Source organism: Pseudomonas sp. B21-023, from assembly GCF_024749165.1.
Taxonomy (GTDB): domain Bacteria; phylum Pseudomonadota; class Gammaproteobacteria; order Pseudomonadales; family Pseudomonadaceae; genus Aquipseudomonas.
On the sequence record NZ_CP087190.1, the window covers coordinates 5,380,384 to 5,841,756 of the forward strand.

381 protein-coding genes, 3 tRNA genes, 4 rRNA genes and 5 pseudogenes (2 of these 393 cut by a window edge) are annotated in these 461,373 nt (G+C 63.9%); 189 read left to right on the top strand and 204 right to left on the bottom strand.

Annotation, left to right across the window (positions count from 1 at the left end; all coding sequences use genetic code 11):
- On the bottom strand, positions 1 to 141 hold the 5' end (the start) of the coding sequence (argC, locus tag LOY42_RS24340) for an N-acetyl-gamma-glutamyl-phosphate reductase (RefSeq protein ID WP_258599570.1). The gene continues 894 nt to the left of window position 1, outside the view; 141 of the gene's 1,035 nt are visible here — the first part of the coding sequence; the start codon lies at positions 139 to 141; its stop codon lies off the left edge, out of view.
- 140 nt (positions 142 to 281) lie between these two features.
- On the opposite strand from argC, the gene hemJ reads away from it, so the two are divergent.
- From hemJ to LOY42_RS24375, 7 genes are all read left to right on the top strand, one after another.
- Entirely contained in the window at positions 282 to 707 is a 426-nt protein-coding gene (hemJ, locus tag LOY42_RS24345; protein WP_139668099.1) for a protoporphyrinogen oxidase HemJ, read from the top strand.
- 29 nt (positions 708 to 736) lie between these two features.
- Positions 737 to 1,693 (top strand): nitronate monooxygenase family protein, encoded by a 957-nt coding sequence (locus tag LOY42_RS24350; protein WP_139668097.1) that lies wholly within the window; start codon positions 737 to 739, stop codon positions 1,691 to 1,693.
- A gap of 51 nt (positions 1,694 to 1,744) precedes the next feature.
- The gene (locus tag LOY42_RS24355; protein ID WP_139668095.1) at positions 1,745 to 2,527 is read left to right on the top strand and encodes an SDR family oxidoreductase; all 783 of its coding nucleotides are present in this window, start codon (positions 1,745 to 1,747) and stop codon (positions 2,525 to 2,527) included.
- Between the two features lie 64 nt (positions 2,528 to 2,591).
- Positions 2,592 to 2,930 (top strand): histidine triad nucleotide-binding protein, encoded by a 339-nt coding sequence (locus LOY42_RS24360; protein WP_139668093.1) that lies wholly within the window; start codon positions 2,592 to 2,594, stop codon positions 2,928 to 2,930.
- A gap of 66 nt (positions 2,931 to 2,996) precedes the next feature.
- Positions 2,997 to 3,644, top strand: coding sequence for a 2-polyprenyl-3-methyl-6-methoxy-1,4-benzoquinone monooxygenase (coq7, locus tag LOY42_RS24365; protein WP_023629307.1), 648 nt, complete (start codon positions 2,997 to 2,999; stop codon positions 3,642 to 3,644).
- Positions 3,645 to 3,655: 11 nt separating this feature from the next.
- Positions 3,656 to 4,693, top strand: coding sequence for a DUF2157 domain-containing protein (locus LOY42_RS24370; RefSeq protein ID WP_139668091.1), 1,038 nt, complete (start codon positions 3,656 to 3,658; stop codon positions 4,691 to 4,693).
- A 14-nt stretch (positions 4,694 to 4,707) separates the two neighbouring features.
- Positions 4,708 to 5,121, top strand: a complete 414-nt coding sequence (locus tag LOY42_RS24375; protein WP_256659215.1) for a hypothetical protein — start codon at positions 4,708 to 4,710, stop codon at positions 5,119 to 5,121.
- Positions 5,122 to 5,141: 20 nt separating this feature from the next.
- On the opposite strand, the gene LOY42_RS24380 is transcribed toward LOY42_RS24375, so the two are convergent.
- Positions 5,142 to 5,564 carry an OsmC family protein gene (locus tag LOY42_RS24380; RefSeq protein ID WP_023532673.1) on the bottom strand — a complete coding sequence of 141 codons (423 nt, stop codon included), beginning with the start codon at positions 5,562 to 5,564 and terminating at the stop codon, positions 5,142 to 5,144.
- A gap of 190 nt (positions 5,565 to 5,754) precedes the next feature.
- On the opposite strand from LOY42_RS24380, the gene crp reads away from it, so the two are divergent.
- A complete protein-coding gene (gene crp, locus LOY42_RS24385; RefSeq protein ID WP_110697544.1) occupies positions 5,755 to 6,399 on the top strand; it encodes a cAMP-activated global transcriptional regulator CRP in 645 nt (214 codons plus the stop codon).
- Here the strand turns inward: crp and LOY42_RS24390 are convergent.
- The 4 genes from LOY42_RS24390 to LOY42_RS24405 all read right to left on the bottom strand — a co-directional run bounded on the left by LOY42_RS24390 (position 6,396) and on the right by LOY42_RS24405 (position 9,732).
- Positions 6,396 to 7,100 (bottom strand): lipoyl protein ligase domain-containing protein, encoded by a 705-nt coding sequence (locus LOY42_RS24390; protein WP_258599571.1) that lies wholly within the window; start codon positions 7,098 to 7,100, stop codon positions 6,396 to 6,398. The two genes, crp and LOY42_RS24390, sit on opposite strands and share 4 nt — an antisense overlap.
- A 149-nt stretch (positions 7,101 to 7,249) precedes the next feature.
- On the bottom strand, positions 7,250 to 8,083 hold the full coding sequence (gene trpC, locus LOY42_RS24395; protein ID WP_139668088.1) for an indole-3-glycerol phosphate synthase TrpC: 834 nt from the start codon (positions 8,081 to 8,083) through the stop codon (positions 7,250 to 7,252).
- Complete coding sequence (trpD, locus tag LOY42_RS24400) at positions 8,080 to 9,129, bottom strand: anthranilate phosphoribosyltransferase (RefSeq protein ID WP_102685216.1); 1,050 nt, start codon at positions 9,127 to 9,129, stop codon at positions 8,080 to 8,082. Before trpD ends, trpC begins: the two co-directional genes overlap by 4 nt.
- A 9-nt stretch (positions 9,130 to 9,138) precedes the next feature.
- Positions 9,139 to 9,732 (bottom strand): aminodeoxychorismate/anthranilate synthase component II, encoded by a 594-nt coding sequence (locus LOY42_RS24405; RefSeq protein WP_046857364.1) that lies wholly within the window; start codon positions 9,730 to 9,732, stop codon positions 9,139 to 9,141.
- Between the two features lie 373 nt (positions 9,733 to 10,105).
- Here LOY42_RS24405 and estP point away from each other — a divergent pair, with 373 nt between their 5' ends.
- Positions 10,106 to 12,007, top strand: a complete 1,902-nt coding sequence (gene estP / locus LOY42_RS24410) for an esterase EstP (RefSeq protein ID WP_309475174.1) — start codon at positions 10,106 to 10,108, stop codon at positions 12,005 to 12,007.
- A 32-nt stretch (positions 12,008 to 12,039) separates the two neighbouring features.
- Here the strand turns inward: estP and trpE are convergent, their stop codons facing one another.
- The 9 genes from trpE to LOY42_RS24455 all read right to left on the bottom strand — a co-directional run bounded on the left by trpE (position 12,040) and on the right by LOY42_RS24455 (position 22,943).
- Complete coding sequence (gene trpE / locus LOY42_RS24415) at positions 12,040 to 13,521, bottom strand: anthranilate synthase component I (protein WP_139668082.1); 1,482 nt, start codon at positions 13,519 to 13,521, stop codon at positions 12,040 to 12,042.
- Positions 13,522 to 13,591: 70 nt separating this feature from the next.
- Entirely contained in the window at positions 13,592 to 14,410 is an 819-nt protein-coding gene (locus tag LOY42_RS24420) for a phosphoglycolate phosphatase (RefSeq protein ID WP_139668080.1), read from the bottom strand.
- Complete coding sequence (gene rpe, locus LOY42_RS24425) at positions 14,407 to 15,081, bottom strand: ribulose-phosphate 3-epimerase (protein WP_102685224.1); 675 nt, start codon at positions 15,079 to 15,081, stop codon at positions 14,407 to 14,409. The genes LOY42_RS24420 and rpe overlap by 4 nt, the downstream gene beginning before the upstream one ends.
- A gap of 151 nt (positions 15,082 to 15,232) precedes the next feature.
- The gene (locus LOY42_RS24430; RefSeq protein WP_139668079.1) at positions 15,233 to 16,060 is read right to left on the bottom strand and encodes an ABC transporter permease; all 828 of its coding nucleotides are present in this window, start codon (positions 16,058 to 16,060) and stop codon (positions 15,233 to 15,235) included.
- A gap of 11 nt (positions 16,061 to 16,071) precedes the next feature.
- Positions 16,072 to 17,319 (bottom strand): ABC transporter permease, encoded by a 1,248-nt coding sequence (locus LOY42_RS24435; RefSeq protein WP_139668077.1) that lies wholly within the window; start codon positions 17,317 to 17,319, stop codon positions 16,072 to 16,074.
- A gap of 126 nt (positions 17,320 to 17,445) precedes the next feature.
- Entirely contained in the window at positions 17,446 to 18,480 is a 1,035-nt protein-coding gene (locus tag LOY42_RS24440; protein WP_258599572.1) for an ABC transporter substrate-binding protein, read from the bottom strand.
- A 40-nt stretch (positions 18,481 to 18,520) separates the two neighbouring features.
- Positions 18,521 to 19,633, bottom strand: a complete 1,113-nt coding sequence (locus LOY42_RS24445; RefSeq protein WP_139668073.1) for an ABC transporter ATP-binding protein — start codon at positions 19,631 to 19,633, stop codon at positions 18,521 to 18,523.
- A gap of 281 nt (positions 19,634 to 19,914) precedes the next feature.
- Complete coding sequence (locus tag LOY42_RS24450) at positions 19,915 to 20,547, bottom strand: response regulator transcription factor (protein WP_172670942.1); 633 nt, start codon at positions 20,545 to 20,547, stop codon at positions 19,915 to 19,917.
- Positions 20,541 to 22,943, bottom strand: a complete 2,403-nt coding sequence (locus LOY42_RS24455; RefSeq protein ID WP_258599573.1) for a PAS domain S-box protein — start codon at positions 22,941 to 22,943, stop codon at positions 20,541 to 20,543. The genes LOY42_RS24450 and LOY42_RS24455 overlap by 7 nt, the downstream gene beginning before the upstream one ends.
- 95 nt (positions 22,944 to 23,038) lie before the next feature.
- Between LOY42_RS24455 and LOY42_RS24460 the strand changes: the two genes are divergently transcribed.
- Positions 23,039 to 24,043: an alpha/beta hydrolase family protein gene (locus LOY42_RS24460; RefSeq protein WP_258599574.1), complete on the top strand. Its 1,005-nt coding sequence runs from the start codon at positions 23,039 to 23,041 to the stop codon at positions 24,041 to 24,043.
- Positions 24,044 to 24,095: 52 nt separating this feature from the next.
- On the opposite strand, the gene LOY42_RS24465 is transcribed toward LOY42_RS24460, so the two are convergent.
- From LOY42_RS24465 to LOY42_RS24475, 3 genes are read right to left on the bottom strand one after another with little or no spacing between them, the layout of a single operon-like run.
- Complete coding sequence (locus LOY42_RS24465; RefSeq protein ID WP_258599575.1) at positions 24,096 to 24,860, bottom strand: TerB family tellurite resistance protein; 765 nt, start codon at positions 24,858 to 24,860, stop codon at positions 24,096 to 24,098.
- A 1-nt stretch (position 24,861) separates the two neighbouring features.
- A complete protein-coding gene (gene murU / locus LOY42_RS24470; protein ID WP_110697484.1) occupies positions 24,862 to 25,533 on the bottom strand; it encodes an N-acetylmuramate alpha-1-phosphate uridylyltransferase MurU in 672 nt (223 codons plus the stop codon).
- Entirely contained in the window at positions 25,530 to 26,549 is a 1,020-nt protein-coding gene (locus tag LOY42_RS24475; protein ID WP_139668061.1) for an aminoglycoside phosphotransferase family protein, read from the bottom strand. The genes murU and LOY42_RS24475 overlap by 4 nt, the downstream gene beginning before the upstream one ends.
- Before the next feature lie 132 nt (positions 26,550 to 26,681).
- On the opposite strand from LOY42_RS24475, the gene LOY42_RS24480 reads away from it, so the two are divergent.
- The 11 genes from LOY42_RS24480 to LOY42_RS24530 all read left to right on the top strand — a co-directional run bounded on the left by LOY42_RS24480 (position 26,682) and on the right by LOY42_RS24530 (position 40,629).
- Positions 26,682 to 29,516 carry an LPS-assembly protein LptD gene (locus LOY42_RS24480; protein WP_258599576.1) on the top strand — a complete coding sequence of 945 codons (2,835 nt, stop codon included), beginning with the start codon at positions 26,682 to 26,684 and terminating at the stop codon, positions 29,514 to 29,516.
- Positions 29,497 to 30,816 (top strand): peptidylprolyl isomerase, encoded by a 1,320-nt coding sequence (locus LOY42_RS24485; protein WP_258599577.1) that lies wholly within the window; start codon positions 29,497 to 29,499, stop codon positions 30,814 to 30,816. The genes LOY42_RS24480 and LOY42_RS24485 overlap by 20 nt, the downstream gene beginning before the upstream one ends.
- Positions 30,813 to 31,802, top strand: a complete 990-nt coding sequence (gene pdxA / locus LOY42_RS24490) for a 4-hydroxythreonine-4-phosphate dehydrogenase PdxA (RefSeq protein WP_198753807.1) — start codon at positions 30,813 to 30,815, stop codon at positions 31,800 to 31,802. Before LOY42_RS24485 ends, pdxA begins: the two co-directional genes overlap by 4 nt.
- A complete protein-coding gene (gene rsmA, locus LOY42_RS24495; RefSeq protein WP_046857378.1) occupies positions 31,799 to 32,599 on the top strand; it encodes a 16S rRNA (adenine(1518)-N(6)/adenine(1519)-N(6))-dimethyltransferase RsmA in 801 nt (266 codons plus the stop codon). Before pdxA ends, rsmA begins: the two co-directional genes overlap by 4 nt.
- A 127-nt stretch (positions 32,600 to 32,726) precedes the next feature.
- The gene (apaG, locus tag LOY42_RS24500; protein WP_046857379.1) at positions 32,727 to 33,107 is read left to right on the top strand and encodes a Co2+/Mg2+ efflux protein ApaG; all 381 of its coding nucleotides are present in this window, start codon (positions 32,727 to 32,729) and stop codon (positions 33,105 to 33,107) included.
- Positions 33,107 to 33,964, top strand: coding sequence for a symmetrical bis(5'-nucleosyl)-tetraphosphatase (locus tag LOY42_RS24505; protein ID WP_258599578.1), 858 nt, complete (start codon positions 33,107 to 33,109; stop codon positions 33,962 to 33,964). The genes apaG and LOY42_RS24505 overlap by 1 nt, the downstream gene beginning before the upstream one ends.
- Before the next feature lie 13 nt (positions 33,965 to 33,977).
- Complete coding sequence (gene glpE / locus LOY42_RS24510; protein ID WP_046857381.1) at positions 33,978 to 34,307, top strand: thiosulfate sulfurtransferase GlpE; 330 nt, start codon at positions 33,978 to 33,980, stop codon at positions 34,305 to 34,307.
- A 282-nt stretch (positions 34,308 to 34,589) separates the two neighbouring features.
- Complete coding sequence (locus LOY42_RS24515; RefSeq protein WP_023629260.1) at positions 34,590 to 36,512, top strand: PrkA family serine protein kinase; 1,923 nt, start codon at positions 34,590 to 34,592, stop codon at positions 36,510 to 36,512.
- 125 nt (positions 36,513 to 36,637) lie between these two features.
- On the top strand, positions 36,638 to 37,909 hold the full coding sequence (locus LOY42_RS24520) for a YeaH/YhbH family protein (RefSeq protein WP_258599579.1): 1,272 nt from the start codon (positions 36,638 to 36,640) through the stop codon (positions 37,907 to 37,909).
- Entirely contained in the window at positions 37,906 to 39,474 is a 1,569-nt protein-coding gene (locus LOY42_RS24525) for a SpoVR family protein (protein ID WP_046857383.1), read from the top strand. Before LOY42_RS24520 ends, LOY42_RS24525 begins: the two co-directional genes overlap by 4 nt.
- A gap of 60 nt (positions 39,475 to 39,534) precedes the next feature.
- Positions 39,535 to 40,629 carry a multifunctional CCA addition/repair protein gene (locus LOY42_RS24530; RefSeq protein WP_258599580.1) on the top strand — a complete coding sequence of 365 codons (1,095 nt, stop codon included), beginning with the start codon at positions 39,535 to 39,537 and terminating at the stop codon, positions 40,627 to 40,629.
- Between the two features lie 48 nt (positions 40,630 to 40,677).
- Here LOY42_RS24530 and folK read toward each other — a convergent pair whose 3' ends face one another.
- Entirely contained in the window at positions 40,678 to 41,187 is a 510-nt protein-coding gene (folK, locus tag LOY42_RS24535) for a 2-amino-4-hydroxy-6-hydroxymethyldihydropteridine diphosphokinase (RefSeq protein WP_258599581.1), read from the bottom strand.
- Positions 41,178 to 41,534 carry a dihydroneopterin aldolase gene (gene folB / locus LOY42_RS24540; RefSeq protein ID WP_046857386.1) on the bottom strand — a complete coding sequence of 119 codons (357 nt, stop codon included), beginning with the start codon at positions 41,532 to 41,534 and terminating at the stop codon, positions 41,178 to 41,180. Before folB ends, folK begins: the two co-directional genes overlap by 10 nt.
- Before the next feature lie 74 nt (positions 41,535 to 41,608).
- Between folB and plsY the strand changes: the two genes are divergently transcribed.
- Entirely contained in the window at positions 41,609 to 42,178 is a 570-nt protein-coding gene (gene plsY / locus LOY42_RS24545) for a glycerol-3-phosphate 1-O-acyltransferase PlsY (RefSeq protein WP_258599582.1), read from the top strand.
- A 25-nt stretch (positions 42,179 to 42,203) separates the two neighbouring features.
- On the opposite strand, the gene tsaD is transcribed toward plsY, so the two are convergent.
- Positions 42,204 to 43,229 carry a tRNA (adenosine(37)-N6)-threonylcarbamoyltransferase complex transferase subunit TsaD gene (gene tsaD / locus LOY42_RS24550; RefSeq protein WP_046857388.1) on the bottom strand — a complete coding sequence of 342 codons (1,026 nt, stop codon included), beginning with the start codon at positions 43,227 to 43,229 and terminating at the stop codon, positions 42,204 to 42,206.
- Positions 43,230 to 43,434: 205 nt separating this feature from the next.
- On the opposite strand from tsaD, the gene rpsU reads away from it, so the two are divergent.
- The 5 genes from rpsU (at position 43,435) to LOY42_RS24575 (ending at position 51,793) form a co-directional block, all read left to right on the top strand.
- Positions 43,435 to 43,650 carry a 30S ribosomal protein S21 gene (gene rpsU / locus LOY42_RS24555; protein WP_003255575.1) on the top strand — a complete coding sequence of 72 codons (216 nt, stop codon included), beginning with the start codon at positions 43,435 to 43,437 and terminating at the stop codon, positions 43,648 to 43,650.
- A gap of 278 nt (positions 43,651 to 43,928) precedes the next feature.
- Positions 43,929 to 45,917: a DNA primase gene (dnaG, locus tag LOY42_RS24560; protein WP_139668043.1), complete on the top strand. Its 1,989-nt coding sequence runs from the start codon at positions 43,929 to 43,931 to the stop codon at positions 45,915 to 45,917.
- Between the two features lie 67 nt (positions 45,918 to 45,984).
- Positions 45,985 to 47,835 carry an RNA polymerase sigma factor RpoD gene (gene rpoD, locus LOY42_RS24565; RefSeq protein ID WP_102681921.1) on the top strand — a complete coding sequence of 617 codons (1,851 nt, stop codon included), beginning with the start codon at positions 45,985 to 45,987 and terminating at the stop codon, positions 47,833 to 47,835.
- A 120-nt stretch (positions 47,836 to 47,955) separates the two neighbouring features.
- Positions 47,956 to 51,699 (top strand): EAL domain-containing protein, encoded by a 3,744-nt coding sequence (locus LOY42_RS24570; protein ID WP_258599583.1) that lies wholly within the window; start codon positions 47,956 to 47,958, stop codon positions 51,697 to 51,699.
- A 17-nt stretch (positions 51,700 to 51,716) separates the two neighbouring features.
- A tRNA-Ile gene (locus LOY42_RS24575) sits at positions 51,717 to 51,793 on the top strand.
- 182 nt (positions 51,794 to 51,975) lie between these two features.
- On the opposite strand, the gene prfH is transcribed toward LOY42_RS24575, so the two are convergent.
- On the bottom strand, positions 51,976 to 52,596 hold the full coding sequence (prfH, locus tag LOY42_RS24580) for a peptide chain release factor H (RefSeq protein ID WP_110697542.1): 621 nt from the start codon (positions 52,594 to 52,596) through the stop codon (positions 51,976 to 51,978).
- Positions 52,596 to 53,732 carry an RNA ligase RtcB family protein gene (locus LOY42_RS24585; protein WP_258599584.1) on the bottom strand — a complete coding sequence of 379 codons (1,137 nt, stop codon included), beginning with the start codon at positions 53,730 to 53,732 and terminating at the stop codon, positions 52,596 to 52,598. The genes prfH and LOY42_RS24585 overlap by 1 nt, the downstream gene beginning before the upstream one ends.
- A gap of 451 nt (positions 53,733 to 54,183) precedes the next feature.
- Between LOY42_RS24585 and LOY42_RS24590 the strand changes: the two genes are divergently transcribed.
- Entirely contained in the window at positions 54,184 to 54,555 is a 372-nt protein-coding gene (locus LOY42_RS24590; protein ID WP_258599585.1) for a hypothetical protein, read from the top strand.
- Between the two features lie 54 nt (positions 54,556 to 54,609).
- Here LOY42_RS24590 and LOY42_RS24595 read toward each other — a convergent pair whose 3' ends face one another.
- Positions 54,610 to 55,305 carry a CatB-related O-acetyltransferase gene (locus LOY42_RS24595; protein WP_258599586.1) on the bottom strand — a complete coding sequence of 232 codons (696 nt, stop codon included), beginning with the start codon at positions 55,303 to 55,305 and terminating at the stop codon, positions 54,610 to 54,612.
- A 146-nt stretch (positions 55,306 to 55,451) separates the two neighbouring features.
- Between LOY42_RS24595 and LOY42_RS24600 the strand changes: the two genes are divergently transcribed.
- From LOY42_RS24600 to LOY42_RS24650, 11 genes are all read left to right on the top strand, one after another.
- Positions 55,452 to 55,913 (top strand): Lrp/AsnC family transcriptional regulator, encoded by a 462-nt coding sequence (locus tag LOY42_RS24600; protein ID WP_258599587.1) that lies wholly within the window; start codon positions 55,452 to 55,454, stop codon positions 55,911 to 55,913.
- Between the two features lie 239 nt (positions 55,914 to 56,152).
- Entirely contained in the window at positions 56,153 to 56,467 is a 315-nt protein-coding gene (locus LOY42_RS24605) for a DNA-binding transcriptional regulator (RefSeq protein WP_023630006.1), read from the top strand.
- A gap of 160 nt (positions 56,468 to 56,627) precedes the next feature.
- Positions 56,628 to 58,310 (top strand): NAD(P)/FAD-dependent oxidoreductase, encoded by a 1,683-nt coding sequence (locus LOY42_RS24610; RefSeq protein ID WP_102681915.1) that lies wholly within the window; start codon positions 56,628 to 56,630, stop codon positions 58,308 to 58,310.
- A gap of 16 nt (positions 58,311 to 58,326) precedes the next feature.
- Positions 58,327 to 59,109 (top strand): carbon-nitrogen hydrolase family protein, encoded by a 783-nt coding sequence (locus LOY42_RS24615; RefSeq protein ID WP_139668033.1) that lies wholly within the window; start codon positions 58,327 to 58,329, stop codon positions 59,107 to 59,109.
- A gap of 52 nt (positions 59,110 to 59,161) precedes the next feature.
- A complete protein-coding gene (gene pqqF / locus LOY42_RS24620; protein WP_258599588.1) occupies positions 59,162 to 61,477 on the top strand; it encodes a pyrroloquinoline quinone biosynthesis protein PqqF in 2,316 nt (771 codons plus the stop codon).
- Positions 61,478 to 61,647: 170 nt separating this feature from the next.
- Positions 61,648 to 61,719, top strand: a complete 72-nt coding sequence (gene pqqA, locus LOY42_RS24625) for a pyrroloquinoline quinone precursor peptide PqqA (protein WP_003243383.1) — start codon at positions 61,648 to 61,650, stop codon at positions 61,717 to 61,719.
- 73 nt (positions 61,720 to 61,792) lie between these two features.
- On the top strand, positions 61,793 to 62,704 hold the full coding sequence (gene pqqB, locus LOY42_RS24630) for a pyrroloquinoline quinone biosynthesis protein PqqB (protein WP_198753801.1): 912 nt from the start codon (positions 61,793 to 61,795) through the stop codon (positions 62,702 to 62,704).
- A gap of 27 nt (positions 62,705 to 62,731) precedes the next feature.
- Entirely contained in the window at positions 62,732 to 63,469 is a 738-nt protein-coding gene (gene pqqC, locus LOY42_RS24635; protein WP_177485975.1) for a pyrroloquinoline-quinone synthase PqqC, read from the top strand.
- Complete coding sequence (gene pqqD / locus LOY42_RS24640; protein ID WP_102681910.1) at positions 63,466 to 63,741, top strand: pyrroloquinoline quinone biosynthesis peptide chaperone PqqD; 276 nt, start codon at positions 63,466 to 63,468, stop codon at positions 63,739 to 63,741. Before pqqC ends, pqqD begins: the two co-directional genes overlap by 4 nt.
- A complete protein-coding gene (gene pqqE / locus LOY42_RS24645; RefSeq protein ID WP_258599589.1) occupies positions 63,713 to 64,861 on the top strand; it encodes a pyrroloquinoline quinone biosynthesis protein PqqE in 1,149 nt (382 codons plus the stop codon). The genes pqqD and pqqE overlap by 29 nt, the downstream gene beginning before the upstream one ends.
- A complete protein-coding gene (locus tag LOY42_RS24650; RefSeq protein WP_258599590.1) occupies positions 64,827 to 66,653 on the top strand; it encodes a S9 family peptidase in 1,827 nt (608 codons plus the stop codon). Before pqqE ends, LOY42_RS24650 begins: the two co-directional genes overlap by 35 nt.
- A 93-nt stretch (positions 66,654 to 66,746) precedes the next feature.
- Here the strand turns inward: LOY42_RS24650 and LOY42_RS24655 are convergent, their stop codons facing one another.
- Both LOY42_RS24655 and LOY42_RS24660 read right to left on the bottom strand, forming a co-directional pair.
- Positions 66,747 to 66,905: a YqaE/Pmp3 family membrane protein gene (locus tag LOY42_RS24655; RefSeq protein ID WP_003177654.1), complete on the bottom strand. Its 159-nt coding sequence runs from the start codon at positions 66,903 to 66,905 to the stop codon at positions 66,747 to 66,749.
- A 155-nt stretch (positions 66,906 to 67,060) separates the two neighbouring features.
- Entirely contained in the window at positions 67,061 to 68,338 is a 1,278-nt protein-coding gene (locus tag LOY42_RS24660) for an aspartate aminotransferase family protein (RefSeq protein WP_198753799.1), read from the bottom strand.
- Positions 68,339 to 68,548: 210 nt separating this feature from the next.
- Here LOY42_RS24660 and LOY42_RS24665 point away from each other — a divergent pair, with 210 nt between their 5' ends.
- Positions 68,549 to 69,472, top strand: a complete 924-nt coding sequence (locus LOY42_RS24665; protein ID WP_139668024.1) for a LysR family transcriptional regulator — start codon at positions 68,549 to 68,551, stop codon at positions 69,470 to 69,472.
- A 382-nt stretch (positions 69,473 to 69,854) separates the two neighbouring features.
- Here LOY42_RS24665 and LOY42_RS24670 read toward each other — a convergent pair whose 3' ends face one another.
- From LOY42_RS24670 to bioB, 9 genes are all read right to left on the bottom strand, one after another.
- Positions 69,855 to 71,633 (bottom strand): acyl-CoA dehydrogenase C-terminal domain-containing protein, encoded by a 1,779-nt coding sequence (locus tag LOY42_RS24670; protein WP_258599591.1) that lies wholly within the window; start codon positions 71,631 to 71,633, stop codon positions 69,855 to 69,857.
- A gap of 130 nt (positions 71,634 to 71,763) precedes the next feature.
- Entirely contained in the window at positions 71,764 to 73,050 is a 1,287-nt protein-coding gene (locus tag LOY42_RS24675) for a diguanylate cyclase (RefSeq protein ID WP_102681904.1), read from the bottom strand.
- A gap of 269 nt (positions 73,051 to 73,319) precedes the next feature.
- Entirely contained in the window at positions 73,320 to 75,125 is a 1,806-nt protein-coding gene (locus LOY42_RS24680; protein WP_139668021.1) for a phenylacyl-CoA dehydrogenase, read from the bottom strand.
- A gap of 250 nt (positions 75,126 to 75,375) precedes the next feature.
- Complete coding sequence (locus tag LOY42_RS24685; RefSeq protein ID WP_102681902.1) at positions 75,376 to 75,672, bottom strand: pyrroloquinoline quinone biosynthesis protein PqqE; 297 nt, start codon at positions 75,670 to 75,672, stop codon at positions 75,376 to 75,378.
- A gap of 110 nt (positions 75,673 to 75,782) precedes the next feature.
- Positions 75,783 to 76,463 carry a dethiobiotin synthase gene (gene bioD / locus LOY42_RS24690; protein WP_258599592.1) on the bottom strand — a complete coding sequence of 227 codons (681 nt, stop codon included), beginning with the start codon at positions 76,461 to 76,463 and terminating at the stop codon, positions 75,783 to 75,785.
- A 1-nt stretch (position 76,464) separates the two neighbouring features.
- Positions 76,465 to 77,289 (bottom strand): malonyl-ACP O-methyltransferase BioC, encoded by an 825-nt coding sequence (gene bioC, locus LOY42_RS24695; protein WP_258599593.1) that lies wholly within the window; start codon positions 77,287 to 77,289, stop codon positions 76,465 to 76,467.
- Positions 77,282 to 78,013, bottom strand: coding sequence for an alpha/beta fold hydrolase (locus LOY42_RS24700; protein WP_258599594.1), 732 nt, complete (start codon positions 78,011 to 78,013; stop codon positions 77,282 to 77,284). Before LOY42_RS24700 ends, bioC begins: the two co-directional genes overlap by 8 nt.
- The gene (gene bioF, locus LOY42_RS24705; protein WP_102681898.1) at positions 78,006 to 79,178 is read right to left on the bottom strand and encodes an 8-amino-7-oxononanoate synthase; all 1,173 of its coding nucleotides are present in this window, start codon (positions 79,176 to 79,178) and stop codon (positions 78,006 to 78,008) included. Before bioF ends, LOY42_RS24700 begins: the two co-directional genes overlap by 8 nt.
- A gap of 2 nt (positions 79,179 to 79,180) precedes the next feature.
- A complete protein-coding gene (gene bioB, locus LOY42_RS24710; RefSeq protein ID WP_110697436.1) occupies positions 79,181 to 80,239 on the bottom strand; it encodes a biotin synthase BioB in 1,059 nt (352 codons plus the stop codon).
- Between the two features lie 90 nt (positions 80,240 to 80,329).
- Here bioB and LOY42_RS24715 point away from each other — a divergent pair, with 90 nt between their 5' ends.
- The 4 genes from LOY42_RS24715 to rarD all read left to right on the top strand — a co-directional run bounded on the left by LOY42_RS24715 (position 80,330) and on the right by rarD (position 83,894).
- The gene (locus LOY42_RS24715; RefSeq protein WP_258599595.1) at positions 80,330 to 81,067 is read left to right on the top strand and encodes a ComF family protein; all 738 of its coding nucleotides are present in this window, start codon (positions 80,330 to 80,332) and stop codon (positions 81,065 to 81,067) included.
- A gap of 57 nt (positions 81,068 to 81,124) precedes the next feature.
- A complete protein-coding gene (locus LOY42_RS24720) occupies positions 81,125 to 81,889 on the top strand; it encodes a TOBE domain-containing protein (RefSeq protein ID WP_139668008.1) in 765 nt (254 codons plus the stop codon).
- Positions 81,890 to 81,967: 78 nt separating this feature from the next.
- Positions 81,968 to 82,942, top strand: a complete 975-nt coding sequence (locus LOY42_RS24725) for a serine/threonine protein kinase (RefSeq protein WP_102681894.1) — start codon at positions 81,968 to 81,970, stop codon at positions 82,940 to 82,942.
- A gap of 64 nt (positions 82,943 to 83,006) precedes the next feature.
- On the top strand, positions 83,007 to 83,894 hold the full coding sequence (gene rarD / locus LOY42_RS24730) for an EamA family transporter RarD (protein WP_258599596.1): 888 nt from the start codon (positions 83,007 to 83,009) through the stop codon (positions 83,892 to 83,894).
- A 240-nt stretch (positions 83,895 to 84,134) separates the two neighbouring features.
- Here the strand turns inward: rarD and LOY42_RS24735 are convergent, their stop codons facing one another.
- A complete protein-coding gene (locus tag LOY42_RS24735) occupies positions 84,135 to 84,653 on the bottom strand; it encodes a glycine cleavage system protein R (protein WP_139668004.1) in 519 nt (172 codons plus the stop codon).
- A gap of 461 nt (positions 84,654 to 85,114) precedes the next feature.
- On the opposite strand from LOY42_RS24735, the gene LOY42_RS24740 reads away from it, so the two are divergent.
- Positions 85,115 to 87,292, top strand: coding sequence for a malate synthase G (locus LOY42_RS24740; RefSeq protein WP_258599597.1), 2,178 nt, complete (start codon positions 85,115 to 85,117; stop codon positions 87,290 to 87,292).
- Positions 87,293 to 87,408: 116 nt separating this feature from the next.
- Here the strand turns inward: LOY42_RS24740 and LOY42_RS24745 are convergent.
- Positions 87,409 to 87,859 (bottom strand): annotated as a pseudogene (locus tag LOY42_RS24745) (response regulator).
- Positions 87,860 to 88,064: 205 nt separating this feature from the next.
- On the opposite strand from LOY42_RS24745, the gene LOY42_RS24750 reads away from it, so the two are divergent.
- From LOY42_RS24750 to LOY42_RS24785, 8 genes are all read left to right on the top strand, one after another.
- Positions 88,065 to 90,002 carry a putative nucleotidyltransferase substrate binding domain-containing protein gene (locus LOY42_RS24750; RefSeq protein WP_139668000.1) on the top strand — a complete coding sequence of 646 codons (1,938 nt, stop codon included), beginning with the start codon at positions 88,065 to 88,067 and terminating at the stop codon, positions 90,000 to 90,002.
- Positions 89,999 to 90,709: a PolC-type DNA polymerase III gene (locus LOY42_RS24755; RefSeq protein ID WP_102681889.1), complete on the top strand. Its 711-nt coding sequence runs from the start codon at positions 89,999 to 90,001 to the stop codon at positions 90,707 to 90,709. Before LOY42_RS24750 ends, LOY42_RS24755 begins: the two co-directional genes overlap by 4 nt.
- Before the next feature lie 125 nt (positions 90,710 to 90,834).
- Positions 90,835 to 91,353 carry an RNA polymerase sigma factor gene (locus tag LOY42_RS24760; RefSeq protein WP_139667998.1) on the top strand — a complete coding sequence of 173 codons (519 nt, stop codon included), beginning with the start codon at positions 90,835 to 90,837 and terminating at the stop codon, positions 91,351 to 91,353.
- A complete protein-coding gene (locus LOY42_RS24765) occupies positions 91,350 to 92,294 on the top strand; it encodes a FecR domain-containing protein (protein WP_139667996.1) in 945 nt (314 codons plus the stop codon). Before LOY42_RS24760 ends, LOY42_RS24765 begins: the two co-directional genes overlap by 4 nt.
- A gap of 148 nt (positions 92,295 to 92,442) precedes the next feature.
- A complete protein-coding gene (locus LOY42_RS24770; RefSeq protein ID WP_139667995.1) occupies positions 92,443 to 94,869 on the top strand; it encodes a TonB-dependent siderophore receptor in 2,427 nt (808 codons plus the stop codon).
- 81 nt (positions 94,870 to 94,950) lie between these two features.
- Positions 94,951 to 96,063: a PepSY domain-containing protein gene (locus LOY42_RS24775; protein WP_258599598.1), complete on the top strand. Its 1,113-nt coding sequence runs from the start codon at positions 94,951 to 94,953 to the stop codon at positions 96,061 to 96,063.
- Positions 96,060 to 96,245: a hypothetical protein gene (locus LOY42_RS24780; RefSeq protein ID WP_139667991.1), complete on the top strand. Its 186-nt coding sequence runs from the start codon at positions 96,060 to 96,062 to the stop codon at positions 96,243 to 96,245. The genes LOY42_RS24775 and LOY42_RS24780 overlap by 4 nt, the downstream gene beginning before the upstream one ends.
- Positions 96,246 to 96,313: 68 nt before the next feature.
- The gene (locus tag LOY42_RS24785; protein ID WP_258599599.1) at positions 96,314 to 99,097 is read left to right on the top strand and encodes a dermonecrotic toxin domain-containing protein; all 2,784 of its coding nucleotides are present in this window, start codon (positions 96,314 to 96,316) and stop codon (positions 99,095 to 99,097) included.
- Between the two features lie 18 nt (positions 99,098 to 99,115).
- On the opposite strand, the gene LOY42_RS24790 is transcribed toward LOY42_RS24785, so the two are convergent.
- The 8 genes from LOY42_RS24790 to glnE all read right to left on the bottom strand — a co-directional run bounded on the left by LOY42_RS24790 (position 99,116) and on the right by glnE (position 109,149).
- Entirely contained in the window at positions 99,116 to 100,558 is a 1,443-nt protein-coding gene (locus LOY42_RS24790; protein ID WP_139667987.1) for a lipopolysaccharide kinase InaA family protein, read from the bottom strand.
- Complete coding sequence (locus LOY42_RS24795; protein WP_102681883.1) at positions 100,558 to 101,310, bottom strand: lipopolysaccharide kinase InaA family protein; 753 nt, start codon at positions 101,308 to 101,310, stop codon at positions 100,558 to 100,560. Before LOY42_RS24795 ends, LOY42_RS24790 begins: the two co-directional genes overlap by 1 nt.
- Entirely contained in the window at positions 101,307 to 102,041 is a 735-nt protein-coding gene (locus LOY42_RS24800; RefSeq protein WP_258599600.1) for a lipopolysaccharide kinase InaA family protein, read from the bottom strand. Before LOY42_RS24800 ends, LOY42_RS24795 begins: the two co-directional genes overlap by 4 nt.
- Complete coding sequence (rfaP, locus tag LOY42_RS24805; RefSeq protein ID WP_258599601.1) at positions 102,041 to 102,847, bottom strand: lipopolysaccharide core heptose(I) kinase RfaP; 807 nt, start codon at positions 102,845 to 102,847, stop codon at positions 102,041 to 102,043. Before rfaP ends, LOY42_RS24800 begins: the two co-directional genes overlap by 1 nt.
- Entirely contained in the window at positions 102,844 to 103,968 is a 1,125-nt protein-coding gene (locus tag LOY42_RS24810) for a glycosyltransferase family 4 protein (RefSeq protein WP_258599602.1), read from the bottom strand. The genes rfaP and LOY42_RS24810 overlap by 4 nt, the downstream gene beginning before the upstream one ends.
- Positions 103,968 to 105,026 carry a lipopolysaccharide heptosyltransferase I gene (waaC, locus tag LOY42_RS24815; protein WP_102681879.1) on the bottom strand — a complete coding sequence of 353 codons (1,059 nt, stop codon included), beginning with the start codon at positions 105,024 to 105,026 and terminating at the stop codon, positions 103,968 to 103,970. The genes LOY42_RS24810 and waaC overlap by 1 nt, the downstream gene beginning before the upstream one ends.
- Positions 105,027 to 106,076 carry a lipopolysaccharide heptosyltransferase II gene (gene waaF, locus LOY42_RS24820; protein ID WP_258599603.1) on the bottom strand — a complete coding sequence of 350 codons (1,050 nt, stop codon included), beginning with the start codon at positions 106,074 to 106,076 and terminating at the stop codon, positions 105,027 to 105,029.
- Between the two features lie 139 nt (positions 106,077 to 106,215).
- On the bottom strand, positions 106,216 to 109,149 hold the full coding sequence (glnE, locus tag LOY42_RS24825) for a bifunctional [glutamate--ammonia ligase]-adenylyl-L-tyrosine phosphorylase/[glutamate--ammonia-ligase] adenylyltransferase (protein WP_258599604.1): 2,934 nt from the start codon (positions 109,147 to 109,149) through the stop codon (positions 106,216 to 106,218).
- A gap of 383 nt (positions 109,150 to 109,532) precedes the next feature.
- Between glnE and aceE the strand changes: the two genes are divergently transcribed.
- The 5 genes from aceE (at position 109,533) to LOY42_RS24850 (ending at position 118,202) form a co-directional block, all read left to right on the top strand.
- Positions 109,533 to 112,178: a pyruvate dehydrogenase (acetyl-transferring), homodimeric type gene (aceE, locus tag LOY42_RS24830; protein WP_110697399.1), complete on the top strand. Its 2,646-nt coding sequence runs from the start codon at positions 109,533 to 109,535 to the stop codon at positions 112,176 to 112,178.
- Positions 112,179 to 112,191: 13 nt separating this feature from the next.
- Positions 112,192 to 113,817 (top strand): dihydrolipoyllysine-residue acetyltransferase, encoded by a 1,626-nt coding sequence (aceF, locus tag LOY42_RS24835; RefSeq protein ID WP_258599605.1) that lies wholly within the window; start codon positions 112,192 to 112,194, stop codon positions 113,815 to 113,817.
- A 254-nt stretch (positions 113,818 to 114,071) separates the two neighbouring features.
- Positions 114,072 to 116,765, top strand: a complete 2,694-nt coding sequence (locus LOY42_RS24840) for a bifunctional diguanylate cyclase/phosphodiesterase (RefSeq protein WP_258599606.1) — start codon at positions 114,072 to 114,074, stop codon at positions 116,763 to 116,765.
- Positions 116,766 to 116,915: 150 nt separating this feature from the next.
- A complete protein-coding gene (gene msrA, locus LOY42_RS24845; protein WP_102681873.1) occupies positions 116,916 to 117,584 on the top strand; it encodes a peptide-methionine (S)-S-oxide reductase MsrA in 669 nt (222 codons plus the stop codon).
- A gap of 3 nt (positions 117,585 to 117,587) precedes the next feature.
- A complete protein-coding gene (locus tag LOY42_RS24850) occupies positions 117,588 to 118,202 on the top strand; it encodes a glutathione S-transferase (protein ID WP_139667976.1) in 615 nt (204 codons plus the stop codon).
- 183 nt (positions 118,203 to 118,385) lie between these two features.
- On the opposite strand, the gene creD is transcribed toward LOY42_RS24850, so the two are convergent.
- From creD to LOY42_RS24870, 4 genes are all read right to left on the bottom strand, one after another.
- Positions 118,386 to 119,714 carry a cell envelope integrity protein CreD gene (creD, locus tag LOY42_RS24855; RefSeq protein WP_139667974.1) on the bottom strand — a complete coding sequence of 443 codons (1,329 nt, stop codon included), beginning with the start codon at positions 119,712 to 119,714 and terminating at the stop codon, positions 118,386 to 118,388.
- Between the two features lie 170 nt (positions 119,715 to 119,884).
- Positions 119,885 to 121,318 (bottom strand): two-component system sensor histidine kinase CreC, encoded by a 1,434-nt coding sequence (gene creC, locus LOY42_RS24860; protein ID WP_102681870.1) that lies wholly within the window; start codon positions 121,316 to 121,318, stop codon positions 119,885 to 119,887.
- Positions 121,318 to 121,998: a two-component system response regulator CreB gene (gene creB / locus LOY42_RS24865; RefSeq protein WP_258599607.1), complete on the bottom strand. Its 681-nt coding sequence runs from the start codon at positions 121,996 to 121,998 to the stop codon at positions 121,318 to 121,320. The genes creC and creB overlap by 1 nt, the downstream gene beginning before the upstream one ends.
- A gap of 108 nt (positions 121,999 to 122,106) precedes the next feature.
- Positions 122,107 to 122,607, bottom strand: coding sequence for an ATP-dependent zinc protease (locus tag LOY42_RS24870; protein WP_094011550.1), 501 nt, complete (start codon positions 122,605 to 122,607; stop codon positions 122,107 to 122,109).
- Positions 122,608 to 122,789: 182 nt separating this feature from the next.
- Here LOY42_RS24870 and LOY42_RS24875 point away from each other — a divergent pair, with 182 nt between their 5' ends.
- Together LOY42_RS24875 and LOY42_RS24880 are read left to right on the top strand one after the other, a co-directional pair.
- Entirely contained in the window at positions 122,790 to 123,677 is an 888-nt protein-coding gene (locus LOY42_RS24875; protein ID WP_102681868.1) for an acyltransferase, read from the top strand.
- Positions 123,678 to 123,906: 229 nt separating this feature from the next.
- On the top strand, positions 123,907 to 125,256 hold the full coding sequence (locus LOY42_RS24880; RefSeq protein ID WP_258599608.1) for an APC family permease: 1,350 nt from the start codon (positions 123,907 to 123,909) through the stop codon (positions 125,254 to 125,256).
- Positions 125,257 to 125,309: 53 nt separating this feature from the next.
- Here the strand turns inward: LOY42_RS24880 and LOY42_RS24885 are convergent, their stop codons facing one another.
- The gene (locus LOY42_RS24885) at positions 125,310 to 125,879 is read right to left on the bottom strand and encodes a DUF2780 domain-containing protein (protein WP_139667966.1); all 570 of its coding nucleotides are present in this window, start codon (positions 125,877 to 125,879) and stop codon (positions 125,310 to 125,312) included.
- Between the two features lie 211 nt (positions 125,880 to 126,090).
- Positions 126,091 to 126,432 carry a hypothetical protein gene (locus LOY42_RS24890; protein WP_139667964.1) on the bottom strand — a complete coding sequence of 114 codons (342 nt, stop codon included), beginning with the start codon at positions 126,430 to 126,432 and terminating at the stop codon, positions 126,091 to 126,093.
- A 369-nt stretch (positions 126,433 to 126,801) separates the two neighbouring features.
- On the opposite strand from LOY42_RS24890, the gene LOY42_RS24895 reads away from it, so the two are divergent.
- Positions 126,802 to 127,602 (top strand): RHS repeat-associated core domain-containing protein, encoded by an 801-nt coding sequence (locus LOY42_RS24895; RefSeq protein WP_139667963.1) that lies wholly within the window; start codon positions 126,802 to 126,804, stop codon positions 127,600 to 127,602.
- Positions 127,603 to 127,664: 62 nt separating this feature from the next.
- Here the strand turns inward: LOY42_RS24895 and fdhA are convergent, their stop codons facing one another.
- The 7 genes from fdhA to LOY42_RS24930 all read right to left on the bottom strand — a co-directional run bounded on the left by fdhA (position 127,665) and on the right by LOY42_RS24930 (position 136,720).
- Positions 127,665 to 128,864, bottom strand: a complete 1,200-nt coding sequence (gene fdhA, locus LOY42_RS24900) for a formaldehyde dehydrogenase, glutathione-independent (protein ID WP_139667961.1) — start codon at positions 128,862 to 128,864, stop codon at positions 127,665 to 127,667.
- 290 nt (positions 128,865 to 129,154) lie between these two features.
- Complete coding sequence (gene purU, locus LOY42_RS24905) at positions 129,155 to 130,012, bottom strand: formyltetrahydrofolate deformylase (protein WP_023631289.1); 858 nt, start codon at positions 130,010 to 130,012, stop codon at positions 129,155 to 129,157.
- Between the two features lie 11 nt (positions 130,013 to 130,023).
- On the bottom strand, positions 130,024 to 130,656 hold the full coding sequence (locus LOY42_RS24910; protein WP_038707202.1) for a sarcosine oxidase subunit gamma: 633 nt from the start codon (positions 130,654 to 130,656) through the stop codon (positions 130,024 to 130,026).
- A 177-nt stretch (positions 130,657 to 130,833) separates the two neighbouring features.
- Complete coding sequence (locus tag LOY42_RS24915; RefSeq protein WP_198753778.1) at positions 130,834 to 133,851, bottom strand: sarcosine oxidase subunit alpha; 3,018 nt, start codon at positions 133,849 to 133,851, stop codon at positions 130,834 to 130,836.
- The gene (locus LOY42_RS24920) at positions 133,848 to 134,183 is read right to left on the bottom strand and encodes a sarcosine oxidase subunit delta (RefSeq protein ID WP_023631299.1); all 336 of its coding nucleotides are present in this window, start codon (positions 134,181 to 134,183) and stop codon (positions 133,848 to 133,850) included. The genes LOY42_RS24915 and LOY42_RS24920 overlap by 4 nt, the downstream gene beginning before the upstream one ends.
- A 17-nt stretch (positions 134,184 to 134,200) precedes the next feature.
- Positions 134,201 to 135,451 (bottom strand): sarcosine oxidase subunit beta family protein, encoded by a 1,251-nt coding sequence (locus tag LOY42_RS24925; protein WP_046857448.1) that lies wholly within the window; start codon positions 135,449 to 135,451, stop codon positions 134,201 to 134,203.
- A gap of 15 nt (positions 135,452 to 135,466) precedes the next feature.
- A complete protein-coding gene (locus LOY42_RS24930) occupies positions 135,467 to 136,720 on the bottom strand; it encodes a serine hydroxymethyltransferase (protein WP_258599609.1) in 1,254 nt (417 codons plus the stop codon).
- A 318-nt stretch (positions 136,721 to 137,038) separates the two neighbouring features.
- Between LOY42_RS24930 and LOY42_RS24935 the strand changes: the two genes are divergently transcribed.
- Positions 137,039 to 138,079 carry a low specificity L-threonine aldolase gene (locus LOY42_RS24935; protein ID WP_139667955.1) on the top strand — a complete coding sequence of 347 codons (1,041 nt, stop codon included), beginning with the start codon at positions 137,039 to 137,041 and terminating at the stop codon, positions 138,077 to 138,079.
- Positions 138,080 to 138,178: 99 nt separating this feature from the next.
- Here the strand turns inward: LOY42_RS24935 and LOY42_RS26755 are convergent, their stop codons facing one another.
- The 4 genes and pseudogenes from LOY42_RS26755 to LOY42_RS24950 form a co-directional block, all read right to left on the bottom strand.
- Complete coding sequence (locus LOY42_RS26755) at positions 138,179 to 138,916, bottom strand: methyl-accepting chemotaxis protein (protein WP_408981091.1); 738 nt, start codon at positions 138,914 to 138,916, stop codon at positions 138,179 to 138,181.
- 174 nt (positions 138,917 to 139,090) lie between these two features.
- Positions 139,091 to 140,116 (bottom strand): annotated as a pseudogene (locus LOY42_RS26760) (cache domain-containing protein); the annotation flags it as partial.
- Between the two features lie 135 nt (positions 140,117 to 140,251).
- A complete protein-coding gene (locus LOY42_RS24945; RefSeq protein ID WP_062572563.1) occupies positions 140,252 to 140,554 on the bottom strand; it encodes a cell division protein ZapA in 303 nt (100 codons plus the stop codon).
- Entirely contained in the window at positions 140,551 to 140,781 is a 231-nt protein-coding gene (locus tag LOY42_RS24950; protein ID WP_023630185.1) for a hypothetical protein, read from the bottom strand. Before LOY42_RS24950 ends, LOY42_RS24945 begins: the two co-directional genes overlap by 4 nt.
- A 276-nt stretch (positions 140,782 to 141,057) precedes the next feature.
- Between LOY42_RS24950 and LOY42_RS24955 the strand changes: the two genes are divergently transcribed.
- Positions 141,058 to 142,683: a methyl-accepting chemotaxis protein gene (locus LOY42_RS24955; RefSeq protein ID WP_031314932.1), complete on the top strand. Its 1,626-nt coding sequence runs from the start codon at positions 141,058 to 141,060 to the stop codon at positions 142,681 to 142,683.
- 55 nt (positions 142,684 to 142,738) lie between these two features.
- On the opposite strand, the gene LOY42_RS24960 is transcribed toward LOY42_RS24955, so the two are convergent.
- Both LOY42_RS24960 and gbcB read right to left on the bottom strand, forming a co-directional pair.
- Complete coding sequence (locus LOY42_RS24960) at positions 142,739 to 143,512, bottom strand: RHS repeat-associated core domain-containing protein (protein WP_258599611.1); 774 nt, start codon at positions 143,510 to 143,512, stop codon at positions 142,739 to 142,741.
- A gap of 124 nt (positions 143,513 to 143,636) precedes the next feature.
- Positions 143,637 to 144,737 carry a glycine-betaine demethylase subunit GbcB gene (gene gbcB, locus LOY42_RS24965; protein WP_046857453.1) on the bottom strand — a complete coding sequence of 367 codons (1,101 nt, stop codon included), beginning with the start codon at positions 144,735 to 144,737 and terminating at the stop codon, positions 143,637 to 143,639.
- Between the two features lie 295 nt (positions 144,738 to 145,032).
- Between gbcB and gbcA the strand changes: the two genes are divergently transcribed.
- Complete coding sequence (gbcA, locus tag LOY42_RS24970; RefSeq protein ID WP_139667948.1) at positions 145,033 to 146,325, top strand: glycine-betaine demethylase subunit GbcA; 1,293 nt, start codon at positions 145,033 to 145,035, stop codon at positions 146,323 to 146,325.
- Between the two features lie 69 nt (positions 146,326 to 146,394).
- Here gbcA and LOY42_RS24975 read toward each other — a convergent pair whose 3' ends face one another.
- The 8 genes and pseudogenes from LOY42_RS24975 to LOY42_RS25010 all read right to left on the bottom strand — a co-directional run bounded on the left by LOY42_RS24975 (position 146,395) and on the right by LOY42_RS25010 (position 156,595).
- A complete protein-coding gene (locus LOY42_RS24975; RefSeq protein ID WP_258599612.1) occupies positions 146,395 to 147,162 on the bottom strand; it encodes an RHS repeat-associated core domain-containing protein in 768 nt (255 codons plus the stop codon).
- 624 nt (positions 147,163 to 147,786) lie between these two features.
- Positions 147,787 to 148,029 (bottom strand): annotated as a pseudogene (locus LOY42_RS26765) (RHS repeat-associated core domain-containing protein); the annotation flags it as partial.
- A gap of 625 nt (positions 148,030 to 148,654) precedes the next feature.
- Positions 148,655 to 149,425 (bottom strand): electron transfer flavoprotein subunit beta, encoded by a 771-nt coding sequence (locus LOY42_RS24985; protein WP_139667942.1) that lies wholly within the window; start codon positions 149,423 to 149,425, stop codon positions 148,655 to 148,657.
- 11 nt (positions 149,426 to 149,436) lie between these two features.
- Entirely contained in the window at positions 149,437 to 150,669 is a 1,233-nt protein-coding gene (locus LOY42_RS24990; protein WP_139667940.1) for an electron transfer flavoprotein subunit alpha/FixB family protein, read from the bottom strand.
- Positions 150,669 to 152,621 carry a dimethylglycine demethylation protein DgcB gene (dgcB, locus tag LOY42_RS24995; protein ID WP_258599613.1) on the bottom strand — a complete coding sequence of 651 codons (1,953 nt, stop codon included), beginning with the start codon at positions 152,619 to 152,621 and terminating at the stop codon, positions 150,669 to 150,671. Before dgcB ends, LOY42_RS24990 begins: the two co-directional genes overlap by 1 nt.
- A gap of 176 nt (positions 152,622 to 152,797) precedes the next feature.
- Positions 152,798 to 154,858, bottom strand: coding sequence for a dimethylglycine demethylation protein DgcA (dgcA, locus tag LOY42_RS25000; RefSeq protein ID WP_139667936.1), 2,061 nt, complete (start codon positions 154,856 to 154,858; stop codon positions 152,798 to 152,800).
- 15 nt (positions 154,859 to 154,873) lie between these two features.
- The gene (locus LOY42_RS25005) at positions 154,874 to 155,404 is read right to left on the bottom strand and encodes a DUF5943 domain-containing protein (RefSeq protein ID WP_012316656.1); all 531 of its coding nucleotides are present in this window, start codon (positions 155,402 to 155,404) and stop codon (positions 154,874 to 154,876) included.
- A gap of 213 nt (positions 155,405 to 155,617) precedes the next feature.
- A complete protein-coding gene (locus LOY42_RS25010) occupies positions 155,618 to 156,595 on the bottom strand; it encodes a dipeptidase (protein WP_139667934.1) in 978 nt (325 codons plus the stop codon).
- 275 nt (positions 156,596 to 156,870) lie between these two features.
- Between LOY42_RS25010 and LOY42_RS25015 the strand changes: the two genes are divergently transcribed.
- The gene (locus LOY42_RS25015; protein ID WP_046857459.1) at positions 156,871 to 157,272 is read left to right on the top strand and encodes a lysozyme inhibitor LprI family protein; all 402 of its coding nucleotides are present in this window, start codon (positions 156,871 to 156,873) and stop codon (positions 157,270 to 157,272) included.
- A gap of 54 nt (positions 157,273 to 157,326) precedes the next feature.
- Here LOY42_RS25015 and LOY42_RS25020 read toward each other — a convergent pair whose 3' ends face one another.
- Complete coding sequence (locus tag LOY42_RS25020; RefSeq protein WP_258599614.1) at positions 157,327 to 159,003, bottom strand: DUF4153 domain-containing protein; 1,677 nt, start codon at positions 159,001 to 159,003, stop codon at positions 157,327 to 157,329.
- Between the two features lie 350 nt (positions 159,004 to 159,353).
- Between LOY42_RS25020 and ilvD the strand changes: the two genes are divergently transcribed.
- On the top strand, positions 159,354 to 161,195 hold the full coding sequence (ilvD, locus tag LOY42_RS25025; RefSeq protein WP_102681849.1) for a dihydroxy-acid dehydratase: 1,842 nt from the start codon (positions 159,354 to 159,356) through the stop codon (positions 161,193 to 161,195).
- A gap of 164 nt (positions 161,196 to 161,359) precedes the next feature.
- Here the strand turns inward: ilvD and LOY42_RS25030 are convergent, their stop codons facing one another.
- The gene (locus tag LOY42_RS25030; protein WP_258599615.1) at positions 161,360 to 162,415 is read right to left on the bottom strand and encodes a haloacid dehalogenase-like hydrolase; all 1,056 of its coding nucleotides are present in this window, start codon (positions 162,413 to 162,415) and stop codon (positions 161,360 to 161,362) included.
- 247 nt (positions 162,416 to 162,662) lie between these two features.
- Here LOY42_RS25030 and LOY42_RS25035 point away from each other — a divergent pair, with 247 nt between their 5' ends.
- Entirely contained in the window at positions 162,663 to 164,054 is a 1,392-nt protein-coding gene (locus tag LOY42_RS25035) for an L-cystine transporter (protein WP_139667927.1), read from the top strand.
- A gap of 34 nt (positions 164,055 to 164,088) precedes the next feature.
- Here the strand turns inward: LOY42_RS25035 and LOY42_RS25040 are convergent, their stop codons facing one another.
- Entirely contained in the window at positions 164,089 to 164,607 is a 519-nt protein-coding gene (locus LOY42_RS25040; RefSeq protein ID WP_258599616.1) for a dihydrofolate reductase, read from the bottom strand.
- A 54-nt stretch (positions 164,608 to 164,661) separates the two neighbouring features.
- On the opposite strand from LOY42_RS25040, the gene LOY42_RS25045 reads away from it, so the two are divergent.
- Positions 164,662 to 166,053 carry a DUF2868 domain-containing protein gene (locus LOY42_RS25045; protein WP_111532513.1) on the top strand — a complete coding sequence of 464 codons (1,392 nt, stop codon included), beginning with the start codon at positions 164,662 to 164,664 and terminating at the stop codon, positions 166,051 to 166,053.
- Entirely contained in the window at positions 166,046 to 167,410 is a 1,365-nt protein-coding gene (locus LOY42_RS25050; RefSeq protein WP_139667923.1) for a GTPase/DUF3482 domain-containing protein, read from the top strand. Before LOY42_RS25045 ends, LOY42_RS25050 begins: the two co-directional genes overlap by 8 nt.
- Positions 167,411 to 167,417: 7 nt before the next feature.
- Here LOY42_RS25050 and LOY42_RS25055 read toward each other — a convergent pair whose 3' ends face one another.
- The 15 genes from LOY42_RS25055 to tagH all read right to left on the bottom strand — a co-directional run bounded on the left by LOY42_RS25055 (position 167,418) and on the right by tagH (position 186,420).
- Complete coding sequence (locus LOY42_RS25055; protein WP_139667921.1) at positions 167,418 to 167,804, bottom strand: hypothetical protein; 387 nt, start codon at positions 167,802 to 167,804, stop codon at positions 167,418 to 167,420.
- A gap of 23 nt (positions 167,805 to 167,827) precedes the next feature.
- Complete coding sequence (locus LOY42_RS25060) at positions 167,828 to 168,262, bottom strand: hypothetical protein (protein ID WP_139667919.1); 435 nt, start codon at positions 168,260 to 168,262, stop codon at positions 167,828 to 167,830.
- The gene (locus LOY42_RS25065; protein ID WP_052062269.1) at positions 168,259 to 169,119 is read right to left on the bottom strand and encodes a hypothetical protein; all 861 of its coding nucleotides are present in this window, start codon (positions 169,117 to 169,119) and stop codon (positions 168,259 to 168,261) included. Before LOY42_RS25065 ends, LOY42_RS25060 begins: the two co-directional genes overlap by 4 nt.
- A 164-nt stretch (positions 169,120 to 169,283) precedes the next feature.
- Complete coding sequence (tagQ, locus tag LOY42_RS25070) at positions 169,284 to 170,210, bottom strand: type VI secretion system-associated lipoprotein TagQ (protein ID WP_102681842.1); 927 nt, start codon at positions 170,208 to 170,210, stop codon at positions 169,284 to 169,286.
- A 78-nt stretch (positions 170,211 to 170,288) separates the two neighbouring features.
- Positions 170,289 to 172,055 (bottom strand): SUMF1/EgtB/PvdO family nonheme iron enzyme, encoded by a 1,767-nt coding sequence (locus LOY42_RS25075; RefSeq protein WP_139667917.1) that lies wholly within the window; start codon positions 172,053 to 172,055, stop codon positions 170,289 to 170,291.
- The gene (locus LOY42_RS25080) at positions 172,048 to 173,250 is read right to left on the bottom strand and encodes an FtsX-like permease family protein (protein ID WP_110700246.1); all 1,203 of its coding nucleotides are present in this window, start codon (positions 173,248 to 173,250) and stop codon (positions 172,048 to 172,050) included. The genes LOY42_RS25075 and LOY42_RS25080 overlap by 8 nt, the downstream gene beginning before the upstream one ends.
- The gene (locus tag LOY42_RS25085; RefSeq protein WP_139668107.1) at positions 173,250 to 173,954 is read right to left on the bottom strand and encodes an ABC transporter ATP-binding protein; all 705 of its coding nucleotides are present in this window, start codon (positions 173,952 to 173,954) and stop codon (positions 173,250 to 173,252) included. Before LOY42_RS25085 ends, LOY42_RS25080 begins: the two co-directional genes overlap by 1 nt.
- Entirely contained in the window at positions 173,954 to 176,956 is a 3,003-nt protein-coding gene (locus LOY42_RS25090; RefSeq protein WP_258599617.1) for a serine/threonine-protein kinase, read from the bottom strand. Before LOY42_RS25090 ends, LOY42_RS25085 begins: the two co-directional genes overlap by 1 nt.
- 7 nt (positions 176,957 to 176,963) lie before the next feature.
- A complete protein-coding gene (locus LOY42_RS25095) occupies positions 176,964 to 177,683 on the bottom strand; it encodes a PP2C family serine/threonine-protein phosphatase (RefSeq protein ID WP_139667913.1) in 720 nt (239 codons plus the stop codon).
- Entirely contained in the window at positions 177,680 to 178,336 is a 657-nt protein-coding gene (gene tagF / locus LOY42_RS25100) for a type VI secretion system-associated protein TagF (RefSeq protein ID WP_258599618.1), read from the bottom strand. Before tagF ends, LOY42_RS25095 begins: the two co-directional genes overlap by 4 nt.
- Entirely contained in the window at positions 178,333 to 181,839 is a 3,507-nt protein-coding gene (tssM, locus tag LOY42_RS25105; RefSeq protein WP_258599619.1) for a type VI secretion system membrane subunit TssM, read from the bottom strand. Before tssM ends, tagF begins: the two co-directional genes overlap by 4 nt.
- Positions 181,836 to 183,152 (bottom strand): DotU family type VI secretion system protein, encoded by a 1,317-nt coding sequence (locus tag LOY42_RS25110; protein WP_038707182.1) that lies wholly within the window; start codon positions 183,150 to 183,152, stop codon positions 181,836 to 181,838. Before LOY42_RS25110 ends, tssM begins: the two co-directional genes overlap by 4 nt.
- A 6-nt stretch (positions 183,153 to 183,158) precedes the next feature.
- The gene (tssK, locus tag LOY42_RS25115) at positions 183,159 to 184,493 is read right to left on the bottom strand and encodes a type VI secretion system baseplate subunit TssK (RefSeq protein ID WP_102683421.1); all 1,335 of its coding nucleotides are present in this window, start codon (positions 184,491 to 184,493) and stop codon (positions 183,159 to 183,161) included.
- A 15-nt stretch (positions 184,494 to 184,508) separates the two neighbouring features.
- Positions 184,509 to 185,003 (bottom strand): type VI secretion system lipoprotein TssJ, encoded by a 495-nt coding sequence (tssJ, locus tag LOY42_RS25120; RefSeq protein WP_139667909.1) that lies wholly within the window; start codon positions 185,001 to 185,003, stop codon positions 184,509 to 184,511.
- Between the two features lie 49 nt (positions 185,004 to 185,052).
- A complete protein-coding gene (gene tagH / locus LOY42_RS25125; RefSeq protein WP_258599620.1) occupies positions 185,053 to 186,420 on the bottom strand; it encodes a type VI secretion system-associated FHA domain protein TagH in 1,368 nt (455 codons plus the stop codon).
- Positions 186,421 to 186,816: 396 nt separating this feature from the next.
- Between tagH and tssA the strand changes: the two genes are divergently transcribed.
- The 16 genes from tssA (at position 186,817) to LOY42_RS25205 (ending at position 208,267) form a co-directional block, all read left to right on the top strand.
- On the top strand, positions 186,817 to 187,854 hold the full coding sequence (tssA, locus tag LOY42_RS25130; protein ID WP_139667907.1) for a type VI secretion system protein TssA: 1,038 nt from the start codon (positions 186,817 to 186,819) through the stop codon (positions 187,852 to 187,854).
- 72 nt (positions 187,855 to 187,926) lie between these two features.
- Positions 187,927 to 188,442: a type VI secretion system contractile sheath small subunit gene (tssB, locus tag LOY42_RS25135; protein ID WP_258599621.1), complete on the top strand. Its 516-nt coding sequence runs from the start codon at positions 187,927 to 187,929 to the stop codon at positions 188,440 to 188,442.
- Positions 188,443 to 188,453: 11 nt separating this feature from the next.
- Entirely contained in the window at positions 188,454 to 189,947 is a 1,494-nt protein-coding gene (tssC, locus tag LOY42_RS25140; RefSeq protein ID WP_046857484.1) for a type VI secretion system contractile sheath large subunit, read from the top strand.
- Positions 189,948 to 190,036: 89 nt separating this feature from the next.
- On the top strand, positions 190,037 to 190,525 hold the full coding sequence (locus tag LOY42_RS25145; RefSeq protein ID WP_023632508.1) for a type VI secretion system tube protein Hcp: 489 nt from the start codon (positions 190,037 to 190,039) through the stop codon (positions 190,523 to 190,525).
- Between the two features lie 75 nt (positions 190,526 to 190,600).
- Positions 190,601 to 191,035 carry a type VI secretion system amidase effector protein Tae4 gene (locus tag LOY42_RS25150; protein ID WP_102683426.1) on the top strand — a complete coding sequence of 145 codons (435 nt, stop codon included), beginning with the start codon at positions 190,601 to 190,603 and terminating at the stop codon, positions 191,033 to 191,035.
- On the top strand, positions 191,032 to 191,442 hold the full coding sequence (locus tag LOY42_RS25155) for a hypothetical protein (RefSeq protein ID WP_102683427.1): 411 nt from the start codon (positions 191,032 to 191,034) through the stop codon (positions 191,440 to 191,442). Before LOY42_RS25150 ends, LOY42_RS25155 begins: the two co-directional genes overlap by 4 nt.
- Positions 191,436 to 191,951, top strand: coding sequence for a type VI secretion system baseplate subunit TssE (tssE, locus tag LOY42_RS25160; RefSeq protein WP_038707176.1), 516 nt, complete (start codon positions 191,436 to 191,438; stop codon positions 191,949 to 191,951). The genes LOY42_RS25155 and tssE overlap by 7 nt, the downstream gene beginning before the upstream one ends.
- Entirely contained in the window at positions 191,948 to 193,810 is a 1,863-nt protein-coding gene (gene tssF / locus LOY42_RS25165; RefSeq protein ID WP_139667905.1) for a type VI secretion system baseplate subunit TssF, read from the top strand. Before tssE ends, tssF begins: the two co-directional genes overlap by 4 nt.
- Positions 193,774 to 194,823, top strand: coding sequence for a type VI secretion system baseplate subunit TssG (gene tssG, locus LOY42_RS25170; RefSeq protein ID WP_139667903.1), 1,050 nt, complete (start codon positions 193,774 to 193,776; stop codon positions 194,821 to 194,823). The genes tssF and tssG overlap by 37 nt, the downstream gene beginning before the upstream one ends.
- On the top strand, positions 194,816 to 197,491 hold the full coding sequence (gene tssH, locus LOY42_RS25175) for a type VI secretion system ATPase TssH (protein ID WP_258599622.1): 2,676 nt from the start codon (positions 194,816 to 194,818) through the stop codon (positions 197,489 to 197,491). The genes tssG and tssH overlap by 8 nt, the downstream gene beginning before the upstream one ends.
- 11 nt (positions 197,492 to 197,502) lie before the next feature.
- Positions 197,503 to 199,440, top strand: a complete 1,938-nt coding sequence (locus LOY42_RS25180; protein WP_258599623.1) for a type VI secretion system Vgr family protein — start codon at positions 197,503 to 197,505, stop codon at positions 199,438 to 199,440.
- Positions 199,441 to 199,452: 12 nt separating this feature from the next.
- Positions 199,453 to 199,887, top strand: coding sequence for a DcrB-related protein (locus LOY42_RS25185; RefSeq protein WP_139667898.1), 435 nt, complete (start codon positions 199,453 to 199,455; stop codon positions 199,885 to 199,887).
- 9 nt (positions 199,888 to 199,896) lie between these two features.
- Positions 199,897 to 204,270, top strand: coding sequence for an RHS repeat-associated core domain-containing protein (locus LOY42_RS25190; RefSeq protein WP_258599624.1), 4,374 nt, complete (start codon positions 199,897 to 199,899; stop codon positions 204,268 to 204,270).
- Positions 204,270 to 205,412 (top strand): ankyrin repeat domain-containing protein, encoded by a 1,143-nt coding sequence (locus LOY42_RS25195; RefSeq protein WP_258599625.1) that lies wholly within the window; start codon positions 204,270 to 204,272, stop codon positions 205,410 to 205,412. The genes LOY42_RS25190 and LOY42_RS25195 overlap by 1 nt, the downstream gene beginning before the upstream one ends.
- Before the next feature lie 155 nt (positions 205,413 to 205,567).
- On the top strand, positions 205,568 to 206,443 hold the full coding sequence (locus tag LOY42_RS25200) for a hypothetical protein (RefSeq protein WP_258599626.1): 876 nt from the start codon (positions 205,568 to 205,570) through the stop codon (positions 206,441 to 206,443).
- Positions 206,444 to 206,596: 153 nt separating this feature from the next.
- Positions 206,597 to 208,267 (top strand): FMN-binding glutamate synthase family protein, encoded by a 1,671-nt coding sequence (locus LOY42_RS25205; RefSeq protein WP_258599627.1) that lies wholly within the window; start codon positions 206,597 to 206,599, stop codon positions 208,265 to 208,267.
- Between the two features lie 30 nt (positions 208,268 to 208,297).
- On the opposite strand, the gene LOY42_RS25210 is transcribed toward LOY42_RS25205, so the two are convergent.
- The gene (locus tag LOY42_RS25210) at positions 208,298 to 209,617 is read right to left on the bottom strand and encodes an OprD family porin (protein WP_023630145.1); all 1,320 of its coding nucleotides are present in this window, start codon (positions 209,615 to 209,617) and stop codon (positions 208,298 to 208,300) included.
- Positions 209,618 to 210,227: 610 nt separating this feature from the next.
- Here LOY42_RS25210 and LOY42_RS25215 point away from each other — a divergent pair.
- On the top strand, positions 210,228 to 212,318 hold the full coding sequence (locus tag LOY42_RS25215; protein WP_139667888.1) for a TonB-dependent siderophore receptor: 2,091 nt from the start codon (positions 210,228 to 210,230) through the stop codon (positions 212,316 to 212,318).
- 477 nt (positions 212,319 to 212,795) lie between these two features.
- Here LOY42_RS25215 and aguA read toward each other — a convergent pair whose 3' ends face one another.
- Both aguA and LOY42_RS25230 read right to left on the bottom strand, forming a co-directional pair.
- A complete protein-coding gene (gene aguA, locus LOY42_RS25225) occupies positions 212,796 to 213,902 on the bottom strand; it encodes an agmatine deiminase (RefSeq protein WP_198753745.1) in 1,107 nt (368 codons plus the stop codon).
- A 204-nt stretch (positions 213,903 to 214,106) separates the two neighbouring features.
- Positions 214,107 to 217,007, bottom strand: a complete 2,901-nt coding sequence (locus LOY42_RS25230) for an aminotransferase (RefSeq protein WP_139667884.1) — start codon at positions 217,005 to 217,007, stop codon at positions 214,107 to 214,109.
- A 168-nt stretch (positions 217,008 to 217,175) separates the two neighbouring features.
- Between LOY42_RS25230 and rfbB the strand changes: the two genes are divergently transcribed.
- Genes rfbB through LOY42_RS25265 form a run of 7 tightly spaced genes read left to right on the top strand, consistent with a single transcriptional unit; the run spans position 217,176 to position 224,236 of the window.
- On the top strand, positions 217,176 to 218,258 hold the full coding sequence (rfbB, locus tag LOY42_RS25235) for a dTDP-glucose 4,6-dehydratase (protein ID WP_139667882.1): 1,083 nt from the start codon (positions 217,176 to 217,178) through the stop codon (positions 218,256 to 218,258).
- The gene (rfbA, locus tag LOY42_RS25240) at positions 218,255 to 219,130 is read left to right on the top strand and encodes a glucose-1-phosphate thymidylyltransferase RfbA (protein WP_139667880.1); all 876 of its coding nucleotides are present in this window, start codon (positions 218,255 to 218,257) and stop codon (positions 219,128 to 219,130) included. The genes rfbB and rfbA overlap by 4 nt, the downstream gene beginning before the upstream one ends.
- The gene (gene rfbC / locus LOY42_RS25245; RefSeq protein ID WP_139667878.1) at positions 219,127 to 219,675 is read left to right on the top strand and encodes a dTDP-4-dehydrorhamnose 3,5-epimerase; all 549 of its coding nucleotides are present in this window, start codon (positions 219,127 to 219,129) and stop codon (positions 219,673 to 219,675) included. The genes rfbA and rfbC overlap by 4 nt, the downstream gene beginning before the upstream one ends.
- Positions 219,672 to 220,532 carry a dTDP-4-dehydrorhamnose reductase gene (rfbD, locus tag LOY42_RS25250; RefSeq protein WP_139667876.1) on the top strand — a complete coding sequence of 287 codons (861 nt, stop codon included), beginning with the start codon at positions 219,672 to 219,674 and terminating at the stop codon, positions 220,530 to 220,532. Before rfbC ends, rfbD begins: the two co-directional genes overlap by 4 nt.
- 40 nt (positions 220,533 to 220,572) lie before the next feature.
- Positions 220,573 to 222,387: an ATP-binding protein gene (locus LOY42_RS25255; protein ID WP_139668105.1), complete on the top strand. Its 1,815-nt coding sequence runs from the start codon at positions 220,573 to 220,575 to the stop codon at positions 222,385 to 222,387.
- Positions 222,384 to 223,784: a sigma-54 dependent transcriptional regulator gene (locus LOY42_RS25260; protein ID WP_258599628.1), complete on the top strand. Its 1,401-nt coding sequence runs from the start codon at positions 222,384 to 222,386 to the stop codon at positions 223,782 to 223,784. Before LOY42_RS25255 ends, LOY42_RS25260 begins: the two co-directional genes overlap by 4 nt.
- Positions 223,781 to 224,236: a YiiD C-terminal domain-containing protein gene (locus LOY42_RS25265; RefSeq protein WP_258599629.1), complete on the top strand. Its 456-nt coding sequence runs from the start codon at positions 223,781 to 223,783 to the stop codon at positions 224,234 to 224,236. The genes LOY42_RS25260 and LOY42_RS25265 overlap by 4 nt, the downstream gene beginning before the upstream one ends.
- A 129-nt stretch (positions 224,237 to 224,365) precedes the next feature.
- Here the strand turns inward: LOY42_RS25265 and cysQ are convergent, their stop codons facing one another.
- Complete coding sequence (gene cysQ, locus LOY42_RS25270) at positions 224,366 to 225,199, bottom strand: 3'(2'),5'-bisphosphate nucleotidase CysQ (RefSeq protein ID WP_258599630.1); 834 nt, start codon at positions 225,197 to 225,199, stop codon at positions 224,366 to 224,368.
- Positions 225,196 to 225,762 (bottom strand): ADP compounds hydrolase NudE, encoded by a 567-nt coding sequence (gene nudE, locus LOY42_RS25275; RefSeq protein ID WP_023630347.1) that lies wholly within the window; start codon positions 225,760 to 225,762, stop codon positions 225,196 to 225,198. The genes cysQ and nudE overlap by 4 nt, the downstream gene beginning before the upstream one ends.
- A 64-nt stretch (positions 225,763 to 225,826) precedes the next feature.
- On the opposite strand from nudE, the gene yrfG reads away from it, so the two are divergent.
- Positions 225,827 to 226,489, top strand: coding sequence for a GMP/IMP nucleotidase (gene yrfG, locus LOY42_RS25280; RefSeq protein ID WP_258599631.1), 663 nt, complete (start codon positions 225,827 to 225,829; stop codon positions 226,487 to 226,489).
- Between the two features lie 108 nt (positions 226,490 to 226,597).
- Here yrfG and lysM read toward each other — a convergent pair whose 3' ends face one another.
- A complete protein-coding gene (gene lysM, locus LOY42_RS25285) occupies positions 226,598 to 227,038 on the bottom strand; it encodes a peptidoglycan-binding protein LysM (protein WP_139667866.1) in 441 nt (146 codons plus the stop codon).
- A gap of 175 nt (positions 227,039 to 227,213) precedes the next feature.
- Here lysM and fdhD point away from each other — a divergent pair, with 175 nt between their 5' ends.
- The 5 genes from fdhD (at position 227,214) to LOY42_RS25310 (ending at position 232,895) form a co-directional block, all read left to right on the top strand.
- Positions 227,214 to 228,041 carry a formate dehydrogenase accessory sulfurtransferase FdhD gene (gene fdhD, locus LOY42_RS25290; RefSeq protein ID WP_258599632.1) on the top strand — a complete coding sequence of 276 codons (828 nt, stop codon included), beginning with the start codon at positions 227,214 to 227,216 and terminating at the stop codon, positions 228,039 to 228,041.
- Between the two features lie 8 nt (positions 228,042 to 228,049).
- On the top strand, positions 228,050 to 230,395 hold the full coding sequence (locus LOY42_RS25295) for an FdhF/YdeP family oxidoreductase (RefSeq protein ID WP_139667862.1): 2,346 nt from the start codon (positions 228,050 to 228,052) through the stop codon (positions 230,393 to 230,395).
- A 223-nt stretch (positions 230,396 to 230,618) separates the two neighbouring features.
- Positions 230,619 to 231,101 (top strand): glycine zipper domain-containing protein, encoded by a 483-nt coding sequence (locus LOY42_RS25300; RefSeq protein ID WP_046857505.1) that lies wholly within the window; start codon positions 230,619 to 230,621, stop codon positions 231,099 to 231,101.
- Between the two features lie 209 nt (positions 231,102 to 231,310).
- Positions 231,311 to 232,120 (top strand): protein-glutamate O-methyltransferase CheR, encoded by an 810-nt coding sequence (locus LOY42_RS25305; protein WP_258599633.1) that lies wholly within the window; start codon positions 231,311 to 231,313, stop codon positions 232,118 to 232,120.
- A 118-nt stretch (positions 232,121 to 232,238) separates the two neighbouring features.
- Positions 232,239 to 232,895 (top strand): response regulator transcription factor, encoded by a 657-nt coding sequence (locus LOY42_RS25310; protein ID WP_102683455.1) that lies wholly within the window; start codon positions 232,239 to 232,241, stop codon positions 232,893 to 232,895.
- Here LOY42_RS25310 and LOY42_RS25315 read toward each other — a convergent pair.
- The 3 genes from LOY42_RS25315 to hslO all read right to left on the bottom strand — a co-directional run bounded on the left by LOY42_RS25315 (position 232,885) and on the right by hslO (position 236,092).
- Entirely contained in the window at positions 232,885 to 233,319 is a 435-nt protein-coding gene (locus tag LOY42_RS25315; RefSeq protein WP_139667856.1) for a thioesterase family protein, read from the bottom strand. The two genes, LOY42_RS25310 and LOY42_RS25315, sit on opposite strands and share 11 nt — an antisense overlap.
- 149 nt (positions 233,320 to 233,468) lie before the next feature.
- The gene (locus LOY42_RS25320; protein WP_139667854.1) at positions 233,469 to 235,010 is read right to left on the bottom strand and encodes a phosphoenolpyruvate carboxykinase; all 1,542 of its coding nucleotides are present in this window, start codon (positions 235,008 to 235,010) and stop codon (positions 233,469 to 233,471) included.
- Between the two features lie 179 nt (positions 235,011 to 235,189).
- Positions 235,190 to 236,092 carry an Hsp33 family molecular chaperone HslO gene (gene hslO, locus LOY42_RS25325; RefSeq protein WP_139667853.1) on the bottom strand — a complete coding sequence of 301 codons (903 nt, stop codon included), beginning with the start codon at positions 236,090 to 236,092 and terminating at the stop codon, positions 235,190 to 235,192.
- 108 nt (positions 236,093 to 236,200) lie between these two features.
- On the opposite strand from hslO, the gene LOY42_RS25330 reads away from it, so the two are divergent.
- Positions 236,201 to 237,001 carry a phosphatase PAP2 family protein gene (locus LOY42_RS25330; RefSeq protein WP_139667851.1) on the top strand — a complete coding sequence of 267 codons (801 nt, stop codon included), beginning with the start codon at positions 236,201 to 236,203 and terminating at the stop codon, positions 236,999 to 237,001.
- Between the two features lie 30 nt (positions 237,002 to 237,031).
- On the opposite strand, the gene LOY42_RS25335 is transcribed toward LOY42_RS25330, so the two are convergent.
- Positions 237,032 to 237,433: an RNA-binding S4 domain-containing protein gene (locus tag LOY42_RS25335; protein ID WP_038707163.1), complete on the bottom strand. Its 402-nt coding sequence runs from the start codon at positions 237,431 to 237,433 to the stop codon at positions 237,032 to 237,034.
- 109 nt (positions 237,434 to 237,542) lie between these two features.
- On the opposite strand from LOY42_RS25335, the gene LOY42_RS25340 reads away from it, so the two are divergent.
- Complete coding sequence (locus LOY42_RS25340) at positions 237,543 to 238,025, top strand: ATP-dependent zinc protease (RefSeq protein WP_038707162.1); 483 nt, start codon at positions 237,543 to 237,545, stop codon at positions 238,023 to 238,025.
- The gene (gene rimK, locus LOY42_RS25345; protein WP_046857513.1) at positions 238,022 to 238,927 is read left to right on the top strand and encodes a 30S ribosomal protein S6--L-glutamate ligase; all 906 of its coding nucleotides are present in this window, start codon (positions 238,022 to 238,024) and stop codon (positions 238,925 to 238,927) included. The genes LOY42_RS25340 and rimK overlap by 4 nt, the downstream gene beginning before the upstream one ends.
- A gap of 30 nt (positions 238,928 to 238,957) precedes the next feature.
- Here the strand turns inward: rimK and LOY42_RS25350 are convergent, their stop codons facing one another.
- Both LOY42_RS25350 and ompR read right to left on the bottom strand, forming a co-directional pair.
- Positions 238,958 to 240,271 carry an ATP-binding protein gene (locus LOY42_RS25350; protein WP_102683459.1) on the bottom strand — a complete coding sequence of 438 codons (1,314 nt, stop codon included), beginning with the start codon at positions 240,269 to 240,271 and terminating at the stop codon, positions 238,958 to 238,960.
- Positions 240,272 to 240,365: 94 nt separating this feature from the next.
- A complete protein-coding gene (gene ompR, locus LOY42_RS25355) occupies positions 240,366 to 241,106 on the bottom strand; it encodes a two-component system response regulator OmpR (protein ID WP_046857514.1) in 741 nt (246 codons plus the stop codon).
- 229 nt (positions 241,107 to 241,335) lie between these two features.
- Between ompR and LOY42_RS25360 the strand changes: the two genes are divergently transcribed.
- The 4 genes from LOY42_RS25360 to LOY42_RS25375 all read left to right on the top strand — a co-directional run bounded on the left by LOY42_RS25360 (position 241,336) and on the right by LOY42_RS25375 (position 246,431).
- Positions 241,336 to 243,660: a Tex family protein gene (locus LOY42_RS25360; RefSeq protein ID WP_258599634.1), complete on the top strand. Its 2,325-nt coding sequence runs from the start codon at positions 241,336 to 241,338 to the stop codon at positions 243,658 to 243,660.
- On the top strand, positions 243,660 to 244,043 hold the full coding sequence (locus tag LOY42_RS25365) for a PaaI family thioesterase (RefSeq protein ID WP_102683462.1): 384 nt from the start codon (positions 243,660 to 243,662) through the stop codon (positions 244,041 to 244,043). Before LOY42_RS25360 ends, LOY42_RS25365 begins: the two co-directional genes overlap by 1 nt.
- Before the next feature lie 184 nt (positions 244,044 to 244,227).
- On the top strand, positions 244,228 to 245,805 hold the full coding sequence (gshA, locus tag LOY42_RS25370) for a glutamate--cysteine ligase (protein WP_371926834.1): 1,578 nt from the start codon (positions 244,228 to 244,230) through the stop codon (positions 245,803 to 245,805).
- Positions 245,805 to 246,431: a TetR/AcrR family transcriptional regulator gene (locus LOY42_RS25375; protein ID WP_139667845.1), complete on the top strand. Its 627-nt coding sequence runs from the start codon at positions 245,805 to 245,807 to the stop codon at positions 246,429 to 246,431. Before gshA ends, LOY42_RS25375 begins: the two co-directional genes overlap by 1 nt.
- A 122-nt stretch (positions 246,432 to 246,553) precedes the next feature.
- Here LOY42_RS25375 and LOY42_RS25380 read toward each other — a convergent pair whose 3' ends face one another.
- From LOY42_RS25380 to LOY42_RS25415, 8 genes are all read right to left on the bottom strand, one after another.
- Positions 246,554 to 246,769: a molybdopterin-binding protein gene (locus LOY42_RS25380; protein WP_008095172.1), complete on the bottom strand. Its 216-nt coding sequence runs from the start codon at positions 246,767 to 246,769 to the stop codon at positions 246,554 to 246,556.
- A 30-nt stretch (positions 246,770 to 246,799) separates the two neighbouring features.
- The gene (ssuB, locus tag LOY42_RS25385) at positions 246,800 to 247,612 is read right to left on the bottom strand and encodes an aliphatic sulfonates ABC transporter ATP-binding protein (RefSeq protein ID WP_038707158.1); all 813 of its coding nucleotides are present in this window, start codon (positions 247,610 to 247,612) and stop codon (positions 246,800 to 246,802) included.
- Positions 247,612 to 248,409, bottom strand: a complete 798-nt coding sequence (ssuC, locus tag LOY42_RS25390) for an aliphatic sulfonate ABC transporter permease SsuC (RefSeq protein WP_046857519.1) — start codon at positions 248,407 to 248,409, stop codon at positions 247,612 to 247,614. Before ssuC ends, ssuB begins: the two co-directional genes overlap by 1 nt.
- Before the next feature lie 11 nt (positions 248,410 to 248,420).
- Entirely contained in the window at positions 248,421 to 249,569 is a 1,149-nt protein-coding gene (gene ssuD / locus LOY42_RS25395) for an FMNH2-dependent alkanesulfonate monooxygenase (RefSeq protein WP_038707156.1), read from the bottom strand.
- A gap of 60 nt (positions 249,570 to 249,629) precedes the next feature.
- On the bottom strand, positions 249,630 to 250,595 hold the full coding sequence (locus LOY42_RS25400) for a sulfonate ABC transporter substrate-binding protein (RefSeq protein ID WP_258599635.1): 966 nt from the start codon (positions 250,593 to 250,595) through the stop codon (positions 249,630 to 249,632).
- A gap of 95 nt (positions 250,596 to 250,690) precedes the next feature.
- Positions 250,691 to 251,284: an NADPH-dependent FMN reductase gene (ssuE, locus tag LOY42_RS25405; protein WP_139667838.1), complete on the bottom strand. Its 594-nt coding sequence runs from the start codon at positions 251,282 to 251,284 to the stop codon at positions 250,691 to 250,693.
- Between the two features lie 219 nt (positions 251,285 to 251,503).
- Positions 251,504 to 252,142: a peroxiredoxin gene (locus LOY42_RS25410; RefSeq protein WP_139667836.1), complete on the bottom strand. Its 639-nt coding sequence runs from the start codon at positions 252,140 to 252,142 to the stop codon at positions 251,504 to 251,506.
- 164 nt (positions 252,143 to 252,306) lie between these two features.
- Positions 252,307 to 253,635: an OprD family porin gene (locus tag LOY42_RS25415; RefSeq protein ID WP_111532480.1), complete on the bottom strand. Its 1,329-nt coding sequence runs from the start codon at positions 253,633 to 253,635 to the stop codon at positions 252,307 to 252,309.
- Between the two features lie 500 nt (positions 253,636 to 254,135).
- Between LOY42_RS25415 and tauA the strand changes: the two genes are divergently transcribed.
- The 4 genes from tauA to tauD are packed head-to-tail and all read left to right on the top strand — an operon-like array spanning position 254,136 to position 257,618.
- Positions 254,136 to 255,107 (top strand): taurine ABC transporter substrate-binding protein, encoded by a 972-nt coding sequence (gene tauA / locus LOY42_RS25420; protein ID WP_139667833.1) that lies wholly within the window; start codon positions 254,136 to 254,138, stop codon positions 255,105 to 255,107.
- A 13-nt stretch (positions 255,108 to 255,120) separates the two neighbouring features.
- Positions 255,121 to 255,900 carry a taurine ABC transporter ATP-binding subunit gene (tauB, locus tag LOY42_RS25425; protein ID WP_139667831.1) on the top strand — a complete coding sequence of 260 codons (780 nt, stop codon included), beginning with the start codon at positions 255,121 to 255,123 and terminating at the stop codon, positions 255,898 to 255,900.
- The gene (tauC, locus tag LOY42_RS25430; RefSeq protein WP_258599636.1) at positions 255,897 to 256,736 is read left to right on the top strand and encodes a taurine ABC transporter permease TauC; all 840 of its coding nucleotides are present in this window, start codon (positions 255,897 to 255,899) and stop codon (positions 256,734 to 256,736) included. Before tauB ends, tauC begins: the two co-directional genes overlap by 4 nt.
- Before the next feature lie 48 nt (positions 256,737 to 256,784).
- Entirely contained in the window at positions 256,785 to 257,618 is an 834-nt protein-coding gene (gene tauD, locus LOY42_RS25435; protein WP_258599637.1) for a taurine dioxygenase, read from the top strand.
- 88 nt (positions 257,619 to 257,706) lie between these two features.
- On the opposite strand, the gene betT is transcribed toward tauD, so the two are convergent.
- Positions 257,707 to 259,668 carry a choline transporter BetT gene (gene betT, locus LOY42_RS25440; RefSeq protein ID WP_173862440.1) on the bottom strand — a complete coding sequence of 654 codons (1,962 nt, stop codon included), beginning with the start codon at positions 259,666 to 259,668 and terminating at the stop codon, positions 257,707 to 257,709.
- 255 nt (positions 259,669 to 259,923) lie between these two features.
- Positions 259,924 to 260,862, bottom strand: a complete 939-nt coding sequence (epsC, locus tag LOY42_RS25445) for a serine O-acetyltransferase EpsC (RefSeq protein WP_046857529.1) — start codon at positions 260,860 to 260,862, stop codon at positions 259,924 to 259,926.
- A gap of 246 nt (positions 260,863 to 261,108) precedes the next feature.
- On the opposite strand from epsC, the gene tcyJ reads away from it, so the two are divergent.
- The 3 genes from tcyJ to tcyN are packed head-to-tail and all read left to right on the top strand — an operon-like array spanning position 261,109 to position 263,343.
- A complete protein-coding gene (gene tcyJ, locus LOY42_RS25450) occupies positions 261,109 to 261,915 on the top strand; it encodes a cystine ABC transporter substrate-binding protein (RefSeq protein ID WP_023630289.1) in 807 nt (268 codons plus the stop codon).
- Positions 261,912 to 262,580 carry a cystine ABC transporter permease gene (tcyL, locus tag LOY42_RS25455; RefSeq protein WP_046857530.1) on the top strand — a complete coding sequence of 223 codons (669 nt, stop codon included), beginning with the start codon at positions 261,912 to 261,914 and terminating at the stop codon, positions 262,578 to 262,580. Before tcyJ ends, tcyL begins: the two co-directional genes overlap by 4 nt.
- Before the next feature lies 1 nt (position 262,581).
- Positions 262,582 to 263,343 carry an L-cystine ABC transporter ATP-binding protein TcyN gene (gene tcyN, locus LOY42_RS25460; protein WP_139667824.1) on the top strand — a complete coding sequence of 254 codons (762 nt, stop codon included), beginning with the start codon at positions 262,582 to 262,584 and terminating at the stop codon, positions 263,341 to 263,343.
- Between the two features lie 16 nt (positions 263,344 to 263,359).
- Here tcyN and LOY42_RS25465 read toward each other — a convergent pair whose 3' ends face one another.
- The 5 genes from LOY42_RS25465 to trxA form a co-directional block, all read right to left on the bottom strand.
- On the bottom strand, positions 263,360 to 264,010 hold the full coding sequence (locus LOY42_RS25465) for a gamma-glutamylcyclotransferase (RefSeq protein WP_139667822.1): 651 nt from the start codon (positions 264,008 to 264,010) through the stop codon (positions 263,360 to 263,362).
- A gap of 336 nt (positions 264,011 to 264,346) precedes the next feature.
- Positions 264,347 to 265,315: a CDP-6-deoxy-delta-3,4-glucoseen reductase gene (locus tag LOY42_RS25470; protein ID WP_102683474.1), complete on the bottom strand. Its 969-nt coding sequence runs from the start codon at positions 265,313 to 265,315 to the stop codon at positions 264,347 to 264,349.
- Positions 265,315 to 266,781 (bottom strand): 4-hydroxy-3-polyprenylbenzoate decarboxylase, encoded by a 1,467-nt coding sequence (ubiD, locus tag LOY42_RS25475; RefSeq protein WP_046857534.1) that lies wholly within the window; start codon positions 266,779 to 266,781, stop codon positions 265,315 to 265,317. The genes LOY42_RS25470 and ubiD overlap by 1 nt, the downstream gene beginning before the upstream one ends.
- A gap of 200 nt (positions 266,782 to 266,981) precedes the next feature.
- Positions 266,982 to 268,241 (bottom strand): transcription termination factor Rho, encoded by a 1,260-nt coding sequence (gene rho, locus LOY42_RS25480; RefSeq protein ID WP_011536308.1) that lies wholly within the window; start codon positions 268,239 to 268,241, stop codon positions 266,982 to 266,984.
- A 310-nt stretch (positions 268,242 to 268,551) separates the two neighbouring features.
- Positions 268,552 to 268,881, bottom strand: coding sequence for a thioredoxin TrxA (gene trxA, locus LOY42_RS25485; RefSeq protein WP_046857535.1), 330 nt, complete (start codon positions 268,879 to 268,881; stop codon positions 268,552 to 268,554).
- 244 nt (positions 268,882 to 269,125) lie between these two features.
- Here trxA and ppx point away from each other — a divergent pair, with 244 nt between their 5' ends.
- The gene (gene ppx / locus LOY42_RS25490; RefSeq protein WP_102684972.1) at positions 269,126 to 270,628 is read left to right on the top strand and encodes an exopolyphosphatase; all 1,503 of its coding nucleotides are present in this window, start codon (positions 269,126 to 269,128) and stop codon (positions 270,626 to 270,628) included.
- Here ppx and ppk1 read toward each other — a convergent pair.
- The gene (ppk1, locus tag LOY42_RS25495) at positions 270,615 to 272,801 is read right to left on the bottom strand and encodes a polyphosphate kinase 1 (RefSeq protein ID WP_372241197.1); all 2,187 of its coding nucleotides are present in this window, start codon (positions 272,799 to 272,801) and stop codon (positions 270,615 to 270,617) included. The genes ppx and ppk1 overlap by 14 nt on opposite strands.
- 79 nt (positions 272,802 to 272,880) lie before the next feature.
- Positions 272,881 to 273,891 carry a porphobilinogen synthase gene (gene hemB / locus LOY42_RS25500; protein ID WP_023631873.1) on the bottom strand — a complete coding sequence of 337 codons (1,011 nt, stop codon included), beginning with the start codon at positions 273,889 to 273,891 and terminating at the stop codon, positions 272,881 to 272,883.
- Positions 273,892 to 274,099: 208 nt separating this feature from the next.
- Here hemB and LOY42_RS25505 point away from each other — a divergent pair, with 208 nt between their 5' ends.
- On the top strand, positions 274,100 to 274,744 hold the full coding sequence (locus LOY42_RS25505) for a DedA family protein (protein ID WP_173862468.1): 645 nt from the start codon (positions 274,100 to 274,102) through the stop codon (positions 274,742 to 274,744).
- A 549-nt stretch (positions 274,745 to 275,293) separates the two neighbouring features.
- Here the strand turns inward: LOY42_RS25505 and LOY42_RS25510 are convergent.
- Positions 275,294 to 275,872: pseudogene (locus LOY42_RS25510) on the bottom strand (sterol desaturase family protein); the annotation flags it as partial.
- A 113-nt stretch (positions 275,873 to 275,985) separates the two neighbouring features.
- Between LOY42_RS25510 and elbB the strand changes: the two are divergent.
- The gene (gene elbB, locus LOY42_RS25515; RefSeq protein WP_102684975.1) at positions 275,986 to 276,654 is read left to right on the top strand and encodes an isoprenoid biosynthesis glyoxalase ElbB; all 669 of its coding nucleotides are present in this window, start codon (positions 275,986 to 275,988) and stop codon (positions 276,652 to 276,654) included.
- An 89-nt stretch (positions 276,655 to 276,743) separates the two neighbouring features.
- Here elbB and LOY42_RS25520 read toward each other — a convergent pair whose 3' ends face one another.
- Positions 276,744 to 277,196, bottom strand: a complete 453-nt coding sequence (locus LOY42_RS25520) for a YaiI/YqxD family protein (protein WP_023630873.1) — start codon at positions 277,194 to 277,196, stop codon at positions 276,744 to 276,746.
- 137 nt (positions 277,197 to 277,333) lie between these two features.
- On the bottom strand, positions 277,334 to 279,277 hold the full coding sequence (locus tag LOY42_RS25525; RefSeq protein WP_139667815.1) for a cytochrome c/FTR1 family iron permease: 1,944 nt from the start codon (positions 279,275 to 279,277) through the stop codon (positions 277,334 to 277,336).
- A 290-nt stretch (positions 279,278 to 279,567) separates the two neighbouring features.
- On the opposite strand from LOY42_RS25525, the gene LOY42_RS25530 reads away from it, so the two are divergent.
- The 4 genes from LOY42_RS25530 to LOY42_RS25545 are packed head-to-tail and all read left to right on the top strand — an operon-like array spanning position 279,568 to position 282,698.
- Positions 279,568 to 280,959 (top strand): COG3014 family protein, encoded by a 1,392-nt coding sequence (locus tag LOY42_RS25530; protein ID WP_139667813.1) that lies wholly within the window; start codon positions 279,568 to 279,570, stop codon positions 280,957 to 280,959.
- 14 nt (positions 280,960 to 280,973) lie between these two features.
- Entirely contained in the window at positions 280,974 to 281,342 is a 369-nt protein-coding gene (locus LOY42_RS25535; protein ID WP_038707145.1) for a YcfL family protein, read from the top strand.
- Positions 281,343 to 281,363: 21 nt separating this feature from the next.
- A complete protein-coding gene (lpoB, locus tag LOY42_RS25540) occupies positions 281,364 to 281,951 on the top strand; it encodes a penicillin-binding protein activator LpoB (protein ID WP_023632455.1) in 588 nt (195 codons plus the stop codon).
- Between the two features lie 3 nt (positions 281,952 to 281,954).
- A complete protein-coding gene (locus LOY42_RS25545; RefSeq protein ID WP_046857545.1) occupies positions 281,955 to 282,698 on the top strand; it encodes a hypothetical protein in 744 nt (247 codons plus the stop codon).
- 204 nt (positions 282,699 to 282,902) lie between these two features.
- Here the strand turns inward: LOY42_RS25545 and LOY42_RS25550 are convergent, their stop codons facing one another.
- From LOY42_RS25550 to LOY42_RS25580, 7 genes are all read right to left on the bottom strand, one after another.
- Complete coding sequence (locus tag LOY42_RS25550; protein WP_139667809.1) at positions 282,903 to 283,358, bottom strand: REP-associated tyrosine transposase; 456 nt, start codon at positions 283,356 to 283,358, stop codon at positions 282,903 to 282,905.
- Between the two features lie 196 nt (positions 283,359 to 283,554).
- Positions 283,555 to 284,973, bottom strand: coding sequence for an efflux transporter outer membrane subunit (locus LOY42_RS25555; RefSeq protein ID WP_258599638.1), 1,419 nt, complete (start codon positions 284,971 to 284,973; stop codon positions 283,555 to 283,557).
- Entirely contained in the window at positions 284,970 to 285,845 is an 876-nt protein-coding gene (locus LOY42_RS25560) for an HlyD family secretion protein (RefSeq protein ID WP_102684980.1), read from the bottom strand. The genes LOY42_RS25555 and LOY42_RS25560 overlap by 4 nt, the downstream gene beginning before the upstream one ends.
- Positions 285,842 to 286,054, bottom strand: coding sequence for a DUF1656 domain-containing protein (locus tag LOY42_RS25565; protein ID WP_011531590.1), 213 nt, complete (start codon positions 286,052 to 286,054; stop codon positions 285,842 to 285,844). Before LOY42_RS25565 ends, LOY42_RS25560 begins: the two co-directional genes overlap by 4 nt.
- A complete protein-coding gene (locus LOY42_RS25570; protein ID WP_102684981.1) occupies positions 286,051 to 288,138 on the bottom strand; it encodes an FUSC family protein in 2,088 nt (695 codons plus the stop codon). The genes LOY42_RS25565 and LOY42_RS25570 overlap by 4 nt, the downstream gene beginning before the upstream one ends.
- On the bottom strand, positions 288,135 to 288,572 hold the full coding sequence (locus LOY42_RS25575; RefSeq protein WP_023630816.1) for a MarR family winged helix-turn-helix transcriptional regulator: 438 nt from the start codon (positions 288,570 to 288,572) through the stop codon (positions 288,135 to 288,137). Before LOY42_RS25575 ends, LOY42_RS25570 begins: the two co-directional genes overlap by 4 nt.
- Positions 288,573 to 288,699: 127 nt before the next feature.
- A complete protein-coding gene (locus LOY42_RS25580; RefSeq protein ID WP_198755775.1) occupies positions 288,700 to 289,512 on the bottom strand; it encodes a tetratricopeptide repeat protein in 813 nt (270 codons plus the stop codon).
- Positions 289,513 to 289,718: 206 nt separating this feature from the next.
- Between LOY42_RS25580 and LOY42_RS25585 the strand changes: the two genes are divergently transcribed.
- Positions 289,719 to 290,276: a WYL domain-containing protein gene (locus tag LOY42_RS25585; RefSeq protein ID WP_139667803.1), complete on the top strand. Its 558-nt coding sequence runs from the start codon at positions 289,719 to 289,721 to the stop codon at positions 290,274 to 290,276.
- A gap of 134 nt (positions 290,277 to 290,410) precedes the next feature.
- Here LOY42_RS25585 and LOY42_RS25590 read toward each other — a convergent pair whose 3' ends face one another.
- The 7 genes from LOY42_RS25590 to LOY42_RS25620 form a co-directional block, all read right to left on the bottom strand.
- Positions 290,411 to 291,274 carry an ABC transporter permease gene (locus tag LOY42_RS25590; RefSeq protein WP_139667801.1) on the bottom strand — a complete coding sequence of 288 codons (864 nt, stop codon included), beginning with the start codon at positions 291,272 to 291,274 and terminating at the stop codon, positions 290,411 to 290,413.
- A 14-nt stretch (positions 291,275 to 291,288) separates the two neighbouring features.
- The gene (locus tag LOY42_RS25595; RefSeq protein WP_139667799.1) at positions 291,289 to 292,152 is read right to left on the bottom strand and encodes an ABC transporter ATP-binding protein; all 864 of its coding nucleotides are present in this window, start codon (positions 292,150 to 292,152) and stop codon (positions 291,289 to 291,291) included.
- Between the two features lie 6 nt (positions 292,153 to 292,158).
- The gene (locus LOY42_RS25600) at positions 292,159 to 293,178 is read right to left on the bottom strand and encodes an ABC transporter substrate-binding protein (protein WP_139667797.1); all 1,020 of its coding nucleotides are present in this window, start codon (positions 293,176 to 293,178) and stop codon (positions 292,159 to 292,161) included.
- Between the two features lie 18 nt (positions 293,179 to 293,196).
- On the bottom strand, positions 293,197 to 294,096 hold the full coding sequence (locus LOY42_RS25605; RefSeq protein WP_139667795.1) for a TauD/TfdA family dioxygenase: 900 nt from the start codon (positions 294,094 to 294,096) through the stop codon (positions 293,197 to 293,199).
- A 321-nt stretch (positions 294,097 to 294,417) separates the two neighbouring features.
- Complete coding sequence (locus LOY42_RS25610; RefSeq protein ID WP_258601371.1) at positions 294,418 to 295,776, bottom strand: HlyD family type I secretion periplasmic adaptor subunit; 1,359 nt, start codon at positions 295,774 to 295,776, stop codon at positions 294,418 to 294,420.
- A gap of 7 nt (positions 295,777 to 295,783) precedes the next feature.
- Positions 295,784 to 297,940, bottom strand: coding sequence for a type I secretion system permease/ATPase (locus LOY42_RS25615; protein WP_258599639.1), 2,157 nt, complete (start codon positions 297,938 to 297,940; stop codon positions 295,784 to 295,786).
- Between the two features lie 44 nt (positions 297,941 to 297,984).
- A complete protein-coding gene (locus LOY42_RS25620; RefSeq protein WP_102684990.1) occupies positions 297,985 to 299,322 on the bottom strand; it encodes a TolC family outer membrane protein in 1,338 nt (445 codons plus the stop codon).
- Positions 299,323 to 299,671: 349 nt separating this feature from the next.
- Here LOY42_RS25620 and LOY42_RS25625 point away from each other — a divergent pair, with 349 nt between their 5' ends.
- Entirely contained in the window at positions 299,672 to 317,584 is a 17,913-nt protein-coding gene (locus tag LOY42_RS25625) for an immunoglobulin-like domain-containing protein (RefSeq protein WP_258599640.1), read from the top strand.
- Between the two features lie 160 nt (positions 317,585 to 317,744).
- The gene (locus LOY42_RS25630) at positions 317,745 to 318,086 is read left to right on the top strand and encodes a hypothetical protein (RefSeq protein WP_046857559.1); all 342 of its coding nucleotides are present in this window, start codon (positions 317,745 to 317,747) and stop codon (positions 318,084 to 318,086) included.
- A 54-nt stretch (positions 318,087 to 318,140) separates the two neighbouring features.
- Here LOY42_RS25630 and lapD read toward each other — a convergent pair whose 3' ends face one another.
- Together lapD and lapG are read right to left on the bottom strand one after the other, a co-directional pair.
- A complete protein-coding gene (gene lapD, locus LOY42_RS25635) occupies positions 318,141 to 320,087 on the bottom strand; it encodes a cyclic di-GMP receptor LapD (RefSeq protein ID WP_139667773.1) in 1,947 nt (648 codons plus the stop codon).
- A gap of 10 nt (positions 320,088 to 320,097) precedes the next feature.
- Entirely contained in the window at positions 320,098 to 320,799 is a 702-nt protein-coding gene (lapG, locus tag LOY42_RS25640) for a cysteine protease LapG (RefSeq protein WP_139667775.1), read from the bottom strand.
- A gap of 270 nt (positions 320,800 to 321,069) precedes the next feature.
- On the opposite strand from lapG, the gene LOY42_RS25645 reads away from it, so the two are divergent.
- The 6 genes from LOY42_RS25645 to LOY42_RS25670 all read left to right on the top strand — a co-directional run bounded on the left by LOY42_RS25645 (position 321,070) and on the right by LOY42_RS25670 (position 328,644).
- Positions 321,070 to 321,762 (top strand): GntR family transcriptional regulator, encoded by a 693-nt coding sequence (locus LOY42_RS25645; protein ID WP_102685160.1) that lies wholly within the window; start codon positions 321,070 to 321,072, stop codon positions 321,760 to 321,762.
- A 77-nt stretch (positions 321,763 to 321,839) separates the two neighbouring features.
- Positions 321,840 to 322,400, top strand: a complete 561-nt coding sequence (locus LOY42_RS25650) for a hypothetical protein (RefSeq protein ID WP_139667777.1) — start codon at positions 321,840 to 321,842, stop codon at positions 322,398 to 322,400.
- A gap of 599 nt (positions 322,401 to 322,999) precedes the next feature.
- Positions 323,000 to 323,776 carry a DUF3050 domain-containing protein gene (locus LOY42_RS25655; RefSeq protein WP_139667779.1) on the top strand — a complete coding sequence of 259 codons (777 nt, stop codon included), beginning with the start codon at positions 323,000 to 323,002 and terminating at the stop codon, positions 323,774 to 323,776.
- Entirely contained in the window at positions 323,773 to 324,702 is a 930-nt protein-coding gene (locus tag LOY42_RS25660) for a diiron oxygenase (protein WP_258599641.1), read from the top strand. The genes LOY42_RS25655 and LOY42_RS25660 overlap by 4 nt, the downstream gene beginning before the upstream one ends.
- Before the next feature lie 10 nt (positions 324,703 to 324,712).
- Entirely contained in the window at positions 324,713 to 328,144 is a 3,432-nt protein-coding gene (locus LOY42_RS25665; protein ID WP_139667783.1) for an amino acid adenylation domain-containing protein, read from the top strand.
- A gap of 32 nt (positions 328,145 to 328,176) precedes the next feature.
- Positions 328,177 to 328,644 carry an SRPBCC family protein gene (locus LOY42_RS25670; RefSeq protein ID WP_139667785.1) on the top strand — a complete coding sequence of 156 codons (468 nt, stop codon included), beginning with the start codon at positions 328,177 to 328,179 and terminating at the stop codon, positions 328,642 to 328,644.
- A 360-nt stretch (positions 328,645 to 329,004) separates the two neighbouring features.
- Here the strand turns inward: LOY42_RS25670 and rrf (LOY42_RS25675) are convergent.
- The 8 genes from rrf (LOY42_RS25675) to LOY42_RS25710 all read right to left on the bottom strand — a co-directional run bounded on the left by rrf (LOY42_RS25675) (position 329,005) and on the right by LOY42_RS25710 (position 337,406).
- Positions 329,005 to 329,120, bottom strand: a 5S ribosomal RNA gene (gene rrf / locus LOY42_RS25675).
- A gap of 109 nt (positions 329,121 to 329,229) precedes the next feature.
- A 5S ribosomal RNA gene (gene rrf, locus LOY42_RS25680) occupies positions 329,230 to 329,345 on the bottom strand.
- Between the two features lie 137 nt (positions 329,346 to 329,482).
- Positions 329,483 to 332,375, bottom strand: a 23S ribosomal RNA gene (locus LOY42_RS25685).
- A 245-nt stretch (positions 332,376 to 332,620) separates the two neighbouring features.
- Positions 332,621 to 332,696 (bottom strand) — tRNA-Ala (locus LOY42_RS25690).
- Between the two features lie 24 nt (positions 332,697 to 332,720).
- A tRNA-Ile gene (locus LOY42_RS25695) sits at positions 332,721 to 332,797 on the bottom strand.
- An 86-nt stretch (positions 332,798 to 332,883) separates the two neighbouring features.
- Positions 332,884 to 334,420: ribosomal RNA gene (locus LOY42_RS25700) — 16S ribosomal RNA — on the bottom strand.
- Together the 16S, 23S and 5S rRNA genes with 2 tRNA genes alongside form the textbook arrangement of a ribosomal RNA operon.
- A 568-nt stretch (positions 334,421 to 334,988) precedes the next feature.
- Positions 334,989 to 336,209 (bottom strand): CaiB/BaiF CoA-transferase family protein, encoded by a 1,221-nt coding sequence (locus LOY42_RS25705; protein ID WP_258599642.1) that lies wholly within the window; start codon positions 336,207 to 336,209, stop codon positions 334,989 to 334,991.
- 15 nt (positions 336,210 to 336,224) lie between these two features.
- Complete coding sequence (locus LOY42_RS25710) at positions 336,225 to 337,406, bottom strand: acyl-CoA dehydrogenase (protein WP_023630017.1); 1,182 nt, start codon at positions 337,404 to 337,406, stop codon at positions 336,225 to 336,227.
- A gap of 163 nt (positions 337,407 to 337,569) precedes the next feature.
- On the opposite strand from LOY42_RS25710, the gene LOY42_RS25715 reads away from it, so the two are divergent.
- The 5 genes from LOY42_RS25715 (at position 337,570) to LOY42_RS25735 (ending at position 343,479) form a co-directional block, all read left to right on the top strand.
- Complete coding sequence (locus LOY42_RS25715; protein WP_139674907.1) at positions 337,570 to 338,469, top strand: LysR family transcriptional regulator; 900 nt, start codon at positions 337,570 to 337,572, stop codon at positions 338,467 to 338,469.
- 438 nt (positions 338,470 to 338,907) lie between these two features.
- Positions 338,908 to 340,029, top strand: coding sequence for a Re/Si-specific NAD(P)(+) transhydrogenase subunit alpha (locus LOY42_RS25720; RefSeq protein ID WP_139674904.1), 1,122 nt, complete (start codon positions 338,908 to 338,910; stop codon positions 340,027 to 340,029).
- An 11-nt stretch (positions 340,030 to 340,040) separates the two neighbouring features.
- Positions 340,041 to 340,355, top strand: coding sequence for an NAD(P) transhydrogenase subunit alpha (locus LOY42_RS25725; RefSeq protein ID WP_139674901.1), 315 nt, complete (start codon positions 340,041 to 340,043; stop codon positions 340,353 to 340,355).
- 2 nt (positions 340,356 to 340,357) lie between these two features.
- Positions 340,358 to 341,794, top strand: coding sequence for an NAD(P)(+) transhydrogenase (Re/Si-specific) subunit beta (locus LOY42_RS25730; protein WP_023631271.1), 1,437 nt, complete (start codon positions 340,358 to 340,360; stop codon positions 341,792 to 341,794).
- Between the two features lie 191 nt (positions 341,795 to 341,985).
- Positions 341,986 to 343,479, top strand: a complete 1,494-nt coding sequence (locus LOY42_RS25735; protein WP_110696747.1) for an acetyl-CoA hydrolase/transferase family protein — start codon at positions 341,986 to 341,988, stop codon at positions 343,477 to 343,479.
- 101 nt (positions 343,480 to 343,580) lie between these two features.
- Here LOY42_RS25735 and LOY42_RS25740 read toward each other — a convergent pair whose 3' ends face one another.
- The gene (locus tag LOY42_RS25740) at positions 343,581 to 345,248 is read right to left on the bottom strand and encodes a bifunctional diguanylate cyclase/phosphodiesterase (RefSeq protein WP_139674898.1); all 1,668 of its coding nucleotides are present in this window, start codon (positions 345,246 to 345,248) and stop codon (positions 343,581 to 343,583) included.
- Positions 345,249 to 345,504: 256 nt separating this feature from the next.
- Between LOY42_RS25740 and rep the strand changes: the two genes are divergently transcribed.
- On the top strand, positions 345,505 to 347,514 hold the full coding sequence (gene rep / locus LOY42_RS25745) for a DNA helicase Rep (RefSeq protein ID WP_102684790.1): 2,010 nt from the start codon (positions 345,505 to 345,507) through the stop codon (positions 347,512 to 347,514).
- Between the two features lie 64 nt (positions 347,515 to 347,578).
- The gene (gene xpt, locus LOY42_RS25750; protein ID WP_028689919.1) at positions 347,579 to 348,151 is read left to right on the top strand and encodes a xanthine phosphoribosyltransferase; all 573 of its coding nucleotides are present in this window, start codon (positions 347,579 to 347,581) and stop codon (positions 348,149 to 348,151) included.
- Positions 348,152 to 348,276: 125 nt separating this feature from the next.
- Here the strand turns inward: xpt and LOY42_RS25755 are convergent, their stop codons facing one another.
- The 5 genes from LOY42_RS25755 to dadA form a co-directional block, all read right to left on the bottom strand.
- Positions 348,277 to 350,133 (bottom strand): acetyl-CoA hydrolase/transferase C-terminal domain-containing protein, encoded by a 1,857-nt coding sequence (locus LOY42_RS25755; protein ID WP_258599643.1) that lies wholly within the window; start codon positions 350,131 to 350,133, stop codon positions 348,277 to 348,279.
- 145 nt (positions 350,134 to 350,278) lie between these two features.
- Complete coding sequence (locus LOY42_RS25760; RefSeq protein WP_110697524.1) at positions 350,279 to 350,683, bottom strand: cytochrome c5 family protein; 405 nt, start codon at positions 350,681 to 350,683, stop codon at positions 350,279 to 350,281.
- Positions 350,684 to 350,837: 154 nt separating this feature from the next.
- Positions 350,838 to 351,386 carry a cupin domain-containing protein gene (locus tag LOY42_RS25765; protein WP_023629132.1) on the bottom strand — a complete coding sequence of 183 codons (549 nt, stop codon included), beginning with the start codon at positions 351,384 to 351,386 and terminating at the stop codon, positions 350,838 to 350,840.
- Positions 351,387 to 351,494: 108 nt separating this feature from the next.
- Positions 351,495 to 352,568, bottom strand: a complete 1,074-nt coding sequence (gene alr, locus LOY42_RS25770; protein ID WP_110696753.1) for an alanine racemase — start codon at positions 352,566 to 352,568, stop codon at positions 351,495 to 351,497.
- 205 nt (positions 352,569 to 352,773) lie between these two features.
- A complete protein-coding gene (gene dadA, locus LOY42_RS25775; protein ID WP_139674893.1) occupies positions 352,774 to 354,075 on the bottom strand; it encodes a D-amino acid dehydrogenase in 1,302 nt (433 codons plus the stop codon).
- Between the two features lie 156 nt (positions 354,076 to 354,231).
- Here dadA and dadR point away from each other — a divergent pair, with 156 nt between their 5' ends.
- Positions 354,232 to 354,720, top strand: a complete 489-nt coding sequence (dadR, locus tag LOY42_RS25780; protein ID WP_003258963.1) for a transcriptional regulator DadR — start codon at positions 354,232 to 354,234, stop codon at positions 354,718 to 354,720.
- A 4-nt stretch (positions 354,721 to 354,724) separates the two neighbouring features.
- Here the strand turns inward: dadR and LOY42_RS25785 are convergent, their stop codons facing one another.
- Positions 354,725 to 355,078, bottom strand: coding sequence for a YkgJ family cysteine cluster protein (locus LOY42_RS25785; protein ID WP_258599644.1), 354 nt, complete (start codon positions 355,076 to 355,078; stop codon positions 354,725 to 354,727).
- A gap of 144 nt (positions 355,079 to 355,222) precedes the next feature.
- On the opposite strand from LOY42_RS25785, the gene LOY42_RS25790 reads away from it, so the two are divergent.
- Positions 355,223 to 356,515: an FAD-binding oxidoreductase gene (locus LOY42_RS25790; RefSeq protein ID WP_139674890.1), complete on the top strand. Its 1,293-nt coding sequence runs from the start codon at positions 355,223 to 355,225 to the stop codon at positions 356,513 to 356,515.
- Here the strand turns inward: LOY42_RS25790 and LOY42_RS25795 are convergent.
- Positions 356,512 to 356,742, bottom strand: coding sequence for a DUF1127 domain-containing protein (locus tag LOY42_RS25795; protein WP_046857575.1), 231 nt, complete (start codon positions 356,740 to 356,742; stop codon positions 356,512 to 356,514). The genes LOY42_RS25790 and LOY42_RS25795 overlap by 4 nt on opposite strands.
- Before the next feature lie 176 nt (positions 356,743 to 356,918).
- On the opposite strand from LOY42_RS25795, the gene LOY42_RS25800 reads away from it, so the two are divergent.
- Positions 356,919 to 358,349, top strand: coding sequence for a PLP-dependent aminotransferase family protein (locus tag LOY42_RS25800; RefSeq protein WP_258599645.1), 1,431 nt, complete (start codon positions 356,919 to 356,921; stop codon positions 358,347 to 358,349).
- 60 nt (positions 358,350 to 358,409) lie between these two features.
- On the top strand, positions 358,410 to 359,960 hold the full coding sequence (locus tag LOY42_RS25805) for a phospholipase D family protein (RefSeq protein WP_139674884.1): 1,551 nt from the start codon (positions 358,410 to 358,412) through the stop codon (positions 359,958 to 359,960).
- Between the two features lie 34 nt (positions 359,961 to 359,994).
- On the opposite strand, the gene LOY42_RS25810 is transcribed toward LOY42_RS25805, so the two are convergent.
- Both LOY42_RS25810 and LOY42_RS25815 read right to left on the bottom strand, forming a co-directional pair.
- A complete protein-coding gene (locus LOY42_RS25810) occupies positions 359,995 to 361,134 on the bottom strand; it encodes an MFS transporter (protein WP_102684797.1) in 1,140 nt (379 codons plus the stop codon).
- Positions 361,135 to 361,267: 133 nt separating this feature from the next.
- Entirely contained in the window at positions 361,268 to 362,761 is a 1,494-nt protein-coding gene (locus tag LOY42_RS25815) for an aldehyde dehydrogenase (RefSeq protein WP_139674880.1), read from the bottom strand.
- Positions 362,762 to 362,956: 195 nt separating this feature from the next.
- Between LOY42_RS25815 and LOY42_RS25820 the strand changes: the two genes are divergently transcribed.
- Positions 362,957 to 363,316 (top strand): cupin domain-containing protein, encoded by a 360-nt coding sequence (locus LOY42_RS25820; RefSeq protein ID WP_046857580.1) that lies wholly within the window; start codon positions 362,957 to 362,959, stop codon positions 363,314 to 363,316.
- A gap of 106 nt (positions 363,317 to 363,422) precedes the next feature.
- Here LOY42_RS25820 and rpmG read toward each other — a convergent pair whose 3' ends face one another.
- Entirely contained in the window at positions 363,423 to 363,578 is a 156-nt protein-coding gene (rpmG, locus tag LOY42_RS25825; protein WP_003253507.1) for a 50S ribosomal protein L33, read from the bottom strand.
- A gap of 11 nt (positions 363,579 to 363,589) precedes the next feature.
- Positions 363,590 to 363,826 (bottom strand): 50S ribosomal protein L28, encoded by a 237-nt coding sequence (gene rpmB / locus LOY42_RS25830; RefSeq protein WP_023629974.1) that lies wholly within the window; start codon positions 363,824 to 363,826, stop codon positions 363,590 to 363,592.
- Positions 363,827 to 364,198: 372 nt separating this feature from the next.
- Between rpmB and LOY42_RS25835 the strand changes: the two genes are divergently transcribed.
- Positions 364,199 to 365,788: an ABC transporter substrate-binding protein gene (locus LOY42_RS25835; RefSeq protein ID WP_111531892.1), complete on the top strand. Its 1,590-nt coding sequence runs from the start codon at positions 364,199 to 364,201 to the stop codon at positions 365,786 to 365,788.
- 57 nt (positions 365,789 to 365,845) lie between these two features.
- Here the strand turns inward: LOY42_RS25835 and radC are convergent, their stop codons facing one another.
- Positions 365,846 to 366,526 carry a RadC family protein gene (radC, locus tag LOY42_RS25840; RefSeq protein WP_102684800.1) on the bottom strand — a complete coding sequence of 227 codons (681 nt, stop codon included), beginning with the start codon at positions 366,524 to 366,526 and terminating at the stop codon, positions 365,846 to 365,848.
- A 127-nt stretch (positions 366,527 to 366,653) separates the two neighbouring features.
- Here radC and coaBC point away from each other — a divergent pair, with 127 nt between their 5' ends.
- The 8 genes and pseudogenes from coaBC to LOY42_RS25880 all read left to right on the top strand — a co-directional run bounded on the left by coaBC (position 366,654) and on the right by LOY42_RS25880 (position 373,057).
- Positions 366,654 to 367,865 (top strand): bifunctional phosphopantothenoylcysteine decarboxylase/phosphopantothenate--cysteine ligase CoaBC, encoded by a 1,212-nt coding sequence (gene coaBC / locus LOY42_RS25845; RefSeq protein ID WP_102684801.1) that lies wholly within the window; start codon positions 366,654 to 366,656, stop codon positions 367,863 to 367,865.
- Between the two features lie 5 nt (positions 367,866 to 367,870).
- Positions 367,871 to 368,326 carry a dUTP diphosphatase gene (gene dut, locus LOY42_RS25850; RefSeq protein ID WP_102684802.1) on the top strand — a complete coding sequence of 152 codons (456 nt, stop codon included), beginning with the start codon at positions 367,871 to 367,873 and terminating at the stop codon, positions 368,324 to 368,326.
- A 135-nt stretch (positions 368,327 to 368,461) separates the two neighbouring features.
- Positions 368,462 to 369,835: pseudogene (locus LOY42_RS25855) on the top strand (phosphomannomutase/phosphoglucomutase); the annotation flags it as partial.
- 30 nt (positions 369,836 to 369,865) lie between these two features.
- Entirely contained in the window at positions 369,866 to 370,771 is a 906-nt protein-coding gene (gene argB, locus LOY42_RS25860; RefSeq protein ID WP_023629901.1) for an acetylglutamate kinase, read from the top strand.
- A 206-nt stretch (positions 370,772 to 370,977) separates the two neighbouring features.
- Positions 370,978 to 371,658 carry a CsgG/HfaB family protein gene (locus LOY42_RS25865; RefSeq protein WP_102684804.1) on the top strand — a complete coding sequence of 227 codons (681 nt, stop codon included), beginning with the start codon at positions 370,978 to 370,980 and terminating at the stop codon, positions 371,656 to 371,658.
- 30 nt (positions 371,659 to 371,688) lie between these two features.
- Positions 371,689 to 372,057, top strand: coding sequence for a DUF4810 domain-containing protein (locus LOY42_RS25870; protein WP_102684805.1), 369 nt, complete (start codon positions 371,689 to 371,691; stop codon positions 372,055 to 372,057).
- The gene (locus LOY42_RS25875) at positions 372,054 to 372,713 is read left to right on the top strand and encodes a DUF799 domain-containing protein (RefSeq protein WP_028689941.1); all 660 of its coding nucleotides are present in this window, start codon (positions 372,054 to 372,056) and stop codon (positions 372,711 to 372,713) included. The genes LOY42_RS25870 and LOY42_RS25875 overlap by 4 nt, the downstream gene beginning before the upstream one ends.
- 137 nt (positions 372,714 to 372,850) lie before the next feature.
- Positions 372,851 to 373,057: a hypothetical protein gene (locus tag LOY42_RS25880; protein ID WP_139674874.1), complete on the top strand. Its 207-nt coding sequence runs from the start codon at positions 372,851 to 372,853 to the stop codon at positions 373,055 to 373,057.
- 56 nt (positions 373,058 to 373,113) lie between these two features.
- Here LOY42_RS25880 and pyrE read toward each other — a convergent pair whose 3' ends face one another.
- Entirely contained in the window at positions 373,114 to 373,755 is a 642-nt protein-coding gene (pyrE, locus tag LOY42_RS25885; RefSeq protein WP_102684575.1) for an orotate phosphoribosyltransferase, read from the bottom strand.
- Between the two features lie 80 nt (positions 373,756 to 373,835).
- On the opposite strand from pyrE, the gene LOY42_RS25890 reads away from it, so the two are divergent.
- A complete protein-coding gene (locus LOY42_RS25890) occupies positions 373,836 to 374,615 on the top strand; it encodes an exodeoxyribonuclease III (RefSeq protein WP_023629898.1) in 780 nt (259 codons plus the stop codon).
- A gap of 47 nt (positions 374,616 to 374,662) precedes the next feature.
- On the opposite strand, the gene LOY42_RS25895 is transcribed toward LOY42_RS25890, so the two are convergent.
- Positions 374,663 to 375,031, bottom strand: a complete 369-nt coding sequence (locus LOY42_RS25895; protein ID WP_139674867.1) for a DUF4870 domain-containing protein — start codon at positions 375,029 to 375,031, stop codon at positions 374,663 to 374,665.
- Between the two features lie 24 nt (positions 375,032 to 375,055).
- Positions 375,056 to 375,778, bottom strand: coding sequence for a ribonuclease PH (gene rph, locus LOY42_RS25900; RefSeq protein ID WP_046857587.1), 723 nt, complete (start codon positions 375,776 to 375,778; stop codon positions 375,056 to 375,058).
- Positions 375,779 to 376,003: 225 nt separating this feature from the next.
- Between rph and LOY42_RS25905 the strand changes: the two genes are divergently transcribed.
- A complete protein-coding gene (locus LOY42_RS25905) occupies positions 376,004 to 376,867 on the top strand; it encodes a YicC/YloC family endoribonuclease (protein ID WP_139674864.1) in 864 nt (287 codons plus the stop codon).
- A gap of 13 nt (positions 376,868 to 376,880) precedes the next feature.
- Positions 376,881 to 377,537 carry a guanylate kinase gene (gmk, locus tag LOY42_RS25910; protein WP_139674862.1) on the top strand — a complete coding sequence of 219 codons (657 nt, stop codon included), beginning with the start codon at positions 376,881 to 376,883 and terminating at the stop codon, positions 377,535 to 377,537.
- Positions 377,538 to 377,668: 131 nt separating this feature from the next.
- Here gmk and LOY42_RS25915 read toward each other — a convergent pair whose 3' ends face one another.
- The 3 genes from LOY42_RS25915 to LOY42_RS25925 form a co-directional block, all read right to left on the bottom strand.
- Positions 377,669 to 379,210, bottom strand: a complete 1,542-nt coding sequence (locus LOY42_RS25915) for an APC family permease (protein WP_023631275.1) — start codon at positions 379,208 to 379,210, stop codon at positions 377,669 to 377,671.
- 112 nt (positions 379,211 to 379,322) lie between these two features.
- Positions 379,323 to 380,096: a gamma-glutamyl-gamma-aminobutyrate hydrolase family protein gene (locus tag LOY42_RS25920; RefSeq protein WP_102684580.1), complete on the bottom strand. Its 774-nt coding sequence runs from the start codon at positions 380,094 to 380,096 to the stop codon at positions 379,323 to 379,325.
- A gap of 4 nt (positions 380,097 to 380,100) precedes the next feature.
- On the bottom strand, positions 380,101 to 381,483 hold the full coding sequence (locus LOY42_RS25925) for a glutamine synthetase family protein (RefSeq protein ID WP_102684581.1): 1,383 nt from the start codon (positions 381,481 to 381,483) through the stop codon (positions 380,101 to 380,103).
- 207 nt (positions 381,484 to 381,690) lie between these two features.
- On the opposite strand from LOY42_RS25925, the gene LOY42_RS25930 reads away from it, so the two are divergent.
- The 5 genes from LOY42_RS25930 (at position 381,691) to LOY42_RS25950 (ending at position 386,462) form a co-directional block, all read left to right on the top strand.
- Positions 381,691 to 382,566 (top strand): LysR family transcriptional regulator, encoded by an 876-nt coding sequence (locus LOY42_RS25930; protein WP_102684582.1) that lies wholly within the window; start codon positions 381,691 to 381,693, stop codon positions 382,564 to 382,566.
- A gap of 280 nt (positions 382,567 to 382,846) precedes the next feature.
- Positions 382,847 to 383,110 carry a DNA-directed RNA polymerase subunit omega gene (gene rpoZ, locus LOY42_RS25935; RefSeq protein WP_008091595.1) on the top strand — a complete coding sequence of 88 codons (264 nt, stop codon included), beginning with the start codon at positions 382,847 to 382,849 and terminating at the stop codon, positions 383,108 to 383,110.
- A gap of 59 nt (positions 383,111 to 383,169) precedes the next feature.
- Positions 383,170 to 385,278, top strand: a complete 2,109-nt coding sequence (spoT, locus tag LOY42_RS25940) for a bifunctional GTP diphosphokinase/guanosine-3',5'-bis pyrophosphate 3'-pyrophosphohydrolase (RefSeq protein WP_102684583.1) — start codon at positions 383,170 to 383,172, stop codon at positions 385,276 to 385,278.
- A gap of 23 nt (positions 385,279 to 385,301) precedes the next feature.
- Positions 385,302 to 385,682: a RidA family protein gene (locus LOY42_RS25945; RefSeq protein ID WP_028689951.1), complete on the top strand. Its 381-nt coding sequence runs from the start codon at positions 385,302 to 385,304 to the stop codon at positions 385,680 to 385,682.
- Positions 385,683 to 385,736: 54 nt separating this feature from the next.
- Complete coding sequence (locus tag LOY42_RS25950; protein WP_258599646.1) at positions 385,737 to 386,462, top strand: hypothetical protein; 726 nt, start codon at positions 385,737 to 385,739, stop codon at positions 386,460 to 386,462.
- 46 nt (positions 386,463 to 386,508) lie between these two features.
- On the opposite strand, the gene LOY42_RS25955 is transcribed toward LOY42_RS25950, so the two are convergent.
- Entirely contained in the window at positions 386,509 to 387,366 is an 858-nt protein-coding gene (locus LOY42_RS25955; RefSeq protein WP_139674856.1) for an SDR family oxidoreductase, read from the bottom strand.
- Between the two features lie 191 nt (positions 387,367 to 387,557).
- Here LOY42_RS25955 and exbB point away from each other — a divergent pair, with 191 nt between their 5' ends.
- The 6 genes from exbB to LOY42_RS25985 all read left to right on the top strand — a co-directional run bounded on the left by exbB (position 387,558) and on the right by LOY42_RS25985 (position 394,293).
- Positions 387,558 to 388,544, top strand: a complete 987-nt coding sequence (gene exbB, locus LOY42_RS25960) for a tonB-system energizer ExbB (RefSeq protein WP_139674853.1) — start codon at positions 387,558 to 387,560, stop codon at positions 388,542 to 388,544.
- 3 nt (positions 388,545 to 388,547) lie between these two features.
- A complete protein-coding gene (gene exbD, locus LOY42_RS25965; protein WP_023632733.1) occupies positions 388,548 to 388,976 on the top strand; it encodes a TonB system transport protein ExbD in 429 nt (142 codons plus the stop codon).
- Positions 388,973 to 389,707, top strand: a complete 735-nt coding sequence (locus LOY42_RS25970; RefSeq protein WP_046857596.1) for an energy transducer TonB — start codon at positions 388,973 to 388,975, stop codon at positions 389,705 to 389,707. The genes exbD and LOY42_RS25970 overlap by 4 nt, the downstream gene beginning before the upstream one ends.
- Before the next feature lie 94 nt (positions 389,708 to 389,801).
- Positions 389,802 to 390,728 (top strand): hydrogen peroxide-inducible genes activator, encoded by a 927-nt coding sequence (locus LOY42_RS25975; protein WP_102684588.1) that lies wholly within the window; start codon positions 389,802 to 389,804, stop codon positions 390,726 to 390,728.
- Positions 390,729 to 390,732: 4 nt separating this feature from the next.
- Entirely contained in the window at positions 390,733 to 392,811 is a 2,079-nt protein-coding gene (recG, locus tag LOY42_RS25980; protein WP_139674850.1) for an ATP-dependent DNA helicase RecG, read from the top strand.
- Positions 392,812 to 392,889: 78 nt separating this feature from the next.
- Positions 392,890 to 394,293 carry an aminoacyl-tRNA deacylase and HDOD domain-containing protein gene (locus LOY42_RS25985; RefSeq protein WP_139674847.1) on the top strand — a complete coding sequence of 468 codons (1,404 nt, stop codon included), beginning with the start codon at positions 392,890 to 392,892 and terminating at the stop codon, positions 394,291 to 394,293.
- A gap of 90 nt (positions 394,294 to 394,383) precedes the next feature.
- Here the strand turns inward: LOY42_RS25985 and LOY42_RS25990 are convergent, their stop codons facing one another.
- The 4 genes from LOY42_RS25990 to LOY42_RS26005 all read right to left on the bottom strand — a co-directional run bounded on the left by LOY42_RS25990 (position 394,384) and on the right by LOY42_RS26005 (position 396,729).
- A complete protein-coding gene (locus tag LOY42_RS25990; protein ID WP_139674844.1) occupies positions 394,384 to 394,761 on the bottom strand; it encodes a helicase in 378 nt (125 codons plus the stop codon).
- Positions 394,762 to 394,894: 133 nt separating this feature from the next.
- Complete coding sequence (locus LOY42_RS25995; protein ID WP_046857600.1) at positions 394,895 to 395,191, bottom strand: HU family DNA-binding protein; 297 nt, start codon at positions 395,189 to 395,191, stop codon at positions 394,895 to 394,897.
- 188 nt (positions 395,192 to 395,379) lie between these two features.
- Positions 395,380 to 396,528 (bottom strand): NAD(P)/FAD-dependent oxidoreductase, encoded by a 1,149-nt coding sequence (locus LOY42_RS26000; RefSeq protein WP_139674841.1) that lies wholly within the window; start codon positions 396,526 to 396,528, stop codon positions 395,380 to 395,382.
- 33 nt (positions 396,529 to 396,561) lie between these two features.
- Positions 396,562 to 396,729 carry a rubredoxin gene (locus LOY42_RS26005; protein WP_023532601.1) on the bottom strand — a complete coding sequence of 56 codons (168 nt, stop codon included), beginning with the start codon at positions 396,727 to 396,729 and terminating at the stop codon, positions 396,562 to 396,564.
- A gap of 193 nt (positions 396,730 to 396,922) precedes the next feature.
- On the opposite strand from LOY42_RS26005, the gene LOY42_RS26010 reads away from it, so the two are divergent.
- Together LOY42_RS26010 and ubiA are read left to right on the top strand one after the other, a co-directional pair.
- Positions 396,923 to 397,480 carry a chorismate lyase gene (locus LOY42_RS26010; protein WP_139674838.1) on the top strand — a complete coding sequence of 186 codons (558 nt, stop codon included), beginning with the start codon at positions 396,923 to 396,925 and terminating at the stop codon, positions 397,478 to 397,480.
- A complete protein-coding gene (ubiA, locus tag LOY42_RS26015) occupies positions 397,480 to 398,370 on the top strand; it encodes a 4-hydroxybenzoate octaprenyltransferase (RefSeq protein WP_139674835.1) in 891 nt (296 codons plus the stop codon). Before LOY42_RS26010 ends, ubiA begins: the two co-directional genes overlap by 1 nt.
- A gap of 54 nt (positions 398,371 to 398,424) precedes the next feature.
- Here the strand turns inward: ubiA and LOY42_RS26020 are convergent, their stop codons facing one another.
- Complete coding sequence (locus tag LOY42_RS26020) at positions 398,425 to 398,796, bottom strand: hypothetical protein (protein ID WP_139674832.1); 372 nt, start codon at positions 398,794 to 398,796, stop codon at positions 398,425 to 398,427.
- Between the two features lie 174 nt (positions 398,797 to 398,970).
- Between LOY42_RS26020 and phoB the strand changes: the two genes are divergently transcribed.
- From phoB to LOY42_RS26035, 3 genes are all read left to right on the top strand, one after another.
- Positions 398,971 to 399,660, top strand: coding sequence for a phosphate regulon transcriptional regulator PhoB (gene phoB / locus LOY42_RS26025; RefSeq protein WP_003253341.1), 690 nt, complete (start codon positions 398,971 to 398,973; stop codon positions 399,658 to 399,660).
- Between the two features lie 72 nt (positions 399,661 to 399,732).
- Complete coding sequence (gene phoR, locus LOY42_RS26030) at positions 399,733 to 401,004, top strand: phosphate regulon sensor histidine kinase PhoR (protein ID WP_256659354.1); 1,272 nt, start codon at positions 399,733 to 399,735, stop codon at positions 401,002 to 401,004.
- Between the two features lie 207 nt (positions 401,005 to 401,211).
- Positions 401,212 to 402,552: a hemolysin family protein gene (locus LOY42_RS26035; RefSeq protein ID WP_258599647.1), complete on the top strand. Its 1,341-nt coding sequence runs from the start codon at positions 401,212 to 401,214 to the stop codon at positions 402,550 to 402,552.
- 50 nt (positions 402,553 to 402,602) lie between these two features.
- On the opposite strand, the gene LOY42_RS26040 is transcribed toward LOY42_RS26035, so the two are convergent.
- The 8 genes from LOY42_RS26040 to LOY42_RS26075 all read right to left on the bottom strand — a co-directional run bounded on the left by LOY42_RS26040 (position 402,603) and on the right by LOY42_RS26075 (position 413,052).
- Positions 402,603 to 403,502 (bottom strand): M23 family metallopeptidase, encoded by a 900-nt coding sequence (locus tag LOY42_RS26040; protein ID WP_198755100.1) that lies wholly within the window; start codon positions 403,500 to 403,502, stop codon positions 402,603 to 402,605.
- 151 nt (positions 403,503 to 403,653) lie between these two features.
- Positions 403,654 to 404,565, bottom strand: coding sequence for a response regulator (locus LOY42_RS26045; protein WP_046857607.1), 912 nt, complete (start codon positions 404,563 to 404,565; stop codon positions 403,654 to 403,656).
- A 162-nt stretch (positions 404,566 to 404,727) separates the two neighbouring features.
- Positions 404,728 to 405,498 (bottom strand): phosphate signaling complex protein PhoU, encoded by a 771-nt coding sequence (gene phoU, locus LOY42_RS26050; protein WP_023630537.1) that lies wholly within the window; start codon positions 405,496 to 405,498, stop codon positions 404,728 to 404,730.
- 73 nt (positions 405,499 to 405,571) lie between these two features.
- Positions 405,572 to 406,405, bottom strand: coding sequence for a phosphate ABC transporter ATP-binding protein PstB (pstB, locus tag LOY42_RS26055; protein WP_031315066.1), 834 nt, complete (start codon positions 406,403 to 406,405; stop codon positions 405,572 to 405,574).
- A gap of 72 nt (positions 406,406 to 406,477) precedes the next feature.
- Positions 406,478 to 408,148, bottom strand: a complete 1,671-nt coding sequence (pstA, locus tag LOY42_RS26060; protein WP_038707069.1) for a phosphate ABC transporter permease PstA — start codon at positions 408,146 to 408,148, stop codon at positions 406,478 to 406,480.
- Between the two features lie 17 nt (positions 408,149 to 408,165).
- Positions 408,166 to 410,454: an ABC transporter permease subunit gene (locus LOY42_RS26065; RefSeq protein WP_110696810.1), complete on the bottom strand. Its 2,289-nt coding sequence runs from the start codon at positions 410,452 to 410,454 to the stop codon at positions 408,166 to 408,168.
- A gap of 143 nt (positions 410,455 to 410,597) precedes the next feature.
- Positions 410,598 to 411,596: a phosphate ABC transporter substrate-binding protein PstS gene (locus tag LOY42_RS26070; protein WP_139674823.1), complete on the bottom strand. Its 999-nt coding sequence runs from the start codon at positions 411,594 to 411,596 to the stop codon at positions 410,598 to 410,600.
- A 166-nt stretch (positions 411,597 to 411,762) separates the two neighbouring features.
- Positions 411,763 to 413,052: an MFS transporter gene (locus LOY42_RS26075; protein WP_258599648.1), complete on the bottom strand. Its 1,290-nt coding sequence runs from the start codon at positions 413,050 to 413,052 to the stop codon at positions 411,763 to 411,765.
- Positions 413,053 to 413,414: 362 nt separating this feature from the next.
- Here LOY42_RS26075 and LOY42_RS26080 point away from each other — a divergent pair, with 362 nt between their 5' ends.
- Entirely contained in the window at positions 413,415 to 413,813 is a 399-nt protein-coding gene (locus LOY42_RS26080; RefSeq protein WP_003253317.1) for an acyl-CoA thioesterase, read from the top strand.
- Positions 413,814 to 413,886: 73 nt separating this feature from the next.
- On the top strand, positions 413,887 to 414,783 hold the full coding sequence (locus tag LOY42_RS26085; RefSeq protein ID WP_258599649.1) for a D-hexose-6-phosphate mutarotase: 897 nt from the start codon (positions 413,887 to 413,889) through the stop codon (positions 414,781 to 414,783).
- A 118-nt stretch (positions 414,784 to 414,901) separates the two neighbouring features.
- On the opposite strand, the gene LOY42_RS26090 is transcribed toward LOY42_RS26085, so the two are convergent.
- The 5 genes from LOY42_RS26090 to LOY42_RS26110 all read right to left on the bottom strand — a co-directional run bounded on the left by LOY42_RS26090 (position 414,902) and on the right by LOY42_RS26110 (position 418,514).
- The gene (locus LOY42_RS26090) at positions 414,902 to 415,435 is read right to left on the bottom strand and encodes a DUF3299 domain-containing protein (protein WP_173862461.1); all 534 of its coding nucleotides are present in this window, start codon (positions 415,433 to 415,435) and stop codon (positions 414,902 to 414,904) included.
- Between the two features lie 49 nt (positions 415,436 to 415,484).
- Positions 415,485 to 415,730, bottom strand: a complete 246-nt coding sequence (locus tag LOY42_RS26095; protein WP_023629866.1) for a GlsB/YeaQ/YmgE family stress response membrane protein — start codon at positions 415,728 to 415,730, stop codon at positions 415,485 to 415,487.
- 96 nt (positions 415,731 to 415,826) lie between these two features.
- On the bottom strand, positions 415,827 to 416,909 hold the full coding sequence (locus LOY42_RS26100) for a 5-(carboxyamino)imidazole ribonucleotide synthase (RefSeq protein ID WP_046857612.1): 1,083 nt from the start codon (positions 416,907 to 416,909) through the stop codon (positions 415,827 to 415,829).
- Positions 416,910 to 416,920: 11 nt separating this feature from the next.
- Positions 416,921 to 417,412: a 5-(carboxyamino)imidazole ribonucleotide mutase gene (gene purE / locus LOY42_RS26105; protein WP_031314848.1), complete on the bottom strand. Its 492-nt coding sequence runs from the start codon at positions 417,410 to 417,412 to the stop codon at positions 416,921 to 416,923.
- Between the two features lie 172 nt (positions 417,413 to 417,584).
- Positions 417,585 to 418,514, bottom strand: a complete 930-nt coding sequence (locus LOY42_RS26110; RefSeq protein WP_023629864.1) for a LysR substrate-binding domain-containing protein — start codon at positions 418,512 to 418,514, stop codon at positions 417,585 to 417,587.
- A gap of 181 nt (positions 418,515 to 418,695) precedes the next feature.
- On the opposite strand from LOY42_RS26110, the gene aspA reads away from it, so the two are divergent.
- The 4 genes from aspA (at position 418,696) to LOY42_RS26130 (ending at position 423,540) form a co-directional block, all read left to right on the top strand.
- Complete coding sequence (aspA, locus tag LOY42_RS26115; RefSeq protein ID WP_031314847.1) at positions 418,696 to 420,120, top strand: aspartate ammonia-lyase; 1,425 nt, start codon at positions 418,696 to 418,698, stop codon at positions 420,118 to 420,120.
- A gap of 167 nt (positions 420,121 to 420,287) precedes the next feature.
- The gene (locus LOY42_RS26120) at positions 420,288 to 421,280 is read left to right on the top strand and encodes an AraC family transcriptional regulator (RefSeq protein WP_139674817.1); all 993 of its coding nucleotides are present in this window, start codon (positions 420,288 to 420,290) and stop codon (positions 421,278 to 421,280) included.
- Between the two features lie 113 nt (positions 421,281 to 421,393).
- Entirely contained in the window at positions 421,394 to 422,434 is a 1,041-nt protein-coding gene (locus tag LOY42_RS26125) for a histone deacetylase family protein (protein WP_139674814.1), read from the top strand.
- Between the two features lie 2 nt (positions 422,435 to 422,436).
- On the top strand, positions 422,437 to 423,540 hold the full coding sequence (locus LOY42_RS26130) for an extracellular solute-binding protein (RefSeq protein ID WP_139674811.1): 1,104 nt from the start codon (positions 422,437 to 422,439) through the stop codon (positions 423,538 to 423,540).
- 110 nt (positions 423,541 to 423,650) lie between these two features.
- On the opposite strand, the gene LOY42_RS26135 is transcribed toward LOY42_RS26130, so the two are convergent.
- A complete protein-coding gene (locus LOY42_RS26135) occupies positions 423,651 to 425,180 on the bottom strand; it encodes a PLP-dependent aminotransferase family protein (RefSeq protein ID WP_139674808.1) in 1,530 nt (509 codons plus the stop codon).
- A gap of 90 nt (positions 425,181 to 425,270) precedes the next feature.
- Here LOY42_RS26135 and LOY42_RS26140 point away from each other — a divergent pair, with 90 nt between their 5' ends.
- Genes LOY42_RS26140 through LOY42_RS26150 form a run of 3 tightly spaced genes read left to right on the top strand, consistent with a single transcriptional unit; the run spans position 425,271 to position 427,038 of the window.
- Positions 425,271 to 425,900 (top strand): FMN-binding negative transcriptional regulator, encoded by a 630-nt coding sequence (locus LOY42_RS26140; RefSeq protein WP_139674805.1) that lies wholly within the window; start codon positions 425,271 to 425,273, stop codon positions 425,898 to 425,900.
- 12 nt (positions 425,901 to 425,912) lie between these two features.
- Positions 425,913 to 426,359, top strand: a complete 447-nt coding sequence (locus LOY42_RS26145; protein WP_139674802.1) for a GNAT family N-acetyltransferase — start codon at positions 425,913 to 425,915, stop codon at positions 426,357 to 426,359.
- A 7-nt stretch (positions 426,360 to 426,366) separates the two neighbouring features.
- Positions 426,367 to 427,038 (top strand): GNAT family N-acetyltransferase, encoded by a 672-nt coding sequence (locus LOY42_RS26150; protein ID WP_139674799.1) that lies wholly within the window; start codon positions 426,367 to 426,369, stop codon positions 427,036 to 427,038.
- Between the two features lie 60 nt (positions 427,039 to 427,098).
- Here the strand turns inward: LOY42_RS26150 and LOY42_RS26155 are convergent, their stop codons facing one another.
- The 4 genes from LOY42_RS26155 to LOY42_RS26170 form a co-directional block, all read right to left on the bottom strand.
- Positions 427,099 to 427,377: a helix-turn-helix domain-containing protein gene (locus tag LOY42_RS26155; RefSeq protein WP_102685425.1), complete on the bottom strand. Its 279-nt coding sequence runs from the start codon at positions 427,375 to 427,377 to the stop codon at positions 427,099 to 427,101.
- Positions 427,374 to 428,699 carry a type II toxin-antitoxin system HipA family toxin gene (locus LOY42_RS26160; protein WP_198754113.1) on the bottom strand — a complete coding sequence of 442 codons (1,326 nt, stop codon included), beginning with the start codon at positions 428,697 to 428,699 and terminating at the stop codon, positions 427,374 to 427,376. The genes LOY42_RS26155 and LOY42_RS26160 overlap by 4 nt, the downstream gene beginning before the upstream one ends.
- Before the next feature lie 215 nt (positions 428,700 to 428,914).
- Positions 428,915 to 430,723: a sodium-extruding oxaloacetate decarboxylase subunit alpha gene (oadA, locus tag LOY42_RS26165; protein WP_102685427.1), complete on the bottom strand. Its 1,809-nt coding sequence runs from the start codon at positions 430,721 to 430,723 to the stop codon at positions 428,915 to 428,917.
- 11 nt (positions 430,724 to 430,734) lie between these two features.
- On the bottom strand, positions 430,735 to 432,150 hold the full coding sequence (locus LOY42_RS26170; RefSeq protein WP_023630199.1) for an acetyl-CoA carboxylase biotin carboxylase subunit: 1,416 nt from the start codon (positions 432,148 to 432,150) through the stop codon (positions 430,735 to 430,737).
- Positions 432,151 to 432,339: 189 nt separating this feature from the next.
- On the opposite strand from LOY42_RS26170, the gene LOY42_RS26175 reads away from it, so the two are divergent.
- A complete protein-coding gene (locus LOY42_RS26175) occupies positions 432,340 to 433,302 on the top strand; it encodes a LysR family transcriptional regulator (RefSeq protein ID WP_046857620.1) in 963 nt (320 codons plus the stop codon).
- Here the strand turns inward: LOY42_RS26175 and LOY42_RS26180 are convergent.
- Together LOY42_RS26180 and hexR are read right to left on the bottom strand one after the other, a co-directional pair.
- Positions 433,244 to 433,462: a PA3496 family putative envelope integrity protein gene (locus LOY42_RS26180; RefSeq protein ID WP_258599650.1), complete on the bottom strand. Its 219-nt coding sequence runs from the start codon at positions 433,460 to 433,462 to the stop codon at positions 433,244 to 433,246. The two genes, LOY42_RS26175 and LOY42_RS26180, sit on opposite strands and share 59 nt — an antisense overlap.
- 140 nt (positions 433,463 to 433,602) lie before the next feature.
- Positions 433,603 to 434,469 carry a transcriptional regulator HexR gene (hexR, locus tag LOY42_RS26185; RefSeq protein ID WP_023630201.1) on the bottom strand — a complete coding sequence of 289 codons (867 nt, stop codon included), beginning with the start codon at positions 434,467 to 434,469 and terminating at the stop codon, positions 433,603 to 433,605.
- A 103-nt stretch (positions 434,470 to 434,572) separates the two neighbouring features.
- Between hexR and zwf the strand changes: the two genes are divergently transcribed.
- Positions 434,573 to 436,015, top strand: a complete 1,443-nt coding sequence (gene zwf / locus LOY42_RS26190; RefSeq protein ID WP_102683416.1) for a glucose-6-phosphate dehydrogenase — start codon at positions 434,573 to 434,575, stop codon at positions 436,013 to 436,015.
- Here the strand turns inward: zwf and LOY42_RS26195 are convergent.
- Positions 436,012 to 438,870: an EAL domain-containing protein gene (locus LOY42_RS26195; RefSeq protein WP_139674793.1), complete on the bottom strand. Its 2,859-nt coding sequence runs from the start codon at positions 438,868 to 438,870 to the stop codon at positions 436,012 to 436,014. The two genes, zwf and LOY42_RS26195, sit on opposite strands and share 4 nt — an antisense overlap.
- Before the next feature lie 253 nt (positions 438,871 to 439,123).
- On the opposite strand from LOY42_RS26195, the gene uvrD reads away from it, so the two are divergent.
- The 3 genes from uvrD to LOY42_RS26210 all read left to right on the top strand — a co-directional run bounded on the left by uvrD (position 439,124) and on the right by LOY42_RS26210 (position 442,838).
- Positions 439,124 to 441,307 carry a DNA helicase II gene (gene uvrD, locus LOY42_RS26200; protein WP_258599651.1) on the top strand — a complete coding sequence of 728 codons (2,184 nt, stop codon included), beginning with the start codon at positions 439,124 to 439,126 and terminating at the stop codon, positions 441,305 to 441,307.
- A 161-nt stretch (positions 441,308 to 441,468) separates the two neighbouring features.
- Positions 441,469 to 442,317, top strand: coding sequence for a Tim44 domain-containing protein (locus LOY42_RS26205; RefSeq protein ID WP_139674788.1), 849 nt, complete (start codon positions 441,469 to 441,471; stop codon positions 442,315 to 442,317).
- 113 nt (positions 442,318 to 442,430) lie between these two features.
- Positions 442,431 to 442,838, top strand: a complete 408-nt coding sequence (locus LOY42_RS26210; protein WP_023629684.1) for an SMI1/KNR4 family protein — start codon at positions 442,431 to 442,433, stop codon at positions 442,836 to 442,838.
- Between the two features lie 143 nt (positions 442,839 to 442,981).
- On the opposite strand, the gene LOY42_RS26215 is transcribed toward LOY42_RS26210, so the two are convergent.
- Positions 442,982 to 444,742 carry a cation:proton antiporter gene (locus LOY42_RS26215; RefSeq protein ID WP_139674785.1) on the bottom strand — a complete coding sequence of 587 codons (1,761 nt, stop codon included), beginning with the start codon at positions 444,740 to 444,742 and terminating at the stop codon, positions 442,982 to 442,984.
- Positions 444,743 to 445,067: 325 nt separating this feature from the next.
- On the opposite strand from LOY42_RS26215, the gene LOY42_RS26220 reads away from it, so the two are divergent.
- Positions 445,068 to 445,553, top strand: coding sequence for an acyl-CoA thioesterase (locus LOY42_RS26220; RefSeq protein ID WP_102683412.1), 486 nt, complete (start codon positions 445,068 to 445,070; stop codon positions 445,551 to 445,553).
- Here the strand turns inward: LOY42_RS26220 and pdxY are convergent.
- Complete coding sequence (pdxY, locus tag LOY42_RS26225) at positions 445,550 to 446,422, bottom strand: pyridoxal kinase PdxY (protein WP_102683411.1); 873 nt, start codon at positions 446,420 to 446,422, stop codon at positions 445,550 to 445,552. The two genes, LOY42_RS26220 and pdxY, sit on opposite strands and share 4 nt — an antisense overlap.
- A 120-nt stretch (positions 446,423 to 446,542) precedes the next feature.
- Here pdxY and LOY42_RS26230 point away from each other — a divergent pair, with 120 nt between their 5' ends.
- A complete protein-coding gene (locus LOY42_RS26230; protein WP_023629680.1) occupies positions 446,543 to 446,935 on the top strand; it encodes a DUF3301 domain-containing protein in 393 nt (130 codons plus the stop codon).
- Here the strand turns inward: LOY42_RS26230 and LOY42_RS26235 are convergent, their stop codons facing one another.
- The 3 genes from LOY42_RS26235 to zigA are packed head-to-tail and all read right to left on the bottom strand — an operon-like array spanning position 446,936 to position 449,785.
- The gene (locus LOY42_RS26235) at positions 446,936 to 447,910 is read right to left on the bottom strand and encodes a GTP-binding protein (protein WP_139674782.1); all 975 of its coding nucleotides are present in this window, start codon (positions 447,908 to 447,910) and stop codon (positions 446,936 to 446,938) included. It abuts the gene before it with no gap.
- A 52-nt stretch (positions 447,911 to 447,962) separates the two neighbouring features.
- Positions 447,963 to 448,580, bottom strand: a complete 618-nt coding sequence (locus LOY42_RS26240; RefSeq protein ID WP_139674779.1) for a DUF1826 domain-containing protein — start codon at positions 448,578 to 448,580, stop codon at positions 447,963 to 447,965.
- Entirely contained in the window at positions 448,577 to 449,785 is a 1,209-nt protein-coding gene (gene zigA / locus LOY42_RS26245) for a zinc metallochaperone GTPase ZigA (protein ID WP_139674776.1), read from the bottom strand. The genes LOY42_RS26240 and zigA overlap by 4 nt, the downstream gene beginning before the upstream one ends.
- Positions 449,786 to 449,894: 109 nt before the next feature.
- On the opposite strand from zigA, the gene LOY42_RS26250 reads away from it, so the two are divergent.
- Entirely contained in the window at positions 449,895 to 450,272 is a 378-nt protein-coding gene (locus LOY42_RS26250; protein WP_110696835.1) for a glutamine synthetase, read from the top strand.
- Between the two features lie 25 nt (positions 450,273 to 450,297).
- Positions 450,298 to 451,179: a GTP cyclohydrolase FolE2 gene (gene folE2, locus LOY42_RS26255; protein ID WP_139674773.1), complete on the top strand. Its 882-nt coding sequence runs from the start codon at positions 450,298 to 450,300 to the stop codon at positions 451,177 to 451,179.
- A gap of 8 nt (positions 451,180 to 451,187) precedes the next feature.
- Here folE2 and LOY42_RS26260 read toward each other — a convergent pair whose 3' ends face one another.
- On the bottom strand, positions 451,188 to 451,715 hold the full coding sequence (locus tag LOY42_RS26260; protein WP_102683405.1) for a DUF3617 domain-containing protein: 528 nt from the start codon (positions 451,713 to 451,715) through the stop codon (positions 451,188 to 451,190).
- A gap of 129 nt (positions 451,716 to 451,844) precedes the next feature.
- Between LOY42_RS26260 and cls the strand changes: the two genes are divergently transcribed.
- Positions 451,845 to 453,284, top strand: coding sequence for a cardiolipin synthase (cls, locus tag LOY42_RS26265; protein WP_139674770.1), 1,440 nt, complete (start codon positions 451,845 to 451,847; stop codon positions 453,282 to 453,284).
- A 39-nt stretch (positions 453,285 to 453,323) separates the two neighbouring features.
- Here cls and cfaB read toward each other — a convergent pair whose 3' ends face one another.
- Positions 453,324 to 454,508 (bottom strand): C17 cyclopropane fatty acid synthase CfaB, encoded by a 1,185-nt coding sequence (cfaB, locus tag LOY42_RS26270; RefSeq protein ID WP_139674767.1) that lies wholly within the window; start codon positions 454,506 to 454,508, stop codon positions 453,324 to 453,326.
- A 215-nt stretch (positions 454,509 to 454,723) separates the two neighbouring features.
- Here cfaB and lpdA point away from each other — a divergent pair, with 215 nt between their 5' ends.
- Positions 454,724 to 456,124, top strand: coding sequence for a dihydrolipoyl dehydrogenase (gene lpdA / locus LOY42_RS26275; RefSeq protein ID WP_139674764.1), 1,401 nt, complete (start codon positions 454,724 to 454,726; stop codon positions 456,122 to 456,124).
- A gap of 34 nt (positions 456,125 to 456,158) precedes the next feature.
- Here lpdA and hcnC read toward each other — a convergent pair whose 3' ends face one another.
- The 5 genes from hcnC to LOY42_RS26300 form a co-directional block, all read right to left on the bottom strand.
- Positions 456,159 to 457,409 carry a cyanide-forming glycine dehydrogenase subunit HcnC gene (gene hcnC / locus LOY42_RS26280; RefSeq protein WP_198754109.1) on the bottom strand — a complete coding sequence of 417 codons (1,251 nt, stop codon included), beginning with the start codon at positions 457,407 to 457,409 and terminating at the stop codon, positions 456,159 to 456,161.
- A 2-nt stretch (positions 457,410 to 457,411) separates the two neighbouring features.
- Positions 457,412 to 458,806, bottom strand: a complete 1,395-nt coding sequence (gene hcnB, locus LOY42_RS26285; protein WP_258599652.1) for a cyanide-forming glycine dehydrogenase subunit HcnB — start codon at positions 458,804 to 458,806, stop codon at positions 457,412 to 457,414.
- Positions 458,803 to 459,111 (bottom strand): cyanide-forming glycine dehydrogenase subunit HcnA, encoded by a 309-nt coding sequence (gene hcnA / locus LOY42_RS26290; RefSeq protein ID WP_102683399.1) that lies wholly within the window; start codon positions 459,109 to 459,111, stop codon positions 458,803 to 458,805. Before hcnA ends, hcnB begins: the two co-directional genes overlap by 4 nt.
- A gap of 172 nt (positions 459,112 to 459,283) precedes the next feature.
- Positions 459,284 to 460,270, bottom strand: coding sequence for a guanitoxin biosynthesis L-arginine gamma (S) hydroxylase (gntB, locus tag LOY42_RS26295; protein ID WP_139674754.1), 987 nt, complete (start codon positions 460,268 to 460,270; stop codon positions 459,284 to 459,286).
- Positions 460,271 to 460,400: 130 nt separating this feature from the next.
- Positions 460,401 to 461,373 carry the 3' portion of an aminotransferase class V-fold PLP-dependent enzyme gene (locus LOY42_RS26300; RefSeq protein WP_177486070.1) on the bottom strand. The gene runs 149 nt beyond the window's last position, so 973 of the gene's 1,122 nt are visible here — the last part of the coding sequence; its start codon lies beyond the right edge, outside the window; it ends in the stop codon at positions 460,401 to 460,403.

A 461,373-nucleotide genomic window follows, 5' to 3' on the forward strand; every position in this document is an offset into this window, starting at 1 on the left:
CGGATACATGTCGGCAACCGCCACGCCCGCCTCGGAGCGCGAAGTGATGACCGCCACTTCGGCCTGTGGGTGCTGCGCCAGCAGACGCAGCAGTTCGACACCGGTGTAACCCGTGCCGCCGACGATACCGACCTTGATCATGACGCTTGCCCCTTATCAACGAGACCACTGGAAAGCGCACGATAATAGGGGGCCAAGGCGCCTGTAACAACTCTTGGGATGACCCTTCGGCCCCTTGGCCTCTACTATCTGACGACCGTGAAAACCTGAAGGAACTCCCCATGCTCTATCTATGGATCAAGGCGCTGCATATCGTCAGCGTGGTCTGCTGGTTCGCCGGCCTGTTCTACCTGCCACGGCTGTTCGTCTATCACGCCCAGAGCCAGGACAGCATCAGCCTCGAGCGCTTCGTGACCATGGAGCGCAAGCTGTACCGGGGCATCATGAACCCGGCGATGATCGCCACCTATGTGTTTGGCGGCTGGATGCTGTACCTGAACCCCGGCTGGCTGAGCCAGGGCTGGCTGCACGCCAAGCTCACCCTGGTCGCGCTGCTCACCGTCTACCATCACATGTGCGGCGCCCAGCGCAAACGCTTCGCCGCCGGCACCAATACCCGCAGCCACGTGTACTACCGCTGGTTCAACGAAGCACCGGTGCTGATGCTGCTGGGCATCGTAATTCTCGTGGTGGTCAAACCGTTCTGACGATATCCACCGCCTACAGGAGTTTCACCATGTCCCTGCCCGCCTCGCTCGCAAAACACCTGCGCCTGCCTCTGGTCGCGGCGCCGATGTTCCTGATCTCCAACCCCCGGCTTGTGCTGGCCTGTTGCGCCAATGGCGTGGTGGGCAGCTTCCCGGCCCTGAACCAGCGTGACAGTGCAGGGTTCAAGGCCTGGCTGGAGGAGATCGATGCAGGGCTGGCCGAACTGCAGGCACCCGCACCCTATGCGGTCAATCTCATCGTGCACCCGAGCAACCCGCGTCTGCCGGCCGACCTCGCACTGTGCGTCGAGCATCGGGTCCCCATCGTCATCACCAGCCTTGGCGCAGTGAAGGAGGTGGTCGACGCGGTGCACGGCTATGGCGGCCTGGTGTTCCATGACGTGACCACCCGCCGCCACGCAGAGAAGGCCGCAGAGGCAGGTGTCGACGGGCTGATCGCCGTGGCGGCCGGGGCCGGGGGCCATGCCGGCACCTGGAGTCCGTTCGCCCTGGTTGCGGAGATCCGCCAGTTCTTCGACAAGACCCTGCTGCTGGCGGGCTGCCTCAACCATGGCCACGAACTGCTGGCCGCGCAATTGCTGGGGGCGGACCTGGGCTACATGGGCACACGCTTCATCGCTACCCGCGAGAGCCAGGCCCAGGACGCCTACAAGCAGATGATCCTGGGCGCTGGTGCGGCCGATATCGTGCATACCCCGGCGGTGTCCGGCATCCCCGCCAGCTTCCTGCGCCAGAGCCTAGAGCAGGCCGGGTACGACCTGGCCGCACTCAAGAGCAGCCACGAGACCGGCAAGCTCAAGCCGCTGGACGATGAAGCCAAGGCCTGGAAGACCGTGTGGTCAGCCGGCCAGGGTGTCGGCGAAATCCATGACCTGCCCACGGCCGGTGACCTGATCGGGCGCTTGCAGGACGAATACCGAGCGGCCCTCGAACGCAGCCAGCAGCTGCGCAGCAACGCCTTGTAGCAAAACGGCCACGCTGTACACTAGGCGCCCCTTTCGCCCCAGGAGCCTTGCATGACCCGTTACGCCATGATCACTGGTGCTTCCAGCGGCCTGGGCCTGGCCCTGGCGGAGGCTCTGGCACGGCGCGGGCGCAACCTGATCCTGGTGGCACGCCAGCGCGAAACGCTGGAGCCGGTGGCCATCGAACTCACCCAACGCTTTGGCGTGGAAGTGCTGTTCCGTGCCTGCGACCTCAGCCAACCCTTGCGCCTGTCGGGCTTCGTGCTTGAGCTGGAGGAAGGCGAGCGGCGTATCGACCTTCTGGTCAACTGCGCGGGGCAGCGCACCTACGGGCCATTCCTGGCGCATGAATGGGCCGATGAGCAGGACCTGCTCGAGGTCAACATCCTCGCGCTCAGTCGCCTGTGCCATGCCATCGGCAACCTGATGGCGATCCAAGGTGGCGGGCAGATCCTCAATGTCGCGGGACTTGCCGGCGTCACCCCCGGGCCGTGGATGGCTGCCTATGCGGCCAGCAAGGCCTATGTGCTGAGTTTTTCCGAGGCGTTGCGCGAAGAGCTGAAACGTACCGGGATCAAGGTATCGGTGCTGTGCCCCGGACCGGTGCGCTCAGCCAGACGTCGCATTCCCCGGCTGGAAGGCAACACCCGCTGCCTGAGTCCCGAAGAAATCGCCCTGTATACAGTGCGCGCCCTGGACAAGAACCGCGCTCTGATCCTGCCTGGTCGGCGCAACCGCTGGCTGGCCTTCGCCCCACGCCTGCTGCCGCGCTGGCTGGCACGCAAGCTGGCCGGAGTGATCCACCGCCGCTATTGTCCGATCGGCATGGAATAGCCACTGGGCGAGCAGCGCGGGGCTCAGTACACTCAGCCCGGACACTCACCATGGAGCAAGTGCTGTGGAGACTATCTTCACCAAGATCATCAACCGGGAGATCCCGGCAAAGATCATCTACGAGGACGACCAGGTTCTGGCCTTCCACGATATCGCCCCCCAAGCGCCAGTGCATTTTCTGGTCATTCCGAAAAAAGCCATCCGCACCCTCAACGACCTGACCGAAGCGGATAAAAGCCTGGCTGGCCACATACTGTTCACCGCCCAGCGCCTAGCCAGGGAACTCGGCTGTGAAGAGGGCTTCCGCGTGGTGATGAACTGCAACGAGTTGGGCGGCCAGACCGTCTACCACATCCACATGCACGTGCTTGGCCAGCGCCAGATGCACTGGCCGCCGGGCTGATCCAAGGCAAGCCCGCCCAAGGGTATTGAGGTAGACTGTCGGGCATCACTTCAGCGGAGGTGCCCGATGGCTACCGAACGTCACTACTCGCCGCTCGACCGCTTGTTGCTGCAGGCCGATACCGCCATGCGCACCTTGCTGCCCTTCAGCGGCCAACCCGCCCGCCCCTCGCCGGCCATCGTCCAGCCGGACGCCGAGCTCGATGAGCAGCAGTCCCGCCATATCGCCGGCCTGATGCGCATCAACCACACCGGCGAAGTCTGCGCCCAGGCGCTGTACCAAGGCCAGGCCCTGACCGCCAAGCTGCCCCAGGTGCGCAAGGCCATGGAGCATGCTGCCGAAGAAGAAATCGACCACCTGGCCTGGTGCGAGCAACGTATTCGCCAGCTGAATAGCCACCCCAGCGTGCTCAACCCGGTGTTCTACGGCCTGTCGTTCGGCATCGGCGCCCTCGCCGGGCTGGTCAGCGACAAGGTCAGCCTGGGCTTCGTCGCCGCCACCGAGCATCAGGTGTGCAAGCACCTGGACGAACACCTGGAGCAGATCCCCGAGAACGACGGCAAGTCCCGCGCCATCCTCGAACAGATGCGCGTCGACGAGGAACACCATGCCGAGTCCGCGCTGGAAGCCGGCGGCTACCGCTTCCCGGCGCCCGTGCGCTTTGGCATGAGCCTGCTGGCCAAGGTCATGACCAAGAGCACCTACCGTATCTGAGGTTTCCCCGCATGGACCGCTTCAACGCCAGGGACCTGGCTCGCGCCGTGACTGCCGGCATCCTGCAGCCCGGCCAAGACCAGGCCCTGCTGGCGTTCCTGCGCCAGCAACCGCCCAGCCGTGCCAGCTTCCAGCTGGCCCACGTCGCCTTCTACCTGGGCGCGCTGCTGATCATGGGCGCCATGGGCTGGATGCTCACCGAGGCCTGGATGCGCATCGGCGACGGCGCGCTGCTGGCTTTCGCCTTGCTGTATATCGTCGGTATCACCCTGTTCGCCCTCTCCCTGCAGCGTCGCGCCCAACCCATTGCCGCAGGCGTGCTGGCGGCTGTGGCCGTAAGCATCGTGCCGTTGGCGGTATTCGCCATCGAGCGGTTGGTCGGCTGGTGGCCGCTGAACGACATCAGAGGTGGCTACGACTGGTACTTCACCCATGTACAGGGTGGCTGGGTGGTGATGGAGGTGGCGACGGTACTCGCCGGCCTGCTGATGCTGCGCCTGATTCCCTTCCCGTTCATCGTCATGCCGATTGCCGTGGCGCTGTGGTTCATGTCCATGGACCTCAGCGAATGGTTCCACGGCGAGGTATTCACCTGGGAGCAACGGCGCACGGTATCGCTGTGGTTCGGCCTTGGCCTGCTGCTGGTGTTCCTCGTGGTCGACGGGCGCACCAAGCGCGACTATGCCTTCTGGGGTTATCTCGCCGGGCTGGCGGCATTCTGGGGTGGGTTGACGCTGATGAACAGCGCCAGTGAATGGGGCAAATTCCTCTATTGCCTGATCAACCTGGGACTGATGGGCCTGGCGGTGTTGCTGCGCCGGCCGGTATTCATGGTCTTTGGCGCGATGGGCGTGGCGGTCTACCTCGGGCATCTTTCCCACGAGGTGTTCGCCGATTCGCTGTTGTTCCCGGTGGTACTCAGCTTGATCGGCCTGGGTGTGATCGCCCTGGGCGTGCTCTACCAGAAACGCCGCGAGGCAATGAGCGAGCAGCTTCGAGCAAGATTGCCCGCCGGCCTGTTGCAGTGGCTGCCAGCGCTGCGTCGTTGATCATGCGCTTGGCGATGACCCGATTGCTGCAGAGCCTGGCGCTGGCCCTGGTCGCCTACCTGTTCGTCTGCCTGATGCTCGCCAGCGTCGGGCAAGATCCTTTCAGCCTGGAGCTGCCAACGCTCACCGACCCCGAAAGCAACAGCACCGTCGAACTGTTGCTGGGTACATTACCCGGGCAATTGCTGTTCCTGCTGCTCGGTGGCTTTGTTGTCAGCCGCCGGTTGCTGGTCGGCATGTTCGTACTGGCCGGCATCATCACGGCGTGGCTGCAGTGCGCGCTGTTTGCCGAGCACTTCGGCACCACCTGGAGCAACCTTGAAATCCTCATGTTGCTCGGCGTGAATACGCCGTGGCTGTTGCTCGCTCTGGTCCCCGGGCTGGTGTTGCTGCTGGGCGCCGAACGCCTGCGCCAGCAAAGCGCCTGACGGTCAGGCGCCAGGGGCTTTCAACCGAGCTCGACGATTTCGTAACCGTGGGTGATCTCCACACCGGCACGCTCGAGCATGATCGACGCCGAGCAGTACTTCTCGGCCGACAGTTCCACTGCGCGCTTGACCTGCGCCTCTTTCAGCCCTCGCCCTTTGACCACGAAGTTCATGTGGATCTTGGTGAACACCTTGGGGTCTTCACCGGCACGCTCGGCTTCGAGGAAGGCTTCGCAGCTCTCCACGGCCTGGCGGGATTTCTTGAGGATGCTGACCACGTCGAAGCTGCTGCAGCCACCCAGGCCAAGCAGGAGCATTTCCATCGGGCGCACGCCCAGGTTGCGGCCTCCTGCTTCGGGGGGCCCGTCCATGACCACGACGTGGCCACTCCCCGACTCGCCGAGGAACATCGCTTCACCGGCCCACTGGATGCGTGCCTTCATCAATCCGGACTCCCGATCTCGTAAAAGGGTGTCAGCTTAGACCTTGTGAGGCTGTCGGAAAAGCTCAAGCCGCGGCGCTTTTGTGCCGATTCAAGTTGAAGTGTCTGATAAGCTGGCGCCAAATGACTGGCGCATGCTGCCAGGCAGCCTCTATAAAAAGCCAATGCGTCGCATCGAACAGGATTTCGTGATGGTCTCCTCAGCCCTGCCACCCAAGATCAAGAACATCGACAAGCTGCTGGCCCACTGCCAGCGCCGTCGCTACGCCGCCAAGAGCAACATTATCTGCGCGGGTGACCGGGCCGAGACCTTGTCGTTCATCATCAAGGGCTCGGTGACCATCCTTATCGAGGACGACGACGGCCATGAGATGATCATCGCCTACCTCAACAGCGGCGACTTCTTCGGCGAGCTGGGGCTGTTCGAGCCGGTCGGTCAGGAGCATCAGCGCAGCGCCTGGGTCCGCGCCAAGACCGAGTGCGAAGTGGCCGAGATCGGTTACGACAAGTTCCGCGAGCTGGCGCGCCTGGAGCCGGACATCCTCTACGCCCTGGGCAGCCAGATGGCCCAGCGCCTGCGCAACACCACGCGCAAGGTCGGCGACCTGGCGTTCTTCGACGTTACCGGCCGCGTCGCCCGCTGCCTGCTCGACCTGTGCAAGCAGCCTGATGCCATGACCCACCCCGATGGCATGCAGATCAAGATCACCCGCCAGGAGATCGGCCGTATCGTCGGTTGTTCACGGGAGATGGTCGGCCGCGTGCTAAAGGACCTCGAGGAACGCAGCCTGGTGCAGGTCAAGGGCAAGACCATGGTGGTCTACGGCACCCGTTAGTCTGTTGGCAGCGCCGCGAGCACCTGCGCATAAGCCTGGTTCAGACGCTCGCACCAGGGCGCGGCGGGTGCCACTTCGTGCAGGGCAATATGGCTGTCGGCGCGGCAGCGCTGCGGCAGATCGCAGCATTCATTGAAGCGGTTGACCGCCGCGACCATCGATTCGCGCTCGTTGTCCAGTAACAACGCACCATGCACCAGCACCACCGGCCGTTTGCCGCCCAGGCCCTGACGCCAGCGCTGGGCCGTGCCGACCAGCTTGCGGCCATTGAGGTTGACATTGTAGCGGCCATCACAGAAGGCGCCGTCGATCTCGCCCACCGAGGCCACACCGCCCCATTCGCGCAAGACATCGCACAGCGGCAGGCACAGCCGCTCGTAGGCGTTCTCGATGCGGCCATGGTCACCTTCGCTGCGCGGCGCGACGTAGACCAGTGCCACGTTCACGGTTGCATGGGATTGCGGCACAGGCTCGCCACCGGTTTCGCGCAGCAGCACCGGCCAACCGGCAATGGCCAGTTCGGCGCAGGCAGCCTCGAAGTTATCCAGGCGACTCATGCGACGGGGCATGACCAGGGCATGGTCGGTAGGACGCCAGAACAATACACCGGATTCGCGCTCGCCACGGCAGACGGCGGCCAGCAGGTCCTGCTCGGCATGCAGGCCTTGTTCAACGGTGAGGGCTAGAGGTTGATCGCTCATCGAGCCACCTTGCGTGTTGGATTCACCGGCCTCATCGCGGGGCAAGCCCGCTCCCACGCCAATACGGGACAACGTGGGAGCGGGCTTGCCCCGCGATGAGGCCGGTACAGGTATGAAAAAGCCGGCAAAAACGCCGGCTTTCGGTTCGATCAGTCCAGTTGCTGAACAGTCTTCTTCACTTGCTCGGGGAAGAACAGCCGCTGCAGCTCCAGCCCTGGCTGCTCTGCGCGCATGAACGCCTCGCCGACCAGGAAGGAGTACACCTCGTTGATTTCCATCAGCTCGACATCGGCCCGGTTGAGGATGCCGCTTTCGGTAATCGCCAGACGGTCACGCGGGATGCGCGGCAGCAGATCGAGGGTGGTTTCCAGGCTGACCTCGAAGGTATGCAGGTTGCGATTGTTGACCCCGACCAGCGGTGTATCGAGGGTCTTCAGCGCACGCTCCAGTTCATCGCCGTCATGCACTTCGACCAGCACGTCGAGGCCGACGTCCTTGGCCGTGGCCGCCAGCTCCGCCATTTTCACGTCGTCTAGCGCCGACACGATCAACAGCACGCAGTCGGCACCCAAGGCGCGGGCCTCGACGATCTGATAAGGATCGACCATGAAGTCCTTGCGGATCACCGGCAGCGAAACGGCGGCACGCGCCTGCTGCAGGTAGATGTCAGCGCCCTGGAAGTAGTCCACGTCGGTCAGCACCGACAGGCAGGTTGCGCCACCCCTCTCATAGCTGACGGCAATTTCCGCCGGCGCGAAGTTTTCGCGGATCACGCCCTTGCTCGGCGAAGCCTTCTTGATTTCGGCGATGACCGCCGGCTGCTTGCGCCTGGCCTGCTCGATCAGGGCATTGGCAAAGCCACGCGGGGCATCGGCCGCCTTGGCCAGGCGCTCGAGCTCACCCAGGCTGACCCGCGCGCTGCGCTCGGCCACTTCCTGGAACTTGCGGGCGATGATCCTTTCCAGCACCGTCGGTACACTCATGCTTCGTTCTCCACCTTGAATACCGCGGTAAAGGCGCCCAGCTCCTGGAGTTTTTCCCAGGCCAAGCCGGTGTGCAGGACATCGTGAGCCAGCTCGACACCCTGGGCCAGGGTCATCGCGTGATCAGCGGCATACAGCGCCGCGCCAGCGTTGAGCACGATCATCTCGGCGGCCTTCTGGCCGTTCTCGGTCTTGCGCCGACCCAGGGCATCGCGGATCAGTTCCAGCGAGGCCTGCGGGCCCTCGACCGCCAGGCCATGGAGGCTCTGGCTCTTCATGCCGAGGTCTTCCGGCTCGACCCAATACTCGGTGATCTGGTCGTTCTTCAGTTCAGCGACAAAGGTTGGCGCAGCCAGGCTGAACTCGTCCAGGCCATCCTTGGAGTGCACCACCAGCACATGCTTGCTCCCCATGCGCTGCAGCACTTCGGCCAATGGGCGGCACAGGGCCTGGGTGAACACGCCGACCACCTGGTGCTTCACACCGGCCGGATTCGTAAGCGGGCCGAGCATGTTGAACAAGGTACGCAGCCCCAGTTCGCGACGCGGGCCAGCGGCGTGCTTCATCGCGGTATGGTGGGTCTGGGCGAACATGAAGCCGATACCGAGGCTGTCGATGCAGCGGGCCACCTGCACCGGGGTCAGGTTAAGGTAGATGCCGGCAGCTTCCAGCAGGTCGGCGCTGCCGCTCTTGCCGGAGACGGCGCGGTTGCCATGCTTGGCCACCGTGCAGCCCGCAGCCGCCAGCACGAAGGCCGAGGCGGTGGACACGTTGAAGATGTTGGCGCCGTCGCCACCGGTGCCGACGATGTCGACCACGCCGTCGAGGGTCTTGAGCTCGACCTTGTCGGCCAGCTCACGCATCACCGACACCGCGCCGACGATCTCGTCGATGCTCTCGCTCTTCATGCGCATGCCCATGAGGAAGGCGCCGATCTGCGCCTCGCTGCACTGGCCGGTCATGATCTGGCGCATGACGTCGCGCATTTCCTCGGTGGACAGGTCCAGGTGGCCGACAATGCGGCTCAAAGCGGTCTTGATTTCCATGATCGGTCCTTAACGGCGTCCGCCGGTCTGCTTGAGGAAGTTGGCGAACAGCTCGTGTCCCTGCTCGGTGAGGATGGATTCCGGATGGAACTGTACCCCCTCCACGTTCAGGGTTTTATGACGCAGGCCCATGATCTCGTCGACGGAGCCGTCTTCATGCGCGGTCCAGGCGGTCACTTCCAGGCAGTCGGGCAACGTGTCGCGCTTGACCACCAGCGAGTGGTAGCGGGTCACGGTGAGCGGATTGTTCAGGCCAGCGAACACACCCAGGTCGCGGTGGAACACCGGGCTGGTCTTGCCGTGCATCACCTGGCGGGCACGCACCACGTCACCGCCATAGGCCTGGCCGATGGACTGGTGGCCCAGGCACACGCCGAGGATCGGCAGCTTGCCGGCAAAGTGCAGGATGGCCTCGATGGACACACCGGCCTCGCTCGGCGTGCAGGGGCCCGGGGAGACGACGATGCGTTCGGGGTTCAGGGCTTCGATCTGGGCGATGGTCATTTCGTCATTGCGAATGACCTTGACCTCGGCACCGAGCTCGCCGAGGTACTGCACGACGTTGTAGGTGAAGGAGTCGTAGTTGTCGATCATCAGTAACATCTGGAACGAACCTCTTGAATACTGACTTTTGATTCGAGCCTTCCCTGCTGCCATGGGCGCGGGAAAATTCCGCGGTGAGCGGCGGGTAAAGCGAAAGGAAGGCAAACAAGAGCGGGCCGGGCATGCCGGCAAGAGATAAAGTCAGGCGCGCCAACGCCAACGGGCGACGGCCTTGATAACGCGCATCAAGAGTTTGCTGACGATCAACACGGGGTAGGTCTCGTTCATACGTCAGGGCACAGTAGCCTACCGGGGCGACGGGCGCAATACGCCCGTAACCACGGGGAAACCAATGCGATGGTGGGCGAAGACCGGCGATTTGCTAAGGTCATGCGGCTTGCTTCGATAAAAACAACGAAAAGGATATTCATGCATGCGCAAGACTCCCTTCCTGTACTCCGCCCTCGGCATCCTCGCCCTGGCTTGCAGCCAGGCGATGGCCGGCCCCTCCCCTTATTCATCGCTCATCGTCTTCGGCGACAGCCTCAGTGATGCCGGGCAGTTTCCCGACCTGACCGGCGGCACGCCAGGCATGCGTTTCACCAACCGCGATGCCGATGGCAACTACGCGCCCGTATCGCCGATGATCCTGGGGGGCAGGCTGGGCTTTTCGGGAACTGCCCTGGGGCCCTCTACATCAGTCACCAACCAGCTACAAGGCACGCCCGACGGCAACAACTGGGCCGTCGGCGGCTACACCACCCAGCAGATCCTCGACTCGATCACCGACACTTCGAAAGCCGTCATCCCGCCCGGGCGCCCTGGCGCGGGGGTGGTTCTGCGCGAGCGTGACGGTTACCTGGCCAACGGCCTGCGCGCCGACCCCAATGCCCTGTACTACCTGACCGGTGGCGGCAACGACTTCCTCCAGGGCCTGGTCAACAGCCCCGCTACCGCTGCCGCAGCTGGCGCCCGCCTGGCGGCCAGCGCCCAGGCGCTGCAACAGGGCGGAGCGCGCTACATCATGGTCTGGCTGCTGCCAGACCTGGGACAGACACCGAACTTCAGCGGCACGCCCCAGCAAGGGCCGCTGTCGCAACTGTCCAGCGTGTTCAACCAGTCGCTGGTCAGCCAGCTCGGGCAGATCGACGCCGAGATCATCCCACTCAACATCCCCACTCTGCTGCAGGAGGCCCTCACCAGCCCCGCCCAGTTCGGCCTGGCCGCCGACCAGAACCTGGTCGGCACCTGCTACAGCGGCGACGGCTGCGTGGGCAACCCGGTCTACGGGCTGAACGGCACGACCCCGGACCCGACCCGGCTGCTGTTCAACGACTCGGTGCACCCGACCATCGCCGGCCAGCAGTTGATCGCCGACTATGCCTATTCGATCCTGGCCGCGCCGTGGGAGCTTACCCTGCTCCCGGAAATCGCCCACGCCAGTATCCGCGCCCACCAGGATGAACTGCGCAACCAGTGGCAGACCCCCTGGCAGGCCGTCGGTCAATGGCAGGCCTTCGTCGCCACCGGCGGCCAGGACCTGGACTTCGGCAGCCAGCGCAGCGCCGCCAGTGGTGACGGGCGCGGCTACAACCTGACCCTCGGCGGCAGCTACCGGCTCGACGACGCATGGCGCGTGGGGCTGGCGGCCGGCGTGTACCGGCAAAAGCTCGAGGCGGGCCAGGATGATTCGGATTACAAGCTCGACAGCTACCTGGCCAGCGCCTTCGCCCAGTTCCGCCAGGATCGCTGGTGGGCTGATGCGGCATTGACCGCCGGTCACCTGGATTACCGCGACCTCAAGCGCACCTTCGCCCTGGGTGTGAACGACCGCAGCGAGAAAGGCGACACCGATGGCGAGGCCTGGGCCGTCACCGGCCGGGTGGGCTACAACCTGGCGCCCGAGAGCAGCCACTGGCAACTGGCGCCGTTCATCAGTGCCGACTATGCGCGGGTCAAGGTCGATGGATACGACGAGAAGAGCGGCCGCTCCACGGCGCTCGGTTTCGACGACCAGGAACGTACGTCACGTCGGCTCGGGGCCGGCCTGCTGGGTAGCGTGCAACTGCTGCCGACGACGAAGCTGTTTGCCGAGGTGGCCCGCGAGCATGAGTTCGAGGACGACCAGCAGGACCTGCGCATGCACCTGACCAGCCTGCCGGCAAACGACTTCACCCTGACCGGGTATACGCCACACAGCAACCTGACCCGCGCCAGCCTGGGGCTGACCCATCAACTGGTGCCGGGGGTGAACCTGCGGGGGAACTACAATTGGCGCAAGAGTGATGAGTTGCGCCAGCAGGGCGTGAGCGTGGCGTTGAGCCTGGACTTCTAAGTTGTCGGGGCCGCGTTGCGGCCCCGATCTATTTACTTGGCGCAGGTCTGCTCGGCCAACGCCACTGCCCGGAACATCGCCCGGCGCTTGTTGATGGTCTCTTCCCATTCCAGCGCCGGCACCGAGTCGGCGACAATGCCGCCGCCGGCCTGCACATGCAGTTCGCCGTCCTTGATCACCGCGGTGCGGATGGCGATGGCGGTATCCATGTTGCCGTTCCAGGCAAAATAACCCACCGCGCCACCGTAGACACCGCGCTTGACCGGCTCGAGCTCGTCGATGATTTCCATCGCGCGAATCTTCGGCGCACCCGACAGGGTGCCTGCCGGCAGGATCGCCCGCAGTGCGTCCATGGCGGTCAGGCCCTCACGCAGCTGACCGGTGACGTTGGACACGATATGCATGACGTTCGAGTAACGCTCGATCACCATCTTCTCGGTCAGGCGCACACTGCCGGTGGACGATACACGGCCCACGTCGTTGCGCCCCAGGTCGATCAGCATCAGGTGCTCGGCGATTTCCTTGTCATCCGACAGCAAGTCGTCTTCCAGCGCGCGGTCGGCTTCTTCGGTGGCGCCACGCGGGCGGGTACCGGCGATCGGGCGCACGGTCACCAGGTTGTCTTCGACCCGCACCAGCACTTCCGGCGAGCTGCCCACCACATGGAAGTCGCCGAAATTGAAGAAGTACATGTACGGCGTCGGGTTGAAGCAACGCAGCGCCCGGTAAAGGTCGATGGGCGCGGCCTTGAAGTCGATGGACATGCGCTGGGATGGCACCACCTGCATGCAGTCGCCGGCCAGGATGTACTCCTTGATCCGGCCCACCGCGCTTTCGTAGTCGGCACGGGTGTAGCTGGAGCGGAACTCGGGTTCGGCTGCCTGTGGCCCGCTCAAGTCCAGGCCGCGGCGCGGGGTGATCGGCTGGCGGAGGGTGTCCAGCAAACCTTGCAGGCGGGCCTGGCCCTGCTCGAACGCTTGTTCTTCGGCGGGATCAACCAGCACGATCGCATGCATCTTGCCGGCCAGGTTGTCGAACACCACTACCGCGTCGGAGACCATCAGCAGGATATCCGGCACGCCCAGCGGATCGGGGTTGGGGCTGGCGCCCAGGCGTTTTTCCACATAACGCACGCAGTCGTAGCCGAAGTAACCGACCAAGCCACCATTGAAACGCGGCAAGCCTGGGATGTCAGCGACCTTGTAACGGTCCTTGAACGCCTCGACGAAAGCCAGCGGGTCTTCGACGTCGTGGCTTTCCACCTCGACGCCATCCTGCAGGATGCTCACATGGTAGCCATGCACACGCATGACGGTGCGCGACGGCAGGCCGATCATCGAGTAGCGGCCCCATTTCTCGCCACCTTGCACGGACTCGAGCAGGTAGGAGTTGGGCTGGTCAGCCAGTTTCAGGTAGATCGACAGCGGCGTGTCGAAGTCAGCCAGGGTTTCGCAGGCCAGGGGGATGCGGTTGTAGCCGGCAGCAGCCAGGCGCAGGAATTCTTCGCGGGTCATGTGTAGCCTCGGGGCAAGCAGCAATGGGGTCGGGCAAACGGACGTACCGGCAGGCGCCGGCGGGCGGGAGTCAGGCGCGCCAGCGCCAGCGGGCCAGGGCCTTGATGACTTTCATCCAAAATTTGCCAGTAACCACCACGTCGTTGTCTCTGCTTTGCGGGGCTTGAAGGTCCGCCAACGTTATCCCAGTGTCGGTGACTAAGCAACCGGGCAGCAGCAGGCGCAGGTCGCTGAGCACCAGGCTGGGCGACTCCTCGTCGATGGGGCGGCCATGGTTGTAGCCATAGCTCAGGCCGACGCACTGCACCCCCGCGGCCTTGGCGGCAAGCACATCGCTGCGCGAATCGCCAACGAACAGCGCCTGCTCGGCGCTGACGCCGGCCATTTTCATGACGAACAGCAGTGCTGCCGGATCGGGTTTCTTCTGTGGCAAGGTGTCGCCGCCGATGATCCAGCGGAAGTAGCGCCCGATCTTCATCTGGTCGAGCAAAGGGGCAACGAAACGCTCGGGCTTGTTGGTGATCAGCGCCATTTCCACACCCTGCTTGCGCAACCAGCGCAGGGTGTCGCGCACGCCGGGGTAGACCACGGTGAGTTCATGGTTGTCGGCATAGGCCTCCATGAACAGCGCCAGCGCGCGCTCGGCCAGCGCATCGTCCACCGCGGCGTGATCAATACCGCCGGCCAGGGCCCGGCGCACCAGCACCTGGGCGCCGTTGCCGACCCAGTGGCGCACAGCCTCCAGGCCTGCAGGCGGTCGCCCGAGTTCGAGCAGCGTGCTGTCGACGGCTGCGGCCAGGTCAGGTACCGAATCGATCAGGGTGCCATCCAGATCGAACATCACCAGCCTGGGCAGTGTCCCCGGGAACAGCTGCTCGAAGCCGCTCATGCGCGTGCCAGCGCCATTTCGGCACGCATCTTGTCGATGACTTCCTTGTAATCCGGGGCATTGAAGATCGCCGAGCCGGCGACGAAGGTGTCAGCGCCGGCGGCGGTGATCTCGCGAATGTTGTTGACGTTCACGCCACCGTCGATCTCCAGGCGGATGTCACGACCGCTGGCGTCGATCAGGGCACGGGCTTCGCGCAGCTTGTCGAGGGTGCCGGGGATGAACTTCTGGCCGCCGAAACCTGGGTTGACGCTCATCAGCAGAACCATGTCGATCTTGTCCATCACGTACTTCAGCGCATCCAGGCTGGTAGCCGGGTTGAACACCAGGCCGGCCTTGCAACCGCCGTCCTTGATCAGTTGCAGGGAACGGTCGATGTGCTGCGTGGCTTCCGGGTGGAAGGTGATGTAGGTGGCGCCGGCCTCGATGAAGTCGCCGATGATGCGGTCGACCGGGCTGACCATCAGGTGCACGTCGATGGGTGCGGTCACGCCGTACTTGCGCAGGGCGCTGCAGACCATCGGGCCGATGGTCAGGTTGGGCACGTAGTGGTTGTCCATGACATCGAAGTGGACGATGTCGGCCCCGGCGGCCAGGACCTTGTCGACGTCCTCGCCCAGGCGGGCGAAGTCGGCGGACAGAATGGAGGGGGCAATAGCGTAGGGCTGCATGGCGCACCTGTTGGGCAGAATCACGGTGGCGCGCATTGTAACTCAGGGAAGCGGATCGGGGCTGATTGGTATCAACGCCGGCGCAGCAGATGGTCGAACGGATGGCGTGGGAGCGGCGATGCGGCGACCCCACGTCACCCGCGTCGAAGATTCAACCTGGCTGCTGGGTCCTCAGCTTTTCGCTGCGCCCGCGCAGCCACTCCAGGGTCAGCAGCAGGACCACCGAAAAGGCGATCAACAAGGTCGCCGCCGCGGCGATGGTCGGGCTCAGGTTTTCGCGGATGCCACTGAACATCTGCCGTGGCAGGGTCGCCTGCTCGGGCCCGGCAAGGAACAGGGTCACCACCACCTCATCGAACGACGTGGCAAAGGCGAACAGCGCCCCGGAGATCACCCCGGGGGCGATCAACGGCAAGGTCACCCGACGGAAGGCCAGCAGAGGCGAGGCCCCAAGGCTCGCCGCCGCGCGCACCAGGTTGTAGTTGAACCCCTGCAGCGTGGCCGACACGGTGATGATCACGAACGGCACGCCCAACACCGCATGCACCAGGATCAGCGAGGTGAAGCTGTTACCCATGCCCAACGGCGCAAAGAACAGGTAGCTGGCGACGCCGATGATCACCACCGGCACCACCATCGGCGAGATCACCAGAGCCATCACCAGCGACTTGCCGGGGAAGTCGCCACGGGTCAGGCCGATGGCGGCCAGGGTGCCGAACACCATGGCCAGCAGCGTGGCTGCCGGGGCAACGATGATGCTGTTCCTCAGGGCGCGCATCCATTCGGCGGAAGCGAAGAAGTCCTGGTACCAGTGCAACGAAAAGCCTTGCAGCGGATAGACCAGGAAGCTCCCGCTGTTGAACGAAAGCGGGATGATCACCAGCACCGGCAACACCAGGAACAGCAGGATCAGGCCGCACAGGATGCGCAGGCTGTAGAACCACACCCGCTCCACGGGCGACATGTAAGGGCTCAGCATGACAAGGCTCCTCAGCTCAGGCGCAGGCGGCTGGCGCCGACCAGCCAGCTATAGATCAGGTACAGCAGCACGGTGGCCAGCAGCAGCAATCCGCCCAGGGCGGTGGCCATGCCCCAGTTGATGCTGGTGTTGGTGTAGAAGGCGACGAAGTAGCTGACCATCTGGTCGTTCGGGCTGCCCAGCAGCGCCGGGGTGATGTAGTAGCCGATGGCCAGGATGAACACCAGCAGGCAGCCGGCGCCGACACCGGCGTAGGTCTGCGGGAAGTACACCCGCCAGAAACTGGCGAACGGATGGCAGCCGAGGGAGATCGCCGCGCGCATGTAGCTGGGCGAGATACCTTTCATCACGCTGTACAGCGGCAGGATCATGAACGGCAACAGGATGTGCACCATGGAGATGTACACGCCGGTACGGTTGAACACCAGCTCCAGCGGCTGATCGATGATGCCCATGGCCATCAGCGCACTGTTGATCAGCCCGCCTGACTGCAACAGCACGATCCAGGCCGCCACCCGCACCAGGATGGAGGTCCAGAACGGCAGCAGCACCAGGATCATCAGCAGGTTGCTCTGCCGGGTCGGCAGGTTGGCCAGCAGGTACGCAAGGGGATAGGCGAGCAACAGACAGATCACGGTAATCACCACACCCATCCACAGGGTGCGAGCGAAGATGTCCAGGTAGATGGCCTGGTCGGGGGTGGCCCTGGCCAATTCACCCAGGTCGTCGATACGGTGGTCCAGCGCGGCCAGCAGGTAGAACGGCGTGACACTGCTGGTGTTGCGACGGATCGCCTGCCAGTAGGCAGGATCGCCCCAGCGCTCGTCGAGCGTCTGCAAGGCTTCCTTATAGGAGGCAGGCTCGGCCTTGAACGGCAGCGCCCGCGCAGTCTTGGCCAACAGGCTGCGGTAACCGGCCAGCTCCATGTTCAGGCGCTTGGAAAGGTCACCCAGGGTCTGTTTCTTGCGAGACTCGGCAAGGTCTTGGCTCAGGGCCTTGTAGACCTCCTCGCCCGGCAGGCTCTTGCCGTCCCACTGCGTCACTGCCTCGACGGTGCGCGGCAGGCCGGCGACCACCTCGGGGTTGCCGACGCTTTTGTACAGCAGTGCCGCGATCGGCACCAGGAACACCAGCAGGAGGAACAACGCCAGCGGCGCGATCAACGCCTGGGCCTTCCAGCGGTTGACCCGCTCGGCATGCTTGAGGCGCTGCTTGAGGCTTTTACCCGCGCCTTCGTTGAGGGGCACTGCAATGGCCATGGCGAACTCCGCGATACAGGCTGAAATTGGGGCTGCTGCGCAGCCCATCGCCGGCAAGCCGGCTCCCACAAGTACTGCACAGGTTTTATGGGAGCCGGCTTGCCGGCGATGAAGGCTCCAGATGGTTTACTTCTTCGCCGCCCAGGCGTTGAAGCGTTGCTCCAGTTGTTCGCTGTTGTCGGCCCAGAAGGCCACGTCGATCTGCACCTGGTTGGCGATGTTCTCAGGGGTGGTCGGCATGTCCTTCTTCACCTCGGCCGACAGCAGCTCCACCGCCTTGCTGTTGGCCGGGCCATAGGCGATGTTCTCGGAGTAGGTCTTCTGCTGCTCGGGCTGGACGGTGTAGGCGATGAATTTCTTCGCCTCTTCCACATCCTTGGCACCTTTCGGGATGGCCCAGGCATCGAAGTCGTAGATGCCGCCGTTCCACACCACCTTGAGGTTGCTTTCCTTCTGCACCGCGGCGATACGACCGTTGTAGGCCGAGCTCATGACCACGTCACCCGAGGCCAGGTACTGCGGCGGCTGGGCACCGGCTTCCCACCACTGGATGCTCGGCTTGAGTTCGTCGAGCTTCTTGAAGGCGCGGTCCTGGCCTTCTTTGGTGGCCAGCACCTTGTACACCTCTTTGGGTGCGACGCCGTCAGCCATCAGGGCGAATTCGAGGGTGTACTTGGCGCCCTTGCGCAGGCCACGCTTGCCCGGGAATTTCTTGGTGTCCCAGAAGTCGGCCCAACTGGCAGGCGCGCTCTTGAGTTTGTCGGCGTTGTAGGCCAGCACCGTGGACCAGACGAAGAAGCCCACGCCGCACGGCTGAATGGCGCCGGGCACGAAGTCGCCTTTATTACCGAACAGTGCGGGATCAAGCTCTTCGAACATGCCTTCATCGCAACCTCGGGCCAACTCCGGCGACTCCACCTCGACCAGGTTCCAACTGACGCTCTTGGTGTCGACCATGGCTTTGACCTTGGCCATCTCGCCGTTGTACTCACCGGCGACGATCTTGCCCTTGCCCGCCTTTTCCCATGGTTCGTAGAACGCCTTGGTCTGGGCCGCCTTGTTGGCGCCGCCGAAGGAAATCACGGTCAGGTCGGCCGCCATGGCCTGGCCGGCGGCGAACAGGCCAAGGGCCAGGGCGGTCAGTTTCAACTGCTTGCGCATTATTATTCTCTCCACAGTTCAGGGTTGGTGAAGCAAACCATCAATGGGCGTCGGCAATCGGATCGAGCGCGCGGGCGTGCTCGACCTCCCAGCCCAGCGGTACCACGTCGCCCACCGCCAGGGCCGGGTCGAGCTCGGCGATCGGCTGCTTGACGAAGAAATCGGCCTTGCCACAGACCTCCAGGCGTACCCGCACGTGGTCGCCCAGGTAGATGAACTCGGCGACACGGCCGGAGAAGCGGTTGACGCAGTTCTCGCTGTGGCCGTTCAGGCGTACCCGCTCGGGGCGGATCGACAGAGTCACCGGGTCACCGGCCTGGCCGACATTCACCGCCAGCGCATCGACCCGCTCGCCACGGGCCAGTTGCACCTGGCAACGATTACCGTCACTGGCCAGCAGGGTGCCGTTGATGCGGTTGTTCTCACCGATGAAGTTGGCGACGAAGGTGTTGCAAGGCTCTTCGTAGAGGGTGCGCGGGTCGGCGATCTGCTGGATCTCGCCCTGGTGGAACACCGCCACCCGGTCGGACATGGTCAGCGCTTCGCCCTGGTCGTGGGTCACGTAGACCACGGTCACGCCCAGGCGCTGGTGGATATGCTTGATCTCCATCTGCATGTGTTCACGCAGCTGTTTGTCGAGGGCGCCGAGCGGTTCGTCCATCAGCACCAGCTGTGGCTCGAACACCAGGGCGCGGGCCAGTGCCACGCGCTGCTGCTGGCCACCGGAAAGCTGGCCGGGATAGCGCTTGGCGAAGGCATCGAGCTGGACCATGCCGAGCACGCGCTTGACCCGCTCGCTGACGTCGGTCTTGCTGAGGTTGCGCACGGTCAGCGGGAAAGCCAGGTTCTCGGCCACGGTCATGTGGGGGAACAGTGCGTAATTCTGGAACACCATGCCGATATCGCGCTTGTGCGGCGGCACATTGTTGATCGAGCGCCCGGCCAGCTGGATCTCACCGGCGGTGGGGGTCTCGAAGCCTGCCAGCATCATCAGGCTGGTGGTCTTGCCCGAACCGGAAGGGCCGAGCAGGGTCAGGAACTCGCCCTTGCGGATGTCCAGGTTGAGGTCCTTGACGATCAGCGATTCGCCGTCGTAGCTCTTCTGCACACCTCGGAAGCTGACCAGCGTCTCGTTCGAATTCGCCTCGCTCATGCCCTGCACCTTCTTGTTGGAATGACTGCGTTGGCAAAAGCGTAGAAGACGCGCAAAGCCCCGGAAATCGGGGGCGCTGAGAGAATGCCATCATCCGGCTGGAAGAGTTGTTGTAGGGATCGCCCTACAAGGATGGCGTTTTCAGGTAACTCGAGCTTTGTAGGAGCGGCTTTAGCCGCGAGCACCCGCGAAGCGGGTGTCGGAGACAGCGGCGCTTGCATCGCGGCTAAAGCCGCTCCTACGGTGAGATCGCGTAAAAGCCATTGTCGTAACCAGAACACTCACACCAACTTGTGCTCCATGGCGTATTTCACCAGCTCCGCCAACGAGTTGACCTTGAGCTTCTGCATCAGCCGCGCCTTGTGGGTGCTGATGGTCTTGCTCGACAGCGCCAGCTGCAGGGCGATGTCGTTGACGTTGGCGCCCTGGGCGAGGCGCTCGAACACCGAGAATTCGCGCTCCGACAGCAGCGTGTGCAGCGGCCGGGTTTCGGTCAGGCCCACCTCGAACACCATGCGGTCGGCCAGGGCCGGGTCGATGTAGCGCCCTCCCCCCGCCACCCGGCGGATAGCCGTGAGCAACAGCGCCGGGTCGCTATCCTTGGTCGCATAGCCCGCCGCACCGGCCTTGAGCGCCCGCGCCGCCATCTGCGCCTCGTCATGCATCGACAGCATCAGGATCGCCGGCGGGTTGTTCAGCGCGCGGATCCGCGGGATCGCCTCCAGGCCATTCACCCCAGGCATGGAGATATCCAGCAGCACCACCTCGCAGGGCGTGTGGCGCAGGGTCTCCAGCAACTGCTCGCCATTGCCCGCCTCGCCCGCCACCTGCATGTCCTTGGCCAGGCCGATCAATTGCTTGATGCCTTCCCGGACGATGGTGTGGTCTTCCGCCACCAGCACTCGAATCACGATTGTTTCTCCTGCTTCAAAGGAATCGCCACGCTCAGGCTGGTGCCCTCGCCCGGCTCGCTGTCCAGGTTCATGCTGCCACCGTGCATCAACACCCGCTCACGCACACCCACCAGGCCGAACGAAGTCGGCCGCGCCGCCTCCATGGCAAACCCCACGCCGTCGTCGATCACGGTCATGCGCAACTGCCCGGCCTCGTGAACCAGCTCGATCTGCACCGTGTGCGCCTGGGCATGGCGCATGACGTTGGTCAGCGCCTCTTGCAGGATACGGAACAGGCCGATGGCCTTGGCATCGCTCAAGGGTGGCAGATTGTCCGGTACCTGCACCAGGCAGGGGATCTGCGTGCGCGCCTCGAAACGCCGCGCCTGCCACTCGATGGCCGAGGCAATGCCGGCGTCGAGGATCGGCGGGCGCAGGGCCGTGGCCACGTCGCGTACCAGCTGGAACAACTGGGCGATCAGGCGCTTCATGCTGGCCAGGCGCTCGTTGAGGGCGGGATCCAGCTCGGCGAACGCCAGCTCGCACATCGACACTTCAAGCTTGAGCACCGTGAGCATCTGCCCCAGTTCGTCGTGCACTTCGCGGGCAATCCGCGCCTTCTCCTCTTCGCGCACGCTTTCCAGGTGCGCCGACAACTCGCGCAATTGCTCCTGGGACCCGGCCAACGCCAGCTCGGCCTGCTTGCCTTGGGTAATGTCCCAGACCACGCCGTCCCACACCATGCGCCCATCGGCCAGGCGGCGGGTGGTCGCCTTGATGTCGGCCCAGCGCTGCTCGCCCTGGCGGGTGAGGATACGCCCCTGCCAGGACCAGTCCTGATCGCTGGCCAAGGCCATGTCCTGGACCCGATGGTAATCGGCGCGATCCTCCGGGTGGACCAGGTTGCGCAGCCCCATCTGCGGATGCTGGATCGCCGCCGGGGTGTAGCCGACCAGCGCCTCGCTGCCTTCGCTGATATAGGGAAACTCCGGGTCGCCTTCGGCCGGATCGCGCTCCAGGCGAAACACCAGCCCCGGCACGTTGCCAGCGATCCCCTTGAGCCGCGCCTCGCTTTCGCGCAGCGCGGCCAGGTCGCGCCGGCGCTCGGTGACGTCGGCGAGGAACACCACCAGGTACTCGGCATCGCGAAAACGCAGGAACGACAGCGACAACTCGACCGGGAACAGGCTGCCGTCGGCGCGCCGACACTGGCTTTCGAATTGCTGCTCGCCGCCATCCCCGGTACGGGCACGCTTCCACAGTTCCAGCCAGCGATCCATCTTCAGGTTCGGCTCGATAACGACCAGCGGCAGCTCCAGCAGCGCCCCCTCGGCAAAGCCCAGCATGCGCTCGGCGGCATGGTTGGCGTAGCGCACATGGCTGTCCCAGTTGACCCAGAGGATGCCCACCGTGCTCTGGTCGATGGAAAACTGACTCAGGCGCAAAGCCTCCTCACGCACCTGGCGCTCGACCAGGCTCTCCCGGGCCGCCAGCAACCCGCGCTCCAGGCCGCTCTGCTGACGACGCTGCCAGGCCAGGGTCGCCAAGGCGCACAGCAGCAACAGGCCGAACAGCAAGGCCAGGTTCTGCCAGAACCCGGCGGATTCGGAGAACCGTGGATACCTTGGCTGCAACCAGCGCTGATGCATCTGTTCCAGGGTCTTGGCCGGCAGGGCCTGCAAGGCACGTTCGAGAATATCGGCCAGCACTGGCCAATCGCGCCGTGAGCCGACCCGCAGCAACTGCGGCAGACCGATATCACCCACCACCGCGAGGTCGGCAAACTCGCCTTCGCGCGACAGCCGGCTGAGCTGCGACTCGTCCAGCACGGCGAAGCTGGCCTGCCCAGCCAACACCAACTGCAGGGCCTCGCGCTCGTCGGGTACACCCTGCAGGTTCAGATTGCCGTAGTTGCCGCGCAGGTAATCCGCCAAGGTACCGGGCATCCGTACCGCCACGCGTTCATTGCCGCTCAACTTTTCCAGCTCCACGGCTACCGCGCCGCTGCGCATCCCCACCACCAGCTGCGGCACACGCATGTAAGGGTCACTGAACAGCCACAGCCGCAGGCTGGTCGGCGTTTGCATAAGGCCTGGGGCGAAATCGATCTCGCCCGCCTGCAAGGCATGCTCAAGGGCGGCCTGGTCGGCAAAGCCGCGCCAGGTCAAATCCAGGCCCAACGCCTGGGACAAGGCGCCGACCAGTTCGACGTTGGCCCCGTAGAACTGCTGCAGGCGCCGGTCGAACTGGGCATAGGGCGCCTGCAGTACCAGTCCGACGCGCAAGCCGCGGTGTTCGTCCAACCATTGCTGCTGGGCTGGATCCAGCATCACGGCAGGCGGCGCCTGCGGCTTGGCCAGGGCGATCAAGGGTAGACACAACCAGCCGATAACCCACAGGCAACGCACTCGCTTCATCTCTACGCTCGTCTTGGCAATGACGGCCACCTGGCGTGGCCGTCGCGGGCAAATACCATTAGGCTGCCGGTATGATTCTGGCCTTGGATTGATCGATGTTCACACTTTATCGCACGACGCTGGCAATGTTCTGCCTGGCTTCGGCCCTGCCGTTCGCGGCTCAGGCCGACGACGCCAAGAAACCCGAAGCGCCCGCCGAGGCGGCCGCGTCCGCTCCCGCTCCGCGCCCACCGCTGCTCGAGCGCAGCCAGGACGATGCCATGGCCCTCGAGCGCCAGGTACCCAAGGCCGAACAACAGACCTTGCAGGCCAATGGTGAAAACTTCCTGGCGCTTTGGAAGCCTGCCAACGACAGCGATCCACAAGGCGCGGTGATCATTGTCCCGGGCGCGGGCGAAAGTGCCGACTGGCCCACCACCGTCGGCCCGCTGCGTCGAGGTTTCCCCGATGTCGGCTGGAGCACCCTGAGCCTGAGCATGCCCGACCTGCTGGCCGAGCGCCCACAGGCGCGGGTCGAGGCCAAGCCTGCGGCCGAACCGAAAAAGCAGGAAGGCGAGTCGGCTCCGGCCAAGGACACGCCCGCCGATGCCAACGCCAACGTTGCCCAGGCGACCGCGCCGGAGGCGGACACCGCAGAGAGCACCGATGCGGTCGAAGCCGACGAACACACCAGCGAGGAGGACGCCGAGCGTATCTTTGCCCGCCTCGACGCCGCCGTGGCCTACGCCCAGCAGCAGAAAGCGCGCAGCATCGTCCTACTGGGCAACGGCAGTGGCGCGTATTGGGCCGCGCGGTACCTCAGCGAGAAACAGCCGCCTCAGGTGCAGAAACTGGTGATGGTCGCCGCGCAGACACCCGCGCGGGTTGAACATGACCTGCTGAGCCTGACCCCGACGCTGAAGGTACCCACCGCCGACCTCTACTATGTCACCCGCACAGCGGATCGGCAGTCGGCCCAGCAGCGCCTGCAGGCCAGCAAGCGGCAGAAGGACAGCCAGTACCGCCAGGTGTCGCTGATGGCCATACCTGGCAACAAAGCGGCGGAACAGGAGCAACTGTTGCGCCGGGTGCGCGGCTGGTTGACGCCGAAGGAAGAGTAACAACAGCCGCTCCTGCCCGCCTCGGCAGGAGCGGGCTTGCCAGCCGGTGTACCTACAGCCCCCGCCGCTTGCGGATCATGGCATAGGCCTGATGCAACTCACGGGTAAGCTCGGTCGCCTCGCGCACCTTCGCTTCGCTGGCGCCACTGCCCACCAGCTTGTCCGGATGGTGCCGGCTGAGCAGGCGCCGATAGGCCTGTTTGACCTTGTCGGCCTCGGTGTCCGGCTCTACCCCCAGCAATCTCAGCGCCGCCGCATAGGTCATGACGCCGCCTTCGATCGAAGAACGTCGCGGCTCATAATCTAGCGACAAGGCCTGCACCTGGTTGCGACTGAGCCCCAACTGCTGCCCCCAGCCGAGCAACAGGTCACGCTCCTGGCGCCCGGCCTTGCCGTCGGCCCAGACCATGCGCCAACAGGCACGCAAGGTGCCTTCGGCGCCGTGGGGCTGCATCTTTATGCGGCGCAGGTAGTGCCCCAGGCGCTCCTTGCCCGACTTGCCCCGGTTGAACGCGGCTATCGCACGCATCCGCGCTGGCTCCGCCAGGTCCAGCCGGGTCATTTCCTGCCGCGCCTGCTGGATATGCCCTTCACCTACCCGGCCATCGCTCTTGGCCAGCCGCCCGAGCAGAACGAACAACAACTCTTCGTCACGCAGTGCCGGGCGCCCGCCCAGGCGCTCGCGCACGTCCTCCCAACCCTGCAGCCGCAGGCGCCGATCCATGGCCTGGCCCAGCAACGCCCCCAGCAACGCACCTGGGATGCTGGCCACGGCGAAACCGGCACCGGCACCAATCACTGTGCTCGGCCACCACATATCAGGCACGCTCCCCGATCAGGCGCTCGACATCGGCCAGACGCTCGAGGGTGCCGACATCGATCCAGTGCCCGCCATAGTGCTCGCCGCTCACCCGCCCTTCGGCCATGGCGCTGCGCAACAGGGGAGCCAATTTGAATGCACCGGGCTGGCAACCTGCGAACAGCGCCGGGTCCAGCACCGAGATACCACTGAAAGTCAGCGTTCCCGGGGCGTCATCGCCATCGCTCACCTGCCCGTCCGCCAGGCGGAAGTCGCCACGGCCGTGGTGGCCGGGGTTGTCCACCAGCACCAGATGCGCCAGGCCGTGCAACGGCGCATTCAGGCCGGCGAAGTCGTAGTCGGTCCAGACATCGCCGTTGACCAGGATGAACGGCGCATCACCCAGCAGCGACAGCGCCTTGAAGATCCCACCACCGGTCTCCAGCGGCTCGCCCTCCGGCGAATAGCTGATCACCAGGCCGAAGCGGCTGCCATCGCCCAGGTGATCCTCGATCTGCTGGCCAAGCCACGCATGGTTGATGACCACCTCGCGTATACCGGCACGGGCCAGCGCCTCGAGGTGGTACTCGATCAACGGCTTGCCGGCGGCTCGCACCAGCGGCTTGGGCGTGTGCAGGGTCAGCGGGCGCATGCGCTCGCCCTTGCCTGCCGCCAGGATCATCGCCTTCATGAACGCGCCCCGGCATGCAGTTCGGCAATCAGCTGGCCCAGCTCGGCCAACTCAGGCCGGCGGCTAATCACTTCATCTATATAAGCAAAGAACCGCGGCACGTCGGCCAGGTAGCGTGGCTTGCCGTCGCGGTGGCAGATGCGCGCGAAGATACCGATCACCTTGAGGTGGCGTTGCACCCCCATCAGGTCGCTGGCTCGCTGGAAGGTATCGAAGTCCGCCTGTACCGGAATCCCGGCGGCCTGCGCCTTGTGCCAGTAATCACGCAACCAGCCCTCGACGCGGGCCTGGGGCCAGCTGAGGAAGGCGTCCTTGAACAGGCAGGTGATGTCGTAGGTTACCGGGCCGTAGACCGCGTCCTGGAAATCCAGCACGCCTGGATTGGGCGCGCTGTGCATCAGGTTGCGCGGCATGTAGTCGCGGTGCACCAGCACCTTGGGCTGGCCCAGGGCACTGTCGATCAGCAGCTGGCTGAGCCGCTGCCAGGTGGCCTGCTGCGCGTCGCTGAAGTTCAGGCCAAGCTCGCGGCCCACATACCACTCGGGGAACAGCTCGACCTCACGGCGCAGCAGGGCGACATCGTAGCTGGGCAGTGGCGCATCCATCGGCAAGCGCTGGAACGCCAGCAGCGCATCGATGGCGTCGGCGAACAGGGCATCGGCATTGCCCTGATCAATGATGTCCAGGTATGTCTGGCGACCCAGATCCCCCAGCAGCAGGAAACCGCGCTCCAGGTCCTGGGCGTGGATAACCGGCACGTGCACGCCCGCCGTGGCCAGCAAATGGTCGATGTCGACGAACGGGCGGCAGTTCTCCTGGGGCGGCGGCGCATCCATGATCACGAAGCTGTGCCCGGCGCCCTCCCAGCGGAAGTAGCGGCGGAAACTCGCATCGCTGCTGGCGGCGGTCAGGCTGCCGGCGGGCACTTCGCCCCAGGCATTGGTACGGAAGAGGTTCTCCAGCTGCCCGGCAAGCCAGGCGGTCAGTTGTTGCAGGCGTACATCGTGATCGGGCATTACAAGGGTTCTCCGACGGCCCTAGCCGTCAAGCGGGTCATGCTTTATTATCCAGCATCTTTTTCAGACCATCGAGAGGCGTGCGGCCCCCACACGCGGGCAGATGGCACGCAGGAAGCCCGGACTAATAAGATGGCATTGAAATCCCCCGCGTTTCGTAGAAAGTTTCCGTTGCTCGTGACTGGCGGTTTGCTGGCCCTGCAACCCCTGGCCACGTCGTACGTGGTGGCGGCCGAGCAGTTCGACTGCCAAGTGTCCGCTTCCGGTGGCTGGGACTGCAAGCCCAAGACCGCTGCCAACTTGCCTCCGCGCCCGGTACACCCGGGCGCTGCCGCGGCCAGCACGGGTGCCGAGGCACCCGGCGAAGTCGCCGCGACCGAGGCCGACAAGCCGATGCTGGTCACCGAGGCCAAGGGCCGCGGCCTGAAGTCGCGCAGCGAAGACTACAGCCATCTGGACTGGGTCCCGCGCGAGAAGCTCACTGCCGCGCAGCTGGCCGAGACCGGCCCGTACTGCGGCGGCGCCTACATCGAGCCGACCCGCCCGGGCATGAACGACTCCACGCCCAAGGACGAGTCGCCGACCTACATCAACGCCAAGGTCTCCAAGTACCAGCAGGAGCAGCAGATCGCCACCCTCGCCGGTGACGTGGTCATGCGCCAGGGCAGCATGCAGGCCGAGGCCGACGAAGCCAACCTGTACCAGGCCGAAAACCGCGGCGAGCTCAAAGGCAACGTCAAGATCCGCGACAACGGCTCGCTGGTGGTTGGCGACGAGGCGCAGATCCAGCTCGATACCGGCGAGGCCCGGGTCGACAACGCCGAATACGTGATGCACAAGTCGCACATCCGCGGCAACGCGCTGTACGCCAAACGTGCGGAAAACGCCATCATCCGCCTCAAGGACGGTACCTATACCACCTGTGAGCCGGGCAGCAACGCGTGGCAGCTCAAGGGCAACAACATCACCCTGAACCCGGCAACCGGCTTCGGCACGGGCACCAACGTGACGCTGCGGGTCAAGGATTTCCCGGTGTTCTACACACCGTACATCTACTTCCCGATCGACGATCGTCGCCAGTCCGGCTTCCTGCCGCCGTCGTTCAGCTCCAGCAGCGACACCGGCTTCATGCTGGTCACGCCGTATTACTTCAACCTGGCGCCTAACTACGATGCCACGTTGTACCCGCGCTACATGGCCAAGCGCGGCATGTTGATGGAAGGCGAGTTCCGCTACCTGACCAAGTCCAGCGAAGGGCAGTTTGGTGGTGCGTACCTGAGCGACCAGGACGACGATCGCAAGTTGCAGACGGACTACAAGAAAGAACGCTGGATGATCAACTGGCAGCACAAGGGTGGCCTGGACGAGCGTTTGATGGGTGAGGTGGACTACACCGACATCAGTGATCCGTTCTATTTCCAGGATCTGGAGTCTGACCAAATTGGCGTAGAGCGCCGCGACTTCATCAACCAGCAGGGTGCATTGAACTACCGCGGTGACAACTATACAGCGCGGCTGAACCTGCATGCCTACGAGATGGCCACCATCTCGCAGATCACCCCCTATGACAAGCTGCCGCAGATCACTGTGAACGGCTTGTTGCCGTACCATCCGGCAGGTTTCGATTTTGGTTACGAAACTGAAGCCGTACGCTTCGATCGCGACCTGAAGAACGATCTGGTGTTTGACAAAGACGGCAAACCGGACGACTCGCTCGGTTTCGTTCGGGATGCCAACGGCAATATTCTCGGCGGGCGCCGTATCGATGAAAGTGTTTCCGGCATCGCCCGCGCCAACGGTACGCGCCTGAATGCAGCACCTGCAATCAGCCTGCCGATGGAGGCGAGCTATGGCTACATCAAGCCGAAGCTCAAGTACGTCTACACTCACTACGACCTCGACCTCGACAGCCAGGGCAAGGCCCAGGCCATTGCACAGTCTTCCCTTCCTGGGTATGGCAGTTACAGCAGCAACATCAACCGCGACATTCCGATCTTCAGTGTCGACAGCGGCCTCTACTTTGATCGCAGCACAGAATTGTTCGGCACGCATTACCGCCAGACTCTTGAGCCACGGCTGTTCTACCTCTATGTCCCGTACAAGGACCAGAAGGACACCCCAATCTTCGACTCCGGCGAAACGCTCTTCAATTATTCGTCGCTGTTCCGCGACAACCGCTTCAGCAGCGTTGACCGTATTGGCGACGAGAACAAGCTTTCCCTCGGAATAACCAACCGCTGGATAGAAGACAACGGCTTCCAGCGTCAGCGATTCAGCATTGGTCAGGCCGTCTACTTCAAGAACCGCAAGGTGCAACTGCCCGGCATCGACTACCGCACCCGAGAGGACAGTAAGTCGGATGTCTCGCCGTACGCGCTGGAGTACGAATACGCGTTCAACCGCGACTGGCGCTTCAACTCGGACTTCAACTGGGATCCGGATAGCCGCAGCACTCGGTCGGGTAGTGCGATGTTCCACTACCAGCCAGAGGATAACCCTAACAAGATCGTCAACCTCGGTTATCGCTACAGGAACGACTTGATCACCTACGACTCCCTGACCGGTACCTGGAAAGTGGGCGGTGGTGATTATGGGACCCCAGGGAATCCGAACTACATCAAGGATTACTACAAGATCCAACAGCACGACTTCTCGGTCATCTGGCCGATCGTGCCGCAGTGGAGCGTCATTGCTCGCTGGCAGCATGACTACAACCGCAACCGCACCCTGGAGGCGATGGGCGGCTTCGAGTACGACAACTGCTGCTGGAAGCTTCGCCTGATCAACCGCTACTGGATGGACTACGACGATTACAGCCAGGCAGTACCGCAAAACGAAAAGGGTGACCACGGCATCTTCCTGCAGATCGTGCTCAAAGGGCTCGGCGGTGTAGTCGGCACCAAAGTCGAATCGTTCCTGGACAAAGGCATTCAAGGTTACCGTACCCGTGAAGAGCAAGCTTATTGATCGTCTGCGCCCGCTGATGCTGGGCGCCGCAATGCTGAGTGGCGCGGTGCATGCCGCGGTACAACCCATCGACCGCATCGTGGCCACCGTCGACAACGACGTGGTCATGCAGAGCCAGCTGGACCAGCGCGTTCGCGAAGTGCAGCAGACCATCGCCAAGCGTGGCGGTGGCGTGCCGCCCACCAGTGCGCTGGAACAGCAAGTGCTGGAACGCCTGATCGTCGAAAACCTGCAACTTCAGATCGGCGAGCGCTCTGGCATCCGCATCACCGACGAAGAGCTGAACCAGGCCGTCGGCACCATTGCCCAGCGCAATGGCATGTCGCTGGAGCAGTTCCGCGCCGCCCTGGCCCATGACGGCCTGTCGTACGACGATGCCCGCGAGCAGATCAAACGCGAGATGATCATCAGCCGTGTGCGCCAGCGCCGCGTGGCCGAGCGTATCCAGGTGTCCGAGCAGGAAGTGAAGAACTTCCTCAACTCGGACCTGGGCAAGATGCAGATGTCAGAAGAGTACCGCCTGGCCAACATCCTCATCCCGACCCCGGAAGGTGCCAACTCGGAGGCCATCCAGGCCGCCGCGCGCCAGGTAGGCGATATCTACCAACAGCTCAAGCAAGGCGCGGACTTCGGCCAGATGGCCATCGCTCGCTCGCGCAGTGAAAATGCCCTGGAGGGCGGTGAGATGGGCTGGCGCCAGGCAGGCCAGCTGCCACCAGACTTCGCCAAGATGCTCAGCAGCATGGCGGTTGGCGATATCACCCAGCCGATCCGCATCCCCACCGGCTTCATCATCCTCAAGCTGGAAGAGAAGCGCGGCGGGAGCCAGAGCGTGCTGCGCGACGAAGTGCACGTACGCCACATCCTGATCAAACCGAGCGAAATCCGCAGCGAAGCCGCCACCGAGCAACTGGCCGAGCGCCTGTACGACCGGATCCAGAACGGTGAAAACTTCGCCGAGCTGGCGAAGAGCTTCTCGGAAGACCCGGGCTCGGCGCTCAACGGCGGCGATCTCAACTGGGTAGACCCGAACAGCCTGGTACCTGAGTTCCGCGAACAAATGGCCAACGCCGAGCAAGGCGTGGTGACCAAGCCCTTCAAAACCCAGTACGGCTGGCATGTGCTGGAAGTGCTAGGCCGCCGCGCCACCGACAGCACCGAACAGGCGCGCGAGCAGCAGGCCATGAACGTCCTGCGCAACCGCAAGTACGACGAAGAACTGCAGAACTGGCTGCGCCAGATCCGCGACGAAGCCTACGTTGAAATCAAGCTGCCTGGCGCCGACCAGGTCACCCAGTGAAACCCCTGCGCTTCGCCGTCACCCCCGGCGAGCCAGCCGGCATCGGTCCCGACCTGTGCCTGCTGCTCGCCGCCGAGGTCCAGCCCCACCCCCTGATCGCCATCACCAGCCGTGACCTGCTCGCCGAGCGGGCCACGCAGCTGGGCCTGGACGTCAAGCTGATCACGGTTGAGCCGACCGCCTGGCCGGAGCAACCCGCTCCCGCCGGCAGCCTGTATGTCTGGGATACCGCCCTGGCCCACCCGGTGACAGCCGGGCAGTTGGACAAGGCAAACGCCGCATTCGTCCTGGAAACCCTGACCCGCGCCGGGCAAGGCTGCCTGGACGGGCACTTCGCCGGAATGATCACCGCGCCGGTGCACAAGGGCGTGATCAACGAAAGCGGTATCGCCTTCTCCGGGCATACCGAATTCCTCGCTGACCTCACCCACACCACGCAAGTGGTAATGATGCTGGCCACCCACGGGCTGCGCGTGGCACTGGTGACCACCCACCTGCCCCTGCGGGACATCGCCGAGGCCATCACCGGCGACCGCCTGGAGCGCGTCACCCGCATCCTGCATGCGGACATGCGCGACAAGTTCGGCATTGCCAACCCACGCATCCTGGTCTGTGGGCTCAACCCGCATGCCGGAGAAGGCGGCCACCTGGGCCGCGAAGAAATCGACATCATCGAGCCGGCGCTGCAGCGCCTGCGTGCCGAAGGCATGGACCTGCGCGGCCCGCTGCCGGCCGATACCCTGTTTACCCCCAAATATCTGGAGCACTGCGACGCGGTGCTGGCGATGTACCACGACCAAGGCCTGCCCGTACTCAAGTACAAGGGCTTCGGCGCCGCGGTCAACGTGACGCTGGGCCTGCCGATCATCCGCACATCGGTCGACCACGGCACCGCCCTGGACCTGGCCGGCACCGGCCGGATCGACACCGGCAGCCTGCGCGTCGCCCTGCAAACCGCCTACCAGATGGCCGAGAACCGACCATGACCGAGCAATATCAACACCGGGCGCGCAAGCGCTTCGGCCAGAACTTCCTGCATGACGCCGGAATCATCGACCGTATCCTGCGGGCGATCAACGCCAAGGCCGGCGAACACCTGCTGGAGATCGGCCCGGGCCAGGGTGCCCTGACCGAGGGCCTGCTGGGTAGCGGCGCACAGCTGGATGTGGTCGAGCTGGACAAGGACCTGGTGCCGATCCTGCAACACAAGTTCGCCGGGCGCGACAACTTCCGCCTGCACCAGGGCGATGCCCTGAAGTTCGACTTCAACCAGTTGGGCGTGCCTGAGCGCAGCCTCAAGGTAGTGGGCAACCTCCCCTACAACATCTCCACGCCACTGATCTTCCACCTCCTGGCCCATGCCAACCTGATCCGCGACATGCATTTCATGCTGCAGAAGGAAGTGGTCGAACGCATGGCCGCAGGCCCTGGCGGCGGCGACTGGGGCCGCCTGTCGATCATGGTGCAGTACCACTGCCGCGTGGAGCACCTGTTCAACGTCGGCCCGGGTGCCTTCAACCCGCCACCCAAGGTGGACTCGGCGATCGTGCGCCTGGTGCCCCACGAAGTGCTGCCCTACCCGGCCAAGAACCCCAAGCTGCTGGAGCACGTGGTGCGCGAAGCCTTCAACCAGCGCCGCAAGACCCTGCGCAACACGCTCAAGGGCGTGCTCGACAGCCAGGCCATCGAGGCCGCTGGCGTGGATGGCAGCCTGCGCCCCGAGCAGCTCGACCTGGCCGCCTTCGTGCGCCTGGCCGACAAGCTGGCCGAACAGCAGGCCTGACCGGGCCAGCGCAGGACAAGCCCGTCCCACCGTGGGAATGGGCTTGTTTGCGCTCAGGCATGACTGGCCTCCACCCCCGCCAATGGCCTAGACTGCGTTATTGCGTCAGTTCGCCCAAGGCCCTTGCATGTCCGACCCCCGCTACCAGATCGACGTCAGCGTCGTGACCCGCTACCTCAAAGAACAATCCGACCCCGAAAGCAGCCGTTTCGCCTTCGCCTACACCATCACGGTGCAGAACAATGGCACGGTCAAGGCCAAGCTGATGTCCCGCCACTGGCTGATCACCAACGGTGACGGCGAAGTCGAGGAAGTGCGCGGTGCCGGTGTGATCGGCCAACAGCCGCTGATCGAGCCAGGCCAGAGCCACACCTACAGCAGCGGCGCCGTGATCAGCACCCGTGTCGGCACCATGCAGGGCAGCTATCAGATGTTCGCCGAAGACGGCAAACGCTTCGATGCCCAGATCGCCCCGTTTCGCCTGGCCGTACCCGGGGCGCTGCACTGATGGCCACCTATGCCGTCGGAGACCTGCAAGGCTGCCTGCAACCACTGAAGTGCCTGCTTGATCGTGTGCGCTTTGACCCGGCCGTCGATCGCCTGTGGCTGGTGGGCGACCTGGTCAACCGCGGCCCCGAGTCCCTCGAGACCTTGCGCTATCTCTACTCGATCCGCCATGCGCTGGTCTGCGTGCTGGGCAACCATGACCTGCACCTGCTGGCCGCCTGGCACAACGTCGAGCGCCTGAAGAAAAGCGACACCCTGCGCGAAGTCATCGAAGCCCCGGACGCCGATCAGCTGTTCGACTGGCTCCGCCAGCAGAAACTGCTGCACTACGACGAAGCCCGCGGCATCGCCATGGCCCATGCCGGTATCCCGCCGCAATGGACCCTGGGCAAAGCACTGGAGCTGGCGACGGAGGTCGAGGAAGTGCTGCGCGACGACAGTCGCCTGAAACTGTATCTGGACGGTATGTACGGCAACGAGCCGAACAAGTGGAGCAAGGACCTGGCCGGCGTCGAACGCCTGCGAGTGATCACCAACTACTTCACCCGCATGCGTTTCTGCACCGCCACTGGCAAGCTCGACCTCAAGAGCAAGGAAGGCGCCGACAGCGCGCCCAAAGGCTATAAACCATGGTTCGCTCACCCGGACCGCCGCTCGCGCCATGTGAAGATCATCTTCGGTCACTGGGCCGCCCTCGAAGGCCGGGTCGACGCCCCCGGTGTGATTGCCCTGGATACCGGCTGTGTCTGGGGGGGCGCGATGACCCTGTACAATGTCGACAGCGGCGAATTCCACCGCTGCGACTGCACCCGCGAAGGCACCCCTCGCCCGCCGGCATCACCCAACGATCAGCCATGAAGGAACCGCACCCATGAGCGAATTCAAGCGTATCTCCCCAGAACAAGCCCTCGCCCTGCGTGCCGAAGGTGCGATCGTTGTCGATATCCGCGACCCACAGGCGTTCGCCGCCGGCCATATCGCCGGCGCCACTCATCTGGATAATCACTCGGTAGCCGACTTCATCCGCAGCGCCGACCTGGACGCGCCTACACTGGTAGTCTGCTACCACGGCAATTCCAGCCAGAGTGCCGCCGCCTACCTGGTCGGCCAGGGCTTCTCCAACGTCTACAGCATCGATGGTGGCTTCGAACTGTGGCGTAACACCTACCCGGCGGAAACCGCCCAGGGCAGCGCCGAATAATTTTTTCATTTTTCCTGCAGCCCGCGCTTGGCGCGGGCTAGCGCCCGACCTGACGAACGGTCGTAGGCGTCTTCTCCGCTCCCCGCCCTTGACCTCTCGTATAACCAACTATCCTTAAGCCCAGGCCATCCAAAAAAGGGGAGAGCCGGTACACCGGCGTGCGGGTCATCGGTAGCGTTACAGGGTGTTCTGGGGGGTATACAGCAACCGGCAAAACCGGTTGCATGCCAGCATCGGCTGACTGATCCGGCGTCGTCTCCACGTATCGAGCGAGGTGACGTCATGAGCATTTTTAGCCACTTCCAACAACGTTTCGAGTCCACCCGCCAGGAAGAACTTTCGCTGCAGGAGTACCTCGAGCTGTGCAAAGAGGATCGCAGCGCCTATGCCTCGGCGGCCGAGCGGCTGTTGCTGGCCATCGGTGAACCAGAGCTGATCGACACCTCAAGCAACTCCCGGCTATCGCGGATCTTCTCCAACAAGGTGATCCGCCGCTATCCGGCCTTTGCCGATTTCCATGGCATGGAAGAGTGCATCGACCAGATCGTCTCCTACTTCCGCCACGCCGCCCAGGGCCTGGAAGAGAAGAAGCAGATCCTCTACCTGCTGGGTCCGGTGGGCGGCGGCAAGTCGTCGCTGGCCGAAAAACTCAAGCAGCTGATGGAAAAGGTGCCGTTCTACGCCATCAAGGGCTCGCCGGTCTTCGAATCGCCACTCGGGCTGTTCAACGCCACCGAGGACGGTGCGATCCTGGAGGAAGAATTCGGCATTTCGCGCCGCTATCTCAATACCATCATGTCGCCCTGGGCCACCAAGCGCCTGCAGGAGTTCGGCGGCGACATCAGCAAGTTCCGGGTGGTCAAGCTCTACCCGTCGATCCTCAACCAGATCGCCATCGCCAAGACCGAGCCGGGTGACGAGAACAACCAGGATATCTCGGCCCTGGTGGGCAAGGTGGATATTCGCAAGCTCGAGGAGTTTCCACAGAACGACGCCGATGCCTACAGCTACTCGGGCGCGCTGTGCCGGGCCAACCAGGGCCTGATGGAATTCGTCGAGATGTTCAAGGCGCCGATCAAGGTGCTGCACCCGCTGCTCACCGCTACCCAGGAAGGCAACTACAACAGTACCGAAGGCCTGGGGGCGATCCCCTACACCGGTATCCTGTTGGCCCACTCCAACGAATCGGAATGGCACACCTTCCGCAACAACAAGAACAACGAAGCGTTCATCGACCGTATCTACATCGTCAAGGTGCCGTACTGCCTGCGCGTCAGCGACGAGATCAAGATCTACGACAAGCTGCTGATCAACAGCTCGCTGGCCAAGGCTCATTGCGCCCCCGACACACTGAAGATGCTCGCCCAGTTCACCGTGCTTTCACGTCTCAAGGAGCCGGAGAATTCCAACATCTACTCGAAGATGCGCGTCTACGACGGCGAGAACCTCAAGGACACCGACCCGAAGGCCAAGTCGATCCAGGAGTACCGCGACTCCGCGGGCGTCGACGAGGGCATGAACGGCCTGTCGACCCGCTTCGCCTTCAAGATCCTCTCCAAGGTATTCAACTTCGATCCGCATGAGATTGCCGCCAACCCGGTGCACCTGCTGTACGTGCTGGAACAGCAGATCGAGCAGGAGCAGTTCCCTGCCGAAGTACGCGAGCGCTACCTGCGCTACCTCAAGGAGTACCTGGCGCCGCGCTACATCGAGTTCATCGGCAAGGAAATCCAGACCGCTTACCTGGAGTCCTACAGCGAGTACGGCCAGAACATCTTCGACCGTTACGTGCTGTATGCCGACTTCTGGATCCAGGACCAGGAATACCGCGACCCGGAGACTGGCGAGATCCTCAACCGCATCGCCCTCAACGAGGAGCTGGAGAAGATCGAGAAGCCGGCCGGCATCAGCAATCCGAAGGACTTCCGCAACGAGATCGTCAACTTCGTGCTACGCGCCCGCGCCAACAACAATGGCAAGAACCCCAGCTGGCTCAGCTACGAGAAGCTGCGGGTGGTGATCGAGAAGAAAATGTTCTCCAACACCGAAGACCTGCTGCCGGTCATCAGCTTCAACGCCAAGGCCAGCAAGGAAGACCAGCAGAAGCACAACGATTTCGTCACCCGGATGGTGGAGCGTGGCTACACCGACAAACAGGTACGCCTGCTGTCGGAATGGTACCTGCGGGTCAGGAAATCGCAGTAAAAGCGGCACGCCCCGGGCGCTTGGCGGGGTGCCCCGGCACACCGCTGGCCCGTGGCGGCAGCAACTGCTTTTACTTGCAGCTCGTAGCTTGAAGCTTGCAGCTGTACCCAGCTACCGGAGGGCCCATGAGCTACGTTATCGACCGACGCCTGAACGGCAAGAACAAGAGCACGGTCAACCGCCAGCGCTTCTTGCGGCGTTACCGCGAGCACATCAAGAAAGCCGTCGAAGAGGCCGTAAGCCGCCGCTCCATCATGGACATGGAGCACGGTGAGCAGATCAGTATCCCGGGGCGTGACATCGACGAACCGGTGCTGCACCACGGTCGCGGCGGCAAGCAGACCATCGTTCACCCAGGTAACAAGGAGTTCACCGCCGGCGAGCACATCGCCCGGCCACAAGGTGGCGGCGGTGGCGGTGGGCGCGGCAAGGCCGGCAACTCCGGCGAGGGCATGGACGATTTCGTGTTCCAGATCACCCAGGAAGAATTCCTCGAATTCATGTTCGAAGACCTGGAGCTGCCCAACCTGGTCAAACGCCACCTTACCGGTGCCGATACCTTCAAGACCGTGCGCGCCGGTATTGCCAACGAGGGCAACCCTTCGCGCATCAACATCGTGCGCACCCTGCGCTCGGCCCACGCCCGTCGCATCGCCCTGACCGGCAGCAGCCGCGCGCTGCTGCGCGAGGCGCAAAAGGAGCTGGACCGACTCAAGGTCGAAGAGCCCGACAACTTCACCGACATCCAGGATACCGAGGCCGAGATCGAGCGCCTCAAGGCGCGCATCAATCGCCTGCCCTTCCTCGACACCTTCGACCTCAAGTACAACCTGCTGATCAAGCAGCCCAACCCCAGCTCCAAGGCGGTGATGTTCTGCCTGATGGATGTCTCCGGCTCCATGACACAGGCTACCAAGGACATCGCCAAGCGCTTCTTCATCCTGCTGTACCTGTTCCTCAAGCGTAACTACGACCGCATCGAGGTGGTGTTCATCCGCCATCACACCAGCGCCCGCGAAGTGGACGAGGAAGAATTCTTCTACTCCCGCGAGACCGGCGGCACCATCGTCTCCAGCGCGCTCAAGCTGATGCAGGAAGTCATGGCCGAGCGCTACCCGGCCAGCGACTGGAACATCTATGCCGCCCAGGCCTCGGACGGTGACAACTGGAACGACGATTCGCCGATCTGCCGCGACATCCTCGCCAACCAGATCATGCCGTATGTGCAGTACTACACTTACGTCGAGATCACCCCACGCGAACATCAGGCGCTGTGGTACGAGTACGAGCGCATCGGCGAAGCATTTCCCGACACCTTCGCCCAGCAGCAGTTGGTATCGGCCGGCGATATCTACCCGGTCTTCCGTGAACTCTTCCAGCGCAGGTTAGCCACATGACCGCCAGAGAGCAGAGACGCCAACCCATTTCCACCGGCTCCGAATGGACGTTCGAGCTGATCCAGACCTACGACCGCGAGATCAGTCGCCTGGCCGCCCGCTATGCCCTGGATACCTACCCCAACCAGATCGAAGTCATCACCGCAGAACAGATGATGGACGCCTACGCCTCGGTCGGCATGCCGCTGGGCTATCACCACTGGTCCTACGGCAAACAGTTCCTCAGCACCGAGAAGTCCTACAGTCGGGGCCAGATGGGCCTGGCGTACGAGATCGTGATCAACTCCGATCCGTGCATCGCCTACCTGATGGAAGAAAACACCATGTGCATGCAGGCACTGGTGATCGCCCACGCCTGCTATGGCCACAACAGTTTCTTCAAGGGCAACTACCTGTTCCGCACCTGGACCGACGCCAGCTCGATCATCGACTACCTGGTGTTCGCCAAGCAGTACATTGCCCAGTGCGAGGAGCGTCATGGCATCGACGCCGTCGAGGACCTGATCGACTCCTGCCATGCGCTGATGAACTACGGCGTGGATCGCTACAAACGCCCCTACCCCATCTCCGCCGAAGAGGAACGGCGTCGGCAGAAGGAGCGAGAAGAGCACCTGCAACGGCAGATCAACGACCTCTGGCGGACCATTCCCAAGGGCGCCGAGAAGGGTGGCGACAGGGACGATGCGCGCTTCCCCGCCGAGCCACAGGAGAACATTCTCTACTTCATCGAGAAGCACGCCCCACTGCTCGAACCCTGGCAGCGCGAGGTGGTGCGCATCGTGCGCAAGATCGCCCAGTACTTCTATCCACAACGCCAGACCCAGGTGATGAACGAAGGTTGGGCGACCTTCTGGCACTATACGCTGATGAACGACCTCTACGATGAGGGCCTGATCACTGAAGGCTTCATGATGGAGTTCCTCCAGTCGCATACCAGCGTGGTGTTCCAGCCAGGCTTCGACAGCCCCTACTACAGCGGCATCAACCCGTATGCGCTGGGCTTTGCGATGTACACCGACATTCGTCGCATGTGCGAGCACCCCACCGAGGAAGATCGCCGCTGGTTCCCGGACATCGCCGGCAGTGACTGGCTTTCGACCATCAAGTTCGCCATGAGCAGCTTCAAGGACGAAAGCTTCATCCTGCAGTATCTGTCGCCCAAGGTGATGCGCGACCTCAAGCTGTTCAGCATCCTCGACGACGACCAGCGTGACGACCTGCTGGTCCCGGCGATCCATGACGAAGCCGGCTACCGCACCATCCGCGAGCAACTGGCCGCCCAGTACAACCTGGGCAACCGTGAACCCAACGTGCAGATCTGGAGCATCGATCGCCGCGGCGACCGCTCGCTCACCCTGCGCCACCAGCAGCACAACCGCAAACCCCTGGGTGATTCCACCGAAGAGGTGCTCAAGCATCTGCACCGCCTGTGGGGCTTCGATATCCACCTGGAGACCGTTCAGGGCGACCAGGTGATGAAGACCCACCACATGCCGCCACGCGGCGAGCACAGCGAGGCCGGCGACTACGGGCGCATGGACCTGGCCGTGGTGCACCACCTCTAGCGGCAGCCCACCTCCATTGCTGCCGACAAGGTATCCTGTCGCCAGTAATGGAGGTTCCACATGCAGATCTACAAGGTTGGCGGCGCCGTACGCGACCGCCTGCTCGGCCGTCCGGTCAGCGACATCGACTGGCTGGTGGTCGGCGCCACGGTCGAACAGATGCAGGCCGAGGGCTTTCGCCCGGTCGGTGCCGATTTTCCGGTATTCCTTCACCCCAGGACGGGCGAGGAATATGCCCTGGCCCGCACCGAACGCAAGAGCGGGCGCGGGTATGGCGGTTTCACCTTCCACGCGAGCCCCGAAGTCACCCTCGAGGAGGATCTGGTTCGTCGCGACCTGACCATCAATGCCATGGCCGAGGACGAGCACGGCAACCTGCACGATCCCTACCATGGCAAGGCAGATCTCGAGCAGCGCCTCCTGCGCCATGTTTCCCCGGCATTCGCCGAAGATCCCCTGAGAGTGCTGCGCGTTGCCCGCTTTGCCGCGCGCTATGCGCCGCTGGGCTTTCGTGTCGCCGATGAGACGTTGCAGCTGATGCGCCAGATCGCCGAATCGGGCGAACTGCAGGCGTTGACCGCCGAGCGCAGCTGGAAGGAGATCGAGCGTGCATTGATGGAAAGCGAACCGCAGGTGTTCATTGAGGTGCTGCGCAGCTGCGGCGGGTTGGTCGAGCTGATGCCCGAGCTTGAGGGCGCCAGTACACTGGCAGCGCTGCACCAGGCGGCAAGGCACCAGCAGCCGCTGGCGGTGCGCTGGGCGTGCCTGCTACGCGGACTGCCGCCTGCCGCGCTCAAGGCGCTGAACCAACGCTTCAAGGCGCCGCGTGAATGCCAGGAACTGGCGATGCTGGTGGGGGAGTTTGCCGAGCGGGCTGACCAGGCTTTGCAGCTGGAGCCTGCAAGCCTGCTGGAGATGCTGCAGAAGTTCGACGTGTACCGACGGCCGCAGCGCTTCGAGGACTTCATCGCCGCCTGCGAGATGGCAGCGTTGGGTTCAGGTTATCCACAAGGCGAGTACTTGCGCGGGGCCGCTGAAGCGGCGCGTGCCGTGGATGTGAAGCCGTTGCTGGACGCCGGGCTTGCCGGCCAGGGCCTGGGCGAAGCGCTTAAAGGTGAGCGGCTGAAGGCGCTCGAAGCCTATAAGGCCGCTTGATCTGCCCGGCCTCTTCGCAGGCAGATCCGCGAAGAGGCCGGCGCTGGCTTAAGCGGGGGTCAACTGCAACCCGCGCCATTCGAACGGTACCGGCGCCAGTACCTGCTCGATGCGCGCTTCGCGCCACAACTGCCCCATGGACTTGCCCTCGCCCGGGTGCACCAGCTCCGCAGCCAGCAGCGACAGCGGCCAAAGCACGAAGGCGTTCTTCAGGATCTCCGCGCGCGGCAGCACCAGGCCATCGAAGGTCCCGCACAGGTCATCAAACATCAGTACGTCGATATCCAGCGGCAGCCCCTTGCGGTCCGGCGCGTAGCGGCCATTGTCGGCCTCGATGAACTTGAGCCGGCGATCGAGCTCCAGCAGCGGCAGTTCGGTGCGCCCACGCACCACCAGGTTGTAGAACGGGCCACTCTTGATCCCCACGGCCTGGCTCTCGAACACCGCGGAACACTGCATGTCTTCGAGGATGCCGGCGAGGGCATCGAGCCCGGCGCACAAGTGCCGCTCACGCTCGATGTTGCTGCCCAGCCCAAGGTATACCGTGCTCAGAGACATCCGCGCTCGATCTCCACGCCAACACCACCACGGGCCGCCGGTACCGCGCCCGGCTTGGTGAGTTTCAGGCGCACCCAGGGAATGTTGAATTCCGCCATCAACACCGCGACCAAGCGCTCGGCGAAGGTCTCGACCAGCTCGAAACGGGCCTGTTCGGCGAACGCCTGGATACGTGCCGAGACACTGGCATAGTCCAGTGCCAGCGACAGGTCGTCACCAGCCGCCGCCGGGCGGTTGTCCCAGGCGAAGCTCAGGTCCAGGCGCAGGCACTGGCGAATATCCCGCTCCCAGTCATAGGCGCCGATCACGGTATCGACTTCCAGGCCTTCGATGAACACTCTGTCCAAGCACTTCTCTCCACAGCACGACAAGGGCGACGGGCGCCGTTAGAATCAGGGCGTCCTCGCCCGGAATAGTTAGCATGTTTTGGTCACTGGCGCTGCTTGCCTACCTGCTCGGCTCTCTGTCCTTCGCCATTGTCCTGAGCCACCTCAGTGGCAGCCCCGACCCGCGCTCCAGCGGTTCCGGCAATGCCGGCGCCACCAACATGCTACGCCTGGCGGGCCGCAAACTGGCGATCCTGACGCTGCTCGGCGACCTGTGCAAGGGCATGCTGCCCGTGCTGCTGGCTCGCCTGGCCGGGCTCGACCAGCAAGAGCAGGCCTGGGTAGGCATCTGTGCGGTGCTCGGCCACCTGTTCCCGGTGTACTTCCGCTTCAAGGGCGGCAAGGGCGTGGCCACCGCCGCCGGCATGCTCATGGCGCTGTACTTTCCAGCCGCCCTGTTGGCCATCGGCGCCTGGCTGCTGACCTTCTACCTGACCCGCACCAGCTCGCTCGCGGCGTTGATCGCCACACCGCTGACGCTGCCCTTGCTGGCCTGGCGCGAGCCTGAAGCGCTGCTGCCGATGACCGTGCTGACGGTGCTGATCGTGTGGCGCCACCGCCGCAACCTGCGTGACCTGTTCGCCGGGCGCGAACGCCACTTCTGATGCGCTCGCACAAGCCCAGCTCCCCTCATACTGCTGGCAACTGCTCCATCGGCCAGCGCGCCTGCACGCTGATCGCCAGGTCCTGTTGCTGCCCGGCCAACAGACGCTGGCAACCGGCATAGGCAATCATCGCACCGTTGTCGGTGCAGAAGCGTGGGCGGGCGTAGTAGACATTGCCCTTGATGCTGGCCAGCATCTCCTCCAACGAAACGCGCAAGGCCTTGTTGGCGCTCACGCCGCCGGCGATGACCAGGCGCTTGAGGCCGGTCTGCTTGAGGGCGCGCTTGCACTTGATGGTCAGAGTCTCCACCACCGCCTGCTGGAACGCCAGCGACACGTCGCAACGGGTTTGCTCGTTGTCGTCCCCGGCATCGCGGCATTGCTGCCAGGTATTCAGGGCAAAGGTCTTGAGGCCGCTGAAGCTGAACTGCAGGCCGGGGCGGTCGCACATCGGCCGCGGGAACACGAAGCGCCCAGGCGTGCCTTGTTCGGCCAGGCGGGCGATCTCGGGGCCACCCGGATAATTGAGGCCGATCAGCTTGGCGGTCTTGTCGAACGCCTCGCCAGCCGCGTCGTCCAGGCTCTCGCCCAGCAGTTCGTACTGGCCGATACCATCGACCCGAACCAGCTGGGTATGGCCACCTGAAACCAACAAAGCGACGAACGGAAACTGCGGCGGCTGCTCTTCGAGCATCGGCGCCAGCAGATGGCCCTCCATATGGTGCACGCCAATCGCCGGAATATCCCAGGCGAACGCCAGTGCCTGGGCGCAAGAGGCGCCCACCAACAGCGCGCCGACCAGGCCCGGGCCTGCGGTGTAGGCGATGGCGTCGATCTCGGTAGCGACGCAGTCGGCCTCCTGCAGCACCTGGCGAATCAGGGGCAGCATGCGTTTGACGTGATCGCGCGAGGCGAGCTCGGGCACCACGCCGCCATAGACGCGGTGCAGGTCGATCTGGCTGAACAGCGCGTCGGCCAGCAGGCCGCGTTCACTGTCGTATAATGCGACGCCAGTTTCGTCGCAGGATGTTTCCAATCCCAGTACTAGCATGGGTCCGTGCCTTGTGGAGGCTGAATTCGAAGGCGCGCATGATAGTCCCCGTGCCCGATGCCGACCAGCGGTTTTCGATCAGAGGCTTTGCATTCCGGCCAGCTAAGGGTTAACATCCGCAACCCTTGAAAACCGACGTTCTCCAGCACACCTTATGTTTTGCCAGGAGCACGTCTACCCCGGTAATGAATTAAGGTAGCCCTGGATGCCAGCCGTCAAAGTTAAAGAGAACGAACCCTTCGACGTAGCTCTGCGTCGTTTCAAGCGCTCCTGCGAAAAAGCCGGTGTACTGGCTGAAGTTCGTAGCCGCGAGTTTTACGAGAAGCCGACCGCCGAGCGTAAGCGCAAAGCCGCTGCCGCTGTTAAGCGTCACGCGAAGAAAGTTCAGCGCGAACAGCGCCGCGCCGTTCGTCTGTACTAAGTACAGCCGTTCTACGCAAAGCTTCTGCCATGCCCGGCCTCGTGCCGGGCTTATGGTAGCGGTTGCTTGAAACCCTTGGCCATGCGCCTGGGGCGCCCCGGCAAAAGCCATGGGCAACCTGCCTCAACGCGTCAGAACTGGTCTTTGGCCAGGCGTGCACGTCTTTTCTGACGAGCCCTCACCGGCTACCGACGAGCACACACCTCTTCCTGCGACACCCCACGCCAAACCCGCGCACAAGCGTTTAGACTTGCCAGTTGCCAGATGACGAGGCTGCCATGGCCGGGCTGATTCCCCAGAGCTTTATCGATGACCTTCTCAACCGCACCGACATCGTCGATGTGGTGAGCTCGCGCATCCAGCTGAAAAAGACCGGCAAGAATCTTTCCGCCTGCTGCCCGTTCCACAAGGAAAAGAGCCCCTCCTTCACCGTCAGCCCCGACAAGCAGTTCTACTATTGCTTCGGTTGCGGCGCTGGGGGTAATGCCCTCGGCTTTGTCATGGACCACGACAACCTGGACTTCCCCCAGGCAGTCGAGGAGCTGGCCCGCGCGGCGGGCATGGAAGTCCCTCGCGAAGAAGGCCGCCGCGGGCAGAAGCCACGCCAGCCGACCGACTCGCCGCTGTACCCCTTGCTGGAGGCGGCCAGCGAGTTCTATCGCCAGGCCCTGCGCAACCACGCCACCCGCAAGGCGGCAGTGGAGTATCTCAAGGGGCGCGGCCTGTCCGGCGAGATCGCCCGCGACTTTGGCCTGGGCTTCGCGCCGCCGGGCTGGGACAACCTGCTCAAGCACCTGGGGGCCGACTCGCTGCAACAGAAAGTGATGATCGACGCCGGCCTGCTGATCGAGAACGCCGAAAGCGGCAAGCGCTATGACCGCTTCCGCGACCGGGTGATGTTCCCGATCCGCGACAGCCGCGGCCGGGTCATCGCCTTCGGCGGCCGGGTACTGGGCGACGACAAGCCCAAGTACCTGAACTCCCCGGAAACCCCGGTGTTCCACAAGGGCCAGGAGCTGTACGGGCTGTACGAGGCACGCAAGCACAACCGCAACCTTGACGAGATCATCGTCGTCGAAGGCTACATGGACGTGATCGCCCTCGCCCAACAAGGCTTGCGCAACGCGGTGGCCACCCTTGGCACATCCACCAGCGAGGAACACCTCAAGCGCCTGTTCCGCGTGGTACCCAGCGTGCTGTTCTGCTTCGACGGCGACCAGGCCGGCCGCAAGGCCGCCTGGCGCGCCCTGGAGGCAACCTTGTCGAGCCTGCAGGACGGTCGCCGTGCACGCTTCCTGTTCCTGCCCGAAGGCGAAGACCCGGACAGCCTGGTGCGCGCCGAAGGCACCGACGCCTTCCAGGCCCGCATCAACCAGCACGCCCAGCCATTGGCCGACTATTTCTTCGAGCAGTTGAGCAACGAGGCCGACCCGCGCTCGCTGGAAGGCAAGGCGCACATGGTGACGCTGGCCGCACCGCTGATCGAAAAGGTCCCGGGCGCCAACCTGCGCCAACTGATGCGCAACCGCCTGAAAGATATCACCGGCCTCGACCCGCAGCAGATGGAGCAGCTGGCCCAGAGCGCGCCAGCACCCAGCGCGCCGGATTACGACCCCGGCTACGACTACGACGCCATGGCAAGCTACGTGCCTGACCATGGCGATATGCACTACCAGCCCGACTATGCCGCACCACATCAGGAGCAACGCCCCTGGACGCCGAACAAAGGTGGCGGCAAGAAACAGTGGGACGGCAAACCCTGGGACAAGAAAGGTGGCAAGCCGTGGCAGCGCGATGGCCAGCGCGGCGAGGCGCCACCACGGGTACCCGCGCCAGTGGAGCCACCGACGCTCTCGGCCCTGCGCACCTTGCTGCATCACCCGCTGCTGGCCGGCAAGGTCGAGGACGCCAGCCACTTCGCCGACGAAGAGCAACTCTACAGCCAGCTGCTGGTGGCCCTGATCGAGGCCGCACAGAAGAATCCTAAGCTAAGCTCAATGCAGCTGATTGCGCGCTGGCACGGGACCGAACAGGGTCGCCTGCTACGCGCCCTGGCGGAAAAGGAATGGTTGATCGATGCCGACAACCTTGAACAACAGTTTTTCGACACTATAACTAGCTTGTCCGCTCGCCAGCGCGAGCGCAGCCTGGAACATCTGCTCAGGAAAGCGCGTCTAAGTGAGTTGAGCGCAGAGGAAAAATCTCAGCTGCTCGTCCTGTTAAGCAGGAATGTTCCCGCACAAACCCCGACCTCATCTGGCGCGTGAGGTCCATGCTCGGGTATAATCCTCGGCTTGTTTTTTGCCCGCCAAGACCTTCAGTGGATAGGGTGTTATGTCCGGAAAAGCGCAACAGCAATCTCGTATCAAAGAGTTGATCACCCGCGGTCGTGAGCAGGGCTACCTGACTTACGCGGAGGTCAACGACCACCTGCCAGAGGATATTTCAGATCCGGAGCAGGTGGAAGACATCATCCGCATGATCAACGACATGGGGATCAACGTATTCGAGAGTGCTCCGGATGCGGATGCCCTGTTGTTGGCGGAAGCCGACACTGACGAGGCCGCAGCCGAAGAGGCCGCCGCCGCATTGGCGGCTGTCGAGACCGATATCGGCCGCACGACCGACCCGGTGCGCATGTACATGCGCGAAATGGGTACCGTCGAGCTGCTGACCCGCGAAGGCGAGATCGAAATCGCCAAGCGTATCGAGGAAGGCATCCGTGAAGTCATGGGCGCCATCGCTCACTTCCCGGGTACTGTCGACTACATCCTCGGCGAATACGACCGTGTCACCTCCGAAGGTGGCCGTCTGTCCGACGTTCTCAGCGGTTACATCGACCCTGACGACAACATCGCCGCACCGACCGAAGAAGTACCGATCCCGGGTGCCAAGGCCGCTGCCGCGAAGGAAGAAAGCGACGACGACGAAGAAGAAAACGCCGACGGCGACGACGAGGAGGAGGCCGAAAGCGGTCCGGATCCGGTTGTTGCCGCCCAGCGTTTCGGTGCGGTCAAGGATCAGCTGGTCGATACCCTCAAAGTGCTGAAGAAGCACGGTCGAGGCCATAAAGACAGCATCGGCGCCATGCAGGCGCTGGCCGACCTGTTCATGCCGATCAAGCTGGTACCGAAACAGTTCGACGTTCTGGTCGAACGCGTACGCGGTGCCCTGGATCGCCTGCGCCAGCAAGAACGCGCCATCATGCAACTGTGCGTGCGTGACGCGCGCATGCCGCGTGCGGACTTCCTGCGCCTGTTCCCGAGCAACGAGACCGACCAGACCTGGTCCGGTGACCTGGCCAAGCGCAACACCAAATGGGCCGCCGCCCTGGGTGAGAAAAACGCCGCCATCGTCGCCTGCCAGCAGAAACTGATCGACCTCGAGACCGAGACCGGCCTGACCGTCGCCGAGATCAAGGACGTCAACCGCCGCATGTCCATCGGCGAGGCCAAGGCTCGTCGCGCCAAGAAGGAAATGGTCGAGGCGAACCTGCGTCTGGTGATTTCGATCGCCAAGAAGTACACCAACCGCGGCCTGCAATTCCTCGACCTGATCCAGGAAGGCAACATCGGCCTGATGAAGGCGGTGGACAAGTTCGAATACCGTCGCGGCTACAAGTTCTCGACCTACGCCACCTGGTGGATCCGCCAGGCGATCACCCGCTCGATCGCCGACCAGGCGCGCACCATCCGTATCCCGGTGCACATGATCGAAACGATCAACAAGCTCAACCGTATTTCCCGCCAGATGCTGCAGGAAATGGGCCGCGAACCGACCCCGGAAGAGCTGGGCGAACGCATGGAAATGCCTGAGGACAAGATCCGCAAGGTACTGAAGATCGCCAAAGAGCCGATCTCCATGGAAACCCCGATCGGTGACGACGAAGATTCGCACCTGGGCGACTTCATCGAGGACTCCACCATGCAGTCCCCGATCGACGTGGCCACGGTCGAAAGCCTCAAGGAAGCAACCCGTGACGTGCTCTCGGGCCTGACCGCACGCGAAGCCAAGGTGCTGCGCATGCGTTTCGGCATCGACATGAACACCGACCACACCCTCGAAGAAGTCGGCAAGCAGTTCGATGTGACCCGCGAGCGGATCCGTCAGATCGAAGCCAAGGCGCTGCGCAAGCTGCGCCACCCGACGCGAAGCGAGCATCTGCGCTCCTTCCTCGACGAGTAAAGACGAACCCCGGCCCAGGCCGGGGTTTTTCTTATGTGACGGAAGGTCGTTACCACTGTCTACCCAGCGGGCGGAATGCCCGTCTACACTCGAATCAGACCCCCTGTTCGAGAGGCCGCTATGCCCATGATGCCGGCCTTCCTGTTGCTGCTCCTGCTCACCTGGAACACAACGGCCGGCGCCCTGACCCTGACCGACGAGGAACAAGCCTGGCTCAGCGCCCACCCGCAGCTGCGCCTGGGCGTCGATGCTTCATGGCCGCCGTTCGAATTCCGCGACCAGGAAGGTCGCTACCAGGGATTGGCCGCCGATTACATCGCCCTGATCCAGGAACGCCTGGGGATCACCCTCAAGCCGATCGAGCCCAGCAGCTGGACCGAAGTCCTGGCACAGGCACGCAGCAACCGGCTCGATCTGCTGCCCGGTATCATGTCCACACCGGAGCGGCAGGGCTACCTGGCCTTCACCCGCCCTTACCTGGACTTCCCGATCGTCATCCTCGCCCACTCCGGCGGTGCGCAACCGCGCAACCTCAAGGACCTTTACGGCCTGAAGATCGCCGTGGTGGAGAACTACGCCCCCCATGAGCTGCTGCGCACCCACCACCCGGACCTCAACCTGGTGGCCATGCCCAATGTCAGTTCCACCTTGCAGGCCTTGGCTACCGACGAGGTGGACGCCGTGGTCGGCGACCTCGCTTCGAGCATCTGGAGCCTGCGCCAGCTCAAGCTCGACGGCTTGTATGTAAGCGGTGAAACGCCGTACCGCTACCAGTTGGCCATGGCCGTGCCGCGGGAACAGAAGATGCTCGTCGGCATCCTCGACAAGGTCATGGCCGACATGAGCAGCAGCGAAGTCAGCCACATTCAGCAGCGCTGGGTGGGCAACGTCGTCGACCAGCGGACTTTCTGGCACGACGTGCTGCTCTACGGTCTGCCGGCCGTGTTGGTGCTGATGGCCATCCTGGCTGTGGTGATCCGCATCAACCGCCGGCTGAGTTCGGAGATTTCCCGGCGCATCGCCCTGGAACAGGAACTGCGCAGCAGCGAGTATCATTACCGCGGCCTGGTCGAGAGCCTGTCAGCAGTGGCCTGGGAGGCCGATGCCAACGACTTCAGCTACAGCTATGTGTCGCCGCACGCCGAGGACCTGCTCGGCTACCCGACAGGAGAATGGCTCAAACCGGGCTTCTGGCGCAGCATCCTGCACCCGGAAGATGCCCTGTGGGCGCAGGCCTACTGCGACAGCGAAACAGCCGCCGGGCGCGACCACAGCCTCGACTACCGGGTGATCCGCGCCGACGGCCATACCCTATGGGTGCGCAACATCGTCAGCATGATCGAACATGGCCACAAGTCGCTGATGCGCGGATTGATGATCGACATCAGCGAAACCAAGCACACCGAAGATGCCCTGCGCCTGTCGGAGCAGAAGTTCGCCTCGGTGTTCCAGCAGTGCCCGGACATCCTGATCATCGCCCGGCACAGCGACGGCTGCCTGCTGGAGGTAAACGAAGCCTTCGAGGAACTGATCGGCCTGAGCCCGGCGCAAGTGATCGGCCGCACCGCCACCGAGCTCGGCCTGTGGGGCGTGGCCGGTACCGGCCCGGCCCTGCTCGAGCGCCTGCATCGCGGCGGCATCCGCAACCTGGAGATGACCTTTCGCCGCAACAACGGCGAGTTGTTCACCGGTCTGACCTCGGCCGAGACTTTCGACCTCGACGGCATGCCGGCACTGGTTGTGGCGATCCGCGATATCAGCCAGCTGAAGGAAACCCAGCAACAACTGCAGACCTCCGAGGAGAAGTTCGCCAAGGCCTTCCACGCCTCACCCGATGGCCTGTTGCTGTCACGCCAGAGCGACGGCCTGCTGCTGGAGGTCAACGAAGGCTTCTGCCGCCTCACCGGCTACGACATCAGCCCAACGGTCGACCAGACCTCGCTGGACCTGGGTATCTGGGTCGACCTCAACGAGCGCCAACGCCTGGTCGATCAACTGCAGCGTGACGGTTTCGTGCGCGATTTCAGCTGCCATATCCGCCGCAGCGACGGACAGATCCGCCTCTGTGAACTGTCCGCCCGGCCACTGCCGATCGGCGGCGTCGACTGTATGCTGACCATCGCCCGCGATATCACCGAACGCCACCTGATGCAGGAGAAGCTGCAACTGGCCGCCACGGTGTTCGAGAACACCGCCGAGGGCGTGCTGATAACCGACACCGACCAGCGCATCAGCGCGGTCAACCGCGCGTTCAGCGAAATCACTGGCTACAGCGAGATCGAAGCCCTCGGCCAGACTCCGCGACTGCTCGCCTCCGGCCAGCACGACAGCGCCTTCTACGTCGCCATGTGGCACCAGTTGACCGCGGAAGGCCACTGGCAGGGCGAGATCTACAACAAACGCAAGAACGGCGAACTCTACCCCGGCTGGCTGACCATCAGCGCCGTGCGCAACCACGAACGCGAGATCACCCACTTCGTCGCCGTTTTCGCCGACATTTCCAGTATCAAGCACGCCCAGGCCAAGCTCGACTACCAAGCCCACCACGACCCGTTGACCGGCCTGCCCAATCGCGCCCTGTTCGAAAGCCGCCTGCAGGCCGCGCTCAGCTGCGCCCAGGTATCCAACCGCCAGGGCGCGGTGCTGTTCCTCGACCTCGACCGCTTCAAGCACATCAACGACAGCCTCGGCCACCCGGTGGGCGACCTGTTGCTCAAGGGCATCGCCCAGCGCCTCAAGGAGCAGGTGCGTGATGTCGACACCGTGGCCCGCCTGGGCGGCGACGAGTTCATCATCCTTTTGCCCGGATTGCACAAGCCCAGCGATGCCAGCGCCATCGCCAACAAGCTGCTGGCCGGCTTCCACGCACCGTTCCAGGCCGGCGAGCACGAGTTCTTCACCAGCGCCAGCATCGGTATCAGCCTTTACCCACAAGACGGCACCGATGTCGCCAACCTGATCCGCAACGCCGACGCCGCCATGTACCGCTCCAAGGCCAAGGGCCGCAATCGCGTCGAGGCCTACACCCGCGAACTGACCACCCAGGCCAGCGAGCGCATCGCCCTGGAACATGAACTGCGCCGCGCCATCGAGCGCAATGAACTGAGCCTGTGCTACCAGCCCAAGTTCAGCCTCAAGACCCAGAGCCTGGTGGGCGCCGAGGCACTGATTCGCTGGACCCACCCAACCTTCGGCGACGTGCCACCCGAGCAGTTCATTCACCTGGCCGAGGAGAACGGCACCATTCTCCAACTTGGCGACTGGGTACTGGAGCAGGCCTGCCGGCAGATGCACAGCTGGAAGAAGACCTACCACGCCTTCGGCCCGCTCTCGATCAACCTCGCTGGCGCCCAGCTGCGCCAACCCAACCTGGCCCGGCGCATCGAGCAACTGTTGCGCAACTACCAGCTCAAGGCAGGCGACCTGCAGCTGGAGATCACCGAAAACTTCATCATGAGCCAGGCCGAGGAGGCGCTGAGCGTACTGCACCAACTCAAACAACTGGGTGTACAGCTTGCCATCGACGACTTCGGCACCGGCTACTCCTCGCTCAGCTACCTCAAACGCCTGCCGCTGGACATCCTCAAGATCGACCAGTCGTTCATTCGCGGCCTGCCCGACGACCCCCACGACGCCGCCATCGCCCGCGCCATCATCGCCCTGGGCCGCAGCATGCAACTGACGATCATTGCCGAAGGCGTGGAGAACCAGGCGCAGCAGCGCTTCCTAGCCGCCGAAGGTTGCGAGCAGATCCAGGGCTACATCGTCAGCCTGCCCCTGCCCCCGGACGAATTCGCGGCGACCTTTCTTCGCATAGCACAAACGGATCTTTCGGATGGCACGCTATCTAAACCCTCGTTATAATCCTGCCCACTTGCTGAGGGCCTATAGCTCAGTTGGTTAGAGCAGAGGACTCATAATCCTTTGGTCCACGGTTCGAGTCCGTGTGGGCCCACCATCTTCGAAGCCGCGCATTGCGCGGCTTTTGCGTTTTTGGCTGGATCGCCTCAGATACGGAATGCTCATTTGCAACTCGTAAACCCGAGTGCGAGCCGGGTCCTTTCCTCATCCGTTTTTGTGGGGCCGGCATCGCCTACGCCGCCCGGCCTGACTTTTGCTCGACGACTATTCGCACACAATCTACTCGTCAGCCGGCTCGAAGCGCTCGCCACGAAACACCCGACGTGGATTGCCACGCTCGATGCGGTGATGGAACAACCGCCGCTCCGCGCGCAGTTCGCTGTCGACCTGCTCTGCCTGTTGCGCCAGGCGTTGACCGATGAGCAGCAGCGCCAAGCGCTTGTTGGCGTGCTGGCTACGCTCGCTTTGTACCTTGACGCTGACGCCGCTGGCCAGGTGCGTGGCGCGCACTGCCGAGTCGGTGGTGTTGACATGCTGACCACCCGGCCCGGACGAACGCAAGGTCTCGAAGTGGATCTCGCTCGCCAATTCCGGTGCCGGTGGCGCAAACCGTGCGCCTCCAAAAAACCAGTTCTTGCGCGCATGCGCCGGCCGGTACGGACTGCTGCACGTCCATTGCAGCGAGCCCGTCCAGTGATCCGCCAGGCGCTCGGCCTGCTCGCCATCCAGTGCCAGCAACACCGAGCGCAAGGTACCGCGCCGCGGCCCCGGCTCTTGTTCGAGTATCCGTACCGCCACGGCCTGGGCATCCGCTTCGGCCTGCAGCCTGAGCAATGCCTTGGCCACTGCCAGGGCACATTCTTCCGGCCCCTGAGCCGCCGAGAGTTGCAGTAGGATCATCAGCAGCACCCTCCGCGCGTCTTGTAGGTGAGCACCGGTTTCAGTCGTGCCAGCACGCGAACCAACCCCGCTTCACGCAAGGCACCCACCACCGAGTCGATAGCCTTGTAGGCCTCCGGCGCTTCCTCGTAGATCAGCGCCCGGTCGGCGCAGATCACGCGGCTGCCTAGTGCCGTACGACTCAGTTGCTCGACGCTGTAGCGCGAGGCGAGGCGCTCCTTGCACTCGCTGCGCATCCATTTGCGTCCGGCGCCATGGGCCAGGGACAACAGGCTGCGCTCGTCGGCGATCGGCTGTACCAAGTAGCTGTAGTCGCCGCGCGAACCAGGGATCACCACCGCCCCCTGATCCGAAGGTGTGGCGCCTTTGCGATGCAGCCAACCATCGAGCCCGTCGACCTGCGCTGGCGACACCAGGTTGTGGTTGATGTCGAGCAGTACATCGCCATCTGCACGCAAGCGGTCGAGCATGCGCCGGGCAATCAACTGACGGTTGGCTTCGGCAAAACGCAGCGCGCCGTCGTGCCGGCCCAGGTAATGAGTGCTGGCCTCGCTGCCCGCCTCCAGTCCGTGATGACCGAACAGGTCGACCTGCTCACGCAAGATCGCCTCGCCCAAACCACGCGAGCCGCTGTGCACCAGCAACAGCAGGTGTTTGCGCTCGATGCCCAAGGCTGTCAGGGCCGCATCGTCGTAGCTTTCATCGAGTTGCTGCAGCTCGGCGAAGTGGTTACCACCACCAATGGTGCCTAGAGAACGCTCGTGCCCCGTGGCAGGCAAACCGAAGCTGGCGACGGCCTCCTGCCACGTCTCGTCAAGCGGCAGGTCGAGGTTGCCAAGGCGTTTCTCCAGCTTGTCCAGATGCAGCTTGGCGGTCGGGATGTCCGTGCGCCACAGCGCCATGCCACAGCCGATGTCATTGCCGACCAGCGCCGGGTACAAACGCCCCACGGAAAAGAATGCCGCGCCGACCGGATAGCCACGCCCCGGGTGCAGGTCCGGCATGCCGGCCACCCGATGCATGCCCCTTAGGCGAGCGGTGGTTTCGAGTTGTTGGATCGCTTTTCCTTCGATCCAGGTGTCGTCCGCGGCGACCAATACGGCGCCGTCGGACAAATTGCGAATGCAAGTGCCCATAGTCCAATCCTGATGGGTTGAAACGAAAAGATGTTCGGATTGGCAGGCCAGAGGCCGGGCGTTGCGGTACCGCTAACGAGTAGCGGCGAATGCGATCAAGCCAGGCGCGACCTGCAAAGGGTGATCAACTGTTGCATGATGTACCTCCTTTGCTGTCGGGTGAGAGAAGGCGGGCATCTTAGGTGTGCAATTGCCACCTTGCAACAACCTTGATCACATTTTTACCAGGAGAACAACGTCATGGCCGAAAAACCTGACCGCTCCGCGGTACAAAAAACAATACACTGGCGCTACAGTGCCCAGCTTCCCCTGGATTTGTAGCTCGGGTCGCTCTGACCAGCGGCAAAGTGCCTTTAGCACACCCGTTCTATTTCGCCATCACGGCCGCGTTTCTAGAATCCCTCCATCGCTTCGGCACCGGGTCGGAGCCCAGTGATCGAGGGAACGTCACATGAACATCCAAGGAACGCTTGGGGCCCTGCTCGTTGTACCGATGCTGGCCACGCTCGCAGGTTGCGTGGCACCGGGCTCCTACAACCAGGGCCAGCAGCCAAGCCAGATGGCCGGCGGCAACGCACCCTGCACGCCCAGTACGACCGACAACCTGATCTCCACCGGCCGCAGCCTGCTCAGCATCGCCAACTCCGTGCTCGAAACCAAGAACAGCATGAATGGCACCTCGGCCACTTATGACCAGCGCATGCAGCTTGCGGAGAACGCGCAGAAGGTCAACAAAGGCAACCAGATGCTCGACAACGTCGAGAGCATGACTGCTGGCCTGAAGTCACCTTGCGCCACGGCGCAGACCAGCGCGTCACGTTGATCAAATCCGATCAGGGCTGCGCAGCAGCCCCGGTCGTAAACGTCTCTCGGCCATTCAAGCCGACGCCAGCACCTTGCAGCCACGCCGCGAAATCTCGATCCTCGTGTAACTTGCCTCACCCAGCCCGCTGATCCGGTCAAGGCAGGCGGCAGGGTCGTGCAGCGGCAGCTCCAGCAACTGCCGGGTATCGCGCTCCCACCAGCGCGATGCGAGCAGGCGCTCGATCATGGCTTCCGAGTATCGATAACGCACGAACTTGGCTGGAAAGCCCGCCACCACGGCATAAGGCGGCACGTCCCGAGTCATCAGGGCGCGAGTGGCGACAATCGCGCCCGTGCCCACTTCGACCCCCTCCATGATCATCGCGCCTTCGCCGATCCACACGTCATGGCCAATGCGCGCCGGCGTGCTCGGCGGCTCGTATTGCCACTGGGTGCCGGTGAACTGAAAAGGGTGGGAACTCAGCCAGTCGGTGGGATGAGCGTATTTTTCCTGGCCGATGACCACCGCGCTGCCGATGGAGCAGTAGCGCCCGATCGATTCGACCACCTGCAGCGAGCCGCCGCTGCGGATATAGGTGTGAGCCCCGATCGAGACATCCAGGGTGGCGGCGCTGACCGCCACATCGCCGATGCGCACCTCGGCCTCGAGCGCCAGCCTGGCGCGCTTGCCGAATTTGGAAATGCCCGTGCTCACCTTGCAACCGTGTTGGCGAATCCATCGCCGCCAGTACCAGTCCTTGAACTTCATGGATCAATCACTCCTGCCACGGTCCAGGCTGCCGAGCGGCAGCGGCCCGCTATCGTACCGCCTTGCCAACGTAATGCCAGCCCTGGGCGCCTTGCGCGAATCGGTCGCGCTTGCATAGGCTAGCACCTCGACAAAAGAGACCTACCATGCCGGCCACCTCCTCCATCACCCTCGACGCCATCGATCGCCAGTTGATCTCCCTGTTGCAGATCAACGCCCGCGAAAGCATCGCCACGCTCGCCCGCCAACTGGGGATCGCCCGTACCACGGTGAACTCGCGCCTCGAGCGCCTGGAGCGCAACAAGGTGATCACCGGCTATGGCGTGCGCCTGGGGCAGCGCCTGATCGGCGGCGGCCTGCAGGCGTACGTGGGGATCAAGGCGCAGCCGCGCTCGGGCAAGGACATCGTGCGCCACCTGAGCGCCATGGGGCAGGTCCAGCAGTTGTGCGCAGTCAGTGGCGAATTCGACTATGTGGCCTGGCTGCTCAGCGACTCACCGGAGCAGCTGGACCAGTTGCTCGACCTGATCGGCAGCCTCGACGGGGTGGAGAAGACCACCACGTCGATCATCCTCAGCAGCAAGGTGGACCGCGGGCAGCCAGGCTGAGGCCCTCAGGCCTCCATCGCGTCGAGCAGCCCTTCCAGCAGCGCCCGTACCGTTTCCGCCGAATGCAGGATCGACCAGATCATCGCCCGCCCCGCCTCGGGGGCATGGTGCTGGGCGAGGGATGCATCTCGCCTCAGGACTTGGAAACCCGCCAAGTGAAACAATTTGAAAGTAATGCTCTATACGTAAATCACGTATAGAAGTGGCATTATGGTGCACCTGAAAAGCAGGAGCCACCAATGCCACGCAACATCTTCACTGAACTCACCGAAGGTTTCGACGCCCTTGCCGATGAGCGCGCCGGCAAACTGACCCTGCGTTCGCACAAGGTAGCCTTCGAGGAACTGGCCCCACTGGCCCCCAATGAACTGACCGAGCTGCGCCAGCGCCTGAACATGTCCCGGGCGGTATTTGCCGCGTACCTGCGCACCAACGCCCGCACCCTGGAGAGCTGGGAGCAAGGCCGCTCCAAGCCCAACGCCCAGGCCGTGGCGCTGATCCGGCTGGTGCAGAAGTACCCTGAAACCGTCGAGCACCTGGCATCATTGAGCTGATTCGTCATTTTTTAATAAACATCAATCATCAAGACGAAACAAATCACATAACGACGTCGATTTTCACCTTAATAACGAACACCCCACTTCATAAAATGGCCACCAGGCATTCTCTATACTCAGGCTCCGCCCCCTGCGCAGCCCCTGGCAAGGTCATTACATGAACAAGAAAAACCGCCACCCCGCCGACGGCAAGAAACCCATCACCATCTTCGGCCCGGACTTTCCCTTCGCCTTCGACGACTGGCTGGAGCACCCGGCCGGCCTGGGCAGCATTCCCGAGGCGCGCCATGGCGAAGAAGTGGCGATCGTCGGTGGCGGTATTGCCGGGCTGGTGGCGGCGTACGAGTTGATGAAGCTGGGCCTCAAGCCCGTGGTGTACGAAGCTTCCAAGCTGGGTGGCAGGCTGCGTTCGCAGGTGTTCAACGGCACCGACGGCATCGTCGCCGAACTGGGCGGCATGCGTTTCCCGGTGTCGTCCACCGCCTTCTACCACTACGTCGACAAGCTGGGCCTGGAGACCAAGCCCTTCCCCAACCCGCTGACGCCGGCCTCAGGGAGTACGGTGATCGACCTGGAAGGCCAGACCTACTACGCCGAGAAGTACGCCGACCTGCCGCAGCTGTTCCACGAAGTGGCCGACGCCTGGGCCGACGCCCTGGAGAGCGGGGCGCAGTTCGCCGACATTCAGCAGGCCATTCGCGACCGCGACGTACCGCGCCTGAAAGACCTGTGGAACAAGCTGGTGCCGCTGTGGGACGACCGCACTTTCTATGACTTCGTCGCCACCTCGCGCTCGTTCGCCAAGCTGAGCTTCCAGCACCGCGAGGTGTTCGGCCAGGTGGGCTTCGGCACCGGCGGCTGGGACTCGGACTTCCCCAACTCGATGCTGGAAATCTTCCGCGTGGTGATGACCAACTGCGACGACCACCAGCACCTGGTGGTCGGCGGCGTCGAGCAGGTGCCACAAGGCATCTGGCGCCATGTACCGGAGCGCTGCGCCCACTGGCCGGCGGGCACCAGCCTCAGTACGCTGCATGGCGGCGCGCCGCGCACCGGGGTCAAGCGCATCGCCCGCGCCAGCGATGGGCGCCTGGCGGTCACCGACAACTACGGTGACGTGCGCCACTACGCTGCTGTGCTCACCACCTGCCAGAGCTGGCTGCTGACCACCCAGATCGACTGCGAAGAGTCGCTGTTCTCGCAGAAAATGTGGATGGCCCTGGACCGCACCCGCTACATGCAGTCGTCGAAGACCTTCGTCATGGTCGATCGCCCGTTCTGGAAGGACAAAGACCCGCAGACCGGTCGCGACCTTATGAGCATGACCCTCACCGACCGCCTGACCCGCGGCACCTACCTGTTCGACAACGGCGACGACAAGCCGGGGGTGATCTGCCTGTCCTACGCCTGGATGAGCGACGCCCTGAAGATGCTGCCGCACCCGACCGAAAAGCGCGTGCAACTGGCTCTCGACGCGCTGAAGAAGATCTACCCCAAGACCGATATCGCCGGGCATATCATCGGCGATCCGATCACCATCTCGTGGGAGGCCGACCCGCACTTCCTCGGTGCCTTCAAGGGCGCGCTGCCGGGCCACTACCGCTACAACCAGCGCATGTACGCGCACTTCATGCAGGCCGACATGCCCGCCGAGCAGCGCGGCATCTTCATCGCCGGTGACGACGTATCGTGGACCCCGGCCTGGGTGGAAGGCGCGGTGCAGACGTCGCTCAATGCCGTGTGGGGTATCATCAACCACTTCGGTGGCCAGACCCACCCGGACAACCCCGGCCCAGGCGATGTGTTCCACGAGATCGGTCCGATCGCCCTGGCCGACTGAGCGAAGGAGTAGCGCCATGCGCATCGCCCTGTATCAGGGCACGCCACAGCCATTGGACGTGCCCGGCAACCTCGAGCGCCTGCAGCACCAGGCCCAGCTGGCCGCCGCCCGCGGCGCCCGGTTGCTGGTGTGCCCGGAGATGTTCCTCAGCGGCTACAACATCGGCCTGGACCAGGTGGAACGCCTGGCCGAGGCCGAGGACGGCCCCTCGGCGATGAGCGTCGTCGAGATTGCCCAGGCGCACCGCATCGCCATCGTCTATGGCTACCCCGAGCGGGCCGAGGACGGGGCGATCTACAACAGCGTGCAACTGATCGACGCCCATGGCCGCAGCCTGTGCAACTACCGCAAGACCCACCTGTTCGGTGAGCTGGACCGCTCGATGTTCAGCCCGGGCGGCGATCACTTCCCGGTCGTCGAGCTGGAGGGCTGGAAGGTCGGCATGCTGATCTGCTACGACATCGAGTTCCCGGAGAACGCCCGGCGCCTGGCGCTGAACGGCGCCGAGCTGATCCTGGTGCCGACGGCAAACATGGCGCCCTACGACTTCGTCTGCCAGGTAACCGTGCGCTCGCGAGCGCAGGAGAACCAGTGCTACCTGGTATACGCCAACTACCGCGGCAGCGAGGGCGAGATCCAGTATTGCGGGCAGAGCAGCATCATCGGGCCGGACGGCGATGTACTGGCGATGGCCGACCACGAGGAAGGACTGTTGCTGGCAGATCTGCAGCGCGAGCGGATATTGAAAGGGCGCGAAGCGTTTCCCTACTTGGCGGACCTGCGTCGGGACCTGAATTGACAGCCGCAGGGCCAGAACAGACAACCTCGGCATTGCGCGCTAGCATGGCGTCATGTCCGACGCCATCCGCCACCTTACCCTTGCCAACGGCCTGCGCCTGACCCTGCGCCATGCCCCGCGCCTCAAGCGCGCGGCGGCAGCGCTACGGGTGCATGCCGGCAGCCACGATGCCCCGGCACGCTGGCCGGGCCTGGCACACTTTCTCGAACACCTGTTCTTCCTCGGCACCGCGCGCTTCCCGCTGGACGACGGCCTCATGCGCTATGTCCAGGGCCTGGGGGGCCAGGTCAACGCCAGCACCCGCGAGCGCACCACCGACTTCTTCTTCGAAGTGCCGCCCGCGGCGCTGGCCGGCGGGCTGGAGCGCCTGTGCCAGATGCTCGCCGAGCCGGACTTTGCCATCGAGCGCCAGCGCCGCGAACGCGAGGTGATCCATGCCGAGTTCATCGCCTGGTCGCGCAACCCCGAAGCCCAACGCCAGTTCACCCTGTTGCAATCGGTGTCGGCGCGCCATCCGCTGAGCGCTTTCCATGCCGGCAACCGCTACAGCCTGCCGCTGGAAAGCCCGGCCTTCCAGCAAGGACTGAGACGGTTCCATCAACGCAACTATCACGGCAAGCAGCTCACCTTGAGCCTGGCCGGCCCGCAGTCGCTGGATGAGCTGACACTATTGGGCAGACAGTACGGCGAGCTGTTCGCCCAGGGTGCGGGCACCGTACGCAACCGGCCGCCCACGTTGCTCGAAGCGCCTTTGCGCCAGCCAACCGCATGGGGTGCCCGTCATGACTGGCTGTTCGCCCATGACAGCGTGCCGGAAGGCGCGGAACAGGCGCTTGAATTGTTACTGGCCCAGCTCACCGACAGCCGGTCTGGCGGTTGGCTGGATGCCTTGCGCAAGCGCGGCTGGCTGCAGGACTGCAAGGCGCAACAACTCCACGCCCATGCCGGGCAACTGCTCTGGCATGTCCAGTTGCAGCTGGCGGACGAAGCCTGCCTGGCCGAGGCCCGGGCGCTGCTGTATGGCTGGCTGGGTTTTCTACGGCAGCAGGATCCTGGGCAGCTGAACCTGCGCTTCACGCAACTGCAGCAACGCCGGGAGCAAGCTGGCAGCGCGCTCGAACTGGCCCAGCGCGACAGCGCCGGGCGGCCGTTCAGCGGCCTGTCGGGCCAAGGCCTGGCCGCCTTCGATGCACTGCTGGCCGACCTGCCATCCACGGCGGCAGGAGACTGGCAGCTCCCTCCCGAAGAAGTACTGCTGGCAGGCGCACTGCCAATGATCGGCAGCGTATTGCCAGCCGCGCTCGGTATCGGTGACTGCCTGCCGCCAGCACGCCAGTTCGCGGCGCTGGATCTGCGCTGGCAGATTTTGTCACCTCTGCGCCAACGCCTGTGGCCCGTTCTCGAGCACAGCCTTCGACCGTTGCGCGAACGTGCCACGCAGGCGGCATTGCAACTGGGCTTCGAGGCCTGCGGCGAGTACTGGCAGTTGCGCCTGGCGGGGCATCCCCTGGCCGTGATCAACGCCACGCAGGAGGCGCTTGCGTTGCTGCGCTCGCCTGCCAGGGAGCATTGGCACGCGCCAGCGGCAGCCGAAGCACCCTTGATACCGATCCGCACCCTGCTCAAGGCACTGCCAGACACTTTGCTGATGGGCGCAATACAACCACTGCAGGTCTGCACGCCGGACCAGCCGCAGCTCGATTCACTCTGGCGACAGGCCCGGTGGCAGGGATTGGCGCAAGGATTCGACGCAGCGCAACAGGGGGCGCTGGGAACGGTACTGCAAAGCCTCATGGGCCAACCTGCCGCGCCTTCAGCGCCACGTCCGATCCACGAGCGCCACTGGCGGCAGATCCCGACTACGGGCAGCGAGCCCGCACTGTTGCTGTTCTGCCCATTGCCTGCGCGCCTGCACCCTGCCGGCCGCCTGCTGGCCCAGCTGTTGCAGGGCCCGGTCTATCAACGCCTGCGCGTCGAGCTACAACTGGGTTATGCGGTGTTCAGCGCCTTTCGTCAGATCGAAGGCTACGGCGGGCTCCTGTTCGGCGTGCAATCGCCGCACGCCAGCCACGCAGAGATCCTTGGCCACCTGCTGAATCTGCTGCGCCAAGGCGCCACGCTGAACGCAGCTGCCCGTACCCAGCTCGCCGATCAATTCGACGAAACGGCGATGAGCAATGCCGATGTCGCGCAATGGGCCTGGCAGGCACATATGGCGACACACAATCCGGACCTGCCCCGCATGCGCCGATCTATTCTCAATGTCGAGCAAGTTCAGTTGGACGAACTGCTGCAGCAACTCATCGACGCCAGGCACGGTTGGCTGTGCCTGGCCAATGCCGCCGCGCCGGACGCCAAATGGCGATGACGTCAGCGGTGATTGTTACCGCTTGTGCAAGGGCGCATTTCGAATAATTAACCTTTCGGTACAATTTTTTCTTGTAAGATAGCGCAATCTCGGCCAATGGAACCTCTCGTCCCTGGGAGAACCCAATAATGAACCGACCACCTCAAACCCCATCCGGAAGGAGCAAACCCATGTGGACCAAACCTGCATACACTGACCTGCGTATCGGCTTCGAAGTGACCATGTACTTCGCCAACCGCTAAGCGGCAGTGCGTTACGACGCCTCGGCCCGCCGGGGCGTTGTCGTTTTTCGGATCAGCGTTTACGAGGGCGCGCATGTACATCCAGATTCTCGGTTCCGCCGCCGGTGGCGGCTTCCCCCAGTGGAACTGCAACTGCGTCAACTGCAAGGGCTACCGCGACGGCACCCTGCGCGCCACGGCACGTACCCAGTCGTCCATCGCCCTGTCCGACGACGGCGAGCACTGGATCCTGTGCAACGCCTCGCCGGACATCCGCGCCCAGCTCCAGGCCTTCGCGCCGATGCAGCCGGCCCGGGCCCTGCGTGACACCGGTATCGATGCAATTGTCCTGCTCGACAGCCAGATCGATCACACCACCGGCCTGCTCAGCCTGCGCGAAGGCTGCCCGCACCAGGTGTGGTGCACCGACATGGTCCACCAGGACCTGAGCACCGGCTTCCCGCTGTTCAACATGCTCAGCCACTGGAACGGCGGGCTGGTGTGGAACTGCATCGAGCTTGATGGCAGCTTTGTCATCGATGCCTGTCCGAACCTGCGCTTCACTCCCTTCCCGCTGCGCAGCGCCGCGCCGCCCTACTCGCCGCACCGTTTCGACCCGCACCCCGGCGACAACCTCGGGCTGCTGGTGGAGGACACCCGCACCGGCGGCAAGTTGTTCTACGCGCCGGGCCTGGGCCAGGTCGACGCCAAGCTGCTGGAGATGATGCATGGCGCCGACTGCCTGCTGGTCGACGGCACCCTGTGGGAGGATGATGAAATGCAGCGCCGCGGCGTCGGTACCCGCACCGGCCGCGAGATGGGTCACCTGGCGCAGAATGGCGCGGGCGGCATGCTCGAGGTGCTGGACGGCTTCCCACGTCAGCGCAAGGTGCTTATCCACATCAACAACACCAACCCGATCCTCGACGAAGACTCGCCGGAACGCGCCGAAGTACAGCGCCGGGGCGTGGAAGTCGCCTTTGATGGCATGAGTATCGAGCTGTAAGGAGGCCCTGTGAGCGACGCAACGCCGATGTCCCCTGCCGAGTTCGAGCAGGCCCTGCGCGCCAAGGGCGCCTACTACCACATCCATCACCCCTACCACGTGGCGATGTATGAAGGCCGCGCCAGCCGCGAGCAGATCCAGGGCTGGGTGGCCAACCGCTTCTACTACCAGGTGAACATCCCGATGAAGGATGCGGCGATCCTGGCCAACTGCCCGGACCGCGAAGTGCGCCGCGAGTGGATCCAGCGCCTGCTCGACCACGATGGCGCGCCCGGCGAGGATGGCGGTATCGAAGCCTGGCTACGCCTGGGCCAGGCCGTGGGCCTGGACCCGGACCAATTGCGCAGCCAGGAGCTGGTGCTGCCCGGCGTGCGCTTTGCCGTGGACGCCTACGTCAACTTCGCCCGCCGCGCCAGCTGGCAGGAGGCCGCCAGCAGCTCGCTGACCGAGCTGTTCGCCCCGCAGATCCACCAGTCGCGTCTGGACAGCTGGCCGCAGCACTACCCCTGGATCGACCCGGCCGGCTACGAATACTTCCGTACCCGCCTCGGCCAGGCCCGGCGTGATGTGGAACACGGCCTGGCGATCACCCTGCAGCACTACACCACCCGCGAAGGGCAGGAGCGCATGCTGGAGATCCTGCAATTCAAGCTGGATATCCTGTGGAGCATGCTCGACGCCATGAGCATGGCCTATGAACTGAACCGCCCGCCGTACCACAGCGTCACCGCCGAGCGGGTCTGGCACAAGGGGATCGCCCTATGAGTTTCGACCGTCAACAGGTGCCCGCCTGGCGCCCCGGCTATCGTTTCCAGTACGAGCCCGCGCAAAAGGGCCATGTGCTGCTGTACCCCGAAGGGATGATCAAGCTCAACGACAGCGCCGGCCTGATCGGCGGGCTGATCGATGGCCAGCGCAGCGTCGCCGCGATCATCGGCGAGCTGCAACAGCAATTCCCCGATGTGCCCGAAGTCGCCGACGACATCGAGCAATTCATGGAGGTGGCCCGTGCCGAACACTGGATCACCCTCGCCTGAGGTGCCGGTCGGCCTGCCCTTGTGGCTGCTGGCCGAGCTCACCTACCGCTGCCCTTTGCAGTGCCCGTACTGCTCCAACCCACTGGATTTCGCCGAGCAGGGCAAGGAGCTGAGCACCGAGCAGTGGTTCAAGGTAATGGCCGAAGCCCGCGAGATGGGCGCCGCGCAGATCGGCTTCTCCGGCGGCGAGCCGCTGGTGCGCCAGGACCTTGCCGAACTGATCGCTGAAGCTCGGCGCCTGGGCTACTACACCAACCTGATCACCTCCGGCATCGGCCTGACCGAACAGAAGATCGCCGCCTTCAAACAGGCCGGGCTGGACCATATCCAGATCAGCTTCCAGGCCAGCGACGAGCAGGTAAACAACCTCCTGGCCGGCTCGAAAAAGGCCTTCGCGCAGAAGCTGGAGATGGCCCGGGCGGTGAAGGCCCACGGCTACCCGATGGTGCTCAACTTCGTCACCCATCGGCACAACATCGACCGGATCGACCGCATCATCGAGCTGTGCATCGCCCTTGAGGCCGACTTCGTGGAGCTGGCCACCTGCCAGTTCTACGGCTGGGCGCACCTCAACCGCCTTGGCCTGCTGCCGACCCGCGCCCAGCTGGAAACGGCCGAGCGCATCACCAATGAGTACCGCGACAAGCTCAAGGCCGAAGGCAGCCCGTGCAAGCTGATCTTCGTCACCCCCGACTACTACGAAGAGCGCCCCAAGGCCTGCATGAATGGCTGGGGCAGCCTGTTCCTGACCATCACCCCGGACGGCACCGCCCTGCCCTGCCATGGCGCGCGCCAGCTGCCGGTGCAGTTCCCCAATGTGCGCGACCATGACCTGCGCCACATCTGGTACGACTCGTTCGGCTTCAACCGCTTCCGAGGCTATGACTGGATGCCCGAGCCGTGCCGCTCGTGCGACGAAAAGGAAAAGGACTTCGGCGGCTGCCGCTGCCAGGCCTTCATGCTCACTGGCGATGCCAGCAAGGCCGACCCGGTGTGCGCCAAGTCACCGGACCACGGCATCATCCTCAAGGCCCGCGAGGAAGCCGAGCACGCCACGTTGGAGATTGAACAGATGACCTTCCGCAATGAGCGCAACTCCCATGTCATTGCCCGCGGCTGAGTTCAGCGCCACCCAGGCGGTGGCCGCCGGGACCGATTTCGCCGAGCTGAAGGTCGGCGAACAGGGTGTGTTCTGGAACGAGTTCCGGCCCGCCGATGGCGCCTGCCGCATCTGGCATTGGCTCGACCACCAGGCTCGCTGCCTGACCCCGGACGGCTACAGTGTGCGCAGCCGGGTCTATGAATACGGTGGCGGCAGCTTTTGCCTCGGTGGCGACGGGCTGGTGTTCGTCAACGAACAGGACCAGCAAGTCTACACCCAGGGTTTCGACGGCAGCCCCCCGCGTCCGCTCAGCCACGCCGGCGATTGTCGCTACGGCGATGTCCAGTGGCATGCCGGCCAGGTGCTGGCCGTCGAGGAACGCCATGCCCAACAGGTCGAGCATCGCCTGGTCAGCCTCGCGGCGGGTCATCGGGAAGTCCTGGCCGAAGGCGCCGACTTCTACGCCTCGCCAACGCTGAGCCAAGATGGCTGCCGCCTGGCCTGGATCGAATGGGACCGCCCGGCGCAACCCTGGACCGTTACCCGGCTGATGTGTCGCGAGCGCGCCCCGTCCGGTGCCTGGGGAACGGCACGCTGCATCGCCGCGCAGGACGAATCGTTGCAGCAGCCGCGCTTCGATGAGCAGGGCCGCTTGCACTGCCTGTCCGACCGCGAGGGTTTCTGGCAGCCTTGGGCCGAACTCGACGGGGGCTGGCAACGCCTCCCAGCAGCGGCCGCCGATCATGCCACCGCGCCCTGGCAACTGGGCGCCAGCACCTGGCTGGCCCTCGGCCCCACCAGCTACCTGGCCAGCTGGTTCGAGAACGGCTTCGGCCAACTGGGGTTGCGCCGTGACACTGGCGAAGTGGAGCGTTATGCCAGTGCATACACACGGTTCCGTAGCCTGGCCTTGGACAACGAGCGCATCTATGCAGTGGCCGCCTCGCCGATCAGCCCACCGGCGGTGATCGCCATCGACCGGTGCAGCCACGAAGTCGAAGTACTGGCAGGCGGCGCCGAGGTGCTGCCGGTGGAATACATCAGCCGCCCGCAGCCGATCCACTATGCCAGTGGCGATGGCACGGCCCACGGTTTCTTCTATCCGACCATGCAAGGTGCGGCCGGCCTACCCCCACTGGTTGTGTTCATCCATGGCGGCCCGACCTCAGCCTGCTACCCGGTGCTCGACCCGCGCATCCAGTACTGGACCCAACGCGGCTTCGCCGTCGCCGACCTCAACTACCGAGGCAGCAGCGGCTACGGTCGCGCCTACCGCCAGGCGCTGCACCTGCGTTGGGGCGAATGCGACGTCGAGGACGCTTGCGCTGCGGTCAGGCATCTTGCCGAGCAGGGCTTGATCGACCCGACCCAGGCCTTCATCCGCGGTGGCAGCGCCGGCGGCTACACCACCCTGTGCGCCTTGGCCTTCCAGGATGTGTTCCGTGGCGGCGCCAGCCTGTACGGCGTCAGCGACCCCGAGGCGCTGGGCCGGGCCACCCACAAGTTCGAAGGCGACTACCTGGACTGGCTGATCGGCGACCCGCAGCGCGATGCCGAACGGTATCGCCAGCGCACACCATTGCTGCACGCCGGGCGGATCAAGGTACCGGTGATTTTCTTCCAGGGTGAGCTGGATGCGGTGGTGGTACCGGAGCAGACACGCTTGATGCTCGAGGCCCTACAGGCCAATGGCATCCAAGCCGAGGGGCATTTTTATGCGGGCGAGCGGCATGGGTTCCGCCAGGCGGCGAATCTGGCGCATGCGCTCGACTCAGAGTGGAAGTTCTACTGCCGGCTGCTTGGCCGGTAGGGCAAAACATAGCTTCAGGCTTCAATTGCAACGGCGTGGGAGCGGCGGTGCGCCGATCCCACGCTGATCATGCTTGCAGCGCGGTCTATGCGCTCAGCGCTTGGCAATGATGTACACCGCGTGCACGATCCCGGGGATGTAACCCAGCAAGGTCAGCAGGATGTTCAGCCAGAACGCGCCACCGAACCCTACCTGGAGGAAAACGCCCAGCGGCGGCAGGAGGATGGCGATGATGATGCGGATGAAGTCCATGCGGTGTGCTCCTTGAAGGTGTATCAACACAGACTAGCCGTACCTGCCGGAGGTTCCACCGGACAAAAAAACGCCCCTGGCCATGTATTTCAGACCAGAGGCGATGCGCAGGAACGCGAGACGGTTCGTTGAAATTCTGTACGTCGGCTGCCGGGTCAGGCCGGCACTTCACGGCGATTGTGCTGCTGGGCATGCAGTCGGGTGAACGCCCGGGCCAGGCGCAAGAGCATCTCGTCGATGTTGCCCTTGCTCACGGTCAATGCCGGCGAGAAGCGCACCACGTCGGCCTGCGGCGCATTGAGCAGCAAGCCCTCCTGCAATGCAGCCTCGACCAGTTGCGCCGCGGCGCCCTCGCGCAGTTGCAACCCCCACAGCAGCCCCTGACCGCGCACCTCGCCCTGGCCATAGCGACCAGCCAGGCGGCTGAGGCCATCGCGCAGGTGACGACCACTGTCCATCACCTGCTCGAAGAACCCCGTATCCAGCACGGCCTGCAGCACAGCCAGCCCGGCAGCGCTCATCAGTGCGTTGCCATGGTGGCTGCCTTCCAGTTCGCCCGGCTCGGCGCAGCAGGCACGCCCACGGGCCAGCAGCGCCGCCAACGGCACACCGCCGCCCAGGCCTTTGCCGAGGGTGATGATGTCGGCCCGCACCCCGTAGGTTTCTTCTGCCAGCAGGGCGCCGCAACGTCCTACACCGGTCTGCACCTCATCGAGGATCAGCAGGATGCCCAGCTCACGACACAACTGCTCGACACCCTGGAGGTACTCGCGGGTGGCCGGAATCACGCCGGCTTCGCCCTGGATCGGCTCAAGCATGATTGCCACGGTGCGCGAGTCGACCGCCGCATGCAGCGCCGCCAGGTCGTTGAACGGCACCTTGCTGAAGCCCGGCAAGCCGGGCTCGCAACGATTGCATGGCAGCGGGTCGGAAGCCGACAACGCCCCGAGCGTGCGCCCATGGCAGCCGTGGCTGGCGGTAATGATGTGATAGGCGCCGTTGCGGTGCAGTTGGCCCCATTTGCGCGCCAGTTTGATCGCACCCTCGCAGGCCTCGGCGCCACTGTTGAGCAGGTAGGCCTGATCACTACCAGTGCGCTGGCACAGCAGCTCGACCAGGTTCAGCAGGCCGCGGCTGTGGTAGCCCGCGCCGGGATTGACCAACGCCTGGGCCTGGTCGCCCAGGGCCTTGACCAGCACGCTCGGGCTGTGACCCAGGCTGTTCACCGCACAACCCTGGGTGAAGTCCAGGTAGGCGTGCCCTTCGTCATCCCACAACCACGATCCCTGACCGCGCACGAACACGTGCGGCGCACGTTCGATGCTGGGCATCAGCCGCTCGCGGGAGCACTGCGCGGCGGCCGGCACGCTCACCAAGGCACGCTTGGGCTCGGCGACGGCGGGTGCCGAACGGCGCAGGTTGAACAGGTTCATCGGGACTCCGGCCAATCACGGTGGTGGGCGGTCAAGGTTCCGGTCTGGCGCCGGAATTGAATATTCTGCCTTGCCTATCAAAAGTGTTTTTCACCTGGGGTAACAATCGCCGGGATGAGCGCTGTAACCCGTTGGAATACGGCGATAGACTAGGCCTCTGGTCGATTCGCGGCCATTTCGTTTTCTCAGCTTTTTCGATAAGTATCACTTATGGATTTTCGCCAACTGCGCTACTTCGTCGCGGTCTATGAAGAAGGCCATGTGGGCCGCGCCGCCGAACGCCTGTCGCTGTCCCAGCCAGCGCTGTCGCAGCAGATTCGCCAGCTGGAGCACAGCCTCGACCTGAGCCTGTTCGAACGCAGCAACAAACGCCTGCTGCCCACACTCGCCGCGCATACCCTGTACAACCACGCCGTGCCCTTGCTCGATGGCCTGCAACGGGCCCACGAGGCCATGGGCAATTTCAAGGGCCAGTCGCTGCGCACCCTGGCCATCGGTGTGCTGCAGACCGTACGGCCAAGTCTGGTACCGCAACTCCTGGAGCGGGTGCGCAAAGCCCAACCGCACCTGGTGGTACAGATCTATGAACTGTCGGGGTCGGAGATCGAACGGCGCCTGCTCAACGGTAGCCTGGACATCGGCATCAGCTACCTGCCACCACGCCAGCCGGGGCTGCACGGCTTGCTGCTGTACGAAGATGAACTGCAGTTGGTCATCCCCCGTACCCACCCCTTGAAAGACTTCAAGAAGGTCTCGATCCGTCAGGCGGCCGAGTTGCCGATGTTGATGCTTGGCGAGGAGTTCCAGATCCGCCAGATCTGGAAGGCGCAGCTGGCCAGCCAAGGGCGCAGGCCGCAGGTGCAGGCCGAGATGAACAACATGGCGGGGATCCTCGACAGCCTGGCGCACACGGCGCTGGTGACCATCCTGCCGGGCCGGGCCAAGGATGCCGCACAGGACGACCAGGAGCTGCTGTGGAAGCCTCTCAGCGAGCCACGTATACCGCTGAAGGTAGGCCTGGTGTTTCGTGACGCGCAACGTCAACAGGCCTCGGTCGAGCTGCTGCGTAGCTTGCTGGAGGAAGAGGCCGAGCCACGCCAGCTGGGTGTTTCGCCGCTGGACGTGCTTGGCTGAAACACGCGCACAAAGAAAACCCCGCCTAAGCGGGGTTTTCCAGACTGTTTCCCTTCGACATCCTTATCACCCCGCCATCCTGGCAGGAAATCCTTCTTGTCCCTGTTCTATCTTTTCGCGCTTCCTGCGCAACTTCCTTGTAAGGCGTCCTGCTCTGTCCATTGCGCATCCTGCGCTACGTCCATGTAAGAAAGAGTAACCGTGGATCCAATCGTAGGAAAGAGGCGAAACGTCACCACGTCGTGTAAGCCAAAGCTTACAAAAGAGGTCCATTCACAAACATGCGCCGCCGACAAAACAAAAAGGCCGCCCCCGCAGCCGGATGTATCCGGTGCGGGGGCGGCCTCGTGCCGCAATCAGGCTGCCAAGCAGCCCGGCGGGATCAGAACTGCGCAGCGTCCAGCAGGTACAGCGACTCGCTACCGGCTTTCACCGACGCCGCCAGCGAATGGACTCGCGGCAGTAGGCGGGCAAAGTAGAACCGTGCCGTGCCCAGCTTGGCGCCATAGAAGTCCGCATCCCCCTCGCCGGCCTTGGCGGCGCGCGCCATCAGTGCCCACATGTAGGCATAGGCGACATAACCGAATGCGTGCAGGTACTCGACCGAAGCCGCGCCGATCTCATTGGGGTTGCCCTTGGCCTGATCCAGCACCCAGTTGGTCAGCTCGTCGAGCTGGTCGAGGGAGGCTGCCAGGGGCTTGGTGAACTCGCCAAGATCAGCAGCATTGGCTGCGATGAACTGGCGGATCTCGTCGGCGAACAGCTTGTAGTAGGCGCCACCGCTGGCCACCACCTTACGGCCGACCAAGTCCAGTGCCTGGATACCGTTGGTGCCTTCGTAGATCTGGGTGATGCGCACATCGCGCACCAACTGCTCCTGGCCCCACTCGCGGATGTAGCCATGGCCGCCGAAGACCTGCTGGCCATGCACGGTGCACTCCAGGCCCAGGTCGGTGAGGAAGGCCTTGGCCACCGGGGTCAGCAACGCCACCAATTCCTCGCTGCGCTTGCGGGTCGCGGCGTCTTCGCTGTACTTGGCGCTGTCGAGCTGCATCGCCACATAGGTGGAGAACGCCCGGCCGCCTTCGGTCAGCGCCTTCATGGTCAGCAACATGCGCCGCACGTCCGGGTGGACGATGATCGGGTCAGCCACCTTGTCCTTGGCCTGCGGACCGGTCGGGGCGCGGCTCTGCAGACGGTCACGGGCGTATTCCACGGCATTCTGGTAGGAACGCTCGGCCGAGGCCAGGCCCTGGATGCCGACACCCAGGCGCTCGTAGTTCATCATGGTGAACATGGCCGCCAGGCCCTTGTTCGGCTCGCCGACGATATAGCCGACCGCTTCGTCGAAGTTCATCACGCAGGTGGCCGAGCCCTGGATGCCCATCTTGTGCTCGATCGAGCCGCAAGTGGCCGGGTTGCGCGCGCCGAGGCTGCCATCTTCGTTGACCAGGAACTTGGGTACCAGGAACAGCGAGATGCCTTTCGGGCCTGCCGGTGCATCCGGCAGCTTGGCCAGTACCAGATGGATGATGTTCTCGGTGAGATCGTGCTCGCCGCCGGTGATGAAGATCTTGGTGCCGCTGACCTTGTAGCTGCCATCAGCCTGGGGCTCGGCCTTGGTGCGGATGATACCCAGGTCGGTACCGGCGTGGGGCTCGGTGAGGCACATGGAGCCGGCCCAGACACCCGAGTACATGTTCGGCAGGTACTTTTCCTTGAGCGCTTCACTGGCGTGGGCGTTGATCGACAGGCAGGCGCCGGCGGTCAGCATCGGGTACAGGCCGAAGGCCAGGCTCGAGGCATTGACCATTTCCTCGACCTGGGCCGAGACGACCTTGGGCATGCCCATGCCACCGAAGAGCGGATCTCCGCCAACGCCGACCCAGCCCCCTTCGGCATAAGTGTTGTATGCCTCGATGAAGCCCTCCGGGGTGCGCACCGAGCCGTTGTCCCAGTGGCAACCCTCTTCATCGGCGGCGCGGCTCAGCGGCGCGATGGTCTTGCCGGTGACCTTGCCGGCCTCCTCCAGCACGGCCATCGCCGTGTCGGCATCGACCGCCTCGGCAAGGCCGGGCAGCTGCGACCAGAGCGTGGCCACGTCGAAGACTTCATTGAGGACGAAGCGCATATCGCGCAGGGGCGCTTTATATTCAGCCATGACAACCTCTCGCTATAAGGGTCGGGGCGGCCCGTGAAGGCCGCGGCACTGGGATGAACGCAGTGTAACCGAACAACTTTTACGAGACATAGGGTCATCATGCGACCGAATAGTCAGGCATAGTCACGCCCTAACTCGCCATGCGCACGGCCCCACGCCGCGACTGCTGACCGAACGTCATGACGCAGTTACGCCCCGCGCCCTTGGCGCTGTACAGCGCCTGGTCGGCGGACTTGAGCACTTCCTCGGGGTTGCGGTGCTCGACCTGGCGCTCGGCGACGCCGATGCTGATAGTTACCGATACCGTGGTGTTGGCTCCTCCGCCACGGCGCTGGCGACCGGTGGAGTCATCCTGCGGGCGGCTGTTCTGGTCGCGCAACTGGATCGCATAGTTGGCGATCATCTCGCGCACCGCCTCCAGGTGCGGCAGGCATTCTTCGGCGGTCTTGCCGGCGAACACCAGGGCGAATTCCTCGCCACCGTAACGGTAGGCGCGCCCGCCCCCGGTCACCTTGGACAAGCGGCTGGCGACCAGGCGCAACACCTGGTCGCCGACATCGTGACCATGGGTGTCGTTGAATTTCTTGAAGTGGTCAACGTCGGTCATGGCGATCACATAGTTGCGCCCCAGGCGCTGCATGCGCTCGTTCAGGGCGCGCCGCCCCGGCAGGCCGGTCAGCTCGTCGCGGAAGGCCATCTGGTAGGCCTCGTGGGATACCGCGGCGGCGATCATCAGCATCACCTGGCTGCACATGATGTTCAGGGTGAACGGCAGGATGAAGGTCTTGGGCAGCATCCAGAAGATGCCGATAAGGCCAATGATCTGCGCGGCATGCAACGGCCTGGGCTCACGCAGGTACTGCACCACCAGCAGGATGAACACCGCCAGGAACAGCGGATAGGCCAACTGGATGAGGCTCATCCACTGGCCATGCAGCGAGGGCCAGCGGATCTCGGCCAACCAGCCCAGCAGGGCCTCTGGGAAGCTCTGCTCCAGGGCCACCGCCACGCTGCTCACGGCGAACAGCACGGCGAAGCGGGCCAGCAGGTCCTGGGCCAGGTGCGTGCGTTCCTGCCACGCACCGTACAGGCCGAACAGCGCGGGTAGCAGCAGACAGACCAGGTGGAAGATCACCGCGGCATCCTCGCGGACCCGGCCATTGTCGCGATAGAAGTCGGTCTGGGTATCGAGCAGGAAATAGGCGATGTAGACCGTGACCATCAGGAACAGCTCGCGCTGGCGGCGGTATACGGCGCAGTAGGCGCCACCCAGCAAAAGCACCAAGGTGGGTAGAACGTTGAACAGCGATGTGAAGAAGACGCTGAGGTCCCTTACATAGGCTGCCGCAAGCCCTGCCAGCAACAGAATCAGCGAAGGCAGGAAGTGGCTCGCGCGTACAGCGGATAGACGAAACAAGGGTAATCTCCGACCCGGCAGATCAATAATGGCATTGTGCCCCTACTTCATCGGCAGTGCACATGAATAGATGAATACAGATGCCCGCTTTAACGGCAGATCAGGGGCGAAGCTTGAGACTTTCTCGTTACTGGATGCGACACCCGGTAGGATTATTCCTGTTTGTTTACACAAGGCCGCTCCTGCAAGGGCAGGCGTAGACAGCAAAAAAGAAGCAAAAAAAAACCGCCTACCGGTAAGGGCAGGCGGTTTTCTTACAACCGGCGAGCTTAGATGGACAGACCGAAGTCTTCTTCCTTCATCGCCATGAGGTTGTCGGCGCCAGACAGAATCGCCGCCACGTGGCTGCGGGTACGCGGCAGGATGCGCTGGAAGTAGAAGCGCGCAGTCTGCAGCTTGGCGGTGTAGAAAGCCTCTTCGCTGGTGCCGGCCGCCAGTTTCTCGGCTGCCAGGCGGGCGATGTCGGCCCAGAAGTAGGCCAGGCACGCATAGCCGGAGTACATCAGGTAGTCCACCGAAGCGGCACCCACTTCCTCGCGGTCCTTCATCGCGGCCATGCCGATCTTCATGGTCAGCTCGCCCCACTCCTTGTTGATCGCGGCCAGTGGCTCGACGAACTCCTTGGTGGCGGCGTTGCCTTCCTGGGATTGGCAGAACTTGTGAACGATCTTGGTGAAGCCCTTGAGCGCCTCGCCCTGGGTCATCAGCACCTTGCGGCCGAGCAGGTCGAGCGCCTGGATGCCGGTGGTGCCTTCGTACAGCATGGAAATACGGCTGTCGCGCACGTTCTGCTCCATGCCCCACTCGGCGATGAAGCCGTGGCCGCCGTAGATCTGCACGCCGTGGTTGGCAGACTCGAAACCGACTTCGGTCATGAACGCCTTGGCAATCGGGGTCAGGAAGGCCAGCAGCGCGTCGGCCTTCTTGCGCTCTTCCTCGTCCTGGCTGTACTTGACGATGTCCACCTGCTTGGCGGTGAAGTAGACCATGGCGCGGTTGCCTTCGGCGAAGGCCTTCATGGTCAGCAGCATGCGGCGCACGTCCGGGTGGACGATAATCGGGTCAGCGGCTTTTTCCGGTGCTTTCGGGCCGGTCAGCGAGCGCATCTGCAGGCGATCGCGGGCATATTTCAGGCCGCCCTGGAATGCCACTTCGGCGTGGGCCAGGCCTTGCAGCGCGGTACCCAGGCGAGCAGTGTTCATGAAGGTGAACATGCAGTTCAGGCCCTTGTTGGCGGGGCCGATCAGGTAGCCGGTGGCGCTATCGAAGTTCATCACGCAGGTGGCGTTGCCGTGGATGCCCATCTTGTGCTCGAGCGAGCCGCAGCTCACGCCGTTGCGCTCGCCCGCGCCGCCTTCGGCGTTGGGCAGGAACTTCGGCACGATGAACAGCGAGATGCCCTTGGTGCCGGCCGGTGCGTCGGGCAGGCGGGCCAGGACGATGTGCACGATGTTGTCGGCCATGTCGTGCTCACCGGCCGAGATGAATATCTTGGTGCCGGACACTTTGTAGCTGCCGTCGGCCTGAGGTTCGGCCTTGGTGCGCAACATGCCCAAGTCGGTGCCGCAGTGCGGTTCGGTCAGGCACATGGTGCCGGTCCATTCGCCGGACACCAGTTTGGTCAGGTAGGTCTCCTGCTGCTCGGGGGTACCGTGCTCGGAGATGGTGTTCATCGCGCCATGGGACAGGCCTGGGTACATGCCCCACGACCAGTTCGACTCACCGACCATTTCGCTCAGGGCCAGGCCCAGCGACTCAGGCAGGCCCTGGCCGCCGTGCTCGGCGTCGTGGGCCAGGCTCGGCCAGCCGCCTTCGACGAACTGCTGGTAGGCTTCCTTGAAGCCGGTCGGGGTCTTCACGCCGGCCTCGCTCCAGGTGCAGCCTTCCAGGTCGCCGACGCGGTTCAGCGGGGCCAGTACCTCTTCACAGAACTTCGCGCCTTCCTGCAGGATCGCGTCGACCATGTCGGGCGTGGCGTCCTGGCAGCCCGGCAGGCTCTGATAATGCGCCTCATAGCCGAGCAGTTCGTCGCGGACGAAGCGGATATCACGCAAGGGGGCTTTGTAATCAGGCATTGCGATGAACCTCTGTGATGAGTTCGGTAGGGAGACCGCGGGTACCGACCAGCTCTTGGCGGCTTTCGGTCAAACAGTTGTTTGAAACTTACGTTTAGGAGGCCTCGCTGTCAAGGTGGGCTAACAATGGCATTTATGCCGCCGAATATGATGATTCAGCCAAGCACCCTAAAACGCATCGCGGGGCAAGCCTGCTCCCACGAATGGAAGCGGGCTTGCCCCGCGAAGTAAGCGAATGGGGTTCAGCGAGTCAGGCGTAGGTGTCGATGAACCGACCGAGCATTTCATCGGAAGCCTTGGCGACTTTGGCACCCAGTTCGACTTCGTGCTTGCCCAGGGCCAGTTGCACGGTGCTGGTGGCCAGATCCATCTGCTGGCTGCGGTCAACGCCTCGCAGGCGCTCGGCCTGGTAGTCGGTGGACTGCCCGCTGGTGCCACGCTCGACGGCGCCGCTGGCGATCTGCTGGGCGGCCTGGTCGACACGGTTCTGGCCGTTCTGGATGGCACCCAGGCCCGCGTAGTAGGCGGAGCTCGCATTGATTTCCATGTCAGGACTCCATGACGCTGGATGATTAACAGGCCTTATTAAAGCAGCAGAACGGGAAAAAGGCCCGTTGAAATCCCTAATAGCCTTGTGCCAGCCGATAGACAGTAGGCCTAATCCAACAGGTCCAGGTGCAAATGCTCGGCCACCGCAGCCGCGCCCGCCACCTTCAACCAGGGCACGCGCCCCAGGCATGGTGCGGGCAGCCGCTCGGCCAGGCTCGACAGGTTCTCCTCCAGACGCGATGTCCGCGGATCGACGATGTTCGCCACCCAACCGGCCAGTTGCAGGCCGTCGCGGGCGATGGCCTCGGCGCTGAGCAAGGCATGGTTGATGCACCCCAACCGCACCCTTACCACCAGGATTACCGGCAGTTTCAGGGCAATGGCCAGGTCTGACAGGTTGGCATGATCGGACAACGGCACCCGCCAGCCACCGGCCCCTTCGATCAAGGTGAAGTCGGCGTGCTGCGCCAGCACCTGCTGCATCGCATCACGCAGCACCGGTACGCTCAACACCACCCCCGCCTCGTGCGCCGCCACGTGTGGAGCGATGGCCGGCTCGAAAGCGAAAGGGTTGACCGATTCATAGGGCAGTTTGACCGAGCTTTCGTCAATCAATGCCAGGGCATCGCTGTTGCGCAACCCTCTGGGCGTCACCATGCACCCGGATGCCACCGGCTTGGCCGCCAACGTGCTCAGCCCCGACTGCATCGCCGCATGCAGCAGACCCGCGGCGATGGTGGTCTTGCCGACATCGGTGTCGGTGCCGGCAATGAAATAGGCCTGGCTCATGTCACTGCTCCCCGGCCAGCGGTTTGCGCAAGACGCCATACACCACCTGATAGGTGGCAGGCAGCCCCTGAGGCTGGCGGAACTGTTCATAGGCCTGCAACAGGCCCTGCATCCGCGCACGTCCGGTCAACCCCGATGGGCGCCCCGGATTGATGTTGTGCGCACCCAGCGCCTTGAGCTCGTGGGTCAGGCTGCGCACGTCGGGGTAATGCAGTACATGGGGATGTCGCTCCAGGCCGATCAGCTCCAGACCGCTTTCCCCGCATAGACGCTGGTAATCCTCGAAACGCCGGAAGCGATTGACGTGCACCATGCCATCGACGGCTTGCCAGCTGGCACGCAACTCATCAAGGGTGCCCACGCACAAGCTGCTGAATGCCAGCACCCCGCCTGGGCGCAGCACCCGCCGCGCCTCACCCAGCACGCTGGCGAACTGGCCGCACCACTGCACCGCTAGGCTGCTGAACAGCAGATCGACACTGCCATCGCGCAACGGCAGACGCTCGGCGTCACCCGTCACATGGTGCCGGGCGCCGCCTTGCTCACGGGCATGGCGCAACATGCCCTCGGCAATGTCCACCGCCACACCGTCGGCATCGCTGAAGCGCTCGGCCAGGACCCGGCTGAAATGGCCGGTGCCACTGCCCATGTCCAGCCAGCGCGCTGGGACGAGCCCTGCGGGCAGTTTCCCCAACAGCGCCATGCCTACTGCGCGCTGCAAGGCCGCGACACTGTCATAGCTGGCTGCGGCGCGGGAAAACGAAGCCGCCACCTGGCGCTTGTCCGGCAGGGCACCGGGCAAGGTGGGCTGGGAAAGATCAGTCATCGCCACTCTCATGCAGGAAACTCTTGATGCCCGCCGCCAGCTCCTGCGGGTACTCCAGCAGGAAGGCGTGGGAACTGTCTTCGACCAGGCCGACTTCCACGTCGGGCAACAGGTCGCTCAGGGCCTTGGCAGCCTCCACCGGCACCAGCGCATCACTGCCGGCGAACAGGTGCAGCTGCGGGCCGCCGTATTGCTCCAGGGCAGCGCGTGTATCAAGGCTGGCCAGCACCTCCAGACCGGTGGCCAGGTACAGCGGATCGGTGTCGGGCACGCCGACGCCCAGTTGGCGCAGCAAGGTGCGCGGTTGCTGCGCGCCATCGCTGCACAAGGTGCGAAAGCGCTTGAGGGTCACCTGGGTATGGCTGCGGCAGCCATCGAGGAAGGTACCGAAGGTATCCGGTGCCATCCCGTGCGGCCAATCCGGCCGAGCGACAAAGCTGGGGTTGCTCGCCAGCGTGAGCAAGCCGCAGCAATGATCGCCGCGCTTGTGGGCCAGGGCGCTGGCGAGCATGCCACCCAGCGACCAGCCGCCAAGCCACACGTCGTTGGGCAGCTTGCGGTCGAGGTAGTCGACCCAGGCCAGCGGGTCGCTGTCGGCCAGGTCCGGCAACGGCATCAGTTCGACCTGCAGGCGCGGGTCCTGAGCACGCAGGCTGGCGGCCAGCGGCTCCAGTGAGGCGGTGCCCAGCCCCCAGCCGGGCAGAAGGATCATTCGGTTACGCATCGGCGGACTCCAGCTGTGGATAACACTCGGCCAATGCATTCAACAATAGCTGCACCTGTGCCTCACTGTGGGCGGCGCTCAGGGTCACCCGCAGACGGGCGCTGCCAGCGGGTACGGTGGGTGGGCGAATCGCCGTGACCAGCAGACCGCGTTCACGCAACAAGCGGGACAATGCCAGCGCCCGCCCCGCATCGCCGATAAGGATCGGCTGGATCGCGGTGTGGCTGTCCATCAGGGTCAGGCCGATCTGCTCGGCGCCTGTGCGGAACTGCTGGATCAGCGCGGCCAGGTGCTCGCGCCGCCAGCGCTCCCGACGCAGCAGCTCCAGCGCCTTGAGTGTGGCGCACGCCAATGCCGGTGGCTGGCTGGTGGTGTAGATGTAGGGCCGGGCGAACTGCACCAGCGCCTCGATCAGATCCTCGCTGCCGGCAACGAAGGCGCCGGCGGTACCACAGGCCTTGCCCAGCGTGCCGATCAGCACCGGCACGTCATCGACACCCAGGCCGAAATGCTCGACCAGGCCGCCGCCGTTGGCGCCCAAGGTACCAAAGCCATGGGCATCGTCGACCATCAGCCATGCCCCACGGCCGCAGGCGACCTTGGCCAGGGCCGGCAGGTCGGCGCAATCGCCATCCATGCTGAACACGCCATCGGTGACCACCAGGGTATTGCCGGTGGCTTTCTCCAGGCGACTGGCCAGGCTGGCCGGGTCGTTGTGCAGATAGCGGCTGAAGCGGGCGCCACTGAGCAGCCCGCCGTCGAGCAGGGAAGCGTGGTTGAGGCGGTCCTGCAAGACTGTGTCGCCCTGCCCCACCAGCGCGGTGATGGCCCCGAGGTTGGCCATGTAGCCAGTGGAAAACAGCAACGCGCGAGGGCGCCCGGTCAACTCGGCCAGTGCTTCTTCAACGTCATGGTGCGGCGTGCTGTGGCCGATCACCAGGTGCGAGGCGCCACCGCCGACACCCCAGCGCTCGGCGCCATCGCGCCAGGCCTTGATCACCTCGGGGTGATTGGCCAGGCCCAGGTAGTCATTGCTGCAGAAGGCCAGCAGCGGCTGGCCATCGACCACCACCTGCGGCACTTGCGGGCTTTCCAGCAGCGGCCGTTGCCGATAGAGGTCCGCGGCACGCCGTTCGGCCAGGCGCGCGGCGAGATCGAAGGCCATGCTCAGGCCGAGGCTGCGTCGTAGAACAGCTCGCTGCTGCGCTGCTCGACCAGCGCCTGTTCGATGGCGGCCTGGTGCACTTCGTCGGCGTGCTCTTCGCGGGCTTCCGGCTGGATACCCAGGCGGGCGAACAGCTGCATGTCCTTGTCGGCCTGCGGGTTGGCCGTGGTCAGCAGCTTCTCGCCGTAGAAGATCGAGTTGGCCCCGGCCATGAACGCCAGGGCCTGCATCTGCTCGTTCATCTGCTCACGGCCGGCCGACAGGCGCACGTGGGACTTGGGCATGAGGATCCGGGCCACGGCCAGCATGCGGATGAAGTCGAACGGATCGACGTCTTCCTCATCGGCCAGCGGCGTGCCGGCAACCTTGACCAGCATGTTGATCGGCACCGACTCCGGGTGCTCGGGGAGGTTGGCCAGCTGGATCAACAGGCCGGCGCGGTCGTCCAGCGACTCGCCCATGCCAAGGATGCCCCCGGAGCAGATCTTCATGCCCGCGTCACGCACATAGGCCAGGGTCTGCAGGCGTTCGCTGTAGGTACGGGTGGTGATGATGCTGCCGTAGAACTCCGGCGAGGTGTCGAGGTTGTGGTTGTAGTAGTCCAGGCCGGCTTGGGCCAAGGCCTGGGTCTGCTCCTGGTCGAGCTTGCCGAGGGTCATGCAGGTTTCCAGGCCCATGGCCTTGACCCCTTTGACCATCTCCAGCACGTAGGGCATGTCCTTGGCCGAGGGATGCTTCCACGCCGCGCCCATGCAGAAGCGGGTCGAGCCGATGGCCTTGGCCCGGGCGGCCTCCTCCAGCACCTTCTGCACTTCCATCAGCTTCTGTTTTTCCAGCCCGGTGTTGTAGTGGCCGGACTGCGGACAATATTTGCAATCTTCCGGGCAGGCGCCGGTCTTGATCGACAACAGCGTGGAAACCTGCACGCGGTTGGGGTCGAAATGTGCACGGTGAACGGTCTGGGCCTGGAACAGCAGGTCATTGAACGGCTGCTGAAACAGTGCCTTGACCTCGGCCAGGGACCAGTCGTGACGGGTTGTTGCAATTGCGCTGGCGCTCATCGGCGTTTCCTTATCTATGGTCTGACTGACGCCGGGACAGGGAAACCCACCAGCGCATCACGGATAGCTCGCATAGTCACGGAAGGCCCCATGAACTGTCAACCAATCAAGAACACACGGGTTTACATCTGTACAAATATCGAACAATCCTGTTTGCTTTGCGATGAGCTCGCGGGGCAGCCCTACCCACTGTGCGTCGCCTGCGAGCAGGCGCTGCCCTGGCTGCAGGAGCAATGCCGCCGTTGCGCGCTGCCCCTGGCCCTGGACGACCTTCTCTGCGGCAGTTGCAGCCGCCGCCCACCGGCATTCAAACGGGTGATCGCGCCCTGGCATTACGGCTTTCCCGTCGACACCCTGATAAGCCGCTTCAAGCACAACAGCCAGTGGCCCCTGGGGCGGTTGCTCGCCCAACTGCTCGGCCAGAACCTGAGCCACCACTATCACGAGGGCTTGCCGCGGCCGGATCGCTTGTTGCCCGTTCCCCTGGCCAGGCGTCGACTGCGCCAGCGCGGCTTCAACCAGGCGGCGATGCTCGCCCGCTGGCTCGCCAGGCAATTGCGCCTGCCCTGCGACGAGCACCTGCTCCAGCGGGTACGCGATACACCGGCGCAACAGGCGCTTGGTGCCAAGGCCCGGCAACGCAATCTGCGCCAGGCCTTCGCCCTCACCCCGGGCAGTGAACTGGAGGGCCTGCACCTGGCACTGGTCGACGACGTGCTGACCACCGGGGCGACCGCGCAGACCATCGCCCGGTTGCTGCGCAAAGCCGGAGCCCGGCAGGTGGATATCTACTGCCTGGCGCGCACACCGCGCCCGGGCCAGGCTTGACTTGACCCGGTGACGACGGCAACGTCGCGGAACCTTCACCACGCCTGATGCCCACCCATGTCCCTGCCCGCCTTGCTCACCCAGCACATCGCCCGCCGCCCACAGCGCATCGCCCTGTTGCAACATGTCGCCGAGCAGGGGTCCATCACCCGCGCCGCCAAGGCCGCGGGGATCAGCTACAAGGCCGCCTGGGATGCCATCGACGAACTCAACAACCTGGCGGCGCAGCCCCTGGTGGAACGCAGCACCGGGGGCCGGGGCGGTGGTGGCGCCCGGCTGTCCGCCGAAGGCGAACGGGTACTGTGCCTGTACCAGCGCCTGCAGGCATTGCAGGCAGAGATCCTGGAGTCCGCCGAGGACAGCAGCGACTTCGCCCTGCTTGGCCGGCTGATGCTGCGCACCAGTGCGCGCAACCAGTTGCAGGGACGCATCAGCGGGCTGCGCCGCGAAGGCCGGCATGACCGTATCAGCCTGGACCTGGGCGGCGGCCTGGAGATCGAGGCCTTGATCACTCGGGGCAGTACCGAACGCCTGGAACTGGCACTTGGGGGCACGGTGGTGGCGCTGCTGAAGGCGGGGTGGGTGCAGTTGCTGGGGCCGGACGAGCTGGCGGAGCAAGGCAGCAATTGCCTGAAGGCCAAGGTCGAGGAGCTTGTCGGTGAGCAGGACGGTCCAGTCGAGGTGCGCCTGGCACTGGGTAACGGGCAGACTTTGTGCGCTTTCGCCGAGGCTGACTGGCTGGCGCAGTATCAAGTCGGGCCGCAGAGCATGATGCGGGTGCAGTTCCATCCGTCGTTCGTGTTGCTGGGGGTGCCGGTCTAACCGGCTACGACAAGGGCGGGGCCTGCCTTGTGATTGGGGTAACATGCAGCCACGCCGTCCCCGCGCCTGGAGCCTTTCATGTCCCACCCCTTCGACACCCTCACCCCCGACCTCGTGCTGGACGCCGTGGAAAGCCTTGGCTTTCTCAGCGATGCGCGGGTGCTAGCGCTCAACAGCTACGAAAACCGTGTCTATCAGGTGGGCATCGAGGGGGAACAACCGCTGATCGCCAAGTTCTACCGCCCTGGGCGCTGGAGCGATGCGGCAATCCTCGAAGAACATGCCTTCACCGCCGAACTGGCGGAGTGCGAAGTGCCCGTGGTGGCGCCGCTGCTGCACGAGGGCCGCTCCCTGTTCGAGCACCAGGGGTTTCGCTTTACCCTGTTCCCGCGCCGTGGCGGCCATGCCCCGGAGCCGGGCAACCTCGACCAGTTGTACCGCCTGGGTCAGTTGCTCGGGCGCTTGCATGCCGTGGCAGCCATCCGGCCATTCGAACACCGTGAGCAGCTGGCTGTGGACAACTTTGGACATGCCTCGCTCAACACCCTGCTGGACGGCGGCTTCGTTCCTCGCGAGCTGCTGCCGGCCTTCGAATCCGTGGCCCGCGACCTGCTCAAGCGGGTCGAGGATATCTACGCCCGCACCCCGCACCAGCGGATCCGCCTGCACGGCGACCTGCACCCCGGCAACCTGATGCACCGCGACGATATCTATCATGTGGTCGACCTCGACGACTGCCGCATGGGCCCCGCGGTGCAGGACCTGTGGATGATGCTTGCCGGCAGCCGCGAAGAGCGCCTCGGCCAGCTCGCCGAGCTGATCGACGGCTACAACGAATTCCACGACTTCGACCCGCGTGAACTGGCCCTGATCGAGCCACTGCGCGCCCTGCGCCAGTTGCACTACAGCGCCTGGCTGGCTCGGCGCTGGGATGACCCGGCGTTCCCCCGCAGCTTCCCGTGGTTCGGCCAACCACGCTACTGGGGGGACCAGATCCTGGCGCTACGTGAGCAAATGGCCGCCCTCGATGAACAACCGCTGAAATTGTTCTAGGTGCACGTCGCGCTCTGTCTACAATAGGCGTCGCTTTATTTAGCTACCTAAGCAAGGATTCTGCATGCACGCCGCAAACCCGCGTCGCGGGTACATTCTGGGCCTCGGCGCCTACATCATCTGGGGCCTGTTCCCCCTGTACTTCAAAGCCATCCAGAGCGTCCCGGCGGTAGAGATCATCGTCCATCGGGTGCTTTGGTCGGCGCTGTTCGGTTCGCTCCTGTTGTTGGTGTGGAAGCACCCCGGCTGGTGGCGCGAACTGCGCGACAACCCCAGGCGCCTGGCCATCCTGGCCCTGAGCGGCACGCTGATCGCCGGCAACTGGCTGACCTATGTATGGGCGGTGAACAACGGGCGCATGCTCGAGGCCAGCCTGGGCTACTACGTCAACCCGCTGATCAACGTGCTACTGGGCATGTTGCTGCTCGGTGAGCGCCTGCGCCGCCTGCAATGGCTGGCAGTGGGCCTGGCGGCCCTCGGGGTGGCGCAACAAGTCTGGCAGGTCGGCAGCCTGCCCTGGGTATCGTTGGCGCTGGCACTGTCCTTCGGCTTCTACGGGCTCATCCGCAAGCAGGCGCCGGTCGCGGCACTGCCCGGCCTGGTGGTCGAAACCTGGATGCTGGTACCGCTGGCGATCGGCTGGCTGCTGCTGCACCCAACGGCCAACAGCGCCAGCCTGGAATTTTTCAACAGCAGCGAGGCGCTGTGGCTGATCGCCGCCGGCCCGGTAACCCTGATACCTCTGGTGTGCTTCAACGCCGCCGCGCGCCACCTGCCGTACACCACCCTGGGTTTCCTGCAGTACCTGGCGCCGACCTTGGTGTTGCTGCAAGCGGTGTGGCTGTTCGATGAGCATCTTTCGTCCAGCACACTGATGGCATTTGCGTGTATCTGGGCAGGCCTGGCGGTCTACAGCGTCGATGCCTGGGTGAGTTTGCGCAAGCGCGCCTGATCAATTAATGATCAAATAGCTGCAGACCACGGAGTGCGTGGCCTGCAGCAAGGTCTCCAGAGGTTATCCACACCCTCGTCCCCGTGGTTTGTGCACAAGCGACTGATTACTGGGTGTTTTTTGCTCAATGCTGGCTAACCGGCGCGGGCTCTGGGCTGGCGGCGAAGGCCCCCAGGTTATCCACAGGGGCATCCCCGTAGAATCTGGATAAAGAAGCTGGGTCACGCCCGACAACTCGCCTCATTCCTCAGGCCGCAAACTCAACTCCACCATCAGATCGTCCGCCAGGTTCTCAAGCCGCTGTTGCAGTTCGTCAAGCGACAGGGTCAAAGGCAGCGCCAGCAGCGCATCGGCCTGGAACAACGGCTCGCTGCTCATCGGTGCCGGGCGCACCTCGGTGCTCAGGCGCTCCACATTCACCCCAAGCTCCGCCAGCAGGCGGGTGATGTCACGGACGATGCCCGGCCTGTCGTTGCCCACCAGCTCCATGGCGATCGGTTTCCAGGTGCAGGACGGCTCGATGCCGCTTTCGGCGATCAACACACGAATGCCGTTTTCACCCAGTTTCTGCAGCGACTCGACCAGTTCGGCGTAGTTCTCCGCCGGTACCGCCACCCGCAGGATCCCGGCGAACTGGCCGGCCATGCGTGACATGCGGCTTTCCAGCCAGTTGCCATTGTGATCGGCGATGCATTGGGCGATACGCTCTACCTGCCCGGCCTTGTCAGGGGCGATCACGGTCAGTACAAGATGGTCCACGGGGCCACTCCTTCATTCGTCTGCAAGCGCCGCCGCAGATGGGGGCGATACGGGGATCGAATCAGTATAGGCAAGGCGCGGCAACCTGCCGCAGGACAGCCAGGCCAACTAATCGTGTACTGTTTCAAGATTTATCTGGAACAATCCACCTGTTTTTTGCGAACATGTCGTCTCCCAGCGTGACCCTATGCGACCAATCGGTCGCAGAGCGACGCTTTTAGTCTGATGTTTACCTGCCTGCTGCTTCATGTAGTATGCATCGGCGCGGACTACAAAAACGTCGTTTCGATGTCTGCCAAGGCGCCTGTGAAAATACGCCAAACGCCCGCCGGCCCGTCTGGCGAGCCGCACCCAGCCGCCCCGGAATGCGCGGGCATGCACTGGTGCCGTGTTTAGAGAAGCGCTACAGGCTTAATACAGAAGAGCGAAAGCGAAATAGCTGAGCAGAGGTGAGGCAAGCAATGACTGGATACGTTCAAGTCGGTGGCCTTCAGGTCGCCAAGGCCCTGTACGACTTCGTCAACGACGAAGCGATTCCTGGAACCGGCATCGAAGCCGAAAAGTTCTGGGCCGGGGCGGCAGAGATCATTAAAGACCTCGCTCCCAAGAACAAAGCCCTGCTCGCCAAGCGCGACGAGCTGCAAGCCAGGATCGACGCCTGGCACCAGGCCCGCAAAGGCCAGGCCCATGACGCCGTCGCCTACAAGGCATTCCTCCAGGAGATCGGCTACCTGCTGCCACAGGTCGAGGACTTCCAGGCCACCACCCAGAACGTCGATGACGAGATCGCGGTCATGGCCGGCCCGCAGCTGGTGGTGCCGGTAATGAACGCCCGCTTCGCCCTGAATGCCGCCAACGCCCGCTGGGGCTCGCTGTATGACGCGCTGTACGGCACCGATGCCATCAGCGATGAGGGCGGCGCCGAAAAAGGCCAGGGCTACAACAAGGCCCGTGGCGACAAGGTCATCGCCTTCGGCCGTGCCTTCCTCGACCAGGCCGCACCGCTGGCCGCAGGCTCACATGTCGACTCCACCGCCTACCGCATCGACGGCGGCAAGCTGGTGGTCGCCCTCAAGGGCGGCAGCAACAGCGGCCTGCGTGACGACGCCCAGCTGATCGGTTTCCACGGCGATGCCGCCGCACCGACCGCCGTGCTGCTCAAGCACAACGGCCTGCACTTCGAGATCCAGGTCGACGCCAGCACCCCGGTCGGCAGCACCGACGCCGCCGGCGTGAAAGACATCCTGATGGAATCGGCTCTGACCACCATCATGGACTGCGAAGACTCGGTCGCCGCCGTCGATGCCGACGACAAGGTCATCGTCTACCGCAACTGGCTGGGCCTGATGAAAGGCGACCTGGCCGAAAGCGTGAGCAAGGGCGGCAAGACCTTCACCCGCACCATGAACCCGGACCGCGAGTACGCGGGGCCCAATGGCGGCAGCGTGACCCTGCACGGCCGCTCGTTGCTGTTCGTGCGCAACGTCGGTCACCTGATGACCAACCCGGCGATCCTCGACGCCCAGGGCAACGAAATTCCCGAAGGTATCCAGGACGGCCTGTTCACCAACCTGATCGCCCTGCACAACCTCAACGGCAACACCAGCCGCAAGAACACCCGTAGCGGCAGTGTCTACATCGTCAAGCCGAAGATGCACGGCCCTGAAGAGGTGGCGTTCGCCGCCGAGATCTTCAGCCGCGTCGAAGACCTGCTGGGCATGCAGCGCAATACCGTCAAGGTCGGCATCATGGACGAGGAGCGCCGCACCACGGTCAACCTCAAGGCCTGCATCAAGGCTGCGGCCGAGCGCGTGGTGTTCATCAACACCGGCTTCCTCGACCGCACGGGTGACGAGATCCACACCTCCATGGAAGCCGGCGCCGTGGTGCGCAAGGGCGCCATGAAGAACGAGAAGTGGATCGGTGCCTACGAGAACAACAACGTCGACGTCGGCCTGGCCACCGGCCTGCAGGGTCGCGCGCAGATCGGCAAGGGCATGTGGGCCATGCCCGACCTGATGGCCGCCATGCTCGAGCAAAAGATCGCCCACCCGCTGGCCGGGGCCAACACCGCCTGGGTACCGTCGCCGACCGCCGCCACCCTGCACGCCCTGCACTACCACAAGGTCGACGTGCAGGCCCGGCAACGCGAGCTCGCCTCGCGCACCCCGGCTTCGGTCGACGATATCCTGACCATCCCGCTGGCGGCCAACACCAACTGGTCGGACGAGGAAATCCGCAACGAGCTGGACAACAACGCCCAGGGCATCCTCGGCTACGTGGTGCGCTGGATCGACCAGGGCGTGGGCTGTTCGAAAGTGCCGGACATCAACGATGTCGGCCTGATGGAAGACCGTGCCACCCTGCGGATTTCCGCCCAACTGCTGGCCAACTGGCTGCGCCATGGCGTGGTCACCCAGGCGCAGGTGCTGGAAAGCCTCAAGCGCATGGCCGCGGTGGTGGACAAGCAGAACGCCGGTGACGCCCTGTACCGCCCGATGGCGCCGAACTTCGATGACAACATCGCGTTCCAGGCGGCGATCGAGCTGGTGATCGAGGGTGCCAAGCAACCGAACGGCTACACCGAGCCGGTCCTGCACCGTCGTCGTCGCGAGTTCAAGGCGCGCAACGGGCTGTAGGTCATCAAGGGGCCGCTTTGCGGCCCAATCGCCGGCAAGCCGGCTCCCACAGGTCAACACTATCCTTGTGGGAGTCGGCTTGCCGGCGATTGGGCTGCGAAGCAGACCCAGTACGATTAGTCCATTCTCAGTTCTTTGCGTACCAGCTCCAGCAACTTGCCCAGGTCCACCGGCTTGAGCAAAAAGTCCACCACCCCCAGGTGCATCACGTCCACCGCCTCCTTCACATCGGTGTCGCCCGACACCACGATGATCGACAGCGCCGCCCGCTCGGACTCGCGAATCTGGCGAATCAACTCCAGGCCATCCTTCGGCTCCATGCGCAGGTCGGTGATCATCAGTGCGATCCGCGGTTCGTAATGCAGCTTCAACATCGCTTCCTGCGCGCCGTCAGCCGTCATGCAGGCGATACCTCGACTCTTCAGGTACAGGCTCAGCGCCTCGCTGTTCACCGGGTTGTCGTCCACCACCAGCACCACGGGACGAGCCGCGACAGGCGCACTCACCCCAGCCAGTGCCTCGCGCTCGGCGTCACTCAGTATGTCGTCATGCTCGGCCATGGCCCATCTCGTCAAAAAAATCTCGTTCACAGCTTAGGACCGCGAAATTTACATAGCCCGGTTCGCCTTTCGTCGGGTCCTTGACAGCCTCGCTCTAGACTTACGTCCAATGGGCACCACAGTACGGCCAGCCGACCATGGAGGCCGAGAACAACAAAGCCGACCCCTATAGATAGATATATATAGTTCGGCGTAGCGATACGGTCAGCTTCATGAGCAAAAAGGACGCCTACACCCAGGCCGGCAGGACAGCGGTACTGCAAAACATCCAGGGCACCCTGCAGTTCCTGCAGCGTTTCCCGCCGTTCAACCAGATGGAACACAGCCACCTGGCCTACCTGGTGGAACAGTGCCAGCTGCGCTTCTACGCGGGCGGCGAAAGCATCATCACGCCGGCCGAGGGCCCGGTCGAGCACTTCTATATCGTCAAGCAGGGGCGCGTGGTCGGCGAACGTCACCATGTCACCAAACCAGGCACCGAGACCACCTTCGAGATCACCAGCGGTGAATGCTTCCCGCTGGCGGCCTTGCTCGGCGAGCGGGCCACCCGCACCGAGCACCTGGCCGGCGAAGACACCTTCTGCCTGCAACTGGACAAGGCCGCGTTCATCCGTGTGTTTTCCATGTCCGAGGTATTCCGCGACTTCGCCTTGCGCGGCGTCAGCAGCCTGCTCGACCAGGTCAACCAGCAAGTGCGCCAGCGCGCCGTGGAGACCCTGGGTACCCAGTACTCACTCAACACACCGCTGGGCGAACTGGCGCTGCGCCACCCGGTTGTGTGCACGCCAGACACGCCCCTGCGCGAAGCCGTGCGGCAAATGCACGAGCAACAGGTCGGCAGCATCGTGATCATCGATGAGCAGCGCCACCCCATCGGTATCTTCACCCTGCGCGACCTGCGCCAGGTAGTGGCCGACGCCAGCGCCGAACTGACCGCGCCCATCGAGCGCTACATGACCGCCAAACCGTTCTACCTGAGCCCCCAGGCCAGTGCGTTCGACGCCGCCATGGCGATGACCGAACGCCACATTGCCCATGTCTGCCTGGTGGACAACCAGCGCCTGTGCGGGGTGATTTCCGAGCGCGACCTGTTCTCCCTGCAGCGCGTCGACCTGGTACACCTGGCCCGCACCATCCGCCATGCACCGCGGCTGGACAGCCTGGTGGCACTGCGCGGCGAAATCGGCCAACTGGTCGAACGCATGCTCGCCCACGGCGCCTCCTCGACGCAGATCACCCAGATCATCACCCTGCTCAACGACCATACCGTGTGCCGGGTGATCGAACTGGCCATCGCCGAGCGCGGCGACCCCGGCGTGCCGTTCAGCTGGTTGTGCTTCGGCAGCGAGGGCCGCCGCGAGCAGACCCTGCACACCGACCAGGACAACGGCATTTTATTCGAGGCCCGTGACGGCGCCGAAGCCGAGGCGATCCGCGCACGCTTGCTGCCGTTGGCCCAGCAGATCAACCACAACCTGGCCCAGTGCGGCTTCACCCTGTGCAAAGGCAACGTGATGGCCGGCAATCCCGAGCTGTGCCTGTCGCGTGGCGAATGGGCGCGGCGCTTCGCCGGCTTCGTGCGCGAAGCCAGCCCCGAGAACCTGTTGGGCTCAAGCATCTACTTCGACTTGCGCGTGGTCTGGGGCGACGAGCAGGGCTGCGAGCAACTGCGCCAGGGCCTGCTGGAGCAAGTCGCGGACAACCGCATCTTCCAGCGCATGCTGGCCGACAACGCCCTGCGCCAGCGTCCGCCGGTCGGGCGCCTGCGCGAGTTCGTGTTGACCCGCCAGGGTGACGACAAGGCCGCCACCCTCGACCTCAAGGTGCAGGGCCTGACCCCGTTCGTCGATGGCGCCAGGCTACTGGCCCTGGCCCACGGCATCACGGCGTGCAATACCCTGGAGCGGCTGCGCCAGCTGATCGCCAAGGGCGTCATCGACCCGCTCGACGGCGCCGCCTATGAAGAGGCCTACCACTTCATCCAGCAGACCCGCATGCAGCAGCACCAGCGCCAGAGCCGCGAGAACATGCCTTACTCCAACCGGCTCGACCCCGACAGCCTCAACCACCTGGACCGGCGCATCCTGCGCGAGTCCCTGCGCCAGGCCCAGCGCCTGCAGAGCAGCCTGGCCCTGCGGTACCAGTTGTGAACCTGTTCGCCTGGTTGCGCCCCACAGCCCCCGAACTCGATGCGGCGCTGCAGCGGCGCCTGGCCGCGCTGCCCGGCCCTGCGCCCCTGGGCGTGTGCTCCCTGCGCGAACAGCGCTGGGTGGTGCTGGACCTGGAGACCAGCGGCCTGAATCTCAATCGCGACCAGGTGCTGTCGATCGGCGCGGTGGCCATCGAGGACGGTGCCATCGACCTCGGTCGGCCGTTCGAGCGGACCCTGCGCCGCCCCGAACAGAAAACCAACGCCAGCGTGCTGATCCACGGCCTGGGCCCCAGCGCCCTGGCCGCCGGCTGCGAACCGGCCGAAGCACTGCTCGACCTGATGACGTTCATCGGCGACAGTCCTGTACTGGCGTTCCATGCCCCTTTCGACCAGCGCATGCTGGCCCGGGCGTTGAAGGACAGCCTGGGCCTGCGCCTGCAGCATCCGTTTCTCGACGTGGCGGAGCTGGCGCCGATGCTCAACCCCGACACAGTGCTGCGCGAGGCCGGGCTGGACGACTGGATCGCCCGTTTCGGCCTCGAAGTCCAGGCCCGCCACCATGCCAGCGCCGATGCCCAGGTGACCGCGGAACTTGCGTTGATCCTCTTCAGCCAAGCGCGCCGCCAGCAACTGGACAGCCCGCTGCAGCTGGAGCAGCGGGTGCGCCAGTGGCGACGACGCAAGACGCAGCACCACGGTCTCTGATTTTTATTGCGCTTTCCCCGCCATGCTGGCAATCCGATAAGCGTCAATTGCGCCCTCCCCCCTGCCTCTGCCACAATCGCGAATAATTATCGTTAGTTAACGCATTCTTTCCCGGGGAACGCTTCTTGACGTCTGCGCACAGTCCACATGCCGAACTGGTCGGCGCGCTGTACCGCGACCATCGCACCTGGCTGCTGGCCTGGCTGCAGCGCAGCACCGCCTGCCGCCAGCGTGCCGAGGACCTGAGCCAGGACACCTTCGTGCGCCTGCTCGGCCGCGAGCGTTTGGACGCCCCCCGCGAACCCCGCGCCTTTCTGGTCGCCGTGGCCAAGGGCCTGTTGTTCGACCACTTCCGCCGCACCGCCCTCGAGCAGGCCTACCTCGCGGAACTGGCGCTGCTGCCCGAAGCCGAGCACCCGTCACCGGAACAGCAACACCTGATCCTCGAAGACCTCAAGGCCATCGACCGCTTGCTGGGCAAGCTCTCGAGCAAGGCCCGGGCAGCCTTCCTGTACAGCCGCCTGGACGGCCTGGGGCACGCCGAGATCGCCGAGCGCCTCGGGGTGTCGGTCTCGCGCGTGCGCCAGTACATCGCCCAAGGCCTGCGCCAGTGCTATGTCGCCCTTTACGGGGAGCCGACATGAAGCATGCCCCGGTTTCCAGCAAGGTGCTGGAAGCGGCCATCGCCTGGAAGCTGTGCCTCGACGAAGGTAGCGGTACCCCGGACGAACGCAGCGAGTTTACGCGCTGGCACGCCGCCCACGAGGAGCACGCCCGCGCCTGGCTGCAACTGGGTATGCTCGACCAGCGCGTCAACGCTGCTGCCGGGCCGGTACGCCACACCCTGCTGCAATCCCGGGCCGGGTTGCGCCAGCGTCTGGGCGGCCTTGCCGGCATGCTGCTGCTCGGCGGCCTGCTGGCCTGGGCCGGCGCACCGTCACTGTCGCCCACCTACTGGCTGGCCGACCAACGCACCAGTACCGGCGAGCTGCGCACCCTGCGCCTGGAAGACGGCACCCTGCTCAGCCTCAACAGCCAGACCGCGGTGGACATCGACTTCCAGGGCGAACAACGGCTGATCGTCCTGCACCAGGGCGAGATCTCGGTAGAAACCGGCCACAAGGACAGCCGCCCATTGCTGGTGCGCACCGAGGAGGGCCGCCTGCGCCCACTGGGTACCCGCTTCCTGGTCAAGCGCGAGGAGGCCGGCACACGCCTGGAGGTGCTGCAGGCATCGGTAGCTGCCAAACCCCAGCACAGCGGCGATGAACAGGTGCTGCGCGAAGGCCAGCAAGTGCTGATGAGCGCCGACGGCCTGGGCAGTGTCACCCCCGTGGCGGTCGGCAGCGACGCCTGGACCCGCGGCATGCTGGTGGTGGACAACGTGCGCCTGGCCGACCTGGTGGCCACCCTCGGCCAGTACCGCAGCGGTCATCTGGGCGTCAGCGACGCAGTGGCCGAGCTGCGCGTGAGCGGCAGTTTCCCGCTGACCGACACCGACCTGGCCCTGGCCTCGCTGCAACCGGTGCTGCCGGTGAAGATCGAACGGCATACGCCGTGGTGGGTCACCGTTACCGCCAAATAGCCCCAGCCAGACCGCCCTTTGGGAGCCGGCTTGCCGCCTCCCAAAGGTTTTTGCAAATCAGTCGTATTTTTTTTCACACCCCCCTGTCACTTTCCCACTCTCGCTCGGCAAGGAAGCAGTCAGCACTATTTCGTCGAGGAGCCGCTGAATGTCCCGTGCCGTTGATGCTTTGCTTCGCCCCAGCCTGATGGCCCTGGCCATCAGCCTGGCCACCCCGTTGGCCAGCACTGCCCTGTTCGCCGCCGAACAGTCCGCCATGCGGGCCTACAACCTGCCCAGCGCACCGCTGGCCAGCACCCTGAACCAGATCGCCAGCCAGGCCGGTATCGCCCTGGCGCTGGATCCGGCGCTGGTCAGTGGGCGTAGTTCGGCGCCGGTCAGCGGCCAGTACAACGGTATTGGCGCGCTACAGGCGGCCCTGCGTGGTACCGGCCTGCAGTTGCAGCAAAGCAGTGCCGGCAGCTACAGCCTGGTGGCGGAAGGCAGCCTGGCGCTGCCGGAGACCAACATCGACGCCAACAGCAGTTTTGAAAGTGCCTGGGGCCCGGTGGAGGGCTACACCGCCAAGCGCACCGCCGCCGGCACCAAGACCGACACCGCGCTGGTCGAAGTCCCACGCTCCATTTCCGTCGCCACCCGCCAGCAGATGAGCGACCGTGGCGTGCAGAGCCTGGATGATGCGGTGAAGTACATGCCAGGCATCGTCTCGGCCAGTTTCGGCAGCGACACCCGCTATGACTGGATGCGCGTGCGCGGCTTCGAGCCGACCCAGTTCCTCGACGGCCTGCCTCTGCCCCGCGGCGTGTATGCCAACCCGAAAGCCGAAACCTGGAACCTCGACCGCCTTGCGCTGCTGCGTGGCCCGGCCTCGTCGGTGTATGGCCAGACCCCGCCCGGCGGCCTGCTGGACATGGTCAGCCGCCGCCCCCAGGCCGAGAGCAGCCACGAGATCCAGCTGCAGTACGGTAGCGACAACCACCGCCAGATCAGCTTCGCCAGCACCGGCAAGCTCGATGAGCAGGGCCAGTTCCTCTATGGCGTCAGCGGCGTGGTGCGCGACAGCGGCACGCAGATCGACCATATCGACAACAAGCGCTACAACATCGCCCCAAGCCTGACCTGGAACATCGACGACGACACCTCGCTGACCTTCCTCAGCCAGTTCACCCGCGACGATACCGGCGCCACCAGCCAGTTCTATCCGATCCAAGGCACCAAGATCGACATGCCGTTCGGCAAGGTCTCCCGCCACAAGAACCTGGGTGATCCGGATTACGAATACTACGACCGCACCTACTACGCGCTGGGCTATGCCTTCGAACATCGTTTCAACGATGTCTGGCAGTTCCGCCAGAACGTGCGCTACACCAAGAGCGAGTTGTCGTTCCAGACGATCACCGTTGGTAGCTACTACCAACCCGGCGGCCCGGTGGACAACGAGGGCAATGCCAGCCGCATGTCCACCAACGTCAATGAGGACATCAGCCAGTTCGCGCTCGACAACAACTTCCAGGCCGACTTCAGCACAGGCGATATCAGCCATACCGTGCTGATCGGCTTGGACCACCAGCGCACCGAATCCGACTTTCTCTCCATCTATGGCTTCAACGTACCGCCCACCAACGTCAACAACCCGGTGTACGGTTTGCCGATCACTCGCCCGGACCGCTCCGCGGCCTATATGGACTACAACCAGAAAACCGTGCAGACCGGGCTCTACATCCAGGACCAGATGGCGCTCGACAAATGGCGCCTGACCCTGGGCGGGCGTGAAGACTGGGTGCATACCGGCACCACGTTCCTCAACAAGGGTAATGCCACCAACACCCAGCGCGACAAGCAGTTCAGCGGTAACGCGGCGCTGAGCTACGTGTTCGATTCAGGCTTTGTTCCCTACCTGTCCTATGCCGAGTCGTTCCAGCCAAGCACCGGCTCGGACGCGGACGTCGAGAAGTCGTTCAAGCCGACCGAAGGCCAGCAATGGGAGCTCGGCATCAAGTACCAGCCACCTGGCTCCAACACCCTTTTGTCGGCGGCCGTGTATGACCTCACCCAGAAGAACGTGACCGTCACCAACAACGTGGGTGGGGTGCCGGTCTCCAGCCAGACCGGCGAGGTCAAGGTCCACGGCCTGGAACTGGAAGCCGTCTCCGACGTCACCGACAACCTGAAAGTGATCGCCGCCTATACCCTGGCCAAGTCCGAAGTCCAGAAAGGGCAGTACAAAGGCAACCGCCTGCAACAGATGCCCAACCAGCAGGCCTCCTTGTGGGCCGACTACACCTGGCATACCGGTGTGCTTGACGGCTTCGGCATTGGCCTTGGCGCACGCTACACCGGCAACCGCTACGGTGACGAAGCCAACACCTGGCTCGGCAAGAGCAAGGCCTACACTGTGTTCGACGCTGCGGTGCACTACGACCTGGGCCGCCTGGACAGCAGCCTCAAGGGGGCCTCAGTGGCGGTCAACGCCAGCAACCTGCTGAACAAGGATTACCTCTCGACCTGCGACGGCTACTACTGCTATTACGGCGACCAGCGCAGCGTCGTCGCCAGCGCCACCTACAAGTTCTGAGTGACCGAAGCCATCGCGGGGCCAGCCCGCTCCCACGGTCAGTGGGAGCGGGCTGGCCCCGCGATGGCTTAAGGAGCCGTGATGAAAAGCCAAACCATCCGCCGCTGGTCAGCGATCCACACCTGGAGCAGCCTGGTGTGCACGCTGTTCCTGCTGCTGCTGGCCCTCACCGGCCTGCCGCTGATCTTCCACCACGAGCTGGAACACCTGCTGGGCGATGCCCCCGAACTGCGCGAGATGCCCGCCGGCACCCCGCACCTGGACCTGCAGCAACTGGTGCTCAAGGCCGAGCAACACCGCCCTGGCGAAGTCATGCAGTACTTCGGCTACGAAGAGGACGAACCCAACGGCGTGGTGGCGATCATGGCCGCCACCGCCGGCACCCACCCCGACCAATCGCACACCTTCATGCTCGATGCCCGCACCGGCGAGGCCGTGGCCATGCCGGCGGCCAATGGTGGTTTCATGATGCTGATGCTTCGTCTGCACGTGGACATGTTCGCCGGGCTGCCCGGCAAGTTGTGGCTGGCCTTCATGGGCCTGCTGTTCGTCGTCGCGATCGTCTCCGGCACGGTGCTGTACGCGCCGTTCATGCGCCGCCTGGAGTTCGCCACGGTGCGCCACGACAAGTCGCGGCGCCTGCGCTGGCTCGACCTGCACAACCTGATCGGCGTGGTCACCCTGACCTGGGCCCTGGTGGTCGGCGTCACCGGTGTGATCAGCGCCCTGTCCGACCTGGTGATCGCGGCCTGGCGCAACGACAGCCTGGCGGCCATGGTCGCGCCCTACCGCGCTGCCCCGCCGCTCACCGAACGCGCCCCGGCCAGCCAGCTGTTGACGATCGCCGAACAGGCGGCACCCGGCATGCGCCCGGACTTCATCGCCTTTCCAGGCACGCGTTTTTCCAGCGAGCACCACTACGCGGTATTCATGAACGGTGCCACACACCTGAGTTCGCACCTGTTCACGCCGGTACTGATCGATGCTCGCACCCTTGCAGTGACGGCCGTAGGCGACCGTCCCTGGTACATGGATGCGATGGGCCTGTCGCAGCCTTTGCATTTCGGCGATTACGGCGGGCGACCGATGCAGATCCTCTGGGCTTTGCTGGACGTGCTGACAATCATCGTGCTCGGCAGCGGCCTCTACCTGTGGTGGGGCAAGCAGCGCAAACCCAGAGGGTCGCGCGCATGAGCCACAGGTCGCAAGCCACTGTACGCATCTTCGCCTGGCCAGCGTTGATTGCCATACTTGGGCTCCTGGGCCTGTTCGCCGCACTGCTCGGCGACGGTGGCTGGGACATTCTGGCATGGGCCGGCCTGGGTCTGCCGGCCCTGGTGAGCTTGCGCGGGCTGCTCTGGCGTCGGGTGCGCTAGCCCGCTACCACCCCGCAACCGCAGGTATTGCCAAGCATGGGGGTTTTCCTCAACCCAGGACCCGCCCCATGCGCCCCCTCGAACAACTGGAACAGATCGACCGACAGATCAGCGACCTGCTCGGCGGCCTCCCGACCCTTGACCCTCAGCACCCCATCAACCCCGATACACGCACCTGGCTGCACGGCCAACTGGCCAGCTTCTGGACAACGGCCGATGAGCATGGCGAAACCCCAAGACAAAAGCTGCTGGCACTGCGCAAGGCGCTGATGCTGGCCGAGGTTGAATTGCGCCTGGGCGACCAGACCTTGGCCAACGGGTCAGCCGAGCAGCTGCGGGCGTGCCTGGAACAGCCGCTTCCCTCTCAGCGCAGGCAGCTGCCGCTGGCCAGCAGGCCACAGGTCTATCGCGTGCTGCTCGACGGCATACGGCCCAACTGGCGCAGCTACCTGCCAGGCACACTGATCATCGTTGCCGGCACCGCCGAGGGCCCTATGCTCACGCCTCAGGATGCCGCAGGCATGGCCTTGCTATGCAGCCTCTCACAAGGCATAGAGGCCTTCGACTCCCTTGCCGCACTGCACCAGGAACTTTGCGAACGCCTGGAGGACCCACTCCAGAGCAAGCCTCTGCTGCATCTGTATCCTGACCCACAGGCGGACCGCGTTCGTCGGTCACAGCGCCTGCGCTATGACTGGTACACCGATAGCCTGCTGGAGGCCCAGATCGACAGTGCGATAGAAGCCCAGCGCCAACGCTTGAGTGACGCCGGCTTGTGGAGCAACAGCTCACCCGACCAGCACACCCGAATACATAAAGCCATGCAACTCTGGCACGAAGTCGGCGCCAAACCCATCCTGCTGACACGTTACTCCCGATTACTTGAGAAGAACCTGCCGAACTGGCTGCGCAACACCTCTGCGCAAGGCCTGAGCCATATGATGCAGGCCATGCAAGAGCTGGTGGCAATCGCCGAGCAGGCTGCTGCCCCGGGAGTGCTGAGCCTTAACGACTTCAAGCAACGCAATAGCCTGCTGGCCTGGGCCAACGCACGCCTTCGCGAGCGCCTTAGCCATAACCTGGGGTACGACACAGATCCTCGCGATATCAAGATCAGGGTCGTGCGTGCCCGCCGCACTGGCGCCATCATGCATCCCTTCGCCATCTCATCCTATGTCACCTATGTCGGCATGCGACGCGTGGGCCACGAGATGGTGGAAATGGTCGAGGAAATCAACACGCTCGAAGAGATCGCACTCAAGAACTTGCCGTGGTTCGATACCGACTACTGGCTTACTGCTCGGGTGAGCCATGCCCACGGCAAAGCCATGCCCGCCGGGCTCACGCCGCAGTATGTCAAGCACATGGTCCGGGAACTGAACGTAGGTGACAGCTACGCAAAGTACCTGCACACCCAACTTGTCAGTTCCAGAGCGGGCAAATGGCGCCTGACCGCGCACAGCAAGGTCAACCGTGCACGCATGCACGCTGAAGCAGTCAAGGCGCGCTACGCCGGACACTTTGGCGAAGACCCTTTCGAACACGGCTACAACTGGGTGCGCGCAGTGTTGGACCAACCACACAATGCCTTGCGTGCGCCAGTCGCAGGCTACCCGGTCACTGTTCGGCAGCTAAACATCATGGGCCATACCCTGCAGGGCGTGCTTCTGCTCAACAGCACCCCCTACAAGTCCCCGGCATGCGTGCTGTACACCCCGGATGCCCCGGACCGCAGGTCCTGGCGCCGTTTTCGAACAACCCGCGAACTGCTTCGCACGTTGCGCCAACAGCCCACGTTGAGAGCATACGTAGCCCAGCGCCTGCCATTGCTGCCTGCCGCCACGGTGCAACGGCTGCTGGACAAGGGGCGCATGAGCACACATTTGACGACACCCGAGATCAAGGACGACCTTTTCTTCGTCTACTACATCGCCGAAGCCCGGGCGCTGATCGCTCAGGCCGATGCCGACAGCATGACGACCAGGGAAGTGAACGTGGCATCGGTCATGGCGCTGAGCTGGCGCTTACTGGACTTCATCAGCCTCCTGCTGCCGAACCGTGCGCTGCTGGTGCTGTCGATCGGCCGCATGGCAATCGATATTTGGGACGGCGTCGAGGCCTTCAAGCAAGAGGATGTCGAAGGGGTGATGCGGCATGCCTATCAAGCGCTTAGCCACCTCAACGATGCGGGTACCAGTTTTCTTGGTTCCAGAGTGCTACGCCGATCCCTGCGCGGGATTCCCAAACAACCGCCACTGCCACTGCCCGCACGCCTCCAGGTACAACCAGGGAGCAGCCTGCGCTATCGCATAGACGGCATCTACGGTGAAGGTGTATACGAGCAAAGCTCGGCGTTTGGCGGGCACTCACTGTACTTCGTCAAGGACAACGACAACCGCTATTACCAGGTCAGCTTCGACGGCTACCGCTGGCGGGCGATCGACCCTGACCAGCCAGACGTCTACCTGCAGCAACCGCTCAAGCGCAAGTCCGACGGGCAGTGGGTCATAGACTCACCGGTACTTTGGTACGACGGGCTGCCCGACCTGAAGCAGTTACTGCAAGACTGCTACCTGCAGGTGCCTGTGGCCGGCCTGCCACTGAACATCGAACAAGGGCTCTTTGAGGCTGACGATCAGCTGTACCTGGCGCTCGAGAACGGACAGTTGCCGGTGCGTCGCCACCTGCTGCCAGATCATTACCACTTGCAGATTACTGTCGCCAACAACGCCGGGGTGGTGCCGTGGGCGGTGATGCGTCACGAAAACGGCCAGTGGCTGATACGCGTTCGCCAGGCAGGGCGCAGCAGTGACTGGCTGACACTGCCAGACCAACCACCGCCCGCCCAATGAAAGCCCGAACCAGCTGCCTTACTCGACCAGTTTTGGCAAAAGCCGGTCCAGTCGCTGATGCAAGGCGCTGCCGCTCGGCCAGTTGCGCAGCAACCGCGCCCGGTCACGGGCAAACGCCGGGGCGAAGCTGAGCTGAGTGGCGTGCTGACACATGGCGTCGAGGTCGATCAGCGACCACTGGCCGGCCTGCCAGAACAGGTTATGGCCTTTGAAGTCGCCATGGCTGATGCGCTCGCGGATCAGCTGCTGCATCACCCGTACCAGGGCCTCGACCTGCTCGTCGGGCGCCTCGCCGCTTTCCACATAGGGCGCGAAGCATTCGATCAGGTCCGGCCCGTCGGCGTACTCGGTCACCAGGTAGGCCGTGCTGCGCAGCCCCATCACCCGCTGCTCCAGCACCGCCAATGGCCGTGGCGTGGCAATGTCGAGAAACTCAAGGCGATGCCCCTCGATCCACGAATGCCAGGCCCGGCTCGGGCGCCAGAAGCGCTTGAACCAGTGCGCGGTGTTCTTGATGTTGTAGCGCTTGAGCACCAGCGTGCGGCCACCCACCTCGATACGCGCCACGCTGGCCGCGCCACCGGTCTTGTACAGGTGGCCCTGGTCGATCAGCGCATCGGCCTGCTCGAGTACCGGCAGCAGCGCCTCGACTTCGCCGCGGCGGATGGCGCGCAGGCCCGACAGGTTGCGCGCAACGCTGAACAGCGTGCATTCACGCCCGGCCTTGTCCAGGTAGTCCTTCAGGCGCCAGTTGCGCACCTTGTCCACCTGCTTCTGCAACGCCTCAAGCGGCAACGCATGCTCGGCGTTGGCCAGGATGTAATGCACCAGCGCCTCCTCGATAAAGGGCTCCAGGCGCTTGGGCAACTGGGCGAAGAATACCCCGAGGTTTTCCAGCACGCGCTGACGCGACAGCTGCTGGCCGGGCGTTTCGGCCTTGATGCCGGCGCCGTCGATCAGGTACAGCTGACCGTCCTGGCGCAGCAGGTTGTCCAGGTGCAGGTCTTCCTGCCACAAACCCTTGGCATGCAGGTGTGCGATGGCGGTCAACGCCTCGCCAAGCACCAGGTGCTGCTCGTCGGCGAGCATCGGCAATGATTCCACCTTGGCCCAGGCGTCACCCAGGCTTTCGGCGTGATCGAGGTATTCGAACAACAGCCAGCCACCTTCGCCTTCCTTGAGGCCATCGACCAGCAGGCGCGGCGTGGTCAGGCCCTGATCGGCCATCAGCCGGGCGCCATCGCGTTCGCGCTGGAAGTGGCGGGCGGCATTGCCGCCGACCAGCAACTTGGCCAGGACCTTGGTGCCACGCCAGATGCCGGCGCCGACATAGCGCTGGCCCGGCAGCACGCGCAGCAGGCTGAGCAGCTGCAAGTCGGCGCTGCCTGCGGCGTCGGCGAGGGTGATGGTCAGGGGCAGGCTCGGACTGCGCCCGGCCTCCTTCAGTTCGGACAGGCGCATCAGCGGGCCTCTTTGTGACGGCGGCGTTGGGTCAGGCGTTGCAGCCAGGTGGAAACCAGGGCGCTGTCCGCCGGTTGCTCCAGGTAGGCGGCCAGCAGCACGCGCACGTCGCCCTCACCCCAGGCCCGGGCACGCCGTAGCAGCGGCTCGAGGTCCTTGACCCGGTCACGCATGCCGAACAGCAGCGGACGGGTCTTCTCCAGGTCGATCAACTGTGCCTGCCAGCCTTCGCGGCGCTCACGCAGGAAAATGTGCTTGGGGTAGAAGCAACCGTGCATCTGCCCGGCGCCGTGCAGTGTGCGCGCCAGCTGGCCACAGGCCTGGAGGATGCCCTGGCGTTGCGGCGCGGATGTCTGCGGCCAATGGCCGAGCAAATGCTCAAGGTCGGTCCATTCGTCCAGCGCCCGGGTCATGAGGATCGCCCGGTGTTGGCCAGCCTGTTTGCGCTCCCCATAGAAAACCGCCTGCAAGGCCGGGATATCGAGCTTCTGGTAACGGCTGATGTTGCGAAACTCACGGGCGAAGGTCGGCTCGCCGAACGGCCGGTGCAGGCTGCGAGTCAGGTAGTCGCTCTGGCGCTTGAGGTAGTACCCCTTGCCCTCGAGCTCGAGGCGGAACACGCTGCTCCAGCCGCCGCGGCCGGTGTTGGGTTCGTCCACGGCGTCAAGTTGCAGGGCCCAGAGCGCCTCGAAGTCGCCCAGTCCGTGCCGTTGCAGCAGTGCCTGGTCGGCACTGGCCAGGTAGTCGGTCATTCCCTTCCCTCGAAAAAGCTCAGCACATGACGGATGCGCTTTTTGTCGCGCGCATGCAGGCGCGCATGCCCCCGGTACTGCAGGTAGAAGCGCAGGCGCTGGGTCGCCGACAGGTGATACTTGGCGACCTTGTCCAGGCAGGCCAGGTCCTTGATCAACCGGTGGCGCAGCATGAAACCACGCCAGAAGTCGCCCGTCGGGCAATCGATGAAGAACAGCGTGCCCTGGTCATCGACCAGCAGGTTGCGCCATTTGAGATCGTTGTGGGCGAAATGGTGATCGTGCATTACCCGGGTGTGCCGCGCCAGCTGACGGCTGACATGATCGACCCAGGCCGCGTCACGCAGGCGCGGGTCATTGCGCTCGGCCAACGCCGAGAGGTCCTCGGTGCGTGGCAGTTCGCGAGTGATCATCGCCCCACGGCCAAACGCCAGGCCCTGGCGCTCGAGGCCCCAGGCGACCACGTCGGCGGTGGGGATGCCCCATTTGGCGAACTGCTTGAGGTTCTGCCACTCAGCCTTGACTCGCGGGCGCCCCAGGTAGCGGCGCATGTGCTTGCCGGCTCCGGTGTAGCGTTTGACGTAGTAGTTGACCCCGTCCCGTTCGATGCGGATGACCTCGCTCAACGGGTCGCGGGTCAGACGCTCGCCCTTGATGGCGAACACCGCGTCGATACTGCCGAAATCGGCCGCCAGGTGCGCATACTCAGGCGCCAGGTTCCAGCTCGCCATCAGAGTGCGTCCCCGTAACGTTGCTTGCGGTCGTAGAGCTTCTGCGCCTTGCGCTCCAGCCAGGCGAGCAGTGCAGCCTCGTCCTTGAGCACCTGGCGCAACGAGCGCTGGAAGTAGCCGCGCAAAAAGCGCAGCTTGTCGCGACGGGTCAGACCGATGTCCAGGGCCGAGAAATACAGGGCCGCCAGGTCCTTGTCGCGCCAGCGGCGGCTGACCGTCGCCCGAGTCTGGGCACGGTGCAGGTCGATCACCGACAGCCGGAAGTCGTCCGCCGTCACCGGGCGATCGGTGTGCAGCAGGAAGTGGCAGATGTAGCAGTCGCGGTGGTTGACCCCGGCGCGGTGCATGCCGCCGGTCATCTTCGCCACCTCGGCGATCAGCGCACGCTTCAGGCGGGGCGCTGGCGGCTGCTTCACCCAGTCGATGCTGAAGTCTTCCAGGCTGACGGTCGGCGCCAGCTCCTCGGTGACGATGAACGAGTGCTGGGTGGCCGGGTTGCCACCCCGCTCGCCGTAGGCCACCGCGGTCATGGTCGGCACGCCGACTTCATGCAAGCGCTGGATAGCACGCCACTCCTGGCCGGCGCCGAGCACCGGCAGCTTGGCGCTGAACAGGTTCTTGAAGATTTCACCCCAGCCGATGCCACGGTGGATCTTGACGAAGAACCCTGCGCCATCGACCTCGGTACGCAGGGTGCGACGGCCTTCCAGTTCGCGGTACACCTCGCCCTGCAGGGCCTCGACGGCGTCGAAGGGGTCACGCCCGGCCCACAGGCGCTTGAACGGTTCGGCCAGTATCAGCTTCATGTGGTTTCCTGCCCAAGGATCACGTCGGCGGCATGCTGCGGCATGCTGTACAGGTCGGCGTTGGCGGCGAATGCCACGCCGTTGCTCGACCAGGATGCACGGGCCGCGGCGTCCTCGAGCATGCGTTGCAAGTAGGCGTTGAGCTGGTCCTGCTCGAACGGCTCGTCCAGCACCAGGCCGCTGTCGGCCTCGGCGATGTAGTGGGCGTAGCCGCACACCTGCGACACCAGCACCGGCAGGCCAGCAACCAGCGCCTCGAGCAATACGGTACCGGTGTTTTCGTTGTAGGCCGGGTGGATCAGCAAATCGGCGCCGAGCAGGAAGCGTGGGATATCGCTGCGCCCCTTGAGGAACTGCACCTGATCACCCAGGCCGAGCGCAGTACTCTGCACCTGGAACAGCTTGGGGTCGTCCTGGCCGATGACCATCAGTTTCGTGCGTTTGCGCAGGCTCGACGGCAGCGCCGCGAGGGCCTTGAGGCTGCGGTCAACGCCCTTGGTCTTGAAGCCCGAGCCGATCTGCACCAGCAGCAACTCGTCGTCGGCCAGGCCGAACTCCTGGCGGAAGGCGGCGCGGATGGCCTCGGCGTCGGCCGGGCGCCGGCGGTCCTGGGAAATGCCCGGCGGCAGCAGGTGGAAACGCGCCTCGGGAGTGCCGTAGTGCTTGATGAACAGCGGCTGCTGCACCTCGGAGATCATCAGGATCTCGGTACGTGCGTCCTTGGCGAACACCGCCCGCTCGTATTCGGCGAAGTGGCGATAGCGGCCCCAGCGGCGGTAGAGGCCGCCGCGCAGGGTCTGGGCCTTGTCTTCGAAGCAGCCGTCAGCGGCGTAGTAGACGTCCAGACCAGGCATCTTGTTGAAGCCGATCAGGCGATCGACCGGGCGCTTGGCCAGGTCCGCCGCCATCCACGCACTGAGCTTCTCGTTGCGCCGGTGGTTGAACAGCGCCTTGACCGGCGCCACCAGCACCTCGAAGCCCGGCGGAATGTCACCTTCCCAGATCAGCGTGTACACACGGATCTGGTGGCCACGCTTCTGGCATTCGAGGGCGATGCGCATGAAGTCACGCTGCAGCCCGCCAAAGGGGAAATATTTGTAGAGCACAAAAGCCAGTTGCATCAACGAACATCCTCAGCCAGCAGCAGCGCGCTCAAGCGGCCCGCCACATGCTCGGGATTCAGGCGAGTGAAGCACAGCGGCCACTCGCGTTTGAGATCGAACCGGCGCAGGTCCTCGGCGCTCGGTTTGTAGGTGCACTTCTTCTGCAGGCACGGGGCGCAGGGGAAGTCGCTCGCCTGGTGGATCTGGGCGCGTCCGTAGGCACCGGTCAGACCAGGGTTGGTGGGGCCGAACAGGGAGATGGTCGGCACATCCAGGGCGGCGGCCAGGTGGCCCAGGCCGGTGTCGACCGCCACGCAGGCCTTGGCGGCGGCCAGCACACGGGCCACGCCCGCCAGGTTCAATTTGGGCAGCACCTGGCAATTGTTCAAGCCCTGGGCGATACGCTCGGCGCGAGCTTTTTCCGCAGGGTTACCCCATGGCAGCATCACCTGCAGCTTGCGCCGGCCCATGCGCTCGGCCAGCTCGCGCCAGTAAGCCTCGGGCCAGTGTTTGGTGGCCCAGGTTGTGCCATGCAGGAACACCACGTAGGGCGCGGCGGGTGGCAGTTGCAGGCGATTGAGGTCAAGGCCGTAGTTGCCCAGCCCTTCCGGCAGGTCATAGGCCAGGGCCAGAGCGAACAGTTGCCGCACGCGCTCAACGGCATGCTGGCCGACAGCGACCGACAGCCGCCGGTCGTAGAAGCGGCTGGCCCAGCCCTCACGGGCAGAGTAACGGTCCAGGCCGGCTACCGGCGCTTTCACGTAACGGGTCAGCCAGGCCGACTTGACCAAGCCCTGGGCATCGATCACCAAGTCGTACTTGTGCTCGCGCAGGCGCTGCTTGAAGGCCTTCCATTCGCCGCTCTTGAGCGTCTGCCAGATATTCTTGCGCCAGCGACGGATCGCCACCGGGATCACCTGGTCGACCGCCGGATGCCAGCTGGGGATCTCGGCGAAACCTTCCTCCACCACCCAGTCGAAACGGATGCCGGGGATGGCGTGGGCGGCGTCGGTAAGCGCTGGCAAGGTATGGATGACGTCACCCAGCGACGACGTCTTGATGATCAGGACCCGCACTCAGTCGACCTCGGCCACGGTATCGATCAGGTCGGAGCCACCCAGGCTGTGCAGGGCGGCGATCACTTTCGCCGGCTCCAGCAGCCGCAGGCAGTTGTAGTGGCCGAAGCGGCACGTGCGGTCGAAGCAGGGGCTGCATTCGATACCGGTGCGCACCACCTCCACCTGGTCGGCCAGCGGCGGGGTGAAGCCCGGCGAGGTCGAACCATACACCGCCACCAGCGGACGGTTGAGGGCGGCGGCCACGTGCATCAGCCCGGAGTCATTGGACACCACGGCGCTGGCGCAGGACATCAGGTCGATGGCCTCGGCCAGCGAGGTCTCGCCGGCCAGGTTGCAGGATTCTTCACGCAGGCCCGGGATCAGCCGGTCGCGGATCTGCTCGCCAACCGGGTGGTCGTTCTTCGAACCGAACAACCACACCTGCCAGCCCTGGCGGATCATCGCCTCGGCAACCTCGGCGTAATGCTCGGCCGGCCAGCGCTTGGCCTCGCCGAACTCGGCGCCGGGGCACAGGGCGAGCACCGGGCGGTCCAGCTCCAGGCCAAACTTGGCCAGGGCGGCCTCGCGGCTGGCGGCCTCGATTTGCAGGGCCGGGCGCGGATACGGCTTGGGCAGCTCGATACCCGGTGCGTAGGCCAGGGCCATGAAGCGCTCGATCATCAGCGGGTAACGCGCCTTGTCCAGCTTGCGCACATCGTTGAGCAGCAGGTAGCGCATCTCGCCGCGCCAGCCGGTGCGCTTGGGGATGCCGGCGAAATACGGCACCAGCGCCGACTTGAGCGAATTGGGCAGCAGGATCGCCTGGTCGTACTGGCCGGCCAGCGACTTGCCGATGCGCCGCCGCGTGGCCAGCTCCAGCGCGCCGTGGCCGAGCGGGAAGCTCAAGGCCTGGCGCACCTCGGGCATGCGTTCGAGGATGGGCCGGCTCCACTCGGGTGCCAGCACGTCGATCACGCAGTCGGGGTGCTGCTGTTTGAGGCTCTGGAACAGGGTCTGCGCCATCACCATGTCGCCGACCCAGCTGGGGCCAATGATCAGTATTCTCATGCTTTATCCAGAAACATTCGGGGAGGCTGCAGGCTGCGCTACAACCTGGCCTCCCCTCTTTATATTCAGGCTATGTGGCGGACAGTGTACCACCGAGGGCGCATTGCGCCCTTTTCGCCGCAGCGCGGCCCCGGCAAGCTCAGGTCAACCCAAGCTGCCCCCAGATCCGCCTTACCTCACGGCGCTCCTCGGCGAACTGCGCCGCGTCGATCACCCCGGCCTGCTTCTGCAAGGCCTGGCGGTGCGAGGCCGAGCGGAACGCCTTGTACAGTTCGCGCAGCAGCACGGCGTCGGCGGCGGGCATCAACCCGGCCTGTTCGAGCTCTTCGAGGATGCGGATGTTGTCGGTCCAGCGCAGTATGGCCGGATGGTCGTGGGACCAGGCCAAAGCGGCGTATTGCACCATAAATTCGATATCCACGATACCGCCGGCATCCTGCTTGATATCGAAGGGCTGGCCGGCATCGAAGGCATTGCCCGCAGTGCCTGCGCCGGTGGCCTTGGTGCCCAGGTTGTCGCGCATCTTGGCGCGCATCTCGCTCACTTCGACGCGTAGCTTGTCCAGGTCACGGGGCTGGCCGAGCACCTTGGCCCTAACGCCCTCGAAGGCCGTCGCCACCTGCGGGCAGCCGACCAGCACCCGGGCCCGTACCAGGGCCTGGTGTTCCCAGGTCCAGGCCTCGTTCTGCTGGTAGCGCTCGAAGGCGCCCAACGAGCTCACCAGCAACCCCGAGGCGCCGGACGGACGCAAGCGCATGTCCACGTCGTAGAGCTGGCCGGAGTTGGTCTGGGTGGTCAACAGGTGGATGATGCGCTGGCCCAGGCGGGTATAGAACTGCGCGCTGTCGATCGGCTTGGCGCCGTCGGTCTCGGCGTTGGGGTCACCATCGTGGATGAACACCAGGTCCAGGTCCGAACCGTGGCCCAGCTCGAGGCCGCCGACTTTGCCATAGCCGACGATGATGAAGCCAGGGTCGCACAGGCTGCCGTCGCTGCGCTTGGGCTGGCCATGGCGCGCCACGGTCTGGCGCCAGGCCAGGGCCAGTACTTGGTCGAGAATGGCCTCGGCCAGCCAGGTCAGGTAGTCGCTGACCTTCATCAGGGGCAGGTTGCCGCTGATCTCCGAGGCGGCCACGCGCAGGCTGTGGGCCAGCTTGAAGTGGCGCAGCGCCTCCATCTGCTGCTCAAGGTCATCCTCGGGGATGCGGGTGAGCCGCTCACGCAGCTCGGCAGCCAGCTCCGGGGCCAGCGGCGGGCTGAACAGCCGGCCTTCATTGAGCAGCTCGTCAAGCAGCAGCGGGTAACGGGCAATCTGCTCGGCAATCCATGGACTGGCCGCGCACAAGGTCAGCAGACGGCGCAACGCGCCGGGATTTTCAGTGAGCAGCACCAGATAGGCAGAGCGGCGCGCGACCGCCTCGACCAGGGGCAGCACCCGCTCCAGCACCAGGTCAGGGTTGTCGTGCTCGACCGCCTGGGCCAGCAGACGCGGGATGAAGGCATCCAGGCGTTCACGACCGATGCGCTGCATCGAGCGCAGCGTCGGGCTGACACGCAAGGCGTTGAGCCGGCGCAGCGCCTCGGCAGGCTGGTGGAAACCGGCTTCCTGCAACTGGCGCCCGGCGGCTTCTTCATCCTGGGCCTGCTCCCACAGAGGCGACCATTCGCCACCGACTACGAGTTCGCCCTCGGCCTCATCCTCATCCGGATCGGCGATCACCTGACGGAAATGCCAGTCGATCCGCCCACGCCAGTGCATCAGTTGGGCATGGAAGCCCTCCCAGTCGGCAAAGCCCAGCATATAGGCGATGCGCGCGCGGTCGGTCGGGTCATCCGGGAGCATCTGGGTCTGGCGGTCGGCGATGGCCTGGATCGCGTGCTCGGTGTAACGCAGGAACTCATAGCCGTCGCGCAGCTCGGCGACCACCGCCGGCGGCAGGTAGCCCTGGCCCTCCAGGGTAGTCAGCACCTTCAGCAGCGGCCGCTGTTGCAGGCTCAGGTCGCGGCCGCCATGGATCAGCTGGAATGCCTGGGCGATGAACTCGACCTCGCGGATGCCGCCGGCCCCCAGCTTGATGTTGTCGGCCATGCCCTTGCGGCGCACCTCCTGCTGGATCAGCTGCTTCATGGTGCGCAGCGCTTCGATCGCGGAGAAGTCCAGGTAGCGCCTATAGACGAAAGGCCGCAGCATTTCCTGCAACTGCGCGCCGGCCGCCTGGTCGCCGGCCACCACCCGCGCCTTGATCATGGCGTAGCGTTCCCAGTCGCGCCCCTGATCCTGGTAGTACTGCTCCAGGGCATTGAAGCTGAGCACCAGCGCGCCGGCCGAACCGTACGGGCGCAGGCGCATGTCGACACGGAACACGAAGCCATCGACGGTGACCGGGTCAAGCGCCTTGATCAGACGCTGGCCGAGGCGGGTGAAGAACTCCTGGTTGTCCAGCGAGCGCTTCACGCCCTCGGTTTCACCGCCCTCGGGGAAGGCAAAGATCAGGTCGATGTCCGACGACAGGTTCAGTTCCACCGCGCCCAGCTTGCCCATGCCCAGCACCACCAGGTGCTGAGGCTGGCCGCTGCGGTTGCCGATGGGTGTGCCGAACTGCTGGCAATGGCGCGGGTATAGCCACTGATAGGCCTCGTCGATGCTGGCGTCGGCCAGGTCGGACAGGTCGCGGCAGGTCTCGGCCAACGCTGCCTGGCGGCTCAGGTCGCGCCAGATGATGCGCAACTGCTGGCGATTACGCTCGCGGCGCAGGTTGCGCGCCAGTTCGTCCTCGCTTTGCGCAGCCTGGGCGACGACGTGGATGTGAGCACGCAGTTGGCCCGGGGTGTATGCCCGGTCCATCGCGCCACTGGCCAGCAGCTCGAACAGCACCGCCGGATCGCGCTGGGCCTGCGCCAGGACGAAGTCGCTGGCCGCGGCAACCTGGTCGAACTGGCGTCGATGCTCGGCGCCCAGGCTGTCCAGGTGCAGATCAGCATGACCGGCCAAGGCATCGCGGAGAAATTGCTGGTTGCGAGCGACCAGTGGTTGGAGAGCGGCAGGCAGATCGAGCGGCAAAGGCAGGCGCATGGTCTATCCTTGATCGGCGTGAAAGAGAGCGGTTGGGGAGGTCAAACGGGGGTTGGACCACGGTTGGACTGTCGTACAAAAGTTGGAAATAGCTGATAAAGCCGAAAAATTGGCAAAACCCATCAAGATTCACCTGCTCGCGACACACCGCCAACCAACATGAACGTTTTTCCTCACAACCCGGGATGCGACCAAACGTCGCATTTGTGTAGTTTTACTACTACGCCCAACGTGCAAAAGCATGAAATGCGAAAGCATTTGTAGTAAAACTACACCGCGCCGGATGACTGTCCGGTAATCCAAGAATTCACGACGTCTGCCCATAAGGCCAGTCGCAAACTCAGGCCATCGATTCTGGTGGCCTTTCCGCCCTGGAGCAAGCCATGCAAGACCTCGATCCAATCGAAACCCAGGAATGGCTGGATGCCCTGGAGTCGGTCCTCGACAAAGAAGGCGAAGACCGCGCTCATTACCTGATGACCCGTATGGGCGAGCTGGCCACCCGCAGTGGCTCCCAGCTGCCATATGCCATCACCACGCCGTATCGCAACACCATCCCTGTCACCCACGAAGCACGCATGCCCGGCGACCTGTTCATGGAACGCCGCATTCGCTCGATGGTGCGTTGGAACGCCCTGGCCATGGTCATGCGCACCAACCTGAAAGACTCGGACCTGGGCGGACACATCTCCAGCTTCGCCTCCAGCGCCACCTTGTATGACATCGGCTTCAACTACTTCTTCCAGGCCCCGACCGACGAACACGGCGGCGACCTGATCTTCTTCCAGGGCCACGCATCCCCTGGCGTCTACGCCCGCGCCTTCATGGAAGGCCGCATCAACGAAGAGCAGATGAACAACTTCCGCCAGGAAGTGGATGGCAACGGCCTGTCTTCGTACCCGCACCCATGGCTGATGCCTGACTTCTGGCAGTTCCCGACCGTTTCGATGGGTCTGGGCCCGATCCAGGCCATCTACCAAGCGCGCTTCATGAAATACCTGGAAGCCCGCGGCTTCATCCCGGCCGGCAAGCAGAAGGTCTGGTGCTTCATGGGCGACGGCGAGTGCGACGAGCCGGAATCCCTGGGCGCAATCGCCCTGGCCGGCCGCGAGAAGCTGGACAACCTGATCTTCGTCATCAACTGCAACCTGCAGCGCCTCGACGGCCCGGTTCGCGGCAACGGCAAGATCATCCAGGAACTCGAAGGCGTGTTCCGTGGCGGTGGCTGGAACGTCAACAAAGTCGTCTGGGGCCGCTTCTGGGACCCGCTGCTGGCCAAGGACACCAACGGTGCCCTGCAGCGCCGCATGGACGAAGTCATCGACGGCGAGTACCAGAACTACAAGGCCAAGGACGGCGCGTACGTCCGTGAGAACTTCTTCAACACTCCAGAGCTCAAGGCCATGGTCGAAGACCTGTCCGACGAGGAGATCTGGAAGCTCAACCGTGGCGGCCACGACCCGTACAAGGTCTACGCGGCCTACCACCAGGCCGTGAACCACAAAGAGCAGCCAACCGTCATCCTGGCCAAGACCATCAAGGGTTACGGTACCGGTGCCGGCGAAGCCAAGAACACCGCGCACAACACCAAGAAGGTCGACGTCGACAGCCTGCGTCACTTCCGTGACCGCTTCGACATCCCGGTCAAGGATGCCGACCTCGAGAACCTGCCATTCTTCAAGCCCGAAGAAGGTTCCGCCGAAGCCAAGTACCTGGCCGAACGCCGTGCTGCCCTGGGCGGTTTCGTGCCGCAGCGCCGCGCCAAGAGCTTCAGCGTGCCGACCCCGCCACTGGAAACGCTGAAAGCGATCCTCGACGGCTCGGGCGACCGCGAAATCTCCACCACCATGGCCTTCGTGCGCATCCTGGCGCAGCTGGTCAAGGACAAGGACATCGGCCAGCGCATCGTCCCGATCATCCCGGACGAAGCCCGTACCTTCGGTATGGAAGGCATGTTCCGCCAGCTGGGCATCTACTCGTCGGTCGGCCAGCTCTACGAGCCAGTCGACAAAGACCAGGTGATGTTCTACCGCGAAGACAAGAAGGGCCAGATCCTCGAGGAAGGCATCAACGAAGCCGGCGCCATGTCGTCGTTCATCGCTGCCGGTACCTCGTACAGCTGCCACAACCAGCCGATGCTGCCGTTCTACATCTTCTACTCGATGTTCGGCTTCCAGCGTATCGGCGACCTGGCCTGGGCCGCTGGCGACAGCCGCACCCGTGGTTTCCTGATCGGCGGTACCGCCGGCCGTACCACCCTCAACGGTGAAGGCCTGCAGCACGAAGACGGTCACAGCCACATGATGGCGGGCACCATCCCGAACTGCCGCACCTACGATCCGACCTACGGCTACGAGCTGGCGGTGATCATCCAGGACGGCATGAAGAAGATGACCGAAGAGCAGCAGGACATCTTCTACTACATCACCGTGATGAACGAATCCTACCAGCAGCCAGCCATGCCGGCCGGTGTCGAGGAAGGCATCATCAAGGGCATGTACCTGCTCGAAGAAGACACCCGCGAAGCCGCGCACCACGTACAGCTGATGGGCTCCGGCACCATCCTGCGCGAAGTCCGCGAAGCGGCGAAGATCCTGCGTGAAGAATTCAACGTCGGCGCCGACGTGTGGAGCGTCACCAGCTTCAACGAACTGCGTCGCGACGGCCTGGCCGTGGAACGCGCCAACCGCCTCAAGCCTGGCCAGAAGCCTCAGCAGACCTACGTCGAAGAGTGCCTGGCCGGTCGCAAGGGCCCGGTCATCGCCTCCACCGACTACATGAAGCTGTTCGCCGAGCAGATTCGCCAGTGGGTGCCGAGCAAAGAGTTCAAGGTCCTGGGTACCGACGGTTACGGTCGCAGCGACAGCCGCAAGAAGCTGCGTCACTTCTTCGAAGTCGACCGCCACTTCGTGGTGCTGGCTGCCCTGGAAGCCCTGGCTGACCGTGGCGAGATCGAACCCAAGGTTGTGGCTGACGCCATCGTCAAGTTCGGCATCGACCCGGACAAGCGCAACCCACTGGACTGCTGAGGAGTATTTTTAAGTGAGCGAACTCATTCGCGTACCTGACATCGGCAGCGGTGAAGGTGAAATCATCGAGCTGTTCGTCAAGGTCGGTGACCGTATCGAGGCCGACCAGAGCCTGCTGACCCTGGAGTCCGACAAGGCCTCCATGGAGATCCCGGCCCCCAAGGCCGGCGTGGTCAAGGAACTGAAGGTCAAGCTGGGCGACCGCCTGAAAGAAGGCGACGAGTTGCTGGTCCTGGAAGTCGAGGGCGCCGCTGCGGCGTCCGAGGCTCCGGCCGCAGCGGCCCCGGCAGCTGCTCCAGCGCCTGCCGCCGAAGCCGCCCCTGCTCCGGCCGCAGCCCCGGCTGCCGCCAGCGTGCAGGACATCCACGTGCCGGACATCGGCTCGTCGGGCAAGGCCAAGATCATCGAAGTGCTGGTCAAGGTTGGCGACACCGTCGAAGCCGACCAATCGCTGATCACCCTGGAGTCCGACAAGGCCTCCATGGAGATCCCGTCGCCTGCCGCTGGCGTGATCGAAGCCGTGCTGTGCAAGCTGGAAGACGAAGTCGGCACCGGTGACCTGATCTTCAAGATCAAAGCCGCTGGCGCTGCCCCTGCTGCTGCTCCGGCACCAGCCGCCGCTGCTCCGGCCAAGGCTGAGGCTGCTCCGGCCGCAGCGCCTGCCGCTGCTGCTCCGGCTGCCGCCCCTGCACCGGTCGCCACCGCGCCGGCTGCCGGCAGCAACGCCAAGGTCCATGCCGGCCCTGCCGTTCGCCAGCTGGCCCGTGAATTCGGCGTAGACCTGGGTTCGGTCGCGGCCACTGGCCCGCACGGCCGTATCCTCAAGGAAGACGTGCAGGTCTACGTCAAGGCGATGATGCAGAAGGCCAAGGAAGCCCCGGCTGCCGGCGCTACCGGTGGTGCCGGCATCCCGCCGATCCCGGCCGTCGACTTCAGCAAATTCGGTGAAGTGGAAGAAGTCGCCCTGACCCGCCTGATGCAGGTCGGTGCCGCCAACCTGCACCGCAGCTGGCTGAACGTGCCGCACGTGACCCAGTTCGACTCCGCCGACATCACCGAGCTGGAAGCCTTCCGCGTCGCGCAGAAGGCCGTGGCCGAGAAGGCTGGCGTCAAGCTGACCGTGCTGCCACTGCTGCTCAAGGCCTGCGCCTTCCTGCTCAAGGAACTGCCAGACTTCAACAGCTCGCTGGCGCCAAGCGGCAAGGCGATCATCCGCAAGAAGTACGTGCACATCGGCTTCGCCGTGGACACCCCGGACGGCCTGCTGGTCCCTGTGATCAAGAACGTCGACCAGAAGAGCCTGCTGCAACTGGCTGCCGAAGCCGCCGCGCTGGCAGAGAAGGCCCGCACCAAGAAGCTCTCGGCCGACGACATGCAAGGCGCCTGCTTCACCATCTCCAGCCTCGGTCACATTGGCGGCACCGGCTTCACGCCGATCGTCAACGCGCCGGAAGTGGCGATCCTCGGTGTGTCCAAGGCGACCATGCAGCCAGTCTGGGATGGCAAGGCCTTCCAGCCGAAACTGATGCTGCCGCTGTCGCTGTCCTACGATCACCGTGTGATCAACGGCGCCGCCGCCGCGCGCTTCACCAAGCGCCTGGGCGACGTGCTGGGCGATATCCGCACCATGCTGCTGTAATAGCTGCACGCTGCCCCTCACTCGAGGGGCAGCACCGTTTTCGAGCTGCCACGCTCGTACCTCAACCCCGCCAATTGGCGGGGCTTTTTTTTATTGGGCCCGCTCCCACCAAGGACCTCGCTTCAGATTTCATCCTGTTGGCCGACAACCTGTTCACAGCATCCCGCATGGCCGCTTGCCAGCCCACGGGACATGATGCAACCTTGCCCGATACGCCGTGCCTCAGGCCGCGCCCCAGTTCAAGCGAGTCTTCGATGAAAAGCCAACCCGATGCCGCCAGCCGTGTGGCGGCCGAGGTCGTGACGCTGCTCCCCGTGCCCTCGCGGCTCGGCATGCTGCGTTTCGAACGGCTGAACGAAGCCAGTTGGGCGATGCTTTACCTCGATCCGGCCTGCGACCGCCAGTTCGGCCTGCCCGCCGCCGAGCTCTGTGCCCTGATCGGCTCGCCCTATGCCAGCCTCATGGAGCCGGAGGCGCGCTACAAGCTGCACGACGAGATCCAGTTGCAACTGGCCCAGCGCGGCTATTACCGGGTGTGCTACACCCTGCACGCCAGCCCCGCGCCACTGCGCCTGCTGGAGGTCGGCGAAAGCTACAAGCAGCACAACCGCCAATTGTTGCGTGGCTACCTGACGGTCTTCGATGACCACCAGCAGGACGCCCCCGACCTCGACGCAAACGACCTGGAATCGCGCAACAACCGCCTGCAGCTGGCCCTGCAACTGAACCAGCGCGCCCAACAGGAGCAGCTCGAGCACCTGGACCGGGTACGCGCCCAGCAGGACCTGATCCTGCGCCTGGCGCGACAGCGCTACAGCGTCGGCAACTCGCTGCTCGAAGCCGCCGAGCTGATCACTCGCAGCGCCTGCGAGATCTACCGGGTCGACTGCGCCAGCATCTGGTACCTGAACGACCAGCGCCTGGAGCCGATCAGCGCCTGGTACCGCCGCGAACAGCAGCACCGCATGCCCGAAGCGATCGACGCCAGCCGCTTCCCCGACTACCTCGAGGCCCTGCACGCCAGCCGCGCCATCGACGCCCACAACGCCAGCCACGACCCGCGTACCCGCGAAATGGCCGAGTCGCTGTACAGCACCGGCGACAACGCCATGCTCGATGCCAGCATCCGCATCGATGGCCAGGTAGTCGGCGTGCTGTGCCTGGAGCAGACCGGCCAGCCACGTGCCTGGCAGTCGGACGAGATCGCCTTTGCTGGCGAGCTGGCCGACCAGTTCGCCCAGGTCATCAACAACCACAACCGACGCACCGCCGCCAGCGCCCTGCACCTGTTCCAGCGGGCCGTGGAGCAAAGCGCCAGCGCCTTCCTGCTGGTCAACCGCGACGGCGTGGTGGAGTACGTCAACCCCAGCTTCACGGCGATCACCCAGTACAGCACCGAGGAAGTCCAAGGCCACCACCTGGCCGAACTGCCAGCGCTGGAAAACCTCAGCGAACTGCTGTTCGACTCGCCGTCGAGCCTGGCCATGGGCAACAGTTGGCAGGGCGAGTTCAAGAGCCGGCGCAAGAACCTCGAGCCCTACTGGGGACAACTGTCGATCTCCAAGGTGTACGGCGACAATCGCGAGCTGACCCACTACATCGGCATCTACGAAGACGTCACCCAGAGCAAGCTGGCCCAGCAGCGCATTGAGCGCCTGGCCTACACCGACAACCTGACCAACCTGGGCAACCGCCCGGCGTTCATCCGCAACCTCGACGAGCGCTTCGCCCGCGACAGCAACAGCCCGATCTGCCTGCTGCTGGTGGACATCGACAACTTCAAGCGGATCAACGACAGCCTTGGCCACCAGACCGGCGACAAGCTGTTGATCAGCCTGGCCCGGCGCCTGCGCAACAGCCTGAGCAACGGCGGCAGCCTGGCGCGCTTCGCCAGCAACGAGTTCGCCGTGCTGCTCGACGACACCAGCCTCGATGACGGCCAGGGCGTGGCCCACCAGCTGCTGCGCACCCTCGACAAGCCGATGTTCGTCGACAACCAGTTGATCAACGTCACCGCCTCCGTGGGCCTGGCCTGCGCGCCAGTGCACGGCAGCGACCCGGCCACGCTGATGAAAAACGCAGGCCTGGCCCTGCACAAGGCCAAGGCCAACGGCAAGCACCAGGTCCAGGTGTTCACCGAAGTGCTCAACGCCGAGGCCAGCTACAAGCTGTTCGTCGAGAACAACCTGCGCCGCGCCCTGACCCAGAACGAACTGGAAGTGTTCTACCAGCCCAAGCTGTGCCTGCGCAGCGGTCGGCTGCTGGGCCTGGAGGCGCTGCTGCGCTGGAACCACCCTGAGCGCGGCATGATCCGCCCCGACCAGTTCATCAGCGTGGCCGAGGAAACCGGCCTGATCATCCCCATCGGCAAGTGGGTGGTGCGCCAGGCCTGCCGCATGAGCCAGCAGCTGCGCGAGGCAGGTCTTGGCAACCTGCACGTGGCCATCAACCTGTCGCCCAAGCAGTTCTCAGACCCGGAGCTGGTCGGCTCGATAGCCGGCATCCTCAAAGAGGAAGCCCTGCCGCCGCACCTGCTGGAACTGGAGCTGACCGAAGGCCTGCTGCTCGAAGCCACCGAAGACACCCACCGCCAGCTCGACGAGCTCAAGGCCCTGGGCCTGACCCTGGCCATGGACGACTTCGGTACCGGTTACTCGTCGCTGAGCTACCTGAAGAAGTTCCCGATCGACATCATCAAGATCGACCGCAGCTTCATCAACGAGATCCCCGACAACCAGGACGACATGGAGATCACCTCGGCGGTGGTAGCCATGGCCCACAACCTCAAGCTCAAGGTGGTCGCCGAGGGCATCGAGACGCCCGAGCAGCTGGCATTCCTTCGCCGCCACCGCTGCGATGTCGGCCAGGGCTACCTGTTCGACCGCCCTATCCCGGGCCGTGAACTGAGCGAGAAGCTGCGCCGCTATCCGCGTGGGCCGGTGGACTGACAGCGGCACAAACCTCGGGCACTATAGAAGCCATCCAGGCCTCATCGCCGGCAAGGCGGCTCCCACAGTTGAACGTATAACCCTGTGGGAGCCGGCTTGCCGGCGATTGGGCCAACACCTGTCCAACTGAAAAAACACAGAGGAACGGCCATGGTCCTGCGTTCGGAAATCCTGGTGAACAAAAACGTCCTGCCCACCGCGGAACAGGCCCTGCCTGGCCGTGAAACCCCGATGACCCTGCCCGAGTTCCACTACGTGTTCGAAGGCACCCCGCTGCTCGGCCCGTTCTTCGAAGGCGACATCGACTTCGCCATCTTCGGCCTGGGTTGCTTCTGGGGCGCCGAACGGCGCTTCTGGCAGCGCGAAGGCGTGGTCAGCACCGTGGTCGGCTATGCCGGCGGTTTCACCCCCAACCCGACCTATGAAGAAGTCTGCTCGGGCCTGACCGGCCACACCGAAGTGGTGCTGGTGGTGTTCGACAAGAACAAGGTCAGCTACCGCGAACTGCTGGCGATGTTCTGGGAGCTGCACAACCCGACCCAAGGCATGCGCCAGGGCAACGATGTCGGCACCCAGTACCGCTCGGCGATCTACTGCACCTCGCCGCAGCAGCTCGAGGAAGCCCAGGCCAGCCAGGCCGCCTACCAGGCCGAGCTGAGCAAGGCAGGCTTCGGCGAGATCACCACCGAGATTGCCCAGGCGCCGACCGTGTACTTTGCCGAAGCCTATCACCAGCAGTACCTGGCCAAGAACCCGGACGGCTACTGCGGCATCGGTGGCACCGGTGTGTGCCTGCCGCCCAGCCTGCAGGGCAACTGAGCCATGATCCTGTTCCATTCGCCGTTGTCGCCCTTCGTACGCAAGGTGATGATCGTCTTGCACGAGACCGGCCAGCTGGAGCGCGTCACCGTGCAGGACGTGAACATCAGCCCGGTGAACGGCGACGAGCAGCTCAACCGGGGCAACCCGATCGGCAAGATTCCGGCCCTGCGCCTGGACGATGGCAGTGTGCTGCACGACAGCCGGGTTATCTGCGAGTACCTCGACAGCCAGCATGTAGGCCTGCCGTTGATCCCCCGCGAGGGTTCGGCGCGCTGGCGGCGGCTGACCCTGGTCTCCCAGGCCGATGCGATCATGGATGCTGCGGTGGCTACCCGCTATGAAACCTTCCTGCGCCCGGCGGACAAGCAGTGGACGGGTTGGGTCGAGGCCCAGGGCGAGAAGATCCGTCGCAGCCTGGCCAACCTGGAGCAGGAACACCTGGCGGAGCTGGCCTCGGGGTTTGATTTGGCCGCGATTGGCGTGGCCTGTGCGCTGGGGTACCTGGACCTGCGCCAGCCTGAGTTCGGCTGGCGTGAAAGGCAGCCAGGGCTGGCGGCGTGGTATACCGAGGTGTCGAAGCGGCCGTCGATGGTGGCTACAGCTCCTGTAGCCTGATCCACCGCAATCGCCGCGGTTCGTCGCCACGACAAGCCGGCTCCCACAGAGTTCAGCGCAATCCTTGTGGGAGCCGGCTTGCCGGCGATTGGGCTGCACAGCAGCCCCAGCATCAACGCCGTATCACAGGAAACAACTGCCCAATCCTCTGCGCCAACCAGCGCCCGATCTCACGGTCCTCCCTCATACCGCCCTCCCCACCCGCGACCAATCCAGCCGGCGGGTCAGCACCATGAACACACCCAGCAGGCCGAAGCACAGCAACGAGCCCATCAGCAATGCGTAGTCCTCGGCGCTGAGCAGCCCGTAGAGCATGCCGTACAACGCCGCCAACCCCGCCGCAAAGCCCACCCCCCGCCCAAGGCTGCGCAGCACGTGCACCAGATAGAAGCCGATCAGCAGCACACAGCCCGACGCCGACAGCCCATAGGCCAGGCCGAACCCCAGGTGCTCCGACAACGACAGCAGCAGCAGGTAGAAGAACGCCAGGGCCACGCCCACCAGGATGTACTGCACCGGGTGCACGCTGAGGTTCTTCAACACCTCGAACAGGAAGAAGCCGGCGAAGGTCAGGGCTATGAACAGCAGCGCGTACTTGATCGCCCGCTCGCTCTTGAGGTACTGGTCCACCGGGTCGACGAAGCTCACGCCGAACGCCCGGTCGGTGAAGTCAGCGCACTTCTGCGCCGTGGCGCACAGGCGCACCGCCTCTTCCAGGTTGGTGGCGAAGAACGTGGTCTGCCAGTGGGCGCTGAAGCCTTTCTCGTCGATGGCGCGACGGCTGGGCAGGAAGTTGCCGATGAAGCTTGGGTGCGGCCAGTTGGCGCGCATGTCCACGGTACTGCTGCGCCCGACCGGCAGCACGGCCAGTTGCCCGGTGCCCAGCAAGTCCAAATCGAAGGCATAGGTGAACTCCCGGGCCTGCGGTTCGCTGAACTGCGGCAGGTCCACATGCACGCCGCCCGGTAACCAGTCGACACCGTTGCCGGGCTGGAACGGCAGGCGCTGGTCGTCCAACTTCAGTTCAAGGCTGTTCTCGATGCCGCGGATATCACTGATGCCGACCATCAGCCGCGGCTTGTCGAAGCGATAGTCGTCGTAGTCCTTCTCGATCCCCCAGCGCTCGGGCAGCTTGAAGCGGCCGCTGATCCTGCTCTTGGCATGGAACAAGCGCGCCTGATAGATGCCACGGGCACGCAGCTCGGTATCAACGCCCACATCCATTTCGAAGGTTTCCGGCAAGAAGTACAGCTGGCCATGGACCGTGCTGGTTTCCTGGACACTCTTGCCGTCCTTGTCGATCCAGCGGCGCTCGTACTTGCGATAGGGCACCACCACGACCGGGCCGCTGACCAGCTGGTCAAAGCTGGAGCTCGCGGCGATCTCGCCCAGCACGTTATTGCGCAGTTGCTGACGTTCGTCGATCAGACCGCCGATCATCAGCAGGGGAATCAGCAGCAGCAGGATCAGCACGGCGATCAGGCCGAGCTTGAAACCTAGGGTCTTGTTCATGGGGTTGGGCTCCGTTTGCGATGCGGGCAGTGTCTGCCCGCTGCGTGGAGCCCTTGGGGAGGGAATGTGGAGATTGTGTGGAGATTCGGGCTACCCGCGCGCATGCCATGCGCAAATCCCTGTGGGAGCCGGCTCGCCGGCGAAAGGGCCGCAAAGCGGCCCCCGGTAACTCAACTGACGCGCCGCGCCGGCAGCCACAACCTCACTCGCACGCCACCCTCGACGTTGTCCACCGCCAGCGCCCCGCCATGCAACTGCATCACCTCGGCCACGAAGTTCAGCCCCAGCCCGGTGCTCTTGCGCCCGGTGCCGGGCCTTGGCAGCGAATAGAACCGCTCGCTGACCCGGCCCAGGGCATATTCGGGGATCGCCTGCCCCTGGTTGAACAGGCTCAATGCCACACGCTCGCCATCGCGCTCCAGCTCGAAGGCCAGCGCGCCTTGCTGCGGAGTGAAGTCCAGCGCATTGTCCAGCAGGTTGGCCAGCGCCTGGCGCATCAGGAATGGATCGCACAGCAGCCTGAGGCCCGCCGGAATGCGCTGGCGCACCTGCAACCCGGCACCGTCTATCCTCGTGCCATGGGCCAGCAACAGCTCATCGATCAGCGCCGCCACCGCCACCTGCTGCTCGTCCTCCAGGGCCTGCATCTGTTCGACCCGGGCCAGGTTGAGCAGCCGCTCGATCATCTGCTGCAAGCGGTCGCTCTCGCGCTCGATGTTGCCGGCAAAGCGCGCCCGCTGCTCTTGCGGCATGTCGCCCTGGAGCAGCTCCGAGGCGCCACGGATCGCCGCCAGCGGGCTCTTGAGCTCATGGGTGAGGGTGTGCACGTAGCGTTCGACATAAGCCTTGCCTTCGAGCTGGGTGCGCATGCGCTCCACCGCCGTGGCCAGCTGCAGCAGCTCGCCGCCCTTGTAGTGTGGTAACGCGGCACGCTGGCCCTCGCTGACCGCCTGGGCATAGTGGGTGAGTCGGCGCAGCGAGCGGGTCAACCACCACGACAGCGCCGCACCCACCAACAGGCCGAGCACGATCAGCCCGAGGCCGAGGATCAGCAGGCGCCGCTCGGAGCGGTCGATGTACGGCTGCAGCGAGCTGTTGGGCTTGGCCACGGTGACCACGCCGATGATCTGGCCGCCGTCGAGGATCGGCGCCGCCACATGCATCACCGAGGTGCTTTCATCATCCGGGTCGCTGCGGGTCGAACGTGCGCCGTACTGGCCACGCAGGGTCAGGTAGACGTCGTTCCAGCGCGAATAATCCTTGCCCACGGCCTGGCCGCTGGAGTCGAGCAGGACGATGCCCTTGGCATCGGTCACGTAGATCCGGTGGCTGACCTGGTTTTTCGCCAATCCCCAGATCTGCGCGCTCGGGCGCCGCTCGCCATAGGAAGCCAGCACCTGCGACAGGCGGCTCTGGGTCAGGGTGCCGTTCTTCACATCGTCATGAAGGATCTCGGCCAGCAGGTTGGCGGTGTCCACCAGGGTTTCTTCCGATGACTGACGCACCACCGGGCGGATCTGCTCGCGCACCGTGTTGAGCAGGAAGTAGCCCGCCAGGCCGACGAACAGGAAGTACACCAGGAAAATACGAATCCCCAGGCGCATCAGGCATGCTCCGGGCTGTAGCTGTAGCCCAGGCCGCGGTGCGTCTGGATTGCCTCGGCGTCAGGCGCGACCTGGCGCAGCTTGGCGCGCAGGCTCTTGATATGGCTGTCGATGGTGCGCTCATAGCCTACGTCCGAAGCCACGCCCAGGCCATCGAGCAATTGCTCGCGGCTGAACACCCGGCGCGGTTGCTCGAGCAGGCTTTGCAACAGGCGGAACTCGTGGCGGGTGAGCGCCAGCGCCTGGCCCCGGTAGCTGATGCGCATCGCCAGGGTATCGAGCTGGAACAGCGCGCTTTCACTGACCACTTCAGCCCTGGGCGCCATGCGCTTGAGGATCGCCCGTACCCGCGCCGCCACCTCGCGGGGGCTGAACGGCTTGACCACGTAGTCGTCGGCGCCGATCTCCAGGCCCAGCACGCGATCGATCTCGGCGTCGCGGGCGCTGAGGAACATTACCGGCACCTCGCTGAAACGGCGCAACTGGCGGCAGGTTTCGAAACCGCTGATGTCAGGCAGGCCGATGTCGAGGATCACCAGGTCGGCCGGGCGCAGACGCTGTTGCTCGACGGCGGCGCTGCCGAGAGTCACCCACTCGGTGCTGTGGCCGTCGGCCTGCAGGGCGTAGATGAGGGTGTCGGCGATGGCGGATTCGTCTTCGACGATGAGGATGTGGGGCATCTGAGCGGCAAGCCTCGAGCTGCAAGCTTCAAGTGAAAGCGGATCGCGGCAACTTACACCGATCCGCCGTTTCTTGCAGCTTGTCGCTCGATGCTTGCAGCTTCTGCATCAGCAGCCCGGATTGCCTGCCGTGAACTTCTCGCGCGGATCCACTGCTGCCTTGAACTTGCGCAGGGCCTTGGAGCCGATCAACAGCGGATAACGGAAATTGCTGCGGTCAACCAGGTTGACCTCCACGGTGCGTTTCACATCGCCCAGGCACATTTCCAGGTCGATCACCGGGCGATGCGAGAGCGCTGGCGACTCCTCCTCGTCATCTTCCTCGGCGCGGTTCTTGATCTTGCTGATACGCGACACTTCATGTTCGTAGAGCTTGTCGCTGGCACCCTCGGTCGCCAGGCGGAAGCGCACCCACTCGTTGCCATCACGGGTAAACATCTCGATGTCCTTGGCCGACAGCGAAGCGGTCCAGGCACCGGTATCCATCTTGGCTTTGAGGGTCTGGCCGATCTCCGGCAGCTTGATGTTCTCGTAACGGCCATAGAGCGTCGGTTCGGCGGCCATCACCGGCAGCGCCAGAAGGGACAGCAGGGCAAGCAAGGGTTTCACAGGGCAGGCTTCCTTGAGAGGGGTCAGTGCTTAGACTGTGCGGGCAGGATAGGTTCGTCGCCACAGGTTAAACAACATAATGTGAAACATTTGTCCCAGTTAATGGGCGTACGACGTTTGGCTAAGGGCCATACCCTGCTTATCATTGCCAACCGTTCACCTCACACAACAAGAGTCCCCTTATGCGTCGCCTGCTGACCGGCATCCTCACCCTCACCCTGCTGCTGCTCAACACCCTGGTGCTGATCGGCCCGCTGCTGGTCTTCGCCCTGCTCAAGCTGGTGCTGCCGGGCCGTGGCCGCGACTACGCGTCGGCCGCGGTGATGTGGATCGCCGAAACCTGGTCGGAGATTGACAAGGCCATCTTCGCCCTGTGCATCCCCACCCAGTGGGACATCCGCGGCGTCGACACACTGCGCCAGGACACCTCGTACCTGTGCGTGAGCAATCACCAGACCTGGGTGGATATCCCGGCGCTGATCGAGAGCCTCAACCGTCGCGTGCCGTTCTTCAAGTTCTTCCTCAAGAAAGAGCTGATCTGGGTACCACTGCTTGGCCTGGCCTGGTGGGGGCTGGATTACCCGTTCATGAAGCGCTACAGCAAGGCGTTTCTCGACAAGCACCCCGAACTCAAGGGCAAGGACCTGGAGATCACCAAGGCCGCCTGCGAGCTGTTCAAGCGCCAGCCGGTGACCGTGGTCAACTACCTCGAAGGCACCCGTTTCACCGAGGCCAAGCGCGCCGAGCAGCAATCGCCCTACCGCCACCTGCTCAAGCCCAAGGCCGGCGGCGTTGCCTTCGTGCTGGCGGCGCTGGGCGAACAGCTGGATGCGCTGCTCGATGTGACCATCGTCTACCCGGGCGACAAGGCGCCGGGGTTCTGGGACCTGCTCAACGGCAGCATCAGCCGGGTGATCATCGACATCCGCGTGCGCGAGCTGGACCCGGCGCTGTGCGAGGGCGATTACGAGAACGACCCGGCGTTCCGCCAGACCGTGCAGGCCTGGGTCAACCAGCTGTGGCTGGACAAGGACCAGCGGATCGCGCTGTTGCGCGCGGAGATGCGCTGAACCATCGGCCCTATCGCGGGGCAAGCCCGCTCCCACGATTTGACTCCCACGCAGATACATGGGCTTCGTGGGAGCGGGCTTGCCCCGCGATAGGGCCTACAAATACCCCACCAAATCCCGATTAAAATCCAGATTTATAATCGACATAAGGAACTCTTTGTTTGTCACCACCCACCTGAGTGGATAAAAATCGATCAACCACAACTACAAGAAAAGCCAGGATCGATCGATGGCCAACCCTCCCTGCTCCGCCCCCGCGCAACTGCGCCGCGTCCTGGGCCTGCCCGCCCTGGCGTTCTTCGGCCTGGTGTACATGGTCCCGCTGACCATCTTCACCACATACGGCATCGTCACCGAACTCACTGGTGGCCGCACCGCCGGTGCCTACCTGGTCACCCTGCTGGCCATGCTGTTCACCGCCACCTCCTACAGTTTCATGGTCAAGCGCTTCCCGGTCGTGGGCTCGGCGTACTCCTACACCAACATGGCCTTCGGCCCCAACGTGGGTTTCCTGGCGGGCTGGTCGCTGCTGCTCGATTACCTGTTCATCCCGATGATCAATTACCTGCTGATCGGGCTGTTCCTCAACATCGCCTTCCCGGCCATCCCGGCCTGGACCATCGTGCTGACGGCCATCGCCGTGGTGACCGTGCTCAACGTGGTCGGCATCCACTCGGTGGCCAAGACCAGCAACCTGATCGTCGGCGCGCAGATCGTCTTCATCGGCGTGTTCGTCGCCCTTTCCTGGCAGGGCCTGGCCGGGCAGCCGGTGGACCTGCTGGCGCCGCTGCGCGGTGATGGCAGCGCGCCGGGCTTCGGTGCCCTGATGGCGGGGGCGGCGGTGCTGTGCCTGTCGTTCCTCGGCTTCGATGCCGTGTCGACCCTGGCCGAAGAGTGCAAGGACGCCCGCCGCGACGTGCCGCGGGCGATCATCCTCACCACCCTCGGCGCCGGGCTGCTGTTCACCGTGCTGGCCTATGTCAGCCAACTGGTGCTGCCGGGCAGCACCTTCGCCAACACCGATGCCGCGGCCAACGAAGTGATGATGAAGGCCGGCGGGCAGTTCCTCGCCAACTTCTTCACCGCTGCCTTCGTTGCCGGCAGCCTGGGCTCGGCGCTGGCCTCGCAGGCGGCGGTGTCACGCATCCTGTTCACCATGGGCCGCGACCGCGTGCTGCCGCAGCGCAGCTTCGGCTACCTGTCGCCGCGCTTCGGCACGCCGGTGTTCGCCACCCTGCTGGTGTCGGCGTTCTCGCTGCTGGCACTGGTGATCGACCTGGCCACCCTCGCCTCGCTGATCAGCTTTGGCGCGCTGGTGGCGTTCTCGGCGGTGAACCTGGCGGTGGTGAAGACGCACCTGATGGATCACGCCGGACAGCGCACGCCGCTGGGCCTGTTGCGCTACGGCGCGGTACCGCTGGTGGGGTTGAGCCTGACCTTGTGGCTGTGGACCAGCCTGTCGGCGCTGACGCTGGTGATCGGCTTGTGCTGGTTTGCCCTGGGGCTGGCGTACCTGGCGGTGCTGACGGCCGGTTTCCGTCGGCCGGTGCGGTTGGTGGATTTCTCCGAGACCGCATAGTCCCACACATTTCCTGTAGGAGCGGGCTTGTCCCGCTCCTGCAAAATCTTGGATCAAACCGACGGGGTGGCTACCGCTGGGTTACCCCACAAACTCCCCAGGTTCTGCAGCAACGACCCGGCAATCCCCTGCTGCCCCAGGTACTGCAGGATCAACGGCGCGAACTGGCCGATCATCCCGGTATCCATGCCCAGCGCCTTGAAGGCGTTGTCCAGGTCATTGCGGTTCTCGACTTCACCGCCCAGCGCATTGCTCAGGGCCGAGCTGTTCTTGTCATTGCCCAGCAACTGCCCCAGCCCGTTCAGCCCACCCAGCGCATTGTTGCCCGACAGCAGGTCGAGCCCCGGCACAGCCTTGGTCAACTGCCCGTAGTCATCGCCGCTGAGGTTGTTGCGCGCCAGGCCCAACATGGCCCCGGCGCCGCCGATGGCCTGCTCGGGGGTGATTTTCAACTCGCTGCCCAGCGTATTGAGCAGGTTGGCCTGGGCGGCTGGCGCTTGCCCCTGTGCCTGTGGGTTCTGGTTCTGCATGGCCGAAACGGCATTGGCCGCGTCGCTGAGGTTGAAGGCGAACACCGGGCTTGCGGCCAGGGTCATCAGGGTTGCCAGGGTGAATGCTTTCATCGGGAGGGACCTCGTCGGCCGGAATGGCCGGGAAACGAGGGATTGGACTGGAGCGCCAAAGGTTTGTTCCGGGCCGGCCATCGGTGTTCATCCCAGGGCCCAATCGCTGGCAAGCCAGCTCCCACAGTGGATTGCGCAATAGTCTGAGCCCTGCGCTGTCCCTGTGGGAGCCGGCTCGCCGGCGATGGGCCGCACAGCGGCCCCGGCTATTTCAGCCCGGCTGATAAAAGCCCGAGGCAGGCACCTGCTTCAACGCCCCCACCAGCGCATCGACCTGCCCCCAGGCGACGGTCAGATGCTGCAGGCTCGACGCCTGGAGCTGCTTCAGATCGCCTTCGGTCGCCAGTTCCTGCGCGTGGTAGCCGTCGGTATAGGCGATGAACATGAAATGGCAGACGTTCATCAGCACCTCCTCGATGGGCACGGCGCCTTCGAGGATAGCGGTGGAGAGGGATTGGCCGGGTGGGAGTTGGAATTTGGCGTGGAGGTCTTCGGGTGGGTCGGGGACGATTTTTTTCCTGGCAGTCACCTGAATGCAGTGATGCTGCACCATTCGTTTCCACACAAAAGGGTCGCAGCTGTACACGGGGTGGAAACCCGGATGCATTCAGGAAAACCCGGTAGGCACAAAGCCTCCCGCGCACAGCCGCCATGACGACACGTTCCAGAATGCATATCCGGGTTTCCACACCCGATCGCTGAACCGACAGCGAGCGGGAAAGCCTAGTGGGCAGGATTTCCCCGGACAATCAGACGTGCATCGACAGACTGCGCAGGATATTTCCTTAAGACGCAATCTGTAAGTGGGATCCGCCCCAGCAGCGAGTAGGAAATTTCGGCACCCCTATCATTTCTGCCAGTTGCTGGCTATCTATTTCAATCGCACACTTATACAACCCTCTCAGACCACTTCGAGATCATCATGCAAAAAATAACTTCCCTGTCGTCAAGACTGCTAGCTACAGACACTCACGGCTCTGTACTTTCACATCATGCGACTCAGCAATCCAAAGCACACTCTTATACTCCTTTTGGGTACGACCCTTCAGAAACTCCAGAGTCGACACAGCAGAGATTTAATGCCCAGCCCCGTGAATTGACTTGCAAATATATTCTTGGCAATGGATATCGGCCCTACAACCCATCGATAATGAGATTCAACTCCCCCGACAATCTAAGCCCTTTCAATGAAGGAGGGTTAAATTCATACACTTATTGCTCCAATGACCCAGTGAATTACACAGATCCTACGGGGCACAAACCCAAAGGCCAAACGCCTCAAATTCAACTCGGAAAAGCGTATTACCTAGCAGTTGAAAGTATCCTTTCGATTTCTAGCATTAAGGAAGAAATCTCAACAAAAACAGCAACCTTACAACACTATAAACAGAACGAACTAAACTACGCCTTCAACAATCCCGGGAAACTTGAAGAATACCACAATCTATTAACAAGCAAGCGAAATGCAGAAACTCGAAAAGAACTTCATTCCACCCCCACGCAAAACTCCATTCTACCCCAACCAGACTCTAATTTTCGAGTTATAGCCGAAGCATCCAAAGCAGGAGGAGCACTGAAGAACTTCAAAAACAAGAACCCAGGCGCAGAGCCAATATACAATCAACGCACGAAAACCCTAGCGCTCGAAAATGAATTGGCCATCCTAATCCAGGAACTTTCAAGCGTTCAAGATAACAACCAAAAGAATCGAAGCTCGACTTGAGCCAGGGTATTTTAAACAACAGGAGCAAAGCCCCTGAACAGGGCTCTGCTCACGCATTAAACTCACGCCGCACTAAACGTCCTGTGCGGATCAATCACAAACTTCTTCGGCACCCCCGCATCAAACTCGCCATAGCCCTCCGGCGCCTGATCCAGGCTGATCACCTGTACCCCTACCACTTCGGCGATATTGATGCGGTCCCACATGATCGCCTGCATCAGCTGGCGGTTGTACTTCATGGTCGGGGTCTGCCCGGTGTGGAAGCTGTGGGACTTGGCCCAGCCGAGGCCGAAGCGAATGCTCAGCGCGCCGATCTTGGCGGCGGCATCCACCGCGCCCGGGTCCTCGGTCACGTACAGGCCCGGAATGCCGATGTTGCCGGCCACGCGGGTCACTTGCATCAGCGAGTTGAGCACGGTGGCCGGGGCTTCGTGTTTGGCGCCTTCATGGCCATGGCCACGGGCTTCGAAGCCGACGGCATCGACGGCGCAGTCCACTTCCGGCTCGCCGAGGATATCGACGATCTGCTCGTGCAGCGGGGTGTCCTTGGACAGGTCGACCACCTCGAAACCTTGGGATTTGGCGTGGGCCAGGCGCAGCGGGTTGAGGTCGCCGACGATCACGCAGGCGGCGCCCAGCAGGCGGGCGGACGCCGCGGCGGCCAGGCCGACAGGGCCGGCACCGGCGACATACACCGTGCTGCCCGGGCCAACGCCAGCAGTGACGGCGCCGTGGTAGCCGGTGGGGAGGATATCGGACAGGCAGGTCAGGTCGCGAATCTTCTCCATCGCCTTGTCGCGGTCCGGCAGTTTCAGCAGGTTGAAGTCGGCGTACGGCACCAGCACGTATTCAGCCTGGCCGCCGGTCCAGTCGCCCATGTCGACATAGCCGTAGGCGCCGCCGGCGCGGGCCGGGTTGACGGTAAGGCAGACACCGGTGTGCATCTCTTTGCACGAGCGGCAGCGGCCGCAGGCGACATTGAACGGCACCGACACCAGGTCGCCGATCTTCAGGCGCTCGACGTCACGCCCCATCTCGACGATTTCACCGGTGATTTCGTGGCCCAGCACCAGGCCGACCTGGGCGGTGGTGCGGCCGCGGACCATGTGCTGGTCGGAGCCGCAGATGTTGGTGGAGACCACCTTGAGGATGACACCGTGCTCGATCTTCTTGCCGCGCGGGTCCTGCATCTTGGGGTAGTCGATCTTCTGCACCTCGACCTTGCCCGCGCCGAGATACACCACTCCACGGTTACCAGACATGCTTCTTACCTCGCTTGATTTGTATTTATGCAGCGGTGGTGGAAAGCGCCGCCTTTCCGTGGGCGGCCTGTGTTACTGGAATGAAGGGATTGTGGGCTTGATGGGGGATGGGGCGGTGACTGGATGCGACAGGGGGATGCCTGTTTGCGGCGGACATCGCTGGGGCCGCTGCGCAGCCCATTCGCTGCGGTTCGTCGCCACGACAAGCCAGCTCCCACAGAGGTGCGCGCACTGTACCTGTGGGAGCTGGCTTGCCAGCGAAAGGGCCGCAAAGCGGCCCCAGCGATCTATCAGAGAACCACGGTGCGATTGGCGTTGAGGAACACCCTTCTTTCGATGTGATACCCCACCGCCCGCGCCAGGGTCAGGCACTCGATGTCCCGCCCCTTGGCGATCAGGTCTTCCGGATAGTGGCTGTGGTCCACCACCTCCACGCCTTGGGCGATGATCGGCCCTTCATCCAGGTCGTTGTTGATGTAGTGCGCGGTGGCACCCACCATCTTCACGCCCTTGTTGTAGGCTTGGTGATACGGCTTGGCGCCCTTGAACCCAGGCAGCAGCGAGTGGTGGATGTTGATCGCCCAGCCATCCAGCCGCCGGCACAGCTCGGGCGACAGCACCTGCATGTAGCGGGCGAGGATCACCAGTTCGGCGCCGCTCTCCTCGATCACCTGCAGCACCTTGCGCTCCTGCGCCGGCTTGTCGTTGGGGTCGAGGGCGAAGTGGTAGTACGGAATCTTGTGCCAGTGCGCCAGGGGCTCCAGGTCGGGGTGGTTGGACACCACCGCGACCACATCCATGGCCAACTGGCCAATGCGTTGGCGGTACAGCAGGTCGTTCAGGCAATGGTCGGCCTTGGACACCATGATCACCACCTTGGGGCGGTGGTTGGGCGCGGTCAGCTCAAAGGCCATGCCGAAGGCTTCGCTGCGTTCGGCGAGGCCGGCGCGGAAGCCCTCCTCGTCGAAGCCGTCCGCGGCGCGGAACTCCACACGTATGAAGAACCGCCCCGACAGCCGGTCATCGAAGGAATGGTGCTCGGTGACGTAGCAGCGCTGCTCGTAGAGATGACGCGTCACCACATCGACCGTGCCGAGCATGCTCGGGCAGTCGGCGGTGAGAATCCAGGTGTCCGGTGCCCGACTCATGGTGCTGCTCCTTAGGCTTCGATGGCCAGGCCGTACTCGGCCGATGCGTCCTGCAGCCACAGCCACCAGTAGTCGGAGAAGCTGCGGCGAATCACCAACTCCCAGGTGTCCTCGGCGGTACGGCGGATCACCAGTTGCGACTTGGCGAACACGGTGCCGACGGCCTTGCCGACCGGGAAGTTGTTCGGGTGTACATCATAGCTGGTGGATTTCATCAGCACGTCGCGCACGTTGGGGCCGCGCAGCTCGAGCAGGGTCTGCCCGCCGGTGACGTTGACCACCTGGATGTGCTGGCCGTCGAGGGCGTCGCGCAGCTTCTGCTCGACGGCGAACTCCTGGCCGCCGGGGACGATCAGCAGCCACTCGTCCGGGCCGACCCACTGCAGCGACATCTCGCTGTTGGCGACCACGGTCAGGGCCACCGGCAGCTCCAGGCCCAGGGCCTTGTGCACGCCGCCGGCAAAGGCCTGGTCATGGCCGTCGCCACGCAGGGTCAGGTGGCCGAGGAATTTCTTTTCGCGCAGGGTCACGCCTGCGTTCTTGCGGCCCTTGCCGACCAAGCTGGCCAGGTCGGCGTGGTGCAGCGGCGACTGAGCCTTGGCTTCAGGGCCTGGGTTTTGCTGGAAGACGTTGATAGCGCTCATTTCTTACCTGCCTTGAATTCGTGTTCGTCGAAGCGATGCAGCAACTGGATGGATGCGCTGGCCCCATCGCTGGCAAGCCAGCTCCCACAGGGACCGCGTCGACCTCAAGAACTGCATCGAACCTGTGGGAGCCGGCTCGCCGGCGAAGGGCCTGGCCTGCCTCCACAGGACCCGGAATCAAACGTTCTGCCGCTCACCCTTCGGATCGAAGAACACCGAAGACACGATCTCGGCCTCGATCACGCTGCCATCGGCCTGCGGCGAATAGACCCGCTCGCCCAGGCGCTTGAGGCCGCCCTTGACCACGCCCATGGCGAACGAATAGCCCAGGGAGTTGGCCGCGTAGCTGGAGGTGACGTGGCCGACCATGTCCATCGGGATCGGCTGCTTGGGGTCGAACACCAACTGGGCGCCTTCCGGCAGCCAAACGTTCGGGTCCACGGGTTTCAGGCCCACCAACTGCTTGCGGTTCTCGCGGGTGGTGTCCTCGCGGTTCATGCCGCGCAGGCCGATCCACGAGAAGGCTTTGTTGCGGCCCACGCACCAGCTCATGTTGAGGTCGTCCGGGGTCATCGAGCCGTCGGTGTCCTGGCCGACGATGATGAAGCCCTTCTCGGCGCGCAGCACGTGCATGGTCTCGGTGCCGTACGGGGTCAGGTTGTACTTTTTGCCCGCCTCGACGATCTGTTCCAACACGCCCATGGCGTAGTTGGCCTGGACGTTGATCTCGTACGACAGCTCGCCGGTGAACGAGATGCGGAACACCCGCGCCGGCACGCCGCCGACCAGGCCTTCCTTCCAGCTCATGAACGGGAAGCCGTCCTTGTCCAGGTCGATGTCGCTGACGTCGGCCAGCAGCTTGCGGCTGTTGGGCCCGGACAGGGTCATGGTCGCCCAGTGGTCGGTGACCGAGGTGAAGAACACCTTCATTTCCGGCCATTCGGTCTGGTGGTACAGCTCCAGCCACTGCAGCACGCGAGCGGCGCCGCCGGTGGTGGTGGTCATGATGAAGTGGTTGTCGCCGACGCAGGCGGTCACGCCGTCGTCGAAGACCATGCCGTCTTCCTTGCACATCAGGCCGTAGCGGGCCTTGCCCACGTCGAGCTTGGTCCAGGCGTTGGTGTAGATGCGGTTGAGGAACTCGCGGGCGTCAGGGCCCTGGATGTCGATCTTGCCCAGGGTCGAGGCGTCCAGCAGGCCGACGCTGTCACGCACGGCCTTGCACTCGCGGGCCACCGCGGTGTGGATATCTTCGCCGGGCTTGGGGAAGTACCACGGGCGCTTCCATTGGCCGACGTCCTCGAACTCGGCGCCGTTCTTGATGTGCCAGGCATGCAGGGCGGTGAAGCGCACCGGCTCGAACAGGTGGCCGCAGTGCCGGCCGGCTACCGCGCCGAAGGTCACCGGCGTGTAGTTGGGGCGGAACATGGTGGTGCCCATTTCCGGGATGCCGATCCCGAGCGAACGGGCGGCGATGGCCAGGCCGTTGATGTTGCCCAGCTTGCCCTGGTCGGTGCCGAAGCCCAGGGCGGTGTAGCGCTTGACGTGCTCGACCGACTCGAAGCCTTCGCGGGTGGCCAGCTCGATGGCCGCGGCGGTGACGTCGTTCTGTTGGTCGACGAACTGCTTCGGCGCACGGGCGGTGCCTTTGTCGTGGGGCACTTGGAACAGGGCCACGGTGGCCTCTTCCTTGCGCGCCAGGGTTTTCGGCAGGGTGCCGACGCTGGCCTTGAAGCCAGCCTCGGTGGCAGCGCGAACACCGCCTTCGAAACCGTCGGCGATCACGTCACCAAGGGCATAGACGCCGTTCACGCCACCGACGCACACGCGTTTCTGCGGGGCATCGCCCGGCACGAAGCCGAGGATGTCTTCACGCCACACCGGGCGACCGCCCAGGTGCGAGGCCAGGTGCACCACCGGGCTGTAGCCGCCGGAGGTGGCGATCAGGTCGCAGTCGAGGGTTTCACCAGGGCTGGTGACCTTGTGCGCCTGCACATCGATGGCGGCCACGCGGGCGCCGGTGACGTGCTTGCTGCCCTTGGCCTCGATCACGGCGCTGGAGGTGAGGATGCGAATGCCTTTGGCGCGAGCCTCTTCGACCAGCGAGCCACGCGGGTTGTGGCGGGCGTCGGCGATGGCGACCACTTGCAGGCCGGCATCGTGCCAGTCCAACGCGGCACGGTAGGCGTGGTCGTTGTTGGTCGACAGCACCAGCTTGCGGCCCGGGGCCACGCCATAGCGGCGCACGTAGGTGGATACGGCGCCAGCCAGCATGTTGCCCGGCAGGTCGTTGTTGCCGTACACCAATGGACGCTCATGGGCGCCAGCAGCCAGCACTACACGATTGGCACGTACACGGTGCACGCGCTGGCGCACCTGGCCGATCGGGGCGCGGTCACCAAGGTGGTCGGTAAGACGCTCGTGGATGGTCAGGAAGTTGTGGTCGTGATAGCCATTGACCGTGCTGCGTGGCAACAGGGTGACTTCCGGCAGCGACTCCAGTTCGGCGACAACGGCGTTGACCCAATCGGAGGCTGGTTTGCCATCGAGGGTTTCGCGGCTGTCGAGCAAGGTGCCGCCGAACTCTTCCTGCTCGTCGGCCAGGATCACCCGGGCACCGCTACGGGCAGCAGCCAGCGCGGCGGCCAGGCCGGCAGGGCCGGCGCCGACGATCAGCACGTCGCAGTGCTGGTTCATGTAGTCGTAGCTGTCCGGATCATTCTGCAGCGGCGCGCGGCCGAGGCCCGCCGCCTTGCGGATGTACTTCTCGTAGGTCATCCAGAACGACTTGGGGTACATGAAGGTCTTGTAGTAGAACCCGGGCGGCATCATGCTGCCGCCGACCTTGCCGATGATGCCCATCATGTCGTTGTTGACGTTCGGCCAGCCGTTGGTGCTGGTGGCCACCAGGCCTGCGTACAGGGCCTGCTGGGTGGCGCGCACGTTGGGGATCTGGGTAGCTTCGCTGGCGCCGATCTGCAGGATCGCATTCGGCTCTTCGGTACCGGCGGCGATGATCCCGCGGGGGCGCGAGTACTTGAAGCTGCGCCCGACGATGTCGACACCGTTGGCCAGCAGCGCGGCGGCCAGGGTGTCGCCGGCATAGCCCTGATAGGTCTTGCCGTTGAAGGTGAAATTCAGCACCTTGCTGCGGTCGATACGGCCGCCGCTGGCGAGGCGATAGGTCTGGCTCATACTTTTTCCCCTTGGCCCTTGGCGGTCGCTGGCGCGCTGCTCTGTTTCGAGGCGGCGGTGACCTGAGGCTTCTCGCCGATCTTGTAGGTTTCCAGAATCTCGTAGGTCACGGTGTCGCGGGTGACGTTGAAGTACTGGCGGCAGCCGGCAACGTGGTCCCACAGCTCGTGGTGGATGCCACGCGGGTTGTCGCGGAAGAACATGTAGGTGCCCCACTCCTCGTCGGAGCAGGCGTTCGGGTCCAGCGGGCGGGCGATATGCGCCTGGCCGGACGCGTGGAATTCTTCCTCGGAGCGCAGCTCGCCGCAGTGGGGACAGAAGATGTGCAACATGACGGTTGTCTCCGGGGTCAGTGGGCGACGGCAGCGGCGCCGTGTTCGTCGATCAGCGCGCCGTTGTAGAAACGGTCGATGGAGAAAGGCGCGGCCAGCGGGTGCATCTCGCCCTTGGCCAGGCTGGCGGCAAACACGTTGCCCGAGCCCGGGGTGGCCTTGAAGCCGCCAGTGCCCCAGCCGCAGTTGAAGAACATGTTCTTCACCGGGGTCTTGGAGATGATCGGGCAGGCGTCGGGGGTGGTGTCGACGATGCCGCCCCACTGGCGATTCATGCGCACGCGCGAGAGGATCGGGAACATCTCGACGATCGCCTGCAGGGTGTGCTCGATGACCGGGTACGAACCGCGCTGGCCGTAGCCGACCCAACCGTCGATACCGGCGCCGATCACCAGGTCGCCCTTGTCGGACTGGCTGATGTAGCCGTGCACGGCGTTGGACATGATCACGCTGTCGATGATCGGCTTGATCGGCTCCGATACCAGTGCCTGCAGCGGGTGCGACTCCAGCGGCAGGCGGAAGCCGGCGAGCTTGGCCATGTGCCCGGAGTTGCCTGCGGTGACCACGCCGACGCGCTTGGCGCCGATGAAGCCCTTGTTCGTTTCAACCCCGATCACGGCACCGTTCTCCTTGCGGAAGCCGATCACCTCGGTCTGCTGGATCAGGTCCACGCCCAGGGCGTCGGCGGCACGGGCGAAGCCCCAGGCCACGGCATCGTGGCGGGCCACGCCGCCACGGCGCTGCACGGTGGCACCGAGGATCGGGTAGCGGGTGTTCTTCGAACAGTCGAGATATGGGATCTCGGCCGCCACCTGTTCGGTGCGGATCAGCTCGCCGTCGACGCCGTTGAGGCGGTTGGCGTTGACCCGGCGCTCGGAGTCACGGATGTCCTGCAGGGTGTGGCACAGGTTGTAGACGCCGCGCTGGGAGAACATCACGTTGTAGTTGATGTCCTGCGAAAGGCCTTCCCACAGCTTCATGGCGTGCTCGTACAAGTGCGCCGACTCGTCCCACAGGTAGTTGGAACGCACGATGGTGGTGTTACGGGCAGTGTTGCCGCCGCCCAGGTAGCCCTTCTCGATCACCGCGACGTTGGTGATGCCGTGCTCCTTGGCCAGGTAGTAGGCGGTGGCCAGGCCATGGCCGCCACCGCCGACGATGACCACGTCGTAGACCTTCTTCGGCGTCGGCGTGCGCCACATGCGCTGCCAGTTCTCGTGGTGGCTGAGGGAGTGCTTGAAGAGGCCGAAGCCCGAATAACGTTGCATGGTGTTCTGCTCCACTCAGCGGTAGACCGGGAAGTCGGCGCACAGCGCGGCGACGTTCTTGGCCACATCGGCCTCGACATCGGCGTCGCCCAGGTTGTCCAGCACATCGCAGATCCAGCCGGCCAGCGCAGTGCACTGGGCAACCTTGAAGCCACGGGTGGTGACGGCCGGGGTACCGATGCGCAGGCCCGAGGTGACGAACGGCGACTGCGGGTCGTTGGGCACGGCGTTCTTGTTGACGGTGATATGGGCGCGGCCGAGGGCTGCGTCAGCGTCTTTACCGGTCAGGCCCTGGCGGATAAGGCTGACCAGGAACAGGTGGTTGTCGGTACCGCCGGACACCACGTCATAGCCGCGCTCGATGAATACCTGGGCCATGGCCTGGGCGTTTTCGATGACTTGTTTCTGGTAGGCCTTGAATTCGGGCTCCAGCGCCTCCTTGAAGCACACCGCCTTGGCGGCGATCACATGCATCAGCGGGCCGCCCTGGGCGCCGGGGAACACGGCGGCATTGAGCTTTTTCTCGATCTCTTCGTTGGACTTGGCCAGGATCAGGCCGCCACGCGGCCCGCGCAGGGTCTTGTGGGTGGTGGTGGTGACCACGTCGGCGAACGGGATCGGGTTCGGGTACAGCCCCGCGGCGACCAGCCCGGCGACGTGGGCCATGTCGACGAACAGCAGCGCGCCGACTTTATCGGCGATCTGGCGGAAACGCGGGAAATCCAGGGTCTTGGAGTAGGCCGAGAAGCCGGCGACGATCATCTTCGGCTTGTGTTCCACCGCCAGGCGCTCGACTTCGTCGTAGTCGATCAAGCCGGTTGCGGTGTCGATCCCGTATTGAACGGCGTTGTACAGCTTGCCCGAGGACGACACCTTGGCGCCGTGGGTCAGGTGGCCGCCGTGGGCCAGGCTCATGCCCAGGATGGTGTCGCCGGCCTGCAGCAGGGCCAGGTACACAGCGCCGTTGGCCGAGGAGCCGGAGTGCGGCTGGACGTTGGCGTAATCGGCGCCGAACAGCTGCTTGGCGCGCTCGATGGCCAGCGCCTCGACTTTGTCCACATGCTCGCAGCCGCCGTAGTAGCGCTTGCCCGGGTAGCCCTCGGCGTACTTGTTGGTGAGGCCGCTGCCCTGGGCCTGCATCACGCGCTTGCTGGTGTAGTTCTCCGAGGCGATCAGCTCGATGTGCTCTTCCTGGCGCTGCTCCTCGGCATTCATCGCCGCCAGCAGTGCGTCGTCGTAACCCTGGATCTGGTCTTGCTTGCTGAACATCGTGTATCTCCCGGCAGCGATCGTTTCTTGTCTGGTGAGGGTTTTCCCACCCTTTGCAGCGATGGTATGACCGGGCACGGTGGCACAGATGCCTGCGCGCGCCTTGCAATGGCGCGTTTACGACATTGCTACCCCAAGCGCCACACAGCCCTGTGGGAGCCGGCTTGCCGGCGATGGGGCCAGACGTAAAACCATCGCTGGTTGAGCGGACGCTATCGCCGGCAAGCCGGCTCCCACAGGGATAGCGTTGGCCTGTATAGGCAACCGCCGAATCGATGGTTTAGAGTGCGTGCCTGCGTCGTAAAAAGGACAGGCGTCATGACCAATAACAACCAGCAATTCGCCAGCGACAACTATTCCGGCATCTGCCCCGAAGCCTGGGCCGCGATGGAAAAGGCCAACCAGGGTCACGAACGCGCCTACGGCGACGACCAGTGGACCGAACGCGCCTCGGAGTACTTCCGCAAGCTGTTCGAGACCGACTGCGAAGTGTTCTTCGCCTTCAACGGCACCGCCGCCAACTCACTGGCCCTGGCCTCGCTGTGCCAGAGCTACCACAGCGTGATCTGCTCCGAGACCGCCCACGTCGAGACCGACGAATGCGGTGCGCCGGAGTTCTTTTCCAACGGCTCCAAGCTGCTCACCGCGCCTAGCGTCAACGGCAAGCTCACCCCCGAGTCAATCCGCGAAGTGGCGCTCAAGCGCCAGGACATCCACTACCCCAAGCCGCGGGTGGTGACCCTTACCCAGGCCACCGAAGTGGGCACCGTCTACCGCCCCGACGAGCTCAAGGCGATCAGCGCCACCTGCAAGGAACTGGGCCTGAACCTGCATATGGACGGCGCGCGCTTCACCAATGCCTGCGCGTTCCTCGGCTGTTCGCCGGCCGAGCTGACCTGGAAGGCTGGCGTCGATGTGCTTTGCTTCGGTGGCACCAAGAACGGCATGGCGGTGGGCGAGGCGATCCTGTTCTTCAACCGCGACCTGGCCGAAGACTTCGACTACCGCTGCAAGCAGGCCGGGCAGCTGGCGTCGAAGATGCGCTTCTTGTCGGCGCCGTGGGTCGGGCTGCTCGAAGACGGCGCGTGGATGCGCCATGGCCAGCACGCCAACCACTGCGCGCAGTTGCTCGCATCGCTGGTGAGTGACCTGCCGGGGGTGGAGCTGATGTTCCCGGTTGAGGCCAACGGGGTGTTCCTGCAGATGCCGGAACCTGCGCTGGAGGCGCTGCGCAACAAAGGCTGGCGTTTCTATACCTTCATCGGTAGCGGTGGTGCGCGGTTCATGTGCTCGTGGGATACCCAGGAATCTCGCGTGCGGGAGTTGGCGGCGGATATCCGCGGTATCTTCAACGCCTGACAGGCCTCCATCGCCGGCAAGCCGGCTCCCACAGGGTTAAGCGATCACCTGTGGGAGCCGGCTTGCCGGCGAAACGAGCGCAAAGCGCTCGCCTGCGATTCAAAGGCGGAACCCACCCATCTGCCGCGCCAGGTCATCGGCCAAACCACGCAGCGCCTGGCACTCCTCGCGGCAATCCTGCACCTCGGCGGCCGTCTGCCGCGCCAGGTCGGAAATGCCCTGGACCGTCCGGTTGATCTCCTCGGTCACCGCCGACTGTTCCTCGGTGGCGGTGGCCACCTGCTCGTTCATGCCGCTGATGCGCTCGACCTGATCGGTAATCGCGCCGAGCGAGGTCCCGGTGCGCTGGCTCGACTCGACACCGTTGCCGGTGGCCGTTTGCCCGGCCTGCATCGACGCCACCGCCGTGCCGGCGCCCTGCTTGAGACGCTGGATCATCTGCTGCACTTCGTCGGTGGACACCTGGGTGCGTCGCGCCAAGGTGCGTACTTCATCGGCGACAACCGCGAAGCCTCGCCCCATCTCGCCGGCCCGCGCCGCCTCGATGGCGGCGTTGAGCGCCAGCAGGTTGGTCTGCTCGGAGATGCTGCGGATCACCGCCAGCACTTCATCGATCGAGGCAACCTCGTCGGCCAGCTGGGTCACGGCCTCGGCAGCGCGGCCAATCTCCCCGGACATGCCCTCGATGTTGTGGATGGAGCGGCGCACCACTTCCCGCGCCTGCAGCGCTTCATCCCGCGCCGATTGCGAGGCGTGGGCGGCGGAGCCGGCATTCTGGGCGATATCCTGCACGGTCAGGCCCATCTCGTGCACGGCGGTGGCGACCATCTCGGTCATTTCCTGCTGGCGGCCCGAGCGCTCGGCGGTGTTGTCCACCACCTGGGTCACCTGCTCCACCGACTGGTGCAGACGTTCGGTGGTGCGCAGCACCTCGCCGATCAGACCGCGCTGGCTGTCGAGGAAACGGTTAAAGCCCCGGGCCAGGTCACCCAGTTCGTCCTGGCGCGCATCATCCAGGCGATGGCTGAGGTCGCCCGCGCCACCGCCGATCTGCACCAGCGCCGCGGTGACCTGGCGGATCGGCCGCACCAACCCGCGCGCCAGCAGCACCACCAGCAACAACGAGATCAGCGCCACGCCGCCGCCAATCAGGCAGGTCTGCCAGATGGCCTGGCGCGCCTGGGCGTAGATCTCGGCTTCCGGCACTTCGGCCACCAGGGTCCAGTTCAGGTCGCGCAGCGGCAGGCCCAGAGCCAGGTAATCCTCGCCATCACGTTGGAAACGGCTGCTGCGCAGGCCCTCGCCGCCCACCAGCACAGCCTTCGCCGACTCGACGTCCAGCTGCTCGGCAAGTTGACGCTTGCCGCTGAACTGCTGGTCGGGATGGATCTGGATCAGCCCGTCGTTGCGCACCAGGAACACCTTGCCGTGCTCGCCGAAGCTGAAGTCGTGGATCAGCTTGGACAGCTCGGTCATGCGCAGGCCCATGCCTGCCACGCCCACCAGCTGGCCGGCCTTTTCCACGCGATAGTCGATGAACAGCGCCAGCTCCCCCGTGGAGCCATCGATGTCGATGTTCAGCATGCGTTCGGCGCCGCTGTCGATGTAGCCGTAGAACCAGTTGTCCTTGGGGTTGGCGCGGCTGAGGGTGCGGTCCAGGCCTTTTTCGTTGTAGTAGTTGCCGCTCACCGTGGAGGCGAACAGGGTGGTAAAGGCGTGGTTGCGCTGCTTGGCGGCGTCGAGGTACTCGATGAACGCCGGCAGCGCGGCGGGATCTTCACCGGCAGCCAGCCAGTCGCGCAGGAGGGTGTTGCCGGCGACATCCGCGGCTGCCACCAGCGGGCGGCCGAGCATGCGTTCGATATCGTTGCGGATGGCTTCGATGCTGGCCGGCAAGGCCGTATCCACCAGGTAGCGCTCGGTAAGGCGGTTGAGCGCCACCGTGTAGATCGCCACCACCACCAGAATGCTCGCCAACAGGGCGGCGCCCATGCTTGCAATCAGTTGCCACTGGATACTCCGCCGCCAGATGCGCATGTTCCACTCCCCGATAATTATTGTTTTTCGGGAAGTGTATACACTTAAGTATCCAGTTGTTCCAGTGATCCGCGACACAACGGCCGCCCTAGTCGCGGGGCAAGCCTGCTACCAGTCGCCGCGCGATGGCGTCAGTCAGACGTCGGAGACGGCCTTGCTGATGGCATCGACCGTGGCGTCGATCTGCGCCTGGGTGCGCTCGAGGGTGCGGTCGTGCTCGCGCTGCAGTTCGATCTGCCTGGAGCACAGGTTCAGGGCGGCCAGCACCAGCAGCTTGTCGCCGATCAGGGTCGGGTAGCTGCGCTTGGTCTCGGCCAGGGCGACATTGAGCATGCGCACGGCTTGGTTCAGGGTTTCTTCCTGGCCCTCGGGAGCCTTCAGCGAATAGTCGTTGCCCAGGATCGACACGACATTGACCGGCTGCGCTTGCAGTCTCATGCGTTCACGACACCCGCGCTGGCGCGCTCGACCAAGGCCTGGATGCGCGCGGCGGTGGCGCCGTGCTTCTCTTCCTGTTCCATGAGCGACAACTGCAGGCTGTCGTTCTCTTCCTTGGCCTGGGCCAGTTCCTGGCTGAGGTTGGCGTTCTGTTCGGCCAGCTGTGCGTTCTTGTGCATCAGGTCGCTGACCAGTTGCTCGAGTTGATTCAGGGAAGTTTCCAACATGCGTCTATCTCGGTTGTTGCAAAGGGCGCACACGATAAGGAAAAACTGCCGCCCCCGCCATTAAATATCGGATTCAAAAGGTGTTTGCCGGGTTCAGGTTGACCCAGGATCGGCTCCCTTGTTCCGACCTGGATCAACCGCTGGTCAGGAAAATAGTTAGCTGCCTCACAATTTCATCAAGTCAGCCTAAAGACTGGCCGGTCACGACCGATAGGCAGGCAGGTCTTCTTCCGTCGCATGGATCGCGGCACCTCTTCTGCCTTGGAAACCGCCTCCATGTCCTTACGCAATATGAATATCGCGCCCCGCGCGTTGCTCGGGTTCGCCGTGATCGGTGTGCTGATGCTCGGCCTGGGTATCTTCTCGCTGATCCAGATGGGCAACATCCGCCAGGCTGGCGTGACCATCGAAGAAGTCAGCGTGCCCAGCATCAAGACCCTCGACGAGCTGACCGCACTGAACCTGCGCCTGCGCACCCTCTCCTACCGCCTGCTGCTCAACCGCGAACCGGCCACCCAGCAAGACACCCTGCGCCTGCTGGACGAGCGCAATGCGCAGATCGACAAGGCGCGCCGCGCCTACGAGCCACTGGTGACCGCCGCCGACGAGAAGGCCGCCTTCGACCAATACGGCCTGCTGCTCAACCAGTACCGCCAGCTCGAGGCGCGCATGCGTAGCCTGAGCCAGGCCGGTGACCTCGATGCCCTGCGTGACCTGCTCAACCGCGACCTGCTGGACAACTCCGAGCAGATCAACAAGGTCATGGACGCGCTGGTGCGCATCAACACCGACCAGACCAGCGCCACCAACGCCCAGGCGGCCGAGCAGTATAGCGGCGCCTTCGCCCTGGTCATCAGCCTGCTGGTAGCGGCCACGGTGCTGACCTTGCTGTTCGCCTTCCTGCTCACCCGCAGCATCGTCAAGCCCATCGACGAGGCGCTCAAGGCCGCCGAGCAGATCGCCGAAGGCGACCTGACCCACAGCATTCACGCCGACGGCACCGATGAGGCCGCGCGCCTGCTCAAGGCCATGGCCAAGATGCAGGACAAGCTGCGCGACACCTTGCAACTGATCGCCGGCTCCGCCACCCAGCTGGCCTCCGCCGCCGAAGAGCTGAACAGCGTCACCGATGAAAGCGCCCGTGGCCTGCAGCAGCAGAACAACGAGATCGAGCAGGCCGCCACCGCCGTTACCGAAATGACCAGTGCCGTCGAAGAAGTGGCCCGTAACGCGGTCAGCACTTCGGAAGCCTCCAGCGAAGCCAGCCGTTCGGCCGGCGATGGCCGCGACCTGGTACTGGAGACCGTGGGCGCCATCGAGCGCATGAGCGGCGATGTGCAGGCCACCGCCAAGCTGATCGCACACCTCGCCGAGCAGTCCCGTGATATCGGCAAGGTGCTCGACGTGATCCGCGGCCTGGCCGACCAGACCAACCTGCTGGCGCTCAACGCCGCCATCGAGGCCGCCCGCGCCGGCGAGGCAGGCCGTGGTTTTGCCGTGGTCGCCGACGAAGTGCGCGCCCTGGCCCACCGCACCCAGCAGTCCACCAGCGAGATCGAGCGGATGATCGGCAGCATCCAGGGTGGCACCGAGCAGGCCGTGGACTCGATGCGCACCAGCACCGAGCGCGCCGAATCGACCCTGAACATCGCCCGTGGCGCGGGCCTGGCGCTGGACACCATCGCCGGCGCGGTGGCGCAGATCAACGAGCGCAACCTGGTGATCGCCAGCGCCGCCGAGGAGCAGGCCCAGGTGGCCCGCGAGGTGGACCGCAACCTGGTGAACATCAACGACCTGTCGGTGCAGAGCGCCACCGGGGCACATCAGACCAGCGCGGCGAGTGCCGAGCTGTCGCGCCTGGCGGTTGACTTGAACGGCCTGGTGGCTCGATTCCGTACCTGACCTTCACAGCTATCGCAGGACAAGCCAGGGATTTACTGACCCCAACCGAACGGCATCAGGCAGGGCCCCTGATGCCATCTCTGGCTTCCGCCGGTGAAACAGGTTTGTCGTCAAGCGTGAACACTCGAACGCTGGGAATGCTATCGGTTGCCGATGGCGTACTTGCTCCGACAGGACTTTCTCTGCGCAGGCCCAGCACTGCCCTTGCATTGGTGCTGACACTGTTTTTGACGTACTGCCAGAGATCCGCTCGGTTCTCCCATACCGCCTTGGCAATTCGAGTCCCTGCCCCAAATGCCAACAGAGCAGTCCCGGCATTGGCAACATAGGTTGCCGCCCCCACCCCGGCCAACCCCAACCCTGCTGCCACCACACTGGTGGCGGAGCCAGCCAGGGCAACCCGTGTGGCGTTCAACGCCAACGCCCCCTTGGGCTCTGGTCCCAACAACAAAGCCAGCGGCGAGGCGGTATGCAATGCGATGGTCTCGGAGCGCTGAATGATCTGCGAGACCAAGGTAGAGTAACCGCCAGTCGGATCAAGCTGGTTCACTGGATCTCCCGCACAATACATGTACGCGTTGATGCCGCCCTTGTCGAACGGACTCAACGTGTCAGGTTCTTGGAACCGCATCAAGGCAGGACTGTATCGACGGTGCCCATTACCTAATGGATAGCGATCCATCCGGGCGTCACGAGGCTGGCCACAGAAACCTGTCATCGGGCTGATCGGTGCCGTTAACGCCCCATACGCGGTATAGCCCCGACCGGAAAAACCAGTGCCGCCAAGGGGGGTGTTCTGTCTGTCACAGGCAAACAAGTAGGTAGGCACTGTCCACAATCCTTCGCCGCGAATTCCATCCGAAGATACGCAGCGATGCGGCGGTAGTGGAACTGGCAAAAATATCAGGTACCCCATGTAACCAGGGCCGCTTTGCGGCCCCTGCGAATGCAGATCAATACTCGATCCGCACATCCCCCTTCGGCACGCTGCAGCACGACAGGATGTAGCCCTCGGCCTCGTCCTCCTCGGTGATCCCGCCGTTGTGCTCCATCTCCACCTCGCCGCCGAGCTTGAGCACCTTGCAGGTGCCGCAGATGCCCATGCCACAAGCCTTGGGGATCATCAACCCGACCTTGGCCGCCGCCGCGTGCACGGTCTCGCCCGGGGCCACGCGAATACTCTTGTCGCTACCGACGAACTCCACCAGGTTGAGGTCGGCTACATCCACTTCCGGCGCATCGGCCGCGGCCTCCGCGTGCTCGACCGCGTCGGCCTTGGCCTCCGGCGGCGTCGCGCCGAACGATTCCTCGTGGTAGTTCTTCATGTCGAAGCCGACCGCTTCGAGCATGCGCTTGACCGCGCTCATGTAGGGCGTTGGGCCGCAGCAGAATATGGTGCGCTCGAGGTAGTCCGGGGCGATCAGTTCCATCAATCGCTGGTTGAGGTAACCGCGATAACCCGCCCACGGCTCGCCCAGCCCGTGCTTCTCGCAAATGATATGCAGGCTGAAGTTGGGGATGCGCGAGGCCATCTGCTCCAGCTCACGGTGGTAGATGATGTCTTTCGGCGAGCGGGCGCTGTGCACGAACACCATGTCGACATTGGCGTTGGTGTCGTAGAACCAGCGGGCCATGGACATCACCGGGGTGATGCCGACGCCGCCGGACAGGTACAGCGTCTTGCCGGCCGGGAAGTCGATGGCGTTGAATAGCCCCACCGGCCCGTGCACCGGTAGCTCGGCGCCTTCGTGCATGGTGTCGTGGAGGAAGTTGGAGACCAGCCCGCCCGGCACCCGCTTGACGGTGATCGAGAAGCTGTAAGGCACCGACGGCGAGCTGGAGATGGTGTACGAACGCATCACCGGCTTGCCTTCGATCTCCAGCTCCAGGGTGACGAACTGCCCGGGCTTGAAGAAGAACATGATCGGCTGGTCGGCCATGAAGCAGAAGGTGCGCACGTCCCAGGTTTCCTGGATGACCTTGACACAACGCACGATGTGGCGGCCATTGGCCCAGGTCTGGGTGGTAACCGGATTGAGGAAGGTATCGGACATGTTCATCTCCAGCAGCCGACTGTCGGCCTTTCTTATGGCTCCGATAATGCGCATAGCGCCGTGTACGTACATTCCCATCCGCGACATCGGCGTGCTTATCGCGACCAGCCCCGCGCTACAAGGGCTGGCGCGTCGGAATTCGATGCGGCCATGTCGCCCGTGGATATGGTCCTTTCACTGCCCGGACGCACACTCCTCGGCAAAACAACACGCTGTTCATCCAACGACAGCCTTGCGGCATTACAACAACGATTAGCCACTTCAGCCGGCCGCACGCGGCCACGAGGACCACACGATGGACGTCACCGCAACCCTGAGCCTGGGCGATCCACTGGAACCTGCACGCAAGGCCACCGCCGAGATGCTGCAGACCCGCGAGCGCACCTACTCGCTGCCGCAACCGTTCTACTGCGACGAGCGCCTGTTCCAGATCGACATGCAGGAGATATTCCACAAGGAGTGGCTGATCGCCGGCATGGTTTGCGAGATCCCGACCAAGGGCAACTACATCACCCTGCAGATCGGCAAGAACCCGATCATCGTGATACGCGGTGCCGAAGGTAAGGTGCATGCCTTCCACAACGTCTGCCGCCACCGCGGCTCGCGCCTGTGCGTCAGCGACAAAGGCAAGGTGGCCAAGCTGGTCTGCCACTACCACCAGTGGACCTACGAACTCGATGGCCGCCTGCTGTTCGCCGGCACCGAGATGGGCGCCGACTTCGACATGAACCAGTACGGCCTCAAACCCGTGAACGTGAAGGTGGCCGGGGGCTACATCTTCATCAGCCTGGCCGAGGATCCACCGGCCATCGACGAGTTCCTCGCCACGCTCGATCACTACATGGAACCGTATGACATGGAGAACACCAAGGTGGCGGTGCAGACCACCTTGATGGAAAAGGCCAACTGGAAACTGGTGCTGGAGAACAACCGCGAGTGCTACCACTGCAACGGCTCGCACCCAGAATTGCTGAAAACCCTGCTGGAGTGGGACGACACCAACGATCCCCGCGCCAGCCAGGAATTCAAGGACCACGTCGCCGCCTCCGCCGCCGCCTGGGACGCCGAGAAGATCCCCTACCTGCACAAGAGTCATGGCCTGCGTAACCGCATCGTGCGCATGCCGCTGCTCAAGGGCACCGTGTCGATGACCATGGACGGCAAGGTGGCGTGCAAGAAGCTGATGGGGCGCATCAAGAACCCCGACCTGGGCTCGATGCGCATCCTGCACCTGCCGCATTCGTGGAACCACTGCATGGGCGACCATATGATCGTGTTCACCGTGTGGCCGATCAGCGCGCAGGAAACCATGGTCACCACCAAGTGGCTGGTGCACAAGGACGCGGTGGAGGGGGTAGATTACAACCCTGAGGAGATGCGCAAGGTATGGGATGCCACCAACGACCAGGATCGGCGGTTGGCGGAGGAGAATCAGCGGGGGATCAACTCAACGGCGTATCAGCCGGGGCCTTACTCGAAGACCTATGAGTTCGGGGTGGTGAACTTCATCGACTGGTATAGCCAGCGGCTGCTGAATAATCTCGGAGCCGAGCCAGCGAGCTACCTGAGGGAAGTACAGGCACAGTAAGCGCCAAACGCAAGCACACTGTCCGCTAACCATGACTGACGGTGTGCTGTCGTTGCTGTACATAATTAATCATTGAGTCCCTGACCGCCAATCATCAATTTTCACAGCAACCCCTGTCGCACCTTGAGATTTTAATACGGGAGGATTACTCAACAACTCCAAGTTTACGTCCCCTTGCTCTCTGCTTGCCTTGTCCTTCTTATCACCCAAGAAATTTTTATAGAGCCCGACCAGTGTTAACCCGGTTAGTATCGCTTCCCCGACTGCACTAATGGCTTGACCAACTAGATAGGTAACAGCAATGCCGAAATCACTTCCGCTGTCATCTACAGCTGCGTAACGCGGCTCCATTCCTCTTTTATTTATCGCAAGTTTTGTTGCGCTCGCTCCAAAGGAAACAACTTCTCCAACGAATTTGAGCCCATAGCCTGCGGCCTCAGAAACTAAATTGGGGTTTTCCATACTTAGGGCTTTTGCCGTCTTAACCCCATTATGCAACAAACCAACTCCGGATTTGGTGAGCCCCACGATTGCAGCTGCGTTCCAGAGCTGTTTCGTCAACCCATCCGGATCAATAGCATTGATTGGGTCATTGATGACATAGGCGTATGCATTTATGCCGCCACGGTCAAACGGGCTGAGATGATCGGGTGAGTGAAAACGCATGATCATTGGATTGTACGTGCGATGGCCATGCCCCAACATATACCAACCAAACGCCTTCTCGCGCAGCTGCCCCGCATAACCGATTGTGTTTGCCAATGGCTGACGCCTCATAAATCCATAGGGCGTGTATTGAAATGAATGCGGCGCCCCTTCGGTGATGGAAGCGACCATACTAAGCTGAGGATCACATTGGAGAATGGATGATCGATGCATAAGTAACGACCTCACGCGGCTTTCACTTAACGAAATATTACATTAGAAGCCTATATTTCAGCGGCAGCAACGAAAGGCCGCCAACCAATTTCCGTGCAAACCAAATAATTACAACGTTCCAGACCTTTCTCTCCACTGTTTGTCACTCAGGAAGTCGTTATTATTTTTCACCTTGCCAGACTCACCCACATCGCGGATGGCATAAGCATTACCCGTAAGTTCCAACCTCCTACGTCCGAGTTCCCTTTCAATCAGGTACATCGCATCACTATACTCTGATCGCCTTACAACCAGCTTAGCCAGCTCATCGAGACGTTTTAAATTTTCACGAGAGTGAGGCTCTCCCCAACTCGATCGCTGGGACGTAATAATATGCTCAGTTTTTTTGATTGAAGTATCCAGATCATTCAAATAGCTGGCAACCGATTGCTTATCTTTAGTCAGCTGAACAAAATTCAGCCATACCTCGCCTGATGTTCCAATCACTTCTTTACCAACACTAAAACCAGAGCCAACACTAGAGTCACTTTCATACCCACTGTGATGACCTAAAGACGATTTTCGTGACGCAGATTTTCCTTTCCCAGTCGAGTCCTGCCAGTTGACAGGATCACCTTCACAATAGGCATACGCATTGACGCCTCCCCTTCCGAAAGGACTCAATGCGTCAGCAGAATTAAACCGCATGAACACAGGATTGTAGATCCGGTAGCCCATGCCCAACACGTAGAAGCCCTGTGGCGATTCGCGTCGCTGACCAGTAAAACCGATTTGCGTGAAATCTGCTGACGCAGACCGATAACCATAGGGCGAATACGCCATAGTTGCCCAAGCGGATGCACACCGGTCAGCTATTGGGTTTCGCATCCCGTCGATAATCAGCAAATGGTTCGCAGCCATATCCCACCACTCCACTGGAGGCTGAACTAATCACGCAAAGTCAACCTTAGCGTGCTCGCAACGAGCAATGATGACAACTGACAAGTTTATCAGGTAACCCCTATACGTCAGCTAACGTATGCCGATCTTACCCAACGCTTTTTCCAGGGTTTCTACATGAAACGAGTAAGAGCCTCTTAATTTTTCGCTGCCCCTTTCGCGCCAAGCGAGCAGGTTATCCACAGCATAAACAAACAGATAGAGCATGTAGTTGGCTACGGATCTACCGAGGACATAAAGAGGCCGGATAGAAGTGTTCAAATCTTGATCGAAGCCCTAGAGGTACCGCCATTCAAGACCTACAGCGAAGCGCCAACATTCTATCCACAGGTTGGAAAACAGGTTTTGTGGATAACGCAGCGCTAGCAGAATGCAGCGGATTCAGGAGAACTGGGAATCGAGAGTTTTGCACACGCGGAACCTTGGGCGCTCGGCAAGGCATCAGCTGCTGTCATCGCGGGCAAGTGCGCTCCCGCATAAAGCAAGAACGGCGGCATGGCCAACGCCCGGTTCAGCGCACTACTCCCTCCTCCACCAGCAGCTTGAGAATGGCCTCTGCACCTTCCCGCGGGGAAACATCCTTGAGCACCTTGCCGCCCCCGCCACTGGCCTTGGCCGTCGCGGCTTTCATGCGGTCGGCGCCACTCTTGGCCTTGATCACCTTGAGCCGCTTGGGCCGTGGGCGGGCCGATTGCAGGGCATCTTCAGCCAGCACCGGATCGTCCACGACCTCTACAGTTCGCGCCGCCAGTACCCCACGCCGCGCCGGGCCGAAGGCTGATTGCCGAGGCTTGGGCGCGGCGTTATCCACAGTCGCCAACAACGGCAGGCGTACTTTCAGGCGACGCCGCTGGCCACGTGGCAGGGCCTGCAGCACATGGGCGGTGCCGTTGTCGATGGATTCGACCTCGGCCAAACCCACCACCAGCGGCCAGCCCAACTTCTCGGCCAGCAGGAACGGCAGCATGCCCGAGCCCTCGCCGGTTTCCGCCTGGCTGCCCGTCAGCACCAGCTGGGCACCCGCCTCGCGCAGATAGTCGCCAAGCACGCCCAATACATCGGCGCCAGCAGGCTGTTCCAGCACATCCAGATGATCCAGCCCCATGCCCAGGTAGGCACGCAGCGCCTCTTCACAAGGATCGCCGGCATGCACCACCTGCAAGTTATCCCCAGCCAGTTGCAAGCCCAACTCCACGGCTCGGGCATCCTGCTCGGCGCGGCGCGCGCGGCCGGAGCTGGGGTGGGCGCCGATCGAGACCAGGCTGATGACTTTCGTACTCATGCTCGCTGCCCCTATGCCGCGTCGCGCTGACCGCCGCTGCGGTAGTTGTCCACAGCCTCGATCAGTGCCTGGAGAATCGCCGAACTGTCGCCAATCACCGACAGGTCAGCCCGTTTGATCATGTCGCAGCCCGGATCCATGTTGATTGCCACCACCTTGTCGCAGGCACCGATGCCCTGCAGGTGCTGGATGGCGCCGGAGATACCCACAGCCACATAAACCCGCGCGGTAACCCAGGTGCCGGTGGCGCCGACCTGGCGGTTGCGCGGCATGAAGCCATCGTCCACCGCCACCCGCGACGCGCCTTCGGTAGCGCCCAAGGCGGCAGTGGCCTGGTGATACAGGTCCCAGTCCTTGACGCCGTTGCCGCCGGAGACGATGAACTCGGCCTCGGCCATGGCGATGGCGGCCGGGTCCACGGCCACCGAGCCAAGGTCTTCGATGCGCGACATGCTGCGTGCCACGCCTGTGGACAACTCCACCGGCAGGGCTTCATGGCGGGTTTCACTCACCGGCTCGGCACATTCGACGGCGGCCAGGATCAAGCGCGGCACCTCACGCTGGATATCCTGCTGACCTGCGCCTGCACGGCCGATGCACTGGCCATCCTTGACCTGCCACACCCTCGTTGCCGGGCGTTCGCCCAGGGCTGCGCCGAAGCGCCGGCCCAGTTCGCCGCCACCAGTGCGGCTGTCAGGCAGCAGCCAGTGGCGCGGTGCGAACTGGTTATCCACAGCCCGCAGGCCCTGAACTTGTTGTTCCGGTGCATAACCTTCGAAGGCCTCACCCTCGATGACCAGCAGGCGGTCGACGCCGGCTGTGGAAAAGTTGCTTTCCTTGTGCTCGCCAAACACCACGGCCAGCACCGCACCGTCGCTACCGGCCAAGCTGTGGGCCAGGCCGAGCAGGTCGCGGTCGTGGCTGCCGAGACGGCCACCGACCATGTCCGGGACCACGGCGATATAGAACGCGGGCGCGGCAACCTGGTGCAGCGGCAGCTGTACCTCGGCGGCGGCTGTGCGCCGCCCACCCACACCAGTGCCCTGCTGGGCGCCGCTACGGTCGATGCGCTTGAGGCCGTTGGGACCGATGAAACCGGCAGCAATCGCATGGGGGTTCTTGCGCATCAGCCCATTGGGGCCCATCCAGCTGGTTTGTTGCGTCTGCATGGCCGCATGCAGCGGGTGCAGACGGTTACGGGCGATCCACTCGGCGCGTGGGTCGCGGCGGATGATGTCGCTCATCAGTGCACCTCCGCAGGTTCACGTTTGGCCGCTGGCGACTTTGCGCTGGCGGGGGCCTCATCTTCGATCAGCACATCGGCGACCAGCTCGGCCAGGTCCTTGATCTGTGGGCGCGGTTCGACCACGCCTTCGAGCATCGCCGTGCACTGCGGGCAACCCACCGCCACCAGCTCCGCTTCGGTTTCGCGGATATCGTCCATGCGCATGTCGGGGATACGCTGCTTGCCGGGGATATCGGTGATCGGCGCACCGCCGCCTCCGCCACAGCAGCGGGAACGGAAGCCCGAGCGCTGCATTTCGCGCACTTCGATACCGAGGGCCTTGAGCACATCGCGCGGGGCTTGGTATTCGCCGTTGTAGCGGCCCAGGTAGCAGGGATCGTGATAGGTGACGCTGCCGCCCTTGTGCTGGCCGAGATTGAGCTTGCCGGCGGCGATCAGTTCAGCGATGTAGGTGCTGTGGTGCTGCACCTGGTACTCGCCGCCAAGGGCGCCGTATTCGTTCTTGAGCACATGGAAGCTGTGCGGATCGCAGGTGACGATGCGCTGGAACTGATATTTGGCCAGGGTCTGGATATTGCGCTTGGCCAGCTGCTGGAACGTTGCCTCGTCGCCCAGGCGGCGCGCCACGTCACCGCTGTCGCGTTCTTCCAGGCCGAGCACGGCGAAGTCCACGCCGGACGCTTTGAGCACTTTGACGAAAGCGCGCAGGGTGCGCTGGTTGCGCATATCGAAGGCGCCATCGCCCACCCAGAACAGTACCTCGGTGGTTTTCACCTCTGAGAGCAGCTTCAGGTTGAGGTCGGCCGCCCAGTTCATCCGCCCGCCGGGGGCGAAGCCGCCGGGGTTGTCGGTGGCGATCAGGTTGTCCAGCACCTCGGCGCCCTTGTTCGGGGTAGCGCCTTTTTCGAGAGTCAGGTGGCGGCGCATGTCGACGATGGCATCGACGTGCTCGATCATCATCGGGCATTCCTCGACGCAGGCGCGGCAAGTCGTGCACGACCACAGCGTCTCGGCATCCACCAGGCCGTTGACGATCGGCTGGTGCGGGTGGCCGCCATGCTCGCCGACCGGCTTGCCCGGGTACGGGCTGCCGGCGAACCGCGCGTCGGTGCCACCGGCAAGGCCGATGACCATGTCCTGGATGAGTTTCTTCGGGTTCAGCGGCTGGCCAGCGGCGAACGCCGGGCACATGGCCTCGCATTTGCCGCACTGTACGCAGGCGTCGAAACCGAGCAACTGGTTCCAGGTGAAGTCCACCGGTTTTTCCACGCCCAGCGGCGCGTTCGGGTCTTCCAGATCCAGCGGCTTGAGGCCCGTGGAGCGGCCACCACCAAAGCGTTCGGCGCGGCGGTGCCAGGCCAGGTGCAGGGCACCGGCGAAGGCGTGCTTCATCGGCCCGCCCCAGGTCATGCCGAAGAACAGTTCGGACACGCCCCACAGTACGCCGATACCCAGCAGTGCGACCAGTACCCAGCCGCCCGTGCCTTCAGGCAGGATCCCCGCCACCGGCAAGGTAGCAATGAAGAAGCTCGCCGCGAACATCAGCAGGCTCTTGGGCAGGCGCATCCACGGCCCTTTGGACAGCCGGGAGGGCGGGTTCAGCCGGCGCTTGAAGACAAACAGGGCGCCACTGAACATGATCACCGTGGCCACCAGCAGGGCGTAACCGAGGATCTTGCTGTGCAGGCCAAAGCCATGCACCAGGATCGCCAGCACGGCCGAGAGCACGAAGCCGCCGGCGGTGGCCACGTGGGTCTTGGACATGTACTTGTCGCGCTCGACCACATGGTGCAGATCCACCAGGTAGCGCCGTGGCATGGCCAGCAGGCCACCAAGCAGGTCAACCTTGCTCGGCCGCCCGCGCCGCCACATGCGCACCCGGCGCAGGGCGCCGAGCACCGCCAGGACGAGGGCGGTGAACAGCAGGATGGGTAGAAGGGTGTTCAACATGGGAGGCTCCCACAACAGCGGTAAGCGTGCGCCGGTCCCTGTGGGAGAGGTCGGTGGGAGCGGGCTTGCCCCGCGATAGCGTCCGATCGGCCAATCAGGTTGCACCTGCTGACGCTATCGCGGGGCAAGCCCGCTCCCACCGTGTTCTCCCTACAGGAACCGCGTTGGTCCTGGGCTCAGAAATCCTTGCACAGCCGCAAGGCGTCGTAGATCGCCGCATGCACGTTGCGCTGGGCCACGCAGTCGCCGATGCGGTACAGCAGGTAGCCCTCGCCCGGCTGGCTGAGGATCGGCTGCGGCTTGATGGCGAACAGCGCCTCCACGTCGATCTGGCCCTTGTTGCGCGAACCGTCCTTGAGCGCGTAGTACAGCTGCTCGTCGGGGCGCACACCGTTCTCCACCACCACCTGGTCGACCACCCGTTCTTCCTTGGCGCCGGTGTACTCGTTCTCGAGCACCGCCACCAGCTTGTCGCCCTCGCGGTAGACCTTTTCCAGCATCATGTCGCCGGTCATGATCACTTCCTTCGGGTACATGCTGCGGTAGTAGGTCGGGAAGGTGGTGCCGCCCATGGCCACGCCCGGCTTGATGTCGTCGGTGACGATCTCGACCTGGCTGCCCTTGTCGGCAATGAAGTCGGCCACCGACATGCCGGTGAACTCACAGATGGTGTCGTACACCAGCACGTTCTTGCCCGGCGCGACCTTGCCGTCGAGCACGTCCCAGCTGCTGACCACCAGGCCTTCTGCAGCGCCCCAGTGCTCGTTCTGTTCAAGGAACGAGTGCCCGCCCACCGCCAGCACGATCACATCCGGGCGCAGGTCCTGGATGGTCGCCACGTCGGCGGCAGTGCCCAGGCGCAGGTCGACCTTCAGACGTGCCAGCTCCAGCTGGTACCAGCGGGTGATACCGGCAATCTGGTCACGCTGCGGGGCCTTGGCGGCGATGGTGATCTGCCCGCCAATCTGGTCCTTCTTCTCGAACAGGGTCACGTCGTGACCACGTTCGGCTGCCACGCGGGCTGCTTCCATGCCGGCGGGGCCTGCGCCAACCACTACCACCTTGCGCTTGACCCCGGTGGTCTTCTCGATGATGTGCGGCACGCCCAGGTATTCACGGGAGGTGGCGGCGTTCTGGATGCACAGCACATCCAGGCCTTGGTACTGACGGTCGATGCAGTAGTTGGCACCGACGCACTGCTTGATCTGGTCGATCTGGCCCATCTTGATCTTGGCGATCAGGTGCGGGTCGGCCATGTGCGCGCGGGTCATGCCGACCATGTCCACGTAGCCGCCTTCGAGAATGCGCGTGGCCTGGTTCGGGTCCTTTATGTTCTGCGCGTGCAGCACCGGGACCTTGACCACTTCCTTGATGCCGGCCGCCAGGTGCAGGAACGGCTCCGGCGGGTAGCTCATGTTGGGGATGACGTTGGCCAGGGTGTTGTGGGTGTCGCAGCCCGAGCCGACCACGCCGATGAAATCGAGCATGCCGGTGGCGTCGTAGTACGCGGCGATCTGCTTCATGTCCTCGTGGCTGAGGCCATCGGGGTGGAACTCGTCACCGCAGATGCGCATGCCCACGCAGAAGTCGTCGCCGACTTCCTTGCGCACGGCCTTGAGCACTTCCAGGCCGAACTTCATGCGCCCTTCGAAGGTGCCGCCCCATTCGTCGGTGCGCTTGTTGACCCGCGGGCTCCAGAACTGGTCGATCATGTGCTGGTGCACGGCCGACAGCTCGACGCCGTCCAGGCCGCCCTCCTTGGCCCGCCGCGCAGCCTGGGCGTAGTTGCCGATCACCCGCCAGATCTCTTCCACCTCGATGGTCTTGCAGGTGGCGCGGTGCACCGGTTCACGGATGCCCGATGGCGACATCAGCGTGGGCCAGTTGAAGCCGTCCCAACGCGAGCGCCGACCCATGTGGGTAATCTGGATCATGATCTTGGCGCCATGCTTGTGCATGGCGTCGGCGAGGTTCTGGAAGTGCGGGATGATGCGGTCGGTGGACAGGTTGACCGAGGCCCACCACTCCTGCGGGCTGTCGATGGCCACCACCGACGATCCACCGCAGATGGCCAGGCCGATGCCGCCCTTGGCCTTCTCTTCGTAATACTTCACATAGCGGTCGGTGGTCATGCCGCCGTCGGTGGCATACACCTCGGCGTGCGCGGTGCTGAGCACGCGGTTGCGGATGGTCAGCTTGCCGATCTGGATCGGCTGGAACATTGCTTCGAAGGCCATGACGCTATCTCCGGCTTACAACGGCTTTGTAACGAACAGGCCATCTTCGTGGCCTTCTTCCGACCCGCCGTAGACCTGCTCGGCCACGGTGCGGATCGAGCTGCCGCGAGCGGCGAGAATCTGGTCCATGGCGCCGGCGAACCAGCCGGTGAACATGTAGTCGACCTTACGGCCGCACTTGCCGTACACGTACACGAACGCCGAGTGCTTGAGCTTGACGCTGCAGGTGCCTTTATCCAGGTCGATATCCTGGATCTCGAACAGGCCCCAGCCACGCTGGCTCAGGCGCTTCATGTAGTGCTCGAACACCGCCACCCCTTCCAGGCCATGGCACTCGGCCTCTTTCTCGCACCAGTGCCAGGCGGACTTGTAGCCGGCCTTGTAGAGGATCTCGGCGTAGGCGTCGGCGCCCAGCACTTCCTCGATGCCCATGTGGTTATTGACGAAGAAATGCCGCGGCACGTACAGCATCGGCAGCGCGTCGCTGGTCCAGACACCGGTCTCGCTGTCGACTTCGATTGGCAATTGCGGGGCGATCTTGGCCATGGAAACTCAACTCCATAAAATTTTTGGATTCGATCAAAAGCCGCTTTGGCTTTTGCTTTTATAAAAAGCCGCAGTGAGTGCTGTTGGGGCCGTAGCGAGCGCGTCGAGCGCAAGGAAGGGCCGAAGCGAAAAGCGAGACAGTGCCGAGGCACGGCGAGCTTTTCGTGAGGGCCTGACGCAGCGATCGGCGTGCGCAGCAGGCCCCAGCAGTGCTCACTCGCCCCAGACGTCCTTTAGGACGTTGACCCAGTTTTCGCCCATGATCTTGCGCACCACGCGCTCGGAATGGCCGCGCTTGAGCAGCGTCTCGGTCAGGTTGGGGAACTCGCCGACGGTGCGGATGCCCAGCGGGTTGATGATCTTGCCGAAGTTGGTCAGGCGCCGGGCGTAGCCCTTGTCGTGAGTGAGGTACTCGAAGAAGTCCTGGCCGTGGCCCTGGGTGAAGTCGGTACCGATACCGATGGCGTCTTCACCGACAATGTTCATGGTGTACTCGATGGCCTCGGCGTAGTCGTCGATGGTCGAGTCGATGCCTTTGGCCAGGAACGGCGCGAACATGGTCACGCCGACGAAGCCGCCGTGGTCGGCGATGAACTTCAGCTCTGCATCGGACTTGTTGCGCGGATGTTCCTTGAGGCCCGAGGGCAGGCAGTGGGAATAGCAGACCGGCTTCTTCGATTCGAGGATGACCTCCTCGGAGGTTTTCGAACCGACATGGGACAGGTCGCACATGATGCCGACGCGGTTCATCTCGGCGACGATTTCGCGGCCGAAGCCCGACAGCCCGCCGTCACGCTCGTAGCAGCCGGTGCCGACCAGGTTCTGGGTGTTGTAGCACATCTGCACGATGCCCACGCCCAGTTGCTTGAACACGTCGACGTAGGCGATCTGGTCCTCGAACGCGTGGGCGTTCTGGAAGCCGAAGAGGATGCCGGTCTTGCCCAGTTCCTTGGCCTTGCGGATGTCGGCGGTAGTACGCACCGGCATCACCAGGTCGCTGTTGTCGCGGATCAGCTTCTGGCTGGAAGCGATGTTGTCGACGGTAGCCTTGAAGCCCTCCCACACCGACACCGTGCAGTTGGCCGCGGTCAGCCCGCCCTTGCGCATGTCCTCGAACAGCTCGCGGTTCCATTTGGCAATGATCAGGCCGTCGATGACGATACTGTCGGCGTGAAGTTCGGCTGGGCTCATCAGGCTGTCCCCTTTTATAGAAGTTTGCTGGCGCCGAACCTTGTGCCGACGCTTTGGGGCCAGCATATGCCTGCGGCCCGAGGCGCCCCGATGCAAAAACGACAGGGGGTTTGCCGAAAGCGTCAATGGCCGACCTGACAGGCTCTGGCGCGCCCCTCGACAATGAGAGCGAGTCTCGACAACGCTGTTTCATGAACATTTTCCCCGGGAGCTATCGCCCGGGCCTGGGCTGAGCGAGAATCCAGCGCATCGTCAGCCTCTTCAGGAGAAACCCGATGAAATCAATGGCATGGCTGGTCTTGCTGGCAGTGGCTTTCGGCGCGCACGCCGCCGAAGAGGAGAGCACCCCCTGCGACAACGTCGAGACCGACCAGCAGGGCTATGCCTGCGCCGCCTACAACAAGCAGACCGCCGAACGCGAGCTGAAGGCGGCCTATGACGACCTCATGCAGCGCATTCGCGACCAGTACGCGGATGAAAGCGACAAGGCCGCGGCGCTGAGCGGCAAGATGGAAGCCGCCGAGAAACTCTGGACGCAGCTGCGTGACGCCGACTGCAAGGTCGAGACCTGGGCCGAGAAACCCGGGAGCAAGGCGTTCGAGGCAGCGTGGGACACCTGCGTGGCGCAACGTAGCGATGAGCGGTCGGAGTACCTGCAGGGCATCGGCCAGCAATGACCTTTGGCCCGCGACGGGCCGCCAAGCGGCCCCCGGGAGTTCCCGCGCCGGGCGCTAGCGCCTGAAGTCCGGCCGCAGCTCCTGGCCATCGATGCTCAGCGTCTTGTAACGCGGCGCCACCAGTTTCACCGCCCCCTCGCGAATCCCGTTGGCCAGGCTTTCGAGGTTTTCCATGTTGCCGCTCAGGCTGCCCACCTCGCGCCACTCGCGGTCTTCCCAGGTGAACACGAACAGCTGCGATGCATAGGTGTGCCGGGGGATCATCAGCACTTCGTTGTGCCCGTCGCCATCCAGGTCGACTGCCCACAGGTAGCAGCCCTTGCCACCGCACTGGCTTTGCGCAAGCGTCGCGTCGGCCAATGATTCGCTACTCGACTGCACCGGCCCGAGCCACTCGAACTTCGGGCCATGGTCTTCGGCCACTGTCGGTTGACGCACCTGGGCCATCTGCGCCAGCAACTGCTCGCGGCGGCCCGCATCGAACAGTTCATCTGTCTGCAGCCGCTGCTCAAGCTGCTCGAAGGCTTCACGCCCCGGCTGGCCGAGGTCGCGATACAAGGTCTCGGCGTCGAACTCGGTGATCGGCGTGTACCCGTTGACCAGGCGCTGGACCTGGTTCCTCGCACTCAATGCCTGCGGATCGAGCAGCGGCGTGTAGAACACCACCACCAGCAGCGCACTGAGCAGGGCGATCCATGGATTGCTCAGGCGCAGGCTGTGCAGCCAGGCCTGGCGCGAAGCCAGCACCGACCAGACCGCCGCCAGGCCGTGCGCCAGCATCACGCCCACCAGCATCGACGCCATGATCCGTGACGGTGTAAGCCCGTATTGGTCGATACGCAGCCAGCTCGCATAGGCCGCCAGGCCCACCAGCACCGGCAGGCACAACAGGCTGGCCTCCACCAGGCGCTTGAGCGGCGCGGGGTAGACGCTACCTTGCCGGCCATCCTGGAACACGCCGTTGACCAGGAACAGGTTGATGCCCGCCAGTACCAGCAGAAGGGTGGTCGAATAGCCGGTGTTCCACACCGGTTGCAGGCCGGAGAATGGCAATGTCAGGGTGAACAGCACGGCGATCAGCGCGCTGAGCGGCAACAGGAAGCGGCACAGCGTCAGCAGGATGCCGCGCAGCAGGCCGATGATCTTCTCGTTTTCCCGCCCCATGCGCATGCCCAGCGAAAACACCACCGGCAACACCAGCCAGAGAAACACCGGTGACTCCACCGCGTCCTTGACCTGCGGGATACCCAGCATGCTGAACAGCAGCGCGCACAACCACAGCAGTTGCCAGAACAGGCCGGTCAGCAGCTGTGCCAGGAAGACAATGAACACGTTGTTCCAGGCATGCCGGAACAGGTCTTCGTAGCGCAGGCGCAGCCCTTCGCCGGTCGGCCAGGCGAGAATGAACGCGGTACCGATATAGGCCAGCACGACGGCGGCCAGGCACCAGGTCTGCTGCAGCCAGCCCATATGCCCGGTATCGAGGAGCCAGGCACTGATCCCGCTGAGCAGCACGGTCAGGCCCAGTACCAACCAGCCGGTGCCACGCTGCAGCACCGCGCTGCCAAGCAGTTGCAGGTTCACGCCCGCTACCGCCACCGCGACGCACAGGGCTACCGACAGGCTGAAACCCAGCAGCTGACCCTCCCCCTTCACGGTGGTGAGCCACACCACGCCCTGAATCAGGCCGATGACGACGTAGAACAAAAAGGAGCGTCTTTGCGCTGGCATTGCAAATCCTTTTGGCCAGAGGAGTAGAAGGCGCGCAAGTCTACCGAAACCGGCCCCCTCCACACCAAGGCCTTTACCTTGCGGGCTGGCGGCAGCCAATTATCACAACGCCATTCCCTCACGAGCGCGGCGGTGTAGAATCGGGCTATTCATCGCCAGACACCCCCGGCGGGTTTATGAGCTCTGGTCGAGCCTGCGGCGATCCCGCGCGGTCCTTCGACCCCCATCCGTGCCTGTGGCAACCGGCCTTCGGCGTATTAGGACAAGAGAAGCTCACTCCCTGTTTGGGTTTGCGGAAAAGCACTTTTCTCGCAAAGCCAGTGACCTGATTAAGCCGCCAGGAGCGCTCCATGCCTGATTATCGTTCCAAGACCTCCACCCATGGCCGCAACATGGCCGGCGCCCGTGCCCTGTGGCGCGCCACCGGGATGAAGGATGAAGACTTCAAGAAACCGATCATCGCCATCGCCAACTCGTTCACCCAGTTCGTCCCGGGGCACGTGCACCTGAAGGACCTGGGCCAGTTGGTCGCCCGCGAGATCGAACGCGCCGGTGGCGTGGCCAAGGAATTCAACACCATCGCCGTCGATGACGGCATCGCCATGGGCCACGACGGCATGCTGTACTCGCTGCCCAGCCGCGAGATCATTGCCGACGCCGTCGAGTACATGGTCAACGCCCACTGCGCCGACGCCATCGTCTGCATTTCCAACTGCGACAAGATCACCCCCGGCATGCTGATGGCCGCCCTGCGCCTGAACATCCCGGTGATCTTCGTCTCCGGCGGCCCGATGGAAGCCGGCAAGACCAAGCTGGCCAGCCACGGCCTGGACCTGGTCGACGCCATGGTCATCGCCGCCGACTCCACCGCCTCCGACGAAAAAGTCGCCGAGTATGAGCGCAGCGCCTGCCCGACCTGCGGTTCGTGCTCCGGCATGTTCACCGCCAACTCGATGAACTGCCTGACCGAGGCCCTGGGCCTGGCTCTGCCGGGCAACGGCTCCACGTTGGCGACCCACTCCGACCGCGAGCAGCTGTTCCTTACCGCGGGCCGCACCATCGTTGAGCTGTGCAAACGCTACTACGGCGAGGGCGATGCGTCCGTGCTGCCGCGCAGCATCGCCAACTTCAAGGCGTTCGAGAACGCCATGATGCTCGACATCGCCATGGGCGGCTCGACCAACACCATCCTGCACCTGCTGGCCGCGGCCCAGGAAGGCGAGGTGGACTTCGACCTGCGCGACATCGATCGCCTGTCGCGCAAGGTGCCGCAGCTGTGCAAGGTGGCGCCGAACATCCAGAAGTACCACATGGAAGACGTGCATCGCGCCGGCGGCATCTTCAGCATTCTCGGCTCGCTGGCCCGTGGCGGCCTGCTGCACACCGACCTGCCGACCGTGCACAGCGCCAGCATGGAGGAAGCCATCGCCAAGTGGGACATCACCCAGACCGATGACGAAGCCGTGCACACGTTCTTCAAGGCAGGCCCGGCCGGTATCCCCACGCAAACCGCCTTCAGCCAGTCGACCCGCTGGGAGACCCTGGACGACGACCGCGAAAACGGCTGCATCCGCAGCTTCGAGCACGCCTACTCGCAAGAGGGCGGCCTGGCCGTGCTGTACGGCAACATCGCTCTGGACGGCTGCGTGGTGAAGACCGCCGGCGTGGATGAGTCGATCCACGTGTTCGAGGGCAACGCGAAGATCTTCGAGAGCCAGGACAGCGCCGTGCGCGGTATCCTCGCCGACGAAGTGAAGGCCGGCGATATCGTCATCATTCGCTACGAAGGCCCGAAAGGCGGCCCGGGCATGCAGGAGATGCTCTACCCGACCTCGTACTTGAAATCCAAGGGCCTGGGCAAGGCGTGCGCGCTGCTCACCGATGGCCGCTTCTCCGGCGGCACCTCGGGCCTGTCCATCGGCCATGCCTCGCCGGAAGCTGCCGCAGGCGGCGCCATTGGCCTGGTGCGCGATGGCGACAAGGTGCTGATCGACATCCCCAACCGGTCGATCAACCTGCTGGTCAGCGATGAAGAGCTGGCTGCGCGCCGTGTCGAGCAGGACAAGAAGGGCTGGAAGCCGGCGGAAGTGCGCCCACGTAAAGTGACCACTGCGTTGAAGGCCTATGCCCTGCTGGCCACCAGCGCCGACAAGGGCGCGGTGCGCAACAAGGCAATGCTCGAAGGGCTGTGAGGCTCTGAAGGCAATAAGAACCGGCGCCTGGTGCGCCGGTTTTTTTATGCCTGAGGAGACCTCATCGCCGGCAAGCCGGCTCCCACAATGTAATCGCAGGCCTTGGCATTGCACCTGTGGGAGCTGGCTTGCCAGCGATTGGGCCGGAACAGGTTATGCGTATTTCACTGAATCTGCTCCGGCGTCACGATCACCCAGTTCTTGTCCGCCGTCACCGGCAAGCCTTCCTTGGCCTGGGCCGCTGCATTCTTCGCGATCATGCCGTTGAGCTGATCCATGTACTTGGCCTTGCGGTTTATCCACAGGTGAATGCCGCCTTTGTTCACATCGACGCCGTGGAACTGCATGTAGCCGTCGCTGGTTGGGGTGTCGCCCCCCACCAGCACCGGCTTCTTCCATTCGTCGATGTAGGTGAGGATGGCCGCCTGCTTGCCCGCCATCCAGGTGGCCGGCGTCCACAGGTACGGGGTCAGCTCCAGGCCTTCGTTGGCCTTGGAATCGTACTGCCCGGCGCTGATCTGCTTGCGCGCCGTCGTCAGCTGGCCACTGGCGCGATCCTTGAGCAGCAGGCTCACACCGATCACGTTCTGTGGTTTGACGTTGTAGCCGTACTTTGGATCTGAGGCGACCATGCGTACCAGCTCTTCGGACGCCGCCGAGATCACATAGACCTCGATGCCGTTCTCCATCAGCTTGTTGTACAGCTCGGCCTGGCCCGTGAACACCTTCGGCGGCTGCACCTCGATACTCTTGACCTGGTCGCCCTCGAAGTAGGTGCTGGGGATCGGCTTGCCCGAGGCCATCAGCTCGTCGACCTGCTGCTTCAGTTCCTTGAGAGTGAAGCCCGAGAACACCTGGGCCACCCAGGGGTAGCAGACCATGTCGTCGAGTTCGCACAGGCGGTAGTAGTAACTGAACAGGCTTTCCTTATGCTCCGCTGTGTCCTTGAATGGGATCAGCTTGAGCGAGGGGTCGAGCTTGTCGCGGGTCAGCAGGCCCTTGTTCTCCATGAACGGCAGCAGTGCCTCTTCGAGGTCGAAGCGGTAGCTGGTGTTGTCCATGTCGAACACCGCGTAGTTACCCTTGTTGGCGTTGGCGGCAATCATCGCGTCGAGCTTCTGCGCGGCTTCGGCCGGCCAGTGCTTGAGCTCGGTGGCCGCCCAACTGCTGGCACTGAGCAACAGGGCAAGGCCGCCGGCAAGGATTTTCGGAGCTGACATCATGTGCGGTTCTCCCAAAGACGTGGCCGCTCAACCCTAGACCTGATTTGTGACAGGCAGGCATGCGCCACCGACCTCGAAGCAACCGCAAACGCCATGTGTATTGCCAAAAACGACCAGGCGTTATTCCATAAACGACTATGTAAATTCCTTTTAGGTATAAATTCGTTTGTTTTCAGGCTGTTAGCATTTCCGTTCGTAATCGCTCACAGAGGCGATGCCTCTTTTGCCTTTTTCCGGAGCTTCAATGAACCTGCCGCTGTCACTCAACCTGCTGGCGTTCCTGGCCCTGCTGCTGGGCCTGGCGCAAACCCGCCGCACCGACTGGAGCCTGGCCAAGAAGGTGCTGCTGGGCCTGGCCCTCGGCGTCGGCTTCGGCCTGGTGCTGCACTCGATCTACGGCGCCGGGCACCCGGTGCTCAAGGCCACCATCGGCTGGCTCGACCTGGTCGGCAATGGCTACGTCGGTTTGCTGCAGATGATCGTCATGCCGCTGATCTTCGCCTCGATCCTCAGCGCCGTGGCGCGCCTGCACAATGCCTCGGCGCTGGGCCGCATCAGCGTGCTGAGCATCGGCACTCTGCTGCTGACCACCGCGATTGCCGCACTGATCGGCATCGCCCTGACCAATCTGTTCGGTCTGAGCGCCGAGGGGCTGGTGGCCGGCGCCCAGGAAAGCGCCCGCCTACAGGCCATCCACAGCGACTACGCGGGCAAGGTCGCCGACCTCAACATCCCGCAACTGCTGCTGTCGTTCATCCCCAGCAACCCGGTGGGCGACCTGGCACGGGCCAAGCCGACCTCGATCATCAGCGTGGTGATCTTCGCCGTATTCCTGGGCCTCGCCGCTTTGCAACTGATCAAGGACGACAAGGACAAGGGCGAGCGCGCCCTGTCCGCCATCGACGTGTTGCAGGCCTGGGTCATGCGCCTGGTGCGCCTGGTGATGAAGCTCACCCCCTACGGCGTGTTGGCCTTGATGACCAAGGTAGTGGCCAGCTCCAATCTCGAGGACATCCTCAAGCTGGGCAGCTTCGTGGTGGTGTCGTACATCGGCCTGGGCCTGATGTTCGTGGTACACGGGGTGATCCTGGCGCTGACCGGTGTCAGCCCGCTGCGCTTCTTCCGTAAAGTCTGGCCGGTGCTGACCTTCGCCTTCACCAGCCGCTCCAGCGCCGCCAGCATCCCGCTGAACATCGAGGCGCAGACCCTGCGCCTGGGCGTGCCGCAGTCGATTGCCAGCTTCAGCGCGTCGTTCGGTGCCACCATCGGCCAGAACGGCTGCGCCGGCCTGTACCCGGCGATGCTGGCGGTAATGGTCGCCCCGGCGGTGGGCATCGATACCTTCGACCCGCTGTGGATCGCCACCCTGGTGGCCATCGTCACCCTCAGCTCGGCAGGCGTTGCCGGCGTCGGCGGCGGCGCGACCTTCGCCGCGCTGATCGTGCTGCCGGCCATGGGCCTGCCGGTGGAACTGGTGGCGCTGCTGATCTCGGTGGAACCGCTGATCGACATGGGCCGCACGGCATTGAACGTGAACGGTTCGATGACGGCTGGCGTGGTTACCAGCCAGCTATTGAAGCAGACCGACCAGCAAGTGCTGAGTGGGGATGAACATGCTGAGTTGAGTCACTCCTGAGACATTGCCGGGGCTGCTGAGCAGCCCCAGGCTTTCAGACCTTGTCCCAGACTTCGAAGTCATACGACGGCCCACCCCCTTCAGCAGGTTGTGGATTATTCGAAGCAAGTCGCCAGTGTTCACGATCGAACTCGGGGAACCAGGCATCACCCTGCGGCGACAGCGCCACCCGGGTCAGGTACATCCGGCTCACCAGCCCTTTCTCCAACGCCTGCCCATAAAGCTGCGCACCGCCGATCAGCATCAATTCCCCGACGCCCTGCTCCCGCGCCCACTGCTCGGCGCGCACCAGCGCCGCCTCCAGCGAGGCGAACACCTCGGCGCCGGCCAGTTGCAGTCCAGGCTGACGGCTGACGACGATGTTCAGCCGCCCCGGCAATGGCCGGCCCAGCGAATCCCAGGTCTTGCGCCCCATGATGATCGGCTTGCCCAGGGTGGTGGCCTTGAAATACTTGAAGTCCCCCGGCAGGTGCCAGGGCATGGTGTTGTCGATGCCGATCACACGGTTCTCGGCGAGCGCCGCGATCAGGCTGAGGGGGAGTGATGTCTTCATGCCGGCGAGGATAGCACCGGGCGCGTGGGTTATGCTTGCGGCCAGACCTGTGCAATGGAAGAGCTTGTGACTGCACCCACTCCACTCGACAAGCGCTGGCTCACCGAAGCGGTACGCCTGCGCGAGGAACACGCCGGTCCCCTGGAGGACCAGGAGGCCAACCGCCGCGCCCGCCAGCAGGGCGGCGACCTGGCCACACGCATCGAGGCCCGCGCCCTGTGGCTGGCCGAGCGCGACGGCATGGACGCGGCGCTGCGCCACTGGAAGCAGGGCGCACGGCTGGCATTGCTGAGCTTGATGGTCCTGGCTCTGTTCAGTGGCGCCGGCCTGGGGCTGGCGGCCCTGGGCGACGGCCAGCGGCCGGTGAACGTGTTCTGGGCCCTGGGCAGCCTGCTCGGGCTGAATCTCGTGCTGCTGCTTGGCTGGGCCGTGGGTTTCTTCTTCGCCGGTGAGCATGGCGCGGCGCTGGGCCGCCTGTGGCTGTGGCTAAGCGAGCGTTTTGCCCGTGACGCCAAGGCCGCGCAACTGGCTCCCGCGCTGCTGGTGCTGTTGCAGCGCCAGCGCCTGAACCGCTGGCTGCTCGGCCTGCTGGTGCATGGCCTGTGGTCGCTGGCAATGCTCGCGGCGCTGGGCATGCTCCTGGCGCTGCTGGCGACGCGACGCTACGGCTTCGTCTGGGAAACCACGCTGCTTGCCGCCGAACCTTTCATCACGCTGACCCAGGCCCTTGGCGCCCTGCCCTCGCTGCTCGGTTTCGCCGTCCCCGACGAGGCGATGATTCGCGCCAGCGGCGACACCCTGCCTGCACTCGATCTGGCGCGCCAGGCCTGGGCCAGCTGGCTGCTCGGCGTGGTGCTGGTCTATGGCCTGCTGCCCCGCATGCTGCTGGCCGCGCTGTGCCTGTGGCGCTGGCGCCAGGGCCGCGAGCGCCTGGCGCTGGACCTCAACCTGCCAGGCTACGCGCAACTGCGCGAAGCCCTGATGCCGCGCAGCGAACGCCTCGGCGTGCAGGATGCAGCCCCCGACACCCTGCCCCGCTTCGAGGCCGGCCAACTGGAACGCGACGGTGGCGGTGCCCTGCTGGTCGGCCTGGAGCTGGACGACCAGCGCCCCTGGCCACCCGCACTGCCTCGTTCGGTCACCCATGCGGGCGTGCTCGACAGCCGCGAGTCGCGCAACAAGCTGCTCGAGCAACTCAGCCGTTTCCCCCCGGCGCGCCTGGCCATTGCCTGCGATCCTCGCCGCTCACCCGACCGTGGCAGCCTGGCCTTGCTCGCTGAGCTGGCGCGCAACGCCGGCGCCACGCGTATCTGGCTGCTGCAGGCGCAGCCCGGCCAGGCCCTGGACGCGGCACGCCTGGGCGACTGGCACGAGGCCCTCGACCGCCTGGGCCTGCCCCATGCCGACACCTCGCCCCTGACCTGGCTGGAGCATGGCCATGACTGAGCCGCTGAAACTGGCCGTGGTCGGCCACACCAACGTCGGCAAGACCTCGCTGCTGCGCACCCTCACCCGCGACGTCGGCTTCGGCGAGGTCTCGCACCGCCCCAGCACCACCCGCCATGTCGAAGGCGCCCGCCTGTCGGTGGACGGCGAACCGTTGCTCGAGCTCTACGACACCCCCGGCCTGGAGGACGCCATTGCCCTGCTCGACTACCTGGAGCGCCTCGAACGCCCGGGCGAGCGCCTGGACGGCCCCGCTCGCCTTGAGCGTTTCCTCCAGGGCAGCGAGGCGCGCCAGCGTTTCGAGCAGGAAGCCAAGGTGCTGCGCCAGCTGCTGGCGAGCCATGCCGGTCTGTATGTGATCGACGCCCGCGAACCGGTGCTGGCCAAGTACCGCGACGAGCTTGAGGTGCTGGCCAGCTGCGGCAAGCCGCTGTTGCCGGTGCTCAACTTCGTTGCCAGCAACCAGCACCGCGAGCCCGAATGGCGCGAGGCCTTGGCGCGCCTGGGCCTGCATGCGCTGGTGCGTTTCGACAGCGTGGCCCCGCCCGAGGATGGCGAGCGCCGCCTCTACGAAAGCCTGGCGCTGCTGCTGGAAGAGGCCCGCCCTGCCCTGCAACGGCTGATCGATGACCAGCAGGCCCAGCGCGAAGCCCGTCGCCACAGCGGCAAGCGTTTGGTCGCCGAGCTGCTGCTCGACTGCGCTGCCTGCCGGCGCAGCGTAGAGGCCGAGCCCGCCGCCGAGGCGCAGGCCATCGAAACCCTGCGCCAGGCGGTGCGCCAGCGCGAGCAACGCTGTGTCGAGGCGCTGCTCAAGCTGTATGCGTTCCGTCGCGAGGACGCCAATGCCGGCGACTTGCCGTTGCTCGATGGGCGCTGGGGCGACGACCTGTTCAATCCGGAGACCCTGAAGCTGCTCGGTGTGCGCCTGGGCAGCGGCGTGGCGGCGGGCGCGGCGGCAGGTGCCGGCGTCGACTTGCTGGTTGGCGGCCTGACCCTGGGCGCCGCCGCGCTCGCCGGGGCCATTGCCGGCGGCGCGCTGCAGACCGCGCGCAACTATGGCTCGCGCCTGATGGGCAAGCTCAAGGGCCAGCGCGAGCTGACGGTGGATGACGCCGTGCTGCGCCTGCTGGCGCTGCGTCAGCAACAGTTGATACTGGCCCTGGAGGCACGCGGGCACGCGGCGCAGGACAGCATCCGCCTCGCGGCGCCAGAGGACAAAGGCTGGCGCGAAGGCAAGCTGCCCGAGGCCTTGCGCAGGGCGCGGGCGCATCCACAGTGGTCCACGCTCAATCCCGGGGCACGGGTCAACCAGGCCGAGCGGCAGGAGCAAATCGACGCCCTTGCGACGGATCTGTAGAAGCGGGCTAGCGCCGCATCTTGCGCAGTTCCACCAATAGCCAGCGCATCTCCCGATGTCGCTGGCTGTTGAAGACCAGCATTGCCAGTAATGGCAGCACCAGCGCCGCGAGCTGCAACACTGTATGCAGACTGCTCCCGATCAAGCTCAACGCCATCAGCAAGGCAACCGCCAGCACCGGCAGTATCATCACCAGAGCCCCATTCAGCCCGCGAATCATCGCGATATGACCCAGGCACAACAGCACTACCAGCCCACCGGTGACCATCACGGAGTAGAAAGGGTTGTCCGGATGGTTACGCCAGTAGCTGTCGAACCAAAGCGTCGCCGTCAGGGCCACCGGAAGGATCGACATGAAGATGCCCAGCAAAAAGACAGGAAAGTAACGGGCCATGAACCGTGCCGAGCTACCCGAGCTCATCGGCGCGCCTGTCGCGCCAGGCGTCTCTTCGCCCGATACTCCGCCAGGCGGATACGCATCTCCCGGTATCGTTGGCAATTGAGCAACAGCAAGGTCACCAAGGCAGCCAACAGGCTGCTGGTGTAGATGAACAGGTTGGGACGATGCCCATAGGTCGCCAGCGTGAGCACCATGCATACCACGCACAGCCCTGCCACCAACCACGCGCCCCAGGCGCGCCCGCGAACCACGGCGCCGTGTCCCAGCATGAAGACTGTCAATGTCGCCAGCAGGCTCCAGGGAAGTACCCCGTCCTTCGAGCAGCTTCGGCAATAGGTGCTCCACACCAATGCAAAAGTCCAGGCCACGGCGATGATCGACGAAAAATAGGCACCGATGAACACGCCGAAGTAACGCTGGAGAAAACCCTTCAGCTCAGGATGCCGTGTCATTCGGTGATTTCCTCGTAAAGCCCGACGGCCATCCCCTGTACCGTACCGCTGCCGGCCAGGCCGATGAAGCCACCCAGTGAGTCCTTGATCAGCGTCTGCGTGGAATGACTGATCTGCGTAGGCGTGAAGCGTTTGACCAGCTCACCCGCACTTTGCCGGAGCTTCAACTGCTTGGCCGTCAGGGTCGGATGCTTGATCATCAGCAATTCCGTGGTGAGTGCCTTGCGTTGCTGTCGACTCAGCGAACGGGTCAGCTGATACCAGCTGTTGCCGGTCGCCGCCTTGCGCACCTGGAGAAACTTCAGCGTCGTAAGCCCTGAAGCCCCCACACCCATCAGCGACACGGCATCGAGCACGGGAGTGGCCGCCTGGTACCACGCCTCTTGGTCCAGCGCGTCATTGAGCGAAGGGTCGGTTGCCTCGAAAGCGGTCCGCACCAGGCCGATCCCGCATTGCGCGGTACTGGCGGTTGCCGCGGCATACCCTGCGACAGTCAACGCCAGGCTGGCTCCGCCGGAAAACGGCACGGCGATGGTGCCGCTGAACATGACGATCCAGCCCAGCACGGCGCCGGCGCAGGACAATGTGGTGTTGACTGCTTCCTTCACCACCCGAGCTTCGCGTGGGTTGGTCTGCAACTGGTTCATGAACTGCTCGGGAGAGGTGTAGCGAGGCGCCTCGCGCAGAATGATGCGCTTGGGCTTGATGCTGCAGATAGGCTGGAACTCGCGCAGGGTGATGACGTTGTAATCGGCATCGATGTACACGACACCCGCGCCGACGATGCCGGGGTCGGCGTCGATGGCCTTGAACAGCTTCTGCTGATCGATGCGGCCCTGCATGCGCTGGCGCGCCATGAATTGCGAAGTGCTGCCCAGGGAATTGGAGAGCAGGTCTGTCACGAATCGTTTTCCTTACACAATGCTCGGTGTCCTCGGGGCTACTTCGCAGCCCATTCACTGAGGCTTGTCGTGGCGACGAACCGCAGCGAATGGGGCGCAAAGCGCCCCCTGCTGCGGTATCACACGTTCGGGCACGGCACCGGCGCCCAGTCACCCATGTCCGGGTTGCGGCACATGGCGTTGACCTGGTCGGCGCCCGCCTTGGCCACCTGCTGGGCCTCGGCTTTCTTGCCGTTGGCGTTCTGCAGGGTCTTCTCGGTGGCCACCGCTTCCTGTGGCACCTTGGTGTTGGTCTTGGCCGGCTGGACCTTCTTCACATCCTTCTTCTTGCCGGTGGTCGCCACCTTCGGCGGCTCGGCCACGGCGACCACTTCGGTGCGCTGCACGCCCACCTGCTTGAGGTCCTGCTCGTAGGCCTGGGTGTAGTTGTTGAGGTTCTCACCCAAACGACCGTTCACGGTGGTCAGCAGGTTGTTCGACTCCTGCAGGCCGGCGACGATCTCGGCCAGGCGCTTGCGGCCCTCGGTGTCGTTGATGCGGCCAGCCTTGCGGTTCTGGATCAGGCTGGCGAACTCGCGCTGGTAGCAGCTCTGCGACGACTTGGCGTAGGCCGTGGTGCGGTCCATGTCGGCCGCGCTCTTGTCGATGTCGGTGGCGTACGAGGCGATGCGCTGCTTGTCGTCGCTGATCTGTTTCTGGCGCTCGGTGTAGTAACCGGCCGCGCCGCCAACCAACGCGCCGCCAGCGGCACCGATGGCGGCATTGCGGCCGCGGTTTTCCTTGTCGACCAGGGCACCGGTGAGGGCACCGCCGACCGCGCCGAGCAGCGCGCCGGTGGCGACCGAGCGGGTCATGTCACCGTCGGTGGAGCGCAGGTGCTGCACCGGCTCGTAGCAGTTGGGGTAGTACTCGACCTTGGTCGTGGCGCCAACCTTGGACGCCGGCGAGCTGGCGCAACCGCTCAACAGCACGGTGCTGAAACCGGCTGCCAGCAGCAGTGCGGTACGGGCCTGGGATGCGGTGATCAGGGGTTTGCGGGTGAACATGGTCTGGTTTCTCTTCTTGGGTTTCTGGGTGACCGGGGGCTTCGTGCCACCCGGGAGTCCTTTCTGTCGAAGCTGTCCTTAGGGTCGCGGGGCGGCCGATGCCAGCAGCTCCTTGAGGATCGTCGCCGGATCGGCCCGCCGGTTCTGGCGGTACTCCCCGACGTGGCGGACGAACAGGGTGGCGCGGGTGACCAGGCTGTTGCCCAGCACCGGCTTGCGATTGAGCTCTTCCTTGACCCGCTGGAACTGCGCCTGGATCACCGCGTCGGTGTAGCGCGTGCCGCTGGCCAGGTTGTCGATGTAGATCGCCACGGCGCCGTCGAGGGCGGCGCGACCATTGGCGATGGCGGCGCCGTACATGCGCGCGCTGGTCTGGTCACCGGCAGACTCGGCCTTGGCCTGGGTGTTCTGCAGGTTGGTCAGGCGGATGTTGTAGTTGTTGACGGTCTCGGCCACCAGGGCGGCGGACTGGATCAGGTTGCCGGCCGCTTCCTCGCGCTGGCGGGCGATCAACGACACGTTGCGCTTGAGCTCTTCGTTGACCAGCCCCAGCTCAGCCTGCTGGCGCGGGTCGGTGGCGGCGGCGATGATGCTGTCCAGGCGCTTGGTCGGGTCCTGGGCGGCGTCGATGTCGTCGGTCAGGCCGGCCAGGCGACCTTCCTTCTGCCACTGCTCGAACAGCTCCTGGTAACGCGAGCGCGGCGCCGACAAGGCGCCGATGGCCACGCGGAAACCAGTGGTCTCGTTGCGCTGCTCGGTGCCGTCGGCGCCGAACAGCGGGTACTCGCGGCGCATGCCGGTGAACAAGGTACCCTCGCCTTCTAGGTAGTTGCCGCCCTTGACCACGAAGCCGCCGTAGGCGCCCTGCAGGCGCCCGGCGTTGACCAGCTGGAACGACTCCTGGACCATCTCGGCGGCGTTGCCGATCACGTCGAACAAGCCCAGCGGATTGGGTTGTTTGGTGCCGATCGGCATCAGCCGCGCCGCCTGCCCGGTACCACCGGCGACCTGGTTGAACACCGCGAAGTCGCCCAGCGGCCCTTCGCTGTCGGCGCCTTCGACCTTGCGCGGGAACAACCGCCCTTCCAGCTCCTGGCGGCTGACCGCCGAACCGCCACGGGCGGCGAACTCCCATTCCACCTCGGTGGGCAGGCGCACGAAGCCCACGCCACCATCCTCGGCCTTGCTGCCTCGGCCGCTGACCGGCAGCAGGTCGCGGTGGTGCTTCATCAGCCAGGCGCTGTAGACGGCGGCGAAGCGTTCGGCCTCGAAGCGCGACAGTTTTACCTTGGGCAGGCGCCCCGCCGCGTCGTTGTTCGCCTCGCAGGCCGGTGCCGCGTCGCCGCCGGCCAGCGACGGCGCCTGGGCCATCACCTGGGCGTATTGGCGGGCGGTCACTTCGTACTTGCCGATGAAGTACATCATCGGCGTGAGCGGGCTGCCTTTCTCGACCTTGGGCAAGCTCGGGCCGACGGCCTTCTGCCACTGTGGCGCCAGGTCCTGCAGGCTGAACTGGCCGTTGATGAAGTCGCGCCGGTAACCGGAGATGAACGACTGCTTGTAGCCGGCCTCGCCTTCGCTGAACGGGTAGCCGAGGTTGACCTCGCGGTCGTCGAGGCTGCCCTGGGCCAGCACATAGACACTGCGCAGCACCAGCTCACCGCCACAGGGCAGCGGCAGGCTGACATCGCCCGGCAACGGCTTGGGGTTGTCGAACTTGCTTTCAGTCCCCGGCTGCGCCTGGGCAACTGGCTTGGCCTTGTCGTCGCCATCGGCCGGGGAACAGGCGCCCAGGCTCAAAGCGGTCAGGAGCAGGGCGGCAGCCCCGAGGCGGCGATCAGACATCACGTATTCCTTGGCAAGCCTCGATGCGCGCCACCCGCCAGCCGCCCAGGGCGGCGGCGGCGGTGCTGGCCAGCAGCACGGCACACAACGCAACGAGGTAGTGCATGGGCAGCAGGTGGCTGGCGAACTCGCCGGGTACCTGCATGAAAAGTCGGTTCAGGCCGTGTTCGGCGAGCAGGTACAACAGCCCTGCCACGGCGGCGGCCAGCAGCCCGCTGTAGAGTGCCTGGAGCACCACGAACAGCAGCAGCGCAGCAGTGCCGAAGCCCAGCAGACGCAGCACTGCCAGCTCACGCTGCTTGCGCTCGACCGCCGCCACTGCGCCTGCGGCGATGGCCGCTACGGCGCCGGCCACAGCCAGGCTGGCGATGATCCAGAACACCAGGTCAAGATTGCGGCTGAGCGATTGCACCTGGGCGATCTGCGCGGCCTGGGTCGAGACCAGCAGCTTGCGTTCGGCGAAAAACTGGCGCAGCGGCTCGACATCGCTCAGTTCGCGGGCATACAGGCGGAAGGCCGGGTACACCCGCTGTGCCCCGCTGCCTTGCGCCTCCCCCTGCCAGCCCAGCGCAGCCACGGCGCGGCCATCGCGGTAATCCTCGACGGCTTCGAGCAGTTGCAGCGAGGCAAACAGGCCATCGCGCTCGAACGCCGCCAAGGGCAGCACGCTGCTGACCTGCAGGCTTGTGCGTCGCCATTGCATCTGCCCGGCCTGCTGGCGACTGAAGCTGGCCTGCAGTTCGTCCCCAGCCTTGGCACCGAGTTTTTCCGCAGCGGTAAAGCTCAGCACCACCTGTTGCAGACCGTCCGGGGGCGCGACCTGCGCCAGCAAGGGATCGCCCTCGGCAGTGGGCAGCATCTCGACCGTCAGGCCACGTCCATGAGCCGGCAGCAACAGCTCGGCGGTGGCAGCGATCTGCCGGGTCCGCGGGATGGCGAAGGCCACTCGTGGGTGCTGGGCCAGTTCCGCGATGAATTCGGCACGCAAGCGCCCACCGCCCAGCGGGATGATCTCGCGCACACCAGGATCGCGCTGCAGGCGCTCGGTCAGGCTGCCGACCAGGCCGAACTTGAGGCCGAACAGCACCAGCAGCGGCGCGATCACCGCCACCAGCGCGAGCACGGCGCACGCCGACAGCCGCGCATCGTTGCGGTAGTCCTGCCAGGCCAGCCCGGCGATCAGCAGCGGGCGCATCAGGCCGCCCGCTCCAGGCACGCCGTGACGCCGCCATCGGCTTCGCGCCGGCAGGCCATGCGCAGCACTGTCAACCCGGCGTGGCGGGCCAGGGCCTCGTCGTGGGTGGCGACCACACAGGTCACCTGCCGCGCTTCGGCCTCGCACAGCAACAGCTGCATCACCCGCTCGGCGTTGACCGGGTCGAGCGAGGCGGTCGGTTCATCAGCCAGAAGCAGCGTCGGGGCATGGGCCAGGGCACGGGCACAGCTGACCCGCTGGCGCTGGCCGAGAGACAGGGTGGCGGGTTTCTTGCCCAGCTGGTCGTGTACATCCAGCGCTTCGGCCAGGCGCTCGACACTGCCGTCATCGCCGAGCCCCAGCAACTGGCGCGGCAGAGAGATGTTGCCGCGCACATCGAGAAAACCCAGCAGCCCCCCCGCCTGCAGCACGTAGCCGAGGTGGCGGCTGCGCCAGTTGGCCAAACGGTCGAGCTGCCGGCCGCGCCACAGCCCGGCGACATCCTCGTCGCCGAGGACGAAGCCCTCTGCCGCATCCGGCGCCAGCACCAGCGCCAGCAGGTCGAGCAAGGTGCTCTTGCCGCAGCCGCTGGGGCCGACCAGCGCCACCCGCTCGCCCACGGCCAGGTGCAGCCGGTCGATCTGCAGGCTGTAGCGCTGGGCACCCTGCCCGCGTGTCTTGCGCACTCCGTCCAGGCGGATCATCACGGCAGCGTCGACAGCGGGACACGGTACAGGGCGTCGCCCGGTTCGGCCTTGCCGAAGCGCACCCAGTTGGCCATGTCGTTGTGGAAGGTCTCGTACAGGCGGATCTTCGAGTCCAGTTCGTCGATGAAGTCTTCCTGCTCGGCCACCGACAGCGACAGCCACAGGTCCTGGGTCATGCTCAGGGACTTGCTGCGGTACGGCAGGCCGTCGAGGTATTCGCCGAGCACACCGCCCTGGGCCAGGTTGGCGCCCTTGCGCAACGCGCCGGGGTCGCGGCTCATGTAGGCACTGGCGCTGGCGATCTCGTTGAAGAAGTCGCCTGGCGAGCTGCGGGTCTTGCGCGCGGCATCGACGATCAGCTTGAGCGACTGCTGCAGGTCGTTGAGCTGCAGCTTGGTCAGCATCACGCACACCTGCAGGGTCGGCAGCGCCGGGTTGGTCAGGTCGCGGTCGGCGGTCCAGGCGCTGACCAGTTGCGGCGCCTGGCTGGCGCCGTGGCGGCCAAGGAAGTCCATGTGCATGGCGTAGCCGATGGCCTGCGACTTGGCCGCCAGGCTCGAGGCCGAGGTCAGCAGCGGCACGGGTTGCGGTTGCTGGTTGCGCACCTGGTGCACCAGGTCGGCAAAGGTCGAGCCGATCTCGCGCACGCGGTCGCCGAAGGCACCGACTTCACCGCCCGGCACGCTGACGTAGAGGTCGCCGATCTGCGGGTTGCTGTCGGCGGTGAGCACACGGTACTGGGTCTCGGCCGCGCCGTGGTTCTTGAGCCCGGCGGGGGTGCGCAGGTGCAGGGCGTAGATCTTGATCTGCTTGCTCAGGGCGGCCTGGCGCACTTCGGCTTCGTTCATCTGGGTGCTGCTGAACGGGTCGTTCTTGCGCAGCGCGCCGGCATCGCTGACCAGCAGGATCAGGCGCCCGCCGTAGCCGGACCAGTCCATGCCCTCGACCGCCTGCATCACGCCGGCGAAGGCGTCCTCGTTGAACGAGTGGCTGGAGACGCTGGTGGCCTTGACCTGCGAGGCGGCCTTGAGGAAACGCGCCGGATCGCGGCCCTGCTCCAGGCTGACCAAGGTCTTGCTCAGGTACTCCAGGCCCGGGGTGCGCTTGACGCTGTTGCGAAAGCCGACCAAGCCGAAGCTGACGCTGTCCAGCTCGCCACGGGCCGCCAGTTGCTGTTGCAGCTCGCTGACCACCTGGCGCACCCGATCGATGTACGGCTGCATGGACACCGAGGTGTCCACCACCAGGACGATGCCGGTACGGAAGCTGTTGTCGCCGACCGCCGCGACGCCGGCCGCCTTGGGCGCGCTGTCGCGGGCGCTGGCACCGGGGTCGATGGAGGCGATGTTGAGCAGTTGCACCGGCTGGCCGCCGGCGTCGAAGCTTTCGCGGTAGTCGAAGATCGGCATCAGGTAGAACTGGTTCTGCGGCACGGCGCTGGCCGCCGGTTCCAGGGCCATGACCTGGGGCACCTGGTCGGGGTTGTTCTGCGCCTTGAGCAGGCTGTCGCGAGCCAGCGGGGTGTCGTCGAGCAGATGCTGCACATCGTCCACCTGGCGCATGAACATCACCGGTGAGCGGCCCGAGCGTTCGGTGAACTTCAGCACCAGGCTCTGTTTCCAGTCGCTGGTCTGCGCCGCCAGCAGCCAACCCTCGCGCTGGCCGTCGCTGGCGGCGCCGACCTGGACCCAGGCCTGGCCGCCGACGTCCTTGCGCTGGTAGACATAGAGCACGGAGAAAGCTGGCAGTGTCTCGCCCGAGGCATCGCCAGGCTGGGTCACCAGCTGGGCATCAGGCTTGGTCAGCACACGCTGGAACAGGGTCTTCTTGCCGGGCATCAGCAGTGGACGACCGTCGTCCGAGGCGGCCACCGGTGTGACTTTGGGTTCGGTGGGGGCCACGCTGTCGGCGGGCGCCTGCACCACCGGCGTTTCAGGCGCGGGCGCGTCATTGCCGCCGAGCAACCAGAAGAACGCGCCGCCCAGCCCCAGCGCCGCCGCGATCGCCACCGCCAGCACGGCCTTGGCCGGCTTGTTCGAGGCGGGCTTCACAGCGGGCGCGGGCTTGGGTTCGGACCGCCGGGCAGGCTCGCTCACGGGAGCGGCAACGGCTTGCGGAATATTGATGGACACCGGCTGCGGGATGGCCGGTGGCGGGATCGGCAGCGGGCGAACCAATGTGCTGTCGTTGTCCTCGACCGGCGCCTGGACCGTCAGGCGATCCAGCGCCGCCAGCAACGCCGCCGCGTCGGCGAAGCGCTCGTTGGGATCCTTGGCCAGCAGACCGCGCAGGATGTCCTGGTAGCGGCCATGTTCGATGGGCAGTTCCGGTAACGGCTCGGTCAGGTGCGCCAACGCCGTGGACAACGCATCGGTGCCGTTGTACGGCAGCTTGCCGACGAGGATTTCGTACAGCACCACACCCAGTGCATACAGGTCGGCGCGCCCGTCGATGTCCATGCCGCGTGCCTGTTCAGGGCTCATGTAGCTCGGCGTGCCGACGGCGAAACCGGCCTGGGTGAATTGGGTGCGGTCATCCAGCGACTTGGCGATGCCGAAGTCCGATAGCACCGCGGTGCCGTCGGCGCGGAACAGGATGTTGGCGGGCTTGACGTCGCGGTGCACCAGGCCCTGGGCGTGGGCATAACCCAACGCCTGGGCGATCTGGCGCACGTAGACGAGGCCCTGCTCGGGCGTCAGCCCCGCGGCGATCCGCTCCTTCAGCGTGCCGCTGGGCAGGTACTCCATGGCCATGTAGTACAGCTCGCCGACGTTGCCGATGTCGTGGATGGTGGCGATGTTCGGGTGCGCCAGCCGCGCCAGGGTTCGGCCCTCGCGCAGGAAGCGCTCGCAGAAGGTCGGGTCGGCGGCCAGGCTCGCCGCCATGATCTTCAGCGCCACCTTGCGCTCCAGGGAGCGCTGGGTGGCGAGGTACACGCTGGCCATGGCGCCCTGGCCAAGCTCGCTGTCGATATCGAATCCGGGAATCTGCATGTCCATGGTGTCTTCAGCTGGCCTTCACGACGACGGCGGTGATGTTGTCGGGGGCGCCACGGGTCAGCCCCAGGTGTACGAGACTGCGCACCACCTCATAAGGGTCGGCGTGGCCGAGCACCTCGGCGATCTCGTGGTCCTCGGCGGTCTTGTTCAGGCCGTCGCTGCACAGCAGGTAGGTGTCGCCGGGCTGCACCTGCAAGGCAACGGCCTGCAGCTCGAGGTGGTCCTCGACGCCGATGGCGCGGGTGACGATATTGCCGCGAGGGTGCACACGGGCTTCGGCTTCGTTGAGCAGGCCGCTGTCCTGCAGCTCCTGGACATAGCTATGGTCGTGGCTCAGGCGCTCGATGCGGCCGTCGCGCAGGCGGTACAGGCGGCTGTCGCCGGCCCACAGGCCAATCGCCTGGTCGCCACGCGCCGCCAGCACCACCACCGTGCTGCCCATCATCGCCACGCCACGGCGCGCGGTTTCCTCGCGCACGATGCCGTTGACCCAGGCCAGGCCGTCGCGCACCTCGCCGCTGAAGTCGTCGAGCGAGTCGAGCATCGGCAAGCTGCGCAGGCTGTCCATGGCCAGGCTGCTGACATAATCGCCCGCCGCATGGCCGCCCATGCCGTCGGCCACCGCCCACAGGCCTGCCCAGGTCAACTCCAGGCAGGCGTCCTCGTTGATCTTGCGCACCATGCCGACATGGCTGTAGCTGGCCGCTGTGAACTGCATGCCGGTCATCCGATCCGCGCCTCGCTACTCAATAGAAAACCGGCGAAATCCTCGCTGCGCGGCAAGCCCGCGCAGCGCATCAACCCCGGGGCGATCCGTTCGGAACCCTTGCCCCACCAAAGGCTCATGCCTTCGCAGGCGCATTCGGCCAAGGCCAGTGCGCGCCCCTGCGGCGTGGTCGCATCCAACCGCTGCAACCCGCCCACCGTCACACGCGGTTCTTGCACAAGCGGCCTCGCGAAGCGAAACGGCTGCAAAGCGGCCTCGAACGCCTCGAAGACGGCACCCGGCTCAAGCGTCGCCAGCAAGGTTTCCTCGACCGCCTCGAACCATTCCTCGGCCCCGGCCACCACAGGCGCCAGCGGCTCCCCCGGCTCCAGCACCTGGGCCACGGTCAGCGGGAAGTACCGCCCCACCCGGTCGATGCTCGGCATCAGCACCCCGACCACCCCCTCGGGCCCGCAAAGCCCCGGCGCCAGGGCGAAACGCCACAAGGGGCTCACCAGATAGGCCTCGAGCCAGCGCTCGCCCAGGGCCTGCTGGCTCGCCTGGATCCCCGCCGCCAGCCACTGGTCCCAGGGCTGGATGAAACCGTGCGGCAGGCCGCGGCTGACAAAGTCGCCGCGGCAGGCCAGCTTTCCGTAGAAACCCACGTCGTTCACAGATGCTCCGGCAGGCTGAAACCGCTGAGCACTCGGCTGCGGAACGGGTTGAAGGCGCTGCTGGCACGCAGCTCGTAGGACACGCTGGCGCCGTCGACGCGCAGGCGCAGGTTGAAGCGCTCCGGCGAGCCGCCGGCCACCAGGTCGGACTGGTCAAGCAGGCGGAACCAGGCCCACGGCCCTTCCACGGTCAGCCCCGAACGGCCAGAGGCCGACGGTGGCGAGATCGACAGGCGCACCACACCGATGCTGTTGGGGTTCGGCCACTGCAACGCCACCGGCCGGCTCGGGCCGTGGTCGTAGCTCACCTGCTGGCCGTCGAGGTCTAGCAGGAACTGGGTGATGGTCGCGTCCATCGCCACCGGCTTGAGCTCGAAGCGCACCCCCGGCTGCACGCCGTTGCTGTTGCGGAAGAACGCGTCGCGGATGCTCGCCGCGCGCTGGAAGGTGTACAGCACGTTGCTGTTGATCCCCAGCTTCTGCGCCGCGCCGGGCTGCCAGCTCCAGGGCGTGCTCGACGTGTTGACGTAGGGTTGCAGGTACTTGCGGAAGTAGTTGTCCATGACCCCGCCGACGCCGAAGAACAGGCCGAAGTCTTCCAGGGTCGCATCCCGCGAACTGCCGGCCACCAACGGGTAGCGGCCGCTGAGGGACTGACGGTAGACATTGACCACTTCGCTGGTCCAGGCGGCGTTGAGCTGGTTGCGCACCCCACCCATGACCAGGTTGTGGGTCGAGCCAAGCACCGAGCTCACCAGGTTCTGCACCACCTTCGGCTGACGCGCGGCCCCCAGGGCAACACGCTGCGCCGCGGCCTGGGCCTGGTTCTTGGCCTCGCCCAGCAGCGCGTCGCCGCTGGCGCCGACCATGGCGCTGACCTGCACGTACAGGGCGTTGAGGTCGGTAAGCAGGCCATCGATGGCCGCAGGCTGGCCTTCGCCGGTTTCCACCAGGCCGGCCAGCTCGGCGAAGTGCGCGGTGACCGGGTCCACCTCACGGGCGGCCGGGTTGTCGCTGGGCAGCGGCGCATCGCCGAGCAGGCCGCCCAAGCGTTGGCGCAGTTGATCGACACCGGCCTGCTCGGCTTTGGCCTGGACCTTGTCGAGGGTGGTCGGCTGAGCCAGGTTGGTCTCCTTGGCGACCGCCTGCAGCAGCTTCTTCATCGGCGATGTCGGCCCGGACAGCACCCGCAGCACATCGGCGGCCTGGCCGACACTGGTGATCGGCACGAAGTCCAGGTCGGCCAGCAAGGCATCCCAATGGCGGATGTAGTCCTGGTAGTACAGCTGCAGCACATCGTCGGCCAGGCGCTTGGCATCGGCCGACTCGCTGGCCTCGCGGCCCAGCACCCAGCGCTCCTCGGCCAGGGTCTCGCTGTGGGCCAGGCTGGCGGCGAGGAAGGCCTTGCGGTAACCCTCGACGGTGAAGATACCCGGCAGCGGCTCGCTCAATGGCTTGCCGTCCTTGAAGCGGAACACCAGCGCGGCGTCACGCCCGGCGGCATCGCTGACCCGGAAATCGCTGACCCCGGCGGGCAGCTTCTGGCGCTTGACCCGGTCGTAGACCCGTTGGGCCACCGGCAGTTGCTGCAGCTGGCGACGGGTGTCGTCGATCAGGCGCTGGTCCAGGCGGGCGTTCGGCGGACGCTTGTCGAACAGCGCCGCCAGGTGCTGCTCCAGGGCCTGGCGCAGGTCCGGCGCCAGGTCGCGCGGCAGGCTGCGCTCCCAGTCCAGGGTGACCCAGGCCTTGATGAACTCGGCGTCGTAGTGTTCGCCGTCGGCCAGCATGAGGTAGGCCTTGAGCCCCTCGTAGAGGTAGTCGGACGGACCACCGCCGTACAGCTGCTCCTCGATGCGGGTGACCAGGCGCGGGGCGAAGATGGCGATCAGCAGCTTGCGGTAGACGCTGTCCGACTCGCCTTCGAGCATGTCGCCCTGGTACAACCCCAGGCCCTCGGCCCAGCCGGGCGGATCTTCGGCCAGGCGGCGCACGCCATTGAGCAGCGGCAGCACCTCGACCACGTTGCGCTGCGCCGGGCTCAGCTCCTGCAAGCTCTTGCCCAGCGGCTTGAGGCGGCTGTCGACCTCGGCGATGTATTGCTGGTTGGCGCGGTAGCTCAGGGTCCACAGGGTACCGACCACCAGCACCAGGGCCACGCTCAGGACCAGGGCGCCACGGGCGATCCACTTGCGCCGCTGCTCGACCTTCGGGTTGCTGCCGACCAGGCCGCGCTCGGCGAAGGCCACGGCGCTGAACAGTTTCTCGATGAAGTAGCTGCGCCCGGTGCCGTTCTGTCGCGCCAGGTGGGCACGGTCCAGGCCCATGCTCTGGGCCATGCTGCCGATCAGGCGGTCGATGGGGCTGCCTTCCTGGGTACCGCTGGTGAAGTACACACCGCGCAGCAGGGCGCGCTCTTCGAAGGCGTTGGGTTTGAAGATACCGTCGAGGAAGGTTTTCAGGTTGCCGCGCAAGGCGGCGAACTGCTGGACGAAGCCGTAGACCAGGTCGCGCCGCGCCGGATCGCGCTCCTGCTGCAGGCGCTCGACCAGGCGTTGGTTCAGGCGCTGCTCCAGCAAGGCGAACTCGCCGCCGAACAGCGCCAGCGCCCCGTCGCCCTGCTGGCCATCGTCGAGCGGGAAGGTCATGCCCCATACCTGGGCGCGCTCCTCCTTGCTCAGAGTGTCGAAGAACTCCATGAACCCGGGCACCAGGTCGAGCTTGGTCAGCATCAGGTAGATCGGGAAGCGCACCCCCAGCTGGCTGTACAGTTCCTGGATGCGGGTACGGATCGCCGCCGCGTGCGCGGCGCGCTCGGCGTCACTGCCCAGCAGCAGGTCGGACAGGCTGATGGCGATGAACGCGCCGTCGATGGGGCGGCGTGAGCGTTGGCTCTTGAGCAGGTCAAGGAAGCCCAGCCAAGCCGCCTTGTCCACCTGGGCATGGCTGTCCTGGGTGGTGTAGCGGCCGGCGGTGTCCAGCAGCACGGCCTGGTCGGTGAACCACCAGTCGCAGTTGCGCGTCCCGCCAACACCACGGATGGCGCCTTCGCCCAGCTGCGCCGCCAGCGGGAAGTGCAGGCCGGAATTGACCAACGCAGTGGTCTTGCCCGATCCGGGCGGGCCGATGATCACGTACCACGGCAGTTCATACAGGTTGCGTCGCTCGTCGCCGCCCAGGCGTGCCTTCTTCAGCAGCACCAGGGCTTCGTCCATGCGTTGGCGCAGGGTCGCCAGCTCTTCGGCGGTGGCCACGCTGGCTGGGTCCGGCGCGGTCTCTGCGGCCAGGCTCTGCATGACCTTGGCTGCCTGGCGCCGGGCCTGGACGATGCGCCATACGCGGTAGGCGATCCACACTGCGAACAACAGGGCGATCAGCACCAGGCGCGGGGCGGCCGGCACCAGCATGTCCAGCAGCGGGCCGAGGAACCAGATGATCAGGCTCAGGGCCAGCAGGCCCAGCAGCGGAATCACCCAGCGAATGACAAAACTGAAAAACGCCTTCACTCGACGCCCTCCGCCAGAACGGTGATTTCAACCCGGCGATTCTTCGCCCGGCCTTGCGCGCTGTCGTTCGACGCCAGCGGTTCGGTGTCGCTCAGGCCCTGCGCGGTAAAGCGCTCGGGCTGGCCGGTGCGGGCGGCGAGGAGGTTCTTCACCTCTTCGGCGCGGGCCTGGGACAACGCCCAGTTGGACGGGAAGCGCAGCGTGGCGATGCGCTGGTTGTCGCTGTGGCCGGTGACTTTCACGTTGCCTTTCACTTTCGCCACGGCTTCGGCGATGCGCAGCATCAACGGCTCGAAGTCGCCCTTGATGCTGGCGCTGGCCGAGGCGAACAGTTCGTCGCCACGAATGGTCACCACCGAACGGTCCACCGCGTCCTGCACGGCGACCCGCCCGGCCTTGATGTCTTCGGCAAGGAAACCGGCCAGGCGCGGACGCTCCACGGGCTTGGGCTGCACCACCGGACGATCCATGGCCTGCACCGGGATCTCGCCCAGGGCATGAATGCCGCGGAACACAGGCTCGGCGTCGGCCGCCAGCTTCAGGCGCAGGCCGAACAGCACCAGCAGCAACAACGCCAAGGCCACCGCCAGGCCGACCCAGGGCGGCACGAACTGCGCCAGGCGATCGCGGGCCACGGTGACACCGCGCCAGTGCGGCGACAGCTCGCGCTCGAACTCGCCACGGGCGCTGCGGATAGTCGCCGCAGTGCGTTCGCGCAGGGCCTCGAGCTGGGCGCGGCCACCGTTCATCACCCGGTAGCGGCCTTCGAAGCCGAGGCTGGTGCACAGGTACAGCAACTCCAGCAGATGCAGGCGTTCACGCGGGCTCTGCAGGCAATGTTCCATCAGCTGGAACACCTTCTCGCCGCCCCAGGCCTCGTTGTGCACGGTGATCAGCAGGCTCTGCTTGCCCCAGTCGCTGGCGCTGCCCCAGGGCGTGCTCAGCACCGCCTCGTCGAGCGCGGTGCACAAGGCATAGCGCGCCAGCAGCACCTCGTTGCGCGGCACCCCGGCGGCCTCGGCGCGCTCTTCGAACTGGCGCAGGTAGGCCAGCAGTTGCGCACGCAGACTAGCCGGGGCCGGATGGGCGATGGTGTTGCGCAGGCGCGTGAGCAGCGCCAGCAATGGACCGGCCGCTTGCTCCAGCGGGTTCAGGCCCGCCGCCTGGCCCGGCGCCAGCGGTTCGGCCGGCACGTTCAGGGGTGGCGGCGGCGCAGCTTGCGCAGGCCCCGGCGCGGCCGGTTGCGGGCCACGGCCACCGGGGCGCGGCATGAACTGGGTGCGGTCGTTGGCGAGCGGATCGTCCGATTGCATCGCGGCTTATCCTCGAATGGCCCAGAAGGCCAGGTTCAGGCCGGGGAACTCGCCGGCGACGTAGAAGGCAAAACCACCGGAATGCTGCAGCTGCTTCCAGTGTTCGCTGCCCCGGTCGAGCTCGAAGTAGGTGGAACCGGCATGGAACGGAATCTGCCGTGGCGCCACCGGCAGCGGCAGCAGGCCGATGCCCGGCAGTTGCAGGTTGACCAGGTCGCGGATGTGCTCCACCGCGCCGATCTTGCTCTGTTGGCCAAAGCGGCTGCGCAGGGTTTCGCTGGGCACGTCGGCGCGCACCACCAGGATGAAGCTGGCGCTGTCGAGCAGGCTGCGGTCGGCGAGCATGCCGACGTGGATGCCGTAGGCCTTCTCGACCAGTGGGATGGCCACGGCCTTGCTGTCGATCAGCATCGACAGCGCCTCGCGCAGCGCGGCCATTACCGGGGCAAAGGTCGCCGCCAGGTCGTCGTGCTGGTACACCGGATAGCTGTCCGGACGGCGGCCATCGCGGGTGAAGGTGGCGAACTCGCCGGCCAGGGCCACCAGCTCGCTGTACAGCCGCTCGGGGTGCAGCGGCGTCAGCTGGTTGAGGTGCTCGACCAGTGGCTGGGCGCGGTTGACCAATTGCAGCAGCATGAAGTCGGCGATCTCCGAGGCGCCGCCATTGGCCGAGGCGACCACGCGCCCGGCCAGGGCTTCGCCGCGCTGGTGCAGCAAGCCCAGCAGCTCGCCACGAAAGCCTGAGAGCGGGTTGCTGGCGGCCACGTCAAGCAGTGGCGGGATGTAGCTGTCATCCAGCACCAGTGCGCGGTCGGCACGTTTCTCGCGGATACGCACCACGCCCAGCGCGGCATAGTCGCTCAAGCCATCCTCGGCGCGCAGCAGGCGCAGTGCTCGGCTGCCCAGGGCAAGCGGCGCGCGGTTCTCGAACGGGGCGTTGTCGTCGCGCACTTCGCTGACACGGCTGACGTAGCGCGCGCCGTCAGGCACCTCGCCGTCGTCGACGGTATCGCGGGCGCCGGCACGCTTGAGCGGCAGGCCGAGGTGGATCACACCGTTGCGCAGGTCGTCGGGAATCTCCAGCGGCGCGGGCGGCAGGTCGTCACGGGGAATATCGAACGGCGTGCCATCCGGCAGCAGGCCACGGGCGCTGAGGATCGCCAGCTTGCCTTGGGCCAGCAGGCCCTGATCGATCAGCAGTTCGGAAAACCCCCAGGCGGCGGCGCTGAGCGGCCGGCTGCGGGCATCGACGAAGTTTTCCAGGTAGCGGTCGTGCTGCTGGAAGTGCTGGGTGGTGATGAACATCCCTTCCGACCAGACCACGCGATTGTTCCAGGACATGCTTTCTCCGATTGCCTAGCGGGCAGGCTCAGGTTGTGGGGCGGCCACGGCGCTGCGCACGGCGCGCACATCGAGGCTGATCTGATAATCACGGGGCGGTACCGGCAGCACGCTGCGCCACTGGGCGCGATCGACCTCGCGGTAACCGACCACCAGGCCGACCTGGCGCGTGGCCGGGTCGAGCGGGCGCTCCAGGCGCAGCTGCTCGCCGGGCTGGAGCAGGACTTCGTCCTGGTCGATCAGGTCGGCGGCCAAGGTGGCCTGGGCACGTTCGGCCAAGGCGAAATAGTCGGCACGGGCGAAGGCGGCGCTGTTCTTCAGCTCGTAGATGCGCACCCGTACCGGCGCGGGCATGCCGCTGGCACCGGGGTTGAGCCCGGCGGCGGCGCTGAAGTACAGGGTGACCCCCGTGGCGGGCGCCGCCTCGGGAGCTGGCTCGCTCGGCGTGTCCTTGCTGCAGGCACTGAGCAGCACCATGGCCAGGGCTGCGATCAGTCTTGTTGCACTCATCCTCGTCCTCATGACGTCTTGTGTTCTTCCTGTGTCCCGGGCATTGGCCTCAGGAACGTTGAATGCGTTGGCTGTGGGCCTCGTAGGCGCGGCTGAACTCGCGGCCGAACAGGTCCTGGAAGTCGTCTTCGGCTTCCCGGGAAATCTGGCTGTAGAGCTCGGTGAACTGCTGCCAGCAATGAGCCTGGCGTGAACCGCCGAACAGCTTGGCCAGCCCGGCCGCTGGCGCCAGGCGTTCCTCCAGGCGGGCGGGTTCGAAGCGTTTGAGCAGGTGCTTGAGCGCCGCCTCGATACCCGCCATCACCGCCAGTTGGTGGGCGCGCAGGTCGTCGAAGCTGTCGCGTACCGCCTGGTCGGGGGCCATGAACGCCTGGTTGCCCTCGCGCAGCAGCAACAACAGCGCTTCGTCGGCATTGGGGGCGAACTTCAGCGGGTTGTTCTGTACCGGGGCGATGGTGGTCTGCTGCATGCGGAACTCGCCTTTGAGGCTGCTGCGCGCGCGCAACACATCGATCAGGCCCTCGACCATGAGCCGGTAGCTGCGGCCAATGGCCTCCATCTGCGCGGCGGCATCGACGGCGTCGATGCGCAGGTGCTCGATGCCTGCGCCACGCAGGAAAGCCTGGAGCAGCGCATCGCTGTCAGCAGGCGCGGCAACCGTCACGATGGGCTGCGGCCGAACAACAGGCTCGCTCGGGGTCAGTGGCTCCGGCAGCGGCGGTGGCGGTGCTGGCGCCAGTACAGGGGCGGGCTGGATAACAGGTGCCGGGGTTTCATCGAACAGGTTCCAGTCATCCGGGATCACGCCCGGCGCGCCGGGCATGGCTACCGGTAAAGGCGCGGGCGGCGGCGCCACCGGCGTGGGCGGTCGAAAATCATGCTGCTGCGCGGGAACATGATCCGGCTGGCTGACAGGCGGCACGCTGGAAGGGCCGAGAAAATCGAACAGATCCGGCAAGGTGTCGTGGCTCGACGCCCCCTGCAGGAAGGCGGCGGGTGCACCGGCGATGGGCGCGCTCGGAGTGGCCACCTGGTTGGCCATCAAGGCCTCGAAACTATGGGCCTCGGACTGCCCGGCAATCGGGATCGACAAGCCGGAATCAATACGTGCCTGGATCTCGTAATCGCCAATTCGAATAACTTCGCCGTCCATCAACGGCTCACTGTTACCGCGACGCAGGCGAATGCCGGCATGCACCAATTCCACGCCATTGGTGCTGTTATCGGTCAAATAGTAGCGACCATCCTTGAACTGGATCACACAATGTTTCGAAGAAACAAGGCGTTCCGGATCGGGAAGCACCCAATCATTATCCGCGGCCCGACCGACGCTGATGGCACCGTTTTCCAGCAACTTCTCCGGGCACTGCCCCGGGGTGATCTTGTGATAACTGGTAATGGTCAGGCAAAGTGCCATCATGCCTCCTTGCGTATATATGAAACACTCATCCATCCATTTGAGTGGATAAACGAGCCCGACCCGGCATTTCGACCAAGCCCTTTGAAATCAAGGGCTGGATGCCAAAACACGCTTCCCGGAAGGCCGTATTAAACCCTATCGGCAAGGCACTTTGATGGCACCTGACCAATGGACGCCAAGGGTTGCCAACTGGTTCACAGTCGCCTTGCGCGGCGCGTAGCTTACCTTGACAGCAATTTGGAAATAAACCATAAATGCGCAACTTAAGAGTGCCAAAGTGATATCACCGTGATATCAACTTCGCATTCTTTGACAAGTTTGTGCGCCAATTCACATTTGCAACTTGGCGCATACGAAGCCCTCGCCAAGGGCCGATATGGAGATCGATTTCTGGTGAACTCACCGCAGCTGCTCGCCGCTGTTTCCGCAGACTTCCCGTGCGGCGATGACCTCGAATACGACGCCGATTTCCTGCAACTGGAACGCGATGCCCAGGGCCGCCCCGAGCGCGTGATGGGCGATGCCGTGCAAGCAGCCGAACCGCCGCAGTGGCGCGCCATCGAACAGTCCTGCACCGACCTGCTGCAACGCAGCAAGGACCTGCGCATCACCCACTTCCTGGTCCAGGCCAACCTGGCCCTGCACGGCCTGCCGGGCCTGGCCGCCAGCCTCGAGCTGATCCGCGACTTGCTCGGCGAATACTGGCTGCACCTGCACCCGCAGCTGGATGCCGCCGACGACAACGACCCTACCGTACGCATCAACGCCCTGGCCGGCCTTACCTGCGACACCAACATCGGCCTGCTGCGCGACGCCGTGCTGGTGCGCTCCCGGGCGTTCGGCCCGGTGACCCTGCGCGCCGCCCTGCATGCAGCCGGTGTGCAGCACTTCGCCAGCGAGCAGCTGAGCGCAGAGGAACTGGCCGCCGCCCTGCGCGATGCCGACCCCGAGCAGCTCGAACAGTGCCGCCAGGCGCTGCAACTGGCCCGCGACGCCCTTGACGTCATCGAGAGCCGGGTCAATGACCAGGTCGGCTCGTCCAGCGGCGTCGATCTGTCCGCGTTGCGCCAGCCGCTGCGCCAGGTCCAGCAGGTGCTGGCCGACTACAGCCCGGAAGGCGCAGCGCCGCCTTCGAGCAGCAGCGAAGACCAACCCGCCAGCAGCAGCCATGACGACCGGCAACCCGTTGCCAGCGCTGCCGCGCCACGCTCGACGGCGCGGCCCGGCGAAGTGAACAGCCGCGACGACGTGCTGCAGAGCCTCGAACGCCTGCTGCAGTACTACGCCCGCCACGAGCCATCGAGCCCGTTGCCGGTGCTGCTGCGCCGGGCGAAGAACCTGGTCAACGCCGATTTCGCGACCATCGTCCGCGACCTGATCCCCGAGGGTCTGTCGCAATTCGAGAACCTGCGCGGCCCCGAAGGCGACTGACGCCTCGACACCGCATCAACACCGACGCCTGCAACAAGCAACGCCGCCTTACCGGCGACCAGGAGGAACAACGTGGCGAAAGACAGCTCCCAGAAGTTCATCGCGCGCAACCGTGCGCCGCGGGTGCAGATCGAATATGACGTCGAGCTGTACGGCGCCGAGAAGAAGGTCCAGCTGCCCTTTGTCATGGGCGTGCTCTCGGACCTCGCCGGCAAGCCCGCCGAACCACTGCCGACGGTGGCCGACCGCAAGTTCCTGGAGATCGACGTCGACAATTTCGACTCGCGCCTCAAGGCCATGAAGCCCCGCGTGGCGTTCAACGTGCCCAACGAGCTGACCGGTGAAGGCAACCTGAGCCTGGACATCACCTTCGAGAGCATGGACGACTTCAGCCCCGCCGCCGTGGCACGCAAGGTCGATGCGCTGAACCAGCTGCTCGAGGCCCGCACCCAGCTGGCCAACCTGCTGACCTACATGGACGGCAAGACCGGTGCCGAGGACATCATCCTCAAGGCTATCAAGGACCCGGCCCTGCTGCAGGCCTTGGCCAGCGCGCCGAAACCCGCCGACACCGAGCCGAAGGCCTGAGGAGACCGACCATGAACGATCCGTTGCGCGACAGCCAGGCCCCGCAGGCGGCCACCCAGGACCCGAGCGAGTTCGCCAGCCTCCTGCTGCAGGAATTCAAGCCCAAGACCGAGCGGGCCAAGGAAGCCGTCGAGAGCGCCGTGCGCACCCTCGCCGAGCAGGCCCTGGCGCAGACTAGCCTGGTGTCCAACGATGCCATCGGCTCGATCGAGCAGATCATCGCCGCCATCGACGCCAAGCTCACCGCCCAGGTCAACCAGATCATCCACCACGATGACTTCCAGAAACTGGAAAGCGCCTGGCGTGGCCTGCACTACCTGGTCAACAACACCGAGAGCGACGAGCAGCTGAAGATCCGCGTGCTCAACATCTCGAAGAACGACCTGCACAAGACCCTGAAGAAGTTCAAGGGCACGGCCTGGGACCAGAGCCCGGTGTTCAAGAAGCTCTACGAAGAGGAATACGGCCAGTTCGGCGGCGAGCCGTACGGCTGCCTGGTGGGCGACTACTACTTTGACCAGTCGCCGCCCGACGTCGAGCTGCTCGGCGAGGTGTCGAAGGTTTGCGCCTCTATGCACGCGCCGTTCATCTCCGCCGCCTCGCCGACGGTGATGGGCATGGGCTCGTGGCAGGAGCTGAGCAACCCCCGTGACCTGACCAAGATCTTCACCACTCCGGAATACGCCGGCTGGCGCTCGCTGCGCGAATCGGAAGACTCGCGCTACATCGGCCTGACCATGCCGCGCTTCCTGGCGCGCCTGCCCTACGGCGCCAAGACCGATCCGGTGGAGGCCTTCGCCTTCGAGGAAGACACCGACGGCGCCGACAGCAGCAAGTACACCTGGGCCAACGCCGCCTACGCCATGGCGGTGAACATCAACCGCTCGTTCAAGCACTACGGCTGGTGCTCGCGCATCCGCGGCGTGGAGTCGGGTGGCGAAGTCGAAGGCCTGCCAGCGCACACCTTCCCCACCGACGACGGTGGCGTGGACATGAAGTGCCCGACCGAGATCGCCATTTCCGACCGCCGCGAAGCGGAGCTGGCCAAGAACGGCTTCATGCCGCTGCTGCACAAGAAGAACACCGACTTCGCCGCCTTCATCGGCGCCCAGTCGCTGCAGAAACCGGCCGAGTACGACGACCCGGACGCCACCGCCAACGCCAACCTGGCCGCGCGTCTGCCGTATCTGTTCGCCACCTGCCGCTTCGCCCACTACCTGAAGTGCATCGTTCGCGACAAGATCGGCTCGTTCAAGGAAAAGGACGAGATGCAGCGCTGGCTGCAGGACTGGATCCTCAACTACGTCGACGGCGACCCGGCGCACTCCACCGAGACCACCAAGGCCCAGCACCCGCTGGCGGCCGCCGAAGTGGTGGTCGAGGAAGTCGAAGGCAACCCGGGTTACTACAACTCGCGCTTCTACCTGCGCCCGCACTACCAGCTCGAAGGGCTGACCGTGTCGCTGCGCCTGGTGTCGAAGCTGCCTTCGGCCAAAGGGGCCTGATCATCGCGGGCCAGCCCGCTCCCACGCTGGGGGCGGGCTGCCCGCGATTAGCCACTCAACGCTAACCGACGCGAAATCCCGAGGACATCATGGCTGTAGATATTTTCATCAAGATCGGCGACATCAAGGGCGAGTCCCACGACAAGGCCCACAAGGACGAAATCGACGTGCTGAACTGGAGCTGGGGCATGTCCCAGTCCGGCAACATGCACCTGGGCAGCGGTGGCGGCTCGGGCAAGGTCAACATCCAGGACCTGTCCATCACCAAGTACATCGACAAGTCCAGCCCCAACCTGATGGCCCACTGCTCCAGCGGCAAGCACATCGACAAGGTCAAGCTGACGGTGCGCAAGGCCGGCGGTGAAAGCCAGGTCGAGTACCTGATCATCAACCTCGAAGAGGTGATCATCAGCTCGCTGAGCACCGGCGGTTCGGGCAGCGACGACCGCCTGACCGAGAACGTGACCCTGAACTTCGCCAAGGTCACCGTCGACTACCAGCCACAGAAAGCCGACGGCACCAAGGAAGGCGGCCCGATCAAGTACGGCTGGAACATCCGCTCGAACGTCAAGATCTGATCGACCGCGCCCGTGCCGCGCCACCGTGCGGCGCGGGTGCACCTCCCCACGCGTCACCCGCTCACGGTGAACATCATGGCCAAGCCTTCTTTCATCAACCTGTGGAATGCCTACCCCAGCGTGTCATCGCCCTGCGACGGCGGGTGGGACAACCAGTGCGCCATCCGCATGAGCATCGCGCTCAACGGCGAGATGAGCCTCAAGGTCAACAAATCGACCTATACCGAACCCAAGTGCGCCCACGACCATGCCCGTGGCGCCGAATCCCTGGCCAACTGGCTGGAGACACGATTGTTCTACCCGCTGAAGATTGCCGGTACCGCCAAGGCCCGCGACGCGCTCAAGGGCAAGACCGGGATCATCTTCTACAAGGACTGCTTCGCCCGCAACGGACAAAGCCAGGAGAACCGCACGGGCGACCATATCGACCTGTGGAACCGCGGCCTGACCAAAGGTTTCTCCGACCACAACTACCAGTCGAAGCAAGTCTGGTTCTGGGAGCTCACATGACCCGCGCTGTCCTGGCCGGTGCCCTGCTGCTGGCCCTGAGCGCTTGCGCCGACGCCGAACTGCTGAACGAGGCGAACCTGGGCGGGCAGGCCGTGAAGCTGAGCGAGAATGCCGGCCAGTGTGTGCTTGATCGCGGCGAACAGCGCCTGGCGCTGGACATGCAATGGCCCTGCGGCCTGAGCCCGGACCGCGCCGGCAAGGCCCGGGTCGAGCAGTTCAATGGCACGCCGGTGGTGCTGGTGACCCATGTGCAGCCGCACCCGACGCTCAAGGGTGAATGCCTGAAGACCTCGCGCGCCGTGCGCCTGACCCAGGCCGGCCTGGAAGCCTCCACGCCCGCGCCGAGCGCCTCCTGCGACACCGGCTTCGAAGACCAGAAAATGTTCACAGGGATGTTCCAGTGGTAGCCGAAATCGCCACCCGCGACCGCTTGCAGCCTTCGCTGCTGGATCGCCTGACCGACGATGACCCGGGCAACCCGCAGGAAGCCCCCGACAAGCGCGTGCTCAGCCTGCAGCAGCTCAAGGCCTCGGTACTGCGCGACCTGGCCTGGCTGCTCAACACTACGTCGCTGCTCGACACCGGCGCCACGCTGAACTCCCCGGCCGGCGCCTCGGTGATCAACTATGGGCTGCCGGCATTGGCCGGCAACAGCGCGTCGAACATCGACCTCAACGCGCTCGAACGCATCATCCACCAGGCCATCGCCACCTACGAGCCGCGCATCCTCGCCCATACCCTGAAGGTACGGGCCCAGGCCGCGCCCGGCGAGATGAACGCCAACGCCCTGAGCTTCGAGATCGAAGGCGACCTGTGGGCCCAGCCGGCGGCCCTGCCGCTGCTGCTGCAGACCGACGTCGACCTGGAATCCGGGCACGTGCGCGTGGCCCCCGCCGACCGCCGGAGGCGCGCATGAACCCGCGCCTGCTCGAGCTGTACAACCAGGAACTGCAGCACATCCGCGAGGGTGCCGCGGAGTTCGCCAAGGAATACCCGAAGATCGCCGGGCGCCTGACGCTGTCCGGGATCGAGTGCGCCGACCCTTACGTCGAGCGCCTGCTTGAAGGCTTCGCATACCTCACCGCGCGGGTGCAGCTCAAGCTCGACGCCGAATACCCGACCTTCACCCACAACCTGCTGGAAATCGCCTACCCGCACTACCTGGCGCCGACCCCGTCGATGACCGTGGTGCAACTGCAGACCGATCCCGACGAAGGCTCGCTGGCCGCCGGGTTCCAGCTACCCCGCGACAGCGTCCTGCGCGCCAATCTCGGGCGCAATTCGCAGACGCCCTGCGAATTTCGCAGCACCCAGGACGTCACCCTGTGGCCGTTGCAGGTGGCCCGGGCCGAGTATTTCGGCAACCCCGGCGCCGTGCTCGGGCGCCTGGCCGCCAGCGAACCGAAAGCCCGCGCCGGGCTGCGCCTGACCCTGCGCAGCGGCGCCGAGATTCCGTTCTCCAGCCTGCCGCTGACGCACTTGCCGCTGTACCTCAACGGTGCCGACGAAACCCCGTTCCGCCTGTACGAACAACTGCTCGGCAGCGCCTGCGCGGTGTTCGCGCGCCAGCCGGGCGCCGACTGGGTCGAACGCATCCCGGTCGAGGACGCCTTGCTGCCCTGTGGCTTCGATGACCGCGAAGCGGCGTTGCCGGTGGTGCCGCAGGCCTTCCAGGGCTACCGCCTGCTGCAGGAGTACTTCGCCCTGCCCCAGCGCTACCTGTTCATCGACTTCGCCGGGCTCGAGCGCGCGGTCAAGCGCTGCGACGGCCAGGAGTTGGAGCTGCTGGTGCTGTTCGACCGCATCGACGCCGCGCTGGAAAGCAGCGTGGGCCCCGCCCAGTTCGTGCCGTTCTGCACCCCGGCGATCAACCTGTTTCCGCGCCGGGTGGATCGCATCCACCTGACCGACCGGGTCCACGAGCACCATGTGATCGCCGACCGTACCCGGCCCACTGATTTCGAGATCCACTCGTTGCAGCGGGTCACCGGCCACGGTACCGGGCCGGACCAGGAATTCCTGCCGTTCTACGCGGTGCGCGACCCGTCGCGCTATGGCCGTGACCAGGCGTACTACCTGGTGCGCCGCGAACCGCGCGTGCTCTCCAGCGAGCAGCGGCGCAACGGTACGCGCTCCAGCTACATGGGCAGCGAGACCTTCGTCAGCCTGGTCGATGGCAACCAGGCGCCGTACCGCCATGACCTGCGCCAACTGGGCATCAGCGCGCTGTGCAGCAACCGCGACCTGCCGCTGTTCATGAATGTCGGCGACGGGCGCAGCGACTTCAGCCTGGCCGACAGCGCACCGGTATCCGCCGTGCGCTGCCTGGCCGGCCCCAGTCGACCGAAGGCCAGCCATGCCCACGACAACAGGGCCTGGCGCCTGATCAGCCAACTGTCGCTGAACTACCTGTCGCTGGCCGAACAGGGCCAGGGCGCCGCCGCCCTGCGCGAACTGCTGCGCCTGTACGGTGACCAGCAGGACAGCGCCCTGCAGCTGCAGATCGACGGCCTGCGCGAAGTCAGCTGCAAACCCTGCACGCGGCGCCTGCCGATGCCCGGGCCGATCGTCTTCGGCCGTGGCCTGGAGATCACCCTGACGTTCGACGAGAACGCCTTCCGCGGTACCGGGGTGTTCCTGCTGGGCGCGGTGTTCGAGCGCTTCCTGACCCGTTACGTGTCGATCAACAGCTTCACCGAAACCGTGCTGCGCACCAGCGAACGAGGCGAGATCATGCGCTGGAAAGCCAAGCCCGGGCGCAGGCCGAACCTGTGAACACGCTACAGGCCATGCAGGCTGAGCCCTGGGAGTACGACTTCTTCCAGGCGCTGCGCCGTCTCGAGGCGGAGAACCCCGAGCTGCCCCGCTTCGGCCACTCGCTGCGCCTGGCTGACGAACCGGTGCGCCTGGGCCAGCGCCTGGACTGCGGCTTCGCCCCGGCAACGCTGGCCTCGGTCACGGCCAACGACGACCAGCCAGCGCGCCTGGAGCAGTTTTTCTTCGGCCTCGGCGGCCCCAACGGCCCCCTGCCGCTGCACCTGACCGAGTACATGCGCGAGCGCCAGCGCAACCACGCCGACCCAACCAGCAAGCGCTTTCTCGATGTCTTCCACCACCGCTTGCTGAGCCTGTTTTATCGCGCCTGGGCCGAGGCCCGTCCAACCGTCAGCCATGACCGCCCGGGCGACGATTACTGGGCCGCGCGCCTGGCCGCCCTCAGCGGCCGCGGTCAACCGGAGCTGCAAGGCCAGGGGCCGCTGGCCGATACCGCCAAGCTGCACTGGTCCGGTCACCTGGCCGCGCAGACCCGCTACCCGGATGGCCTGTGCAGCATCCTGGCCAGCTACTTCGGCGTGCCGGTGAAGCTGGAGGAATACGTCGGCCAGTGGCTGGAGCTGCCTGAACGCAGCCAGCTCGGCGTGCGCGCCAACCGCCTGGGCGTCGACCTGTGCCTGGGCCGCTACGTCTGGGACCGCCAGCACAAGTTCCGCCTGTGCCTGGGCCCGCTCACCCTTGACCAGTACCACGCCCTGCTCCCCGGCGGTCAGGCGTTCGTCGAGCTGGCTGCGTGGGTCGCCGAGTACCTGGGCCAGGAGCTGGACTGGGACCTCAACCTCATCCTCGCGCAGGGCCAGGTGCCCGCGCTGCAACTCAATGCCGACCAACGCCTGGGGTTCGACACCTGGCTCGGCCGGCCGTCGCACGATGCCAACGACCTGAAGCTCGCCCGGTACTACGCCGAGCGGCCGGTCAACGCCCCGCCAACAAGGAGTCAGGACCATGGGTGAAATCAGCCGCGCCGCGCTGTTCGGCAAACTCAACAGCGTCGCCTACAAGGCCATCGAGGCCGCCACGGTGTTCTGCAAGCTGCGGGGCAACCCCTATGTCGAGCTGGCGCACTGGCTGCACCAGTTGCTTCAACTGCAGGACAGCGACCTGCATCGCATCATCCGTCAGTTCAACATCGAGCCGGCGCGCCTGGCCCGCGACCTGACGGACGCCCTGGACCGCCTGCCGCGGGGCTCGACGTCGATCACCGACCTGTCCTCCCAGGTCGAGGAAGCCGTCGAGCGCGGCTGGGTGTACGGCAGCCTGATGTTCGGTGAAAACCAAGTGCGCACCGGCTACCTGCTGGTTGGCATCCTCAAGACCCCGAGCCTGCGCAACGCCCTGCTGGGGCTGTCCAGCGAGTTCGCCAAGCTGAAGGTCGAAGCTCTCAGCGAACGCTTCGACGAGTACGTGGGCGATTCGCCGGAAAACAACCTGGCCGCCAGCGATGGTTTCAGCGCCGCCGCCCCCGGCGAGGCCAGCGGTGCCTTGGCCCCGGCGGCGATGGGCAAGCAGGAGGCGCTCAAGCGCTTCACCGTCGATCTCACCGAGCAGGCGCGCAGCGGCAAGCTCGACCCCATCGTCGGCCGTGACGAGGAAATCCGCCAGCTGGTGGACATCCTCATGCGCCGCCGCCAGAACAACCCGATCCTCACCGGCGAGGCCGGCGTCGGCAAGACCGCCGTGGTCGAAGGCTTCGCCCTGCGCATCGTCGCCGGCGACGTGCCGCCGGCCCTGAAAGACGTCGAGCTGCGCAGCCTGGACGTCGGCCTGCTGCAGGCCGGCGCCAGCATGAAGGGCGAGTTCGAGCAGCGCCTGCGCCAGGTCATCGAAGACGTGCAGGCCTCGCCCAAGCCGATCATCCTGTTCATCGACGAAGCCCACACCCTGGTCGGCGCCGGTGGCGCGGCCGGCACGGGCGATGCCGCCAACCTGCTCAAACCGGCCCTTGCCCGTGGCAGCCTGCGCACCGTGGCGGCGACTACCTGGGCCGAGTACAAGAAGCACATCGAGAAGGACCCGGCGCTGACCCGGCGCTTCCAAGTGGTCCAAGTGGACGAGCCGAGCGAGGCCAAGGCGCTGCTGATGATGCGCGGCGTGGCCTCGACCATGGAGAAGCACCACCAGGTGCAGATCCTCGACGAAGCGCTGGAAGCCGCCGTGAAGCTGTCGCACCGCTACATTCCGGCGCGCCAGTTGCCCGACAAGTCGGTGAGCCTGCTCGACACCGCCTGCGCCCGCGTGGCCATCAGCCTGCACGCGGTGCCGGCCGAGGTGGACGACAGCCGTCGGCGCATCGAGGCGCTGGAAGTCGAGCTGCAGATCATCGCCCGCGAGGCCGCCATCGGTGTGAACACCGGGCAACGTCAGCCCCAGGCCGACAGCCTGCTGGCCGAAGAGCGCGAGCGCCTGGCCGCCCTGGAAAGCCGTTGGGCCGAGGAGAAAGCCCTGGTCGACGAGCTGCTGGCCACCCGCGCGCAACTGCGTGAACAGGTCGGTGTGGTCGATCAGGAAGTAGACGTGCAGGGCAGTCATGAGCTGCGCGAAAAACTCATCGACCTGCAGCAGCGCCTGAGCCAGCTGCAAGGCGAGAGCCCGCTGATCCTGCCAACCGTGGATTACCAGGCAGTGGCCTCGGTGGTCGCCGACTGGACCGGTATCCCGGTGGGGCGCATGGCGCGCAACGAGATCGAGACCGTGCTCAACCTCGACTCGCATTTGGCCAAGCGCATCATCGGCCAGGATCACGCGCTGAAGATGATCGCCAAGCGCATCCAGACCTCCCGCGCAGGCCTCGACAACCCGAACAAGCCGATCGGTGTGTTCATGCTCGCCGGCACCTCCGGCGTGGGCAAGACCGAGACCGCCCTGGCCTTGGCCGAGGCCATGTATGGCGGTGAACAGAACCTGATCACCATCAACATGAGCGAATTCCAGGAAGCCCATACCGTCTCGACCCTCAAGGGCGCGCCACCCGGCTACGTCGGCTACGGCGAAGGCGGCGTGCTGACCGAAGCGGTGCGCCGCCGCCCGTACAGCGTGGTGCTGCTGGACGAGGTGGAAAAAGCCCACCCCGACGTGCATGAAATCTTCTTCCAGGTGTTCGACAAGGGCGTGATGGAAGACGGCGAAGGCCGCCAGATCGACTTCCGCAATACCCTGATCCTGCTCACCACCAACGCCGGCACCGAGCTGATCGCCAACACCTGCAAGGACCCGCAGGCCCTGCCCGACCCCGAGGCCGTGGCCACTTCGCTGCGCAAGCCGCTGCTGGAGATCTTCCCGCCGGCGCTGCTCGGTCGCCTGGTGACCATCCCCTACTACCCGCTCAGCGACACCATGCTCAAGGCCATCACCCGCCTGCAGCTGGAGCGCATTCGCAAGCGTGTGGAAGGTACCCACAAGGTCGGCTTCGCCTACGACGACGAGGTGGTCGAGCTGATTGTCTCGCGCTGCACCGAGACCGAAAGCGGTGGCCGCATGATCGACGCCATCCTCACCAACGGCCTGCTGCCGGATATGAGCCGCGAGTTCCTCACCCGCCTGCTCGAGGGCAAGCCGCTGGCCAGCGTCAGCATCAGCCGTCGCGACAGCGACTTGCACTATGACTTCGGCGCCGCCGACTGACAGGACCGACCATGCTGTTCAAGCAGTTCACGCGCCTGGCGCAAATCAACAGCCCCCTGGGGCCGGACAAGCTGATCCTTGCAGAGATGGGCGGCAGCGAGGAGCTTGGCCGCCTGTTCGACTACGAGCTGCAGCTGACCAGCGACGACCCAGCCATCGACCTCAACCAGCTGCTGGGCAAGCCCATGAGCCTGAGCGTGCAGCAGAGCCTCGGCACATCGCGGCACTTCCACGGCATCGTCGCCCGTTGCAGCCAGTCGGTGGATCAGGGCCAGTTCGCCAGCTACCGCGTCACCCTGCGCCCTTGGCTGTGGTTGCTGACGCGCACCAGCGACTGCCGAATCTTCCAGCACCTGAGCGCGCCGCAGATCATCAAGCAAGTGTTCCGCGACCTGGGTTTCTCGGATTTCGAGGACCTGCTCAGCCGCAACTACCGCGAGCGCGAGTACTGCGTGCAGTACCGCGAGACCAGCTTCGACTTCGTCAGCCGGCTGATGGAGGAGGAAGGCATCTACTACTTCTTCCGCCACGAGCAGGAACGCCACGTGCTGGTGCTCGCCGACGCCTATGGCGCGCACCAGAAAGCCCCCGGCTACGAGACCGTGCCCTACTACCCGCCGGACGGCCAGCACCGCGAGCGCGACCACATCAACGACTGGCACCTGGCTCAGGAAGTCCAGCCCGGCTCCCTGGAGCTAAACGACTACGACTTCCAGCGCCCCAGCGCGCGCATCGACGTGCGCTCGGCCATGCCCCGGCCGCACCAGGCCGGCGACTACCCGCTGTACGACTACCCCGGCGCCTACGAGCAGACCCAGGACGGCGAGCACTATGCCCGCACCCGCCTGGAGTCGCTGCAAAGCCTGCACGAGCGTGTCGAGCTGCGCGGCAACGCCCGGGGCCTGGGCAGCGGCCATCTGTTCAGCCTGAGCAACTTCAGCCGCCAGGACCAGAACCGCGAGTACCTGATCGTCGCCGCCCGCTACTACGTGCACCAGGAACGCCTGGAGAGCGGTGGCGGCAGCGGCGCGGCGCAGTTCGAGAGCAACCTGAGCTGCATCGACGCGCAGCAGAGCTACCGCCCGGTGAGCAGTTCGCTTCGCCCGATCGTCAAGGGGCCGCAGACCGCCGTGGTGGTCGGCCCGGCTGGCGAGGAGATCTGGACCGACCAGTACGGCCGGGTGAAGGTGCACTTCCACTGGGACCGCCACGACCAGTCCAACGAGAACAGCTCGTGCTGGATCCGCGTATCCCAGGCCACGGCCGGCAAGAACTGGGGCTCGATCCAGGTCCCGCGCATCGGCCAGGAAGTCATCGTCAGCTTCCTCGAAGGCGACCCCGACCGGCCGATCATCACCGGGCGGGTGTACAACGCCGAACAGACCGTGCCCTACGACCTGCCCGGCGGCGCCACCCAGAGCGGCATGAAGAGCCGTTCGAGCAAGGGCGGCAGCCCGGCCAACTTCAACGAAATCCGCATGGAGGACAAGAAGGGCGCCGAGCAACTGTACATGCATGCCGAACGCAACATGGACACCGTGGTCGAGCAGAGCGAGACGCTGTCGGTGGGCGTCAACCGCACCCAGACCGTAGGCATGCTCGAGACCATCACCATCGGCCAGGACCGCATCCGCGCCGTGCGCCGCGACGACATGCTGCTGGTCGGCGCGAGCAAGACCGACAGTGTCAGCACCAGCTACCTGATCGAAGTCGGCGAGAACCTGCGCCTGGTCTGCGGCAAGAGCGTGATCGAGCTCAACGCCAGCGGGCAGATCAACATCAGCTGCGAGCAGTTCAGCTTCCACGCCAACGCCGACGCCGAGATCAACACCGGCGGCACCCTTGACCTGAACGTGGGCAGCGGCGCGCAGACCGCCCCGAACAACCAGGGCGTGAAAACGGCCATCGACGGCGCGGTGAAGGCCCTCTTTCCCGGCGCCGGCAAGTAACGAGAACAAACCATGAGCTACCGCGTCAACGAATTCCGCTTCGCCCTGCCCGATGCGCAGGTACGCGACACCAGCATCAACATCCTGCGCTTCGAAGCCCTGGGCACCTCGCTGATCGTCAGCCGCAGCCTGCTCGAAGAGGGCGAGACCCTGCAGAGCAACTTCGACGGCCAGTTGCAGCGCCTGCAGCAACAGGTCAAGGACCTGCAGTTCCAGCCGGCCCGCGCCACCCAGGTGGGCGCGGCGCAGCCGATCGAGGCGATCGAGCTGAGCAGCCAGTTCAGCAAGGGCCAGGAAAAGGTCTACCAGTACCAGCTGGCGCTGGTGCTGCCGGGCACGCGCAAGATGTTCGCCCTGAGCTACGTCAAACCCACTCCCCTGGGCGAGGCCGAGGCGACGCACTGGACGGCGCTCAAGCAGTCCCTCGACTTCGACAACCTGGGCTGACCCCGCACCATGTCCGACGCTCTCTGGGCCGCCCGCGAAGGCGATGCGCTGCTGCACACCTCGGTGATGGCCGACATCATCGGCGGCGTGCTGGAAGTCGCCGCCAACGTCGCCATCGGCGCCCTGGCCACCGCCGCGGTGGCCGCGGCATTGGGCATTACCGTGGTCACCGGCGGCCTGGGCTGCTTCGTGCTTGGCGCGGTGGTGGGCCTGGTGGTCGGCGTGGTCATGGCCAAGACCGGCGCCGACACCGGGCTCAGTCGATTATGCGAGGGCATCGGCAACGCCCTGTTCCCGCCGACCGTGCAAGCCACCATCGCCAGTGGCTCGCCCAACACCAAGACCAACGGCAAGCGCGCCGCGCGCGCGGCCGGCGTGGTCACCGCGCCCTCGGCCCCGGCCAGTGGCGGGGGCGGGGGCGCGCAGGCCGAGGAACAGGAAGAGACCTTCCTCGACATGGCCAAGGGCTTCTTCTCGCAGATGTGGCGGCCGACCGTCGCCAGCCCCGCGCCCAACACCCAGGAAGCCCCCGACGACAAGGTGCTGTGCACCAAGCACCCGCCGATGCCGCCGCAGTACCTTGCCGAAGGTTCGAGCAAGGTATTGATCAACGGCCACCCGGCCTGCCGCAGCGGCGATCGCAGCACCTGCGAGGCGGTGATCGTCGATGGCGGGCTGGTGTCGGACAACGTGCGCATCGGCGGCGGGCCGATCGTGGTGCGCGAGATCCGCAGCGGCAAGACACCGGGGATCGGCCTGGCGATCACGGCGTTGATGATGTTGCGGGGGCGGGGGGGGAAGTTTTATAGCAAGTTTGGGTGCATGTTGATTGGGGGCGTCACCAACTTGGTGACCAGCCAAGTCACCAGTGCCCTCACTTCGGCCATCGCCGGCTCACCCAACCCGGTGCACGCGCCCACTGGCGCGAAGATCCTCAATGGTGAGGCCGAGTTGGATTTCGAGCTGCCGGCACTGATCCCACTGGACTGGCAGCGCTACTACAACAGCCATGGCGAGCGTGAGGCAGGACTGCTCGGCAGCGGCTGGAGCGTACCTTACGAGGTCCATATCGACGTCATACCCCATCCCGATGGCGGTGAAAGCCTGGTCTTCAACGATGAGCAGGCCCGAGCAATCGACATGGGGCATCTCCCGCTGGGTGATGCGCTTTATAGCACCGGCGAAGGCCTGAGCGTGCGCCGAGCACTCAACGGTGAGGTACTGATCGAAGATCGTGATGGCCGCTATCGTCTATTTGAGCAGGTGCCCGGCAACCCAGCCAGATTGCGCTTGAGCCAGATCGGCGACCGCAACGACAATCGTGTCTACCTGGACTATGACGACCGCGGGCGCCTGCGCGGCCTGCGGGACACCTTCGGCCTGGTCGAGGTGGAACTGCACTACAGCCCGCAATGGCCTCAACGTGTCAGCCATGTGCAACGCCGCTTCGCCGATACCAGCACCGAACAACTGGTCAGTTACAACTACGACGACAGAGGAAACCTCACCGAGGTGCGAGACGCCCAGGGCCAGGTGAAACGACGCTTCGCCTATGACCAGGGCCAGAGAATGATCGAGCACCAACTGCCAACCGGCCTGCGCTGCCATTACGAGTGGGTGCTGACCGAAGATGGCTGGCGTGTGGCTCGGCACTGGACCGACGAAGGTGACGAGTACCTCTTTGAGTACGATGTGGCCGCCGGTGTGACCCGTATCACCGATGGGCTTCAACGCCAGAGCATCCGCATTTGGAACAACCAATACCAGGTTACCGCCTACACTGATGCCCTTGGCCGGACCTGGCGCTTCGACTGGAACGACGAGCGCCAACTGCTGGCCGCCAGCGACCCGGACGGTGGGCTGTGGACGTTCGACTACGACACGTCTGGCAACCTCGCACAGACTATCGACCCTCTTGGTCGCAGTGAGTCGACACATTGGATGGAGCACTGGGCACTACCCCGCGCCTGGACCGACGCCGCCGGCAACTGCTGGCAATACGGCTACGATCAGCGTGGTAATTGTGTCCGGGAAACTGATCCGCTAGGCCTGGCAACCCGTTATCGCCATGACGGACACGGACGCACGGTCGAAATCGTCGACGCCATGGGTAAAGCCAGACAACTGCAATGGAACGACCTGGGCCTGATCAGTGCATTTACCGATTGCTCCGGCTACACCACGCGCCTCGTCTATGACCGCCATGGCTACCTGGCCACGGTGGTCGACGCACAAGGGGAACGCACCGACTATCGCCATGATGCACAGGGACGACTGCTGGAGGTCCGCACGCCAGATGGTCGCAGCGAGCACTACCGGTACGATACCGCCAGCCTGCTGGTGCGACGTGAGGACCCCAGCGGCCATGGCTATGAGTTTCACTACGACGTTTGCGGCCGCCTGCAACGGCAGGTTGATCCCCTGGGGCGGACCGTCGCGTACCGCTACGACACTTATGGTCGTCTGCTCAGACTGGCCAACGAGAACGGCGAAAGCTATCGATTTACCTGGGACTCCGCCGACCGGTTGGTTGAGCAGCGTGATCTAGATGGCAGCGCCCGACGCTACCACTACGACCGCCTCGACTGTCTGCAGCGCCTTGATTACATGCCTGCGCCCCATGGCTTGGGACTGGCACTGGTACCCGGCACGCCGATGGCGCCGATCAGCCACGTCTTCGAGCGCGATGCCGGTGGTCGCCTCCTGGCCAAGGTGACCGACGACGGACGTACCGAGCACCAATACGATGCACTCGACCAACTGCTCATGGTCCGCTTCACCGACAACCAGGGCGATAGCCAACAGCTTGGCTTTGCCTACGATGCCCTGGGTCGACTGATCGAGGAGCACGGTACATCGGGTGTTTTACGCCATCAGTACGATGAACTGGGCAATCGCATCCGCACCCAGTTACCGGACGGCCGCGAGCTGAACCAGCTTTACTACGGCAGTGGCTATCTGCATCAGGTGAATCTCGATGGCAAGGTGATCTGCGACTTCGAGCGTGACCGCCTGCACCGCGAAGTCCTGCGCACCCAGGGCAACCTCGATACCCACAGCGAGTACGACCGATCCGGCCGCTTGCGTTCGCGTCGGAGTCGACCGCGGGGAATGCCCAGGCAGCTGCCAGCCCCCCTGCAGCAGCACTTCGAATACGACCCGACGGACAACCTCACGACTCGCTTACGGCAGAGCCCTGGCGAGCAGCACGCACAGCATCTGCGCCACGATGCCAGTGAACGCATCATCGCCAGCCAGCCAGCCGGTATGCAGCCGGGTGAAACCTTCGCCTATGATGCGGCAGCCAACCTGCTCGATGGCCCACAGGGTGGCTGGGTCCGCCACAATCGCGTGCTGACTTACCAGGACAAGCGTTACCGCTATGACGCTTTTGGCCGGCTCATCGAGAAGCGTAGCGCGCGGCGCGGTGTGCAGCGCTTGCGTTACGATGCCGAGCACCGTCTGATCGAAGTGCGCTCCCAGCACAGCGGACGCGAGCGCGTGGTGCGCATGCAGTACGACCCCCTTGGCAGACGCATCGCCAAGAGCGAATACGATGATACGGGGCAGTGCCTCGGCCTCACCCGGTTCGACTGGGACGGCTACCGCTTGCTCGAAGAGCGTCGCCATGGGCAACGCTGCCTCTACCTGTATGAAGACGACAGCCATGAGCCCCTGGCCCGCGTCGACGGCCTGGGCGAGCACCAGCAGATACATCACTACCACAACGACCTCAATGGCCTGGCGGAGCAACTGAGTGATGAAGCTGGCAACATCGTTTGGCAGGCCCGCTATCAGGTCTGGGGTAATACCGTGCAGGAACTGCGCGAGCCGGCACTCGTCGAGCAACAGAACCTGAGGTTCCAGGGCCAGTACCTTGATAGGGAAACCGGCCTGCACTACAACTTGTTCCGCTTCTACGATCCGGATGTGGGTCGGTTTACCCAGCCGGATCCGATCGGCCTGGCGGGCGGGCTGAACTTGTACCAATACGCCCCGACACCCGCCACCTGGATCGACCCACTAGGGCTGGAAGTCTGCCGGTTGAGTAGCGCAGACAAGAAGAAGATGGGGCGCGCGCCCAAAAACATGAAAAACCCGCACCGGCACCACATCGTTCGGGAAAACGCGCCACGCAACTGGAAACAGCAGAACCGTGACTACATCCTCAATGCGCAGGCGATCATGGCCAAGCACAAAATCGACCTGAACACCGATCTACGCAATTTCACCTGGGCGCGCAATGGCGGCAAAACCCACACTGTCGCGTCGGCCCAGAAAGTCTTCGAGCGTCTGCAGAAAGCCGATGCCAAAGGATTGAAAGCGGTGGAGCGCGAATTAAAACGCATGGGACTGGCCTTCAAACGGGGAACTTTCATCTGATGATCGACTGGCAACAACTCTACGAAAAGCATGAGACCAAGCTCGACCGCCTCTATGACGATGTAGAAGAGGGCAAGCTGGAGCGGCTACGTGCGTTCGCACAGAAATACCCCCAGCTGCTGGTGCTGCCCCGCTATGGCGAGGCCGACGAGGAAGGGCTGCTGCATATGGCCGCCCGGGCCGGACAGACTGCGAACTGTGGCCTGCTCCTGGAGCTGGGCCTGGCGCCTAACCAGCCGTATGTAGACGAGGGCCATGCCAGTGCACTCGAGCTGGCAGCCAGTGAAGGGCACCTTGAAACCTGCGTTTGCCTGCTCGATGCCGGTGCCTGGGTCGATGGCCTGCCACTCAGCGTCTGCCCACCGCTATACGCAGCGGCCCAATCGGGCCACAACGAGGTCGTCGCACTGCTGCTGACACGAGGCGCACAGGTCAATCGCCTGCACCGACGCGCCAATGACAGCGCACTGGACGCTGCGCGTGAATGGGGGCATCAGCGCACGGTCGATCTGCTGCTCGAACACGGCGCACGCAGCATCAACGATGTCGAGGGCGCCGATGCCGAAGGCGCCGGACAGGCCATTGTCACCTTCGTGCACAATACTGCTGGGTGGGTCCTGCCCACCGAGTTCTGCCCCCCCAGTGAAGACCCTCGCAGCACGCTGCATGTCAGCCTGATCGATAGCAAGACTGACTACAAGCTGTTGTTCACCAGCGGCCTGTACCAGGTTGCCCCGATGACCGAGTTGTTCCTCTGCCTGCCAGGTGACTGGGCACTGCCCCAGACCGGATTGCCGGTGCCAGACGCCTGGTGTTTTCCAGTAGAAATGCTGGCACGCCTCGCCGCCAGAACCTTCAAGCACGGCCCTGTGGCCGAGGGCATGCTGTTCAAGCGTGACGATCCACAGTTTGCCGACCTGCACTGGCCTTGCACGGTGGATGCGCTTTTGGCGGTGGACAAGCCTTGGAACAAGCGTGGTGATGGCGAGCGGATTCCCGAAAGTGAGAAGGTCACCCTGCTGACCCTGGCACCGGTGAAGTTCACCGGCAAGGGTGCTCCGACTGCCAAGGCCCTGACCGCACTCATGGAGCGTAAACGCAAGGCGAGCTGGAAGGTCCTGGCGCTGGAGACGCCGACTTGAAGCAGCACTGCTCGCCCACGATAGCAGCAGGTGCCAGCAGTTAGCACGTAACGTCGCGCGTGCCTGGAAGTGACCTGATGGAAACCATCGCATTCAATGGCTTTCCAGCAAGCGTCATCGATAAAGACCAAGGCAAGTAGCTGCGGAGGATGAACATGTATGAGAACACTGCCGAACTACGCAAGGCCCTGAAGGCCCAGAACCCTCTGGAACCACCCAGCGAGAGATTACTTGCAACAGGCCTGGCGACCGGGCGCTGCCATCAAGGACACGACCAGGTTCTTGACTGTTTGTTCACCGAGCAAGCCAAGGCACGTAAGAGCGAGATCGTTGGCAACTTTCTTGTAGGTGTCGAACGTAATGAAGCGAGTCTGCGCGCGGCAATGTCGGCTTTTGCTTGCGCTACACACCTGCCCAAACATCCCTTCACGGTGCACGATCAACTGACTTGCCAGGTTTGCAGCGCGTTCGAGCAGATCGATGTCAACTTCATGCAACTCAACCGGGTTCGTTTTTTCGTCGGAGCCGTATTAGGTGGCGATATCCTGCACATCGCGTTCATGCTGCAAGAGCACAACGCTGCGGCGAAGCTGCGACCGGAAAATTTCGACTTGATGGTCTCTGTCATTGATCTTATCCGTAATGTTCCGGCCCCGACCAAGCCCAAGGAACTGCTCAAGCTGCTGCGCAAACTGCCAGGTATCAAGATGAGCGAAGAAGAAGGCCGGGGTTCCTCGACCTGCTTGGGCACTGCGGCATACTGCAGACGCCAGAGCACCCTGGCCTGCTGTACCGCTATACCAACCTCGGTCTGGCACCACGCAGCGCACGCTCGTCGGACTGGAGTTACCCGATGGACTTCTGGCGCGGTGAGCATGGCCTCAACCAGGACGCCCTGCACTATTGGTTCAGCGACTATCCCGAGTTGCTCAAGGCGTAGGCCATTGGCAGGCAGATCACACAGCAACAGCCACGACCATTGCGGCAAGCAAGGTGATGAAGCCGGCTTCTTCTTCATCCAGTTCACCTGATCGGATACCGCGACCTTGGCTGCCATCGAAACTGGCCGTAGCTACCGCCCCAGGCAATTCCGCGTCGAGTAACAATCTTTTACCGAAACCCCAGGTTTTCCCTGCGCAGCCTTTGCCTATCCTAGGCCGGGTCATCCCGCCTGCGATGGACCCATGAAAGACTCGCTCCCCAGCCGCTATGCCTGCCTGTTCCTGTGTCTGGTCTTTACGATTGCCAGTGCCCCTTTCCTGCTTGCGCACAGCTGGCTCTGGCCCTTCACCGTCATCAGCGCCCTGCTCAGCCTGGTCGGCCTCAACGACCTGCGCCAACGCCACCACGCCGTGCGCCGCAACTATCCGATCCTGGGCAATATCCGCTACCTGATCGAGACCATTCGCCCGGAGATCCGCCAGTACCTGATCGAGGGCGACGACGACAAGCTGCCGTTCTCCCGCGCCCAGCGTTCGCTGGTCTACGCCAGGGCCAAGAACGAGAGTGCCGAGAAAGCCTTCGGCACGCTCAACGATGCCTACAAACCGGGCTTCGAGTTCATCAGCCACTCGATGCTGCCGGTGCCGATGCCCGACCCTGCGTCGTTCCGCATTCGCATCGGCGGCCCGCAGTGCCGCCAACCGTACTCGGCGTCGATCTTCAACATCTCGGCCATGAGCTTCGGCGCCCTCAGCGCCAACGCCATCGCTGCGCTGAACAAGGGCGCGCGCCTGGGCCGCTTCGCCCATGACACCGGTGAGGGCAGCATCAGCCCCTACCACCGCGAACACGGCGGCGACCTGATCTGGGAAATCGGCAGCGGCTATTTCGGCTGCCGCAGCGAAGACGGCCAGTTCGACCCCGAGCGCTTCGCCGAGCAGGCCCGCGCCGCCCAGGTGAAGATGATCGAGATCAAGCTCAGCCAGGGCGCCAAGCCGGGCCATGGCGGGATCCTGCCGGGGCACAAGGTCAGCGCCGAGATCGCCGCCACCCGAGGCGTGCGCGAGGGCGAGGACTGCATCTCGCCGGCCGCCCACAGTGCCTTCGCCACACCGCGGGAGCTGCTGCAGTTCGTCGCCCGGCTGCGCGAGCTGTCCGGCGGCAAGCCGGTGGGCTTCAAGTTCTGCCTGGGCCACCCGTGGGAGTTCATGGGCATCGCCAAGGCCATGCTGGCCACCGGCATCACCCCGGACTTCATCGTCGTCGACGGCAAGGAAGGCGGCACTGGCGCGGCGCCCCGGGAGTTCTCCGACAACATGGGCGTGCCGCTGCGCGAGGGCCTGATGTTCGTGCACAACACCTTGGTGGGGCTGAATCTGCGCGAGCGCATCCGCATCGGCGCGGCGGGCAAGCTGGTCAGCGCCTTTGACATCGCCAGCGTGCTGGCCATCGGCGCTGACTGGGTCAACTCCGCCCGGGGCTTCATGTTCGCCATCGGCTGCATCCAGTCGCAAAGCTGCCACACCAACAAGTGCCCGACCGGGGTGGCGACCCAGGACCCGCTGCGCCAGCGCGCGCTGGTGGTGCCGGAGAAGGCCGAGCGTGTCGCCAGCTTTCACCGCAATACCCTGCACGCCCTGGCCGAGATGCTTGCCGCCGCCGGTCTGGACCATCCTTCTGAACTCAAGCCCAAGCACCTGGCGCGGCGTATCAGCGCCAGCGAGATTGGCCTGTTCTCGCAACTGCACACCTTCCTCAAGCCAGGCGAGCTGCTCAGCGGTGCGATCGACAGCGAGTTCTATGCACGGATGTGGCGGATGGCGCGCAGTGACAGCTTTGCGCCGGAGACGGGGGAGATCGAGGTGGCGCCGGTGACGGCCAGCGTGCTGCGGAAAGAAACAGCCCCGGCATAGGCCGGGGCTGTGGGTGACGCGGGATCAGGATCAGAAGATGCTGATCGGGTACTCGACGAATACGCGGACTTCGTTGCCGTCGTCGTTGTAACCGTTCTGCTGGACAGCATTGTTGGTCCGCAGGAAGGAGCTGCGCAGTTTAACGGACAGGTCCTTGGCCGGGCCTTCCTGAACCACGTAACGGATCTGGTTGAAGATCTCGCGCTCTTTACCTTCACCGAAGCCTTGTGGGGCGCCGACTTTACGGGTGTTGATGTTGTCACCCACGACATAGGCAAACTTGTAGGTCAGCCCCGGAACGCCGAAGGCGCCAAAGTCCAGGCCATAGCCCAGCTGCCAGGAGCGCTCGTCTTCTGCGTTGAAGTCGGACCAGTAGGAGTTGGCCAGGTAGATGGTCGAGCCACCGTCACCCACGCCACCATCGTTCTGGTACCAGCCGTAGTTGTAGCCGGTGCTGCCGGTGCTGCGCTGGTGCGCCAGGGTGAACGAGTGCGGGCCGTAGGCGTAGGTGGCGGCCAGGCTCCAGATGGTGTTGGAGTCGCCGTTGAGCTTGGCGGCACGCACGTACTTGTTGTCGATGTCCGACTTGTAGCCGTTGAAGTCCAGGGTCAGGGACTGGTCGCTGGCAATCGGGAAGACGTAGTTCAGGCCCAGGTAGTGCTTCTTCATCACGTCTTCGTTGTCTGCGGTGTACAGCGACGCGGTGAAGTTGTCGGTGAACTTGTAGCTGCCGCCGAGCACGTTGATCGACTTCAGACCGCCGCCATCACGACGCTCGGCACTCTTGCGCGCTTCCTGGGTGAAGCGGCCGGCGTTGATTTCCAGGCCCTTGATCTCCTTGGAAGTGATCATGGTGCCGGTGAAGCTTTCTGGCAGCAGGCGACCGTCGTCGTATTGCAGAACCGGCAGGGCCGGCATCTGGTCACCGTATTTGAGTACGGTGTTCGAAACACGGAACTTCACCGCAGCGCCACCACGGGCCAGGTTGTGCGGAGCGTTGGTCTTCTCACCATCGAAAGTGGGATCGGAACGCTTGAAGAAGTCGACACCGCCACCCTGGTTACGGCCCTTGCCGCCATCCAGGCGCAGGGCGTACAGACCAAAGGCATCGACACCAACACCGACGGTGCCCTGGGTGAAGCCGGAGGAGAAGTTGGCGATGACGCCCTGGCCCCACTGGGACTGGTCGTTGGTGTGATGCTTCTTGTCACGGTTGATGAAGGCGTTGCGCAGAAGGACGTTGGCGTGGCTGTCCTCGATGAAGCCCTTGCTCTCGGCCTGGTCATTGGCCTGTGCCTGGGTCGCGGCGATCATCGCCAGGGCGACCAGGCTGATCCTGGTTTTCAACATGTTATTTTCCTTATTTCGTATTCAAAAACGCTCTGCATCAGAACGCCAGGAACCAACGCCCCTTCGTAGGTTCGACGCTATGCGGATCCAAGCCGAAGGCCCGCCAATGGTCTGCAACGGGCCTTGCAGCCGCATGGCCAGAGAATGGCCAGCAGGCGTAGAGCCCGAATCCTAGCCCTGCCTGCTTATACATGTCAAAAAAACGTGAAATGCAGGTTGATATAACCAAAAACAAGGTCAGTGCTGGTGCATTTCCATGCATATCTGCCGTGGGTCAGCGCAAATTTGTCTCTTTTGTGGAAAACGCTCGAAATCCATAAAACCGTCATACGGCCATGTTCCCGCAGGCCTTCCGAAAGCCTGTTGGAAAGTGCCCTGCCCTTCCGACTGCGCTGTCACGCGCAGAGCAGCGTTGCACGCACCGCCGCTCCCACAAGCCATTCCGGAAATGCATCCCTATGAATGCCAAGATAATTCCAAATCAACCCAAATGAATAGCAACATCTTGAAACATTTGTAAAGACAACCATTTACAAATGTCGATGCAACAGCAAATAGCAAGCATTACCATTCGCGCCCAATTTCTCACTCCTTCCCTTGGACGCCTTCGATGCCTGCCCCCTGCCGCCTTTCACCCTTGACCCTGGGCCTGTCGCTGCTGTTCAGCGCCGGCCTGGCCAGTGCTGCCACCACGACCCTGCCGGAAACCTCGGTGACCGCCGACAGCACCCGCGAAGAGGACAACCCGCGAGTCAAGGACGTGACCACCGCGACCCGCACCTCGACCCCCGCGCGCTACGTGCCACAGGCCATCGATTCGGTGAAGACCCGCAACGTGCTGGACTACGGCAGCAGCAACCTGGGCAAGGCGCTGGAAGGCATCCCCAACGTCAGCAGCGGCGCCGACACCCGCTTCGACAGCCTGCGTATCCGCGGCTTCGACGCCAGCAACGACTTCTACCTGGACGGTGTGCGCGACGACAGCCAGTACACCCGCGACCTGCACAACATCGAGCGGGTCGAGGTGCTCAAGGGGCCGGCGGCAGTGCTTTATGGCCGTGGCAGCCAAGGCGGCATCGTCAACCGGGTGAGCAAGGCGCCGGAGCACGGCCGCCGCTCGACCATCGAGGCACAAGGTGGCAGCCAGGACCTGCGCAGCCTGTACGCCGACCTCAGCGCCGACCCCAGCGACACCCTCAGCCTGCGCCTGAACCTGGGCAACGAGGACAAGAACAGCTTCCGCGACGGCATCGACGGCAACCACCGCCAGCTGTTCGCGCCGTCGATGAGCTGGCAGATCACCCCCGAGCTGAACTGGCTGGTGCAGTACGAGTACAGCCGCTATGACCGTACCCCCGACCGTGGCATCCCCGGCAACCCGCTCACTGGACGCCCGGCCGACGTCAGCCGCAAGACCACCTACGGCGACACCCAGCGCGACTACATCAACGACCGCGCCGAGTCGCTGCGCTCGCGTCTGAACTACGAGCTGAACGATCAGTGGCAACTGCGCCACACCTTCAGCCTGTTCACCCTGGAGAGCGACTTCGACAACACCTACCTGACCGCCTACCGCCCCGTTGCCGGTCTGGTGGACCGCCAGCGCTGGCAGCAGGACCTGAGCACCCGCAATCTCTACAACACCGTCGAACTCGAAGGTCATGTAGAAACCTTCGGTCTGGAGCACACGCTGCTGGTGGGCCTGGAAATGGGCGAACAGCGCCGCAACTCGCTGCTGAGCCAAGGCGTAGGCGTTCCCTCGGTACCGCTGCAGGGGGCCACGGCCAGCCAGCAGCACAACGGCACGATGCGGGTGTCCAGCAACAACCACACCGACGTCGAGAGCCGAGGGATCTACCTGCAAGACCAGATCCGCCTCAACGACCAGTGGCAGCTGCTGGCCGGCGTGCGCTTCGACCAGTTCGAGGTGGACACCACCAACAAACTGCGCAACATCTCGGAAAAGCAGAAGGACAACAGTTTCAGTCCGCGTATCGGCGTGGTGTACACCCCCTGGCAGGACCACTCCTTCTATGCCTCCTGGAGCAAGACCTACTCTCCGGTCGGTGGTGGCCTGATCGGCATCACCCCTGGCGCGGCCGGCAACGCCAACCAGACCGACCCGGAACAGACCCGGCAGAAGGAAATCGGGGTCAAGAGCGAATGGTTCGACGAGCGCCTGAGCACCACCCTGGCGATCTACGAACTGGAACTGTACAACCGCCGTACCCGCGACCCGATCAACCCGGAACTGATCCAGCTCAGCGGCCTGCAGCGTTCACGCGGCATCGAGCTGACCGCCACCGGCAACGTGGTGGGCAACTGGTACGTGCGCGGCGGCATCGGCCTGCAGGACGCGACCATCGTCAAGGACAACAACGGCCAGCAGGGCAACCGCATCAACGACGTGGCCAAGCGTAACGCCAGCCTGTTCGTGACCTGGAAGCCGGAGCTGGGCTGGTACGCCGAAACCGGCCTGACCCTGGTCGGCGACCGCTACGCCGACAACCAGAACACCGTGATCCTGCCGGGCTACGGCCGTTGGGACGCGCTGGCGGGCTATCGCACCCACGACTGGGATGTACGCGCGGCGTTGAGCAACATCACCGACAAGACCTACTACAGTTCGGCCACCAGCGCGGCGCAGATCCAGGTGGGCGATCCGCGCAGCCTGGTGGTGACCGGGACCTACAGCTTCTGAGTTGTGACAGGTGCGAGCGTCAAGGACAGGCCGCCCAAACGAAAACGCCACCGCAATTGCGGTGGCGTTTTTTTCTGCGGCGGGATCCTTCCCGGTCAATGCCAGACAGCCAGCAGAGCTTCGAGCTCTTCCTCGCTGATCAGGCCTTGGGGGTATCGCCCATCCAGCAGGCGTCGTGGGTCGGTCGTCCTGACCCGATCGTCTCCATGACGTTTCAACCACTGAGCCAGGATTCTGAGCGATTGGTGACTGGCCGCCGTTGAGGGCAAAGCCGACTCACTTGCTGCGTTCATTTCCTCACGTACTCCCTGGGCCGAGTGAGCGGCTAAGTTACTTCAGATGCATTACAGAATGGCGTAGGCCCATTCGTCTGAAGTACGAGGAAAAATCAATACAATTGCTGTGCCATGCCGCCCGACCGACTATCGCGAGCATAAAAAAACCCGCCTTTCGACGGGTTTTTCACTCATTGGCCGATCAACGTTTTACCGGTGCCGGTTGCTGCTGGGTCAGGCAGTGGATGTTGCCACCGCCTAACAGCAGCTCACGCCCCGGGATCATCACCACTTCGTGATCCGGGAAGACCTTGGCCAGGATCGCTCTGGCTTGCGCATCAGCAGGGTCGTCGAAGCTCGGCGCGATGATGCCGCCATTGACGATCAGGAAGTTCACATAGGACCCGGCCAGGCGTACCGAAGGGTCACGCTCTTGGCTGCCCACCACATGATCGACGCCATCGCATTCGGCCTGGGTGGCGTAAAGCGGCCCCGGAATCGGCATCTTGTGCACCACGAACTCGCGCCCTTTGGCGTCGCGGGTGTTTTTCAGCACCTCGTAGGCGGCGTGGCAGCGCGCGTAGTTGGGGTCATTGGAATCATCGGTCCAGGCCAGTAACACTTCGCCTGGGCTGACGTAACAGCAGAAGTTGTCGACGTGGCCATCGGTCTCGTCGTTGTACAGGCCGTCCGGCAGCCAGACGATGGTCTCGACCGCCAGGTGCTCGCGCAGGATCTCCTCGATCTGCGCACGGTTCAGGTGCGGGTTGCGGTTGCGGTTGAGCAGGCATTCTTCGGTGGTGATCAGGGTGCCTTCGCCATCGACGTGGATCGAACCGCCTTCGAGCACGAAGCCTTCGGTGTGGTAGCGCTGCACGCGCTCCATCTCCATGACCTTGGCGGCCAGCTCCTCGTCGCGGTTCCAGGGCGCGTACAAGCCGCCGTCGAAGCCGCCCCAGGCGTTGAAGCCCCAGTCCACGCCGCGTACCTCGCCGTGGTCGTTGATGACGAAGGTCGGGCCGGTGTCACGCACCCAGGCGTCGTCATTGCTGATCTCGACCACGCGGATGTTGGGCAGGTCGAGCTGGCGACGGGCGTTCTCGTACTGGCCGGCGGACACCGCCACGGTGACCGGCTCGAAGCGGGCGATGGCCTTGGCCAGGGTCACGTGCGCGGCCTGCGCCGGCTTGCCGCCCAAGCGCCAGTTGTCCGGGCGCTCCGGCCAGACCATCCACACCTGGGTCTGCGGAGCCCATTCGGCGGGCATGTGGAAACCGTCGGCGCGGGGGGTCGAGTTGAGGGTCTTCATGGGTAACCTCTGCGAAGGCCCGGGGCCAGTGGCGCCAGGTCGGTGATCGAAAAAGATGCAGGCCCGCCAGTATAGGCAGAGTAATGATCCGCCGATATTACAATCGATAAATATCGACTTTAAATAGCTGGTCACAAAATATTTAGGCATAAAAAAGCCTGGCGAACCGATAACAATCGACTTGCCAGGCCTGCATGCCGTGATTCAGAGCCCTTCGCCGAGGACCCGCTCCACGCTGTCGACGAAGTAGTCCACGCTGGCCCGCGTGGTGCACATCGGTGGCTTGATCTTGAGGATATTCAGGTAGTCGCCGGTCGGCTGCATGAAGATCCCCAGGTCACGCAGGCGATCGCACAGGATCATGGTCTCCTCGGTCGCTGGTTCCAGCGTCTGGCGATCGCGCACCAACTCCAGCCCCAGGTAGAACCCGGAACCATGGGCGGCGCCGGCAAGCGGATATTTATCGACCAATGCCTGCAGGCGTGCCTTGAAGTAACGGCCCACGTCACGGGCGTTGTCCCACAATCCTTCGTCACGCATTACGTCCAGCACCGCCATGCCGATGCGGCAACTGACCGGGCTGCCCCCGGCCGAGGAGAAGAAGTAGCCCTCGGCCTCCAGCGCCTCGGCGATCTCACGCCGGGTGATCACCGCGCCCAGCGGCTGGCCGTTGCCCATGCCCTTGGCCATGGTGATGATATCAGGCACCACGCCCTGCTCCTCGAAGCCCCAGAAGTACTCGCCCAGACGCCCGTAACCGACCTGCACCTCGTCGGCGATGCACACCCCGCCGCGCTGGCGCACCTTGGCGTAGGCCTCGCGCAGGTAGCCCGGCGGCAACGAAATGCCCCCGGCGTTTCCGTACACCGGTTCGCAGATCATCCCGGCCAGCTGGCGACCACGAGCGTCGAGGTCGGCCAGCTTGGCATCGACATCGCGCAGGTAGTCGGCGGCGCTATCGGCGCCCCGGTAGCGCCCGCGGAAGGTATTCGGCGCCTCCACCGGATGCACCCAGTCCGGCCGGGTCTCCAGGGCCTGGGGGTTGTCGGCGATGGAGGTGGAGATCGCGTCAGTAGCCACCGACCAGCCGTGGTAGGCCTCCAGCACGCTGAGCAGGTCGCGCCCACCGCTGTAGGCCCAGGCCAGACGGATCGCCAGGTCATTGGCCTCGGTGCCGCTGTTGACCAGGAACACCCGGTCGAAGCCTTCCGGGGCCACTTCCAGCAGGCGTTCGGAGAATTCGGCGATGGCTGCGTAGTGAAAACGCGAGTTGGTGTTGACCAGCGACCACTGGCGCGCCGACTCGGCGGCCATGCGCGGATGGCCATGACCGAGCACCGCGACGTTGTTGAGCATGTCCAGATAGGACCGGCCCTGCATGTCGATCAGGTAGTTGCGCCAACCGCGCTCTATGTGCGGAGGCTGGGCGTAGTAATGCTTCTGCGAGCGGGCGAAGCTGGCATCGCGACGGGCCAGCAGGGCCTGCGCGTCGGCCAGCGGCTCGGCATCGCAGTCGAAGCCGAGCAGGGTGCGCGGTGACGGGCACAGGGCCAGCCAGGCGGCAGCGTGGGACGGCGTGGCGAAGAACGGTGGACGGATATCGGTATCCAGGCACAGTTGCACGCGGAGGAAACCACAGGTCGCGCCGATAGCCTGCCCCTTGAACAACGCCTGGCCATCGGTCGGCGCCTCTTCCAGACCATCGAGCCACAGGTTCCAGTGCGCGGTGCGCAAGCAGCCACGACCATCGCCGATGCATTGCCATACCCCAGCTTCGGGCGCTTGCAACGCGGTGCCGGGCGACAGGTTCAGCTCTACGCCCAGGGCGCAGGTGGCCGGTTCTTCAGGTCGGTCGATGTGGGTTTGCGACAGGCGGTACTGCCCATGCAGGCTACACGCCGGCCCCGGCTGGATAGCGAGCAGACGCTGGTCAAAGCCGGGCTGCTCCCAGTTGCCTGCCTCGCAGTGAGGGCTGAGCACGCCCAGGTCGACGCGGATCACCGACTGGCCGTTGAGTGCCGGCAGCAACACGGCACAATCACCAAGGTCGATGCTGGCCGGCTTTCGCCCGGCCGCCTGGAGAATTGCCGCCTCCATCAAAGCGACGGGCACGGTGCAGGCGGTATCGAAGATCTCCCATTCATGGGCGATGTTGTTGCGGGTGTACTGGTTGTCCGGATCAATGGCCAGTTGCTGTTCGCTGCTGAGCACCAGCACGGCGGCGCGGTTCAGCACCAGCGGCCAGAGGGCACGCAACTCGGCATCCTGCAGGGGATTCACGGCATGGTAGGCGCTGACCGCCGGCAAGATCCGCAGCGGATCGCCCTCGGCGTGATGCAGCAAGGCCGCGCAGGTCACCGACAGATCGGCGATACGCCAGGTACGCACCAGGTCACCAAAGTCGATAACACCTTGTACCTGCCACTGCCGCTCGGCATCCCGGGCCCAGACCACGTTGTCGTCGGTGATGTCCAGGTGCACGGCCTGGATCGGCAGCAGGTCGACCAACGGATGCAGACGTGCGGCTGCCGCCTGGGCGACCTGCTCCACCTGCGCCCGGCGCTGGGCATCCTGCAATACGGGCGACAAATGCTGGATCAGTACCTGGGCGTGGCTCGGATCCCACTGCAAGGTGCGCTTGAGGCCCGGATGGTCGAAGTCGGCCAGGCCCTTGTCGACACGGGCGCAAAGCGCGCCGAGCTCGACCATCACCCGCGCCGGCAGGTGGCCCAGGCGGGTCAGCGGCTGACCGTCAATGAAATCGAGCAGACGGGCCCGCAGCGGCTGGCCGTCGAACTCGAGGTCCAGCAAGTGCTCGCCGGAGTTCGCTGCACGTACTCCCGGCACCGGCACGCCTTGCCCGCGCAGGAACTCCAGTGCTGCATGCTGAGCCTGCAGTTCGGCTACCGCGTAGCTGCCATGGCAGACCTTGAGCACGAAGCGGCCCTGGTCGCTGTCCACGCGAAAATTGAGGTCCTGCTGGCTGCCCAGCACCTGCAACGTGCCCTGCAAGTCGTAGTGCGTTCTCAGCAGGGCATGGGCGTGGGCCTCGTCAAGTGAGGGACTGGGCTGGCTCGAACGCTGGATCAGGGTGCTCAGGGGCATGAACGGGGAACCTCGTTTTTTTGTCGCTAATATCGCCACCACCGCTGCCGATAAGCAAGTGGCGGCCTTGCACAGACGACAGGCCGCCCTGCAACAAGACTTGCAACGGACGACGCCAGCCAACAAGCTAGGCATCTGGCACCACGCTTTCCGCACAGGCATCTGCACATGCGCATTCTCGTCACCGGCGGCGCCGGCTTCATCGGCTCGGCCCTGATCCGCCACCTGATTGACCATACCGAGCATGAAGTGCTCAATCTCGACAAGTTGACCTACGCGGGCAACCTGCAGTCCCTGCAGCGGATCGCCGACAACCCCCGCTATGAATTTGTCCAGGCTGATATCGCCGACCAGGTCAGTGTCAGCGCCATGCTTGCCAGGTTCCAGCCACACGCCATCATGCACCTGGCCGCAGAGTCGCACGTCGACCGCTCCATCGATGGCCCGGCGGACTTCATTCACACCAATATCGTCGGCACCTACAGCCTGCTGGAGGCCGCTCGCGGTTACTGGAGCTCGCTGGAAAAGCCTGCCCGCGACACGTTCCGCTTCCACCACGTTTCCACCGACGAAGTGTTCGGCGACCTGCACGGCCCCGACGGACTGTTCGATGAAAACACCCCGTACGCCCCCAGCTCTCCCTACTCGGCCAGCAAGGCGGCAGCCGATCATCTGGTCCGCGCCTGGCAACGTACCTACGGCCTGCCGACAGTGATCAGCAACTGCTCCAACAATTACGGCCCGTATCACTTCCCAGAAAAGCTGATCCCGTTGATGATCCTCAACGCCCTGGCCGGCAAGCCGCTTGCGGTGTACGGCGATGGCCAGCAAGTCCGCGACTGGCTGTACGTCGAGGATCACGTCCGAGCCCTGCTCCGGATCGTAACCGCTGGAGAGGTCGGCCAGACCTACACCATCGGCGGCCACAACGAGCAGCGGAACATCGACGTGGTGCACGCCGTGTGCACGCTGCTGGAAGAGCTGGCCCCTGCGCACCCCGCCGGGGTGACCCGCTACACCGACCTGATCACCCACGTCCAGGACCGCCCGGGGCATGACCTGCGCTACGCTATCGATGCCGGCAGGATCGAGCGTGAGCTCGGTTGGGTACCGCAGGAAACCTTCGCCTCGGGCTTGCGCAAGACCGTGCAGTGGTACCTGAACAATCTCGAGTGGTGCCGCCAGGTCCAGGACGGCAGCTATCAAGGACAGCGCCTGGGCAATTCGGACTTCAAGGACCTGATCGCATGACTAAAGGAATCGTCCTGGCCGGCGGCACGGGTACCCGCCTGCACCCCATCACCCTCGGTGTCTCCAAGCAGTTGCTGCCGATCTACGACAAACCGATGATCTACTACCCGATATCGGTGCTGATGCTCGCCGGCATCCGCGACATCCTGCTGATCTCCACGCCACAAGACCTGCCGCAGTACCGCCAGTTGTTCGGTGACGGCAGCCCGTTCGGCATTCACATAAGCTATGCCGAACAGCCGTCCCCCGACGGGCTGGCACAGGCGTTCCTGATCGGAGAGTCGTTCATCGGTGACGATGCTGTCTGCCTGATTCTTGGCGACAATATCTTCCACGGCCAGAGCTTCAGCGAACAGTTGCAGCGTGCAGTGAAGCAAACCTCGGGCGCCACCGTGTTCGGCTACTGGGTCAAGGACCCGGAGCGATTTGGCGTGATCGAGTTCGACGCCGATGGCCGGGCGTTGTCGATCGAGGAGAAGCCCCGGCAACCCAAGTCCAGCTTTGCCGTGACCGGCCTGTACTTCTACGACAATGATGTGGTGAACATCGCCAAGAGCATCCGCCCGTCAGCCCGCGGCGAACTGGAGATCACCGACATCAACAACGCCTACCTGGCACGCGGCGACCTGCGCGTAGAACGCTTCGGCCGTGGCTTCGCCTGGCTCGACACCGGCACCCACGACAGCCTGCTGGAAGCCTCGCAGTACGTGCAGACCCTCGAACATCGCCAGGGGCTGAAGGTGGCCTGCCTGGAAGAGATCGCCTTCCAGAACGGTTGGATCAGCCGTGAGCAACTATTGGCCAAGGCCTGCGAACTGCAAAAGACCGGCTACGGCCAATACCTGCGCCAACTGGCCGAAGAACAGCCATGAATGTCATCGCTACCGCACTCCCGGAGGTCCTGATCATCGAACCCAAGGTGTTCGGGGACAGCCGAGGGTTCTTCTACGAAAGCTACAACGCCCGCGACTTCACCCTGCGCACCGGTATTGACACGCCGTTCGTCCAGGACAACCACTCTCGCTCCCGGCACGGCGTGCTACGTGGGCTGCACTACCAGTTGCAGAATGCCCAGGGCAAGCTGGTCCGAGTGCTGCAGGGCGAGATACTCGACGTGGCGGTGGACATCCGTCGCAGCTCGCCAACCCTGGGCCAGTGGGTGGCGGTGCGGCTGTCCGCCAACAACCACCGCCAGCTGTGGCTGCCACCCGGTTTCGCCCATGGTTTCCGGGTGTTGAGCGAATCGGCCGAGGTGCTCTACAAGACCACCGACTACTACAACCCCGACGCCGAGCACAGCATCCGCTGGGACGACCCGCAGTTGGCCATCGACTGGCAGCTGAACGGCCTGCAACCGTTGCTGTCGGCCAAAGACCAGGCCGCCATGTCATTTGCCGATGCGCAGCTGTTCCCATGAAGATCCTCGTCTGCGGCCGCCACGGCCAGGTTGCACTGGCACTCAAGGAAGCATTGCACGGCCTGGGCGATGTACAGCGGCTCGGTCGTGACGGGTTCGACATGGCCCAACCGGAGCAACTGCGCGCCTCGCTGCGTCAGATGGCGCCCGACCTGATCATCAATGCCGCCGCCTACACGGCAGTCGACCAGGCCGAAAGCGAAACACAGCAGGCCCACGCCATCAACGCCGAAGCGCCCCGGGTACTGGCCGAAGAAGCCGCACGGCTCGGCGCACCGCTGATCCACTACTCCACCGACTATGTCTTCGACGGCAGCAAGCCAACCTCCTACAACGAGGATGACGCCCCCAATCCACTGGGCGTCTATGGCCGAAGCAAGCTGGCGGGCGAACAGGCCATCACCGCAGTCGCCGGTGAACATCTGATCCTGCGCACCAGCTGGGTCTATTCGCTGCATGGACGCAACTTCCTGCTGACCATGCAGCGCCTGCTTCAGGAACGTCCACAGCTGAAAGTCGTCAACGACCAGATCGGCGCCCCAACCTGGGCGGGCACCCTCGCCGCCAGTACCCGCGCGCTGATCGAGCGCTGGCGCAACGGTCAGGCCGGTGCCTGGGGCACCTACCACCTGACCGCCCAGGGCGAGACCTCCTGGTTCGGCTTTGCCCAGGCCATCGGCGCACAGCTCAAGGCGCGCGGACTGCCCTGCGCCGAGCTGCTGCCGATCCCCTCCAGCGAGTACCCGACGCCCGCGCAACGGCCGCTCAACTCGCGCCTGGACTGTTCGCGCCTTGCCCGTGAATGGCAGGTCGTCCAGCCGCACTGGCACGATGCACTCATCGACTGCCTCAAGTAGCGCATAATTGCGCCAGACCTTTCTGGCGCAATCAACCGCGATGATCCCAAGACCCACGCCTCCCCGCCGCCCCCGCTGGCGCAGCCTGGCCCTGCTGGCGCTGTGCCTGGCCCCGCTGCTGTGGCCGCTGCACCACCTGGCCGAGCGCTACTACCAGGATGAGCTGGCCTCACAGAACCGCCAGACCCTAGACCTCTACGTCGCCAACCTGCTGGGCACCCTGCACCGCTACGAAACCCTGCCGCAGATCCTCGGCGACCTGCCGGCGCTGCGCGGCGTGCTGGCCGACCCGCTGCGCCTCGAGGCGGTGACCAACGCCAACCGGTTGCTCAAGGGCATCACCCAGCAGACCGGTGCCGAGGTGATGTACCTGATGGATGTCAGCGGCAATACTCTGGCCGCGTCCAACTGGGACAAGCAGGACAGCTTCGTCGGCCGCAACTTCTCGTTCCGCCCGTACTTCATCGAGGCGATGGAGGGGCAGCTGGGGCGGTTCTTCGGCCAGGGCACCACTTCGGCCAAGCGCGGCTACTTCTTCGCCGCCGCTGTCCATGATCGCGACAAGGTAATCGGCGTGCTGGTAGTCAAGGTCGACCTCGACCACACCGAAACCCTCTGGGGCCGCACCCCGGAACAATTGCTGCTGACCGACCAGAACGGCGTGGTCGTGCTCACTTCGCGCCCGGACTGGCGCTTCCGCGCCACCCGCGAGCTGACCGCGGCCGAGCGCCAGGCCATCGTCGCCATCCAGCCCTACCCGACCCAGGCCCCGCAGCCGTTGAGCCTCAACCGCGACGCCTGGTTGATCCAGACCCGCGACATCAAGGAAACCGGCTGGCAAGTGAACATCCTCGCCCCGCGCCTGCTGGTCGATCGCTCGGTGCAGACGGTCATGGCCATCGGCGGCGGTGCGCTGCTGGTGACCATGCTCCTGGCTGGCCTGGTCATGCAGCGCCGACGCCACTACATCGACCGCATCGACTTCGAGGCCCTTGCCCGGCAAGAACTGGAAAAGCGCGTGATCGAGCGCACCGCCGACCTCGAAGGCCTCAATACCCGGCTCAAGAGCGCGGTACTGGAGCGCGAGAGCGCCCAGCAGGAGCTGGTGCGCGCCCAGGATGAACTGGTCCAGGCCGGCAAACTGTCGGTACTGGGCACCATGTCGGCAAGCATCAGCCATGAACTCAATCAGCCGCTGGCGGCGATTCGCTCCTATGCCGAGAACGCCGAGATTCTCCTCGACCATCAGCGCACCGAGGACGTGCGCGGCAATCTCAAGCTGATTGGCGAACTGACCGGGCGCATGGCCTCGATCATCGCCCACCTGCGCGCCTTCGCCCGCCGCGACCAGCACGCCCCGGAGAGCGTTGCCCTGCAACCGGCCCTGGATGATGCCCTGGCGCTGCTGGCCAAGCGTCGCCGGGCCATGGCCGTGGAACTGGTGCGCGACCTGCCCGAGGCCACGCTGTGGGTACAGGCCGGCGAGACCCGCCTGCGCCAAGTGCTGGGCAACCTGCTGGCCAACGCCCTCGATGCCCTGACCGAAAAAGCCAACCCGCGCAGGCTGTGGCTGAGTGCCGAGCGCCAAGACGGCTGCGTCTACCTGTACATTCGCGACAATGGCCCAGGCTTCAGCCGCCAGGCGCTGGAGCACGCCAAGGAGCCGTTCTTCACCACCAAGACCCGCACCCAGGGCCTCGGCTTGGGGCTGGCCATCTGCGAAAGCCTGATGCACGCGCTCGGCGGCGAGCTACTGCTGGGCAACCACCCGGAAGGCGGCGCCCTGCTGACCCTGAAACTGCGCGTGGCCAAGCCCGGCGCCAACCTGCAATCTTCGGAGGATACCTCGGCATGAGCACCGAGACACCGATCGACAGCCGTGCCCAGGTGATCCTGGTCGATGATGACCCGCACCTGCGCCAAGCCCTGAGCCAGACCCTGGACCTGGCCGGGCTCAAGGTGGTGGCCTTGGCCGACGCCCAGGGCTTGGCCGAACGCCTGGAGGAGGACTGGCCGGGCGTGGTGGTCAGCGATATCCGCATGCCCGGCATCGATGGCCTGCAACTGCTGGAGCAACTGCACGCCCGTGACAGCGAACTGCCGGTGCTGCTGATTACCGGCCACGGCGATGTGCCACTGGCAGTGCAGGCCATGCGCACCGGGGCATATGACTTCCTGGAGAAACCCTTCGCCAGCGACGCCCTGCTCGACAGCGTGCGCCGCGCCCTGGCCCTGCGCCGCCTGGTGCTGGACAATCGTAGCCTGCGCCTGGCCCTGAGCGATCGCCAGCAGTTGGCCACGCGCCTGGTCGGGCAATCCCCCGGCATGCAGCGCCTGCGCGAGCAGATCGGCGCCCTGGCCGGCACTCGCGCCGACGTGCTGATCCTTGGCGAGACCGGCGCCGGCAAGGAGGTGGTGGCGCGTGCCCTGCACGACCTGTCGAGCCGACGCGACGGCCCGTTCGTGGCGATCAATGCCGGCGCCCTGGCCGAGTCGGTGGTCGAGAGCGAACTGTTCGGCCATGAGCCGGGCGCTTTCACCGGTGCGCAGAAGCGCCGCATCGGCAAGTTCGAATTCGCCAATGGCGGCACGCTGTTCCTCGACGAAATCGAAAGCATGAGCCTGGATGTTCAGGTCAAGCTGCTGCGCCTGCTGCAGGAGCGGGTGGTCGAGCGCCTGGGCGGCAACCAGCTGATCCCGCTGGATATCCGTATCATCGCCGCCACCAAGGAAGACCTGCGCCAAGCCGCCGACCAAGGGCGTTTCCGTGCAGACCTGTACTACCGCCTGAACGTCGCACCGCTGCGTATCCCCGCGCTGCGTGAGCGCGGCGACGACATCCTGGTGCTGTTCCAGCACTTCGCCGACGCCGCCAGCGAACGCCATGGCCTGCCGCCCCACAACCTGCAACCGGCGCAGCGTGCCCTGCTGCTGCGCCACAACTGGCCGGGCAATGTACGCGAGCTACAGAATGCCGCCGAACGCTTCGCCCTTGGCCTGGAGCTGGCCCTTGATGGCCAGGCGCCTGCGGCGGCCAACGATATCCATGTCCCGGTGCCGGCCGGTAACCTCAGCGAGCAGGTCGAGCAGTTCGAGCGCTCGCTGATCGCCGCCGAGCTGATGCAGCCGCACAGCTCCATGCGCAGCCTCGCCGAGGCCCTCGGCATCCCACGCAAGACCCTGCACGACAAGCTGCGCAAGCACAGCCTGAGCTTTGGCGGGCACGACGACCAGGAGGACAATCGTCAATGAGCAACGACAGCCAGTACCTGCAGTCCGTACTGCACGGCGACATCCCGCTGACCCGCGAAATGGGCATGGAGGTCATCGATTGGCAGGCACACACCTTGCGCCTGAAGCTGCCGTTGGCACCCAACGTCAACCACAAGAGCACCATGTTCGGCGGCAGCCTGTATTGCGGCGCGGTGCTGGTGGGCTGGGGCTGGCTGCACCTGCGTCTGCGCGAGCTGGGGATCGATGACGGGCATATCGTCATCCAGGAAGGGAAGATCAGCTACCCGCTGCCAGTCACCGGGGCCGCCGTGGCACGTTGCCCGGCGCCGGACGAGAAGACCTGGGAGCGGTTTCTGACGATGTATCAACGTCGTGGACGGGCACGACTGACGCTGGAGACGGTGGTGAGCAACGAGGGTAGTGACGAGCCTGCGGTGACGTTCAGCGGGCAGTACGTGCTGCATCGCTGAAAGCTGGGGGTGCTTCGCCCCCCTTTCGTCGCGGTTCGTCGCCACGACAAGCCGGCTCCTACAAAGATAACGGTGACTCCTGTGGGAGCCGGCTTGCCGGCGATGGGGCGCGTAGCGGCCCCGACGAGCTCAAGCCTTGATCGCACTCGCCAGTTCGACGAGCGCCTGACGCCATTCAGCCGCGCGGGGCAACGCCAGGAAGAACGGATTGAGCAGCGACTCACGCGGTGGGTAGCGGAACGGCAACCCGTCCAGCCCGATCACTTCGCCCCCGGCTCCCTCCAGCACGCCCTGGGCAGCCGCAGTATCCCACTGCGAGGTCGGCGCCAGCCGCGGATAACAGTCGGCACTGCCTTCGGCCAGCAGGCAGAACTTCAGCGAGCTGCCGATGTTGGCCAGTTCCAGCTCCCCCACCGCACTCCCAAGCCCCGCCAGCAGCGCTTCCTGCTCCGGACTCGAATGCCGACGGCTGGCGACAACGGTAAACCGCTCCTGTGCCGGTGGGGCATTACGCACCTGGATCGTTTGAGCCTCTTCGTTACGCTCGACCCTCCAGGCACCGAACTCGCACCCACCGAAGTAACAGCGGCCATTGGTTGGCATCGCCACCACACCAAACACCACCTCGCCGTTTTCGATCAGCGCGATGTTGACGGTGAACTCCTCGCTACCGGCGATGAACTCCTTGGTGCCATCCAAAGGATCGACCAGCCACCAGCGCTGCCAGCCTGCGCGGGTTGCCAGCGGGATGTCGCAGTCCTCTTCGGAGAGCACCGGAATCTGCGGCGCCAACGCCTGCAAGCCATCGGCGATAACCCGATGGGCCGCCAGGTCGGCAGCGGTCACCGGTGAATCGTCAGCCTTGTTGCTTACCGCCACGTCAGCGCGCCAGAACGGCAAGGTCGCCTCGCCGGCCAACAAGGCGAGCTGGGCTACGTCCTGCATCAGTTGCCGATCATTCATACGCTCAGCACCCCACGCTGGATCAGCAGGTCACGGGCCAGGTACAGCGCCGCCAGCGCCCGGCCTTCGCTGAACTGCGGGTGCATGGCCAGGGCCGAGAGCTCGCGCAGGTTGACCTTGTCGACGCGCATCGGCTCGGGCTCGTCGCCCTCCAGGCGCTCTTCGTACAGATCGGTGGCCAGGACCACCTGGATCTTCTGGCTCATGTAACCGGGCGACAACGACAGCTCTGTCAGGTGTTCCAGCTGACGCGCGCCGAAACCGGCCTCTTCCTTGAGCTCCCGGTCGGCGGCGGCGAGCACGTCCTCGCCCGGCTCGATCAGGCCCTTGGGCAACGACAGCTCGTATTCGTCGGTACCGCCGCAATATTCCTCGACCAGCACGGCATGCTCGGCGTCGAGCATGGCCACGATCATCACTGCGCCATAGCCATTGCCACGGCCGACCAGTCGCTCATAGGTGCGCTCCGTACCATTGGAGAAGCGCAACTGCACGGCTTCGACGCGGAACAGACGGCTGCTGGCGACGATCTCGCGACTGAGGACGGTGGGTTTCTGGCGCATGGGGCGGCTCCTTGGCGTGAACGGGTTACTATACCGTGGCTTGCCGACTGATCGAGAATTTCCCATGCCCGTTCTTCCCTGGTCCGCCATCGATACCGTCCTGCTGGACATGGACGGCACCCTGCTCGACCTGCATTACGATAACCGCTTCTGGCTGGAGCACTTGCCCCAGCGCTACGCCGAGCTGCATGGCGTGAGCCGGGCCATGGCCGAGCTCGAGCTGCGCCCGCTGTTCGAACAGCACGCTGGCACGCTCAACTGGTACTGCCTGGATTTCTGGAGCCGTGAACTGCGCCTGCCAATCCGCGAGCTCAAGCTGGAGATCGCCGACCTGATCGCCTTGAAGCCGGATGCCGATACCTTCCTCGCCGCCATTCACAAGGCCGGCAAGCGGGTGGTGATGATCACCAACGCGCACCGTGACTCGCTGTCGTTGAAGCTGGAGCGGGTTGAACTGGCGCCTTACTTCGAACGGCTGATCAGCTCGCACGACTATGGCTATCCGAAGGAGAGCCCGCAGTTCTGGGATGCGTTGCAGGCAGACATCAGCTTCGAGCCGGCACGCAGCCTGTTCATCGATGACACCCTGGCGATTCTCCGCAGTGCCCGGCAATTTGGCGTGGGGCACCTGCTGGCTGTGCGCCAGCCGGATAGTCGGGCCGAGCCACGCGATACCCAGGAGTTCGGGGCAGTAGAGGATTATCGGGCGTTGCTGGCAGGGTTGTAACTGCGCATTCGCCCCGTGGGAGCGGCTTCAGCCGCGATCACCCGCGACGCGGGTGCCAGGCACCGCGATGCCCGCATCGCGGCTAAAGCCGCTCCTACAAGCGCCCCCTCAGTCAGGAATACGCAGCACTTGCCCCGGATAGATCTTGTTGGGGTCCTTCAGCATCGGCTTGTTCGCCTCGAAGATCTTGTTGTACTTGTTGGCATCGCCGTAGACCCGCTTGGAGATGGCACTCAAGGTGTCACCCGTCTCGACCTCGATGAACCGGGCCGCCTGGGCCACCGGCCCGGTGACGGTGATCTGGTCATCCACCGAGGCCACACCGGCGATGTTGCCGGCCGCCAGGATGATCTTCTCTTTCTCTTCCTGGCTGCTTACCTCGCCCTTGAGGATGACCTTGTCACCCTCTACAGTGGCCGAGATGTTCGGGTTGCCCAAACCAACGTCCTGGACGTGTTTCTTCAACTGTTCCTCGGCATTGGCATTGCCGGGGGTCAGCAGGTCGATCAACTTCTCGCCGGCTTCCTTCACGAAACTGAACAGGCTCATGTGGCGCTCCTTTGATGGTGAATCCATGGAAGCAGGAGTCTAGGCCAGGATCGGCCATCCCGCCCCGCTGCGACCAATCGACGCGCTCTATCACGACATAGACGCTAGCGATTAGACGCCACCGGCACAGGGGCCTAGGCTTGTAGGGTCAAACTGCCAGCCGGTATTCGCCCCGATGAACAGCAAGCCACCGGTCTGCGCGGCGTCCACGCCCTTTGCCCTGCCCGCCGCCAGCAACACCTACGACTATGTCCAGCTTTCCGATGCCGCCCGCGACAATACCCCGCTGGCCGAGGAAGTGGCGCTGGCGATCGTCTACAACGGCCTGAACCAGGCGGTGATGCTGGTCAGCCCGACCGACCTGGAAGACTTCGCCGTCGGCTTCAGCGTGGGCAGCGGCATCGTCGCCGGTACCGAGGAAATCTACGATGTGAAGCTCTCCGGCAGCGGTTCGGCGCTGTATGCCGACCTGGAGATCTCCAGCCGCGCTTTCTGGAACCTGAAGAATCAGCGCCGTCAGCTGGCCGGCACCAGCGGCTGCGGCCTATGCGGCGTCGAGGCACTGGAGCAGGCATTGCCCGAGCTGGAGGTGCTGCCCGGGGCGCCGTTGCCGCCCGCGCACTGGCTGAAAGACCTGCGCCAGCGCATCGATGCCTTCCAGCCCCTCGGCCAGCATTGCGGAGCTGTTCACGCGGCGCTGTTCATGGACCGCGACGGCCAGCTGCTGCTGGGCCGCGAGGACATTGGCCGGCACAACGCCCTGGACAAGCTGATCGGCGCCCTGCTGCGCCAGCGCATCGACACCCAAGGGGGGCTGGCCATCGTCACCAGCCGCTGCAGCCTGGAACTGATCCAGAAGGTCCTGCGCGCCGGCATCCAGACCTTGGTGAGCCTTTCCGCGCCCACCGGCCTGGCCCTGCAATGGGCGCGAAAGCACAACCTCAACCTCATTCATCTGCCCAAACACAGCGCACCGCGGGTGTTCAGCCCAGCGGCGGAGTAGCAACAGCCGTGACCTCCTACGAAAAACTGCCAGACAACGCCCCCGCCTCCACCCCTCGCTACAAGCCTTATCCCGGCCCCGCCGGCGGCTGGGGCGCGCTGCGCAGCGTGGCCAAGGCCTGGGTGGGCAGCGACAACGCCCTGAAGAACATCCGCGCCCTGCTCAAGACCAACCAGAACGGAGGCTTCGACTGCCCCGGCTGCGCCTGGGGCGACTCGCCCGAAAGCGGCATGGTCAAGTTCTGCGAGAACGGCGCCAAGGCGGTCAACTGGGAAGCCACCAAGCGCCGGGTGGACGCCGCGTTCTTCGCCCGCTACAGCGTGAGCGCGCTGCTGGGGCAGAGCGACTACTGGCTCGAGTATCAGGGCCGACTGACCGAGCCAATGGTCTATGACCCGATCACCGACCGTTACCGGCCGATCGACTGGGACGCCGCCTTCGCCCTGATCGCCCGGCACCTGAACAACCTGGCAAGCCCCGACCAGGCCGAGTTCTATACCTCTGGCCGGGCCAGCAACGAGGCGGCCTATCTCTATCAGCTGTTCGTGCGCGCCTACGGCACCAACAACTTCCCCGACTGCTCGAACATGTGCCACGAGGCCAGCGGCGTGGCCCTGGGCCAGAGCGTCGGCGTGGGCAAGGGCACGGTCACCTACGACGATTTCGAGCACGCCGACACGATCTTCGTCTGGGGCCAGAATCCCGGCACCAACCACCCCCGCATGCTCGACCCGCTGCGTGACGCGGTGAAACGCGGCGCCCAGGTGGTGTGCGTCAACCCGCTCAAGGAGCGTGGCCTGGAGCGTTTCCAGCACCCGCAGAACCCGTTGGAGATGCTGACAAACAGCGACCGTCCGACCAACACGGCATTCTTCCGCCCGGCGCTGGGCGGCGACATGGCGCTGTTGCGCGGCATGGCCAAGTTCCTGCTGCAATGGGAGCGTGAGGCCCAGGCCAGCGGCGCGCCGGCCATCTTCGATCATGCCTTCATCGCCGAACACGGCCATGGCGTGGACGAATACCTGGCGGTGGTCGACGCCACCCCATGGGAACAGATCCAGGCCCAGTCCGGGCTGACTCTGGCCGATATCGAGCTGTCGGCACGCATGTACTGCAAAGGCAAACGCGTGATCATGTGCTGGGCCATGGGCATCACCCAGCACCGCCATTCGGTGCCGACCATCCAGGAAATCGTCAACCTGATGCTGCTGCGCGGCAACCTCGGGGTACCGGGCGCCGGCCTGTGCCCGGTGCGCGGCCACAGCAACGTGCAGGGCGACCGCACCATGGGCATCAACGAACGCCCACCGGTGTTCCTGCTCGATGCCATCGAAAAACGCTTCGGCTTCCCGGTGCCACGCCACAACGGTCACAACACCGTCGAGGCCATCCACGCCATGCTGGAAGGCCGGGCCAAGGTGTTCATCGGCTTGGGCGGCAACTTCGCCCAGGCCACGCCGGACACCGAGCGCACCGCCCAGGCGCTGCGCAACTGCGAGTTGACCGTGCATATCAGCACCAAGCTCAACCGCAGCCACCTGATTCACGGCAAACAGGCGTTGATCCTGCCTTGCCTGGGCCGCACCGATATCGACCTGCAGGGCGAAGGCCCACAGGCGGTGACGGTGGAGGACTCCTTCAGCATGGTCCACGCCTCCAACGGCCAGCTCAAGCCGCTGTCTCGACAGATGCGCTCGGAGCCAGCCGTGGTTGCCGGCATCGCCGCCGCCACCCTGGGCAAGCAGCCAGTGGACTGGCACTGGCTGGTGGCCGACTACGACCGCATCCGCGACCTGATCGCCGACACCATCCCGGGCTTCACCGACTTCAACGAGCGTCTGCGACTGCCCGGCGGCTTCTATCTCGGCAACAGCGCCGGCAGCCGCCAGTGGAAGACCGCCAGCGGCCGCGCCAACTTCAAGGCCAACCTCCTACCGGACAGCCTGCTCGACGAACGCGTGCGCGCCAGCGGCCAGCTCCCGGACCTGATCATGCAGTCGATGCGCTCGCACGATCAGTACAACACCACCATCTATGGCATGGACGACCGCTACCGCGGCGTGCGCGGCCAGCGCGACGTACTGTTCGCCAACGAAGCCGACATCGTCCGTCTGGGCTTCCAGCCGGGGCAGAAGGTCGACATCGTGTCACTGTGGGGCGATGAGCACGTACGCCGGGTACATGGCTTCACCCTCCTGGCGTTCGACATCCCCGCCGGCCAGGCGGCGGCGTACTACCCTGAGGTGAACCCGCTGGTGCCGCTGGAGAGCATCGGTGACGGCAGCCACACGCCGACGTCGAAGTTCATCGCCATCAAGCTGGAGCGCGCGCGGGACGACGGGCGCATCATCTGATTCGCGCCCGGCAAAGCTGAACGCCGCCCACAAAAAAGCCCTGTTCCGCAACGGTTCAGGGCTTTGTCATAAGTACCTCAGACAAGCAAAAATCGAGAAAGTTTCATACACAATTCAATAACTTAGAGAATTGTGTACAACTCGTGCTACTCGTCGGATTCCGATTGCCAGCCGCTTCGCCGAGCCTCAAATTCCGCATCGTCATCCCTCTGAGGCTCTCTTGATGAAGAAGTACTCCTCGATTCTGTTGTTGTCTTTCGGTCTGCTCAGCGGCGTTGCCATGGCAGGCGGCACCACCGAGGCCGGCATTGGCGGCGCGTTGGGTGGGGTACTGGGCTCCGTGGTGGGCAACTCGATCGGTGGCAGCACCGGCGGTGCCATCGGTGCCGGCCTGGGTGGCGCGGCCGGCGGTGCCCTGGGTGCCGACAAGCGCCAGCGCGGCGAAGCGGCCATCGGTGGCGCACTGGGCGCGGCCGGCGGCAACGTGGTTGGTCGATCGGTGGGCGGTACCACCGGTAGCTACATCGGTGCGGCGGCCGGCGGTGGCGCCGGGGGCGCACTGGGTAACTACATGGGCAACAAGGCCGACGAAGACGAGCGCCATGAATCGCGCCGCTACCGTCGTGACTACGATGACCGCCGCCATTACGACCGCGGCCATCACTACGGCCACCGCAAGCACAAACGCCACTGGCGCCATGACTGATCGCCAGGCTTAAGCCTGACGCCTAAGGCCCTGCCCTCACCGGCAGGGCCTTTTCGTTTGCAGACAAGCCTGGGGATTAAGGGCCACCCCGATATGGAGGCCACTAGCCACTAGTTATCATCGCTGTTTCGACCACGTACAGGACGCAGGGAATGCGCGCGACCTTCACCGATCTCATCTGTCTGCCCCGAGCCAGGAGAGGCTGAAGGATGCCCAGCCGCCGCCCGCCACTGCTCAGCGAAGCCGGCTTTGCTTCGATACGCCAGCGCGTGATGCAGGCTACCGGCGTGCAACTGGCCGATGATCGCCGGGCCGTGGTCGCGGCACGTCTGCACAAGCGCCTGAAAGCGCTGGGCCTGGCTAGCTTCGAGCATTACCTCAGCTTGCTCGAAAGCCCACAGGGCACAAACGAGCACGAGCACCTGCTGCGCCTGCTGGTCGCCCGCGACAGCTACTTCTTTCGCGAACATCGCCATTTCGAATGCCTGGCCCGCTGGCTGGCCGAGCTCGACCACCCCGCTCGCCTGTGGAGCGCAGCCTGCGCCACCGGCGAGGAGGCCTGGAGCCTGGCCATGGTCGCCGCAGAAAAAGCCCGCCACCCAGGCTGGCAGCTGCTGGCCAGCGATTTCGACCCGCAACTGCTGGAAACCGCAGGCGCCGGGATCTACGACATCGCCCAGGCCCGCTACTTCCCCGAGGGCTGGCTGACCCGGCACTGCCTGTGCGGCGTCGGCGAGACGGCCGGGCGACTGCGCATCGCACCAGCCCTGCGCGAGCAGGTACGCTTCGAGGCCATCAACCTGATCCGGCCCCTGCCTGCCCACCTCGGCAGCTTCGACGTCATCTTGTTGCGCAACCTGCTGTCGAGCCTGGCGCCACGCTACAAGAGCGAGATGCTCCAGCAGTTGCTAGCGCACCTGCGCCCCGGTGGCCTGCTGATCATCGGCCACAGCGAAAGCGTCCACGCGCTGGGCCTGCCCCTGCGCCCGCTACTGCCGTCGGTGTTCGAACGCCTATGATAATAGGCACTGCCGCGCCAATCGGCAGACAAGGACTGATCGCGCAGTTGCGCGGCAGTGCGCTTTCGGATCGAGCAGGCCTGCCGCCCCCCTTCCCTTGCGAAACAGGCCCTAATCCATGCCTTGCCGAATCCTGCTTGCCGATCATTCGCCCCTCTTCCGCGCCGGCCTGCGTGCCTTGCTGGAGCAGAAGAAAGATTTCGTCGTGGTGGGCGACACCGGTGATGCCATGAATGCCGTGAGCCTGGCCGAAAAGCTCAAGCCGGACATCGTGGTGCTCGACATGAGCGGCGAACTGGACGGCCAACAGGCCCTGCAGGAACTGTTCATCCGCGCCCCCGCCAGCCGGGTGCTGATGTTCTCGCCACGCTCGGAGCTTGAGCATGTAATGAGCTGCCTGCAGCTCGGCGCCCATGGTTTCCTGCTCAAGAACGCCACGGTGACCGAGCTGGAGCAGGCCCTGCAGACCCTGCGCGGCGGTGGCCAGTACCTGTCTTCGGCGGTGCTGCCGATGGTCATCGGCCAGGCCCTCAAGCACAGCCGCAAGCGCGTTGCCAACCAGGTCCAGCCGCCGCCCCTGACCACCCGCCAGCTGGAGATCCTGCGCCTGATCGCCCGGGGCGAGACCACTCGCTCCATCGCCGACGGCCTGGGGTTGAGCATCAAGACCGTAGAGGCGCACCGCTCGCAGATCATGCACCGCCTGCAGATCCACGACGTGCCCGGCCTGGTGCTGTTCGCCGTGCGCGAAGGGATCATTCGACTCAACGATTGAGTGACAGCCCGGCGAGGATCAGTTGCAGCGTTTCCGGAAGTGCCGCCGGGCGGCCCGACGCGCGTTCGATGAACACCTGCACCACTCCACCCGCCGCGCAGGCTTCGGTCTCGCCCGGGCGGAACAGCGCCAGGCGGAACTCAACGGTGCTGCCCGCCAGACGGGTCACCCCCAGGCCCACCTCAAGTACGTCGGGAAAGCCAGGCAAGGCGAAGAAGTCTGCCGCAGAACTCACGACGAAAGCGGCCAGGTCACCGTCGCGCAGGTCCAGCTCGGCCTGTTCGACCAGGAAAGCCTGGATCGCGGTTTCGAAGAAGGCATGCACGGTGGAACCGGCGAGGTGACCGTTGTGGTCGTTGTCCTGGGGACGGGTGAGGATGGGATGGAAATGGGAGAAGGCGGAGCGTTGCGGAGACTCGGTCATGGGGCCATCTGCATTCTGGTGGGTACCCTGCCAGTGAAACAGATTCTGCCAGTACTGTATCGCCCCCATCGCAGACCAAACCCGTTCCTACATCGAATAACGAAAAAGCCGCCCCGAGGGGCGGCTTCCTTATCCGAACCGGCAGCAGCTTACAGCTGCGGACCAGCGGCCTTGATGGCGTCGGAAACGTCGAACTTCTTGAAGTTCTCGGTGAACAGTGTGGCCAGGCCCTTGGCAGCTTCGTCGTAGGCAGCCTTGTCAGCCCAGGTGTTGCGCGGGTTGAGCAGCTCGGTCTCGACGCCCGGAACGACCTTCGGCACGTCCAGGTTGATGATGTCCAGGTGCTCGGTCTCTGCACCGACCAGCGCGCCGCTCTGGATGGCAGCGATCACGCCACGGGTGGTGGGGATGCTGAAGCGCTTGCCAACGCCGTAGCCACCACCGGTCCAGCCAGTGTTGACCAGGTAGACCTTGGAGCCGAACGCCTTGATACGCTTGATCAGCAGCTCGGCGTAGACGCCGGCTGGGCGCGGAAAGAACGGTGCGCCGAAGCAGGTGGAGAAGGTCGACTTGATGCCGCTGCCCGAACCCATTTCGGTGGAACCGACCAGCGCGGTGTAGCCGGACAGGAAGTGGTAGGCCGCCTGCTCGTTGTTCAGGATCGACACTGGCGGCAGCACGCCGGTCAGGTCGCAGGTCAGGAAGATGACCGCGTTCGGCTCGCCGCCCAGGTTCTTCTCGGAGACCTTGGCTACGTGGGTCAGCGGGTAGGCTGCGCGGCTGTTCTGGGTCAGGCTCACGTCGGCGTAGTCGGCGTGCTTGGCATCGTCGATGACGACGTTTTCCAGCACCGCGCCGTGCTTGATGGCTTTCCAGATGACCGGCTCGTTCTTCTCGGACAGGTCGATGCACTTGGCATAGCAACCGCCTTCGATGTTGAAGACCACGCCTTCGCCCCATCCGTGCTCGTCGTCACCGATCAGGTAGCGGCTTTCATCGGCCGACAGGGTGGTCTTGCCGGTACCGGACAGGCCGAAGAACAGGGTGACGTCACCCGCTTCGCCGATGTTGGCGGCGCAGTGCATCGGCAGCACGTCGGCGGCCGGCAGCAGGAAGTTCTGCACAGAGAACATGGCTTTCTTCATTTCACCGGCGTAACGCATGCCGGCGATCAGCACTTTCTTCTGGGCGAAGTTGATGATCACGCAGCCATCGGAATTGGTGCCGTCACGCTCTGGCACGCACTCGAAGTTGGCGACGTTGAGGACCTGCCACTCATCGCGGCCAGCCGGGTTGTACTGGGCCGGGTTGATGAACAGGCAACGGCCGAACAGGTTCTGCCAGGCGGTCTGGGTGGTCATTTTCACCGGCAGGTAGTGCTCGGCGGCAGCGCCTACGTGAACGTAGGAAACGAAGTGATCCTGGGCGTTGTTGAACGCCTCTACGCGGTCCCACAGGGCATCGAACTTGTCGGCCGGGAACTTGCGGTTGATCGGGCCCCAGCCAATCTGGTCCTGGGTGGAAGGTTCTTCGACGATGAAACGGTCAGCCGGCGAACGGCCGGTGCGATGACCGGTTTCCACCACCAGCGCGCCGGTATCGGCCAGCACGCCTTCACCGCGGGACAGCGCTTCATTTACCAGCTCATCGACGCTCAGGTCGGTGTACACGGTGTTGTTGGCTTGCGTCATGAGATACCCCATCCGGCCCGAGGCCGAGTGCTCCAAACGTTTTGTAGTTGTCTCGAAAAAACTACTACAGCGAAAAAAGTGGCCGGATTATGCCAGAAAAGCCCAAAAAAAGTAGGCCCCTCCTGTCAGAACTGCGCTTTTGCGCAATTCGACAGGAGTATTTCCTGTAGTGAACCGTTTCAGTGCTGAGTTTCTGATGGCGCCTCGGTGCCACCGCCAGCAAACAATTGCGCAACATCGCTCGCGTCGAACACATAGCGCTCGTTGCAGAACTGGCAATCGATCTCGACCTGGCCGCCACATTCGGCCACCAGCGCATTGGCATCCTGCTCGCCGAGGCTGACCAGGGCGTTGCCGGAGCGCTCGCGCGAGCAGCTGCAGCGGAAGCGTAGCGGCTGGATATCGAACAGGCGAACCGCGTCCTCGTGGTACAGGCGGTGCAGCACGGTTTCGTTGTCCAGACCGAGCAGTTCCTCATCCTTCACGGTGTTGGCCAAGGCCTTCACGTGGGCCCAGCTTTCGTCGCGCTCCTCGCTGTCCTTGTGGATCTCGGCCGGCAGCTGCTGCACGAGCAGGCCTCGGACTCGAACACCATCGGCGGCCAGGGAGATGCAGGTGTTCACCTGCTGCGACATGACGAAGTAGTTGGTGAAACACTCCGACAGGTCCTTGCCGTCCAGTTCGACGGTGCCCTGGTAGCGTTGGCCGTTGACCGGAATGATGGTCAGCACCAGGTGGCCGCCTGGCATCAGGTCGGCGAGGCTCGCATCGTCCTTGATCTGCTCGGCTTCATAGCGGGCCAGGCCGCGGATGTCGTGCTCGCTGGTGTATTCGATGGCCAGCAGCGGCACCGGGCCCTGGGACTGGGCCTGGAGGACCAGCAGGCCATCGAACTTCAAGGTGCCGACCAACAGCGCGGCGGCCGCCATCAGTTCGCCCAACAGGTGTTGTACCGGGCGCGGATAATCATGCTTGGCCAACACCTCGGCGTAGCTGCGTTCCAGCACGACCATCTCGCCGCGCACATCGCGGTCGTCGAACAGGAAGCGTTGGGTGAAATCGGTATCTGGCAAGTCGCTCATGGTTGTCTGGCTTTCTGAAAATGGTTACAAAATAATTACAGGAGACTGAAAGGTCTGTCGCAGAGCGCTCACAAGGCGCTCATTTCCTGCTGGATATCGAGGTATTTTATGGACAATCGACCACTGTTCCAAGCAAGGTGGTCCTGGGGCCCTTTGGCAGCCTGCACCCTGCTGCCCATCGCACTACTGTGTTTCTGGTTGTGGCCCGTTGGCCAGATCCTTTGCCTGACATTCGACGAGTGGCTGTTCCACAGCCTGAATGCGCCGCTGACCGACAACACCACCTGGCGCTACATCTGGACCGTCGGCAGCCTGCGCCCGTTCGACATCGTCGTCGGCCTGATCCTTCTGGCAGTGCTTATCCGTGGTGACTGGGTGTTCAAAGCAGCCCAGGTCCGCCAAGCCTTTTTCGGTTTTCTGATCACGCTACTCCTCTTAGTGGTGATTCGCGCGCTGTTTTCCAAGTGGGTGGATGCAGCAGGGTGGCAACACAAGAGCCCGTCGATGATGTTCGACGATGTGGTGCACCTCAGTGACTACTACCCGAACCTGGAGGCGGCCTGGGAGCTCAAGGACCGCTCGAGCAAGAGTTTCCCCGGCGATCACGCCTCGGTGCTGCTGGTCTGGGCACTGTTCATGAGCCTGTTCAGTCGTCGCCCGTTGCAGTACCTGCTCGTGTGGGGGCTGGCCCTGCTGTTCATGCTGCCGCGCCTGGTGGCCGGCGCCCACTGGGGCCAGGATGACTACATCGGTGGCTTGCTGATGGCGGTGCTGGCATTGGGCTGGAGCTGCTACACGCCGCTGGCGGCCAAAGGCAGCGCAGCGTTGCTGCGCTGGACGACACCGCTGTTCGACCTGCTGGGCAGGTTGCCGTTGATTGGGCGGATGAGCGTGATTCGCGCCGCCTGATCGTTCACGGGGGCCGCTATGCGGCCCTCGTCACTCGAAACTGCCGTGCAGCTGGTGAATCTGCCGGCGCTGCTTCTTGGTCGGCCGCCCGTCGGTGGTCACGCCCATCGCCCCCGCCTTGCGCATTTCAGCGGCCTGCTCGCGGCGCTTCACACTCTCGGCGGTTTCCTCGTACAACGTCTGTGCTTCGGGCGCGCCACGGCGCACCACCGACAACGCCCTGACCACCACGGTGCGCTCGTCGAAACCGGTGCGCAGCACGAACTCATCGCCCACCCGTGGCTCCTTGCCCGGCTTGCAGCGCTCGCCCCGGCAGTGCACCTTGCCACTTTCAATGGCCGCCTTGGCCAATGCGCGGGTCTTGTAGAAGCGCGCTGCCCACAGCCACTTGTCCAGGCGTACCTTGTCGTCGTCTTCAGGCTTTTGTGCCATGGTTTTTCCTCGAATTCTGTCTTTCACGGAACTGTACTACCGTGACTGACAGATGCAAAAAGTCCGTGCCGTCATTACAGTTCACCTCCTTATCCGCAGGGCACGCTTAGTGAAGACATTTGACCACCTGACTGTGATCGGCCTGCGCGAGTGGGTCGCCCTGCCCGGCCTCGGCGTCGCCGGCCTGCGCGCCAAGATCGACACCGGCGCCAGTACCTCCAGCCTGCACGCCACGGAGGTCGAGCCGTTCGAGCGCGATGGCCAGCAATGGGTACGCTTCACCGCCCACCTGGGCTCGGTGGTGCAACTGCGCCACCGGCGCTGCGAAGCGCCCATGGTCACCATGAAGACGATCAAGAGTTCCAACGGCCATGCCCAGACCCGCTACGTGATCCGCACGCCCCTGGCGCTCGGTGACCGAGTCTGGGAGGTCGAATTCACCCTGGCCTGCCGCAAGAGCATGCGCTATCGCCTGCTGCTTGGTTCGAAGGCGCTCATCCATGGCCAACTGGTGGTCAACCCCGGCCTCAAGTACGTTCAGGACAAACCGGCCTTCGCGGCCACCCTTTCCCCTGTCACAGGTGCTGCATGAAGATCGCTGTGCTGTCGCGCAATCCGCGTCTGTATTCCACCCGCCGCCTGGTCGAGGCCGGTACCCAGCGGGGCCACGAAGTGGTGGTGATCGACACGCTTCGGGCCTACATGAACATTGCCAGCCACAAGCCGCAGATCCACTACCGCGGCAAACCCCTGGAAGGCTTCGACGCGGTCATTCCGCGCATCGGCGCATCGGTCACCTTCTATGGCTGCGCGGTGCTGCGCCAATTCGAGATGATGGGCGTCTACCCGCTCAACGAATCGGTGGCCATCGCCCGCTCGCGGGACAAGCTGCGCTCGCTGCAATTGCTGTCGCGGCGCGGTATTGGCCTGCCGGTCACCGGCTTCGCCCACTCGCCGGACGACATCCCCGACCTGATCCAGATGGTCAACGGCGCGCCGCTGGTAATCAAAGTGCTCGAAGGCACACAGGGCATCGGCGTGGTGCTGTGCGAAACCACCAAGGCCGCCGAGTCGGTGATCGAGGCGTTCATGGGCCTGAAGCAGAACATCATGGTCCAGGAGTACATCAAGGAGGCCGGTGGCGCCGATATCCGCTGCTTCGTGGTCGGCGACAAGGTGATCGCCTCGATGAAGCGCCAGGCCAAGCCGGGCGAGTTCCGCTCCAACCTGCATCGCGGGGGCGTGGCCAGCCTGATCAAGATCACCCCTGAAGAACGCATGACCGCGATTCGCGCAGCCAAGGTGATGGGGCTGAGCGTGGCGGGTGTGGATATCCTGCGTTCGAATCATGGGCCGCTGGTGATGGAAGTGAACTCGTCGCCGGGCCTGGAGGGGATCGAGGTGACTACCGGCAAGGACGTGGCCGGGATGATCATCGAGCACCTGGAAAAGAACAGCGGGCCGAATCAGACGCGGACCAAGGGCAAGGGTTGATATTCCGGGGCCGCTTTGCGGCCCCGGCAATCACACGGCGTTACGCGGCAGCAACAACCCCAACGGTAACCGCACCCGCGCCTCGATCCCGCCACCGGAGCGGTTGCGCAACTCGACATTGCCGCCATGCTGCGCGGCGATACGCTTGACGATGGCCAGCCCCAGCCCGGTACCCTTGCCACCCCGCGCCCGGTCGCCACGGATGAACGGGTTGAAGATGGTCTCCAGCTCCGACTCGTCGATGCCCGTCCCCCGATCCAGCACGCTGAGCACCACATAAGGCGCGCTCTGGTCACCCGACACATAGGCCGCTACCTCGACCCCCTTGCCGGCGTGATGCAGGGCGTTGCCGATCAGGTTGCCCAGCATGCGCTTGAGCGAGACACGGCGCAGCGGGAACGGTGGAATCGGCTCCAGGCACAGGCGCACCTGCTCCTTGTGCTGGTTGTAGGGGGCCACCACCTCGTAGATCAGGTCGTTCAGGTCGACCTCCTCCACCGGTTCGTCGCGCCCGTCGCGAATGAAGGCCAGGAACTGGTCGAGGATCGCGTCCATGTCCTCGATATCGCGGACCATGTCCTCGCTGAGGTCGCTTTCGTTGCCCATCAGCGACAGCGACAGCCGCAGCCGGGTCAGCGGCGTGCGCAAGTCGTGGGAAACGCCCGCCAGCATCAGCTCGCGTTCGCGCCCAGCCTGCTCGACATCTTCGGCCATCTGGTTGAACGCCCGATACACTTCGGTCATTTCGCTGGGTGTATCACTGATCGGCAAGCGCACGCTGCGCCCCTGGCCCAGCTGGCGGGCGGCGAACACCAGGCGCTTGAGTGGCTGGTTGAGCTGGCGCACGAAGATCCAGGCCGAAGCCGTGGACAGCAAGCCGATGGCCAGGAACCAGCCGAGCACGTTCCAGATCTTCTGCCCGCGCAGCGGATGCGGATACAGCGGCACCTTGAGCCAGCCCGGGCCCAGGCTCGGGGCGTTCACCCACAGCGCGGGCGGCGCATGGATACGCAACCGCACTTCGGTGTCCTCGCCCAGCTCGGCCTGCATCTGGCGCTGGTAGATCTCGCTGTAGGGCCAGTGCTGCTCGCCCTCCGGCACGCCGGCGCCGGTCACGCGGATCAGGCCGGCGGCCTCGGCAATCTGGTCGCGGTTCTCTTCATCCGCTGCCCAATAGGCACGCAGCGTCAGGGCCACGCCGTGGCTGTACTGGCGGTCGACCAGCACGTCCTCGTTCATCAGCAGGTACACGAGCGTCAGCGCCTTGGAGAACAGCACGACGATCAGCACCAGCCAGAGGGTGCGGGCGAAGAAGCTTTGCGGGAACCAGAGAGGCGTTTTCATCGATCAACTACTGTGCTGAAAAGGCCGGTCGCCGTAGACGAAAACAGGGCGACCCGCATGGGTCGCCCTGCTGCACCCTGACGAGCCGGCAGGCTCATTTGCCGGCGTTTCCGTCCGGCACGAAGACGTAGCCCACACCCCATACGGTCTGGATGTAACGCGGCTTGGAAGGATCGGGCTCGATCATCCGGCGCAGGCGCGAGATCTGCACGTCGATGGAACGCTCCAGGGCATCCCACTCACGGCCACGGGCCAGGTTCATCAGTTTGTCGCGGGTCAGCGGCTCGCGAGCATGCATCACCAGGGCCTTGAGCACGGCGAACTCGCCGGTGGTGAGCATGTGCGTTTCTTCACCGCGCTTGAGCTCGCGGGTGGCCAGCGACAACTCGTAGTCGCCGAAGGTGACAGTCTCTTCCTCACTGCCCGGCGCGCCTGGCACAGCCGGGGCCTGGCGGCGCAGTACGGCCTTGACCCGGGCCACCAGCTCATCAGGGTTGAACGGCTTGGCCAGGTAGTCGTCGGCACCAAGCTCCAGCCCCTTGATACGGCTGAGCTCATCGCCCTTGGCGGTGAGCATGATGATCGGGATCTGGTTGTTCGAGGCGCGCAGGCGCTTGCAGGCGGACAGGCCGTCCTCGCCAGGCAGCATCAGGTCGAGCACCACCAGGTTGAACACTTCACGGGCCAGCAGGCGATCCATCTGTTCGACGTTGGGCACGGTGCGGACACGGAAGCCCTTGCTGGTGAAGAAGCGGTCCAGCAGGCTGCTCAGGCCCGGATCGTCGTCGACGATGAGAATCTTGTCGCCTTCTACGGCGTTTGCGGTGCTGGTCATGAATTACTCCTCTGATATCGCCGCGCATTATGGCGTAGCCATTGCCGCGCGTGCCGTGTGCATTGTTAGCAGATTTTTCCCGCCGCGCCACTGCCGCCCCATCGACGACTGGCGCCGCGCCATCACCGCAAGCCCGGCCCGATGGGTATAATGCGCGGCTTTCACCCAGTGTCGCCGGGGCTGAACGCCCACCCGCGGCCTTGCATTCACTATTTGTCAGGTGGTTTTCATGGACAGCATCAACAGCCGTATCGCCGAGGAACTGGGCGTGCGCCCACAACAGGTCGAAGCGGCCGTGGGCCTGTTGGACGAAGGATCGACCGTGCCCTTCATCGCCCGTTACCGCAAGGAAGTGACCGGCAGCCTGGACGACACCCAATTGCGCCACCTGGAAGAGCGCCTGCGCTACCTGCGCGAGCTCGACGAGCGCCGCGCCAGCATCCTGGCCAGCATCGAGGAGCAGGGCAAGCTGACTCCGGAGCTGGCCCGCGAGATCAAGCTCGCCGACACCAAGACCCGCCTCGAAGACCTCTACCTGCCGTACAAGCAGAAGCGCCGCACCAAGGGCCAGATCGCCCTGGAGGCCGGCCTGGGCGAGCTGGCCGACGGGCTGTTCAACGACCCGCAACTGAACCCGGAAGCCGAAGCCGCGCGCTTCGTCGACGCGGACAAGGGCGTGGCTGACGCCAAGGCTGCCCTGGAAGGCGCCAAGTACATCCTCATGGAGCGCTTCGCCGAAGACGCCGGCCTGCTGGACAAGCTGCGCAACTTCCTCAAGCAGGAAGCGGTACTCACTGCCCGCGTAGTCGCCGGCAAGGAAGACGAAGGCGCCAAGTTCCGCGATTACTTCGCCCATGACGAACTGCTGCGCAGCGCGCCGTCGCACCGTGCCTTGGCGATCTTCCGCGGGCGCAACGAAGGCGTGCTGAGCGCCTCGCTGAAGGTCGGCGAAGAACTGCCGGGCACCCTGCACCCGTGCGAGGTGATGATCGGCAACCATGTCGGCATCGAAAACCGCAACCGCCCCGCCGACAAGTGGCTGGGCGAGGTGGTGCGCTGGACCTGGAAGGTCAAGCTCTACACCCACCTGGAAACCGACCTGTTCGGCGAGCTGCGCGACAACGCCGAAGGCGAGGCGATCAACGTCTTCGCCCACAACCTGCACGACCTGCTGCTGGCCGCCCCGGCCGGCCCGCGCGCCACCCTGGGCTTCGACCCGGGCCTGCGCACCGGCTGCAAGATTGCCGTGGTCGACGCCACCGGCAAGCTACTGGACTACACCACGGTCTACCCGCACGCGCCGAAGAATGACTGGGACCGCACCATTTCCATCATGGCCGCACTGTGCGCCAAGCACTCGGTGGAGCTGATCGCCATCGGCAACGGCACTGCCAGCCGCGAGAGCGACAAGCTGGTGGCGGAGCTGGTGAAGAAGTACCCGGCCCTGAAGATCACCAAGATCATGGTTTCCGAGGCTGGCGCTTCGGTGTACTCGGCCTCTGAACTGGCCGCCCGCGAGTTCCCGGACCTGGACGTGTCGATCCGCGGCGCGGTGTCCATCGCCCGCCGTCTGCAGGACCCGCTGGCCGAACTGGTGAAGATCGACCCGAAATCCATCGGTGTCGGCCAGTACCAGCACGACGTGTCGCAGGTGAAACTGGCCCGTGGCCTGGACGCCGTGGTCGAGGACTGCGTGAACGCCGTGGGCGTGGACGTCAACACCGCCTCGGTGGCGCTGCTGACGCGCATTTCCGGCCTCAATGCCACCCTGGCGCAGAACATCGTCGCCCACCGCGACGCCAACGGCCCGTTCGCCACCCGCGCCGCGCTGAAAAAGGTCAGCCGCCTGGGCGAGAAAACCTTCGAGCAGGCCGCCGGCTTCCTGCGCGTGATGAACGGCGACAACCCGCTGGACGCCTCGGCGGTACACCCGGAAGCCTACCCACTGGTGCAGCGCATCGCCGCCGACACCGACCGTGATATCCGCTCGCTGATCGGCGACAGCGGCTTCCTCAAGCGCCTGGACCCGAAGAAATTCACCGACGAGTCCTTCGGCCTGCCGACCGTCACCGATATCCTCCAGGAACTCGACAAGCCAGGTCGCGACCCGCGCCCGGAGTTCAAGACCGCCACCTTCCAGGACGGCGTCGAGGACCTCAAGGACCTGGAACCCGGCATGATCCTCGAAGGCGTGGTGACCAACGTCACCAACTTCGGTGCTTTCGTCGATATCGGCGTGCACCAGGATGGCCTGGTACATATCTCGGCGCTGTCGGAGAAGTTCGTCAAGGACCCGCGTGAAGCGGTCAAGGCTGGCGACGTGGTCAAGGTCAAGGTCATGGAAGTGGACATCCCGCGCAAGCGCGTCGGCCTGTCCATGCGCATGAACGATACCCCGGGCGAGAAGGTCGAGGGCAACCGTGGCGGCAACCGCGGCAATGGCGGCAACCGTCAGCAGCAGGCGCCTCGCCAGCGCGAGACCGCCACCGCCGCGCCGGCCAACAACGCCATGGCGGCGCTGTTTGCCAACGCCAAGCAACTGAAGAAGAAGTGATGGAAGTACCGAAGGAGTACGTCGAAAGCGCCTTCAGCCAGCTCCTCGGCTGCCGCCTGCAACGCCTGGAAACGGGTGTTGCAGAGGTGGCCCTGGCACTTGAGCCGCACCTGCGCAACCGTGGCCAGAAGCTGCACGGCGGGGCGATCTTCAGCCTGGTCGACATCGCCATGGGCCTGGCCTGCTCGGCCAGCCATGGCTTCGACCAGCAGAGCGTGACCATCGAATGCAAGATCAACTACATGCGCGCCGTCAGCGAGGGCGAGGTCGTGTGCACCGCCCGGGTGCTGCATGCGGGACGGCGCACCCTCGTGGTCGACGCCGACGTGCTCCAGGACGACAAGCTGGTGGCCAAGGCGCAGGGAACCTTCGCGGTTCTCTAGCTGATGTAGCTAAATCTGCGGTATTTTCGAGCTACTCGGGGGCGCGAAGCGGCCCTGAAATCGACGCTAAGCCTAGCCGGAACCGCATAAACCAGGCGACAACGCCAGTTCCTTTCCCAACTACCCTTGTAGACCGTCATCTCTACCCCCATATTGGGGCGACTGACGCGTGAAGGAATCCATCTTGAGCGACCTCCTCAACCGCCGCCTGAGCCTGCTCGGCGACAATATCGACCTGCTCAAGCAGTGCCTGCACGGCATTGAGCGCGAATGCCTGCGCGTGACCAAAGAAGGTCGCCTGGCCCAGACCCCACACCCCGAAGCACTGGGTTCGGCGCTGACCAACGAGCAGATCACCACCGACTATTCCGAGTCGCTGCTGGAGTTCATCACCCCAGCCCTGGCGGACCCTGCCAAGGTGCTCGAAAGCCTCGAACAGACCCACCGCTTCGTCTACAGCAAACTGGGCGACGAACTGCTGTGGAGCCCTTCGATGCCCTGCGCGTTGCCGGCCGAAGAAGACATCCCGATCGCCGAGTACGGCAGCTCGAACATCGGCAAGCTCAAGCACGTGTACCGCAAGGGCCTGGCCCTGCGTTACGGCCGCACCATGCAGTGCATCGCCGGCATCCATTACAACTTCTCGCTGCCCGAGGCGCTGTGGCCGCTGTTGCGCGATGCCGAAGGCGGCGAGCAGGACGACCGCGACTACCAGTCCTCGGCCTATATCGCGCTGATCCGCAACTTCCGCCGCTACAGCTGGCTGCTGATGTACCTGTTCGGCGCCTCCCCGGCCCTGGACAAAGGCTTCCTGCGCGGCCGCCCGCACCAGCTCGAAGAACTCGACGCCGAAACACTGTACCTGCCCTACGCCACCAGCCTGCGCATGAGCGACCTGGGCTACCAGAGCAACGCCCAGGCGGGCCTCACGCCCTGCTACAACAACCTGGCCAGCTACACCGATAGCCTGCGCAAGGCCGTCGGCACGCCCTACCCGCCCTATGTCGAGGTCGGCACGCACGTCGACGGCGAGTGGGTGCAGTTGAACACCAACATCCTGCAGATCGAGAACGAGTACTACTCGAACATCCGCCCCAAGCGCGTCACCTACACCGGCGAGCGGCCGATCCAGGCCCTGACCTCGCGCGGCGTGCAGTACGTGGAAGTGCGCTGCCTGGACATCAACCCGTTCCTGCCAGTGGGCATCGACCTGACCGAAGCCCGTTTCCTCGACGCCTTCCTGCTGTTCTGCGCGCTCGAAGAGAGCCCGCAACTGGACAACGGCGAGTGCGGCCAGTGCACCGACAACTTCCTCACCGTGGTCAAGGAAGGTCGGCGCCCGGGCCTGGAGCTGCGTCGTGACGGCCAGCCGGTCGCGTTGAAGCAATGGGCAAGCGAACTGATCGAGCGGATCGGCCAGCTGGCCGGGCTGCTCGATCGTGCCCAGGGTGGCAATGACCACGCCAAGGCCCTGGAGGTACAGCAGGCCAAGGTCGAAGACCCCGAGCTGACGCCATCGGCCCAGGTGCTGGCGCGCATGACCGAACACGACGAAACTTTCGTCCAGTTCTCCCTGCGCCAAAGCCGCCTGCACGCCGAGAGCTTCCGCGAGCAGCCACTGAGCAGCGCGCAGCAACAGGCCTTCGAAACCCTGGCTCGCGAGTCGATCGCCAAGCAGTCCGAGCTGGAACAGGAAGAGGTCGGTGACTTCGACCTGTTCGTCGGTGCCTACCAGGCCAGCATCCTGGCAATCAGCAACTGATGAACCGCACCGCCCCCCCGCGCAAGCCACGCGCCAGCAGCCAGGCCAGGATCGAAGCGATCCTCGCCGCGGCGCGCGAGCTGCTGGCAGGCCAAGGGGTGGCGGGGTTGTCGATCTACAGCGTGGCCGAACGGGCGCAGATCCCGCCATCGTCGGTGTATCACTTCTTTGCCAGCGTGCCGGCCTTGCTGGAGGCGCTGACCGCCGACGTGCATCGGGCTTTTCGCGAAGCCTTGAGCGCACCGATCGACAGCGCGGCGTTCAGCACCTGGCATGGCCTGTCGCGGCTGATCGAGCAGCGCATGCTCGACATCTACAACGAGGACGCCGCGGCGCGGCAGCTGATCCTCGCCCAGCATGGTTTGAGCGAAGTGGTCCAGGCTGATCGCCAGCATGATCTGGAACTGGGCGAGTTGATGCACCAACTGTTCGACCGGCATTTTCAGTTGCCAGCGATGCCGAGGGATGTGCACGTGTTCGCCCTGGCGATGGAACTGAGCGACCGGGTGTATGCCCGCTCGATGCAGCTGCATGAGGCGATCACGCCACGCATGGCGGAGGAAGGGATGCGCGTGTTCGAGGCGTATCTGGGGCTGTATCTGCCGCCTTATCTGGCCAAGCGCTGACCCTGAGCCCTGCAAATATCCTGTAGGAGCGGCTTTAGCCGCAATGCAGCCAACGCGATGTCTGGCACCCGCTCCGCGGGTGATCGCGGCTAAAGCCGCTCCTAAAGGTACCGTGCAAGACTTCAGAGCTTGGCGATGGACACCTCGGTCGATTTCACGAAGGCGATCACCTCGCTGCCCACCTGCAACTCGAGCTCCTTCACGGAACGGGTGGTAATAACCGAGGTAACGATGCCAGAGGCGGTCTGCACGTCGATTTCCGACAGTACCGGGCCTTCGAGGATTTCCTTCACGGTGCCTTTGAACTGGTTGCGAACGTTGATGGCTTTGATGGTCATGGCGTCATTCCTTTTTGCGGTTTCGGGGATTCAATGAGCCCAGCGCAACTGCGTGGGCAACGGGGCGACAGGTTCCGGATCGGGCGGCGTGCCCGGGACGGAGAGAACACGGTTGAGCACTTCGCTTTCCAGCGCCGCCAAGCGGTGCGAACCCCGCACCCGGGGTCGCGGCAGGTCGATGACCAGGTCCAGGCCGACGGCGCCGTCTTCGATCAGGATCACCCGGTCGGCCACGGCGACGGCTTCGCTGACGTCGTGGGTGACCAGCAGCACGGTGAAACCGTGCTGGCGCCACAGGCGCTCGATCAGTTGCTGCATCTCGATACGGGTCAGGGCGTCCAGCGCGCCCAAGGGCTCATCCAGCAGCAGCAGACGCGGCTGATGAATGAGCGCCCGGGCCAGGGCCACCCGCTGTTTCTGGCCACCGGACAAGGCTGCCGGCCACTCATTGGCGCGATCGACCAGGCCGACCGCCTCCAGGGCTTCCAGGGCGCGTGGCCGCCAGTTGCCGGACAACCCCAGGCCAACGTTGTCGATCACCTTCTTCCAGGGCAGCAGGCGCGCGTCCTGGAACATCAGCCGGGTATCCTCGCGGGCCTCGGCAAGCGCTGCGGCGCCCGCCAGCAATTGGCCGCCACTGGGCTGGTCGAGCCCGGCCAGCAGGCGCAACAAGGTGCTTTTACCGCAACCACTGCGACCAACGATGGCAACGAACTGGCCAGCCGGAATGTGCAGATCGATCCCGCGCAGCACTTCGCGCTGGCCGAACGTACGACGCAGGTCCCTGGCCGCCAGGGGGATGCCACGCAGCAGGCGTGGCGGTTGTGCCTTGAGTACCGTCATCACGCGCCCTCCTTCTTCGCCACCTGGTAGGCCGGGTGCCAACGCAGCCACACACGCTCCAGGCCGCGGGCGGCCAGGTCGGCGAGCTTGCCGAGCACCGCGTACAGGACGATGGCCAGCACCACCACGTCGGTCTGCAGGAATTCGCGGGCGTTCATCGCCAGATAGCCGATACCGGCATTGGCCGAGATGGTCTCGGCGACGATCAACGTCAGCCACATGAAACCCAGGGCGAAACGCACGCCGACCAGGATCGAAGGCAGCGCCCCCGGCAGGATCACCTGACGGAACAGCGCGAAGCCCGACAGCCCGTAGCTGCGCGCCATCTCCACCAGCGCCGGATCGACATTGCGGATCCCGTGATAGGTGTTCAGGTAGATGGGGAACAGCGTCCCCAGGGCCACCAGGAAAATCTTTGCCGACTCGTCGATGCCGAACCACAGGATCACCAGCGGGATCAGCGCCAGGTGCGGCACGTTGCGGATCATCTGCACCGAACTGTCGAGCAGGCGCTCGCCCCAGTTCGACAGGCCGGTGATGAAGCCGAGCAACAGGCCTAGACTGCCGCCGATCACGAAGCCCAGGCCGGCACGCCAGCCGCTGATGGCCAGGTGGGTCCAGATCTGGCCACTGCGCACCAGCTCGACGCCGGCGCTGACCACCGCGCTCGGCGCCGGCAGGATGCGGGTCGACAGCCAGCCTGCGCTGACCGCCAACTGCCATACCGCCAGCAGCAGGATCGGCAGGGCCCACGGCGCCAGGCGCTTGGACCAGGTGGTGGTGGATGCACGACTCATGGCACCGGCCCTCAGCTCTGCGACACGGACTTGGGCAGGATGTCGTTGGCGACCATTTCACCGAACGGGCTTACGTAGCCACCGGTTTTCGGCTGCTCCGGGCGCTGCACGTCCAGATGCGGGAACAGCAGCTCGGCGACGCGGTACGACTCTTCGAGGTGTGGATAGCCCGAGAAGATGAAGGTATCGATGCCAAGATCGGCGTATTCCTTGACCCGCGCCGCGACGGTCGGGCCATCGCCCACCAACGCGGTGCCGGCACCGCCACGCACCAGGCCGACACCGGCCCACAGGTTAGGGGCCACTTCGAGCTTGTCGCGCTTGCCACCGTGCAGGGCGGCCATGCGCTGCTGGCCGACCGAGTCGAAGCGCGCGAGCGACGCCTGGGCGCGGGCGATGGTGTCGTCGTCCAGGTGCGAGATCAGCCTGTCGGCGGCAGCCCAGGCCTCCTCGTTGGTTTCCCGTACAATCACGTGCAAGCGAATGCCGAAGCGCACCTCACGGCCCTGGGCGGCCGCTTTCTCACGTACCGCAGCAATCTTCTCGGCCACCGCGGCCGGCGGCTCGCCCCAGGTCAGGTACAGCTCGACCTGCTCGGCGGCCAAGTCCTGGGCAGCGTCAGACGAGCCACCGAAGTACAGCGGCGGGCGCGGCTGCTGGATCGGCGGGTAGAGCAGCTTGGCGCCTTTCACCTGGATATGCTTGCCGTCGTAGTCGACCGTTTCGCCTTCGAGCACCTTGCGCCAGATACGAGTGAATTCCACCGACGCCTCATAGCGTTCCTGGTGGTTCAGGTGCAGGCCATCACCGGCCAGTTCGTCCGGATCGCCACCGGTCACCAGGTTGAACAATGCACGGCCGTTGGACAGACGATCCAGGGTGGCGGCCTGGCGTGCAGCCACGGTCGGCGAGATGATCCCTGGGCGCAGGGCCACCAGGAACTTCAGGCGCTCGGTCACCGGGATCAGCGACGCGGCCACCAGCCAGGAGTCCTCGCAGGAACGTCCGGTGGGGATCAGCACGCCGCCAAAACCCAGGCGGTCGGCGGCCTGGGCGATCTGGCTCAGGTAGCCGTGATCGACGGCGCGGGCGCCTTCGCTGGTGCCCAGGTACTTGCCGTCACCATGGGTAGGGAGGAACCAGAAAATGTTAAGGCTCATTGGAGTTGTCTCCTCAAGGGTGGCTCATGCCGGGGCGACGCCCCGGCGCAGGCGAAACGTTCAAGGCGCACTGGCGACCTTGGCCGGGGGTGTCCAGATCACGTCCTTGATGCTCAAGGGTTTGGGAATCAGCTTCAGGGCCTGGAAGGTGTCGGCAATCTTCTGCTGTGCGGCGATCACTTCCGGGGTCAGCGGCGCGGCTCCATAGCCTTGGCGCTTGACCGAAGTCAGGGTGATGTCGGCTGGCAGGCCGAGCAGCGGCGCAACCTGGTCGGTGACCTGCTGCGGATTGGCCTGGGACCAATCGCCCACGGCGCGCACTTCTTCAACCAGGGTGTTGATCACCGCCGGGTGCTGGGTCGCATAGCTGCGGGTGGCGAGGTAGAACTGGTGATTGTCGACCAGATCCTTGCCGTCACGCAGGGTGCGTGCCTGCAGCTGTTGCTCGGCGGCGGCCTGGTACGGGTCCCAGATCACCCAGGCATCGACACTGCCGCGCTCGAAGGCGGCGCGGGCATCGGCAGGGGGCAGGTAGACAGGCTGGATATCGGTGTACTGGAGACCGGCGTCTTCCAGGGCACGCACCAGCAGGTAATGCACGTTGGAACCCTTGTTGAGGGCGACTTTCCTGCCCTTGAGTTCCTTCACCGACTGGATCGTCGAGCCCTTCGGCACCAGGATCGCCTCGCTGTGCGGGGCTGGCGGCTCATAGGCGACGTAGAGCAGATCGGCGCCCGCGGCCTGGGCAAACACCGGCGGCGTTTCGCCGGTCACGCCAAAGTCGATGGAGCCGACGTTGAGCCCTTCGAGCAGCTGTGGCCCTCCGGGGAACTCGGTCCATTGCACGTCGATGCCCTGTTCCTTCAGGCGCTTTTCCAGCGAGCCCTTGGCCTTGAGCAGCACCAGGGTGCCGTATTTCTGGTAACCGATACGCAGGCTCTCGGCCTGGGCTTGGCTGATGGCGCCGAAGGACGCAGCCGCCGCGAACAGGGCGACCAGACCACGACGCAAGAAGACTGTGCGCATGGCGCTCTCCTGTGCGAGTTGGGTTCGGGTAGCACCTGCTTGCCTCGTTGACGGGCGAGTAAGGTGGGGACAGCGATGGAGCGGTCAAGCCTGGTTCAGATACTCCAGCGGGCACTGATCAGGCGTTCGTTGAGCACGCCGGGGGCGACTGGTTGGGGCCGGCGCGCCATGGCGCTGTGGAATGTTTCCAGCGAATCCTGCAGGCGCTGCTCCAGGGCAGCGACCAGCTGCGCGGGCCTGGCGCCCTCACCGTAGGCAATCTGGCTGTCGTCGGCGAAGATCCCTTGCAGGGTCTCCTGCGCCTTGAGGGCCGACAGCACGGGCTTGAGCGCGTAGTCCACGGCCAACATGTGGGCGATGCTGCCACCGGTTGCGATCGGCAACACTACCTTGTGTTCCAGGGCCCGCTCGGGCAGCAGGTCGAGCAAGGTCTTCAAGGCCCCGGCGAAGGACGCCTTGTACACCGGGGTGGCCACCACCAGGCCGTCGGCCTGGGCTACAAGTTCGTTGAAGTGGCGCACCTGCGGGCTGTCGAAACGGGCATGCAGCAGATCTTCGGCGGGAAACTCACGCACCTGGAAGGTCACCACTTCGACACCCCGCTCCTGCAGCCAGTCGCGCGAGCGTTCTAGCAGCACGCCGGAGCGTGAACGAAGACTGGGGCTACCACCGACAGAGACAACCAGCATTGAAAGCGCTTCCTTCGATTCGATTGCAGGGCCGCGAGGGGTTGTCCCCGCTGGATGTAACGACATTAACAGCTCGTCACATATACCTATAAATCATATTTTTTCATTTGTTTATTCCATTTATGAATTTCGGATTTGTTGTAGCCACGCAATAAAAAAGGGCCGTCGAAACGGCCCGAAGATCCCTGCTTGGCTAAGAGCAATGCAACGAGGAATGCTTCAGCGATTGGGTTGCGGGGTCAGCCGCAGATAGGGTTTCACCGCCCGATACCCTTTCGGGAAACGACGTTTGATTTCATCTTCGTCCTTGAGCGAAGGCACGATCACTACCTCATCGCCGTCCTGCCAGTTGCCCGGCGTGGCGACCTTGTAGTTGTCGGTCAGCTGCAGCGAGTCGATCACCCGCAGGATCTCGTTGAAGTTGCGCCCGGTACTGGCCGGATAGGTAATGGTCAGGCGCACCTTCTTGTTCGGGTCGATGACGAACAGCGAGCGCACGGTCAGGGTGTCGTTGGCGTTGGGGTGGATCAGGTCGTACAGGTCGGAAACCTTGCGGTCGGCATCGGCGATGATCGGGAAGTTGACCACGGTGTTCTGGGTCTCGTTGATGTCGTCGATCCACTTGTGGTGCGAGTCCACCGGGTCCACCGACAGGGCGATGGCCTTGACCCCGCGCTTGGCGAAATCATCCTTGAGCTTGGCGGTCAGGCCCAGTTCGGTGGTGCACACCGGGGTGAAGTCGGCCGGGTGGGAGAACAGCACGCCCCAGCTGTCGCCCAGCCATTCGTGGAAACGGATCTTGCCGGCGCTGGAATCCTGTTCGAAATCGGGGGCGATATCGCCAAGTTTGAGGCTCATGGAAGCGGCTCCTGTGCTGTGTCTGGCCTTGTGGGTTCAATGTGCCTGCTTCCGAATAAAAATAAAAAGAATAAATATCGATTTATTTATAACCATATTGCATACGGAATCGCAGGCACAAAAAAGCCTCGCACTAGGCGAGGCTTTCTTTGTGCAGCTACGACTTACATGAAGGCGTAAGTGTAGTTGACGATGAAGCGAGTCTGGTCCTGGTCGGCTGCGGAACCCGAACCGGTACCACGGTAGACACCCTGGCGCAGGCTGAAGCCCAGGCCCTTGAGGGTGCCTTCCTGCAGAACGTAGTCGACGCGAGCGTCACGTTCCCACTCGCTGAAGGTACCGTGGCCATTGGTGGCACGGCCATCTTCACCACGCAGGTAAGCAACCGATGCTTTCAGGCCCGGCACACCCAGACGAGCGAAGTCGTAGGAGTACTGACCGAAGGTGGTGTTTTCACCGGCCTTGGCGAACTGGTTGATCATGCTGTCGGTGAACAGATAGAAGCTCGCGCCGCCAGCACCTTCGTCGACCAGGCTGCCTTGGTTCAGCCAGACGAAACCACCGTCATCGCTGACTTGCTGATGACCCAGCATCAGCGCATGGCCGCCAAGGGTATAAGTGAACATGGCCGACCAGGTCTTGTTGTCGACCTCGCCTGGGTTCTTGGCGTAACCGCCATTGTTCTTGAACTCGTAGCCCGCTTCACCGTTCTTGCCGTCATTGCTGCTCTTGAAGTAGCGCAGGTCGGTCTTGAACGACTGGTCATCAGCGATCTGGAACACGTGAGTCGCGCCCAGGAAGTGCTGCTTGTAGAAGTCTTCCAGGTTCGAGTAGTAGTACTGCAGGGTCAGGTCCTTGGTGACCTTCCAGTCAGCACCGGCGTAGCGGAACTTGTTGCTTTCCTGGGTAGCGCCCTGCACCGACAGACCGGTACGGTTGCTCGACGCACGGCCCATCGCATGGGTCAATTGACCGGCGTTGATGGTCAGGTTGTCGATCTCTTTCGAAGAGATGGTGCCACCTTCAAAGGTTTGTGGCAGCAGACGACCATCGTTGGACACGAGGATTGGCAGGTTAGGTGCCAGTGCGCTACCGAAGTGCGCCTCGGTCTTGGAGAAACGAGCCTTTGCATTGGCGCCCAGACGTGCCCACTGCTTCTCGGCAGAGCCGTCGGAGTCACTAGGGAAGAAGCTGCTGCCGTTCTGGTGGTAGCCCTTGCCGCCATCCAGGTGAATACCCCACAGGGCTTGAGCGTCCACACCAAAGCCAACGGTGCCTTGGGTAAAGCCGGAGATGTAGTCAAGCTTGAAACCTTGACCGGACTCACGAACGTCAGGACGTGGCTTGCTACCAGGCGCTTCACGGTTGTCGTTGTTGAAGTACATGGTGCGCGAGCTCAGGGACAGCTTGCTGTCCTCGACGAAACCTGCAGCGCCTGCTTGTTGGGCGAGAACCCCCAGTGCCACGGCCAGAGCCAGGCTGGACTTGTACATGTTTTGCTCCTCTACGTTCTAATTTTTGTGCGTCTCAAGCGGCGGAGTCTGCTGCCCCACTCACCCGGATTGGCGATTTAGCACCAAAGCGTGACCGCCTAGTCAATCACTAACGATCGATTCGCGACTTTGGTCTAACCCGCCGACCTGCGCTACAGGATAATGACAATCCTATAAATCCAAAATGACCGTTTTATGAATCTGTAAGATTTTTACGGAATAACATCGGAACCATTCCTACGAATCGTTGTATCGACGCCGTCAATCATACCTTTAGGTTATGTGCAAACGTTTGCAAGGGTGGCGACCAACGGCCTCCCGTCGGAACCGATCAAGCGTAGCTAGCTTGGGGGATTCCGCTACTGGCACCGCCGCCCCACACGGACGGAGGTCAGAGCGATTGGCTTTTAAGCTAATTCTAAAAAGTTATTTATTTCATGTTTCTTAGATCATCTAGTCTTCTCGCCATCTATCCCGAATGCCTGACGAGAGGTTCAACCATGATCCCGCATGCTCCGCTGCGCCTGTTCGCCGCCCTGACCCTCGCCAGTGCCAGCTGGCTGGCCCAGGCCGCCGACCTGACCGTCGCCTACCAGACCACCGTCGACCCGGCCAAGGTGGCCCAGGTCGATGGCACCTATGAAAAGGACAGCAAGGCCAGCATCGACTGGCGCAAGTTCGACAACGGCGCCGATGTGATCACCGCCGTCGCCTCGGGCGACGTGCAGATCGGCTACCTCGGCTCCAGCCCGCTGGCCGCCGCCGCCACCCGCAAATTGCCTGTGGAAACCTTCCTGATCGCCACCCAGATCGGCGCCGGCGAGGCCCTGGTCGCCCGCGACAGCATCAAGACCCCGCAGGATCTGGTCGGCAAGAAAGTCGCCGTGCCGTTCGTTTCCACCGGCCACTACAGTCTGTTGGCCGCGCTGAAGAGCTGGAACATCGACCCGTCGAAAGTGCAGATCCTCAACCTCGCGCCACCGGCGATCATCGCCGCCTGGAAACGCGGCGACATCGACGCCACCTACGTCTGGGACCCGGCCCTGGGCGTGGCCAAGGAGAACGGCAAGGTGCTGATCACCTCCGGCGAGCTGGCCGAGAAAGGCGCGCCGACCTTCGATGCCTGGATCGTGCGCAAGGACTTCGCCGCCAAGCACCCGGAGATCGTCAAGTCGTTCGCCAAGGTCACCCTCGACGCCTATGCCGACTACCGCAAGGACCCGAAAGCCTGGCTGGCCGACAAGGACAACGTCGCCAAACTGGTCAAGTTGTCCGGTGCCAAGCCCGCCGATATTCCGGTACTGCTGCAGGGCAACGTCTACCCACTGGCCGCCGACCAGGCCAGCGCACTCGGCGCACCGACCACCCAGGCGCTGACTGACACCGCCACCTTCCTCAAGCAGCAGGGCAAGGTCGATGCCGTGCTGCCGGACTACGCGCCCTACGTCAGCGCTCAGTACCTGCCCAACTGATCCGGAGCCCGTCATGGCCTTGCTCGAGCTGGAGCGCATCAGCGCACAGTACCCCGGCGCCACCACCCCGGTGCTGGCCGACATCAACCTGAGCCTGGGCCCGCGCCAGCTGCTGGTGGCCCTCGGGCCTTCCGGCAGCGGCAAGACCTCGCTGCTCAATCTGATCGCCGGCTTCGTCGCTCCCAGCGGCGGGCGCATCACCCTCGATGGCGCACCGGTGCAAGGCCCGGGCGCCGAGCGCGGCGTGGTGTTCCAGGACGATGCGCTGCTACCCTGGCAGAACGTGCTCGGCAACGTCGCCTTCGGCCTGGAACTGGCTGGCGTGCCGCGTGCGCAGCGTGAAGCCAAGGCGCGAGAGATGCTCGCACTGGTCGACCTGGCCGGCTTCGGCGAGCGGCGTGTATGGCAATTGTCCGGCGGGCAGAAACAACGTGTCGGCCTGGCCCGGGCGCTGGCCGCCGACCCACGGGTGCTGTTGATGGACGAACCGTTCGGCGCCCTCGATGCCTTTACCCGCGAACAGATGCAGGAGCTGCTGCTGCAGGTCTGGCAGCGCACCGCCAAGCCAGTGTTCCTGATCACCCACGACATTGAGGAAGCGGTGTTCCTCGCCACCGAGCTGGTGCTCCTTGCGCCCAATCCGGGGCGTGTGGTCGAACGCCTGCAACTGGACTTCGGCCAGCGCTACGCCGCTGGTGAGTCGGCCCGGGCGATCAAATCCGATCCACGCTTCATCGAAACCCGCGAGCACGTGCTGGCGCGGGTGTTCTCGCAACGTCAGGAGTCCGCATGAGCAGCATCGAATTGCCGGCCGCCGCCAAGCAGCCCCCCCGGACGCCACCTGTCGTGAAAACCCGCAAGCCCTTGCCGACCCGCTGGATCAGCGCCCTCACCCTGGCCTCGCTGCTGTTGGTGTGGTGGCTGGTTACCACCGCCGGCTGGATCGAGCCGCTGTTCCTGCCCTCGCCCGCCGATATCCTGGCCAAGGGTTGGACGCTGCTCACCCAGGGCTACATGGACGCCAGCCTGTGGCAGCACCTGGGCGCGAGCCTGGGGCGCATCGGCCTGGCGCTGCTGGCCGCCACCCTGACCGCCATCCCGGTAGGCATCGCCATCGGCTACAACCGCGTGGCCCGCGGCATCCTTGATCCGCTGATCGAGTTCTACCGACCGATTCCGCCACTGGCCTACCTGCCGCTGATCGTCATCTGGTGCGGCATAGGCGAGCTGTCGAAAGTGCTTTTGATCTACCTGGCGATCTTCGCCCCGATTGCCATCGCTACCGCCACCGGCGTGCGCACCGTCGACCCCGCCAAGCTGCGCGCGGCGCAGTCGCTGGGCGCCAGCAAAATCCAGCTGATCCGCCATGTGATCCTGCCCAGTGCACTGCCCGACATCCTCACCGGCATCCGCATCGGCCTCGGCGTGGGCTGGTCGACGCTGGTGGCCGCCGAGCTGATCGCCGCCACCAGTGGCCTGGGCTTCATGGTGCAGTCGGCAGCGCAGTTCCTGGTCACCGATGTGGTGGTCCTGGGGATCCTGCTGATCGCCCTGATCGCCTTCGCCCTGGAGATGGGCCTGCGCGCCCTGCAGCGCAAGCTGGTGCCCTGGCACGGCCAGAGCCATTGACCACCGAATGACCACGCCGGCAACCCGGCACCTGCAACGAGAAACCACATGAGCCTGACCGTTACCCCCTTGAGCCCGGCACTGGGCGCGCAGATCAGCGGCGTGGACATCAGCCGCGACATCACTGCCGAACAGCGTGACGCCATCGAGCAGGCGCTGCTCGAACACCAGGTGCTGTTCTTCCGCGACCAACCGATCACCCCCGAGCAGCAGGCGCGCTTCGCCGCCCGCTTCGGCGACCTGCATATCCACCCGATCTATCCCAATGTGCCGGAGACACCGCAGGTGTTGATCCTCGACACCGCAGTTACCGATGTGCGCGACAACGCCGTATGGCACACCGACGTGACTTTCCTGTCGACCCCGGCGCTGGGCGCGGTGCTCAGTGCCAAGCAGCTGCCGTCCTATGGTGGCGATACCCTGTGGGCCAGCGGCATAGCTGCGTTCGAGGCGCTGTCGGCGCCACTGCGCGAGATGCTCGACGGCCTGACCGCCACCCATGACTTCACCAAGTCGTTCCCGCTGGAACGCTTCGGCACCACGCCCGAGGACCTGGCACGCTGGGAGGCGACCCGGCGCAACAACCCGCCGCTGTCGCATCCGGTGGTACGTACCCACCCGGTCAGCGGGCGCAAGGCATTGTTCGTCAATGAAGGTTTCACCACGCGGATCAACGAATTGAATGAGCAGGAGAGCGAGGCGCTGCTCAAGCTGCTGTTCGCCCATGCGACGCGGCCAGAGTTCAGCATTCGCTGGCGTTGGCAGGAAAATGACGTGGCGTTCTGGGACAACCGCGTGACGCAGCACTTTGCGGTGGATGACTACCGCCCCAGCCGGCGGGTGATGCATCGGGCGACCATCCTGGGGGATGCACCGTTCTGAAAGATCCGGGGAGGCCGTTGGCATCCTTTCGCTGGCAAGCCAGCTCCCACAGGTTTTGCCACAACCCTGTGGGAGCGTCCCCAGCGTTCTACCTGACCAGATGCAGGTACTGCATGTGCCGCTCGTACTGGTCGAGGATATCGTTGATGATCTGTTCCTTGCTGTAGCCCACCAGGTCGTAGTTCTGGCTGCCCTCGGACAGATGCACCTCCGCACGGTAGTAGCGGCGGTTCTTCAAGTCCTGGGTCCCCAGCCCGCCCAAGGCGAACGATGGCGTGAAGTAGCCGCGCATCTGCACCTGGTAGATGAACGGCTGCTCCTCGCCATGGCCGATCTTCAGGCTGACGTTGTCATGGCTCGGGTCGTCCTGGGTGATCAACACCAGGCCCTTCTGCTCGAACACCTCGCGCACCTCGGCGATGGCCGGGCGCACCACGTCGTCCATGAAGCGATACACCTCGTCCCGAGACGGGAAGTGCACCGCCTGGCTCAGGCGTTGGCGCCAGCCACCACGCCCGCGCCGGGATTGGGCGAACGGCGCCAGCGAATGCATCTGCGCGATCTGCCGCTGGCTTTCCAGATAGAAGGCCTTGTGCAGCCCCCACATCATGCACAGCAGGATCAGCGAGAACGGCAACGAGGTCAGCACCACCGCCGACTTCAGCGAGTCGATGCTGCCGGCGAACAGCAGACTGCTGGTAATCAGCGCAGTCATCGCGCCCCAGAAGATCCGCAGCCAGTTCGGACCGTCCTCGTCGGCGCCGCCGCCCTTGGCCGACAGCGTCGACAGCACCACGGTGCCGGAGTCGGCAGAAGTGACGAAGAACACGAAACTGATGAACACCGTCACGGCGATCACCGTCTTGCTCCACGGGTAGGTTTCCAGCAGCAGGTACAGGCTCATCGACGGGTTGTCGAGGGCTGACTGGCCGAGCGCGGTCATGCCGTGGTTGATCACCTGGTCCAGGGCGCTGTTGCCGAAGATCGACATCCACGCCAGGGTGAAGCCCAGGGGAATCAGCAGCACGCCGAAGACGAACTCGCGAATGGTCCGGCCCCGCGAGATACGGGCGATGAACAACCCCACGAACGGCGCCCAGGCAATCCACCAGGCCCAGTAGAATACCGTCCAGCCACCCAGCCAGTCGCGTTGTTCGCCGTAGGCGTACACGTCGAAGCTCTTGCGCGGCAGGGCGCCAAGGTAGTCACCGAGGTTCTGGATCAACGTATTGAACAGGTGCTGGGTGGGCCCGGCGAACAGCACGAACAGCAGCAGCGCGCAGGCCAGGAACAGGTTGATGTCGCTCATCACCCGCACGCCCTTCTCTACCCCGGCGACCGCCACGGCCACGGCCGCGCCCATCATCAGGGTGATGAGGATCACCTGCACCCATTGGCTGTGGCTGATGCCGAACAGGTAGTCCAGGCCTGCGTTCAGGTGCAGTACGCCGAAGCCCATGTCGGCGCCCAGGCCGAATACCGTGGCGATGATGCCGAAGCCGTCCACCGCGTAGCCGATCGGCCCGTTGATGCGCTTGCCGATCAGCGGGTATAGCGCCGAGCGCAGGGCCAGTGGCAGGTTGTGACGGTAGGCGAAGTAGGCGAGCGCCATGCCGACGAAGGCGAACACACCCCAGCCGTGCAGGCCCCAGTGCAGGAACAGGATCTGCATCGCCTGGCGCCCGGCCTCGGCCGTGCCCGCCTCACCTTGTGGCGGCTGGAGCATGTGGGTCAGCGGTTCGGAGACGCAGAAGAAGAACAGCGTGATGCTGATGCCGGCGGCGAACAGCATGCCAGCCCAGGAGAGGTAGCTGAACTCGGGTTCGTCATGGTCGGCGCCGAGCTTGATCTTGCCGTAGCCCGACAATGCGGTGACCACCACGAAGACCAGGTACAGGGTCATGGCCAGCATGTAGTACCAACCGACCGTGTTGGCCGCCCAGTTCTGCGCCGCCAGCAACCACTCGCCGGCAGCCTGTGGCTGGGCGATGACGATCAGGCCGAAGATGAGGATGAAGCTTGCCGCGAAATAGAACACGGGGGGGTTCATGCGGATCTTGCCGTTGGCAAGGTCGGGGGTCGGTGCACTCATTGAACGGGCACCTCGTCACGGGACGTGAGGTTCGGATTGAACGGGTTCAGCAAAGGCGATTCCTCCTTTTGAACACCGGCAATGGACCAGCGTTTTCGTTGAACAAGCGTTCAAGTTAAACATGGATCGGATTTCAATGCGACCCGATGCCGCTCCAGGGCGTGATCGAGGTGGAGGCGGGAAGTCCCGCCGCCACGCCTCATAAGCCTTGAGCTAGAGGGCTTTCTTGCCCTCGCAATCCAGTTGCAGGTTCGCCTGGGTAATGTTGCTGTCAGCCGGCACGCTGCGGGTCAGCCAGACATTGCCGCCAATGGTCGAACCCTTGCCGATGGTGATCCGCCCGAGGATGGTCGCGCCGGCGTAGATCACCACGTCGTCCTCGACGATCGGGTGCCGCGCCAGGCCCTTGTGCAAGGTGCCGGACTCGTCGCTGGGGAAGCGCTTGGCGCCCAGGGTCACCGCCTGGTAGATGCGCACCCGCTCACCGATGATCGCGGTCTCGCCGATCACCACGCCGGTGCCGTGGTCAATGAAGAAGCTCGGGCCGATTTGCGCACCGGGGTGGATGTCGATGCCGGTGGCCGAGTGCGCCAGCTCCGAACTGATCCGCGCCAGCAGCGGCAGGCCGGCTCGATAGAGGTGGTGGGCCAGCCGGTGGTGGATGATCGCCAAGATGCCGGGGTAGCACAGCAGCACCTCGTCGACGCTGCGCGCCGCCGGGTCACCGTGGAAGGCGGCGAGTACGTCGGTGTCCAGCAGCACGCGCAGCGCCGGCAGGGCCGCGGCGAAATCCTGGATCAGGCGCAGGGCGTGGGTATCGACATCGACCACATCGGTCTTGCCATGGCGCGCCGCGTAGCGCAGTTCCAGACGGGCCTGGGCCAGCAGCGCGGTGAGGGCGGCGTCGAGGGTGTGGCCCACATAAAAGTCCTCGCTTTCCTCGCGCAGGTCCACCGGCCCGAGGCGCATGGGGAACAGCGCGCCGCACAGCTGCTCGAGGATCTGCCGCAGCGCCTCGCGCGACGGCAGTTCGCGCCCGCCCTGCTCGCCGCTGCTGCGGCCATTGCTGCTGCGCCACTGCTCGCGGGCGTTGCGCAGGCCACTGACGATACCCTGCAGTTGCCAGTGCCCGGTTGATGGTTGTTCGCTCACGGTGTTTCTCCTGCCAGGCGGCTTTCTCGATTTACATACGCTCCTACAAGGAGGTGCAAAACACGATACGTCAAATCTGCCTCTTGGAAAAAACAACGCTTTATTCCATCCTGAGCTAAGTCGGGTATAAGCCGTTGCAATTTGCAGCTTTGGAATAACAACCTGATTTTTTATTATTTCCCGGCCTATGAAGCCCACCTCTATAGTCGCCACCTCACTACTTCCACAACAAGCGCGGGGCATGCCATGACCAAATTCGCCAAACCCCTTCTCAACGCCAGCCTGGCGCTCCTGCTCGGCGCTGGCCTGCTCGGCCAGGCCTTTGCCGGCGAACAGTTGAAGACCATCCAGGAAAAAGGCGTGATCAACGTCGGCCTGGAAGGCACCTACCCACCGTTCAGCTTCCAGGACGAAAACGGCAAGCTGACCGGCTTCGAGGTCGAGCTGTCCGAGTTGCTGGCCAAGGAGCTGGGGGTCAAGGCCAAGGTCCAGCCGACCAAGTGGGACGGCATCCTCGCCGCACTGGAATCCAAGCGCCTCGACGTGGTGATCAACCAGGTGACCATCTCCGAGGAACGCAAGAAGAAGTACGATTTCTCCGAGCCCTACACCGTTTCCGGCATTCAGGCCCTGGTACTCAAGGGCAGCGACAACGAGAAAAACATCAAGACTGCCGCCGATCTCGGCGGCAAGAAGGTCGGTGTCGGCCTGGGCACCAACTATGAGCAATGGGTGAAACAGGATGTGCCGACAGCCGATGTGCGCACCTACGAAGATGACCCGACCAAGTTCGCCGACCTGCGCAACGGTCGTATCGACGCCATCCTGATCGATCGCCTGGCTGCACTCGAGTACGTCCAGAAAACCGCCAAGGACAAGAAACCGACCGCACTCGCTGGCGAGAAATTCTCCAAGCTGGAATCGGGCGTGGCCTTGCGCAAAGGCGAACCTGAACTGCTCGATGCGCTGAACAAGGCCATCGACAAGCTCAAGGCCGACGGCTCGCTGGCCAAGCTGTCCGAGAAATACTTCGGTGCCGATGTCACCAAATGATCGCTGAAAGCCTGCAACTCGTTGTCGATTCCGCGCCCTTCCTGTTGAAGGGCGCGGGTTATACCGTGCTGCTCAGCGTCGGCGGCATGTTCTTTGGCCTGGTGCTGGGCTTCGCCCTGGCGCTGATGCGGCTGTCGAAGATCCTGCCGCTGGACTGGCTGGCGCGCATCTATGTGTCGTTCTTCCGCGGCACGCCGCTGCTGGTGCAGCTGTTCGTGATCTACTTCGGCCTGCCGCAGATCGGCATCGAGCTCGATCCGATCCCGGCCTCGCTGATCGGCCTGTCGCTGAACATGGCGGCGTATATCTGCGAGATCCTCCGTGCGGCAATCTCCTCGATCGACCGTGGCCAGTGGGAAGCAGCCGCCAGCATTGGCATGACCCGCACCCAGGCCATGCGCCGGGCGATCCTGCCGCAAGCCCTGCGCACTGCCCTGCCACCGCTGGGCAACAGCTTCATCTCGCTGGTCAAGGACACCGCCCTGGCGGCGACCATCCAGGTGCCCGAGCTGTTCCGCCAGGCGCAGCTGATCACCGCACGGACCTTCGAGGTCTTCACCATGTACCTGGCTGTCGCGGTGGTCTACTGGATCCTCTGCAGCATCCTGGCGCACTTCCAGAACCGCATGGAAGCGCGGGTCAACCAGCACGACCAGGAGCACTGAGATGATCGTAGTAGAAGGCCTGACCAAGCAGTTCAAGGGCCAGACCGTGCTCAACGGCATCGACCTGAGCGTGCAGCCCGGCGAAGTGGTGGCCATCATCGGTCCCAGCGGCTCGGGCAAGACCACCTTCCTGCGCTGCCTGAACCTGCTGGAAACCCCCGATGCCGGGCGCATCCAGATCGGCGATATCAGCATCGATGCCAACCGTCCGTTGGGTGGCCAGCAGAGTGCGATCCGCCGCCTGCGCCAACAGGCCGGTTTCGTGTTCCAGAACTTCAACCTGTTCCCTCACCGCACCGCCCTGGAAAACGTCATCGAAGGGCCGGTGATCGTCAAGAAGACGCCCCGCGACAAGGCCATCGAGCTGGCCAAGCGCCTTCTGGCCAAGGTCGGCCTGGCAGGCAAGGAAGACGCCTACCCCAGGCGCCTGTCCGGTGGCCAGCAGCAACGGGTGGCCATCGCCCGGGCCCTGGCCATGGAGCCGGAGGTGATCCTGTTCGACGAGCCCACTTCGGCGCTCGACCCCGAACTGGTTGGCGAAGTGCTGGAAACCATCCGCGGCCTGGCCGAGGAAAAGCGCACCATGATCATCGTCACCCACGAGATGAGCTTCGCCCGCGATGTCGCCAACCGGGTGATCTTCTTCGACAAGGGCGTGATCGTCGAGCAGGGCGAGGCCAAGGCGCTGTTCGCCAACCCGAAGGAAGAGCGCACACGCCAGTTCCTGCGCAAGTTCCTCGGCACCGCCGCCGGCCAGGAATGAGCCCGATGCGCGGGGCTCACACCTCGCGCAGGTTGTGACAACGCCTGAAGCGCGCTTCCAGGTTGCGATCGGGCATCTGGTGGCTGCGCAGGGCGTTGAGGGTCTGCTCCACGTAATCGCGCGTGGTGCCATAGCGCCCCTTGGCGCTGGCGAGGATCTGGCTGAGCAGGGTGTCCGGCAGGTTGCCCGCATAGCACGGCAGGTGCCGCTCCAGCACGAAGCCCAGCGCCTGCACCTTGCTGCCATCGTTCAGGCGGCAACTCAGCCAATGCGGACGGTAGGCCGGGAACGGCATCTCACGTTGCCACAGTGCCATCAGCGAGTCATGGAGGTTGGTTTCGTCCAGACGGAAGGCAAAACCGCTGCAGGAGCCGCCACGGTCCAGGCCGAACACCAGGCCCGGGCACTCCGGAGTGCCACGGTGTTCGTGGGACCACAGGTAGAGGCCGCGGTGGTAACCATGCACCCGCGCCCGCTGGCGCTCGACCGAGTTGCATTCGGGGCGCCAGATCAGCGAACCGTAGGCAAAAAGCCAGACCGGGCCGCCTTCGTGCTGGGACATGGTTTCCTGCATCGAACGCTGCAGTTGTTCACGGGTCAACTGCTGCCCGAAGTCGAGTGACGGCGGATAGGCTATTTGCCAGGATGAACTTTCAAGCGTCGACATGAGCTGCCGCCATTAATTCCTGAGAACTACCAAAGTGCAGGTATTGCCGTGCCTGTTCGGATGCTATCGCGGGGCAAGCCCGCTTCCACAAAGGCCTACCAGGATCGCGTGGGAACGGGTTTGCCCGGCGATTTACCTGGCACCTAACGTAAGGCAGAACGCACTTTGCACTCAACCCCGAAAACAGGATTTCATTAAAGCATCCGCTGAACGGAAACTAATAGTCCGAGTATAGCGAAACTTATTACCCGCACCGGTAACAATCTCCGCCATATAATCAACAGGAAAACACTTGGTTATTAAACCCGACACGCCCTTGCAGCGTGCCGGGTTACTTCACCCGCGTGGCGCGTAGGCGAACACGTCAGCCCGCATGCGGTGGGCATCCATGCCTGCCTCGACCAATGCATCGAGGGTGGCGTAGACCATGTTCGGCGAGCCACTGGCATAGACATGCACCTGGTTGAGGTCGCCAATGTCCTCGCATACCGCTTCGTGGAGCAGGCCACACCGCCCTTCCCAACCGCACAGATCGCTGACCACCTTGTGCAGGAACAGGTTCGGCAGGCGCTCCCACTCGGCCCAGTGCTCGATCTGGTAGAAGTCTTCAGGCCGGCGCACACCCCAGTACAAGTGCACCGGGTGCTTGAAGCCCTGCGCCCGGCAGTGCTCGATCAGGCTGTGCATCTGCCCCATACCGGTACCGGCGGCGATCAGTACCAGCGGGCCGTCAGGCAACTCTGCCAGGTGCGCATCACCAAATGGCAGTTCGATGCGGGCCAGGCCATTGCGCTGCAACTGCTGGATCAACTGCACGGCACTGCTTTCGCGGGCCAGCACATGTAGCTCCAGCTCACGCCCACCGTGGGGCGCCGAAGCGAGCGAAAAAGCTGCCTTGTCCATGCCCTCACGCTCGATCATCAGGTATTGCCCGGCGTGGTAGCGGGGCGGCTTGCCGGCCGGCGCGCGCAGGCGCACGCGCCAGACATCGCCACCGATCTCGACGCACTCGCTCACGGTACAGGCCAGCTTGCGCAGCGGCAGCTCGCCCAGGGCCAGCACACCATCCCACAGCAACACACAGTCCTCCAGCGGCTCGGCGATGCAGGTGAACAGCTCACCGTGATCGCGCACTTGGCCTTCCTGGCGAACACTGCCTTCCACCAGCAGCGCGGCACACACATGGCAGTTGCCGTTGCGGCAGCTGTTCGGGCAGTCATAGCCCAGGCGCCGTGCCGCATCCAGAATCCTTTCACCCGGTTCGACCGCCAGTACCGCCCCGGAAGGCTGCAAGGTTACCTGCATCAATCTATTCCCAACTGGTCCCACAGCTCATCGATACGGCGGGTGACGGCCTCGTCCTTGACGATGACCCGGCCCCATTCGCGTGTAGTCTCGCCCGGCCATTTGTGCGTGGCGTCCAGGCCCATCTTCGACCCCAGCCCCGATACCGGCGACGCGAAGTCGAGGTAGTCGATCGGGGTGTTGTCGATCATCACCGTATCACGCTTGGGGTCCATGCGCGTGGTGATGGCCCAGATCACATCGTTCCAGTCGCGAGCGTTGATATCGTCGTCGGTGACGATAACGAACTTGGTGTACATGAACTGTCGCAGGAACGACCACACACCCAGCATCACGCGCTTGGCATGGCCAGGGTACTGCTTCTTCATGGTCACCACCGCCATGCGGTACGAGCAGCCTTCCGGCGGCAGGTAGAAGTCGGTGATCTCGGGGAACTGCTTCTGCAGGATCGGCACGAACACTTCGTTCAGCGCCACGCCAAGGATCGCCGGCTCATCCGGCGGCCTGCCGGTGTAGGTGCTGTGGTAGATCGGCTTTTGCCGGTGGGTGATGCGCTCGACGGTGAACACCGGGAAGCTGTCCACCTCGTTGTAGTAGCCGGTATGGTCGCCGTACGGGCCTTCCGGGGCCATCTCGCCGGGGTGGATCACGCCCTCGAGGATGATCTCGGCGGTGGCCGGTACCTGCAGGTCGTTACCACGGCACTTGACCAGTTCGGTGCGGTTGCCACGCAACAGGCCAGCGAAGGCGTACTCGGAAAGCGTGTCCGGGACCGGGGTCACGGCACCGAGGATGGTCGCCGGGTCCGCGCCCAACGCCACGGCTACCGGGAACGGCTGGCCAGGATGCTTCTCGCACCATTCGCGGTAGTCCAGCGCCCCGCCGCGGTGGCTCAGCCAGCGCATGATCACCTTGTTGCGGCCAATCACCTGCTGGCGATAGATACCCAGATTCTGGCGGTCCTTGTTCGGCCCGCGAGTCACGGTCAGGCCCCAGGTGATCAGTGGCGCAACATCGCCCGGCCAGCAGTGCTGGATCGGCAGCTGGCCGAGGTCGACATCATCGCCTTCGACCACGATTTCCTGGCACACCGCGTCCTTGACCACCTTCGGCGCCATGGACACGACCTTCTTGAAGATCGGCAGCTTCGACCAGGCGTCCTTCAGGCCCTTCGGCGGCTCGGGCTCCTTGAGAAACGCCAGCAGCTTGCCGATCTCGCGCAGTTCTTCGGTCGACTCGGCGCCCATGCCCATGGCCACACGCTCGGGGGTCCCGAACAGGTTGCCCAGCACCGGCATGTCGAAGCCGGTGGGTTTTTCGAAGAGCAAGGCCGGACCCTTGGCGCGCAGCGTGCGGTCGCAGACTTCGGTCATTTCCAGAACTGGGGAGATGGGAACCTGGATGCGCTTGAGTTCACCGCGCTGTTCCAGGCCACGAATGAAGTCGCGTAGATCGCGATACTGCATGCAAGGGCCTCGTGTTGGGCGTATCGGTCGGGGTGCAGAGTGTAGCGCCGTTGGCGGGGTAAAGGCCAAGAATGACTTGGGGCCGCTTCGCGCCCCATCGCCGGCAAGCCGGCTCCCACAAGGTCAGTGTGAGCCCTGTGGGGGCCGGCTTGCCGGCGATGGGCTGCGAAGCAGCCCCAATCAGTTCCAGACTGAAACGCTTACTTGCGCTTCATCGACAGGAAGAACTCATCGTTGGTCTTGGTCTGCTTGAGCTTGTCGACCAGGAACTCGATGGCGGCGATCTCGTCCATCGGGTGCAGCAGCTTGCGCAGGATCCACATGCGCTGCAGTTCGTCGTCGGCGGTCAGCAGCTCTTCGCGACGGGTACCGGACTTGTTGATGTTGATGGCCGGGAACACACGCTTCTCGGCGATGCGGCGGTCCAGGGGCAGCTCCATGTTGCCGGTACCCTTGAACTCTTCGTAGATCACTTCGTCCATCTTCGAGCCGGTTTCGACCAGCGCGGTGGCGATGATGGTCAGCGAACCGCCTTCCTCGATGTTACGGGCGGCACCGAAGAAGCGCTTCGGCTTTTCCAGGGCGTGGGCGTCGACACCACCGGTCAGCACCTTGCCGGAGCTCGGGATCACGGTGTTGTAGGCACGTGCCAGACGGGTGATGGAGTCGAGCAGGATGACCACGTCTTTCTTGTGCTCGACCAGGCGCTTGGCCTTCTCGATGACCATCTCGGCAACCTGCACGTGGCGGGTCGGCGGCTCGTCAAAGGTCGAAGCGACCACTTCGCCGCGCACGGTGCGCTGCATCTCGGTCACTTCTTCCGGGCGCTCGTCGATCAGCAGGACGATCAGGTGGCACTCGGGGTTGTTACGGGTAATGTTGGCTGCGATGTTCTGCAGCATGATGGTCTTACCGGCTTTCGGCGGTGCGACGATCAGGCCACGCTGGCCTTTGCCGATCGGGGCGCACAGGTCGATGACGCGACCGGTGAGGTCTTCGGTGGAGCCGTTACCGGCTTCCATCTTCAGGCGCTTGTTGGGGAACAGCGGCGTCAGGTTTTCGAACAGGATCTTGTTCTTCGCGTTTTCCGGACGGTCGAAGTTGATGGTATCGACCTTCAACAGCGCGAAGTAACGCTCGCCTTCCTTCGGTGGGCGGATCTTGCCGACGATGGTGTCGCCGGTGCGCAAGTTGAAGCGACGGATCTGGCTGGGCGAAACGTAGATGTCATCAGGGCCGGCCAGGTAAGAGGCATCCGCCGAACGCAGGAAACCGAAACCATCCTGGAGAATCTCCAGCACGCCGTCACCCGAGATCTCTTCGCCGCTTTTCGCATGCTTCTTCAGCAGGGCGAAAATCACGTCCTGTTTGCGCGAACGGGCCATGTTTTCGATGCCCATCTGTTCGGCCATTTCCAAAAGATCGGTAATCGGCTTTTGCTTGAGTTCTGTCAGGTTCATAAGGGGAGTGACGTAATCATGTAAGGAAGGGAAAAATTAAGCAGTTGGCTTAATGAGGCCGCGCCGCTAGATGGCGACAGGATCGCGTACTGATTCGAATTAGGGATGCTTCGGCGACGGCGTGCAGAGGGCACTGGAGAAGCAGTGCGAGGCCGAATGTAACACTTGCTTTTTTCGACGTCTAGTGGTTTTGGCCAGTGTTTTACGGGGCTATCCGACTGGATGGTCGCAAGGCCGGGGCTCGCCAGCCCCCAGGGAAACCAACTACAACAGATAAAGAAAAGCCCCGCATTTGCGGGGCTTCATCAAATCACAGGCTGGCGTCGAGGAACGCTTTGAGCTGCGACTTGGACAACGCGCCGACCTTGGTGGCCTCGACGTTGCCGTTCTTGAACAGCATAAGCGTCGGGATACCACGCACGCCATGCTTGGCCGGAGTTTCCTGGTTTTCGTCGATGTTCAGCTTGGCGATGGTCACCTTGCCTTGATATTCCGAAGCGATGTCGTCCAGTACCGGCGCGATCATCTTGCATGGGCCGCACCATTCAGCCCAGTAGTCGACCAGCACCGCGCCTTCAGCCTTGAGTACGTCGGCTTCGAAGCTGGCGTCGGTGACATGTTTGATAAGATCGCTGCTCATGGATATCTCCAGGTCGTAAGCACAAAAAAACGTTGCCCATCATAGCCGCACCCAGGCGCGACAGGAAGCCACAGACGATTGAGTGTAACTATAGTTGTGCAAGACGCCACGAATCGAAACTGTCATATCACGGTCATAACATTGCTATGACATTGCCATGCATCAAGCCTTGCCGTGCCGCTCGTTGGCGTAGGACCACGATCGTGGCACGATTGCCGGGTTAACGACCGAGAACCTCCAGACCATGCCGCATACCACCGCGAAGAACCTGTCTCTGATCGCCGCCATCGACCTGGGCTCCAACAGCTTCCACATGGTCGTGGCCAAGGCCCATCACACGGAAATCCGCATCCTCGAAAGGCTTGGAGAAAAGGTTCAGCTCGCCGCCGGCATCGACGATGAGCGCAGGCTCAGCGAAGAAGCCATGCAACGCGGCCTGGAATGCCTCAAGCGCTTCGCCCAACTGATCAACGGCATGCCGCAGGGCGCGGTGCGCATCGTCGGCACCAACGCCTTGCGCGAAGCACGCAACCGCAACGAATTCATCCTGCGCGCCGAGGCCATCCTCGGCCACCCGGTCGAGGTGATTTCCGGCCGTGAAGAGGCGCGCCTGATCTACCTGGGCGTGTCCCACACCTTGGCCGACACGCCGGGCAAGCGCCTGGTCGCCGACATCGGCGGCGGCAGCACCGAGTTCATTATCGGCCAGCGCTTCGAGCCGCTGCTGCGCGAAAGCCTGCAGATGGGCTGCGTCAGCTTCACCCAGCGTTATTTCCGCGACGGCAAGATCACCCCGGCGCGCTACGCCCAGGCCTACACCGCCGCGCGCCTGGAGCTGATGAGCATCGAGAACGCCCTGCACCGCCTGACCTGGGACGAGGCGATCGGCTCATCCGGGACCATCCGTGCCATCGGCGCCGCCATCAAGTCCGGCGGCCTGGGCAATGGCGAGGTCAACGCCGAGGGCCTGGCCTGGGTCAAGCGCAAGCTGTTCAAGCTGGGCGAGACCGACAAGATCGACTTCGAAGGGGTCAAGCCCGATCGCCGCACCATCTTCCCGGCGGGGCTGGCCATCCTCGAGGCGATCTTCGACGCGCTGGAGCTGCAGCGCATGGAGCACTGCGACGGTGCCCTGCGTGAGGGCGTGCTGTTCGACCTGCTGGGCCGCCACCACCACGAGGACGTGCGCGAGCGCACCCTGAACTCGCTGATGGAGCGCTACCACGTCGATCAAGGCCAGGCCGCCCGCGTGGAGCGCAAGGCGCTGCACGCCTTCGACCAAGTGGCCAAGGCATGGGACCTAGAAGAGGGCAACTGGCGCGATCTTCTGGGTTGGGCGGCGAAAGTGCATGAAGTGGGCTTGGATATCGCCCATTATCACTACCACAAGCACGGAGCCTACCTGATCGAGCACTCCGACCTGTCCGGCTTCTCCCGCGAAGACCAGCAGATGATGGCACTGCTGGTGCGCGGCCATCGCCGTAACATTCCCAAGGACAAGTTCGCCGAGTTCGGCGACGAAGGCATCAAGCTGATCCGCCTGTGCGTACTGCTGCGCTTCGCCATCCTCTTCCACCACATCCGCGGCACCCAGCAGATGCCGAAAGTGGTGCTGCACGCCGGCGACAACAGCCTGGAAGTGGTTTTCCCTGGCAACTGGCTGGAACAGAACCAGCTGACCCAGGCCGACTTCGCCAACGAGGCGGAGTGGCTGGCCCGGGTCGGCTTCGTCCTCAGCGTACGTTGAGCACCGGGTTGCTCAGGCGCTCCAGCAGGGTCGCCTGGGCACTGCGCGGGTTCTGGTTGCCGGTCGGGGTGCTGCGCACGTAGCGCCCGTCCGGCTGCAAGGTCCAGGCCTGGGTGTTGTCGGTCAGGTAGCCTTCCAGTTCCTTCTTGACCCTTAGCAACAGCTTCTTGCCTTCCACCGGGAAGCAGGTCTCGACGCGCTTGTCGAGGTTGCGCTCCATCCAGTCGGCACTGGACAGGTAGATCTGCTCCTCGCCGCCATTGAGGAAATAGAACACCCGGGTGTGCTCGAGGAAGCGGCCGATGATCGAGCGCACATGGATGTTGTGCGAAACGCCCGGGATGCCCGGACGCAGGCAGCACATGCCGCGCACCACCAGGTCGATGCGCACGCCCGACTGGCTGGCCTTGTACAGCGCCTTGATGATCTTGGCGTCAGTCAGCGAATTGAACTTGGCGATGATGTGTGCCGGCTTGCCCTCCAGGGCGAACTGGGTCTCCCGGGCGATCATGTCGAGCATGCCCTTCTTCAGGGTGAAGGGCGCGTGTAGCAGCTTCTTCATGCGCAGGGTCTTGCCCATGCCGATCAACTGACTGAACAGTTTGCCGACGTCTTCGGTGAGGGCGTCGTCGGAGGTCAGCAGGCTGTAGTCGGTGTACAGGCGGGCGTTGCCGGCGTGGTAGTTGCCGGTGCCCAGGTGCGCGTAACGCACGATCTCGCCCTGCTCGCGGCGCAGGATCAGCATCATCTTGGCGTGGGTCTTGAAACCGACCACCCCATAGATCACCACCGCACCGGCGGCCTGCAGGCGGCTGGCCATCTGCAGGTTGGACTCTTCGTCGAAGCGGGCGCGCAATTCGATCACCGCAGTGACCTCCTTGCCGTTACGCGCCGCGTCCACCAGGGCGTCGACGATCTCCGAGTTGGCGCCCGAGCGATAGAGCGTCTGGCGCACGGCAAGCACGTGCGGGTCCTTGGCGGCCTGGCGCAGCAGGTCGATCACCGGGGTGAACGACTCGAACGGGTGCATCAGCAACACGTCCTGCTTGCCGATCACACTGAAGATGTTGTCGGCATTGACGAGCAGCTTGGGGATCGCCGGGGTGAACGGCGTGTACTGCAGCTCCGGGTGGCTGTCGAGCCCGGTGATGCTGAACAGGCGGGTCAGGTTGACCGGGCCGTTGACCTGGTACAGCTCGCTCTCGCTCAGGCTGAACTGCTTGAGCAGGTAGTCGGAGAGGTGTTTCGGGCAGGTGTCGGCCACCTCGAGGCGCACCGCATCGCCGTAGCGGCGCGAGAACAGCTCGCCGCGCAGGGCCCGGGCCAGGTCGTCGACTTCTTCGGAGTCCAGCGCCAGGTCGGCGTTACGGGTCAGGCGGAACTGGTAGCAACCCTTGACCTTCATGCCCTGGAACAGGTCATCGGCATGGGCATGGATCATCGACGACAGGAACACATAGTTGTCGCCAGGCCCACCCACGTCTTCCGGCACGCGGATTACCCGCGGCAGCAGGCGCGGTGCCGGAATGATCGCCAGGCCCGAATCGCGGCCGAAGGCGTCGACACCCTCGAGCTCGACGATGAAGTTCAGGCTCTTGTTCACCAGCAGCGGGAACGGGTGGGTCGGGTCGAGGCCGATCGGGGTGATGATCGGCGCGATCTCGTCGCGGAAGAAGCGCCGTACCCAGGTCTTGAGCTTGGGCGTCCAGTAACGGCGGCGGATAAAGCGAATGGCGTGTTTTTCCAGCTCCGGCAGCAGCACGTCGTTGAGGATCGCGTACTGGCGATCCACTTCGAGATGCACCAGCTCGCTGATGCGCGCCAGCGCCTGGTGCGGCTGCAGCCCGTCGGCGCCGGCCTGTTCGCGGGCGAAGTTGATCTGCTTCTTCAGGCCGGCCACGCGGATTTCGAAGAACTCGTCCAGGTTGCTGGAGAAGATCAACAGGAACTTCAGGCGCTCGAGCAGCGGGTACGACTCGTCCAGCGCCTGCTCCAGCACGCGGATATTGAACTGCAGCTGCGAAAGCTCGCGATGAATGTACAGGCTGCTGTCGTCCAGGCTCGGCACGGCGATCGCCGGAGCCGGCGCAGGCGCAGGCGCTGGAGCAGGGGCGGCTTCAGCGACAGGTTCCGGCTGCGCTACCGCCGGCAGGTCGGGCGGCGTCTGCACCATCTCTTCGGGCACGGCCTGGGCATCCTTGATCGCGACAGGGTTGAGCACTTCGTTATTCATCTGACGTTCCTGGAGAGCGTTACTGCCCTCTCATCATTTGAGCGGCACGCACGGCGAAATAGGTCAGGATGCCATCGGCGCCTGCCCGTTTGAATGCGGTGAGGGATTCAAGGATCACGGCTTCGCTGAGCCAGCCGTTCTGGATCGCGGCCATGTGCATGGCGTACTCGCCGCTGACCTGATAGACGAAGGTCGGCACCTTGAACTCGGTCTTCACCCGGTGAACGATGTCCAGGTACGGCATGCCCGGCTTGACCATGACCATGTCGGCGCCTTCGGCGAGGTCGGTGGCCACTTCGTGCAAGGCCTCGTCGCTGTTGGCCGGATCCATCTGGTAGGAGGCCTTGTTGGCCTTGCCCAGGTTCAGCGCCGAGCCGACCGCATCGCGGAACGGGCCGTAGTAGGCGCTGGCGTACTTGGCCGAGTAGGCCATGATGCGCACGTTGACGTGGCCGGCCACTTCGAGGGCCTCGCGGATCGCGCCGAGACGGCCGTCCATCATGTCCGATGGGGCGACTACCTGGGCGCCAGCCTCTGCATGGGACAGCGCCTGACGCACCAGCGCGTCGACGGTGATGTCGTTCTGCACGTAGCCTTCCTCGTCGAGGATGCCGTCCTGACCGTGGGTGGTGAACGGGTCAAGGGCCACGTCGGTGATCACCCCCAGCTCCGGGAAGCGGGCACGCAGGGCACGGGTGGCGCGCTGGGCGATGCCGTCCGGGTTCCACGCTTCGGCGCCATCGAGGGATTTCTTTTCGGTCGGGGTCACCGGGAACAGCGCCAGCGCCGGAATGCCCAGCTCTACCCACCCCTGTGCGGCTTCCAGCAACAGGTCAATCGACAGGCGCTCGACGCCCGGCATGGACGGCACTTCTTCGCGGCGGCCTTCGCCGTCCAGTACGAATACCGGAAGAATCAGGTCATCGACGGTCAGGGTGTTTTCGCGCACCAGGCGACGGGAGAATTCGTCCCGACGATTGCGACGCAGACGGGTGGCAGGAAACAGACGATTGGCGGGGGTAAAGCTCACGGCAGACTCCTGAGCCCGCGCAGGCGGGCGAGCGCGACAGTTATAAGCGGCCATTATGACGCCTGTGTGACACCCGAGGGCAACCCTGCGACTTGTGGCCGCAGTCATTGTCCTTGTAGGAAATGTTCACGTCGAGACACATTTGGACACTTTCCCGATCGCGCCCGAAGGGGTAGGCTGCGCGTTCATTTCGCCAGCACGCCAGAAAATGCTTCAACAATTCCTGAACGATTTCGGCTATTTTGCCCTTTTTCTCGGCACGTTCTTCGAGGGCGAGACGATCCTCGTGCTCGCCGGGTTTCTTGCGTTCCGCGAATACATGGATATCAAGCTGGTAGTCCTGGTAGCCTTTTGTGGCAGCTACGCCGGTGACCAACTGTGGTACTTCATGGGCCGCCGCCATGGACGCAAGATCCTCGCCCGCAAGCCTCGCTGGCAGGCCATGGGCGACCGCGCGCTGGAGCATATCCGCCGCCATCCGGACATCTGGGTGCTGAGCTTCCGCTTCGTCTACGGCCTGCGCACGGTCATGCCGGTGGCCATCGGCCTGTCCGGCTACCCGCCACGCCGCTACCTGCTGCTCAATGGCATCGGCGCCGCAGTCTGGGCCCTGGCTCTGGGCCTGGCTGCCTACCACTTCGGCGCCATCCTCGAAGGCATGCTGGGCAGCATCAAGAAATACGAGCTATGGGTGCTCGGCGGCCTGCTGGTGCTGGGCCTCGCGCTCTGGCTGCGTCGGCGCTTTCGCAATAGCCGCGCCGAGCGTCGCGCGGCGGCAGAGGGCCAGGCCGCCGAGGCTGAGCAAGCTGTAGCCGAGCAGCAGCAGCCAGAACAACGGCGTGACCAGCACTAAGCCAAGCGCGCCGGCCAGATACAGCGCGGGCGCATTCGACAGCAGGCGCGCCAGTTCCAGGCGCCCTGCCCAGGCCCGGTCTTCCAGCGCCACGCCCAGCACGAACAGCCCGAACGCCATCACCATCCAGCCCAATGCCAGGGCCGCGGGCGTCACCTGCTCCGCCACCTCCATCAGATAACTGCCCAACGCGACGTAGACCGCGAACTGCGCCGTGACGTACAGCTGCTGCGCAGCGCCCAGCGGGATCGCGAACTTGCGAAACGCGGCGAGGTCCTGCTTGGCCTGTGGATAAGCGGCGGCCACGTCCGCCGGCCGCCAGCCGGTGGGCATGAACCAGATGCGCAGCTTGTCCCACCAACGGACCGTTCGCCGGGCGTCGTCCCACAGCTGGGCATAGAACTGCACGTTGGCCCACAGCGGGTTCCAGCTCGCCAAAGGCGTGGTCACGCCAAAGATCACCGGCTCGCGCTCGTCCTCTTCCTGGAAGGTGCCGAACAGCCGGTCCCAGATTATGAACACGCCGCCGTAGTTGCGATCCAAGTACAGAGGATTCTGCGCATGGTGGACGCGATGGTTGGACGGCGTGATGAAAATCCACTCGAGCCAGCCCAGCTTGGGCACATGGCGGGTGTGCACCCAGAACTGGTACAGCAGGTTCAGCGATGCCACGGTGATGAACACCAGGGGCGGCACGCCCAGCAGCGCCAGCGGCAGGTAGAAGATCCAGGAAAACAAGAACCCGCTACTGGTCTGGCGCAAGGCGGTGGTGAGGTTGTACTCCTCGCTCTGGTGATGCACCGAGTGCGCTGCCCACAGGATGTTGCGCTCGTGGCCCAGGCGGTGCAGCCAGTAGTAACAGAGGTCGTAAAGTACGAAGGCGACCACCCACACCCACCAGGCATCCGCCGGCAGCCGCAACCAGGCCAGGTGCTCCCATGCCACGGCATAGGTGACCAGCCCCACCCCTTTGGTCAGCAGCCCGGTGCTGGTGGACAGCGCACCGGTGCTCAGGCTGTTGATCGAGTCGGCAAGCTGGTAGTTGCGACGCCCGCGCACGCGGTCGGCGATCAGCTCCACCGCGATCAGCACGAAGAAGAACGGCACGGCCAGCAGAATCAGGTCCATGAACGGCCACCTCCAAGGTTGTTCACGAAGATTAGGCCCGGCGAAGGGCAAATCCCATGGCTACATCTGCCAAACTAGAGGACATTTAGCGCCTCGACACTGGAGTATTGAGCATGACAAAAAAAGTTGCGGTGATTCTGTCCGGTTGCGGCGTGTACGACGGCGCCGAAATCCATGAGAGCGTGATCACCCTGCTGCGCCTGGACCAGCGCGGCGCCCAGGTGCAGTGCTTCGCGCCGAACATCGCGCAGATGCATGTGATCGACCACCTGACCGGGGAAGAGATGCCGGAATCGCGCAATGTGCTGGTGGAGTCGGCGCGCATTGCCCGTGGTGAGGTGAAGGACATTCGCGAAGCCAAGGTCGAGGACTTCGACGCCCTGATCGTGCCGGGAGGCTTCGGCGCGGCGAAGAATCTGTCGAACTTTGCCATCGAAGGCGCCAACTGCACCGTGCAACCGGACGTGCTGGCACTGGCCGAGGCGTTTGCCGACGCCTGCAAGCCGGTCGGGCTGATCTGCATCTCGCCGGCCTTGGCGGCGAAGATCTATGGGCCGGGCGTGGTCTGCACCATCGGCACTGACGCCGGCACCAGCGCGGCGGTGGTGAAGATGGGGGGCACCCATGAAGAATGCGATGTGCATGACATTGTCGAAGACACCCAGCGCAAGCTGGTGACTACCCCGGCGTACATGCTGGCCAAGTCGATCAGCGAGGCGGCGGGTGGCATCTACAAGCTGGTGGACCGGGTGCTGGAGCTGACCCACGAGGGTGACAAGTAAGGCCTCGAAGGCCTGCTACGCAGGCCATCGCCGGCAAGCCGGCTCCCACAGGATCACCTACAGATGCGGGAACCGGCAGCCCCACGTACTTAACGCTTGGAAAGCCGTCCCAGAATCCGGTCAAGGGCATTGGCGAACGCTTGCTTCTCGCGCTCGCCATACGGCGCCTGCCCGCCGCCCACTTGCCCCTGCTCGCGCAGTTCGGTGAACAGGTTGCGCACCGCCAGGCGCTCACCCATGTTGCGCTCGTCGAACTCGCGGCCACGCGGGTCCAGCGCGGCCACGCCTTTCTTGATCAAGCGGTCGGCCAGTGGCACGTCGCTGCAGATCACCAGCTCGCCGGGCTCGGCATTGTCCACCAAGTAGTCGTCGGCCGCGTCCATGCCGCTGGGCACCACGATAAGCCGCACGCAGGCGAAAGCCGGCTTGATCTGCGGCTGGCCGGCCACCATCACCACCTCCAGCTTGCGCTTGAGGGCGAACTTGACGATCAGGTCCTTGGCCGCCTTGGGGCAGGCGTCGGCATCGATCCATACACGCATGGGATTAATCCTGTACTCCGGGCAGTGACGTCGTGGGAGCGGGCTTGCCCCGCGATAGCGCCTGAACAGACGGACATTATGCCAGCCCCAGCCTCATCGCGGGGCGGCGGCGCACCACCCCTTCCCCCTGCACGGACTCAGCTGGCCGCCGCCCGGCGCTTCTCGGCCAAGCGGCTGCGTCCATAGAGGAACACGATAGCCAGCAACGCCACCGCCTGCGCACTCAGCGAGTAGAGATCGGCGTGGATCCCCAGCCAGTCGAACTCGAAGAACGCCACCGGCCGCGTACCCAGCACGCCGGCCTCCTGCAGCGCCTTGACGCCGTGCCCGGCGAACACCACCGACAGCGCACAGAGCAAAGCCGCGTTGATGCTGAAGAACAGCGACAGCGGCAGCTTGGCCGAGCCGCGCAGAATCACCCAGGCCAGGCCCACCAGCAGCACCAGCGCCGTGGCACCGCCTGCCAGAACCGCCTGGTGGCCAGCCGGGCCGGCCTGCAGCCAAAGGGTCTCGTAGAACAGGATCACCTCGAACAGCTCGCGGTACACCGAGAAGAACGCCAGCACGGCAAAGCCGAAGCGCCCGCCGCCACTGACCAGGCTGCTCTTGATGTAGTCCTGCCAGGCGGCCGCGTGGCGGCGGTCGTGCATCCACACGCCTAGCCACAGCACCATCACCGCGGCGAACAACGCCGTGCAACCTTCGAGCAGTTCACGCTGCGCGCCACCGACATCGATCACATAGGCCGCCAGGGCCCAGGTGGCGAAACCGGCGACCAGCGCCAAGGCCCAGCCGACGTTGACGCTGCGCACCGCCGACTGCTGGCCGGTGTTGCGCAGGAAGGCGAGGATCGCCGCCAGCACCAGGATCGCCTCCAGGCCCTCGCGCAGCAGGATCAACAGGCCAGAGATGTAGCTCAACGACCAGCTCAGGCCATCGCTGCCCAGCAGCTTCGAGGCCTGTTCGAGCTTGACCTTGGCTTCGGCCAGGCGCTGGTCGGCCTGGGCCACCGGCAGGCCGTCCTGCAGCGACTGACGGTAGGCCATCAGCGACTTTTCGGTGTCCTTGCGGGCCTGGGTGTCGATGTTGTCGAGCGAGCTTTCCACCAGCTCGAAGCCTTCCAGATAGGCCGCCACCGACAAATCATAAGCTTGATCGTGGTCGCCGGCGCGGTAGGCCGCCAGGCTCTTGTCCAGGGTGCTGGAGGTGTACTCGAGCAGTTGCGCCGGGCCACGCTTGACCTGCGGCGGTTGCGCCCGCTGGGCGCGGAACGCGGCCACGGCGTTTGCGCCTTCACTGGCGGCAACTTCGGCCGGGGTCTGCCGGGCCAGATCGGCGAGGTTCCAGGTCTTGTCGCTCTTGGCCGCCTGCGGATCGGCGGTGAAGCTGGCGATATAGGCCGCCACGTCCCAGCGCTGGCGCTCGTCGAGCTGGTCGGCGAACGAGGGCATCTCGGTGCCCTCGATGCCCAGCCCGAGGGTGTTGTACAGGTCGAACAGGCTGAGCTGGTCGAGGCGCGCGGCATCGCGCAGGTTGGCCGGCGCAGGCTCCAGGCCGACGCCGGCCGGGCCATCGCCCAGGCCGGTATCACCGTGGCAGATCGAGCAATTCTGGGCATACAGAGATGCGCCGCGGGCCGGGTCCGGGGTGATCACCGGTGCCTGGCTGACCTCGTAGGCCACGGCCAGGCGTGCACCCAGCTGGCGGGCCTGGCGAGCAACACCGGCGCCATCCTGTCGCTGGTCGATGGCCTGGCGCAGGCTCTGGACACCCTGCTCCAGGGCGCCGCGTTCGGCATGCTCGGGCAGCCCCTTGACCAGCTCGGCCAGCACGCCGCTGAACTCCTGTTGCTCGCGGTATTCCCCGTCGTCCACCACCTTGCCGTCGCGCACGGTTGGCGGGTAGTCGGCACCGATGTAGTCCAGCAGATGCAACGCCTTGGTCGCCTCGGCCGGTGCTTCGGCCAGCGTCGGGGTGCTGCACAGCGCCAGTACCGGGCCAAGCAACAGGGCAGGCAGCCAGGCAAGCAGACGGGAACGGGAAATCATGGCCAATCTCGACGGAAATACGAAAGAGAACATTGTTCACTTCCACTCCCCCCCCGCTCAAGGCTCAACCGCATATTTCATGAAAAATCTTGCGACAAATTGACCGGTCGACAGCCTGGCAAGCGGTTTTCCGACTGATGGCACGCCTGCAGAAAATGCGAAGCAATTCGCCATCACGTAGCTACTACTTTGGGTATAATCCCGCGCCGCCGTAATAGCCATTAGCAATCAAGGCGCCTCCATCGAGAGGTTCTGGCGATAAAACAGAGGGATCTGCCGCCCCCGCCCACGCGGCCAACCGTTTCAGGGAAAGAAGAAGTCCGATGGTATCCCGCGCCCTCACCCTGGCGACCCTGGTCGCCGCCGTGCAGCTCACCGGCTGCTCGGTGTTCCGCAGCTACGACAGCGAACTGCAGGAGACCAACAAGCAGTTGGCCGCCGGCAATGTCGACGCCGCCCTCGCCCTGCTGGAAAGCAACAACAAGGGCGACAAGAAAGACCTGCTCTACTACTTCGAGAAAGGCGAGCTGCTGCGCTCCAAGGGCGACCTCAAGGGCAGCCAGGACGCCTGGCGCGCCGCCGACAGCGTGGTGTTCCAGTGGGAGGAGTCGGTCAAGTTCGACACCGACAAGTACCTGAGCCAGTTCGGCAGCTACCTGGTCAACGACAAGGTCCGCCGCTACGAAGGCTACGACTACGAAAAAGTCATGCTGACCACGCAGATGGCCCTGAACCTGCTGGCGCAGAACGATTTCGACGGCGCCCGCACCGAGATCAAGAAGACCCACGAGCGCGAAGCGATCATCGCCGAGCTGCGCGACAAGGAATACCTCAAGCGCGAGGAAGAGGCAGAGAAGGAAGGCATCAAGACCGAATACAAGGACCTGCAGGGTTACCCGGTCGCCAGCCTCGACGCCCCTGAGGTGGTCGGCCTGAAGAACAGCTACCAGAGCGCCTTCAGCCATTACCTCTCCGGCTTTGTCTACGAGGCTCTCGGCGAGAAAGGCCTGGCCGCGCCGGGCTACCGCAAGGCCGCCGAGCTGCGCCCGAACACAGCGCTGCTGGACCAGGCATTGCTGGCGCTGGACAAGAGCAGCGCCAAAGCCGGTGAAAGCGACGTGCTGATCGTGGTGCAGACCGGCCTGGCCCCGGCCCGCGATTCGATCCGTATCCCGCTGCCACTGCCGATCCAGGACAACCTGGTGATCACCCCGCTGTCGTTCCCGATCATCAAGGAAGACACCTCCACCGCGCACCTGAGCGAGATCCAGCTCAACGACAAGGCCCTGGCCCTGACCGCGCTCAACAGCACCACCGCCATGTCGCGCCGCGCCCTGCGCGACGACATGCCGGGCATCATCCTGCGCACCAGCGTGCGCGCCATCAGCCGTGGCGTGGCACAGAAGAACCTGAACCAGTCCAACCCGATGGCCGGGCTGGTGGTGGGAATCGCCTCCACCGTGCTGGAGGGTGCCGATACCCGCACCTGGCGCACCCTGCCCGACGAAACCCAGGTGGCCCGTGTACGCCTCAAACAGGGCGAACACCACCTGAGCCTGCCGTCGAGCCTCGGCGGCACCCAAGTCACGGTGAAAGTCGATCGCCCCTACCAGGTGGTCAGCCTGCGCGTGGTCGGCAACCGCGTGTTCGCTGGCGGCCCGTCCGTCGAAGTCGCCCCGCAGGCCGCAGCCACCGCTGTCGCCAGCCTCAAGTAACCCAAGGATCGAACATGCGCAAAACATGCCTCGCCCTGGCCGCCGTCGCCCTCCTGGCCGGCTGCGCCACTCCACCCCCTGCCCCCGGCAGCGCCGCCAGCAAGGTGGTGACCATGGGCCAGCTGGATGACATCGAGATCGGCCAGATGCGCGTCGCCCGCGAAAACGGCTACCTCACCGTCAACGTGGCTTTGACCAACAGCAGCCGCAGCAACCAGACCCTGTTCTACCGCTTCGCCTGGCTAGGCAGCGATGGTTTCCCGGTGGCCGATGAAGAGAGCTGGAAAGCCCTGCCGCTGTACGGCAAGCAGGCCAAGTTCCTGCCCGCCATCGCACCGACCCCCGCAGCCCGCGACTTCCGCCTCGAAGTCCACACCCGGTAACCCCTTTCAGGAGCACATTCGATGTTTGCACGCCTTTCCCTCGCCGCCCTCGCCATTGCCCTGGTCAGCGGCTGCAGCACCCCTTCGCCGGTTCTCGGCGGCAAGAACATCAGCTACGGCGACAGCAAGGCTGTCGAGCTGGTCACCAACGAGTTCGGCTCCACCGACCTGCAGATGATCGCCGAGAGCATGACCCGCTCGCTGGCCCAGTCCGGCGTGCTGCACGGCCGCCCGGTGGTGCAGGTGTACGACGTCAAGAACAAGACCAGCGAGTACATCGATACCCGCGAGATCACCACCTCGATCAAGACCCAGCTGATGAAGTCCGGCGCCGCCCGCTTCGCCAGCGACAACACCGACATGCAGAGCCAGGTCGACCAGCTCAAGCTGCAGAACCAGAGCGGCCTGTACAAGAAGAAGACCGTGGCCAAGACCGGCAACATGATCGCCGCCAAGTACCGCCTGGAAGGCTCCATCAGCTCGATCGTCAAGCGCAGCAGCGACTACAAGGACGTGTTCTACAAGTTCAGCCTGCAGCTGATCGACGTGGAAAGCGGCCTGGCCGAGTGGATGGACGAAAAAGAAATCCGCAAGACCACGGAGCGCTGATCGATGCGTGCATGGATGGCAATCATTGGCCTGGCCTGCGCCTTCGGCGCGCAGGCGGCCCCCAAGGTGGCGGTGACCGACCTGGCCTACCAGGCGCAGGTGGAGGAATACATCCACACCATCAACGCCCAGAGCAGCGGCCAGGCTGGCATGTACCACGCCAGCGGCCAGTCGAGCTACAGCGAGTACGAGAGCCTCAACAGCTACATCGAGCAGACCGAACTGCGCAAGTTCGGTGGCGACATCAAGGGTGAGATCCTCAAGACCGGCATGTTCCAACTGGTCCAGGGCCGCCCCTACACCGCCGACTCGAAGGAAGACGTGTACGACGTGATCCGCCGCATCAAGAACGGTGCGTTCAAGGGCGCCGACTACGTGCTGTTCGGCACCCTGTCGGACATCGACTTCCAGCAGGACATCAACTCGCTGGATCACACCGACAGCTACTCGGCGGTATTGGGCCTGACCGTGGTCGCCGACTTCAGCCTGATCAACACCCGCACCTACGAGATCACCTCGGCGTTCACCGCCATGGGTGAGGGGCAGGACACCAAGCTGGTGAAAAGCCAGGACCGCCGCGTGACGCTGAACCGTCCGCGGGTGGTGCGGGATGTGTCGAAGGCGCTGGGCGAGGATGTTGCGCAGCAGCTGGCCGAACAGTTGGGCGGCTCGGTGCCCGGGCAGGCGAAACAGCCGCGTGGGCGGGACAACCTGCCGCCGGATGAGCCGGCGCGGGTGTTGAACTAAGCCTCCTGAGCCAAACGCAATCCCTGTACTGCAGAGCTGCCCCAAGATCTCTGTACCAAATCAGAATTGCCGGGGCCGCTATGCGGCCCTTTCGCCGCGCTTCGTCGCCACGACAAGCCGGCTCCCACAGGGATCGGAGCAGCTTTTGTGGGAGCCGGCTTGCCGGCGATGAGGCCAGCACAGGCAACCATGACAGCTACCCATTCAAAGCCAGATGGCATCCCAATGCGGATAATCGCCGATCCTCTCAACCAAGCCTGCCCGTTTGGGATTCATGACAATGTAGCGCGCAACAGCGCGCACATCTTCCTCACGCCGTAATGCCCGATCATGAAAGCCTTGCTGCCACAGGCGACCGGTGCGCCTCTGATATCCATTGATCATCCGCGTACTGCGCGACTTGACCCTGCGCATCAGCGTTTTCAGATCCACGTCCCCAAGCTCCACAAGCCAGTGAAAATGATCTGGCATCACAACCCAGGCCAGCGAACGGGCGATGCCTTCTTGCTCCACAGTGCGCAACTGCGCAATCAGCAACCGAGCCGATCGCAGATCGACCAGATACGGCACGCGGTTCAAGGTCTTGCTGGTGAGCAGGTAAAGCCTGCCTGGTTCGGAGAACCTGCCACGCCTGAGTTGATCGGAATGAGGACTATCCATATGCCTGCTCCTGTTGATGACAGGTCAGGCTAGTTCCCTCAGCGGGCGAGGCGTAAATGGAGTGACACGTGATGTTTCTGTGTTGCCTCCATCGCCGGCAAGCCGGCTCCCACAGGGATCTGTGCAGCCTTTGTGGGAGCCGGCTTGTCGTGGCGGCGAACCGCGACGAAAGGGCCGCACAGCGGCCCCAGGGATTTCAGGGCCTGGCGCTATTCTTCCAGCCGCCGCCCAAGGCCAGGAACACGCCAATCTGCCCCATTGTCACCTGGCTGTTGGCCGCCGCCAGCTGCGCCCGTACATCGGTGTAGGTCCGCGTCGCCTGCAGGTCGGCCAGGAACGACTCACGTCCTACCTGATAGCGCAGATGGGTCTGGTCCGCCGACTCCTTGGCGGAGCGCTCCGCCTCGGCCAACGCATCACGCCGGTCGAGCAATGCGCTGTATTGCGCCAGGCGGGTCTGGGTTTCGCGAATGGCATTCAGCACCACCCCATCGAAATGCGCCAGCGCCGCCTGGGTCGAGGCCTCGGCCATGCGGATGCGCGCGCGGGTGCCGTTGGTGGGGATGGTCCAACTGACCTGCGGGCCGAAGCCCCAGCGGTTGGTGGCCGGCTCACCGAGGTTGTCGAGGATGCCGATGGTGCCCACCTGGGCGCCGATGCTGATATCCGGGTACAGCGCGCCGGTGGCCACACCGATGGTGGCGGTGGCTGCCGCCAGCTGGCGTTCGGCCTGGCGCACATCCGGGCGGCGCTTGAGCAGAGCCGCACCATCGCCGACCGGAACCAGTTGCGACAGCTGTGGCAGCTCGGCGCAATCGGCGGTGCCGGCAGGCAATTGTTCGACAGGCTTGGCCAGCAACGCGGCGAGGGTGTAGAGGCCAGCCTCACGCTCGGCCTTGAAGCGCGGCAGCTCGGCGCGCAGCGACTTGAACTGGGTCTGCGAACGGGTGACCTGGCTCTCGTCGCCACGCCCGGCATCGCGCAGGCGCTGGGTCAGCTGCACGCCCTGCTGCTGCAGGTCCAGCGACTCGCGGGCGATGTGGTATTCCTCGTTGGCCGAGCACACCTGGGCATAGGCCTTGACCACATCGGCCACCAAGGTGATGCGCGCGGTGTCGGCAGCGGCCTGCACGGCATCGGCATTGGCCTTGGCGGTCTCGGTGCCGCGTTTGAAAGTCCCCCACAGGTCGAACTGGTAGCTGGCGCTGATGATCGCCTCGCCGATGTTGGCCACCGGCACTTTCTCCGGCAGCAGGAACGCTTCGCCGGACTCCTGCAGGCGCTGGGCACCCAGCTTGACGCCACCATTGAAGCCACCCTGCGATTCGGCCACCTCCACCTGGGCGCGGGCCTTGGCGATGTTGGCGGCAGCCACGCGCAGCTCGGTGTTGGCACCGAGCGCCTCGCGCACCAGCTGGTTGAGCCGTTGATCCTGATACAGCTGCCACCAGTCCTCGGGCACTGGCGCCGAGACCACGCTGTCGGCGTCCTGGCGCAGCGGGCCGTTGAGGTCGCCGCGCTGCACGGCGGCCTCCTTGGGCAGCTGGTAGTCCGGGCCGACCATCATGCAGGCGCCGAGGGACAGGCACAGCCCCGCCAGGATCAATTGTTTCATGGGCGTTGGTCCTCGATGATCGACACCGTGGCGGTACGCCCAGCGATCATGCGAAAGTCCGCCGGCACTTCATCGAAGGTGATGCGTACCGGGATCCGCTGGGCCAGGCGCACCCAACTGAACGCCGGGTTGACGTTGGGCAGCAGGTTGGCGCCGCTGCTGCGGTCGCGGTCCTCGATACCGGCGGAGAGGCTCTGCACCCGGCCGCGCAGGCGGGTGGGGTCGCCCATCACACGGATATCCACGGCGTCGCCGATATGGATCCCGCCCAGCTTGGTTTCCTCGAAGTAGCCATCGACGTGGTACGAGGCACTGTCGACCACCGACAACACCGGGCGCCCGGCGCTGACGAACTCGTGGGCGCGCGGGGCGCGGTCGTTGAGGTAGCCGTCCACCGGGCTACGCACCACCGAGCGATCGAGATTGAGCTGGGCCACATCCACCTGCACCTGGGCCTCACTCACCGCCGAGCGGGCGCGGGCCTCGCGGGACTGGCTCTCTTCAAGCTGCTCGGCCGCCACCAGGTTGCCCAGCTTGCGGTTGCGCTGGGCCTCGCGGGAGGCCTGGGCCAGGGTTTCCTGGCGCTCGGCCAGGGTTGCCTTGGCCTGGCGCAGGGCCAGGGTGAAACGGTCCTGGTCGATGGTGAACAGCACGTCACCGCGCTTGATGGTCTGGTTGTCGCGCACCTCGACCTGCTGGATCAGCCCGGAAACATCCGGGGCGATCTGGATCACGTCAGCGCGGATATGACCGTCGCGGGTCCAGGGGGCGAACATGTAGTACACCACCATCTGCCACACGAGCACGGCGGCGAAGGTCACTACCAGCAAGGTCAGGACCACGCGGCCCAGGGTCAGCAAAGGTTTTTTCATGGCAGCATCAGGCTTCGGCAAAAGTGGTCCACCGCGCCAAGCAGCACGGCATACAGGGCAACGTTGAACAGCGCCCGGTGCCAGACCAGGCGGTAGAAATGCAGGCGCACCAGCACCGCGTGCACCCCCAGGTACAACAGGTAGGTGCCAAACATCATCACCAGCAGCGTGGGCAGGAACACCCCGCTGATATCCAGTTCACCGATCACAGGGGTGCTCCGTCGAGGCCCGGGGGCAGTTGCGTTTGTTCGGCGGGCTCGAGCATCACCTCGACACCTGGCAGCAGCGCCAGGCGCAAACCGGCCAGGGCGTGCAGCAGGTGGGTGCGGGCATCGCCCCGCTCGTAAAGCTCATCGAGGTTCAGCGCCTGGCGCGCGCGCTCCATGTTGCGCAGCAGTGCCGCCGGGGCATGCAGGCGCTCGCCGGCGCGCAGGCAGGCGGCGTAGTGCGCGCCGACTTCCTCGATCACCGTCTGCAGGCGCTCGCGAGCCTGGGCGCCGGCGCGGGGCATGTAGGCCAGCAGGTCGAGCAGGTTCAGGCCCACGCGCAGGTCGCGCAGGGCCACGCCGCTGTCCTGGCCGGTCTGCGACAGGCGTGGCAGGTGCTGCATCAGGCGGTCGAGCATCTGCACCCCGACCTGGCGGTGCTCGGCCAGGGTGGCCGGCGCGGTCATCTCGACGATGTCGCGCCAGGCGAAGCGGGTCATGCGCTTGGCCGCCAGCTCCACGCCGAACGGGCGTACCACCAGGGTCCAGATAAAAGCGAACAGCAGCCCCACGGGGCCGGCCAGGTTGGAATTGAGGAATGTGAAGAAGTCGGCGTCGTAGGCGCCCTGGATGCTGATGAAGGTCGAGGTGTTGACGATGGTCAGCAAGGTGCCAAGGTAGAAACGCGGCTGCACGGTCAGGGTGCCGACGCAGATGAACGGCACGGCGAAGGCCAGCACCAGCATGGCGAAGTCGTGCAGGTTGGGCAGCACCAGGAACAGATACAGGCTAGAGAAGATCACCGACATCAGGGTCCAGAAGAAGAACCGGTAGATCTGCGGCGCCGGGTCGTCCATGGCGGCGAAGAAACTGCACGACACGGCGGCGAGGATCACCGCGCTGGCGCCGTCGTTCCAGCCCAGGCCGATCCACAGGCCGCAGGCGACGACGATCGCGGTGACCGTGGAAAACACCGAGTAGAGCATCAGGCCGCGGTCGAAGAACGGTGTCAGCCGGCCCAGGCGCCAGTGACGGTAGACCGCGCGCCAGGGCGTGGCATCGTCCTTGCGCAGGGCGTGCTGCAGGCTGCAGCAGTCCTGCCAGAGGTCGGCCCATTCGGTCAGGCGATAGAGGGCGTTGGACAGCAGCAGCTCAGAGCGCTGGTCGAGGGCGGCGGCGCCCGGCTGCAGGCGGTCGATCTGCTCGTGCAGGGCGGTCCAGCGTGCCACCGAGGCGCTGTCGGCGGTGCCTTCGAGCCATTCACGGGCGCTGCCCAGCACCGGTTGTAGCAGCGCGAACTGCGCCGGGGCGCGACCTTCAAGGGCGATCAGGGCATCGTCGAGCGCGTCGATCACCGGCAGCAGATGGATCATCCGCCCGCGCAATTCGCGGGCGTTCTTCAAGGTATGCGGGCCGGCGCCTTCATGGCCGAGCTGGCCGATCATCAGCTCCAGCGAGTTGAAGGTGGCGACCATCGCGCCACGCATGCCGCCGACCTTGTCGGCGCCGGCTTCGCGGGCCAGGTAGGTGTCGCAGTAGCGGATCGCCTCGCCGAACCAGCTGCCGGTGGCGCCGACCACCACGGGCGCCAGCCGGCGCGGCCAGAACACCGCGCCAACCACCGCCGCACAGACGATCCCCAGGCAGATTTCCTGGGCCCGGGACGAGGCCACGTCGAACACTGCCAGCGGGTTGTCGACCACCGCCAGGGCGATCATCGGCAGGGTGTAGCCGGCCAGCATCAGCACGTAGTTGTTGGCCGTGCGCAAGTTCAGCGAGAGGAACAGCAACGTGCCGGTCCACAGGGCGATGGCGATGCTCAGCAGCAGCGGGGATTGCACCAGCGGCGGCACCAGCAGGATTGCCCCACCTGCGCCCAGCAGGGTGCCCAGGGCGCGATACAGCGCCTTGGAGGTGGTCGGGCCGAGGAATGGGCTGGAGACGATATAGACCGTGGCCATGGCCCAGTACGGGCGTGGCAGCTGCATCAGCAGGGCGATATACAGGGCAATCATCGATGCGGCGAAGGTGCGCACGCCGTAGAACCAGTCGCGGGCCGGCGGGACCGAGCTGAAGAAACCATTCATGGCTGCAGGCCTGCCTGTTCGAAGGCATGGATGACCCGCAAGGTGGCCTCCAGGTCGGCCTGGTCGATGCCTCCAAGCACCTCACGACGCAGGCGTACCAGCTCGCCTTCGATGGACTCGGCCAGGGCGCGGCCCTCGACGGTCAGGCTCAGCGCCTTGGCACGACGGTCCAGAGGGTCCTCGCTGCGGCATACCAGGCCAGCCTTGCACAGTTGGTCGAGCAGGCGCACCAGCGACGGGCTTTCCAACCCGGCCGCCTGGGCCACCGCCACCTGATGCACGCCATCGCCCAGGCGCACGATCATCAGCAAGGGGACGGCGCAGGCTTCGGAAATGCCATAGCCGGTCAGGGCGCCCTGACACAGGCGGCGCCAGTGGCGGGCAGCCACAACCATGCCGCTGCTGATCTTCAGGTGCAGTGCGTCGAGGGACATGTGAGAACCGAGGATATTCATAGTTTGCTAACTATCAATATACGCCCTGCCCTCCCCCTGTCGTCAACCGCAGGTGACGGAGGGAAAAGATGAAAGGTTGTTCATGATCCCTGCAGGCACGCTGCGCTCAAGGCTGGATCTGGTCTTCCAGCTTCATGGTCAGCGCCAGCGTGCTGCCCAGCTGGATCGCCTGGTCGCGCCAGCCGAGGTAGCGCGCCGCGTCGCGGCTGCTGAAATGCACCGCCAGCTCCTCGGCGGCCTGCATCACCCCGGTCGCCGCCGCCAGTTCCAGCCAGTACAGGCCGGCCTTGGTGTCAGCCTCCACATACACGCCATGCAGCAAGCGGTAGCCCACCTCGAAGCGGCAGCGCTTCTCGCCACGCTCGGCGCCGCGCAGGAACCATTGGTAGGCCTCGAGCGGATCGACCTGCCACACCTGGTCGCCCTCGCACACCTCCTCCTCGTACAGATCGCCCAGCGCCGCGGCGGCATGCACCATGCCCCGCTCGAAAGCATGGCCGTAGTATTCGGCCGCATTGACGTAGGAAACATCGACGCCCTTGCCGAAGTACTGCTGCTGCCCAAGGTTGAACCAGGCCGCAGCATTGCCCTGCAACGCCGCCATGCGCAACAGGTGCCCCGCCAGCACCGTGTCGCCGCGCCAGTATTTGCCATTGAGCCAGATCCAGCCCAGGTCATTGAGCGCCGCGACATTGCCCAGCAGGGCCTGGCGGCAGAGGTCGTGATAGACCGCCTGCAGGTCGACTGCCTCGTCCAGGCGGTCGATCAGGCCAAAGCGCTCGCCGCTCAGGGCCTGCTGGGCGGGCATGCCCACCCCGGCGAACAGCCGGTGGCGCTGCCCGGGGCGGGCCGGCGCCGGAACGATCCGCTCGGGTAGAAGCCGGGCAAGCAGCGAATGGATATTGCTGGCGGCAGACATGTTCATCCTCATTGAACGACCCACAGCTCCAACCTCCACTGTGGTGAGGCGTGATTCTGCGCGATGCCACGACAAAACCTGTCGCGAACGAATTGATCCCAGGCAACCAATTGCATCTTCCTTGATCTGAGCAGGCTGTGGCCAATTGCCATGCCCTGCCCGTGCCGCCATCCTATGCCGGCAAGCCTAGACAAGGACGTTTCCTTTTGCCGTTCGCCACCACCCGCGCCACCCTCAGCCGCCAATGGGCATTGCTGCGCCAGCTACCCAGCCGCTCTCCCGGGATCACCAGTGCCGAACTGGTGTGGCGCCTGCGTGACGTGGGCTTCAATGTCAGCAAGCGCACGGTCGAGCGCGACCTCAACGAGCTGTCGCTGATCTTTCCGCTGGAGCGCAATGACAAGAGCATCCCGTTCGGCTGGCACTGGTCAGCCAACGCCGGCGGCGAGTTGCGTGGGAACTTCGACCTGCAGGGGTATTTGCGCGGCGATACGTTGCAGCCTGGCCAAGGGGAAGGCATCGAACTGCAGGCGTGGATCAGCGACTTGCTCGCTCGCCGTCTGCGCGAGACGCCGCTGACCGCGGACATGCAGTTGACCGCGCTGGATCAGGGGCACCGATTACGGGCAACCGTGGCGGATGGCTGGCCCTTGCGCTGGTGGTTGCTGAGCCAGGGGGATGGGCTGGTGGTGGAAGCGCCGCAGGCATTGCGCGAGGAGATTGCGCGGACATTGGCCAGCGCAGCGGCTAAGTATCGGGACTAGACCCCGATTTCGCCGCTGGCTGATCTGGCCTCTCGCCGGCAAGCCGGCTCCCCACACCGACCGTGCGGCCCTCAAGTCTTGCGCCATACCTGTGGGAGCCGGCTTGCCGGCGAGAGGCCGGTACAGGCAACACACTAGCGCTGCATCCCCCAGCGCCGAACGGTCAGCCGTTCGAGGGTGTTGAATACCAGACCCTCCACCAACAGGCCGATCAGGATCACCACCGCCAGCCCGGCGAACACCTTGTCGGTGTACAACTCGTTGCGGTTCTGGAAGATGTACCAGCCAAGCCCGCCTTTGCCACTGCTGGCGCCAAACACAAGTTCGGCGGCGATCAGCGTGCGCCAGGCGAAGGCCCAGCCAATCTTCAGCCCCGACAGGATCGACGGCAGCGCCGCTGGCACCAGAATGTGCACCACCAGACGCAGGCCGCGCAGCCCGTAGTTGCGCCCGGCCATGCGCAGGGTCTCGGACACACCGAGAAAGCCTGCGTAGGTGTTCAGCGCCAGCGCCCATAGCACCGAGTGCACCAGCACGAAGATCAGGCTGTTGTCGCCCAGGCCGAACCAGAGCAAGGCCAGCGGCAGCAGGGCTATGGCCGGCAGCGGGTTGAACATCGAGGTCAGCGTGCCCAGCAGGTCGCGCCCCAGCTGCGTCGAGACGGCCAGACTGGTCAGGCCGAATGCCAGGACGATGCCCAGCACATAGCCCTTGAGCAGCACCACCAGCGAAACGCCGACCTTGGCTGGCAGCTCGCCGCTGAGCAGCCCGTCCCACAATGCGCTGGAGGTCTGCAGGAAGCCCGGCAGCAGCAGGTCGTTGCCGGTGTAGCGAGCCACCGCCTCCCAGGCCGCCGCGAGCAGTATCAGGATCACAGCCTTGCGCAGCCAACCCTGTTGCCACAACCGTTGCACCAGCGGCAGCGCGCGTTCCAGCGGCACTCCGGGCAGGGGTTGCAACAGCACTTCGTATTCCTGGCGTACAGGTGTCGTGGTCATGTAATGGCTCCTGTTCAGTAGGCAATACGGATATCGTTGAAACCCAGATCACCCGCGTTTTGCGGGGCGTCGGCCTCGTCGAACAGCAACCGGTGGATGCGTCGGGCACTGGCCTGGAAGTCGCTGGCGCCGAGGCTGCCGAGGTCGTACTGATGGCTGTGCACCTCGGCCCGCACGCGCCCGGGATGCGGCGACAACAGCAGGATGCGGTTGCCCACCACCAGCGCCTCTTCGATGGAATGGGTGACGAACAACAGGGTGAAACGCACCTCTTCCCACAGCAGCAGCAGTTCCTCCTGCATCTTGCGCCGGGTGAGCGCATCGAGCGCGGCGAACGGCTCGTCCATCAGCAGGATCTTCGGTTGCGTGGCCAGTGCCCGGGCGATGGCCACGCGGGCTTTCATGCCGCCGGACAAGGTATGGGGGTATGCGTCGGCGAAGGCGGCCAGGCCGACCTTCTCCAGGTAATGCAGCGCCCGCTCTTCGGCCTCGGCGCGCTTGAGCTGGCCGGACACCAGCAACGGGAACATCACGTTCTGCTTCACCGTTTTCCAGGGCGGCAGCTGGTCGAATTCCTGGAACACCACGATGCGGTCGGGCCCAGGGCTGCGTACCGGCTGGCCCTGCAGCAGGATCCGCCCTTCCCGGGGTTCGATGAAGCCAGCCACGGCCTTGAGCAAGGTGGACTTGCCGCAGCCGGACGGGCCGAGCAGGACGAAACGGTCGGCGCGGTCGACTTCGAAGCTGACTTGATGGGTGGCCCGCACCACGCGTTGGGCAGTGCGGTATTCGAGGCTCAGGTTGTCCACCGCCAGCAGCGGTGGCGTGGCGACACGGCTCAGGGTGCTGGCCGCGTGGCCTGGCAATGGGGCGGTCATTGGCGGTCAGCTCCCTTGCAGCGGGCGTTCATCCTGGAAGAAATAGTCCTTCCACGATTCGGGTTTGTGCTTGATCGCGCCGACCCGGTAGAGGAACTCGGCCAGCTTGTAGGTGTTCTTCGGAGTGACGGTGAATTCGTACTGCGGATTGTCGATCAGCTTGATCAGCGCCTCGCGGTCGATCTTGGCCTTGGTCACGCGGATGTAGGTATCGGCCGCGGCGGCCTTGTCTTTCTGGGCGAAGTCGGCGGCTTCGGCAAGGGCATCAACGAAGGCCTTGTAGGTCTTGGGATTGTCCTTGCGGAATTTCTCGGTGGCGAACAGCAGGGTCGGTGAGTTGGGCCCGAGCAGGTCGTAGCTGTTGAGCACCACGTGCACGTTCTTGTTGGCCAGTACCTGGTCCTGGAACGGCGGGTTGGAGAAGTGCCCGTTAAGCTCGGTGCCGCCGGCCAGCAAGGCCGCAGTGGCGTCCGGGTGCGGCACGGCCAGGGTGTACTTGTCCAGGCGGTTGTATTCCTTGTCGCCCCACTGCCGTGCGGCGGCATACTGCAGGAAGCGCGACTGCACCGAAACCCCCACCGCTGGGACGGCGATACGATCTTTCTCGGAAATATCGGCGATGGTCTTCACATTGGGATTGCTGCTGACCAGGTAGTAGGGGAAGTTGCCCAGTGAGGCAACGGCCTTGACGTTCTGGCGGCCCTTGGTGCGATCCCACACGGTGAGCAGCGGCCCGACGCCGGCGCCGGCAATGTCCACCGAGCCGGACAGCAACGCGTCGTTGATCGCCGCGCCACCGGAGAGCTGGGCCCAGTCGACCTTGATGTCGAGACCCTGCTCCTTGCCGTGCTTCTCGATCAGTTGCTGGTCACGGACCACGTTGAGCAGCAGGTAGACGATGCCGAACTGCTCGGCGATGCGGATCTGCCCTTCGGCGTGAGCCACGGTGGGCGCCGCCAGACTGCCTAGACCCAAGCTGGCGCCCAGGCCGATACTTGCCGCCAGGCGGCTGATGGATTTGCGCATGGTGTATTTCCTCAGTCGTCAGAACGGGGCATCGCCCTGGATGGTGGTGCGGTACAGCTTGCGGCGCCGGTGCGCGGGGCAACCGGTGGCCAGGTGGATCAGCGAGCGGTTGTCCCAGAACACCAGGTCGTGGGGCTGCCATTGATGGCGGTAGATGTTCTGCTCCAGCACGCTCAGGGCGTACAGCTGTTGCAGCACGTCGCGGCTTTCGTCATCCGGCAGGCCGACGATACGGGTGGTGAAGCCTTCGCTGACGAACAGCGCCTTGCGGCCGTTCTCCGGATGAGTACGCACCACCGGGTGGATGACCTCCTGGACCTGGGCCAGTTGCTCGGCGGTCAGCGTCGGGCGCCAGTTGCCTTCGAACTTGGTCTCGGCGTAGCGGGCGGTATAGGAATGGGCGGCACTGCGGCCCTCGACGACCCGGCGCAGGGCGTCGGGCACCGCGTCCCAGGCCTTGTGCATGTCGGCGAACAAGGTGTCGCCGCCCTCGCTGGGCAGCTCCTGGGCGTGCAGCATCGAGCCCAGGCTCGGCAGTTCCTTGTACGACAGGTCCGAGTGCCAGAACTTGCCGGCGTCGCCCAGTCCGACGTTGCGGCCGTTCTCGACGATGTTGGACACGATCAGGATCTCGGGATGGCCGGTGAGCAGGAACTGCTTGAGCACATGGATCTGCAGTTCGCCGAACCGGCGGCTGAAGGCGATCTGTTGTTCAGGGGTGATGCGCTGGTCGCGAAACACCAGGACATGGTGGTCCAGGTGGGCGCGGTGAATGCGGATGAAATCCTCGGCATTGACCGGACGGCTCAGGTCGAGGCCGATGATCTCGGCGCCAACGGCGCCGGGGAACGAGCGGATGTCGAAGGTTTGCGGTTGGGCGCTGTCGATGGTCGACAAGGCGTTCGAGGCGGCTGGCATTGTTCACTCCCACGCAGTGCGCGACTCCAGGGCGCGCAACGATCGGAAACGCACGGGGATTGCCCGTGTGGGTTCGAGTCGTGCGGCGCGCCGATTGGTCAGCGGGTACGCAGTGGGGTGACTATAAAGTCATAATAACCGTAATTTAAATACCTTTATTGCATATACATATGAATATGCTAAGCCCTGCTCCAGCCTACAAAGCGAGGGCGTGGGAGCGGGCTCGCCCCGCGATGACGTCGGCAGCAACAACCTCGCTGCCTGGGCGAACGCCATCGCGGGGCAAGCCCGCTCCCACAGGATTTCCGCCCCATCGAGCGATCAACGCTCGCGCAAGGCTTCGGAGCGCGCCTTGATGATCGGCTTGAGCAGGTAGCTCATGATGGTCTTCTTGCCGGTCATGATATCCACCGTGGCCACCATCCCCGGGATGATCAGCAGCGGCTTATCTTCCGTGCCCAGGTGACTCTTCTCGGTACGCAACTTGATCAGGTAATAGGTGGTCTTCTTGTCTTCGTCGGTGATGGTGTCGGCACCGATCTGCTCGAGCTTGGCCTTCATCCCGCCATAGATGGTGTAGTCATAGGCGGTGAACTTGACCGTGGCTTCCTGGCCCGGGTGCAGGAAGGCGATGTCCTTGGGCAGGATCTTCGCCTCGACCACCAGGGTGTCGTCCAACGGCACGATCTCGATGATGTCGCTGCCCGGCTGGATCACGCCGCCGATGGTGTTGACCAGCAGCTGCTTGACGATACCGCGCACCGGCGAGATGACCATGGTGCGGTGCACGCGGTCGTCCAGCGCCTTGCTGGTGGCAGTGGCCTTGTTCAGCTCGGTACGGGCCTCGTTGAGCTGGGTCAGTGCCTCGCTGCGGAACTTGCCGCGGGTCTCCTCGATCTTGCTCTCGACCTCCTTGATCGCCGCCTCGGCCCGCGGGATGGCCAGGGTGGTGGAGTCCATCTGGCCCCGGTTCTCGACCTCGGCGCGGCGCAGGCGCAGTACCTCGACCTGGGAAATAGCACCCTGAGCCACCAGTGGCTCGGACATCGAGATTTCCTGGCGCAACAGCTGCAGGCTGTTGGCGTACTGGGCGCGCTTGGAATTGAACTCGCGCAGCTCCTGCTGCTTCTGCACCAACTGCTGCTGCAGGCCGCCGATCTCGTCCTGCAACTGCTGGCGACGGCTCTGGTACAGCGATTGCTCGTTGGCGGCCTGGCTCGGCGCGGCCTTGCGCAGCTCTTCGTCGATCTGCAGCGGCTTGTCCTCGACCTCGGCCGTGAGGCGCTGCACGCGCAAGGCCATGGCCAGACGCGAAGCCTCGGTCTCGTCGACATTGGAGGCGAAGCGGGTCTCGTCCAGACGCAGCAGCGGCTGGCCGACTTCGACGATCTCCCCCTCCTTGGCGAAGATCTCGGCAACGATGCCACCTTCGAGGTTCTGGATCTTCTGCACCTTGGACGACGGGATGGCCTTGCCCTCCCCGCGCGTCACCTCGTCGATGGGCGCGACGCTGGCCCAGACGATGAGAAACAGGAAGAACGCGATCACCCCCCAGATGGTCAGGCGCACCACTCGCGGCGCGTCCTCGATCAGCGCCTTGTTGACCTCGGGCAGCGGCTGCCCGGCCAGCGACTCGGAGCCCTTGAAGTAGCGGCGCAGGCTGTCCTTGAAACGCCCCATATCCAGCTTATGCAACACTGATCTGCCCCTTCTTCAGCGCATCCATGACGGCGGCTTTCGGGCCATCCGCGACGATCTGTCCACGATCGATGACGATCAACCGGTCCACCAGCGACAGCAGCGACGCCCGGTGGGTGACCAGCAGCACAGTCTTGTTCTCGATGACCGCGGCCAGGCGCTGTTTGAGGCGCTCCTCACCGGTGTTGTCCATGGCGCTGGTGGGTTCGTCGAGCAGCAGGATCTGCGGATTGAGCAGCAGTGCCCGCCCCAGGGCGACGTTCTGCCGCTGGCCACCGGAGAGGTTCTGCCCGCGCTCGCCGACCTGCAACTCGTAGCCGTCGGGGTGCAGGCGGGCGAATTCGTGCACGCCGGCCAACTCAGCGGCCTGCAAAATCAACTCGTCCTCGATGTAGCGGGCGCCACTGACCAGGTTGTCGCGCAGGGTGCCGGCCAACAGCTGGATATCCTGGGGCACATAGCCGATGTTGTGGCGCAGTTCGCTGACGTCGATCTGGCGGATGTCCACGCCATCGACCAACAGCGAGCCGTTGTCCGGCTCGTACAGGCCGACGATCAGCTTGGCCAGCGAGCTCTTGCCCGAGCCGCTGCGGCCGATGATGCCGACCTTCTCGCCTGGGCGGATGTTCAGGTTGATGCCCTTGAGCGCCTGGTTCTGCTGGTTCGGGTAGGTGAACTCGACGCCGCGGAACTCGATGGCGCCCTGCAGGACCTGGCGGCTCAGCGGACGCTCTTCGAAGTTGCGCTCCTGGGGCAGTTCCATCATCTGGTCGGTGGCGACCATGGTCACCTTCGCTTGCTGGTAGCGGGCCAGCAGGCCGTTCAGCGAGCCCAGCGGGCCAAGGGCGCGACCGCTGAGCATGTAGCAGGCCACCAGGCCGCCCATGCTGAGGTTGCCGTCGATGATCAGGTACACGCCCACGCAGATCATCGCCACGCCGGCCAACTGCTGGATCAGCAGGGTGATGTTCATGGCCAGGCCCGACAGCACCTTGACCCGCAGTTCCAGGCGGCTGAGGGTGCCGAGGGTCTGCTCCCACATGTACTGGCGCTCGCTCTCGGCGTTGTTGACCTTGATCCCGTCCAAGCCGGCCAGGGTCTCGATCAGGCTCGACTGGCGCTCGGAGGCCAGGGCCATGGTGCGTTCCATGGTCGCCATCAGCGGCTTCTGCAACGCGTAGCCGATACCCAGGGCCAAGGGGAAGGCAAGGACCGGGATCCACACCAGGTGCCCGCCGATGATGGCGATGACCATCAGGATCAGCAGGGTGAACGGCAGGTCGATCAGGCTGGTCAGCGTCAGCGAGGCGAGGAAGTCGCGCAGGCCCTGGAACTCATGGATGTTCTGGGCGAAGCTGCCGACCCGCGCCGGGCGGTACTTCATGGCCATGCCGACGATGCGCTCGAACAGCGTCGCCGAGATGATCAGGTCGGTCTTCTTGCCGGCCAGGTCCAGACAGAGACTGCGCAGCCCCTTCAGAATCAGGTCGAAGACATAGGCCCCGGCGATACCTACCGCCAGCACCCATAGCGTCGAGGTGGCCTGGTTGGGCACGACGCGGTCGTACACGTTCATCACGAACAGCGGCGCGGCCAGGGCGATCAGGTTGATCACCAGGCTGGCGGCGATGGCATCGATGTACAGCCATTTGCTGCGCAGCAGCGTGTCGCGGAACCAGGAGCGCGCGCGTGGGATCAGGTTGCCGTGGTTGACGTCGAACTTGTGCTGGGGCTGGGCGAAGAACACCTTGCCGCTGTAGTCGCCCTGCAACGCCTCACGGGTGACATGCACTTCGCCGCCGTCGCTCTCGCTGAGCAGCAGCCGCGCGGTGTCCTCGTTTTCCCAACCCAGCAGCACCGCGCAGCGGCCTTCCTTGAGCAGCAGCATCGCCGGCATGGCGATGCTGGGTATCTGCTCCAGCTTGCGCTGCAACAGGCGCCCCTGCAGCCCGGCCCGGGCGGCCGCACGCGGCAGCAGCCCGGCGGTCAGGCGTTGCGAGGGCAAGGGCAGCCCGGTGGTCAGCATGGCCCGGCTGGCGGGCTTCTGATGCAGGACACACAGGGTCAGCAGACTGTCCAGCAGCGGGTCGTCATGCTGACTGCGTGGATCGTGGCTGAGTTGGACTCGACTGACTTCGGATTCCACGCGGCGCTCTCTTCATCCTTGCGGGGGTGGGTTCAAGGCGCCTTTCAGTTCATGCCTGGCAGGTTCACCTTGGGTTTCAGGTCGTTCTGCACAACGGTGGCCATCGGGGCTACGACACCCTGGCTCTTGAGCAGCTGGCCAATGGTCGCCTTGATTCGGTACTGAGTAAACATTTGTATGTTCTTCACCTCTACCAGACGACGCTGGGCGGTGAAGGTTTCATTCTCGCTGTCGAGCAAGTCGAGCAGGGTTCGCTCGCCCAGGCCGAACTGCTGTTGGTAGGCGCTGCGCACCCGGTTGCTGTGATCGACGTACTGCTGTGCGATCGGCACCTGGGCGTTGGCGTTTTCCAGAGCATTCCATGCCAAGCCTAACTCCTCATTGAGCTGGCGCAAGGCGTTGTTGCGAATGTCCAGGGCCTGGTTGGCCAGATACGACTTCGATTCCAGGTCCGCCTTGTTGCTGCCGCCGGCGTACAGGTTGAAGTTCATGCGCAGCATGGCCTGCCACTCGTTGTTGTGGCCCACCGCGCCGTCGAGGTTGTTGTCGGCCGTTCGTCCGAGTTCGGCATCGAAACGCGGATAGAAAGTAGACTTTGCCGCTTCGTATTGCTTCTCGGCAGCCGCGATGTCCGACTCGGCCGAACGCAGGATCGGGCTCTCTTCGACCAGTTGGTGACGCGCCTCTTCGAGGGTGGCCGGCAGCAGGTCGACAAATGGCGCGGGCGTGCTTAACTCGTCGGGCATTTGCCCGACGACGCTCAGGTAGTTGGTGTTGGCATCGGCCAGGTTGGTCTGCTCGGTGATCAGGTTGTTGCGGGCCTGGGCCTGGCGCGCTTCAGCCTGGTCGAGGTCGGCCATGCGGCCTACGCCACGGCTGGTGCGCAACTTGATCTGGTCGAGGATGCGCTCATGGTTGCGCAGGTTTTCTTCGGCCAGGCGCACCATCTCACGGCGCGACAGGACGTCCAGGTAGACCTGGGCGACGGTCAGCGCGGTACGCTCGGAGGTGCCCAGCAATGAATAGGCGCGAGCGTTGACGGTGGCTTGTTGACGCCCGACCTCGCTGGAGGTGGCAAAACCGTCAAAGACCATCTGCCGCAGGCGGATCGCCGATTCGCCACGGTTGAGCGTCTCCCAGCGGTTGCGGGTGCTTGGGCTGTCGGTGCCCTCGCGGCCATAACCGGCCGTCACATCGACCCGCGGCAAATAGCCGCCCTGGGCTGCACGCAGTTGGTAATCCGCAGCCGTACGGGCGTTCACGCCGGCCTGGATTTCCGGGTGTACCTCGAGGGCCTTCTGCATGGCTTCAGGCAAGGTTTGTGCTTGAGCGAAAGAGGCGGCGAGAGCGAAAGGAAGAGCGGTGAACAGTGACGCACGCATTTTTACTGGTTCCCGAGAGAGCTGTTGTCCCAAATCACAATCGAAGCCGTGCCTGCCTTGGAAAATGGCGAACCCTGATCTGTATGTAGGAAGCTTCCGAATAGGCAGTGCGGATTAATACAAAAGAAAGGGCTTGGCTGGCCAAATATCAATGTGACATTACCTTGGCGATTGTTTAGGATGGCAGCCAGAAGGTCAATAGTTTGGCATAAACTTAATAGCCAGAAATTATAGACGTAAAATTGACGCAATTATGCGTCAAAAACATTATTGAAACATTCCATCAGTCGCCGCCTTCGTATGCCGGCCGGGCATGGAAGCCAACTGAACGGGTAGTCCGGAGAGTCCAATGAGCACTGTTGTTGCCATCGTCAAAAGCATTGTTGGCCAAGTCATCGCAGTTTCCCCAGAAGGCATCCGGCGCGTACTGATCGAAGGCGATCGCCTGCTTGCCGGTGAACAGGTAGACACCGGCACTGGCGGCGCGGTCACTCTGGAGCTGGCCGACGGCCGCCTGCTCGACCTCGGTCGCGACACCCAGTGGAGTGCCGACGCCCCCGACAGCAGCATCGACCTGAGCCAGGCCACCGCCCAAGCGGCGCCCTCGGTCGAGGAGCTGCAACAAGCCATCGCCGCCGGCGTCGACCCGACCACCGAACTGGAGGCCACCGCAGCCGGCCCGGCCGCGGCAGGCGGCGGTTCGGTAGGCGGCGGGCATAGCTTCGTCCTGCTCCAGGAAACCGCCGGGGTGGTCGACCCGACCATCGGCTTCCCCACCGGCCCAATAGGCTTTGCCAACGGGCTGGGTATCGATGAGCTGGGCGGGCTGGACGGCAACAACGCCAGTACCAACACCACCAACGCCCCGCTCACCACAGGCCTGACCCTGAGCGCCACTCCCACGATCACCGAGGCGGGTGGCGTAATTGTCTATACCGCCACCGTCGGCCAGCCACCGCTGACCAACCTGACCGTGACCCTGTCCAATGGCGCTGTCATCGTGATCCCGGCGGGCCAGACCACCGGCACCGTCAACGTCAATGTCCCGGCCAACGACACGCCCTACATCGATGGCGGCCAGATCTCCGCGACCATCACCGGGACCAGCGGCGGCAACGGCCTGATCGTCACGCCAAGCACCACGCCGGCGGTGACCGAGGTCACCGACACCATCGATACCACCACTGCCACGCTGACCGCCAACCCAAGCGTGACCGAAGGTGGCGTGATCACCTACACCGTGACCCTGACCAACCCGGCCCAGACTCCGGTCACCGTCACTCTGTCCAATGGCCAGACCGTCACCATCGAGGCTGGCAAGTCGTCCGGCAGCGTCGATTTCCAGACCCCGGCCAACGACGTCTATAACAACGGCAGTACTGTCAGTACCACGATCACGGAGGCAACGGGCGGCAACTTCGAGAAACTGGAGCCGAACCCGGCACCAGCGGAAACGAAGATCAACGACTCGATCGACACCACCACCGCCACTCTGACCGCGACTCCAAGCGTCACCGAAGGCGGCGTGATCACCTACACCGTGACCCTGACCAACCCGGCCCAGACTCCGGTCACAGTCACTCTGTCCAATGGCCAGACTATTACCGTCAAGGCCGGCGAAAGCACTGGCAGCGTCGACTTCCAGACCCCCGCTAACGACGTATTCGTCAACGGCAGCACGGTCAGCACCAGCATCACTGGTGTCACCGGTGGCAACTTCGAGAAGCTGGAACCCGACACTACGCCGACCCAGACCGTGATCAGCGACAGCATCGACACGGTGACCGTCAGCATCGCCAGCAATGGCAACGTGACCGAGACCGAACAGCCGACCTTCACTGTATCGGTCAGCCAGAAGCTCGACCATGACCTGACCGTGACCCTGTCCAATGGCGCCACTGTGGTCATCAGCGCCGGCCAGACCCAGGCCACCTACAGCCTGCCGGCCCAGGGCGACGACGTATTCAAGGACGCCGGCTCCGTGGCCCTCGGCGTGACCGATGCCAGCGTGGCGGGCAAGACCTTCGAGAGCCTGCAGTTGGGTGGCGATGCCACCGTGCAGATCACCGACACCGTCAGTGAAGTGGTCGCAACCCTCACTGCCGACAAAACCACTGTGTCCGAAGGTGGCCAGATCACCTACACCGTGACCCTGACCAATGCCCAGGGTCTGCCGGTCAGCGGCCATAATGGCCTGACCTTCACCCTGACCGATGGCACCAAGGTCACCATTCCGGCAGGCAGTGCCAGCGGGACCTTCACCATCACGGCTCCTGACGACGTATTCGTCGGCGGCCAGCCTTCGATCGTCAACAAGATTGAATCCGTTGCCGGTGGCGACAACTTCGAGAAGCTGACCCTCGGCGACAACTCGGTCACCACCACCGTGACCGACGAGCCAGGTACCGGCACTCCAGGCACCGACAACCAAGGCGACAAGGTCACCGTCACCATCGTCGGCAAGGGCGATGTCACCGAAGACCAGCAGCCGGCCTTCACCGTCAAGGTCAGCCAGAAGCTCGACCACGACTTGACCGTCACCCTGTCCAATGGCGACAAGGTGGTGATCCCTGCTGGCCAGACCGAAGCCGAGTACAAGGCCAAGGCCCAGGGCGATGACGTATTCAAGGATGGCGATACCCTGACTGTCGGCATCACCGATGCTGCCGTTGACGGCAAGTCCTTCGAGAACCTGGAACTGGGCGGCAACGCCTCGGTGCAGATCACCGACACCATCAGCGAAGTCGTCGCGACCCTGACCGCCGACAAGACCACTGTGTCGGAAGGTGGCCAGATCACTTACACCGTCACCCTGACCAATGCCCAGGGTCTGCCGGTTAATGGCCACAACGGCCTGACCTTCACCCTGACCGATGGCACCAAAGTCACCGTTCCGGCCGGCAGCGCCAGCGGTACCTTCACCATCACGGCTGCGGATGACGTGTTCGTCGGCGGCCAGCCTTCTATCGCCAACAAGATCGAGTCGGTCGCCGGTGGCGACAACTTCGAGAAGCTGACTCTCGGCGACAACACGGTCACCACGACCGTGACCGATGAGCCGGGCACTGGCACGCCAGGCACCGATAACCAGGGCGACAAAGTCACCGTCACCATCGTCGGCAAAGGCGATGTCACCGAAGACCAGCAACCGGCCTTCACCGTCAAGGTCAGCCAGAAGCTCGACCATGACCTCACCGTAACCCTGTCCAACGGCGACAAGGTGGTGATCCCAGCAGGCCAGACCGAAGCCGAATACAAGGCCAAGGCCCAGGGCGACGACGTCTTCAAAGACGGCGATACCCTGACTGTCGGCATCACCGATGCTGCCGTTGACGGCAAGTCCTTCGAGAACCTGGAACTGGGTGACAACGCCTCGGTTCAGATCACCGACACCATCAGCGAAGTGGTCGCAACCCTGACCGCAGACAAGACCACCGTCACCGAAGGTGGCCAGATCACCTACACCGTGACGCTGACCAACGCCCAGGGTCTGCCGGTCAACGGTCACAATGGCCTGACCTTCACTTTGACCGATGGCACCAAGGTCACCATTCCGGAAGGCAGTGCCAGCGGCACCTTCACCATCACCGCACCGGATGACGTGTTCGTCGGCGGCCAGCCTTCTATCGTCAACAAGATCGAATCGGTCGCCGGTGGCGACAACTTCGAGAAACTGACCCTCGGCGACAACTCGGTCACCACCACCGTGACTGACGAGCCAGGTACCGGCACCCCAGGCACCGATAACCAAGGCGACAAGGTCACCGTCACCATCGTCGGCAAAGGCGATGTCACCGAAGACCAGCAGCCAGCCTTCACCGTCAAGGTCAGCCAGAAGCTCGACCACGACCTGACTGTCACCCTGTCCAATGGCGACAAGGTGGTGATCCCTGCTGGCCAGACCGAAGCCGAGTACAAGGCCAAAGCCCAAGGTGATGACGTCTTCAAGGACGGCGATACCTTGACCGTCGGCATCACCGATGCTGCCGTTGACGGCAAAGCTTTCGAAAATCTGGAGCTGGGCGGTAACGCTTCCGTCCAGATCACCGACACCATCAGTGAGGTCGTCGCAACCCTGACTGCGGACAAGACCACCGTCAACGAAGGTGGCCAGATCACCTACACCGTGACCCTGACCAATGCCCAAGGTCTGCCGGTCAACGGCCACAATGGCCTGACCTTTACCCTGACCGATGGCACCAAGGTCACCGTTCCTGCCGGCAGTGCCAGCGGTACCTTCACCATCACCGCTCCTGACGACGTATTCGTCGGCGGCCAGCCGAGCATCGTCAACAAGATCGAATCGGTTGCCGGTGGCGACAACTTCGAGAAGCTGACCCTGGGTCAGGACGAAGTGAAGACCTCCGTCACAGACGAGCCAGGCACCGGCACTCCAGGCACCGACAACCAGGGCGACAAGGTCACCGTCACCATCGTCGGCAAAGGCGATGTCACCGAAGACCAGCAACCGGCCTTCACCGTCAAGGTCAGCCAGAAGCTCGACCACGACCTGACTGTCACCCTGTCCAATGGCGACAAGGTGGTGATCCCTGCTGGCCAGACCGAAGCCGAGTACAAGGCCAAAGCCCAAGGTGATGACGTCTTCAAGGACGGCGATACCTTGACCGTCGGCATCACCGATGCTGCTGTCGATGGCAAGGCCTTCGAGAACCTGGAACTGGGTGGCAACGCCTCGGTGCAGATCACCGACACCATCAGTGAAGTGGTCGCGACCCTCACCGCTGACAAGACCACCGTGTCCGAGGGCGGCCAGATCACCTACACCGTCACCCTGACCAATGCCCAGGGCCTGTCGATCACCGGCCATAACGGCCTGACCTTCACCCTGACCGATGGCACCAAAGTCACCATTCCGGCGGGCAGCGCCAGCGGCACCTTCACCATCACCGCACCGGATGACGTGTTCGTCGGCGGCCAGCCGAGCATCGTCAACAAGATCGAATCGGTCGCCGGTGGCGACAACTTCGAGAAACTGACCCTCGGCGACAACTCGCTCACCACCACCGTGACCGACGAGCCAGGTACCGGCACTCCAGGCACCGACAACCAGGGCGACAAGGTCACCGTCACCATCGTCGGCAAGGGCGATGTCACCGAAGACCAGCAGCCAGCCTTCACCGTCAAGGTCAGCCAGAAACTGGACCATGACCTGACCGTGACCCTGTCGAACGGCGACAAAGTCGTCATTCCAGCCGGTCAGACCGAAGCCGAGTACAAAGCCAAAGCCCAGGGCGACGACGTCTTCAAAGACGGCGACACCCTGACTGTCGGCATCACCGATGCTGCCGTTGACGGCAAGTCCTTCGAGAATCTGGAACTGGGTGGCAACGCCTCGGTGCAGATCACCGACACCATCAGTGAAGTGGTCGCGACCCTGACCGCCGACAAGACCACCGTCACCGAAGGCGGCCAGATCACCTACACCGTGACCCTGACCAACGCTCAGGGGCTGCCGGTCAATGGCCACAACGGCCTGACCTTTACCCTGACCGATGGCACCAAGGTCACCATTCCGGCCGGCAGTGCCAGCGGCACCTTCACCATTACCGCTGCGGACGACGTATTCGTCGGCGGTCAGCCGAACATCGTCAACAAGATCGAGTCGGTTGCCGGTGGCGACCACTTCGAGAAGCTGACCCTCGGCGACAACTCGGTTACTACAACCGTGACCGATGAGCCGGGTACTGGCACCCCAGGCACCGATAACCAAGGCGACAAGGTCACCGTCACCATCGTCGGCAAAGGCGATGTCACCGAAGACCAGCAGCCAGCCTTCACCGTCAAGGTCAGCCAGAAACTGGACCACGACCTGACCGTAACCCTGTCGAACGGCGACAAAGTCGTCATCCCAGCCGGTCAGACCGAAACCGAGTACAAAGCCAAAGCCCAGGGTGACGACGTCTTCAAAGACGGCGATACCCTGACTGTCGGCATCGCCGATGCCGCTGTCGATGGCAAGGCCTTCGAGAACCTGGAGCTGGGTGGCAACGCCTCGGTACAGATCACCGACACCATCAGCGAAGTCGTCGCAACCCTGACCGCCGACAAGACCACCGTCACCGAAGGTGGCCAGATCACTTACACCGTGACCCTGACCAATGCCCAGGGTCTGCCAGTCAACGGCCACAATGGCCTGACCTTCACTTTGACCGATGGCACCAAGGTCACTATTCCTGCGGGTAGTGCCAGCGGCACCTTCACCATCACCGCGCCGGACGACGTGTTTGTCGGCGGTCAGCCTTCGATCGTCAACAAGCTCGAAAGCGTCAGCGGCGCGGATAGCTTCGAGAAGCTCACGCTCGGCAAGGACACCCTCACCACGACCGTGACCGATGAGCCAGGTACTGGCACGCCCGGCACTGGCAACGAAGGCGACAAGGTTTCCGTGACCATAGTTGGCAACGGCGCAGTCACCGAAGATCAGCAGCCGTCGTTCACCGTCAAGGTCAGCCAGAAACTCGGTCAGGACCTGACCGTAACCCTGAGCAACGGCGATAAAGTGGTGATCCCTGCGGGTCAAACCCAGGTTGAGTACAAGGCTACTGCCCAAGGCGATGACGTCTTCAAGGATGGCGACACCCTCACCGTCGGCATTTCCGATGCGTCGGTCACCGGCAAGACCTTCGAGAACCTGGAACTGGGCGGCAACGCCTCGGTGCAGATCACCGACACCATCAGCGAAGTCGTCGCAACCCTGACCGCTGACAAAACCACCGTCACCGAAGGCGGCCAGATCACCTACACCGTGACGCTGACCAACGCCCAGGGTCTGCCGGTTAACGGTCACAATGGCCTGACCTTCACTTTGACCGATGGCACCAAGGTCACTATTCCTGCGGGCAGTGCTAGCGGTACCTTCACCATCACCGCTCCGGATGACGTGTTCGTTGGTGGTCAACCAACCATCACCAACAAGCTGGAAGGCGTCACCGGCGCCGACAACTTCGAAAAACTGACCTTGGGTCAGGACGAAGTGAAGACCTCCGTCACTGACGAGCCGGGCACCGGCACTCCAGGCACCGACAACCAGGGCGACAAGGTCACCGTCACCATCGTCGGCAAAGGCGATGTCACCGAAGACCAGCAACCGGCCTTCACCGTCAAGGTCAGCCAGAAGCTCGACCATGACCTCACCGTAACCCTGTCCAACGGCGACAAGGTGGTGATCCCAGCAGGCCAGACCGAAGCCGAATACAAGGCCAAGGCCCAGGGCGACGACGTCTTCAAAGACGGCGATACCCTGACTGTCGGCATCACCGATGCTGCCGTCGATGGCAAGGCCTTCGAGAACCTGGAACTGGGCGGCAACGCCTCGGTGCAGATCACCGACACCATCAGTGAAGTGGTCGCGACCCTCACCGCCGACAAGACTACCGTCACCGAAGGTGGCCAGATCACCTACACCGTGACGCTGACCAATGCCCAGGGCCTGGCGGTCACCGGCCATAACGGCCTGACCTTCACCCTGACCGATGGCACCAAAGTCACCGTTCCGGCCGGCAGCGCCAGCGGGACCTTCACCATCACCGCCCCGAGCGACGTATTCGTCGGCGGCCAGCCCTCGATCGTGAACAAGCTCGAAGGTGTCAGCGGCGCGGACAACTTCGAGAAGCTGACGCTCGGCAAGGAGACACTCACCACTACCGTCACTGATGATCCGGATACCGGCAACAAGGTATCTGTCACCATCGTCAGCAACGGCGATGTCACCGAAGACCTGCAGCCGTCCTTTACCGTCAAGGTCAACCAGAAGCTGGACCAGGATCTCACCGTCACCCTGAGCAATGGCGCCAAGGTGGTGATTCCGGCTGGCCAGACCCAGGTCGAGTACAAGGCGGATGCCCAGGGCGATGACGTCTTCAAGGATGGCAGTTCGCTGACCGTCGGCATCACGGATGCAGTCGTTGATGGCAAGACCTTCGAGAACCTGCAGCTGGGTGGCGATGCCACCGTGCAGATCACCGATACCGTCAGCGAAGTCGTCGCGACACTGACCGCCGACAAGACCACCGTCACCGAAGGTGGCCAGATCACTTACACCGTCACCCTGACCAATGCCCAGGGTCTGCCGGTTAATGGCCACAACGGCCTGACCTTCACCCTGACCGATGGCACCAAGGTCACCGTACCGGCCGGCAGCGCCAGCGGCACCTTCACCATTACCGCACCGGATGACGTGTTCGTCGGCGGCCAGCCGAGCATCGTCAACAAGATCGAATCGGTCGCCGGTGGCGACAACTTCGAGAAGCTGACCCTCGGCGACAACTCGGTCACCACCACCGTGACTGACGAGCCAGGTACCGGCACTCCAGGCACCGACAACCAGGGCGACAAGGTCACCGTCACCATCGTCGGCAAAGGCGATGTCACCGAAGACCAGCAGCCAAGCTTCACCGTCAAGGTCAGCCAGAAACTCGACCATGACCTGACCGTGACCCTGTCGAACGGCGACAAGGTCGTCATTCCAGCCGGTCAGACCGAAACCGAGTACAAAGCCAAAGCCCAGGGTGACGACGTCTTCAAGGATGGCGACACCCTGACTGTCGGCATCACCGATGCTGCCGTCGATGGCAAGGCCTTCGAGAACCTGGAGCTGGGTGGCAACGCATCGGTGCAGATCACCGACACCATCAGTGAAGTGGTCGCGACCCTCACCGCTGACAAGACCACCGTCACCGAAGGTGGCCAGATCACCTATACCGTGACCCTGACCAATGCCCAGGGTCTGCCGGTCAACGGCCACAATGGCCTGACCTTCACTTTGACCGATGGCACCAAGGTCAATATTCCTGCGGGTAGTGCCAGCGGCACCTTCATCATCACCGCGCCGGACGACGTGTTTGTCGGCGGTCAGCCTTCGATCGTCAACAAGCTCGAAAGCGTCAGCGGCGCGGATAGCTTCGAGAAGCTCACGCTCGGCAAGGACACCCTCACCACGACCGTGACCGATGAGCCAGGTACTGGCACGCCCGGCACTGGCAACGAAGGCGACAAGGTTTCCGTGACCATCGTTGGCAACGGCGCGGTCACCGAAGACCAGCAACCAAGCTTCACCGTCAAGGTCAGCCAGAAACTCGGTCAGGACCTGACCGTAACCCTGAGCAACGGCGATAAAGTCGTGATCCCTGCGGGTCAAACCCAGGTTGAGTACAAGGCCACTGCCCAAGGCGATGACGTCTTCAAGGATGGCGACACCCTCACCGTCGGCATTTCCGATGCGTCGGTCACCGGCAAGACCTTCGAGAACCTCGAGCTCGGCGGCAACGCCAGCGTTGAGATCAACGACACCGTCAGCGAAGTGGTCGCAACCCTGACCGCCGACAAGACTACCGTCAGCGAAGGCGGCCCAATCACCTACACCGTCACCCTGACCAACGCCCAGGGCCTGTCGGTCACCGGCCACAACGGCCTGACCTTCACCCTGACCGACGGCACCAAGGTCACCGTGCCAGCGGGCAGCGCCACCGGCACCATCACCATCAATGCGCCGGACGACGTATTCGTCGGCGGTCAGCCGACCATCACCAACAAACTGGAAGGCGTGACTGGTGCCGACAACTTCGAAAAACTGACCCTGGGTCAGGACGAAGTGAAGACCTCCGTCACCGACGAGCCAGGCACCGGCACTCCGGGCACCGGCAACGAAGGTGACAAAGTCTCCGTCACCATCGTCGGCAACGGCGCGGTCACCGAAGACCAGCAGCCAAGCTTCACCGTCAATGTCAGCCAGAAACTCGGTCAGGACCTGACCGTAACCCTGAGCAACGGCGATAAAGTCGTGATCCCAGCGGGTCAAACCCAGGTTGAGTACAAGGCGACCGCCCAAGGCGATGACGTCTTCAAGGATGGCGACACCCTGACCGTAGGGATTTCCGACGCCTCGGTCACCGGCAAGACCTTCGAGAACCTCGAGCTCGGCGGCAACGCCAGCGTTCAGATCAACGACACCATCAGCGAAGTCGTAGCGACCCTGACCGCCGACAAGACCACCGTCACCGAAGGCGGCCAGATCACCTACACCGTGACCCTGACCAATGCCCAGGGTCTGCCGGTCAACGGCCACAACGGCCTGACCTTTACCCTGACCGATGGCACCAAGGTCACCATTCCGGCCGGCAGTGCCAGCGGCACCTTCACCATCACCGCTGCGGACGACGTATTTGTCGGTGGCCAGCCGAGCATCGTCAACAAGATCGAATCGGTTGCCGGTGGCGACAACTTCGAGAAGCTGACCCTCGGCGACAACTCGGTTACCACAACCGTGACCGATGAGCCGGGTACTGGCACGCCAGGCACCGACAACCAGGGCGACAAGGTCACCGTCACCATCGTCGGCAAAGGCGATGTCACCGAAGACCAGCAGCCAGCCTTCACCGTCAAGGTCAGCCAGAAGCTCGACCACGACCTGACCGTAACCCTGTCGAACGGCGACAAAGTCGTCATTCCAGCCGGTCAGACCGAAACCGAGTACAAAGCCAAAGCCCAGGGTGACGACGTCTTCAAGGATGGCGACACCCTGACTGTCGGCATCACCGATGCTGCCGTCGATGGCAAGGCCTTCGAGAACCTGGAGCTGGGTGGCAACGCATCGGTGCAGATCACCGACACCATCAGTGAAGTGGTCGCGACCCTCACCGCTGACAAGACCACCGTCACCGAAGGTGGCCAGATCACCTATACCGTGACCCTGACCAATGCCCAGGGCCTGTCGGTCACCGGCCATAACGGCCTGACCTTCACCCTGACCGATGGCACCAAAGTCACCATTCCGGCCGGCAGCGCCAGCGGCACCTTCACCATCACGGCCCCGGACGACGTGTTCGTTGGCGGTCAGCCTGCGATCGTCAACAAGATCGAAGGCGTCAGCGGCGCAGAAAACTTCGAGAAACTCACCCTCGGCGACAACACGCTCACCACGACCGTGACCGACGAGCCAGGCACCGGCACTCCAGGTACCGATAACCAAGGCGACAAGGTCACCGTCACCATCGTCGGCAACGGCAATGTCACCGAAGACCAGCAGCCGTCGTTCACCGTCAAGGTCAGCCAGAAACTGGCGCAGGACCTGACCGTGACCCTGAGCAATGGCGACAAGGTCGTAATCCCCGCCGGTCAGACCCAGACCGAGTACAAGGCTGCCGCCCAGGGCGACGACGTGTTCAAGGACGGCAGCTCGCTGACCGTCGGCATCACCGACGCCGCAGTCACCGGCAAGACCTTCGAAAACCTGGAGCTCGGTGGCAACGCCACTGTGCAGATCACCGATACCATCAGTGAAGTCGTCGCGACCCTCACCGCCGACAAGACCACTGTGTCCGAAGGTGGCCAGATCACCTATACCGTGACCCTGACCAACGCCCAGGGTCTGTCGGTCACTGGTCACAATGGCCTGACCTTCACCCTGTCCGACGGTACCAAGGTCACCATCCCGGCCGGCAACGCTACCGGCACAGCCACCATCAATGCACCGGACGATGTGTTCGTCGGCGGCCAGGCGACCATCAGCAACAAACTGGTGACCGTCAGCGGTGCCGACAACTTCGAGAAACTGACCCTCGGCCAAGGTGAGGTGCAGACCTCCGTGACCGACGAGCCGGGCACTGGAACCCCGGGCACCGACAACCAGGGCGACAAGGTGTCCGTCACCATCGTCGGCAATGGCAATGTCACCGAGGACCAGCAGCCCTCGTTCACCGTCAAGGTCAGCCAGAAGCTTGGATACGACCTGACTGTCACCCTGTCCAACGGCGACAAGGTGGTGATCCCGGCCGGTCAGACCCAGACCGAGTACAAGGCTGCCGCCCAGGGCGACGACGTGTTCAAGGACGGCAGCTCGCTGACCGTCGGCATCACCGATGCCACGGTTCCGGGCCATACCTTCGAAAACCTGGAGCTGGGTGGCAATGCCACCGTGCAGATCACCGACACCATCAGTGAAGTCGTGGCCACCTTGTCCGCCGACAAGACCACCGTGTCCGAAGGCGGCCAGGTCACCTACACCGTGACCCTGACCAACGCCCAGGGCCTGTCGGTCACCGGCCACAATGGCCTGACCTTCACCCTCACCGATGGCACCAAGGTCAGCATCCCGGCCGGCAGCGCCACTGGCACCGCCACCATCAATGCGCCGGACGACGTGTTCGTCGGTGGTCAGCCGACCATCAGCAACAAGATCACCGGCGTCACCGGCGCGGACAACTTCGAGAAGCTGACCCTGGGTCAGAACGAAGTGAAGACCTCCGTCACTGATGAGCCGGGCTCGGGCACACCAGGCACCGGCAACCAGGGTGACAAGGTTTCGGTCACCATCGTCGGCAATGGCAACGTTACCGAAGACCAGCAACCGTCGTTCACCGTCAAGGTCAGCCAGAAACTGGCGCAGGACCTGACCGTGACCCTGTCCAACGGCGCCAAGGTGGTGATCCCCGCCGGCCAGACCCAGGTCGAGTACAAAGCCGCCGCCCAGGGCGACGACGTGTTCAAGGACGGCAGCTCGATGACCGTCGGCATCACCGACGCCGCAGTTACCGGCAAGACCTTCGAGAACCTCGAACTGGGCGGCAACGCCACCGTGCAGATCAACGACACCATCAGTGAAGTGGTCGCCACGCTGTCCGCTGACAAGACCACCGTCGCCGAGGGCGGCCAGGTCACCTACACCGTGACCCTGACCAACGCCCAAGGCTTGTCGGTAGTCGGCCACAACGGCCTGACCTTCACCCTTTCCGATGGCACCAAGGTCACCATCCCGGCCGGCAGTGCCACCGGTACCGCCACCATCAACGTGCCGGACGACGTGTTCATCGGCGGCCAAGCCACCATCAGCAACAAGATCACCGGTGTCACCGGCGCCGACAACTTCGAGAAACTGACCCTGGGTCAGAATGAAGTGAAGACTTCCGTCACCGACGAGCCGGGCTCGGGCACTCCAGGCACCGGCAACCAGGGCGATAAGGTCTCGGTCACCATCGTCGGCAACGGCGATGTCAACGAAGCCCAGCAGCCATCGTTCACCGTCAAGGTCAGCCAGAAGCTCGACCAGGACCTGACCGTCACCCTGAGCAATGGTGCCAAGGTGGTGATTCCCGCCGGCCAGACCCAGGTCGAATACAAGGCGCCGATCCAGGGCGACGATGTGTTCAAGGACGGCGGCCCGCTCACCGTTGGCATCAGCGATGCCAGCGTGGTCGGCAAGACCTTCGAGAACCTCGAGCTCGGCGGCAGCGCCACCGTGCAGATCAACGACACCATCAGTGAAGTCGTGGCCACCTTGTCCGCCGACAAGACCACCGTGTCCGAAGGCGGCCAGATCACCTATACCGTGACCCTGACCAATACCCAGGGCCTGTCGGTCACCGGCCACAACGGCCTGACCTTCACCCTTTCCGATGGCACCAAGGTCACCATCCCGGCCGGCAGCGCCACTGGCACCGCAACCATCAATGCGCCGGACGACGTGTTCGTCGGTGGTCAGCCAACCATCAACAACAAAATCACCGGCGTCACCGGCGCCGACAACTTCGAAAAACTGACCCTCGGCCAGAACGAAGTGAAGACCTCCGTCACCGACGAGCCAGGTTCGGGCACGCCGGGCACCGGTAACCAGGGCGACAAGGTCTCGGTCACCATCGTCGGCAATGGCAACGTCACCGAAGACCAGCAACCGTCGTTCACCGTCAAAGTCAGCCAGAAGCTGGCGCAGGACCTGACCGTGACCCTGAGCAACGGCGCCAAGGTGGTGATCCCGGCTGGCCAGACCCAAGTCGAGTACAAGGCCGCCGCCCAGGGCGATGACGTGTTCAAGGACGGCGACACCCTCACCGTCGGCATCTCCGATGCGTCGGTCACCGGCAAGACCTTCGAAAACCTCGAGCTCGGCGGCAACGCCAGCGTTCAGATCAACGACACCGTCAGCGAAGTGGTCGCCACCCTGTCTGCAGACAAGACGACTGTCAGCGAAGGCGGCCAGGTCACCTACACCGTAACGTTGACCAACGCCCAGGGCCTGTCGGTCACCGGCCACAACGGCCTGACTTTCACCCTGACCGATGGCACCAAAGTCAGCATCCCGGCCGGCAGCGCCACTGGCACCGCAACCATCAATGCGCCGGACGACGTGTTCGTCGGTGGTCAGCCAACCATCAACAACAAGATCACCGGCGTCACCGGCGCGGACAACTTCGAGAAGCTGACCCTGGGTCAGAACGAAGTGAAGACCTCCGTCACTGACGAGCCGGGCTCGGGCACACCAGGCACCGGCAACCAGGGTGACAAGGTCTCGGTCACCATCGTCGGCAATGGCAACGTTACCGAAGACCAGCAGCCTAGCTTCACCGTCAAGGTCAGCCAGAAACTGGCGCAGGACCTGACCGTGACCCTGTCCAACGGCGCCAAGGTGGTGATCCCGGCTGGCCAGACCCAGGTCGAGTACAAGGCCGCCGCCCAGGGCGACGATGTGTTCAAGGACGGCAGCTCGCTGACCGTCGGCATCACTGACGCCGCAGTTACCGGCAAGACCTTCGAGAACCTCGAACTGGGCGGCAACGCCACCGTGCAGATCAACGACACCATCAGTGAAGTGGTCGCCACGCTGTCCGCTGACAAGACCACCGTCGTCGAGGGCGGCCAGGTCACCTACACCGTGACCCTGACCAACGCCCAAGGCTTGTCGGTAATCGGCCACAACGGCCTGACCTTCACCCTGACCGATGGCACCAAAGTCAGCATCCCGGCTGGCAGTGCCAGCGGTACCTTCACCATTACCGCCAAGGACGATCCGTACCTCGGTGGCCAGCCGAACATCGTCAACAAGATCGAGTCGGTCGCTGGTGGCGACAACTTCGAGAAACTGACCTTGGGCAGCAACACCGTCACCACCAGCGTTACCGACGAGCCGAGCGGCCAGGGCGACCTGACCACCGTCGGCATCAGCGGCGACACCTCGGTGACCGAAGGCGACACCGCCCACTACAACCTGACCCTGAGCAACCCGTCGAAGTCCGAGGTGACCATCACCCTGACCTACAGCGGCACCGCCACCGACGGCCAGGACTTCACCGGTGTGGTCACCGTGAAGATCCCGGCCGGCAGCAGCGGCACCACCTTCGACATCAAGACCATCGACGACAAGCTGGTCGAGGGCTCGGAGAACTTCACAGTCAAGATCAGCGGTGCCACGGGCGGCGGCTTCGAGAACCTGCAGGTCGACGCCGGCAAGTCCAGCGTCACCACCACCATCATCGACAACGACCATGCGCCGGTGTCGACCGGCGGCGCGGTGACCGGCAGCGAAGACACCGACTACGTGTTCAAGTGGGGCGACTTCAACGTCAGCGACGCCGATGGCAACACTGGTCTTTCGGTGACCATCAGCAAGCTGCCGGACCTGGGCGGCCTGAAGTTCTTCAACGGCACCTCGTGGGTCGATGTCTCGCTCAACCAGAATATCAGCCAGGCTGACATCGCCGCCGGCAAGCTCAAGTTCGTGCCGCTGGCCAACCAGTCGGGCGTCGACGGCTATGGCGGCAGCGGCGTGGGCAACAAGCAGGCCGACTACGCGCAGATCAAGTACAAGCCCAACGACGGCACCAACGCCGGCGGCGAAGTGACCATGAAGGTCGATATCGCGCCTGTGGCCGATAAGCCTGACCTGAACATCGGCAACAACAACGTCAACTCCATCGGCCTGCTCAAGGAAACCTGGAACAGCCTCTCCGGCCTTGGCAGCAATGGCAACGGCATCACCGGCGACGCGCTGAAGAACGTCTTCGCCAATGCCGGCAACGCCAGCAAGAGCGAGACCGTCACCGGTGTCGACACCGTTGCCAGCGTGACTGCGGGCAGCGGCTCGAAGACTTCCGGCCTGATCTACCTGGAAGCCGGCAAGACCTACGCGTTCAGCGGCACCGCCGATGACAGCCTGCAGATCGTAGTGGGCGGCAAGAACGTCGCCAGCGGCACCTGGGGCTCGGCCAGCGGCGCCATCTCCGGCAGCTTCACCCCGACCACCAGCGGCTACTACACCCTGGAGATCTACAACGCCAACCAGGCCGGCCCCGGCAGCCTGGACGTCAACATCAAGGTGGGCAACGGCGCGGTCACCGACCTCAACAGCTCGAACATCCCGATGTACCCGAGCGTCAAGGACCTTAACAATGCCGGCGTCACCGTTGGCGACCTGCACGGCAGCAACAACCAGGGCTACTACGACGGTTACAAGCTCAACGAAGGCAGCGAGAACGGCGCCCCGGTCAAGCTGGTGGGCATCAGCACCAACCTCACCGACACCGACGGCTCCGAGTCCCTGAGCGTCAAGCTCAGCGGCATCCCGGCAGGCTCGGTGCTGGCCGATAATGCCGGCCATACCTTCACCGTCGGCAAGGACGCGGTGGACGTTACCGGCTGGAACCTGGGCAGCCTGACCATCAAGCCGCCGGCCTACTACCAGGGCCAGTTTGACGTGAAGGTCAGCTCGACCTCCACCGAGAGCGTCGGCGGCAGCACCGCGACCAGCGAAGGCACCATCAAGGTCACCGTCTACCCGCAGGCCTACACCACCAGCAACCTGTCCTCGGACAGCGACAACATCACCGGCACCGACGGCAACGATGTAGTGGTTGCCGACGTCACCGGCCTGCACGTGGTGCCGGGCCAGGACTACAACCTCGCCTTCATCGTCGACACCTCGGGCAGCATGGGTTCGTCCGGCGTGGACGCGGCGAAGAAATCCCTGGAATCGGTGTTCAAGACCCTGACCGCCAGCGTCAAGGGCGACCAGTCGGGTACCGTGAACATCCTCCTGGTGGACTTCGCCACCCAGGTCAAGAGCAGCGTTTCGGTGACCCTGAACGATGCCGGCCTGCAACAGTTGCTCAATGCCCTGAACAACCTGCGGGCAGACGGCGGTACCAACTACGAGGACGCCTTCAAGACCACCGCCAACTGGTTCCAGAACCTCAAGGATGGTGGCAATACCGGCAGCAACCAGACGTTCTTCATCACCGATGGCAAGCCGACCTACTACCAGACCAACGAGAACTCCAACCCGACCCTGGGCACCTCGGGCATCACCCTGGACACCTTCCTGGCTTCGATCAACTACAAGCCGGGCATGGCGTACAACGGCTACATCGACAGCAGCAACACCAACTACGTCAGCATCGACAACGCCGGTAACCTGCAAGTGCAGTACTACCGCAACGGTTGGAAATACGGCGTATCGGGCGAGCTGCACGCGGAAGGTAACGGCACCTACGAGCTGTCTTCGCGTGGTGGCTACGGCAACTACACAGACAACGCGGCCCTGAACAACTCGATGGACAGCTTCAAGCTCCTGTCAGGCTTGTCCACCGTCGAGGCCATCGGCCTCAACAACGGCGTCAACACCAACGACCTGAAACCGTACGACACCGACGGCAAGCCGCAGACCAACATCGACCCGAGCAAGCTGGCCGAGGCCATCCTCGGCCATACCGAAGTTACCCAACCGGGCAACGACACGGTCAATGGTGGCGACGGCAACGACATCATCTTCGGCGACCTGATGGTCTTCGACGGTGTTGCCGGTACCGGTGTCGAGGCGATCCGCGGCTATGTCGCCGACAAGCTGGGCGTAGACGCGGGCAGCGTGGACGCACGGGCGATGCACAAGTACATCACCGAGCACTACACCGAGTTCGACGTCTCACGCAGCAACGACGGCGCCGACACCCTGCTTGGCGGCAACGGCAACGACATCATCTTCGGCCAGGGTGGCAACGACTACATCGACGGCGGCAAGGGCAACGACATCCTGCTCGGCGGCACCGGCAACGACACCCTGCTCGGCGGTGAAGGCAACGACATCCTGTTTGGCGGTGCAGGCAATGACATCCTCATCGGCGGCAAGGGCGATGACATCATGACCGGTGGCAGTGGTGCCGACACCTTCGTGTGGAAGGCCGGCGACCTGGGCAATGACGTGATCAAGGACTTCAAGGCAAGCGAAGGCGACCGCCTCGACCTGAGCGACCTGCTCCAGGGCGAGAAGGCCAGCACCATCGACAACTTCCTGAAGATCACCACGGTCAATGGCGAGTCGACCCTGCAAGTCAGCACCGAAGGCAAGCTCAACGCCGCCGGCGGCCTGGCCAACGCCGATGTGAGCATCAAGCTTGAAGGGGTCAACTGGTCCAACACCACGATCAACTCGTTGATCAGCGGTGGCGACCCGACCATCAAGATCGACAACTCCAACAGCTGATCCCCACCCCCGCGGCAGCCGGCAACGGCCGCCGCGTCGGGGGCGGGCTTTCCCCGCCAACGCTTCACGCGCATACTCGTGCACCGGGCCTACACGCCCGGTGAACTTTGCCTATGCTGCTGACTACCAACAAGGAATCATCGTGACGAGGGACGCCGCCATGTTCTACGTGCAACGCGACGCTGACGGCCGTTTGCTGCGAGTGGAAGCCGCCGGGTTTGATGGATTTACGGACATGGTCCCCGCCGACAGTGCCGAGATCCAGGAATGGTTCGCCGACGATGTCGTTGAGAACAGCCTCAAGCAGCTCAAGCAGAGCGATCTGGACATGATCCGGGTACTGGAAGACCTGATCGAGGTGCTGACTGCCAAAGGCGTGTTCAGCATCACCGACCTGCCGCCCGGCGCCCAGGCCAAATTGCTCAACCGCTCCACCGCGCGCAAGGCGCTGGGTAGCCTGAACAACCTGATCGAGGAAGATGAGGAAGGCGGGCTGATCTGATCATGCTGGCGGCGCATCGCGGTGCGAATTGCCCCGCGATAACGCCGAGCCAGCTTAACGCCAGGGCGCCGGCCCACCCACCAGTTGCCCCTGGATACCCTGCACGCCCATCTCCCGCAGCACCTTCAACTCCCCTTCGGTCTCCACCCGCTCGGCGATCAGCGGCAGGTCGATGCTGTGCGCAGCCCGCTGGATGGCTTCGATGAACAGGCGCTTGTGCCGTTCCTGGTCGATGTTGCGGATGTAGCCACCATCGATCTTCAGGTAGGCCAGACCCAGGTGGGCCAGGTTGCCGATCATGCTGAAGCGCCCGCCGAAGCGTTGCAGTGCCAGGCTGAAGCCCAGGGTGCGCAGGCGCCGGGTGAGTTGCTCGAGCACTGACTGCTCGGGCAGCTGCTCCTCGCCGATCTCGAAGGTCAGTCGCTGCCCCAGCGCGCCGTGCTGCCCCAACAGCTCATAGACGCGCTGCAACGCCTTGGGGTCGGCCAGGGTGGCGGCCGACAGGTTCAGCGCCAGCGCTTCGCCATGCCCTTGCAGATGCTTGAGCACCTTCTCCAGCACCAGCAGGTCCAGCCGCGCCATCCAGCCGAAGCGCTCCAGCCAGGGCAGGAAGCGGCCGGCCGCCAGGGCTTCGCCCTCCTCATCGTGCAGGCGCGAGATGACCTTGTAGTGCAGCACCCGCTCCGGCGCCTTGGCGTCCACGACCGGTTGGAAGAACAGTTCGAACTGGCCCTTGCCCAGCGCCTGGTCCAGGCGCGTGTGCCAGGCATGGTGACTGTCGGCGGCCTGGCCCGCGGCTCCCTGCTCCAGACATACCCAGCCCGGCGCGGGTTGGCTCTCGGCGCGGGCCAGGGCCTCGTCGGCGAGCTTGAGCAGCGCTTGCGGCGCATCGCCGGGGCTGTAGGGGGCAAGGCCGATGCAGGCCACCGGGTCGACATCGCTGGCACCGGTCTCGTGCAGGCTCTGCAAGGTAGCCTCCAGGGCCTGGGCCAGCTGGATCGCCTCGTCATGGACCATGCCCGGCGCCAGCACCGCGAACTCGCCGCCACGGCTGCGGGTGATCAGGTCGTTGGTCTCCGGGTAGTTCGCACAGGTACGGCGCAGTTGCTCACCCACCGCCTGCAGCAACTGGTCGGTGCGTTGGCCACCCAGGCGGGCATTGAGCCCGGCCAGGTCCTGGACCCGCAGCAGCAGCAGGTAGCCGGTACGGGCCTCCTCCAGGTTGCTGACCCGGGCATTGAGCTGCATTTCGAAGTAACGTCGATTGGCAAGGCCGGTGAGGCTGTCCTGGTACGACTCCGCCCGCAGCTTCTCGCTGCGCTCGGCCTGCTCGGTGAACAGTGCCTTGAGCTTCTCGACCATCTGGTTCATCGCCTGCACCACTCGGCGCAGCTCGGGGGTGCGTGGCAGCTCGGGCAGACTGAGGAACTCACGACGGGCGATAGCGTGGGACTGCGCCACCATGTAGTCGAGCGGGCGCAACTGACGGCGCAGCAGCAGTGCCCCGAGCACCGCGCTCACCGCGCCGCACAGCAGCAGCCAGCCAAGGCTACCCAGGGCGCTCTGCCAGAGTTTGCCCAGGGCAAACATCGGGTGGCTGATCACCTCGACCCGCGCCGCCTGCTGCCAGCCGCGGCTGACGAGGGCATCACCACCGGCCGGCTCCAGGCCGATGAGCTGGATGAACCAGCCCGGCACACCGCCGGCGTCAGGCTCGGCGTGGCGCTCGACCAACACGGCGTTGGAGTCCAGGTCGATGACCTTGATACTCGAGTAGTAGCCACTGTCGAAAATCGAGCTGACCATCAGCTCGACCATCGCTGGGTCGTCGATGTTCGGCGTCAGCGACAACGCCAGCGCGGTCGCGGCGTCCTGGGCATGGGAACGCAGCTGGTTGACGTACTGGCTGCGCGAGCTCTCCAGGCTGACCATGAAGCTGCCACTGAAGGCGATCACCAGGAACAGGCAAATGGCTAGCAGCAATTGTTTGAACAGTGACATCTGTGCTCCTTCAGTAAACCGGTTCGGCCGGGAACCCTTCGGCCTGCATTTTCTTCAGCAGATCCTGCCAACGCGACAGGCGCTTGGTGTCGCCGACCTTCTTGTTGCCGCCCGCGCCGGTCAGCCACAGGCCTTCACCGTTGAAGGCATACACCGGCAGCAGGTCGGTACGCTGGCTGGCCGGCTTGATCGCGTCCATCAGGCTGTCCAGCACCAGCGGCTGGGCCTGTGGGCTTGAATAATAGGTCAGGACCATGTGCGCACGGTTCTGGCGCAAGGCCTTTACGTAGGTGATGCGTAGCTTTTCCGCCGGAATGCCCATGCGCCGCAGGCTGAAGTACTTGGCGATGGCATAATCCTCGCAGTCGCCCGCACCCTTTATCAGCGATTGTACCGGCGTGGCCCAGTAATCGACCTCGTGCCACAGGTCGATGTCTTCGACATAGCGCAGCTGCTTGTTGAAGAACAGGTTGACCACCTGCAGCTGCTCCAGTTCGCTGCCCTGCTTCTGTGTCACCATCAGGTTCTGCCAGGCATCGATACGCCCCTGGCCCGCGCCCATCGGGCCGTAGAGCGCCTGAGCGCGGCGACTGATCTGCGAGAAGTCCCAATCCGCTTGGGACACGCCCAGCCACAGACAGCCGAGCAGCACGGCAAGGCCGAGCCGGCGTGCGGTCGCATTGAGAGGCCAAGGTATCGCCACTGCGGACACCCGTTCAGATCAGTCGAAAGCAGCGATGGTGCGGGCTGGAGACGCAAAAGACAATGGCACCGTGCGATCATGCTGCCAACTGTCGGCAAACCCGCTTCGTACAAGGGCTGGCGACCTTGGCTATCTTCCCAATGCCGGCAACTTGCTTCACGATAGCCGCGTTTTGACTCTGCGCCACGGCGCATCGCTTGATCAATCCGTTTGACAAGCGCCCCCTTCCCTCACTAGGGTTATTGGATCCAATTTTCATGTTGCCGAGGCGAACCCCGCGTGGCTGAGAAACCCAAACTCCTGAGCACCGTACTGGGTAGCGAACAAGTACCACCGCACCTGGCCCGGGGTGTTATCGAAGAGCGCCTGCGCAGTGCCATCCTTGATGGCCGCCTGCCCCCGGGCACCGCCGTGCGCCAGCAAGAGCTGGCGACTTTGTTCGGTGTCAGTCGCATGCCTGTGCGCGAGGCGCTGCGCCAACTCGAAGCCCAGTCGCTGCTGCAGGTGGTGATGCACAAAGGCGCCGTGGTAGCGCCATTGATCGGTGAAGACGCCGTCGACACGTACGCCCTGCGTGTACTGCTCGAGACCGAGGCGTTGCGCCAGTCGATCCCCTTGCTCGATGCCGGCGACATCGCCCAGGCCAGGGCTTACATCCGTCAACTGGAGACCGAGACTCGTCATGCCGAAATCGGCCGGCTCAATCGCCTGTTCCACATGGCCCTCTACAGCAAGGCGCAGAACCAGAAACTGCTGCGCATGATCGAGATCGAGCTGAACGAAGAGGAACGCTTCCTGCGTTTCCATCTGTCCTCGATGGGCCTGGGCAAACTCACCCAGGATGACCACATTGCCCTTGTCGATGCCGCCAACGACAGACTGGTGGACGAGGCCGTGAAGCTCCTGGAAGAACACCTCAACCATGCCGCGCGCACCATCAGGAAGTACCTCGACAGGCAATCGGCCAACTGATCCTGCCCAACCGCGCAGCCGCCCCTGGCGACCACCCGCTGCGTCGACACGATCCGCCACAAGGAACGGCAGTGCACGTGCAGACTCGACAGGACACCATGCCCGACCAGCCGCCCAGGATTCGCCTGATCTGCCTGGCAAACACACGGCAGCAACTTGCCCAGTACCGCACCTGGGCAACGACCCTGAGCGACCCCATCGAGCTGGTCGCGGTCGATGTCCCCTCCATTGCCGACTTCGAACAATCTCTGCCCATTTCCGGGCGCCTGACCCAGGCCCTGGTAGAGCAGCTCCAGCCCTACCTTATGCAGCCACATGCCGTGTTTGCCCAAGGCCTGGGCGCGCACATCGCCTTGGCCCTGATCCAGCAAGTGCAAGGTGCTTGTCCGGGCCTGACTCGTCACTTGTTTGTTTCAAGCTGTGACAGCCCACAATTCAGCACCACTTACCTGCCCCTGCATATCCCCATGACCGTGCTCTATCCGCCGGGCTCGCTGGCGGCGATGCTCGGCTGGCACAGCCTGGTACGCCGGGAGCTGGAGCTGATTGAGCTACCGGTGCAAGCGGTCGATACTTCGCTGCTGAACCAGCGCCTGGTGCGCATCTTCAACGCCCACCTCGGGTTGCTGAGCTTCTAATTCTCCTCTTGCCATCCGTGCGCTGATCAAGGCTTTTCCGCTGCCTGGTCAGTGCCTGGCCATGGCAGTGCCAGCATTTTGGGCACACTCTACCCCCCGCAGCGGCCGCTGATCATCAGACGTGGACCTGGCCGTTTGCCTCTTCATTCACCTGCAGAAGGAACCTGGCACCGGGGCAAGGACCGCAAGCGATCAGCCGCCCCTCAATAGTCCCTCTCTCCATCTCCGTTCATTCGTGCTCCGAGTGAGGCATTCACTCTGTGTCTATTTTTCTGATCGTTAATTATCGGAAGGAGCACGTATTGCCAAAATAAAACTTACTCAATGTTTTATTCAGGTACTTATATTTCAAGAAAAGTCCGAACATAAAATAATCAAAAAAACAATTGCGACCAACTTTGAAGTTGTTCTAACTTTTATATCGCCAGCCAAGGGCGGCCAGGCGTCACCGTGGACACCTCGCCAAACAAGCCCTGCTGGCCTCTGCCTGTTGTTCGAATTCGAGTTTTCACTCGAGGCCTTCATTCGCCCGGCATTTAGTTGCCTTGCAACTTCCAGAGCATAACGTCCCTGCATATCACCTCTAAACGGATCTCATCATGAGCACATTGAAGCGCACACTTTCCGACAAGAAACATGAACTTTCCCTGCACCCGCTATTTTCCGAAATCGATTCTCTGGAGACGCTGCGTGGGTTCATGGAAACCCACGTGTTTGCCGTCTGGGACTTCATGTCGCTGACCAAGCGCCTGCAGCAGGAGCTGACCTGCGTCAGCCTGCCCTGGCTGCCACCAAGGGACCCGGCTGCGGCGCGCCTGATCAACGAGATCGTCCTGGGCGAGGAATCGGACGATCGCCTCGATCATGGTCACTACAGCCACTTCGAGCTGTACCTGGATGCCATGCGCGAAGTCGGTGCCAGCACCCAGGCCATCGAGCGCTTCGTCAGCCTGCAGCAACAAGGCGTCGCGGCATTCGACGCGCTGCAACGCTGCGGCGCCAGTGAAGCCGCGCAGCGATTCGTTCGCGACACCCTCAAAGTGGCCATCGAGGCACCGGCCCACCAAGTTGCCGCCGCCTTCCTGCATGGGCGGGAAAGCGTCATTCCAGCGATGTTCCAACAAATTCTCGACGAGTGGGGCATCGGTACCGAGCAGGCGCCGACCTTCCGCTACTACCTGCAACGTCACATCGAAGTCGACTCCGAGGACCACGGCCCCGCCGCCGAGCAATTGCTGGCACGCCTGGTCGATCATGATCCGCTGCGCCAGGAAGACGTCTACGTGGCCGCCATCGCCGCGGTGGACAGCCGCATGGCCCTGTGGGACCGCCTGCGTACATCGCTGAAAGCGGCTGTTGCCGAGGTCACCCCATGAATGCCCTCGAGTATCGCTCCTTTGCCGAGGCCTGGGAGGCCAGGGCGACCATTCGCACCCGGCCCCGGCGCCTGGTGGAGGATGACCAGCGCCTGATCTACCCCCTGAGCCGCCAGCCCCTGGTGCTCGGCGCGACGTTCCAGCGCGAGTGCCCGCAGCTGCGCGACTTCGTGCTGGTACAGAGCCTCTACAAGTTCATCAATGACGTGGTGATCTTCGAGACCGAGATCGTCGACCGCACCGCCCGGCGCATCGCCAAGGACCGCTTTGCCGTGCGCTTCCCGTTCGCCTGCCGCTACGACGCGATGACCGTGGTGGTGGACGAGGACTATCACGCCCTGGTGGCGATGGACTTCCTGCAGCAAACCATCGCCCTGACCGGGATCGAGCCGATCGCCCTGCCCCAGGAAATCGAACTCAGCCGCGCCATTCCAGCCGCGCTGGAACAGGTACCCGAGGCCCTGCGTGACGCCTTGGAGCTGATCTGCGTGGGCATCGCCGAGAACACCCTGACCGACGATGTCGCGGCCTTTGCCCGCGACGACTCGGTCAAGCCCTCGGTGAAGGGCCTGATGGCCGATCACCTGCTGGACGAAGGTCGTCACTCGAGCTTCTGGGCGCGCCTGACGCGCATCTACTGGCATACCGCGCCCGAGGCGGATCGCCAGATGATCGCCAAGGTACTGCCGTTGTTCCTGCGCCAGTACCTGACCAACGACATCCAGCAGGCTTTCGACTGTGCCCTGATCGACGCCTTGCCGGTGACCGACACGGTGCGCCAGGCCCTGCGCGAGGAAGTGCTGGGCCTGGCCTACCCGATCAACCGCCAGCATCCGCTGCTGGGCAACATCCTGCGTTTCTTCCGCAGCAGCTCGATGCTCGAGTCGCCCTGCGTACAGGACGCCCTGCGCGACTATCTGCCCTGAGGACCTAGACATGAGACGCCTCGACATACTTCTGGTGGGCATCAGCCCGCCCCTGGAGGAGTTCGCCCGCATGCTCGCCGAGCACGGACATGGCTCGGCCAGGGCCGATAGCGCCCAGGCCTTGCCCCGGCAGCTGTCGGCCCATCCCGACCTGGTGGTGGAGGATGGCAGCCTGGCACTGAGCAGCAGTGATTGGCAGCCCCTGGGCGGCACGCCGCTGCTCAGGCTGCGCCTGGGTGCGAGCTGCGCCGACACCCTGCCGCAACTGGAGGCCCTGTGCTGGTGCGGCAGTGCCAGCGCCCAGCGCCTGATCCATCGCGTGCCGATACACACGCCGCGCTCCGGTAATGGCCAACAGCTGCGTGAGGACACCTTGCAAGCCCTGTGCGAGCAACTGGCACTGCAGGTCACCCGCTTCGCCCGCAACCCATTGCATTTGCAGGAAACGCCTGCGGTGAACCCGGGAGATCAGGAGCGCGAACACAGCCTGGACTGGCTGGACACTTTGGCTTACCGACATCCGTTCAACCGCACGCTACGCGCCGATTTGCTGGAGAAGGCCGAAACAGACCTGATCGGCGACCTGGAACACAGTCTGCGTGTGTACGCAGAGTGTCATGCCGTGAACCACGACGGCCTGCGTTGCACTTATGAGCAGCTGCATGCCCGCACCGCCGTCATCCAGCAGGCCTTGTTGCCGCTGTTGCCCAACGCCGGGGAACAGCCGCCTGTGGTCGCCGTGTGCATGGGCAAGTCACCCGAGCTCTACGCCAGCCTGTTGGCGGTGCTGGGCTGCGCCGCCATCTACCTGCCACTGGATCCGGCCACGCCGGCCGAGCGCCGCCAGCTGATCCTCGACGACGCTGGCGCCTGCGTTCTGCTGCACGACGGTCAGGCGCCTGTGGATATCCCTGATGTTGATGTGCGCAACCTTCCTTTGCCGCAGGACTTGCCGCTGCCCAGCCTGGCGTTGCGCCAGGCTGCCGCCGACCAGGCCTGCGTGGCGATCTACACCTCCGGCACCACCGGCCAACCCAAAGGCGTGTTGCTCACCCAGGGCAACCTGGCGCACTTCATGGCCTGGTATCGCGAGCATGTGGGCTTGGACCGGCACAGCCGGGTACTGCAGTTCTCCACCATCGGCTTCGACGCCTCGCTGCTGGATATCCTGCCGACGTTCGCCTGTGGCGCGGAACTGGTCTTGCCCAGTGAGGACCAGCGTCGCGATCCGCAGCGGCTGGTACAACTTATCCACAGAGAGGAGGTGAGCCACGCGTTCCTGCCACCGGCGCTGCTGAGTATCCTTCCCCGTGATCTGCACCTGGGCCTGCGTCACCTGGTGACCGGTGGCGACGTCTGCGAACCGGAAGTCATCGCTCGATTGGCCGGGCAATGCCACATGCACAACATCTACGGGCCGACCGAAACCACCGTGCTGGCCACAACCCGGGTGTTCGCTGCAGGCGACGACAACCGCAACCTGGGGCTGCCGATTGCCAACACCCAGGTGCTGATACTCGACCAGCACCTGCAGCCGGTTTGTGAGCAGACCCCCGGCGAGCTGTACATCGCCGGGCCAGGTGTCGGCCTGGGTTACCTGAACAACTCCGAACTGAGCGCCGAACGTTTCGTCGAGCTGAGCTTGCCCGCGGGCCGCACACTGCGCGCCTACCGTACGGGGGACATCGGCAAATGGACCGAACAAGGTATAGAGCTGTGCGGCCGGCGAGACAACCAGGTGAAGATCCGTGGCTTCCGGGTCGAACCCGAAGAAATCGAGCACTGCCTGCGCGATAGCCAGCTGTTCGCCCAGGTGGCGGTGGTGATCGACGCCCAGCGGCGGGTCCTGGCCTTCCTTGCCCACCCGCAACGGGCCGATGCCGAAGCCTTGCTGCGCGAGCATGCCGAGCGACACCTGCCCGACTACATGCGCCCGACGTTCTATCAGGTACTGCAGCAGATGCCCTATACCGCCAACGGCAAGGTGGATCGCCGGGTGTTGTCGTTGCGTCCACTGACCTTGCCAACCAGCCAGCGCATCGAACCACGGACCGCGACCGAGGAGCGCCTGCGTCGCCTGTGGAGCACGCTGCTGGAGCTCCCACAAAGCGAAATTTCCGCCGACGACAGCTTCTTCAATCTCGGCGGTCACTCCATCCTGCTGTCGCGCTTGCTGCTGGAGGTCAGGGAGCACTTCGGCCAGGGGGTGGCCATCAACCGCTTCATCGAACAGCCGACCTTGCAGCGCCTGGGCGCGCTGCTCGATGGCGATCACGAGGCGTTGCAAACCTCCCTGGTACGCCTGGAGCAGGACGCCAACCGCGAACTGGGCCTGCAGGTGCAACCGCTGGAGCGCCTGGGCGATGTGCACAAGGTGATCGTCACCGGGGCCAACAGCTTCCTTGGCGTGCATCTGGTCGAGGCCCTGCTGGAGTGGGGCGCGAGTGAAGTCGCTTGCCTGGTACGCAGCGCCGCAGGGTTATCCGCCGATGAGCGTTTCTCCCAGGCCCTGCGGGACAACCACGTCACCCTGGACCGCAGCCGCGTGCGGGTATTCGAAGCGGACCTGCGCAAGCCACTACTGGGTCTGGCCCAGGCCGACTACGACTACCTGGACAGCAACTATGGCGCGTTGCTGCACAACGCCGCGCAAGTCAACCATGTGCTCGACTACGAGGTACTGGCAGCCGACAACATCGAGCCGTTGTTCGAATGCCTGCGGTTGTGTGAGGGCCGTCGCAAGAAAATCTTCAACTTCGTCTCCACCCTGTCCGCCTGCAGCGCCGTGGATGGCGAGGGCCATGTGCTGGAGAGCGACCCCGCAGACACCCCGCCGATCTACATCCGCAATGGCTACAACCTGAGCAAATGGGTCGGCGAGCGCATCCTCAGCCGTGCCCGTGAACAAGGCGTGTGGGTCAACCTGTTCCGCCCCGGCAACATCACCTTCGATAGCCGCACAGGGGCCTGCCAGCCTCAGCGCAACCGGCTGATGCTGATGCTCAAGGGCTCGCTGCAGTTGGGCCAGGTGCCGGAGCTGGAGATCGACTTCGACCTCATGCCGGTGGACTTCCTGTCCCGCTTCATCGCTTTCCACAGCAGCCGTCACCAGGCCGGCCGGTGCGTGTTCAACCTGCACAACCCCGAACCCCTGCGCTGGCGTGACTACCTGGCTTCGTTCCATGCCCAGGGCCATGCCTTCGAACTGGTCAGCATCGAGCAATGGCAGCGCCAGTTGGCCAGGGTCGATAGCGACAACGCGCTGTACGACGTCCTGGGCTTCTACCTGGACGGTTTCGAAGAAGACATCGGTGACATCTCCGGCATCGCCCACGACAACGCTCGTGCCGGCGTGCAGCGCATGGGCGCCCGTTACCCAAGCAAGGACCCGGCGCTGCTCAGTCGCGGCTGCCGCTACCTGGCCGACATCGGCTTTATCTGATCCCTTTCATGTACAACAGGAGCAACATCCCAATGCAAGCACTCAAACCCGATACCCTGATCCGCAACCCGCAAGGCTGTCTTGTGGTTTCCAGCGTGGAGATCGCCGCGCCGGCGGCCAACGTGTGGAACATCGTCGGCAACTTCGCTGGCTTCCCGGTGTTCATTCCTGCCCTGGCGCATATCGAGATGACCGGCAGCGGCGTGCGCTCGGTGCGCAAGAAGCTGTTCAAGGATGGCAACGTGGTGATCGAGCAGTTGAACTCCCGTGACGATCAGGCCATGAACATGACCTGGAGCCTGATCTACACCAGTTTGAACATCGGCAATCTGTGGGCGGCCATGCAAGTGCAGGCGATCGATCTCCAACACAGCCGGGCTACCTGGACCATCCAGGCCGAGCCATGGGAAGGCGGGCCGGAGGCACTGCCGGGCTTCCAGGCATTTCTGCAGGGCTTTGCCGATGAGGCGATGGGAAATGTGCGTAACCTGCTGAGCTGATATCACTGGAAGGGGCGTGTGCCCCGATGGCAAAAAGGCCGCTCCCGACCGGGAGCGGCCTTTTTTTGTCTTGAACATCAGGGGGGCGGGGATAGCTCTTCGGGCTGTGCTGTTGCACAGCAAAAAGAGACCTCTGTAGGAGCGGCTTTAGCCGCGATGCAAGCAACTCGGTGTCTGGCACCCGCTTCGCGGGTGATCGCGGCTGAAGCCGCTCCTACAGGGGCCGTGCTGTGCTTTTGAATACTGTTCCCTTCGTGCCAGCGCAGGGAGCTGGACGATCTCACGCGGGAACTTCACGCATCAATACCCTGAAAAGACAAAGCCCCTGATCGCATCGCGATCAGGGGCTTTGGAATTGAATCTTGACGATGACCTACTCTCACATGGGGAAACCCCACACTACCATCGGCGATGCATCGTTTCACTACTGAGTTCGGGATGGGATCAGGTGGTTCCAATACTCTATGGTCGTCAAGAAATTCTGTGTGCTGGTCCGTCCTGGGGACGCACCTGCGAATCTCTGTAGTCTCTACTTAAAGACAAAACCCCTACCTGCTCGCGCAGATAGGGGTTTTGCGAAATGAATCTTGACGATGACCTACTCTCACATGGGGAAACCCCACACTACCATCGGCGATGCATCGTTTCACTACTGAGTTCGGGATGGGATCAGGTGGTTCCAATGCTCTATGGTCGTCAAGAAATTCGGTTGCCAGTACGTCTTTGCAGACATGCCAGCCAATTCGGATATGCGATATTTGTGGTTCGTCGCGAACTTTCGGTTCGTTTCGTCTTCACCACCACAATTTGGCCTCAGCGCAAATTGCTTGGGTGTTATATGGTCAAGCCTCACGGGCAATTAGTATTGGTTAGCTCAACGCCTCACAGCGCTTACACACCCAACCTATCAACGTCGTAGTCTTCGACGGCCCTTCAGGGAGCTCAAGGCTCCAGTGAGATCTCATCTTGAGGCAAGTTTCCCGCTTAGATGCTTTCAGCGGTTATCTCTTCCGAACATAGCTACCCGGCAATGCCACTGGCGTGACAACCGGAACACCAGAGGTTCGTCCACTCCGGTCCTCTCGTACTAGGAGCAGCCCCTCTCAAATCTCAAACGTCCACGGCAGATAGGGACCGAACTGTCTCACGACGTTCTAAACCCAGCTCGCGTACCACTTTAAATGGCGAACAGCCATACCCTTGGGACCGGCTTCAGCCCCAGGATGTGATGAGCCGACATCGAGGTGCCAAACACCGCCGTCGATATGAACTCTTGGGCGGTATCAGCCTGTTATCCCCGGAGTACCTTTTATCCGTTGAGCGATGGCCCTTCCATACAGAACCACCGGATCACTAAGACCTACTTTCGTACCTGCTCGACGTGTGTGTCTCGCAGTCAAGCGCGCTTTTGCCTTTATACTCTACGACCGATTTCCGACCGGTCTGAGCGCACCTTCGTACTCCTCCGTTACTCTTTGGGAGGAGACCGCCCCAGTCAAACTACCCACCATACACTGTCCTCGATCCGGATAACGGACCTGAGTTAGAACCTCAAGGTTGCCAGGGTGGTATTTCAAGGATGGCTCCATGAGAACTGGCGTCCCCACTTCAAAGCCTCCCACCTATCCTACACAAGCAAGCTCAAAGTCCAGTGCAAAGCTATAGTAAAGGTTCACGGGGTCTTTCCGTCTAGCCGCGGATACACTGCATCTTCACAGCGATTTCAATTTCACTGAGTCTCGGGTGGAGACAGCGCCGCCATCGTTACGCCATTCGTGCAGGTCGGAACTTACCCGACAAGGAATTTCGCTACCTTAGGACCGTTATAGTTACGGCCGCCGTTTACCGGGGCTTCGATCAAGAGCTTCGCTTGCGCTAACCCCATCAATTAACCTTCCGGCACCGGGCAGGCGTCACACCCTATACGTCCACTTTCGTGTTTGCAGAGTGCTGTGTTTTTAATAAACAGTCGCAGCGGCCTGGTATCTTCGACCGGCGTGGGCTTACGCAGCAAGTGCTTCACCCTCACCGGCGCACCTTCTCCCGAAGTTACGGTGCCATTTTGCCTAGTTCCTTCACCCGAGTTCTCTCAAGCGCCTTGGTATTCTCTACCTAACCACCTGTGTCGGTTTGGGGTACGGTTCCCAGTTATCTGAAGCTTAGGAGCTTTTCTTGGAAGCATGGCATCAACCACTTCGCGCTCTAATGAGCACTCGTCATCAGCTCTCGGCCTTGAAATCCCGGATTTGCCTAAGATCTCAGCCTACCACCTTAAACTTGGACAACCAACGCCAAGCTGGCCTAGCCTTCTCCGTCCCTCCATCGCAATAACTGGAAGTACAGGAATATTAACCTGTTTTCCATCGACTACGCTTTTCAGCCTCGCCTTAGGGACCGACTAACCCTGCGTCGATTAACGTTGCGCAGGAAACCTTGGTCTTTCGGCGTGCGAGTTTTTCACTCGCATTGTCGTTACTCATGTCAGCATTCGCACTTCTGATACCTCCAGCAAGCTTCTCAACTCACCTTCACAGGCTTACAGAACGCTCCTCTACCGCATCACCTAAAGGTGATACCCGTAGCTTCGGTGCATGGTTTGAGCCCCGTTACATCTTCCGCGCAGGCCGACTCGACTAGTGAGCTATTACGCTTTCTTTAAAGGGTGGCTGCTTCTAAGCCAACCTCCTAGCTGTCTAAGCCTTCCCACATCGTTTCCCACTTAACCATGACTTTGGGACCTTAGCTGACGGTCTGGGTTGTTTCCCTTTTCACGACGGACGTTAGCACCCGCCGTGTGTCTCCCATGCTCGGCACTTGTAGGTATTCGGAGTTTGCATCGGTTTGGTAAGTCGGGATGACCCCCTAGCCGAAACAGTGCTCTACCCCCTACAGTGATACATGAGGCGCTACCTAAATAGCTTTCGAGGAGAACCAGCTATCTCCGAGCTTGATTAGCCTTTCACTCCGATCCACAGGTCATCCGCTAACTTTTCAACGGTAGTCGGTTCGGTCCTCCAGTCAGTGTTACCTAACCTTCAACCTGCCCATGGATAGATCGCCCGGTTTCGGGTCTATACCCAGCGACTAAAGCGCCCTATTAAGACTCGCTTTCGCTACGCCTCCCCTATTCGGTTAAGCTCGCCACTGAATATAAGTCGCTGACCCATTATACAAAAGGTACGCAGTCACCTAACAAGTAGGCTCCCACTGCTTGTACGCATACGGTTTCAGGTTCTATTTCACTCCCCTCTCCGGGGTTCTTTTCGCCTTTCCCTCACGGTACTGGTTCACTATCGGTCAGTCAGTAGTATTTAGCCTTGGAGGATGGTCCCCCCATGTTCAGACAAAGTTTCTCGTGCTCCGTCCTACTCGATTTCACTGGCAAGAGATTTTCGTGTACGGGGCTATCACCCACTATGGCCGCACTTTCCAGAGCGTTCCACTAATCTCAAACCAGCTTAAGGGCTGGTCCCCGTTCGCTCGCCACTACTAAGGGAATCTCGGTTGATTTCTTTTCCTCAGGGTACTTAGATGTTTCAGTTCCCCTGGTTCGCCTCTTGCACCTATGTATTCAGTACAAGATAACCAGCTTGTGCTGGCTGGGTTCCCCCATTCAGAGATCTCTGGATCACAGTCTGTTTGCCGACTCCCCAAAGCTTATCGCAGGCTACCACGTCTTTCATCGCCTCTGACTGCCAAGGCATCCACCGTATGCGCTTCTTCACTTGACCATATAACCCCAAGCAATCTGGTTATACTGTGAAGACGACATTCGCCGAAAATTCGCACGTCGCTCTTTCGAGCAGAACTCACAAATTTTACCTTAGCCTGATCCACCCGCAGTGAAACGGGTGTTCAGTCTATTTCTATCACATATCCGAATTTTTAAAGAACGATCTGACAAAAGTCAGAAATCAACATTCATCGCCGAATGTTCATTTCTAAGTTCTGAGCAGTGCTGCGAAACCTGAAAGAGTGGTGGAGCCAAGCGGGATCGAACCGCTGACCTCCTGCGTGCAAGGCAGGCGCTCTCCCAGCTGAGCTATGGCCCCGTATTCTAGGCCGCACCAAGTAATTGGTAGGTCTGGGCAGATTTGAACTGCCGACCTCACCCTTATCAGGGGTGCGCTCTAACCAACTGAGCTACAGACCTATAACAGGGTCGCGTTACAGCATCGTCTTTACACAATGAATCAAGCAATTCGTGTGGGAGCTCATCAGCAGGCTGATGTCTTCGATTAAGGAGGTGATCCAGCCGCAGGTTCCCCTACGGCTACCTTGTTACGACTTCACCCCAGTCATGAATCACACCGTGGTAACCGTCCTCCCGAAGGTTAGACTAGCTACTTCTGGTGCAACCCACTCCCATGGTGTGACGGGCGGTGTGTACAAGGCCCGGGAACGTATTCACCGCAACATTCTGATTTGCGATTACTAGCGATTCCGACTTCACGCAGTCGAGTTGCAGACTGCGATCCGGACTACGATCGGTTTTGTGAGATTAGCTCCACCTCGCGGCTTGGCAACCCTCTGTACCGACCATTGTAGCACGTGTGTAGCCCAGGCCGTAAGGGCCATGATGACTTGACGTCATCCCCACCTTCCTCCGGTTTGTCACCGGCAGTCTCCTTAGAGTGCCCACCATAACGTGCTGGTAACTAAGGACAAGGGTTGCGCTCGTTACGGGACTTAACCCAACATCTCACGACACGAGCTGACGACAGCCATGCAGCACCTGTGTCAGAGTTCCCGAAGGCACCAATCCATCTCTGGAAAGTTCTCTGCATGTCAAGGCCTGGTAAGGTTCTTCGCGTTGCTTCGAATTAAACCACATGCTCCACCGCTTGTGCGGGCCCCCGTCAATTCATTTGAGTTTTAACCTTGCGGCCGTACTCCCCAGGCGGTCAACTTAATGCGTTAGCTGCGCCACTAAAATCTCAAGGATTCCAACGGCTAGTTGACATCGTTTACGGCGTGGACTACCAGGGTATCTAATCCTGTTTGCTCCCCACGCTTTCGCACCTCAGTGTCAGTATCAGTCCAGGTGGTCGCCTTCGCCACTGGTGTTCCTTCCTATATCTACGCATTTCACCGCTACACAGGAAATTCCACCACCCTCTACCATACTCTAGCTCGCCAGTTTTGGATGCAGTTCCCAGGTTGAGCCCGGGGCTTTCACATCCAACTTAACGAACCACCTACGCGCGCTTTACGCCCAGTAATTCCGATTAACGCTTGCACCCTCTGTATTACCGCGGCTGCTGGCACAGAGTTAGCCGGTGCTTATTCTGTCGGTAACGTCAAAACAGCAAGGTATTAACTTACTGCCCTTCCTCCCAACTTAAAGTGCTTTACAATCCGAAGACCTTCTTCACACACGCGGCATGGCTGGATCAGGCTTTCGCCCATTGTCCAATATTCCCCACTGCTGCCTCCCGTAGGAGTCTGGACCGTGTCTCAGTTCCAGTGTGACTGATCATCCTCTCAGACCAGTTACGGATCGTCGCCTAGGTGAGCCATTACCTCACCTACTAGCTAATCCGACCTAGGCTCATCTGATAGCGCAAGGCCCGAAGGTCCCCTGCTTTCTCCCGTAGGACGTATGCGGTATTAGCGTTCCTTTCGAAACGTTGTCCCCCACTACCAGGCAGATTCCTAGGCATTACTCACCCGTCCGCCGCTGAATCAAGGAGCAAGCTCCCGTCATCCGCTCGACTTGCATGTGTTAGGCCTGCCGCCAGCGTTCAATCTGAGCCATGATCAAACTCTTCAGTTCAATACTGCTTGGGTTTTTAAGAAACCCTAAACTTGGCTCAGCAATCTCAAATGACTATGTGATTTCTCGCATGGCCACTTGTGATGCTGATAATCTTGGCGACTATCAGTCCGTACTCACAAGCACCCACACGAATTGCTTGATTCAATTTGTTAAAGAACGGTTGGTTAAGCGCTTTTCGTCTCAACCGAGGCGCGCATTCTACGCTTTCCTCATTTGCTGTCAAGCGTTTATTTTGAAGTATTTTGCGAGAAACCCGTTCAACTTCAAACACTTGACTCGCTGCGATCTCTCGTAGCGGGAGGCGAATCATACAGCGTTACAACCTGCTGTCAACTGCCTTTTTCACCGCTGCCGACCTGACGATCGAAGCACTTCCGCAACCCTCCTGATCGATCAACTCATTGATATTCAAGGAGTTTTTCGTTCCGATGTCGCTGGAAGTGGGGCGCATTATAAGGGGATCTGAAACCCCGTCAACCGTTTATTTCATAAAACCTTCAGATTGTTGAAAAGCAAAGCGGGGCGGCCTGCCGGCCGCCCCGCTTCTTTCTATCTATAGCGCGTGTTACAGCACACCTGCGCCCCGAAGCACCTGCACCGCTTCCCCACTCAGCCCCAGCACATCCATCAGCACCGCCTCGGTGTGCTCCCCCAACAATGGAGGCGCATGGCGATACTCCACCGGCGTCTCCGACAACCGGATCGGGCTGGCCACCTGCGGCACGCTGCCCGCCAGCGGATGTGGAACATTCACCGCCAGCCCACGCGCCAATACCTGCGGGTCCTGGAACATCTGCGCCAGGTCATTGATAGGCCCGCATGGCACACCCGCCGTCTCCAGCTCAGTGACCCATTCAGCCGTGGTCTTGAACACCGTCGCCTGACGAATCAGCGGAATCAGCTCAGCCCGGTTGGCCACCCGTTGCTTGTTGGTGGCAAAGCGCGGGTCATCCGCCCAATGAGCCTGCCCCGCTACTTCAGCGAACTTGCGGAACTGACCATCGTTACCCACTGTAAGGATGAAATTGCCATCCGCCGTCGGGAAGTCCTGGTAGGGCACGATATTGGGGTGCGCATTGCCCAACCGCCGTGGCGGATTGCCAGTGGTGAGGTAGTTCATCGCCTGATTGGCCAGGCAGGCCACCTGCACATCCAGCAACGCCATATCGATATGCTGACCTATCCCCGCCTGATCACGATGCGCCAAGGCCGCAAGAATCGCCACGGTGGAATACAGCCCGGTCAGGATGTCAGTGAGTGCCACCCCCACCTTCACCGGCCCCGCGCCCTCCTCCCCCTCCGGACGCCCGGTCAGGCTCATCAGGCCGCCCAGCCCCTGGATCATGAAGTCATAGCCAGCACGCTTGGCATATGGCCCGGTCTGGCCGAAGCCGGTGATCGAGCAATAGATGAGCTTCGGGTTGATGCCCTTCAGACTTTGGTAATCCAACCCGTAGGCTGCCAGCCCGCCCACCTTGAAGTTCTCGATGACGATATCCGACTTCGCCGCCAGCTCGCGCACCAGGCGCTGGCCTTCGGGCTGAGTGAAGTCGATGGTCACCGAGCGCTTGTTACGGTTGGCCGATAAGTAGTAGGCCGCCTCGCTGGTATTCTCGCCCTGGGCATCGCGCAGGAAAGGCGGCCCCCAGGAGCGGGTGTCGTCACCCGCGCCGGGGCGCTCCACCTTGATTACATCCGCCCCAAGGTCGGCAAGGATCTGGCCGGACCAGGGGCCGGCCAATACCCGGGAAAGATCCAGCACCCGCAGATGGGAAAGCGCGCCCATGGCCTGGCTCCTCTATTAATAGAACGCCTGGATGCCGGTCTGCGCGCGCCCAAGGATCAGCGCGTGCACGTCGTGAGTACCTTCATAGGTGTTGACCACCTCGAGGTTGACCAGGTGGCGGGCGACGCCGAACTCGTCGGAAATGCCATTGCCACCCAACATGTCCCGCGCCAGGCGAGCAATGTCCAGGGCCTTACCGCAAGAGTTGCGCTTCATGATTGAGGTGATCTCGACCGCCGCGGTCCCTTCGTCCTTCATCCGGCCCAGGCGCAGGCAGCCTTGCAGAGCCAGGGTAATCTCGGTTTGCATGTCAGCCAGCTTCTTCTGGATCAACTGGTTGGCAGCCAGCGGGCGGCCAAACTGCTGACGATCCAGGGTGTATTGGCGAGCGGTGTGCCAGCAGGCCTCGGCGGCACCCAGCGCACCCCAGGAGATGCCGTAGCGGGCCGAGTTCAGGCAGGTGAACGGGCCTTTGAGGCCGCGCACATCGGGGAAGATGTTCTCTTCCGGCACAAACACGTTGTCCATGACGATCTCGCCGGTGATCGAAGCACGCAGGCCGACTTTGCCATGGATTGCCGGAGCACTGAGGCCGTCCCAGCCTTTCTCCAGCACGAAGCCACGGATATCGCCGGCATCGTCCTTGGCCCAGACCACGAACACATCGGCGATCGGGCTGTTGGTGATCCACATCTTGCTGCCGCTCAGACGATAACCACCGTCGACCTTGCGGGCGCGGGTGATCATCGAGCCCGGATCGGAACCATGGTTGGGCTCGGTCAGGCCGAAGCAGCCGATCCATTCGCCACTGGCCAGCTTCGGCAGGTACTTCTGCTTCTGTGCCTCGGTACCGAACTCATTGATCGGCACCATGACCAGCGACGACTGCACGCTCATCATCGAGCGGTAGCCGGAGTCGATACGCTCCACCTCGCGGGCGATCAGGCCGTAGCAGACGTAGTTCAGGCCACTGCCGCCGTACTGCTCGGGAATGGTCGCGCCGAGCAGGCCGACTTCACCCATCTCACGGAAAATCGCCGGATCCGTCTGTTCATGACGGAACGCCTCCAGCACACGGGGCGCCAGCTTGTCCTGGGCGAACTGATAGGCGCTGTCACGGACCATGCGCTCTTCTTCAGTGAGCTGCTGATCCAGCAGCAGCGGGTCGATCCAGTTGAAGCTTGCCTTGCCAGCCATGTGCGGATTCCTCGAAAGATGGGAACGAATTGTTGTGCTGGATTGATCCTAGGCCTGTTTGGCGTGAGGGACAAACGAGGATTGCGCACCGTTTAGTGATATTTTCTCACTTCGTAATCATCCAAATGCCCTGCTCAACGCCTGACATGTGAGGTTCACGTACATGCGCCGAAAGATTCCCAGCACCACCGCCCTGGTCTGCTTCGAGGCGGCCGCACGTCACGAGAGCTTCACCAAGGCCGCACAGGAACTGGCCCTGACCCAGGGCGCCGTCTGTCGGCAGATCGGCAGCCTGGAGGCCTTCCTCAATGTCGAGCTGTTCCGTCGCTCGCGCCGGGGCGTGAAACTGACCGAAGCCGGGCTCTCCTACAGTCGCCAGGTAACCGCACAGCTGGATGCGGTGGAGCGCGACACGCTTTCGGTGATGCGCCAGCAAGGCGCCAATGTGATCGAACTGGCGGTAGTGCCGACCTTCGGCACCCAGTGGCTGCTGCCGCGGCTGAAAGACTTCCAGCAGCGTCACCCGGAGGTCACGGTCAACCTGACCAACCGCACCCGCCCCTTCCTGTTCGCCGACACGCCCTTCGATGCCGCCATCTACTTCGGCGACGCCGACTGGTCGGGCACCCAATCCCACCGACTGATGGGCGAGAACCCCGTGCCGGTGTGCAGCCCTTCCCTGCTGGAAGGGCAAGCCAGCCTCGACGCCCAGCGCATTGCCGACTTGCCACTGCTGCAGCAGACCACCCGCCCTTATGCCTGGCGACAATGGTTCGACGGCTTGGGGATGAGCGTCGAACGCGACATGACCGGCCCGCGCTACGAGCTGTTTTCGATGCTCGCCCAGGCCGCCATGCATGACATGGGCATTGCGCTGATTCCACCGTTCCTGATCCAGCGCGAGCTGCAGGAGGGCCGACTGATGGTCGCTAACAGGCATGCCCTGACCAGTGACAAGGCCTACCATCTGATGATCCCCGAGCGGAAGGTCGAGTCCGCCTCGCTACGGGCGTTCCGCGACTGGCTGGTGGCGCAGGCGCAACGATACACCGCCACGAAATAGGGTAAAGCGGGTAAAGCTGACCCCGTAGTCAATTATTTTTAACACCTACAGATATATGGATTTGTCGCAAATTCGTAATCTGTTCCGTTCACCCTGAAAAACATAGCAACCCTAGTTACTGCGCGGGTTTGCAGCTGATTTTGCGACATTCAGCAAACTGAGAACGAAAATAGCGGAATTTTTTTCAAATTTTCTCCTAAGCTCCGCATAGCGCGTGCTTGACGGGTTGAGGGCAAATCGTTGCGACATACGGTCACAGGGTGACTTGTAGTTTTGACTTCGTTTCGCTTCAGAACCGGTTGAAGGCCCTCGGGTTCGTCTGCAAAATGCCTCCCCCGCCCCGGATCCGGCGGGGTCGTGCTCTACGACCACCCAGCCGCACCACCCGAAGTGCGCTGGTTCCTATAAAGACAAAAGGTCACCGCAGGAGACAAAGTCGTGCACATTGGTGTTCCTCTCGAGACGCAGACGGGTGAGACAAGGGTCGCCGCAACCCCGGAAACCATCAAGAAACTGGTTGGCCAGGGCCATCAGGTCACCGTGCAACGGGGGGCAGGGCTAAAGGCCAGCATTCCGGACAGTGCCTATGAGGCCGTTGGCGCCAACTTGGGCGAAGCCGCCGACGCCTTCGGCGCGCAACTGGTGCTCAAGGTGGTCGCGCCCAGTGACCAGGAGTTGGCGCTGATCAACAGCGGCAGCCTGCTGGCAGGCATGCTCAACCCGTTCAACAACGAACTGATCGCCAAGATGGCCGAGCGCGGCATCACCGCCTTCGCCCTGGAAGCCGCACCGCGCACCTCACGCGCGCAGAGCCTCGACGTGCTGTCGTCCCAGGCCAACATCGCCGGCTACAAGGCCGTGCTGCTGGCCGCCCACCACTACCCACGCTTCATGCCCATGCTGATGACCGCGGCGGGCACCGTAAAGGCCGCCCGCGTGCTGATCCTCGGTGCCGGCGTGGCCGGCCTGCAGGCCATCGCCACGGCCAAGCGCCTGGGCGCGGTGATCGAGGCGTCCGACGTGCGTCCGGCGGTAAAGGAGCAGATCGAGTCACTTGGCGCCAAGTTCATCGACGTGCCCTACGAGACCGACGAGGAACGCGAGTGCGCCGAAGGCGTGGGCGGCTACGCCCGGCCAATGCCGGCCAGCTGGATGCAGCGCCAGGCCCAGGCCGTGCACGAGCGAGCCAAGCAGGCGGACATCGTCATCACCACCGCGCTGATTCCCGGACGCAAAGCGCCGACCCTGCTCAGCGCCGAGACCGTGGCGCAGATGAAACCCGGTTCGGTGGTCATCGACCTGGCCGCAGCCCAAGGCGGCAACTGCCCGCTGACCGTGGCCGACCAGGTGGTGATGGAGAACGGCGTGACCCTCGTCGGCCCGACCAACCTGCCGGCCCAGGTCGGTGCCGACGCCTCGGCGCTGTACGCGCGCAACCTGCTCGACTTCATGAAGCTGCTGTTCGACAAGGACGGCAACCTGGTCATCAACCTCGAAGACGACATCGTCGCCGCGTGCCTGATGTGCCGCGACGGCCAGGTCGTGCGCAAGAACAGCTGAGGAGCACGACAATGGAAGACATGCTGATTTCCCACGGCATCTACAACCTGATCATCTTCGTGCTGGCCATCTACGTGGGCTATCACGTGGTGTGGAACGTCACCCCGGCCCTGCACACACCGCTGATGGCAGTCACCAACGCCATTTCCGCGATCGTCATCGTCGGCGCCATGCTGGCCGCAGCGCTGACCGTGACCCCGGCCGGCAAGATCATGGGCACCCTGGCCGTGGCGCTGGCCGCGGTCAACGTGTTCGGTGGCTTCCTGGTCACCCGCCGCATGCTGGAAATGTTCAAGAAGAAAACCAAGAACGAGGCGCAGAAGTAAGCATGAGCATGAATCTGGTAACGCTTCTGTACCTGGTCGCCTCGGTCTGCTTCATCCAGGCGCTCAAGGGCCTCTCGCACCCGACCACTTCGCGGCGCGGCAACCTGTTCGGCATGATCGGCATGGGCATCGCGATCCTCACCACGGTGGGCCTCATCTATAAGCTTGGGGCTGAGCTTGCGACAGCGGGTATCGGCTACGTGATCGTCGGCCTGCTGGTCGGTGGTACCGCGGGTTCGATCATGGCCAAGCGCGTGGAGATGACCAAGATGCCCGAACTGGTCGCGTTCATGCACAGCATGATCGGCCTGGCCGCGGTATTCATTGCCATCGCCGCCGTGCTCGAACCACAGTCGCTGGGCATCGTCGCCGCCATCAGCGACCCGATCCCCACCGGCAACCGCCTCGAGCTGTTCCTTGGCGCGGCCATCGGCGCCGTCACCTTCTCAGGTTCCGTGATCGCCTTCGGCAAGCTGTCGGGCAAGTACAAGTTCCGCTTGTTCCAGGGCGCACCGGTACAGTTCGCCGGCCAGCACAAGTTGAACCTGATCCTGGGCCTGGCGACCATCGCCCTGGGGCTGCTGTTCACCTTCACCGGCCACTACAGCGCCTTCACCCTGATGCTGGCCCTGGCCTTCGTCATGGGCGTGCTGATCATCATCCCGATCGGCGGCGCCGACATGCCGGTGGTGGTGTCGATGCTCAACAGCTATTCGGGCTGGGCAGCAGCCGGTATCGGCTTCTCGCTGAACAACTCGATGCTGATCATCGCCGGCTCCCTGGTCGGTTCCAGCGGCGCGATCCTCTCGTACATCATGTGCAAGGCGATGAACCGTTCGTTCTTCAATGTGATCCTCGGTGGCTTCGGTGCCGACGTCGATGCCGGTGCCGCAACGGGTTCGAAAGAGCAACGCCCGGTGAAATCCGGTTCGGCCGACGACGCCACGTTCCTGCTGAGCAACGCCGACAGCGTGATCATCGTCCCAGGCTATGGCCTGGCGGTGGCCCGCGCCCAGCACGCGCTCAAGGAGCTGACCGAAAAGCTGACCCACAACGGCGTGACCGTGAAGTACGCGATCCACCCGGTAGCGGGGCGCATGCCCGGGCACATGAACGTGCTGCTGGCCGAGGCCGAGGTACCGTACGACCAGGTGTTCGAGATGGAAGACATCAACGCCGAGTTCGGCCAGGCCGACGTGGTGCTGGTGCTGGGCGCCAACGATGTGGTCAACCCGGCGGCGAAGAATGATCCGAAGTCGCCGATCGCCGGCATGCCGATCCTCGAGGCCTTCAAGGCCAAGACCATCATCGTCAACAAGCGCTCCATGGCCAGCGGCTATGCCGGCCTGGACAACGAATTGTTCTACCTGGACAAGACCATGATGGTGTTCGGTGACGCGAAGAAGGTCATCGAGGACATGGTCAAGGCTGTGGAGTAGGTCCAACGACCATCGCGACCGCTTGTACAAGACAAACCCCGGGAAGCCATTTCCGGGGTTTGTCGCATTTGCCTGATCCAGATCAACGGCTCTATTTCCGGGCCGCTCATACGACCATGGTCGCGGGACGGCACCGGGCGAAATCTCTAGACTGCGCTTCCAGTAGCTTCAGTAGCCTGAGATAACAATCCATGTACCGTGATCGTATCCGCTTGTCCTCCCTGCACAGCAAGGTAATGAGTGCGGCTGACGCCGCTGGCCTGATCGAGGACGGCATGACCGTCGGCATGAGCGGCTTCACCCGCGCCGGCGAAGCCAAGGCCGTGCCCCACGCACTGGCCGAGCGCGCCAAGCAGTCGCCGCTGAAGATCAGCCTGATGACCGGCGCCAGCCTGGGCAACGACCTGGACAAGCAACTGACCGAAGCCGGCGTACTCGCCCGGCGGATGCCGTTCCAGGTCGACAGCACCCTGCGCAAGGCCATCAACGACGGCAAGGTGATGTTCATCGACCAGCACCTGTCGGAAACCGTCGAGCAGTTGCGCAACAAGCAACTGACCCTGCCGGACATCGCGGTCATCGAAGCGGTGGCGATCACCGAGCAAGGCCATATCGTGCCGACCACCTCGGTGGGCAACTCGGCCAGCTTCGCGATCTTCGCCAAGCAGGTCATCGTCGAGATCAACCTGTCGCACAACGCCAACCTCGAAGGCCTGCACGACATCTACATCCCGACCTACCGTCCGACCCGCACGCCGATCCCGCTGGTGAAGGTAGACGACCGCATCGGCAGCACCGCGATCCCGATCGACCCGGCGAAGATCGTCGGCATCGTCATCAGTGACCAGCCGGACTCGCCGTCCACCGTGCTGCCGCCCGATCATGAGACCCAAGGCATCGCCGACCACCTGATCGCCTTCCTCAAGGGCGAGGTGGATGCCGGCCGCATGAGCAACAACCTCGGGCCGCTGCAGGCCGGTATCGGCAGCATCGCCAACGCGGTGATGTGCGGCCTGATCGAGTCGCCGTTCGAAAACCTGACCATGTACTCCGAAGTGCTGCAGGATTCGACCTTCGACCTGATCGACGCCGGCAAGCTGAGCTTTGCCTCAGGCAGCTCGATCACCCTGTCGAGCCGCCGCAATGCCGATGTGTTCGGCAATCTGGAGCGCTACAAGGACAAGCTGGTGCTGCGTCCGCAGGAGATCTCCAACCACCCTGAAGTGGTACGTCGCTTAGGGATCATCGGCATCAACACGGCGCTCGAGTTCGACATCTACGGCAACGTCAACTCGACCCACGTCTGCGGCACCAGGATGATGAACGGCATCGGCGGCTCGGGCGACTTCGCCCGCAACGCCCACCTGGCGATCTTCGTCACCAAGTCGATTGCCAAGGGTGGTGCGATTTCCAGCGTGGTGCCAATGGTCAGCCACGTCGATCACACCGAGCATGACGTGGACATCCTGGTGACCGAGGTGGGCCTGGCCGACCTGCGCGGCCTGGCGCCGCGCGAGCGCGCCCGGGTGATCATCGACAACTGCGTGCACCCGGACTACCGCGCCGCGCTCAACGACTACTTCGAGCGCGCTTGCCAGCGTGGCGGGCATACCCCGCATATCCTGCGCGAGGCGCTGAGCTGGCACGAGAACCTGGAAGAAACCGGGCGCATGCTGGCGGGTTGATCCAAAGGCAACAGGGCGCCGCTGACGCGGCGCATCGCCGGCAAGCCGGCTCCACAAGAACGGCGCAACACCTGTGGGAGCCGGCTTGCCGGCGACTGGGCCTAAAGGGTCTGCACCAAACCCGGGGTGGGCACCTGCAACAGGTACTCGATCAACGCCTCCACCGGCAACGGCCGACTGACCAGGAAGCCCTGCACCTGGTCGCAACCGAACGCCCGCAGCAGCGCCAGTTGCTCCTCGCTCTCCACCCCTTCTGCCACCACCTCCAGGTTGAGGTTGTGCGCCAGGTTGATCATCGCGTGTACCAGCTTGGCATTCTCTTCGCGTTGCTCCATGCCGCCGACGAAGCTGCGATCGACCTTCAACAAGGTGATCGGCAAGCTGTTCAGGTGCACGAACGATGAAAAGCCGGTGCCGAAGTCATCCAGCGAGAAGCGCACACCCAGGCGCCCGAGGGCATCCATGGTCTGGCGGACCAACTCGTTGCGGCGCATGACCGCCGTTTCGGTCAGCTCGAACTCCAGCCAGCGCGCATCGACCCCGTGCTCGACGATCAGCCGGCTCAGGGTTGCCAGCAACTGGCTGTCCTGGAACTGGCGAAAGCTCAGGTTCACCGCCATGTGCAGCGGTGCCAGGCCACGTTCGCGCAGGGCCTGCATATCGCTCAGGGCCCGCGAGATCACCCAGTAACCCAGTGGCACGATCAACCCACTCTGCTCGGCCAACGGCACGAACTCGCTGGGCGCCAGCAGGCCGCGCTCGGGATGGTTCCAGCGCACCAGCGCCTCGAGCCCGACGATACGCCCGTCGGCAAGGTTCAGCCGCGGCTGGTAGTGCAGTTCCAGCTCGTCGCGGCGCAGGGCGCGGCGCAACTCGCTTTCCAGGTCGGCGAGGCTGCGGGCGTTGCGATTGATACGCTCATTGAATACGTGGAAGGTGCAGCCCTGGCTGCCCTTGGCCTGGCGCATGGCGATATGGGCGTGCCACATCAGCGGGTCGGCGCCCGCCTGGGCGCGGGCATGGGCGATCCCCAGGCTGCAGCCGAGCAGCAGGCTCTCGCCGTCGACCCAGTAGGGCTCGGTGAGCGCCTCGGTGATGCGCTCGGCCATCCACTCGGCGCGGTTGGGGTCACGCCGGGTGTCGATCAACAACGCGAACTCGTCGCTGCCCAGGCGCGCCAGTTGGTCGCTCGCCTCCAGCTGGTGCTTCAAGCGGGCGACCACCTGCAGGATCAAACGATCGCCGCCCTGGTGACCGAGGGCGTCGTTGACATGGCGGAAGTTGTCCAGGTCGAGATGACCAAGGGCCAGGCCGCGGCCTTCGTTCTCGGCCAGCCGCGCGGTCAGCAGGGCCTGGAAGCCCTGGCGGTTGGCGATGCCGGTCAGCGGGTCTTGTTCGGCCAGGCGCTGCAGGGTAGCCACCAGTACGCCGCGCTCACGCACGTGACGCAGGGAGCGACGCAGCGTGTCGGTAGTCAGTTGCGCCAGCACCAGCCAGTCGCTGGCGCCCAGCGGCGCGCTGGCCGGTTCCTGCTCGAGCAGCAGGATCGTCGGCAGCTCGCAACGCCCCGGCGCGGGCTGCAGCTCGGGCGTGGCCAGCACCACGGCCTGACGGTCGTTGGCGAACAGGCTGTCCACCGCCGCCCAGTTCGGCGCGGTCAGCAGCACGACGCTGCCACCCATAGGTTGCAAGCAGTCGCGCAGGTGCACGGCCCACTCCGGCTCATCAGCCAACAGCAGCAAACGCAGGGGTTCGACAGGCGTGGACAAGCGGGCTCCTTAGATGTGGGCGGTGGAACGGCGAGCGCGGGCAATCCTACCCGATTAATTGGAAATGATTTTCACTTTTAGTCATTGCCCGTCCCTGGCCACCATCCCGACGCAATCTGACGTGCATCCTGCGCGAAAGTAGCAGATGCGGCAAATCCGATTCGCGCCCTGCATCACAACGGCAGACGGTCGCGCATTAACCACCCCATGCCTGCTAGAATGCGCGGCTATTTTCTGGTTACCCCCGGTTTCTAGCATGTCCCGACTCAATCCCCGGCAACAGGAAGCCCGCGACTACGTCGGCGGCCCTCTTTTGGTGCTCGCCGGTGCAGGCTCCGGCAAGACCAGCGTGATCACGCGCAAGATTGCCCACCTCATCCAGAACTGCGGCATCCGCGCCCAGTACATCGTCGCCATGACCTTCACCAACAAGGCCGCGCGCGAGATGAAGGAGCGAGTCGCCACCCTGCTGCGTCCGGGGGAAGGCCGGGGCCTGACCGTGTGTACCTTCCACAACCTGGGCCTGAACATCATCCGCAAGGAGCATGACCGCCTGGGCTACAAGCCGGGGTTCTCGATCTTCGACGAGTCCGACATCAAGGCGTTGCTGTCGGACATCATGCAGAAGGAATACTCCGGCGACGACGGCATCGACGAGATCAAGAACATGATCGGTGCCTGGAAGAACGACCTGATCCTGCCGCCCGAGGCCCTGGAAAAGGCGCGCAACCCGCGCGAGCAGACCGCGGCCATCGTCTACACCCACTACCAGCGCACGCTCAAGGCGTTCAACGCGGTGGACTTCGACGACCTGATCCTGCAGCCGGTCAAGCTGTTCCAGGAACACCCCGACGTGCTCGAACGCTGGCAGAACCGCGTGCGCTACCTGCTGGTGGACGAGTACCAGGACACCAACGCCAGCCAGTACCTGCTGGTGAAGATGCTGATCGGCATGCGCAACCAGTTCACCGTGGTCGGCGACGACGACCAGTCGATCTACGCCTGGCGTGGCGCGCGCCCGGAAAACCTGATGCTGCTCAAGGAGGACTACCCCTCCCTGAAGATCGTCATGCTCGAGCAGAACTACCGCTCCACCAGCCGCATCCTGCGCTGTGCCAACGTGCTGATCGCCAACAACCCGCATGCCTTCGAAAAGCAGCTGTGGAGCGAGATGGGCGTGGGCGATGAGATCCGCGTGATCCGCTGCAAGAACGAGGAGGCCGAGGCCGAGCGCGTGGCCATGGAAATCCTCACCCTGCACCTGCGCACCAACCGCCCGTACAGCGACTTCGCCATCCTCTACCGCGGCAACTACCAGGCCAAGCTGATCGAATTGAAGCTGCAGCACCACCAGGTGCCGTACCGACTGTCCGGCGGCAACAGCTTCTTCGGCCGCCAGGAGGTCAAGGACCTGATGGCCTACCTGCGCCTGCTGGTGAACCCCGACGACGACAATGCCTACCTGCGTGTCATCAACGTGCCGCGCCGCGAGATCGGCTCGACCACGCTGGAAAAGCTCGGCAACTATTCCACCGAGCGCGGCATCTCGATGTACGCCGCCAGCGAGGAGATGGGCCTGGGCGAGCACCTCGACGCCCGCTACACCGAGCGCCTGCAGCGCTTCAAGCACTGGCTCGACGGGGTACGCCACAAAGTCGCCCTGGACGACCCGATCGCCGCGCTGCACGAGATGATCCGCGACATCGACTACGAGAACTGGATCCGCCAGCAGACCGCCAGCGACAAGGCTGCCGAGTTCCGTATCAGCAACGTCTGGTTCCTGGTCGAAGCGCTGAAGAACACCCTCGAAAAGGACGAAGAGGGTGACATGACCATTGAGGACGCCATCGGCAAGCTGGTGCTGCGCGACATGCTCGAGCGCCAGCAGGAAGAGGAAGAAAACGCCGAGGGCGTGCAGATGATGACCCTGCACGCCTCCAAGGGCCTGGAATTCCCTTACGTGTTCATCATGGGCATGGAGGAGGAGATCCTCCCCCACCGCTCGAGCATCGAGGCCGACACCATCGAGGAAGAACGCCGCCTGGCCTACGTGGGCATCACCCGCGCGCGCCAGACCCTGGCCTTCACCTTCGCCGCAAAGCGCAAGCAGTACGGCGAAATCATCGACTGCACACCGAGCCGGTTCCTGGATGAACTGCCGCCGGACGACCTGGCCTGGGAAGGCCTGGACGATGCGCCCGTGGAAGTGAAGGCCGCGCGCGGCAACAACGCCCTGGCCGATATCCGGGCAATGCTCAAACGCTGATCAACCATTATTCTTAAACTTTGCCGCTATTTGCGGCCACCTTTGCTACATCGAGGAAAAAAAAGTGGAAGCACTGCATCAGAAGATTCGCGAAGAAGGCATCGTGCTTTCCGACCAGGTACTCAAAGTCGATGCGTTTCTCAACCACCAGATCGACCCGGCGCTGATGCAGCTGATCGGTGACGAGTTCGCTCGCCTGTTCGCCGATTCGGGCGTGACCAAGATCGTCACCATCGAAGCTTCGGGCATCGCCCCGGCGGTGATGACCGGCCTGAAGCTCGGCGTGCCGGTGATCTTCGCCCGCAAGCACCAGTCGCTGACCCTGACCGAGAACCTGCTGACTGCCTCGGTGTACTCCTTCACCAAGCAAACCGAGAACACCGTGGCCATCTCGCCGCGCCACCTCAACAGCAGCGACCGCGTGCTGGTGATCGACGACTTCCTGGCCAACGGCAAGGCGTCCCAGGCGCTGATCTCGATCATCAAGCAGGCCGGCGCCACCGTGGCCGGCCTGGGCATCGTCATCGAGAAGTCGTTCCAGGGCGGCCGCGCCGAGCTGGACAGCCAGGGCTACCGCGTCGAGTCGCTGGCCCGGGTGAAGTCGCTGGAAGGTGGCGTGGTCACCTTCATCGAGTAAGCCTGTACCGACCTCATCGCCGGCAAGCCGGCTCCCACAGGTACCGCACAAGGTCAAAGCCCTGCGGTACTCCTGTGGGAGCTGGCTTGCCGGCGATTGGGCTGCAAAGCAGCCCCGGCAATCTTTCAGGTCGCCGCCAAGCCCGCCAGCAGCAGCCGCTGGTACAACTCCTCCTTCAGCCCCTGTGGCTCCCCCAGCCCCATGCGCGCCAACTGCGCTGCATAGGCCTCGGGCGCCGGCGCATCCAGCGCCGCCTTGCCCAGTTCCAGCACCTCGCTCAGCTTGAACTTGCTCTTGAGCCAATTCAGCGCCCGCAACAAGTCACGCTCCTCGGCTGTGAAATCGCTGCCCAGCGGATATTCCGGGAACAATCGCGCATGCCGCGCGCGGGTTGCCTCCAGGCGCTCGGGAGTGTTGTCGGTATAGCGCGCATCCAGCACGAAATCCTTCGCCAGCTTGCCCGCCGCCTTGGCTTGCTCCATCAGCTCGCGCTGAAAACGAGAGTCACTGATCGCCAGCAACCGCGCAATCACCTCGCTGTCGGTCTGCCCGCGCAGGTCGGCGATGCCGTATTCGGTGATTACGATGTCTCGCAAGTGCCGAGGTATGGTGCAGTGACCGTAGGTCCAGTAAAGGTTGGAGGTCACCTCGCCACCGGCCTCGCGCCAACTGCGCAGCAACAGGATCGAGCGACCGCCCTCCAGCGCATGGCCCTGGGCCAGGAAGTTGTACTGCCCGCCCACGCCGCTGAGCACCCGGCCATCTTCGAGCTGGTCGGCGACACCGGCACCCAGCAAGGTCATGCCGAATACCGTATTGATGAAGCGCGCATCCCGGCGCTGACGGCGCTTGCGCTCTTCCTGGCCGTACAGCTCGTTGATGTAGCTGATGGCAGTCATGGCGAAGCGTGCGCGCTGCTCCAGCGGCATCTCGCGCAGGCGCTGGTAGAACGCCCGTGGGCCAAGGAAGAAGCCGCCATGAATCAGCACGCCGTGCTCGTCGGCCGGGCGGCGCACCACCCCGGCTTCAGCCAGGGCAAGCAACCCGTTGACGAACATTTCGCTGCAGCCATACAGCCCCTGGGCGAAGGTATCCAGCCCCCCTTCCCGCTCGATAAGCGCCTGCCATGGACTGATATCCAGCTCATCGAGTAGCGCACGATAGCCTTCGTTATCACCCTGGCGCGCCAGCAGCGCCGCCGCCACCGCATCGCCCATGGCTCCGATGCCGATCTGCAGGGTGCCGCCGTCGCGCACCAGAGTGCTGGCATGCAGGCCGATGCAATGGTCCTGGGTATTCACCGGCATGTTCGGCGTCGAGAACAGCCGGCGTCGCTCAGGCTGATCTATCAGCAGGTCGAACTGTTCCAGGCCCAGCTCGGAGTCCCCGGGCATGTACGGCAGTTGGTCATGGGCCTGACCAAGCAGCAGGATGGTCTCGCCCTCAGCGCGGCGTCGGGCGATCATCGGCAACAGGTCGAGGGTGATGTCGGGGTTGCAGGCCAGGCTCAGGTGATCGGGCCGCTCGGGCGTGCAAGCCACCAGTTGTGCGATCAGGTTCAAACCCTTGGCGTTGATGTCGCGGGCGGCGTGGCTGTAGTTGCTGCTGACGTAGGCCTGCTGGGCCGTGTCGCTGTGCAGCAGGCTGCCGGGCTGCATGAAGAACTGCTCGACGCGGATGTTCGGCGGGAGCCGGTCGGCACGCAGGTCGGCCAGATAGGTGAGCTCTTCGTAGTCGGCGAACACACGCTCGACGAAGGGCTCGAGGAAACGACGCTGCAGACCGTCGCCCAGCGCGGGCCGGCCCAGGGACAGGGCGGTGTAGATCGTCAGCCGACGCTCGGGAAGATCGCGAACCCGCGCGTACAGCGCGTTGACGAAGGCGTTGGGTTTGCCCAGGCCAAGCGGCAGGCCCATGTGGATATGGCTGGGCAGTCGGGCCAGGGCCTGTTCGACAGCCTGGTCGATGGAGCAGCGATACATCTGGGCCTCCTGAGTCATCCGTGGGTTCAAGGATTGGACACAAGTCGCAGCGGGTTGGTTGCCTGCACCGCCCCCGCAATAGGGCTACCGGCCCAAAAACAAAAGCCCGCCATCAGAGGCGGGCTTTATACAAGTCAGGTCCGGCTCACAGCCCGGACATCTTCTTGATCGCACCCTTCAAGTCTTCATCCGAGCAATCGGCGCAGGTACCCTTCGGTGGCATGGCGTTGATCCCGGTGATGGCCTTGGCCAGGATGCCATCAAGACCGCCCTGGTGGTCGGCACGCTCTTTCCACGCGGCGGTGTCGCCAATCTTCGGCGCGTTCAGCAGGCCGGTGCCATGGCAGGCATTGCAATGCTTGGCGATGATCTCGTCCGGCGTCTTGGCACCGCCGCCACCGGCACTGGCGGCCACTTCCATGCCCTTGCATTCCTGGCCCTGGACGCACACCTGGCCGACCGGCTCGAGACGCTTGGCGATGTCGTCGTTGGTTGCAGCGGTTGCGCTCATTGCCCAAAGGGCGAATACGGCTGCTGGTACGGCCAGCATCTTCTTGATTTGGTTCACGCGAACACCCTCATGGTGGCTAATCACGCCCGCGGCCACGGAATTGCGAGCGTTGAAAAGTATAGCGGGAACCTGGAAGGCGTGAAACGACCACACTCAGGGAAAGGGTATTGACCCTTCAATGCACTGCGCTGGATCAAAAGTTCGACGGGGTGGCCGCGCTGATCAGCCGGGCCGGCTCCTCGAACGGGTTGCGGAAGCGGTGCGGGCGGGTGCTTTCGAAGTAGTAGCTGTCACCGGCCTCGAGGATGAAGATCTCGGTGCCGACCACCAGTTCCAGGCGACCTTCGAGAAGAATGCCGGTCTCTTCGCCATCATGGGTGAGCATTTCCGCCCCCGTGTCGGCGCCCGGCGGGTAGACCTCGGTCAGAAACGCGATGGCGCGATTGGGGTGCGACTTGCCGACCAATTTCATGGTCACCGCGCCATCGGAGATGTCGATCAGCTCGTGCGCCTTGTAGACGATCTGGGTTGGGCTTTCGGGCGCGAGTTCCACCGAGAAGAACTCGACCATGGACATGGGGATACCGCTGAGCACTTTGCGCAGGGAGCTGATCGACGGGCTCACGCTGTTCTTCTCGATCATCGAGATGGTGCTGTTGGTCACCCCCGCGCGCTTGGCGAGTTCGCGCTGGGACAGGCCCTTGAGCTTGCGGATGGCTTGCAGTCGTTCACCGACGTCCAAAGCTTGCGCCTCCAGAAACGGTCGAGGTTGGGGGAGTGTGAACGATATGATGGCAATGCCGTTCAGTATTTACAACACACAGCCCCGCAGCCTGTCCGCTTCAGCGCCTTATTCGCCGATATAGTCCAGCGGCACGCGCTTGAGATTGCAGAAGATCTGGTACGGAATGGTCCCGGCCTGCATGGCCACGTCGCTGGCCAGCACTTGCTTGCCCCACAACTCGACCGGGCTGCCGATAGTGGCCTCGGGCACGTCTGTGAGGTCGACGCAGAGCATGTCCATCGACACGCGGCCAATCAGCTGGGTGCGCTTGCCGGCCACCACCACTGGCGTGCCAGTAGGTGCCTGGCGCGGGTAGCCGTCGGCATAACCCATGGCGACCACGCCGACCCGCGTCGGCCGAGGGCTGACGAACTTGGCGCCATAGCCCACAGGCTCGCCGGCGGGCAGCTCGCGCACGCTGATGATGCGTGATTGCAGGGTCATCACTGGCTGCAGACGAGCAGCCTCGGCCTGCTCCACTTCGAACGGCGTGGCGCCGTAGAGCATGATGCCCGGGCGCACCCAGTCGCTCTTGATGCTCGGCCAGCCCAGCACGGCCGGCGAGTTGCGCAGGCTGCACTCGGCGGCCAGCCCCTGGCGGGCGGCCTCGAACACGGCGACCTGCTGTGCGGTAGCGGCGGCGTCGAGCTCGTCGGCGCGGGCGAAGTGGCTCATCAGTACGATGCGCGAGACCTTGCCGCTGGCCAGCAGGCGCTGGTAGGCGTCGGCGTAGTCCTTGGGGTGCACGCCGACACGGTGCATGCCGGTGTCCATCTTCAACCAGACGGTCAGCGGCTTGTGCACCGAGGTCTTCTCGATCGCTTCCAACTGCCATGGCGAATGCACCACGCACCACAGATCATGTTCGGCGATCAGCGCCAGCTCGCTGGCCTCGAAGAAACCTTCGAGCAACAGTACCGGTGCCTTGATGCCCGCCGCGCGCAGCTCCAGGGCCTCCTCGATGCAGGCTACGGCAAAACCGTCGGCCTCGGTTTCGAGCGCCAGTGCGCAACGCACCGCGCCATGGCCATAGGCATCGGCCTTGACCACGGCCAGGGCCTTGGCGCCGGTCAGCTCACGGGCCAGGCGGTAGTTGTGTCGAAGGGCTTGGAGGTCGATCAGGGCACGGGCGGGACGCATGGCGGCAGCCTTCTGGCAGTTCTGGTTATCGATAAAGCCCCGGCGCGGCAAGTGGGGGTAGGTACCCACCGCGCCGGGGTGAGGGAACAGGTCAATCGTTTTCACTTCACATCGCGAGGCAAGCTCGCTCCCACCGCAACGCTACAGTGTTCGTGGGAGCGACGGTGCGCCGATGCGACTTGCCTCGCGATGAAGCGGGCAGCCCTTACTGGTGCGCAGGTGCCGGCTGGCCGTGCTTGGCGATCTCACGGCTGTTGCCATAACGCGAGATGTCCAGGCCTTCGGCACTGATCTGCGGCTTCTTGCGCGCAATCAGGTCGGCCAGCAGGCGACCGGAACCGCAGGCCATGGTCCAGCCCAGGGTGCCGTGACCGGTGTTGAGGAACAGGTTACGGAACTTGGTCGCCCCGACGATCGGGGTGCCATCCGGAGTGGCCGGGCGCAGGCCGGTCCAGAAGCTCGCCTGGCTCAGGTCGCCGCCGCGAGGATAAAGGTCGTTGACGATCATCTCCAGCGTTTCGCGTCGACGCGGGTTAAGCGAAAGGTCAAAACCGGCGATCTCGGCCATGCCGCCGACACGGATGCGGTTGTCGAAACGGGTGATGGCGACCTTGTAGGTCTCGTCCAGGATGGTCGAAGTCGGCGCCATGTCACCATTGGTGATCGGCACGGTCAACGAGTAGCCCTTGAGCGGGTAGACCGGTGCCTTGATGCCCAGCGGCTTGAGCAGCTGCGGCGAGTAGCTGCCCAGGGCGAGCACGTAGCGGTCGGCGGTTTCCAGCTTGCCGTCGATCCAGACGCCGTTGATGCGGTCACCGGCGAAGTCCAGGCGCTGGATGTCCTGGCCGAAGCGGAACTCGACACCCAGCTTGATGGCCATCTCGGCGAGCTTGGTGGTGAACATCTGGCAGTCGCCAGTCTGGTCGTTGGGCAGGCGCAGGGCGCCAGCGAGGATACCCTTCACGCTCTCCAGGGCCGGTTCGACCCGGGCAATGCCGTCACGGTCGAGCAGCTCGTACGGTACACCGGACTGCTCCAGCACTGCGATGTCCTTGGCCGCGGCGTCCAGCTGCGCCTGGGTGCGGAACAGCTGGGTGGTTCCCAGGCTGCGGCTTTCGTAGGCGATGCCGGTTTCGGCGCGCAGCTCGTCGAGGCAATCGCGGCTGTACTCGGACAGGCGCACCATGCGCTCCTTGTTCACCGCATAACGGCTGGCGGTGCAGTTGCGCAGCATCTGGGCCATCCACAGGTACTGGTCGACGTCTCCGGTCAGCTTGATGGCCAGGGGCGCGTGGCGTTCCAGCAGCCACTTGATGGCTTTCAGCGGCACGCCCGGTGCGGCCCAGGGCGAGGCATAGCCGGGCGAGATCTGGCCTGCGTTGGCGAAGCTGGTTTCCATGGCCACCGCCGGCTGGCGATCGACCACCGTCACCTCGAAACCTTGCCGGGCCAGATAGTAGGCACTGGCGGTACCGATCACACCGCTACCAAGTACCAGAACTCGCATTGTTGTATCCCTCGCACGCGGCTTGCCGCAGTCTTTTGTTGAAATGGCATGGATGCGCGCAGTATAAGAATCTCCGACCAGTGCTATTCACTATATAAGCAGCTATATTTGGCGAGAATTCTCGGCAAAATTGCCTTTCACGGAGGGGCATCCCCTATGAGAACCCAGCACCAGAGCAAGCGTGAACTGGACAAGATCGACCGCAACATCCTGCGGATCCTGCAGAATGACGGGCGTATCTCCTTCACCGAACTGGGCGAGAAGGTCGGGCTGTCCACCACCCCCTGCACCGAACGGGTGCGGCGCCTGGAACGCGAGGGGATCATCATGGGCTACAACGCCCGGCTCAACCCGCAGCACCTGAAGGGCAGCTTGCTGGTGTTCGTCGAGATCAGCCTGGACTACAAGTCCGGCGACACCTTCGAGGAGTTCCGCCGCGCCGTGCTCAAGCTGCCCCATGTACTGGAATGCCACCTGGTATCCGGGGATTTCGACTACCTGGTGAAGGCGCGGATCTCGGAGATGGCGTCGTATCGCAAGCTGCTCGGCGACATCCTGCTCAAGCTGCCCCATGTGCGCGAGTCGAAGAGCTACATCGTGATGGAAGAAGTGAAAGAGAGCCTGTGCCTGCCGATTCCGGACTGAAGCCTTACACCAGCACCTGGCGGGTACTGGCGATATAGGTGTGAACCAGCTGCTCGGCCGCCGGGTCGATCGGCTGCTCCAGGCCCCGCCCCCTGGGGCAGGCCAGCCGCGGCGTGGTGCCGAACAGGCGGCAGATCATCGGGCGCTCTTCATATACGGTGCAGCCGTTCGGGCCCAGGTGCACACAGTCCAGGCGCTCCAGCGCGGCTTCCTGCTCGGCCTGGGTCTTGCGCGGCAGGCGGGCCATTTCCTCGGCCGAGGTGGTGACCGGGCCGCAGCAGTCATGGCAGCCGGGCTCGCACTCGAACGAGGGGATGAGCTCGCGCAGGAAATGGATCTTGTGGCGGTTGCAGGACATAAACGGCGCATCTGGGACATGAGTGCTGGATTATAAGGCAATCGCAGGAATCATCGTGGGAGCGGCGGTGCGCCGATGCGACTTGCCCCGCGATTGGCCGGTTGCCTATCCTCGCCTTTTCGCCTTGCACCCAGGAAACGACACATGGTCCACAGCGCGCAACACGCCGCCTCCTACTACGCTGCCAGCAGCGCGCCACACCCCGACTACCCGTTCCTGCAAGGCGAGCACAGCGCCGACGTATGCATTGTCGGCGGTGGCTACTCGGGCCTGAACACCGCCATCGAATTGGCCGAACGCGGCTTGTCGGTGATCCTCCTGGAAGCACGCAAGCTCGGCTGGGGCGCCAGCGGCCGCAACGGTGGCCAGCTCATCCGGGGCGTCGGCCACGGCCTGGAGCAGTTTCTCCCGGTGATCGGTGAAGAAGGCCTGCGCAGCATGAAGCTGATGGGCTTGGAAGCCGTGGAAATCGTACGCGAGCGCGTCGAGCGCCATGGCATCGGCTGCGACCTGACCTGGGGCTACTGCGACCTGGCCAACAAGCCCGCCGAACTGGAAGGCTTCGCCGAGGACGCCGAGGAACTGCGCAGCCTGGGCTATCGTCACGAACTGCGCCTGGTGCAGCCCGGCGACATGCACTCGGTAGTAGGTTCTGATCGCTATGTCGGCGGCCTGATCGACATGGGTTCGGGTCACCTGCATCCACTCAACCTAGCGCTGGGCGAAGCCGCCGTGGCCAGGCGCCTGGGTGTCGGCTTGTACGAGCAGTCGGAAGTGACCCGCATCGACTACGGCCCGGAAGTGAAGGTGCATACCGCCCAAGGCAGGGTGCGCGCCAAGACGCTGGTGCTGTGCTGCAACGCCTACCACAACGACCTCAACCGCGAACTGGGTGGCAAGGTGCTGCCCGCCGGCAGCTACATCATCGCCACCGAGCCCTTGGGTGAGGAGCGCGCCCGCCAGTTGCTGCCGCAGAACATGGCGGTATGCGACCAGCGCGTGGCGCTGGATTACTATCGCCTCTCTGCCGACAAACGCCTGCTGTTCGGCGGCGCCTGCCACTATTCCGGGCGCGACCCGCAGGACATCGCCGCCTACATGCGCCCGAAAATGCTCAAGGTGTTCCCGCAACTGGCCGATGTGCGCATTGATTACCAATGGGGCGGCATGATCGGCATCGGTGCCAACCGCCTGCCGCAGATCGGCCGCTTGGCCAGCCAGCCCAACGTCTACTACGCCCAGGCTTATTCGGGCCACGGGCTCAACGCCACCCACCTCGCCGGACGCCTGCTCGGCGAGGCCATCAGTGGCCAGCAGAGCGGGCGCTTCGATCTGTTCGCCAAGGTCCCGCATACCACCTTCCCCGGCGGCAAACTGCTGCGTTCGCCGCTGCTGGCACTGGGGATGCTCTGGTATCGACTCAAAGAGCTGGTCTAGTCACGCCAGAAGGGCTTGCTCGCCTCATGCCGAGCCTGCTCCCAGCTAATGCCAATATCGCGCAGTTGGTAATCCTCCAGCTGCAACAGGGCCCTGCGGGTGCGCCAGCGATGCAGCATCAGGCTCCAACGACCCATGCCTTGAGGCGCGCTGAAGACCCGGGGACGCTGCTCCGACTCCAGTTCGCTGGCCAACAGTTGCAAGCGCACATCGCTCATGCCACCCATCACCACGTCCTCCGTTCAGTACCTGACGTGGAGACAGCATGCGGGTACACCCCATGCCAATACAGATCCAAAATCGACTTATTATTCCCATACAGAATTGGCGCAAATAGGGCTGCATGCGGTATTTTTCGCCTATCTGTACCGGTCCTTGGTCATCAGCTGAGCAGGAGTATGCAGTGACCCTCTATTTCAACCTCGCCGAACTGCTCGGTTCACGCATCGAGCAGGGCCTGTATCGCCCCGGCCAGCGCCTGCCGTCAGTGCGCGCCCTGAGCGTGGAGCACGGCGTCAGCCTGAGCACCGTGCAGCAGGCTTACCGCCTTCTGGAGGACAACGGCCTGGTCTCGCCGCGCCCCAAGTCCGGCTACTTCGTCGCCGAGGACCGCCAGCTACCAGCCCTGCCAGCCATCAGCCGCCCAGCCCAGCGTCCTGTGGATATCTCCCAGTGGGAGCAAGTGCTGGAGCTGGTGCGCGCCACCCCGCGCCCGGACGTGATCCAGCTCGGCCGTGGCATGCCCGACGTCGACAGTCCCACGCTCAAGCCACTGTTGCGCAGCCTGGCGCAGATCAGCCGGCGCATGGACATGCCCGGCCTGTACTATGACAACATCCACGGCAACGCCCTGCTGCGCGAGCAGATCGCCCGGCTGATGCTCGACTCCGGCTGCCGCCTGGGCCCGGCCGACCTGGTGGTGACCACCGGCTGCCACGAGGCGCTGTCGTGCAGTATTCGCGCGGTATGCGAACCCGGTGACATCGTCGCGGTCGATTCACCCAGCTTCCACGGCGCCATGCAGACGCTGAAGGGCCTGGGCATGAAGGCCCTGGAAATCCCCACCGACCCCATCACCGGCATCAGCCTGGAAGCCCTCGAACTGGCCCTCGAGCAATGGCCGATCAAGCTCATCCAGATCACCCCCAACTGCAACAACCCCATGGGTTACATCATGCCCGAGGCGCGCAAGAAGGTGCTGCTGACACTCGCCCAACGCTACGATGTGGCAATCCTCGAAGACGATGTGTATGGCGACCTGGCCTACACCTACCCGCGCCCGCGCACCATCAAGTCGTTCGACGACGATGGCCGCGTGCTGCTCTGCAGCTCGTTCTCCAAGACCCTGGCGCCAGGCCTGCGGGTTGGCTGGGTGGCCCCGGGGCGCTATCTGGAGCGGGTGCTGCACATGAAGTACATCAGCACCGGCAGCACCGCCTGCCAGCCGCAACTGGCGATCGCCGACTTCATCGCCGAAGGCCACTACCAGCCCCACCTGCGACGCATGCGCAGCCAGTACCAACGTGGCCGCGACCAGATGTGCGACTGGGTGACCCGCTACTTTCCGCCGGGTACCCGCGCCAGCCGCCCGCAAGGTGGCTTCATGCTGTGGGTGGAACTGCCGGAAAGTTTCGATACGCTGCGCCTGAATCGCGCTTTACTGGAGCAAGGCGTGCAGATCGCCGTGGGCAGCATCTTCTCTGCCTCGGGCAAGTACCGTAACTGCCTGCGCATGAACTTCGCCGCCCGGCCCACGGCGCAGATCGAAGCCGCCGTGCGCAAAGTCGGTGAAACCGCCCTTCGTCTACTGGATGCCGAACACCCCGGCGGGTAACTTTGCGCCGCCTGCCACGGTCCAACTTCATAAGCCCTTGCCGCACAGGACGATCCACCCTTGAGACTCCAGCATGCCCTGCCCCTGCTGCTGGTGCTGCTGCTCGGCCTGTCGGGCTGCGCCAGTGTCGGTACACCACGTGAAGTCAGCCAGGCGCTGCCGGCGGCCGACTCGGCCTTCGGCCGCTCGGTGCAGCGCCAGGCCGCGCCCTACGAGGGACGCTCGGGCTTTCGCCTGCTGCCCAACAGCAACGAGGCATTCCGCGCCCGCGCGGAGCTGATCCGCAACGCCCAGGCAAGCATCGACCTGCAGTACTACATCGTCCACGATGGTCTCAGCACCCGCGCCCTGGTCCATGAACTGCTGCGTGCCGCCGACCGCGGCGTACGGGTACGCATCCTGCTCGACGACACCACTAGCGATGGTCTCGACAACCTCATGGGCACCCTCGCCGCCCATCCGAACATTCACATCCGAGTGTTCAACCCGCTGCACCTGGGACGCAGTACCGGGGCGACCCGGGCCGTCGGCCGGCTGTTCAACCTGTCACGCCAGCATCGGCGCATGCACAACAAGCTGTTCCTGGTGGACAACAGCATGGCCATAGTCGGCGGCCGCAACCTGGGCGACGAGTACTTCGACGCCGAACCCAACCTCAACTTCACCGACATCGACCTGCTGGGTGTGGGGCCTGTGGCCGAACAACTCGGACACAGCTTCGACCAGTACTGGAACAGCGCCTTGAGCCGCCCGATCGGCGACTTCCTCTGGCGCCAACCCGACGCCGACGACCTGTTCAGCAGCCGTCAGCGCCTGGAGGTGTCCCTGGCCGAAGCACGGACCAAGCGCAAGGCCCTGTACGACCGCTTGATGGCCTATCAGTCGCAGCCGCGCCTGGATGTGTGGCGCAATGAGCTGATCTGGGCCCACAGCCAGGCTTTGTGGGACGCGCCGAGCAAAGTCCTGGCAGACGGCGAGCCGGACCCGCAACTGCTGATGACCCAGCAACTGGCCCCCGACCTGAACCGCGTGCACAAGGAATTGATCCTGGTGTCCGCCTACTTCGTACCCGGCGAGCCTGGCCTGCTGTACCTGACCAGTCGCGCCGACGCCGGCACCTCGGTCAAGCTCCTGACCAACTCGCTGGAAGCGACCGACGTGCCAGCGGTCCATGGCGGCTATGCGCCTTATCGCCGGGCCTTGGTGGAGCATGGCGTGCAGCTGTACGAGTTGCGCCGCCAGCCCGGCGATCCACGACCACGGCTGGGTTTCCACGGCAGCTCCGATTCGAGCCTGCACAGCAAGGCGATGGTGTTCGACCGAAGCAAGACCTTCATCGGCTCGTTCAACTTCGACCCGCGTTCCGTGCTGTGGAACACCGAAGTGGGCGTGATGGTGGACAGCCCTGAGCTGGCCGAGTACACCCGCGAACTGGCGCTACAAGGCATGGCTCCAGCGCTGAGTTACCAGGTGAAGCTGGTGGACGGGAGGATGGTCTGGGCGACCGAGGACAACGGCCAGCGGCACATGTTGGTGACCGAGCCCGGGGGGATATGGCGACGCTTCAATGCCTGGATCAGCAAGGCGGTCGGGTTGGAGAAGATGTTGTAGAACGCATCGCGGGCAAGCCCGCGATTGCAATCGGTCAGGCAGAAGCCGGCTCGAAGGCATCTCGCCGCCGCGTCAGCAGCACCAACCCCGCCGCGCCCACTGCCATCAGCAACGGCAGCGCATGCCCGCTGATCCACTGGCTTCCCGCCCCGGCCAGCAAAGGTCCGAGCAGGCAACCGATACCCCACAGCTGCGCCACATGAGCATTGGCCCGCACCAGTTCGTCATCCCGGTAGCGCTCGCCGATCAGCACCAGCGACAAGGTGAACAACCCACCCGCACTGGCACCGAACAGCACCCACAGCGGCCAGATCACAGGTGTGTGCAACAGCAGGGGAATCGCCAGGCTGGACACCATCAAGGTCAGTGCACAACCGCTGAACAACGTGCGCCGCGACATGCGGTCGGCCAAGGCGCCAATCGGCAATTGCAACACCGCATCACCCACCACCACGGTGCTGACCATGAACAACGCCACCTCCGTGGTGAACCCTTGCTGCAGGCAGTACACCGGCAGCAACGTCAGGATCATCGCCTCGAATGCCGCGAACAGCGCGATGGCCCAGGCGATCACCGGCAGACGCCGACAGAAGCCGAACAGGTCGGCGAAGGTGACGCTGCACGCCTCGGTGGTCGGTGCACCGCCGCGCCCCAGCAGGATCAGCGGCGCGACCAGCAATAACCCGGTCGCGGCCCAGAAACCGAAATCGTCGTCCGAACCCAGAAAACCCAGCACCAGCGGCCCGGCCAACTGGCTCAGCGCATAGCTGCTGCCATACAGCGCCACCAACCGGCCACGCCACTGTTCGACCACCAACTGGTTGATCCAGCTCTCACCAAGGATGAACACCACCGTCAGCGACATACCGATCATCAAACGCAGCACCAGCCACAGGGCATAGCTGGGCAGCACCGCCACCAGGCCGATCGACAGCGCCCCACCCCACAGGCACAGGCGCATGGCCATGGGCACGCCGACCCAGCCGGCAAGACGGCTGGCCAGGCTGGCACCGACCAATACTCCGAGGGCCGGCATCGCCGCCATCACACCGATGGCGAACCCACCGTAGCCCCAGCCCTCCAGGCGCAGGGAGACCAGCGGCATGCTCACGCCGAGCGCAAGCCCGACACTGAGCACCGACGCGAGGACGGCAAAGTAGGTTCCCCAACGCATCACAGCCTCCTTTCAGCGCAAATCGTGTATGACAGAGACGACAAAGCCGGGACGGCGTGAACCGGCCCGGCTGTCTGCGGCTCATCGCGGGGCAAGCCCGCTCCCACGAGTACCGCGATGAGACGTTACTGGATCACAGCTTGATCCAGGTCGCCTTCAGCTCGGTGTACTTCTCCAGCGCGTGCAGCGACTTGTCACGGCCGTTGCCCGACTGCTTGAAGCCACCGAACGGCGCGGTCATGTCGCCACCGTCGTACTGGTTGACCCAGACACTGCCGGCGCGCACGGCGCGAGCAGTCTTGTGTGCCTTGGAGATGTCCGAGGTCCAGATGCCTGCCGCCAGGCCGTATGGCGTGTCGTTGGCGATGGCCACGGCCTCTTCGGCGGTATCGAAGGTGATCACCGACAGTACCGGGCCGAAGATCTCTTCCTTGGCGATCTTCATGGCGTTGGTCACGCCGTCGAAGATGGTCGGCTCGACGTAGGTGCCGCCGCTCTCCTCGAGGGTACGCTTGCCACCGGCCAGCAGCTTGGCGCCATCCTGATGGCCGGCCTCGATGTAGGACAGCACGGTGTTCATCTGCTGGGTGTCGACCAGTGCGCCGACGGTGGTCGCCGGGTCCAGCGGGTTGCCCGGTTTCCAGGCCTTGAGGGCCTCGACCACCATGGGCAGGAACTTGTCCTTGATCGAGCGCTCGACCAACAGGCGGGAACCTGCGGTGCAGACTTCGCCCTGGTTGAAGGCGATGGCGCTGGCGGCAGCCTCGGCGGCGGCCTGCAGGTCAGGGGCGTCGGCGAAGACGATGTTCGGGCTCTTGCCACCGGCTTCCAGCCAGACACGCTTCATGTTCGACTCACCGGCATAGACCATCAGCTGCTTGGCGATCTTGGTCGAGCCGGTGAACACCAGGGTGTCGACGTCCATGTGCAGGGCCAGGGCCTTGCCCACGGTGTGGCCGTAGCCTGGCAGCACGTTCAGCACGCCAGCCGGAATACCGGCCTCGATGGCCAGCTGGGCGATGCGGATCGCGGTCAGCGGCGACTTTTCGGACGGTTTGAGCACGATGGAGTTACCGGTGGCCAAGGCAGGGCCCAGCTTCCAGCATGCCATCAGCAGCGGGAAGTTCCACGGTACGATGGCACCGACCACACCCACTGGCTCGCGGGTCACCAGGCCGAGCTGGTCGTGCGGGGTCGGCGCGACTTCGTCGTAGACTTTGTCGATGGCTTCGGCGGTCCAGTGGATGGCGTTGGCCGCCCCCGGGATATCGATGCTGGAGGAGTCACCGATCGGCTTGCCCATGTCGAGGGTTTCGAGCAGGGCCAGTTCCTCGACGTTCTTGCGCAGCAAGTCGGCGAAGCGGATCAGCTTGGCCTTGCGCTTGGCGGGGGCCAGGCGAGACCAGGCGCCGGATTCGAACACGGCGCGGGCGTTGTCGACAGCGCGGTTGGCGTCGGCCAGGTCGCAGCTGGCGACCTTGGCCAGGAAGCGTCCGTCCACCGGGCTCAGGCAGTCGAAGGTTTCACCGGATGCGGCATCGGTGTATTCGCCGTTGATGAAGGCGCGACCTTCGATCTTCAGTTGCTGGGCACGCTGTTCCCAGTCCGCACGAGTCAGGGTGGTCATAGGAAACTCCTCTCTTGTTAAGGTGCAACGCCGCACTGAGGACTCACGGGCGCTGTCAGAAATTCTGGCCGGGTGACGACGCACACGGGCACCTGCCACCCTAAACCAGGGCGGGGAAACTATCAATATATTTGACACCAACGGCTCAAATGCCTACTGATGTTCATTTTATTAAACAACAACAGGGTAACCACCATGAGTATCACCAGCATCGTCGACTTTGCTCAGGTTCTGACCGAAGCCGAACGCTACCGCCCGGCGGCGGAGAAAATCCTCAAGGGCGAGCCTGACCAAGCTGTCTACAACCACTACGCCAGCCCGTGCGGGCAATTCGCCGCGGGCGTCTGGGAGGGCGAGGTGGGCCAGTGGACGGTGAACTACACCGAGCACGAGTACTGCGAGATCGTCCAGGGTGTGTCGGTGCTGCGCGACCAGGACGGTGGCGCCAAGACCTTGCGTGCCGGCGATCGCTTTGTGATCCCCGCAGGCTTCAAGGGCACCTGGGAAGTGCTGGAGCCGTGCCGCAAGATCTATGTGATGTTCGAGCAGAAATGAACCCGATCGCGGGACCCGGCTTCATGCAGGCCCCGCGATGACTTTGCTGGAGACATAAAAAAACCCGCCACCTTGCGGTTGCGGGTTTTTTCAGGTTGCCGATCAATTACTTGATCTTGGCTTCCTTGTACACCACGTGCTTGCGGACGACCGGATCGTACTTCTTGATCTCGATCTTGTCCGGAGTGGTGCGCTTGTTCTTGTCGGTGGTGTAGAAGTGGCCGGTACCGGCACTCGAAACCAGACGGATCAATTCACGCATGATGTTCTCCTTTAAACCTTGGCGCCAGCGCGACGGATGTCGACCAGAACGGCATCGATGCCGCGCTTGTCGATGATACGCATGCCTTTGGCGGAAACGCGCAGACGCACGAAGCGCTTCTCGGACTCAACCCAGAAACGGTGGTGCTGCAGGTTCGGCAGGAAACGACGACGGGTTTTGTTGTTTGCGTGGGAAATATTGTTCCCAGTTACCGGACCCTTACCGGTAACTTGACAGACTCTCGACATGCCTCAGCCCTCTAAAACCACATGCCCAACCCGGCATGGGTTGGCCGCTTAATCTCTCAGTCAATGGCGCCAAGGCGCCGTGTTCCCGGGGGTCTTATCGGCCGGGTGCGCTTACGCGACAGACCGAGCCCCTAGAAAAGAGCGCTGCTTTATACCAGAAAGACTCCGCCACAACAACAGAATATGAGAGTTCCGGTCGGGCCGAGCGCGCCTGGGCAGCATAACGACTGGGGCGGCAAGCTGTCGACCGCCCGTCGCCGAATTAATGCGAAAGGGTGTGGTCATTTGCCCATGCCCGCACTAGGGTAGGACATTTCCTCAATTTTCCAGACTGCACCGGCAGATGGGCCACCGACCAGCCAAGGAGTCACCATGCGTGCCGCCGCCCTTTCCCTCCTGTTCACCACCCTGTGCGCCGCGGGCTTTGCCCAGGCCGCAGCGCTGTCGGTGTGCACCGAAGCCAGCCCCGAAGGCTTCGACGTGGTGCAGTACAACTCGCTGACCACCACCAACGCCTCGGCCGACGTGCTGATGAACCGCCTGGTCGAGTTCGACGCCGCCGAGGGCAAGGTGGTGCCGAGCCTGGCGCAAAGCTGGACGGTGTCGCCTGACGGCCTGGTCTACGACTTCAAGCTGCGCCCGGACGTGAAGTTTCACACCACCGCTTACTTCAAGCCGACCCGCGAACTGGACGCCGACGACGTGCTGTTCAGCTTCCAACGCATGCTCTACCCGGCCCACGCCTGGCACAAGACCGCCCCGGGCGGCTACCCGCATGCCCAATCTCTGCAACTGGGCAGCCTGATCAAGGCCATCGACGCACCCGAGCCGCACACCGTGCGCTTCACCCTGACCCACGCCGACGCCACTTTCCTGGCCACCCTGAGCATGGGCTTTGCCTCGATCTACTCCGCCGAGTATGCCGACAAGCTGCTCAAGGCCGGCACCCCCGAGAAACTCAACAACCAGCCAGTGGGCACCGGCCCGTTCGTCTTCCAGCGTTTCCAGAAAGACGCCGTGGTGCGCTACCGCGCCAATCCTGACTATTTCGCCGGCAAGCCGTCGATCGACCCGCTGATCTACGCCATCACCCCGGACGCCAACGTCCGCCTGCAAAAGATCAGGCGCGGCGAATGCCAGGTGGCCCTGTCGCCCAAGCCGCTGGACATCGCCGAGGCCGGCAAGGACGGCAACCTCAAGGTCGCCACCACCCCGGCATTCATGACCGCCTTCGTCGCCATCAACAGCCAGCACCCGCCACTGGACAAGCCTGAAGTGCGCCAGGCCATCAACCTGGCCTTCGACAAACCGGCCTACCTCAAGGCCGTGTTCGAAGACACCGCCACCGCCGCCACCGGCCCCTATCCGCCCAATACCTGGAGCTATGCCAAGGACCTGCCCGGCTACACCATGGACCACAGGAAAGCCAAGGCACTGCTGGCCAAGGCCGGCCTGGCCGAGGGATTCGAGACCACCATCTGGACCCGCCCGTCGGGTAGCCTGCTCAACCCCAACCCCAGCCTGGGCGCACAGATGCTGCAGGCCGACCTTGCGAAAGTCGGCATCAAGGCCGAGATCCGCACCATCGAGTGGGGCGAGCTGATCCGCCGCGCCAAGGCCGGCGAGCACGACCTGCTGTTCATGGGCTGGGCGGGTGACAATGGCGACCCGGACAACTTCCTCAGCCCGCAGTTTGCCTGCGCCGCGGTGAAGTCCGGGACCAACTTCGCCCGGTTCTGCGACAGCCGCCTGGACCAGCTGATCAACGCCGGACGCACCACCAACGACCAGAGCGTGCGCAGCCGGCTGTACCAGCAGGCTCAGACGCTGATTCAGCAACAGGCGCTGTGGCTGCCGCTGGCGCATCCGACTGCGGCCGCGCTGCTGCGCCAGGACGTACAGGGTTACCAGGTGAGCCCGTTCGGGCGGCAGGATTTCAGCAAGGTCTCAGTCAATCGCTGACGCCCAATCGCGAGGCAAGCCCACAGTCATTGTGAACGCGAGCTTGCCCCGCGCTGCCTAACCGGCCAGCCATCCATGCTCGACCATCGACAACGGCTCGCCATCACCCACGATGACGTGGTCCAGCACCCTCACATCGATCAATGCCAGCGATCGTTTCAAAACAAGCGTCAGGTGCACATCATCCTGACTTGGCTCGCAATTGCCCGACGGATGGTTGTGACAGAGGATCAAGGCCGCAGCGTTGTGCAGCAAAGCCCGTCGCACCACTTCGCGCGGATAGATGCTCGCCCGGTCGATCGTGCCGCGGAACAGGATCTCGAACGCCAGCGGCCTGTGCTTGGTGTCCAGGAACAGACAACCGAACACCTCGCTGGCCTCATGCCGCAGCATCGCCTTCAGGTAACGCCGCACAGCCAGCGGGCTGTCCATGACCGACTCGCGCTCGATGGACGTCGCCAGGTTCCTGCGCCCGATTTCAAGCAAGGCCTGCAACTGGCTGTACCTCACTGGCCCCAGCCCCAGTTCGCCAAGAAACGCCTGTCGATCAGCCTCGAGCACCTGACGCAAGCCGCCGAATTTCAGCAAGAGCCCGCGCGCCAGCTCCAGCACGTTGCGCCCTTTCACGCCGGAGCCGAGAAATACTGCCAGCAGTTCTGCATCGGAAAGGCTGCCAGACCCGCGCTGCAATAACTTCTCCCTCGGCCGTTCTTCAGCCGGCCACTCCCTGATGTTCATTTCCCCTCCTCGCCTGCCACTACGGCCCCTTTGGGCGCTGTGTTAATCTAGTTCGCTTCGAAAATGCGACGATCTGCCGCAGGTAGCTGTCGTCGCCACCCGCTTTCACTGGAATAAGGCAAGGCCTATGCAGCGGTTGTATCGCAAGCGCATCGTTCTCGGCGTGGGTGGCGGCATCGCCGCCTACAAGAGCGCCGAGCTGATTCGCCGACTCCTGGAACACGGCGCGCAGGTGCGCGTGGTCATGACCCGTGGTGGCGCCGAGTTCATCACCCCGCTCACGCTGCAGGCGCTGTCCGGCCACCCGGTCCATCTGGACCTGCTCGACCCCGCGGCCGAAGCGGCCATGGGCCATATCGAGCTGGCCAAATGGGCCGACCTGGTGCTGATCGCCCCGGCCACTGCCGACCTGATGGCGCGCATGGCCCAGGGCATGGCCGACGACCTGCTGACCACCCTGGTACTGGCTACCGACGCCACCGTCGCCGTCGCCCCGGCGATGAACCAGGCCATGTGGCGCGACCCGGCGACCCAGGCCAACCTCGAGCTGCTGAAAAGCCGCGGCATCCAGGTATTCGGCCCGGCTTCCGGCAGCCAGGCCTGTGGCGACGTGGGCCTGGGCCGCATGCTCGAAGCCACCGACCTGGCCTGGTGCGCCGCCGAAAGCTTCAAACGCCAGGCCCTGACCGGCAAGCACGTGCTGATCACCGCCGGTCCTACGCAAGAGAACATCGACCCGGTGCGTTACATCACCAACCATAGTTCAGGGAAGATGGGCTTCGCCCTGGCCGAGGCTGCTGCCGAAGCCGGGGCCCGGGTGACCCTCGTCACCGGACCTGTGCACCTGCAGACCCCCGACCGGGTCAGCCGTATCGACGTGGTGAGCGCGCGGGACATGCTCGCGGCCTGCGAAGCTGCCATGCCTTGCGACCTGTTCATCGCCTCGGCTGCGGTCGCGGACTACCGCCCTGAGGTCGTCGCCTCACAGAAGCTTAAGAAAGATCCCACTACCGGCGACGGCATGCTGCTGCAGATGGTGCGCAATCCCGATATCCTTGCGACCATTGCCGGCCGCGCCGATCGCCCGTTCAGCGTCGGTTTCGCCGCCGAGACCGAGCACCTGCTCGACTACGCCACGCGCAAGCTCAAGGACAAGAACCTCGACCTGATCGTCGCCAATGATGTGGCCAACCCCAGCATCGGCTTCAACAGCGAGGAAAACGCCCTGACCGTGATAGACCGGCAGCAGCATCAAACCCTCTTCGCGCAGACCAGCAAAGGCAAGATTGCCCGTCAGCTGGTCGCCTTCATCGCCGAACGGCTCAACCAGGTTCAATAAGTTACATGCACGCTCTTCAAGCCAAGATCCTCGACCCTCGCCTGGGCACCGAATTCCCCCTGCCGCAGTACGCCACTCCAGGCTCGGCAGGCCTCGACCTGCGCGCCCTGCTCAAAGAAGACACCGTCCTCGAGCCAGGCCAGACCCTGCTGATCCCCACCGGCCTGTCGGTGTACATCGGCGACCCGGGCCTGGCGGCCATGATCCTGCCGCGCTCAGGCCTGGGCCATAAGCACGGCATCGTACTGGGCAACCTGGTCGGCCTGATCGACTCCGACTACCAGGGCGAGCTGATGGTGTCCTGCTGGAACCGCGGCAGCACGCCGTTCACCATCACCGTCGGCGAGCGCATCGCGCAGCTGATCCTGGTGCCGGTGGTGCAGGCGCACTTCGATATCGTCGAGCAGTTCGACGAAACCCAGCGTGGCGCCGGCGGCTTCGGCCATTCGGGCACCCGCTGAGCCGACGACAGACCGTTCGGGCCATGGATGGCGAACTCTGCGGCGAAACCACCGTCCAAGCGTTCAGTTTGTGCCTGCCCAGAAGCCTTTGAATACTTGGAGTCCCCAGAGATGAACGACATGGCCCAGCTGGTCCCCGCACTGCCCGACAGTATCTTCCGCGCCTATGACATCCGTGGCGTGGTCGGCAAGACCCTGCATGCCGAGACCGCTTACTGGATCGGCCGCGCCATTGGCGCCCAGACCCTCGCCCAGGGCGAACCGCAGATCTCGGTCGGCCGCGACGGTCGCCTGTCCGGCCCGATGCTGGTCGAGCAACTGATCAAGGGCCTGGTCGAGGCCGGTTGCCAGGTCAGCGACGTCGGCCTGGTGCCGACCCCGGCGCTGTACTACGCCGCCAATGTGCTGGCCGGCAAGTCGGGCGTGATGCTCACCGGCAGCCACAACCCGTCGGACTACAACGGTTTCAAGATCGTCATCGCCGGCGACACCCTGGCCAATGAACAGATCCAGGCCCTGCTGACCCGCCTGAAGACCAATGACCTGACCCGTGGCGATGGCCGCGTGGAAAAGGTCGAGATCCTTGAGCGCTACTTCCAGCAGATCGTCGCCGATGTGAAACTGGCCAAGCGCCTGAAGGTGGTTGTCGACTGCGGCAACGGCGCGGCCGGCGTGGTCGCTCCGCAACTGATCGAAGCGTTGAACTGTGAGGTGATCCCACTGTTCTGCGAAGTCGACGGCAACTTCCCCAACCACCACCCGGATCCGGGCAAGCCCGAGAACCTGGAGGACCTGATCGCCAAGGTGAAAGAGACCGGCGCCGATATCGGCCTGGCCTTCGATGGCGACGGTGACCGCGTGGGTGTGGTGACCAACACCGGCAGCATCGTCTACCCCGACCGCCTGCTGATGCTGTTCGCCCAGGACGTGCTGTCGCGCAACCCGGGCGCCGAGATCATCTTCGACGTCAAATGCACGCGCCGCCTGACCCCGCTGATCGAACAGCACGGTGGCCGCGCGCTGATGTGGAAGACCGGCCACTCGCTGATCAAGAAGAAGATGAAACAGACCGGCTCGCTGCTGGCCGGCGAGATGAGCGGGCACATCTTCATCAAGGAGCGCTGGTACGGTTTCGACGACGGCATCTACAGCGCCGCGCGCCTGCTGGAGATCCTCAGCAAGGCCGGGCAGGACGCCGAAAGCCTGTTCGCCGCATTCCCCAATGATATTTCCACGCCGGAAATCAACATTGATGTGACCGACGAGGGTAAATTCAGCATCATTGATGCACTGCAACGCGACGCCGACTGGGGCGAAGCCAGCCTGACCACCATCGACGGTGTGCGGGTCGACTACCCCAACGGCTGGGGCCTGGTTCGCGCCTCCAACACCACACCGGTGCTGGTGCTGCGCTTCGAGGCCGACAGCGCCGCAGAACTCGACCGAATCAAGGCTGTATTCCGCACGCAGCTGCTGCGGGTCCAACCAGGCCTGCAACTGCCGTTCTGACGACTATCCGTTCCTTACCTGGAGCCCTGCATGACCCTCGATCGCGATGCCGCTTCCCATGTAGCCGAGGTTTTGTCCGAAGCACTGCCTTACATCCGCCGCTTCGTCGGCAAGACCCTGGTGATCAAGTACGGCGGCAACGCGATGGAGAGCGAGGAGCTCAAGACCGGCTTCGCCCGTGACATCGTGCTGATGAAGGCCGTGGGCATCAACCCGGTGGTGGTGCACGGTGGCGGCCCGCAGATCGGCGACCTGCTCAAGCGCCTGTCGATAGACAGCCACTTCATCGATGGCATGCGCGTGACCGACGCGGCGACCATGGACGTGGTGGAGATGGTCCTGGGCGGCCAGGTGAACAAGGACATCGTCAACCTGATCAACCGCCACGGCGGCAGCGCCATCGGCCTGACCGGCAAGGATGCTGAGCTGATCCGCGCCAAGAAGCTCACCGTCACCCGCCAGACGCCGGAGATGACCACCCCGGAAATCATCGACATCGGCCATGTCGGCGAGGTCGTCAGCGTCAACACCGACTTGCTGAACATGCTGGTCAAGGGTGACTTCATCCCGGTGATCGCGCCGATCGGCGTGGGCGCCAACGGCGAGTCGTACAACATCAATGCCGACCTCGTGGCCGGCAAGGTGGCCGAGGCGCTGAAGGCCGAGAAGCTGATGCTGCTGACCAACATCGCCGGCCTGATGGACAAGCAGGGCGAGGTCCTCACGGGGCTGAGTACCGAGCAGGTCAACGAACTGATCGCCGATGGCACCATCTACGGCGGCATGCTGCCGAAGATCAAGTGCGCACTGGATGCCGTCCAGGGTGGCGTGAACAGCTCGCACATCATCGACGGTCGCGTGCCGAATGCCGTGCTGCTGGAGATCTTCACCGACAGCGGCGTGGGCACGCTGATCAGCAACCGCAAACCACGCTGATCCAGCTGTAATCCTATCGCGGGGCAGGCCCGCTCCCGGCTGGGAGCAGGCCTGCCCCGCGATGCATCCATCCCCGCTCACTCAAAAAGATGGCTTATAGCCATTACCCTTGATGTTTGACTATCAAGAATCCCGGTAGACTGCCGAAACAACGTGACAGCATGCTTGCTCGTTACGAATAGTTTCTATTTACCTGGAGAACACGCGTGAAATACGCATCACAAGGACTCGTGCTGGCAGCCGCCCTGGCTGTCGGGTCCATCGCCGGCTGTGCCACCGAAACCTCCACCGCTGTTGCCGTGCAACAGGTCGAAAGCGTCAGTCGTCCCTACAGCGGCGTGCGCACGCCGATCGCCGTGGGCAAGTTCGACAACCGCTCCAGCTACATGCGCGGCATCTTCTCCGACGGCGTCGACCGCCTCGGCGGCCAGGCCAAGACCATCCTGATCACCCACCTGCAGCAGACCAACCGTTTCAACGTGCTGGACCGCGATAACATGGGCGAGATCCAGCAGGAAGCGGCCATCAAGGGCCAGGCCCAGCGCCTGAAGGGCGCCGACTTCGTGGTGACCGGCGACGTCACCGAGTTCGGCCGCAAGGAAGTCGGCGATCACCAGCTGTTCGGCATCCTCGGCCGCGGCAAGACCCAGATCGCCTACGCCAAGGTCGCCCTGAACATCGTCAACATCAGCACATCCGAAGTGGTCTATTCGAGCCAAGGCGCCGGTGAATACGCCCTGTCCAACCGTGAAGTCATCGGCTTCGGCGGCACCGCCAGCTACGACTCGACCCTCAACGGCAAAGTGCTCGACCTGGCCATGCGCGAAGCTGTCAACAAGCTGGTGGGCGCAGTCGAAAGCGGCCAGTGGAAACCACAGGCGCAATAACAAGCACAACACGACAAGGAAGACCGTTCGATGAGCATCACCTACCCGGCCTGGCGCACTGTCGCCGGGCTGCTGCTGGGCAGCGTCCTGCTGGCCGGCTGCAATTCGCCCAAGACCCTGTACCAGTGGGAAAGCTACCAGCCCCAGGTATACGGCTACCTCAAAGGTGACGCCAAGGAAGAACAGGTCACCGCCCTGGAGCGCGACCTGGAGAAGATCAAGGCCAAGAACGGCGCAGTGCCACCGGGCTACCACGCGCAGCTGGGCCTGCTGTACTCCAGCCTGGGCAAGGATGACCAGATGATCCAGCAGTTCCGTACCGAAAAAGCGCTGTTCCCTGAGTCGGCGGCCTACATGGACTTCCTGATGAGCAACGCCAGCAAGGGAGCCCAGCAATGATCAAGCGCCTGACCCAACTGATCGTCGGCGCCTGCGTGCTGGCCCTGTTCGCCGGCTGCGCCGAGCGCAAGAGCATCGACTATTCGGCCTACAAGCAGAGCCGACCGAAGTCGATCCTGATCCTGCCGCCGCTGAACGAGTCGCCCGACGTCAAGGCCACCTACAGCATGCTGTCCCAGGTCACCTATCCGCTGGCCGAGGCCGGCTACTACGTGATGCCGGTGGCGCTGGTGGACGAGACGTTCCGCCAGAACGGCCTGACCACGCCGGCCGATATCCACCAGTTGCCCACAGCCAAGCTGAACGAGATCTTCGGCGCCGACGCCGGCCTGTACGTGACCGTCAGCGACTACGGCACCCGCTACATGGTGCTGAGCAGCGCGACCATCGTCACTGCCAGCGCCAAACTGGTCGACCTGAAGACCGGTGCCACCTTGTGGACCGGCAGTGCCACGGCCTCCAGCGAGGAAGGCAAGCAGAACCAGGGTGGCCTGATCGGCATGCTGGTGGCGGCGGCCATCAACCAGATCATCAGCAGCGTGCAGGATGATGCCGGCTACCCGATCGCCGGGATGACCAGCGCACGCCTGCTGACGCCCTACCCGAATGGCGGGATCCTCTACGGGCCACGTTCGCCGAAGTACGGCACAGACTGACACGACGCGCAGGCGGCCCAAGGGCCGCCTTTCTTTTCCAGTTCGGAAAAATCCTACCGCCAGCACGGACAGGCACTACAACACGCATCTCTGCCAGCCGACTAGCATTCCAACTCCACCCCATCGGAGATACAGCGATGCAGAAAGAACTGGTCAAATATGGCAGCGATGTTTCCGCAGGCAGCTACGAATGCGCCGACTGCGGACGCAAGTACTCCAACCAGGGCAAGACCTCGATGCCTCCCTGCCCTGACTTCACCCCCGGCACCCACCCCAAGCGTGGCTGGAAGATCCTCACCGGCGTCGGTGATGCCGTGCAGGACCCTTACCCGAACCGCAGCTGAACCGCAGGCACGAAAAAGGCGACCCGGAGGTCGCCTTTTTCGTGCTTGCGGGCCGGTCAGATACCGTACTGCGCGCGGTAGGCCTCGACCGCCGGCAGGTGCTGCTTGAGCTGCGGATCGTCGGCCAGGAACTCCAGCACCTGGGTCAGCGAGACGATGCTGACCACCGGGATACCGAAGTCGCGTTCGACTTCCTGGATCGCCGACAGCGCGCCATTGCCCCGCTCTTCGCGGTTCAGTGCGATCAGCACACCGGCGGCCTTGGCCTGCTGGGCGTTGATGATCTGCATGACCTCGCGGATCGCGGTGCCGGCAGTGATCACGTCGTCGATGATCAGCACGTCACCGGCCAGCGGGGCACCGACCAGGCTGCCGCCCTCGCCGTGGTCCTTGGCCTCTTTGCGGTTGAAGCACCACGGCACGTCGAGCTGGTGCTGCTCGGCCAGGGCCACGGCAGTGGCCGCCGCCAGGGGAATGCCCTTGTAGGCCGGGCCGAACAGCACGTCGAAGGGGATCTTGCTGTCGACGATGGCCGCCGCGTAGCAACGCCCCAGCTGCGCCAGGGCGGACCCGGTATTGAACAGGCCAGCATTGAAGAAGTACGGGCTGGTACGCCCCGATTTCAGGGTGAACTCACCGAAGCGCAGAACGCCGCGATCGATGGCAAAACGGATGAAGTCGCGCTGATACGGCTGCATGAAAGGTCCCGGACACCACGGATTTAGCTAAATGTGTTGAGCTCGGGTATCATACACGCACGAGATTTTTGGGGCCATTTATGCGGATCATCAGTGTGAACGTAAATGGCATTCAGGCTGCGGCCGAGCGTGGATTGCTCAGCTGGTTGCAAGCCCAGAATGCCGACGTCATCTGCCTTCAGGATACCCGCGCCTCGGCCTTTGAACTCGACGACCCAGCTTTCCAGCTCGATGGCTATTTCCTTTACGCCTGCGACGCGGAGGTGCCCACCCAAGGTGGCGTGGCACTTTACTCGCGCATGCAGCCCAAGGCAGTCATCACCGGCCTGGGCTTCGAGACAGCCGACCGCTACGGGCGTTATCTGCAAGCAGATTTCGACAAAGTCAGTATTGCCAGCCTGTTGCTGCCTTCGGGCATGAACGGGGACGAAGACTTGAACCAGAAGTTCAAGTTGATGGACGACTTCGCCAAGTACCTGGACAAGCAACGCCGCAAGCGTCGCGAGTACATCTACTGCGGCTCGTTCTACGTGGCGCAGCAGAAGCTCGACATCAAGAACTGGCGTGACAGCCAACAGTCGCCGGGCTTCCTGCCACCCGAACGCGCCTGGATGGACGCCATCGTCGGCGACATGGGTTATGTCGATGCCCTGCGCGAAGTCAGCCGTGAAGGCGACCAGTACAGCTGGTGGCCGGACAACGAGCAGGCCGAGATGCTCAACCTGGGTTACCGGTTCGACTACCAGATCCTCACCCCAGGCCTGCGCCGTTTCGTGCGCAACGCCCGCCTGCCGCGCCAGCCGCGCTTCTCCCAGCACGCGCCGCTGATCGTGGACTACGACTGGACGCTGACCATCTGAGAATGGCACGCACAAAAAAGCCGACCATCAGGTCGGCTTTTTTGTGTCTATCTGATCGGCCGCCAGATGAAGGGATAGCGATACGGCTGCCCTTCATTGGCCTTGACCGCTGCCAGGATGATCAGGATCAGCACCGTCACCATCAGCACGGCGAACAGCAGGATGCCGATGAACACGAACATCAGCAGGAAGCAGACGAAGCCGGCGATGGTCACGCTGATCTGGAAGTTCAGCGCCTCCTTGCCCTGGGCATCAATAAAAGGATCCTGCTCGCGCTTGAGGTGCCACAGCACCAGCGGGCCCAGCAAATGCCCCAGAGGCAGCACCAGCCCCAACAATGCCGAGAGGTGGCAGAACATTGCCCATTGCCTGATATCGGCGCTGGGCGGGGTGATCGGTAGATCCGAATCGTTCATGTCCCGCACCTCCCTGGCGTCTGCTCAGTCGGCCAGCGCCGCTTTCTGCAGTTCGAAGATCTCGTCCATGCCCTTCTGCGCCAGCGCCAGCATGGCGTTGAAGTCGGCAGGCTGGAACGGCGCGCCCTCGGCGGTGCCCTGCACCTCGATGAAACCACCGGCGCTGGTCATGACCACGTTCAGGTCGGTCTCGGCGGCAGAGTCCTCGAGGTAGTCGAGGTCGAGCACGGCCTCGCCCTGGTACATGCCCACCGATACCGCGGCAATCATGTGCTTGAGCGGGTTGCCACCCTTGAGGCCGCCACGTTTCTTGATCACCGCCAGGGCGTCGCACAGGGCAACCATGGCGCCGGTGATCGAGGCAGTGCGGGTGCCGCCGTCGGCCTGGATCACGTCGCAGTCGACGTACAGGGTGATGTCGCCGAGCTTGCTCATGTCCAGCGCAGCGCGCAGGGAGCGGCCGATAAGGCGCTGGATCTCTAGGGTGCGGCCGCCTTGCTTGCCACGGCTGGCCTCGCGCTGGTTACGCTCGCCGGTGGAGCGCGGCAGCATGCCGTACTCGGCGGTCAGCCAACCTTGGCCCTGGCCTTTGAGGAAGCGGGGAACACCGTTCTCGACGCTGACCGTGCAGATGACCTTGGTGTCACCGAACTCGACCAGAACCGATCCTTCGGCGTGCTTGGTGTAGTTGCGGGTAATGCGGATCGAGCGGAGCTGATCGGCGGCGCGACCACTTGGACGTTTCATCTGGAATACCTGTACGGGGACATTTGAATCTGCCGAGCATTATAGAGCCCGACGCCCGGCGAAGGCACGCCTGTCGTCGCGCTTGCGCAGCCTGTCGTGTTTTCCGACAGGTTTCGGGGCGACCGTTAGCATGGCTGGATTGGGCGCCCACGCCGCACTGCGCTACAATCCTGCGCCTTGCAGCCGACAGGCTCTCCGTCCACCTGAATACGCGAGGTACTCCCCATGGTGCATAGCATGACCGCTTTTGCTCGTGTCGAGCGCGCTGGCAGCCAAGGCACCCTGGTCTGGGAGCTGCGCTCGGTCAACCACCGCTATCTCGAACCCCACCTGCGCCTGCCCGAGGCCCTGCGCGACCTCGAAGGCGCCGTACGCGAAGGCCTGCGCCAAGGCCTCTCGCGCGGCAAGGTCGAGTGCACCCTGCGTCTGAGCGAGGACAGCACCGGCAAGCCACTGCAGGTCGATCGCGAACGTGCCGCGCAACTGGTCGCCGCCGCCGAAACCGTCGCCAGCCTGATCAAGCAACCGGCACCGCTCAACCCGCTGGAAGTACTGGCCTGGCCGGGCGTGCTGGTGGCCGACGCCACCGATCCGCAAGCGCTCAACGCCGAGGCCATAGCGCTGTTCGACGAAGCCCTGACCGAACTCAAGGCCGGCCGCCAACGCGAAGGCGCCGAGCTGGCCCGCCTGATCAACGAACGTCTGGACAGCATGACCAGCGAAGTCGCCACCCTGCGCGCCCTGGTGCCGCAGATGCTCGCCGCACAGCGGCAGAAGGTCCTCGACCGCTTCAGCGACATGCAGGCCGAGCTCGACCCACAACGCCTGGAACAGGAGATGGTCCTGCTGGCGCAGAAAAGCGACGTCGCCGAAGAGCTGGACCGCCTCAGCACTCACGTCACCGAAGTACGCCGGGTACTCAAGTCGGGCGGCGCCGCCGGCCGGCGCCTGGACTTCCTGATGCAGGAGCTCAACCGCGAAGCCAACACCCTTGGCTCCAAGGCATTCGACCCACGCAGCACGCAGGCGGCAGTCAACCTGAAGGTGCTGATCGAACAGATGCGTGAACAAGTACAGAACATCGAGTAAGGCCACCCCTACCATGAACCACAGCAGCGGCACCCTCTACATCGTCTCGGCCCCGTCCGGCGCCGGCAAGACCAGCCTGGTCACTGAGCTGATCAGGCAAGACCCGCGTGTGAGCGTCTCGGTATCGCATACCACGCGCAAGATGCGCCCAGGCGAAAAGCATGGAACGAACTATCACTTCGTCAGCCATGACGAGTTCAAGACACTCATCGCCAAGAATGACTTCCTTGAGCATGCCGAGGTGTTCGGCAATTTCTACGGTACTTCCCGCAGCGCGATGCAGCAGACGCTGAACAAGGGAAAAGACCTGATACTGGAAATCGACTGGCAAGGAGCCCGTCAGGTACGCAAGCTAATGCCAAAAGCGCGCTCGATCTTCATCCTGCCACCGAGCCAGCAGGCCCTGCGCCAACGCTTGGACGGTCGCGGCCAGGACAGCGAAGAAATCATCGCCGGACGCATGAAGGAAGCGGTCAGCGAGATGGAGCATTACAACGAGTACGAGTACGTCATCATCAACGACAAGTTTGATGATGCACTCGAAGACCTCAAGGCGGTGTTCCGCTCGAACCGCGAAGATGGTGCGGATGCCGTGCAGCATGCCGAAAAGCTGAAGCTGGATAACCAGCAGCGAGTACACCGAGCACTACTCAAAGAGCTGATCGGCTGAAGATAGCCTGGGTCTCTATGAGGCCCATTCGCCGCGGTTCGTCGCCACGACAAGCCGGCTCCCACAAGGGTATGCAATCTCCTGTGGGAGCCGGCTTGCCGGCGATGGGCTGCAAAGCAGCCCCTTTTTCCTTACTCCTGCAGCTGCAACGTCGCCTGCTGACGCAGGGTAGCCCCCAGGAAGTACGCCGGCGCACGCAGCCGCGACAGCAGCATCAGCACGATGCCCAGCGCCGAAATGATCGCCGCGATCACGAATACCAGCCCCAGCCCCCCAACATGCGAGCCGCTGCCAAAGTCTGGCGAGGCGCTGTCGATCGCCGTGCGCAGGAAGATCACCGACAGGATCAGGCCACCCACCAGCGGGCACACGCCGCGCATGAAAAAGTGGCGCACGCTGTCGAACAGGCTGCGGCGGAAGTACCACACGCAGGCGAAGGCGGTCAGCGAATAGTAGAAGCAGATCATCATGCCCAGGGCGGTGATGGTGTCGGCCAGCACGTTCTCGCTGAGGGTACGCATGGTCACGTAGAACAGGCCTGCGGCAATACCGGCACAGATGGTCGCGTAGCGCGGCGTCTGCGAACGCGGGCAAACAGTGGCGAAGCGTTGCGGCACTGCACCGTAGTAACCCATGGCAAGCAGGGTGCGCGCCGGCGAGACGAAGGTCGATTGCAGCGAGGCGGCGGTGCTGGCCAGCACCGCGATCGACATCAGGATCGCCAGCGGTCCCATCACCGGCCCGGCCAGGTGGGCGAACACGTTCTCCTGGATGCGCGGATTGTTCAGGCCCAGGCCGTGCTCACTGATCCCGGCAAACTGCAGGGTGGCGATGGCGGTGAGCAGGTACAGGCCGAGAATCAGCAGCACGGTCCAGGTTGCCGCCTTGCCCGGCACTTCATCGCTGCCGATCGACTCTTCGCTGACGGTCAGGCACACGTCCCAGCCCCAGAAAATGAAAATCGACAACGACAGGCCGGCGGCAAAGGCCGAGAACGACTCGACACCGAACGGGTTGAACCAGGCCAGGTCGAACGCCAGCGGCGGCGGCGCAGTGGTCTCGCCGAACGCTGCGAAGGCGAAGCCGATCAGCACCAGCAACTGCAAGGCCACCAAGCCGTACTGCACCGTCATGGTGGTGGCCATGCCGCGACAGCAGATCCACACCGCCAGGGCGATGAACACGCAACAGGTGGTGACGTTGATCAACAGGTTGTCCGCCAACGCGGCCAGCTCCTGGTTGCCGGTGATCTGGGCCAGGAACAGGTAGAAGAAGTCCACCGCCACGCCTGCCAGGTTGGACAGCACGATGGTGGTGGCGACCACCAGCCCCCATCCGCCGATCCAGCCGATCATCGGGCCGAAGGCCCGGGCCGACCAGGTGAAAGACGTGCCGCTGTCGGGCTCCGCCGAGTTCAGCTCGCGGTAGCCCAGGGCGACCAGCAGCATCGGCAGGAAGCCGACGATGAACACCGCCGGCAGGTGGGCGCCGACTTCACGCACGGTCGGGCCGAGCGCGCCAGTCAGGGTGTAGACCGGCGCAATGGTGGAAATGCCCAGCACGACGCTGGCCAGCAGACCGAGGCGGCCCTTGGCCAGGCCCTTGCTGCGCTGGGTGTTGCCCGAGTCGGCCGCCACGTCGGGGGGGCGGCCGGCTTCTGTGTAATCGCTCATGAGTATTTGCCGTAACTATTGGAATTGTTTTCACAGGCCCGCCGTAGCGGGCCCGCTTCCACTCATTGAAAGCTCACTGCCGGGGTGGGTCATCCGAGACTACCGGGTGACGTCAGAGGATCTTCTGGCGCACACCCTCCCGTGCAGCATGGGCAATGCAGGCCTCGCGGAACGCCTCGAACAGGCGCAGCGAAACCGGGTTTTCGGCGAAACGCCATTCAGGGTGCCACTGCACGCCGAGTACAAAGCCCGGCGCATCAGGCATCGACACCGCTTCGATCAGGCCATCCGGGGCCCGTGCCTCGACGCGCAGGCCCGGGGCCAGGCGGTCGATGCCCTGGCTGTGCAGCGAGTTGACCTCGAACCGCGCAGCCAGGCCCAGGCGCTCGAGCACCCCACCCGGCTGTATGCCGACGGGGTGACGAGGGCCGTATTGCACCTCCAGGGGTGCGTCCTCAGGTTCGCGGTGGTCCAGGTAGCCGGGCAATTCCTGCACCCGCTGGTGCAGGCTGCCACCGAGGGCCACGTTCAGTTCCTGGAAGCCACGGCAGATGCAGAACACCGGCACACCCGCGGCAATGGCCGCCTGCAGCAGCGGCAAGGTCAGGCGGTCACGTGCAAGATCGTGCCGGGTGCCTTCCGCGCTGGGCGCGCCATTGTAATGATGCGGCTCGACATTTGAAGGCGAACCGGTAAAAAGAATGCCATCGAGCCTGGCCAGCAGCGTCTGCGTGTCGCTGCCGCCGTCACGGGCCGGCAGGATCAGCGGCAGCCCGGCAAAGCCCGCGGCCTCGACATACTTGTCGCCCACCGTGTGCGACGAGTTCTTCCCCACCTGCTGGCGGCAGGCGCTGACACCGATCAAGGGGACCGCAATTGCGCTCATGGGCTTACACCGTGTGCAGGTACCAGTTGTACTCGAGGTCGGAGATCGACACTTCGAACTCGGCCAGCTCGCTTTCCTTGCAGGCCACGAAGATGTCGATGTAGTCCGGGCTGATGTATTGGTTGAGGACTTCGCTGTCATCCAGCGCGCGCAGGGCATCACGCAGGTTGTTCGGCAGGCTCTGCTCCAGCTGCTCGTACGAGTTGCCTTCGATCGGCGCGTCCGGCTCGACCTTGTTGGTCAGGCCGTGGTGGATGCCGGCGAGGATCGCCGCGAGCATCAGGTACGGGTTGGCATCGGCGCCGGCCACGCGGTGCTCGATGCGCACGTTCTCGCTGCTGTCGGTCGGCACGCGGACAGCCACCGTGCGGTTGTCCAGGCCCCAGCTCGGCGCGTTGGGCACATAGAACTGTGCACCGAAGCGACGGTACGAGTTGATGTTCGGGCAGAGGAATGCCATCGATGCCGGCATGGTTTCCAGCACGCCACCAATGGCGTGGCGCAGGGCGTCGCTTTGCAGCGGGTCGGCATTGGCGAAGATGTTCTTGCCGGTTTTCTTGTCCAGCAACGAAATGTGTACGTGCAGGCCATTGCCCGCCTGGCCCGGATAGGGCTTGGCCATGAAGGTGGAGTCCATCTCATGGTCGTAGGCGACGTTCTTGATCAGGCGCTTGAGCAGGATCGCGTAGTCACAGGCCTTCAGCGGGTCGGCGACGTGGTGCAGGTTCACCTCGAACTGCGCCGGGGCGCTTTCCTTGACGATGGCGTCGGCCGGCAAGCCCTGCTCCTTGGCAGCTTCGAGCATGTCCTGCAGGCAGTCGGCGTATTCGTCGAGATCGTCGATCAGGTACACCTGGGTCGACTGCGGGCGCTTGCCTGAAATCGGCGAGCGCGGCGGCTGCGGGCGACCGTTGAGGTTGTCCTGGTCGATCAGGTAGAACTCCAGCTCGAACGCGGCGCAGATATCCAGGCCCAGGTCGTCGAACTTGCTCACCACCTGGCGCAGCACTTCCCGCGGGTCGGCGAAAAACGGCGCACCGTCCAGCTCATGCATGGTCATCAGCAACTGGGCGGTCGGGCGTTTCTGCCAGGGTTCGTCGCACAGCGTGCCGGCAATCGGGAAACAGATGCGGTCGGCGTCACCGATGTCCAGGCCCAGCCCGGTGCTTTCGACGGTCGAGCCGTTGATATCCAGGGCAAACAGCGACGCCGGCAGGTTGATGCCCTTCTCGTACACCTTGTGCAGGCTGGCGCGCTCGATGCGCTTGCCGCGCACCACGCCGTTCATGTCGGAGATCAGCAGGTCGACGTACTGGGTATCCGGATGGGCATCCAGGAATTCATTCATCTCGCGGGAAGAACTGGCGCACGGGGAGACCGACGTCATGGCTGTACATCCTTTGATTCGGAGCGGCGATGTGGGAACTGCGGATGACGCCTTGTAGGGCGACGATGGTGCTGCTGTTGTTCTTTTCACTGGCCCATCGTTGGGGGCTGGTTGCCGACCGGCTGCATTGATTCCCGGGGGCCGTTCCACTATAAAATGGCCAAAACGCAACAGACATTGGCATTTAGGCAAGCAGAGCGTGCACCGATGCAATATCAGATCAACCATGCGGACCTTTCCCTGGTCCTGGCACTGGAGCGCGGCCGCTCGCTGGCCAAGGCAGCCGAACTGCTCAAGGTCGACGTTTCGACGGTGTTCCGCTCGATCCGCCGGCTGGAGTCGGCGCTGGGCACCGCCTTGTTCGTCAAGAGCCGTAAAGGCTACCTGCCCACCGACACCGCCCAGGCCCTGGCCGAGCAGGCCGAGCGCGCCGAACAGGCACTGGATGCGGCGCGCATCGCCCTGACCAGCGGCGAACAGGTGGTCAGCGGCACCGTGCGCCTGACCTGCACCGAGGCCGTGCTGCACAGCCTGCTGCTGCCGGCGCTGGCCGAGTTCATGCCCAACTATCCTGCGTTGTCGCTGGAGATGGGCACCTCCAACACCTTCGCCAACCTCAGCCGTCGCGATGCCGACATCGCCTTGCGCCTGACCAACACGCCGCCTGAGCATCTTGTCGGGCGCTGCCTGGGCTCGACCTCCTACGTGGTCTGCGGCCAGCCGGCGCTGCGCGAGCGGCTGCAGGAGGCGCCCCTGAGTGTGCCCTGGATCGCCCCCGACGATTCCATGCAGGACCACGCCACCGTGGTCTGGCGCAACCAGCAGCATCCCGGCCTGATCCCGCGCTACCAGTGCAGCGGCATGTCGACCATCGCCCAACTGGTGACCACCGGCCTGGGCGTGGCGGCGCTGCCCGACTACATGGTCCACGACCTGCCCGGCGTCGAGGCGCTGAGCGGCCCGCTGCCCGGCTGCGACACCCAGTTGTGGCTGCTGACGCGGCCCGATTGCCGTGCCCTGCGCTCGGTGCAGACGTTGTTCGAAGAGCTGACCCCGCGCCTGCGCGACGCAATGTTGCGTTAACGCGCCAAGGACGGTTGTGCCGGCGATGGACAGCACGCTATTGTCGGGCATCGGCGGTTGGCTGCAGTTGCCTGGATCGGCCCTATCGCGGGGCAAGCCCGCTCCCACGTTGCCCGATTCGGGAACACATGCGTGGGAGCGGGCTTGCCCCGCGATACAGGCGCCACAGGTACACCCGACAAAACAGTCCTTCCCTATTGGCTGGTGATTTTTTAAACTATCGAGTCCGCCTGCCCATTCTGGGCTGCACGCCTAACCGCATTTGCTACTGAGGAAGACCATGGCCCGCGTAACTGTTGAAGACTGCCTGGAACACGTGGATAACCGCTTTGAGCTGGTCATGCTCTCGACCAAGCGCGCCCGCCAGCTGGCTACCGGCGGCAAAGAGCCACGCGTTGCGTGGGAAAACGACAAGCCTACCGTCGTCGCCCTGCGTGAAATCGCCGAAGGCATCGTCACGCCAGAGTTCATCGCCGCCGAAGAGATCGTCACCGAGGATCCGGTATTCGCCGCGTTCGAGGACGAGAACAACGAGGCCGTCTGATTGATGCCCAGTCGACACCGTGCGGCGCAAGGCCCTCTTCTACTGCAAGAGGTGAAACCATGCCGGGTATAGAAGCCCTCGCCGAACGGCTGTCGACCTATCTGGGCCCCGAACAGGTCAACTTGGTTCGTCGGGCCTACTTCTACGCCGAACAGGCCCACGATGGCCAGCGCCGCCGCAGCGGCGAGCCCTACGTGACCCATCCGCTGGCGGTCGCCAGCATCCTCGCCGACATGCACATGGACCATCAGAGCCTGATGGCGGCCATGCTGCACGACGTGATCGAAGACACCGGCATCGCCAAGGAAGCCTTGAGCCAGCAATTCGGCGAGACCGTCGCCGAACTGGTCGACGGGGTCAGCAAGCTGACCCAGATGAACTTCGAGACCAAGGCCGAGGCGCAGGCCGAGAACTTCCAGAAGATGGCCATGGCCATGGCCCGCGATATCCGCGTGATCCTGGTCAAGCTGGCCGACCGCCTGCACAACATGCGCACCCTGGAAGTGCTCTCCGGCGAGAAACGCCGACGCATCGCCAAGGAAACCCTCGAAATCTACGCCCCCATCGCCAACCGGCTGGGGATGCACACCGTGCGCGTGGAGTTCGAGGACCTCGGCTTCAAGGCCATGCACCCGATGCGCTCGTCGCTGATCCACCGGGCGGTGAAGGCCGCGCGCGGCAACCGCAAGGAAATCGTCGCCAAGATCGAGACCTCGCTGGCCAACTGCCTGGCCGCCGACGGTATCGAAGGCGAGGTCAGCGGCCGGCAGAAACACCTCTATGGCATCTACAAGAAGATGCGCGGCAAGCGCCGCGCCTTCACCGAGATCATGGACGTGTACGCCTTCCGCATCATCGTCGACAAGGTCGACACCTGCTACCGCGTGCTCGGCGCCGTGCACAACCTGTACAAGCCACTGCCGGGTCGCTTCAAGGACTACATCGCGATCCCCAAGGCCAACGGCTACCAGTCGTTGCACACCACGCTGTTCGGCATGCACGGGGTGCCCATCGAAATCCAGATCCGCACCCGCGAAATGGAAGAGATGGCCAACAATGGCATCGCCGCGCATTGGCTGTACAAGTCCAACGAGGAAGAGCAGCCAAAAGGCAGCCATGCCCGCGCCCGCCAATGGGTCAAAGGCATCCTCGAGCTGCAGCAGCGCGCCGGCAACTCGCTGGAATTCATCGAGAGCGTGAAGATCGACCTGTTCCCGGACGAGGTCTACGTCTTCACCCCCAAAGGCCGGATCATGGAGCTGCCCAAAGGCTCCACCGCGGTCGACTTCGCCTACGCGGTGCACACCGACGTCGGCAACAGCTGCATCGCCTGCCGCATCAATCGCCGCCTGGCGCCGCTGTCCGAGCCGTTGCAGAGCGGCTCCACCGTCGAGATCGTCAGCGCACCGGGCGCCCGGCCGAATCCGGCCTGGCTCAACTTCGTGGTCACCGGCAAGGCGCGCACGCACATCCGCCACGCTCTCAAACAGCAGCGCCGCTCCGAGTCCATCAGCCTTGGCGAGCGCCTGCTGAACAAGGTACTGACCGGCTTCGACAGCAGCCTGGAAAAGATTCCCCAGGAGCGTATCCAGTCGATCCTCACCGAGTATCGCCTGGAGCTGGTCGAGGACCTGCTCGAAGACATCGGCCTGGGCAACCGCATGGCCTACGTGGTCGCCCGACGCCTGTTGTCCGCCGAAGGCGAGCAGCTTCCGGCCCCGGAAGGCCCGCTGGCGATCCGCGGTACCGAGGGCCTGGTGCTCAGCTACGCCAAATGCTGCACGCCGATCCCGGGCGACCCGATCGTCGGCCACCTGTCGGCGGGCAAGGGCATGGTCGTGCACCTGGAAGACTGCCGTAACATCAGTGAAGTCCGCCATAACCCGGAGAAGTGCCTGCAGCTCTCCTGGGCCAAGGACATCACCGGCGAGTTCAACGTCGAGCTGCGCGTCGAGCTGGAACACCAGCGCGGCCTGATCGCCCTGCTGGCCAGCAGCGTCAATGCCGCCGACGGCAACATCGAGAAAATCAGCATGGACGAACGCGACGGCCGTATCAGCGTGGTCCAACTGGTGGTCAGCGTGCACGACCGCGTGCACCTGGCCCGTGTGATCAAGAAGCTGCGCACCTTGACCGGCGTGGTCCGCATCACCCGGATGCGTGCGTAGTCCGCCAACCGCAAGGAGTCATCATGAGCAAGACCGTCATCACCAGCGATAAAGCCCCTGCCGCCATCGGCACCTACTCGCAAGCGATCAAGGCTGGCAACACCGTGTACATGTCGGGTCAGATCCCGCTCGACCCGAAGACCATGGAGCTGGTCGAAGGCTTCGAAGCCCAGACCGTCCAGGTGTTCGAGAACCTGAAGTCGGTGGCTGAAGCTGCTGGCGGTTCGTTCAAGGACATCGTCAAGCTGAACATCTTCCTCACCGACCTGAGCCACTTCGCCAAGGTCAACGAGATCATGGGCCGTTACTTCGAACAGCCTTACCCGGCCCGCGCCGCCATCGGCGTGGCCGCGCTGCCGAAGGGTGCCCAGGTCGAGATGGACGCCATCCTGGTCCTCGAGTAATACCCCGGTGACGGGCCAAGGCCCGTCACCCCCTCCTGCCTCAAGGTTTTCACCATGCGCCACGCATTGCCTCTCACGCTGGCAGCCCTGCTCCTGGGCGGCTGCGCCAGCCACAAGCCTGAAGATTTCAACGGCACCTGGATCAACCAGGCCGCCATCGATGCCGCCAGCAAAGGCACCAGCCTGCGCCAGGCCCTGGATGCCAAGGGCCCGGTGTTCGAGTGGAAGATCGACGTCAAGAACCAGCAGGCCAGCTTCAGCAATGGCTTCGAGGCCGCCGACGGGCGCCTGAGCGCCAACGAGAAGGACTGGCAGGTCACCTTCGAAGGCGACCTGACCGAACAGCTCAAGCTCGATGGCGACGAACTCGTGGCGATCGACCCCTCCGGCCATGAGCAGACCTTCGTGCGCAGCAAGGCGGCAGAAGGCGCTGCACTGGGCGGCAGCTTCGAGAAGGCGCTGTACCAGCAATACCTGGGCGGCGACTGGAAGATCGTCGAGGGCCAGGGCAAGGGCGCGGTGGTGCGCTTCAGCGATACCGGCAACGTCACCGGCCTGCCCGGCCCGGACCGCTTTGCCCTGTGCCTGGCGGGTGACTGCGCGACCATGGGCGATGGCAACGACAGCCTGTGGCTGGAGCGCAACCAGCGTGGCGCCCCGTGGATCTTCAAGCGCGATGGCGACACCCTGGAGATCTTCCAGGCAGTCAACCGCGCCCAGCCGGATGAGATGCCGCAACTGACTGCCGGCGCCCGGCAGTGGGTGCTGGAAAAGGATTAGCCATCAGCGCGGCGACCCGACTGGCCCCGCGATGGGGCCGGCTCTCTCAACCACGCCCTTGGAGAATGGCCGCATAGCCTTCTTTATAGCTCGGATACTGCGGCACCCATCCTAGCGCCCGCGCCCGCGCATTGCTGCAACGCTTGCTGCCGGTACGCCGCACCCGCTGCTGGTCCGACCACTCGGTGACCCCCAGGTACTCGCGCAGCCAGCCCACCACGTCAGCCAGCGCTGCCGGGTCGTCATCGACACCGATATAGCAGTCGTCCAGCACCACGCCCCGGGCATCGGCCTGCAGCAGGTGCGCCAGCAAACCAGCGGCATCCTCGGCGTGAATCCGGTTGCCGTACAATGGCGGCTCCTCGGCCACTCGGTAGCCTTGGCGTACCTGACTCAGCAACCACTCACGTCCCGGCCCATAGATGCCGGTCAGGCGCACGATGCTGGCGGGGATGCCACTGCCCAGCGCCAGGCGCTCCGCCGCGAGCATCACCTTGCCCGAATACCCCTCGGGCGCGGTGGCTGCGGTCTCGTCGATCCATTCGCCATCCTGTTGTGCATAGACACTGCTGCTGGAAACGAACAGCAGGCGACGCGGCCGCTGACCCTTGCTCTCAAGCCAGCCAAGCACATGGCGCAAACCGTCGACATAGGCGGCCTGGTAGCCCGCTTCGTCATGCTGGCTGGCCGCCACGCAGTACACCAGGTAGTCCGGCGCGCGCGCGGGCCACGCTTCTGGCAGGCGCGGGTTCGCCAGATCGGCGGCAACGGGCCGCACCCCTTCGGGCAGGTCCCGCACCGACCGGCGCAGGCCATCGACCTGCCACCCATGGGCGAGCAACTGGCGGGCCAGACGGCCTCCCACATCGCCGCAGCCGACGATCAACGCACTCAGGTCCGACATCATGAAACTCCAAATCCAAAGGTTCACGCTAACCGGATTTAGCGATCAGCGGCTAGACAAAGGTTAAAAAAAGCGCTCTCCATTCTTTTGTTAACAAGAATTACTTGCAATAATGGCGGCCCTGTCTGTTCTCGGCCTGCTTCGAGGCCTTGAAGAACTCAACCCATTTCTCTTCATCAGGTCCGGCCAGCATGACACGTACTCAACCTTCCGCTTCGCCAACCCCGTCGCGCGCCTGGCGCGCCATTACCGCGCTGATGTTCAGCCTGGTACTGGCCCCCGTGGCCATGGCCGATGAGCCCGCCGCCACTGCCGCCGCACCGGCAGCCGCCAGCGCCCCGGCCGCGCCAGCCGCCGAAGGCCAGGCACCGGTAGCCGCACCAACCGACGCGCCTGCCGACGCCAACGCCCCAGTGGATGGCCAGGCACCGGCCGACGAGAACGTGCAGGCGATGGTCGAAGACACCTCGCTGGGCATGGCCCACGACCTGTCCCCATGGGGCATGTACAAGAACGCCGACGTGGTGGTGAAGGCCGTGATGATCGGCCTGGCCATCGCCTCGATCATCACCTGGACCATCTGGATCGCCAAAGGCTTCGAGCTGATGGGCGCCAAACGCCGCCTGCGTGGCGAGATCGCCGCCCTGAAACGCTCGGTGAGCCTGAAAGAAGCCAGCGAGGTGTCGAACAAGGAAGGCACACTGGCCCACACCCTGGTGCATGACGCCCTCGAAGAAATGCGCCTGTCGGCCAACGCCCGCGAGAAGGAAGGCATCAAGGAACGCGTGAGCTTCCGCCTGGAGCGCCTGGTGGCCGCCAGCGGTCGCACCATGAGCAGCGGCACCGGCGTGCTGGCCACCATCGGTTCCACCGCCCCGTTCGTCGGTCTGTTCGGCACCGTGTGGGGCATCATGAACAGCTTCATCGGCATCGCCAAGACCCAGACCACCAACCTCGCCGTGGTCGCCCCAGGCATCGCCGAAGCCCTGCTGGCTACCGCGCTGGGCCTGGTCGCCGCGATCCCGGCCGTGGTCATCTACAACGTCTTCGCCCGCTCCATCGCCGGCTACAAGGCACAGGTGTCCGACGCCTCCGCCCAAGTCCTGCTGCTGGTCAGCCGCGATCTGGACCACCAGGGTGGCGAACGCGCCGCCCCGCACATGGTGAAAGTGGGGTAAGCCATGGGCCTGCATCTCAACGAAGGTGGCGACGACCTCGCCGAGAACCACGAAATCAACGTCACGCCGTTCATCGACGTGATGCTGGTGCTGCTGATCATCTTCATGGTTGCCGCGCCCCTGGCCACGGTCGATATCAAGGTCGACCTGCCCGCCTCTACCGCCAAGCCCGCGCCGCGGCCCGAGAAGCCGGTGTTCGTCAGCGTCAAGGCCGACAAGAAGCTCTACCTGGGCGACGACGAGGTGGCCCAGCGCGACCAGCTTGGCGCGATGCTCGACGCCAAGACCAAGGGCGACAAGGAAACCACCATCTTCTTCCAGGCTGACAAGGGCGTCGATTACGGCGACCTGATGGAAGTGATGAACACCATGCGTGCCGCTGGCTACCTCAAGGTCGGCCTGGTCGGACTCGAGACGGCAGCCAAGAAATGACGAAAACGCGCTCAAACATGGCGCGCTACGGTGGCAGCCTGGCGATCGTGCTGGGTGTGCACGCGGTCGCTGTGCTGCTGACGCTCAACTGGTCGGTGCCCCAGGCCCTCGAGTTGCCGCCGGCAGCGATGATGGTCGAGCTGGCACCGCTGCCAGAGCCTGCGCCACCGCCACCGCCCAAGGCCGCCCCGAAACCGCCGACGCCGATCGAGGAGCCGCCGCTGCCCAAGCTGGCAGAGGCGCCAAAGCCGAAGATCGCCATCCCCAAGCCGCCCAAGCCCAAGGCCAAGCCACAGCCGCCCAAGCCCGAGAAGAAGCTTGAGCCGCCGAAAGACGAGCCACCGGCCAAGGACGACGTCGCGGATACGCCGCCGAGCAACACGCCACCGCAGAAGTCGGCGGCGCCGCAGCCCAGCATCGCGTCCAACAGTAATGCCCTGCCGAGCTGGCAGAGCGACCTGCTGCGCCACCTGGCCAAGTACAAGAAGTACCCCGAGGACGCTCGCCGCCGTGGATTGCAGGGCATCAACCGCCTGCGTTTCGTGGTCGACGCCGAAGGCAAGGTAGTGTCGTACACGCTGGCCGGTGGTTCGGGCAGCGCGGCGCTGGACCGGGCCACGCTGGAGATGATCCGCCGTGCCGGTACGGTACCCAAGCCTCCGGCGGAGTTGCTGAACAATGGCACGATCGAAGTGGTTGCGCCGTTCGTGTACTCGCTGGACCGACGCTGACGTTTTTGTTTCTGTCACAAAACGGCAAGTCTGATAACGTGCGTCTATCGATTGCAGCCGCTATGCTGGGGCCGCAACTTCATGGACGCACGTTATGACCCTCACCGAACTTCGCTACATCGTTACCCTCGCGCAGGAGCAGCACTTCGGCCACGCGGCCGAGCGTTGCCACGTCAGCCAACCGACCCTGTCGGTGGGCGTGAAGAAGCTCGAGGACGAACTCGGCGTGCTGATCTTCGAGCGCAGCAAGAGCGCGGTGCGCCTCACGCCGGTCGGCGAGAGCATCGTCGCCCAGGCGCAGAAGGTACTGGAGCAGGCTCAGGGCATCCGCGAGCTCGCCCAGGCCGGCAAGAACCAGCTGACCGCCCCGCTCAAGGTCGGCGCCATCTACACCGTCGGCCCCTATCTCTTCCCGCACCTGATCCCGCAACTGCACCGCGTGGCGCCGCAGATGCCGTTGTACATCGAAGAGAACTTCACCCATGTGCTGCGCGAAAAGCTGCGCAACGGCGAACTGGACGCGGTGATCATCGCCCTGCCGTTCAACGAGGCCGACGTGCTGACCCTGCCGCTGTACGACGAACCGTTCTGTGCGCTGATGCCGGCCGACCATCCCTGGACCGCCAAGGACACCATCGACACCGCCATGCTCAACGACAAGAGCCTGCTGCTGCTGGGCGAGGGGCATTGTTTCCGCGACCAGGTGCTCGAAGCCTGCCCGACACTGAACAAGGGCGGCGAAGCCTCCAAGCACACCACGGTCGAGTCCAGCTCACTGGAAACCATCCGCCACATGGTCGCCTCCGGCCTGGGCGTCTCGATCCTGCCGCTGTCGGCCGTACACAGCCATCACTATGCACCGGGCGTCATCGAAGTTCGCCCGCTGACCGCGCCCGCACCGTTCCGCACCGTGGCCATCGCCTGGCGCGCCAGCTTCCCGCGGCCGAAGGCCATCGAGATCCTCGCCGACTCGATCCGCCTCTGCTCGGTGGCCAAGCCGCCCGTGGAACAACCGGCCTGAACCCATGACCGAGCTGTCGAACGTCCCCGTCACCACGCTCAAGGGTGTTGGTGAAGCCATGGCAGAGAAACTCGCCAAGGTCGGTCTGGAGAACCTGCAGGACCTGCTGTTCCACCTGCCGTTGCGCTATCAGGACCGAACCCGCGTAGTCCCCATCGGCCAACTGCGTCCCGGCCAGGACGCGGTGATCGAGGGCGTGGTCAGCGGGGCTGACGTGACCATGGGCAAGCGCCGCAGTCTGGTGGTGCGCCTGGGCGATGGCAGCGGCACGCTAAGCCTGCGCTTCTACCATTTCAGCAATGCGCAGAAGGAGGGCCTCAAGCGTGGCACCCACCTGCGTTGCTATGGCGAAGCACGTCCGGGCGCCTCGGGCCTGGAAATCTACCACCCCGAATACCGTGCGCTGAACGGCGAAGAAGCGCCACCGCCGGTCGAACAGACGCTGACGCCGATCTACCCGACCACCGAAGGCCTCACCCAACAACGCCTGCGTCTGCTCTGCCAGCAGAGCCTGGGCCTGCTCGGCCCGCGCAGCCTGCCCGACTGGCTGCCCGACCAACTGGCCCGCGACTACCAATTGGCGCCGTTGAGCGATGCCATCCGCTACCTGCACAACCCGCCTGCCGACGCCGACCTCGACGAACTTGCCGAGGGCCATCACTGGGCCCAGCACCGCCTGGCCTTCGAGGAGCTGCTGACCCATCAGCTCTCCCAGCAGCGCCTGCGTGAGAGCCAGCGCAGCCTGCGTGCGCCGGTATTGCCCAGGGCTACCCGCCTGCCAGCGCAATACCTGGCCAACCTCGGCTTCAACCCGACAGGTGCCCAGCAGCGCGTCGGCAACGAGATCGCCTACGACCTCAGCCAACCCGAACCGATGATGCGCCTGGTACAGGGTGACGTGGGCGCCGGCAAGACCGTGGTCGCCGCCCTCGCGGCTCTGCAGGCCCTGGAGGCTGGCTACCAGGTGGCGCTGATGGCCCCCACCGAGATCCTCGCCGAGCAGCATTTCATCACCTTCAAACGCTGGCTCGAGCCGCTGGGTATCGAAGTCGCCTGGCTGGCCGGCAAGCTCAAGGGCAAGGCCCGCGCCAGCGCCCTGGAGCAGATCGCCAATGGCGCGCCCATGGTGGTCGGTACCCACGCGCTGTTCCAGGACGAGGTGCAGTTCAAGCACCTGGCCCTGGCGATCATCGACGAACAACACCGTTTCGGCGTGCAGCAGCGCCTGGCCCTGCGCAAGAAGGGCGTCATGGGCCAGCTGTGCCCGCACCAGCTGATCATGACCGCCACGCCGATCCCCCGCACCCTGGCCATGAGCGCCTACGCCGACCTGGACACCTCGGTCCTCGACGAGCTGCCCCCCGGGCGTACCCCGGTGAATACCGTGCTGGTCGCCGACAGCCGCCGTTTCGAAGTGGTCGAGCGAGTCCGCGCCGCTTGTGCCGAAGGGCGCCAGGCCTACTGGGTGTGCACCCTGATCGAGGAATCCGAGGAACTGACCTGCCAGGCGGCCGAGAGCACTTTCGAAGAGCTGGGCAGCGCCCTGGGCGAGCTGCGCGTGGGCCTTATCCACGGGCGCATGAAGCCTGCGGAAAAAGCGACGGTGATGGCCGAGTTCAAGGCCGGGGAGCTGCAACTGCTGGTCGCCACCACGGTGATCGAGGTCGGTGTCGACGTGCCCAATGCCAGCCTGATGATTATCGAGAACCCCGAGCGCCTGGGCCTGGCGCAGTTGCACCAGCTGCGCGGCCGGGTCGGCCGGGGCAGCGCGGCAAGCCACTGCGTGCTGCTCTATCACCCGCCACTTTCGCAGATCGGCCGCGAACGCCTGGGCATCATGCGCGAAACCAACGATGGTTTCGTCATTGCAGAGAAGGATCTGGAGCTGCGCGGCCCCGGTGAAATGCTCGGGACTCGCCAGACCGGCCTGCTACAGTTCAAGGTCGCCGACCTGATGCGCGACGCCGACCTGTTGCCGGCCGTACGCGACGCCGCCCAGGCCCTGCTGGCACGCTGGCCCGACCACGTCAGCCCGCTACTCGACCGCTGGTTGCGCCACGGCCAACAATATGGCCAGGTGTGACGCCCGTCCCATAATGGATCCAGCTTGGCGGTCAGGCTGGTTATACTTCGCGTTTACAGAAATGATTGGATACAGGCCATGACTGAAGTTGCCCTGGATACCGCAACCCTACACGCACCGTCTGTCATCCGGCAGTTGCTCGAAAAGCTCGACGTCAGCTTCCGCGAGGTGCCCGAGCACCCGGGGCTGCCGGCCAACTCGCGCGTACAGGCCGTACTGCTCGATGACGAGATCGGTGCCTTGATGGTGCTGTTCCCGCAAAGCCAGTTGCTGGACCTCAAGCGCCTCGAGGAGTTGACCGGCCGCAAGCTAAAGGCCGTGCCGCTGGAGCGCTTGAAGCAGATGCTCGACAAGCATCATCTCAAGGCCCTGCCCGCCATTCCCGCATTGACCAGCTCGCCGTGCCAGTACGAAAAGAGTTTGCTCGACAACGAAACCCTGCTGATCCAGTCCGGTGAAGCCGGGCTGCTCCTGGAAATTGGCCGGACGGCTTTCAAGAAAATGCTGGTCAAGGCCAGCGCCAGCACCTTCGGCCAGCCGATCAGCGATATTCGCCTCAGTTTCGATCAGTTGGACGGCCCTCCCAGGGAAGTCATCCGCGCGGTCCAGGCTTTCACCGCCCGCCGCATCCAGCAACGCCTGGAGCAGACCATCGAAATTCCGCCGCTGGCCGACACCGCGCAGAAGATCATCAAGCTGCGTGTCGACCCCAATGCCAGCATCGACGACATCACCGGCGTGGTCGAAACCGACCCGGCGCTGGCCGCGCAGGTCGTCAGCTGGGCGGCATCGCCCTATTACGCGTCACCCGGCAAGATCCGCTCGGTGGAAGACGCCATCGTGCGGGTACTGGGCTTCGACCTGGTGATCAACCTGGCCTTGGGCCTGGCCCTGGGCAAGGCCCTGAGCCTGCCCAAGGACCACCCGCAACAGGCCACGCCATACTGGCAGCAGTCGATCTATACCGCTGCCGTGATCGAGGGCCTGACCCGTGCCATGCCGCGCGCAGAGCGCCCGGAAGCAGGCCTTACCTATCTCGCCGGGCTGCTGCACAACTTCGGCTACCTGCTGCTGGCCCACGTCTTCCCGCCACATTTCTCGCTGATCTGCCGCCATCTGGAGGTCAACCCGCACCTGTGCCACAGCTATGTAGAACACCACTTGCTGGGGATCAGCCGTGAACAGATCGGTGCCTGGCTGATGAAGCTGTGGGACATGCCTGACGAACTCTCCACAGCCTTGCGTTTCCAGCATGACCCGACCTATGACGGTGAGCACTCGGCCTTCCCGAACCTGGTGTGCCTGGCTATTCGCTTGCTGCGCTCGCGCGGGATTGGTTCGGGACCACAGGGCGAGATCCCGGATGCCCTGCTCGAGCGCCTGGGGCTGACCCGGGACAAGGCGCAAGAAGTGGTGAACAAGGTGCTGGAGGCCGAGGCGTTGCTACGTGAGCTGGCCTCGCAGTTCCACGCGCCGCATTGATGTGTTGGGGCGCCTTGCGCCCCTTTTTGCCAGCCAGCCCGCTCTGTGGGAGCTGGCTTGTCGTGGCGACAAACCGCAGCCCCGGTGATCTCAACCCTTTTTCTTCTTCGGTTTCAGGTACTTCATCAAGCCCTGGAACCAAATCACCAGCGCCGGATTGCCCTTGATCTGGATGTTTTTCTCCTGAATCCCCTGCATGAACGCCAGCTGCTTGTTACCGGCCTGCAGCGTGGCGAAACCGAAGGCGGCATCCTTGAAGGCAATGGCGAACGCCGGCTGCGGGTGCAGGCCGCCCTTGCTGCTGATGCGCAGGTCCTTGACGATGAAGTGCCGGGCAACCTTGCCGTCGAGCGTCTGCATCTGGAAGACCAGGTCCTTGTCCTGCAGCTGCTGCTGGAACGCCGGGTTGTTGCGGCTGGCCTTGGCCATCAGCAAGCCCATGGCCCAGAGAAGAAAACGAAACTTCATCAACGCGCCTCGAGTGAAAAATGACTGAGTCGCGCAGTTTATCCGTTTATCGCCCTGTTTATGCAAGTTCGCCGCATTTGCTTACCAGAAACACAACGGGCGCCTTAAGGCGCCCGTCTCGATGGCTTGTCGATCACTTTTTCTTGGCAGGCTTGGCCGGTGCGTTGACGCTGTCACGCAGGCCCTTGCCAGGCTTGAAGGCGACAGTGTTGCTGGCCTTGATCTTGACCGGCTCGCCCGTCTGCGGATTCTTGCCGGTGCGGGCACCGCGGTGGCGTTTTTCGAAGGTGCCGAAGCCGACCAGGGTGACGGTGTCCTTGTCGAGTGCGCCGGTGATGCTGTCGAGAATCGCGTTGAGGACCTGGTTGGCCTTTTCCTTGGTCAGATCGGCCTTTTCGGCGATGACGGCGGCGAGTTCTGGTTTACGCATAGTGAAGCCTCTTTGACGGGATTTCTTGTTGTTATGCCGTGCTGCCGAAGGGAGCAGCGTTCAAGGCACCGCAGGCTCTAGGCTGCGGCAGACGCCAGTGAGGATGGCACGCCGACCGGGGCCGCGCCAGTATCTGGGCGGCCATTGTCGCGGCAAGAACAGGATAATTCCGACAGAACGCCCGCTATTTACGCCATCAAGGGTGGCAACTGGCGATTCAACGCCAGTTTCTCCATGACTGCGCCGCCAGTCAGGGCGTAGCCCAGCAGCTGGCCATCGGCGCCATGGCAGAGCACTTTCAGGTCGCCACCACTACCTTCCACCACCCAGGTGCCCTCGTGGCCTGCCGGCACGGGGGACACCACCAGCGGACAGGCCGGGGTCTTCACGGTGACCGGCATTGGCCCATAGGCCACCGCGGTCGGGTTGCCGGCCAGGGTCTGGGCCAAGGCACGGGCACAGGTCATCAATGGCATGACGTACAGCAGGTTGATGCCATCGACCTCGGCGCAGTCGCCCAGGGCGAAGATGTTGGCGTGAGAAGTGCGCAGCTGGCGATCCACCACCACCCCGCGGTTGACCTGCAGGCCCGCTGCGGCCGCCAGGTCGGTGCGCGGCCGCAGGCCGATCGCAGACACCACCAGGTCGCACGGGATGACGCTGCCGTCGGACAGGTGCGCCTCCAGTGCCGCCCCGGAGCGTTGCAGGCGGGTCAGCACCGGGCCGAGATGGAAACGCACCCCCAACCCTTCCAGGCCTGCCTGCACCGCGGCGGCCGCCGCAGGGTGCAGCAAGGTCGGCATTACCTGTTCGCACGGCGCCACGATCTCGCACTGCAGGCCACCCAAGGTGAGGTCGTTGGCGAATTCGCAGCCGATCAGGCCGGCGCCGAGGATCAGCACCCGTTGCTTGCCTGCGGCAGCGGCACGAAAACGTGCGTAGTCCTCAAGGTCGTTGATAGGGAAGACCAGCTCGCCCGCATCGCCTTCCACAGGCACCTGCACAGTCTGCGCGCCCCAGGCCAGTACCAAGTCGCGGTACGCCACCGCTTCTTCGCCGATCCACAGGCGCTTGTGGCCGGGGTCGATGCCGCTGATGCGGGTGTGGGTGCGGATCTCGGCCTTGAGCTGCTCGGCCATGGCGCCCGGTTCGGCCATGCACAGGCCGTCGGCGTCCTTCTGCTTGGCAAAGCCGGTGGACAGCATCGGCTTGGAGTAGGAGCGACCGTCGTCAGCGGTGATCAGCAGCAGCGGCGTGTCGCCGTCCAGCTTGCGAAACTCTCGCGCCAGGTTATAACCGGCAAGACCGGTACCAATGATCACCACGGGGGACGTCATGTCGTGCGTTCCTTGTTCAAACCAGGGTTGCGATCAGCCAATGGCGATCATTTCGAAGTCACTCTTGCCTACGCCACAATCAGGGCACAGCCAGTCTTCCGGCACGTCTTCCCAGCGAGTGCCGGGGGCGATGCCGTCGTCCGGCCAGCCGTCCGCTTCGTCATAGATCAGGCCACAGACAATACATTGCCACTTTTTCATCGGGTGCTGTTCCTCGGTCAGGCTCATTGGTGCGTTGCAGTTGGTGGCCTGGTCGCGGGGCACGCCCGCGCCTGCAAGTGACCACCGTGCAATCTCTGGTCGGCTTTTGTACTGGGCCTGCTGGCAGTATGCAAGCCAGGACGGCAATCATGCTAAGCTCGCCGCCTCTCTGGCCTGTATCAAGCATACCGACGTGCCGTACGAAACCCCGCAAGCAGCCGCTGTCGCGTGGCTGGCGTATCCGCAACTGGCGCCCCTGCCCGATCAGCCGACCCTGAACTGGCTGTTCGATGAAGGCTCCCTGACCCGTCGCCTGACCGGTCTGTCCCATGACCACTTCAGCGTCACTCCTTTGTTCGAGGGCTGGCAGCCACTGCGTGACGATGAATGCGCCGCGTTGGGCCTGCGGCCTGGCGCGCAGGGCTGGGTGCGCGAGGTCTACCTGCGCGGCCATGACCATCCCTGGGTGTTCGCTCGCAGCGTGGCCAGCCGCACGGCGCTGGAACGCGGCGGGCTCGACCTGGAGACCCTGGGCAGCCGCTCGCTGGGCGAGCTGCTGTTCTGTGACCAGGCGTTCGTCCGCCACCCTATCGAAGTATGTAGTTATCCACAGGGCTGGCTGCCCGCCGAGGTCGCCAGCGCCGGGCTGTGGGGACGGCGCTCGCGCTTCGAACGCGACGGCCTCGACCTGCTGGTGGCCGAGGTGTTCCTGCCCGCCCTGTGGCACGCGGCCAAGGAGGAAAAACGCTGATGTACCTGCAACTGCTCAAGTCGCTCAACCACCTTCACCCGCGCGCCTGGGACTTTGTCCAGCTCAGCCGCATGGACCGCCCCATCGGCATCTATCTGCTGCTGTGGCCGACGCTGTCGGCGGTGTGGATCGCCGGCAACGGCTCGCCGACCCTGGCCAACGTGCTGATTTTCGGCCTCGGCGTGGTGCTGATGCGTGCCGCCGGCTGCTGCATCAACGACTTCGCCGACCGCAAGGTGGACGGCCACGTCAAACGCACCGCCGACCGGCCACTGGCCAGCGGCCGGGTAAAGCCCCGCGAAGCACTCATGCTGTGCGCTTTGCTGGTGGGGGTGAGCTTCCTGCTGGTGCTGTGCACCAACGCAACAACAGTATGGCTGTCGTTCGGCGCGGTGGCCCTGGCCTTCTGCTACCCGTTCATGAAGCGCTACACCTACTACCCGCAGGTGGTGCTGGGCGCGGCGTATTCCTGGGGAATCCCGATGGCTTTCACCGCCGCGGGTGGCGAACTGCCGGCCAGCGCCTGGCTGCTGTACATCGCCAACCTGCTGTGGACGGTGGGGTATGACACCTACTACGCCATGGTCGACCGTGACGACGACCTGAAGATCGGCGTGAAATCCACCGCCATCCTGTTCGGCGAGGCAGACCGGGTGATCATCCTGAGCCTGCAGTTGCTGTCGCTGGGCTGCCTGCTCCTGGCGGGCAACCGCTTCGAACTGGGCGGCTGGTTCCACCTGGGGCTGCTGGCGGCGGCGGTATGCTTCGCCTGGGAATTCTGGTCGACGCGCAAGCTGGACCGCGAGTCGTGCTTCAAGGCGTTCCTGCACAACCACTGGGCGGGGTTGTTGATCTTCATGGGTGTGGTGCTGGACTACGCGCTGCGCTGAAATTGTGCAAGCCAATGGTGGGAGCGGCCGAGCGGCGCTCCCACGCCTGGTGCATCAAGGCTTGGCGACGTGCCAGACATCCTTCATGCCATCGCCGGTGGTCTCGCCGGCCTTCTTGTCCTTGACGAAGGTGTATAGCGGCTTGCCGTCATAGGCCCACTGCATCGAGCCATCCTCACGGGTGACGTGGGTCCACTTGTCCTTCGGCGCCTCGTCGTCCTTCTTGACCATCAGCGGCGGCCAGTTCTTGGCGCACTCGCCATTGCACATGGACTTGCCACCAGCGTCCTTGTCAAAGGTGTACAGCGTCATGCCATCGTGGTCGACCCACATGCCATCCTTCTCCATGGCGTGATGAGCCGACGCCACCCCCGGCACTGCCAGCGCAGCGCAAAGGGCCATCCAGCTCAGCGTATGTCGTGTCATTGGAATCACCATTGTTCAGGGGTGGATTGAATGTTCGCGGCCGCCCTCGCGGCCCCTTGTAGCCTAGTCCAGTCACGCAATGTCGCCAGAACCGCCCACGCCCTGTCACACAGCTGCAATAATTCCGTTATCTAATGCGGGCCAAGACATCGTTCCTGGGAGAGGTAATTGAGCATGGTTGGCAGAAACATTCTGATCGTCGACGACGAAGCGCCTATCCGCGAGATGATCGCCGTTGCATTGGAAATGGCCGGCTATGACTGCCTCGAGGCCGAGAACTCGCAACAGGCCCACGCCATCATCGTCGACCGCAAGCCGGACCTGATCCTGCTCGACTGGATGCTGCCGGGCACATCCGGCATCGAGCTGGCCCGCCGCCTCAAGCGCGACGAGCTGACCGGCGACATCCCGATCATCATGCTCACCGCCAAGGGTGAAGAGGACAACAAGATCCAGGGCCTGGAAGTCGGCGCCGACGACTACATCACCAAGCCGTTCTCGCCCCGTGAACTGGTGGCGCGCCTGAAGGCCGTGCTGCGCCGCACCGGCCCAAGCGACAGCGAAGCGCCGATCGAAGTCGGCGGCCTGCTGCTCGACCCGATCAGCCACCGCGTGACCATCGATGGCAAACCGGCCGAGATGGGCCCCACCGAGTACCGCCTGCTGCAGTTCTTCATGACTCACCAGGAGCGCGCCTACACCCGCGGCCAGTTGCTCGACCAGGTCTGGGGCGGCAACGTCTATGTCGAGGAGCGCACCGTCGACGTGCATATCCGCCGCCTGCGCAAGGCACTGGGTGAAGCCTACGAAAATCTGGTACAAACCGTCCGCGGCACTGGCTATCGCTTCTCGACCAAAAGCTGATCGAAGCCCAAGCGCCCGCTGTACAAGGACTGTCAATTGAACCAGAACTGGCACGCGACCCTGATTCGCCACATGCTCCTGCTGATCACCGTCTGCCTGATCGGCGGGCTGGTCAGCGGTTACTATGGCTGGAGCCTGGCCATCGGCCTGGCCTTCTACCTGGGCTGGACACTGAAGCAGTTGCTGCGCTTGCACGACTGGTTGCGCAATCATCAACCCGATGAAGCGCCACCCGATGGCTACGGCCTGTGGGGCGAAGTGTTCGACAGCATCTATCACCTGCAGCGCCGCGACCAGCGCGTGCGTGGCCGCCTGCAGGCAGTGATCGACCGGGTCCAGGAGTCCACCGCTGCCCTTCGCGATGCGGTGATCATGCTCGACAGCGACGGCAACCTTGAGTGGTGGAACCGCGCCGCCGAGACCCTCCTGGGCTTCAAGACCCCGCAGGACGGCGGCCAGCCGGTGACCAACCTGGTGCGCCACCCGCGCTTCAAGGAGTACTTCGAGTCGGAGAACTACGCCGAGCCGCTGGAGATCCCTTCGCCGATCAACGACCGCCTGCGCGTGCAACTGCACCTCACCCGCTACGGCAACAACGAGCACCTGATGCTGGTGCGCGACGTGACCCGCATCCACCAGTTGGAACAGATGCGCAAGGACTTCGTGGCTAACGTTTCCCACGAGCTGCGCACGCCATTGACAGTGATCACCGGCTACCTCGAGACGCTGCTGGACAACGTCGAGGACGTGAACCCGCGCTGGAGCCGGGCCTTGCAGCAGATGAGCGCGCAAGGCTCACGCATGCAGACGCTGCTCAACGACCTGTTGCTGTTGGCCAAGCTCGAAGCTACCGACTATCCCTCGGACAACCAGCCGGTGCTGGTCGACACCCTGCTCACCGCCATCAAGAACGACGCCCAGGCCCTGTCCGGCCCGCGCAACCAGCGAATCAGCCTGGAGGCAGCGCCTGGCATACGGCTCAAGGGCAGCGAGTCGGAGCTGCGCAGTGCGTTCTCCAACCTGGTGTTCAACGCGGTCAAGTACACCCAGGACGAAGGCAATATCCGCATCCGCTGGTGGGCCGACGAACAGGGCGCGCACCTCAGCGTGCAGGACTCGGGGGTCGGTATCGAGGCCAAGCACCTGCCACGCCTGACCGAACGCTTCTACCGCGTCGATTCCAGCCGAGCCTCCAACACCGGCGGCACCGGGCTGGGCCTGGCGATCGTCAAGCATGTGCTGATGCGCCATCGCGGGCGCCTGGAAATCAGCAGCGTGCCGGGCCATGGAAGCACCTTCACCTGTCATTTTGCGCCAGCACAATTGGTCGTGAACAAGGGCTGAGATCCGAGGGCCGCTTCGCGCCCCATCGCCGGCAAGCCGGCTCCCACAGGAAAGATGCGGCCCTCGTGCGAACCGGCTTGCCGGCGATGGGGCGCGAAGCGGCCCTTTGCTTTTGCAGCCTCAGCCGCTACATTGGATCCCCTGTGCCAGCAAACGCTGGCACTTTTTTTCTTACATTTCAGCAGACGGACCCCGTAAAACCCCATCATGGACCCTTCCCCTGGTATCAGCCTCACCTCGTTGTTCGCCGATTTCGGCATGATTCTCTTTGCCTTGTTCCTGGTGCTGCTCAACGGCTTCTTCGTGGCTGCCGAGTTCGCCATGGTCAAGCTGCGCTCCACCCGCGTCGAATCCATCGCCGAGCTGCATGGCTGGCGTGGCAGCATCCTGCGCAAGGTGCACAACCAGCTCGACGCCTATCTCTCGGCCTGCCAGCTGGGCATCACCCTCGCCTCCCTGGGCCTGGGCTGGGTCGGCGAGCCGGCGTTCGCCCACCTGCTCGAGCCGCTGCTGGCTTATGTCGGCGTGGACAGCCCGGAGCTGATCAAGGCGATCTCGTTCTTCGTCGCCTTCTTCGTGATCTCCTACCTGCACATCGTGGTCGGCGAGCTGGCCCCCAAGTCGTGGGCGATCCGCAAGCCCGAGCTGCTGTCGCTGTGGACCGCCGTGCCGCTGTACCTGTTCTACTGGGCGATGTACCCGGCGATCTACCTGCTCAACGCCAGCGCCAACACCATCCTGCGCATCGCCGGCCAAGGCGAGCCCGGGCCGCACCACGAGCACCACTACAGCCGCGAGGAGCTCAAGCTGATCCTGCACTCCAGCCGTGGCCATGACCCAAGCGACCAAGGCATGCGCGTACTAGCCTCGGCCGTGGAGATGGGCGAGCTGGAGGTGGTCGACTGGGCCAACTCGCGCGAGGACATGGTCAGCATCGATGCCCATGCGCCGCTGAAGGAAATCCTCGCCCTGCTGCGCCGTCACAAGTTCAGTCGCTACCCGGTATATGACGCCGAGCGCGAGGAATTCACCGGCCTGCTGCACATCAAGGACCTGCTGCTGGAGCTGGCAGAGCTCGACCACTTGCCGCAAACCATCGACCTTGCAGACCTCGCCCGCCCGCTGGAACGGGTATCCCGGCACATGCCGCTGTCCCAGCTGCTGGAGCAGTTCCGCAAGGGTGGCGCGCACTTCGTGCTGGTCGAGGAAGCCGACGGCAAAGTGATCGGCTACCTGACCATGGAAGACGTGCTGGAAGTGCTGGTGGGCGATATCCAGGACGAACACCGCAAGACCGAGCGCGGCATCCTCGCTTACCAGCCGGGCAAGTTGCTGGTGCGCGGTGATACGCCGCTGTTCAAGGTGGAGCGCTTGCTGGGTATCGACCTGGACCACATCGAGGCGGAAACCCTCGCCGGGCTGATCTACGAGACGCTTAAGCGCGTCCCTGAGGAAGAGGAAGTGCTGGAAGTCGAAGGCCTGCGCATCATCATCAAGAAGATGAAAGGGCCTAAGATCGTGCTGGCCAAGGTGCTCAAGCTCGATTGACCTGAGAGCCCGCGCCTACATTTGTGGGAGCGGGCTTGCCTCGCGATGCGTCATGGATTCCCTGCGGTAAAGTCCGGCAGTCCACCGATTGGCCGGTCGAACTGATACGGGATCGACTCCAGCGCCAGCCCCACATTGCGCTGCACCACAAAATGCAGGTGCGGCCCGCTGCTGTTGCCGGTATTGCCCGATTTGGCCAACGCCTGTCCCTGGGCAACCCGCTGCCCCTCGCCCACCACCACCGAGCCGCGCATCAGGTGCAGGTAAACGCCCATGGTGCCGTCCGGGTGCAGGATCCTGACGAAATTGCCCGCCGGATTGTTGCCCCGCCCGCTCTGGTTGTTCTCGATCTTCACCACCACCCCGCCACGTGCCGCGATGATCGGTGTGCCTTCGGGCATGGCGATATCCATGGCGTAGCGGCCCTTGGGCCCGAAGTGGCTGAAACGGCCGTTGGGGCCCTGGCTCAGGCGGAACGGCCCACCCTTCCAGGGAAACGGATAACGGTAGCCCTGCGGGCGCTGGCCCGGGTCTCCCATGGCGTAGCGAAACTTGGTGTCGTACTTGAGGCGAGCCCCTTGGCGAGCCTGCACCACGCTGAGGATCAGGTTCGAGCGCGGCGGTACCAGGCGCCGGACGATGCGCGAGGCGTTACCGCCCTGGGCATTGGCCAGGCGCTCTACACGCAGTTCAACCTCCATCGGCACGAACAGCTCGTTGCGCGCGACAAAACGCACGCCACCGGCGAAATCCTCGGTCTTCAGCCGCACCTGGCCGTCCAGGCGCTCGACCATGGGTTCGCGGAACACGAAAACCTTGGCGCCCACGCTGGGCCGGTCGGAATAGGAAACCACGCCATAGGTATCGGTGGTCTTGTAGATGGTCATGCCCAGGCTCGACGCCGAGGCCGTGAGCAAGGCACAGAACAGCAGCAGTCGGGAAGGCGGCATGATGGTGGCTTTTTGACAGTGGTGTTCTGTCGAAGCCTAGCAGCCGGATTTGAGAGGGATATGACAGTTGGTCGGGATGCTGGAGGTGTAACGTGGGAGGGGGCAAGCCCGCTCCCACAACATCCGCTCCGACGCGATGCTCAAGCGCTCATCAAGCGCCAGGCGTGAAATGCTTCTGCGCCGTGCCGCGGGCGATCAGCCGCGACAGGTAGTCGAGTTTCTGCGCATCCTGGTCGACGAACTTGAAGGTCAGCTGCAGCCAGTCGCTCTCAGGCTTGGGCTCCAGCGCCGCAATGGCGTGCAGGTAGCCGTTCAGGCGCGCGGTTTCGGCATTCTCGCCTTGCTCCAGGTCCAGCACCGCGCCTTCGAGCACCTGTGGCAGGTTGGTGCCGCGGCGCACCACCAGCAGGGCTTCCTTGAGGCTCAGGGCCTTGATCATGCACGGCTGGGTTCCGCTGGACAGGCGCAGTTGGCCTTGACCACGACCAGCCTGGGCCGCCGCAGCGGCAGTCTTCGGCGTAGGGGCGTTGATCAGAGGCTTGGCCGCTGCTGCCACTGGCGCGGCGACGGGCGCGTTCACCTTAGCCGCCTCCGGGCGACCACCGGTCAGGGCGCTGAGCGAGTCATTGGCGAACGCCGAGTTGACCCGCGCCGGCGCGCTGGACATCAGGCTGTCGAGCTTGCCGATCTTGGTCAGCGACTTCTTCACCTTGGTCAGCAGCTGCTCGTTGGTGAACGGCTTGCCAACGAAATCGGAAACGCCGGCCTGGATAGCCTGGATCACGTTCTCCTTGTCACCACGGCTGGTCACCATGATGAACTGCATGGTCTTCATCTCTTCCTGCTGGCGGCACCAGGTCAGCAGTTCGAGGCCGGACATCTCTGGCATTTCCCAGTCGCACAGGACCAGGTCGAAACGTTCCTTGCTCAGCATGGCCATGGCCTTGCGACCGTTGACCGCGTCCTCGATCACCATGCCGGGGAAGGCATTGCGCAGGCACTTCCTTACCAGGTCGCGGATGAACGGGGCATCATCCACGACCAGCACATTCACTTTACTCATCGATACTCCTCTTGATCCCGGCTAGCATACCGCCGACTGATGGCCATTTGCCAAACCACTGGTCACGCCGGGACTTCTCACACGGTTCGCGGGTGCCTGCTGGTGCTCGACCGCAAACGAAAACGCCCGGCGGTTGCCGGGCGTTCATGCTCGGGAGCAATCCTATTTATCGTCCGGTTCGGCCGGAACATTAGCGATTTCGCCCTCATCGAACGCTTCGCCCTGCACCTCGGCCTTCATGCGCTTGAGGCCCATGTGCCGCACGTCGGTACCACGCACCAGGTAGATCACCAGCTCGGAGATGTTGCGTGCGTGATCGCCAATACGCTCCAGCGAACGCAGGGCCCAGATCACGCTCAACACGCGGGAGATCGAGCGCGGATCTTCCATCATGTAGGTGACCAGCTCACGCAGCGCTGTCTTGTACTCGCGGTCGATGGTCTTGTCGTACTGGGCCACCGACAGCGCCAGGTCGGCGTCGAAACGGGCGAAGGCGTCCAGCGCGTCGCGGACCATGTTGCGCACCTGGTCGCCGATGTGGCGCACCTCGACGTAGCCACGCGGCGACTCGCCTTCCTCGCACAGCTGGATGGCACGGCGGGCGATCTTGGTGGACTCGTCACCGATGCGCTCCAGGTCGATCACCGACTTGGAGATGCTGATGATCAGGCGCAGGTCGGAGGCCGCCGGCTGGCGACGGGCGAGAATGCGCACGCACTCCTCGTCGATGTTGCGCTCCATCTGGTTGATCTGTTCGTCGACCTCGCGCACCTGCTGCGCCAGGCCCGAGTCGGCCTCGATCAGCGCGGTGACGGCATCGTTCACCTGTTTCTCCACCAGCCCGCCCATGGCCAGCAGGTGGCTGCGCACCTCCTCGAGCTCGGCGTTGAACTGCTGGGAGATGTGGTGGGTAAGGCTTTCTTTGTTGATCATCGTTTCGCTCCGCGAAGCAGCTGCAGGCTTCAAGTCGTTCGTGTCGTTCCCTGGCGTTCCTACCTTGCCGGTCTTAGCCGTAGCGACCGGTGATGTAGTCTTCGGTCTGCTTCTTCGCCGGGTTGGTGAACAGGGTGTCGGTATCACCGAATTCGACCAGTTTGCCCATGTACATGAAGGCGGTGTAGTCCGAAACACGGGCCGCCTGCTGCATGTTGTGGGTCACGATGACGATGGTGTACTTGGATTTCAGTTCGTAGATCAGCTCTTCGACCTTCAGTGTCGAGATCGGGTCCAGTGCCGAGCACGGCTCGTCGAGCAACAGCACTTCCGGCTCAACGGCAATGGTACGGGCGATTACCAGACGCTGCTGCTGGCCACCTGACAGGCCCAGCGCCGACTCGTGCAGGCGGTCCTTGACCTCATCCCACAGGGCCGCGCCCTTCAGCGCCCACTCGACGGCCTCGTCGAGCACGCGCTTCTTGTTGATGCCCTGGATACGCAGGCCGTAGACCACGTTCTCGTAGATGGTCTTGGGGAACGGGTTGGGCTTCTGGAACACCATGCCCACGCGGCGACGCAGCTCGGCCACGTCCTCGCCCTTGCGGTAGATGTTGTTGCCGTACAGGTTGATGGCGCCTTCGACACGGCAGCCGTCGACCAGGTCGTTCATGCGGTTGAAGGTGCGCAGCAGCGTGGACTTGCCGCAGCCGGACGGGCCGATGAAGGCAGTCACGCGCTGCTTGGGGATGTTCATGCTGACGTCGAACAGCGCCTGCTTGTCGCCGTAGAACAGGGACAGGCCGGGTACTTCGATGGCCACGGTCTCTTCAGCCAGGCGCAGGCTCTGCTTGTCGCGGCCCAGGGCCGACATGTCGATGCCGTGGGCGTGGGATTCATGCTGCATGGTCAACTCCATACGCTATCAATTCGTTTCAAAGGGCCGCCCGGCATCCGGGCGGCGCGCTTGCAATCAGGATCAGTGGTCCAGGGCCTTGTACTTCTCGCGCAGGTGGTTACGGATCCACACCGCCGAGAGGTTGAGGGTGGCGATCACCAGCACCAGCAGCAGCGCGGTGGCGTACACCAGCGGCCGCGCGGCCTCAACGTTGGGGCTCTGGAAGCCGACGTCGTAGATGTGGAAGCCCAGGTGCATGATCTTCTGGTCCAGGTGCAGGTACGGGTAGTTGCCGTCCACCGGCAGCGATGGCGCCAGCTTCACCACACCCACCAGCATCAGCGGGGCCACTTCGCCGGCGGCGCGGGCCACGGCGAGGATCATGCCGGTCATCATGGCCGGGCTGGCCATCGGCAGGACGATCTTCCACAGGGTCTCGGCCTTGGTTGCGCCCAGGGCCAGCGAGCCCTCGCGCACGGTGCGCGGAATACGCGCCAGGCCTTCCTCGGTGGCCACGATCACCACCGGCACGGCCAGCAGCGCCAGGGTCAGCGAAGCCCACAGCAGGCCCGGCGTACCCAGCGTAGGTGCCGGCAGCGACTCGGGGAAGAACAGCCGGTCGATGGAGCCGCCCAGCACGTAGACGAAGAAGCCCAGGCCGAACACGCCGTAGACGATCGCCGGAACGCCGGCGAGGTTGTTCACGGCGATGCGGATCAGCCGGGTCACCGGGCCCTGCCTGGCGTATTCACGCAGGTAGACGGCAGCCAGCACGCCGAACGGGGTGACGATCACCGCCATGATCAGGGTCATCATCACTGTGCCGAAGATGGCCGGGAAGATACCGCCTTCGGTGTTGGCCTCACGCGGGTCGTCGCTGAGGAACTCCCACACCTTGGCGAAGTAGGCGCCCATCTTGGTAAAACCGGACATGGCGTTCGGCTGGATGGCGTGGACCACCTTGCTCAGGTTGATCTCCACTTCGCGGCCGTTGCCGTCGCGGGCTACCAGACTGTCGCGGGCGAACTCCTGGTGCAGGCCGTTGAGGCGCTCTTCGATGGCCTTGTAGCGGTTGTTCAGTTCGGCGCGCTCGGCGTCCATGTCGGCCTGTGCAGCGGCGTCGAGCTTGCCGTCCAGCTCCAGCTTGCGGCTGTGCAGGCGCAGGCGCTCCAGGCCGTGGTTGATGGCACCGATGTCCTTCTTCTCGAGCTTCACAAGCTGGTCGTTGAGTTGGCTGGCGCGCTTGAGGCGGGCCTGCAACTCGTTCCAGGCTTCCGGTCCCTGGGCGACCACACGGCCTTCTTCCTTGACGCTGACCAGATAGCCGTAGAAGTTGCCCCATTCGCGGCGCTCCAGGGCAATCAGGTCGGCAGGTTTCTGCTGGTCGACCAGCCACTCGCCGACCACCCAGGTGAAGTCGCTGCCATTGAGGTCGCGGTTGCCCACCTTGATCAGCTCGCGGGTCATGAACTCCGGGCCTTGGTCGGGCACCGGCAAGCCGGCACCCTTGAGGCGTTCCCGGGGCACTTCTTCCTTCTGCACCACTTCACCGATGACGATGTGGTCAGCCTGGCCCGGCACCTTGTAGGTGGCCTGGACCAGGTCGGCCGGCCAGAAGTGGCCCAGGCCGCGGACGGCGATCACGGCCAGCAGGCCGACGGTCATGATGACCGCCATGGCCACCGCGCCGCCACTGATCCAGACGCCGGGGGCGCCGCTCTTGAACCAGCCTTTGAGGGAATCCTTTTTCACGGATCTCTACCTTTCTATCAAAGCGACGAGTATTTCTTGCGCAGGCGCTGGCGAATCAGCTCGGCCAGGGTGTTCATCACGAAGGTGAACAACAGCAGCACGAGGGCGGCGAGGAACAGCACACGATAGTGGCTGCCGCCGACTTCCGATTCGGGCATTTCCACGGCCACGTTGGCGGCCAGGGTGCGCATGCCCTCGAACAGGTTCAGCTCCATCACCGGGGTGTTGCCGGTGGCCATCAGCACGATCATGGTCTCACCTACCGCACGGCCCATGCCGATCATCAGCGCCGAGAAGATGCCCGGGCTGGCGGTGAGGATGACCACGCGGGTCAAGGTCTGCCATGGCGTCGCGCCCAGGGCCAGCGAGCCCAGGGTCAGGCTGCGCGGCACGCTGAACACAGCGTCCTCGGCGATGGAGTAGATGTTCGGGATGACCGCGAAGCCCATGGCGATACCCACTACCAGGGCGTTGCGCTGGTCATAGGTGATGCCGAGGTCGTTGCTGATCCACAGGCGCATGTCGCCCTTGAAGAACCAGCTCTCGAGGAACGGACTCATGTACAGGGCAAACCAACCGATCACCAGGATCACCGGGATCAGGATCGCCGCTTCCCAGCCATCAGGGATGCGCAGGCGGATCGACTCCGGCAGGCGGCTCCAGCTGTAGCCGGCAAGCAGGATACCGATCGGCATGATCAGGAACAGGCTGAACACGCCCGGCAGGTGGCCTTCGAGGTACGGCGCGAGGAACAGGCCGGCGAAGAAGCCGAGGATCACCGTCGGCATCGCTTCCATCAACTCGATCACCGGCTTGACCTTGCGGCGCATGCCCGGGGCCATGAAGTAGGCGGTGTATATGGCGGCGGCGATGGCCAGCGGGGCAGCCAGGATCATCGCGTAGAACGCGGCCTTGAGCGTACCGAAGGTCAGCGGCGACAGGCTCAGCTTGGGTTCGAAGTCGGTGTTTGAGGCGGTCGACTGCCAGACGTACTTGGGCTCGTCGTAGTTCTCGTACCAGACCTTGCCCCACAGCGCGCTGAAGGAGACTTCCGGGTGCGGGTTCTTCAGGCTCAGCGGCAGCAGCTTGTTGCCTTGCTCGATGATGATGCGGTTGGCGCGCGGCGACAGGGCGAGGATGCCCGCGCCTTCGGCGACCGGCTCGACCAGCAGGGTGCGGTGCGCGGTGCTGTGGAACACGCCGAGCTTGCCTTCGCTGTCCAGGGCGATGAAGCCCTTGCGGCGCTCCTCGGCGTCGATCTGCACCACCGGGGCCTTGCCCAGCTGGAAGCTGCGGATCAACTTGAAGCGCGACTCGCCATCGGGGTCGCGGGCCATGAACCACTGGCTCAGGCCACCCTTGGAGTCACCGAAGATCAGCGAGATGCCGCCAACCAGCTGGGCGGTCGCGGTGATTTCGGCGTTGCCGTCCTCGAGCAGCTTGTAGCGGCCGTTGAGGCTCTTGTCGCGCAGGCTGAACACGTCGGCGGTGGCGCGGCCGTTGACCACGTACAGCCACTGCTGGCGCGGGTCGATGAAGATGTTCTTCACCACCTCGGTCATCTGCGGCAGTTCGATACGGTTCTGCTCGACAGTGACCTCGTCAGTCATCATGTTCTCGGTGCGCGACAGTTCGATCACCTGCAGGTGCGCACCGGTGGAACCGGCCAGCAACAAGGTGTCGCCGTTGACGTTGACGCTCACATGCTCCAGCGCGCGGCCTTGTTCATCCAGGGTGAACAGGTCCTGACCATAGGGGAAGTCGATGCCCGCCTCGATGGTCTTCTTGTTGTCCGGATAGGTGATCTTGTAGGTGTGGTGGAACACCAGCGCCTGGCCGTTGGACAGGCCCACCACCACCAGCGGGCTGCCCGGCTGGTCGGTGCTGATCGAGCTGACCTGGGCGCCGGCCGGCAGCGGCAGGTCGACGCGCTTCAGTTCGTTGCCGGTCTTGGTGTCGAAGAACAGGGCCTGGCCCTTGTCGGATACACGCATACCCACGAGGTTCTGTTCCTCGAGGGCGATCAACAGCGGTTTACCAGCGTCCTGCTGCAGCCAGGTCGGCTCCAGCGCCTTCTTGCTGGAAAGCGTGGCGCCCTGGAACAGCGGCAGCACCACATAGGCCAGGTAGAAGAAGATCAGCGTGATCGCCGCCAGCACGGCTAGCCCGCCCACCAGGACATACCAGCGGGTCAGGCGATCCTTGAGGGCGCGCAGGCGGCGCTTGCGTTGCAACTCGGGCGTATTGAAGTCAATGCGCACGGGAGGAGAATTTTGGGTCATTGTGGAGTTGGCCAGATCATTCATGCGCACACCCTAGCGGTCCCGTATGACAAAAACATGACAGTGCAGTGACGCAAAAAAGCCCGCCGCGCAGGAGCCCTGGCTTCGGACTAAGGAATTCGTGGAAGAGGCCGGTATTATTAGTCACCGGCCTCAACCTCAATTACTTACTTCTTTGCAACGTTACCCGCGTGGGACAGGCCCAGGTCGGCCAGGGTCTTTTCGACCACTTTGGCTGGCAGCGGGATGTAGCCGTCCTTCACGACAACTTGCTGGCCGGCCTGCGACAGCACCAGCTTGACGAACTCGGCTTCCAGCGGGGCCAGAGGCTTGTTCGGCGCCTTGTTGACGTAGACGTAGAGGAAACGCGACAGCGGGTAGGTGCCGTTCAGGGCGTTGGCTTCGTTGTCTTCGACGAACGCTCCGCCTTCTTTCTTGGCCAAGGCAACGGTCTTGACGCTGGCGGTCTTGTAGCCGATGCCCGAGTAGCCGATGCCGTTCAGCGACGAGCTGATCGACTGCACTACCGAGGCCGAGCCAGGCTGTTCGTTGACGTTAGGCTTGAAGTCGCCTTTGCACAGGGCTTCTTCCTTGAAGTAGCCGTAGGTGCCCGATACCGAGTTGCGGCCGAACAGCTGGATTGGCTTGTTGGCCAGGTCGCCGGTCACACCGATGTCGCCCCAGGTCTTGACGTCAGCCTTGCCGCCGCACAGGCGGGTGGAGGAGAAGATAGCGTCAACCTGAGCCATGGTCAGGCCCTTGATCGGGTTGTCCTTGTGCACGAACACGGCCAGGGCGTCCACGGCAACCGGGATGGCGGTCGGCTTGTAGCCGTACTTCTGCTCGAAGGCCTGCAGCTCGACGTCCTTCATCTTGCGGCTCATCGGGCCCAGGTTGGCGGTGCCTTCGGTCAGGGCGGGTGGCGCGGTCGAGGAACCAGCGGCCTGGATCTGGATGTTTACGTTCGGATATTCCTTCTTGTAGGCCTCGGCCCACAGGGTCATCAGGTTCGCGAGGGTGTCGGAACCGACGCTGGAGAGGTTGCCCGAAACACCGGTGGTCTTGGTGTAGGTCGGGATTGCAGGATCGACAGCGGCGACCGCATTGGCGGCAGCGACGCCAGCGGCGGCAAAGGTCAGGGCCGCCATCAAACGCTTCAGTTTCATGCCTTGCTCCTAGCAGGAATATCGTGGGTTGTGAGATGGAACGGGCCCAAGTATCTGCAGGCCGCATGAACACTCTATGACTCGAATGTGACAATTGGATGAAAGGCCATCACCGGTAACCGGGATGGCCTTTACAGGATGTTGCAGAGGGGATCTAGAGCGGGATTCAGCGTTTGCGTGCAAGCAGATAGATGCCCACCAACAGACCGACAGCGCACAGGCACGCCACATAGTAAGCCGGCGCCATAGGACTGAACTTCAGCAGCGCGGTCACCACCATCGGCGTCAGACCACCGAAGATCGCATAGGCCAGGTTGTAGGAGAACGACAGGCCACTGAAGCGCACCACCGGCGGGAAGGCCTTGACCATCACGTAAGGCACCGCGCCGACGATGCCCACGCACACGCCGGTCAGGGCGTACAGCGGGAACAGCAGGTCAGGGCGGGTCGGCAGGCTGTGGTAGAAGGCCCAGGACGACGCCAGCAGCGCCAAGCTGCCGACGATGAACACGCGCCCGGCGCCGAAACGGTCGGCCAGGCTGCCAGCGCCGACGCAGCCCAGGCTGAGCAGCACGATGGCCAGGCTATTGGCCTTGAGCGAGTCGGTGGGGCTGACGTGGTAGAGGCTCTGCAGCAACGCCGGAGTCATGAGGATAATCACCACGATGCCGGCCGACAGCAGCCAGGTGAGCAGCATCGACAGGATGATCGCGCCGCGATGATCACGCAGCACCGCGCGCAGCGGCAGCTCTTCGGCCAGGGCCTTGCGCGCCTGCATTTCGGCGAAAACGGGGGTCTCATGCAACCAACGGCGCAGGTAGACCGCGAAGAAGCCGAACACCCCACCGAGCAGGAACGGGATACGCCAGGCGTAGTCCGCCACTTCCTCGGGGGTGTAGAGCGTATTGATCAGCGTTGCCACCAGCGAGCCAAGCAGGATGCCCGAGGTCAGGCCGGCGGTCAGCGTGCCGCAGGCATAGCCGGTGTTGCGCGCCGGCACGTGCTCGGAGACGAACACCCAGGCTCCTGGCACCTCGCCACCGATGGCCGCGCCCTGAATCACCCGCATCAGCAGCAGCAGGATCGGCGCCCACAGGCCAATCTGCGCATAGGTGGGCAACAGGCCCATCACCAGGGTCGGCACGGCCATCATGAAAATGCTCAGGGTGAACATCTTCTTGCGTCCGAGCAGGTCGCCAAAGTGGGCCATGACGATGCCGCCCAGTGGCCGGGCCAGGTAGCCGGCGGCGAAGATGCCGAAGGTCTGCATCAGGCGCAGCCATTCGGGCATGTCGGCGGGGAAGAACAGCTTGCCCACCACCGTGGCGAAGAACACGAAGATGATGAAGTCGTAAAACTCCAGTGCACCGCCCAGCGCGGACAGCGAGAGGGTCTTGTAGTCACTGCGGGACAACGGCCGGGACGGCTGCTCGATACTGCTCTGCACGGAGGTCATCGCTGTTCTTTCTCTTGTAGGTCTGCGGACCGCTTGGCATGCGGCTTCTGGATTGAGTAGTCGGCGAAGATAGCAAATTGCCGAGCCGCGCTCATAGCGGTACAAAATCCATACAGATATTCATGAATGTGCGGTCGTCGCTGGCTGTGCAGGTATATATACTGCCCGCTCGTAGGAAAAGGTTGCTTATCCTGAGGGATGCTGTGCGAAAACGTCGGTCATTGTTGTCAGACTGTTTCGCAGAGTTTCCCTGAGGCCGCCCCCTGAAGCGAAATCAGCGTAGTATGCGTGTTGCTGAATCGTTTTTACGGCGTCCGTTATTGCGCCACCAACGAAGCGTCACGGGTCAGAGGCCCCACGGCATGATTGAGCTCGAACAAGAAGATCCTATCCCGCAAGGCGACCTGGCCTTGCAGATCACCGCGCTGCCGCGCGAGACCAATGGTTTCGGCGATATCTTCGGCGGCTGGCTGGTCGCCCAGATGGACCTGGCCGGCACCGCCATGGCCAGCCGCGTCGCCGGAGGCCGAGTGGCCACGGTGGCCATCGACCGCATGGCGTTCCTGGTGCCGGTGGCGGTGGGCGCGCAGTTGTCCTTCTATACCCAGACCCTGGAAATCGGCCGCAGCTCGATCCAGATGATGGTCGAAGTGTGGAGCGACGACCCGCTGTCCAGCGAATGGCGCAAGGTCACCGAGGCAGTGTTCGTGTTCGTCGCCATCGATGGCAGTGGTCGCACCCGCTCCGTACCTCGTCGCTGAGCCTGGCGAGCGGTAAACTCATTGCACGTCACCGGGTCCAACGGCCTGACAGACAATCAATGAGACGAACGCAATGGCTAACTTCACGGTCGAGACCGAGCTGCACGGCGAACTCAACTGCTGGCGCATCACCAGCGATCATGCCGAACTACTGATTGCCCAACAGGGCGCCCAGGTCCTGAGCTATCAGCGCCTGGGTGAGCCACCGCTGCTGTGGCTGAGCGACCAGGCCATCTTCCGCCAGGGCAAGTCGGTGCGTGCCGGCGCACCCGTGTGCTGGCCGTGGTTCGGTATCTTCGAGCGCAATCCCGATTCGGTCAAAGCCATGTTCAAGGGCGAGCAGCCGCCCGCCCACGGCCTGGTGCGTGGCCGTGACTGGCAGTTGTTGAGCGCCGAGGAACACGGCGACCACCTGCAGTTCGAGTTCGAATTGCCCGAAGCCCAGGGTGAGCTGCCGGGTTGGCCTCATGACGTCCAACTCAAGCTCCTGGTAGAACTGGACGACCAGCTGAAGCTCACCCTCACCAGCTACAACCTCGGCAATACCGATGTCACCCTGAGCCAGGCGCTGCACAGCTACTTCGCCGTGAGCGATGTGCGCCAGGTGCAAGTGGAAGGCGTTGACGGGTTGGCCTACATCGAAACACTGGCCAACTGGGAACAGCGCAAACAACAGGGCAGCCTGGGTTTCGCCGACGAGACTGATCGCATCTACCTGAACGCGCCTGAGCGACTGGCGATTGTCGACCCACACTGGAGCCGACGCATCACCCTGCAGGCCGGCGGCTCACGCACCGCGGTGATCTGGAACCCCTGGACCGACCGCGCCCGCGACTTGCCGGACATGGCCGACGATGGGTGGCAGCGCATGCTGTGCATCGAGACGGCGAATGTGATGGATGACGTGGTGGTGCTCAAGCCAGGGGCGACTCATGCGATGAGCGTGGCGATCGGTAGCGAAGCGCTCTGACCCGATAGTTTCAGCCGCCTGTACTGGCCCTATCGCCGGCAAGCCGGCTCCCACAGGATTGCGCGGTCGCCTGTGGGAGCCGGCTTGCCGGCGATAGGGCCTCGACAGGAAAAATACCTTACAGATCCGCGTCTTCCACCACCCTCACCTTCCCTGCCTCCAACGCATACGCCGCATCCGCCAGGTCATTGCTGACTTTCTCCACCTTCAAGGTGCCGGTCACCCACAGCGGCGTGTAAATGTCGTCGATCTTCAACCCTTTCGGATACCGCACCAGCACCAGCTGGTTCGGCGGCGGCGGCGGTACATGGATGCACGCCCCTGGGTACGGCACCAGGAAAAACAGCGTGCTGTTGCCTTTGGCATCGCTCTCCAGCGGCACCGGATACCCCCCCAGGCGGATCTGCCTGCCGTTCATGGCGGCCACGGTCTTGGTCGAGTACATCACCGCCGGCAGGCCTTTGCTCTGCTTCAGCCCACCCTTGGCGGTGAAGGTGCCCAGGGCTTCCGGGGAGTTGTGGTCGATCTCGGGCATCTGCTCGAGCGCCTTCTGGTCCGACTTGGGCATCAGCTCCAGCCAGTCGGTCTCGGGCAGTTCGGCATGGGCCAGGGCGCTGGCCAGCAACAGGGGAATGAGGAATAACGCACGCATGAAAATGCTCGGCAACTCAGGATGAATTGCCGGGCATTCTAGCGGGAATTCAGCGTTTCTTGATGAAGCCGTAGATCACCAGCAGGATGATCGCGCCGACCAGGGCCCCGAAGAAGCCCGCGGCCTGCCCGGCCTGGTAGATGCCCAGGGCTTGTCCGCCGTAGGTGGCGGCCAGGGAACCGGCGATGCCGAGGAGAATGGTCATGATCCAGCCCATGCTGTCGTCACCCGGTTTCAGGAAACGCGCCAGCAGGCCGACGATCAGGCCGATGAAGATGGTTCCAATGATGCCTATGGCAATCCCTCTGTGATGAACATGAAACATGCCAAAGCCTAGTCAGCGCTTTGGCATGCTGCCATCTCAGAGCGGCATTGCCCGGCAGAAGTTCGATCAGCCGGCGATCAACGCCTCTACTTCGGCAATCTTGGCCTTGAGGGTGGCCATGTCCTGGCAGCGCAGGGTGGCGTGGCCGACCTTGCGCCCGACCTTGAATGCCTTGCCGTAGTGGTGTAGGTGGCAGTCATCAATGGCGACCACCTTGTCCACCGCCGGCACTTCGCCGATGAAGTTGAGCATGGCGCTTTCGCCGACCTTCGCGGTCGAGCCCAGCGGCAGGCCGGCCACGGCGCGCAGGTGGTTCTCAAACTGGCTGCACTCGCTGCCTTCGATGGTCCAGTGCCCGGAGTTGTGCACACGCGGGGCGATTTCGTTGGCCTTCAGGCCACCGTCCACTTCGAAGAACTCGAAGGCCATGACGCCGACGTAGTCGAGTTTCTGCAGCACGCGGCCGACGTAGTCTTCGGCCAGGGCCTGCAACGGGTGCGCCTCGCTGGCCACCGACAGGCGCAGGATGCCGCTGTCGTGGGTGTTGTGCACCAGCGGGTAGAAGCGGGTTTCGCCGTCGCGGGCGCGCACGGCCACCAGCGACACTTCGCCGGTAAACGGCACGAAGCCTTCCAGCAGGCACGGCACGCTGCCCAGTTCGGCGAAAGTGTCGACCACGTCTTCGGGCTTGCGCAGGACCTTCTGGCCCTTGCCGTCGTAACCCAGGGTGCGGGTCTTGAGCACGGCCGGCAGGCCGATGCTGGCCACGGCGGCATCAAGGTCCGCTTGCGAGAGGATGTCGGCGAAGGCCGGGGTGGGAATACCCAGGTCGCGGAACATGCTCTTCTCGAACAGGCGGTCACGGGCGATGCGCAGGGCCTCGGCGCTCGGATAGACCGGGACGAACTGCGAGAGGAAGGCGACGGTCTCGGCCGGCACGCTTTCGAACTCAAAGGTCACCAGGTCGACTTCGTCGGCCAGCTGGCGCAGATGGTCCTGGTCACCGTAGTCGGCACGCAGGTGCTCGCCCAGCGGCGCGGCGCAGGCGTCCGGTGCCGGGTCGAGGAAAGCGAAGTTCATGCCCAGCGGAGTCCCCGCCAGGGCCAGCATGCGGCCCAGCTGGCCACCACCGATTACACCGATCTTCATGGGTTTCAGCCTCAAGCCTGACGCGGATCTGGATTGTCCAGCACGGTGTCGGTCTGCTCGGTGCGGAACTGCTTGAGCGCCGCGTGGAACTGCGGGTGCTTGGCCCCGAGGATGCTCGCCGACAGCAAGGCTGCATTGATCGCGCCGGCCTTGCCGATGGCCAGGGTGGCGACCGGGACACCAGCAGGCATCTGCACGATCGACAGCAGCGAATCGACACCCGAGAGCATCGACGACTGCACCGGCACACCGAGCACCGGCAGGTGGGTCTTGGCGGCGCACATGCCCGGCAGGTGGGCGGCGCCACCGGCACCGGCGATGATCACTTCGATGCCGCGGCCTTCGGCCTCATCGGCGTACTGGAACAGCAGGTCCGGGGTGCGGTGGGCGGAAACCACCTTCACTTCGTAGGGAATGCCGAGTTTTTCCAGCATATCGGCGGTGTGGCTAAGGGTGGACCAATCGGACTTGGAGCCCATGATCACGCCAACCAGTGCACTCATCGTCGAGCCTCTTCGCTTGTGCGCCCGCAGGCGCGTCAAAAAACAACAAGCCACGCGGGACGACCGGCGTGGCTTGTTTGCTGATCATGACCGGAATCTATCCGGTCGAGGGGCCGCGCAGTATAGCGTAACGCGAGGCAATCACGGCACCCCCGGCGACCAACTGTCGGCCTTATTTTTCGGGGGTTTGGCTGACTTTCGGGTCAACTGAACCACCCTCCAGCTTGCGCCACAGCAAGCGCACGTTGGCCTTGCGCACCAAGGCACAGCGATACAGGCGGATTTCCAGCGGCACATGCCACTGGCTGCCACCGCAGATCGCCAGCTCGCCACGCTCCAGTTCACCGCGCATCGACAGTTTCGGGACCCAGGCGATGCCCATGCCTTCGAGCGCCATGCTCTTGAGACTGTCGGCCATGGCCGTTTCATAGACAGTGGTATAGCGCAGGTTGCGCTGGCGCAGCAGCAAGTTGACCGACCGGCCGAGGAAAGCGCCGGCGCTGTAGGCCAGCAACGGCACGCTGGCCTCCCCCTCCAGGTCGAACAGCGGCTTGCCGTCGGGGCCCACGGCACACACCGGGAGCATTTCGGTATTGCCCATATGCAGCGACGGGAAGATCTCGGCGTCCATCTGCAACGCCGCGTCCGGGTCGTAGAACGCCAGCATCAGGTCGCAGCCGCCTTCGCGTAATGCATGCACCGCATCACCGACGTTGGTGGCGACCAGGCGCGTGGCGATGTTCAAGCCATCGTTGCGCAATTGCGCCACCCAGCGCGGGAAAAAGCCCGATGCCAAGGAGTGCGCGGCCGAGACCTGGATCACCTCGCCCTGGCCGCCTTCCAGGTGATGTAAATGGCGAAGAACTTCGCTCAACTGGTCGACAACGGTGCGCGCGGTGACGAGAAACAGCTGCCCGGCCTCGGTCAGCTCGATGGGCGTGCGGGAACGATTCACCAAGGTCAACCCAAGCGCCGCTTCCAGGCTGCGTATGCGTCGGCTGAATGCCGGCTGGGTAACGAACCGGCGCTCGGCCGCTTGCGAGAAACTGCGGGTCGAGGCCAGGGCACTGAAGTCCTCCAGCCATTTGCTTTCGAGGTTCATCGACTACTCCGCACTGCGTGCACCAAAATGGAACACGCTCGATTGTCAATCGGCGTCACATCAAACCGTATGCCGTTTGCGCATAGGTTAGCGTGCAACAGCATTGGCCGCAAAATCTGGGCAGCCCTAGCATTGGCGCCATTCCGGCAGGTGCCGGGTCAAAATCGAGATGATATCCATCATGTCCTCCGCTGCATCGTTCCGCGTCGAAAAAGATCTGCTTGGTACCCTTGAAGTCCCTGCCGATGCCTACTACGGCATCCAGACTCTGCGCGCTGCCAACAACTTCCACCTCTCCGGTGTTCCGCTGTCGCACTACCCGAAACTGGTAGTCGGCCTGGCGATGGTCAAGCAGGCAGCTGCTGACGCCAACCGTGAGCTGGGGCACCTGAGCGATGCCAAGCACGCCGCGATCAGCGCAGCCTGCGCACGACTGATCAAAGGCGACTACCACGAGCAGTTCGTGGTGGACATGATTCAAGGCGGTGCTGGTACTTCCACCAACATGAACGCCAACGAAGTCATCGCCAACATCGCGCTGGAGGCCATGGGTCACCAGAAGGGTGAGTACCAGTACCTGCACCCGAACAACGATGTGAACATGGCGCAGTCGACCAACGACGCCTACCCGACCGCGATCCGTCTGGGTCTGCTGCTGGGCCACGACGCCCTGCTGGCCAGCCTCGACAGCCTGATCCAGGCCTTCGCTGCCAAAGGTAAAGAGTTCGACCACGTACTGAAGATGGGCCGTACCCAGCTGCAGGACGCCGTGCCGATGACCCTGGGCCAGGAATTCCGCGCCTTCGCCACTACCATGACCGAAGACCTGCAGCGCCTGCGCTCGCTGGCTCCGGAACTGCTGACCGAAATCAACCTGGGCGGCACCGCCATCGGTACCGGCATCAACGCCGACCCGGGCTACCAGATGCTGGCCGTACAGCGCCTGGCTATCATCAGCGGCCAGCCGCTGGTGCCGGCTGCCGACTTGATCGAAGCCACCTCCGACATGGGCGCCTTCGTGCTGTTCTCCGGCATGCTCAAGCGCACCGCGGTCAAGCTGTCGAAGATCTGCAACGACCTGCGCCTGCTGTCCAGCGGCCCACGCACCGGCATCAACGAGATCAACCTGCCGGCGCGCCAGCCAGGCAGCTCGATCATGCCAGGCAAGGTCAACCCGGTTATCCCTGAGGCCGTCAACCAAGTCGCCTTCGCCATCATGGGCAACGACCTGGCCCTGACCGTCGCCGCCGAAGGTGGCCAACTGCAGCTGAACGTGATGGAGCCGCTGATCGCCTACAAGATCTTCGACTCGATCCGCCTGCTGCAACGCGCCATGGACATGCTGCGCGAGCACTGCATCGTCGGCATCACCGCCAACGAACAGCGCTGCCGTGAACTGGTCGAGCACTCGATCGGCCTGGTCACCGCCCTGAACCCGTACATCGGCTACGAAAACGCCACCCGTATCGCCCGCGTTGCCTTGGAAACCGGCCGCGGCGTGCTGGAACTGGTGCGCGAAGAGAAGCTGCTGGACGAAGAGATGCTCAACGACATCCTGCGTCCGGAAAACATGATCGCTCCCCGTCTGGTTCCGCTGAAGGCGTAACCCAGACCGCTGCAAACAGTCTCACCAGGTCGAGGGACTAGACACCTCTCAACCTTTCAAGGGCCCGAGCGCATGCTACGGGCCCTTTTTTTATGCACGGAACAGGCACCTGCTAAACGGCACACAACTTGCTCGGTAATGCTCCCCAGCTCAACGGGATGCCGAGCATGCTGCACAGCCACCTCACCACCCTCAACGCCGTTTCGCTGATCCTCCAGGTGTTCCAGGAAGACGGCGTGGACGCGCAGCACATGCTCGCCGGCAGCGGCATAGGCCCCGCAGACCTGGGCCACGCCGATGCGCGCATCACCACCCAGCAGGAACTGCAGGTCTGCGCCAACGCCGTGTCCAGGCGCCAGGACATCGGCCTGGAACTAGGCCGGCGCATGCACGTGTCGTGCTACGGCATGCTCGGTTACGCCCTGCTCTCCAGTGCCACTTTGGGTGACGCCCTGCGCCTGGCGCTAACCTTTCCGGCACTGCTGGGAACAGTTTTCCAGCTACGCCTGGTGGACGATGGCCAGCGCGTGTGGCTCAGCGCCAGCGACCATTACGACGCGCCTGGGCTGGCCGCCTTCAATGCCGAATTCTGCCTGCTGTCGCTGAAAGTGATCTGCGACGACCTGCTCGGCCGCCAGCTACCGTTGCTGGCGGCCCGCTTCGAACACCCGCGCCCGAGCTATCACGCGCTCTATGAACCTGCATTCCAGTGCCCGCTCGGCTTCGACGCCAGCGACAATGCCTTCGCCTTCGAACGACGCTGGCTGGACATGCCCTTGCCCCTGGCCGACCCGATCACCCACAAGGCCATGGGCGAACGCTGCCGACGCCTCAACCTGGAGTTCACCGGCCGCCAAGCGTGGCTGGGGCGGATCCGCCAGCTGCTGCTGCGGCAACTGGATGCCGCGCCTGGGCTGGAAGGTTTGGCACGGCAGATGAACTGCTCGTCGCGCACACTGCGCCGGCATTTGCAGGCGCTGGGCAGCAGTTATCAACAGCTCCTCGACGAGCTGCGCTTCGAGCGGGCCAAGCAGTTGCTGGCCGAGGACCAGATGCCGATCTACCGCATTGCCGAAACATTGGGGTTCAGCGAGACCGCGAGCTTCCGGCATGCCTTCCAGCGCTGGAGCGGCGTGGCGCCGAGCCATTTTCGCGGTTGACCGGTTGCGGACGGCTTGGCCACATCGATCCCCTTTTGGCCGTTTGCGACGTTCTCCAGTACCGGGCAGTCCGTAAAAATGGCTCCACGCCAGTGAATACGGAGAACAACAACGTGCTGACGATCTATTCCGATGACCACCGCCTGCACCATGGCCGCTGCGAGCTCATCGACGGCAAGCTGATGCCCTGTTTCGAAATGCCGTCGCGCGCCGACCACGTCCTGGAGCGCGTCAAGCAGCGCAACCTCGGGCCCGTGCAGGGCCCCGTCGACTTTGGCCGCGCACCGCTGCAGCGCATCCACAGTGCCGACTACCTGGATTTCTTCGAAAGTGCCTGGGACCGTTGGGCCGCGCTTGGCCAGGAAGGTGACCTGCTGCCGTTCACCTGGCCAGCGCGCACCCTGCGCCAGGTCAAACCCAGCGGCCTGCACGGCGAGCTCGGTTACTACAGCTTCGACGCCGGCGCACCGATCACCGCCGGCACCTGGCAGGCCGCCTACAGCGCCGCCCAGGTCGCCCTGACCGCCCAGGCTGCGATCCAGCAAGGCGCCCATGCCGCCTTCGCCCTGTGCCGGCCGCCAGGGCACCACGCCGCAGGCGAAGTGATGGGGGGTTACTGCTACCTCAACAACGCAGCCATTGCCGCCCAGGCCTTCATCGACCAAGGCCGGCGCAAGGTAGCCATCCTCGACGTCGACTATCACCACGGCAACGGTACGCAGGACATTTTCTACACCCGCAACGACGTGTTCTTCGCCTCGATCCACGGCGACCCGCAGGACGAGTTCCCGTTCTTCCTCGGCTACGCCGACGAGACCGGCGAAGGTGCCGGCGAGGGCTGCAACATCAACTACCCGCTGCCTGCCGGCAGCGACTGGGCAGCCTGGAGCGCAGCCCTGGAAGACGCCTGCCAGCGTATCGCCGCCTTCAGTGCCGATGTGCTGGTGATCTCCCTTGGCGTGGATACCTTCAAGGACGACCCCATCTCCCAGTTCAAGCTCGACAGTCCCGACTACCTGGCGATGGGCAAGCGCATCGCCCAGCTGGGCAAGCCGACCTTGTTCGTGATGGAAGGCGGCTACGCTGTGGAGGAAATCGGCATCAACGCGGTCAATGTGCTGGAAGGCTTCCAGCAGGCCCAGCCAGGAGCGTGAACATGACCCGACTCAAATGTCTGCTCGCCCCGCTCATCGCCACCGGCCTGTTCGCCGGCGCACTCCAGGCACACGCCGAACAGAGCACCCTGCGGGTGTACAACTGGTTCGACTACATCACCCCGCAAACCCTGGTCGACTTCCAGAAGGACAGCGGGGTCAAGCTGATCTACGACATCTTCGACACCAACGAAGCACTGGAAGCCAAGCTGCTTACCGGCAACTCCGGCTATGACGTGGTGGTGCCGTCCAACGTGTTCCTCGCCAAGCAGATCGAGGCTGGGGTTTTCCAGCCCCTTGACCGCGGCAAGCTGCCCAACTGGCAGCATCTGGACCCGGCACTGATGAAACTGATCGAAGCCAACGACCCCGGCAACAAGTTTGCCGTGCCTTACATGTACGGCACGGTGCTGATCGGCTTCAACCCAGACAAAGTCAAGGCCGTGCTCGGCGACGACGCACCGGTGGACAGCTGGGACCTGATCTTCAAGGAAGAGAACATCGCCAAGCTCAAGCAGTGCGGCGTGGCACTACTTGATTCGCCGTCGGAGATCCTGCCGCTGGCGCTGTCGTACCTGGGGCTGGACCCTAACAGCGGCAAGCCGGCCGACTATCAAAAAGCCCAGGATCTGCTGCTGAAGATCCGCCCGTATGTAACCTACTTCCACTCGTCCAAGTACATGGCCGACATCGCCAATGGTGATATCTGTGTGGCGGTGGGCTACTCGGGCAGCTTCTCCCAGGCCGCGAATCGGGCTCGCGAAGCGAAGAACGGCGTGGTGGTGGACATGCGCCTGCCCAAGGAAGGCGCACCGATCTGGTTCGACATGCTGGCGATCCCCAAGAACGCGGCCAACCCTGAAGATGCCCACACATTCATCAACTACCTGTTGCGACCAGAAGTGATCGCGCCGATCAGCGACTTCGTCGGCTACCCGAACCCGAACAAGGATGCGACCGACAAGGTCAGCCCGGCGATCCGCAACAATCCAAACCTGTACCCGACGGCGGAGGCAATGGCCAAGTTGTACACGCTCAAGCCGTTGCCACGGGATGCCGAGCGGGCACGGACGCGTGCCTGGACCAAGATCAAGTCCGGCACCTGATGTTTTTGGGGCTGCTCTGCAGCCCATCGCCGGCAAGCCGGCTCCCACAAAGAAATGTGCAATTCCTGTGGGAGCCGGCTTGCCGGCGATGGGTCGCAGAGCGCCCACATTCAATCTCGCCAGGCCTTGCGCAGGCGCATCAAAGCCTGCGCAATCTCCCCTTCTGGCACTGCCGCGAATCCCAGTACCAGCCCTGCCCTCGCATCCGCAGGCTCCGCGCTGTCCTCCAGCCAGTAGCTGCTCAGCGGAGTGACCTCCACCCCCACCGCCTCCGCCCGCGCAACCAGCTCCTGCTCCCGCGCCAAGTTATCCACAGCTACCTTCACATGCAGCCCTGCTGCGACGTCCGGCATTGCCCCCAGCCCCGGTACCTCCACCGGCCAACCGGCCTTCAGCACATTCCTGCGGGCCAACGCCGCCCGGCGCATACGGCGGATATGTCGCTGGAAATGCCCTTGGGCCATGAACTGCGCCATGACACATTGCGTGCCGACTTCCGAGTGACGCACCGACAGCGCCTTGGCCTGGCTGAATGCCCGCACCAGGCGCCTGGGCAGCACCAGGTAACCCAGCCGCAAAGCCGGAAAGGCGATCTTGCCGAACGTTCCCACGTACAGCACCCGGCCCTGCCGATCCAGTGCCGCCAGCGGCGCCAAAGGCGCACCGCTGTAGCGGTACTCGCCATCGTAATCGTCCTCGACGACCCAGCCGTCCTGGCGCTCGGCCCAGGCCAGCAACGCCAGGCGCCGGGCCAGGCTCATGGTCACACCGGTAGGGTACTGGTGAGCCGGGGTCACGTAAGCCAGCCTGCAATCCGGCAGCTCGGCCAGGCGCGCACAGTCCATGCCCTCTTCATCTACCGGCACGCCCCTGACCCTTGCCCCCGCCAGGGCGAAGGCGTGCCCGGCAGCGCGGTAGCCCGGGTTTTCCACAGCCACCCCGTCACCAGGCTGCAACAGCAACTGTGCACAAAGGCTGATCGCCTGCTGCGCACCACTGGTGATCACAATTTGTTCAGCACTGCAGGAAAGCCCTCGCGACCGACGCAGATAGGTGGCGATCAATTCACGCAACGGCAGCTCCCCTGCCGGGTCGCCATAACCGAGCTGCGCCGGATCGGGATTTCGCCAGAAACCCGCTTGCAGCTTGGCCCAGACCTCGAAAGGAAACAGGTCGAACGCTGGCAGACCAACCCTGAAAGCCCTCGGCGCGTCGCCTTTGGGCGGCGGCAAATGGTGCTTTTCCAGACGCAGCAATGGCTCACTACGCCCTGCGAAACTGGATAAATCCTCAGTATCAGGCGCTTCAAATGTGGATAAGTCTGTTGATAACCACCGGGATAACCCTGTGGACAGTTGTGTGGATAGTTTTCCCAGGCGGCTTACATAGGTGCCATCGCCTACCCGGCTTTCGATGAAGCCCTCGGCATACAACTGGTCATAGGCACGCACCACGCTGTTGCGCGACAACGCCAGCACCGCCGCGAGGTCACGGGTGGCAGGCAGCCGTGCTCCGCCTTCCAGGCGCCCATCCAGCACGCGCGCGCGCAAGGCCTGGTAGAGCTGCTGGCTGAGCCCGCGACGGCGATCCAGGACGATCCCGGCCGGATCGAAAGGCAACGCGTAGGTACGTTCGCTCATGGCATTGGACCTATGAAAACAGTCATGAATGGCTCTTACACCGAACCATTAGCCTGCCTAGGATGAAGCCACAGCACAAGGAACACCGGCATGTACAACAGCAAACCGCATCAGGAACATGACCTTGGCCGCCTGCACCAGCACATGCAGCACACCCGCCTGGCAACGCTGATCAGCCACGGTGAGCACGGGCTGCTGGCCACCCATCTGCCCGTGCTGGTCGCCACCGGCGAGGGCGAATTCGGCACGGTCTACGGCCACCTCGCCCGGGCCAACCAGCAATGGCAGGACCTGGCACAAGGCGCTGAAGCCTTGCTGGTATTCCCCGGCGCCGACGCCTATGTCAGCCCCGGCTACTACCCGAGCAAGGCCGACAACCCCAAGGTGGTGCCCACCTGGAACTATATGGCGGTGCATGCCTGGGGCCCGGTGGAGGTGATCCACGAGCCGACACAATTGCTGGACATCGTCAGCCGCCTGACCGACCGCCATGAGCAAGGCCGCGCAGCACCGTGGAACGTCGCCGATGCTCCGGCTGACTACCTTGACGGCATGCTCCGCGCCATCGTCGGTATCCGCCTGCCGATCGCCCGCCTGCAGGGCGCACGCAAGCTCAGTCAGAACCGTTCGGCGCAAGATATCGCCGGGGTCCGCGAAGGCCTGGCCGCCAGCGCCGACCCTGTGGATAACCAACTCGCCGCGCACATGCGCGACCTCTGAAGGAAAAACCCCATGACAGCCATCACTCTGCGCCCGGTTCGCGCCGAAGACCATGCCGCCTGGCTGCCCTTGTGGCAGGCCTATCTGCGCTTCTACCAGACCGAACTACCCGACGCAGTCAACACCAGCACCTGGCAACGCCTGCTCAATGCGAACGAGCCGACTCACTCGGCGTTGGCCTGGGTCGATGGCAAGGCGGTGGGGATGGTCAACTTCATCTACCATCGTTCCAACTGGAGCATCGAGAACTCCTGCTACTTGCAGGACCTCTACGTGGACAGTGAAGTACGTGGCCTGGGCATCGGCCGGCAGCTCATCGAGCATGTCTACGCCACGGCCAAGGCCGCCGGCTGCATCAAGGTGCACTGGCTGACCCACGAGACCAACGCCACCGCCATCAGCTTGTACGAGCAGGTCGCCGAGCGCCCGGGCTTCATCCAATTCCGCAAAGCACTGTAGGCCGCACATGAACGACGCATTGAACTGGAAACCCGCCGGTACGCCCAAGGCCGAGCCCATCGAAGGCCGTTTCATCCGTTTGGAGAAGCTTGACCCGGCGCGCCATGGCAACGACCTTTGGGAAGTACTGCAAGGTCCGGGCTCGGACCCAGCGCTATGGGACTACCTGCCCTACGGCCCGTTTGCTGAGCGCGCCAGCTTCGACCGCTGGCTGGAAGGCAACGCCGCCAGCCGCGACCCGCTGTTCTACAGTGTGATCGACCGCGCCAACGGCCAGGTTCAGGGCATCCTCAGCTACATGTCGATCGTCCCCGAACAGGGCCGCTTCGAGATTGGCCACATCGCCTTCGGCGCCGCCATGCAACGCACACCCAAGGGCACCGAGGCGGTTTACCTTTTGAGCAAGCTGGGCTTCGAGCTGGGCAATCGCCGGCTGGAATGGAAGTGCAACGACGCCAATGCCCGCTCCAAGCGCGCGGCCGAGCGCTTCGGTTTTGTGTTCGAGGGCGTGTTCCGCAACCACATGGTGGTCAAGGACCGCAACCGGGATACGACCTGGTATTCGATTACCGACGCCGAATGGCCGGCGGTGGCGGCGGGGTTCGAGCGCTGGTTGAGCGTGGATAACCAACAACCTGAAGGTCAGGTGAGGACGCTGGAGGCCTGTCGCCTGGGCTGATCTCATCGCGGGGCAGGCTCCCACGGTAATGCGTGGGAGCAGACTTGTCCCACAAGGCCATCATCTGATCTGACGTCGACGCGTGACCACGCCCATCTGCAGACCGAACGGCTTGAATACCGCATTCAGCGATTTGAGCGTAGGGTTGCCCTCCCCCTGTTCGATCTGGATCAATGTGCGGACCGAAATCTTGCACATCCGCGCAAACTGGGTCTGCTGCATCTTCGCCACTTCCGTACGCAGCCGCCTGACCGCTGCACCAAGCTCCAGGCTGCCGTCGGCGATGCCTTCACGCACACCGTCGATCAACAACCCGCGAGCATCAATGGATACCGTCATGCCAACCCCCACTCGGCTATCCGCCGCTCAAGCTTGCCCAGCGCAATAGCCGGGTGACTCATGACCCGGCTTGCCAATCCCAGTTCGCTCAGGATATCGGGCAATGCCAGCAACTGGCGGGCATCCTCGCGCAAACGCTGGTACGCCTGCTCCGGGTCAATGAACGTAGCAAGGGCGTTGCACACCGACAACCAGTCGATTTCACCAGCCCGCTCGATCGTCGCTGGCCATTTGGTTGTCCGTGTTACCCCCTCCTGATCCATCACCATCGGCGCAAGGTCATAGATTGGCGCCATCCGCACCGCATCGCGGGTGCGGATGATGGCAGTATTGCGTCCATGGTTGTCGGCGTTGCCCAGGATCTTGTTGATCAGGTCTCGGCGCAGATAATCCGTAATCAGCCCAGGCACCTGATCCGACTGCCCGGCCTCACGCCATAGCGCGACAAGGGTATCGATCACCTCCAGGTGGCCCATGCGGCTGCCGGGCTCGGTTATACCGCACAGCGAGTAGACCGACTCCACAGCTAGGCGCTGCACTCCCTCTGCGGACACCTGACGATCGAAGCGCTCCATCCAGAGGCTGGGCTTGCGGCCCTCCTCCAACGCCATGTGTTCACTGGCTACCGTATCAATACCTAAACGCTGCAAGGCTTTGTAGTAGAGGTGCTCGGCTCGCAGAATCTCCTGGTCATCAACCAGTGCCTGGTTTCTGGCGAACTTGATGAACCAGTGACGGCGGGCGTGCTCGTCGGCAAGCACGGCATCCGGGTACAACTGCCCGCTTTCGTCCTCTGTCATCAACAGCTTCGGCGCTTCACCGCCAGCACCGGTCGCACCGCCAATGGCCGCTCCCTGCTCATAGGCGTACTCGAGAAAGCGCTGATCCCGGGAAACGACATCCTCGCGGGTAAAACCGATGGGGTTTGCCAGATCCAGTTGCTCGAAGGACTCCTTGATACGCAGGTTACCAATCGGCGCAGGGGTGGAGCGCGCAAGCAGAAACAGGTCTTCTCCCATGCCAGCCGGCCTCTCGCGGCCAATATGCTTGAGCAGGAAGCGTTTGGCGGCACCGGCAGGGGCGATGTCGTAAAGGAATGCAGGGGCGTGGGGCAGGCGATGGCTGCCAAAATCCACCGGCAGCCTTGCACTCGCCGCTTGGCAGAATAGGCTGTCATAGCCATCTGGATTCGCCCTGACGTAGTCGGACAGGTAGCCAAACTCGCAAGGGCTGGCGAGGCTGTGCTCCGGCTGTGCGAAGGTCATTGCCAGGGCGTCCTGCCACTTGCCGTAGACATGGAGCTGGAGCGTAAGTCTGTGCATGGGCCGCCTGTGATTGACTGCATGTGAACGGGTCAACCATTCATTCGATATGCAGCTTAGTGCAGATTTTTACAGAAACTCAATAAATAATCTGCATTAAAATGCATAAATTATAAAACCACACATCTAATTCTGCAAAATAGTGCAGATTGAATGACAAAAAAAGGGGAGCATCCGCTCCCCAGAGGTTAACCGCTTGTAGATGAAGGCTTCTGTCAGCCTTCAATCTCGATCAGGATTTCGCCCGGGGTCACCCGGTCGCCCTTGGCCACGTGGATGGCCACGACCTTGCCGGCGATCGCCGCCTGCACTTCGGTCTCCATCTTCATCGCCTCGGTGATCAGCACCGCCTGGCCGGCCTTGACCACGTCGCCTTCCTTGACCAGCACATCGACGATGTTGCCCGGCATGCTGGTGCTGACGTGGCCCGGCGCGCTGGCCTGCTTGCGCTTGCTGCCGCCACCGCCGACGAATTCGTTGAGCGGCTCGAACACCACTTCTTCCGGCATGCCGTCGATGGACAGGTAGAAGTGGCGCTTGCCTTCGGCCTTCACGCCGACACCGGTGATGTCGACGCGGTAGGTTTCACCGTGGACATCGATGACGAACTCGGTCGGCACGCCTTCACCGCCCACCGCCCCCACCGCGCCGGCTTCCGGAATCGGCAGCAAGGCTTCTGGCTTGAGGGTGCCGGCTTCACGCTCCTCGAGGAACTTGCGGCCGATGTCGGGGAACATGGCGAAGGTCAGCACGTCCTCCTCGGAGTGCGCGAGGCTGCCGATGTCGGCGCGCAGCTTGGCCATCTCCGGCTTGAGCAGGTCGGCCGGGCGCACGTCGATCACGTCCTCGCTGCCGATCGCCTGACGGCGCAATTGCTCGTTGACCACACCGGGGGCTTTGCCGTAGCCGCCTTGCAGGTACAGCTTCACTTCATTGGTGATGGTCTTGTAGCGCTCGCCGGCCAGCACGTTGAAGAACGCCTGGGTGCCAACGATCTGCGAGGTCGGGGTCACCAGCGGCGGGAAGCCAAGGTCTTCGCGCACCCGCGGGATCTCCGCCAGCACCTCGTTCATGCGGTTGAGCGCGCCCTGCTCCTTGAGCTGGTTGGCCAGGTTGGAAATCATCCCGCCCGGTACCTGGTTGACCTGCACGCGGGTGTCCACGGCGGTGAACTCGCTTTCGAACTGGTGGTACTTCTTGCGCACGGCGTAGAAGTACAGGCCGATCTCCTGCAGCAGCTCGAGGTCCAGGCCGGTGTCGAACTCGCTGCCCTTGAGCGCGGCGACCATCGACTCGGTGCCCGGGTGGCTGGTGCCCCAGGCGAAGCTGGAGATCGCGGTGTCGATATGGTCGACGCCGTTCTCGACGGCCTTGAGCTGGCACATCGCGGCCAGGCCAGCAGTGTCGTGGGAGTGGATGAACACCGGCAATGACTGCTCGGCTTTAAGTGCCTTGACCAACTCGCCGGTGGCGAACGGGGTCAACAGGCCAGCCATGTCCTTGATCGCCACCGAGTCGCAACCCATGGCTTCCATCTGCTTGGCCTGCTGCACGAAGGCATCGACGGTATGCACCGGGCTGGTGGTGTAGGCGATGGTGCCCTGGGCGTGCTTGCCAGCGGCTTTCACCGCCTCGATGGCCACGCGCAAGTTACGCACGTCATTCATGGCGTCGAAGATGCGGAACACGTCGATGCCATTGACCGCAGCCTTGGCCACGAAGGCCTTGACCACGTCGTCACTGTAATGGCGGTAGCCCAGCAGGTTCTGCCCACGCAGGAGCATCTGCAGACGGGTGTTGGGCAGCGCGGCACGCAGCTTGCGCAGGCGCTCCCACGGGTCTTCCTTGAGGAAGCGCACGCAGGCGTCGAAGGTGGCGCCGCCCCAGACTTCCAGCGACCAGTAGCCGACCTTGTCGAGCTTGTCGCAGATCGGCAGCATGTCTTCGGTGCGCATGCGGGTGGCCAGCAGGGACTGGTGGGCGTCACGCAGGATCGTGTCGGTAACAAAGATTTTCTTGGACATTATTCGGTTCCTCACAGGCCTGCGTGGGCGGCGATGGCGGCGGCGATGGCCAGGGCCAGCTCTTCGGGTTTGCGCTTGATCGAGTAGTTGGTCAGTTCAGGGTGGCTTTCGACGAAGCTGGTGTTGAACTGGCCGCTACGGAATTCCGGGTTGCGCAGGATTTCCTGGTAGTACGCGGCAGTGGTCTTGACCCCCTGCAGGCGCATGTCGTCCAGGGCCCGCAGGCCGCGGTCCATGGCTTCTTCCCAGGTCAACGCCCAGACCACCAGTTTCAGGCACATGGAATCGTAGAACGGGGGAATGGTGTAGCCGGTGTAGATCGCCGTGTCGGTACGCACACCCGGGCCGCCCGGGGCGTAGTAGCGGGTGATCTTGCCGAAGCTGGGCAGGAAGTTGTTCTTCGGGTCCTCGGCGTTGATGCGAAACTGCAAGGCAAAGCCGCGGTGCTGGATATCTTCCTGCTTGATCGACAGCGGCAGACCGGAGGCGATGCGGATCTGCTCGCGAACGATGTCGATGCCGGTGATTTCCTCGGTGATGGTGTGTTCTACCTGCACCCGGGTGTTCATCTCCATGAAGTACACCTCGCCATCAGCGAGCAGGAACTCCACGGTACCGGCGTTCTCGTAGTCCACCGCCTTGGCCGCGCGCACGGCCAGGTCGCCGATGTAGGCACGCTGCTCAGGGGTCAGTTGCGGGCTCGGGGCGATCTCGATGAGTTTCTGGTTGCGGCGCTGGATTGAGCAGTCGCGCTCGAACAGGTGCACCACGTTGCCGAAGCTGTCACCGAGAATCTGCGCCTCGATGTGCTTGGGGTTGACGATGCACTTTTCCAGGAACACTTCCGCCGAGCCGAAGGCCTTGGTGGCCTCGGAAATCACCCGGGGGAAGTTCTGTTCCAGTTCCTCGCGGCTGTTGCAGCGGCGAATCCCGCGCCCGCCGCCACCGGAGGTGGCCTTGAGCATCACCGGGTAACCGATGCGATCGCCTTCCTGCAAGGCTTCATGAATATCGGCGACGTTGCCTTCGGTGCCGGGGGTGACCGGCACGCCGGCCGCGATCATGGTGCGGCGCGCTTCGGTCTTGTCACCCATGCGGCGAATGACATCGGCGGCCGGGCCGATGAACTTGATCCCGCGTTCAGCGCAGATCTCCGCCAGTTCGGCGTTTTCCGACAGGAAACCGTAGCCGGGATGTAAGGCATCGCAGCCGGTCTCGACAGCAAGGTTCACCAGCTTGCGCGGGTTCAGGTAGCCGGCCAGGGGCTCGGCACCGATGCTGTAGGCCTCGTCGGCGCGCTTGACGTGCAAGGCGTGGCGGTCGGCGTCGGAGTAGATCGCCACGGAGCGAATGCCCATCTCGGCGCAGGCACGCACGATCCGTACTGCAATCTCACCCCGGTTGGCGATCAGGATTTTTGTTATCACTGGAGTCTTCCCAAAGCCGTAGGAACAGACGATCCGGTTCTACCGGTCGGCGCGTGACCAGACGTCGCTGGCCAGTCGCATATTCACCCTAGCGCTGACGGTCGATAAACAAAAATCAATATTTGTTAGAGGCAGCATAAGCAAAAGCTTATAGTTGGGTAACAAGGTTTTGCCGGAGCACCGCAAAAAATGCGCAAGTCATTGATGCGTATGACTTTACGTCAGTTGCAGATCTTCAACGAAGTGTGTGATTTGCGCTCCTACAGCCGGGCGGCCGAGGAGATGGCGCTGACGCAACCCGCCGTTAGTCTACAGATCCGCCAGCTCGAGGAGCTGGTTGGCCAGCCGCTGTTCGAGTATGTCGGCAAGAAGCTCTACCTGACCGAGGCCGCCGAAGCGCTGCAACGCGCCAGCCGGGATATCTTCGGGCGCCTGGAGAACCTCGACATGCAGCTGTCGGACATGCAGGGCTCACTGCAGGGCCAGCTGAAACTGGCGATCGAGTCCAGCGCCAAGTACTTCGTGCCACACCTGTTCGCCGCCTTCAAGCAGCGCCACCCGGAGGTCAACCTCACCCTGACGGTGGTCAACCGTGCCCAGGCGATCAGGCGCCTGTCGGACAACCGTGACGACCTGGTCATCATGTCCATGGTGCCCCAGGACATGGGCCTCGAGTTCCTGCCGTTCCTGAACAACCCGATCGTCGCCGTGGCACCGCCGCAACACCCGTTGTGCAAGCCGGACAGCCTGCGCCTGCAGGATCTCGAGCCGCACACCTTGCTGGTCCGTGAACAGGGTTCGGGCACCCGCAAGGCCTGCGAGGAGTTTTTCAAGGACAAGCGCGTGCATTTCACCCAGACCCTCGAGGTGGCCTCCACCGATGCCCAGCGCGAATGCGTGGTGGCCGGGCTGGGCATTGCCCTGCTGACCCGCCATGCGGTCAACATGGAACTGGCCACCGGCATGCTCAGGGAGTTGCCGGTGGAAGAGCTGCCGTTGTACCGCAGCTGGTGCCTGGTGCAGTCCCGGAGCAAGCGGCAATCGCCGGTGGCCCTGGCGTTTCAAGCGTTCATCCGCAGCGAACGTGCAATGATCAGCGGGCTTGTTGAGCGTTTCTCGGGGAAGTTGCCGCCGATACCTGCCACACCGTGAGGTTCTGCAGGTCAGGGTAGTCGGCCAGTTCGCGCAACAACTGGCGTTGGTCGCAGTAGCATTCGATCGCGCGGCGGTACTCCATGCGGCGCTGATCCTTTTCCTGCTGCTTGCGAGCCTTGGCGTTGGGTTGGTACACACCGTCGTGATCACGTGCCATTGCCTGTCTCCCAGAAAGGATGCGGGGAGTTTCAGGGTGGGCCTTGGGGTTTACGGTTTAACGGTGAAACGATGACAAAACCGTGACGCTTGAGGAGAAGCCCGCTCCCACGCCAGTCGCATATACGAACAGCGTGCAGGTCAGTCGTCGGTCGCCTTGATCGACTTGGGCGACAGGCGCAGGCTGCGCAAGCTGCGTTTCACGCTCTTCAGGTGGTTGACCAGGCTCGGCCCGCGGGCCATGGCCACGCCCATGGCCAGCACGTCGATCACCACCAGGTGGGCGATGCGCGAGGTCAGCGGCGTGTAGATCTCGGTGTCCTCGTGCACATCGATGGCCAGGTTGACCGTCGACAGCTCGGCCAGCGGTGTCTGGCTCGGGCACAGGGTGATCAGGTTGGCACCGCTCTCGCGCACCAGGTTGGCGGTGATCAGCAGGTCCTTCGAGCGCCCCGACTGGGAAATGCACACCGCCACATCGCCCGGCTTGAGCGTGACAGCCGACATTGCCTGCATGTGCGGATCGGAATAGGCCGCCGCGCTGAGCAGCAGGCGGAAGAACTTGTGCTGCGCATCCGCCGCGACCGCGCCCGAGGCACCAAAACCATAGAACTCCACGCGCTGGGCCTGGGCCATGGCCGTCACCGCCTGCTGCAAGGCTTGCGGGTCGAGGTGCTCGCGCACTTCCATCAAGGTATGCAGGGTGGTGTCGAAGATTTTCAGGCTGTAGTCGGCGACCGAGTCGTCTTCATGGATGGCGAACTGACCGAAGCTGGCGCCGGCAGCCAGGCTTTGCGCCAGCTTGAGCTTGAGATCCTGGAAGCCCGAGCAACCGATCGCCCGGCAGAAGCGCACGATGGTCGGTTCGCTGATCCCCACGCTGTGCGCCAGGTCGGCCATCGAGCTGTGCATGACGGCAGCCGGATCGAGCAGCACATGGTCGGCCACTTTGAGTTCCGATTTGCGCAGCAGGTGCCGCGATTGGTCGATATGTTGCAACAGATTCACGGGCTGGACTCGGTTATGATCGGCGTGCCGGGATGTAGCTTTCTTGTAGTTATACTACATGCTTGCCAACCCGCCCAGCTAATCGAACGTGGAGAGTGGTGGTTTGACGATTCCTTGCGACATCCTGGTCTTCGGCGGCACGGGCGACCTGGCCCTGCACAAACTGCTCCCGGCGCTCTACCACCTGTATCGCGAAGCCCGCCTGCACACGGCCGTGCGGATTATCGCCCTGGCCCGACGCAACCTGCCGCGCACCGACTACGTCAAGCTCGCCGAGCGCCATTGCCGGGCGCAGGTCGCCCGCCAGGACTTCGACGAAGACGTCTGGCAGCGCTTTTCGGCGCGGCTCGACTACTTCCCCATGGACGCGGCGCAGAGCGCCGACTTCGGCCGCCTGGCCCGCTACCTGGGTGAGCCCGGCGGCCTGACGCGGATCTTCTACCTGGCCACCGCGCCCAAGCTGTTCGTGCCGATTGCCACTCACCTGCGCATCGCCGGCCTGGCCGACAGCGAAGCGCGCATCGTGCTGGAAAAGCCCATCGGCCACTCGCTGGAGTCGGCCACCGCGATCAACGAAGCGATCGGCGCGGTGTTCGACGAATCCCAGGTCTTTCGCATCGACCACTACCTGGGCAAGGAAACCGTGCAGAACCTCATGGCCCTGCGCTTTGCCAACGCCTTGCTCGAGCCGGTATGGCGCAACGGCCAGGTCGACCATGTGCAGATCAGCGTCTGTGAAACCCTCGGTGTGGAAAACCGTGGCGCCTACTACGACCGTGCCGGCGCCACCCGCGACATGCTGCAGAACCACCTGCTGCAACTGCTCTGCCTGGTGGCCATGGAGCCCCCCTCGGAGTTCGAGGCCGAGGCGGTACGCGACGAGAAGGTGAAGATCCTCCGCGCCCTCAAGCCCATCACCGGCCAGGACGTACAGGACAAGACCGTGCGCGGTCAGTACGGCGCCGGCAAGATCGGCGGCCAGGAAGTGCCGGCCTACTATTTCGAGAAGGACGTGGACAACGACAGCGACACCGAAACCTTCGTCGCGGTCCAGGCGCACATCGACAACTGGCGCTGGGCCGGCGTGCCGTTCTACCTGCGTACCGGCAAGCGCATGGCGCGGCGCTCCTCGCAGATCGTCATCCAGTTCAAACCCGTGCCGCACGAGCTGTTCAGCGGCGGCCAGGTCAACCAGCTGCTGATCCAGCTACAACCGGACGAGCACATCAGCCTGCGCATGATGACCAAGAGCCCAGGCAAGGGCATGCGCCTGGCGCCGGTCGAGCTGGACCTCAACCTGGCCCAGGCCTTCGCCCAGACCCGCCGTTGGGAGGCCTACGAACGGCTGTTGCTGGATGTACTCGAAGGCGATTCGACGTTGTTCATGCGCCGCGACGAGGTCGAAGCCGCCTGGGCCTGGATCGACCCGATCCTGCAGGGCTGGGAGGAGCATTTCCAGGCGCCGCGCCCTTACCCCGCCGGCAGCAATGGCCCGGAACAGGCCAACAGCCTGCTGGCGCGCCTGGGCCAGGCCTGGCACGCCTAGCCCAGGTCGGCGGTCGAACGCCCCAGCAGCGCCTTGAACGACGCGGCATCGACCGGCCGGCTGATCAGGTAGCCCTGCACCTCGTCACAGCCGTGCTCGCGCAGGAACTGCAGCTGCTCACGGGTTTCCACCCCTTCGGCCACCACCTTCAATTGCAGGCTCTGCGCCATGGCAATGATCGCCCGGGTGATGGCCGCGTCCTGCGTGCCTTCGAGCAGGCCGCGGATAAACGCCTGGTCGATCTTCACGTAATCGACCGGGAAACGCTTGAGGTAGCTCAGTGACGAATAACCGGTACCAAAATCGTCGATGGCCAGCTTCACCCCCAGCGCGTGTAGCTGCTCGAAGGTGGCGATGATGTGCTCGACACTGTCCAGCAACTGGCTTTCGGTCAGTTCCAGCTCCAGCAGGTGCGGCGCCAGGCCGGACTCCTGCAGTACCTGACGCACCAGGCTGACCAGCTTGCCCTGGCGCAACTGGTACACCGACAGGTTGACCGAAACACGCACTTCCAGGCCCTGGCGCAGCCACTCGCAGGCTTGCCAGCAGGCCTGGCGCAGCACGAACTCGCCCATGGGCGCGATCAACCCGGTTTCCTCCGCCAGACCGATGAACTCGCTGGGTGGCACCATGCCCCATTGCGGGTGCTGCCAGCGTACCAGGGCCTCGGCGGCGTGCAGCTGGCCGGTGCGCAGGCACAGCTTGGGCTGGTAGTAGACCAGCAGTTGGCCTTCGTCGATGGCCTTGCGCAACTGGTTCTCCAGTTGCAGGCGCTCCAAGGTGCTGGCACGCAGGCTCTCGGTATAGAACTGGAAGCTGTCGCCGCCCAGATGCTTGGCATGCTGCTTGGCCATGTCGGCCTGGCTGACCAGGGCATTGAGATCCAGGCTGGCGTCGGACAGCAAGCTGATGCCCACCGAGGCGCTGATCACCACCTCGTGCCCGCCCACACGCAGGGGCACGCGCAGTTTGTCCAGCAGCCGGGTGGTGACACGCACCAGGCTGGATAAGTTGGTATAGCCGTCGAACAGCACCGCGAACTCGTCGCCAGACAGGCGCGCCACGGTGTCGGCCTCGGGCACCGCGTTGGCCAGGCGCTGGGCCATCTTCTTGAGCAACTGGTCGGCCAGTTCATGGCCCAGGCTCTCGTTGAGCAGCTTGAAGCGGTCCAGGTCGACGTGCAGCAGCGCCAGGCTGCGGCCATTCAGGCGCATGCGCTGCGCCGCCTCGTGCAGGCGCAGGCGGAACAACGCACGGTTGGCCAGGCCGGTGAGGTCGTCGTAATGTGCCAGGTAGCGCAGGCGCTCCTCAGATTCTCGGCGCGCCGACAGGTCGGTGAAGAAGCCGACGATATTGACGATGCGCCCCCGCACATCGCTCACGCTGTTGAGCTGCAACCATTGGGGGTAGAGTTCGCCGCTCTTGCGCGCCTCGACCAACTCACCCTGCCAGCGGCCCTGCTGGTCCAGCGCCTGATCAATGGCCTGGCTGTGGCGCCGGGCGTCACGGCTGCAGGGCAGCTCCAGGGCGTTGCGGCCTATCAGCTCGGCGCGGCCATAGCCAGTGACATCGCAGAAGGCCTGGTTGACCGCCAGCAGCTGGAAGTCGGCATCGAGAATGGCGATCCCCTCGCTGGCTGCCTCGAACACCGTCGCGGCCAGACGTTGCTGCTCCTCCTGCTCCTTCTGTACGGTGATATCACGACGGGTGCCCAGCATGCGCAGGACCTTGCCCTGGGCATCGGATTCCACCGCCCGCCCACGGTCCTCGATCCAGCACCAGTGGCCCTGGGCATGGCGCACCCGGTACTCGACCCGGTAGTCCTCGGTGCGCCCCTTGAGGTGTTCGACCAGCGTGCGCCGCAGCAGCGGCAGGTCATCGGGGTGCAGCCGCGGCTTGAGGTCGGCGCGCACCGAACGGACCTGCTCGGCGTCGAGGCCGAACAGGGCATGCAGTTGCGTGTGATGGACCTCGTCAGTCTCCAGGTTCCAATCCCACAGCCCCAGCTCGCTGGCCTGCAGGGCCAGGGCCAGGCGCTGCTCGCTCTTGCTCAGGGCCTGGTTGGCCAGGTCCAGTTCATGGCTGCGCTCGGCCACGCGCTGTTCAAGGCCGGCATGGGCCTGGCGCAGGTCGTCCTCGGCCTGGCGGCGCTGGGCGATTTCGGCGCTGAGCTTGCGGTTCAGCCCCTCGCTGTGGCGCTGGGCGCACTGCAGATGTTCGATCAGGGCCTGGTTCTGGAAGCGACGCAGCAAGCCACGCTCAATCAGGCGATTGACCTGCCAGGCCACCACCATCAGCGCCACCAGCAGGATCAGCCCCAGCCACCCCCAGCCACGCTGGTGCCCGGCGTCATAGACGAAGAGAAACGCGATGGGCGGCAGCAGGCACGGCACCGCGAAGCTGAGGAACGCCGGTAGGCTGACCGCGTAGGCGACACTGGCCGACAACGCCGCCGCCCCGAGCAAGCCGAACACCCAGGCCTGCTGCACGAAGTTGTCCGCCGGCGCCAGGGCTATCACCGCACTGGCCAAGGTCAGTCCGCTGAACGCAGAACCGAGCAGGAACATCCGCCGCCAGACTGGTTTGGCCTGACGAACCGGTGTCGCCGATTCGAAGGCCGCCACCTGGATCACCCTCAGCACCACCAGTGCCAGCAGCCAGGCCATCCACACGCCAACCAGCAGATAGCGACCAGGGCCCCACAGCAGCCAGGCGCTGAGCAGGCCGTTGAGCAGCATGAACAACGTGGGCAGCAGAGAGCCCTGGTAAAGCAGGCGAGTACGCTCGATCGACAGTTGGGTGGCGAATTGCCTGCGAACGCTCCGTGTCGTCTCCGGCGATGCTCCGATCGCCATGCAATCCTGGGTCATATGGCTGGATTCTTTTGAGTTCTTGTTATGGCTGACCACAAATGTGCAGGGAGAATACACAAGCGTCGCGTCAGACCAAACTGCTCTACGTCATGATTTGGAAAATGTCTTGTCCGTCCAGGTCTGACCGCTCAACCACGGGGCGCTGCCAGCAGCGCCGATGAACGGTAGATGGCCTGTGCGGTGATTTGCAGCGCGGGCGTTTGCCCCTGCCTGCGCGCGGCCATAGAATGCCCGCATGCATAATGACGACCTCTCCCTCCTGCTGAACTCCCTCAACGACGCCCAGCGCCAGGCCGTGGCGGCCTCCGTCGGGCGCCAACTGGTGCTGGCCGGCGCCGGCTCGGGCAAGACCCGCGTGCTGGTGCACCGTATCGCCTGGCTGATCCAGGTCGAACAGGCTTCGCCGCACTCGATCCTGTCGGTGACGTTCACCAACAAGGCCGCGGCGGAAATGCGCCAGCGTATCGAGCAACTGCTGGGCATCAATCCGGCCGGCATGTGGGTCGGCACGTTCCACGGCCTGGCCCACCGGCTGTTGCGGGCGCACTGGCAGGAGGCAGGGCTGGCGCAGAACTTCCAGATCCTCGACAGCGACGACCAGCAGCGCCTGGTCAAGCGGGTGATCCGCGAAATGGGCCTGGACGAGCAGAAATGGCCCGCGCGCCAGGTGCAGTGGTTCATCAATGGCCAGAAGGACGAGGGCCTGCGCCCGCGGCATATCCAGGCCAGCGGCGACCTGTTCCTGGCCACCATGCGCGACATCTATGTCGCCTATGAACAGGCTTGCGACCGCGCCGGGGTCATCGATTTCTCCGAACTGCTGCTGCGCGCCCTCGACCTGTGGCGCGACCAACCGGACCTGCTCAGGCATTACCAGCGCCGCTTCCACCACCTGCTGGTGGACGAGTTCCAGGACACCAACGCCGTGCAGTACGCCTGGCTGCGCCTGCTGGCCTCCGGTGGCGACAGCCTGATGGCGGTGGGTGACGACGATCAGTCGATCTACGGCTGGCGCGGCGCCAAGATCGAGAACATCCACCAGTACACCGCCGACTTCCCCGACGCCGAGTTGATCCGCCTGGAGCAGAACTACCGTTCCACCGGCGGCATCCTCAAGGCGGCCAACGCCCTGATCGCCAACAATAGCGGCCGTCTGGGCAAGGAACTGTGGACCGACATGGGCGAGGGCGAACCCCTAACGCTCTACGCTGCGTACAACGAGCACGACGAAGCGCGCTACGTGGTAGAGACCATCGAAAGCCTCATCAAGCAGGGCAACGCTCGCGACGAGATCGCCATCCTCTACCGTTCCAACGCCCAGTCGCGGGTGCTGGAAGAGGCCCTGCTGCGCGAACGCATCCCCTACCGCATCTATGGCGGCCAGCGCTTCTTCGAACGCGCCGAGATCAAGAACGCCATGGCCTACCTGCGTCTGCTCGAGGGCCGCGGCAACGACGCGGCGCTGGAGCGGGTGATCAACGTGCCGCCACGCGGCATCGGCGAGAAGACCGTCGAGGCCATCCGCGAACACGCCCGCCACAGCCAGCTGTCGATGTGGGACGCCATGTGCCAGCTGCTGGCTGCCAAGGCCCTCAAGGGCCGCGCCGCCAGTGCGCTGGGTGCCTTCATCGAGCTGCTCGAGAACCTCGCCGCCAAGGTGCTGGACATGCCACTGCACCTGATGACCCAGACCGTCATCGAACAGTCCGGCCTGATCATCTACCACCAGGAAGAAAAGGGCGAGAAAGGCCAGGCCCGGGTGGAAAACCTTGAGGAACTGGTCAGCGCGGCGCGCAACTTCGAGACCAGCGACGACGACGCCGACCTGTCGCCACTGTCGGCGTTCCTCGGCCATGCCTCGCTGGAGGCCGGGGACACCCAGGCCGACGAGCACGAGGACAGCATCCAGCTGATGACCCTGCACAGCGCCAAGGGCCTGGAGTTCCCCTACGTGTTCCTGGTGGGCATGGAGGAAGGCCTGTTCCCGCACAAGATGAGCCTCGAAGAACCCGGCCGCCTCGAAGAAGAACGGCGCCTGGCCTACGTGGGCATCACCCGGGCCATGCGCCAGCTGTTCATGACCTACGCCGAAACCCGTCGCCTGTACGGCAGCGAAACCTACAACAAGGTGTCGCGTTTCGTCCGGGAGATTCCGGCCGGGCTGGTGCAGGAAGTGCGCCTGTCGAATACCGTCAGCCGCCCGTTCGGCGGCGCCAAGACGCCCGCGAGCAGCCTGTTCGCCAACGCCAGCATCCCGCAGACCGCCTTCAGCCTTGGCCAGCGGGTGCAGCATGCGGTGTTCGGCGAAGGCGTGATCCTCAACTTCGAGGGCTCCGGTGCCCAGGCGCGGGTGCAGGTGAACTTCTCCGAAGGCAGCAAATGGCTGATGCTTGGATACGCCAAGCTGGAAGCCATCTGAGCCCAATCGCGGGGCTTGCCCCGCGATGACCTTTCATACAACGCCCGTCCGCATTCCCGACTATCAGGCAAAAGCTCGAAACATGTTGTCGCTGGCTATGTCTGCCGGTTCATGTGCACCATGACGCGCGTGCAATCCACACAAACGGGAATCCCCAACTTATGCAACGTTTTCTTAGCATCGCTCTGGCGCTCTGCGTCGGCCTGACGCTGAGCCTCGACGCCAACGCCAAGCGCTTCGGTGGCGGCAAGAGCTCGGGCTCCGCCCCTATCCACCAGACCCGCCAGGCAACCCCGACCACCCCTGCCGCCGCCCCAACCGCGCCAGGCCGCGCACCCGCTGCCGCCAGCGGCGCCTCGCGCTGGCTCGGTCCACTGGCCGGCCTCGCCGCCGGTGGCCTGCTGGCCTCCATGTTCATGGGCGACGGCTTCGATGGCATGCAGATCCTCGACTTCCTGATCATGGGCCTGATCGCCTTCCTGGTCTTCCGCTTCATCGCCGCGCGACGCCGCCAGCAGCAGCCGCAACACGCTGCCGCCGGCCATGCCCCGTACCAGCGTGAAGCGCAGCCGCAGGCCGCCCCGCAGACGATCTTCGGCGGTGCCGCCGCACCGGTTGCCGCGCCTACGATCAACGCCCCAGCCTGGTTCAACGAAGCCAGCTTCCTGGCCGCCGCCCGTTCGCACTTCCAGTCGCTGCAGCAGCACTGGGACGCCAACGAGATGGACAAGATCGCCGAGTTCGTCACCCCGCAGATGCTCGAGTTCCTCAAGCGTGAGCGCGCGGAACAAGGTGAAGGCTTCCAGTCCACCTACATCGACGACCTCGATGTGCAACTGGACGGCGTAGACGACCGCGCCGACCAGACCGACGCCACCCTTACCTTCCGTGGCGTGTCGAAGACTTCGCGCTTCGACCAGGGCGAAGCGTTCAGCGAAAGCTGGCACATGGTTCGCGCCCAGGGCGAAAACCAGCCTTGGCTGCTGGCCGGTATCCGCCAAAACGGTTAACCGTCGCACGTTGCAGAAAAAACCCCGGGCCTGTCCCGGGGTTTTTGCTTTTGCCAGAGCGGCCTACTAGGGTATAACGCGCAGCGTTGTCATAAGGTCAGAGGATGTGAACCGTGGAAGAAGTGATCGAACAACTCCGTGAAGCCAACGAGCCGGTACCGGTGCCGCTGGAACTGCCGGACGAGGATCAGCTGGTCGAAATCGAGGAAGAGCTGTTCATCAATATCCCCTTCGTGTTCAAGGAATACCTGCTGACCGTCAGTGACGTGGTGTACGGCAGCCTCGAGCCGGTGACCGTGACCGACCCGCAATCCCACACCTACCTGCCGGAGGTGGCGGCCAATGCCTGGGACGCCGGCGTGCCCCGCGACCTCATCCCGATCTGCCAGGACGGAGACGATTTCTACTGCGTTGAAGAGGACGGCACCGTGGTGCTGTGGTCCGGTGAAGAGGAAATCGTCACCGAGGAAAGCTGGGAATCGGTCTGGCACTGGGCGCGGGATGTCTGGCTGGAAAGCTGAATGAGAAATACCCGCACAAAGTGATGGCTTATAGCTACCAATCACTCGTAGAATCGCCAGGCTCTCTGCGCCTGGCGACACTGCTACCGCTCCATCCCCTCGGACGACGGTGAAATCTTGCGCAGAAAGCGTTAACCGCTCCCTCAGTGCGAATGATCGCGGCTGTTCTCCAACGTCTCCAGCAACGCCACCTGCATTCGCGTATGCACACGGATCAGCCAGCGCCACAGCAGCGCCACCACCACCGCCGCCACTACCCCGATGATCAGCAGCAGTTCGCTGGTCGGCAGAATGCTCGCCGACAAGGCTGACAGCAGCAGGAAGATCACCAGCAGTGACAACAACGGTATCACCTCGGCAATTACCCGCCGTACACGCTGGGTATGCCGCCCCGCCATCTCGGGTTTGACCCCCATCTCCGCCAGCAGCATCGACAGCGCCTTGAGCTTGCGATAGGCGGCGATCAGGAACGGCAGCGACAGCAGCAGCGCCGCGCCCCAGATCAGGGCCTTCTGCTGACCGGCATCCGTCACCCATTCGCTCAACCAGGCGCCGATACGCCCGGCAAAGTAGCCGCCACTGAAGAAGATCGCGATCACCAGCGCCAGGTTAACCCCCACCTGCAACAAGATGCGCCGGATCATCGCCGCCAGCATGGCCCCCTCGCCTTGGGGCTGAATACTGCGCAACCACTCGCCGTACAGTGAAAGCACCCGTGCCAGACGGCTTGGTACTACCTTGCCCAGCTTGATCGACAACGGGTCGGCGGCGCGAATCAGGTAGGGTGTGAGCAAGGTGGTGATGGCCGAGACAGCCACCGCGACCGGGTAGAGGAAGTCGCTGGTGACCTGCAGGGTCATGCCCAGGGCGGCGATGATGAAGGAGAATTCACCGATCTGCGAAAGCCCCATCCCCACACGCAGTGAAGTGCGCCCATCATTGCCAGCAATGAAGGCCCCCATGCCGCAGGAGAGCATCTTGCCCAGCACCACCGCCAGGGTGATGACCACGATCGGCCAGGCGTACTCGAGCAGGATCGACGGGTCGATCATCAGGCCGATGGCCACGAAGAAGATGGCACTGAACAAGTCGCGCACCGGCTCGATCAGGCGCTCGATCTTCAGCAGCTCACGGGACTCGGCCATGATCGCGCCGATCAGGAAGGCACCCAGCACCATGCTGTACTCAAGCTTGACCACCAGCAGGCAGAAGCCGAAACACAGGCCTAGCACGGTAATCAGCAGCATCTCGTTGCTTTCGAACTTCGCCACGTAGGCCAACAACCGCGGCACCAGCAGGATGCCGATGACCAGCGCGACGATCATGAACAGCGACAACTTGCCCACGGTCGAGAACACCTCGCCAGAGCTTACCGTGCCACTGACGGCTATGCCCGACAGCAGCGCGATGATACCGATGCCGAGAATGTCCTCGACGATCAGCACGCCGAAGATCAGTTGGGCAAAGCGCTCGTTCTTCATTTTCAGGTCGTTGAGCGCCTTGACGATGATGGTGGTCGAGGAAATCGCCAGGATCGCCCCGAGGAACAGCGAATCCATGGTGTTCCAGCCAAACCAGCGACCTATCTCGAAACCGATCCAGATCATCAGGACGATTTCCAGGAAGGCGGCGATGAATGCCGTGGCGCCGACCTTGAACAGCTTGCGCAGGCTGAACTCCAGGCCCAGGCAGAACATCAGGAAGATCACCCCCAGTTCGGCCAGGGTCTTGATCGTGTCTTCGTCGTGGATCAGCCCGAACGGCGGCGTGTGCGGCCCGATGATGAAGCCGGCGACGATGTAGCCCAGCACCACTGGCTGCTTGAAGCGATGAAAGAGAATGGTGACCACCCCGGCAACCAGCATGATCACCGCCAGATCCTGGATGAAGCTGATGGCATGCATGGCGTGTTACTCCTTGTTTTCGATGCTGGGGCTAACCGCTCCTCTACCGGTAAGACCCTGGGCGCGGAGCGGGCACATACTGTTGTGATTGACGCAAAAGCCCACGTTGCATGGGCGTCGTCAGGTTAACATCGCGCCTTGCCGCAAATTGCCAATGCAATATGCAGAAACAGATCGGCAGATTCGACACCGCCGATGGCAATATTGGCGTGACGATGGAGCGTCAGCCGACGTCCCGTACCAGGATGGGAAACCTCAAAGAGGGGAAACAGAAGTGTCTGCAGATACCCGCCCCGATACCGTGCAAATTCACCGTGAGCTCTCTATGGAACCTGGAAACGCCCAGCTGACCATGACCGTCCTGATGACACCGGACATGGCCAATTTCTCTGGCAACGTACACGGCGGCACCCTGCTCAAGTACCTCGACGAAGTCGCCTATGCCTGCGCCAGCCGCTATGCCGGCACCTATGTGGTGACCCTGTCGGTGGACCAGGTGATCTTCCGCGAACCTGTGCATGTCGGCGAACTGGTGACCTTCTTGGCCTCGGTCAACTACACCGGCAATACCTCGATGGAGGTGGGCATCAAGGTTGTCACCGAGAATATCCGCGAGCGCTCGGTGCGCCACTCCAACAGTTGCTTCTTCACCATGGTCGCGGTGGACGACGACCGTCGTCCGGTGAAGGTGCCACCGCGCCAGCCGCAGAGCAGCGAGGAGAAGCGCCGCTTCCTGCAAGGCCAGCAGCGCCGCCAGATCCGCCAGGAGCTGGAGCAGCGCTACCAGAACCTCAAGACCGACGCGATCTAGTACATCAAGCGCTGCGCCTCGAAGCGCACCCGTGGATGGGCGATTCGATCCTGGGCCCGCACCAGTTGCAGTTCGTAGCTGGCGCAGGCCTGGGTTTCCAGCAGCACCTCATGCACGGCGGCGGCGGTGAACTCGAACGCGTGCAGCCAGTTGTCGCCAAGCAACACCCGAGCCAGGAACAAACCTGACGTCAGGTCGCCCACCCCTACCGGCTGACGCGGGAACGCCAGCAACGGCCGACGCAGGTGCCAGCTGGCTTCACGGGTCACCAGGAGCATCTCGAAGGCATCGTCCGCGCGCTGTGGATAATTCAGGTGCTTGACCAGCACAACCTGCGGCCCACGCTCCAGCAACCCGCGCGCCATGCCCACGCAATCCTCCAGCGACTGCGCGCGACGGCCACAGAAACTGTCCAGCTCGAGCTGGTTGGGGCACAGGATATCGGCCTTGGCCACGGCCTGCTCGAGCAGGAACTCACTGACCTCGGCCGGCACGATGCAACCTTTCTCGGCATGGCCCATGACCGGGTCGCACAGGTACAAGGCCCTGGGATTGACCGCCTTGATCCGCTCGACGCCAGCCAGGATCGCCCGCCCCTGCTCGGCACTGCCCAGGTAACCCGACAGCACCGCATCGCAGTGGCCCAATTCGCCGATATTGGAAATGCCTTCCACCAACGCGGGAATTTGCGCTGGCGCAAGCACTTCCCCCGCCCACTGGCCATACTGAGTGTGGTTGGAGAACTGCACCGTGTTGAGTGGCCAGACGTTGACCCCGACCCGCTGCATGGGAAACACCGCGGCGCTGTTGCCGGCGTGTCCAAAGACCACGTGGGACTGAATGGCGAGCAGGTGCGGTGTACGTTTCATGCAGGGCGCTTCCGAAACTGTGTGAAGAAATGTGCGGCCCGCAGTATGAACCTGATTGCCATCTGTACGACAGGCCAGAGACGCAGTTAAGCTGGATCGACCTGTCTGGAGCTTACGCAAATGCTGACCCTGGAAAACCTTTTCGTCCTGATGCTGGTGGCGACCGCAGGCGCCTGGCTGTGGCACAACCACGGGCTTCGCGAGAAGGCCCTGGCTCGGGTCAAGCAGCATTGCGCCAAGCTCGACCTGGAACTGCTCGACGACGCCGTGGCGCTCAAACGCATCGCCTTCGTGCGCGACGCCAATGGCCGAAAGCGCCTGGCGCGCATCTACAACTTCGAGTTCACCGTCACCGGCGAACAACGTCACCCAGGCACCGTCACCCAGTTCGGCGCCCATACCATGCAGATCGAACTTGCACCTTACCCGTTCGAGATCAAGACCCCGCCACGCACCGACAACGTCATCGAAATGCAGCAATGGCGCCAGGAACATAACCGCTGGCGCAATTGATCACTCCGCCAGGTAACACTTGCCGATGGCCGCCTGGAGCATCTGCAAGGGTTGTGGCTGATCGAATATCAGCTCGATGCGCGAGTCCCTGCGCCATTCGCTGGGGCGCCATTCCAGCGCCCCACGTTCCAGGCCATTGAACGACTGCCACCCCGCCGCGCTGTGGATAACCCCCTTTGCCCGGCGCCACGACCATTGTTCAAGAACGCCACGTAGCGCCATTTCATCGAAGACCTGGCCCGGATGCCAGCGCCAACCTACGCTCCAGCCCTCCTCCGCCAACCGGGACTGACAGATCGGTTGCCGCGGATCCACCCACAAGGAGGGCTGTGGGACGGGGCTGTTATCCACAGGCAGGCTGGAAAGGTCGAGTGAACCCGCTGGCGCTGCGGACGATACAGGCAAACCGGCGAACGCTAGCGCGCCATGATCCGTCCACAACGCCGGGACTTCAGGCAATGATGCAGTTATCAACAGGCGGGCGGCAGCATCCACGGCACTCGCCTTGTTGAACAGCAGCAACCCCGCCTTCGCCAATGCCATGCTCTGTGCCTCGGGCAAGTCAGCGCCCCGGGAAAGGGCGGCGGCATCCAGCACCATCAACAGTGGCTGGACCGACAGTACACCGGTCCAAGGCGCCCGCCCCAGCTGCTCCAGCAATTCGAGGGGGTGACCGAGGCCGGACGGCTCGATGAACAGGCGATCCGGGCGCGCCTTGCGCAGCAGGCGGCCGAGCCCCACCTGGAACGGTGCGCCATTGACGCAGCACAGGCAGCCTCCCGCCACCTCTCCGATGGCGATCCCCGCCTCGTCACGGCTGAGCAAGGCGGCATCCAGGCCGATCTGGCCAAATTCGTTGACCAGCACGGCCCAACGCTCACCAATCGGTCGTTGGTCCAGCAAGTGACGGATCAGGCTGGTCTTGCCGGCACCTAGCGGGCCGGCGATCACATGGGTGGGGATGTTCTGCAACATGGCTCGGTATCGCAAGGACTTGATGGCAGTCTATACCGGGGCGTCCGGCAATTCATTCCAACCAGTCCAGGCTCAACAGCAAGCGACGTTCCCCGGCGGGGGTCTGCGGGGACCGGTGGACCAAGCCCGCACCCTCGTTGCCCAGCCACTTCTCGCCCTTGAGCAGGGCTACCTCTCCCGCCACCAATCGCCGGACGTTATCCACAGGCGGCGGCGCCAGCTGCAACCGGGCACGATCGATGGCACCCTCTGGCAGCCATTCGCTACCTGCGCCAGCGTAGGTACTGAGCAGGCGCAATGGAACATGGTCCACATGCATGCGCGGGCACATCGCCCCCTCAAGCACCCGCAGCCGCACCCCCAGGCGCCGAGCACCCAGCAAGCAGGTATAGGCCGCCACCAGCCAGGCCACATCGGCGACGAAACCATCGTAGCCATGTAGATCGGCGGTTTCTCTGAGCAGCCCGGGCAACGCTGGCGGCTGGCGTTCATCCACCTCGATCACGCGCTCATCGGCCAATGGCTGGCCCAGGCTCAGCACCAGGTTGGCGAAGTCTTCGACCTGGGCCGGCAGGCGGCGCTGCCAGACCGCGAGGTTGACCCCATCCTGGAGAATCTCCGTCATCACCTGGGGTGACTCACCGAAGACCTGGCGGATATCCACAGTCATGCCGCAGCGTCCTCATGCCACTCACCAAACGGGTCCGGCAGGCGCAGCCAGCCCATCGGCCCCAACTCCATTTCCTGGTCATCGAGCAGGCAGGCTTCCAGCTCTGTGGATAACCGAACAAAGTCGATGTTCTGCCCGATGAACACCAGTTCCTGCCGGCAGTCGCCCGCTTGCGCGGACCACTGCTTGAGGATCGCCGCAGTGTTCTCTTCATCCTGCGGCCATTGCTCGCGCGGCACGAAACGCCACCAACGACCAGCCAGGCCATGGCGCATCATGCCCCCGGCCTGCGACCAGCTACCGGCCTCCTGGAACTTGCTGGCCAACCAGAAGAACCCTTTGGAGCGCAGCAAGCGGCCGTTGCTCCAGGGCTTGTGGATAAAGTCGAAGAAACGCTGCGGATGGAATGGCCGGCGCGCCTGCCAGGTGGTGGCGGCAATACCATACTCCTCGGTTTCCGGCACATGCTCGCCACGCAGCTCCTGTAGCCAGCCCGGCGCCTGCGCGGCCTGGTCGAAATCGAACAGGCCGGTATCGAGGATGCGCGCCAGCGGCACCTGGCCCATCACCATTGGCACGATCTGCGCCCGTGCATTGAGGCTGCGCAGGATGGCGCTCAGCTCTTCGCGCTCATGCTGGCTGATCAGGTCGATCTTGCTCAGCAGCAACACGTCAGCGAATTCGACCTGCTCGATCAGCAAGTCACTGATCGAGCGTTCGTCACCTTCGCCCAAGGTCTCGCCCCGACTGGCCAAGCTGTCGGCTGCCTGATAATCGCGAAGGAAGTTCAGCCCATCGACAACAGTGACCATGGTGTCGAGGCGCGCCATGTCGGAGAGACTGCGGCCCTGCTCATCGCGAAAGGTGAACGTCTCGGCGACCGGCAGCGGCTCGGAAATACCCGTGGACTCGATCAGCAGGTAATCGAAGCGACCCTCGCCCGCCAACCGGGCCACCTCCTCCAGCAGGTCTTCACGCAGTGTGCAGCAGATGCAGCCGTTGCTCATCTCAACCAGCTTTTCCTCAGCGCGGTTGAGGCTGACATTGCGTTGCACCTCACTGGCATCGATGTTGATTTCACTCATGTCGTTGACGATCACGGCCACGCGCAAGTTGTCGCGGTTACGCAGGACATGGTTGAGCAACGTGCTCTTGCCGGCACCCAGGAAGCCGGACAGCACGGTGACAGGAAGACGGTTGGGCATGACGAACCTCATCGGGCAGGCGCATTCGAAACGATGCATTGCATAATGTTATATTATAACAATACAATTTCGCCAAGCCGTATCGCCGAACGGTTGTCTGGAGAGCGTCATGAAACTACCTGGCGTCATCGCCCTGCTGCTGCTCGTTCATCCAGAGCAGCTCTTTGCCATGCCCACTACCGACCTTGCACGGTGCACCCGCAGCGCAACCTTGCTGGCCTGCCAGGACAGCAAGGGCAACTACTACAGCGTGCGAACCGAAGGCAGCACCTTTTACCTGCGTGGGTATGAAGTTGCGAGCAAGCGGCTGTGGGCACAAACCAACAGCCGCCATGGCGCATTGACGTTTTTCACCGGCCTGGCCAGCGACGGCGAGGCTTGGGTGGGTTACAGCCGGCGTATTGGATGGACCACGCAGAATCGTGTTTCCAGCTCCAGCGGCCAACGCTTCAACCTGCATTGCAGCCTCATCGGCGGTTGCCGGTGACTATCAACCGTCCAGGATTTCTTCCATGACCAGCCTCTCCCTTCCCGATGTCGCCGCCCAGAGCAACCAACAGGCACTGCCGCTGGACTGGGTGGGCATGAGTGGCATCGCCGTCGCGCTGCAACTCGACGGGCGCACCGTAACCGCTTTCGCCGATGCCGGAGTGAGCCTCGACGATGGTGCCTCACGCGGCATCCACATGTCCCGACTGTACCTGGCATTGGAAGCGCTGGAGCAGCAAGCCCTCTCAACTCCACTACTACGCCAGATACTGCGGGCCTTTCTGCTAAGCCACACCGGCCTGTCCAACAACGCTTATCTACGGCTGACGTTTGATCATTTGCTCAAGCGGCCGGCATTGATCAGCCCGTTGGCTGGCTGGAAGCGCTACCCGGTGACCGTGGATGCCAAGCTGGAATATGAAATGTTCCACGTGGAACTATCAGTGAATGTGCCCTACTCGTCGACGTGCCCATGCTCGGCAGCACTTGCAAGACAGCTGATCCAGGAGCAGTTCGACAGGGACTTTGCCCATCGGCCATTGGATAGGCGCGGCATTCGCCAATGGCTGGGCAGCAGTGACGGGATCGTCGCGACGCCCCATAGCCAACGGAGCCTGGCCAGGCTTCAGGTACGCCTTGCAGGGGAAGCGCTGAACCTGACAGGGCTGATCGACGCGGCGGAAGCTGCGCTGGGCACTGCAGTGCAGACCGCCGTGAAGCGCGCAGACGAACAGGCATTTGCCCTGGCCAATGGTCAGAACCTGATGTTCTGCGAAGATGCTGCCCGGCGCCTGCACCTGGCATTGGCGCAGATAGAGGAGGTGGCGGGGTTCAGCGTGCGCGTGGAACACGCAGAGAGCCTGCATGCCCACGACGCGGTCGCGGTTACTCAACATCGGTGGTGAGCGCTACTTCAACTGCGTGGCTTCACTGTTCCACAATCGTTACCCAGCCAGACCGCCCGGGTGTCCATGCTGCCCTGTTGCTGAACGCCGGACGCATTGAATGTGCCGTTGACCTTGGTAACAAACTCACGGTCGCTGAGGAAGGTGGCTTGGCCGTTGCCCTGGGCTTTCGGGCAGCTGAACTGGAACTTCCAGACATTGCCATTGCGCTCGGTGATCTTCTGCGTACAGCCCGATTGCGGGTCCTGCAGCGGAATGTCGTTGGTCTTGACCTGCTCGGGTGTCAGGCACGAACGCACACCCTTGCCGCCCACGGTGATGCCCTGCTTGGCCAGGGCACCTTCCATCATCGCCCGTTGCTCGGGCGGCAGGTTCTTCAACTGGCCGAGCATGAACTCCATGTCTGGCAACGGCTTGCCATCGACCTGCATGTTGCTGGTGGTCAACTCCCACAAGCCGGGTTGCAACATCTGCGCGTGAACCAGCGGGCTGCCCAACCCCAGTACCAGGGCGAGCAGTGGCAGACGAATCTTCATGGATGAAAGCTCCTCGAAATACCGGCTCTGGCCGGACTGAGCCTTTAGACGCCGAATTCGCCTGCGGGTTGCAGTGGCCCCCTCGAACGTGGTCTGTTAGCAGCAGTGCTCTCGGCAAGCAGGATGCGTATGGATTACCACAGCCCCTACTTTTTCGGTTACGTGCTCGGTCTGATTCACCTGCTCGGCCTGGCCGCCGCGCTCCATGCGGTGTTCACCGTACGCACCGCCCAAGGTGCGATTGCCTGGGCCATGTCGCTGCTGTTCATCCCCTACCTCACCCTCATCCCCTATCTGGTATTCGGCGCCCGCTCCTTCTATGCGTATATCCAGGCGCGGCGACAGGCCAACCAGGAAATGCATGTGGCCATGGCCAACCTGAACTGGCGCCCATGGGTGGAGGAAGCACTGACCGCCCGGGAGTCGGGCGGCTATGCGGCCCTGCGCGCCATGCCCAGGCTCGGGCGCATGCCATGCCTGGCCAACAACGAAGTGAAACTGCTGATTGATGGCGCGGCCACGTTCGAGGCGATCTTTTCCGCCATCCGCATGGCGCGGGACACCGTGCTGGTGCAGTTCTTCATCATCCACGACGATGCCCTGGGCAAGGAGCTGCAGCAGCTATTGCTGCGCAAGGCCGCCGAAGGTGTACGGGTGTTCGTGCTCTACGACCGCGTCGGCAGCCACGCGCTACCGGGCAGCTATAGCCAGGTGCTGCGTGACGGTGGCGTGCAGATCGAAGCGTTCGCCACACGGCGCGGCTGGTTCAACCGTTTCCAGGTCAACTTTCGCAACCATCGCAAGATCGTGGTGGTCGATGGCCTGCAAGGTTTTCTCGGCGGCCACAACGTGGGCGACGAATACCTCGGAGCGCACCCCAAACTTTCGCCCTGGCGCGATACCCACGTGCAGATCAGCGGCCCGGTGCTGGCCTGCCTGCAGGAGTCCTTCGCCGAGGACTGGTACTGGGCCACGCGCCAGCTACCGCCGCTAATCCTGCCTGATGCCTACCCCGAGGATGGCGTGCTGTGCCAGGCACTGGCCAGCGGCCCGGCCGACCCCCAGGAAACCTGTGCGCTGTTCTTTCTCGAAGCGATTCATTCGGCGAGCAACCGAGTGTGGATCACCAGCCCCTACTTCATTCCCGACGAAGCCATCTTCGCTGCCCTGCGCCTGGCGGTACTGAGGGGCGTCGACGTACGTATCCTGATTCCCTCACGTCCCGATCACCGGATCGTCTACGCCGCCTCCAGCCTGTTCGCCTTCGAAGCGGTTCGCGCCGGGGTGCGCATGTTCCGCTATCAACCGGGCTTCCTGCACCAGAAGGTGGTACTGGTGGACGATGAGGTCAGTGCCATCGGTAGCGCCAACCTCGACAACCGGTCGTTCCGGCTGAATTTCGAGATCACCTTGCTCACGGTGGATCGCGCCTTTGCCGATCAGGTCGAGCACATGCTGGTGAATGATTTCGAGCAGGCCAGGGAGATCACCGCTGAAGACAGCCGCGACACCCATCGTCTGCAGCAGTTGGGGATGCGCATCGCACGCCTGATTTCACCGATCCTGTAGCGCGCAGCGGCGTGCCGGACAAGCACGCCGCTGCACAGGTCAGCGATACAGGTCCTCACGGGTCCATGGCAGATCGTGGTGACCGTCGGCGTACGGCTTCACTGCGAGAATCTGATGGAGGTTGATCCAGCCCTTGGTGAAGGCATAGGCACAACCGGCCAGGTACAGGCGCCAGATTCGCAAGGTCTTCTCCGGCACCAGCGCGGCGGCGCGATGCAACTGGTTCTCGAGGTTCTCGCTCCAGTGGTTCAGGGTTTTGGCGTAGTGCAGGCGCAGGCTCTCGATGTCGACCACCTCCAGACCCGCTTCGCAAATCCGTGCAGTGATCATCGAGATATGCGGCAGCTCGCCATGGGGGAACACATAACGGTCAATAAAGTCGCCCGCGCCGCGGCCGACGGGGCGGCCATCGACATGCTTGGCAGTGATGCCATGGTTCATCACCAGGCCACCTTCGCGCACCGCACCGAACAGCCGTTTGCAGTACAGCTCGAGATTGGCGTGGCCGACATGCTCGAACATGCCGACGCTGACCACCTTGTCGAAGCGGCCATCCTGGGGCAGGTCGCGGTAGTCGAGGATCCGCAGGTCGACCTTGTCAGCCAGGCCCTCCTCCTTCACCCGCTGGCGGCCCAGCTTCAGCTGCTCCTTGCTCAGGGTGATGCCGAACACCTTGGCGCCGTACTCGCGAGCAGCGAATCGCGCCAGCCCGCCCCAGCCACAACCGACATCCAGCAGGTAATCGCCAGCCTGCAGGCGCAGCTTGCGGCACAAGTGGTCGAACTTGTCCTGCTGAGCCGGGGCCAGGGCGTTGTCCGGCTCCTTGAAATAGGCACAGGAATAGACCATGTCCGGATCGAGCCACAATTGGTAGAACTCGTTGGACAGGTCGTAGTGATAGGAAATCGCTTCGGCATCGGTGGCCTTGTCATGAGCAGTGCGTGCTGGCACGGCCTCATCTTCATCCTGAAGCAAGGCATCGCTGAGTTCGTCGCAAACCCGGATGACTTCGCCTATATCGCCTTCCAGCTCCAGCTTGCCCTCGACGAAGGCCGATCCCAGCTCATTGAGGTTGGGATGGGTGAGCTGGGTAATTAGCTGGGGTTCCTTGACCACGATGGTGACTTGCGGGCTCGGCCCCAGATCGAACTGGTTGCCGTCCCACAGCTTGACGCGCAAAGGTAAGTGCAAGCTCTGCAACGCAGGTGGAAGTTGCGCAAGCATTCATGACCCTCCCTTTCGTTGATACGGGACGCCACGCCTTAATGTATCGGACGTCACCGCATCAGGGTAGTTCATTCGTACGAAGTTTCCGGTAATCACGACCATAGTCTAGAACTATCTGGCGCAGCCTATTCAGCAGATTGTATACAATCCTGCCCGCTCAGATTAACCTTGTGCCCTCTTCGCTTCCTCACACTCTCGGAGTAACGAAACCCATGAAATCCTATGACGTGGTGATCATCGGCGGCGGCCCCGGCGGCTACAACGCAGCAATCCGCGCGGGCCAGCTGGGCCTGAGCGTGGCCTGTGTCGAGGGTCGCTCGACCTTGGGCGGCACCTGCCTGAACGTCGGTTGCATGCCTTCCAAGGCATTGCTGCACGCTTCCGAGTTGTATGAGGCAGCCAGTGGCGATGAGTTCGCCCATCTGGGAATCGAGGTCAAGCCGACCCTCAACCTGGGCCAGATGATGAAGCAGAAAGATGAAAGCGTGACGGGCCTGACCAAGGGCATCGAATACCTGTTCCGCAAGAACAAGGTTGACTGGATCAAGGGCTGGGGCCGCCTGGACGGGGTTGGCAAGGTGATCGTCAAGGCCGAGGACGGCAGCGAAACCACCCTGCAGGCCAAGGACATCGTCATTGCCACCGGCTCGGAACCCACGCCGCTGCCTGGCGTGACCATCGACAACCAGCGCATCATCGACTCCACCGGCGCCCTGTCGCTGCCCCAGGTGCCCAAGCACCTGATCGTCATCGGCGCCGGGGTGATCGGCCTGGAGCTGGGTTCGGTATGGCGTCGCCTGGGTGCCGAAGTGACGGTGATCGAGTACCTGGACCGCATCTGCCCTGGCACCGACGAAGAAACCGCCAAGACCCTGCAGAAAGCCCTGGCCAAGCAAGGCATGGCCTTCAAGCTGGGCAGCAAGGTGACCCAGGCCACGGCCGCGGCCGACGGCGTCACACTGACCCTGGAACCCGCCGCCGGTGGTACCGCCGAAACCCTGCAGGCCGACTACGTGCTGGTAGCTATCGGCCGCCGTCCTTATACCCAGGGCCTGAACCTGGAAAGCGCCGGGCTGGAAACCGACAAGCGCGGCATGCTCGCCAACGACCATCACCGCAGCGCGGTGCCTGGCATCTGGGTGATCGGCGACGTCACCTCCGGACCGATGCTGGCACACAAGGCCGAGGACGAAGCGGTGTCGTGCATCGAGCGCATCGCTGGCAAGGCCCATGAAGTCAACTACAACCTCATCCCGGGCGTCATCTACACCCGCCCGGAACTGGCCAGCGTCGGCAAGACCGAAGAGCAGCTCAAAGCCGAAGGGCGGGCCTACAAGGTCGGCAAGTTCCCCTTCACCGCCAACAGCCGCGCCAAGATCAACCATGAGACCGAGGGCTTCGCCAAAGTCATCGCCGATGCCGAGACCGATGAGGTGCTGGGCGTGCATCTGGTCGGCCCAAGCGTGAGCGAGATGATTGGCGAGTTCTGCGTGGCTATGGAGTTCTCGGCCTCGGCCGAGGACATCGCCCTCACCTGCCACCCGCACCCGACCCGCTCCGAGGCCCTGCGCCAGGCGGCGATGAATGTGGAAGGGATGGCGATGCAGATCTGACTTCTGGGGGGCCGCTTTGCGGCCCCTGCACCCGTCAACCGTGCGCCAACTGTTTATCCACACCTGCGCGGAACCGCGAAGCCAGGAACGGTGTGATGTCCAACGGCAGCGGCTCATTGTGGACAACCTTGTCCAGCAACACGCCAGTAATCGCCGACGTCAGAATCCCGGTACGGAAATGTCCACAGGCGTTGAAATACCCTTGGACATTATCCACAGGCCCGAGAATCGGCAGCTCGTCCGGTGACCCAGGCCGCAAGCCAGCCCAGGTGCGCTTGAGGTTCACCTGCGCCAGCTGTGGCACACAGCGGATCGCCCCCTGCACCAACCCGTTGATCTCCGGGAAGGTATTGGTGACATCGAAGCCCTTCTCCTCGGTGGTACTGCCGATCAGGATCTCGCCGTTGTCCTTCTGCGCCATGTAGCAATCGCTGGTGGTGATGCAGCCATCGAGCAGCTTGGGTAGACGCTCGGTCAGCACGATCTGGCCTTTCACCGGCTTGACCGGAATGCTCTCCCCGGTCGCCCACTCGCTCAGTTCCGCCGCCCAGGCGCCAGCGGCATTGATCAATGTGCCGCAATGGAACTCACCGGCTTCGGCGGTACGCACGCCCTTGATCCGTGAGCCTTCATGCAGCACGCCGGTGATGTTCACGTTCGGGTACAGGTCGACGCCGTTCTGCCGCGCCGCCTCCATGAACGCATCACCCAGGCGGAACGGGCTGACCTGGTGATCGCAGAGAAACTCCAGCGCGCCATTGGCCTTGAGCGTTACCGCCGGCTCCGAAGCGCGCAGCGCGTCGCGGTCGAGCCAGCGAACCTGGTCGGCCAGGTGCGGGATCTGCTTGACGATATGTTCGGCGTACAGCTGGTCTTCTTCATCCTGGATGATGTACTTGAGCCCGGTCCGCTCGAACTTGAAGTCCATGCCGTGGCGTCCGATCAGCTCCTGGTGCAGCTGTGGATAAATCGCATTGGACTGCAAGGCGAAGTCGAAGAAGCATTCCGGCAGGATGTGCGGCGTGCTCGAATCGACCACCACCGCCGCGCCGTTGGCCTCGCGCTTGCTGCGCGAGGACATCATGCGAAAGAAGATCACCCCGCAACCCAGCCCCACTGATTCGCCGATGGCCCACAGGCCGCCGGCCGAAGCGCGGGTAGCGTTGCCCGGGCGCTTGCAGTCGATCAAGGCGATCTTCAGGTTCTTGCGCTTGGACAGCTGGTAGGCGCAGGACGCGCCGATCACCCCGCCACCGGCGATGATGATGTCGTAGTGCTTGTTCATGCTCAGGCCTCCGTGCCGAGTTGTTCGAATGCGGAAAACGGGATTGGGTCCACCGGGAAGCGCGGGCGCAGCCAACCCACGTCCTTGCGCCCGGTGGCGCTGCGCAGGCGGTCGCTGCAGTAACCGACGCACATGCGCCCCTGGCAGTCGCCCATGCTCACCCGGGTGCGCATCTTAAGGCTGGCCATGTCTTGCACACCCTGCTCCAGGGCCAGATCGATCTGCTCGCGAGTCACGTGTTCGCAACGGCAGATCACCGTATCGGCCTGGGGCAGTTCGACTTGCGCTGCACCGCGGGCGGTGTAGCGCTCAACCCCGGAACGGAAGCGCTTGATCGCCGCCAGCTTGCCCAGGTAGCGCTCACGACGCTCGATCGCCTGCTCGGCATCGAGCTTGCCCATCTGCTGGAGCATCGAAACCGCGGCGATGCGCCCGGTCAACATGGCCGCCTCGCCACCGCGAATCCCGGCCATGTCGCCCGCCAGGTGAATGTTCGGCTGGCTGCTTTGCTGCCACACGTTGCATTCGGCGCGCAGGTAACCGTCCTCGCTGAAACCATGGGCCAGGCCCAGTTGCTGGCTGAGCTGGGTACGCGGGATGAAGCCATAGCCCACTGCCAGGGTGCGCACCTGCTCGCGCTGGACACGGCTCATGTCCGGTTGCCAGTCCTGGGTGTAGGGTGCGACCTCGACTTCCTGCAGCTCGCCCTCCCCTGTGGCGCCCACCACGCCCCAGCCATAGTGCATGGGGATGCCGTTGAGCTTCATGTAGGCGAGCATGCTCAGGCCGTCGAGGAACAGCTGCGGCTTGTTCATCAGCGCCAGGCTTTCCTTGGCGATGCGGTTGAACGAGCAGGCCTCGTACACCCCCGCCACCTTGGCACCGGCCGCGTGCAACTGGCAGGCGACCAGTGGCAGCAAAGGCCCGGTACCAGCAATCAGGGTACTGCCCAGTGGCTTGACCACACCGCTTTTGATCTGCAGTTGCAAACCACCGAGCAGGATCACGCCCGGCAAGGTCCAGCCGGGGAATGGCACGTTGCGTTCATGGCAACCGGCAGCCAGCAGCAGGTGGGAATAGTCGATCTCGTGCAGGCGCTCGTCGCCATCGAGGACCATCAGCCGCTGGTCGTCACCGCCCACCACGCGATGGTTCAGACGCAGGTCGATGCGTTCGGTGCAGGCGGCGAAATCTTCGTGCAGCTTGGTCAGGGCCTTGGTGTAACGCGGGCCCAGGTAGCCCAGGTCGACACCGGCGCGCAACGGGCCACGATAGACCACGCCACCGGGGCGCGAGGCCTCATCGAACAGCAGGCAATCCACGCCATGTTCGGCCAGCTCGATGGCCGCACCCATGCCGGCCGAGCCGCCACCGACGATCACAGGACGAAGGCTCATGGGCGAACCTCCTCTTGCACTCGGTTGACTTCAGTCTCGATGCTCATCCCCGGCTTGACCACAGTCTGACAAGCCCGACGCTTGGGTCGGCCGTCGATCTGCACCAGACAGCAGTGGCAGACCCCCATGCCGCAATAGGCACCGCTGAGCTGGCCATGATCGTTGCGCGCAACCTGGCGCAGCCCGACGGCATTCAAGACGCTCAGTACGGTTTCACCGGGTGCGGCAACCACCGGGGTACCGTTTAGATGAATCGTCAGGTCGGCGCCCGACAGTGGCTGAATATCGAGTTTCCTTTCCAGCATCAGCGTTTACCTCGTCGTCCTTGTTTAGGCAGGATCGTGAAGGTAAGGCAGATTCCGTCCGGAAAAGATGACCTATGCCATGACAACCACACAGCCAGGCACACACTCGATGAAAGGCGAATCAAGCAAGTGGCCGATACGTTCCAGATTGGAACGTATCGGCCCTGCCGGGTCACTCGGCGGTCATTACCGCGCTGATCTTACCGCTTCTATAGGCATCGAAGATCTGGGCAAGGCTGGATCTGGCTTCGCCTTTGGCGGTGAAGATTCCGCCACAACCACGGTTCGCCTCTGCGTAGCTGGGATCGTCCATCAGTACCAGGTGCGCCTTCTTGAGGTTCCAGAAGGGCACGCCGGCAAAAAGGTGGTGCGTAAGGTGATAGTTGTCGCCATGCATGCCAATGAACAAGCGCTCGATGAGGCTGGGGAAGCGATTGCGGGTCAACTTCACTTCATCCTTGTATACCCCGAACATACCGAAGTGCTCGGATATCTCGGAAAGCCAGCCGATCACCTGAAACGCGGTGAAGTACGGCACAAGCCAGAACAGCAGGTAACCCCAGGGCCCCACCGAGTACCAGAACAGGGCCAGGATCACCAGGTGCACGGCCAGCAGTTTGAGGCCCTGCATGGGCTTGGCCACAACATCACCAGCGCGGTTTTTCACCAGGTAGACGAAATAATGCGAGGTGTTGGTCAGCGTGATGCTCTTGAGCAGGTGACGCAGGAGAAAGTCGAGCCGATCACTCGCGGCATACAGACCAGAATCGATGTAGTACCTGTGGTCGGGATCGGCGTCCTGGTCCCCCAGGTGATGATGATGCAGTTGCACGTGGGAGCGGCGATACGCTTCGTAGTTCTGGAAGATCGGGTAGGCAAGCAAGTATTCGCCGATCAGCCGGCAGAGCACTTTGTGGCTCATCAAGGTCATGTGCGCCGCTTCGTGCAACAACGAAGCGAGCGCGCGCTGACGTGAGCCGATCATCAGTACGGTCAGCGGATAGAAATACGGGCTTTGCAGGCTCAGGTACACCGCGAGCGCGATGACGGCCACATCCAGAGAAAGGCCAAGCGCCCAGTGCCAGTTGTCCTTTTCGTATAAAGGACGCAAGCGCTCCTTGATTTCAGCGGACGGTTTGAATCGGTTCACATCGTTCATCGAAAGTCCCTGTTCGTTAAGTCGAGGCGATGGAAGGCCCTTGCTCCTGGCGCCAGCCGATGCCGAGGCGCAGATAGGGCCCAGTTGCAGGTGACAGCCATCGAGGGCGGTGTCACTCGCGCCACAGTCGTTACTGGTGAATGTTTCGCAGCAAGTGCACGAACTGTTCGGCCTGTGAAACGGTGCTGGCGGATCCCAGCGAAACACGCACAAAACGCGGGCCCCCACGGTCACTCATGAAGTACGGCGTGTGAGCGGCATAACCTGCCCAACAGTTGATGCCATTGACGCGAAGCCTGCTGACCACCTCAGGTGCCGGAACCCCTGCATGGAAAAACGACACGATCCCTCGCTGGCGCGCCCCAGGAGCGATCAGGCGCAGCTGCGCATTGCCCTCGAGCGCCTGCACCAGGAACCGGTAAGCCGCGCAATCATCGACATAGCCCCCCGCCAGCCGCTCCTGCACAGCGATGTTCAACCCGATAAACGCGGCGCTGTTGCGTTCCGCATACTCGAAGCAGCGGGCATCGCGCTGATCCAGGCTTACACCATTGGCAACGCTGAAGGTCGCCCGGTGCAGATCGGTGAACCTCGGCTTTGCAACGGCCCGAAACGCCTCGGACAAGTAAGCGAATCCGGTGCCTCTGGGGCCACAGAGAAACTTGCGCCCGGCAGCTGTCAGCACATCGCAGCCGATGGCCTGGACATCGATCGGCAACATCCCCAGCGACTGGCAGGCGTCGACGAAAAAGACGCAAGGGTGGCCCCGCAGCAGCCTCCCGACCGCCTCCACATCATTGACGATGCCGCAGCAAGACGGCACGTGGACGATCGAGACGAGCTTGACGTCATCGCGCAGATGCTCGGCCAGCCAGGCCAGATCGAGGTCGCCGTTTTCCAGCAAGGGGATGACATCGACCGCCACCCCATGGCGCTGGCGCAAGTGCTCGAGAGCGATGAGATTGCCCGCATACTCGTAGGGCGTTACCAGGACACGGTCACCGACGTGCCAATCCAGTGCGTCGAGCGCCGTCACCCAGGCCTTCGTCGCGCTGTCGAACAGCGCGATGTCGCCGGGCTGCGCCCCGATGAGGCGGGCGATG

Coding starts and splice junctions, on each gene's coding strand:
- hemJ (WP_139668099.1), top strand. CDS start 282: ATGCTCTATCTATGGATCAAGGCGCTGCATATCGTCAGCGTGGTCTGC.
- LOY42_RS24350 (WP_139668097.1), top strand. CDS start 737: ATGTCCCTGCCCGCCTCGCTCGCAAAACACCTGCGCCTGCCTCTGGTC.
- LOY42_RS24355 (WP_139668095.1), top strand. CDS start 1,745: ATGACCCGTTACGCCATGATCACTGGTGCTTCCAGCGGCCTGGGCCTG.
- coq7 (WP_023629307.1), top strand. CDS start 2,997: ATGGCTACCGAACGTCACTACTCGCCGCTCGACCGCTTGTTGCTGCAG.
- LOY42_RS24370 (WP_139668091.1), top strand. CDS start 3,656: ATGGACCGCTTCAACGCCAGGGACCTGGCTCGCGCCGTGACTGCCGGC.
- LOY42_RS24375 (WP_256659215.1), top strand. CDS start 4,708: ATGACCCGATTGCTGCAGAGCCTGGCGCTGGCCCTGGTCGCCTACCTG.
- LOY42_RS24380 (WP_023532673.1), bottom strand. CDS start 5,564: ATGAAGGCACGCATCCAGTGGGCCGGTGAAGCGATGTTCCTCGGCGAG.
- crp (WP_110697544.1), top strand. CDS start 5,755: ATGGTCTCCTCAGCCCTGCCACCCAAGATCAAGAACATCGACAAGCTG.
- LOY42_RS24390 (WP_258599571.1), bottom strand. CDS start 7,100: ATGAGCGATCAACCTCTAGCCCTCACCGTTGAACAAGGCCTGCATGCC.
- trpC (WP_139668088.1), bottom strand. CDS start 8,083: ATGAGTGTACCGACGGTGCTGGAAAGGATCATCGCCCGCAAGTTCCAG.
- trpD (WP_102685216.1), bottom strand. CDS start 9,129: ATGGAAATCAAGACCGCTTTGAGCCGCATTGTCGGCCACCTGGACCTG.
- LOY42_RS24405 (WP_046857364.1), bottom strand. CDS start 9,732: ATGTTACTGATGATCGACAACTACGACTCCTTCACCTACAACGTCGTG.
- estP (WP_309475174.1), top strand. CDS start 10,106: ATGCGCAAGACTCCCTTCCTGTACTCCGCCCTCGGCATCCTCGCCCTG.
- trpE (WP_139668082.1), bottom strand. CDS start 13,521: ATGACCCGCGAAGAATTCCTGCGCCTGGCTGCTGCCGGCTACAACCGC.
- LOY42_RS24420 (WP_139668080.1), bottom strand. CDS start 14,410: ATGAGCGGCTTCGAGCAGCTGTTCCCGGGGACACTGCCCAGGCTGGTG.
- rpe (WP_102685224.1), bottom strand. CDS start 15,081: ATGCAGCCCTACGCTATTGCCCCCTCCATTCTGTCCGCCGACTTCGCC.
- LOY42_RS24430 (WP_139668079.1), bottom strand. CDS start 16,060: ATGCTGAGCCCTTACATGTCGCCCGTGGAGCGGGTGTGGTTCTACAGC.
- LOY42_RS24435 (WP_139668077.1), bottom strand. CDS start 17,319: ATGGCCATTGCAGTGCCCCTCAACGAAGGCGCGGGTAAAAGCCTCAAG.
- LOY42_RS24440 (WP_258599572.1), bottom strand. CDS start 18,480: ATGCGCAAGCAGTTGAAACTGACCGCCCTGGCCCTTGGCCTGTTCGCC.
- LOY42_RS24445 (WP_139668073.1), bottom strand. CDS start 19,633: ATGAGCGAGGCGAATTCGAACGAGACGCTGGTCAGCTTCCGAGGTGTG.
- LOY42_RS24455 (WP_258599573.1), bottom strand. CDS start 22,943: ATGAAGCGAGTGCGTTGCCTGTGGGTTATCGGCTGGTTGTGTCTACCC.
- LOY42_RS24460 (WP_258599574.1), top strand. CDS start 23,039: ATGTTCACACTTTATCGCACGACGCTGGCAATGTTCTGCCTGGCTTCG.
- LOY42_RS24465 (WP_258599575.1), bottom strand. CDS start 24,860: ATGTGGTGGCCGAGCACAGTGATTGGTGCCGGTGCCGGTTTCGCCGTG.
- murU (WP_110697484.1), bottom strand. CDS start 25,533: ATGAAGGCGATGATCCTGGCGGCAGGCAAGGGCGAGCGCATGCGCCCG.
- LOY42_RS24475 (WP_139668061.1), bottom strand. CDS start 26,549: ATGCCCGATCACGATGTACGCCTGCAACAACTGACCGCCTGGCTTGCC.
- LOY42_RS24480 (WP_258599576.1), top strand. CDS start 26,682: ATGGCATTGAAATCCCCCGCGTTTCGTAGAAAGTTTCCGTTGCTCGTG.
- rsmA (WP_046857378.1), top strand. CDS start 31,799: ATGACCGAGCAATATCAACACCGGGCGCGCAAGCGCTTCGGCCAGAAC.
- apaG (WP_046857379.1), top strand. CDS start 32,727: ATGTCCGACCCCCGCTACCAGATCGACGTCAGCGTCGTGACCCGCTAC.
- LOY42_RS24505 (WP_258599578.1), top strand. CDS start 33,107: ATGGCCACCTATGCCGTCGGAGACCTGCAAGGCTGCCTGCAACCACTG.
- glpE (WP_046857381.1), top strand. CDS start 33,978: ATGAGCGAATTCAAGCGTATCTCCCCAGAACAAGCCCTCGCCCTGCGT.
- LOY42_RS24515 (WP_023629260.1), top strand. CDS start 34,590: ATGAGCATTTTTAGCCACTTCCAACAACGTTTCGAGTCCACCCGCCAG.
- LOY42_RS24520 (WP_258599579.1), top strand. CDS start 36,638: ATGAGCTACGTTATCGACCGACGCCTGAACGGCAAGAACAAGAGCACG.
- LOY42_RS24525 (WP_046857383.1), top strand. CDS start 37,906: ATGACCGCCAGAGAGCAGAGACGCCAACCCATTTCCACCGGCTCCGAA.
- LOY42_RS24530 (WP_258599580.1), top strand. CDS start 39,535: ATGCAGATCTACAAGGTTGGCGGCGCCGTACGCGACCGCCTGCTCGGC.
- folK (WP_258599581.1), bottom strand. CDS start 41,187: ATGTCTCTGAGCACGGTATACCTTGGGCTGGGCAGCAACATCGAGCGT.
- plsY (WP_258599582.1), top strand. CDS start 41,609: ATGTTTTGGTCACTGGCGCTGCTTGCCTACCTGCTCGGCTCTCTGTCC.
- tsaD (WP_046857388.1), bottom strand. CDS start 43,229: ATGCTAGTACTGGGATTGGAAACATCCTGCGACGAAACTGGCGTCGCA.
- rpsU (WP_003255575.1), top strand. CDS start 43,435: ATGCCAGCCGTCAAAGTTAAAGAGAACGAACCCTTCGACGTAGCTCTG.
- dnaG (WP_139668043.1), top strand. CDS start 43,929: ATGGCCGGGCTGATTCCCCAGAGCTTTATCGATGACCTTCTCAACCGC.
- rpoD (WP_102681921.1), top strand. CDS start 45,985: ATGTCCGGAAAAGCGCAACAGCAATCTCGTATCAAAGAGTTGATCACC.
- LOY42_RS24570 (WP_258599583.1), top strand. CDS start 47,956: ATGCCCATGATGCCGGCCTTCCTGTTGCTGCTCCTGCTCACCTGGAAC.
- prfH (WP_110697542.1), bottom strand. CDS start 52,596: ATGATCCTACTGCAACTCTCGGCGGCTCAGGGGCCGGAAGAATGTGCC.
- LOY42_RS24585 (WP_258599584.1), bottom strand. CDS start 53,732: ATGGGCACTTGCATTCGCAATTTGTCCGACGGCGCCGTATTGGTCGCC.
- LOY42_RS24590 (WP_258599585.1), top strand. CDS start 54,184: ATGAACATCCAAGGAACGCTTGGGGCCCTGCTCGTTGTACCGATGCTG.
- LOY42_RS24595 (WP_258599586.1), bottom strand. CDS start 55,305: ATGAAGTTCAAGGACTGGTACTGGCGGCGATGGATTCGCCAACACGGT.
- LOY42_RS24600 (WP_258599587.1), top strand. CDS start 55,452: ATGCCGGCCACCTCCTCCATCACCCTCGACGCCATCGATCGCCAGTTG.
- LOY42_RS24605 (WP_023630006.1), top strand. CDS start 56,153: ATGCCACGCAACATCTTCACTGAACTCACCGAAGGTTTCGACGCCCTT.
- LOY42_RS24610 (WP_102681915.1), top strand. CDS start 56,628: ATGAACAAGAAAAACCGCCACCCCGCCGACGGCAAGAAACCCATCACC.
- LOY42_RS24615 (WP_139668033.1), top strand. CDS start 58,327: ATGCGCATCGCCCTGTATCAGGGCACGCCACAGCCATTGGACGTGCCC.
- pqqF (WP_258599588.1), top strand. CDS start 59,162: ATGTCCGACGCCATCCGCCACCTTACCCTTGCCAACGGCCTGCGCCTG.
- pqqB (WP_198753801.1), top strand. CDS start 61,793: ATGTACATCCAGATTCTCGGTTCCGCCGCCGGTGGCGGCTTCCCCCAG.
- pqqC (WP_177485975.1), top strand. CDS start 62,732: ATGTCCCCTGCCGAGTTCGAGCAGGCCCTGCGCGCCAAGGGCGCCTAC.
- pqqD (WP_102681910.1), top strand. CDS start 63,466: ATGAGTTTCGACCGTCAACAGGTGCCCGCCTGGCGCCCCGGCTATCGT.
- LOY42_RS24650 (WP_258599590.1), top strand. CDS start 64,827: ATGAGCGCAACTCCCATGTCATTGCCCGCGGCTGAGTTCAGCGCCACC.
- LOY42_RS24655 (WP_003177654.1), bottom strand. CDS start 66,905: ATGGACTTCATCCGCATCATCATCGCCATCCTCCTGCCGCCGCTGGGC.
- LOY42_RS24660 (WP_198753799.1), bottom strand. CDS start 68,338: ATGAACCTGTTCAACCTGCGCCGTTCGGCACCCGCCGTCGCCGAGCCC.
- LOY42_RS24665 (WP_139668024.1), top strand. CDS start 68,549: ATGGATTTTCGCCAACTGCGCTACTTCGTCGCGGTCTATGAAGAAGGC.
- LOY42_RS24670 (WP_258599591.1), bottom strand. CDS start 71,633: ATGGCTGAATATAAAGCGCCCCTGCGCGATATGCGCTTCGTCCTCAAT.
- LOY42_RS24680 (WP_139668021.1), bottom strand. CDS start 75,125: ATGCCTGATTACAAAGCCCCCTTGCGTGATATCCGCTTCGTCCGCGAC.
- LOY42_RS24685 (WP_102681902.1), bottom strand. CDS start 75,672: ATGGAAATCAATGCGAGCTCCGCCTACTACGCGGGCCTGGGTGCCATC.
- bioD (WP_258599592.1), bottom strand. CDS start 76,463: ATGAGCCAGGCCTATTTCATTGCCGGCACCGACACCGATGTCGGCAAG.
- bioC (WP_258599593.1), bottom strand. CDS start 77,289: ATGACTGATCTTTCCCAGCCCACCTTGCCCGGTGCCCTGCCGGACAAG.
- LOY42_RS24700 (WP_258599594.1), bottom strand. CDS start 78,013: ATGCGTAACCGAATGATCCTTCTGCCCGGCTGGGGGCTGGGCACCGCC.
- bioF (WP_102681898.1), bottom strand. CDS start 79,178: ATGGCCTTCGATCTCGCCGCGCGCCTGGCCGAACGGCGTGCCGCGGAC.
- bioB (WP_110697436.1), bottom strand. CDS start 80,239: ATGAGCGCCAGCGCAATTGCAACAACCCGTCACGACTGGTCCCTGGCC.
- LOY42_RS24715 (WP_258599595.1), top strand. CDS start 80,330: ATGAACTGTCAACCAATCAAGAACACACGGGTTTACATCTGTACAAAT.
- LOY42_RS24720 (WP_139668008.1), top strand. CDS start 81,125: ATGTCCCTGCCCGCCTTGCTCACCCAGCACATCGCCCGCCGCCCACAG.
- LOY42_RS24725 (WP_102681894.1), top strand. CDS start 81,968: ATGTCCCACCCCTTCGACACCCTCACCCCCGACCTCGTGCTGGACGCC.
- rarD (WP_258599596.1), top strand. CDS start 83,007: ATGCACGCCGCAAACCCGCGTCGCGGGTACATTCTGGGCCTCGGCGCC.
- LOY42_RS24740 (WP_258599597.1), top strand. CDS start 85,115: ATGACTGGATACGTTCAAGTCGGTGGCCTTCAGGTCGCCAAGGCCCTG.
- LOY42_RS24750 (WP_139668000.1), top strand. CDS start 88,065: ATGAGCAAAAAGGACGCCTACACCCAGGCCGGCAGGACAGCGGTACTG.
- LOY42_RS24765 (WP_139667996.1), top strand. CDS start 91,350: ATGAAGCATGCCCCGGTTTCCAGCAAGGTGCTGGAAGCGGCCATCGCC.
- LOY42_RS24770 (WP_139667995.1), top strand. CDS start 92,443: ATGTCCCGTGCCGTTGATGCTTTGCTTCGCCCCAGCCTGATGGCCCTG.
- LOY42_RS24775 (WP_258599598.1), top strand. CDS start 94,951: ATGAAAAGCCAAACCATCCGCCGCTGGTCAGCGATCCACACCTGGAGC.
- LOY42_RS24780 (WP_139667991.1), top strand. CDS start 96,060: ATGAGCCACAGGTCGCAAGCCACTGTACGCATCTTCGCCTGGCCAGCG.
- LOY42_RS24785 (WP_258599599.1), top strand. CDS start 96,314: ATGCGCCCCCTCGAACAACTGGAACAGATCGACCGACAGATCAGCGAC.
- LOY42_RS24790 (WP_139667987.1), bottom strand. CDS start 100,558: ATGCGCCTGTCCGAACTGAAGGAGGCCGGGCGCAGTCCGAGCCTGCCC.
- LOY42_RS24795 (WP_102681883.1), bottom strand. CDS start 101,310: ATGACCGACTACCTGGCCAGTGCCGACCAGGCACTGCTGCAACGGCAC.
- LOY42_RS24800 (WP_258599600.1), bottom strand. CDS start 102,041: ATGGCGAGCTGGAACCTGGCGCCTGAGTATGCGCACCTGGCGGCCGAT.
- rfaP (WP_258599601.1), bottom strand. CDS start 102,847: ATGAAGCTGATACTGGCCGAACCGTTCAAGCGCCTGTGGGCCGGGCGT.
- LOY42_RS24810 (WP_258599602.1), bottom strand. CDS start 103,968: ATGCAACTGGCTTTTGTGCTCTACAAATATTTCCCCTTTGGCGGGCTG.
- waaF (WP_258599603.1), bottom strand. CDS start 106,076: ATGAGAATACTGATCATTGGCCCCAGCTGGGTCGGCGACATGGTGATG.
- glnE (WP_258599604.1), bottom strand. CDS start 109,149: ATGCGCCTGCCTTTGCCGCTCGATCTGCCTGCCGCTCTCCAACCACTG.
- aceE (WP_110697399.1), top strand. CDS start 109,533: ATGCAAGACCTCGATCCAATCGAAACCCAGGAATGGCTGGATGCCCTG.
- LOY42_RS24840 (WP_258599606.1), top strand. CDS start 114,072: ATGAAAAGCCAACCCGATGCCGCCAGCCGTGTGGCGGCCGAGGTCGTG.
- msrA (WP_102681873.1), top strand. CDS start 116,916: ATGGTCCTGCGTTCGGAAATCCTGGTGAACAAAAACGTCCTGCCCACC.
- LOY42_RS24850 (WP_139667976.1), top strand. CDS start 117,588: ATGATCCTGTTCCATTCGCCGTTGTCGCCCTTCGTACGCAAGGTGATG.
- creD (WP_139667974.1), bottom strand. CDS start 119,714: ATGAACAAGACCCTAGGTTTCAAGCTCGGCCTGATCGCCGTGCTGATC.
- creC (WP_102681870.1), bottom strand. CDS start 121,318: ATGCGCCTGGGGATTCGTATTTTCCTGGTGTACTTCCTGTTCGTCGGC.
- creB (WP_258599607.1), bottom strand. CDS start 121,998: ATGCCCCACATCCTCATCGTCGAAGACGAATCCGCCATCGCCGACACC.
- LOY42_RS24875 (WP_102681868.1), top strand. CDS start 122,790: ATGCGTCGCCTGCTGACCGGCATCCTCACCCTCACCCTGCTGCTGCTC.
- LOY42_RS24880 (WP_258599608.1), top strand. CDS start 123,907: ATGGCCAACCCTCCCTGCTCCGCCCCCGCGCAACTGCGCCGCGTCCTG.
- LOY42_RS24885 (WP_139667966.1), bottom strand. CDS start 125,879: ATGAAAGCATTCACCCTGGCAACCCTGATGACCCTGGCCGCAAGCCCG.
- LOY42_RS24890 (WP_139667964.1), bottom strand. CDS start 126,432: ATGGTGCAGCATCACTGCATTCAGGTGACTGCCAGGAAAAAAATCGTC.
- LOY42_RS24895 (WP_139667963.1), top strand. CDS start 126,802: ATGCAAAAAATAACTTCCCTGTCGTCAAGACTGCTAGCTACAGACACT.
- fdhA (WP_139667961.1), bottom strand. CDS start 128,864: ATGTCTGGTAACCGTGGAGTGGTGTATCTCGGCGCGGGCAAGGTCGAG.
- purU (WP_023631289.1), bottom strand. CDS start 130,012: ATGAGTCGGGCACCGGACACCTGGATTCTCACCGCCGACTGCCCGAGC.
- LOY42_RS24910 (WP_038707202.1), bottom strand. CDS start 130,656: ATGAGCGCTATCAACGTCTTCCAGCAAAACCCAGGCCCTGAAGCCAAG.
- LOY42_RS24915 (WP_198753778.1), bottom strand. CDS start 133,851: ATGAGCCAGACCTATCGCCTCGCCAGCGGCGGCCGTATCGACCGCAGC.
- LOY42_RS24920 (WP_023631299.1), bottom strand. CDS start 134,183: ATGTTGCACATCTTCTGTCCCCACTGCGGCGAGCTGCGCTCCGAGGAA.
- LOY42_RS24925 (WP_046857448.1), bottom strand. CDS start 135,451: ATGCAACGTTATTCGGGCTTCGGCCTCTTCAAGCACTCCCTCAGCCAC.
- LOY42_RS24930 (WP_258599609.1), bottom strand. CDS start 136,720: ATGTTCAGCAAGCAAGACCAGATCCAGGGTTACGACGACGCACTGCTG.
- LOY42_RS24935 (WP_139667955.1), top strand. CDS start 137,039: ATGACCAATAACAACCAGCAATTCGCCAGCGACAACTATTCCGGCATC.
- LOY42_RS26755 (WP_408981091.1), bottom strand. CDS start 138,916: ATGACCGAGATGGTCGCCACCGCCGTGCACGAGATGGGCCTGACCGTG.
- LOY42_RS24945 (WP_062572563.1), bottom strand. CDS start 140,554: ATGAGACTGCAAGCGCAGCCGGTCAATGTCGTGTCGATCCTGGGCAAC.
- LOY42_RS24950 (WP_023630185.1), bottom strand. CDS start 140,781: ATGTTGGAAACTTCCCTGAATCAACTCGAGCAACTGGTCAGCGACCTG.
- LOY42_RS24955 (WP_031314932.1), top strand. CDS start 141,058: ATGTCCTTACGCAATATGAATATCGCGCCCCGCGCGTTGCTCGGGTTC.
- gbcB (WP_046857453.1), bottom strand. CDS start 144,737: ATGTCCGATACCTTCCTCAATCCGGTTACCACCCAGACCTGGGCCAAT.
- gbcA (WP_139667948.1), top strand. CDS start 145,033: ATGGACGTCACCGCAACCCTGAGCCTGGGCGATCCACTGGAACCTGCA.
- LOY42_RS24975 (WP_258599612.1), bottom strand. CDS start 147,162: ATGGTCGCTTCCATCACCGAAGGGGCGCCGCATTCATTTCAATACACG.
- LOY42_RS24985 (WP_139667942.1), bottom strand. CDS start 149,425: ATGAGTACGAAAGTCATCAGCCTGGTCTCGATCGGCGCCCACCCCAGC.
- LOY42_RS24990 (WP_139667940.1), bottom strand. CDS start 150,669: ATGAGCGACATCATCCGCCGCGACCCACGCGCCGAGTGGATCGCCCGT.
- dgcB (WP_258599613.1), bottom strand. CDS start 152,621: ATGTTGAACACCCTTCTACCCATCCTGCTGTTCACCGCCCTCGTCCTG.
- dgcA (WP_139667936.1), bottom strand. CDS start 154,858: ATGGCCTTCGAAGCAATGTTCCAGCCGATCCAGATCGGCAAGCTGACC.
- LOY42_RS25005 (WP_012316656.1), bottom strand. CDS start 155,404: ATGGCCAAGATCGCCCCGCAATTGCCAATCGAAGTCGACAGCGAGACC.
- LOY42_RS25010 (WP_139667934.1), bottom strand. CDS start 156,595: ATGAGCCCAGCCGAACTTCACGCCGACAGTATCGTCATCGACGGCCTG.
- LOY42_RS25015 (WP_046857459.1), top strand. CDS start 156,871: ATGAAATCAATGGCATGGCTGGTCTTGCTGGCAGTGGCTTTCGGCGCG.
- LOY42_RS25020 (WP_258599614.1), bottom strand. CDS start 159,003: ATGCCAGCGCAAAGACGCTCCTTTTTGTTCTACGTCGTCATCGGCCTG.
- ilvD (WP_102681849.1), top strand. CDS start 159,354: ATGCCTGATTATCGTTCCAAGACCTCCACCCATGGCCGCAACATGGCC.
- LOY42_RS25030 (WP_258599615.1), bottom strand. CDS start 162,415: ATGTCAGCTCCGAAAATCCTTGCCGGCGGCCTTGCCCTGTTGCTCAGT.
- LOY42_RS25035 (WP_139667927.1), top strand. CDS start 162,663: ATGAACCTGCCGCTGTCACTCAACCTGCTGGCGTTCCTGGCCCTGCTG.
- LOY42_RS25040 (WP_258599616.1), bottom strand. CDS start 164,607: ATGAAGACATCACTCCCCCTCAGCCTGATCGCGGCGCTCGCCGAGAAC.
- LOY42_RS25045 (WP_111532513.1), top strand. CDS start 164,662: ATGGAAGAGCTTGTGACTGCACCCACTCCACTCGACAAGCGCTGGCTC.
- LOY42_RS25050 (WP_139667923.1), top strand. CDS start 166,046: ATGACTGAGCCGCTGAAACTGGCCGTGGTCGGCCACACCAACGTCGGC.
- LOY42_RS25055 (WP_139667921.1), bottom strand. CDS start 167,804: ATGGCCCGTTACTTTCCTGTCTTTTTGCTGGGCATCTTCATGTCGATC.
- LOY42_RS25060 (WP_139667919.1), bottom strand. CDS start 168,262: ATGACACGGCATCCTGAGCTGAAGGGTTTTCTCCAGCGTTACTTCGGC.
- LOY42_RS25065 (WP_052062269.1), bottom strand. CDS start 169,119: ATGGCGCGCCAGCGCATGCAGGGCCGCATCGATCAGCAGAAGCTGTTC.
- tagQ (WP_102681842.1), bottom strand. CDS start 170,210: ATGTTCACCCGCAAACCCCTGATCACCGCATCCCAGGCCCGTACCGCA.
- LOY42_RS25075 (WP_139667917.1), bottom strand. CDS start 172,055: ATGTCTGATCGCCGCCTCGGGGCTGCCGCCCTGCTCCTGACCGCTTTG.
- LOY42_RS25080 (WP_110700246.1), bottom strand. CDS start 173,250: ATGCGCCCGCTGCTGATCGCCGGGCTGGCCTGGCAGGACTACCGCAAC.
- LOY42_RS25085 (WP_139668107.1), bottom strand. CDS start 173,954: ATGATCCGCCTGGACGGAGTGCGCAAGACACGCGGGCAGGGTGCCCAG.
- LOY42_RS25090 (WP_258599617.1), bottom strand. CDS start 176,956: ATGGACATGCAGATTCCCGGATTCGATATCGACAGCGAGCTTGGCCAG.
- LOY42_RS25095 (WP_139667913.1), bottom strand. CDS start 177,683: ATGACCGGCATGCAGTTCACAGCGGCCAGCTACAGCCATGTCGGCATG.
- LOY42_RS25110 (WP_038707182.1), bottom strand. CDS start 183,152: ATGCAATCGGACGATCCGCTCGCCAACGACCGCACCCAGTTCATGCCG.
- tssK (WP_102683421.1), bottom strand. CDS start 184,493: ATGTCCTGGAACAATCGCGTGGTCTGGTCGGAAGGGATGTTCATCACC.
- tssJ (WP_139667909.1), bottom strand. CDS start 185,003: ATGAGTGCAACAAGACTGATCGCAGCCCTGGCCATGGTGCTGCTCAGT.
- tagH (WP_258599620.1), bottom strand. CDS start 186,420: ATGGCACTTTGCCTGACCATTACCAGTTATCACAAGATCACCCCGGGG.
- tssC (WP_046857484.1), top strand. CDS start 188,454: ATGAACGATCCGTTGCGCGACAGCCAGGCCCCGCAGGCGGCCACCCAG.
- LOY42_RS25145 (WP_023632508.1), top strand. CDS start 190,037: ATGGCTGTAGATATTTTCATCAAGATCGGCGACATCAAGGGCGAGTCC.
- LOY42_RS25150 (WP_102683426.1), top strand. CDS start 190,601: ATGGCCAAGCCTTCTTTCATCAACCTGTGGAATGCCTACCCCAGCGTG.
- LOY42_RS25155 (WP_102683427.1), top strand. CDS start 191,032: ATGACCCGCGCTGTCCTGGCCGGTGCCCTGCTGCTGGCCCTGAGCGCT.
- tssF (WP_139667905.1), top strand. CDS start 191,948: ATGAACCCGCGCCTGCTCGAGCTGTACAACCAGGAACTGCAGCACATC.
- tssH (WP_258599622.1), top strand. CDS start 194,816: ATGGGTGAAATCAGCCGCGCCGCGCTGTTCGGCAAACTCAACAGCGTC.
- LOY42_RS25180 (WP_258599623.1), top strand. CDS start 197,503: ATGCTGTTCAAGCAGTTCACGCGCCTGGCGCAAATCAACAGCCCCCTG.
- LOY42_RS25185 (WP_139667898.1), top strand. CDS start 199,453: ATGAGCTACCGCGTCAACGAATTCCGCTTCGCCCTGCCCGATGCGCAG.
- LOY42_RS25190 (WP_258599624.1), top strand. CDS start 199,897: ATGTCCGACGCTCTCTGGGCCGCCCGCGAAGGCGATGCGCTGCTGCAC.
- LOY42_RS25195 (WP_258599625.1), top strand. CDS start 204,270: ATGATCGACTGGCAACAACTCTACGAAAAGCATGAGACCAAGCTCGAC.
- LOY42_RS25200 (WP_258599626.1), top strand. CDS start 205,568: ATGTATGAGAACACTGCCGAACTACGCAAGGCCCTGAAGGCCCAGAAC.
- LOY42_RS25205 (WP_258599627.1), top strand. CDS start 206,597: ATGAAAGACTCGCTCCCCAGCCGCTATGCCTGCCTGTTCCTGTGTCTG.
- LOY42_RS25210 (WP_023630145.1), bottom strand. CDS start 209,617: ATGTTGAAAACCAGGATCAGCCTGGTCGCCCTGGCGATGATCGCCGCG.
- LOY42_RS25215 (WP_139667888.1), top strand. CDS start 210,228: ATGCCTGCCCCCTGCCGCCTTTCACCCTTGACCCTGGGCCTGTCGCTG.
- aguA (WP_198753745.1), bottom strand. CDS start 213,902: ATGAAGACCCTCAACTCGACCCCCCGCGCCGACGGTTTCCACATGCCC.
- LOY42_RS25230 (WP_139667884.1), bottom strand. CDS start 217,007: ATGCCCCTGAGCACCCTGATCCAGCGTTCGAGCCAGCCCAGTCCCTCA.
- rfbB (WP_139667882.1), top strand. CDS start 217,176: ATGCGCATTCTCGTCACCGGCGGCGCCGGCTTCATCGGCTCGGCCCTG.
- rfbA (WP_139667880.1), top strand. CDS start 218,255: ATGACTAAAGGAATCGTCCTGGCCGGCGGCACGGGTACCCGCCTGCAC.
- rfbC (WP_139667878.1), top strand. CDS start 219,127: ATGAATGTCATCGCTACCGCACTCCCGGAGGTCCTGATCATCGAACCC.
- rfbD (WP_139667876.1), top strand. CDS start 219,672: ATGAAGATCCTCGTCTGCGGCCGCCACGGCCAGGTTGCACTGGCACTC.
- LOY42_RS25255 (WP_139668105.1), top strand. CDS start 220,573: ATGATCCCAAGACCCACGCCTCCCCGCCGCCCCCGCTGGCGCAGCCTG.
- LOY42_RS25260 (WP_258599628.1), top strand. CDS start 222,384: ATGAGCACCGAGACACCGATCGACAGCCGTGCCCAGGTGATCCTGGTC.
- LOY42_RS25265 (WP_258599629.1), top strand. CDS start 223,781: ATGAGCAACGACAGCCAGTACCTGCAGTCCGTACTGCACGGCGACATC.
- cysQ (WP_258599630.1), bottom strand. CDS start 225,199: ATGAATGATCGGCAACTGATGCAGGACGTAGCCCAGCTCGCCTTGTTG.
- nudE (WP_023630347.1), bottom strand. CDS start 225,762: ATGCGCCAGAAACCCACCGTCCTCAGTCGCGAGATCGTCGCCAGCAGC.
- yrfG (WP_258599631.1), top strand. CDS start 225,827: ATGCCCGTTCTTCCCTGGTCCGCCATCGATACCGTCCTGCTGGACATG.
- lysM (WP_139667866.1), bottom strand. CDS start 227,038: ATGAGCCTGTTCAGTTTCGTGAAGGAAGCCGGCGAGAAGTTGATCGAC.
- fdhD (WP_258599632.1), top strand. CDS start 227,214: ATGAACAGCAAGCCACCGGTCTGCGCGGCGTCCACGCCCTTTGCCCTG.
- LOY42_RS25300 (WP_046857505.1), top strand. CDS start 230,619: ATGAAGAAGTACTCCTCGATTCTGTTGTTGTCTTTCGGTCTGCTCAGC.
- LOY42_RS25305 (WP_258599633.1), top strand. CDS start 231,311: ATGCCCAGCCGCCGCCCGCCACTGCTCAGCGAAGCCGGCTTTGCTTCG.
- LOY42_RS25310 (WP_102683455.1), top strand. CDS start 232,239: ATGCCTTGCCGAATCCTGCTTGCCGATCATTCGCCCCTCTTCCGCGCC.
- LOY42_RS25315 (WP_139667856.1), bottom strand. CDS start 233,319: ATGACCGAGTCTCCGCAACGCTCCGCCTTCTCCCATTTCCATCCCATC.
- LOY42_RS25320 (WP_139667854.1), bottom strand. CDS start 235,010: ATGACGCAAGCCAACAACACCGTGTACACCGACCTGAGCGTCGATGAG.
- hslO (WP_139667853.1), bottom strand. CDS start 236,092: ATGAGCGACTTGCCAGATACCGATTTCACCCAACGCTTCCTGTTCGAC.
- LOY42_RS25330 (WP_139667851.1), top strand. CDS start 236,201: ATGGACAATCGACCACTGTTCCAAGCAAGGTGGTCCTGGGGCCCTTTG.
- LOY42_RS25335 (WP_038707163.1), bottom strand. CDS start 237,433: ATGGCACAAAAGCCTGAAGACGACGACAAGGTACGCCTGGACAAGTGG.
- rimK (WP_046857513.1), top strand. CDS start 238,022: ATGAAGATCGCTGTGCTGTCGCGCAATCCGCGTCTGTATTCCACCCGC.
- LOY42_RS25350 (WP_102683459.1), bottom strand. CDS start 240,271: ATGAAAACGCCTCTCTGGTTCCCGCAAAGCTTCTTCGCCCGCACCCTC.
- ompR (WP_046857514.1), bottom strand. CDS start 241,106: ATGACCAGCACCGCAAACGCCGTAGAAGGCGACAAGATTCTCATCGTC.
- LOY42_RS25360 (WP_258599634.1), top strand. CDS start 241,336: ATGGACAGCATCAACAGCCGTATCGCCGAGGAACTGGGCGTGCGCCCA.
- LOY42_RS25365 (WP_102683462.1), top strand. CDS start 243,660: ATGGAAGTACCGAAGGAGTACGTCGAAAGCGCCTTCAGCCAGCTCCTC.
- LOY42_RS25375 (WP_139667845.1), top strand. CDS start 245,805: ATGAACCGCACCGCCCCCCCGCGCAAGCCACGCGCCAGCAGCCAGGCC.
- LOY42_RS25380 (WP_008095172.1), bottom strand. CDS start 246,769: ATGACCATCAAAGCCATCAACGTTCGCAACCAGTTCAAAGGCACCGTG.
- ssuB (WP_038707158.1), bottom strand. CDS start 247,612: ATGACGGTACTCAAGGCACAACCGCCACGCCTGCTGCGTGGCATCCCC.
- ssuC (WP_046857519.1), bottom strand. CDS start 248,409: ATGAGTCGTGCATCCACCACCACCTGGTCCAAGCGCCTGGCGCCGTGG.
- ssuD (WP_038707156.1), bottom strand. CDS start 249,569: ATGAGCCTTAACATTTTCTGGTTCCTCCCTACCCATGGTGACGGCAAG.
- LOY42_RS25400 (WP_258599635.1), bottom strand. CDS start 250,595: ATGCGCACAGTCTTCTTGCGTCGTGGTCTGGTCGCCCTGTTCGCGGCG.
- ssuE (WP_139667838.1), bottom strand. CDS start 251,284: ATGCTGGTTGTCTCTGTCGGTGGTAGCCCCAGTCTTCGTTCACGCTCC.
- LOY42_RS25410 (WP_139667836.1), bottom strand. CDS start 252,142: ATGAGCCTCAAACTTGGCGATATCGCCCCCGATTTCGAACAGGATTCC.
- LOY42_RS25415 (WP_111532480.1), bottom strand. CDS start 253,635: ATGTACAAGTCCAGCCTGGCTCTGGCCGTGGCACTGGGGGTTCTCGCC.
- tauA (WP_139667833.1), top strand. CDS start 254,136: ATGATCCCGCATGCTCCGCTGCGCCTGTTCGCCGCCCTGACCCTCGCC.
- tauB (WP_139667831.1), top strand. CDS start 255,121: ATGGCCTTGCTCGAGCTGGAGCGCATCAGCGCACAGTACCCCGGCGCC.
- tauC (WP_258599636.1), top strand. CDS start 255,897: ATGAGCAGCATCGAATTGCCGGCCGCCGCCAAGCAGCCCCCCCGGACG.
- tauD (WP_258599637.1), top strand. CDS start 256,785: ATGAGCCTGACCGTTACCCCCTTGAGCCCGGCACTGGGCGCGCAGATC.
- betT (WP_173862440.1), bottom strand. CDS start 259,668: ATGAACCCCCCCGTGTTCTATTTCGCGGCAAGCTTCATCCTCATCTTC.
- tcyJ (WP_023630289.1), top strand. CDS start 261,109: ATGACCAAATTCGCCAAACCCCTTCTCAACGCCAGCCTGGCGCTCCTG.
- tcyL (WP_046857530.1), top strand. CDS start 261,912: ATGATCGCTGAAAGCCTGCAACTCGTTGTCGATTCCGCGCCCTTCCTG.
- tcyN (WP_139667824.1), top strand. CDS start 262,582: ATGATCGTAGTAGAAGGCCTGACCAAGCAGTTCAAGGGCCAGACCGTG.
- LOY42_RS25465 (WP_139667822.1), bottom strand. CDS start 264,010: ATGTCGACGCTTGAAAGTTCATCCTGGCAAATAGCCTATCCGCCGTCA.
- LOY42_RS25470 (WP_102683474.1), bottom strand. CDS start 265,315: ATGCAGGTAACCTTGCAGCCTTCCGGGGCGGTACTGGCGGTCGAACCG.
- ubiD (WP_046857534.1), bottom strand. CDS start 266,781: ATGCAGTATCGCGATCTACGCGACTTCATTCGTGGCCTGGAACAGCGC.
- rho (WP_011536308.1), bottom strand. CDS start 268,241: ATGAACCTGACAGAACTCAAGCAAAAGCCGATTACCGATCTTTTGGAA.
- trxA (WP_046857535.1), bottom strand. CDS start 268,881: ATGAGCAGCGATCTTATCAAACATGTCACCGACGCCAGCTTCGAAGCC.
- ppx (WP_102684972.1), top strand. CDS start 269,126: ATGCCGCATACCACCGCGAAGAACCTGTCTCTGATCGCCGCCATCGAC.
- ppk1 (WP_372241197.1), bottom strand. CDS start 272,801: ATGGTGCAGACGCCGCCCGACCTGCCGGCGGTAGCGCAGCCGGAACCT.
- LOY42_RS25505 (WP_173862468.1), top strand. CDS start 274,100: ATGCTTCAACAATTCCTGAACGATTTCGGCTATTTTGCCCTTTTTCTC.
- elbB (WP_102684975.1), top strand. CDS start 275,986: ATGACAAAAAAAGTTGCGGTGATTCTGTCCGGTTGCGGCGTGTACGAC.
- LOY42_RS25520 (WP_023630873.1), bottom strand. CDS start 277,196: ATGCGTGTATGGATCGATGCCGACGCCTGCCCCAAGGCGGCCAAGGAC.
- LOY42_RS25525 (WP_139667815.1), bottom strand. CDS start 279,277: ATGTTCTCTTTCGTATTTCCGTCGAGATTGGCCATGATTTCCCGTTCC.
- LOY42_RS25530 (WP_139667813.1), top strand. CDS start 279,568: ATGGTATCCCGCGCCCTCACCCTGGCGACCCTGGTCGCCGCCGTGCAG.
- LOY42_RS25535 (WP_038707145.1), top strand. CDS start 280,974: ATGCGCAAAACATGCCTCGCCCTGGCCGCCGTCGCCCTCCTGGCCGGC.
- lpoB (WP_023632455.1), top strand. CDS start 281,364: ATGTTTGCACGCCTTTCCCTCGCCGCCCTCGCCATTGCCCTGGTCAGC.
- LOY42_RS25545 (WP_046857545.1), top strand. CDS start 281,955: ATGCGTGCATGGATGGCAATCATTGGCCTGGCCTGCGCCTTCGGCGCG.
- LOY42_RS25550 (WP_139667809.1), bottom strand. CDS start 283,358: ATGGATAGTCCTCATTCCGATCAACTCAGGCGTGGCAGGTTCTCCGAA.
- LOY42_RS25555 (WP_258599638.1), bottom strand. CDS start 284,973: ATGAAACAATTGATCCTGGCGGGGCTGTGCCTGTCCCTCGGCGCCTGC.
- LOY42_RS25560 (WP_102684980.1), bottom strand. CDS start 285,845: ATGAAAAAACCTTTGCTGACCCTGGGCCGCGTGGTCCTGACCTTGCTG.
- LOY42_RS25570 (WP_102684981.1), bottom strand. CDS start 288,138: ATGAATGGTTTCTTCAGCTCGGTCCCGCCGGCCCGCGACTGGTTCTAC.
- LOY42_RS25575 (WP_023630816.1), bottom strand. CDS start 288,572: ATGTCCCTCGACGCACTGCACCTGAAGATCAGCAGCGGCATGGTTGTG.
- LOY42_RS25580 (WP_198755775.1), bottom strand. CDS start 289,512: ATGTCTGCCGCCAGCAATATCCATTCGCTGCTTGCCCGGCTTCTACCC.
- LOY42_RS25590 (WP_139667801.1), bottom strand. CDS start 291,274: ATGACCACGACACCTGTACGCCAGGAATACGAAGTGCTGTTGCAACCC.
- LOY42_RS25595 (WP_139667799.1), bottom strand. CDS start 292,152: ATGACCGCCCCATTGCCAGGCCACGCGGCCAGCACCCTGAGCCGTGTC.
- LOY42_RS25600 (WP_139667797.1), bottom strand. CDS start 293,178: ATGCGCAAATCCATCAGCCGCCTGGCGGCAAGTATCGGCCTGGGCGCC.
- LOY42_RS25605 (WP_139667795.1), bottom strand. CDS start 294,096: ATGCCAGCCGCCTCGAACGCCTTGTCGACCATCGACAGCGCCCAACCG.
- LOY42_RS25610 (WP_258601371.1), bottom strand. CDS start 295,776: ATGGGGCGTTTCAAGGACAGCCTGCGCCGCTACTTCAAGGGCTCCGAG.
- LOY42_RS25620 (WP_102684990.1), bottom strand. CDS start 299,322: ATGCGTGCGTCACTGTTCACCGCTCTTCCTTTCGCTCTCGCCGCCTCT.
- LOY42_RS25625 (WP_258599640.1), top strand. CDS start 299,672: ATGAGCACTGTTGTTGCCATCGTCAAAAGCATTGTTGGCCAAGTCATC.
- LOY42_RS25630 (WP_046857559.1), top strand. CDS start 317,745: ATGTTCTACGTGCAACGCGACGCTGACGGCCGTTTGCTGCGAGTGGAA.
- lapD (WP_139667773.1), bottom strand. CDS start 320,087: ATGTCACTGTTCAAACAATTGCTGCTAGCCATTTGCCTGTTCCTGGTG.
- LOY42_RS25655 (WP_139667779.1), top strand. CDS start 323,000: ATGAGCACATTGAAGCGCACACTTTCCGACAAGAAACATGAACTTTCC.
- LOY42_RS25660 (WP_258599641.1), top strand. CDS start 323,773: ATGAATGCCCTCGAGTATCGCTCCTTTGCCGAGGCCTGGGAGGCCAGG.
- LOY42_RS25665 (WP_139667783.1), top strand. CDS start 324,713: ATGAGACGCCTCGACATACTTCTGGTGGGCATCAGCCCGCCCCTGGAG.
- LOY42_RS25670 (WP_139667785.1), top strand. CDS start 328,177: ATGCAAGCACTCAAACCCGATACCCTGATCCGCAACCCGCAAGGCTGT.
- LOY42_RS25705 (WP_258599642.1), bottom strand. CDS start 336,209: ATGGGCGCGCTTTCCCATCTGCGGGTGCTGGATCTTTCCCGGGTATTG.
- LOY42_RS25710 (WP_023630017.1), bottom strand. CDS start 337,406: ATGGCTGGCAAGGCAAGCTTCAACTGGATCGACCCGCTGCTGCTGGAT.
- LOY42_RS25715 (WP_139674907.1), top strand. CDS start 337,570: ATGCGCCGAAAGATTCCCAGCACCACCGCCCTGGTCTGCTTCGAGGCG.
- LOY42_RS25725 (WP_139674901.1), top strand. CDS start 340,041: ATGGAAGACATGCTGATTTCCCACGGCATCTACAACCTGATCATCTTC.
- LOY42_RS25730 (WP_023631271.1), top strand. CDS start 340,358: ATGAGCATGAATCTGGTAACGCTTCTGTACCTGGTCGCCTCGGTCTGC.
- LOY42_RS25735 (WP_110696747.1), top strand. CDS start 341,986: ATGTACCGTGATCGTATCCGCTTGTCCTCCCTGCACAGCAAGGTAATG.
- rep (WP_102684790.1), top strand. CDS start 345,505: ATGTCCCGACTCAATCCCCGGCAACAGGAAGCCCGCGACTACGTCGGC.
- LOY42_RS25755 (WP_258599643.1), bottom strand. CDS start 350,133: ATGTATCGCTGCTCCATCGACCAGGCTGTCGAACAGGCCCTGGCCCGA.
- LOY42_RS25760 (WP_110697524.1), bottom strand. CDS start 350,683: ATGCTGGCCGTACCAGCAGCCGTATTCGCCCTTTGGGCAATGAGCGCA.
- alr (WP_110696753.1), bottom strand. CDS start 352,568: ATGCGTCCCGCCCGTGCCCTGATCGACCTCCAAGCCCTTCGACACAAC.
- dadA (WP_139674893.1), bottom strand. CDS start 354,075: ATGCGAGTTCTGGTACTTGGTAGCGGTGTGATCGGTACCGCCAGTGCC.
- dadR (WP_003258963.1), top strand. CDS start 354,232: ATGAGAACCCAGCACCAGAGCAAGCGTGAACTGGACAAGATCGACCGC.
- LOY42_RS25785 (WP_258599644.1), bottom strand. CDS start 355,078: ATGTCCTGCAACCGCCACAAGATCCATTTCCTGCGCGAGCTCATCCCC.
- LOY42_RS25790 (WP_139674890.1), top strand. CDS start 355,223: ATGGTCCACAGCGCGCAACACGCCGCCTCCTACTACGCTGCCAGCAGC.
- LOY42_RS25795 (WP_046857575.1), bottom strand. CDS start 356,742: ATGGGTGGCATGAGCGATGTGCGCTTGCAACTGTTGGCCAGCGAACTG.
- LOY42_RS25810 (WP_102684797.1), bottom strand. CDS start 361,134: ATGCGTTGGGGAACCTACTTTGCCGTCCTCGCGTCGGTGCTCAGTGTC.
- LOY42_RS25815 (WP_139674880.1), bottom strand. CDS start 362,761: ATGACCACCCTGACTCGTGCGGACTGGGAACAGCGTGCCCAGCAACTG.
- LOY42_RS25820 (WP_046857580.1), top strand. CDS start 362,957: ATGAGTATCACCAGCATCGTCGACTTTGCTCAGGTTCTGACCGAAGCC.
- rpmG (WP_003253507.1), bottom strand. CDS start 363,578: ATGCGTGAATTGATCCGTCTGGTTTCGAGTGCCGGTACCGGCCACTTC.
- rpmB (WP_023629974.1), bottom strand. CDS start 363,826: ATGTCGAGAGTCTGTCAAGTTACCGGTAAGGGTCCGGTAACTGGGAAC.
- LOY42_RS25835 (WP_111531892.1), top strand. CDS start 364,199: ATGCGTGCCGCCGCCCTTTCCCTCCTGTTCACCACCCTGTGCGCCGCG.
- radC (WP_102684800.1), bottom strand. CDS start 366,526: ATGAACATCAGGGAGTGGCCGGCTGAAGAACGGCCGAGGGAGAAGTTA.
- coaBC (WP_102684801.1), top strand. CDS start 366,654: ATGCAGCGGTTGTATCGCAAGCGCATCGTTCTCGGCGTGGGTGGCGGC.
- dut (WP_102684802.1), top strand. CDS start 367,871: ATGCACGCTCTTCAAGCCAAGATCCTCGACCCTCGCCTGGGCACCGAA.
- argB (WP_023629901.1), top strand. CDS start 369,866: ATGACCCTCGATCGCGATGCCGCTTCCCATGTAGCCGAGGTTTTGTCC.
- LOY42_RS25870 (WP_102684805.1), top strand. CDS start 371,689: ATGAGCATCACCTACCCGGCCTGGCGCACTGTCGCCGGGCTGCTGCTG.
- LOY42_RS25875 (WP_028689941.1), top strand. CDS start 372,054: ATGATCAAGCGCCTGACCCAACTGATCGTCGGCGCCTGCGTGCTGGCC.
- LOY42_RS25880 (WP_139674874.1), top strand. CDS start 372,851: ATGCAGAAAGAACTGGTCAAATATGGCAGCGATGTTTCCGCAGGCAGC.
- pyrE (WP_102684575.1), bottom strand. CDS start 373,755: ATGCAGCCGTATCAGCGCGACTTCATCCGTTTTGCCATCGATCGCGGC.
- LOY42_RS25890 (WP_023629898.1), top strand. CDS start 373,836: ATGCGGATCATCAGTGTGAACGTAAATGGCATTCAGGCTGCGGCCGAG.
- LOY42_RS25895 (WP_139674867.1), bottom strand. CDS start 375,031: ATGAACGATTCGGATCTACCGATCACCCCGCCCAGCGCCGATATCAGG.
- rph (WP_046857587.1), bottom strand. CDS start 375,778: ATGAAACGTCCAAGTGGTCGCGCCGCCGATCAGCTCCGCTCGATCCGC.
- LOY42_RS25905 (WP_139674864.1), top strand. CDS start 376,004: ATGGTGCATAGCATGACCGCTTTTGCTCGTGTCGAGCGCGCTGGCAGC.
- gmk (WP_139674862.1), top strand. CDS start 376,881: ATGAACCACAGCAGCGGCACCCTCTACATCGTCTCGGCCCCGTCCGGC.
- LOY42_RS25915 (WP_023631275.1), bottom strand. CDS start 379,210: ATGAGCGATTACACAGAAGCCGGCCGCCCCCCCGACGTGGCGGCCGAC.
- LOY42_RS25920 (WP_102684580.1), bottom strand. CDS start 380,096: ATGAGCGCAATTGCGGTCCCCTTGATCGGTGTCAGCGCCTGCCGCCAG.
- LOY42_RS25925 (WP_102684581.1), bottom strand. CDS start 381,483: ATGACGTCGGTCTCCCCGTGCGCCAGTTCTTCCCGCGAGATGAATGAA.
- LOY42_RS25930 (WP_102684582.1), top strand. CDS start 381,691: ATGCAATATCAGATCAACCATGCGGACCTTTCCCTGGTCCTGGCACTG.
- rpoZ (WP_008091595.1), top strand. CDS start 382,847: ATGGCCCGCGTAACTGTTGAAGACTGCCTGGAACACGTGGATAACCGC.
- spoT (WP_102684583.1), top strand. CDS start 383,170: ATGCCGGGTATAGAAGCCCTCGCCGAACGGCTGTCGACCTATCTGGGC.
- LOY42_RS25945 (WP_028689951.1), top strand. CDS start 385,302: ATGAGCAAGACCGTCATCACCAGCGATAAAGCCCCTGCCGCCATCGGC.
- LOY42_RS25950 (WP_258599646.1), top strand. CDS start 385,737: ATGCGCCACGCATTGCCTCTCACGCTGGCAGCCCTGCTCCTGGGCGGC.
- LOY42_RS25955 (WP_139674856.1), bottom strand. CDS start 387,366: ATGTCGGACCTGAGTGCGTTGATCGTCGGCTGCGGCGATGTGGGAGGC.
- exbB (WP_139674853.1), top strand. CDS start 387,558: ATGACACGTACTCAACCTTCCGCTTCGCCAACCCCGTCGCGCGCCTGG.
- exbD (WP_023632733.1), top strand. CDS start 388,548: ATGGGCCTGCATCTCAACGAAGGTGGCGACGACCTCGCCGAGAACCAC.
- LOY42_RS25970 (WP_046857596.1), top strand. CDS start 388,973: ATGACGAAAACGCGCTCAAACATGGCGCGCTACGGTGGCAGCCTGGCG.
- LOY42_RS25975 (WP_102684588.1), top strand. CDS start 389,802: ATGACCCTCACCGAACTTCGCTACATCGTTACCCTCGCGCAGGAGCAG.
- recG (WP_139674850.1), top strand. CDS start 390,733: ATGACCGAGCTGTCGAACGTCCCCGTCACCACGCTCAAGGGTGTTGGT.
- LOY42_RS25985 (WP_139674847.1), top strand. CDS start 392,890: ATGACTGAAGTTGCCCTGGATACCGCAACCCTACACGCACCGTCTGTC.
- LOY42_RS25990 (WP_139674844.1), bottom strand. CDS start 394,761: ATGAAGTTTCGTTTTCTTCTCTGGGCCATGGGCTTGCTGATGGCCAAG.
- LOY42_RS25995 (WP_046857600.1), bottom strand. CDS start 395,191: ATGCGTAAACCAGAACTCGCCGCCGTCATCGCCGAAAAGGCCGATCTG.
- LOY42_RS26000 (WP_139674841.1), bottom strand. CDS start 396,528: ATGACGTCCCCCGTGGTGATCATTGGTACCGGTCTTGCCGGTTATAAC.
- LOY42_RS26005 (WP_023532601.1), bottom strand. CDS start 396,729: ATGAAAAAGTGGCAATGTATTGTCTGTGGCCTGATCTATGACGAAGCG.
- ubiA (WP_139674835.1), top strand. CDS start 397,480: ATGTACCTGCAACTGCTCAAGTCGCTCAACCACCTTCACCCGCGCGCC.
- LOY42_RS26020 (WP_139674832.1), bottom strand. CDS start 398,796: ATGACACGACATACGCTGAGCTGGATGGCCCTTTGCGCTGCGCTGGCA.
- phoB (WP_003253341.1), top strand. CDS start 398,971: ATGGTTGGCAGAAACATTCTGATCGTCGACGACGAAGCGCCTATCCGC.
- phoR (WP_256659354.1), top strand. CDS start 399,733: ATGCTCCTGCTGATCACCGTCTGCCTGATCGGCGGGCTGGTCAGCGGT.
- LOY42_RS26035 (WP_258599647.1), top strand. CDS start 401,212: ATGGACCCTTCCCCTGGTATCAGCCTCACCTCGTTGTTCGCCGATTTC.
- LOY42_RS26040 (WP_198755100.1), bottom strand. CDS start 403,502: ATGCCGCCTTCCCGACTGCTGCTGTTCTGTGCCTTGCTCACGGCCTCG.
- LOY42_RS26045 (WP_046857607.1), bottom strand. CDS start 404,565: ATGAGTAAAGTGAATGTGCTGGTCGTGGATGATGCCCCGTTCATCCGC.
- phoU (WP_023630537.1), bottom strand. CDS start 405,498: ATGATCAACAAAGAAAGCCTTACCCACCACATCTCCCAGCAGTTCAAC.
- pstB (WP_031315066.1), bottom strand. CDS start 406,405: ATGCAGCATGAATCCCACGCCCACGGCATCGACATGTCGGCCCTGGGC.
- LOY42_RS26065 (WP_110696810.1), bottom strand. CDS start 410,454: ATGAATGATCTGGCCAACTCCACAATGACCCAAAATTCTCCTCCCGTG.
- LOY42_RS26070 (WP_139674823.1), bottom strand. CDS start 411,596: ATGAAACTGAAGCGTTTGATGGCGGCCCTGACCTTTGCCGCCGCTGGC.
- LOY42_RS26075 (WP_258599648.1), bottom strand. CDS start 413,052: ATGACCTCCGTGCAGAGCAGTATCGAGCAGCCGTCCCGGCCGTTGTCC.
- LOY42_RS26080 (WP_003253317.1), top strand. CDS start 413,415: ATGATTGAGCTCGAACAAGAAGATCCTATCCCGCAAGGCGACCTGGCC.
- LOY42_RS26085 (WP_258599649.1), top strand. CDS start 413,887: ATGGCTAACTTCACGGTCGAGACCGAGCTGCACGGCGAACTCAACTGC.
- LOY42_RS26090 (WP_173862461.1), bottom strand. CDS start 415,435: ATGCGTGCGTTATTCCTCATTCCCCTGTTGCTGGCCAGCGCCCTGGCC.
- LOY42_RS26100 (WP_046857612.1), bottom strand. CDS start 416,909: ATGAAGATCGGTGTAATCGGTGGTGGCCAGCTGGGCCGCATGCTGGCC.
- purE (WP_031314848.1), bottom strand. CDS start 417,412: ATGAGTGCACTGGTTGGCGTGATCATGGGCTCCAAGTCCGATTGGTCC.
- LOY42_RS26110 (WP_023629864.1), bottom strand. CDS start 418,514: ATGAACCTCGAAAGCAAATGGCTGGAGGACTTCAGTGCCCTGGCCTCG.
- aspA (WP_031314847.1), top strand. CDS start 418,696: ATGTCCTCCGCTGCATCGTTCCGCGTCGAAAAAGATCTGCTTGGTACC.
- LOY42_RS26120 (WP_139674817.1), top strand. CDS start 420,288: ATGCTGCACAGCCACCTCACCACCCTCAACGCCGTTTCGCTGATCCTC.
- LOY42_RS26130 (WP_139674811.1), top strand. CDS start 422,437: ATGACCCGACTCAAATGTCTGCTCGCCCCGCTCATCGCCACCGGCCTG.
- LOY42_RS26135 (WP_139674808.1), bottom strand. CDS start 425,180: ATGAGCGAACGTACCTACGCGTTGCCTTTCGATCCGGCCGGGATCGTC.
- LOY42_RS26140 (WP_139674805.1), top strand. CDS start 425,271: ATGTACAACAGCAAACCGCATCAGGAACATGACCTTGGCCGCCTGCAC.
- LOY42_RS26145 (WP_139674802.1), top strand. CDS start 425,913: ATGACAGCCATCACTCTGCGCCCGGTTCGCGCCGAAGACCATGCCGCC.
- LOY42_RS26150 (WP_139674799.1), top strand. CDS start 426,367: ATGAACGACGCATTGAACTGGAAACCCGCCGGTACGCCCAAGGCCGAG.
- LOY42_RS26155 (WP_102685425.1), bottom strand. CDS start 427,377: ATGACGGTATCCATTGATGCTCGCGGGTTGTTGATCGACGGTGTGCGT.
- LOY42_RS26160 (WP_198754113.1), bottom strand. CDS start 428,699: ATGCACAGACTTACGCTCCAGCTCCATGTCTACGGCAAGTGGCAGGAC.
- oadA (WP_102685427.1), bottom strand. CDS start 430,723: ATGTCCAAGAAAATCTTTGTTACCGACACGATCCTGCGTGACGCCCAC.
- LOY42_RS26175 (WP_046857620.1), top strand. CDS start 432,340: ATGCGCAAGTCATTGATGCGTATGACTTTACGTCAGTTGCAGATCTTC.
- LOY42_RS26180 (WP_258599650.1), bottom strand. CDS start 433,462: ATGGCACGTGATCACGACGGTGTGTACCAACCCAACGCCAAGGCTCGC.
- LOY42_RS26195 (WP_139674793.1), bottom strand. CDS start 438,870: ATGGCGATCGGAGCATCGCCGGAGACGACACGGAGCGTTCGCAGGCAA.
- uvrD (WP_258599651.1), top strand. CDS start 439,124: ATGCATAATGACGACCTCTCCCTCCTGCTGAACTCCCTCAACGACGCC.
- LOY42_RS26205 (WP_139674788.1), top strand. CDS start 441,469: ATGCAACGTTTTCTTAGCATCGCTCTGGCGCTCTGCGTCGGCCTGACG.
- LOY42_RS26215 (WP_139674785.1), bottom strand. CDS start 444,742: ATGCATGCCATCAGCTTCATCCAGGATCTGGCGGTGATCATGCTGGTT.
- LOY42_RS26220 (WP_102683412.1), top strand. CDS start 445,068: ATGGAACCTGGAAACGCCCAGCTGACCATGACCGTCCTGATGACACCG.
- pdxY (WP_102683411.1), bottom strand. CDS start 446,422: ATGAAACGTACACCGCACCTGCTCGCCATTCAGTCCCACGTGGTCTTT.
- LOY42_RS26230 (WP_023629680.1), top strand. CDS start 446,543: ATGCTGACCCTGGAAAACCTTTTCGTCCTGATGCTGGTGGCGACCGCA.
- LOY42_RS26235 (WP_139674782.1), bottom strand. CDS start 447,910: ATGTTGCAGAACATCCCCACCCATGTGATCGCCGGCCCGCTAGGTGCC.
- LOY42_RS26240 (WP_139674779.1), bottom strand. CDS start 448,580: ATGACTGTGGATATCCGCCAGGTCTTCGGTGAGTCACCCCAGGTGATG.
- zigA (WP_139674776.1), bottom strand. CDS start 449,785: ATGCCCAACCGTCTTCCTGTCACCGTGCTGTCCGGCTTCCTGGGTGCC.
- LOY42_RS26250 (WP_110696835.1), top strand. CDS start 449,895: ATGAAACTACCTGGCGTCATCGCCCTGCTGCTGCTCGTTCATCCAGAG.
- folE2 (WP_139674773.1), top strand. CDS start 450,298: ATGACCAGCCTCTCCCTTCCCGATGTCGCCGCCCAGAGCAACCAACAG.
- LOY42_RS26260 (WP_102683405.1), bottom strand. CDS start 451,715: ATGAAGATTCGTCTGCCACTGCTCGCCCTGGTACTGGGGTTGGGCAGC.
- cls (WP_139674770.1), top strand. CDS start 451,845: ATGGATTACCACAGCCCCTACTTTTTCGGTTACGTGCTCGGTCTGATT.
- cfaB (WP_139674767.1), bottom strand. CDS start 454,508: ATGCTTGCGCAACTTCCACCTGCGTTGCAGAGCTTGCACTTACCTTTG.
- lpdA (WP_139674764.1), top strand. CDS start 454,724: ATGAAATCCTATGACGTGGTGATCATCGGCGGCGGCCCCGGCGGCTAC.
- hcnC (WP_198754109.1), bottom strand. CDS start 457,409: ATGAACAAGCACTACGACATCATCATCGCCGGTGGCGGGGTGATCGGC.
- hcnB (WP_258599652.1), bottom strand. CDS start 458,806: ATGAGCCTTCGTCCTGTGATCGTCGGTGGCGGCTCGGCCGGCATGGGT.
- hcnA (WP_102683399.1), bottom strand. CDS start 459,111: ATGCTGGAAAGGAAACTCGATATTCAGCCACTGTCGGGCGCCGACCTG.
- gntB (WP_139674754.1), bottom strand. CDS start 460,270: ATGAACGATGTGAACCGATTCAAACCGTCCGCTGAAATCAAGGAGCGC.